The following is a 454,115-nucleotide window of genomic DNA, read 5'->3' on the forward strand; positions in this document are numbered from 1 at the left end:
TGATGGCGCGTGTCCCATCGGTCGCCAGTCATGTCGATGCCGCCGCAAAAGGCGAAACAATCGTCAATCACCACGATCTTCTGATGGTGGGAGGCCGCGGGCGGATGATGACTGTCCAGCTTCACCGTCACGCGCGGATGGGCCATCCATTTGAGCGTCGTGAACAGGTTGGTCGGCCGCACCATCGACTTCATCGCGCCGACATCCCAACGCAGCAGGAAGATTTCCAGATCCGGCGTACGGTCCACCAGCCAACTGATGAAATCGCCGATCACCACCGGCGCGCCATCATGGACCTCATCCTCGCGCACCAGGCTGATCGCGGCGTCGAAATCCCAGCCGATCAGCATGATCCGCCGTTTCGCCTTGAGCATCGCCGTGCGGGCATGGCGGAAATAGGCATCGGCGTCGATAATCGTGCTGGCGCGCGTCGCCCGTGCGATCTGCCAGCAATCCTCTCCGGCGACGGGGCCGGCAATTGGCGCGCTCATGCGCTGCCGACCACTAGGCATCCCAGAAACATCAGCAGTCCGGCAAAGCGGTTGGATCGGAATTTGACGAGTGGATCGAGACCATCTTCGCGCAGGGTGGCGACCTGCCGCAGCAGATGCCCCGCCACCGGCAGCAATGCGGCCAGCGCCAGCATCTGGGGCCGCACCTGCCAGATCGCCCCGCTCCACAGGCCGAGCGCACACAGATAACAGAGCGCCACGCCCAGCCGGACGTGCCGCCCCATGGATAGGGCGCTGGAACCAATGCCGATCAGCGCGTCGTCCTCCCGGTCCTGCAGCGCGTAGATCGTGTCATAGCCCACAACCCAGAAAATGGTTCCGGCATAGAGTGAAATTCCCGGCAGCGTCAGCGCGCCCATCACCTCGCTCCACCCGACCAGCGCCGCCCATGAAAAGACGAGGCCAAGCCAGACTTGCGGCCAGCCGGTGATCCGTTTCATGAAGGGATAGGCCGCGACCAGCGCCAGCGACGCCAGCGCAACGACCTGGGCATAGAGGCGCAATTGCAGCAGCACGATCAGCCCGACCAGACATAGCGCAACCAGCCACAGCCAGGCCGTGCGCAGCGTCATCGTGCCGCTCGCCAGCGGGCGCGCGGCCGTGCGCGCCACTTTGCGGTCGAGATCGCGATCGACGATATCGTTGAATACGCAGCCAGCGCCGCGCATCGCGATGCTCCCCGCCAACAGCCAGAGTATCAGCGGCCAGCGCGCAAAGCCGCCCCCCGCCAGCGCCACCGCCCAGGCCCCCGGCCAGAAGAGCAGCCACCAGCCGATGGGCCGGTCGAACCGCGCCATCTGCACCAGCGCGCGCGGGGTGTCCGGCAGCCGCGCCAGCAGCCCACGCGCCTGGCTGTCGGGAACGATGGTCTGGCTCAACTGACGCACTCCATTCGGGCCGACTTGTCGACGCCCCGTTCTTCTCTAAAGACTCCCATAGCCTCCGGGCAAGTTTCGTCGAACGGAAAGCGCATCATGACCGCAACTCCCGCCTGGCCGCCACAAAGCGCGCCGCGTCTGCATGTCGAAACCCAGTTGGGGGATGGCGTGTCGGTGCCTGTCGATGGCAATCCGGCCCATTATCTGATCAGCGTCATGCGGGTGAAGCCCGACGACATCGTCCTGCTGTTCGACGGCCGGTCGGGCGAATGGGCCGCCCGCGCCCGCGACATCCGCAAGCGCGACCTGATCCTTGAATGTATCAGCCAGACCAAAGCGCCCGAATCCGTCCCGGATTTCTGGCTCTGCTGCGCCCCGATCAAGAAGGGCCGGATAGATTTGATCGCTGAAAAGGCGTGCGAACTGGGCGTGGCCAAGCTCCAGCCGGTCCTCACTCGCCGCGCCGTAGTGGACAAGCTCAATCTGGATCGTTTGCACTCCCATCTGGTCGAGGCCGCCGAACAATGCGGCCGTACCAGCCTGCCGGATCTTGCCACGATGGTGAAGCTCGATGCGTTGCTGCGCGACTGGCCGCAGGACCGTCACCTGTTCTTTGCCGATGAAACCGGCGGCGCACCGCTGGCCGCAGCCTTTGCCGCCCACCCCGGTCCCGCCGCTTTCCTGATCGGGCCGGAGGGCGGATTCGATCCTGCCGAACGCGAAGCGATCCGCGCCCACCCGCGCGCCGTGGCGGTTTCGCTTGGTCCCCGCATCCTGCGCGCCGAAACCGCTGCCATCGCCGCAACGGCAGCGTGGATGACGCTGAACGGGGACTGGCACTAAGTTTCATTTCGCTATTGGATTGAACCGTTTATAGACAGGCCCTATCTGATCAACGCCAGTCGCTGTTTGACCGGCCGAGGGGAAGCATTAAGGGCGGGGCATGAGCACCAGAACCGACTCAGCGGGTGAAGATCCCGTCATCGAAAGCCGCGACCAGTTGATCGCGGCCTTTGCAAAGGGCGAAAAGCCCAAGGATCGCTGGCGCATCGGCACGGAGCACGAGAAATTCGTCTATAACCGCAAGGATCATCACGCCCCTTCCTATGAGGAAAAGGGCGGCATTCATACGCTGCTGATCGGCCTGACCCGTTATGGCTGGAACCCGGTGTTCGAGGGCGAGAATATCATCGCCCTGTCCGGCGCCGACGGCACGATCAGCCTGGAACCGGCCGGGCAGCTCGAACTGTCCGGCGCGCCGCTCGACAATATTCACCAGACCTGCGCCGAAACCGGCCGCCATCTGGAACAGGTGAAATATGTCGGCGACATGCTGGGCCTGGGCTTTCTGGGCCTAGGCATGTGGCCAGACAAGACGCGCGCAGACCTGCCGATCATGCCCAAGGGCCGGTATGAAATCATGCTGCGGCACATGCCGCGCGTCGGCTCCATGGGGCTGGACATGATGCTGCGCACCTGCACCATCCAGACCAATCTGGACTATGGCAGCGAAGCGGACATGGCCAAGAAGTTCCGCGTCTCCCTCGCCCTGCAACCGCTCGGCACCGCGCTGTTCGCCAATTCGCCCTTTACCGAAGGCAAGCCCAACGGCTTCCTCTCCTACCGCAGCCATATCTGGTCGGACACCGATCCGCGCCGCACCGGCATGTTGCCCTTCGTGTTCGAAGACGGCTTTGGCTATGAACGCTATGCCGACTATGCGCTCGATGTGCCGATGTATTTCGTCTATCGCGACGGCAAATATATCGACGCTTCGGGCCTGTCGTTCCGCGATTTCCTGAACGGCGAACTGTCGGCCCTGCCGGGCGAAAAGCCCACGGAGAAGGATTGGGAGGATCATCTTTCCACCGCCTTTCCCGAAGTGCGGCTCAAAAGCTTCCTTGAAATGCGCGGCGCCGATGGCGGACCCTGGGGCCGCATCTGCGCCTTGCCCGCGCTCTGGGTCGGCCTGCTCTATGATCAGGGCGCGCTCGATGCCGCCTGGGATCTGGTCAAGGACTGGAGCATGGAAGATCGCCAGATATTGCGCGATTCCGTGCCGCGCCTCGGCCTTGATGCGCCGGTCGGCAAGGGCCGCACGCTGCGCGACATCGCCCGTCCCGCGCTCGACATTGCGCGTTCAGGCCTCGCCGCCCGCGCCCGTCTCAATACGGCAGGCGACAATGAAACCGGCTATCTGTCCGATCTGGAAGAGGTCGTGTCGTCCGGCAAGACCCACGCTGAACGGCTGCTGGACCGCTATCATGGCGAATGGGGCGGCGACGTCAGCAAAATCTATGCGGAAGAAAGCTTCTGATCGCGCGATGCGGGCGGCTTATTCGGCTGCCTGAATCACCGCGGCGGCGGGGCGCTTGCGTCCCGTCACCCACGCGAAGAAGCGCGGCACCGGCGCGTTGCGCTCCATCCAGTCGCTATAGGCGCGATAATCGGGGTCGGCGGACAGATGCTGTTCTTCCGTCCGGGCGCGCCAATAATAGACCGCATTGGTGAGCGCCAGCATCGCGCAATTGCGCACTATGTCGGTCATGGACCCGGACACGCTCAGAAAAGGCAGCGCCGAAAACCACCAGAACAGATTTTTCGCCAGATAGGCCGGATGCCGGGTCCAGCGATAGGGACCGTGCGTCAGGATGCCGCGATGGGTCAGGTTGGAAAAGCGCAGGCCGAACGCCACCGTCGCCCAGGCATAGATGCCGGTCAGCAGCACCAGCCATCCACCCAGCGCCCATTGCAGCACGCCCGACCCTTGCGTCCAATAATCCCATTCCGCTCCGCCCGCATGATAATCAAGCGGTCCCCCGCCCCCCATCAGCACGAACGGCGGATAGCAGATCAACGCCGCGACCCAGCCCGCCAGATAGGGGTTGGCGGTGCGGATATGCGAATCCAGCGGCTTGAAGGTCAGAATATAGCCGACCGTGGCAAGGCACACGTCGATCATGAACATGACCGCAATCAGGAAACCGGCCATCGCCACGGGATTGGCGAAGGCCTCCTCGATCCGCCAGTCCACGACATTGGCGAAATTGCCGGGCACGATGGAGACCATGAAAGCCAGGAAAAAGCCCTTCACCGTCCAGGCGCGGGCATGGTGGGCGACCTGGCGCATGTCGGGCGCGCCCGCCGCGCCGCCGATCACCCATTGGCCAAAACTGTAACTGGCGTCCTTGGGGTGCACCAACCGCCGGTCGATCCAGATGATGTAGGGGATGGACAAAGCGAGCAGCCAGGGCGCTGCAGCGGTGAACAGGTCCATCGAAAATCGGTAGTTGCCGTTCCAGTACCAGCGCGCGATGCAATAGAAGATCGCAATAGCGAGCCAGGTCGCCCACAATCCCGCAATCTTGACGATGCTAATGTCCAGCACGTCGCGCACGGGACGCGCCGGGCCACGCCAGTCGATGCCGGTCGATGCGTTGCGATGCACCTTGTCCACCATCAGCGACCACAGCACCATTGGCAGGCCGCAGGCGACGACCGCGGCCAGCCCGGCATTGGGACCGTCCATGCCGTAATGGCGCGCTACCAGCGTCCAGAGGCCAAGGCCGACAAGGCCAGCGATGCCCACGCCGTGGCTGACGGCGGATTTGGGGCAGGGATCGACGGAATCGCGCATGGTCGCTGCTCTAGCGCAAAAGGGTAAGCAAGCGGTGAAAGGCATGGCCCGCGACAACCGACAGGAATCATCTTAACCTGTAGCAAGGCCATGAACCCTTTTTATCTCAGTGCGTTATCTCAACCTAAGCTTCGACAATGGAGACAGGAGATGACGATTGCGGTGCGATTTCCCGATGGCAGCGTGCGCAACGTCCCTGCCCAGTTGAAGGAAGTCCCGGCCCTTGGCAGCGCCAATGGCCAACCAGTGTTTGAGCGTGTGCCGCTCAACTGCGATCCGGTCTGGCGTTTCCAGCGTGTCGGCGACGATTGGTACGCCGCGCCCCGCAGCGGCAGCCTTTCGGTGCTCAAGCCGATATTGCCCGAATGGTGGAGGACGGTACGGCATATGGGACTGGACGATTCGACGCCCCGCTCCGCCAAGCAAAGCCAGTCGCAGGGGCGACGCGGCCCGATCGACACTGCCGCCTGATGGGCCGGATTTGATTTCGCTCAGCCGCCCAGCACGTTGATGGTAAAGGCCAATATGCCAAGGTTGAACAGGAAGGCGGCAAGGCACTGAAACAATACGGTGCGCCGCACGCCGCTGTCAGTGATGGATATGTCGGACGTCTGGAACGTCATGCCCAGCGTGAAAGCGAAATAGAGAAAATCCCAATAGCCCGGCTCCTTCGTGTCCGGAAAATCCAGCCCGGCGCAGTCGCCGCCGCCCTTGTCCGCCCGATAGAAGATATGCGCGTAATGCATCGCGTAAATGAGGTTGGAAAATAGCCAGGCGACCAGCAATGTGGCCAGCAGCAACGCGACCACCCACGCCTTGGGCCCGCCATGCTGGCTCACGGCCACGCCGACCGCGACCAATATGACCAGGCTGACGATCCCGGTCAGCAACAGCATTAACTCCCGATTGGCGTCATTCGCCTGCGCCTTGCGCCGGATGGCGGCGGGATCGGCACGGATCAGCGGCACGACCGACACCATGAAAGCCAGCGCGGCGATGTCGAAACCCGCCATCACCGCTTCATGCCAGCGTAGCCAAAGACCAAGCGGCGCTGCCGTCACCAGCAGCGCCAGGAACATGCCATAACGCCAGGGGAAGATGGGCTGGCGGGAAATCGTGCGGCTCATGCGCCCTTCATAGCACGGCGGCGATCAGTCCGCGCGCCTGTGCTTCATTGGCCTCCAGATACCAGTTTTCAGGCGCTTTCTGGAGCAATTCCTCCATGCTGATGTCCGATCCCAGGATCAGATTCTGGAACCCTTCATTCTGGATCGCGATCGACGATTCAATCTCGTTCAGCGTCGCCTTCAACGTCGCGATGCAGGTGGAAAGCGGCCCTGACAGCTGGATATTCTTCGTGATCAGCCGCTCATGGATCATGATCCGGGTACCGCGCGTCACATAGCGATTTTCGGTGGCGAAAAAGCTCATGAAGGTCGCCCCCGCCGAATAGACTGCGGTTCGCCCCAGAAATACCAGCCGCCGTTCAGGATAAAGGTCGGAATGGAAACGAATATCCTCGCCCATCAACCGGGCAATTTCCGGGTCGCCGCCCAGGGTGGAAATTTCCACCACCACCAAACCCTGCTGCGGCGCGTTCGACAGGCAGTTCTTGAAATGCAGATACATGCCATGGTCGACCACCCCCGACAGCATGATCGATGGATATTCAAAATCCTTTGGGCCCAGCATCGGTGCGGTCATAAGCATTGTCGCGTCCTTGGAAGATCGGTGTCGCGCTGCACTACGCATGGGCGCGCAAAAGGTGCCGCGCTTTTACGCTGGCGCCGCGCGCGGGAGCCTGTAAAGAACAGATCATGACCATGGGGCAGCGGACATGATCGCGAAATTGAAAGGACGGCTCGACAGCACCGGGCTGGACCATGCCATCATCGATGTGGGCGGCGTGGGCTATCTGGTCGGCGCCTCATCCCGCACGCTCGCGGCGCTGGGCAGCATCGGCGAAGCGGTGACGATCCACACCGAAATGCTGGTCGCGGCAGATTCGATCCGCCTCGTCGGCTTCGCGCGCGCAGAGGAGCGCGACTGGTATCGGCTGCTCACCCATGTGCAGGGCGTGGGATCGCGGGTGGCGCTGGCGATCCTGTCCGCGCTCGAACCGCTCGAACTGCACCGCGCCGTCGCGATGGGGGACAAGGCGATGATCGCGCGCGCGAACGGCGTCGGCCCCAAACTCGCCCAGCGCATCGTCAATGAATTGAAGGACAAGATCGGCGCAACCCCGGCTGGTGGCCCGATCGACGCGGGCGGCGTCGCCATGCTGCCGACCGGCAGCTTCGCCGCCGACGCACTCTCTGCGCTCCAGAATCTCGGCTTCAAACCCCATGAAGCCAGCACCGCCGTCGCATCCGCCGAAGCCGAACTGGGCGATGACGCCAGCCTCGATGCGCTCGTGCGGCTCGCTCTGCGGAAGGCCGCGAAGTGATGCGGTTACACACCCGTCATGCTGAACTTGTTTCAGCATCCATTGGGCCGCACAAGCCGAAGGGGGGGGTCGATGAAGCAACCATGCGTCTATATCCTCGCCAGCCAGCCCTACGGCACGCTCTACATCGGCGTGACGTCCAACCTGATCGGTCGGCTGATGCAACACCGAACGGATGCACTGGCGGGCTTCACCAGCCGATATGGCGTCCATCGCCTCGTTCGCTTCGAGGCTTGCGATACGATGGAGCAGGCCATCCTGCGCGAGAAGCAGCTCAAGCGCTGGCATCGACAATGGAAGATCAATCTCATCGAATCGGAAAATCCCGATTGGGTCGATCTGGCGGTCAACCTCGGCTTGCCGCCGGTCCATCCACGATTGACGCACGATGGATGCTGAAACAAGTTCAGCATGACGAAGTTGGTGAGGGTCGCCCATGACCGAAGACCGCCTGCTCGCCCCCACTCGTCGCGTCGAGGATGTCGACGCCGCGCTGCGCCCGAAATCGCTCGACGAATTTATCGGGCAGGAAGCCGCGCGCGGCAATCTGCGTGTCTTTATCGAGGCCGCGAAGTCGCGGGGCGAGGCGCTGGACCATGTGCTCTTCTTCGGCCCGCCGGGCCTTGGCAAGACCACGCTGGCGCAGATCGTCGCCAAGGAAATGGGCGTGGGCTTTCGCGCCACGTCCGGCCCGGTCATCGCCAAGTCGGGCGATCTCGCTGCCCTGCTCACCAACCTCGACGAAGGCGACGTCCTGTTCGTGGACGAAATCCATCGCCTCAACCCGGCGGTGGAGGAAGTCCTCTACCCCGCGATGGAGGACCGCGCGCTCGACCTGATGATCGGCGAAGGCCCGTCCGCCCGATCGGTCCGCATCGACCTGCCGCCCTTCACCCTGGTCGGCGCGACCACGCGGCAGGGGTTGCTCACCACCCCCCTGCGCGATCGCTTCGGCATCCCGGTGCGCCTGCAATTCTACACCGTGCCCGAACTGGAACTAGTGGTGCGCCGCGCCGCCCGCTTGCTCGACCTTCCCATCACCCCCGACGGCGCTGTGGAGATTGCCCGCCGGTCGCGCGGCACCCCGCGCATCGCCGGGCGGTTGCTGCGCCGGGTGCGCGATTTCGCCAATGTCGCTGGCGTCCCCGCCGTCGATGCCAAGGTCGCCGACGCCTCGCTTCGGCGGCTGGATGTCGATGATCTGGGCCTTGACCTGATGGATCGCCGCTATCTGATGATGATCGCCGACATTTATCGGGGTGGCCCGGTGGGCGTCGAAACCCTCGCCGCCGGCCTGTCCGAAGCGCGCGACACGATCGAGGAAGTGATCGAGCCTTATCTCATCCAGCTTGGCCTCATCGCCCGCACCGCGCGTGGCCGTTGCCTCAACGGTCCGGGCTGGAAGCATCTGGGCCTCAACCCGCCGCAGGACGTCCAAAACGGGCTGTTCGACTGAGAAAAGCATGGCCGCTACGGCATGGCGGGGCTATAGCCATGGCCAAGATCAGGCGCGCGCCAGATGCGTCGGAACCGCAGGAGTCGAGCCTTGAGGGCCATCGAGACATTTCCCAACCTTGTCACCATGTTCTTCACGCGCGCCACAGAGCGCGGCGACACCCCCTTTCTGTGGCGCAAGAGCGGCGGGACATGGCATCCGCTCAGTTGGAATGAGGTCGCCCGCCGGGTCGCCGCTCTGTCCACCGCGCTCAAATCCCTGGGCCTCAAGCCCGGCGACCCGGTCATGCTGGTCAGCGAGAATCGGCCCGAATTCTGCATCGCCGACCTGGCGATCATGGCGGCAGGCTGCATCACCGTGCCGACCTACACCACCAACACCACGCGCGATCACCAGCATATCCTGACCGACAGCGGCGCCCGCGCCGTCATCGTCTCAACCGCCAAGCTGGCACAGGCGCTGATGCCCGCCGTCGTCCGCTCGCAGGCCAGCTTCGTCATCGGTATGGAGCCGTTGCGCGGCGCACAGGGGCAGGCGACCTGCCATCTGTGGGACGATCTGATCGCCGCCCACCCCACCGACGTCGCCGCCTGCGCCGCCGCCCAGACCGCAATCCGCCAGGATCAGGCCTGCATCATCTATACCAGCGGCACCGGCGGCGCGCCGCGCGGTGTGATGCAGCATCATGGCGCGATCCTGCTCAATGCCGAAGGCGCAGGCACCATCGTTGCGGAGGATTTCGGCTGGGGCGAGGAGACATTCCTCTCCTTCCTCCCCCTCTCCCATGCCTATGAACATAGCGGCGGGCAGTTCCTGCCCATGCTGCTGGGCGGGCAAATCTACTATGCGGAAGGGTTGGAAAAGCTCGCGAGCAATATCGAGGAAACCCGGCCCACCATCATGGTCGTCGTCCCCCGCCTGTTCGAAGTGCTACGCGCCCGCATCATCAAATCGATCGAGAAGCAGGGCAAATTCCCGACCTGGCTGATGGCGCAGGCGCTGCGCATCGGCGCAAAGGAACAGCAGGGCAAGGCCTCCGTCCTCGACCTGCCGCTAAAAGCCCTGCTTGCCCGCACGCTTCTTCCCAAGATCCGCGCCCGCTTCGGCGGCAGGCTCAAGGCGCTCGTATCGGGCGGCGCGCCGCTCAACCCCGATGTCGGCCTGTTCTTCGATGCTATGGGCCTCACCCTGCTCCAGGGCTATGGCCAGACCGAAGCCGGTCCCGTGGTCAGCTGCAACCGGCCCAGCGCGGGCATCGCCATGGACACGGTCGGGCCGCCACTCAAAGGGGTGGAGGTCAAGATCGCGGACGATGGCGAAATCCTCGTGCGCGGCGAACTGGTCATGCACGGCTATTGGCGCAACCCGGTCGAAACCGAAAAAGTGCTGAAAGACGGCTGGCTTCACACCGGGGATATTGGCGAATTCGATGCGAAGGGGCGCATTCGCATCACCGACCGCAAAAAAGACCTGATCGTCAATGACAAGGGCGACAATGTCTCCCCGCAAAAGATCGAAGGGATGCTGACGCTCCAGAATGAGATCGGTCAGGCGATGGTGCATGGCGACCGTCGCCCCTATCTGGTCGGCCTGATCGTGCCGGACGCTGAATGGACCCGCGAATGGGCGCAGGCCAATGGCGTCGTGCCTGCCGACGCGCATGCCAATCCGGCCTATATGGCGGCGCTGCGCGCGGCAGTGGACCGGGTCAATGCCGACCTGTCTGTGATCGAACGGGTGCGCCGCTTCATCCTGGCCGACGAACCCTTCACCATCGACAATGAGGAAATGACCCCGTCGATGAAGATCCGCCGCCATGTCATCCGTAAACGCTATGCCGATCGGATGGACGCGCTGTACAAGGCATGAGGGATTGAACGCTCTGCCTGTGCCGATCTTGGCCGCGATGGTCGCCAGCGCGCCATTGCACGCCGCAACGCCATCCGGCCCGGCCAGCATGGCCGAGCATCAGCGCCAGTGCGCGGGCAAGGATGGCTGGAGCGATCCCGCCCCTCCCGTCCGCATCTTCGCCAATATCTATGACGTAGGCAGTTGCGGCATCACGGTGCTGCTCGTCACCGGGGCGAAAGGCCATATAATGATCGACGGGGCCACCGCGCAGGCTGTCCCGGCGATCATCGCCAATATCGAGCGGCTGGGCGTGCGCCCCAAGGACGTTAAATATCTGCTCTCCACCCATGAGCATGTCGATCATGCCGGCGGGCTGCACGCCCTTCAGCAGCGCACCGGCGCCACCCTGATCGCGTCGGCGGCTGCCCGGCCAATGCTGGAAAGCGGCATCCCCGCCCGCGACGATCCGCAACGCGGCGGCCTCGATGCCTTTACCGGCGCGCGCGTCGGGCGCATCGTCAGGGATGGCGAAGCCGTCACGCTGGGATCGCTCCGCCTGACCGCCCATCTGACGCCGGGCCATTCGCCGGGCGGCACCAGCTGGTCATGGACTGCCTGCGCCGGAAAAAATTGCCGCAGGATCGTATATGCCGACAGTCTGAGCGCAGTATCGGCGGACGGGTACCGCTTTGCCGATCACCCCGCCCATGTCGCGCGCCTGCGCACGACCATTGCCAAGGTCGCGGCGCTCCGCTGCGACCTGCTCATCACGCCGCATCCATCCGCCAGCGCTCTTTACGATCGCCTAGCGGGAACTGCCCCTTTGATCGATAGCAAGGCTTGCGCCCGCTACGCCGCTGCTGCGCGTTCGAATCTGGACAAAAGGCTCGCCCGCGAAGCGGCTGCCGTCAAACGACGATAAGGGCAGCCGCTCACTTGCCGGGCGTGCGATAGGGTATGAAATCCCCCAGTGCGCAACTGCCCGTCGTCATCCCCGACATCAAATTGGCGCTGGCGGCCAGATCGCCCCGGCACAATTGCGTCCCGAAAACGCGCACGATCAGCGTGTCACCAAAGGTCAGGCCGTTGCAACTGCCCATCAGCTCATTCTTGTAGATGAGCCGCTTGTTCACGCGATAGAGCAGCACATTGTTGCTGATCACCGTCAGGTTGGTCTGCGGCTGTTGGTCGATGCAGCTGACCTTTTCGCCTGCAACCTTGCCAGCCAGCTCCTCTTCCAGCTTTGTCGCCTGCTTCTGGGTCAGGGGGGTGGGTTCGTAGCTACCGGTGCAGGCGGCCAGTAGCATGGGCGTCAGGCATATCCATGCACGCATCATGGCTCTCCTCTTTCTCTGCCCCAAAGACGGCAACATAGCGCAGAATCCGTCAGGCCGCATCCTTCGCCGCGCGCCGCTGCGCCAGTTCATCAACGTTCCGCGCCCGCATGAAGATGTTGGTCGCCCGCTCCAGTCCGATCGTCGTCGGCACGGTCGCCTCGCCACGCGCCCGCGCAGCCTCCACTTCTACCATCCGTGCAGCCAGCGCCGCATTGTCCGGCTCCACCTCCAAAGAGAAACGACCGTTGGAGAGTGTATATTCATGCGCGCAATAGACCGCCGTATCCTCCGGCAGAGCGCCCAGCCTCGCCATATTGGCGAACATCTGCGCCGCGGTCCCCTCGAACAACCGCCCGCAGCCCATCGCAAACAGCGTGTCGCCGACAAAAACGATATGCTCGTCGGCCAAATGATAGGCGATATGCCCGGCGGTGTGAGCCGGGATTTCCATCACGGTCGCGACATGTGCGCCGATCCGCACCTCATCGCCTTCTCCCACCATCCGGTCGAGCGTGCCGATCTTGTCCGCTTCCGCCGCCGGGCCGGTAATCGTGCAACCCGTGGCCGCCTTGATCGCCGCATTGCCGCCGACATGATCCCCATGCCAGTGGGTGTTCCACACCTGCCCAATGGTCCAGCCGCGCGCCTGCGCCGCTGCCAGAACCGGATCGGCGACGGCAGGGTCGATCACCACCGTCTCGCCACTTGCTGCGTCATGCATCATCCAGACATAATTGTCGCTGAGCACCGGAATGCGGATCACTTCCAGCATAGCGCTCACCATGTACCAACATTGGGCATCGACGCCCAGGGTTCGGCCGGGTCCAGCCGCCCGTCCTGCAACAGTTCGATCGAAATGCCGTCCGGCGATCGCACGAAAGCCATATGTCCGTCGCGCGGTGGCCGGTTGATCGTCACGCCCGCGTCCAGGAAACGCTGGCAGGTCTCGTATATATTCTCGACTCGATAGGCGAGATGGCCGAAATTGCGCCCGCCATCATAGCTTTCCGGCTGGCTGCCGTCGGTCGGGGGCCAGTTATAGGTCAATTCAACCTGCGCCTCCTCATCGCCCGGCGCGGCGAGAAAGACCAATGTGAAGCGCCCCTGTTCGCTATCGAACCGCTTGACCTCTTTCAGCCCCAGCAGGTCGAAAAAGGCGATGCTTTTGTCCACGTCGGTCACGCGGATCATGCTATGCAGATATTTGGGCAAGGGTCACTCCATTCGTCGCCATAAAGCAACGGTTCATCTCGGTTCTGGCACGACAACCCTATAGATAAGGTCGCGCATCCCCCGAAGGAAGAGGAAAGCATTATGGCATTGGAATTGCGGGACAAGGTTTTGCTGGGCAGTGCCGCGTTGCTGGCGCTGGGCGTCATGAGCGGCGGCTATCTGCTGGGCGACGGGCTGAAACGAGCCAAGGCAGCGGACCGCTCTGTCACCGTGCGCGGCCTTGCCGAAAAGGATGTGACGGCAGACCTTGCCACCTGGTCGATCAGCTATTCGGCGACCGGCTTCGACCTGCCTACGGTGCGCGCCGAAATCGACAACAATACGCGCGAACTCAAAGCCTATTTTGCCAGTCTGGGCTTCAAGCCGGACGCCCTCACCCCGGTCGGCGCTGGCGTGAACCAATATCTCAACAATGGCGTCAACAATATCACCATTACCCAGCGGATGCTGCTGCGCACCACCGACATCGCCCGCGCCCAGCGCGCCGTAGCGCAACAGTTCGACCTGGTCCGCCGCGGCGTGACGCTGCAGGAAGGGTCGGGCATGCGCTACAGCTTCACCAAATTGAACGACCTCAAACCCCCGATGGTCGCCGCCGCCACCAAGGATGCGCGCAACGCTGCCGAACAATTCGCAAAGGACAGCGGCACCAGCGTCGGCGGCATCAAAAGCGCCACCCAGGGCTATTTTTCGATCGACGCACGCGACGGCGAAGGCGGCGATGGATCAAGCGATACGCCCTACAAAAAGGTCCGCGTCGTCACAACGGTTGATTTTTACCTTAAATAACAATAGTTTAGATATATGGCGGTAAAATCATTGCATATGTCTAGTTCAGTGTCGGTTTAACCGCACCCGCGGCGGGCAATCGCGACAGATTGTCCGCCGCTGCCTTCCCCGCCGCTGTCGTCGGCGCCAGCCTGACCGCGCGCTGCCAGGCCGAGCGCGCGACATCGTCATGCTGTGTCAGCACCGCGATGTTGCCTTCCTCCAGCGCCACCGACGCATCGTCAGGCGACAGTTGCACGGCGCGGGCAATATGCGCCTGCGCCAAGGCCATCTCGCCTGACCGCCGCGCCAGCGTTGCCGACAGCAGCCAGCCGAGCGGGTCCCGTGGGGCCTGAGCGAGCGCCACATCCAGCGATTCACGTGCCGCTACCGTATCGCCCAGCGCCACCAGCGCCCGCGCCCGATCGAGATGCACTTCGCCTTTCTCAAGTCCATCCGGCAGCCCCCGCGCCAGCGCCGCATCGAAATCCTGCCGCGCCTTGGCCGGATCGCCACTGGCCAGCGCCGCATTGCCCGCCTGCGCCCACAGCCGCGCGCTCTGCGCCATTTCGGCGCTGCGCTCTGCCTCCTCGGCAGCCTGCTCGAACGCGACGATCGCAGGGCCCCAGCGCTCGGCGCGGGCATAGGCAAAGCCCATGCAATGCCGCGCATAGAAACTGCCGCCGTCGATCCGCCACTTCTGGGCAAAGGCGACGCCTGCATCGGGCGCTTCGATCGCCTGATCCAGGCAGGCCTGAAAAGGCGCGGCATATTTGGCCGGAACCGGAATCCGTCCATCCTCCCGCGCCGCTGCTGGCTTGGGGGCCGCAGCCGTCGCAGCCGCCGCTGCTTCCTGCTTCTCCTTCCGGCTGCGGTTCATCACCGCCTCGATTTCCGGGTCATAGCCTTGCGCAAGGAACAGGAGCGGCAGGAAAAAGGGCATCAGAGACTATCCAGCAGGCTGGCGACGGTGCGGATCAGCAGGGCGATGTCGCTGTCGCGGGAAAGGCGGTGGTCGCCGTCCTTAACCAGCAGCGTCTGCACATCGGATGAACGCGCCTGCGCCGCAATCCGCAGCGCCGTTTCCCAGGGCACAGCATCGTCGCACTGCCCGTGCAGCAACCGCACCGGACAGTCGATGGCGATCGGTCCGCCCAGCAGCCGCGACGCCTGCCCCGATTCCCAGAAGCCCCGCGTCGTCACATAGGGCTGGTCACTATAGGGCGTTGGCTCCTCGATCCGCCCCTCGGTCATCAGCAACGCCTTGTCCGCCTCGGTAAAGCCCCAGTCGGTAAAATCGGGCGCTGCGGCGATGCCCACCAGTCCCGCCATCCGCTCTGGCCGCGCCAGCGCCACGAGCAATGCCAGCCAGCCGCCCATGGACGACCCTACCAGCACCATCGGCCCTTCGACCAGCGCATCGACCAGCAACAGCACATCGTCCCGCCAACTGGCCAGCGTGCCATCCTCGAACCGCCCGTCGCTGGCCCCGCACCCGGCATAGTCCAGCCGCAACATTGCCCGCCCGCTGCGCGCCGCCCAAGCGTCGAGCGCGATCGCCTTGCCCCCTTCCATGTCGGACATATAGCCCGGCAAAAAGACGATCGTCGGCCCCGCGCCATCCCGCTGACGATAGGCAAGGCGCACCCCGTCAGGCCGGGTAAACAAGGCTGGCGGTACGAAATCGGCATGGGTCATGGCGGGGCATCCTGTCAGGCAAAGGGCTTGATCGCCCATAACCCGGCTTTTTGCCCAAGCCACAAAAATTATCCGCTTTCCTGCGTTGACAGCCCCAAGGCCAGCGGCTAGTTGCGCGCTCCTACCCCGTGCCCAGATGGCGGAATTGGTAGACGCACCAGCTTCAGGTGCTGGCGATCGCAAGGTCGTGGAGGTTCGAGTCCTCTTCTGGGCACCATTTGTTCTTCCGGGGATGTCCGAGGACGTCCCGAAAGTGGCTGATTTCAGCCGTTTTTTGTGCTAAGACCGTCCGGTCAAATCCGGGCTGATCCGGCACCAATCGGGAACAAATATGGTATCCTGCATGGTATCGAAGGCCCCTTATGGACGGGCTGATACCATGGGAAAACTCTTCGCGACGACCGTCACGAGCGCCAGGCCGAGAGAGCGCGAATACAAGCTCACCGATGGCGCCGGCCTCTATCTCCTCGTCAAGCCGAACGGCAGGAAGCTCTGGCGTCTCAACTACGCCTATCTCGGCAAGCAGCGCACTCTCTCCTTCGGCGCGTGGCCTGACGTCGGTCTCGCCGATGCGCGCGAGCGGCGCGACGAAGCCCGCAAGCTGATCGCCGCTGGCCTCGATCCCTCGCACGAAGCGAAGCTTGCCGAAGCGCGCGCGATGCTGTCCGAGGAAAACAGCTTCAAGCTGGTTGCGGAGGAATGGGTTGCCAAGCAGGAGCGCGAAGGGATGGCCGAGATCACCCTCAGCAAGATCCGCTGGCTGCTCGCCAAGGCCTATCCCAAGATCGGCAACCGCCCCGTCGCCAAGATCACCGCCCAGGAAGTGCTTGCCGTGCTCCGTTCGATCGAGGCAACCGGACGATACGAAAGCGCGCGGCGGATGCGCAGCGTGCTGAGCCGCGTGTTTCGCTACGCCATCGCCACCACGCGGGCCGAAACCGATCCGGCGCGTGACCTGCGCGGCGCGCTGACCGTCCCCAAGGCCAAGCATCTCGCTGCCATCACCACGCCCAAGGGCGCGGGTGAGCTCATGCGCGCGATCGAGGGTTACACCGGCCACGCCATCACCCTCTTCGGGCTCAGGCTGTCGGCGCACCTGTTCGTGCGCCCGGGTGAACTGCGCCAGGCCGAGTGGAGCGAATTCGACTTCGACCGCTCGGTCTGGAACATCCCCGAGCAGAAGATGAAGATGCGACGGCCGCACCGCGTGCCGCTGTCCACGCAGGTGACCGGGCTTTTCGAGCAGCTCTGGGAGCTGACGGGCACAGGACGATATTGCTTTCCCTCTTTCCGCTCGCCGCGTCGCCCGATGTCCGAGAACACGGTCAACGCGGCCCTTCGGGCGCTCGGGTTCGGCCAGGAGGAGATGACGGCGCATGGCTTTCGGGCGATGGCAGCGACGCTGCTCAACGAAACGGGCAAGTTCAATCCCGACGCCATCGAGCGCCAACTCGCCCATGTGGAGACCAACGCCATCCGGCGTGCCTACACCCGCGGCGAATATTGGGACGAGCGCGTGCGGATGATGCAGTATTGGTCGGATCAACTCGACGAGATGCGCGATGGCGCGAAGGTTCTGAAGCCCAACTTCCGGCGCGCCTGAGGCTCCCAACCTAGCGGTCACGGTAAGTCCTCTCCGTCACGTCGGCGATCGACCGGAAGACAGCGGACGAATCCTGGGTGAGCGGATCATGGGCCTGCACATGCCCTTGCGCCCATTCCAGCCACTCGGCGGCCGGCCTGCCGCCAATTTCCAATGAAGAATCCGGGATCGCGGCGCGCAGCGCCACGAGAAAATCCCGCGCCAGTCCAGCTTCGCGCCATCTGCCAGCCTGTTCGAGAAAGCATCGGAAGCGGTCGCGATCGAGCTTGAGCTCCCGCGCCAGGATCTGGCGGCGCCGTTCCTCGGCCTCACGCAGTCGTTGCCGCTCCTCGGCCTCTTCGCGCGCTGCCGCCATCATCGGGAATGCCGCAAGCAGGGTCGCGAGTATGTCGCCCACCCTGTCCTCGATCATACCCTTGCGACCGTCCTGCCAGACGCGTGGCAAGTTGCCTGGCAGCCAGCGCTTGATCTCGAACACCAGCACATCCGTCTCGACCAGTTCTCGCCGGTATTGCCTGCCGGAGGCATGCCATGGTCTCTCTTCGGCAGCGAGGAGCCGGCGCACTTCCTTGAGCCTGGGCCTGAGTTGAAACGCGATCTCGTCCTGTCCGCACCGCGCAACGGGACCATGCCGGCCTGTCTCGGCAATGATGATCTCCTCTGCTTCCAGAGCTTTGAACAGGGTGTCCAATATCCTGAGGCGCCGCCGTTCGACGGGCGTGAAGGGCGCGGCTCGGACCGGCCGGTTAGGCCAGATGTCATAGACCAGCCGGCCCCTGGCGATCGCCTCCCTTCGATTTGCAAGCCAGCCGGCAACGATGGGGTGCGGATCCGAGAGCCGATCGGCCACGCGCACCGCTTTGCCATTGTATTGTGCCGCCGTAAGAGCAGCGTCCCCCTCCATTGCCACGCCTCCAGCCAGCTGTGGCGTAATTTCTATCGTCTCGTCCATGCCGGCTTTCGCGGGCGGCAGGACCGGCATGGCGATCTCCCTGCCGACCGCGACCTTGTTCCAGTGCCCAGGCCGAGGACGCGGGATATCGAAACGGTCGCACAGTTTGGCGAGGCATTGATCCGAAATGCCGAAGCGCCTCGCGAGATGACGGAGAGGCTCGGCCCAGACCAGGGCGTGAAGTTCGGTACGGGACAGCAATGCAGTGACCAACTGCGTGGTGGGCCTATCCATCGGACAGTCTTTCGCTCCAAATCCACATGCCTGAGGACGCTGTAAGCTGCCGATCCGCAGCCCAAAGCCGTTTCGCGATCATTCCATGACGCTCGAATTTAGAGATACCCGACAAGAAAAATTCATCGGCAGCGACGCTGCTCGATTTGACGGATATTTTGCGTGTTCAGAGCCTTAAATCGCCTTGTCCCGCAGAGCCGGGCTTGCGTCTTGGATGACCTGCGATAAGCTGAAGGCGCGCCATCGATGCATGGCGCCGAGGCGTGAGAACCTCGTGCGAGATGAAATGGATCCGCCATCGTGCGGCCGGGTGGCCGACGCGCATGTCCAAGCCGTTCGCGGCCAAAGGCGTTGGCGCATGTGCTCGTGCATGTTCTCAACACCCGGCTTTCGCCGGCATCGCCTCGCCAGAGCGAGGAGATGCGATCGATGCGATCCACAGCCAGGATCGGCGCACCGCGCCGCATGCCATGCGGCCTGCGCTAGGAGCGGCCCGTTTGCCGATCGACGAAGGCGAGCCGCTGCCGCCGGCGCATGATCGCGTGACATCGATGGCGCCGACCATCGATGAGTTGTACCGAGCCGAAAGGCCACGGCTCCTGCGCTTCCTCGATCGTCGCGCCCCGCACGACCGCGCCGAGGAGATCGTCCAGCAGGTCTTCACCCGGCTCGTCGCGCGCGCACAGACCGATGCCATCGCGATTCATTCGCCCGGAGCCTATCTGCGCGAGGCCGCGCACAATCTCCTGCGCGATCACGCCCGCACCGCTGCCCGCAATCACCGGTCTCACCATGTGTCGATCGACGATGTCGAAATTGGAAGCGGGGATCCTGTCGCCGCGTTGGAAGCGCGCGACCACCTTGCCCGTATCGAACAGGCCGTCCTGCGCCTCAAGCCGCTGACCCGGCAAATATTTCTCGCTTGCCGCCTTGATGGCTATAGTTACGCCGAAATCGCGAAACAGACGGGACTAAGCGTGCGAGGCGTGGAGAAGCAGATGAGTCGGGCCATCAAGCAACTTGGGCGACACCTCAGCGACCATGGCTGACGAAGTTCGTTCCATTCCGCGCGCTATCCGGGATGCCGCCGGGGACTGGCTGGCACGTCGGCAGGAACCTGCGAGTCCGGACGTCGAGCGAGCCTTTGCCGTCTGGTTGGATGCCGATCCGCGCCACCGGATCGCTTATGAACAGGCGGAGCGTCACTGGCAGGAGAGCCGATTGCTGTCCGACAGTGACGTGGGCCGCACGCGGAAGCTGGTTCGCGCACCCTTCCTGATGCGGCACAGTACCCATGTTGCGGCTGCCAGCCTTGGCGTCGTCGTCCTGCTCGGGATCGGCAGTGTCGGCTTGCTGCGCTATGGATCCCGTCTCGAGCTGGTTTCTCCGGCGCAAGCTGCGACCTACGAAACCGCGCTGGGCGAAATCAGGACGATATCGCTGGCCGACGGATCGCAGCTCACGCTCGACACCGCCACGCGCGTACATGTCCAGCTTTCCACGAGCGAGCGCAAGGTCTCGCTGGAACGAGGCCGCGCCCGCTTTCGCGTTGCGCCGGACGGCAAGCGCCCCTTCACGGTTACGGTTCCCGGCAGCACCGTCGTTGCACGAAGCACGCTGTTTGACGTCAGCCTGGAAAGCGGAAATCCTGCGGTGGTGGTGATCGAGGGGCGGGTCGATCTCACCAACACAAGCGACGCGGCCTCCCATCCCGCCCGAACGCTTGCCGCAGGGCAGACCGTTGAGCTGGGCAATGCCGAAACGGCTCGTCCTACGGAGGCGGGCGAGACCCAATGGGTGTCCGGCATGCTGGCGCTGGACGGCGGCCCACTTGGCGATGCCGTCGCCGCCGTCAACCGCTACAACCGCATCCAGATACGCCTTGCCGAGCCTGAGCTGGCGCGCCTGTCGGTTACCGGCGCCTTCCAGGTGCGCAATCCGGACGCCTTCGCCCGGGCCGTGGCGGCGACATTCGGGCTCGGTATCGACCGAACTGATCCGGGCGTGATCCTTCTTCGTCGCGCTCCGTAGGACATTCCGACCCTTCGCTGAAAAAATCTGTCGTGGGTTTTCAGAACCCGGCGTCTCCCCGCCAACCAGCCACGACGTGGCCAGGGGGGAGACACAGGGTAATGGTTCGATTTGACGCAAGATATCTGTTCAACAGCATCGCTGCCGTGGCCCTGGTGGCGGGCCCTTCGGTCGCGCGAGGTCAGGACGTAAAGCGCCATTCCTTTGAAGTACCGGCGCAAGACTTGGGCGCGTCACTCAAGGCGCTGGCACTTCAATCCGGCATCACCGTGCTGGTCGACAGCAAGATCGTGGCAGGCAAACAGGCCCCGGCGCTTCACGGTTTCTACACGGTCGAGGAAGCGCTGCGCATCCTGCTCGACCGATCCGGGCTGGCCTACACGCCCGTCGATGGCGGCTTTGCCGTGCGGCCGGCTCGCACAAGCCGTGACGGCAGTTCGACAAATGATGGTCAGGATATCGTCGTCACGGGAAGCCGGCTGCGTGGGGCCGCGATTGCTTCGCCGGTCGTCCGGATCGGTCAGGGAGATATCCGCGATTCCGGCCAGACCGGCCTTGGCGATGTCGTCCGCCGTATCCCGCAAAGCTTCGGAGGCGGGCAAAATCCCGGGATCGGCATGAATGTCCCCGACGCCAGCGGCGTCGACGTGGGTGGGGGATCATCCATCAATTTGCGCGGTCTTGGAAGCGATGCGACGCTCACGCTGCTCAACGGCCGGCGTCTCGCCTATACCGCAGTTCGGCAGAGCGTCGATGTTTCGGGCATCCCGGTTTCCGCGGTCGACCGCATCGAGGTCGTTCCGGACGGCGCTTCGGCGATCTACGGCTCGGACGCGGTGGCCGGGGTCGCCAACATCATCCTGCGCCGGGACTATAATGGTCTCGAAACCAGCGCGCGTCTGGCCGGTACGACGGATGGCGGTGACTTCCAGCAGCAATATGGCGCGCTTGCGGGGCGCACATGGGCGTCGGGCGGGCTGTTCGCCGCCTATGAATATGGCAGCAACACTGCGATCCGCGCGAGCCAGCGGTCCTACGCCGCGACACGCTCCCCAGGGCTCGACCTGTACCCAGCGCTGCGCCATCACAGCGTCGTTGCCAGCGGGCACCAGGACCTGGGCGGCGGCCTGACCTTCTCGATCGATGGGCTCTACAATATCCGCTGGAGCGACCTGACATTCCCGACGGTGGCGGGGGGTAATCTCGACGAGGGCAAGGCGACCTTCTCGTCGGTCGACAAGTCCTTCGGCGTCGCGCCGACCCTTACGCTCGATCTGTCCGGCGGCTGGCAGATTACGCTTGGCGGGACCTACGGCAGGGAACGGGTCGACTATCATCAGGTCGAATGCGCCCTCGCGGTCTGCGGCGATTCCGGCCCCAGCTTCTATCGTAACACGGCCAAATCAGTCGAGATCAATGCCGATGGCGACCTCTTCCGCCTGCCCGGTGGCGTGGCCAAGATCGCCGTTGGCGGCGGCTATCGTGACATCGGCTTCCAGCGGTTCGTCGGGTCAGGGAGCGCGGTCAATACCGTCGCCGCCCAGGACAATCTGTTCGCTTTCGGGGAATTGAGCCTCCCCTTGATCGGCCCGGATCAGAATCTGCCGCTCATGACCAAGGTCGATGCCAGTGCCGCCCTGCGCTATGAGCGTTACCCCGGCATCGGCGAAGTCGCCACGCCCAAGCTCGGTCTGTCATGGGCGATGACGCCCGATATCAGCCTGAAGGGAAGCTGGGGCAAATCCTTCCGGGCGCCAACGCTCTATCAGCAATATCAGCCACGCGCGGTCTACCTGTTTCCTCCCGCAGCGCTGGGGGCGACGGGGACATCCGCAAGCGCGGGGGCCATTCTCATCCTCGGTGGCAATCCTGATCTCAAGCCGGAAAAGGCGACGACCTGGTCGACCACGCTTGCCCTGCATCCGCGCGCATTGCCGGGCGCGAGCCTCGAAATCAGCTATTTCAGCGTACGCTATCGCGACCGGATCGTCTCCCCGATCACCTTGCTGGCCCAGGCCTTGAGCAATCCCATTTACCGCGACCAGATCATCTTCAACCCGAGCGCTACGCAACAGGCGGCCGCCATCGCCAGTGCGGGCACCTTCCTCAACATCACCGGCGTGCCTTATGATCCGGCGAACGTCGTCGCGATTGTCGACAATGCCAATCTCAATGCCGGTCGGCAGCGCGCGAGGGGCGTCGATGTGCTGGCAAGCTACAATGCGGCGATTGCGCCAGACCAGCGACTGCGCCTGTCGCTCGACATCGCCTATCTCGAAAGCGACCAGCAACTCAGCGCTGGTCAGCCCACCTATGACCTTGCCGGCACCATCTTCAATCCGCCCCATTGGCGCGGACAGGCTGCGGTCGCATGGACTGGCCGCAATCTCACTCTGGCGGCCAACGGCAATTACACCGGCGGTGTCAGTGACACCCGCTCGACACCGGCCGTGCGCATCGGTTCGATGACCACGCTCGACCTCACCGCACGCTACCGGCTCGATCCCGAGGCTCCGCTCGGAGGGCTCGAATTCAGCCTGTCGGTCCAGAACCTGTTCAACGACAAGCCCGATCCGATCGCGACCTCGATACCCTACGATACGCCTTACGACTCGACCAACTATTCTCCGGTTGGCCGGATGATCGCCTTCGGGATCACCCGGCAATGGTGAGCGTAGACGTACCGGGTCGCCTCGGCCTTGCGGCCTTGTGTCTGCTGTTTCCCGCCGCGGCGTGGGCGAACTGCGAAGATGTGCTGCCGACGCATGAAGCATCGAGTACCGCGAACCGCAACCTGACGGCAGCGGACCTCATCCAGCTGCGCGAGATCGGCGATCCCGATTCCGCGGTTTTCAATGGCCCAAGCCCGTTCGCGGTCTCGCCGGACGGCAGTCGTATCGCCTATATCATCAACCGCGCGGATCTCGCGACGAACAGCTATTGCCGCGCACTGGTCATCAGCGAACTGACGGGTGTCGGCCCACCGGATATTGTCGATCGGGGCGGCGAACTCATCAAGATCATGGACGTGCAGCGCGGCTTCTACCTGCCGAGCGGCGCCGCGCGCACCATCGTTCCGTCCTGGACACCTGACGGGCGCAGGATCGCCTATCTGCGGCGCGACCATGGCGTCACGCAGGCGTGGGTGGCACAGGCGGACGGCGGCGGCGCACACGCGGTCACGCGCTCTGACGTCGATGTCGAAGCCGTGGCCTGGAGCAACGATGGGACCCGGCTGCTCTATGGCACGCGCAAGGGAGCGGCGGCCGTGCGGGAGGAGCTTGATCGCGAGGGCCAGTCAGGGTGGCTGTACGACCGCAGGGTCTCGCCCGAGATTTCCGCACGGCCGCTCACCCCGGCCACCGAAGCGCTGGACGTCAGCGCCGTCGATTTGCGTACTGGCGCGGTCATGCCTGCAGATGCCGCAGAGCAATCGGCAGTCGAACGCGCCGCACCTGCCGACATGCCGGTGGATCCTGAAGCCATCGGTGCTGACGGCCGCAAGGCGCATCTCGAGCGTTCGAACACTTCGCCACTGACGCCCGCGAGGCTCGTTGTCACGAACGGCGACAGCAGTCGGCGCTGCGACGCCGAGGCCTGTGCGGGCGGAATCGTCTCCCTCTGGTGGCAAGGCGCATCGGTGCTCATTCTGCGCCGGGAAGGCTGGGCCAAGGAAGCGATGGCGCTCTATCGCTGGCGACCCGGCGCTGCCCGTACCACCGCCCTGTTGCGCACAACCGACGTGCTGCACGGCTGCGTGATGGCTGGTACCGAGCTAGTCTGCGCCCGCGAAGACAGCAGCACGCCGCGAAAGGTGGTTGCCATCGACACTGCGGACGGCCGAATGCGCACCATTTTCGATCCCAATCCCGAATTTTCCGGCATTCGCCTGGGTTCCGTCACTCGGCTCCGATGGCGGAACGATCTTGGCCTGGAAGCATGGGGTGACCTGGTCCTGCCGCCGGGGCACAAGCCCGGAGAGAAACTGCCGATGGTCGTCGTACAATATCATAGCGACGGCTTTCTGCGCGGTGGCACCGGCGACGATTATCCGATCTTCCTGCTCGCCCAGCGCGGGATCGCCGTGCTCAGTACCGAGCGGCCCAATTTCTTCGCCGCTGCCTTTCCCCAGCTCAAGACTTGGTACGAGATCAATGCCGCCAATCAGAAGGACTGGGGTGAACGCCGTAGTCTCCTCTCATCGGTGCTCACAGGCGTGCGCATGGCAGTTGATCGTAGCGACATCGATCCCGCGCGCGTGGGCATCACGGGCCTGAGCGACGGCGCGTCGACCGTTGCCTTCGCCTTGATCAACTCCAAGGCATTTGCAGCCGCGGCGCTCAGCACCTGTTGCATGGAACCCAACACCACCGCCACCTATGGCGGCATCGCTTGGGCGAAGTGGCTGCGCGGCATGGGCTATCCGCCCGCCACCCAAGACAATCCAGGCTTCTGGCGCGACATGTCACTGGCCCGCAATGCTGCCCGGATCGATACGCCGCTGCTCATGCAACTCGCCGACAATGAGTTCCGACTGGCGCTCGAAGCCTTCGGCGCCCTTCACGAGCAGAACAAGCCGGTGGAGATGTATGTCTATCCCAACGAATTCCACGTGAAATGGCAGCCGATCCACCGGCGCGCCGTCTATGAGCGCAATCTGGACTGGTTCTCCTTCTGGCTGCAAGGCCGGGAAGATTCGGATGCGGCCAAGATCGCGCAATATCGTCGCTGGCACACCATGCGATCCGGTGCACAGCCTTCACCTGAGCCGGTTCCAGTCCGCTAGTTTGCTGATATCTGTCTGACCTATTTGAGGCAGAAAATCGAATGGTCACCCGCGTTTGCGGGAAATCATCTGCCTGCGCCCGACCAACGTAATGTCCGAGAACGCGCAACTGCCAGCCCCAGCCTTCACCACTTGCTCACCGACATTATCGCCGACCATCGTCTGGAACGACCGGACTAGAAGCCCATTGCATCGAGCTCCATGACGTCGAGCAATTTCTGACGATCTTCGGCGCTTGTCTGGCGCAGAGTGCGCTGGCTCATAGCCATGTAGAAGTCGATCATGCGATCGTGCGCTGCCTGCGAGTATTTGGTCGATCCGCTTCTCAGCTCGTTGATGTAGCCGGTAACGCGACGGATGAAGATCAGCGGATTGCAATAATCGGTGATGTCGTCCCATCCTTCTGTCAAACCAAGGCGAAAGTTTTTCCGTTCCATCTTGTCGCCGCACTCACCTTTGCAGACGAATGAGACGCGCTCGACCACCCGTTCGTCATGATCTTCTTCGGTCTGCGAGCCGAACGTGATCATCCCGCTATATTGTTCGGTCAGAGACGACTTGAGCAAATCCTTGCCGCAAACATCGCAGGGCAACGGCTGGTAGGTTCCAAGAAGCGGGTGAATCGGACGGAGAGTAGTGTGGCTTTGCGGCAAGTGTTGTAGCAACACGCCCGAGAGTCCGACGTCGTGGAAGCCGTTCTCGATCCGTGAACCGTCGTATATCTCGAATGCCTCTACCTTTCCGTTGTCACGAAACTCCTTCAGTTTGGTCATGAGCGCCGCACTTGCCGTCGTCGAGTAAAAGCCGATGAAGCCGTGGGCCTTATATTGCTCGAGCCGGTCGACAATGTTTACCTCGTCGGCGTTTCCCACCGCCTTTTTGCTGACCGCAAAGTGTTTGCAACTGACCAGCCACGTGAAAGGCCGGGAAGCGAGCGCCCCCTTTAGAGCGGTTTTCGACCGTTCTGAATCGGTCTGGGATTCCCTTCGGGCGCGATTTCTGATTCAGAATCCGTGCTGGTGAAGGAGGCCGGCATGGATGGCTCTTTCGATGGATTTGCGCACTCGGCTGTTGGCAGCGGTGGACAGTGGATCGAGTTGCCGTGCTGCGGCGGCCCGGTTCGGTGTTGCACCATCAACGGCGGTCCGTTGGCGGGCACAGCAGCGCGAGACGGGTGACATTGCCCCAAAGCCGCGCGGCGGGGATATGCGCTCGCGGCGGGTGGAAGAGCGGGCAGTGGACATTCTGGCCATTTGGGAGGAGCGTAGGGACATCACCCTCGAAGAACTACGTCTGGCGCTTGCGGACAAGGGCATGGCCGTTTCCGTGGCCGGGCTACATCGCTTTTTTGTTCGCCGTGGCCTGACGCGCAAAAAAAGACAGGCCATGCGATAGAGCAAGATCGACCAGACGTCCTGAAACAGCGTCAGGACTGGTTCGAGGGGCAACTCGATCTCGAACCGGAGCGCCTGGTCTTCATCGACGAAACCTGGACCGCCACCAACATGACCCGCAGCCACGGTCGTTGCCCGAAAGGCGAGCGGTTGCGGATGGGCTTCCCGCACGGCCACCGCAAGACCACCACCCTGGTCGCTGGCCTGCGCATGACCGGCATGGTCGCGCCTATGGTGCTCGATGGACCGATCAACGGCGACTGGTTCGAAGCCTACGTCGCTCAGGTCCTCGTCCCGGAACTGCGGCCCGGCGACGTCGTCATCATGGACAACCTATCGAGCCACAAGCGCGCATCGGTGCAAGTGCTCATCGAGGCCGCAGGCGCAACCCTGCGCTTTCTCCCGCCCTACAGCCCCGACTTCAACCCGATCGAGAAAGCGTTCTCCCGCCTCAAGGCCATGCTCCGCAAAGCGGGCGAGCGAACGGTCAGCGGCCTGTGGAGCTTGATCGGCAAACTCGTCGATATCTTCCAGCCTCAGGAATGCGCCAACTACTTCAGATCGTGCGGCTATGAACCAGAATGATCGAAAACCGCTCTAGCTGCTCACGCACAAGAAGGTCCATGCCACCGTCGGGGCCGCGCGCGGGTGGAATTTCAACCACGAGTCCCAAAGCGATCAGATAGTCGCGGCAGAAAGCTTCCCAACCGTCACCATCGGAAATCTCGGTGAAGTCGATCATGCCAGTCCTTTGCTCAATTCAAGCGACTCAGTCGATATGGTTACCGGCCGAGCCGTCGGTGAGCGGATCGTCAGGCGCAATCGGCTGGTGCCGACCTATTCCAACCAGCCGAAGCTGGTTTGCCACGTCGATTTCTCCCCGTAGGAGTCCGTCCACCCCTTGGCAAGGAGCCGCTTGAGCTTGGCGCGATAGCCACGCATGACCCGCCGATAGCCATCCCACAAGCGCTTTGTCATTTGGTCCTTCGGCTCGAGTTCGTCCGCATTGCGACCGCATGGATAGCGCATACAGCTCTCATTACCGGCCTTCAGACGACGGCGTTAGTCCGCAAGTTCCGCTAGGTCAGGCCAATCTTCCGGCACAAGAGCGGGCGGCTTGGCCCAAGGGCGCTCTACCAAAGCTTCTTGGAACCAGGGATTGCGCAGATTGGCATGCTCGGTGACGATGATCTGAAAACCAGGCGCGTCTTCGCGCGCAAATCTATCGAGCAGTTCGAACAGTCGGCGCACCGCCTCGAGATCGGCGTCCTGCTCGGTTCTTTCGATCGATCCTCCCGCCGCCTCATAGGAAGCTTCCGAAGGGAAATAGACTTGGGTGGGCTGATCAATCAGTAGAAATCGCGGGATGGGCTGGTTCTGACTGGTCGCGAAGCGATGAAGCGCCAGCAAAGCCGCCAGATGATAGGCGAGATGATTCTCGCCGCCTCCGGTCCGCTGCATGAAGATCGGTCGACCGGGCCGGTCCAGCGCGACTGTCAGATTGTGCAGGTCGAAACGCGCCGGATATTGGCTGAACTCGCCACCGAGCGCCGCGACGTAGCCTGACATGTGCATCGAGATATTGTTCAGGGTCGAGGCGAGCCGCATCCCGGAATCGTCGGCACCAATGCGTTGCTCAAGATCGGCCACCCGCGCCTTCAAGCGGCGCTGCTCTTTCTCGATTCGCGCAAGCTCGGTATCGGGCAGCAGACCTTCGAGGAATAGGCTGATCCGGCCAACTACGCGAGAGGCTGCATTGTTGCGATTGCCCAACTGCACGATCACTTCGCTGGCCGCGATCGCGCTCGACAGTTCGACCTCCTTGGCCCGGATCTGATCGCCGGTCGCCTGAAGCTCACGCCGTTGCTCGTCGAGATAGGCATCGAGCTGCGGACGCTCTCCGACCACCGCGTTCATCTCACGATCAAGCGACTCCAGATCGGCGAGCAGCAGCTGTGCGATTGGGCTCTCCAGCGCAAGGTTCGTTTCCGCAAACGGCCATTGCCACTCGCCGGTCACCTTATTGATGGGCAAGGCCTTTATCGATGTCAGTCGGTCATGCTGCTCAGCCGCTTCGGTCTGGAAGCCATCAGCTCGCTTTGAATATTGCTCGGCCGCATCGAGGCGGCGCTGGATTTCTCGACGCTGTTCGCGCAGCGTCACAAGCTCATTTTCGATTTTAGTAATGCGCCTGCCATCATCCTCGGGAACCGGCGTCGGTTTCCAGTTCAGCGCTTCGCGGAGCTGATCGACGATCTTGAAGCCCGTCGCAGGGCTGGTTTGGAGTATACCGACCGCCTGCGCCTCGGAGTGCAGCCCGATCGCACGTTCCTCCGAGGTGTCGATCGCGGATTTCGCCTCGTCCAGCAGCTTGGTGTTCAGGCGGAGATCGCGCTGGGCGGTGCGCAACTGTGACTCCAGGTTGAACCGATCCCGCGACGACACGCCCAGCAATATGGGCAACGTGTCCTTGATCGTCTGCGGTTGAAACTGCTCATTCTGGCGGTAAAAAAGCTGGTCCTTGTTGGCGACGATGGTCTGTTTCTGGAACAGGTAAAAATGGGTGTGCTTGATATTGGCGTCATAGCTCTGCCGGCTACTGTCTATCGGCACGTCTGTGGTGTTTTCCGGAATACCTAGCCGCCTCGATAGGAGGGTCACGACCCCATCGTCATCGTCGTTGACGGTGAGATCACCAAACTCGGGAACGGCAACCTCGATCCCCCGGCGCACCATGGCTAGGCTGCAGCTGCTGCGCCCCAGTCCCGGGGCCGGCTTGGCGACCAACACCTCTTCGCCTTCAAAGGCATAGCGGACGGCATACCAGGAAACGCGCTCCTGGATGATGCCTTCTGGGATGTTGAAGGTCGATCGCCCCATGCAATATTCGATGATGTCCGAAAGCGCCGACTTGCCTGTCGACGAGCGTCCGGTGATCACGTTGAGACCGTCATGGAAGGGCAGGTCGCGCCTGCGACCATCATGGCTGTAGATATGGATCGATCTGATCTTCATGGCCGAACGCCCATCGTCATGTAGAGAGTGCTCCGATCGCCGACCCGGGCGAATTCCTTGCCGACGAAGCGCGCAACGCGTTGGCAGGAAACCGTTTCGGCAGTGCCGGTAACCGACTTGCGCAGGCCGTCCGGAGTTGTGGATCGGCGTGGAAAAAGGACCCCGGTAGCGGGGTGATCGGCGTCGAAAAAAGACCCCTCATCCCGGTGGTCTAGGCTGCACGCTTGGCGGTGTGTCAGGCGGCGAGATCGGGATGTTGGTATTGGAGACGGTGTTGAGGATCCGACGCGAGCACGCGTCGGGGAAGGCCATCAAGGCGATAGCGCGCGACCTGCATCTGTCGCGTGGTGTGGTGCGTAAGGCGGTTCGGGCGCCGGAGGCGGACATGGCCTACCGGCGAGAGGTTCAGCCGTTACCGAAGTTGGGACCGTTCCAGGCGCGGCTCGACGCGCTGCTGGAGGAAGACGAGGCGCGGTCCCGGCGCGAGAAGCTGCGCATCACGCGTATCCACGATCTGCTGCTGCGCGAGGGATTCGACGGCTCGTACGACGCGGTGCGGCGCTATGCGGCCCGCTGGCGGCAGGCGCGGCGTCGCGACGTGATGGATGCACCGGCGTTCATCCCGCTGCTGTTCCGGCCGGGCGAGGCCTACCAGTTCGACTGGAGTCACGAGGACGTCGAGATCGCGGGCAAGCCGATGCGGCTGAAGGTCGCCCATGTGCGGCTGTGCGCGTCACGGGCGATGTACGTGCGGGCCTATCCCCGCGAGACGCAGGAGATGCTGTTCGACGCACATGCACGGGCGTTCGCCTTCTTCGGGGGCGTGCCGACGCGTGGCATCTACGACAACATGAAAACGGCCGTGACGAGCGTGTTCACCGGCAAGGAACGGGTCTTCAACCGGCGGTTCCTGGTCATGGCCAACCACTACATGGTCGAGCCGACAGCGTGCTCGCCAGCGTCCGGCTGGGAAAAGGGCCAGGTCGAGAACCAGGTGCAGACGGCACGCGGCCGGTTCTTCCAGCCACGCCTGCGCTTTGCCAGCATCGAGGAGCTGAACGGCTGGCTGGAGGCGGAGTGTCGCCGCTGGGCGGACATGCACCAGCATCCCGAGCAGAAGGAGTTGACGGTGGCCCAGGCATGGGCTGCCGAGCGTGGCGTGCTCCAGCCGGTCGTCGCGCCCTTCGACGGCTTCCACGAGAGCGAGCACGCGGTGAGCGGCACGTGCCTGATAAGCTTCGACCGCAACCGCTACTCCGTCTCCGCCAAAGCGGTGCGCCGGACGGTGCAGGTCCGCGCCTATGCCGACCGCATTGTCGTGCGCTGCGACGGTGAAGTCGTCGCCGACCATCCCCGGTTCTTCGGGCGCGACCGGACCATCTACGACCCGTGGCACTATCTGCCGGTGCTGGTGACCAAGCCGGGCGCCCTGCGCAACGGCGCGCCGTTTCAGGACTGGGAGTTGCCGCCCGCGCTGTCACGACTGCGGCGTAAGCTCGGCGCCGGTGATGATGCCGACCGGCGGTTCGTGCGGGTGTTGGCGACTGTGCTCGACGACGGGCTGGAAGCGGTGGAAGCGGCCGTGCGCGAGGCGCTGCTGGCCGGTGTCACCAGTGACGACGTCATCCTCAACATCCTGGCACGGCGGCGCGAGCCGCCCCGGCCGCTGGTCATCGTCACGCCGGAAGACCTGGCGTTACGCCATCCGCCTCGTGCCGACTGCCACCGCTACGACAGCCTGCGAGGTCTCCATGCAGCGGCATGAGATGATGGCGGCCATGGCCGAGCTCGGGCTCAAGGGCATGGCTGGCGCCTTCGACGAGGCGGTGACCACCGGGCTGCAGCGCAAGCGCACGACGATGGAGATCCTGACCGACCTGCTCCGTGCCGAGGCGACCCACCGCCATGCAGCGTCGGTCCGCTACCGGATGTCGGCCGCCAAACTGCCGGCCGTGAAGGACCTCGATGCCTTCGTCTTCGACGACACCCCCATCAACGAGGGGCTGGTGCGCTCGCTGCACAGCGGCTCGTTCCTCCCCGGTCGGCGCAACGTCGTGCTGGTCGGCGGAACGGGTACCGGCAAGACGCACCTGGCCAGCGCCATTACCGCCAACGTCGTGCGCGCTGGCGCTCGCGGCCGCTACTTCAACACGGTCGACCTGGTGAACCGGCTCGAGGAGGAGACCCGCCTCGGCAAGGCCGGCACGCTTGCGAACCAGCTGTTCCGTCTCGACCTCGTGGTGCTCGACGAGCTCGGCTACCTGCCGTTTGCCCGCTCGGGCGGCCAGCTGCTCTTCCACCTGCTCAGCAAGCTCTACGAGCGCACCTCCGTCATCGTCACGACCAACCTCGCCTTTGGCGAGTGGCCGACTGTCTTCGGCGACCCCAAGATGACCACCGCGCTGCTCGACCGCATTACCCACCACTGCGACATCGTCGAGACCGGCAACGACAGCTGGCGCTTCAAACACCGCAGCTGACGCCCGAGGCACCCGGCAGAGAACGCTTCGCGCTGGTTGCGCCTCCGGTCGGGCTACGCCCGCCCTACGCCGCAACCAGCGCGAACGGCGCGCCCGTCATACCTGTCACGCTGCTCGACGAAGGGGGTCTCTTTTGGACGCCGATAGGGGGTCCTTTTTGGACGCCGATTGACAGACGGGGCGGTGATGGGTACCTTCGAGGAACGTAGCCGATCTTAGCAGTCCATAAACCAGATAGGAGCGCGCGGTGTGAACAGATCCCGAACTTCGACTACGCTATTAGGCGTCGGACTCGGACTTGCCGCAACGGCCGTGATTGTCGCAAGCAGAAAGCGTGACGCAGGAGCCGCGATCAACCTATTTGACGCTGCGGAAGCACGCTCGGTCAATCAAGCATCGTTCACGCAAGTTCCCATAATCAAGCAGCCCCTCCCGACGCGCGTCAAAGCACTCGCGCGCATCATGGCCGGTGCAGGCGACATTACGGTCGATCTGCTCGCGTCGGGAAAGATGGCGTCCGCAGGAAGGTCCGGCGGGGCGCTGAAGGGCGCCATCATGGGCTTCAAGCGCGACGGGGTGACGTGCGTGGACAAGTCGATCGAAGGACGCGACGGCCCGATCAAGGTGAGGATATACACGCCCGAGGCGCTCGAGACCGCGCCTCGGCCCCTCGTCGTGGAATTTCACGGTGGTGGATGGGCGGTTGGCGATCTCAGCACGGCCGATTGGATTGCGAGCACCATCGCGCGCGACCTGGACGCTATCGTCGTCTCCGTTGATTATCGTCTCTCACCTACACACCCGTTCCCGGCGGGCCTGCACGATTGCTACGATGCGCTCGCATGGGCTGCGAGTAACATGGAGATGCTCGGCGCGCGCGCGAAGCGCCTAGGCGTCATGGGAGAGAGCGCTGGCGGAAATCTCGCAGCCGCCGTAACCTTGATGGCGCGCGAACAAGGTGGACCGGTCATCGATCACCAGGTGCTTCTATATCCTGCAACAGATCTGCGGAACTCGACGCGCTCCCGACGCCAGAATATGAAAGGGCCGGTGCTCGTCGGAAATGCGCTCGACGCTTTCGAGGAGTCCTATGCCGGGAAAGGAGACCCGACGAACGATTGGCGGCTGTCGCCGCTGCGGGCGCGTGACAAGGAAAACCTACCTCCAGCGCTAGTTCAGATCGCGAGCTACGATCCGCTCTACGATGACGGCGTGGCCTATGCGGAAGCACTGCGAGACGCGGGTGTGCCGACAAGGCTCACGGCTTACACGGCCATGCCGCACGGTTATGTCAACATGCCGTATTTCTGCCGGGACGCAAAGGCGGCCATGCGGGAGGTCGTGGCGGAGCAGCGCAAGTATCTCAGAGCCGATCGATAAGGAGCGGATCCCGGGTCACGGATCGATCCGGGGTTCAGCCATCGTATCGCTAAATCGAAAAACGCGTTAGCAGAGGCCGTGCAACCAGTGTCGGCCCTCACCGACATCTGGTTACATGGCGTCTGGTTCGTCCTGGCCGGGCAGATCATGCCTTTGAGAGCCTAGCCGACGCTGGGGTACCCGCCGCCGCCATGGGCGAGATCCACAGCGGCTCGATCGACGAAGCCGCTCGAGTTACGCGGCAGAGCATCGACGAACTCCACCGTTTTCGGTTTCTTGTAACTGGCGAGACGGGCGCGGCAGTGCTCGATTAGATCTTCAGCAGTGGGCGAGGTTCCCGGCTTCCGGACGATTACCGCCTTCACGTTCTGGTCCCATGTGGGATCCGGAACCCCGATGACGCAGACATCAGCGACGCCCTCGTGCGTGCGCAGACAGTTCTCCACCTCGGCCGGGTAGACGTTCTCGATGCCCGTCTTGATCATGCCGGTCTTCGGGCCGACGAAGACGAGGCTGCCATCCGGCGCCCGCCGCCCCAGGTCGTTCGTACGATGCCAACCATCCACGACGCGACGCTCGTTCTCCTCGGGCCGGTTCCAATAGCCACACATGACAAGTGGCCCCCTAGCTAGGATCTCGCCGGTCTCCCCGTGCGCAATCTCCGTGCCTGCGTCGTCCGCGATCTTGAACTGGACGAAGGGAATCGAACGTCCCGCGCCCGTTCCCCCCATCCAAAGGACGGATGACAAGCCGCCGATCTCCGTCTGACCGTATCCCCCCATCCGCTTCATCGATGGGGCGTGCGCGGGCATAACCAAGGGGATCCGATAGTCCGAGAGCTGCGCGTCGGCGAACAACGAGGACACGTCGTACGCTCCATCCGCGTTAACCGCCCGCATCTGCGCGATCGTAGGCGGAGCGATGAAGGCGTGGGTCACGCGATTCGCCTGAATGCTTTCCAACAGCTCACTCGCGTCCACGCGCGCAACGAAGACGTTTCGACCGCCAGCGAGGAAGGTGCCAAGCGTGCCCATCATGACACCGATGTGGAACATCGGACCTGACACAAGGTAGGCGCTGTCCTCGCTGATGGCCTGAGCCATCATTCCCTGCCATGCCATGATGATCAGTGACTCGTGGCTTAGAAGCGCAGCACCGGGGCGACCGGAGAAGCCGGCGGTATAGATTGCCAGAACAGGGGTCGAAGTTTCCACGGGCTCGAAGTCGGCAGCAGGATCGGCCGTCGCCATCAGGGCTTCATATTCGTCCTCGCCCGGGCAGCCATCATGGCAGATCCAGTTACCGCTAGGACTGCGCCAGCCCGCCCTGGCTGCGCGCATGTTCGTGCCGACCTCCGCCTCCTGCCAAAACACGACCTTGGGATCGAAGTCCTCTAGAGCGAATGAGATCTCGTCCACCGACCATCTCCAATTGGCCGGACAGAAGATCGCTCCGACGCGCGCCGCCGCCAGCAGCGCCTCCAGAACCCTGAAGCTGTTCTGCCCCAGCCAGAGGATTCGGTCGCCTTTCACGACGCCTTTTGCGCGCAGGACGCCCGCGAGCCGGTTAACACGCTCGTCCAACTCTGAAAATGTGAGCGCGTGATCGCCGTCCACGATCGCGGGCATGGAGTGACGGCTGCGTGCCTGCTCGTGCAGGAGGTCGCCGAGGCCGTAACGGTGGACCGCCATGTAGGGCGCCAAGGAGGCGTGCCTGGTCATGCCGCGTCCTCCAGCTGGATCGTGAGGTCACGCGAACCGCATCGGCACGGTTTCGTGCTCGTCACGCCTCGCACTCCGGTATCAACTCCCTGGAGAGGGGTGATCAGCGGCATTCGGGAGGAAATTGAAAGCGTTTCGCCGCCCTCGAGCGACCAGTCCCGCGATGGGAAGTGCAGCCCACCCTTGGCACATTCAAATGCGATCGTAGGCCCGAGGACTATCAGTCTCCGAAGATCGACGCCTTCAATCTTCGACAGTTCATCCATGGCGTCGGGGCGGGCCCACACGGTCCGGCCGCCAAGCACGCGCGCAGGATCGTGGCCGAACATCCTCAATCCCTCGAGCGTAGGTCGATCGACACCGAAGATTCCCGTCGGCGCGAACTGTCGGCAGATGGCTTCCACGCGGCCGGCATCGAACATGCTCGCCTCCGCATTCGTGCCGTAATGCCCGGTGATCTGGATCGCCTTCTCGAAGGCGGCGAACTGGGCGACTTCGCCGACGGACGACACGGTCAAGATGACGCTTCCGGGCGCGAATCGGAAAGACTGCAGGACGCGAGCCATGCCCACGGCCTGCCGCTCGAGCTCGTCGTAGCGCGCGGGAAAGAACTCGGCCTTGCCCGACACATGGTAGCAGCCGACGACGTCGGGGCGGATGTCCATGGTCATGCCTTTGTCACCCTCGGGATCTTGTGTGGCGGGCCGAGCTTCAGCAACTCCTGCTCGTCAAGGAGCTCGATGGCGAGCGGCACGCCCAGAGCTGCAAAGATCTGGTCGTGCAGACGAAGTCGGAGGGAGGCCTCCGGCGACGTCAACCGCGACACGTCGTAACCGACTCGCAGGCGCAGCGTTGCCATCTCGCGATCGGTCCGCACGATCTGGAAGAGCGCTCCCCTGGTTTCGGTGTGTACCTCCACGAGGCTCATGATCTCTCGCGGAAGGATCGAGCGTCCCTCGATGAGGATCTGGTCGCTCGCGCGCCCAAGAACCTTGAAGCGCGCGTGATTGCGCCCACACCCGCATGGGCTGCGGTCTATGGTAGTCAGATCCCCCGTGGCGTAGCGGATCAGCGGAGCCATGCGGTCGACAAGCGTCGTCACGACCAGTTCCCCGACCTCGCCGTCGGGGACTGGTTGGCGCGTAACGGGGTCGATCGCTTCGATGAACGCGATGTCCTCGTAGGCGTGGAACCCATCGTGCATGCGGCACTCGGTAGCTCCGGCGACGTCACCCAGACTCGTGGTCTCGAACATTTCGAAGCCCCAGCTGTCTGTGAGCGCCTTCAGCCGGCCGGAAAGTGGCTCCCCTCCGAAGATTGCCCCTTTGTAGTGTGGATCGGCGTGGAAAAAGGACCCCGGTAGCGGGGTGATCGGCGTCGAAAAAAGACCCCTCATCCCGGTGGTCTAGGCTGCACGCTTGGCGGTGTGTCAGGCGGCGAGATCGGGATGTTGGTATTGGAGACGGTGTTGAGGATCCGACGCGAGCACGCGTCGGGGAAGGCCATCAAGGCGATAGCGCGCGACCTGCATCTGTCGCGTGGTGTGGTGCGTAAGGCGGTTCGGGCGCCGGAGGCGGACATGGCCTACCGGCGAGAGGTTCAGCCGTTACCGAAGTTGGGACCGTTCCAGGCGCGGCTCGACGCGCTGCTGGAGGAAGACGAGGCGCGGTCCCGGCGCGAGAAGCTGCGCATCACGCGTATCCACGATCTGCTGCTGCGCGAGGGATTCGACGGCTCGTACGACGCGGTGCGGCGCTATGCGGCCCGCTGGCGGCAGGCGCGGCGTCGCGACGTGATGGATGCACCGGCGTTCATCCCGCTGCTGTTCCGGCCGGGCGAGGCCTACCAGTTCGACTGGAGTCACGAGGACGTCGAGATCGCGGGCAAGCCGATGCGGCTGAAGGTCGCCCATGTGCGGCTGTGCGCGTCACGGGCGATGTACGTGCGGGCCTATCCCCGCGAGACGCAGGAGATGCTGTTCGACGCACATGCACGGGCGTTCGCCTTCTTCGGGGGCGTGCCGACGCGTGGCATCTACGACAACATGAAAACGGCCGTGACGAGCGTGTTCACCGGCAAGGAACGGGTCTTCAACCGGCGGTTCCTGGTCATGGCCAACCACTACATGGTCGAGCCGACAGCGTGCTCGCCAGCGTCCGGCTGGGAAAAGGGCCAGGTCGAGAACCAGGTGCAGACGGCACGCGGCCGGTTCTTCCAGCCACGCCTGCGCTTTGCCAGCATCGAGGAGCTGAACGGCTGGCTGGAGGCGGAGTGTCGCCGCTGGGCGGACATGCACCAGCATCCCGAGCAGAAGGAGTTGACGGTGGCCCAGGCATGGGCTGCCGAGCGTGGCGTGCTCCAGCCGGTCGTCGCGCCCTTCGACGGCTTCCACGAGAGCGAGCACGCGGTGAGCGGCACGTGCCTGATAAGCTTCGACCGCAACCGCTACTCCGTCTCCGCCAAAGCGGTGCGCCGGACGGTGCAGGTCCGCGCCTATGCCGACCGCATTGTCGTGCGCTGCGACGGTGAAGTCGTCGCCGACCATCCCCGGTTCTTCGGGCGCGACCGGACCATCTACGACCCGTGGCACTATCTGCCGGTGCTGGTGACCAAGCCGGGCGCCCTGCGCAACGGCGCGCCGTTTCAGGACTGGGAGTTGCCGCCCGCGCTGTCACGACTGCGGCGTAAGCTCGGCGCCGGTGATGATGCCGACCGGCGGTTCGTGCGGGTGTTGGCGACTGTGCTCGACGACGGGCTGGAAGCGGTGGAAGCGGCCGTGCGCGAGGCGCTGCTGGCCGGTGTCACCAGTGACGACGTCATCCTCAACATCCTGGCACGGCGGCGCGAGCCGCCCCGGCCGCTGGTCATCGTCACGCCGGAAGACCTGGCGTTACGCCATCCGCCTCGTGCCGACTGCCACCGCTACGACAGCCTGCGAGGTCTCCATGCAGCGGCATGAGATGATGGCGGCCATGGCCGAGCTCGGGCTCAAGGGCATGGCTGGCGCCTTCGACGAGGCGGTGACCACCGGGCTGCAGCGCAAGCGCACGACGATGGAGATCCTGACCGACCTGCTCCGTGCCGAGGCGACCCACCGCCATGCAGCGTCGGTCCGCTACCGGATGTCGGCCGCCAAACTGCCGGCCGTGAAGGACCTCGATGCCTTCGTCTTCGACGACACCCCCATCAACGAGGGGCTGGTGCGCTCGCTGCACAGCGGCTCGTTCCTCCCCGGTCGGCGCAACGTCGTGCTGGTCGGCGGAACGGGTACCGGCAAGACGCACCTGGCCAGCGCCATTACCGCCAACGTCGTGCGCGCTGGCGCTCGCGGCCGCTACTTCAACACGGTCGACCTGGTGAACCGGCTCGAGGAGGAGACCCGCCTCGGCAAGGCCGGCACGCTTGCGAACCAGCTGTTCCGTCTCGACCTCGTGGTGCTCGACGAGCTCGGCTACCTGCCGTTTGCCCGCTCGGGCGGCCAGCTGCTCTTCCACCTGCTCAGCAAGCTCTACGAGCGCACCTCCGTCATCGTCACGACCAACCTCGCCTTTGGCGAGTGGCCGACTGTCTTCGGCGACCCCAAGATGACCACCGCGCTGCTCGACCGCATTACCCACCACTGCGACATCGTCGAGACCGGCAACGACAGCTGGCGCTTCAAACACCGCAGCTGACGCCCGAGGCACCCGGCAGAGAACGCTTCGCGCTGGTTGCGCCTCCGGTCGGGCTACGCCCGCCCTACGCCGCAACCAGCGCGAACGGCGCGCCCGTCATACCTGTCACGCTGCTCGACGAAGGGGGTCTCTTTTGGACGCCGATAGGGGGTCCTTTTTGGACGCCGATTGACAGTCCGGAGTTGCCTTTAGCCGCCCGTGCGCGTCAACCGTAAACAGGCCCATTTGCATTAGGAAGCCTAAAGCCTCGAAGGCGTAGGGCAGCAAATCGGTAGTCCGACGCGCAAAGCCGACGAGCAGCTCGGGGTGAGACGCGATGAGCTTCAGGAGATAGCTACGATTGCCGGCATGCAGGATGTCTCGGGAGCGTTTGTGAAGACAGAGAGGCAGCACTAGCAGCACGAGCGAAAAGGGCATGCCGCGTTCGTCCTCTTCCTCATAGCCGCACAGCGCGCGCATCAGGATAAGGCCGCAAAAGGCAGGGTTGAAGAGATTGCGAATCTCAAACGGTCGTTCGTCCAATCGCTTCATGCAGCGATCCCAAGCAATTGTTGCAGGCGGTCGAGGAAGCGGGGATGCCAAAAAACGCGCGGTCTCGGGCTCGCATTGGCAAGAATGTGGAATGCACCGCGCACGACATAGGGTTCGGTGACGCGCTCACGAATGCGGAGCGTTGAAGTTTCCATCTCGGCCCAACGGTAGAGTTCTTTCCCCGCTACGAGGCAGGCCTCGTCATTGCCGGTGTCGCTTAATTGCTCGAAAACGATCTCGCGGTAGCGCGACCACTCGTCGATCAGCCGATCCTCATATTCCTCGATTTCACCCGAAATCAGCAAACTCTCGCGTGCCCAGCTCGAGCGCTGCTCGAAAGCGCGATAGTAGTCGATGATGGCATTGCGGATGCGGGTCGCCGAGAGATCGAGGATGCGCAGTTGTTCGACGAACAGCCGCGGATCGTTGGCGACGTCGATTTGACCGTCGGGAAGGCGCCCCCGGAAGGTGATTGGCAGATTGTCGTTGCGATACTCCTCGGCGATCGCGGAAAGCTTGTCAGAGACCTCGTAGCCGTAGATTGGCTCCTTGCGCTCACCGCTCAGCATCTTGATCGCGAGATCCATCCACCAGCCTTCGAGGCGTTCGAACACGGCCGTACGGGATTCCCGCCGGATGGTGCGCAGGTGGAGGTTAATCAAAGCCGGCAAATCGGTGATCCGGGGTGTCGCGTCGATGATCGTAATGCGGCTGTAGAAATCGTTGAGCTCGTCCTCACTCAATTGGTCGAGTTCTTCGCGTATCTTGCCGATTAATGCGGATGTGCTGGTGGCGAGCACTGCCCGCGCTTGCTCGACCCGATCGTCATCACCAGCCGCGCTTTCGGTGAACAGGCTGAGGAACGCGCCCTCGCTTAGTTCGGCTGTCGAAAATAGCAAGAAACGGCCGTTCGATGCGATGCCGCCAGTCTTGCGATAATAAGCTAACCAAATTCGGACCGATTTCCAGAAATCGGTCGATAGATTGGTTAGCTTGTCGCCTCCCGCTTTGTGCTTGAGCGAACCAAGTGACCGAATACCGCTTTCAGAGATGAACTCGATATCATCTTCCTTCTCAAGGAAGACTGCGCTACTCTCGGAAAGCTCCAATATCTTCAGCAGTGCAAATCGCGGCTGAAAAATGTAGCCCAGGCCTTGTTCGGCCGCTGAAAAAGGCGAACCAGCATCGCCCATTATCGACGAAACCCGGTCAAGTTGCTTCGGCGTCGTCGCTGCTGCATCTGCCCCCCGGCGTACTGCCATCATTGAGATTCACGATAATTATTCCAAGCTTCGACCAAAGCAACCGATGATTTTGGCAAGCTGGCTTGATCTGACCCGACTACCAGTCTGTGAGGACAAGATTCTTTGATGTCTGCTTTCAACGGCTGCCAACTCGCTGCCCGCCCAGTTGCAGGCACAAATCCTGCTCAGGGGATCGTTCGTTTATTGTCGGGCTTCGCCGATGAAGCTGCAGCTGAACCTGCCGCGCGGTAGCGGCGGGTAAGTCGCATGTTCAAGCCATACGAGCAGCGGAGAATGGCAACGCGTTAGGCCGGCGTTCAAGAAGACGGCCAACCGTCGTGGACGGTTGTGATTCCTAAATTTGCGCCGCTGCCCAGGCTTCGGCGTCGATCAATTCCATGATTCGCACGAAGCGCAGATCGCGGACCGGGCCGGGTTTTGAGAGCGCCTTCTCAAGCTTGCCCTCGTCGATAAGGCCGAAGTCGGCGAGACGGCCGCCGAGCAGCATGTCGCGGATGGCCTGCCGCTGCCGGTCAAAGATCGCCGCGACGAAGCCGGTGGGCGTGCCTTTTGATCGGCGCGCAATAATTTCTTCGGGGAGATCAGGCGCGAAGGCGCTACGCGCGGTTGCCCGATCCCGTCCCGGCGCGAGCCAATGCCAGCTCGGAACACGCAGGCACGCCTCCACCACAGGCTGCGAGACCAGCGGTGAAATCGTGCGGTAGGGCGCCTGGGCATTGATCGCCTCCACCAGATTCTGCGCTGGGGCGAGCAGGGCAACATGGCTCGCCCGGCCGGGGAGGACACTCGCCGGCGGCAGGAACCAGGGGTGCGCGACGGTGTCGGCGATGATCAATCGTGCCACATCAGAGAGAAACGCCACTGCCGGCGGCTGGCGCGGGGCGGGCGAGCGCAACCAGGCGCGATGCACCGCGCGCCAGGCCAGTACCCATGTCCCGGTCTGGCCCAAGTCGCTGAGTGCCCGCGCGGCGCTCCAAAATCGCTTGTCCAGACCGCCAGCGGCAAGGCAGTCGGCGAGGATCGAAACGGTGCGCGAAGCGAAGAAGACATTGTCGCCACCGCCGCCATCGATGAGGATATCGGCTCCGCACTGTTCTGCGATTTCGGCCGCGACCCAATCCTGCGCCTGCGTGAAGCAGCGATGCACCGGATAGGGCATATGCGCCGCACCCGTGCGGCGGACATCGACGCAGTCAAGGTCGAATGTCCGCATCAGCAGTTCGATGTCGACCGACCGGGCGACCATCGCGGCATAGCGCCTCTCGTCGCTCGCGGCGTCATCGCCGATAAGGTTGAGCCCGGTCACTTCCGTGCCGGTTGCTTTTAGACTCGCAGCCACGATCGCCGAATCGAGCCCCCCCGAGAGCAGCAGGACGGCTCGATCATGGCCGGCGGCGCGGGCGCGCACGGCAAGATGCACCGCGTTGCGCACGGCGCGAGCCGCTTCCGCGGGATCGTCGATCAGCCGGTCCCGAGCGACGAAGGCCCAGGGCGACCATAATGTTTCGTGGTCCGCCCCATTCGCCGAGACGAGCAGTCGATCGCCACCGCGCAGTTCCTCCACGCCGTCGAGGCAGGTCTCGCTGCGCCGCCATTCGGGATAGGCGATTTGACGCGCAAGAGCGCCGCGATTGATGGCGAAGCGACATCCGTAGTCCGAGAGCAAGGCCAGATCAGACGCGACCAGAAGGACATCGCCGTCCCGGGCATGATAGCATCCGAGATCGCCCATCGGCGCACGTACGACCGCCATGCCCGTGTCGTCGGTAGTGAAGGCGACATAGCTGCCCCAGTAGCGTTCGATCAGCTTTCGCCCACGCGACTGGGCGATCGCCGTCCATGCCGCATCGTCAAGCGTGGTTTCCGGCCGCGTGCTGCCACGATCGAACAGTTCGCCGACTATCGCATGGCTGCCGACCTGTGCGATCCCGTACCGGTGGTTGCTCCACAGCATGAAGCGGTCGGTTTCGATCAGCGGCACGAGCAATGCCGCAGCCTTGCGCGCCCTATCGATCCGCCCCGGAGGAAGAGGCTCGGCGGTGGTCGCGATCTGCGCGAGAAAGCGGCGCCCCGTCATAGGACCAGGATCGGCGTGAAGGTCCGCACCATGTCGACGCGGTCGTTGACGAGGCGGTCATCGTGCTGGACCCAACAATGGGCGGAGAATGGTCCGAGTTGTACCCCCAGCACGACATCGGGCCGCATGCCCTTCGCGATCATGCGCGATGCCACCGCGATGGAGTTTGCAAGGCAGAGGTCGATCTGGCTGGCGAGGTGCGCCGCCGAAACGAACCCGGCCATGATCCGCTCTATTTGCTCTTCCGGCGGGGCACGGGACGTCGGCAAGCGCGACTTGCGGGTCGATAGCCAGGAAAGGGTCCGGCCGAGACCTGCCATCTTCAATCGTACGCGCGAGGCGGCAAGGCAGCACAGAGCGCTGGTCGTCTCGGCAAAGGCAGGCAACGGAAGGTCCAGATCGAGAATACTCGTTTGCGGCATGACGATCGGGCGGCAGGCGGCCGGTGCCTCCGGAGCCGCCGACGCCATAAGCAGGCCGCGCGCCAGCAGTCCCTGGAGGTGCACATCGTCTGGCGGCGGGGTGCCCCATTCTGCCAGCGCCCGGAAGCTGTGCTCGGCGTCTGGCGACAGGCAGAAATACCGGTCTGCCACGATATCAAGAAAGATGATCCGGTCGCCGACGCGGCAAAAGGAGATGCCATCGCGAAGGGTGAAGCCCATGATTGAACGCCAAGGATCGAAGCCAGGATCGGCGCGCGATCCCATGGGACCGCGCGCCGACGCCGTCAGTCGTCGGCAATGCCGAAGAGCTGCTGGCCGTTCTTCGCATCGATGACCAGGCCGGCGCCGCCCTTGGTTTCGACGCTTGCGGTGCCGAGGTCGATCACTTCGTCTTCACGTTCCATGATGCACTCCTTCGTCCTGCTGCGAAATGCAGCCATGGCAGACTATGGAGGGCGGCTGGCTATCCGAACTTTATACGGATTCTATATGGATTTTGTTTGGCAGGCGGTGAGCGTCAGTCCGCGCGGTAGACGGCCCGCACGATGTCGGCGGCAGCGCGACGACGGCGGCGATGATAGTTGCGGCACAGGATTTTCAGGTGCTTGCGTTCGGCTGTCCTGACGGCCTGCCACAGCGCCTCCAGTTCAGCGTGGATGCCGTCGAGCACATGCTCTTCGACGGTCCGGACGGCGTGAAGGCGGGCGTTGAGCCGGTCGAGCGCGAGCCTATGCTCGCGATTGGCGGAATGGCGGGCAACGGCCAGAAACGTCGCCGCAGTCCGGTCGGCCAAGGCCGCATCGTCCGCGAGGTCGCCAAGGAGCGGAAGTGCGGCCGGGCGTCGCCATGCGTTGATGGCAAGCAGGACGAGTTCGGCCGACCAGTCATAGAGATCCGCGAGGCCGGGTTCATCAAGCGCAGGGACATGGAAGCCGCCGGCGGTCCGTGTCTCCACCAGGCCCTCGCCAGTCAGTCGGTGGAGCGCGTCGCGTACGGGCGTCACGCTCGCGGCGAGCGGCGCGGCCAGCGCCGCCGGATCGAGCCTGTCGCCAGGCCGAAATTCACGGCTCATGATGCGGAGGCGCAGCGCCTCATGGACCCGTTCGGCGGTCGCTCCGGCGTTCACGGCGCTTCTCGCTGTTCCTGTGCATAGGCATCGACCAGCACCTCTTGGTCGGGCCGCAACGCATCGACGGCGCCGAGTGGCCGGTCCGCGCGCCCGCCCAGCAGCACCGAAGGGCATTGCCCCTCGAAATTGCCGAGATTGGGCCGATGCTGGCGATAACCGACCAGCGCCGCCAGATCTGGCGGGAATGCGCGCGCGACGTCGGGCGGATAGGCGAGCCATTGGTTTTCATAGGGCTTCAGCCAGCCCAAGGCGTAGCCGATGACGATTCCGCGTCGCACGTCCCGTGTGCGGTTTGCACCCGCGCCGTGGAGCGTCGATCCGAGGAACAGAAGCGCCGCGCCGGGAGCCATTTCCGCGGCGAGAGGCGCGCCGTCCGGCTCGGCCAGGGCATTGGTGCCATGGCTCTCCGGCCAGACAAGCGTGGCGCCGTTTTCCTCCGTAAAATCGGTCAGCGGCCACATCACGTTGACGAGATATTCGATCTCGCCGACGGGACCGCGCCACATGTCCTGGTCGCGGTGCGGCAGTTGTGCCGGTGCGCCGGGATGGACCGCGATCGCCTGGGTCGTATTGAGCTGGATGCACTCGCACCAGGGCGCGAGCACGGCCTCGACGATACGGAGAATGCGCGGGTGCTGGACCAGCGCCGCGGCGCCGGCCGCGCGCGTGAGCAGGCGGCCAAACCGCTTGGTGGTGCTGCCGTAGAAGCCACCCTGGCCGAACGGCGTCGCCGCGAAATCACCCGCCAGTTTATCGTCGAGCGCTTGGATCTGCGCGGGCGGCAGGGCATCGGCAAGGAGGCACCAGCCATGGTCGAGAAGGTCGCGCGCGCTGCCGGCGATCTCGTCGTCGATCCTGTCGATCATCGTCGTTCTCCTCGTCTCAGGCCGCGATGCGCTGGCTGTCCCGGATGGCCGGTGCCGCCTGGATGCCAGCCGCGGCGAGCAGGCCGGGCGTGTCGGGGGCGATGTCGATGCGCAGTGCCGCCAGCATCGCGCCATCGACGACTTGCGGCAGTCCGAGCGGACGGCAGCGCCAGCCGAAGGCGAGGATCTGCTGGAACCAGCCCATTTCGGCGATCGCGCTGTAGCCGGTGATGCCATGATCCAGCGCATGATCGACGAGCGTAGTCACCAGCGTGTCGCGCACCGCGCGGCGCTCGGCAGCGCGCAGCCGGCGGTCGAGGCAAAAGCGGGTGATCTCGAAAATGTCCGGGGCGCGCGGCGGCGCGTTCTCGCACAGGCCCGGATAGAGGCTGTCGAGAATGTGCGGGCGCATGGTTGGCAGCAGGCGCGCCGAGCCCAGATGCGCCCCGTCGGGCTCGGCGAGGATCAGATAGGTGGCGTTGAGATCGTCGAACTGGTCGACTTCATAGCGGCCCTCGAGGACTGGAACGTCCCATTTGAGCAGGTCGACGAAGACGGACTTGCGCGCGGCGAACATCGCGCGCAGCGCCGCGTCCGACGCGGACGGCGGGGCGGATTGCAGGATATGCAGCATGGCTCTTGCTCCCTTGGCCGTGATCGGCCGAGGGTCCGCGAGATGCCGGTCGCAGCGCTATGCCCGAAAAGGGGCATATCGGCGGCGGAAGATATCCGAGAAAGTGAGCGTTCCGTCGAACAGCGTCCGGATCACCAGCAATGTCCGCTTGTTCACGCCGTAGCGCTCGCAGGCCTGCTTGATATGCCGGGCCACCGTCTCTTCGCTGATCCCCAGGATGCGGCTGATCTCCCAGTCGCCCTTGCCACGCGCAACCCACAGGACGCAGTCGCGCTGCCGGTCGGTCAGTGCCGGCCCCGGACGCATCAGGAGCCCGCCGCGTCCCATCCACAATCGGCGCGCCGCTTCGAATGCGAAATTGCCGGCGAGTTGCGCCATCGGCAGCATGACGTGCGGCAGCGGCCGCCCCGCTTCGCTCGCAAAGGAGCAGGAACCGCGGGCTTCGCCCGGAACATGGGCCGGAACGGTGAAGCCGTCGCCGATGCCCTGTGCGCGGCCGAGCGCCAGGATCCGATGGTCGCCCGGCGTCAGCGGGATCATCGCCGCCATCTGCGACCATGGGAAGCCGATGCTGGTGACATGGCTGGCGCGATGCACCGGGTCGCTCACGCCCAGGGCGTTTTCATCATAATAGTCCGCCCAGCGCTGCGGATAATTATGCAGCCGGATCGCCGCGTCACCGGCCGTGGCCACATCGACATGATGGCTGAGCGCGAAATACTGGAATCCCAGCTCCACGCCGATGGCGGCCATGGCCGTCGCAAGCTCATCCGTGTTGCCGACCGTTTCGACGATGCGCGCAAGCTGCATCGCCATGCCCGAATAAGGCATCTGGTCCTGTCGCGACCGTCGGCGGGGTCTCGTGCTGCCCGAATCCCGGCGATCGCCCTTTCTTGGTCCTGTGGGCCAGGCGGCGGGGCCTCAAGCCGTCGCCGGGCGACTCCTGTCATGGAAGTGTCATATCATGTTGGGCAGGCGCGCAGAAGTTGTCTTGTGCGATGCAGCATCTGTGCTTCTGGGCTGGTTGCAGGTTTCGACCCGTGACGCTGCTGCAGGCGTGGCGCGAGAGCACAGCTTACGCACGGCTGCGCGGTATCGATCGCGCCGGGATCATGTGGGAGTGGCTGCGTCGCGACCCTGATTATATCGCCTGGCATGCCCGGGCGAGCAGCGTTACCCGCGGCCGCGTCGATCCGCGCGCGTGGGGGCTGCACTTTCGCTGAAGATCCGGCCCGGTCGGCACCCGAGGCACGGATCATCTGGCATGCCGATCTGGACCCTGGAACGCTGCGCGTTGCAGCGATCCCCACCGATCGCGCCGATCCGGACGGTCTCGATCTGGAACGAGTCGCCGCCTGGCTGACCGTCGTCACCGATCCGGACGGCTATGACCATGCCGTCCTCTCGGACGGTCGCCACCATATCCGGCTCGATGTCGCGCAAGGCCGGCTCGCCGGTGAGACAATGGTCCATCTTCACTATCGGCTGCATGGGCTCGGCAGCGCCGAGGTGGGCATCCTGCCGCTGCGCCGCCTCCTCCAGCTCCAGCGCCATCGCCGCTTTTCCCGCTCGCTGTTCCCCCGTGACCCGTGGATCGAACGCGGTATCCAGTTGCTGCGCGTCCATGACGCGCTGGCCGGCGGCGCGACCCAGCGCGAGATCGGGGCCGTTTTGTTTGGCAAGGCGCGCGTGGCCGAGGACTGGAACGACCGATCCGACTCGCTGCGTTCGCGGATCCGGCGGCTGGTGCGCGAAGCGAAGACCCTGGCGTTGGGCGGGTATCGCGACCTAATGCGGCAGCAAGCACGATTGCCGTCCAAGCCGCACACTCATGCTGAACACTCGCGCAGCGATCCAGCCTGATCCTCGGCGCCTCGCGCCTGACGGCGCGACCGCGCTCTATGGCTCGGCGATGGCAATGGGTTTGCGTCGCCTTCGCCACGAGCCCCGGCGGCGCCGGGGCTCGGCCTGGCGGTGACGATCGCTGGCGGGGCCACCACGACCGACAGTGCGGTGGAGAACGTCAGGTCGTGCCGCGTGGTGGACGGAAGCGGGCCGTCGGCGGATTTTACTTGGTGACGAGTGGATTCTGCGCCCGCCAACGCTGAAACATCGTCGCAAGATCCGCCGCGATGCCAACCTCGCGTTGCGCGATGTCGATGCTCCGCAGATGCAGCCGGTCCGTACTGCCGTGGATCATGTAATCGGTTGCGAACGGACCCGATCCAAGACCGGGATGGTGCGGATAGAGGAGAGTAAGGTCGGGGCAGGCATAGAGCTGCCCATAGGCCATCATCTGATAGACATCGGCCTGACTGACCCCGTGCTTTGCATGCTCGATTGCCGGCGACAGGCGCTTCCATTTCGTATCGACGACCGCGACCGGCGCATTGCTTTGGCGATCCCGAATGATGATGTCGGGCCGGGTCTGAAATCGGCGGCGTGCCTCGTCTCCCTCTTCGATCAGGCAAAACATCCGGCCGCCCTGCGTTTCGACGCTTAGTCCGACAGGGCGCAAGATCCTCCGCATGAGGGCGGCGATATACGCCTCGAACAGTTCGTTCATCGGGAACAGGAGCGTGATCCCTTGTCCGGCCGACGGATCATGATGGGTGGCCTGCCAGTCGCGCTTGAGGAACAGCCGGGCGAGACCGAACAGCGCCTCCCAGCGCCGATTGGTCCGATCGATCCGCACCGCCTGCCAAGGCAAAGCAACGGCGCTCACATCAGCGATGTCGGCGAGCACGAAGCGCAATTCGTCGAGCTTGCGCACAGTCTCGGCGGCGCGGGCATGGCGGCGAAGGGCCAGCACGCATGCTTTCATGATCTGCAGCAGCGGAATGTCGCTCGACAGCGCGTCGAAGCGGCAGGCGAGCCGGTCAGGCCGCACGGCATGGGCGGTGAACTGCCGCACCACGTTGAGCCGACCGCGAAGCGCGGGAAGATCATCTTCGTGCTGGAGGTAGGCCCTCGGAAGACCCCGCCGCGCCTCCGTCAGGAGCTTGTCCGCGAACAGGCGGATCAGAATGTCGAGAAGCCCCTCCGCCTGCCTCGCCATCGCGGACGCGGCACCGTCGCCGATGTCGAGGCCCAATGCGACGTCGAGCATCCGCACCAGCCGTTCACGGACGGTCCGTCGCCCCTCGGACGACGCGATGTCGAGCCGATCGATCTTGGGAAAGATCTCGAGACTGCAGCCGGGCGCCGCGATCACGCCAACCATCTGGCCGGCCGTCAGATGCCGGAAATGATCCCGCAATATGGTAGTGCCTTCGTCGCCACCGAGGGAATGGGCGCGCGCCGCAGCGATCAGGGCATTGGCCTGTGGCCGGGTGAAGCCTCCTTCGCCCGGTCGATCAAGGACCGCGATGCGCCCCCACTCGCTGACGGCCAGATGGCTCATTCGGGCGAGACGGCGGCGCTGCTGCCCCCGCTCAGCCGTTCGAAGGCGTCCGCGGAAAACGGCTCGCGGACGAACCAGCTATCGCGGTCGTCGCCCTCAAAGCCTGGCGGAGGGGCGATCTTGCGCGATCCGATGAAGCCGTCGCCAAGGACGGCCCGGATGCGCCCCCAATCTTCGAAGAAATATTCCTGGAGAAGGGGAATGACCTTGTCGCGCATGACGAGATCTATCGCTTCGCGATTCTCACACCCCATGAAGAAGGCATGGCCGATGCGATGTTCGCGGTCGATCAGATACTCGATCCGATCGTTGATGGAGCTGAATACCGCTCGCAGGTCAATCCCGTCGATGGTGCCGAGCAGGTCGATGCGCGGCGCCATCTCCCTGAACGTGAACCGGCGCCTGAGCGCGGTGTCGAGCAGCGCGATCGAGCGATCCGCGGTGTTCATCGTGCCGACAATGTGGAGATTGGCGGGAACGCCGAAATCACGCTTCTTCGAATAGGGCAAGGTGAGGCTCAGCGCGTTGGCCATACCGAGACGCTTGTCGGGTTCGATCAGCGTGATGAGCTCGCCGAAGACCTTCGAGATGTTCGCGCGATTGATCTCGTCGATGATGAGCACGAACTGTTCCGGCTCGCCAGCGACCGCTTCGGCCGGAGCGGCATCCTTGTCACCGGCGATCAGGCGGGCCAGCGCTGGCAGGTTCACCCGCTTTGTGGCGATCGGGTAAAGCGTGCGCATCGTGAAGTTGCCATCGACGATCGTGTCGAGCGGCAGGGGTTCCTCGAGCGTGAGCAACCAGCGCACATCGCGGCGGTGCGCGTAGAAGCCCTCGGCCTCGGGAACATAACGATAGTCGCCAGTGACTTCGGCAACAGCCCGGAACGCGGTGTTGCCGTAGGGAACGATGACGATGTCGCCGATCTTCATCTCGGCGCGGAACGGCCAGGTCTGGGTCCAATTGCTCGGGGTCGGGTCGTCCGGATTCTTGTCCAGCCACTCGGCCTTGATGGCATCGAAGGTCGAAAAGCGCTCGGCGCTCCAATCGATCGTCCCGCCCCAGCCAAGCGCGATGTATCGGTTCGCCAGCGCCGCGTCGTAGACCTCGTCTTCGCTGCCGATCGCGCCCTGTCCCATCTTCCAGAAGCGCCGGCCCGAAAAGTCGAAACCGGCCGCGCTCGCTGCTGTCACGGGTCGGGTCCGGGCCTGGTCGGCGAGGGCACAGATTTCGCGGAAGATGCCCGGCCGTGCCTCGAGGTGGAAGCCGGCCGAGTTACCCTCGCCATCGCCTGTCTCCGGCCGCAAGCCCTCGACGAAGCTCTCATAATCATAATTCTGGTGGAAGGTGACGAAGGCGATCCGCTTTTCCGCCTCGAGTTCACGATAGCGGTCGAGCAGCGCCTGGCGGCCTTCGGGGGACTCGTCGAACGCCACGGTGCCGTCACAGAGTAAAACGGCCTCATAGGCGGTACGGTAGGTCTTGCCGGTGCCCGGAGGGCCGTAGAGGATCAGGTTAGTCGGCGATTGCTTATGCCTGGGCACGCTCTCGGTCTCCATCGCCAGCGAGTAGGTCAGCTTGCGCGTCGTGCTCTGCTTCGGCCCTTCCGCCGCTGGCGCGGGCACGTTCGCGAGTTGCAGGAACAATCGGCCTTCGAGCGCCTGGCAGATGTTCGGCCAGGCCATGTGAAGGCCCATCTCGTTATTCAGGGCGCCGATGGTGATGGTGACGGTCGCATCGCCCCTGAGGCGGGCCGGCTTGATATAGTTTTCCAGGACGTAGCGGCGAATTTCGTCAGCCTGGCTTTCGCCACCATCGTCTTCGTCCGCGACGCCTGCGACCGAATAATTGGGATCACGCCCTTCGCGGAAATAGCCATATTGTCGCAGGCTGGCGATCATGTTGCCGAGCTGGCCCTTGGGATCCTCGGCCTGGGGAACGACCGCGCGCACGATCGCCATGTCAGGATCGGGGTCGCTTGCCAGCGCCGTCAACTGCGCCAGCAAATCGTCCCATTTCCCGTCGTCGAAGACCTCATCGAGCGTAGATTGGGAATAGCCAAGACCATGCAATCCGCGCTCGGCTCGCTGATTGCGGCGCACCCGCGTATCCACGGCCTTCTTGGTCAACGGCTCGCCTTTCCAGAGCCGTTTGCTCAGCCAATCCCTGAACTCCTGATCTTTCATCGAACCCCCGGCAGCGATAACAACTCAATGCTATTATCGCCGCCCCGCTCTTTACTCGACAGGATTCGCATCCGTCGAACGGCCGGCATCGACATCGGCGAGTAACTGGCCGAGGTGCATGGCGCTTTCACACATGCGATGGCCGATTTCATCGGGACCGGCGACCGCGTCAAGGTGGGTGAAGATCTTCTCGAGAAGTTCACCTTCCGCACTCGCGCTCTGCCTGGGTGAGCCCGTCAACCTGATCCGCGATCGCAACTCCGGGGACCGTTCCGCGAATATCGACCACTCATCACGATCGAGCTTTACCTCGAAGAAGCGTGAATAGCACCAGTAGGAATATGCCCCGCGTGCGCCGCGGTGCGCGCAGAGGAACAGTCCAGGCCAAGCGTTGGCGTCTGCATCAGACCAGCCGATGAACAGATTTCCCTTCGGCCAGGTCGGCAGGCGGCTGATCTCTTCCTTCTTCAACTTCGGCTTGCGCCTCTTGCCCTCGACCGCCATCGCCTGTTCGGCCGCCTGCTCGACATCTTCGCGACCGGCCTCGCCCGTCGAAAAGACCACGCCGATCCCTCGATAGCCCTCCGGGTCGGCGGCTATCCTCCGCAGCAGGGTGTCGGGTGCAGCGAACGATGGCGTGCCCTTTGGGGCACCATGTCGCGGCCGCTTTGCCCAGGCGGCGCGCGCTGTCGCGATGGCTTCGGGATCGACCACCTCGGCTTTCCCCCAGATCGTGTCGAACCACTCCGTGCCTTTGCGGAACGCGGTCGTATCGGACCGATGGAAGGTGCCGCACTCGATCAGCGCGGCCGGCTCGACAAAACCGATGCCGCGGTTCGAGGCATTGGCCGAGGTGATGACCATGCCAGCGCTCGAGAGGTACAATTTCGCGTGCAATCCCCTGAGATGCTTGAGCTCGGGATTATCGGGCGCCCCGAGCAGCACCAGTTCCTCCGGATTGGTGCCGCCCATCGAGAGGTCGCAGATGATCCGCGCCTTCGAAGCACGCTTCTTGGAACCGAATAGTGCATTGAGCGCGCCATCACCCCAGAACGCGACGGCGCATCTGACATCGTCACCCGCGACAACAGTCTGGACTGCGTCGCGCACCTGCTTGTGATCGAGAAACCGCGCCATCTTCCCTCCCATTGCCAGGCATGAAGTCCGCAAGTCGCGCACTACCCTGGCCAATATCGAACAGCGCAGGTCGGGGCCTCGCGCCTGTGCGCCACGGCAGCGGAGATGCTTGCACGCTCAGGCGAGACGTCTGCGCAATTCCGCTGCCTTTCGTTTCAGCCCGATTTTTGGATCGAGCGCGATCGCTTCCTCATAATCTGAAAGCGCGCTGGCGAGATTGCCTAGCGCTTCCTGACAAAGCCCACGTACCTTGAGCGCCAGGGGGCGCTCGGCGGGGGCGAACTCCGGTTCGGCGAGGATCGCATTGACGGATGCGATGATCTTGCCGCTCATCATCGGGGGGAGTGCCGATCCGCGCAGCAGATTGTGGAGGACATGCACATTGTCGCTGCGAGCCTGTGCATCGATCCAGCGATCCCGGTCGAGGAATTGGCCATCGATGGCATAGTCGTAGGCCTGGCCGTCGTGATAGCGGAGCCGGATTCTGCCCGCCTCTGGAAAAGCGTAGCTCTGCGCCCAGCCACTTTCCGGAACCCAGTCGGCAACCTCTCGACCCGACGCGAGATCGAAGATCGCGAGCAGCGATCCGTCGGGACCCGGCGCGTTGCAGGTCTGGCACACCGCCATGCCGCCATCATCGGCGATGCCATTATTGAGCAGGTTCGCCGTGAAGGAACTCTCCACGAGGAGCGTCCCATCCGCGCGGTAGGCACGGAACACCCCCTTGAGGCCGTCACCGAATAGCCAGTCGTTGATGACAAAACTGCCGTTGTCGGCGACTTGTCCGTCGTTCGGACGTTCGGCCCGGCCCTGCGCCGCCAGCCGGTCGCCCTCGAACAGATAGAAGCGCCCCGGCCCGCTGCTGCGGTGTCCGCCATGCGTGCCCGCGTCATTGCCGTCGCGCCAGGCGAGCAACCAGCGGCCATCGGGGGAACGCCGATATTGTCCGAAGAAGTCGAGCGACGCGATTCGCACGAACCGGTCGCCAGCCGCGCCGAAACTCATCATCGGTTCGTCCGTCCGCGTTGCCGCGCGTCGCGGCGCCGTCTGCTGTGAGCCTAGCAGGCGCCTGATAAGGTTGATCACGGCGCCACCTATTGTGGAAAGCAGGCGACGACGCAGCGCCGGTCGCTACGCATGACACCGTCGATCCCATTGTCCAGATCCCACAGAATGACGCGACCGGAAGCGAGGCGAGCCGTCACCTCTCGCGCATGGAAATTGCGATTGATGCGCTTGGAGATCTGGACATGGCGCAGGCTCGGCCCGCCCGCGAAGCTCGCCTGCCATCGCCGCTCAAGATCGTTGCGCTGGTCCGCGTCCGTTTCCTGCCGGTTATCGACGCTGTCAGCGTCCAGGCTATGGCAGGTCACTGCGTCGATGCGGCGGGCCGCGCCGGCAAGCCGCTTCATGAATTCGATCAGATGCTGCCGGTTGTGCGACCGGGCGCAGGCATAGGGGTCCTTGACCAGCAGCTCGATGACATGGTCGTCGGCAATCGGCGCCAGGAAGATCGCGAAATCGCGTGGCTTGCTCGGCTCGAACACATAACGGCTTGGCGCCGCCAACGGTGCCGGAGCCGATCGCTCGGGCAGCGCAACGCTGAGCGTCGGGCGCCTCGGTGGCACGGTATCGGCGACCGGCGTAGCGGTTGGTGGCTGGGGAGGCTCATCCGCCTGCGCCTCTGCATCCGGCGGTGGCGGCAAGTCCGCGGCTGGGCCGGTTTCGTCCTGACCGCCCAGCACATCCTCGAACAGCGTGCTGGTATCGGCCTCGTCTTCGCCCGGGATGAGCAGCCCCCGGCTTAATTCCCGCTTGCGCGTCATCAGCGCGTCGAGCTTCAGGTCGAAGCTGGTCGGGCCGATCGCCGGATCCGGATGCAGCGATTGGGGCAGATAGACATGGACGTCGCGCGACTGCCCGATCCGGAATACGCGATCGGTCGCCTGATCCTCAACTGCCGGGTTCCACCAGCGCGAGAGATGAATGACATGATTTGCGGCGGTCAGGGTCAGCCCGACGCCGCCCGCCTTGGGCGAGAGGATCATCACGTCGAACCCGCTTGCGCGACGCTGGAACTGTTCAACAGCCGCCTGCCGCGCGTCGCCCGTCACGCCGCCATGGATGCGCAGCACGTCATGCCCCAGGCCGTAGCGGCGCCGGATTTCGGCGGCGAGCAGCGCCTGCATCGCCAGACTTTCGCAGAAGATGAGCGTCTTCTCGCCCTTGGCCTTGATGGCGTCGAGCGTCTCGAAGGTCGATTGCAGCCGCGCGGACTCTTCGAAATAGCTGCCGGTCGCATCTTCGGGGGCGTAAGGGTGCAGCGACACGCCGCGCAGCATGTGCAGGATTTCCAGCATATGCCCGCGCTTGCCGGTCCCGCGGGCCGCCATCGCGCGTTGGATCACCCGTTCATAGGCTTCCGCCTGCGGGCGCGGCATCGCGAGCGGCAGCGGATGGATGTGCTTGGCCGGCAGGCCCGGCAGGCAGTCGTCCTTCATCCGCCGCAGCAGAAGCGCGGGCCGAGTGTCGCTCGCTTCGGTCAGCACCGCATTCAGCTCGCGCAGCTTGTCCGGATCGGACGCGGGGTAGCTGCTCTCGAACGCCTTGCTCGACCCGAGCAGCCCGGGATGGATTACGTCGAACACCGACCAGAGATCCTGAAGCCGGTTTTCGACCGGCGTTCCGGTCATCGCCAGCTGGAACCGCGCGTTCAGCGTCTTGCCCGCGCGGGTCATCTGGCTGGCCGGATTCTTGAGCTTCTGCGCCTCGTCATAGATGATCGCGGAGAAGGGCTGGCGGGCGAAACTCAGATGATAGTCCCGCATCGTCTCGAAGGTGGTGAGCACGACGCCGGCCTGGCTCCACGCATCGCCGTCGATCGCCGCCCGGCCAAGCTCGATATCGCGGCCGATCTCCTCGCGCGAGCGATTGAGGCCGGCGCCATAGGCGCTGACCACCGGGCCCAGCGCGCCTGGCGCCAGATGCTGTTCGATCTCGCGCTTCCAATTGGCGAGCAAGCCGGTTGGCGCAACGATCAACACAGGTTTCGGCGATGGCTGTTCTGCGCGTAGCCAGGCAAGGAACGCGAGGGCCTGGAAAGTCTTGCCCAGACCCATGTCGTCGGCGAGCAGCGCGCCCGGCATCCCGGCCCGCCAGCATGCCACCAACCAGTTGAAGCCATCGACCTGATGCGGCTTGGGCACGGTGACGAGCGCCTGCGGAAGTGCTGGCGGCGCGGCGGCGGGCGCCGCGGGCGCCTTCGCGAGGGGCGCATAGGCGACGTCTTCGAGATTGTCGCGCACCTGCAGGAAATAGCGCTGCGTCGCGACCGGCGGCGGCTGCCCCGCGTGCTCGTCATCGTGCGCTGCCTTCACGATGGAAGCGAGATCGTTCAGCGCGGTGCGCGTCTGCTCGGTTGCGGGTATCTCGGCCTCGCCGATGGTGAAGGTCGACCGCTCCTCGCGAAGCGCAGTCTCGACCGCCTCGACGGCGGGCGCGATCTCCTCCGGCTTGATCTCCACCATCTGGTCATCAGGCGGGTCGCCGATGCGCAAGCCAAACGCCTCCGGCAGCCAGCTGTTGGGCTTGGGCTTGATCCAGGGCAGTACCGGCTTTCGCCAGATATCGATGCCCGAAACGCGCTCGGAGAATTGCTGCGTTTCGACGAACAGTGTGCCGATCTCGGCGACATCGGCACCCTCCGCGCTGAGCGCTTCGGCAAGTCGACGCTGCGGGCTGCGCGCGAATTGTCGGCGCTGTTCAGCGGTCCCGCCCTGGGCGTCGCGGACGACTCGAAGCGCCCGCTGCAAGACCGGATCGAGAAACAGGATCGAGCCGCCATCGAGCAGATAGGCGCGCCGTGTCCCATCACCCTGGCGGAATCGACGGGCGAACAGCTGTTGTTGCACCGGAGGAAGCAGGCCATCAGCGGCCTCGTCAAGGATCGCCCCGTCCTCGGTCTCGCGGACCCGCTCCTTGCTGAAGAGGACCGGATCGAAATCGAAGCCTTGCGCCGAGGGCTTGAGATCAAGCGAGAAGCCCGCAGCGTAGCTGAGCCGAAGCCGTTCGATGAAGCCGTCGGGCTTGATCAGAGAACGATCTTCGTCCCCGATCGCCTGGCGCAGCGCCGCAAGCGCCGCCTGGCGCTCGCTTTCGCCGGTTGCGGCGTTCAACCGCTCGACCAGTTGCAATGTTGTCCAGATCGGCTCGGCGATCCGCCACTCCTTGGCTTCGAAATGTGCGCGCGCACCGCTCTGCTTGACCCCGGCAGGCAGGCCGTTGGGCCGTGTCCAGCGCGTCTCGATGCGGAAATCGTTTTGATGGGCGACCCCGATCGATTGCAGGTTGAGGGCGAGACGTGCCACCGGCGGAAGACCAAGGCTTGTGGCTTCACCTTCGGTCAGCTGGGCAACCAGGCCAGGGTGAAGACACACGGCATTGTCCGAGGCTTCGGCCTGTGCCGAACCATCGGGCGCATTGTTGCCATCGCCGATCGCCTGCAGCAACCGTGCGACCGCCGGACGCGCCGCGGTCGGAGCCTGGGTTATCCAGTCGTCGACGGGGATCAGGGAGCGCCTACCCTTGCCGAAGAAGCGTCCGCCTTCGACGCGGATCAGCTCGATCCGCTCGCGCCCATCCTCATGCCGCGCTTCGAAGCGCAAGTCGGGACCACTCACCATCCTGCTCCATGCCTGGGGTGCTGCACGCCAGCGCTCTGATAGACCTGCCGCGCGAACTTCGGCTGCCAGCCATTGGGCGGATTGTGCGGAATCGCACGGAAGCCTTCGCCCGCCGCCATAGTTCGCAGCGCCGGCCCTTGATAGCGACGCTGGTAAAGACTTGGCGCCTTCTGGTCCGCTGCCCGCCAAAAACGGCAACTGCCGTTATCGCTCCACTCGGCGATGCGAATGTCGCCGATCGAGAAGATCAATGCCGACTGAGCCGTCGTGGCACCACCGCCTTCAAGCGTCGCATAGGCAATTGCCTGGTCATCCATGAACTTGCGCGCGAGCCGCTCTGCTTGCGAGCCGAACGCGAACCATGCGTCGGTGATGAACCCGGCGTCGAGGTAAGCCAGCCAGAAATCGGTGCGTTCCTTCCATTGGTCGCGCCGCTCGACCGTTTTCGCCACCACCGAGAAGAACTCCCGAACGGTCGCGCGTACCAGCCAGCCGCGCAGCACGGCGAAGGCAGTGTCGACCTGGGCGTCCGGGAACATGGCCAGCACATCACGCCGCAGCGCAGCCCAGCGTTGCGGCGCAAGCCGCGGATCGCCATTGCGCGCCACCAGAAGAGCGCTGACCAGCCGCTGATGCGCTTCAGTGCAGCTGCTCTGCGTCCAGGGCGCGAGCAGGGCATAGGCCAGCGCGGCGTTCAGTTCCTTCGTCGCCGGGAAACTCTCGAACAATGCGATCAGGCGGCGCCCGCTCTGCTGGGCGGCTTCGCCGCGATGATCCACCGCCGCTTCGCAGGCGGCGATCAGCGACTCCTCGACAAAGCCGCCAGTCGCAAGATCGCCATCGAGACCCGCCTCACGGAGCAGCTGCGCCGGTCCGTCAGTACCAAGCAGAGCGCGTGACAGCCGCGAGGGTCCTTCATCGGGATCCCAGAGCGCCCATCTGTCGCCCCGCGCTCGCCATGGCCAGTCGTGCCGATTGGCGACCAGCGCGCTGGCATGCATCAGGTGATCGAAGCCGGAATGGTCGAGCGGAAAATGACGGAGATAGGCGGCGATGATCGCACGATCGACACTTTTGCGTGACCGCGCGACGCTCTGGTTCAGCACCGGCGCCGCCGCTTCCTCGAGCGTGTCCTCTGCCCACATCCCATCGAGCAGTCGCTTCAGATCCTTGGGCTTGAGCCGCTCGGGAGCAGCGGGATCGATCCGAGTCAGGAAGCGCGTCCATGCTTCCTTGATTCGCGCCTTGCCCGCCGGCTCGGCACCGATGCGCTGCTCGGCCCGCTCAATTTCGAAGCGGTCGCCCCGTCGCGGGAGGCTTTTCGCCGCCGATGCGCGTTCGCACGCGCGCTTGAGCGCGCTCATCGCGGCTGCTCCAGGATGCGACTCATCGCAGCGCCTTCCGCGCTGCGCGGGGTAACCATCAGGAAGCGCAGATCGATCCGGCGGTTCTGCGCCTTTATCTGGTCGGGCGTTCCCGCCGCGTCAGGGACGGGACGGCGCTCGCCATAGCCCGCGACGCCGAGTATTGGCACGGGCTGATGCCCTGACCTGTTGACCAGCTGCTCGAGCTCGGGATGCGCATCGGTGAGCTGGCGAAACGTGTTGGTCGCGCGGAGTGCCGAGAGGTCCATATTGTCACGAAGCACCCCGCCGCCCGAAAGCGGGTCGCTGTCGGTATGGCCCTCGATGAAGATTGCATCGATCTTGTTTGCCGCGACCGGCTTGCCTCGGCATGGCGGTCCGCCCGGCAATCGATCGGCATAGCAAGGGAGCACTGCCGCAAGCTCGTCCGCGACGATGCCGACCGCCTGACGCCCCTCGGGCTTGAGCGCGAATTGGCCGGTGTCGAAGAGGATACTGTTAGGCAGGCTGAGCACACCGGTTTCGGCATCGATCCGAACGGTCAGGTTGTACGGCTTCAACCGCTTGTCGAGCCGCTCCTTGAGCGTCTCGAGGATCTCGCGGCGCGTCTGGCCGGCGCTGGTCAGCGTGTCGGTGGTTTGGCGGAACTGCAGCGCGAAATAGAGCAGCAGGATGATGAAGATGAACAGCAGCCCCACCATCATGTCGGCCATCGACACGAAATAGCTTTCCTCTTCCTCTTCCGATCGGCTGCGCCGGACGCCACGGCTTTCCATCGCTTACTCCTGCGCCTGCATCTTGCCGAGCAGGTCTTCGATCTGGTCGGCAAGCTCGGTCAGCGGCTCGAGTGCCGCCGAGAGCTTGTCGACGGCGCCGGCCAAGGCGTTGTCGATCCGGCCGACCTGCTCGTTGAGATGCGCGGCATGGTCGCCCGACGCGCTCCTGATCTGGTCGAGCGCTGCCGCGAGCGCCGTGTCGACGGCTTCGAAGCGGTCGCGATAGCTCGTCCATGCACGATTGGCGGCTTCGCTGGTCTCACCGAGCTTTTCGGCAATGCCGGCAACGGCGCGGTGTTGCTCGCTTGCCGCATCGCTCTGCCGGGTCATGGCCTCCTGAACCCTGGCGACCGCCGTGCCGATCGCCTCGGTCGCGTTGCGGATCGGCGTAGCGGCGCCTTGGAGGTCATTGGCTGCGCGGTTCAACGTGCCCGCAACCCCCTCGGCGGCGCGGCCTGCCTCGACAAGCTTGCCAGCGTGCGATTCCGAGGCTTGCGCTGATCGTTCGATTCCGGCGGCGAGCGCTTCCATGCGTCCTGCGGTTGTCCGCAATGTTTCGACAAGTCCCCCGCTCGCCTCTTCGAAGCGTGCACCGAAGGAAGCGAACGCGCTGGCGATCGCCTTCGCGCTTTCTTCACTGGCTTTGGCGACAGCCGCATCGACCGCCTCGCTCATGCCGGTCGCGGCACGCCCGGTCGCGGCCTCGAGCGCATCGGCGGCGCGTCCGAGCACCTCGGCATTGCGGGTCGCAGCGGCGTCGGCACCAGCCGTCAGCCGCCCGCCGATATCGGCGATTTCGCCGCGCATCTGATCGAAGGCAGCCTGAATGCCCGAGGTCGCGCGGCTGAACTGCTCAACCGCCTCGCTGCTGGCGGTCTGCGCGGTCTCGGTCAGCCGCGCTCCGGTCGCATCGATGCGGGTGTGGAGGGCGTCGAACATCGTGGTCATCTTGTCCGAAGCGGTCGCGAAATCGCGGGCGGCCTGGGCGATCTGGTCGTTCGCGGCCTGGCCCGATCCCTCGATCTGCTCATGGATCGTCGCCAGCCGCGTCGTCATGTCGGTGAGTGCGGTGCCGAGCTGCGCCATCTCGGCACCCGCATTCCGGCTCAACGCATCGCCCAGCTCCTTGCCGATCTGATTGAAGCTGCCACTTTTGAAATCGTCGATGCTTGTTTGAATTCCCCCAAGCACCTGCACCATCGGCTGCATCTGGCGCTCCAGATTCTCGCCGATGGCGATTGCCAGTTCATGGCTGAAGCTCTTGAGCGCGGTCGTCTGCTCCTTGGTCTCGCGCAGCTGTTCGGCGGCGATCCGCTGCGGTGGCGAGAACAAGGTGCCGCGGTCGATCGCATCGACGATGCATTCAAGCTCGCGCTGGCTGGCAGCGTGCCAGCGCCGATCGAACACGCGCAGCAGGATAGACGCCAGGACGCCAGCGATCGACGTCCAGAACTTGACCGACGTGATCGTCAGCAAATTGATCAGTGCCGGCGTCATGTTCGCCGATCCATTGGCCGCGCTCAGCGCTGTTACTGTGGTCGTCAACGCCGCAACGATGCCGAGAAACGTGAAAGTGAGCCCGATCGCGACGAAGATGTTCGCCCACCAGGCGAGAATCCGCGTGTCGTCGCCAAGATGGAGGAAATAGCCGTCCGCTCGCACGGTCGCGCGCATCGGCACTTCGGTTTCATCGAGGATCGTTTCGCGAAACTGGCTCCATGCCAACCGGATCTCGGCAGCGCCTCGATCGACAGCCACCATCGCTGCATCGATCTCGTAGAACCGCTCGGCGAAGACACGCTGCGCCGCGTCGTTGTCATCCGCTGCAAGCACGGGAGCAAGTATGTCGACGCGTTGCTTCAGCGCCGCTTTCAACGGTCGGTGGAAACGGATATTATTGCGGCCAATAATCAGCGCGCAGGACAGAAGTATTACCAGCGATATCCACAGCGCCGCCGATGGATTCCCAAAGACGAGTACGACCAGCCCGTTGATCGGGTTGACATGCGATTCCATTGATCCCCCAATTTTCGCTCGATGAATGACTGTGTATCGAGGCTACACCGTTCACGCACGTGAAATGCCAAGGGAAATTGCAAGACGCCAGTTGTTCTTGTCGATCGAAGCTGGCGTGCAGCCACGCCAGGGCGGCCCACGGCGCTGTTATAACGCCGCCCGCGATAGCTCCGGCTCAGGATGTTGAGCGTTCAACTTTTGGCGGCCGCCTCGTTGTCGGAACAACGGTCGACAACAGGATGCGTAGCTGCCCGGCCGGTTGAGTGTTGCGAATGGGTTCCCGCGCGGGCGGACGTTCACGCCATTTTATCAGAACGACGTGTCTTGGTCGGGCGTTGGCCGCTAGCGGCTCGGGAAGGGAATTACTGTGGCGCTGTCCAGAAAGCAGGCCATGCCTTCCTGCGCGACCGCCTGTCGGAATGCGTCCAGAGCGGCCGCGTCCGTAGCGAACTGATCATCCCACACCGTCGAAGTGCCACTGGAGTTGACCACTTCAAGCGACCAGTCGGGTTCGTCCTCGAGCCGGACGATATTGACCTCCACGGTGACACCGTCCTGTGTGACGGTGCCGGAGAGTCCGGAAACGACAAGATTGGGATCACGATCGGCCATGGGCATAATCTATGGTGCCGAGGTGGTCGTGTAAATCGCGCTCTGCCGGCAAAAAAGAGGGAGTGATCCGGATGGCACCTCGCGCCTGACGGCGCGACCGCGCTCTATGGCTCGGCGACGTCAAAGGCTTTCCGTCGTCTTCGCCACCAAGCCCCGGATTTCACCGGGTCTCGTCCTGACGGTAACGATCGGCTGGCGCTGGCGGACGGGCGACGCCCGTCCTTGACGCGGTCGCCGCACTGGTGCGCGGCGGCGCTGTCGGTGGCCTCTCCCGGTCAAGCGCGGGTGGGCGGCGCTCCCTGCTAGGCCCGCCCGCGTCGCCGGCAAGCCGGCCCTCGGCTGCGCTCGGGACCGGCTCCTCCACATTCGTTCCGGCCCTGCGCCACCCCATCGCTGGCGCGACGGGGACCCCGGCTTGGGTGCAGGCGCCGCTCGCGGCGGGCCTTTCCGGTCGCATCTTGCCGCCCACCCCCGCTTTTCGGGGAGGCCATGGTGGTTTTCGGGCGGTTTGAGGAGGTGAACGATGCGTTCTTCCAGTGGCCATCGCGTGTCCGGCAAGGGTCGGAAACCCCAAGCGAACAAGGGCGGAAGCGCCGTCCCCGCCAAGGCGCGGACGGAACGCGAAGGGACCGAGGTATCCCGAACGAACCTCTATGACGAGGTGACGGCGCGGATCATCGGCGAGCTCGAGGCGGGCCGTTTCCCGTGGGTCCAGCCTTGGGGCCAGCCCGATGCGGGCGGCGGCGCGATCGGTCCCGGCCTGCCGCGCAATGCGCTGACCGCGCGGCGCTATTCGGGCGTCAATGTCCTGATCCTGTGGGGCGCGGTCATCGAGCATGGCTATCCCTCGCAGGGCTGGCTGACCTTCAAACAGGCGCTGGAGGCGGGCGGCTGCGTCCGCAAGGGCGAACGCGGCACCACCGTCGTATATGCCGACCGCTTCACCCCCGAGACAGAGAAGGCGCGCGCTGTGGAAACCGGCCGCGACGCCAAGACCATTCCATTCCTGAAACGCTTTACCGTGTTCAACGTCGCGCAATGCGAGGGGCTGCGCCCCGGCCTCGCGCCCGATCCGGTTCCCTTGCCCGAGCGCGAGATCGTGCCGGTCGCCGAGGAAGTGATCGCGGCGAGCGGCATAGACTTCCGCGTCGGCGGCAGCCGCGCCTTCTATGTCCCGGCTGAGGATTATGTGCAGGTGCCACCGCAACCGGCCTTCTTCGAGCAGATCAACTATTACCGGACCTGCCTGCACGAACTTTGTCACGGCAGCGGCCACAAGTCGCGGCTGAACCGCAACCTCGCGGGCAGCTTCGGATCGAAGGACTATGCCCGCGAGGAACTGATAGCCGAAATGGGATCGGCCTTCCTCTGCGCCGCGCTCGGTATCGTCCCAACCGTCCGTCACGCCGATTATCTGGCAAGCTGGTTGGACGTCCTGCGCGAGGACAATCGCGCGATCTTCCGCGCGGCGAGTGCCGCCAGCAAGGCCGCCGACTGGCTGCTGGCACGGCACGCCGCCGCGCAAGCCGAGGCAGCCCAAGGCGACACTGGCGAACGCCTAGCCTCGCAGGACGGGAGACTCGCGGCATGATCTTGCTCACCCCCGAGCTTCACGCCGCGTTGCGCGCCAACGCCGACCGCTCCGCGACACGCGATTACGATCCCGTGCCGGTCGTCAAATTCTTCAATCCGCTGGGCGCGGCGACATGGCTGGCGTCTGAGCTAGAAGACGATGGCGACACGCTGTTCGGGCTGGCGGACCTTGGCTTCGGCTGTCCCGAACTCGGCTGTTTCAGCCTGTCCGAACTGGCAAGCCTTCGCTTGCCGTTCGGTTTGGGGATCGAACGCGACATCGGCTTTTCGACGACCGCAAGCCTGTCGGTCTGGGCCGACACCGCGCGCCGCGCCGGTTCGATCATCCAAGCCCAATCCCTCATCTGGCGCATCGAGGCCGCGCCGGTCCCCGAGATTCCGACCGATCCTAAGCAAGGGAACGACGGATGACGCGCGGCGCGTAACGCCGCTTTGTAAGCCGGTCCGCCCACCCGGAAAGAGCGACGGACCGGCACTCACAAGGAGTGCTAGCCATGAAACTCGATTTTATCCCGCTCGACAAGCTGGTCGTGAGCAAGGCCAATATGCGCTATGCGAAGAAGGCTCCCTATGTCTCCGACATCCTGCCAACCGTGCGGTCGCGCGGCGTCATCCAGCCGGTCATAGTGCGCCCGAACTGCGCGCCCGATGGCTATGAAATCGTCGCCGGACGCCGCCGCTTCCATGCCGCCAAGATCGTGGCCGAGGAGCGGCTTGCGGCGGGCGATCCGACGCCCGAACCCATGCCGTGCGCGATCCTCGACGAGGGCGACGATGCCGCCGCCATCGAAGCCTCGATGATCGAGAACATGGCGCGGCTCGACCCCGACGAGGTGACGCAATGGGAGAATTTCACGCGTCTCGTCCGCGAGGGCCGCAAGGTCGAGGACATCGCCGCGACCTTCGGCCTGCCCGACCTCACGGTCAGGCGGGTGCTGGCGCTCGGCAACCTGCTCCCCGCGATCCGCGACCTCTACCGCAAGGAAGAGATCGACGCCGCGACCGTGCGTCATCTGACAATGGCGTCCAAGAGCCAGCAGAAGGCATGGCTGGCGCTCGCCGACGATCCCGACAGCTATGTCCCGACCGGCCATCAATTGAAGGCGTGGCTGTTCGGCGGGCAGTCGATCCCGGCGCGCCATGCGCTGTTTGACATCGAGGCGAGCGGGCTTGCGACCGTCGCCGACCTGTTCGGCGAGGACCGCTATGTCGCCGATGCCGATGCCTTCTGGACCGCGCAGAACGAGGCAATCGAAACGAAACGCGCGGCCTATGTCGAAGAGGGTTGGGCCGACGCGATCATCGTGCCGCCGTCCGATCATTTCTCGACATGGGAATATGAGAAGGCGGGAAAGCGCAAGGGCGGGCGCGTCTATCTCGACGTGCGTAGCTCCGGCGAGGTGATCGTCCACGAAGGCTATGTCAGCCGCAAGGAGGCCGCGCGCCTCGCCAAGGCCGAAGCGAGCGGCGGGATCGGGGCCGGACAAAAGCCCGCCCGGCCCGAAGTGACGAGCACGATGCAGACCTATATCGACCTGCATCGCCATGCCGCCGTCCGCGCCGCCTTGACCGGCCATCCGGCCATCGCGCTACGGATGATGGTCGCCCATGCCATCGGCGGTTCGCACCTTTGGACCGTCAAGGCCGAGCCGCAATCCACCCGCAACGAGGACATCCGCGACAGCCTCGACAACAGCAAGGCCGAGGCCGATTTCGACGAGCGCCGCCGCGCGGTGCTGGCGATGCTCGGCTTCTCGCCCGAGGAACCGACCGTGACCGGCGGAAACGGCGACGACTATGGCGTCGTCGGCATCTTCCAGCGGTTGCTCGACCTGCCCGATACGGTCGTCATGGAGGTGATCGCCATCGTCATGGGCGAAACCTTGGCGTCGGGCAGCGCCGCCGTCGAGGCCGTGGGCATCGAGATCGGCGTCGATATGGCGCGCTGCTGGCAGGCCGACGACGCCTTTTTCGAGCTGATCCGCGACCGCGAAGTGCTGACCCGGATCGTCGCCGAGGTGGCGGGCGAAACCGTTGCCAGCGCCAATGCCGGCGAAAAGACCAAGACCCTGAAACGCATCGTGCGCGATCATCTCGACGGCACAAACGGGCGCGACCGGCGCGAGAATTGGGTGCCGCGCTGGATGGCGTTCCCGCCCGCCGCCTATACGGCGCGCGGCGGCGTCGGCACCGTCGCGGCCCATGCCAAGGCGCAGGCCGCGCGCGAGATCGAGCGGCGCAGCCCGAGCGACGACGAGCCCGATCCGAGCGCGCCGGGTGCGGTTACGGCCCTGCCGGACCCTGACGACGAGGCCGGAGCCGACCGGCTCGCCGCCTGATCCCGTGCGGGCGGCGGGGTGCGAAACCCCGTCGCCCGCCTCTTTCCACACCCCGAAATTTCGGCCGCGTGGCCTCCGCCGTCCGGCGTCGGCCACGCGGGAAAGGAGACCATCATGGCCGACCGCGTATCCGCAAGCATCACCATCGGCGGCACCCTGTCGCGCTCCCTGCTGCCCGACCTCGCCGCCCTGATCGAGGCCGAGGGTCTATCGACCGAATGGGACGGCGAACCGTTCACGCCCGCGCAGTTCCCCGACAACGCGCCGCTCGAACTCATGGCGCACGAAGTGGCCTGGGGCCGCTTCGAGGCCCTCGAACACTGGTGCGTCGAACATGGCCTGGCCTTCACCCGCTGGTCGGGCGCCTATCCGGGCCAATGGGGCGCCGAGCGCGCCGTGTTCACCGGCGCGGGCGAGGTGCAATGCTATGCCGCCGACGAGGACGACTATCTGCTGATCGGCCGCTGCACCGCCGAACGCCTCGGCAGCTACGCGGCGATCCTCGCCCATTTCGCGGCGGGGGATTTCGCGGTGCCGCCGCTGTCGCTGACGTCCTGAAAATCGGCCGCGCCCCGGCCGCTGACGCGGGCCGGGGCGCGGTCTTTTCCATCCTTCGCCATCTTCATTGGCGCGCGCGGACGCACCAGTCGGGTTTGCGCTGCCAGCGCGGCCACCAGCGCGCGACCCCGGTTGCCACCAGTTCCGACCCGACGTCACGACCGGCCAACATCACCCGCGCAACCGTGCGGTTATAGCTGCGCCCGACCCGCAGGATCGTGACGGTCCGGCCGTCGAACAGCGTCCGGGCACGCGCGGTCGCGGCCTTGCCGAGCGCGATCTCGGCCCGGCATCGGGCCTGTCCTGGCTGCGTTTCGGGGGCGTCGATCCCGGCGATGCGGATGCGCTCGCCACTCTCAAGCCGGAAGGTATCGCCGTCGATCATGTAAGCGACGCGACCCTGATCGGGCGGCGCGGCGGCGATCAGCAGGAGGGCGGCGCAGGTGGCCGGCAGGCGGAAAGCGATGGTCGACATGGCGTCCGTTTCTATCGCTCTTCACACCGAACCTGAATCCCAGTCCTGTCGTCATCGGCCCGGCCGGCAGCTCCGTCGGCCGGGTCGCGGTGCGGGTTCTGGCGGCCGATCCGACGGTGCGGGTGCGCGTCCGCGCTGCTTCATCCGGTTCTTCGCGGGGGAATGCATCGGCGGCATGGTCGTCGTGATGCCTTGCGTCCCCACGCCGTTCCCGGCTCCTCGGGCGCATGACCTGGGACGGCCGCGAACCCTCGAAACCATCGCCCTGCGGCTTATTTCCCCGCCCGCGCCCACCCCACGCGGCGCGCCGCGTGGGGACCCCGAGCTTGCGGTCTCCTCGCGGCCGCTTCGCTTTCAAATAAGCCTTCGGCTCCGGTCCTCCGCTGCCGCTTCGGCCTTGCGGTTCGCGGGTCCGCTTTGACCGTCCCTCCGGTCCGCCCATCGCCCGGAAACGGTCCGGGGCGACTTTTCAGGAGACGAACAATGCCCGCCATCGGTTATGTTACCCGCGAAGGAAATGGCTTCAAGGGACAGCTCAGGACGCTCTCGATCCGCACCGACATCGAGATCGTGCCCAACACCCGCAAGTCCGGCGACACCCAGCCCGACTATCGCGTGTCGGCGGCCGGCGTCGAGGTCGGGGCCGGATGGGTCCGGCGCGGCGAAATGAGCGGCAAGGACTATGTGTCGCTGTCGCTCGCCGCCCCCGAATTCGGGCCGCGCCGGCTCTACGCCAATCTCGGCCGCGCCGCCGGGCAGGACGACGACGACGCCTTCGCGATCATCTGGAACCCCGCCGACTGAGCAGACCGCCCCGCGCCCCGACCGGGCGCGGGGCATTCGCCGCCGGCTCACCAGGAGGGGGGTCGGAAGCGCATGGGTCGATTTGCGACCCTGCCCAAGACAGCCCGATCGATCCAATCCGCGCCTTGCGGCCACGCACGGTGCGGCGGCGCAGATGGACCGATCCGATGGACGACACCGCGACAGATATGGGCGCCCGCGCGCAGGCCGCGCGAGAGACCTGTCCCTTCCTCACTGCCAAGCAGGCGGCCTTTCATCTCGGCCTTGCCTATTCGACGCTGAAGCGCCTGCGCCAGACCGGCAAGGGGCCGAAATGCCGCCTGCATGGCCGCACCTGGCGCTATCATATCGATGACATCGAGGCCTGGTCGGCGGCGCGCACGCGCGGAGGCGATCATGGCTGAGCCTCCCCCGAAGGATCGTCCGCTGCCGCTATTCGCCTGGTTCGAAGCCCGCCGCGCGGAACGCGAACGCACCGCCCGCGCGCGCCTCCGGCTGGGCCGCTACGCCGCCCTGATCGGCACCGGCATTGCCGGCCTGGGTCTCACAGTCGCATGGCCGCCGCTGCCCCGGTTGATCTGGAACGCGAGCGCCAGCGCGCCGATCGGCCTCTATGCCGTGTCGCCCGGCATCACGCCCGCGCGCGGCGACATGGTGATCGCCCGGCTGCCGGCCGAAGCGCGCGAACTCGCCGCGCGTCGCCGCTATTTGCCGCGTAACGTGCCGCTGGTGAAGCGCGTTGCCGCCGTGGCCGGCGACACGATCTGCGCGGCCGGTCGCACTGTGACGGTGAACGGAAAGGCGGTGGCCGAACGGCGCGGCGCCGATGCGGCGGGCCGTTCGTTGCCCACCTGGCAGGGCTGCGTCCGGCTGGCTCGGGGCATGGTCTTCCTGCTCATGGCCGAGGCCCCGGACTCGTTCGACGGGCGTTATTTCGGACCGACACGGGCGCGCGACGTCATCGGCAAGGCGACCCCGCTGTGGCTGCGCTGAAGGGGCTTGCGCTCGCCGCCGCGCTGCTGGCCGCGACGCCTGCCGGTGCCGCACCTTCGGAGTCCGATCCTGTGTCGCGCTGGCGCGCCGAGATCGCTGAGGCTTCGGCCCGGTTCGGGGTGCCCGTGGCCTGGATCGAGCGTGTGATGCGCGCGGAGAGCGGCGGCCAGACCATGCTGCGCGGGCGGCCGATCACCAGCCGCGCGGGCGCGATGGGGCTGATGCAGTTGATGCCGGCAACCTGGGCGGCGATGCGCGCGACGCTCGGCCTCGGCCGCGATCCGCATGTCCCGCGCGACAATATCCTGGCCGGCACGGCCTATCTGCGCGCCATGTATGACCGCTTCGGCTATCCCGGCCTGTTCGCCGCCTACAATGCCGGTCCCGGCCGCTATGCCGCCTATCTCGCCTCGGGCCGCACGCTCCCGGGCGAGACGCGCGTCTATCTCGCTACGGTAACGAGTACAGTGACGGGCACGCCCTCCGGACCGTTGCCGTCGCTTCCGCAACGGCTGCCACCGACCTTGTTCGTGACGCTTCGGGGCGGCGGCGCCCCCGTTGATCCATCGCCGTCGCGCGCGGGTACTCAAGCATCCGGCCGCCTGTTCGTGTCACTGTCGTCCGATCGTCCCGGTCGATAGACGATCCGCCCGCTCAGTGCGGCCGCGTTCCCAGGAATGCCTCGGTGCGGCTCTGGGCTTCTGCGGCAATGATCGCCTCTTCTGCATGCGCGCATTCGTCGCCGCGCACCGTGCCCGCGCGGCAACCTGCGACGATTTCGCGCGCCTGATCGAGATTGACGGCGAAATATTGGGTGGCGCGTGGAGCTGCGATAACCCCGGCAGCCGGTCCGATGACGGGGCGCACCATGAAACCAGCCGCAAAGCCGATGGCGAGCGCGACCAGTATTATGACGATGGACCTGCCCTGTTTCATGGCCGCGAAACTCTGGCTGATGACGAGCCGTACTCTATCAAATTCCACGATATTTCAAAGCGAAGTCACCGTCGGATCGGACGAATGGAAGCGGCGGTGCGCCCATTTACCGGCGGTTCGACTGCGGTGAGGTGGGAGGGGCTCGTCTCGGCAAGGCCCAGTATGACGGGCGGCGAAGCGGCTGTGCAAGGCCGGCGGCCCCTCCAATTTTGCTGCGATCCGGAGGCTGCTGCGCAGCCAAGTCTTTTGTTTTCGGCGCAACAAAATCGGTTCCTCCTCCGCCGCTGGCGCGGCGCTCCGGCTGCGCCTCCGCGGCCCTGACAGCCGCTCCGCCACCCGTCCCCGGAGGTCTGTCCTCGATGAGGAGGACTTCAAGCTCAGGAGTCTAACATGACCATGTTTCAACCTATCGGCATCGTATCGGCCAAAGACACGGATCACGTGATGGCAACACTCGTGGCGGGGCTCGAAATCGAATTCGGACAGGGTGCGGGCGAGGCGCTCGCGCAGCGATTTCTCGAGGCCGAGGAGAGCGATTTCCTGTGGGATGCGCGTGTGTTGGAGCGCTGGCTCGGGACCTATGAGAGCGCCGATGAGGAAGATTTCGAGCTCGATCGGGTGGCGATCATGGGGCGTCTGGATGGCCGTTGGTTTGTCGCGGTGAGCATCGTCGATGGCGACGGAAACGCGCATGGATTGATGGGGCGACGCCATTTCCGGAGCGAACGCAAGGCCCGTGAAGCCTTCGCTATGACGCATTGATCGGCCGCATCGAATGCCGGGACAAGGGTGCCGGACAGGCATCCGCGTCCCGGCTTCCTTTGTGCCTCGGCTCGGGTGACCTGGGCGGGCAGCGGGATGAGGAAAAACGGGCGGCGGGAGAGGGTCAGGCGGGAGGACGGCGTAAGGCAAGATAAAGCTATGGCACTGCCGTTCCATAAGCCTTTGTCTGCACGTCGTTTTTTGGGGTTTTCCTCGGCACTGCTTTTTGGCGACCAGTGCCGTTGGGCGGCAGACTGGCGGAGTTTCGCCCTGTTCGATGGCACCGGTTTTCATCTGTTCCGGCGCGCGTCATGCTCACTCTTCCACGCCTCCGGAAACCGGAAAATGGCCGACGACGACAGTTTCGAGCCGCGCCTCGGGCGCCAGCGCAGCCAGGGCGGCAAGCGAGCCCGGCGCTATCTCGGCCGCGTGCTCGCGGCTGCCAATCTTGCACGGAGCGGCGCGGCGGGAGGGAAGCTTGCCAAGGGCAGCTTCACCGGCAGCCGAAGCGGTCGCGGCGCGGGTGTCGGCCGCGTGCTCGCCAGCCGCGGCGGCCATAGTGCCGCGAGCCGGCGCCGCGTCATCGTCAAGGCGAGCATCGTGAAGCTCGCCGGCAAGGGTGCGTCGGCCGCCACCGCGCACCTGCGCTATCTCCAGCGCGACGGCACAACGCGCGATGGAACACGGGGCGCACTCTATGGCCGCGACGCCGATGCCATCGACGGCAAGGCGTTCGGCGAGCGGGCCGCAGGTGATCGCCACCAGTTCCGCTTCATCGTGAGCTGCGAGGACGGCGATCAGTATGACGACCTCAAGCCCCTGACCCGGCGGCTGATGAACCGGCTCGAAGAGGATCTCGGGACCAGGCTCGACTGGGTCGCGGTCGACCACTTCAACACCGGCCATCCGCACACCCATATCGTCGTGCGCGGCAAGGACGAGCGCGGCGCCGATCTGATCATCGCCCGCGACTATATGACGACCGGCATCCGCGAGCGCGCCGCCGAACTGGTCGACCTCGACCTTGGGCCGCGTACCAGCCGAGAAATCCAGCAGGGCCTGCGCGCCGAGGTGGAACACGAGCGGCTGACCTCGATCGACCGGGCCTTGCTCAAGGGCGCGGACGCCGACCGGGTGGTGGCGAACCACGCCCGCGATGCCTTCGACCAGACGCTGCGCGCCGGCCGGCTGGCGAAGCTGGCCCGCCTGGGCCTCGCCGAACCGCTCGGCGCCGGCCGCTTCCGGCTCGCGCCCGACCTCGCCGACACGCTGCGGGCTTTGGGCGAGCGCGGCGACATCATCCGCACGATGCAGCGCGAATTTTCCCGCGCCGCGATCCTGCGGGCGCCGGCCGACCAGGCGATCTACGATCCCGCCGCGCCCGATATGCGTCCGCTCGTCGGTCGGGTGCTGGCGCGCGGCCTGGCCGACGAACATGCCGATCGCCATTATCTGATCGTCGATGGCCTCGACGGCCGTAGTCATTATGTCGGGATCGGCCGGGGCGCGGAAACCGATGCGGTTCTGTCCCATGGCTCCATTGTGCGGATCGAACCGATCCGGCCCGAGGTGCGGGAAGTCGATCGCACCATCGCCCGTGTCGCCGCCGCCAATGACGGTTGCTACGACGTGGATGCCCATCTGCGCTACGATCCGACCGCGACCGAAGCCTTCGCCGAAACCCATGTCCGTCGGCTCGAAGCGATGCGGCGGATAGCGGGCATCGTCGAGCGCGAGCCGTCGGGTCGCTGGATCGTCACGCCCGATCATCTCGAGCGGGTGGCGGCCTATGAGGCAGCGCGGCTGCGCGACCGTCCGGTTGCGATCACCATGCTGTCGACACAGCCGCTCGATCGGCTGGTCGGGGCGGACGCCGCGACCTGGATCGACCGCGAGCTGGTGTCGGGGGCGCCCGAGCCGGTCCGCGACGCCGGCTTCGGGCATGAACTGCGCGACGCCCAAGCGCGCCGGCGGCAGTGGCTGGTGGCGCGGGGATTTGCCGAGGAGACGGGCAGCGGCACGACGTTTCCGAGCGGCATGATCACAGCGCTCCAGCGGCGCGAACTGCTGCGGGTCGCGGGACAGATCTCCGAGGAGCTCCAGGTGCCGTTCCGGGAAGCGGCCGAAGGCGCCCGGGTAGAAGGCATCTATCGCCGATCCGTCGATCTCGTCAGTGGGCGTTTCGCGTTGATCGAACGGAGCAGGGATTTCACGCTCGTGCCGTGGCGCCCGGTGCTGGAGAAGCAGGTTGGGAAATCGGTCTCGGGATGGATGCGCGGCGACGGCATCAGCTGGTCGGTCGGCAGGGGACGGAACGGGCCGGGGATTTCGTGATCGTATGAAGGTTGCAAGCGTGCGCGATATTGGGTGAAGGCCGCTTAAAAGCAGTTGTCCAAAGGCTCGGGATGCGATCCGAACCTTTGCCCATCACTCATTTCCCGCCAAGATTAACTCGGCAAGCGAGTCTAGCTCCCTTTTAGCACTCTGCCAGTCAAGCATGTGCTTAGTAAGCAAATCGAAAAATCGTTTGCTGTGGTTATGTTCGATCAGGTGGCAGAGTTCGTGTAAAATAACATATTCGATGCAGTGACGTGGCGCCCTTATGAGTGCAGGATTCAGGTAGATAACCCCTTCGGGGGAGCAGCTTCCCCATTGCGTTCTCATACGCATAAGTTTGAAGGGTGGCGGGGTGCTAGTCCAACTCAATCTCTCCGAGATTTCGTCGACCTTCTTGCTCAAATATTCGGTGGCCCGATCACTATACCACGCATTCAGCCTGCGTCTTACGGCGGCTCGATCCGCCACTGGCAGCGAAACTTCGAGTTTGCCTCGCAAGAGTTTGACTTCCGAGCGCTGCGATTTGCTTTCATGGATAATGAGCTTGTGCCGCCGGCCAAGATAGAAGTGGGTTTCGCCGCTTATATATTCGCGCGGTAGCGCCCTTCGTCGCGCGGCGATGGCTGCGTTGCGATGCTGGAAAATCCATCTTGCACGTCGCTGAGCCGCTGCCCTGATGTGATCTACTTCCTTATCTTCGGGAGCTTCAATTTCCACATCACCGTTGGGGTAGACGTGGATGCGGATACGGCCCGTGACGGCAGCGGTTTGTCGAACGAGACACGACACTTCGTGATCGCCGTATCGAACAATCATGCCTTCGCGCCATTACCACGAGCAAGGCCGACGCGGGTGACCTCGACAATCTTGTCGGTGATGACTTTGGCCTTCTCCAAGCCGGTCAAGCCGAAGAGACGCGGCAATAAGGCTTTACGGATGGCCGCTTCAATGTTTGCTGGATTCAGCGAGTTTTCCGCTATGGCGTTCTCGACAAACTTCTCCATATCCAGTGCTGCGTGGATGAACTCCTCTTGTTCAACCGCTTCAGCGACCACATCCCCCATCTCCAGCCGGATAATCCCGAAATAGGCGCTGGCGTGGCGGTGACCTTCGAGGCCTTTGGGCAGATCGTCGACGGTCTTGGCAGCCAGCTTTTCCTCCAAGTCTTTGAACAGAACATACTGTTTGTAGGGGTGATCGAACAGCGCGGACGCTTCCGCAATGGCGCGCCTGAGAAGGTCGGAAAAAAATAGCTGCGCATAGGGATCGTCAGCCAATTCCTGCTCAATCGTTTTGCGCACTCTGGATCGGATGATATCGGTTTCGTTGCGGGTTTTCTCAGGAGACCAGGTTTCGGCGGTCGGTTGATTCCCAAGCTCGTTGACGATCAGAACGCCGCCCACGTTCTCCACGTCCTCACCCACAACATAGCGATCGACCAGCCTCCTGATCTGGTCTTCGTAGGCACTGTAATCGACGGCTTCCTGTGCGTCCTGCTTCACGATCTTGCGAAGGTTGGTAAAGAACTTAAGGTCGCGCTTGTATTCCGCAATTTGCACCTCGGAGATCGATGTGTCTTCGAAGAAGGAACGCGACCCCAGAGCGATCTTCAAACACATGCCGTAGGCTGTCAGCGCCTCGTAGAAATCCTCCCTGATCTTCTGGTTCAGGTCGATAGGTGATCCGCCCTCGCTCTCGCGAGTCTGTGGCACCAGCAGCTGCCGATACTGCTCGATATCGGCCCTGTTCTTGACCGGCCTGAAAATCGCCCAGAGCTCGGCGTGTAGGCTTGGCAATCGCTTATACTCGGTGCTGACATCGGCGTAGAGTTGGTCGATGTCGTCGAGATCGAAGCCGCCCTGAGTGCGTTCAGCGAGGTCCTGATATTCCGTGAGCGCGGTATCCAGCGCCTTCAGAATGCCCCGATAGTCGATGAGCAAACCGTACTTCTTTTGCTCATGCAGCCGGTTCACGCGGGCGATGGCCTGGATCAGATTGTGCTGTTCGAGCTTCTTGTCGATATAGAGGACAGCGTTGCGCGGTTCATCAAATCCAGTGAGCAACTTGTCGACCACGATCAGGATGTCGGGTCGGCCCTCGGTCGAGAAATCCTCGATAACTTGGCGCTCGTAATCCTCGGGCTCGCCACGCACGTTTTCCTTCCACCATTGCAGCACCTCGGGCAGCTCTGCCTCATCAACTTCCGAATGGCCTTCGCGGGTATCAGGAGGCGAAATGATGATGGCGCTGCTGACCAGACCGGTTGCATCCAGCGCCTTCTTGTAACGGATAGCTGACCGCTTTGAATCGGTAGCCAACTGTCCCTTCAGGCCGAGATCATAATCCTTGAAGTTTTCCTTGAAATGGGTCGCGATATCGAGTGCGATCAGATTGATCCGGTCGCCAGAGCCATAGACCGCGCCCTTGGTCCCGAACTTCTTCTTGAGATCGCCCCTTTGCTCCTCGGAAAGGCCCGCGGTTACCTTCTCGAACCAGTTGTCGATCGCGCGCTCGTTCACGTCGAGGATCGGTTTCCGTTCCTCGTAGAGCAGCGGCGTCACCGTGCCGTCCGACACGGCGTCCTTCATCGTGTAGGCGTGAACGATCCGCCCGAATTTGTTGGCCGTCTTGTCGTCCTTCAGCAGCGGCGTGCCGGTGAACGCAACATAGGCGGCGTTTGGCAGCGCCTTGCGCATCCGCTCGTGGTTCTCGCCGCCTTGGCTACGGTGGCCTTCATCGACCAGCACGATCATGTCAGCGCTGTTGTTGCGGCATTCTGCGTGGCGCGCGGCGCTGCCGAACTTGTTGATGATCGTGAAGATGATCCGCTCAGTTCCTTTGCCGATGCGCTTGGCCAGGTCGCGGCCCGATTGGGCCTTGGCCTTGCCTGCATCCTTGGCGCCAACGTCCGAGCCGAAGGCCCCGCCGGTCAGGAAGTTGCCCGCTAGTTGCTTTTCCAGATCACGCCGGTCGGTCACGACCACCAGACGGCAGGTCTTCAGCTTCTCGTGCAGCAGCAGCGCCTTGCACAGCATCACCATCGTGAAGCTCTTGCCCGAACCGGTGGTGTGCCAAATCACCCCGCCTTCGCGTGCGCCATCGGGCTTGACCCGGCTGATCTGGTCAAGCAGCGCGCGGATGCCGAAAAATTGCTGATGTCGGGCGACGATCTTGTCCGCCTTGCGGTCGAACAGGACGTAAGAGCGGACGAATTCCAGCAGACGGTCAGGCGTGCAGAGGCCGATCAGCGGTCGGTCTTGTGCGGTGACGGCCTGCTTGTCGCTCCACAGGCGCCGAAAGTGGTCACGCACTTCACGCACATGGTTCTTCAGGATCGTCGCGCGCGGATCGATTTCCTGTACGGGGTTCTTGATCTGGCGGAAATGGTCCTCGGAAAACTCCTCTTCGCGCCATTGCGCCCAGAACTTGCGCGGGGTCTTGGTGGTGCCATAGCGTCCATCAGTCATGCCGATGGAGAGCAGCAAATGGGCATAGGCGAACAGGTGCGGGATTTCCTCCTGCCCCTGATTGCGGATCGTTTGGCTGATCCCTTCGTCGACCATCGACTTGTTGGGATTGCCACTGTCGGGCCGCTTGGCTTCGATCACCAGCAGCGGGATGCCGTTGACGAAGCCGACGATATCAGGCCGCCGCGTGTGGGTGCCCGGTACGGCGAGCACCTCCATCTCATCACTGACAACAAAGCTGTTTGCCAGCGGGTGCGCCCAGTCGATGATCGGCACGGTGACGCTGTGCTTCTTTCCGTCGACGAACTCGGTGACCGTAACGCCCAGCGTGATGGCATTGTAGAGCTTCTCGTTGGCTGTGATCAGCCCTTCATTGAGTGCGGGCGATGTCAACTCGCGGACGATCTGGTCGATCGCGTTGGTCGAGAGCGGGTAGGTCCGTCCTTTGTAGTCGAAGGTCCGCCGCCGTAGCTGCTCGACCAATTCATCGCGCAGCACTACTCCTTGGTTGCCTCCTCGCGCAGCAAGACAACCTTCGGGCGACAGATAATCCCAGCCCAGTGAAACCAGCGTTGCGAGGGCTGGGATATGGGAACTGTATAGCTCGGCGGTATTAGGTGTCATTATGCGGCCAACTCGTATGGCCAGCCAAAATGTGTTGTGAGGCTGCCATCATCGGCAACTTTTACGACCATACGATAGCGGGTCCCGGCCGCACTTTCCTTAACCGCCTTCGGACACCTCTTGATGGGCACGACCGTGTCCAAGCCCTGACCGGGCAATGCGCGTACCACATGACCATTGGCATCGTCCTGCACTTCGACAAGGAACTGCGTATGCTTGGAATGGCCTCCTTTCGCTGGGCTTTCATCGGGAATGAAGGCCAACGCGCACGGCACGCGCATCACGTCAAGGCGTTGCATGCTCCGCATGAGGCTGATTTTGGAAAAGAGTGGAAGATTATCGGAAATGCCGGCAGGGTCTTTGTGAGAGATTATCCCAAATACTACCCTAAAATCGAAATTCTCGAATGGCGCCAGGTAGGTTGCTTGGTCGTTCCCGCCCAGCCGGTCGACTACCAGCTGTCGCATTTTTGTTCGGGAAGTCTCTTCCAGCTCGATCAGCTCAATCGAGTTCACACCTTGATTGAACAGGTGGCTGAGATGGGAAGAACGCGTCGAGATCTTGATGTGATACAATGATGCACGGTGTCCGCACCTAGCATTGCCATCGGCCTGTACGCTGTAGAGATCGCAGGGCTCGATATTCGTGCTTCCAGCCGGGCTGATGTCTGTTTGGTCGAGGCAAATGAAGCGCCCCTGCCAGCCCGGAACTGCGGCGTTGTAGTTGCCTTCGCTGTAAACGGCTTTGCCATCCTTCACGCCATCGTGATTATATGCGCACAAATCCGTAGGTTCGCACTTTTCATCGAGGTACGCTTTCAGCCTTGCGACGAAGCTCATTTCGGCCCTGTACCAATCCCCTTCGTTTAGGTGGTACAGGACTGACTCGCCCTGTGGCTCGGCATCAAAGATCAGGCTGCGAAACACGCCGTACGACCTACCTGGCGCCCCCTCCACGTCGGTCAGAATCATTCGATAGGATTTGAGCTGGTCGATTGTCAGGGCGTTCAGATCGAAACCATCTCCGAGATAGTCGTAAAATGCTTCCATCGAGATGTCGGGGTAGACTTCGCTTGTTCCTCCCGGACCTTGGAATATGCAGCAGGTGTTGTCCCGATAGTCGACTATATCGGGAATCGTTAGCGTGGTGCTACCATCTCGGGACTGAACAGATTCGAGAACTAGTTGATTGAGGCGGTTCACCTCTGCAGGATCGCGAACCGGCACAATGTTCTGGATGTTGGGGAACGTCTCCTTGTAATCCTCGCTGTCGTAGAGGGCGAGCAGACGCTCACAGCGCGCGGCAAGCTCGCCCGGATCAATTTTCATGCTGATTTTCAGGCTTGCTGAGCCGGTCGCGTTGCTGAACAGGTCCTTGTATTCAGCCTTCACCTTGCCAGTCAGGCTCTTGATGATCTCGCTGTTCCCGTCGAAATCAAGATAGGTCAGCTCGGTTGAGACCGGAACCTGAGTCCGCCTGCGGCGGGCAGGGCCAGGTTCGATCATATCTGCGCTCTTCAGTTCCTTGGGGTCGACACTGTTCAATGTCACGATGAGGCCGAAGTCGTATTCGTACGCCTCGTCCTTCATGTGATGCAGTACATGGCCGAATGTCAGGGCGAAGCATCGATCGCCAACGGGCAGGAAGAGGATGGCGCCTTTGAACTGCTGCCAAAGCTCTTCCTGTATGCCGAAATAGCTACGCCACCACGGACGCTTGGGCTCCGCGTCTAGAATGAACAGCGTTCCGTCGTCGGGTAGAGCAGTTGCTCCACCTGCCGGTTGAAGGTCGTGATCGTCGGTCAGCGTGTTCGCAGCGTTGAAATCGGGCTTCAGCAGGTAGATGGAAAAGGGGCGAGATTTGCTCATTGGGCTTGTCTCCTCAATTCGACGACCGCCAGGAACAGACTGAAAAGCTGCTCCGCCAAGCGCTCGGCCTTTTGCCAGGACATGCGTTGGGCGGTGGCGGTGAATGCATCGTCCCACTGTGTTGGGGGCGGGACGGAAGTGAGTTCCCGAAACAAGTGGTCGAGCGAGGACGCGAGGTCGTCGGGCAGTTCGTGCATCTTCGGGCTGCGGATCGGCAGAAGATACTGCTTGCCAGCGCGCGCGAGGCGTTCTGGGCGGGTGCCCTTGCCGGTCGCCATGATCTCCATCGCGCCCAGCAGCTTTTCATAGGCATAGCCATAGGGCGCGATTGCCATCAGGCCACCTCGCTTTCCGGGAGTTTGACCCGCCGTTTGCCGGTGAGCAGTTGCTGCATCAGCGCGGCCTTTTCCTGGCGGAGGGCGGTGAGTTGGGCTTGGTAGGCCTGCTCTTCGGCCTCTGCCGCGTTGATGACTTTCGCGATGGCGGCTTGCTCGCCCGGCTGCGGGATGTGGAGCGAGGTCTCGAAGAACTCTACGACGCTCACATTGAGCAAGCCATGGTTGCGCGCGCCTTCCTGCGCGATTGCGGCGATCTCGCGGTTGAAGAGGCCTGCTTCGAAATAGTGCCGGAAGAAATCGTGGTCGAAGCCACGCCTGGTCAGGCGGAAGCAGATATAGAGGCTGGAGACGATGCCGCTGTCGTAGCGGTCGAGCGGCTTGATCGCTCCCATCGGATAGCCATCGGAATAGCTCTTGTTGTAGGCGAAATCACCGCGCTGGAGCAGCGTGTAACCTCGGACGTCATCACTCGCGACGGACTTGTTGAAGTACTCGACTTGGCTGATGAGGCCATGCTGCGCTGAAATCGTGAGCACGTTCGTGTTGCCTTCGGCATTCTTGGTTCTGACCCGCCCAAAAATGTCCGCAAAGTCAGCCCATTCCCACGGCTCTGAGAAGTCTGGCAAGCGCCGATGGCCGCTGAGCAGCTGCTGCATCAGCGCCTGCTTCTGCGCGCGGGCATTGGCGATCAGCGCCTCGACCGTCTCGATGGCACGGTCCCATGTTGCCAGAGTATTGGCGATGTAGCGCTGCTCGCAGAGGGGGGGAGCAAGACGCTATGCTGATCAATGTCCGACTTTTTGACGTGAACGAGCGTTGCCTTGAAGCCATGAGCCTTGGCTTCAATCCGGTCGGTCACATGTCGTAAGGCAACGTATAGCCAATCCTTATCAACGCCTTTAGTGGGGAAGACCTTGAAGATATGCTGGTTGAGTACCCCGGTAGGACCATTCCAGATCGTCGGGCCGAAAGATGCTCCTTTGGTGCCAGCCCATGCAAACAGGATTTGGCCGGGTGGCACCAACCACTTCTGCTCGGGCATGCCCGCAAAATAGTTGAAGTTTTGGCTTCCGTTTAGATTCTGGATGCGAATGATCGGATATCCGCTTTCGGACCAATCGGGCGGACGAAATCCGTGTCCATTCTGCAATTTGCAAATGTCGGAAACTGTCGCGACTTGCCAGCCTGCAGGAATCATTTCGCGCCACCCTTGCCCTTGGCGGGCTTGCCAGCTGCGAGCGTTTTCACCTTGGCGGTGGCCTCGATGAAATGCTGCTCGACCGCGCTCGGCGCATTGATCGCGCGGTTGTGCCAGCGGTCGTATTCGCTATCCACATGGCGCTGCGCCTGTTTGGCGGAAACCCGGCCCGCACCATCAAGCAACGGGTGATCGCCCAGCTTCAGGAAGTCGTCCAGCTTAGCGATCCAGTCGGCCATGTGCATCGGCTTGCGGTTCTTCGCCATCGCCTCGGCAAATTCCAGGAAGGCGACGGTGATGCGGTTCAGCGTCTCCATCTCCTCATCCTGCAGATAGTTCTTGGCGATCTGCGCGTCCTGCTTGGTCGGCAGGCGGCCCTGTTTTTCGCCGGGCCAGCTGGTCAGCCCCATCATTGGCTTGGCGGCATCGGCGCGGGCCAGCTTGGTTTCCGCCGCCGTCTGCCCATGGGCGGCGTGGTGCATCTTGTTCTGCACCATCTGGAAAAACTGCTGGCTCGTTTCCGCCTTCGGATCATAGTCCACGGCAGTGGCGTAGATATCCAGCACCTTTTTGTAGAACAGCTTTTCCGACGCACGGATGTCGCGGATGCGGGCGAGCAGCTCTTCGAAATAGTCGTTGTCCGGCTCCTTCAGCCGGTCGTCGTCCATGACGAAGCCCTTGACCAGATATTCGCTCAGTGCCTCCGACGCCCAGCGCCGGAATTGCATTCCCCGCAGCGACCGCACGCGGAAGCCCACGGCGAGGATCATTTGCAGGTTGTAGAGCAAAATCTGGCGGGAAACCTTGCGTTTCCCCTCGGTTTGAACTGTCAAGTTTTCTTTGACAGTTGCCGCTTCCTCCAGCTCGCCCTCTTCCAGAATGTTCCGGACGTGGAGGCTGATGCTCTGCTTGGTGGTCTGAAACAGCTCCGCCATTTCGGCCTGGCTCAGCCAGACGCTGCCGTCGCTCGCCTGAAGGCGGATGACGGTGACACCATCTTCCGTCTGGTACTGGATGATCTCGCCAGCCATCAGTAGCCAAGCTCCTTGAGGTAGCCGTCCATCTTGTCTTCCAATGCGGCAAGCTCGGCCTTGAGCTTCAACCGCTCGGCGCGGACGGCAACCAGGTCGATCTCCTCCTCTTCCTCGAAGGTGTCGACGTAGCGCGGGATGTTGAGGTTGTAGTCGTTTTCGGCCAGTTCCGCGGGCGTTGCGAGATAGGCGTATTTGTCGACGCTCTCGCGCTTGCGATAGGTTTCGACAATCTTCGCGAGATGGTTCGCATCAAGCTGGTTCTGGTTCTTGCCCGCCTTAAATTCGCGGCTAGCGTCGATGAACAGCACCTTGTCGTCCGTCTTCGTCTTGCGGAAGATCAGGACGCATGCCGGAATGCCGGTGCCGTAAAACAGTTTCTCCGGCAGCCCGATCACCGCTTCAAGCAGGTTTTCCTCAATCAGCTTCTGCCGGATCGTGCCTTCGCTCGATCCACGGAACAGCACGCCATGCGGGGCGACCACCGCCATGCGTCCGGTCTTCGGCTTCATCGTCTCGATCATGTGGAGGATGAAGGCGTAATCACCCTTGGTCTTGGGCGGCAGGCCGCGACGGAAGCGCCCAAACCTGTCATTCTCCGCCGTATCGACGCCCCACTTGTCGAGGCTGAAGGGTGGATTGGCGACGACCACGTCAAAGTGCTTCAGCCGGTCCCTGCTTGGTTCGAGCATATTATTTGTACGGCGAGGATCCACTTCGAGCAGCTTGGGGTTGCGGATGGTGTCGCCCCATTCGATGCGGTGGTTGTCCTCGCCGTGGAGGAACATGTTCATCTTGGCGAGCGCCCAGGTGCTGCCGATCGATTCCTGTCCGAAGAGCGCATACCGCTTCGATCCGCCGAACTTGGCCTGCACGCGGCGACCGCACTTCATCAGAAGCGAGCCGGAACCGCAGGTGGGGTCGCAGGCCTCCTCGCCCTCGACCATGTCCATGATCTCGGCCATCAGCTCGGAGACTTCCGGCGGCGTGTAGAATTCGCCCGCCTTGCGGCCTGCATCGGCAGCGAAGTTCTTGATCAGGAATTCGTAGGCATTCCCGATCACGTCCAGGTTGCCAATGCGCGATGGACGCATGTTCAGCTCGGGACGCGAGAAGTCTTCCAGAAGATGACGCAGGATGTCGTTCTTCTGCTTCTCCTCACCCAGCTTGTTGGAGTTGAAGCTGATATCCTGGAACACGTCGCGCAATTTGCCGACGTTAGCCTCTTCGATGGCGTGCAGCGCCTTGTCGATCCGCTCGCCGTTGCCCGGCTCGTGCCGAGCCTTGTAGAGCGTGGTGAAGTTGGCGGATTCGGGCAGAACGAACCGCTCGTTCGTCATCAGCTCCGCAATCAGCTCGGGCGTGTCGCCATACTGCTTCTTGTACTCGTCATAGTGGTCCTGCCACACGTCCGACAGGTACTTGAGAAACAGCATAGTAAGGACATAGTCCTTGTAGACGTCAGCCGATACCGTCCCGCGAAAGGTATCGCAAGCGGCCCACACAGCCTTGTTTACTTCGTCCTGTTTAATCTGGTCGTTCACGATGTTCTCTGCTCCGAGCGCTGAAAGGCAGGTGCAAGCAGCTGCCGGGCAATGGCCGCCATTTCGGTGGCTCTGTTGTCGATAAGTTGGGTGAGGATCGCACGTTCGCTACGCATTGCCGCATCCCAATCGACAATGTGCTGCTGCTGCGCCAGCGGTGGGATCGTGATCGGCAAGGTCTCAACCACCTCGCGTTTAAGGTTGAGGATGTAGGAGCCGGTCGCGCCCGCTGCGAAGTGGTCTTGCGCGGGCTTCTGCATCATCTGCCAAGCCAGGAATTGGGGCAGGATCGCGCTTGTCATAGCGCGAATGACGAAGAAATGCGGCGAGCAAACAACCTGCTCGTCGCGTTCCTCGATGCAATAGGGGAAGTTGCGTCCGCCGCGCGTGGACAGAATGATGTCTTCGGGCCGAAGAAATGCCTTTGTGGATGGGCGTGGCAGCTCGATGCGCGAAAGCCCATCCCAATCGATCCCAGTGTCAGGATCGGTATTGCGCATTTGTATAACGGCGACCTTGCCTTCCGGCAGTGCGTCGATCTTGCCGCGAAAAGGGTAGCCTGCAGAGATTGACGCGAAGCCACCCAAAACACCAGAATCATATGCATCAAAGCGCTTCATGCGTTAGATAATGATTTGGTCGGCAAAGTTTGTCAATCCATCCTGCATTAAGGCGATTGACGCATCAAAAACGTGGCGCGCGACCTAGCTTCGTTGATCGTGTGCAAACTCGGCGACGTTCCTGCGATACCATCGAACGGTCGGAATAGCGGCTTCTGGCCTTTGCATTCTGCAAGGAAGACGCTCCGGATCGTCCGACCAAGCTGTCGTCAGATTGTTCGTGAGGGCAACGGCTCCGTACCCTCGCTGAGGATTGCAAGATATCGGCGGTAGCCGAAAACGCGACCACGTCGCCTGCCGGTAATTTCTTCAACTACACCAAGACGTTCGAGGTCTGCGAGTGCCGCATTCACGGTCGGCGCCGATAAGCCAGTCCGTTCGACCAGTTGGTTCGCATTGAGGAACGGGTTCTGCTGGAAAAGGTCATGAACTCTCAGGGCCGAGCCGGCACGATCACTCTCGGTCGTTATGCGGTCGCGATCGTCCTTGAACAGATCGACGATGCGGGTGGCAGCGTCAAAGGCCTGATTGGCGGTATCGGCCACGCCGGCGAGGAAAAAGTCGAGCCAAGCCTCCCATGTGCCCTGTTCTCGAACCTCCTGCAGCAGCCGGTAATAGTCGTTCCGGTGCGTCTTCAGATACAGGCTGAGGTAGAGCAGAGGCTTGCGCAGCACGCCGTTGACGCACAGGTACAACGTCACCAGCAGCCGGCCGATACGCCCGTTGCCGTCGAGGAAGGGGTGGATCGTCTCGAATTGGACGTGGAGCAGGCCTGCCTTGATAAGCGCCGGCAGACGGGATTTATCCTCGTGCATAAACCGCTCAAGGGCATCGAGACAGCCTTCGAGTTCCGTGGTCGGGGGCGGGACGAACAGCGCATTGCCGGGACGGGTGCCGCCAATCCAGTTCTGCGATCTTCTGAATTCGCCGGGGCTCTTCGTGCCGCCCCGGCCGCTTTGCAGCAGGCGCTCGTGCATCTCGCGGATGAGGCGAAGCGAGAGCGGCATTTCCTCCAGCCGTTCGAGGCCGTGCATCATGGCATCGACGTAGTTGGAGACCTCGCGAATATCGTCGATCGGCTGGCCGGCCTGTGCCTCGGTTTCGAAGCGAAGCAAGTCGGAGAGCGTCGATTGCGTGCCTTCGATCTGGGATGAAAGCACCGCTTCCTTTCTCACGTACATGTAGAGGAAGAGTTCCTGGCGCGGCAGCAGCATGGTGATGCCGTCGAGGCGACCCAGGGCACGCTCCGCTAGGCTAAGCCGGTCGAGCAGCGCTAGCACGTCGATCGGTGGCGCGGGCGGGAGCGGCGGCGGTACAAATGCCCGGACCATTTCCCCGGCGACGGGAGTCTCCACGAAACGGCCCAGCCGCAGATTCGGTTCTGGATCGGCCATGCGCGCCAATATGCACGGCACGCCTTATTTAAGCAATCGCCACTTCACTTAATTAGCAAATGAGCTAAGATAAGCGGGTTTAAATAAGGGAGGCGGCAAGGTGCGCGATCATCTGGAACACACGCGGGATAGCGTTCGTGCGTGACGTGCGATCATCGGCCCACCCGTCGATGTGGTCAAGCCTTGCCAACTTCATGGTCTGCCGCGAGAATCCCCTTCGTGCGAAGTGATATCGACCATCTGCCCCCGGTCCAGCAAAGCGAACTGGACCGCGTGAAGCAAACGCTCATGGGCGAATTTGCCGATGCGATCGCGCGCGCGAACCAGCCGTGGAAGAAGAACGGCAAGATACTCAAGATCATTCTGTTCGGCAGCTATGCCCGGACCGACTGGGTGGACGAGCCGGAGAATGGCTACCAGTCGGATTTCGACTTGCTCGTCATCGTCAGCCACGCGGACCTCACCGACATTGCCGATTACTGGTATGTCGCCGAGGACAAGATCCTGCACGACAGCGCGATCGCGCGGCCGGTGAATATCATCGTCCATACGCTGGACGAGGTGAACCAGGCGCTGAGCCGGGGCGAGTATTTCTGGACCGACATCGCCCGCGACGGGATCGTGCTCTACGAGTTGCCGGGCAACGCGCTCGCAATGCCTAAACCGCTGACGGCCGCCGACGCCTATGAGATGGCATCAGCCTATTTCCATGATTGGCTGGCTAAGGTCGACAGCGGTATCAAACTGGCGTCCTTTGCGATCCAAGAAGGCGAAACCAAAGATGCAGCTTTCCTTCTGCATCAGGCGACCGAACGTGCCTACATCTGCTTCCTGCTGGTGCGCACCCTCTATTTTCCTCGCTCGCACAACATCAAGTTCCTGCGTTCGCTTGCGGAGGACAGTGAACCACGGCTGATCGAGGCTTGGCCCCGCACCACCAGGATCGAGCGCCGCCGGTTCGAACTTCTCAAGCGCGCCTATGTCGAGGCCCGCTATTCGGCGAGCTACGAAATCGGCAATACCGATCTCGACGCACTGTCACGATCAGTCCGGTCCCTTCGCGATGTCGTCGAAACCATCTCGCGTGAACGTCTTGAAACACTGATGAACGACGCCGGTCTCTGAGCACAGCCGACGAACGCTTGGCCCGAACAGCTTCCGATTACTGCCATAGTTCACCTGAGCCGGCGCGAGCCCATCTGCGCCCATCAGCCCCGTTTAATTTTCGCCGGTCGTCACCGAGTCTGAAACCGCCCGAGCCGAACCTGTCCGGCGGGCGGGAGCCTCGACGTGACACCCACCAAATGGACACCTCGAAAAACTCTGGCGTTTGATCGGCGGATTTGATTCACTTCGTCGGCGATGCGTAGGAGGCGATGATGGCAAGTCAGCCTGGTTTCTTCGATCTTTCGGACCGGTACGATGCGCTGAGCGCGGCGGGCGATCCGCTGGAGCGATTAGCGGCAGTTGTGGATTTCGAGGTTTTCCGTGGTCCGCTGGTGGCAGCGCTTCGTCGCTGCGTTCGCGGCAAGGGTGGGCGACCGCCCTTTGATCCGGTGCTGATGTTCAAGATTCTGGTTCTACAGGCGCTCTATTCGCTGTCGGACGAGGCCGCCGAGTTTCAGATCAAAGACCGGTTGTCATTCCAACGGTTCCTGGGCCTTGGGCTCGATGGCACCGTGCCGGATGCGACCACGGTGTGGCTGTTTCGGGAACGCCTGGTAAATGCCAAGGCCATAGACAAACTTTTCGCTCGCTTCGACGCTGCCCTCAAGGATCGGGGCTATCTCGCCATGGGCGGGCAAATCATCGACGCTACGGTCGTGCAGGCACCCAAACAGCGCAATACCGAAGCGGAGAAAGCAGCGATCAAGGAAGGCGGCGTGCCCGAGGGCTGGAAGCCGGCCAAGACCCGGCAAAAGGACCGTGATGCGCGCTGGTCGATCAAGTACAGCAAGGCCAAGATCAAAGAGGGCGCCGATCCCAAGGCGGCTAGGCCGGTCGATCTGGCCATCCCGATGTTCGGGTACAAGAATCATATCGGCATCGACAAAACCCATGGGCTGATCCGCACCTGGGATGCCAGCGCCGCCAATGCCCATGACGGCGCACGGCTGCCGGTTCTGATCAGTAAGGACAACACTGCCTCCGGCGTCTGGGCTGATACCGCCTATCGATCCAAGAAGAACGAGGCGTTCCTGGCCAGTGGCATGTTCACCAGCCACATTCACCAGCGGCGTAAACCGCGGCGAGCGTTGCCTGAGCGGATCGCCAAGGCCAATACCCGGCGTTCCAAGATCCGCGCCCAGGTCGAGCATGTGTTCGCCGGGCAAAAGAACCGCATGGGGCTGGTCGTGCGCACCATCGGCATCGCCCGCGCTACCATCAAGATCGGCATGGCCAACTTGGCCTATAACTTCCAGCGCTTGGCCTGGCTCGAAGGGCGAACTGCGCCTGCTTGATATGAACCAAGCGCTACCGACGGTAAATCCGGCCACTGCGGCACCGGCAATATCGAAATCACCGACAAATACGCTGCAACATCACTCCTTCCACGCCGCCTCAATCCGCACCGTCGACCCTACACGCAAATCCAGCGGTTCTTCGAGGTGTCCAAATTACTCATCGGCCAGATCCTTGTCGTCTTCGCGATCGTGATCGCGGGGGTCTGGGCCGCGACGCAATGGGCAGCGGCGATGCTGGCCTATCAACCCGAGCTGGGAACGCCGTGGTTCCGGCTCGCTGGCGTGCCGATCTATCATCCCTGGGCGCTGTTCCCCTGGTGGTATCATTACGATGCCTATGCCCCGCATGTTTTCGACCGGGCGGGCACGTTCGCAGGCGCCAGCGGCTTCGTCGGTTGCGCGGCGGCGATCTTCGGCTCGCTGTGGCGCGCGCGCCAGTCGAGCAACGTCACCACCTATGGTTCCGCCCGCTGGGCGAAGGCCCGTGAGATCGAGCGCGCCGGCCTGCATCGCGACGCCGGCGTCATGCTCGGCACGCTTGGCGGCCGCTATCTGCGCCATGACGGCCCCGAACACGTCATGGCGTTCGCGCCGACCCGCTCGGGCAAGGGCGTAGGCCTCGTCGTTCCGACCTTACTCTCCTGGACCGGATCGGCCGTCGTCCACGACATCAAGGGCGAGAACTGGACGCTGACAGCCGGATGGCGCGCGCGCTTCTCTCACTGCCTGCTGTTCAATCCGACCGACGCAGCGTCCGCGCACTACAATCCGCTGGTCGAGGTTCGGCGCGGCGTGGACGAGGTGCGCGACGTCCAGAACATCGCCGACATTCTGGTCGATCCGGAAGGTGCGCTCGAACGCCGCAACCATTGGGAAAAGACCAGCCATTCGCTGTTGGTCGGGGCGATCCTCCACATCCTCTATGCCGAGGAGGAGAAGACGCTCGCGCGGGTCGCGACCTTCCTCTCCGATCCCCAGCGCAGCTTCGTCGCCACGCTCCGCCGAATGATGACCACCAATCACCTCGGCGACGACAAGAATCCCAAGGTCCATCCCGTCGTCGCCTCCGCTGCGCGCGAACTGCTCAACAAGAGCGAAAACGAGCGGTCAGGCGTGCTGTCGACGGCGATGTCGTTCCTCGGCCTCTATCGCGATCCGACCGTCGCCGAAGTCACCTCGCGCTGCGACTGGCGGATCGCCGACCTCATCGAGGCCGAGCGCCCATTGTCGCTCTATCTTGTCATTCCGCCATCGGACATCAGCCGCACCAAGCCGCTCGTCCGTCTCGTGCTCAACCAGATCGGCCGCCGCCTGACCGAGCGGCTCGGCCAGCCCGGCACGTCCGCGCGGCGGCATCAGCTCCTGATGATGCTGGACGAATTTCCGGCACTCGGCCGCCTCGACTTCTTCGAGACCAGCCTCGCCTTCATGGCCGGCTACGGCATCCGCGCTTTCCTGATCGCGCAGAGCCTCAACCAGATCGAGAAGGCCTATGGCGAGCACAACGCCATTCTCGACAATTGCCATGTCCGCGTCGCCTTCGCGACCAATGATGAGCGCACCGCCAAGCGCATCTCCGATGCGCTCGGCACCGCGACCGAGCAGCGTGCGATGCGCAACTACGCCGGGCACCGGCTCGCGCCCTGGCTCGCGCATGTCATGGTCAGCCGTCAGGAAACCGCCCGCCAACTCCTGACGCCCGGCGAGGTGATGCAGCTCTCGCCCGATGACGAACTCGTGCTCGTCTCCGGACTCGCGCCGATCCGGGCGCGCAAGTTGCGCTACTTCCGCGATCGCAACTTCATCGCGCGCGTGGCACCGGCACCATTGCTGGCACAGGGCCGCTATGCCGATTGCCCCAAACAACGCGGCGATGACTGGTCCGGCCGGGTGCGCGGTATCGATGCCCGGCTGCACCAGACCGAGGATGCCGCGGGCGGCGAGGACGACGGCGGCATGCAGCAGCAGCGCCACCCTGGCCTTGCCGAGCAGACTTCCAAGTCGATCGACGCTGCCGAAACGCGCGATCCCCAGACGGCGCCGGACGACGATGATATTGCCGCCGACAAGCGCGCCATGGACCAGGCGCAGGGCCTGAGCGCAGTCGCCCGCGGCTATGCGATCAACGAGGGCGCTCACCGCGACCTCGTGCCCGGGCTGTGAGGCGGCGATGAAGATCCGCCAGAATCTCTATATCGACCGCGAACTCAGCGATGCGCTGGAAGCGCTCGCGGCCGGTGCGCGCGGCAACAAGAGCCACCTCGTCAACGATGCGCTTCGGGACTGGCTGGCGCGTCGAGGCACCAAGGAAGTCGACGATCTCCTGAAAGTCCGCCTCGACCGGCTGTCGCGCGAACTCGACGGCGCGCGGCGCGACATCGATGTCCTGCTGGAAAGCCTGTCGCTGTTCGTCCGCTACCAGCTGATGGTGACGGCACCGCTGCCGGAAGCCGATGCCGCAGGCCGAGCCATCGGCCGCGACCGGTTCGAATCCTTCGTCGCCCAGGTCGGCCGGCAGATCGCCGCGGGCACACGCACGCTGACGCCACCCGAACTCCAGGGAGGTAGGCCGTGATGCCCGCCGGATCGGACACCGTATCCGCGGCCAATATTTCCGAAGGCCGCCGCCGCGCCATGCTGCGCACCGCGATGGGGCCGGCGATCGCCGCCGCGCTCAGCGATCCGCGCGTCATCGAAATCATGGTCAATCCCGACGGCGCGCTGCGCGTCGACATCCTCGGCGAGGGTCGGGTCGATACCGACGTGAAGCTCGATGCGCCCCAGGTCGAGCGCATCATTCGGCTGGTGGCGTCGCACGCCCGTGCCGAGGTCCATGGCGAACGCCCGATCGTCTCGGCCGAGCTACCGCCGCATGGGCAAGGCGCGGGGGAGCGCTTCGAAGGCATCCTCCCACCGGTCTCGACCGCCCCGTGCTTCTCGATCCGCAAGCCGGCCGCGCGAGTCTACACGCTGATGGACTATGTGGCCGACGGCATCATGTCCGCCGAGGCCGCGCGCCTGCTTTCCCTCGCGGTCGTCGATCGCCGGAACATATTGATCGCCGGCGGGACCAGTTCGGGCAAAACCACGCTCGCCAACGCACTCCTCGCGGAGATGGCGCATCTCGATGAGCGCGTGATCCTGATCGAGGATACGCGCGAACTGCAGTCGCCCGCCCGCGACACGGTTGCGCTGAGGACTCGAACCGGCGCCGTCACCATGGGCGATCTGGTTCGCTCGACGCTTCGGCTCCGGCCCGACCGCATCATCGTCGGCGAGGTCCGGGGCGGCGAGGCCCTCGACATGCTCAAGGCCTGGAACACCGGCCATTCCGGCGGGATCGCGACCGTCCACGCCAACAGCGCGTCTTCCGCGCTCTACCGGATCGAGCAACTGATCCAGGAAGCCGTGGTCACCGTGCCGCGCCGCCTGGTCGCCGAGGCGATCGACATGATCGTCTTCATCGCCGGCCGCGGCACCGCGCGGCGCATCGAGACGATTGCCCGCGTCGCCGGGCTCGACCCGGATGGCGGCTACGCCGTCGTCGATCTCTCCCCAACCCCGACCCCCGACTTCGAAGGAGACTGACATGTGCATCTTCCGTATTCCCGACCGCAACCGCTACTTTTTGACTGGCCTGGTGCTCGGCGTTTCGCTGGCCCTGGCCGGCCCCGCCCAGGCCAGCGGTTCCGGCATGCCCTGGGAACAGCCGCTCCAGCAGGTTCTGGAATCGGTGCAGGGACCGGTCGCGAAGATCGTCGCGGTGATCATCATCATCGTGACCGGGCTGACGCTGGCCTTCGGCGAGACGGCAGGCGGCTTTCGCCGGCTGATCCAGATCATCTTCGGCCTCTCGATCGCCTTCGCCGCCTCGTCCTTCTTCCTGTCTTTCTTCAGCTTCGGCGGCGGAGCGCTCGTCGCATGAGCCACATCGAAGGCTTCGAGGCGCCGATTCACGCCAGCCTGGGGTCGCCGATCCTGCTTGGCGGCGCGCCGCGCGGGATCGCGATCGTCAACGGCACGATCGCGGCCGCAGTCGGCCTCGGCCTCCAGCAATGGCTGGTTGGCATCGGGCTCTGGGCTGTCGGCCACAGCATCGCCGTGTTCGCCGCGCGCCGCGATCCCGACTTCGCGCCAGTGCTGCTCCGCCACCTTCGCCAGAAGGGGCATTTCGCATGCTGAACCTCGCCGAATACCGGTCGCGGGCCGACCGTCTCGCCGATCATCTGCCCTGGGCGGCGCTGGTTGCGCCCGGCATCGTCCTCAACAAGGACGGCAGCTTCCAGCGCAGCTTCGTCTTCCGTGGTCCCGACCTGGAAAGCGCGACCGAGGCCGAACTCGTCTCGGCCTGCGCGCGCGCCAACAATGTGCTGAAGCGCCTCGGCACGGGCTGGGCACTGTTCTTCGAAGCCGAGCGCCGCGAGGCATTGGGCTATCCGGAAAGCGTCTTTCCCGACGCCGCGTCCTGGCTGGTCGATCAGGAACGGCGCGCCGGATTCGAAGCCGAGGGCCAGCATTTCGAGAGTGTCTATCACGGCACGCTGACGTGGCTGCCGCCCGCCGACAGCAGCGACGCTGCCAGACGAACACTGGTCGAACGGCCCGACGATGCGCAGGGCCGCGACTGGCATGCGAGTCTCGCCGGCTTCATCGCCGAAACCGATCGTGTGCTCGATCTTCTCTCAGGCTTCATGCCGGAAGTGCGCGCGCTGGGCGACGCGGAAACGCTGACCTATCTTCACGCAACGGTTTCCGACCGCCACCACCCGGTCGCCGTGTCCGAGACGCCGATCTATCTGGACGCGCTGCTCGCCGACACACCGCTGGTCGGCGGCCTCGAACCCCGGCTCGGGCACGTCCATCTCCGCACGCTGACGGTGCTGGGATTCCCCAACCTGAGCCGGCCCGGAATCCTCGATGCGCTCAACCACCAGGACTTCGGCTATCGCTGGGTGACCCGCTTCATCGCGCTCGACAAGACCGATGCGACCAAGGCGCTGACCAGGATCCGGCGGCAATGGTTCAACAAGCGGAAGTCCATCACCGCACTGTTGCGCGAGGTGATGTACAACCAGCCGGTCCAACTCCTCGACACCGATGCCGACAACAAGGTGGTCGATGCCGATCTCGCGCTGCAGGCGCTCGGCGGCGATCATGTCGCGTTCGGCTACCTGACCACCACGATCACCGTCGCCGATCCCGACCGGGCGCGGGTGGAAGACAAGGTCCGCGCGGTCGAGCGCATCGTCAACGGCCTCGGTTTCACCTGCGTCCGCGAGAGCCTCAACGCGGTCGAGGGCTGGCTGTCCTCGCTGCCCGGCCAAGCCTACGCCAATGTCCGCCAGCCGCTGGTCCACACGCTCAATCTTGCCCATCTCATGCCGCTGTCATCGGTCTGGGCGGGGCCGGCGGGCAACCGCCATCTGGCCGGACCGCCGCTGTTCCATGCCCAGACCAGCGGATCGACGCCGTTCCGCTTCTCAACCCATGTCGGCGATGTCGGGCACATGCTCGTCATCGGGCCGACCGGCGCGGGCAAGTCGGTGCTGCTGGCCCTGATCGCGCTGCAGTTCAGGCGCTACGCGGACGCCCAAGTCTATGTCTTCGACAAGGGCTTCTCCGCGCGCGCGGCGGTGCTGGCGATGGGCGGCGCGCACCATGCCCTCGGTCTCGGCGCCGACAGCGGCGAGACCCTGGCTTTCCAGCCGTTGCGCCGGATCGACGATGCCAGCGAACGCAGTTGGGCGGCGGAATGGATCGCGGCGCTGCTGACGCACGAGAAGGTCGCGGTCACGCCCGAGGTCAAGGATTCGGTCTGGTCCGCGCTCGGCAGCCTCGCCTCGGCGCCTCCCCCGGAGCGCACGCTGACCGGGCTCGCCATGCTGCTCCAGTCGAACGCGCTTCGCACCGCGCTCACCGCCTATACGCTCGACGGACCCTATGGCCGCCTCCTCGACGCGGCCGAACAGAATCTCGCGCTGGCCGACGTCCAGTGCTTCGAGACCGAGGCGCTGATGGGGCAATCCGGGGTGGTCGCCCCGGTGCTGACCTATCTCTTCCACCGCCTTGAGGAACGCTTCGACGGGCGGCCGACGCTGCTGGTGCTTGATGAGGCCTGGATATTCCTCGACCATCCGCTCTTCGCCGCGCGTATCCGCGAGTGGCTGAAGACGCTCCGCAAGAAGAACGTCGCGGTGCTCTTCGCGACGCAGAGCCTCGCCGACATCGCCGACAGCAGCATTGCGCCGGCCATCATCGAAAGCTGTCCGCAGCGCATATTGCTGCCGAACGACCGCGCGATCGAGCCGCAGTCGCGCGCCGCCTATGAGCGGTTCGGCCTCAATGACCGGCAGATCGAGCTGGTCAGCCGCGCCACCCCCAAGCGGCACTATTATCTGCAATCGGCACGAGGCAACCGCCTGTTCGAACTGGGCCTGGGTCCGGTTGCGCTGGCGCTGTGCGGAGCCTCCGATCCCGCGACGCAGGCGCGCATCGACGCGCTGCTGGCCAAGCACGGCCTCGAGAATTTCGCGGCCCGCTACCTCGAAGGAGCCGGCCTCGACTGGGCCGCCGGCCTCCTCGCCGATTTTCCTGTTCCCCAAGCCAAGGAGTGAAGTCCCATGCCTATACCTACTCGCAAACATCTGGTCGCGTCCGCGCTGGGCCTTGGCACCCTCGGTTCGCTCGCGGTCACGCTGGTCGCACCGAGCACGCCTGCCCACGCGCAGTTCACCGTGTTCGATCCGAGCAACTACAGCCAGAACCTGCTCACCGCCGCGCGGACGCTCACCCAGATCAACAACCAGATCCAGTCGCTGCAGAACGAAGCGCAGATGCTGATCAATCAGGCGAAAAACCTGACCCGCATCGATTTCCCGCAGCTCCAGCAACTCACCCAGAACCTGCAGGCGATCGACCGGCTGATGGCGCAGGCCCAGGGCATCGACTTCCGGATCGACGGTCTCGATCAACAGTACAGCCGGCTGTTCCCCAACGATTTCAGCCAGGCGCTGACCACCAACCAACGGGTGATCGACGCGGCGACCCGGCTCGATGCCGCAAAGGCAGCCTTCCGGCAGACCATGGGCGTCCAGTCGCAGGTCGTCGCCAACGTGCAGGCCGACGCCGGCACGTTGAGCGAAATCGTTGCGAAGAGCCAGGGCGCGGAAGGGTCGCTCCAGGCACAGCAGGCGACCAACCAGTTGCTCGCGCTCACGGCCAAACAGCAGTTCCAGATCCAGAACCTGATGGCCGCCCAATATCGCGCCGAGGCCACGGAAGCGGCCCGCCGCGCGCAGGCCGAGGCCGAGGGACGCGCGGCCACGAAGAAGTTCCTCGGTACCGGCAGCGCCTACACGCCCCAGTAGTCGGATGCCGGCCCGGCGGCGGCGGTTACGCCTCATCGCCGCCGTCGCCGCGGGGCGCGCCATGCTCCCCCAGCGCGCCCCGCGGCACCCCCTCCAGTCGGAAGAGTCATGTGAACGATCTCAGCGTCATCGACCGGTTCATGCAGGCCTTCATCCGCTATATCGACAGCGGGTTCGGCCTCCTGGGCGGCGACGTCCACTTCTTGACCGTCACGCTGATCGGCATCGACATCACGCTTGCCGGACTTTTCTGGGCGATGGGCGGCGACGACAATGTCATCGGCCGCTTCCTCAAGAAGATCCTCTATATCGGCGCCTTCGCGTTCATCCTGAACAGCTTCTCGACGCTCGCCGACATTATCTTCAAATCGTTCGCGCAGGCTGGGCTCACCGCCGGTGGCGGCACCCTGTCGGCGGATGACCTGCTGAGGCCCGGCCGCGTCGCCTCGACCGGCTTTTCGGCTGCTTGGCCGCTGCTTGAGCAGGCATCGAGCATGATGGGGTTCGTCAGCTTCTTCGAGAATTTCCTGACGATCATGGTGCTCCTGTTCGCCTGGGCGATCGTCATCCTCGCCTTCTTCATCCTCGCCGTGCAGATGTTCGTCACGATCATCGAGTTCAAATTGACCTCGCTGGCCGGGTTCATCCTCGTGCCCTTCGCGCTGTGGAACCGGACGAGCTTCCTGGCGGAGCGCGTACTCGGCAATGTCGTCTCGTCGGGCATCAAGGTGATGGTGCTCGCGGTCATCGTCGGCATCGGCTCCAATTTCTTCGCCGAGTTCACGACCTCCATGCAGGGGCAGGAGCCCGATCTCGGCGCAGCGATGAGCCTGGCGCTCGGCGCGCTCTCGCTGTTCGGCCTCGGGATTTTCGGTCCTGGCATCGCATCGGGTTTGGTTGCAGGCGCTCCCCAGCTCGGCGCCGGCGCCGCGCTCGGTACGGCCGTTGGCGCGGCGGGCGTCACCATGCTCGCGGGCGGCGCCACGGTCGGTGCGGCGCGTGCGATCGGCGGCGCCGGGCTCGGCGCGATCCGCGCCGGAACATCGATGGGCTCAGCCGCCTCGACCGCGGCGCAGCTCGGCCGCGAGACCGGCGGCTCGAGCATCGGCGGCATGGCTGCCGCAGCCAAGGGCGCCGCCGCACAGAAGATGGAAAGCACCTTCGGCTTGGGTGCCGCCGCCGAGCGAGGCCGCAACGCGGCATGGTCCGCACTCAATCGAACGCCGGGCTCGTCGTCCAATAGCGCCGGCGAAGCTGCCGACGGAGCGCCCGGGTGGGCGCGGTCGATGCGCGCCCAGCAGAACGCTCGCCACCACCGCCAAATCGCATTGCACACGCTCCAGCAGGGCGACCGCGGTGGCGCCTCCGCCACTCCCGACATCAAGGAAAGGGACGACTGATGATCTTCAAGCGCGCCGTTCAGCGCTATGGACGGACACCCCAGCCCGAAACGCCCTATCAACGCGCCGGCCAGCTCTGGGACGAGCGCATCGGGTCGGCCCGCGTTCAGGCCCGCAACTGGCGGTTGATGGCGTTCGGCACGCTGACGCTTACCTGCGCCATGTCGGGCGCGCTCATCTGGCAGTCGCTCCAGAGCCGGGTCACGCCCTATGTCGTCGAGGTCGATCGCCTCGGGGAAGCCCGGGCAGTGACCGAAGCGGAAGCGGGATACAAACCCACCGATCCGCAGGTCGCGTGGCATCTCGCGAAGTTCATCGAAAATGTTCGCGGTATCTCGCTCGATCCGGTGCTGATGCGCCGCGACTGGCTGTCAGCCTATGGCTTCGTGACTGATCGCGGCGCTCGCTTTCTGGACGACTATGCCCGCGCGGCCGATCCCTTCGCCGGGATCGGCGAACGGACGGTCTCGGTCCAGGTGACCAGCGTGGTCCGCGCATCCGACCGGTCGTTCCAGGTGAAGTGGACCGAAACCGCCTACGAGCGTGGCAGCGAGGCGGGATCATCGCACTGGACCGGCATTCTGACCATCGTCACGAAACCCCCAGTTTCGGCCGACACGCTCCGCAAAAACCCCCTTGGGATCTACGTCGATGCCATCGACTGGAGCCGCGAACTCGAGGCCCCAGCGACGACCGCCGTGCCGCGGACGCCATCACCGCCGAGCAATCTCCCGCTCGGTTCACCGCTCGATCCGAACCTCGCTGCCCAACCCCCCGTCAAAACGGAGACACAGCCATGATCCGCTCCCTTACGGCACCAATGCTGCTTGCGCCCTGCCTTTCCCTCGCCGCACAACCTGCCTGGGCGTCGCTCCAGTCCAGCGGCACGGCGCGCCAGGCGACCGTCGCGACCGCTAACCGTCTCGCGACGATGGAGCCGGCCGCGCAGGGGTTCCTGAATGCCGTGCAGGTATATCCGTTCGCGGACGGCGCGATCTACCATGTCATCACCGCGCCCGAGCGGGTGACGGACATCGCGCTCCAGGCCGGCGAGACGCTCGTGGCCGTGGCGAGCGGCGACACGGTACGCTGGGTGATCGGCGATACCACCAGCGGATCGGGCACCGAGAAGCGGACGCATGTGCTGGTCAAGCCGTTCAGCGCCGGCCTCGCCACCAATCTCGTGATCACCACCGACCGGCGCAGCTATCACATCGCGCTGACCAGCGTCTCCAAGACGGCGATGGCCGCGCTGTCATGGACCTATCCGCAGGATGCCCTGATCGCTTTGAAGCGCGCCGCCGCGGAGGCGCAGGCGGCGCAGCCGGTCGCGGCCGGCATCGACGTCGATCAGCTTCATTTCAATTACGCCGTGTCGGGCGACAAGCCCGCCTGGCGACCGCTGCGCGCATTCGATGACGGGCGGCAGACCTTCATCGAGTTCCCCGCGACGCTCGGCGTGGGCGAGGCGCCGCCGATCTTCCTGCTGGACCGCAAAGGTGAGGCCCAACTCGTCAACTATCGGGTGAAGGGCCGCTTCTATGTGGTCGACCGCATCTTCGACGTAGCCGAACTTCGCCTCGGTACGAAGCATCAGCAGATCGTCCGCATCAGCCGGGTAGCGGACGGCGCACGGGTGCGGAGGGGATCATGAGTGGCGAGGAGGGTCGGCCGGAGACTGACGTCCGCGCCGCACAGGTCAAGGTGGACCCGGAAACGCTCGCACTGCGTGCCCAACCAGTCCGGGCGATCAGGTTCAAGCGCGGAGCCATCGTCGGGATCGCGGCGCTCGGGTCTGCCGGTCTGGTCGCGACTGCCTGGATCGCGTTGCGGCCCGCCGCGTTGCATCTGGCAGGTCAGGCCGACGACCAGACGATTGCAGCCAAGCCGCCCGCCGATACGCTCGGCGCGCTTCCCGGCAGCTACGCTGACGTGCCGAAACTCGGTCCCGCCCTGCCGGGCGATCTGGGTCGACCGATCCTCGACCACCAGCGGGCAATGGCGACGGACACTAACGGAGGGGAAGCTGCTCGCGCCAATCAGGCAGCGGCTACCGAACGCGATCGACGGGCCGCGGAGTTGAGGGCGGCGCGGGAATCAGGTCTGCTCGTGCAGGCCGGCAATCGTGACAGTCCGGCGGTCAATGCGGAAGCGCCTCAAACCTCGCCCCCGGCCGCAGCCGACGCCGCAAAGCTCGCCATCGATCCCGATCGCGATCCCAATGCGCAGCAGCGTAAAGCCGACTTCGTCGCTGCGCGCGACAACGGCAGCGACGTCAACGCCGGCCGTCTCAGCCCGCCCGCGTCGCCCGACATGCTGTCGGCCGGCAGCGTCATCGCCGCGAGCCTGATCACAGGCCTGCGATCCGACCTGCCGGGTCTTGTCATCGCCCAGGTGACCGAGCGCGTATTCGACAGCGCGACCGGAAGGATTCTGCTCATCCCGCAGGGTGCGCGGCTGATCGGCAGTTATGACAGCGTGGTGGCCTTCGGGCAGAAGCGGGCACTGATCGTCTGGCAGCGGATCATTATGCCCGACGGCAGTTCGATCCGGCTCGACAATGTGTCGGCCGCCGATCCGTCCGGCTACGCGGGCCTTGCCGATAAGGTCGACTTTCACACCTGGACGCTGCTCAAGGGGGTCGCGATCTCAACCCTGCTCGGCGTGGGCGCCAATCTCACCTTCTCGGGCGAGAGCGATCTCGTCCGGGCAATCCGGGAATCGACGCAGCAGAACGTCTCGCGCGCTGGCGACCAGATCACCTCCCGCAATCTCCAGATCCAGCCGACGATCACCATCCGGCCGGGCGCGCCGGTACGGCTCATCGTGCACCGCGACCTCATACTCGCGCCGTGGCGCGATTAGGAAAAGACCATGCCGGAACTCAAACTTCCCAAGCTGCCGGACAGGACACCGATCAAGCTGCCGATCACCATCACGCCTGACCTGCATCAGATGTTGCAGGATTATGCCGCACTTTACGCCGCGGCTTATGGGCGGGAAGAACCGGTCGCAGAACTTATCCCCGCGATGCTGACGGCTTTTCTCGAAAGCGACCGCAGCTTCGCTCGTTCGCGGGTCAGGTCATGACCCGCGGGCTGAGCGAGGACGAGCGTCGAAAGCGAGCGCTCGAGGCGATAGCCGAGCAGGACGCGCTGCCGATGGAACCGCTCACCGTGCGGATCAAAACGGCGGTCAAGTTGACCGGTATCGGCCGTTCGACTCTCTATGAGCTTATCCAATCCGGTGAGATCGAAACCATCAAGATCGGACGATCCACATTCATCCCCTACCGATGCATCAAGCGACTGGTCGAGCGCTAGCCGCTCTCGAACGCCAGAACCGGCAAAATGACCGCACCAGCCTTCGAGCCTGCGTCACTCATTTCCAATCGATGCCGCGTTGACTTCCAATTGGCTGGATAGGGCAGTTCCAATCTGCCGTGCATCACCAGTGGTATGTCTGCGCGATTAGATATTGCGAAGGCGCCCAGGCACCGTCACGAATTCCGACCCGCTCAAAACTGCATGCAGACCGGCTTTGATCGGGGAGATCGAGCGGCCCTTTGGACCCCGCGAATCACAACGGAAAAAGCCAATTATCGGCTCCTTTGGGACTCGAACTACCGTATGAAAAAGTCCCAGGGTATCGGTTATGGTACGGTCTTGCATATTCATGCATAACTAATTGATTTACAAATGATAATATCATCTTTTCGAGTCCTCTTCTGCATGAAATCCGAGGATGTGCGCCGACGTCCGAGGTCATCCGGCCAGGCAAAGCTTGAGGCAGCTTCGCGCTCAACCCACGCCGTTCCATTCCCGCAGCGGCTAATCCAAGGCTGACATCCTTTCAGCTTGTCCAGTCAGCCGGTCAAACGGTCGACATTGAGACAAATCTGCCGTTCACAAGTCCGTCGGGCACTGCCGGTTTTCGGCAAGAGCGGACACTCGATATATGCCGGGACCCAGCACCGGGCCGAGCCGCCCCCGCCGCCATCATGGGGAGCGTCGGAAAGCTGCCGCTCAAGCTCATCCAAATCCCGATTCCTTCGCCGCTGTTTCATGACGGGCGAAGGTGGGTGCCAGCCGGGGGCGGCTTATTTGAGGTCGTAGCGTTGGAGGCAGCGTGTGATGCGAGGCTGCGTCACCTTCAATACTTGACAGACTCGCGCGCAATCTGGCTTGTGCGGCGTATGGGGGTTTGCGATCTCCCCATGAGGCGACAGGCTGAAGCATCGCGTCCCAACCATTTGAGGACGCATTATGCCTGCAATAAATGCGATTGCCGCCGATAAGCTTGTCCGCCTGCTCGGTACACCCCGGTCCCCCGCGATGATCGACATCCGCAACGATGCCGAGTTCGACGCCGAGCCGCGGCTGATCCCCGGCGCGGTTCGCCGCGCCTTCACCAGCATCCCTGATTGGGCGCCAGATTTTGGCGACGCGTCGGTCATCGTCGTGTGCAACGATGGCGGCGCGGCCGGTCACGGAGCGGCCGCCTGGCTGCGTCAGGCTGGCGCCGACGCCGATGTGCTCGACGGTGGCGTGATCGGCTGGGTCGGCTCCGGCCACCCGCTATTGGACACTGCCGCGGTGCCGCCGCGCGATGCCGCAGGCCGCACGTTGTGGGTGACCCGCGCGCGGCCCAAGGTCGATCGGATCGCCTGCCCCTGGCTGATCCGCCGGTTCGTCGATCCGCACGCGATGTTCCTGTTCGTACCCGCGCCGGAGGTGGCGGGCGTTGCCGCGCGGATGGGCGCGACACCGTTCGATATCGAGGATGCGGCGGTGCGCTGGACGCATGACGGGGAGCTTTGCACCTTCGACGTTATGGTCGAAGGGTTCGGGCTGGGCGCCGTCGACGGGCTCGCGCGGCTGGCGGCTATCGTCCGCGGCGCCGACACCGGACGCCCCAATCTCGTGCCCGAGGCGGCTGGCCTGCTCGCCATCTCGCTGGGTCTATCGCGCATGTATCCGGACGATCTCGAACAGCTTGATGCCGGCATAGCGGTCTATGACGCGCTCTATCGCTGGTGTCGCGATGCGACCGACGAGACACACGACTGGACATCGCACAAGCCCGCCAAGTCGCGGGTGCGGGCATGAGTGGCGCGGAAGCGCTGGCCCCGGAATTGGCGCCCGCACGGTCGCGTCCCGCCGAGGTCTCGATCGGCGAGGCCTTCTGGGTGTGGCTGCGGATCGCGGCGCTGTCGTTCGGCGGCCCCGCCGGCCAGATCGCGATGATGCACCGCGTGCTGGTCGAGGAGAAGCGCTGGATCGGCGAGCACCGGTTCCTGCACGCGCTCAACTATTGCATGCTGCTCCCCGGTCCCGAGGCGCAGCAGCTCGCCACCTATATCGGCTGGCTCCTGCACAAGACCCGCGGCGGGATCATCGCGGGCGGACTGTTCATCCTGCCCGGCGTCGTCTCGATCATGGCGCTAAGCTGGATCTACGCGATCTACGGCAAGCTCGGCATCGTCTCGGCATTGTTCTTCGGGCTGAAGGCGGCAGTGCTGGCGATCGTGCTCCAGGCCGTGGTGCGGATCAGCTCGCGGGCGCTCAAGAACAACGTCATGCTGGTGGTGGCCGCCGCCGCTTTCGTGCTGATCTTCTTCGTCGGCGTGCCGTTCCCGATCATCGTGTTGGCGGCGGGGCTGATCGGCTATTTCGGAGGACGTGCGGACCTTGCGGTGTTCAAGGTCGGCGGAGGCCACGGCACATCCAAGGGCGTGATCGTCGAGGATGGCGAGACCCTGCTTGGTGGGGAATTGCCTGCTCACGCCCAGGTGACGCCGCGCGAGGCGTTCCGGACAGCGGCGGTCTGGCTGGCGCTGTGGTTGATCCCGGTTGCGGTGCTGATCGCCTGGCTGGGGCCGGACGATGTGTTCAGCCAGATCGCGACGTTCTTCTCGACGATGGCGCTGGTGACCTTCGGCGGGGCCTATGCGGTGCTCGCCTATGTCGCGCTGGAAGCGGTGCAATCCTATCACTGGCTCCAGCCCGGTGAGATGCTCGACGGCCTCGGCATGGCCGAGACGACGCCCGGGCCGTTGATCATGGTGCTCCAGTTCGTCGGATTTATGGGCGCCTATCGCGATCCCGGCATGCTGCATCCGCTGCTTGCGGGCACGCTCGGCGGGCTGCTCGCGACCTGGGTCACCTTCATCCCCTGCTTCCTTTGGATCTTCCTTGGTGCGCCGTTCGTCGAGCGGCTGCGCGGCAATGCCGCGGTCGCGGGCGCGCTATCGGCGATCACGGCGGCGGTGGTCGGCGTGATCCTCAACCTCGCGATCTGGTTCGCGATCCACACCATCTTTCGCCAGGTACAGCCATTCGCGGCAGGACCGGTCCGGTTCGAAATGCCGGTGCTCGCGAGCGTCGATCTCTGGGCACTGCTGCTCTCGGCGGCGGCGATTCTGGCGATGCTCCGCTTTAAGGTGGGTGCCATCCCGACGCTCGCCGCGACTTCGGCGGCAGGCGTGCTGCTCTATCTTACAGGCCTCACTCAATGATCCCACAGGAGTAAACCATGTCCGAGCCCAGCATCGATCGCCGCAGCCTGCTTGCCGTCGGCGCAACCCTTGGAGTCGGGGCAATGACCGGCCTCGCCGGTGACGCCGCCGCCGCAGCGACGCCTGTTGCTGCGCGCAGCTTCACGCCGCAGCCGCTGCCGTTCAATCCGGCATTGATCACAGGCCTGTCCGAGAAGCTGCTCGTGAGCCACCACGACAACAATTATGTCGGCGCGGTGAAGCGGCTCGGCGCGATCACGACGCAGTTCGCGGCGCTCGATCCGGCGACGGCGCCGGTGTTCACGATCAACGGGCTCAAGCGCGAAGAGTTGATCGCGTGGAATTCGATGATCCTGCACGAGCTGTATTTCTCCGGGTTCGGCAATCCGTCCGCGCCGAGCGCACCGCTGGCGCAGACGATCGAACAGAGTTTCGGCAGCTTCGATCGCTGGGCGGCCGAATTCGCCGGCATTGGGAAGGCGCTCGGCGGCGGCTCGGGCTGGGTGCTGCTGACCTGGAGCCATCGCGACAAGTGCCTGGTCAATCAATGGGCGGCCGACCACACGATGACGCTCGCCGGTGGCACGCCGATCCTCGCGCTCGACATGTATGAGCACGCCTATGCGATGGATTATGGCGCCAAGGCCGCAGCCTATGTCGATGCCTATATGAAGGCGGTCGACTGGAGCGCGGCGAGCCGCCGCTTCCCTGCGCTGACGGCCGGCTGACATGGCGATCCTTCGGCGTCATGGGGCGCCCAACCTGCGGCGCGCCGGTTCGGAACCCTTCCTTGCCTCACTGGAAGGCTGTCGATAGGACTGCTCGTCGTGGATAGGTCTGCCCGATTCTCGCTGAAGCGGATGTGCGCAATGCTCTGCGTCGCGCTCGCGCTTGCGTTCGCCGGCGCGTCGGCAACCCGCATCGTCGATCGTATCCAGCACCAGCCGGGCGGTCCGGCGGACCACACGCACCTGCCGTTCAGCGACATCGCTTATGATGCCGACGACCATCATGATGATCATGCTGGCACGGATGATCAGGACAATGGCGCGAACCCCGATCATCAGCCGGGACCGAGCCACCATCATCATGGCGACAGCGGTTCGGGCCTGCCGGCATTGGCCGCGGCCGAGACGGCGAAATCCGATCTCGGCGCAGACCGGCATGACCTAAGGCGCGACCGGGCACCGCCCGGCCTTTCGACCTACGGTCCCGAGCGACCTCCCAAACACAACACGATCAGCGTCTAAGCCGCCGCGTCCGCTTGCCGGGCGCGGTTATCGTGCCACGCCTGCTCGTGAGACCCCTTTGCCATGTTTCAATCTATCGACGCGCGCCTTCCGGCGCGCTCCCGGCGCGCGCTGGCGATCGGCGCGGCGCTGATCGCTCTGTTCGCCGGCGATATTGCCAGCGCGCAGGACTTGACCCTTTCGGACGCACTGGCACGCGCGGCTGCCCGCGATCCGACCGGTCCGGCAAGCGCCGCCCGCGTAACCGCCGCGGAGGCCGGCGTCCGCCAGGCCGATGTGGGGCCGCGTCCCGTGATCGGGGTAGATCTCGAGGACTTCGCCGGCACCGGTCCCTATTCGCCGGTCGATCGCTCGCAGGCCACGCTTTATTATGAGCGAACCTGGGAGCGCGGCGGCAAGCGCGAGGCGCGGACCGGCGTCGCGCAGTCCGAACTGAGCCTCGCGCAGCAGCGTGGACGGCTGCGCACGCTCGATCTGCTCGCGCAGGTTCAGGCTGCCTGGGTCGAGGCACAGGCGACGCAGGCGGCTATCATGGTCGCCGAAGACCGGCTCGCACTCGCCGAGCGTGTGGAGCGCGATGTCGGCAGGCGCGTCGGACGCGCGCTCGATCCGCTGTTCGCCGGCGAGCGTGCGCGAACGGCGGTGGCACAGGCGCGGATCGCCAGCGACCAGGCCATCGAGGCTGCCCGTATCGCCCGCGCGAACCTCGCATCCTACTGGGGTGGTGGCGATGATTTCGCGCTCGATACCGCGGCATTCGGGCGTCTCGATCCCGGCGCTCCCCCCGGTGACACCATGCCCGACCTCGCGCTGCTGACGGCGGAGCGCGACACCGCCGAGGCGCGCATCCGGCTGGAGGAAGCGCGCGGGGTCACCGATCCGACCGTTCGCGCCGGGGTGCGGCATTTCGGGCAGGGCAATGAGGTGGCGCTGGTCGTCGGCGGGTCGATCCCGCTCGGCGGGCGGCAAGCCAATCGCGCCAATGTCGAACGCGCCCAGGCCGACCGGCTCGCCGCCGAGGCCGAGATCGCCGTGGCCCGGATCGACCAGAAGCGCGAGGCCGACCGGCTGACCGCATCGCGCGCGTCGATCGCCGCCGAGATTGCCCGCATCGATGCCGAGGTGCTGCCGAGCGCCGAGCGGGCGGTGGTGATGGTCCGCGACGGCTTCAACCGCGGCGGCACCGCCTTCACCTACTTCGAAGTCGCCGAAGCCCAGCGCGCCGTGATCGACGCGCGCACGCGCCGGATCGACCTCCTCCGCCGCTTCCATCTCGACGGCGTGCGCCTCGACCGTCTCGGTGGTCGCCACGCTTCCCTCATCGCCAGCGTGGAGAACCGCTGATGTTCCGATTGCCCAAGCGCCGCCTGACCGCGGCAATCCTTGCCTGCACCCTGCTTACCGCCTGTGGCGAAGCGCCTCCCGAAGCCTCCGGCGAGCCCGCCGCAGCGGCCGCCGAGTATGAGCGCGGCCCGCATCGTGGCCGGATGCTGCGCGACGGCGATTTCGCGGTCGAGATGACCATCTTCGAGGACGGCGTCGAACCCGAGTTCCACGTCTATGCCTATCGCAAGGACAAGCCCGTGCCGCCCGGCGAAGTCCAGCTCAGCGTCGAGCTGGGCCGGCTCGGCGGCAAAGCCGATCGCTTCGCCTTCGCTCCCCGCGAGGATTATCTGCTGGGCAACGGCGTCGTGCATGAACCGCACTCGTTCGACGTGAAGGTTCACGCGGTCGAAGGGGGGCGGACCCACAACTGGTCCTATGCCTCCTATGAGGGGCGCACGACCATCTCGGTCGCCGCTGCCCAGGCGGGCGGGGTCAAGACCGAGGTTGCGGGTCCGGCGACCGTAAGCGAGCTGATCGATATGGCCGGCCGGGTCGAAATCACGCCCGAGGGCAAGGCCGATGTCCGCGCCCGCCTGCCCGGACAGATCGTCTGGATGTCGGGTCAGCTCGGCCAGGCGGTGCGCAAGGGACAGACCCTGCTCCGCGTCGAATCGAGCCACTCCCTGCAGACTTACGCAATTCCGGCGCCGATCAGCGGGATCATCGTCGAGAAGAACGCCAATGTCGGCGACGTCACCGGCGATCGTGCGCTGTTCGTGATCGCCGATCCGACCCAGCTCCATGCCGAGTTCTTCGTCTATCCCCGCGACGCCGAGCGCGTGCGGGTCGGCCAGTCCGTCGCATTGCGCAGCCTCTCCGGCGAGGCGCGGTTGTCGGGCAAGGTCGAGGCGATCCTGCCGACCGCCGATCTCGCCAGTCAGACGCTGATGGCGCATGTCCATCTGCCGCCCTCCGCCGCTCGCGATTTCCGGCCGGGCATGGGGGTCGAGGGTTCGTTCGCCGTCGCTCAGGCGCCGGTCGCCCTCGCGGTCCGCACCAAGGCGCTCCAGCGTTTCCGCGACTTCACCGTGGTCTTCGCCAAGGTCGGTAACACCTATGAAGTGCGGATGCTGGAGCTTGGGCGGCGCACGCCCGAATGGACCGAGGTGCTGGGCGGTCTCGAACCGGGCACCGAATATGTCGTCGACGGCGCCTTCCTGATCCGCGCCGACATCGAGAAGTCGGGGGCCAGCCATGACCATTGATCGACCCACCGAGCGTCCTGGCATTCTCGAGCGCGTCATCGCGAGCTCGATCCGGCTGCGCTGGCTGGTGCTGACGTTCGTCCTCGCCTCGGCCGCGCTCGGCATCTGGAGCTTCCAGCGCCTGCCGATCGACGCCACCCCCGACATCACCAACGTCCAGGTCCAGATCAACACCGAAGCCGCCGGCTTTTCGCCGCTGGAAGCCGAGCAGCGCGTCACCTTCCCGGTCGAGACGGCGATCGCCGGCCTGCCGGGGCTGCAATATACCCGCTCGGTCTCGCGCTATGGGCTGAGCCAGGTGACGGCGGTGTTCGCCGACGGCACCGACATCTATTTCGCGCGCCAGCTCGTCAACGAACGGCTCCAGACCGCGCGCAATCAATTGCCCGAAGGCGCCACGCCCGAAATGGGTCCGATCGCCACCGGCCTCGGCGAGATCTTCATGTATACGCTGGAGGCCAGGCCGAACGCACGCAAGCCCGACGGCACCGCCTACACGCCCGAAGATCTCCGCACCCTGCAGGACTGGGTGATCCGCCCCCAGCTCCGTAACACGCCCGGCGTCACCGAGGTCAACTCGATCGGCGGGTTCGAGCGGCAATATCATGTGACGCCGCTGCCCGATCGGCTGTCGTCCTACGGCCTTACCATGAACGACGTGGTCGAGGCGCTGGGCAAGAACAACGCCAATGTCGGTGCCGGCTATGTCGAACGCTATGGCGAGCAATATCTGATCCGCGTGCCGGGCCAGGCCGCCGATATCGACGATCTCAAATCGATCATCGTCACCAATCGTGGCGGCGTGCCGATCCGCATCGCCGATATCGCCGATGTCGGCATGGGCGAGGAACTGCGCACGGGCGCGGCGACGGAGGACGGCCAGGAGGTCGTGCTGGGCACCGTGTTCATGCTTGCCGGCGAGAACAGCCGGATCGTCGCCCGCGCAGCAGCCGAACGGCTCCAAGTGGCCGCCAGAGCACTGCCGGCGGGGGTGATCGCGTCCCCGATCTACGACCGCACCGAACTGGTCGAGCGGGCGATCTCGACGGTCGAGAAGAACCTGCTCGAAGGCGCCCTGCTGGTGATTGTCGTGCTGTTCCTGCTGCTCGGCAATATCCGCGCCGCGCTGATCACCGCCGCGATCATTCCCTTCTCGATGCTACTGACCATCACCGGCATGGTGCAGACCCGGGTATCGGGCAATCTGATGAGCCTTGGCGCCCTGGACTTCGGCCTGATCGTCGATGGTGCGGTGATCATCGTCGAGAACTGCCTGCGCCGGTTCGGTGAGGCGCAGCATCGGCTCGGGCGTCTGCTTGACCGCGAGGAGCGGTTCGCACTGACCGCCACGGCGGCGAGCGAGGTGATCCGGCCGTCGCTGTTCGGCGTGCTCATCATCACCCTGGTCTATGTGCCGATCTTCGCGCTCACCGGCGTCGAGGGGAAGATGTTCCATCCGATGGCGATCACCGTGGTCATCGCCCTCACCGCGGCGCTGGTCCTGTCGCTGACCTTCGTGCCGGCAGCGGTGGCGATGTTCGTCACCGGCCGGATCGAGGAGAAGGACAGCCGGCTGATGCGCGGCGCCCGCTGGCTTTACGCGCCCGCGCTCGATACGGCGCTGCGCCTGCGCACAATGCTCGTCATCGGCGCGGTCGCGCTGGTCGCGCTCGCCGGGTTCGGGGCAAGCCGGATGGGGTCTGAGTTCGTGCCCAATCTCGACGAAGGCGACATCGCGCTTCACGCGCTGCGCATCCCCGGCACAAGTCTGAGCCAAGCGGTGCAGATGCAGCGCGCGCTGGAAGCCAGACTCAAACGCTTCCCCGAGGTCGAGCGGATCGTCGCCAAGATCGGCACCGCCGAGGTCGCGACCGATCCGATGCCGCCCTCGGTCGCCGACACCTTTGTCATGCTCAAGGATCGCAAGGACTGGCCCGACCCGAGGAAGCCACGCGCGCAGCTCGTCGCCGAGATGCACGCGGCAGCACTCACGATCCCCGGCAATAATTACGAGTTCACCCAGCCGATCCAGATGCGGTTCAACGAGTTGCTGTCGGGCGTGCGCGCCGATGTCGCGGTCAAGGTGTTCGGCGATGATCTCGACGAACTGCTTGCCGCGGGCCAGGCAATCGAAGGCGTCGTGGGGGGCATCCCCGGCGCAGCGGATGTGAGCGTCGAGCAGGTGACAGGGCTTCCAGTGCTCCAGATCACACCTGATCGCGCGGCGCTCGCTCGCCTCGGACTCAATGTCGGTGACGTGCAGGATGTCGTCGCCGTCTCGATCGGTGGCAGGCAGGCAGGCCAGATCTTCGAGGGCGACCGCCGGTTCGCCGTCATCGTGCGGCTGCCCGAAGATATCCGGCGCAATGTCGATGAGATCGGCCGGTTGCGGATACCGCTCCCGGCCGGCGGCACGGGTCCACGCGGGTTCGTGCCGCTGGAGGATGTGGCCAAGGTCGAGGTCGTCACCGGCCCCAACCAGATCAGCCGCGAGGATGGCAAGCGCCGTGTGGTCGTCACCGCAAATGTCCGCGGCCGCGATCTCGGCTCGTTCGTCACCGAACTGCGCGAGAAAGTGGATGCCGAGGTCGAACTGCCCGCCGGCTATTGGGTCAGCTATGGCGGCACATTCGAGCAGCTCATTTCGGCGGCGGAGCGGCTGCGGCTGGTGGTGCCCGCGGCGCTGCTGCTGATCTTCGGGCTGCTGTTTTGGCTGTTCCGTTCGGTCAAGGACGCGGCGATCGTGTTCTCGGGCGTGCCGCTGGCGCTGACCGGCGGGGTCGCGGCATTGCTGATCCGCGGGCTGCCGTTGTCGATCTCGGCCGGGGTCGGGTTCATCGCGCTCTCGGGCGTAGCGGTGCTCAACGGCGTCGTGATGCTCAGCTTCATCCGCTCGTTGATCGCCGAGGGCCGTCCGCTCGACAACGCGATCCGCGAAGGCGCGCTGACTCGGTTGCGGCCGGTGCTGATGACCGCGCTGGTCGCAAGCCTCGGGTTCGTGCCGATGGCGTTCAATGTCGGCGCGGGTGCGGAGGTGCAGCGGCCGCTCGCCACCGTGGTTATCGGCGGCATCGTCTCCTCGACGCTGCTGACGTTGCTGGTGCTGCCTGCGCTATACCGGCTGGTGCATTGGCGCGTCGCCCGACCATCCGAGTCGGCGCCGGCCCCGGCGGGAGTGTGATGATGTCCGTTCGATCCTGGGTCGCCTGGCCGGGCGCCCCGCTTGCCATCGGTTCGGCGGCGCTGTTCGGGGCGAGCACGCCGCTCGCCAAGGCACTGCTTGGCGGCGGGGTCAGCCCGTGGCTGCTGGCGGGGCTGCTCTATCTGGGCTCGGGCATCGGTCTCGCCATCGTCACGCTGGGCCGGCGCGCGATCGGGCGGCCGACAAGCGAAGCGCCGCTGGCCAGACGCGATTGGGGCTGGATGGCCTTGGTCATCCTGTTTGGCGGCGTCGCGGGACCGCTGCTGCTCATGATCGGCTTGACCACCACGCCCGCATCCTCGGCTGCGCTGCTCCTCAATCTCGAAGGGCTAGCGACGATGGCGATCGCCTGGGCCGTGTTCCGCGAGAATGTCGATCGTCGATTGATGCTCGGAGCGCTGACGATCCTTGCCGGCGCGGTCATCCTATCGTGGCAGGGTGGCTCCGGTGCGGGGGCGGGATTCAGTGGCCTGGGTCTTGGCGCGCTCGCGATTGCCGGTGCCTGTCTCGCCTGGGGGGTCGACAACAACCTCACCCGCAAGGTCAGCGGCTCCGATCCCGTCCAGATCGCGATGGTTAAGGGTCTGGCGGCGGGCGCGGTCAATCTGATCCTTGCAGTCGCGCTCGGTGCGCGTCTGCCGGAGCTCTCGCTGACGCTCGCCGCCGGGGTCGTCGGATTCCTGGGTTACGGCGTCAGCCTCGTGTTGTTCGTGCTGGCGCTCCGCTTCCTTGGCACCGCGCGTACAGGGGCGTATTTCTCGACCGCGCCGTTCATCGGCGCTTTGCTGGCGCTGCTGTTGTTCGGCGAGGCGGTGACGATCCAACTCGGCGTGGCCGCAGTGCTGATGGGTATCGGGCTATGGCTCCATCTGGTCGAACGCCATGATCACGAACATCTCCATGAGCCGCTGGCGCATACCCATGCCCATGTCCACGACGAGCATCATCAGCATGCCCACGGTCCTGGCGAGCCGCGCGGCGAGCCGCATGTTCATGGCCATGCCCACAACCGTCTCGTCCACGGCCATCCGCATTATCCCGATTTGCATCATCGACACGGGCATGGGTGAGCTGTCGTTGCTTCATGCAGTAGCGTCCGCTTTCAGGGCTGGCGCGCGAAACTTAACGTCCGGCATGGCGCGTAGCAGCCTAGCTGCTTGATCGCCAACGAAGGGCGGGTTTCAGCGCATCACCAGTCATTCAAGCGTAGGTGGGCGACGACCGGCTATGGTCGGTTGCGGTTTGACTGAGAAAACGACAGTTCTCTCACGAAGGCGGCATGGAAACAGTCAACACAAGGATATCAAACCAACGCTGATCCACAGTTCTGAATGGACAAGTCACGCCGCCGCCATCTTCCCAAGCTTAGCGAGGAAGAAGCGGTCGCTCCATAATTCCAGCGATTTCGCCTCCGCTGGGCGCAGAAAGCGCCTGACATCGTCTGCAGCGGCCTTCCAGTCGACAGCAGCTATGTTGTGCCGAAGCGTGTCCTCCAGCCATGTCATGTCGATCTGGAGATCTTCCTGCCCCGCCCATGGGCCTGCCTGGAAGAGGGCGGCCTCGAGATGCATCAGATTGGGAGACACCCCGTTCGCGACATACCAAGAAAAATCATACCAATCCCTGCCCTTCAGATAGCCTCGGCAAAGAAGTGCGTGGATTTTCAGCGCGAAGTTGGATGACAGATCCTGATGCCGCACCTCGTAGTCGGCGGGGAAATCGAGAAAGGTGCTGGCTTCGCCGGATCCGGGCGGCGGATTGGTGTCGATCTCGAGCTTGATCTTGATCGTCCGGCGACGTCCGGTGCCCGCGAAGGTCAGATCGAGCTGACTCGCGATGGACTCATCCTTGAGCACGGCTTCCCGAACCGCCCTGTCCATCCTCTCCTTGGGCTGGGCATCGAGCTTCAACCCGAACTGGGCGAATACCTCGACCAGAATTTTGAGATAGGGAGCCCAGTCGAACTCGGGGTTCGGTGACCGGAGCATGAAATCGAGGTCTTCAGAAAATCTTGGCAGGCGGTGCAGAATGCGCAGGCTGGTGCCACCCTGAAAAAGAGCGACGTCGAAAAAATCGCCACGCCAGAGCCCGTACAGGGCGATCTCCTGCACGATCTCCTTGGTCGCATTCTCTTCCTCGACCGCGTTGGTCGCTCCATATTGGCGGAGCTTCTCCTGAATAATTTCAATCATCCGCAGGACGTCCTTTGGCCGGACCTTCGATCGTCAGAATGGCCTCTTCGAGTGAATGGAGGAACGCGTTGGCGGCCTTGTGTCTGTAAACGGGCCGGAGCGCGGAGAAATCCTTGCGCCTGAGCGAACGCAGCCGGTCCTCGTCGATACGCATACCCTGGGTGAGCCAGTCCAGGCCAGACCATTGCTCTTTGCGCAAAGCGACAAGATCGATCAGTGCCCGTAAAGGCTGTGCGACAAATGCCGTGAGCTTGCCGAATTTTTCACGTTCGACGCTTGTTAGGAATTGGTATTCTTGGAGCGCCAGCGGATGAAAGCTGAATTGCCCGAAGGACGGCGTATTATGGCTGATCGTCTTGCGGCCCGGTGAAACGCTTGCCGTGGTGAAGACGGCCTCTGGAATCCAGCCATGATAGGCAAGGGCTGTTTCAAAGGAGATATAGCTGCCCGGCAGGAGCGCCTGCGCCACGGCAAAGGGATGGACGGCGTCGTTGCTGGTGCGCCGACCGAGCATATAGGTAGCCCGTTTGAGACGGATCAACGAACCGTCCTTCAGCGCCCTATGAACCAGGGCATAGCGACGGGCATCGCTGCCGCCCAAAAGCTCACGAAGCTGGTCCTCGTCGAAGATACGATCAGCAAGTCTTGATTGTGTAACCTGATCAGCAAGCGTGCTCATAAAATTCCAGATACTTTCAAATAGTGAAAGTTTCAAGAATTTCCTGAAACGGCGTAAGCGGTATCCGCCTGTCCAACATAGCCTCGTCGAATCACATACCGACGCACATGATTTTGGAGGCTTGGGGACTCACACCATCCCGACAAAAAGTCCCAAGGTATCGAGCATGGTATCGTCCTGTGACGACTCTCAAGAAATGGCGGTTTTCTGCGCCGGAATAGGCCGCTTTTGAGTCCTCTTCTGGGCACCATTTGTTCTTCTCAGAAGAACCCAGCAAGTGTATTAAACCCGCAGAAATCCAAGGGAATTGGCCCTTGGATCGTGCCGGATCGTCCCGCCTTTTCTCGGGGGTTCCGCACATTTTTGCGGGCCTTTTACGGGCCTTTGCGAAAACCACATTGGGAAAAGGCCCACACATGCCTCTGACCGAAACCCGGCTTCGCGCACTCAAGCCAAAGGACAAACCGTACAAGGTCGCCGACGACCGCGGATTGTACATCGAGGTGTCCCCATCGGGCGGAAAACTCTGGCGATTCCGCTATCGAATCGGCACCATTGAAAAGAAGCTCTCGATCGGCTCCTATCCCGAAATCAATATCAAGGACGCACGCCAAGCGGCCTATGAGGCGCGGGTCAAAGTCGCGGCGGGCGGTGACCCGGCGATGGAGAAGCGCAAGCAGAAGATCCGTTCGGAATTCCTTTCCGCCCAGACATTCGAAGCGGTGGCACGCGAGTACATCGATGAGATGATGGTGCAGAATGGTCGCGCGGATGCGACCATCATCAAGGCCAACTTCTTCCTCGACCAGCTGACGGCCGCCATCGGCAGCCGTCCGATCGACGAGATTGAGCCGTTCGAAGTGCTGGCTCCCCTCAAGCGCCTCGAGGCGAAGGGGAAGCACGAGACCGCCAAAAAGACCCGGTCCTTTGCGAGCCGCGTGTTCCGCTATGGGGTCGCTACGACGCGCTGCAAAGGCGACCCAACGAGCATGCTTCGTGGGGCGCTGATAACGCCCAAGGCAAAGCACTATGCAGCGATCCTTGAGCCGAAGGATCTCGGTGGACTGCTGCGCGCAATCCAGGACTACACTGGCAACTTCATCACCCGGTACGCCCTGCTCATCGCACCCCATGTCTTTGTACGTCCTGGCGAACTGCGGCATGCCGATTGGAAAGAGATCGACCTAGAAGAAGGCGTCTGGCGCATCCCAGAGGGAAAGATGAAGGCGCGCCGCCCTCATGCCGTGCCGTTGTCCAAACAGGTAGTCGGATATCTCAAGGAACTTGCCGAGATGGTCGGCACCGAAGGATATGTGTTTCCGTCAGCACGCGCCTCCGTCCGCCCGATGAGTGAGAACACTTTGAATGCTGCTTTCCGACGAATGGGCTTCACGAAGGACGAAGTCACCGCCCATGGTCTTCGGGCTACGGCCTCCACCATGCTGAATGAAAGCGGCCTCTGGAATCCGGACGCGATTGAACGCGGCTTGGCCCACGGCGACAGCAATGCCGTTCGCGGCTGAGGATCAGCGTGCAATAGGCACCCCCTTCGTGGGGTGATCGGCGTGCAAAAAGGACCCCTTCATCCCGGGGATTTAGTCGGCCGACTGGTTTTGATCAGTTGGCGAGAACGGGATGTTGATCGTGGAGACAGTGGTTCGGATTCGGCGTGAGCATGCAGCGGGTAAGGCGATCAAGGCGATCGCTCGTGACCTTCGTTTGTCGCGGAAGGTCGTCCGCAAAGCGATCCGGTCGCCGGAGGCGGCGTTCAACTATCAGCGCAAAGTCCAGCCGCTGCCGCGGATCGGTCCTTATCAGGATCGTCTCGATGCGCTGCTTGAGGAGAACGAAGGTCGCGGCCGCCGCGATCGGCTACGGATGACGCGTATCCATGACCTGCTGGTGCGCGAGGGGTTCGATGGATCCTATGATGCGGTGCGCCGCTATGCGGCGCGCTGGCGTGCTGCGCGGCGGAAGGATGCTGGCGAAGGCGCACCGGCGTTCATCCCGATGACCTTCCAGCCGGGTGAGGCCTACCAGTTCGACTGGAGCCACGAGGATGTGGAGATCGCCGGCAAGCCGATGCGGGTGAAGGTGGCGCATATGCGTCTCTGCGACTCGCGCGCACCCTATGTCCGGGCCTATCCGCGCGAGGGCCAGGAGATGCTGTTCGATGCCCATGCCCGGGCGTTCGCGTTCTTCGGCGGTGTGCCGCGACGCGGTATCTACGATAATATGAAGACGGCGGTGACGGCCGTGTTCACCGGCAAGGAGCGTGTGTTCAACCGCCGCTTCCTGATCATGACCGATCATTACATGGTCGAGCCGACCGCCTGCTCGCCGGCGGCGGGATGGGAGAAGGGCCAGGTCGAGCAGCAGGTCCAGACAATCCGAGGCCGCTTCTTCCAGCCGCGGCTCCGGTTCGCCAGCCTGGCCGAGCTCAACGGGTGGCTGGAGGCCGAGTGCCGGCGCTGGGCCGAGCATCATGCCCATCCCGAACGCGGGGATATTACCGTCGCCGAGGCGCTGGATATGGAGCGACCGGCCCTGCAGCCGATCCTGGCACCGTTCGACGGCTTCCATGAGAGCGAGCATGCCGTCACCGGCACCTGCCTCATCAGCTTCGATCGCAACCGCTACTCGGTCATGTCGACGGCCGCACGCCGGACCGTTCAGGTGCGCTCCTATGCCGATCGCATCGTCATACGCTGCGGCGATGCGATCGTCGGGGAGCATGAGCGCCACTTCGGTCGGAACCGCACGATATACGATCCCTGGCATTATCTGCCGGTCCTCGCGCACAAGCCCGGCGCGCTGCGTAACGGCGCACCGTTCCAGGACTGGGATCTGCCGCCCGCCCTGCACCGATTACGGCGAAGGCTCGGCACCGGGGACGAGGCCGATCGCAGGTTCGTGCGGGTCCTCTCGGCGGTGCTCACCGATGGCCTGGAGCCGGTAGAGGCTGCCGTGCGCGAAGCGTTGGCGAACGGAACGGCCAGCGACGAGCTGATCCTCAACATCCTCTCCCGGCGCCGCGAGCCGGCGACACCCCACAGCATCGTCACTTCGGAAGACCGGATGCTGCAGCATCCTCCGCTCGCCGACTGTGCCCGCTATGATCTGCTGCGAGGCTATGATGCAGCGGCATGATATGATCGACACGATGCGCGGCCTCGGACTCAAGGGCATGGCGGCGGCGTTCGACGAGGCGGTCACCACCGGCCTCCAGCGCAAGCGCACCACCATGGAGATACTGACCGACCTGCTCCGTGCTGAGGCGACCCACCGGGATGCAGCCTCCATCCGCTATCGGATGACGGCTGCGAGGCTGCCCGTGGTGAAGGACCTGGAGCGGTTCAGCTTCGAGGGCACACCGATCAATGAGGAGATGATCCGCTCCCTTCACGATGGCTCCTTCCTCCCGCCTCGCCGCAATATCGTGCTGGTCGGCGGCACGGGGACAGGCAAGACCCACCTCGCCATCGCGATCACCGCCAATGTCGTGCGAAGGGGCGCTCGCGCCCGCTACTTCAACACCGTCGATCTGGTGACACGCCTCGAAGAGGAGACCCGGATCGGCAAAGGCGGGACCCTGGCGGCGCAGCTGTCGCGGCTCGACCTGATCGTTCTCGACGAGCTCGGTTATCTGCCGTTCGCCCGCTCGGGAGGGCAGTTGCTGTTCCACCTCATCAGCAAGCTTTATGAGCGGACCAGCGTCATCATCACCACGAACCTCGCCTTCGGCGAATGGCCGACCGTGTTCGGCGATCCCAAGATGACCACGGCGCTGCTCGACCGCGTCACCCACCACTGCGATATCGTCGAGACGGGCAACGACAGCTGGCGCTTCAAAAACCGCAGCTGACAGCCACCTTCGGCGCCTTCAAAAATCTATCTTGCGCTGCGCGCGCCTCCGGTCGGGCTACGCCCGCCCTCCGCCGCACGCAGCGCAAGGCCATCTTCAACAAACCAGCATCATATTATCTGAAAAGGGGGTCCCTCTTCGACGCCGATCGGGGGTCCCTTTTGAACGCCGTTTGACAGAACTCATCTGCGAGCTGCCAGCGGCGCTCGAACGCGTTCTCGGGAACCAGGTGCACGACGTGAAGCCGCGGTGGGGCAAGGGTACTGCGCACCGCGTGGCGCGGCTTCTTGCCGATCACATCGACGAATTGGAACGCAAGGATGCGCTGCTGGGCGACATCTATGCTGCCTCATTGGGAGGTCGCCATGACTGAAACCGAAATGCAGGCGGCGCCAGAGCCGAGGCGCGTGACGCGCCTCATCCGACTCAAGGAAGTGCAATACCGGGTCGGTCTCGGCCGCTCGACAATCTACCGTTGGATGGCTGAAGGAAAGTTCCCCAAGCCGGTCCAGCTAGGTGGTTATGCAGTTGCCTGGGCCCAGGAGGACATCGACGCCTGGATCTGCAACCGGGAACATGGTTAGCGAGGAAGTGCGGATGCTTCCTGCCTCGACGAGCTGCGAACGAGGAACGTCTTGGAAATCAGTGCGGGCTGTTCATGAGTGTCCAGATTTTCTGGACCATCAGGTCGCGAAGCTTCGCCATGTCCGGATAGTCATAGACACAGAGCATCATCTGAAAGAGCTTTCCGCTGGCCTCAAAGGCCTCTTGCCCATCTCGCTCGGCCAAAATCTTATCGATTATGCTGTGATCCCGCAGATCGTTCTCGATCAGATTTTTGACGAACGGAAAATCTGCAATGTTTTCAAATTTCTTGACGTTATCGACCTCGTTCATGACGTGATAGCCGAGCAGAAATCCTTCGCCCTTGAAAATCGTGTCGGCCAGCCTTTCGGCTACGTAATCGAACCCCTTGTCTTTCAGATCGGCTACGAAGAGGTCGCGCTGACCGTTAAAGCGGTTCTGCGCGAGAAACCTGCACTCCTCGAGTTCGATTCCGATCGGGATGGAGAATTCGTTGCCTTGCTGTTTGTCGAGACGCTGCGCCAGCTCGAGATCCCGTATCGCTTCAGCAAACAGAAGCCTCCAGCGATAGAGCTTCGCGCGATTGATCAGCGGCGCAGGGTTGGGGTTCGCTTCAAAGGAACTGGAATAAAGCCGGATGGCCTCGGCAGTACGATACTGACTGGCGGCTTCCATGCCCCGCTGAAAAAGCTCTTGCCCAGCTTGATACGCCGACGCCTTCGACCCGCCTCCGAACAATTTCCCGAACACAATCCACCCTGAGCTTTGTTGCTGGCTGCGTGACAACCTACGGCTGACGTCGAGGCCTGTCACCCGGCAAAGACATCTGTGGAAATAATAAAAATCATGGTCTTAGGCGCACTATTTCCTTACGATTTTTCCTCGTATGTAGTGCAGTCGCCCGGTCGACTGAGATAAAAGATTTCTGCGGGCAGGCAGTCGATCAAGCGATCTTTGCCAAGGCCGGAGCTGTCTGCTGCGTGTGGCGGCACTCGGGGAACTGATTGCAGCCATAGAAAGTCGTGTCGTTCCGCCCTTTGCGTTCAACCAACTCGCCGACCAGGCAACTGGGACACTGATCGAGTTCCTTCCCATCGATGGTTTCAAACCGGACTTCGTTGCCGGCGATCTCGCAAAGCTCGCGAATGTAGCGTGAGGGCTTGCGTCTATTGCAGAGGATAAACGCCCCTCTGCTTGCGCGGGTGAGAGCGACATAGAAGAGCCGGCGCTCTTCCGCATAGGCAAACGTCTCCGGACGCGGGATAACGAGATTGAGCAGCTCGTCGTCTTCGATCCGGCTTGGAACGCCATAATCGCCTTCGCTAACGTCGAGCAGGATCGTGTAGTCGGCTTCCAGGCCCTTGGAGCGATGAAACGACAAGCCGGTGACCTCGATCGCCGAAAATTCCGGGTGCCGACCGTGGAATGGATCCAACAGGTTGTAACGCCACAAGACCAGCACCTTCAGCTTTTGCCCCGCCTCACGCCGCCACTGGCCCGCAATGCCTTCAAGGAATGTGTTCAGGCGATCGAGCAGCTGGAAACAGGCTTTCGGAAAGCTCGGTTTGCGCCACTCGACGCTTACAGGAATGACCCGGATTGATCGCGTTATGGCGGCGCGCGTCGACCGTACTGTCTTCCTGATCTGCTCTGGATTGCGCTGGACGAAGCCTGCGGCGGTGTCGGCGAGCAGCTGGTTGCAGCGGTAGGTCTGTTCGAGCCGACCTTGCCAGCAAGCGCCAAAGTTCGCCTCGAACTGGGTGAAGATCGTAATGTCCGAACCGGCAAAGCGGTAGATCGACTGCCAATCGTCGCCGACAGCAAAAACCTTCGTGAACGGTTTCTGGTGCTTGAGCGCCTTGATCAGATTGGCCCTCGGGTCCGAGATGTCCTGAAACTCGTCCACCAGGATCAGCGAATATGGGCTCTGATAGCGCCCAGTCTCGACGAGCCGTACTGCGTCGCCGATCATCGAATCGAAGTCGATACGCTTCGCCTCGTCGAGCTTGCGTGAATAGGCTTCGGTGATCAGCCAGACCGCACGCGCGAAATGTTGCGCGCGGGGTTTGTCATGGAGGGACTTGGCCCGCTCGAGCAGCATCTCCAGCGTAAGCTGGCTAGCCCGGATATGCTTGATGCAAACCCCAATCAGCTTCTGGTAGTGCGTGATCACCACCGGCTCGATCGCCTTGAGGATCTCATCGACACTTTTCTCGGTCAGCGGAATTTCGCGTCTGGTCAGCTCTGCCTCGAGATGCGGCAACAGCGTTCCATCGCGCGCCTGCGCTGAGGTTGTCTCGAAGAAATCCAACTCTTCGCGCTTGTACCCGGCGCGTTTGCCCTTTGTGTGCTCGGCGTAGTTCGCAAAGGGCGAGGAACCATCCGCGTTGATCGCGAAATGCTCGTGGAACGTGTCGGTCAGGGGTAGTGGAAGTCAGGCTGGACAAAGCGTTCATTCCCGTCCTCTTCCTTGAACGAGATCTGCTTCTCATACTCGAACTCGACCGAATGAACCCACAACCAATTCGCGATCCGCTGCTCCTGAAGGGATTTCACATACACGTCGGCAAGCGTGCCGATGGTGCTGCCACCCTTGTCGTTGCGATCGGCTATGTAGCGATTGTAGTCCGCTTCCGAGTCAAAGACCTCCGCCGGGATGTCAGCCTTCGGCAAAATGGATAGGAGATCGATCCATAGCCGGCGAAACTCTTCATTTGCCTCCATCAGCTCGCGTATGATCTTGTCGATCACACGGGCTTCGCCGGCCGGATGCTCGACCCAGTTGGCCAGCTGCGGTGGTCGGCCTTCCGTCTCTTCGATGATGCCCCGGCCGAGCGCATGAAACGTCGTCACCCGGCATTCCAGCGTTTCCTCTTCGACATTTAGCTGCCTGGCGATCCGTTCCTTCAGTTCGTCAGCGGCGCTCTTGTTGAAAGCGAGAACGAGGATCTCGCTCGGATCGTAGAGCCCCTTCTCGAGGACATAGGCCACTTTCCCGACCATGGTCGCAGACTTGCCTGATCCGGCCGATGCGACGAGCAGGTTGTTGTCTTCCAGGCGGATGCACGCCTCGCGCTGCTCCTGAGAGAGTGAAAATCCGCCAAGGTCGGCGAAGAATTCCTCGAATTTTCGCATCTCGTGCACAACGAAGTTTTCGTTGTAACGGCTACGAACGCCCGGATCGGTGAGCATCTCAAATGAGGTTGGCAGATAGGCCCTGAGCGCATCCGGGATAAGAGCTGCATCGAACAAGGGGTGCGCCAATGCCAGTGACGCATTCCCTGGGACGCTTGCAATCGCCCGGCTGACGTCGGCATGAGCAAGATATTGCCTGTTGCTGTCGGTGATCGCGCGAATTTTGCTATCGACCTCGCGCAGGCGTTCCTTGTCGGAATCGATGAGATCCGCGAGGTGCTGGTTCACGAAAGCCAGCAAGTCGTCGCGTAAAGTCTGAGTTGCCTTGGCGGTCAGGCCGGACAGGGCATCGATACGGCCCTTCGACCGGATTTCGACGGTGTGCCAAAGCAGGGCCTTGGTTGACGAAACAGAGGTGACCCCAAGGCACGGGATTTCGTCCTGGCCAGTCGATTTCAGGCTAAGCCGATCCTGGAAAGCGGGGCTGAGGACCAGCTTCCAATTCTCCGACAAGAAAAGGCGTGCCCAAAGGCTGGGCCGGTATGTGCGGGATCGTCCAAGCATTAGGGGTTTTGCTGCCACATTCGCCAATGCGCGTCACGGGCGCGGTTGGAAATTTGACTGCGCACTCGGGCTCGCAACGGGATGTAAATCCGGCGCTGGTAAGTTTACTCTCAACGTTGCCTCCTGGCCGCCGCCATGCTTTATGCCAAGTAGCGCTTTGGGGGACAGTCGGCTAAACTTTTCTTAACCACAGGAACTGCTTATTCGGCTTTCTTTGGTCTAATTTTCCAACATGAAGTATGGAGTGCAATGGGGTGGCGGCGTTTGACTTAACGAAAAATGCCTTCGCACTATTGGATGTGACGCCCCGAGCAAATCGGGCGCAACTCGAAGATGCCTACCAAGATGCGCTTCTGGAGGCAGATAATCATAAAGCTGAAGCCGTTCTCAATCGTGCCCAGCAGTCTCTGATATCACCGCGTGACCGGCTCGAAAGCGAGTTAGGGTACTTCATTGATACGAAGCCTTCGACTGCCAAGACCATCCTTTCGTCCCTGAGAAACGGAGCTCGCGGCCTTCCTTTCCGCGAAGTCGCTGGCCTGGACCTCATTAACCTTTCTGCGCACCTGTGCGGCATTGGCAACCCGAGCGAGCGGTTCGAACACGCGGATCAGCTGGTGGCGGCCTACGAGGCATTGGATTTCGACGAAATATCCCAAGCTCTGAATGCCTTGCGCTCAGTCTCTGGTTTCGGTCCGGTCGAGCCCGCGCAAGTCAAAACTGCGCTCAATCGGCTCAGGTTGGTTCATGCCCGCGCCGCCTTGGATGCGATCCTCGCAAACGATGAGGGCGTAGACCATCTCGCCACTTGGGCCGATGAACTGTCCTGCGCTGGCCCGAGTGGACGTGCTTTCCTGGAGGCATTGCTTCAGGAGTATGAGTCTCGGATCGCTCCCGAACTTGGCCACGCCGCCGCCAAGGTGCGTGATAGTCTGGCTGCCGTTGATGCCGATCCTGAAGACCGGCGCCTAATCACGGCTTTGGCGACCGATCTTCGTGCTTGGGACAGGCTGGCGCAGCCCCTTCAGAATGCGGACCGCGCAAGAGGGATCGATGAGCATCATTCCCGAGAACTGTTTGGAGAGATCCGGGACGTCTGCCTCTCATTCGCCAATGAGCGAGGGCTATATTCGCAAGCCTTGGCCATCAGCGAACTTGCCGCCGAAGTCTTCTCGGAGCTCCCTGATGCGGCAGGGAAGCTCGAGGAGGATATCGAGACGCTTTCTGACTTGTCCTCCCAGAAGGCCAAAACAGAATTACTCGCGCCACTCGGCAAGGCCGTATCGGATGCCGACGGTCGCCATTCCGAGACCTGCGCGGGCCTCAGAAAGTCTGGCTTCAGCGCTGAGGCGCGAACGCCGGTTCGGGAAATGCATGGTGCATTTGCTTCCCTGATCCGCATGTCGAGCGATATCGAACTCAACGGCATGGGTGCCCGCCTGGTTCGTAATCTCGGCATTGATCTGTGCAACGAGTCCAACGACAACCATGCGGCACTGGCGATCGTGAAGGGGCTACTCAAGCACCGCTCCTCATTGCCGGTTGATGTGATCAAGGCGCTGGAAGGCGACCTGAAGACGTTGCAGCGCAATATCGATTTCAACGCGATGACCGAGGCGATGAAGCTCGGCCAGTTGGACGAGGCCGATCGCCTTGCCGAAGGCATGCTTGATGGCGCTGACACAGAGACCCGCGGGATCCTACTTGGTGTCCGTTCGGCTATCGTTGAGCGCAAGAAGGCCCGGACGCGGAAATTCATCGGATGGGGCGTTTTTGCCGCCATTATCCTCGCGATCATTGTCGCCAACGATAACTCGAATTCCGGCTCGAGCTACGACACATCGGCCAGCACGTCCTACGACTATCCGAGCGACCCGATCGAAGTTACGGCTCCGGCCAATGTTACGGGCAACACAGCTGCTGCTGCTGCTGCCGCTGCGGCGGCATCTGACGCGGCCGCTGCCGCATCCGAAGCTGCAGCCGCAGCGCCCTACGCGGATGATGCAGGCAGCTCTCAGATCGAGACCCCGCCCGCGCCCTATCAGACCTATCGGACGGTCTCGGTCTCTGAATTGCGTTACTGCAAGCGGCAAAAGGCACGGCTGGAAGCAGTGCAGAATGAGCAGATGTCCAACCCACAGATCGATCGCTTCAACTCCGCCATTGAAGACTATAACTCGCGGTGCGGGAGCTTCCGTTACCGCGATTCTGATATGGACACCGTCAACAGGGAAATGGCGAACGATCAGACGAATATTCGCGCTGAGGCGCAAGACATTATCGGGAGCGAGTAATGAGTGCGGATGCGGAGACAATCCTCGGGGCTCTGGCCGTCGACTACTGGAAGCTTCTGCGATCCTTTGAACGCCTCGCATCCGAAGCGCCTGCAGAGAAATCTGCACGTCTGCAGGCTCAGGCGCGCTTTTCGGCAGGTCGCCTCTCGACCCATCTGGAAGCTTACGGGCTGCAGCTTGCGACTTTTGAAGGGCAGGCGATCGCCGCGGAGATGCCGATCGTTGCCATCAATGCCGATGAGTTCGAGGGACAACCCGGGGTTATCGTGGAAAGCACTATTGAGCCCGCGGTTGTTGCCGGGTCACGGATTGTTTCAGTAGGTCGCGTCGTAGCGGCCGCAGGGGGCGTGTAATGTACATTGGGATTGATCTTGGGACTTCGAACTCGGCTATCGTCGGTCGCGACAGTGAGGGTCTCCGCCTGTTCAAGACTGATGACGGGCGGGATGTCCTGCCAAGCATGATCTACTTCGATCGACGCGGCCACATGCTGGTAGGTAGCCGGGCCCATGCGCAGGCGGAGCTTGCTCCGGGCAACGTTGCCCAAGGCTTCAAGCGCCTTATGGGCACTTCGAGCCATCTCGATCTGGCCGCCGCTGGTAAGAGCATTACGCCCGAGGAAGCGAGCGCCGAGATCGTCAAAACACTGCTGCGGCAGGTTGAGGCCGAACTGGGCGGGATCGACGTAACCGGCGCCATCATCACGATTCCGGCAGCCTTTAACCAGATGCAGTCAGAGGCTACAATCAAGGCGGCCCATATGGCCGGCCTCGAGCAAGTCGGATTGCTCCAGGAGCCAATCGCAGCAGCCATGGCAGCCCTCGAAGGTGCAACGAGGCGGGATGGCCGGTTCCTGGTCTACGACCTAGGTGGCGGCACCTTCGACGTGGCCCTGGTCGAGGCGACGTCGGGCTCTGTCACAGTCATAGCCCACGAAGGCATCAACATGCTGGGCGGTCGTGACTTCGACCGGGTTATCGTGGACTCCGTTATCCGGCCGTGGCTGGATGCCCATTTTGCGCTGCCCGCAAATGTCACAACCCTGCCGGCATATAAACGCCTCTTTGCGGTGGCTCGCCTCAAGGCCGAGCAGGCCAAGGTTGAGCTTTCCACCAAGCAGGACACGGTGATCTTTCTCAGCGACGAGGACGTTCGTGCCGAGGACAGCGACGGAGAGCCGATTTACGTAGAGTGCCCGTTGGACCGTAAGACCCTAGAGGGACTGATTACCGACCGGATCGACGACAGCATCGATCTGTGCCGAAAGATCCTAAAGGACAACAGCCTCAGTCATGAAGACATCGACCGGATCGTCTTCATTGGCGGACCGTCGAAGATGCCAATCGTGCGCGAACATGTGAGCACCTCCCTCGGCATCCCTGCCGATCTGAAATGCGATCCGATGACTGCAGTCGCGCGAGGCGCTGCGATCTTTGCCGAAAGCCGTGAATGGGACGAGGCCAAGGGACGCCGTAAGAGCGCGCGTGGGTCAAAGGCCGTGAAGGGTGAAATCGACCTTCGCCTCGACTTTACTGCACGTGCCTCCGATCAACGGGCCAGGCTAAAGCTGCGCGCGAACCTGCCCGGTGGCGGCTGCAAGGTGAGAGTCACCGGCCCGGAAGGATATGATTCGGGGTTCGCGCCTTTCGACGGCGACGAGACGCTTCCCCTCCCTCTCGCCCTCATGGGCGAAAACGCATTCTCGATTGAAGTTGTCGGTGAGGATGGCCGCAGGCTTTGCGACGTACAGCACATCGTCATTGTTCGCACAGAAGCGACCGCCACGGCGATTCCGGCAACCCAGACCGTATCGGTGAAAGTCGCCAAAGGCCCGGCCGCCGAACGACGGAATGTTCTGGTTCCACTCATCACCAAGGGCACTCCTCTTCCCGCGCAGGGCACGGAGAACTTCCGTCTCCGCGAGACCTTGATCGGTGGAGAAGAAGGCAGATTTGACGTTGAGATCTACAATCAGGCTGAGGGCGTCGATGATCCCGTGCTCAACCTGCCGATCGGCGTGTTCCGCATTGCAGCCGAGGAAGTGCTCGATCCCGGGCAACGCTTGCAAGCGGGCTCGCCGATCAACATCCATTGGCAGATGGACGACAACGGCCTGATTGCCTGCGAAGTCGAGATCCCGGACCTCGGGCTCAGCATTCAGCAGAAGAACTTCTATGTCCCGGAAGTGGGGCACCGCAACTTTGACGGCGAGGAAGGAGCTGAGCTCGCGCGGGCACAGCTCGATAGCGCCCGGCAAGCCCTCACCGAAACCCAGGATGCTCTGCGCCAAAAGAACGCCCCGGAAATCTCCACGCTGACGCGGCGCCTTACCCGGATGGAAGAACTCCTCGAGAACTCTGCCGACGCCGAGGCCCGCCGCGCGGCAACCGAGGAGGCACTGCACATCCAGCAGGAATTGGCCCGGTTGCGTGACGCTCCGGACAATCGCCACGCTGTCATGCTCAGGGACCTGGCGGCCTTTGAAGATGCTGTTTCCGAACTGGTCGAAAAGCTCGATCGCGGCACTGTGGAGCGCCTGAATCAGCTCGGGCATAGCGCTCGCGAGGCTATCGGCCGCGAGGACTGGGCCAAGGCTCGCCAGATCATCGACCAGCTGTACGCGACGTTCTACAATGCGCTTTACGAGCAGCCGGAGTTCATTCTGGGGATGTTCGCGGATCTTGCCGGAGAACGCTACGCCGCGCTCGACAAGCCCCTACACGACAGCATTGTAGAGCGGGGCATGGCCTGTGCTGAAGACGGCGATATCGATGGTGTCCGGGCGGCAGTCCGCGACATGCTCAACAACCGCATGCCCAACCAAGTCGGGGCCAAGAAGGTTGCCGTTCTGTCGGGTCTAATTGCCTGATCAACCGGGAGGTGAGCCATGACCGCGCAAACGCCTGAGCGGTTGATTTTTGAGGGGCGTGAACACTCAATGTGCTCGGAGCCATTGGGCGATTTCTTCGGCTTAGGCGGCAAGCGACCAGAATTTCGTTCGCCGCACACGGCTTGCTGGAGAGGGTACGTCGGCACCTGGGAGGTTATTGACGGACGGCTGTACCTCACGCAGTTGAAGGGCTGGCTGAAGAGCGGTGAAGAAGCGACGCTTGAAACCGTGTTCCCGGGATATGGCGAGCGAGTTTTTGCCCATTGGTTCACCGATACGGTTCGGCTTCCTCAGGGAAAGCAGCTCAAATACGTCCATATGGGCTATGGCAGCACCTATGAGCGGGACCTTCTCTTGCGCTTTAGCAAGGGCGAATTGATCGAGCGCTCGGTTCGGGAGAACGGAACGGGAGAACCAGATGCGCCAGAGGGCTATGGCATCGCCGCCCTGACAACCCTTGGCAATCGCTCGGGTGAGAGCTGACACGATGCCCTACTGGCAATGGTATCTTGTGATCGGGCTGGTCCTGGCAGTGCCCATGGTCGCCATTCTGGCGAAGGAAATCTGGGTCAGTCTCTCCGAGCGGGCCAAGCGACCCGCGCCGGCTCAGGCGCTCCGATCCTACGTCCTGGTCGTACTCGTAACCACGATCCTTTGGCCGCTTTTCGTTCCCTTCATCCTCTATGAAAAGTGGACTTCGCGGCGAGATGAGAAGCAACGAAAGAGCGAAGAGCGCATCTTTGCTCCGGGCAAGGAGGATCTCGTCAGCTCTTTCACGGTCGAGGAAATCGAGGCGCACGAAATCGTCAACGATCCCCTGGGCGGGGCCCCGCGATTGCCCTTTGGTCACCTTCACGAGGCGTGGGAGAAATTCCTCACGGAATTGCCTGCCGGAACCCAGCTCTGGTCCTATGCCGTCGTGTGGGAAAATCGCTGGCGTACCCAAGAACAGCGCGAAGGCTACGTTGCCGTCGTAGCCGACGGGATTGGTCCCTTCTTCGAGACAGTGAATTATCGATTGGAGGATCAGGCCTGATTGCCATTCTTTGCCGTGCCGACCGATTGAGCGAGCCTGTCGTCAAGCGTGCGGTAAGTGCGCCAGTCGCTACGCGTTTCGGCGATTACTGAGGCAGCCTGATCCTTCACTGTCGGCCTAAAGCAATCGGCCTTGTCCCTCCGATGCGCGGCTCCTGCGCCTTTGACGACGCTTGAAGTTCCATGGCGGCTCCGGATTGTCCATTGCCCATAACCCACGCCGGTTGTTGCGGGCATCGTCCTGAGCCTCGAAGTATTCCGTCTCGCGATCGAACGCATATTGCTCGGTCACCCAAGCCCACCCGTTCACGATCATCTCGAGCTCGATGTTTCGCGTGACAGGGCGGGCTTGCTTGACTGAACCCGCGCCCCGCTTGCCTTCGTGATAATAGTCGACCGTGCCGACCTCCATTTGCTCGGTCAGGAATGCCATGCACAGAACCCGCTTGTACGGGTCGATGGGCATGTAGCCAGTCGACTCCTTGCCGACCGGGTCGAGGCGAAGCTCCTTGTCCGCGATGAGACCTACCAAAAAGTCTCTGGCTTCCGGTCCGAACGGTTGCTCCATTTCAGGCGCGTCGATGAACGCAAAGCGGAAGGGGACGCGTTCGACCCAAGTCTCACGATAGGGATGCCAGACGTCTGCCAGGAAGCCGTCGCCGTCGAAGACCTTTCGGACAGCCGCCTTCAATACCTCGTGGGGACCTGCAGGGCCTGGATCATCGGGAACGATGATCATGCCTACCTGCCTCGGCTAATGCGGTATGATCCTTACTGTTTAGCGTTTGCGCGGACTTCGAATGGGTGGCGGTTGGAACTTTGCCGGGCCAACGCCGGAGCCAAGAAAAGCGTTCGGGATCCTGGCGAAGCAGAAATTCACGAATGCGCTGCTGTTCCTGAATGGAAGAGCGCATCAGCAACCCTCGCAATTCATGGTCGATCGCTTGGCGCGGCGCTCCCAGGCTCTCGGCCTTTGCATACCATTCGTGCCCTGTAGGGAGGTCCCCAAGCTCGATGTGGACAGCGCCCAACAAAGTGCATGGTCTATAGTCGCTTGAGGTCAGTTGATGCGCTTCGCTTGCCAGTGCCTTCGCCTCGTCGAGGCGGCGTAGGTCACGCATTGCTCCGCCGCGCGTCGTTGCCAAGGCTGACCTGATTTTGGGATTTGACCCAACCTTTGCCAATGCCGCATCGGTCAGGCGTAAGGCTCGCTCCGGTTCACCAGCCTTACGCCAATGCCCGCTCGCATTCACGGCATTCCACGTATCACCACTGCTTTCCCAAGCTTTGGTCAGGGCTGCGGCTTCCAATGCATGCCAGGCTCTCTGCAGCTCGTCGGTAAAGCAGTAATCGGCCTCGGTCTTGAGCCATGCGAGGTCATCGACTTTGAGGCGTTGGCCATTGGCGACTTGCCTGAGAAGCCCCATTGCACGCGGATAATCTTCGCTTTCGATATATCCCACGCCGAAGCGCTGTCGTAGCTCCTTGGCCTCTCGCTTTCGACGGAGTGCCGGGTCGTTCGCCATGGCGGCAAAGGTCGCCTGGACTGCAGCCGCCCTGGCCTCAGTGCGTTCCGCTAATTCTGCCGCATCCTTCAGGGCCTTAACCGCAGCCTCCTCAATGCGCACTTTCTGCTCCTGCTCGGCCGCGGCCCGAAACTCTCCCAGGGTTGTCTTACCTTCGGCCAAGGTGACGAGTGCATGCAGGCCGGTCGTGGCGAGAAACTGCCGCTGTAGCGCGGTCACTTGTTCGCCTGCATCAATCTTCAAGAGAATCCCATTCAACCGGGCGCCCAGTTGAGTCGCGCCGGGCAGGTCCTCAAGAAAATAGCGTTTCGCCAAATCGGCGTGCAGAGATCGTGTCATGGCCCTATTTTGCGTTCGTGGTCCTGCGCGCCTAAGATATCTTCAATTCCGATATCGTGCGACTTTCTATGTGGCACGCTGGCCTTTTGGATCTCTTAACATCTCAAGGTGAGCTCGTCGTATGACCGCGGGGCCTATTATCTAATGTTGACATGATGCTGGAAGGCAAGAAGCTCGGCGTCATGCAAAGTGAATCGACCATCCGCCGCCTGCACGTCCCGGTATTGCGACCCGAAGACGTGATCCATCACCTCGGATCTCCAACGCATTGGCAGCCAGGGCGTTCTGCCAAATCGGTGGCCGACCTCTGGTTTTCTGCGAACGGGCTTCCGCCTTCAGTGAAATTGGCTCTCGATCATGACCCCGCGTTCAAGGGAGCCACGTTGGTCGATGCATTTTTTGAGCGCCCGGTCGACCTTGGTGATGGTCAGCGACCGAGCCAGACCGACCTCATGGCAATCCTTCGTCTTGATGGGCGTCTTGGCGTTCTGGCCGTCGAGGCGAAAGTGGACGAGACTTTCGGCCCGACAGTCCAGGAGTGGCTTTCAGAGGCAAAAGGGGATGGGACCGCACGCCCGGCACGTCTGGAGCGTCTATGCCGGATTCTCGATCTCGATCCGACGACGGTCGGAACAATCCGATACCAGCTCATCCACCGCACGGCCTCCGCAGTCATTGAAGCCCAACGCTATTGCGCGCGCGATGCAGCGATGATCGTTCAGAGCTTTTGCCCCAAACGCTCCTGGTTTGACGATTACCGGGCCTTTGCAGAGGCCATGGGTTTTCCAGAGGCGCCAGTGGGCACAATGAGTCCGACAAAAGTCTGCGATGGTGTTGAACTGCGGATCGGATGGGTAGCGGAGCCGAGTGGGGACCCGGTCAAGCGGCTCGGGACGGCACGCACCGTTCCTTCGCTCACGGAATTGGGCCGGGTACAGCTGTCGAAATCCTTCTTCATGCGCGACATGCTCTATTCGGAAGTCGCCATGATCCACGGGCTGAACAACGCGCCAGATGACCCAGAGCTGGCCATCAAAGCCGGAAAGCGGCTCTGCGAGGAACTGCTCGAACCGCTGCAGGATCACTGGGGACGGATCGCCATCCGCTCCGCCTACCGCTCGTGCGAGGTGAACGGGTTCTGCAACGACATGCAGCGCAAGAAGAAAGCCGGCTACACCTGCGCTTCGAATGAGAGCAACTACGCAGGGCACATCTGGGATCGCCTCGACGCTGACGGCTGCATGGGGGCGATGGCTTGCGTTGTCGTACCCAGTTTCTGGGCGAAGCATCAGGAGCCAGGTGATTGGCGGATCCTGGCCCGTTGGGTGCACGAGAAGCTGCCTTTTTCGACGCTGTATTTCTTTCCGACATACTGGGCGTTCAACATCGGCTGGCATGAGCGGCCCGAGCGCACGATCAAGAGCTATGCGGAGCCGGCAGGCCTATTCACGCCTTAAGATGGGAAAACGAACAGATGACGTGCAAACCAGCCCATATCACCCGCCCGACGATCTGCTTTCCGTAGGACACTTGGCCAACCCTGCCGCGCGAACGAGGGTTGTCATCAAGCTTCTTTCACTGATGCCGCCAAACTTTGGCAGCCGAGATGAAGAGGATCGCGGACAGGGCGGGTAAGAGTACAAACGCAGGAACGAGCCCCAGCAGCAGGCCGCCGATGAAAGTTCCGCAGATCGAGCCAAGGGCCATAACGAGCAGAAATGTCCGGTTGTGGCCGAGCACGGCAAAACTCTGGTCGCGGCTATAGCGAGTGAAGCCAACCAGCATTGTCGGCAGGCTTACCGCAAGCGACAGGCTTCCGGCGAGCTTGATATCGGCGCCGAACAATAGAACGAGCGTCGGGATCAGCAGTTCTCCGCCCGCGACACCCAGCAGCGATGCGACGACGCCAATGGCAAGGCCTGAGACAATGCCGGCGACGAGTTGCCAGATCCCTGTCAGCAACGGTTGGCTCTCCGCGAAACCGTGGCCAACCAGCAGCACAACCGCGATGATCGTCAGCAGCACGGCAATGACCCTGTAAAGCGTCTCGGACTTTGCCCGCACGGCCCATCCGGCGCCGAACCAGGCGCCGATGAGACTGCCCGCGAGCAAATTGAGGATGATCGGCCAGTGCGTCGCGACGGCGTCGAGCGGGACGGTCCTGGTTCGGAAGATGAGCGCCGTGGCGACAACGACGAGGCTCATTGCCTTGTTGAGGACGACCGCTTCAAGGGCTCCGAAACGGAAGGGGCCGATAAGCAGCGGCAGGCGGAACTCAGCACCGCCCAGGCCAATGAGCCCTCCAAGGGCGCCAATCACCGCCCCCCGCCGAATGCCATCGGAAGGTTTCGTGCGGGCGCGGATCCGTCCGTATCGTGCGTCATCGCAAGGTGGTACACAGAAGCTGAGCCGGGTGCAGCTACTTTGCCCGAGTGCGTCGCGACGGCTGTGTGCGAGCCGTCGCAGGACGGGGTTTTTCGTGGCTGAAAGCAGCCCCTGGACAATAGCGGGCATGCTAAAGCCTCGCTGCATCCAAGCTGGTACCGGTCATACAGCTGGCGCCTGATTTTCCCGGAGCTCATGCACGGACTGGCGCACGATTTGCCATCCTCCGCTGATGCCTAGAGCGGCCATCGCGAAGGCGACCAACAAATCAGGCAGGCCGCTACCCAACCATAGAACGGCTAATCCAGCCGCGATCACAAGCACATTGTTGATTGCATCATTGCGCGAGCAGATCCAGACCGAGCGCATGTTCGCATCGCCCGCTCGATAGCGATAAAGCATCAGCGCCACCGAGATATTGACGAGTAATGCTAAGAACCCGACGATCCCCATGGCGAACGGATCAGGCGTTGCACCGTGCAATAGGCCCCATACGGCGGACGCCAGCACCCCGATGCCGAACAACAGGATTGTGATGCCCTTTATCAAGGCTGCGCGAGCGCGCCATTGAAGAGCCATCCCCGCCACGCCGAGGCTGATTGCGTAGTTGGCGGCATCGCCCAGAAAATCGAGTGCGTCAGCCTGAAGCGAGCGCGAATGCGCCATGAATCCGGCAACGATCTCGATCACGAACATCAGGGCATTGAGGCCAAGCGCGATCCAAAGCACACGCCGCCAGCGCGGGTCATTGAGGGTTTGCTTGGAACCGCAGGCGCTCGCGCAACAGTTGTCGGCCACCGGGAACTCCTTGTGCGATTTTCGCGTCGATGCCCCTATGCAGCCCGTTGTGACCAGAGGGTCAAGCAGCGAAAATCAGCGAACTGGAAGGAAGTATCTTAAGGCGATCTCGAAATGAGCCCCGCCGCTTCGACATGCGTGTCGACAGGTTCATTCCGTTCCTTGCGTTCAGAATAGCGGTCAACAAGTTGATCTGCGTAAGGGCGCAAGAGCACCGTGAAGCGCACCAGTTCTTCCATCACATCGACGATCCGGTCGTAGTAGCTGGATGGCTTCATCCGGCCTGCCTCGTCAAACTCCTCATAGGCCTTAGCGACGCTCGACTGGTTGGGGATCGTGAACATCCGCATCCAGCGGCCGAGAATGCGCAGCGTGTTGACGCTATTGAAGCTTTGCGATCCGGCGCTGACCTGCATAACCGCGAGCGTGCGGCCCTGGGTCGGGCGCAATCCCTTCATCGCGAGCGGCAGGTGGTCGATCTGGGTTTTCATGATCCCGGTGATCTGTCCGTGGCGCTCGGGGCTGCACCAGACCTGCGCCTCGGACCACAGCGAGTGCTGGCGCAGCTCGTGAACCGCCGGATGATCGTCGCCGGTAAACTGGTCGGGCAGCGGCATATCCGAGGGATCGAAGATGCGCGTCTCGCAGCCGAAGAACTGGAGGAGCCGTGCCGCTTCCTCGACAACAAGGCGCGAGTACGAGCGTTCGCGCAAAGACCCGTAGAGCAGCAGCACGCGCGGCGGCGGGTCGAGCTTGCCGAGGCCCAGCGCCGGTTGGCGATGGACATACTCGGGCTTGAGCGCGGGCAGGTGGCCGGGGTCGCTGAGCGGGCGCAGGCGGGAGTAGTGGGTCTCGCTCATGCTCACACCCCTGCCGGAACGGTTGAAGGGAACCAGCGCCGTCCGAACCAGAAGGCGACATTGACCAGCAGAATCAGCACCGGGACTTCGACCAGCGGGCCAATGACGGCGGCAAGGGCGACCGGCGAGGCAAGGCCGAAGGCGGCGATAGCTACCGCAATGGCCAGCTCGAAATTGTTGCCCGCCGCAGTGAAGGCCACGGCCGTCGTGCGCGGATAGTCGCTCTCGATCAGCTTGCCCATGAAGAAGCTGATGGTGAACTGGACGACGAAGTAGATCGTCAGCGGGATGGCGATGCGCAGCGTGTCGCCGGGGAGCGTCACGATCTCGTTACCCTTGAGGCTGAACATGGCGACGATCGTGAACAGCAGCGCCACCAGCGTGATCGGCCCGATCTTTGGCAAGAAGGTGCCTTCGTACCATTCCTGCCCCTTGGCTGCGGCCAGCCACTTGCGGGTGAGGAAGCCCGCGAGGAAGGGAATGCCAAGATAGATCAGCACGGCCTGGGCGATGGTCCAGAAGCTCACATGGATCACGCTGCCTTCAAGCCCGAACAGCGGCGGCAGGAAGGCGAGGAAGAACCAAGCGTAGACCGAGAAGAACAGGATTTGAAAGATCGAGTTGAACGCGACCAGCGCTGCGACATACTGGTTGTCGCCCTTGGCGAGCTGGTTCCAGACGATGACCATGGCGATGCAGCGGGCCAGACCGATCAGGATCAGCCCGGTCATGTATTCCGGCTTGTCGCTCAGGAAAATGACCGCCAGCGCGAACATCAGGGTCGGACCGATGAGCCAGTTCTGGATCAGCGAGATCGCCAGCACCCGCTTGTCCTCGAACACGCCCGGCAGTTCCTCGTAGCGCACCCGCGCCAGCGGCGGATACATCATCAGCACCAGGCCGATGGCGATGGGAATATTGGTTGAGCCCCACGACAGGCTGTCGATGGCCTTGGGCAGCCCGGCAAAGCTCGATCCAAGGCCGACCCCGATCGCCATAGCGAGGAAAATCCAGAGGGTGAGGTAGCGGTCGAGGAACGACAGGCGTTCGCGCTTAGCTGGTGCGGTCATTGGCTTTCCTTAGACTCAGCCGGTCACGCGATTGCCGGCGGCATCGACCACGTGTTCACCGTCTTCCTTGGCGAAAGCGCCGCGCTGGGCGGCGGGCATAAGGTCGAGCACTTCCTCGGAGGGACGACACAGCTTCACGCCCAGTGGCGAGACCACCAGCGGACGGTTGATGAGGATCGGATGCTCCATCATCGCATCGATCAGTTGCTCATCCGTCAGATCGGGATTGCCGAGGCCAAGCTCGGCATAGGGCGTGCCCTTTTCACGCAGCAAGGCCCGCGCACCGATCCCGGCACGATCAATCAGGCTTTCGAGCAAGGCACGCGTTGGGGGCGTCTTGAGATATTCAACGACATGCGGTTCGATCCCGGCGTTGCGGATCATGGCCAGCGCATTGCGCGAGGTGCCGCATTCGGGATTGTGGTAGATGATGATGTCAGTGGTCACTTGTCTGCTCCTGCCTGCGGGCTCGCGCCCTCGCTGCGGCCGATTTCCTTGAGTTTCTGCTTCATTGCCATCGCATCGATGCTGGCGAGCGGCAGCGTGAGGAACAGCGAGATACGATTGGTGAGATAGCGCAGCGCCTGCATGAAGGCATCGCGCTGACCATCGCCTTCGACGGCGGCCGGATCCTCGATGCCCCAGTGCGCAGTCATCGGATGACCGATCCAGACGGGACAGGTCTCGCCGGCCGCATTGTCGCAGACCGTGAAGATGAAATCGAATTCGGGCGCGCCGGGCTTGGAGAACTCGTCCCAGCTCTTCGAGCGCATGCCGCTCGTGTCGTAGCCCATGCCGTTGAGCACCGAGAGCGCCATGGGGTGGACTTCACCCTTGGGCTGGCTCCCAGCGCTGTAAGCGCGAAATCGCCCATCACCGAGCTTATTCATCACCGCCTCACCCAGGATCGAGCGGGCGCTATTGCCGGTGCAGAGAAACAGGACATTGTAGACCTTGTCGGACATACCGAACCCTTCAGCTTGCGGTTTCACAGCGAAGCCCCGCCATGAGGTCGGAGCACATTTCCGGCGCGCCCTGGCAGCAATCCTGCATCAGGAAGGTGAGCAGGCGGCGCATTGCGGCATAGTCGACGCGGTAATGGATCAGGCGGCTCTCGCGCTCGGACTGAACGAGGCCAGCCCGCTCTAGCGTCGCCAGATGGTGCGACATGGTCGAAGGCGGCACGCCAGCGCGTTCGGCAATGGCGCCCGCGACATGACCTTCGGGACCGGCTATCACCAGCATCCGAAACACGCTGAGCCGCGTCTCATGCGCAAGCGCGCCAAGTGCATCGACCGCCCAGACCTGTGTGGTCAGTTCATCCATGATTCGTCGATCCTTCCAGTTTCGTCGAATTATGGATCCCGGGACTTCGCGTCAATCGATGATTCGAGAATTATCGAACTAATGACTTTCGGTTGACCTGCGTCAAAGCGCATATGCGGGCAGGCGCATACGCAAGGTGCATGGAAATGCGAATCGATGACCTGTTAAACGCGCTTGCCGAGCCGACGCGGCTCCGCGCCCTGCAAATCATTTGGGACGGCGAAGAGCACTGCGTGTGCGAGCTGATGGACCGTCTCGACGTGACCCAATCGCGCATGTCGAGGCACATGCAGCGGTTGAAACTGGTAGGTCTCCTGACCGACCGGCGCGATGCGCAGTGGGTGCGCTATCGCAGGCGTGCCGATCTGTCGACCGCTTGGATGGCGATCATCGACGCCATCCTGCAGGCCTTACCGCCGCTGCCGCAATCGGCCTGTCAGAAAAGGGCTGCCTGACATGACCACGCTGGCAGCATCGCTGGGTCAGGCCCGCAGGTCGCAGACTGCCTGGTTTGCCGGAATCGCTATCTTCGTGATCGCCTGGTTCGCGGTCTACAACCGCCTGCTGCCATTCGCGCGGTGGCTGGTCGCGCAGATGCCGATCGAACCGGGCAGCGCTCTCGCATCCTCGGTCGAGTTCTTCTTCTACGATACGCCCAAGGTGCTGATGCTGCTGACACTCGTGGTCTTCGCCATGGGTGTCGTGCGCACATTTTTCTCACCCGAACGCACCCGCGCGCTGCTCGCCGGCAAGCGTGAAGGCCTGGGCAATATCGCAGCGGCCCATCTCGGTATCGTCACGCCGTTCTGCTCGTGCTCGGCGGTGCCGCTGTTTGTCGGCTTTGTCTCCGCAGGCGTTCCGCTCGGTGTGACCTTCTCATTCCTGATTGCCGCGCCCATGATCAACGAGGTGGCGCTTGGCCTGCTCTTCGCGCTCGTCGGCTGGAAGGTCGCCCTGACCTATCTTGCCTTTGGCCTCGGGGTTGCGATTGTCTCCGGCTGGATAATTGGCCGACTGCACCTTGAGAATTGGCTCGAACCCTGGGTGCGCGAAGTGCGTGCCGGTGAGGTCGAGCTTGAAGACGAACACGTGGCCTGGGTCGACCGGTTCGAGGCTGGTTGGGAAGCGGTCAAGGAGATCGTCAGCAAGGTCTGGTATTGGATCATCGCTGGTATCGCGGCGGGTGCCTTCATTCATGGCTATGTCCCGGCAGAGTTGCTGTCGCGTATCATGGGGGCAGATGCCTGGTGGTCGGTCCCTGCCGCCGTCCTGCTCGGCATCCCCATGTATTCGAATGCTGCCGGGATCATTCCGGTGATTGAGGCTCTGCTCGGCAAGGGTGCCGCGCTTGGCACGGTGCTGGCTTTCATGATGTCGGTGATCGCGCTTTCGCTCCCCGAGATGATCATCTTGCGCAAGGTGCTCAGCATCCGGCTGATCGCCGTATTCATCGCGGTCGTCGGCACCGGAATCCTCACGGTCGGCTTCCTGTTCAACGCCCTCTTTTCATGAAAGGATCATTGCCATGAAGGACATCAAGGTTCTCGGCCCCGGCTGCAAGCGATGCCAGACGACGCAGGACATGGTCGAGGCCGCCGCGAAGGATCTTGGGCTCGATGTGATTGTCGAAAAGGTGACCGATTATGCCGAGATGGCCAAGTTCGGGATCGCTTCGACGCCGGGCATCGTGATCGATGGCAAGGTCGTCCATTCGGGCGGACTGCCCAAGGAGGACGACCTCAAGCGCTGGTTGCAAGCCTGACGCAATGGAGACGCATGACATCGTCATCATCGGCGGCGGCCAGATGGGCCTGTCGCTAGGCTATTACCTGCGCCGTGCAGGCGCCGATTTCCTGATCCTCGACGCCGAGGACGGGCCCGGCGGCGCATGGCGGCATGGCTGGGATTCGCTGAGGCTGTTCTCGCCGGCGGGCTATAGTTCCCTGCCGGGGTGGCTGATGCCTCCGCCGCCGCATGCAGGCTACCCGACACGCGACGATGTGCTCGATTATCTCGCACGCTACGAAGAACGCTACCAGTTCCCGATCCGCAGGCCGGTTCGCGTCGAGACGATCGAACGGGCAGCGGACCGCTTCGAACTGGTGACCAGTCAGGGCCGTATCGGCGCGCGCCAGGTCGTCACTGCGACCGGAACCTGGTCCAAGCCCTACATCCCCGACATTCCCGGACGTGATCTGTTCGTCGGCCAGCAGGTCCACTCGGCGTATTATGCACGGCCGGAAGAATATGCCGGGCAAACCGTGCTTGTGGTCGGCGGCGGCAACAGCGGAGCCCAGATCATGGCCGAAGTAGCGCCCGTGACTCGCGCGCTGTGGGTCACCACCCACGATCCGCTCTTCCTCCCGGACGATGTCGACGGGCGCGTGCTGTTCGAGCGCGCGGTCGCCCGGATGAAGGCCGGACCCGGCGACGAGCCGGTCGGCGGTATCGGCGATATCGTGATGGTGCCGCCGGTAAAGGAGGCGCGCGAACGGGGAGACCTTGGCTCCGTCCGTCCGTTCGAGCGCATGACGGAAACGGGTGTCGTCTGGCCCGATGGGTCGGAGATGGCAGTCGACACGATCGTCTGGTGCACTGGCTTTCGACCGGCGCTCGACCATCTGCGTTCTATGGAAGTTGTCGAGGCCGATGGACGTGTCTTGGTGGACGGTCAGCAATCGATCAAGGAGCCGCGTCTATGGCTGGCGGGCTATGGCGACTGGTGCGGCCCAGGATCTGCAACTCTGATGGGCGCGGCCAGGACCGCGCGCGATCTCGCCGCCCTTTTGACGCTCAGTCGAGCAGCCGCCCACCAATAGGCGCTCCAAAGGCCATGGCATATGTGATCTATGAGATGAGGCGGGTCGAGTTGGAACGATGCAGGAACGAATTTTTGCGGGCCTTTCGGTCCCCGAGGTGTCCAATTTTCCGCTTTTGTTCTTGATGCAGAAATGGCGGAAATCTGCCATTTTCTGAAGATTCGAGTCCCATGAAAAGACTCGAACCTCTAGACCACATTGAAATGCGGGCTTTTCTGCGGGCCTTCGTAAAAACCACATCGTCTATGTTGCTGATATAGCACACCAAATATAATACGATGCGAGTCCTCTTCTGGCACCATTTGTTCTTCCGTAGAAATCCGGATAGATCGAAAAAACCGCTGGAAACAGCGGTTTTTTTGTGTCTGGCGTCCACTGGTTTCCGCCGGTGGATTTGTGAATTCGGGGTACATGAAGGTATCTTCGAGGGTATCGGCCAACATGGCCAAAGGAGATACCCTCATGGCTCTTTCATCCCTCGCGCTGTCCAAAGCGAAGCCCCGCGAAAAGCCCTACAAGCTGGCGGACGGGCATGGACTCTACCTTCTGATCACGCCTCAGGGCGGCCGCTACTGGCGCATGAACTATCGCTTCGGCGGCAAGGCCAAGACCATGGCGATGGGAGTGTTCCCGTTGATCACCCTGGCGGAAGCGCGAGAGAAGCGAGAGGCCGCCCGCAAGCTGCTGGCGTCCGGATCGGACCCGACAGCAACGCGCAAGGAGGCCGAGGCACGCGAGGCATTCGAAGCAACCACTGGCTTTCGGACCGTAGCAGAAGAATGGCTGGCGAAGCGGGAGCGCGAAGGGCTTGCCGACATCACCTTGGGGAAGGTGAAATGGCTGCTCGAGTTCGCATACCCTTCGTTGGGCGATCGCAAGATCAGCGAAATCACAAGCATGGAACTGCTCGCAGTACTGCGTCAGGTGGAGGGGCGCGGCCGACACGAAACCGCCAGACGGCTGAGAAGCGTCTGCGGCAGGGTTTTTCGCTATGCGATAGCCACTGGAAGGGCGGAGCATGATCTATCCGCCAATCTGCGCGACGCCCTGACCACCCCTAAGGTGAAGCATCTCGCTGCCATAACCAACAGTCAGCAGGTCGGGCCGCTGATGCGTGCGATCGAGGCTTTTGACGGACACGCGGTCACAAGGGCGGCTCTGCGGCTCGCCCCCCATGTTTTTGTTCGGCCGGGTGAATTGCGCCATGCGGAATGGACAGAAATCGATTTCGACAAGGCGCTGTGGTCGATCCCGGCCGAAAAAATGAAGATGCGGCGTCCGCATCGTGTGCCGCTATCCCGGCAGTCTCTGGAAATCCTGGCGTCGATCCATGGTGTCACCGGCACGGGCAAGTTCGTCTTTCCCGGCTTCCAATCCATCAAACGCCCGATGTCCGAGAATGCGCTAAACGGCGCACTGCGTCGATTAGGTTACTCCGGTGACGAGATGACCAGCCACGGCTTTCGCGCCATGGCGAGCACGTTGCTCAATGAGATGGGCAAGTGGCACCCAGATGCGATTGAAAGGCAACTAGCACATGCGGAAGCAGACGCGGTCCGGCGCGCCTACGCCCGTGGAGAATATTGGGACGAGCGCGTCACGATGATGCAAGCATGGTCCGATTATCTGGAGGAGTTAGCAGGGGCGCCGCTCACCGGACATTGAGGGAATATGAAGGTAAGGTCGGCGTGATCCTGCTGGTAGAGAATGTCCGGCTCAGTGCTGAGATGGAGGAATGGCCGATGCTCATATCGCGGCAGTTTCCGACCAATGGCAGCCGTTCTAACTCAATCCCGTGAATGTCCGATCCCGCCGATAGGCCCGCCGCTGATTAGCTGAGGCCGACCTTCGCCTGCGCAGCGCGCGTCGCGCAAGGGTGAACGCAACCGAGAGCCAGTGTTATGCTTCCGATTTGTTCGCTGGCCCCTTAGCCGAGCGCCTATCCTCAACCGGCAATGCGAGTCTTTAATTTCCAATTGCCTGCCCATAAACTTCCAAATATCATGACATCAAATTCCAATCGTCCAAGCACTGGATTCGCATGTACGAACGGTTCGTCGAGCGCCGGGCAGAAGAGGCCCTTTCGGACAGTCCGGTAGTCCTTATCGTAGGGCCACGTCGGGCGGGTAAGACCACGCTCGTACGCAAGATGGGGGAAGTCGACCGGACCTATATCACGCTCGACGATCAGACGGTTCTCGCTGCCGCCCAGTCCGATCCCGTAGGCTTCATTCGCGGTCTTGACCAAGCTGTCATCGACGAGATTCAACGCGCACCTGACCTGCTGCTGGCCATCAAGAAGACGGTGGACGAGGATTATCGTCCCGGACGCTTCCTCCTCACCGGCTCCGCCAATGTGCTCACATTGCCGCGTGTCGCCGACAGCCTGGCTGGCCGAATGGAAACGATCCACATGTTGCCACTGGCACAGGCTGAGATCACCGGTCGGACGCCAACCTTCCTGGACCGCCTTTTCGATGGTAAGCTTAAAGCCGACAAGCAGGCGATCCTCGGTGACGACCTTGTCGAACTGGTGCTGAGAGGCGGCTTCCCTGAGGCGATCAGCCGTGAAACCGAGCGACGGCGGCAGGATTGGGCACGGTCCTATCTGACCTCTGTGCTGACCCGCGACCTCAGGGATATCGCGGACATCGAGAAGCTGACCGAGTTGCCGAAATTCGTGCGGCTCGTGGCGGAGCACTCGGGGCAACTGGTCAACTACTCGCAATTTGGTGCGAGCATCGACGTCAGCCATAAGACCGCACAACGCTACATCGGGCTGCTTGAACAGGTATTCCTTGTCGCGACCCTGCAGCCCTGGTTCACCAATGCACTGAAGCGGATCGCCAAGACGCCGAAGCTCCACTTCCTAGACTCTGGGCTGCTCGCTACGACACGTGGTCTGAGCTTCGAGCGAGTGAAGGCGGATCGGGGCGTCTTTGGCGCGCTGCTGGAAAGCTTCGTCTTTTCCGAAGTTCTGAAGCTGACGGCAGCATCTGACCTGCGGGTTACCCCTTATCACTTCCGCGACCAGCAGATGCACGAGGTCGACATCGTATTGGAGCGCGATGACGGTATGATCGTGGGCATCGAGGTGAAGGCGTCAGCCACGGTAAAGTCCAGCGACTTCGCCGGACTACGCACCCTTGCCGAAGCCTGCAAGGAACGGTTCGCCTATGGCGTGGTGCTGTATGACAGTACCGATTTCGTGCCGTTCGGCGACAGGCTGGCAGCGGCGCCCCTCTCATCTCTGTGGGGCACAGCCTAATGATTCAGAATAGAATTTTGCGTATAGAAAAAGTATCCGGGGGGATCTTCTGACAATGAAGGCGTTCGAATTCGACCATCGACTTATTGAGTCCTACGCCCGTTTCTCGCGATCTTTTAGTGTCGTTCGATCCGATGATCTGAGGTCCGAGATTGATCGGCAATATGACGAAGGTCGCTTTTGGCCGGATGCCTTGCTGTCCATCAACCCGCGCTTCCTGCAGGGGCCAACAGCAGATGAGCTCGTCACCTCAGGCGATCTCGATGAAGCAACCGGCAGGGTATTCCGGTTTGGGCCAACGCCGCTGCGCTTTCACCGCCATCAGGCCCAAGCAATCGCCAAAGCTCGGGCGGGTCAAAGCTATGTAGTCACCACCGGAACAGGGTCGGGAAAGTCGCTCTGCTTTTTCGTGCCGGTGGTCGACGCGATTATTCGCGCCAGGAAAGCAGGAAAACCACGCAAAACCATTGCGATCATCGTTTATCCGATGAACGCGCTGGCCAACAGCCAGATGAATGAGATCGAGAAGTTCATCTCCCAATCCGGGCTACCCGCTGAACTAAGGCCGGTAGTGCGACGCTACACCGGACAGGAAAGCCCGGAAGAACGGCAGCGGATCGCCGACAATCCGCCGGACATTCTGCTCACCAACTTCATGATGGCCGAATTGCTTCTGACGCGGCAAGACAGCCTCGACACCAAGGTCATAGAGAACGCAAGCGGTCTGGAGTTCATCGTCCTCGATGAGCTGCATACCTATCGCGGCCGCCAAGGCGCCGACGTGGCTATTCTCGTCCGTCGGCTTCGCAATCGCTGCACGCCAGACAAAGCACCGATCTGCATCGGCACGTCGGCGACCATGGCAAGCGAAGGGTCCGATACCAATCGTGCGCAAGCCGTAGCAAATGTTGCATCCCGCCTTTTCGGGACGGCCATCGGGCCGGCGTCGGTCATCGACGAGTCGCTGGAACGCGCCACAGATGATCGACTGAAGCTGGACGATGTGCGTTCGAAACTCACATCGGCACTCTCGTCTCCTCCGCCAGACGTGCTGACTGATGAGGTGCTGAAGGAACACCCTCTCGCGGTTTGGACTGAGCTGGCGATCGGCCTGGATGACGCGCAGGAGCTCAAGCGCAAGAAGCCAATTCCGTTCGGGGAAGCCGTCGCGCTCCTGTCAAAGGATAGCGGCGTAGAAATCGAAACTTGCCGAAGCCATTTTGAGTCGTTCCTCACTCGGATCAGCCTGCCGGAGGCGGATCGAGGGGGCCAGGGAGCCGGTGCATTCTTGGCATTCAAGCTCCATCAGTTTATCTCGGGTGCGGGCGAGGTTTTTACCACACTGACCGAAAAGCCCAGAAGCGTGCTCTTCGAGGGTCAACTCGAAGATCCTAGCACGCCGGGCCATCGCCTCTATCCCACTCGCTTTTGCCGAGCGTGTGGGCATGAGGTTCACGTCGTCACCAGAACCGACGATGCCTTGGGCACTTTGTTCGTTCCGAGGAATATCGACGACGCGCCCCTCGATGGCCAGGAGAGTGACGCTGCGGGTTATCTAACCCCACCGGCGATGGCGATCCCGACTATGCCTTCACGGGCGAAATCGAAACCTTTCCCGAAGACTGGCGCGAGGAGCGCAAGGGTGTCGAGCGACTGCGGGTGAATAGAAAGGGCCGAGTGCCGCAGATGGTATCCGTCGCCCCCGATGGTCGCCCTGCATCAACCGGCGAAGCCTTCTGGTTCATACCTGGCAAGTTCGGCTTTTGCCCTTGCTGCCTTGATCAACCGCATCCCAGCATGCGGGAGCGATCTAAACTCGCTGGCCTCTCAGGCGAAGGGCGAAGCTCTGCCACGACGCTTCTGGTTTCGACAGCGCTGGAATGGATGAACGGCCACAACAGCGGTGTCCCAAAAGAGAAACGCAAACTCCTCGGCTTCACGGATAATCGCCAGGACGCTGCGCTTCAGGCGGGTCACTTCAACGACTTCCTTTTCGTTAGCCTCCTGCGTGGCGCGATCTTGCGCGCCGTCCTGGACGCCGGTGACGACGGCATTACCGAAGACGAATTCGGTTTGAGGGTCGTAAAGGCTCTCGGTTTCACCGCGAGCAACAAGGAGGCTCGCATCCATTGGATGTTGGATCCCGACGCAGGAGCCGTGGTTCGGGAAGACGCTCAGCGGTCCCTCGCCAAGGTCCTTGCCCACAGGCTCTGGACAGACCTGCGCCGGGGATGGCGTTACACAAACCCGAGCCTCTCCGTCCTCAAGCTTATTGATGTTGCGTTCATCGGTCTCGACGAGGTCGCAGAGGATACGGAGCGCCTTGCGGCCATCCTGCCGGATATTGCCACGCTGGACGTTTCGAAGCGCAAGGAGATGCTGAAAACGATCCTCGGCGCCATGCTCGATGGTCTCGCCGTCGGAACCGAGGCGCTTGATCTGACCGTCCTCGACACCGTTGCCCAGAAATCCCGGAATCTCCTGCGCGCGCCTTGGTCCATCGACGCGAAGGAGACGCCCAGAAGCCGCACGACACTCTTCCTGCAAGCTCCAGGCAAAGACCGGGTTGGGCTCCGGGAAGAGCAGACGATTGTCCGCGCAGGACATAATTCCCGTATCGGCCGCCTCATCAATCGCAAGACCGTCCTAGGAAACAAGCTCGGCAAGGATGACTACCTGACCGTCTTGACGGGCTTGATGGAACTGCTGGCCCGCGAGGGTCTGGTATCCCGCGTCGATATAGAGGCGGATTTGCAAGGTTGGCGTTTATCGCCGTCAGCCGTTCGGATCATACCGGGCGAAGCCATCCAAGCAGGCATGGCGCAAGGAAATCGCTACTTCCACGATCTCTACCATGACATTGCCGCCGATCTGAAAGCGGGCGGGAGCAGTTTTTGGGGACTCGAAGGCCGTGAACATACGGCCCAAGTATCGCAGAGGCAGCGCGAATGGCGCGAGTGGCGTTTCAGGTACGAAAAGGAAGACCGGGAGAACCTTTCCGCAAACGCTGCCGAACTCAATGCTGTGGGAGAGTCGGAACAGTTCCTACCTGCCCTCTTTTGCTCTCCGACGATGGAGCTAGGCGTTGATATCTCGGCGCTCAATGCTGTCTATCTGCGCAACGTGCCACCGACGCCGGCGAATTACGCGCAGCGCGCTGGCCGCGCCGGGCGCTCCGGACAGGCCGCCGTCATTGTGACCTATTGCGCCGCCCAATCGCCGCACGACCAGTATTTTTTCGAGCGGCGCAACGAAATGGTCTCCGGTGTTGTCCGCCCGCCGGCTCTCGACATCACCAACGAAGAGCTAATTCGTTCACACCTTCATGCCATCTGGTTAGCCGAAGCGAAACTCGCCCTGTCGCCGGACATCCCGGAAATTCTCAATCTGATGGAGACAGGCTACCCACTGAAGCAAGAGATTCAAGACATCATCGATCGGCCAGCACTGGCCACCGCGGCACACGCCCCGATGAAGCGCGTTCTCGATCAGATTCTTGCATCCGTGGATGGCCGTAAGCCGGTTTGGATGAGCGATCCCGACGATTTCGTATCTGCGGTGGCCCAACGAGCGCCGCAGGATTTCGACCTCGCCTTCGATCGCTGGCGGGAACTCTACAACTCAGCCCGAACACAGTTGATGGAGGCCAACGCACGCTCCGAGATCACGGGCCTTTCGGGCGCGGATCGCCGTCGCATCAAAGCGGCACAGATGCAGGCAAGCGACCAGATCACCATTCTTGAACAGGGCAAAGCCTCGAACGGCTCTGACTTCTATTCCTATCGCTATCTTGCGACGGAAGGCTTTTTGCCGGGCTACAATTTCCCGCGCCTGCCTCTCTACGCCTTTATCCCTGGAGAGGGCAACGCTGGCTCATTCCTCCAGCGCGCCCGCTTCCTCGCCATTTCGGAATTTGGACCACGCAGCCTGATTTATCACGAAGGGCGCGCCTACCGGGTCATGAAGGCGAAGTTGCCGCCAGAAGTCCGAACGGGAGATGGATCGGAACTGGCGACGAAAGACATCTTCATCTGCTCGAACTGCGGCGCCTGTCACGACGGCGAGGTCGAGCGCTGCCACGCCTGCAATGCCCCGATGGCGGGTGAGGTGCCGGTACAGCGGACGCTCCGGATCGACAATGTGGAAGCTGCTCCGGCTGAACGGATCACGGCGAACGATGAAGAACGTGTCCGGCAGGGCTTTGACATCCAGACCGTATTCTCCTGGCCGAAACGAGATGGTCGCGCACAAATCACTGAAGCTCATTTCCGCTGCGACGACGTCTCGATCTTCAATCTGCAATACGCAAACAGTGCCGAGATCAGTCGCATCAACAAAGGACTAAAGCGGCGCGCAAATCAGACCGTTTTCGGCTTTCACATCGATCCACGGAGCGGGTATTGGGCGAAGTCAAATGATGAAGACCCCGATGTCGATGTCCCGCCCGATGTCGTGAAGCCGGTTCGGATCGTTCCCATCGTTCGCGATCACAAGAACGCGCTTCTCTTCCGTTTCAATGATCCCACGGCCTATGCGCCAGAGACCATCGCGACGGTTCAACATGCTTTCATGAGGGGCATAGAGGTCGTCTTCCAATTGGAAGAAGGCGAAATCCTCGGCGAACCGCTCCCGGCCCGCGACAATCGTCGAGCTGTCCTAGCTTACGAAGCCACAGAAGGTGGCGCGGGGGTTTTGAGCCGTCTGATCGAGGATCCTCAGGCCCTCGGGAGGGTTGCCCGAGAGGCGCTGATCCTGATGCACTTCCACCGGGTCGATGATGCTATCGCCGCTGGCGATGCCAAGCTGCTCGTCAGCCACGGCGAGGAGTCGTGTGTCCGTGGCTGCTATCGTTGCCTGCTTTCCTATTTCAACCAACCCGATCACGAGTTGATCGACCGCACCCGCGATGAAACCAAACAGATGCTGGTCGACCTGGCACGAGGCCAGGTGGTGCTCGCAACCGCGGATCAGGCTGCAGAGGCCGGAGAATGGGTGAACGCCTTTAAGGAAGCAGGGCTTCCTGCCTCGGATGGATCCGCCATCAAATTCTCCGATCAGGAAATGAGTTTCGCATGGCGCAGTCATTTCGTAGCCGCGTGCATCTCTCCCCTGACGGAGACAACTCGCCAAGAAGCGGAAGCCAAAGGCTGGACGCTGTTCGAGTTACCAGAAGCTGTCGCCGCGGGTGTACCCGACGCGATGCGCTCGATGTTCGGGGAATAAGCTGATGACGATGAATTTTGCTCCGGGAGACCTGGTGCGAGCACGCGGACGTGAGTGGGTTGCGTTACCGTCGCCCCGAGATGGGATACTGGCGCTCCGCCCCCTCTCAGGCGGCGGGAACGATACCGTCGTCCTCGACCCAGCGTTCGAACTCTTGCCGGTTGAGCCCGCCCGTTTCGATCTCCCGGTCGATGCGGCGGCGACGGTTCAAGCCAAAGCGGCATTGCTGGCTGATGCGATGCGCCTGACGCTTCGCCGTGGCGCAGGCCCCTTCAGGTCTGCTGCCCAGCTCGCCTTTGAACCACGAACCTATCAGCTTGTTCCTCTACTGATGGCGCTTCGTATGGCGGCGCCGCGCCTTCTGATCGCGGATGACGTCGGCATCGGAAAGACGATCGAAGCCGGCCTCATCTTGCGCGAGCTGATGGACCGGGGCGAAGTAGATGCATTTTCGGTGCTTTGCCCACCGCATCTCGTCGAACAATGGCTCGGAGAACTGAAGGCCCGCTTCGGGATTGACGCTGTTCCGGTCACTTCCAGCACTGCGAGCCGGTTGGAACGCGGTCTGCCACTCGGCCAGACTCTGTTTGAGGCCTATCCCTTCACGGTCGTCAGCCTTGACTACATCAAGGCTGAGAAACGCCGCGAGGGTTTCGCGCGCGCTTGCCCGGACTTCATCATTGTCGATGAAGCCCATGCCTGCGTGGGAACACATAAGGGCAAGCAGCAGCGCTTCGATCTTCTGCAAGGCCTGGCTCGGAATCCGGATCGCCCGATGATCTTTCTGACCGCTACGCCGCATTCCGGTGATGAGGAGGCTTTCGCGCGCCTCCTCTCGCTGATCGATCCGTCATTCGCCTCGATGGACTTCGAAGACACGCGGTATCGTGAACGTCTGGCCCGGCATTTCGTGCAACGGCGCAGAATCGATCTCGTCACCGGAGATTGGGACGAGGAGCGCGCCTTCCCGAAACATGAAACCACCGAATTTGCCTATCATTTGTCCGACGCCCATCGAGATTTTCAGGAAGCCGTTCTCGACTACTGCTTCGGTATTGTCTCCCAGGCGGGATCAGGGCAGCGGGAACAACGTCTCGCCTTTTGGGGCACGCTGGCATTGATGCGCTGCGTCGGCTCTTCGCCGGCCGCCGCCCTGAGCGCATTGCGGAACCGCTTGTCGAGCGAGAGCGAACGCCTCGAGCCCCAAATTTACGATGACGATGGAGACGAAGAGGACGCTGTCGATCTCGAGCCCGGCACGGCATTCGATGTCGATCCGGCGCTCCTCGCACTGGTGAAGCGCACCGAGGAATTGGTCGGCAAGCGCGATCCGAAGCTGGCCGCTTTGATCGAGACGCTAACACCGATTATCAAAAAGGGTGCAAATCCCGTCGTCTTCTGCCGCTATCTGGCAACGGCCGAACATGTTCGCGATGGTCTGCGCAAAGCCTTCCCGAGGCTGACCATCGAATCTGTGACGGGTGTTCTTACGCCGGATGAACGCCGCGATCGTGTGGCCGACATGGCCCCATTGGACGAGGAAAAGCCGACCCAGCGCCTTCTCGTCGCCACCGATTGCCTCTCGGAAGGGATCAACCTGCAACAGCTATTCGATACAGTCGTCCACTACGACCTGTCGTGGAATCCGACCCGGCACCAGCAGCGCGAAGGGCGTGTCGATCGTTTCGGCCAGCCGGCGGACCTTGTCCGGTCGATCATGATGTTCTCGCCGGACAGCGCCATCGACGGTGCCGTGCTTGAGGTCATCCTTCGGAAGGCCGAAGAAATCCGCAAGGCAACGGGCGTGACCGTACCACTCCCGGAAGAGCGCGGACCTGTGACGGACGCACTTATGGCATCGATGATGCTGCGGCGTCGTGGAAGCCCCCAGCTTACGCTCGATCTTCGCTTCGAGGACAGCGTGAAAGCCGTGGAAGCGCGGTGGCGTGACGCTTCTGAAAACGAGCGGAAATCTCGGGCGCGTTTCGCACAGAACGCCATGAAACCGCAGGAAGTCGCGCCGGAATGGGAAAAGGTCCGTGCGCTGCTCGGCTCCCCTGCTGATGCGCGCGTTTTCGTCGAACGAGCGATGGCGCGTTTCGGCATACCGCTAGAACCCAGGAAAGCCATGCTTCTGGCCCATGTTGACGCCCTCGATGCCGGGCTGCGCGAGCGTTTGGCCGAACACGATTTGAAAGGATCGGTACGCCTGGCGACGATGGAGCCGGCGCCATCAGGCACAGCGTTACTCACCAGAACACATCCGCTGACAGCGACGCTTGCCGAGGCGCTGGTGGAGGCATCGCTCGATCCTGAGTCCTTGTCCGGGCTGGGCATCGGTCGTGTGGGCGCTTGGCCGACCGCCGCCGTCCAGCAAGTGACCCGCCTGGCGCTCCTGCGTATCCGTTTCAAGCTGACCGTTCATGCCCGCAAGGAGCGGCTGCTGCTGGCGGAGGAAGCGGCTCTGGTGGCGGTTCAGGGGACGCGGATCGTGGCGGTCGGCGAAGAGGCGCGAGAGCTGCTCAATACCCCCGCGACGGCCGATCTTGCGCCTGTCGCGCGGGACAGATTCATCGCCAAAGCCAAGGAGGAGCTGCCCAGCCTGCTCGAAGGATCGATCGCCGAATTCGTTCGGTCTCGTGCTGAAGAGCTTATGCAGGATCACGCTCGCCTCCGCATCGCCTCTGGATCTGCATCCCGCGTCACCGTGGAGGCCGTGCTGCCTCCTGACGTCATTGGTCTTTTCACACTGATGCCGGGGGAGGCCTGAGCCATGGCGCGTAAACCCGTCACCGATATGTCGGCATGGCCTTCCCTCACGCTGGAAGGCAACCTCATTGCCCCGGCCATGGTTGCCAGCATCGACCGCCGGCAGGCCTCCGAGCAGGCGGAAGAGGATTATCGCATCCGCAAGGGACTGACGATCCGCGAGGAGATTTCAACTTCCTTCCGCGTTGGCCAGTCCCATTTCGATGCCTTCGCGAATCTCCAAAATCCCTCGGTTGAGGCGACCCGTCGCTTTGTCCGTGCCTTTCTCGCGGAGACCTTCGGCTTCGACGATCTCGTCCCGGCCGATGGCACGCTCTCTTTCTTCGCCGGCAGCCGTGTGCCGATTGTCGTCGTGCCGCCATCCGAGGAAAAGCTCGATCGTCGCAGCCCAACACTTTCGACCGACCGTTCGCGCTCTCCGGCCTTCGCGCTTCAGGACTATCTCAACGACCATGACGACGCACTTTGGGGACTGGTCACGAACGGGACCGTCCTGCGTCTCATGCGCGACAATGCCTCGCTGACGCGGCCAGCCTATGTGGAAGCCGATCTCGCCCAGATATTCACCAACGAGGACGCTGCCTCCTTCGCGGTCCTCTGGTCCCTGATCCACCGCACACGGTTCGGTACTGCTAGCGCCCCGGCCACGGATTGCGCGCTGGAGCGCTGGCGTGAGGCCGGCTCCCGAGAAGGCGAAGCCGCACGTGACCGGCTGGCCGCGCAGGTGGAGATCGCGCTCCAGATGCTCGGCTCGGGTTTCCTCGAAGCCAATCCCGATCTCGCGACGCGCCTGAAATCGGGCGAGATTGATCTCACCGAGTGGTTCAACGAGCTTTTGCGCCTCGTCTATCGCCTGATCTTTCTGATGGTGGCCGAGGACCGGAACCTGCTCCATCCCGAAACGGCGACACAGGATGCGCGCAAGCTCTACCGCGAAGGCTACAGCCTCGCGGCACTGCGCGCCTCATGCGTCCGCGCGGCCACATGGGACAAGCATCACGACCGCTATGAAGGCGTGAAAATCGTCTTCCGCGCGCTGGCTCATGGCCAGAGCGCACTCGGCCTTCCGGCGCTCGGCGGCCTTTTCACCGACGACAAGCTGCCGCATCTCGAAACGGCGCGCCTGCGCAATCGCGCCTTCATGGAGGCGCTCTATCGCCTCTCCTGGCTCTCCGACAAAGCCGGCATGACGCCGGTGAACTGGCGCGCGATGGAGACCGAGGAGCTTGGCTCGGTCTATGAATCCCTGCTCGAACTCCAGCCGCAGCTTGGCGAGGACGGCAAGACCCTGCACTTCGCCTCGGAGGCGGCAGAGCAGAAGGGCAACCAGCGTAAGACAACCGGCTCCTATTACACGCCGGACAGCCTCGTTCAGGCGCTGCTCGACACGGCACTCGACCCCGTGCTGGACATGACCGAGGCCGAGGCGGACGACCCCGCCGCAGCGCTCCTGAAACTCTCTGTCATCGACCCCGCCTGCGGCTCGGGCCACTTCTTGCTGGCTGCTGCCCGCCGCATTGCCACGCGGGTGGCCCGCATTCGAGCTGATGGCACGCCGTCGCTTTCCGATTTCCGTCATGCCCTGCGCGATGTCGCGCGGTCCTGCCTGCACGGCGTGGACCGCAATCCGATGGCGGTGGAGCTGACCAAGGTCGCGCTCTGGATCGAAACTGTGGATCCCGGCCTTCCCCTCGGCTTTTTCGACGCACAGATCCGTTGTGGTGATGCGCTGCTGGGGGTTTTTGATCTTAAGGTACTGGAGCATGGCATCCCCGATGCTGCCTACAAACCGCTGACAGGCGACGATAAGGCCACCACGAAATTTTATACCCGCGCCAACCGGGACGAGAAAGCTGGTCAGGGAAGCCTGGATTTCACAGGTGGTCGATCCCGTTTGCCGGCCATCCGACCGATTGCCACGGAATACACCGGCTTTCGGGCGCTGGGCGAAGACACGCTCGACGATATTATCAACAAGGATCGTCGCTTCCGGTCGATCCGTGAAAGCGAGGCCTTCCACAAGGCGCAAATGGCTTGCGACCTCTATATCGCAGCCTTCCTTTTGCCGAAGACCGGTGGCGCCCCAACTTCGCGGGGCACGCGATTGGTTCCAACCACCTCGGACGTCTGGCAAGCGCTGGATGACGGGCAGGTCTGGGGGCCGATCATTGGGCAGGCGACTGTTGCAGGCCGAGCTCGCGCCTTTCATTGGCCGCTGGAATTCCCGGACGTAATGCAGCGCGGCGGGTTCGATGTGGTCCTTGGCAACCCGCCATGGGAACGAGTGAAGCTGCAGGAAGAAGAGTTCTTCGCCCTCAAGGATGCTGAAATCGCGACTGCGAAAAATGCAGCAGCACGCAAGAGGTTGATCGAAAAGCTGCACGAAACCAACCCGCGCCTCGCCAAAGAATGGCGGGACGCATTGAGATCGGCCGCCAACGAAAGCCACTTCATGCGAGAGTCCGGCCGCTTCCCGCTCGGAGGCGTGGGCGACGTAAACACCTATGCCGTGTTCACTGATCTCGCATGGGCCGCGCTTCACCCCAACGGACGAGCCGGTCTGATCATCCCCAATGGCCTGGTGGTCGGCTTCACCTACAGAGAATTCCTGCGCCGCCTATTGTCTGAGAAGTCTTTGATCTCATTCTACGGCTTCGAGAACGAAGACAAGATATTCAAGGACGTTCATAATGAAACGAAGTTCGGCCTCCTCACGATCGGTGGGACGCGAGTCAATATTGATCAGCCATGGTTCACGGCGCACATCCGGCAGCCGTCCGAGATTGCCGATCCTGAGAGGCGATATGCCCTGACCATTGATGAGATCAAGGCCATCAATCCGAACACCTTAAATCTCCCGGCCTTCCGTTGGTCTAAAGACGCTAAGGTTACGGCGTCGATACATATGGCAGCACCGATCTTGATCGAGAAAGATGGAAACACCGTCACGGCGAACCCATGGAAAGCTTCCATGGCAACGCTATTCCACATGTCTGGTGCGTCAGAGCACTTCCTCGATCACACAGACATCGAAAGCCAAATCCTAAAACGCGATGGCGCGCTTGCCATTCTCAGCGACGATCGTCGCGTATACCCTCTCTACGAGGGTAAAATGTACTGGCATTTCGATCATCGTTATGGAACCTACGAGGCGCAAACCGAAAAGCAAGCAAATAAAGGTGTTCTTCCAAGAGTAACAAATGATCAGCATAGCAACCCTGAATACAGGGTAGAGCCGAGATATTGGGTCGATGCGGAATTGACGGACAGGGTCCTAGGCGATCAGGCAGACCGAACCTGGTTCTTCTCTTGGAGAGACGTCGGGATATCAGAACGAACCTTGATTGGAACCGTAATTCCTAAGACCGCAACCGGCGATAAAGCTCCAATCCTTTTCGTAGACCAGCCACCAAATCTGTTTGCGGCACTGTCGGCAGTGCTGGGTTCTCTTGTCGTCGATTATGCTGTTCGCCAACGCGCGATGAATATCAAGTTTTTTGTATTGGAGCAGGCCCCGGTTTTGACTCCTGACCATCTTGATCATGAATTATTATGGCTTGGTGCCACACCGGCTTCTTGGTTGTTACCGCGCGTTCTTGAACTCTGCTATACGAACATTGAGCTAGAGGCATTTGCATGCGACCTAGGGTTTGAGGGCGCTCCATTCATTTGGAACGAGGGTCGCCGTCAGGCCATCCATGCTGAGATCAACGCAGCCATGCTGCACCTTTACGGCCTAACCAAAGAACAGTCGGAATGGGTTCTCAACTCCTTCACGGTGCTTAGAAAGTATGAAGAACGCGACCATGACGAATTCCGCACCAAACGGCTCGTCTTAGCCGCTTACGACGCCATGACCGAAGCAAAGGCTGCGCGAACCGCATACATTTCCCCGCTTTCTCCGCCACCAGCGGACCTGAGTCTTTGTCACCCCTCCAGTGTCGAAGATACTCCGCTTATCGGACTGCCGGTACTCGACAGCCTCCCCAACAGCGCATGGAATTGGCCGGCCACCGTTCAACCCCGCGACCGGCTCCGCTACGCGGCACAATATGCGCTTTGGCAGATGGACCCGGCGACCGATGGCACGCACATCCGCTTCGCCATCGCTAGCCTCGCGGAACCCGCGTTGCTCACACCCTTGCTCACCGCAAGCGACCGAGATCAATGGGTCAGGCTCGTCGGTTCCGAGGCGCAGCCGCCTCAGGGCGCCGTTCGGCTGCGCCCTGATCTTAATGCGGCATGGCGGTCCATGTTCGAGACGCTGATTACATCAGGCCAGTTGGCAGAAAGCGCCGATGGGACTTGGACGCGAGGACAGCATTTCAGCTCGGCAGGATTGGAAGCTAATTCTATCCATGCCCAGCGAGTCCTCTTCGCAATGCGTGCGGTGCGGGGCATGGAAATCGGCAAGCTCACCGCCGCCGTCGCGCAGGAAGACAATGTGATCTGGGCGAGGTTCGACCATGGCTAGTCAGGCCGACCTGTTCGCCCCTGTTATGACACCGCCGAAGGCGCCAGAAGGCCGGGCCGGCCCTCGCCTTTGGATTCGCCGCCTAGCGATTTTCGAAAACTGCCAGACCCTCATACGCGATGTGCCGCTGAAACCCGGCCTCAACATCGTCTGGACGCCGGACATGACGAGCAGCGGTCGCCGAGCCCTGGCGCATGGCAGCGGCAAGACCACCTTCTGTCGCCTGGTGCGGGCCTGTCTCGGAGAACCAAGCTATGCAACCGACGCCCATCGGTTGCGCCTCATGACGCGACTTCCCGATGGTCTGTTCGCGGCCGAGATTCTGATCGACGGTGTATGCTGGGTCGCCATCCGCCCGCTGGGGCTGCCGGGCGGAGAATTTGTCGTTCAGGCTGACACCATCGAAGACGCGATAGCGCGGGGACGTAGCGATGGCGACCAAGGAGCTATCGATCCTGTCATCATCGGCACGTTCTTCCCGACGTTGACGGGAGCGACGCCGCCGGAGATCGGCCGCGAACAGGTCTGGGATGTGCTTCGGGCCTGGCTGACGCGCGATCAGGAATGCCGTCTCGCCGACATCCTTGCCTGGCGTTCGTCTCAGACCCAGACCCGTTCCCGCGCACAGGTTCTGGGCGAAACCGCAAAGTTGACCATGGTTCGCCTTGCCTTGCGCGCCCTCGATGCGGAAGAGCGTGCGGCCGCCGCCCGTGAGCGGAAGCTGGTGGCCACGGTCGAGGACGAGCGCCGCCGCCATGCCTATCAGCAACAACGATATGCTGACGGCTTAAAGGCGGTAAGGCTGGCATTGGGGTCCAGCGATGAGGTCGGGTTCGAAGACACGATAGACCAGAAGGGGTTGGTTTCGTTGGCAGAGGCCGCGCTGGCCGAAGCCATGCGGACAGCCGTCCCAAAGTCTCCCGATGTTGGAGCCATCTTTACTCGCCAAAAGGCCCTCAATGCCGAGCGGGAAACGCTGACGATGAAACAGCAGCAGTTGGACAACGACGCGCGTTTCAAGCGAGGCGAGGCCGAACGCTACCGCTCCGAAGCCAACCTGGGTGAGATCGACATCACGCAAGGCCGGATCAGGGTGTGCCCCGTGTGCCGAGTCAGCATCGACGAGATCAAGGCGAACGGATGCGGCATTTCGCTCGAACCATGTGATATGGCCGCACTGAAGTCAGCCATAGCAGACAAGCAAAAGAAGGCCGCCGATCTGGATGCTGAAGCCGGCGGTGCGGAGCAGGAGAGTAAGCTCGTTGGGGCACAGATTCAGCAGTTGGAACCGAAGCGGCTCGCGCTGGAGGCTGAGGTCAAAACCGCAGATGACGCCACCCGCGCCGCGCACGCCGTGACGAAGGAGATTCAGGACAGAATATATCGTGCGAGACGCATGCTCGACGATGTGCGATCGCTCCGCGAGAGCGCGAAGAATGAAAGACCTGCTCCTTCCGGAACTGCGGCTTTGGATGCCGTTCGCGCGCAGTTGGATGCCGGGCGTACGCGGGCGCGTGTCGCCATCAGGACGCTGGAGGAGCGCTATCAAGGCGTCATGGCTGCCTGGCTACCCGAGGGAATTACCAGCGCAATTAAGTTAGATGGCCACGGCCTGAAAGTCGATGCTGAGTTCGCAGGACGAGGCGAGGTATCCACCGCGGCTCTGGACTCGCTCAAGATCGTCGCCTTCGACCTCGCGGCACTGCATATGGCCATTGAGGAACAGGCCGATCTGCCGGCCTTCCTTATCCACGACAGCCCGCGCGAAGCCGACCTGGATGGGCAGCTCTATGCCGGCCTGTTCAACCTCGTACATCAGTGGGAGGAAACAGGAACTCCGTGTTTTCAATACATCGTAACGACGACCACCGCCCCGCCGCCTGAATTGCAGGACGAACGCTACGTCCGGCTTCAGATGAGTTCGACACCGGCAGAAATGCGGTTGTTTGCGATGGATATTTGAGTTTCGACATGGCTCTTGAGGCTCCCCAATCCTTCATCGTCCGGGAAGAATGCGAGAAAGCAGCCTCGCAAAACGGCTTCCGCCGCGTTTTGGGCGAAGAGGCAGGGTGGCGATCTTTCGCGTCCACGACCGCCCACGGCGCTATCTATTTGGCCGCCGAAGGCAGCCACGGGCCATGGTTTCTCGCCACCGACCATGCCGGCGTTGTTGCTGAATTGGGTTGGCCTACCAGCACCACGCCCGGTCCCGGCACAAGCCGCTACGCTTTCGCCACGCTGAGCGAACTCTATGCGGCGCTGAATCGTGTTTACTCCTTGGCGATCAGTCTCCCAGATGCGCCCTTGCGGGACTTCGAGCAGCGTGCGGGGAATCTACCGACGACCACTGAGGTCGAGCGCCTGGTCGTGCAGCGGATCGGCCAGGATATCTTCCGAAGCCGACTATTGGATTACTGGCAAGGCCGCTGCCCCCTGACAGGCATCTCCGACCCTCCCTTGCTGCGCGCGTCGCACATCATTCCTTGGGCGGAATGCGAAAGCGACGCGGAGCGGCTCGATGTGCATAACGGCCTACTGCTTTCCGCGTTGTGGGACGCCGCGTTCGACAGGGCACTCATCACCTTCAACGATGTTGGAGAACCGGAGTTCTCGCCGGCGCTTAGCGATCAAGCGCGTGCTGAACTGCACTGGCATTCTCCCATCAAATTGACCGACAGCCATCGCCACCGACTAGCACGTCACCGCGAGCGGCTATCACGCCCAATCGTGAGCTGAGGCGGCGGCATTCGAGGGCTCTCAATGGTCCAGTGTGCGAACGTCGGCTATTGTCAGCAACCGCCGTTTAGCGAGTCGATTCGGAATGACGGCTTCGTACCAGGTGTCGCCTACGGCCATCGACCCTATCCGTTCATTCAGCCGTAGATCCGCATGCCCCACAAGCGGACGATATCTTCCGCGACTTATAACCTTCGAGCAAGCTCGGAGCGGTTCAGATGACTGGATTATGGCAAATGTGTCGCGCCGGATCGTGCCGTTATCGAAGGGACGGTGATAGCGCGACCAGTCGTACCTATCTCTTCAGAGCAGACACAACGCGATCAGATGGATCGAAAAGAATGAAGGCCACACAAACCCGGCGAAGCTCGCGCTGGGTGACTTCAAGGCAGAGGTGCTGGTCAGGCGTGGCCGGTTGCCCTAACGTCGGCCACATTCGACGGAGCAAGGTAGAAGCTTTGGTCAGAATTGAACTCTGCTTTTAAGCTGGTCTTGCCTGATCCCCTCGATCAGCGTCGTGAGGCTCTCGACCACAACCAGCGTGCTGGTGCCCAGCTTCACGGTCTCGATCCGCCCCTCCTGGATCAGTTCATACATCTTGGATCGACCGATCCCGATCATCCGGCAGGCATCGGGAATGCGTACCGTGATCGGCGCAATCGGGGGAGCCATCCGCCGCATCTTCTGCTCTGCTGCTTCGCTGGCATTTTTGTCAAACGGCGTTCAAAAGGGACCCCCGATCGGCGTCGAAGAGGGACCCCCTTTTCAGATAATATGATGCTGGTTTGTTGAAGATGGCCTTGCGCTGCGTGCGGCGGAGGGCGGGCGTAGCCCGACCGGAGGCGCGCGCAGCGCAAGATAGATTTTTGAAGGCGCCGAAGGTGGCTGTCAGCTGCGGTTTTTGAAGCGCCAGCTGTCGTTGCCCGTCTCGACGATATCGCAGTGGTGGGTGACGCGGTCGAGCAGCGCCGTGGTCATCTTGGGATCGCCGAACACGGTCGGCCATTCGCCGAAGGCGAGGTTCGTGGTGATGATGACGCTGGTCCGCTCATAAAGCTTGCTGATGAGGTGGAACAGCAACTGCCCTCCCGAGCGGGCGAACGGCAGATAACCGAGCTCGTCGAGAACGATCAGGTCGAGCCGCGACAGCTGCGCCGCCAGGGTCCCGCCTTTGCCGATCCGGGTCTCCTCTTCGAGGCGTGTCACCAGATCGACGGTGTTGAAGTAGCGGGCGCGAGCGCCCCTTCGCACGACATTGGCGGTGATCGCGATGGCGAGGTGGGTCTTGCCTGTCCCCGTGCCGCCGACCAGCACGATATTGCGGCGAGGCGGGAGGAAGGAGCCATCGTGAAGGGAGCGGATCATCTCCTCATTGATCGGTGTGCCCTCGAAGCTGAACCGCTCCAGGTCCTTCACCACGGGCAGCCTCGCAGCCGTCATCCGATAGCGGATGGAGGCTGCATCCCGGTGGGTCGCCTCAGCACGGAGCAGGTCGGTCAGTATCTCCATGGTGGTGCGCTTGCGCTGGAGGCCGGTGGTGACCGCCTCGTCGAACGCCGCCGCCATGCCCTTGAGTCCGAGGCCGCGCATCGTGTCGATCATATCATGCCGCTGCATCATAGCCTCGCAGCAGATCATAGCGGGCACAGTCGGCGAGCGGAGGATGCTGCAGCATCCGGTCTTCCGAAGTGACGATGCTGTGGGGTGTCGCCGGCTCGCGGCGCCGGGAGAGGATGTTGAGGATCAGCTCGTCGCTGGCCGTTCCGTTCGCCAACGCTTCGCGCACGGCAGCCTCTACCGGCTCCAGGCCATCGGTGAGCACCGCCGAGAGGACCCGCACGAACCTGCGATCGGCCTCGTCCCCGGTGCCGAGCCTTCGCCGTAATCGGTGCAGGGCGGGCGGCAGATCCCAGTCCTGGAACGGTGCGCCGTTACGCAGCGCGCCGGGCTTGTGCGCGAGGACCGGCAGATAATGCCAGGGATCGTATATCGTGCGGTTCCGACCGAAGTGGCGCTCATGCTCCCCGACGATCGCATCGCCGCAGCGTATGACGATGCGATCGGCATAGGAGCGCACCTGAACGGTCCGGCGTGCGGCCGTCGACATGACCGAGTAGCGGTTGCGATCGAAGCTGATGAGGCAGGTGCCGGTGACGGCATGCTCGCTCTCATGGAAGCCGTCGAACGGTGCCAGGATCGGCTGCAGGGCCGGTCGCTCCATATCCAGCGCCTCGGCGACGGTAATATCCCCGCGTTCGGGATGGGCATGATGCTCGGCCCAGCGCCGGCACTCGGCCTCCAGCCACCCGTTGAGCTCGGCCAGGCTGGCGAACCGGAGCCGCGGCTGGAAGAAGCGGCCTCGGATTGTCTGGACCTGCTGCTCGACCTGGCCCTTCTCCCATCCCGCCGCCGGCGAGCAGGCGGTCGGCTCGACCATGTAATGATCGGTCATGATCAGGAAGCGGCGGTTGAACACACGCTCCTTGCCGGTGAACACGGCCGTCACCGCCGTCTTCATATTATCGTAGATACCGCGTCGCGGCACACCGCCGAAGAACGCGAACGCCCGGGCATGGGCATCGAACAGCATCTCCTGGCCCTCGCGCGGATAGGCCCGGACATAGGGTGCGCGCGAGTCGCAGAGACGCATATGCGCCACCTTCACCCGCATCGGCTTGCCGGCGATCTCCACATCCTCGTGGCTCCAGTCGAACTGGTAGGCCTCACCCGGCTGGAAGGTCATCGGGATGAACGCCGGTGCGCCTTCGCCAGCATCCTTCCGCCGCGCAGCACGCCAGCGCGCCGCATAGCGGCGCACCGCATCATAGGATCCATCGAACCCCTCGCGCACCAGCAGGTCATGGATACGCGTCATCCGTAGCCGATCGCGGCGGCCGCGACCTTCGTTCTCCTCAAGCAGCGCATCGAGACGATCCTGATAAGGACCGATCCGCGGCAGCGGCTGGACTTTGCGCTGATAGTTGAACGCCGCCTCCGGCGACCGGATCGCTTTGCGGACGACCTTCCGCGACAAACGAAGGTCACGAGCGATCGCCTTGATCGCCTTACCCGCTGCATGCTCACGCCGAATCCGAACCACTGTCTCCACGATCAACATCCCGTTCTCGCCAACTGATCAAAACCAGTCGGCCGACTAAATCCCCGGGATGAAGGGGTCCTTTTTGCACGCCGATCACCCCACGAAGGGGGTGCCTATTGCACGCTGATCCTCATCCCGTGGTCGTTTCCGGTAGCGCCAAAGACGGTGTGCGCCAGGTCGGCGGGGAGCCCGTATTTGCGCTTGGCGGCCAGAGCAGGCCGGAACAGCTGATGCTCAAGCCCTTTTTCAATCAGCACGACAACCGCACTGCCGTCTATTTCCGCCACTTCACCCCGACGCAATGGACGACGGCGGAGGTCGGCTATCTGGCGAACGCGCGAGAGCAGGCCGAAGCGCTGGCGCGAACCATCGACACGATCCGCTTAGGGGAAATGCAGCCCGAGCGCGACCACGCCTTTTCCGGCACGGCCAACACAGGGACGGTCGAGCATCTCGCCGAGCGCGGCCGCGTCGTCATGAAAGGCTTTTTCCAGTTCAAGCTGGCGATCCGGCCTGGGCCGGTCGAACTGCGCGTCGTCTATGCCGGGCCGGATCGCCACAGAGACTTCGCCATCCTCGTCAACGGCGAGCCGCTCGTCAGGGAGAGGCTGGCCGGGGAGCCGACCGTTCAGCGAAACATCGTGAGCTATCCCCTGCCCGATCATCTGCTGAGCGGCCGCGACATCACCGTCCGTTTCGAGGCGAACAGCGACCAGTGGGTGACCGTCTATGAATGCAGGACCGTTGCCGGCGGGAAAGCGCCATCAACCTGACATGCCACGGCCGTCTGAAGCGATTGCCAAGCCATCGGCCGCAAAGCCGGAAACCATCATGAGAGGATTTAGGACATTGAGAAACAGGCGTTATTCCGGATCGATACTGACAGCCATTGCCGCACTGGGCGTAATGGCATCGGCAAGCGCATGGGCCGGTTCGTCGCAACCGGCCGGGTTTCGCTGGGAATCCTCTCTTCCGCTGATTACGCCCCCGGCGGACGGCGCGCCGGGCTTTCACGGCGTGAAAGACCCGTCGATCGTCTATCATGACGGCAAATATCATGTCTTTCTGACGACAGCGACAAGCAACGGCTGGGGCGTCGCCTATACCTCGTTCGCAGACTGGAAAGACGCACCGAAAGCGCCGATCGTCGGGCTGGAAAAGGCACCGATGGGGCCGGGCTATCGCGCCGCGCCGCAGGTCTTCTACTTCGCGCCGCAAAAGCTATGGTATCTGGGCTATCAGGGTGGGGATCCGCTCTATTCGACCAGCAGCGACATCAGCGACCCCACTTCGTGGAGCGCGCCCAAGCCCTTTTACGATACGGTACCCGAAATCGTGAAGCAGCCGAACGGCAAGCCGGGATGGCTTGATTTCTGGACGATCTGCGACGACCAGAACTGCTATCTCTTCTTCACGAACGACAATGGCAGCTTCTACCGCGCCGAAACATCGCTGGCGGAATTTCCCAAGGGATTCCACAACACCACCCGCGTCATGGAAGGCCGGAAGGAAGATATATTCGAAGCCAGCAATACCTATAAGATCGCCGGCACGAACAACTATCTGACGCTGATCGAAGCAATTGGTCCCAAGGGCCGCTATTTCCGCGCGTGGACCAGCGACAGTCTGGCCGGCGAATGGAAGCCGCTAACCCCGGACCCGATGAATATATTCGCCAGTGCCGACAATGTGCGCTTCAAGGGCCGGGTCTGGTCAGAAGGCGTTTCCCACGGTGAAATGATCCGCTCGACGAGCGATCAGACCATGGCGATCGATCCCTGCAAGCCTCTTCAGTTTCTCTACCAGGGGCTCGATATGGAGAAGGGCAAGACATATGAATATATCCAGTTGCCCTACAGGCTCGGCGTGATCACTGCCAAGGGCCCCAATCCGATAAGCAAAATGTGCCCCAAATAACCTGCAGCTCATCGCAACTGCCGTAAGAGATTGTAGCAGGATAGGGTTCGTCGTCTTGGGACGCATGGAGCCTCAATTGAGGCTCCATGCGATCGACAATATTGGCAGGTCAATCAGGTCGCCTGGCGCAGCGCCTCTATCGCGGGGTAGCCAGCAGGATCGAGGCAGGCGTCGCGACGTCGATTGTGCAGTCGCCAGTCAGCAGCAGGCAATCGCCCTTCGCCCATACCTCCCCATTGACCGTCCCTGCCCCGCTTAGCGGCGTAAACCACATCTGCTTGTAATCAGGCAGGCTTACCGATTTTTCGCCGTGCCAATGCACCAGGTCGAGCGTAAACGGCGCCTCCGTATCGGCGATAATTTGGCGTTCAGTGCCTAACGGCGCTTCGATTAGGTCGCACGCATATGGCGCAAGGTGGCTGACAGCAGCACCATCCTCCAGATGCAATGCACGCGGCCTGCCATAATCATAAAGCCGGTAGGTGATGTCCGCATTTTGTTGAATTTCAACCAAGGTAATGCCTGCCCCGATCGCATGAACCGTCCCTGCAGGAATGAAATAGCAATCTCCCGGTTTCACCGGCTTCCAATCGACAAGCTGTTCGATCGATCCATCCGTCGCGGCCGCGCGAAACGCCTCGGCCGTCATGGGGCGGATCAGACCGATCCCCAATGCTGCGCCAGGCTCGCAATCCAATATATACCAGATTTCCGCCTTCCCCCGACGCAAGCCCTTGGCCATTGCCTGCGCATCATTGGGGTGAACCTGGATCGACAATCTTTCGCTGGTGAAGATATATTTCACCAGCAGCGGCCAATCCTGTCCATCTGGGCCTTCAAACCACACTTCCCCGATCTGGCGGCTTTCGGTCGCCGAGAAAATGGACGGGAGGTCAGTCCGGCCCCACGGCTTTTCAACATAATGTGGGCGAAGCTTCAGCATCAATATCCTGTCGGGCTTTATTCCCGATTTCCAACATGGTGCCAGCAATAGGAGATGCCCGTTCCGCTATCAACAAATGACGGGATTAAACCCGTTGCGCACTGGGCGTCGTCTTTTCTCAACCAAACGGCATGATGCACGACAGGCCCTGCGGCCTGTCGTGCACCAACTCAGACGGTGTAAAGCAATCGCCGGGACAGGAGATCAATCCGATCCGAACAGGTCCCGGGTGAAGATCTTGTCCGCCACATCGGCAACGTCCGGCGTCATGCGGTTGGCAATGATGATGTCGCAATCTTCCTTGAAAGCAGCCAGATCACGCACGACCTTTGAACCGAAAAATTGATCGTCTGTCATCGCGGGTTCGAAAATCACCACTTCGATACCCTTTGCCTTGATCCGCTTCATGATGCCCTGGATCGAAGACTGGCGGAAATTGTCCGAACCCGCCTTCATGACGAGACGGAAAACACCGACTTTCCTCGGCCCCTTGGCGATGATCTGGTCGGCCAGGAAATCCTTGCGGGTCCGGTTGGCGTCAACGATCGCGCGGATCAGATTCTGCGGCACTTCGGAATAATTGGCGAGCAACTGCTTGGTATCCTTGGGCAGGCAATAGCCGCCATAACCGAAGCTGGGATTGTTATAGTGCGACCCTATGCGCGGATCGAGTCCAACGCCCTGAATGATCTGGCGCGAATCCATGCCGTGCGCGATGGCATAGCTGTCCAGTTCGTTGAAGAAGGCGACGCGCATGGCAAGATAAGTGTTGGCAAACAGCTTGATCGCCTCGGCCTCGCGGGGATCAGTGAACAGGATTTCGACGTCGGTTTTTTCCGCGCCCTGCAACAGCATATCGGCAAAGATGCGCGCCCGTTCTGACCGTTCGCCCACGATAATGCGCGAAGGATGAAGATTATCATGCAACGCCCGGCCTTCACGCAGGAATTCCGGGCTGAAGATGACTTGTTCGGTCGCCAGGCGCTTGCGCACATCTTCCACGAAACCGACCGGGATCGTCGATTTTATGACGACCGTGGCAGCGGGGCTGCCAACCTTGGCTATCTCGATCACGGCTTCGACCGAGGATGTATCGAATTTGTCGCTGCTCACATCATAATTGGTGGGCGTAGCGACGATCACATAGTCGGCACCGTCCAGAGCCTCCTGCGGATTGAGCGTCGCGGTAAGGTTGAGCGGACGCGTGGCAAGAAATTCTTCGAGTTCAGCGTCGATGATCGGCGATTTGCGCGCATTGAGCATGTCGACCCGTTCAGGCGTGATATCGACGGCGACCACCTCATTATGCTGCGCCAGCAACACTGCGTTGGAGAGACCCACATATCCAAGCCCAAAAACCGCGATTTTCATCTGTCGTCGCTTCCTCGCATTGCTCAAACCCGGTGAAACCTACGTCGTCACCCAAATAATGATTCATGTCCTGCATAGGCATTTTACATCAAAAAAAATACGCAAGCGTTACTGCGCTGCACAATATCCAGCCAAAAGCACTTTGATCAGCGAATATGCCTCGGCTGAGTCGGGTGTAGGATCAGGCGAACATTGGCTGAACCGGGGCCACCATCCGTTTGATATTTCAAGTCGGGATCGCGGCGCAAAGTGAGAGCGTCGCTCCATTCACAGCGTGCAAGCCATGCGCTGCCACACGCAAATATCATGCTGTTGGGATGCCCGCCGCCTCGAATCTCAACGATGTCCGGCAATATCGCTATCAACTTCACGACCACCCGCGAGTCGACGGACGATCGAACACGCCGCCTGGGCGTCAAACAATCTCCATGGCATCGCCAGGTTCTAGCAGCGGCAGCAATTGCACCATGTCACCGCGTTCCACCGCGACACAGCCCGCGGTCGGCCGTCCTTCCGACAAATGGAAGAAGATCGCACTGCCCTGCCCCGGCACCGGCGGCCGGTCATTATGGCCCAGAATGACGATCACATCATAGGCGTCGTCGGCGCGGATCAGATTTTCGGCCGAAAAGCCGCGCGGCAAGCGAACCGGGCGGTTATAGGCGGGATCGGCCGGGTCATCCGACCAGCCATCGCCTGCCCGCACCCAGCGCCATGGCAAGCGGATGCCCGCCGGATCGATCCTGCCGGGTCGCAGCAATACGCCCCGGATCGGCCAGACGCCGAGCGGGGTGCAACCATCGCCCTCCCGCTTGTCACTCGCGGCACAAACACCGCTCCGGCCGATGGCGCAGGGCATGGCGATCGTGCCGAAGCTCAGGCGGCCCGCGCCACTATCGACGCGGATCAGCCTCATAGCTGGTGGCCGGTCCGGTCGCGCTTGGTGGCAAGATAGCGTTCATTATGCGGGTTGGTCGGCAGGATGATCGACAGTCGTTCGGCCACGCTGATCCCCGCCGCCTCCAGCCCCGCTACCTTTTGCGGATTGTTGGTGAGCAGGCGGACGGTATGAACTCCGATCAGGTCCAGCATGCGCGCCGCGACCGAAAAATCGCGCGCATCGATGGCAAAGCCCAGGCGGACATTGGCATCCACAGTGTCAAAGCCCTGATCCTGCATCGCATAGGCGCGCAATTTGTTGACGAGGCCAATGCCGCGCCCTTCCTGCCGCAGATAGAGCAGCACGCCCCAGGGCGCGTCGGCGATCTGGTGAAGCGCCTCTTGCAGTTGCGGGCCGCAATCGCATTTCAGGCTGCCAAGCACATCGCCGGTCAGACATTCGCTGTGCAGGCGAACGACGGGGGGCGACGAGTCCCGTTTGCCGACAATCAGTGCGACATGTTCGCGCGGTTCATCGGGACTGCGAAAGGCAATGATTTCCGCGCTTTCGCTAGCCGATACCGGCAGTCTGGCACGGGTGGCGATGGCAAGGTGGATGGCATCGTCATAGGCGTCGATCGCGTCGACGCTGACGTCGATGTCCCGGTCGCCGTCGCCATCCAGCGCGAAATAGGCAGGAAGGATACCGGCAAGCCGGGCGAGGCGCAGCGCCGCCTTGGCAGCCAGGGGTGCGGCGAGGGCGCGGGCCTGAAACGGTCCCTTTAGCGGCGACGCAAGGTCCAGCACGGGATCGGATATGGCGGTCGCGACATCGGCGTCGATCCATGGCGCGCGGGCGATCATCACAGGCATGTCGGGATCGGCCGCCGCGATCTGGTTGGCGAGTTTGAGCGTCTGGCCACGCGCGGCGGAAATCAAAATGTCGGCTTTGCCCGCAGGATCGAAATCGGCCAGCGTTACCGCGTCAGCGCCCTCCACTGCCATCAGCCGCAGCGCACCGTCGGCGGCCGACACCCGCACCGCCCAGCCACGGCGCAGCGCGTCGATAGCGCGCGCTGCGTCACGCCCTGTCGCCCGCCCGCCCATCAGAAGGCGAAGTCGGTGATGATGGGGATATGATCGGACGGCTTGCCCCAGTTGCGCGCGGGTTCGACGACGCGGTGGGCGACCGCCTTGTCGGCGACGTCGCGGGTCATCCACATATGGTCCAGCCGCCGACCGCGATCGGATTCGGCCCAGTCCTTCGCGCGATAGCTCCACCACGTATAGAGCCGCGCCGGCGCAGGATGGAAATGGCGGCCTATGTCGACCCAGTCGTTCGATGCCTGAAGGCGGGCGAGCGTTTCGCATTCGATCGGCGTGTGGCTGACGACGTTGATGAGTTGCTTGTGGCTCCACACGTCGCATTCCAGCGGCGCGATGTTGAAATCGCCGGTCAGGATGGTGGGCTTGTCAGCCAGCGTCGACGACCATTGGATCATGCGTTCGAGAAAATCGAGCTTCTGGCCGAATTTGGGGTTCTGATCCCGGTCGGCAATGTCGCCGCCAGCGGGAACATAGACATTTTCGATCCGCACCCCATTGTCGAGCCGGACGCCGACATGACGGGCTTCGCCATTGGCCTGCCAGTCGAGCCGGTCATCCTCGTAAATCGGCACCCGGCTCATGATTGCGACGCCATGGTGCATTTTCTGCCCGTTCAGCACCTGATGGACATAGCCCAGCCGGCGGAACATATCGGCCGGAAAAGTCTCGTTCACCACCTTGGTTTCCTGAAGGCACAATATGTCGGGCGCTTCCTGGGTCAGGAATTGTTCGACAATGTCGATACGCGCGCGAACGCTATTGATGTTCCAGGATGCGATGGAAAGAGTGTCGGCCATGGTCCGGCACTAGGGGCGTAATCCGCGGCTTGCAAGATCGCTGCTCGGCCATGGGGCTGCATGGATCGCGGACAAAGTAAGACCCCCGCTCCGGGGGCATGGAACGGGGGTCTCGATCGCGCCCTTGAAGCGCTATGCGACGGGAGGAGTGTGCCGGGTAACAGGGGGGAAATCCCGGTTGGCCTCTCGCCGTGGAGTTCTAGATAGCGCTCTGGATATGAGCGGCAGATGAACGGAAAGCCAAGTTTTTCCGTCCATCGTGCAGGGCGCTCGTTTCAGCCGCCTGCGGAGCGGCCCTTTGGCCGGGGATCGGTCCAGCGGAACGCGGAATCGGCGACCGGCACGCCATAGCGCTGGTTGGAAAGTCGGATGGCCGTGCGATTATTCTGCGAATCGAGCGCTACCCAGCCATAAAGTTGCAGGCCAGCCGGGCTGGCCGCGTCCCGCCGGAAAATCATGGTGATCGTGCCATATTCGGGCCGCTTGGGATCGCGCGCCTCCACGCTCAGGATCGACGGGTCGCCGGTCGGCACGACCTTGCCATATTTGGACAGGTCCTTGTTCGGATCGAGCAGCGCGCCCAGCGGAGAATTGCCGATCGGCCAGCGCTGCACCTGCCGCACTTCATAATCGATCATGGTCAGCGCCTTGCCATCGCCAACGATCAGCAGCGGCACGCCCTTCTGATATTGAAAACGGATCTTCCCCGGTTGCTTGAGCGTCAGCTGGCCGGTCAGCGTCTGGCCGTTGCGATCGGTCTGGCTGAAATCGGCAGTCATGCTGGTGACCGCGCGGATATAGGCGTTGACCCGGTTCAATTCGGACTGGTCCTGCTGCGCGAGCAGCGGCGCGGCGAGCGGGACGGCAAGCAGGACAGGCGCGGCGGCCAGCGCGAGACTGATGCGCTTCATGGAATATTCTCCGGTTGTTACGGATGCCGTGTAGAACGAAGCGATTGAACGACCTGTGAACTCCCCCGTTCCCTGCCGTTCAGCCAAAGACAAGGCGGCAACGGCTTTGACGATCGATCGCGAAATCGCATTGGCGCAATATGTCCATGCCAATCAATGCTGTAAAATGTTCGCTGCCAGTCAGGCTAAATCCGTAGCAGGCATCAAAGATGAACGGCAAACTGGCCTGATCAGACCCATCCGGCATCAATCCAATCCGAAACATATAACGTTCGGTATGACCCAGCCCTTGAGCAGATTGGAGTGGCCGCTTACCCAGCGATTCCAATCCGAGCTTTTCAGCAATGCTTTGGTCGATCCCGCTGACCGTTGCACCGATATCGACGAGTGCAACTGCATCCAAAAATGTCAGATCGAACGGATTATCGGCGCGCAGGATGCGAACGGGCAATGTAATCCTGCGCCCGTCATGTGACCAATTAATTTCCGACATGCGAGAAGAAACCCAGATCAATGGGTTCGTCGGTCACTTCCTGAATCGAGAAAACACCATCTGGGATGCTGTCACGCGCAAATCGATACGCCTCTCCGGGCTGGTCGAAAAAATCTACGACTTTCCGATCTTTCAGTACCGCATAACGGCCCGCATGGTTAGTCAAAAATTCGCCAAGATGGCGAAGGAAATAGTCGTAATTCGCATCGACTTCGGCGGCTTGGCTATGGCTCATTCCTTGTCCCCTTTAGGCAAGAGGCTATCATTGTTTCGCGGCAATCGGCGCTGTCGGGCGCGAAAAATACGCCGAAGCGAGTCTTTCCTGAGTCGAACCGTTATAGCGGATTGCCATTTTCATCGCGGAGAACTTCGCGGCGGCCGACATGGTTGGGGGGACCGACCAGCCCTTCTTCCTCCATCTTCTCGATCAGGCGCGCGGCGCTGTTATAGCCGACGCGAAGCTGGCGTTGCAGCCAGCTGGTCGAGGCTTTCTGGTTTTCGAACACCAGCTGGCACGCCTTGCGGAAGAGTTGCGCGTCGGGGCTGTCGTCGCCCAGGTCCACGCCATCGAGTGCGAAGCTGCCTTCTTCCGGTTCCTCGGTAACGGCCTGGATATAGTCGGGCTGGCCCTGCGCGCGCCAGTGATCGGCGACGACGCGGACTTCATCGTCGGACACGAACGGGCCGTGGACGCGCATCAACCCCTTGCCGCCGTGCATATAGAGCATGTCGCCCTTGCCCAGCAATTGTTCGGCGCCCTGTTCGCCCAGAATCGTGCGGCTGTCGATCTTCGACGTTACAAAGAAGCTGATCCGGGTCGGCAGGTTGGCCTTGATGACGCCGGTAATGACGTCGACCGAAGGGCGCTGGGTCGCAAGGATCAGGTGGATACCGGCCGCGCGCGCTTTCTGCGCCAGACGCTGGATCAGGAATTCGACTTCCTTGCCAGCGGTCATCATGAGGTCCGCCAGTTCGTCCACCACGACCACGATCTGGGGCAATGGCTGGAAATCGAGCTGTTCTTCCTCATAGATCGGCTTGCCGGTTTCGGGGTCATAGCCGGTCTGGACCCGTCGGCCGAGCGGCTTGCCCTTGGCCTTCGCCGCGCGGACCTTTTCGTTGTAATTGGCCAGGTTGCGGACGGAGATGGACGCCATCATGCGATAGCGGTCCTCCATCTGCTCGACCGCCCATTTGAGCGCGCGGATCGCCTTTTGCGGTTCCGTCACGACCGGGGAGAGGAGATGCGGAATATCGTCATAAGTCGACAGTTCCAGCATCTTGGGGTCGATCATGATCAGGCGCAGCTGATCCGGGGTCATGCGGTAAAGCAGCGACAGGATCATGGCGTTGAGGCCGACCGACTTGCCCGATCCGGTGGTGCCCGCGATCAGCAGATGGGGCATGGGGGCAAGGTCGGCGATGATCGGTTCGCCGGAGATATTCTTGCCCAATATGATCGGCAGCGTGCCTTCGCCGCCAAATTGTTCGCTGGTGATCAGTTCGCGGAAGGACACGCCTTCGCGATGGGCGTTGGGCAGTTCGATGCCGATGACGGTGCGGCCCGGAATCGTCGCGACGCGGGCGGAGAGCGCCGACATATTGCGGGCGATGTCGTCGGCCAGCGCGATCACCCGGCTGGCCTTGATACCGGGGGCTGGTTCCAGTTCATACATGGTGACGACGGGGCCGGGGCGAACCTCGACGATATTGCCCTTCACATGGAAGTCGTCGAGCACGGATTCGAGCAACCGGGCATTGCGCTCCAGCGCCGCCTTGTCGATCTTGCCGCCCTGGCTGACGGGAACCGGGTTGAGCAGGTCGGGCGACGGCAGCGAGCTGTGGCCGAACAGGTCGTCCTGGCTGACCGGGGCCATGGGCCGCTGGGCCGGTGCGGGCTTGGGCGTCTGGATGGTGATGGGCGGCTTGGGTTCGTTCGACACGGTCTTGCGCGGGGCGATGACCCGTTCGCCGATCACTTCGTCCTCATCGTCATCCTCAGCGCTGCTGCCGGCAAGGCCGAGGCTGGGCCGGGGCAGGCTGAGCCTGGGCAGGGTCGGGCGACGGAGCGCAAGGATCGGCTTTTCCAGCGCCAGGCTGCGATAGCAGGCGAACAGGCCGCCGATCATGGCGAGGATGACGATAGCGCCGATGATCCACGGCTGCGCCACCGGCACCTGCGTAGTCAGGCTGATGATCCCCTTGGCCGTGACGAGCGCGATCACCCCGCCCCAGCCAGCGGGCAGGCCAACCAGCGGATTGCTCTGAAACAGGGCCAGCGCGATCCCGATCAGGATGATGCCAAACAGGCACTGGCCAAACTGGCCCTTCCACGCGCTCATATCCTGATCGCCCCAAAGGCGGCGCGCGGTAATCGCCATCAGCGGCAGGATCAGCGCTATGGGCACGCCCAGCAGCCAGAGCAGGAAATCTGCGGTCCAGGCACCAGGCGCCTGCATGACATTGGCGACATGATCGCCCGCCACGGTGTTCATCGACGGGTCGCTGGGCGTATAGCTGAGCAGTGCCAGCGCCAGGAACAGGGTCGCCAGCATCAGCGCGATCGCCCCGATCAGCGCACCGCTGCGAAGCAGGCTGCGCTTGAGCATTTCGCGCCATTCGGGCGTGCGCTTCACTGTGCGGCTGACAGCCATCTTAACCCCATGTCCCCCAAATGTTCCGTTTGCGCACATTGCGCCGAGCGGGGAGTCGGCGTCAAGGGTGCGCGCCCACGGCTCGTCCCGCCCGATCCGTAACATTCCGTATGGCGAACGGGGTTGGCGGCAGGGCAGGAACAGACCCGAAAGGAATGTGCCATGATCGCCGAATATTTCCCCACCGTGGTTGCCCTGTCGCTGGGCGCCTTTGCCGCCATGCTGATTTTCGTCAGCGTCGAGGACGCGATCAAACGCTGATCGCTGCCGTGGCGGCAAGCGCGCGCAGGGCTTCCCCATCGAGCCGCTGGACCGTCCATTCATCCATCGGCTGCGCGCCGATCGCGCGGTAGACCGCGATGGCTGGCGCGTTCCAGTCCAGCACTGACCATTCCAGCCGGGCGCAGTCGCGTTCCAGCGCGATCTGCGCCAACCGCGCAAGCAACGCCCTGCCCGCGCCGACGCCGCGCGATTCGGGCTGGACGAACAAATCCTCCAGATAAAGTCCCGGTCGCCCTTCAAAGGTCGAAAAATTGTGGAAGAAAAGCGCGAAGCCGATGGCTGCGCCGCCCGATTCCGCCATCAGCACTTCAGCCATGGGACGCGGGCCGAACAGATAATGCGTGAGCGTCGCCGGGTCCGCCTTCACCGCATGGGACAGCTTTTCATAGTCCGCCAGCGCGCGGATGAAGCCGATGATCATGTCGATGTCGTCCGGCATAGCGGGGCGGATGGTCAGGGTCATTCAGGCAGTTCCCGGTTCGACATGGGCAATGGCGGCCCGCTTGCCGCGCGCGGTGATCAGGCAGGCGGCGATGATAAGGGCCGCGCCCGCCACGGTGGTCAGCGTCAGCCGCTCGCCAAAGGCCAGCCAGCCGACAACGGCTGCCCAGAGAAAGGCGCTATATTCGACCGGGATCAGCCGCTGCGCCTCCGCGCGCGCATAGGCCCAGGCCAGTGCGGCAAGCGAGGTGAAGGCAAGACCCGCCGCCAGCAGGATCAGCGGTATGGCTGACGGAACTGGCAGTCGCGCGTAAAAAGGCGCGCCGATGGCGAACACGCCCAGCATCACAAGATGCTGGAAGAAGGCGACCTCGATCGGCGAGGCGCGCTGCGCCTGCTGACGTTGCAGGATGAGGTTCCAGGCGAAGAGCACCGCCGACGCCAGCACCGCCAGCGCGCCAAGCAGGGCGCCGCGATCATAGCTGCCCTGCAAACGCCCCGACAGGATCACCCCGACCCCCAAAAGCCCCAGCAGCGACGCGAAGATCGCCTGTCGTCCGATGGTTTCGCCCAGCAGCAGGGCAGCGAGATACAGCGCGATCAGCGGCGCGATGAAGGATAGAGCGATCGCTTCGGCCAGCGGCATCCGCATGAGCGCCCAGAAGAACAAGCCGGCCATCAGCGCCACGACCGATCCGCGCAGCAGGTGCAGGCGCAATACCATGGCGTCGGGCCAGCGCTGGCGGGTCATCAGCATCAGGCCAAGCCCCAGCAGCGTCCCGGTCAGCGCCCGCCAGAACAGGGCGTTGTAGAGGCCGATGGCGAGGCTGAGGCCCTTCATCGCCGCATCCATCACGGAAAACAACGCGACGCCCATGCAGCAGACGGCAAAGGGAATGAGAAATGCGCGCGATGACGACATGGCGGCTGTGATGCCCGGCGCTATTCCGCCGCCTCGGCCTTGCCTGCGTCGGTCATGTCGGATTCGGCGCTGGCCGCCTCGATCTCGGCGGCCTTGGTCTCGACCAGTCGGACGATGTGGTCGATCATATTTTCGTCCTGGATGGTGTGGTCGGTGACGCCCGACAGATAGACCATATGCTTGCCATTGCCGCCGCCGGTCAGGCCGATGTCGGTCTCGCGGGCTTCGCCGGGACCGTTGACGACGCAGCCCAGGACCGAAAGCGAGAGCGGCGTGTGAATATGCTGGAGCCGTTCCTCAAGCGCCTGGACCGTGCGGATGACGTCGAATCCCTGTCGCGCGCAGGAGGGGCAGGAGATCACCTTGACCCCACGGGTGCGGATGCCGAGCGATTTGAGAATCTCATAGCCGACCCGCACTTCCTCTTCCGGTTCGGCGGACAGCGAAACGCGGATCGTGTCGCCGACCCCGGCCCAGAGCAGGTTGCCGATGCCGATCGCGCTCTTGACCGTACCGCCGATCAGCCCGCCGGCTTCGGTGATGCCAAGGTGCAGCGGACAATCGACCGCATCGGCCAGTTGCATATAGGCAGCGACCGCCAGGAACACGTCGCTGGCCTTCACCGCGACCTTATATTCATGAAAATCCTGGTCCTGCAGCAGCTTGATATGGTCGAGCGCGCTTTCGACCAGCGCTTCGGGGCAGGGTTCGCCATATTTTTCGAGGAGGTCGCGCTCCAGGCTTCCTGCGTTGACGCCGATGCGAATGGCGCAATTGTTCGCCTTTGCCGCGTCCACCACTTCCTTGACCCGCGCGGACGAACCGATGTTGCCGGGGTTGATGCGCAGGCAGGCCGCGCCCGCATCGGCGGCTTCAAGCGCGCGCTTATAGTGGAAATGAATGTCGGCCACGATCGGCACGCGCGCGGCGCGGACGATCTGCTTAAGCGCTGCGGTCGATTCCTCATCGGGGCAGGACACGCGGATGATGTCGACGCCCGCCTCCTCGCAACGGCGGATCTGGTCGATCGTGCCCTTGATGTCGTGGGTCAGCGTGTTGGTCATGGTCTGGACCGTGACCGGCGCGCCGCCTCCGACGGGCACATTGCCGACCATGATCTGGCGGCTGTTGCGCCGCGCAATGTCGCGCCAGGGGCGCAGGCCGGGATTATGGTCGGACATCTGTAAGCGGCTCCATCAATATGGAGCCGCTATAGGGATGTTTGGTGACGGTTAAAACCGTTGCTGTTTTTTGTTTCTGCCAAGCCGAAACGCGCAGCGCTGAGTCGCTGGCGCGGCCCGTCAAAAACGGACCGTCAGGGACGCGGCCAACTGGTCCGCATTGCCGCTGGCGCTCGACAGGGTCGTGGTCGTCACCGTGGCGGGTGCGGGATAATAATGATCCGGGCGAATGATATTCGCCTTTTCCACGAAGGTATGCGCGTAGCTCAGGTTCAGCGCCATTGCGGACGACATGTTCCAGGTCGCGCCACCGCTCAGCCAGACGCGGTCGCCATCGGGAACGCGGGTGGTGAGAAATTGCGGATTGGTCGGCGTGCGGTCGAACATTGTCCCCGCACGCAGGGTCAGGCGGTCGCTGACATCATATTCGCCGCCAGCGCTGACACTGTAGCTGTCATGATAATGCATTTCCTTGACCGAAGCGCCGGTGGCGGTGTTGATGGTGATCGCCCTGAACACCGACCAGTTATACCAGCGCGCGGTCAGCATCGCCCGCAATTTCGGGGTCAGCCGGTGCATCATGCTGACGGTCACGATGTCGGGCAGTTCCAGCGGGGCATTGGCGTCGAACGTGCCGTTGGCGGCGGCAAGCGGCCCCACCAGTCCCGAAATCGTCTGGTCTCCCTTCAGATTGTGGGTCATGCGCGAACGATAATGGACGCCGAAATTGGTATCGCCGGTCGTGTAGAACAAGCCCGCATTCCAGCCGACCGACAGGTCGTCCCCCTCGACCGAGGCATGGCCGTCGGCGAGCAGCGGGGACAGCTGGGGCAGCGCGTTGGTGAGCTTCACCTTGACATATTGCACGTCGACGCCGCCGCCGATGGAGAGGTTGTCGCTCAGCTTATAGGCGGCAGAGGGCTGTATATTATAGGTTTTCAGGTCGGTGTGCAGAGAATCATACCGGCCGAAATAGCTTTCGTCATAATCCAGCTTCAGACCGAAGGGGGCGTTGACGCCCAGGCCAAGCCAGAGCCGGTCGCTGACCTGTGCGGTGGCATAGAAGCTGGGAATGGGAATGACTTTGGCAAACGGGTTGCCGCCATCATTGCCGGTGACCGGCACCGATACAGGCAGGCCCGGCACGGAACGGCTCGACCCGCGATTGCTCTGCTGGGCGGTCGCCGACAGGATGACGCCGCCAACCGACGTCTGGATGCCCGGCAATTGAGTCATGGCCGATGGGTTGAAATAGATGGTCGATGGATCATCGCCCGCCGCCGCACCACCCGACAGGGCACGCCCGGTTTCCTTGGGCGATTGTTCCTGAAGATAGAAGCCGCCCGCCAGCGCCGGGACCGGGGCTGCCAGCATGCCTGACAGGAGGAAGGGAAGAAGGCGACGGCTAAACGACATGGGCGATCCTCTTTTGACTATCGTGCCGACGCCGTCACGCTGATGCGCGCACAGGTCGACTTTGCGCAGCGCGGATAGCAGCATCATGGTTAATTTCCAGTATCGGGCGTGTCCGATTCATCGCATTTACAGGTGGTTGCGTGGGTCGGGGACGGCCGGACGCTACGGCAGGCCCGCGCGGCGACTGGACAAAAAAAAGCCGCCCCGAAGGACGGCTGTATAAGTTTTAGGAGAGGATGCCTGAAAGGCGAGTTTCTTTTGCGGCGCAGCGACGATTGTTGCAAATGCGAAATATGATGGAGTGATTGCATAAAATGCAACGATGATTGCGTTGTCAGCTTTCCGTAAGGGAAAGGCGCAGGATGAGATGATAGCGATATCGAATTTTTCGGTGTCGGCTCATGCCCCCAAGCCGACGTAAGGTCGGCTGATCCCCGATTCGTGCAACTGGGCGTCGATCTGGGTGACAAGCCGCACCAGCCCCGCCTGATCATGCGATTCGGCGCGGGCGACCAACGCCGCCTGCGTATTGGAGGCCCGCAGCAACCACCAGCCATCGGCCGTACGGACGCGGGCACCATCAATGGCGTTCACATCGGCGCCCGCCCCGCGCAGCCGGGCCAGTATCTCGTCGATCACGGCGAATTTGCGATCCTCCGCCACGGGAAAGCGCAGCTCCGGCGTATTGGCAAGGTCGGGCATCGCGCCGCGCAGGTCAGTGACGCTGCGACCGGGGCGGGCGGCCCGGATCAGGCGGACAGCGGCATAGAGACCGTCGTCATAGCCATAATAATCGTCGGCGAAGAAGAGATGCCCGGTCATCTCGCCGCCCAGCGGGCTGCCAATCTGCTTCATTCTGGACTTGATATGGCTGTGGCCGGTTTTCCACATATCGGGTCGACCACCCAGCGCGGCGATGCTGTCGAACAGCGCCTGACTCGCCTTCACATCAGCGACAATCGCGGCACCGGGCCGCTTTTCCAGGACCGCCGGAACGAACAGGCCCAATAGCTGATCGCCCGCAATCACCCTGCCCTGCCCGTCTATCACGCCAAGCCGGTCGCCATCGCCATCGAAAGCCACACCGAAATCGAGTTGCTTGGCAAAGACAAGGGCGCGCAGGTCGGCCAGATTCCGTTCCTCGGAAGGATCGGGATGATGGTTGGGAAAATGGCCGTCTATGTGGGTGAAGAGCAGATGATGCTCACCGGGCAGGCGCTGCACCAGCTGCTCGACCACTTGCCCGGCCGCGCCATTGCCCGCGTCCCAGCCGATGCGCCAGCCGCAGCCGTCAAAACCCTCGATCAGCCGATCGACATAGCGGTCGATGATCGAGACGCTCCGGCTCTGGCCAAAGCCGTCGTCCCAGTCGCCCGCCGCCGCCATGACGCCCAGTTGCCGGATGGCTTCGCCGAAAAAGGGCGCATGGCCCTGCACCAGCTTGAAGCCATTTTGATCGCCGGGATTATGGCTGCCGGTTATCTGAATGGCGCCGTCCACCTGGCCGACCATTTCGGCATAATAGAGCATCGGGGTCGGTCCCACCCCGATGCACAGCACGTCGATGCCGCTGGCGCACAGCCCGTCGACCAGCGCCTCTTCCAGCATGGGTGAACTCAGCCGCCCGTCATAGCCCACGGCGATGCGCGATCCCCCTGCCCGCGCGATGACCGTGCCGAAGCTGCGCCCCAGCGCCCAGGCGTCGGCAGCGTCCAGCGTTTCGCCCACCGTGCCGCGCATGTCATAGTCGCGCAGCAGCGTCGGATCGAACCAGTGGGTCAACGCTCCGCCTGATGACGAAGCAACAGGTCGCGGGCAGCGTTGATCTGGGCCGCCAATGCCTCCGTCCCACCCTTGTCGGGATGGACCGAGGCGATCAGGCGGCGATGGGCGGCGCGGATCATGTCCGCATCGGCATCGGGCGCGACGCCCAGCAGGGCGCGGGCCTGGGCAATATCCTGCGGCGGCAGGGGCTTGGGCGTGGCGGTCCTGCCCTTGCGGAGCAGCTTGCCCTGCCCTGCGAAAAACAGCGCCGCGCCGATCAGCATGGGCGCGCCGATCACCGGCTTGCCCTTGGCCGACAGCACGGCGCCCACCAGCGCCGCCCCCAGCGCCATTCCGTCCTTTGCGCTCATGCGTTGCAGCCTTCCTGTCCAGATCAGCCAGCCCGCAAGGCCCGCCAGCAACAGCGCAAGCCAGCCCATCAAGCCGCGCCGATCAAGTCCATGGAGCCGACGCCGCTGCGTTCGGGAAGCGCCAGGCCCGCCACCATTTCGCGCAACTCCTGCCGCGCGGCGATGTGGCTGACGCCCAGTTCGCCCAGATGCCCCTTGTCCAGCAAGGTCAGGCCGGACGGGAACAGTTCGCGGAAGATCACGCGTTCCGACAGGCCCGGAATGACGCGGAAACCGACGCGGCGGGACAATTCCATCAGCGCGTCGCCGACCCGTTTCTTGTTGCGGGCATCCTGATGCTGGACGCGGTTGCGCAGCACGACCCAGTCGATCGACACGCCATCGGCCTTGGCCCTGGTCTTGCGCGCTTCAAAGATGAGTTCGGAATAGAAGGACAGGCGCTTGACCTTGAAACTTTCCGCATCGACCTGCCCGATCAGGTCGAAATCGACGAAACTGTCGTTCATCGGCGTGACCAGCGTGTTGGCGCGGGCGGCCATGTGGCGGGCGAACAGATCGTCGCGGCCCGGCGTGTCGACGATCAGGAAATCTGCGTCCTGCGACACGGCGGCGGCTTCGGATTCCAGCGCGTCGATACTGTCGCCCTTCAACACCGTAAAGCTGGGCGCGACCAGTTCGATGCCGCGACGGCGCGCGGTTTCTGCGCGGTTTTCCAGATAGCGCGTGACGGTGCGCTGGCGCGGATCGAGGTCGATCATGCTGACGCGGTGGCCCAGCGCCGTCAGCGCGATCGCGGTGTGAACGGCCGTGGTCGATTTGCCGGTTCCGCCCTTTTCATTGGCGAACACGATGAGATGTGGCTGCGAATTGGCCATTGGACCCCTGATAACCCCGTTATTGTCGCAATGATTCTTGACCGTCCAGCGACTGCGCGCCTAGCAGGACGTCCTTGTCACCCCTGCCCTTATCGGAGCCGTTCCTCCCGTGCAAACTCTGTCTGACCTGCCAGCGCTGCGCGCTGCCATCGCCGCGCTGAAAAGCGACGGGAAGCCGCTGGCGCTGGTGCCGACCATGGGCGCATTGCATGACGGGCATATGGCATTGGTCGAGGAAGCGCGGCGGCACGGGCGGCATGTCGTCGTGTCGATCTTCGTCAATCCCAAGCAGTTCGGCCCGAACGAGGATCTGGCCGCCTATCCGCGGCGCGAGGCGAAGGACGCGCAGATGCTGTCCGCCGCCGGGGTGGACATTTTATGGGCGCCCACTGTCGACGTCATGTATCCGGCAGGCTTTGCCACCAATATCAGCGTCAGCGGCGTCAGCGAAGGATTGGACGGCGCGGCGCGGCCGGGTCATTTCGATGGCGTGGCGACGGTGGTGACCAAATTGTTCAACCAGGTCCGGCCCGACGTCGCGATATTCGGCGAGAAGGATTATCAGCAACTGGCGGTCATCCGGCAGATGGTGGCCGATCTGGATCTGGGCATAGAGATTATCGGGCTGCCAACCCAGCGGGCGCAGGACGGCCTGGCCCTGTCATCGCGCAACGCCTATCTGAACGATGAGGAGCGCAAGGCGGCGCTGGCCTTGCCGCGGGCGCTGGGCGAGGCGAAGCGGCAGATGGAAAAGGGCGGATCGGTCGAGGAGGCTCTGACGCGAGCGGGCGCGACGCTGATCGCCCAGGGCTTTGATCCGGTCGACTATGTGATGTTGTGCGATGCGGTGACGCTGGAGCCGATGCATGTGCTGGACCGCCCGGCCCGGCTGCTGGGCGCCGCCAAGCTGGGCAGGACGCGGCTCATCGACAATATCGCCGTCGATCCAGCCTAGATACTATCTCAACCGGATCAAAGTGAAGTCATTCCGCTTAACTTCGCACTTTTCCCGGTGAATCGGACATTTTATTGCGCCGGGCTGATCCTATCGGAAAGTGACCAGGGGATAATAGCAGCACAGACCGGTGTAGGACAGACGACCCCTCCCCTACTCAAAAAGGCTTCACGATCACGGCGATGACGATGACTGCGGCGGCGATGCCGGGGACTTCGTTGAACAGGCGCAACTGCCTGTCGGTCAGGGTGCGCTGTCCCTTGGCCAGTTTCCTGGCATAGCCAGCGATACAGCCATGATAGGCCGACAGGCCCAGCACGAAGAGCAGTTTGAGGTGGAACCAGCCAAAGCTCCACGCGCCAATCTCCACCATCAGCATCAGCCCGAAAATCCAGGTCAGCGCAAGCGAGGGGTTGAGGATGATCTTGAGCAGCCGCTTTTCCCGATCGATCCATTTGCGATCCTCGTCCGATCCCGGCGCGCTTTCCTGATGATAGACGAAGAAGCGCGGCATCATGAACAATCCCGCCATCAGGAAGATGACGAAAATCACATGGGCAGCCTTCACCCAGAGATAAGCGGCACCAAGATAAGCCATCAGACGCCCTTTCCGTTGCGGACATAGGCGATCAGCGCCTCGACATGCGCGATCGGCGTGTCGGGGAGGATGCCATGGCCCAGATTCATGATGTGCGGCCGGTCGGCGAAGGCCGCGCGGATATTGTCCACCGCCTGTTCGACGGCCTGCCCGCCCGCGATCAGCGCCAGCGGATCGAGATTGCCCTGTACGGCCAGCCCCTTTGGCAGGACGCGGTTGGCCCAGTGGGGATCGACCGTTTCATCCACGCCGATCGCATCGACCCCGGTGCCAGCGGCATAATCGGCGAGCTTCGCGCCTGCGCCCTTGGGGAAGCCAATGATCGGGATAGCAGGATGCAGCGCCTTCAACTTGCGCACGATCGCGGCGTTGGGCTGGATCACCCAGCGGTCGAACTGAAGCGGGGCCAGGCTGCCGGCCCAGCTGTCGAACAATTGCACCGCTTCGACCCCGGCATCGATCTGGCCCGACAGATAGGTGACCGTCGCATCGACAATGGCATCGATCAGCGCGCCAAAGCGGACAGGATCGCCATAGGCGAGGCGACGGGCCGCGCCCTGATCCTTGCTGCCCTGCCCTGCGACCATATAGGTGGCGATGGTCCAGGGGCTGCCTGCAAAGCCCAGGAAGGTGACGGAAGGGTCGAGCGCTGCCTTGACCTGCCGGACCGTCTCATAGACCGCGTCGAAGCGGCTGAAATCGGGTTTGAGGGCGGCAAGGTCGGTTTCAGCGAGGATGGGCGCGAGACGCGGGCCTTCGCCAGCCTCGAACCACAGATCCTGTCCCATGGCGTAGGGGACGATCAGAATGTCGGAAAAGAGGATCGCCCCGTCAAAGCCGAACCGGCGCAGGGGTTGCAGAGTCACTTCGGCAGCGGCGGCGCTGTCATAGACGAGTTCGAGGAATCCGCCCTTGTCAGCCCGCAGCGCGCGATATTCGGGCAGGTAGCGCCCGGCCTGGCGCATGAGCCACATGGGCGGCACGGCCGGACGGTCGCCAGAGAGGACGCCAAGCAGAGGCTTGGTAGCAAGGACCGGCGGCGCGTCGAGGCTCATCTATTCTCTCTTAATATAGGATTCAGAAGGATGATGGAGATAGTAGGGACGTTGGCAGCGGGGTTTATGCGCTGTGCCCGGATTTGCCAACAGCTTGACTCCCCTGCCTGACGCTTTGCCGTCCGAGTCAGCCGCTCTATCCCCGTTATCCACAGCCTGTGGATGAAATTATCGGTCTGTTGGGGGTCTGTGGATAAGATTCCGGGCTTCGTGGACGAAGCGAAAGGCGGGATTTTGTCCCCAACTCCTCCCTTGCTTTATCCACAGCCTGCCCACACAGATATGGGCCATGTCGCGCATCCACCTGCACCTTCTGTCGGACTCCACCGGTGAAACGCTGGAGAATATAGCCAAGGCCGCGATCGGCCTGTTCGAAAATGTGGAAGCGATCCGGCACTTCTGGCCGATGGTGCGCTCCGAAGTCCATCTCGACCGGATCATGCAGGAAATCGCGGCCAATCCGGGGCTGGTGCTGTTCACGCTGACCAACCATATGTTGCGGCGGCGGCTGGAAACGCGCTGCAGGGCGCTGGGCCTGCCCCATGTCGCCGCATTGGACAGCGTGGCAGACGCGCTGTCCAACATATTGGGGCAGGAAACGCGGACCCGGCCGGGGCGCAAACATATATTGGACGAAGCCTATTTCGCCCGGATCGAGGCGATCCAGTTTACCATCGCCCATGATGACGGCGTGGGCCATGAAAATTGGGAGGAGGCCGACATCGTGCTGGCGGGCGTGTCGCGCGCGTCCAAGACGCCGACGTCGATCTATCTTGCCAATCGCGGTTACAAGACCGCCAACATCCCGCTGGTGCCGGAATCCCCGCCGCCCAAAAGCCTCTATAGCCTGAAGCATCCGATGATCGTCGGCTTGACGGTCAGCCCGGATCGGCTGATCCAGATCCGGCGCAACCGGCTGCTCTCGCTCAATCAGGCGCCGGAAACCGCCTATGTCGACAATGAGAAGGTGCAGGAGGAACTGGCCTTTGCCCGGCGCATGTTCGCCGACAATGGCTGGCCGGTGATCGACATGACGCGCCGGTCGATCGAGGAAGCGGCCGCGGCGATCATCAACCTGTTCAACGACCATGTTCTGGATGAAGGGGCGGCATCATGATCGTGCTCGCGTCGCAAAGCGCAAGTCGCCGGGCGCTGCTGGAGGCGGCGAAGATAGAGTTTGAAGCGCTTTCGCCCGGCGTGGACGAGGAGGCGGCCAAGGAGGCGTTGCGCGCCGACGGGCTGGACGCGCGGGCGCTGGCCGATGCGCTGGCGGAATTGAAGGCGCTCAAGGTTTCGCGCCGGGTGCCGGGCGGGCTGGTGCTGGGGTGCGACCAGACGCTAAGCCTGGATGATGGCAGCATGATCGACAAGGCGGTCGACCGGGCGGACGCAGCGCGGATACTGCGCCTGCTGTCCGGGCGGGTGCATCATCTGCACAGCGCAGCGGTGATCGTGCTGAACGGCGAACCGATCTGGCGGCATGTCGAGCGAGTGCGGATGACGGTGCGGCCATTGTCCGACGCCTTCATCGACGCCTATCTGGAGAGCGATTGGGAGGAATGCCGCTGGTGCGTGGGTTGTTACCGGATCGAGGGGCCGGGGGCGCAGCTGTTCAGCAAGGTGGAGGGCAGCCAGTTTGCGATTCAGGGCTTGCCGTTGCTGCCCCTGCTTGACTTTCTGCGCGTGCGCGGCGTTCTGGCGGCATGACCGACACGCTCCCCTATGCCGAAGTGATTGGCGACCCGATCACGCACAGCAAATCGCCGCTGATCCATAATTTCTGGCTGAAAGCGCTGGATATAGAGGCGGAGTATCGCAAGACGCATGTGACGCCCGACGGGCTGGCCGCCTATTTCCTGCAACGGCGCGCCGATCCCGACTGGCTGGGCTGCAATGTCACCCTTCCGCACAAGATTGCGGTGATGGACTATACCGACGATCCGGGCGGGGTGCGCGCGCGGATCGGGGCGATGAATACGATCGCCAGCGAAACCGGCGGGCCGCTGATCGGCACCAATACCGATGCGGGCGGCTTCCTCCAGCCCCTGCTGCGCGACAAATGGAAAGGGCAGAGCGCCGTGCTGATCGGCGCGGGCGGCGCGGCGCGGGCGATCCTGTTTGCGCTGTCGAGCCTGGGCGTGGCCGACCTGACCGTCATGGTGCGCGATGTCGCCAAGGGGCAGGCCTTGTTCGACCGGGCGGGGCTGAAAGGTCGTGTCATCGGCATGACCGATCCGCTGCCGGCCTGCGACCTGCTGGTCAACAGCACGTCGCTGGGGATGGTCGGCCAGCCGGTGCTGGACCTGGACCTTACCCCCCTGCCCGCCAGCGCGACCGTTTACGACATTGTCTATGCGCCGCTGGAAACGGACTTGCTGAAGGCGGCGCGGGCGCGGGGTCTCAAGACGCTCGACGGGCTGGAGATGCTGATCGGGCAGGCGGCGCTGGCCTTTGACATCTTCTTCGATGCGCAGGCACCGCGCGAGCTGGACGAGCAATTGCGCGCGTTGCTGCTGGCGGCGGACTGACGGATAGCGTCATGAAGATTTACGGCCTGACCGGATCGATCGGCATGGGCAAGTCCGCGGTCGCGGCGATGTTCCGGCGGGAGGGCGTGCCCCTGTTCGATGCCGATGCGCAAGTCCATCGGCTGCAAGGGCCGGGCGGCGCGCTGATTCCCGCGATCGAGGCGCGCTTTCCCGGCACGACCGGACCCGATGGCGTGGACCGGGCGAAACTGGGCGCGGCTGTCTTTGGCCATCCCCATGAACTCAGGGCGCTGGAAGCGATCGTCCATCCGGCGGTGCAGGCGGCGCGGCGCACGTTCCTGCAACGGCACCGTTCGCGCCGTTTCGTGATTCTCGATGTACCGCTGCTGTTCGAGACCCATGGGCACAAGCGGCTGGCCGGCGTCATCGTCGTCACCGCGCCGGCGTGGAAACAGCGCAAGCGGGTGCTGGCGCGGCCGGGCATGACGCCCGCCAAATTCCGCCGGATCGTCCATCTCCAGACCCCCGACGCGGAAAAACGGCGGCGGGCCGATCATATCATCCACACCGGCACGACCTTTACCCAGACTCGCGCGCAGGTGCGGCGTCTGGTCGCTTGCCTTGGGGCAAAGATAGGCCGATAAGGGTTTGCCCAAGAGTCGATATGAAGAGGGCGATGCGCGAGATTATTTTCGATACCGAAACGACCGGATTCGATCCGGCCTCCGGCGACCGACTGGTCGAGATCGGCTGCATCGAACTGATCAATCGCGTGCCAAGCGGGCGGACCTTCCATGCCTATTACAACCCGCAGCGCGACATGCCTGCGGCGGCCGAGGCGGTGCATGGCCTGTCGTCGATTTTCCTGAAGGACAAGCCGCTGTTCGCCAGCGGCGTGGACGAACTGCTCGCCTTTCTGGAGGATAGCCCGCTGGTCGCGCATAATGCGCGCTTCGATTTCGGCTTCCTGAACCATGAATTGCGGCTGTGCGGGCGGCCCGACGTGTCGATGACGCGGATGATCGACACGGTGGCGATCGCCCGGACGCTGCATCCGGGCGCTAAGCACAGCCTGGACGCGCTCTGCACCCGATACGGCATCGATCGCAGCCATCGCATCAAGCATGGCGCGCTGCTGGACGCCGAATTGCTGGCGCAGCTTTACATCGAACTGACCGGCGGCCGTCAGATCGGCCTGGGTCTTGCACAGGAGGAGGAAAAAGCAGCCATCGACGGGGAACTTGGCGCTGGCGCCATGGTTCGCCCTGTTCGTCCCGCGCGCGTTTTTGCAGCGAGCGCGGTGGAGCTGGAACGGCATGGCAGGTTCATCGCGACCCTGGACAAGCCGATCTGGCTGGAGGAGGCGCTGGCGGGCTGACACAAAGGCCCGTGTCCGTGCCTCCAGTTTATCCGGGCCGCTTCCTGCGACCCGGCAAGAATAAGGAGAAGGCATATGGATATTCGTGTTTCCGGGCATCAGGTCGACACGGGCGATGCGCTCAAGCAGCATGTCGCAGACCGCATGGAGGCGATGGCCGAGAAATATTTTTCCCGCACGATTTCGGCCCATGTGACCTTTCGACCCGCGCCGCACGGCGCCTTCCACTGCGACATCATCTGTCATGTGATGACCGGCCTGATCCTGAAGGGAGCAGGCGAGGCGCAGGAGGCGCATCCGTCCTTTGACCAGGCGGCGGACCGGATCGAAAAGCAGCTGCGCCGCTATATGCGCCGCCTGAAGGACCGGCACAGCCAAGCCAGTGCGGCCGAAGCGCAGCGGGTCAGCAGCTTGAGCGTCGATGATATTGACGGGGCGGGCTACACCATCTTCGCCTCGCCCGCGGACGAGCAGGAGGAGGTCGAGGATTCCCCGCTGATCGTTGCGGAAACGCGCGTCGATATTCCCGAAGCCAGCGTGTCCGACGCGGTGATGATGCTGGACCTGCGCAACACCAATGCGCTGCTGTTCGTCAATGCCGGCACCGCGGCCTACAACATGGTCTATCGTCGCCATGACGGGACCATCGGTTGGGTCGAACCGCGCATGACGGCGCGCTGAACCAGCCAGTCGCCATGGGCCGCCTGTTGACCTGATGGTGCAGGCGGCTTATGGGGCCGGGCTTTCTATTCCCCGATCACCGCGCATCTAGACCCCAGGCTGAGCGCGGCTCGGCTGGTTCGGACAGACCATGGTTGATTTCCACGACATCGTTTCAGCGGACGCGCTCGCCACCGGCCTGACGGTAAACGGCAAGAAGCAGTTGTTCCAGAAGATCGCGACGCTCGCGGCCTGCGCCTATGGGCTGGACGCCGACGAGGTTGGCGACGCGCTGTTCGAGCGGGAACGGCTGGGTTCGACCGGATTTGGCGGCGGTGTCGCCATTCCCCATGCCAAGATTGCCGGGCTGGACCGAATGTGCGGGCTGGTCGTGCTGCTCGATCCGCCAGTGCCGTTCGATGCGGTCGACGATGCGCCGGTCGACATCGTCTTTGCACTGCTGTCGCCGGTCGATAGCGGAGCGGAACATCTCAAGACGCTGGCGCGGGTGTCGCGCTATCTGCGTGACGATAATCAGGTCGCGCGGTTGCGCGGGGCCAAGTCGGACGCGGCGCTGCACGCGCTGCTGGCCGGTGGCGGGGCGCGTGACGCTGCCTGAGGCAGGCACGCCCGCAAGCGGCGAGACCGCGCATTTCCGTGCGCTGGAAAATCTCTATCGCTCCGCGCCGATCAACCGGCTGTTCCGGTCGGATATCGCGATTCAGGAACCGGGGCGTTGCATCATCGATTTCGATGTCGATGAAAGCCAGTTTCATGCCGCCGGCGCGGTCCACGGCACCGTCTATTTCAAGATGCTGGACGATGCGGCCTTTTACGCGGCCAACAGCCTGGTCAGTGACCGATTCCTGCTGACCACCGCGTTCAACCTGCTGTTCACCAGGCCAATTGCGCCGGGCCGGATTCGGGCCGAGGGACGCTGGATCAGTGGCAAGCGCCGCGTCTATGTGGCCGAGGCCAGCCTGATCGATTCCGATGGCGAGGAGGTCGGGCGCGGCACCGGCACCTTCATGCGGTCGCAATTCCCGCTGTCATCGCTGCCGGGATATGGTGGCTGAGTCGCAGGACGGCGCGCGGCTGACCAGCGCTATCCTGGTCAATGCGCTGGTGCGGCGCACCAATGCGGCTGGCGGCTTTGCCACGATCATCGTCAAGGGCGACGAAACGAGCGGCGTCATATTGGTACAAGTCCTTGAAAAGGGCAAAGAAACTGGTTTGTTCGAGCGTGTATCGAACTTTGCCGGCGGCTATGCGTTGATGCGCTGTGGACCGTCCCTGGAGGATGGCCCGGAGGCGCTCGCCACCTATGTGGCGCGTCGGCGCAGGTCGGACCCCGACCTGTGGATAATCGAACTCGATATCCCGGAAGCAGAACGGTTCGCCGCTGAAACGATCTGCTGATCGTTGACTTAGTGCAATGGTCCGTGCAGAGGCCCCGCCAACGCTGAACGCGCAGGTTGCTGCATTCGTCCAAGGGGGGCGGATTTGGTAAACACGCAGACGGGGGGCGGCCAGACGTCAAGGAATATGGGTATAAGACGACGTCCAAGGCCAAGAACCGCACGTTTTTGAGTCATAATGAGTTTTCGATTGAGGGCCGCGATCATCGTGGCATTTGCGCTGTCCGCTACAGCGGCCGTGACCGCTTCCGACATGTCGATCGCCGGTGAGTCGATCCATTCGGTAGCGTCCCTGTCCAGCGGCGACGCGCTGACGACAGCGCCTGCGGCCGCACAGAAGCCCGCAATCACTTTTGCCGCGCCGCGCGAAATCGTGCAGCCGCTGGCTTCGGCCTCCAAGGCCGATCTGACCTATTCCACCGAATCCGACATGCAGGCGAGCAGCCTGGCCGCGCTGGTCGACGCCCATGGCGACGCCGAAGCCGTGGACGGCGACATGAAATGCCTGGCCGGAGCGGTCTATTTCGAATCCAAGGGCGAAAGCCTGGAAGGCCAGCTGGCCGTGGCACGGGTGATCATCAACCGCGCCAAATCGGGCCGCTTTGCCGACAGCCTGTGCGGCGTCGTCTATCAGCCCAGCCAGTTCAGCTTCGTGCGCGGGCACGGGATGCCGCCGATCCGCATCGAAAGCAACGCCTGGCGCGAGGCCGTCGCCATCGCCCAGATCGCCATGGACGACAGCTGGAACAGCCGGGCCGAAGGCGCCCTTTTCTTCCACGCCCGCCGCGTTTCGCCGGGCTGGGACAAGGCCAAGCTGGCGATGATCGACAATCATATCTTCTATCGTTGAGCGACGGCGCGCGATTGGCGCGCTTCCTTTGGGGTGGATCATGAAAAGGCCGGTTCGGGTTCTACCGAATCGGCCTTTTCTTTTGTTCCTGACTTGTTCTAAAGTCGCGCCATGAGTAGCGCCCCGATCGAAAGCTGTTCCCCATTGACCGACGGCACTGCGCTGGCGGTGGCGCGGGGGACGTTGCGGCTGTTTTTCCGCCACGACATGAGCGGCATAATGGAAGTGCCGCTGCCCAACGGGCGGCGCGCCGACATCATGGCGATCGACGGGGCGGGGCGGCTGACGATCGTGGAGATCAAGTGCAGCCGGGCGGACTTGCTGGGCGACATGAAATGGCCCGATTATTTCGACTATTGCGACCGCTATTATTGGGCAGTGCCGATGGGGTTCGACCTGTCGCTGTTCGACAGTGAATCGCTGTGGCCCGCGCGCACCGGCCTGATCGTCGCGGATCAATATGACGCCGAACTGGTCCGTCCCGCGCCGATCGAGCCATTGGCCGCGGCCCGGCGCAAGGCGGAGACATTACGCTTTGCCCGGCGGGCGGCGCGGCGGCTGACGGCGATCAACGATCCCGATCATGCGGCCGAGATCGGCTGGTAGGCCGGGCTTTAGCTCAGAATACCGGACCCTGCACCGGGCCTTTGGGCGTGGTGCTGGTCTTGGCGGCGGCGAGCGCTTCGGCAAGGCCGGGCGTGCGGTTGTCCCGGTTGGCATAGTCGCGGGCGGACATGCCGGCGATGGAATCGCGCTTGTCGGGATCGGCGCCCTGCGCCACGAGCAGCCGGACCAGCCCCAGATCGCGCAGTTGCACCGCGCGGATCAGCGGGGTTTCGCCGCTGCCATTGGTTTTGTCCACCTGCGCGCCGCGCGCGATCAGCGTGCGTGCCCCCTCTTCGAAACGGCCCTGCACCGCCTTCATCAGCGGGGTGTTGCCTTCATTGTCGGCCAGATTGGGGTTCGCCCCCTTGGCCAGCATGAAGGCGAGCCAGGTGGCGTCGCGCCGGGCGATGATGATGTGCAGCGCGGTCTCACCCGATGTGACGTCACGGCTGTTGACCACGGTGGAGCCGGGCTTTTGCAGCAGGTCGGTGACCTTCTGCCCGTCGGCATCCTTCACGGCCTTCAGGAAATTATAATTGTCGGAAAATTGCGCCTGCGCGGCGACCGGGGACAGCAGCGCCAGCGTCAATGCGGCGGCGCGCCCCAGACCCATCCATGCGCTCAACCCGGTCTTGCTCATCATCTGCCCCGTATCATTTGCAAATCGGCCCATAGCAAGGCATGGCTGGCGGCACCATGAACAAAGCAAAGATTGCGATCGCCCTGCCGCTGCTGGCCCTGCTGGCTGCGTGCAATATGGGGACGGACGGGAACGCATCAAGCGGCGATAGCGCGCAGGGCGAACTGGCGGGCGCGCGGATCGGCGCGCCTTTCACCCTGACCGATCAGGATGGCAAGCCCAGAAGCTGGGACGATTTCAAGGGCCAGTATCGCCTGGTCTATTTCGGTTACACCTATTGCCCGGATGTCTGCCCGGTCGACCTGCAACGCATCATGCAGGCGTTCAGCCAGTTCGAAAAGGCGCAGCCCGCGCTGGCGGCGAAGGTCCAGCCGATCTTCATCAGCGTCGATCCGGCGCGCGATACCCCCGCGGTCCTCAAACCCTATGTCGCGGCTTTCCACCCGCGCCTCATCGGCCTGACCGGCACGCCGGAGCAGATCGCCAGGGTCGCCAAGGATTTCGTCGTCCTCTACAATGTGGACGGTAAGCCGGGGGACAAGGATTATCTGGTCAGCCACAGCCGCACGCCATATCTGTTCGATCCCGACGGCAAGCCGGTTGCGCTGGTCCCGGTCGATGATCCGGGCACGCCGAACGTGGACGAAGGCGCGCCGGACAAGGTGCTGGCTGCCCTCAGGAAATGGGTGAAATAGGGCTTGGACTTCTGGGAAAAGCCTCTCCACACGCTGGATGCCGCCCAGTGGGAGGCATTGTGCGACGGGTGCGGAAAATGCTGCCTGCACAAGGCGGAGGATGAGGATACGGGGCATATCTACCCCACCAATGTCGCCTGCCGCCTGCTCGACCGCCATAGCGGCCAGTGCACCAGCTACAGGAACCGCCGCAAATTCGTGCCCGATTGCGTGCGGCTGACCCCGGCCAAGGTGAAGCAGATCAGCTGGCTGCCGCGCACCTGCGCCTATCGCCTGCGTGAAGCGGGCGAGCCGTTGCCCGACTGGCATTATCTGGTCTGCGGCGACCGGGAAGCGGTGCATCGCGCGCAGGAATCGGTGCGCGGCTGGACCGTGGCGGAGGCGGAAGCGGGCGACCTGGAGAATCATCTTGTCGACCGGGACATCTGATCCCGACGTCGCGATCCTGATCGACGGCGTGGCGATGCCGGTGCGGGTGCGCCGGTCCGCACGGGCGCGCGCCTACCGGCTGACGATCGACGGCGCGCGCGGCGAATTGCGCCTGTCGATGCCGGTGCGGGCGAACCTGAAGCGCGCACTGGGCTGGGCGCAGCAGCATGAAGGCTGGGTGCGTACGCAAATGGCGGCGCAACCGGCGATGACCCTGCTGGACGATGGCGCGACATTTCCGCTGGAGGGACGGGCCGTCCGCATCTGCTGGGTCGAGGGTGCGTCGCGTACGATCCGGCTGGCGGACGACCGGCTGATGCTCGGTGGGGCGGCGGAGTCTGTCAGCGCGCGGGTGCAGCGCTGGCTGGTGGCGCGGGCGCGGGCGGTGCTGGAGACCGAAACGACGGAACTGGCGCGCGAACATGGCCTGATCGTCGCGTCGGTGGGCGTGGGCGATCCGCGCAGCCGCTGGGGCAGTTGCACTTCGTCCGGTGCGATCCGCTATAGCTGGCGGCTGATCCTCTGCCCGCCCGACGTGCGCCGGTCGACCGTGGCGCATGAACTGGCGCATCTGCTGCATATGGATCATAGCGCGGCCTTTCATGCGGCACATGCGCGAATCCTTGGGGCAGACCCCCGGCCTGCGCGGGCGTGGTTGCGCGCCAACGGGGCGGGGCTGCACCGCTATCGGGCCTGAGCCGATGGCGCGCCGGAAACGCTATCTGACCGCCACCATGGCGGACGGCTATGTCAAGACGATCGGGCCGACGGCGGACCCCCTCACCCATTATTGGCGGATCGTCGCGGTGCTGGAAAATGGCAAGACGGAAGTGTTCTGGGGCCATAGCCGTTCCCTGGCCGAGGCGAAGAAGAAGCGTGGGGCAGCGGAGGACGGCGCGCGGATGCGGGGCTGGAAAAGCTATGCGTTCGAGATTGCGGAACTGGTGGAGACGGAGACAGCGCCTAAAGCCGTTCGTTTCGAGCGAAGTCGAGAAACGTAGCGCACAGGTTTCTCGACTTCGCTCGAAACGAACGGAGTTGGGTGTTTCTATCCCCGATGCGGCCACACGCCTGATCCGTCGGCGGCGCATGCATGGGCCGCATCGCGGGGATAGGGCAGGCCGCAGGCACGGCAGGTCACATAGTCGCCAACCTTGAGGCCATGGCCCACCGCCACCCGTTCATCGAACACGTAGCAATCCCCCTGCCAGCGGCTATCGCCTTCGGGCATTTCCTCCAGATAGCGCAGGATTCCGCCTTTCAGGTGGAAGACATCGTCGAAACCGCGCGCCTTGACCAGGGCGGTGGATTTTTCGCAGCGTATGCCGCCGGTGCAGAACATCGCGATCTTCGGGCTGCGCCCCTGCGCCTTCAGGTCGGCGGCGAACGCGTCGAACCAGCCGGGAAAGTCGCGAAAGGCGCGGGTGCCGGGGTCTATGGCGCGATCGAAGGTGCCGACCGCGACTTCATAGGCGTTGCGTGTGTCGATGACGATCGTGTCGGGATCAGCGATCAGCGCGTTCCAGTCGACCGGGTCGAGATGGGTGCCGGCCTGATTTGCCGGATCAAGATCGCCCACGCCCAGCGTCACGATCTCCCGCTTTACCTTCACCTTCATCCGGGCGAACGGCGCGGCCTGCGCGGTCGCATATTTGACGTCCAGATCGGCGCAACCAGGCAACTGGCGCAGATGATCGATCAAGGCCGTAATCGCGTCCGCACGGCCAGCGACCGTGCCGTTAATCCCTTCGCCCGCGACGATCAGCGTGCCGCGCATGTCGAGCGCCGTACAGAGCGTGCGCAGATCCGCCGCGATGCCCTGGGGATCATCGAAGGTGGCGAAGCGATAGAGGGCGGCGACGGTGAAAGGGTCGGGGCAAGGCGCGGTATCGGACATGGCGGCGCTATAGGCGTTCATCGGCCCTCTTGAAAGCGGGACCGCATCGGCGCATAGCCGGGCCATGGTTCCCCTTTCGTTCGCTGGTGAGGCGTTTCTGGCGCTGCCGCAGGCTGCGCTCTTCTGGCCCGCTCGCGCGGCCTTGCTGGTCGCCGACCTGCATTTCGAGAAAGCGAGCTGGTATGCGCGCTTTGGCCAGTTCCTGCCGCCCCATGACAGCGAGGCGACGCTGGACCTGATCGAGGGGCTGGTGGCGCAGACGGGCGCACGGTCGGTCTGGTCGCTGGGCGACAGTTTTCACGATGCCGATGGCGCCGCGCGGCTGGACCCGCGCGCGAGAGAGCGGCTGGTTTCCCTTACGGAAAGGCTGGACTGGACCTGGATTACGGGTAATCATGACGTCGGCGTGGCGGACATGCCGGGAGGACGCAGGCTGGTCGAGACGGAACTGGGCGGGATCATCCTGCGGCATGAAGCGCAACCGGACGATCCACGGCCTGAAATCTCCGGCCATTTCCACCCCAAATTCCGCCTGTCGGTGCGCGGACGCCATGTCGCGCGCCGCTGCTTCGTGGAGTCGTCGACAAAGCTGATTCTACCCGCGCTGGGCGCGCTGACGGGAGGGCTGGATGCGGGTCATGGAGAGATTCGGCGGGTGGTGGGACCGGGTGCGAGCGCTTTGGTCCCTGTTTCCGACCGATTGTTACGCTTTCCGTTATCGTAAAGAAACGCTACGGAAACCGGATTTTAAGCTGTTGCTGATAGGCAACAGGGTGTGAATATCACGCCACCAGACATCGCAAAAGGCGCAGAAAAGCTAGGCTCTCTTGCCTTCGCCCTGCTGTGGCATCATAAACTAGGGCAGCACCCGATACGTCGAAAAGGCGTGCGGGCAGGAGAGGAACGACCATGATGACAGACAAGAGCCTTTGGCTGACGACCGCCGGCATGATCGCATTGACGATGGCGATGCCCGCCGCCGCACAAGACACGACCGCGCCGCAAGCCGCCGTCGATCAGGACAGTGCGGAAATCATCGTGACCGCCACCCGGCGCGCGAGTCCCCTGTCCGACGTGCCGATCGCGGTGTCCGCCGTCAGCGCGCAGGCGATGCAGAATAGCGGCGCCAGCGACATCCGCACATTGAACCAGCTGGCCCCGTCGCTGCTGGTGTCATCGACCGGATCGGAAGCCAATGCGTCGGCGCGTATTCGCGGCATCGGCACGGTCGGCGACAATCCCGGCCTGGAAAGCTCGGTCGCGGTGTTCATCGACGGCGTGTATCGCTCGCGCACCGGCGCGGGCCTCAACGAACTGGGCGAGATCGAACGGGTCGAGGTGCTGCGCGGGCCGCAGGGGACGCTGTTTGGCCGCAATGCGTCGGCGGGCCTGATCAACATAATCAGCAAGGCGCCGGAAAACACGTTCAGCGCCAAGGGTGAGATCACCTACGGCAATTATGATTATTGGCGGCTGTCGGGCCGCGTCACCGGGCCGGTGGCCGATGGCATCGCGCTCAGCCTGGACGGGGTATGGTCCAAGCGTGACGGTTTCTACAAGCTGGTCGATACGGCCGGGAACAAGGTAGGCGACACCAATGACCGCGACCGTTATTTCCTGCGTGGAGAGGCGCTGATCGAGCCGAACGACGATCTGTCGATCCGTCTGATCGGCGATTATACCAATCGCGACGAAAGCTGTTGCGGCGCCGCCTATACCGAGGCGCGCGAACGGACCCCGGCGGCAGGTGGCGGATATAACACCGCGCCGTTCAACCGCATCGCCGCGATTCTGGCAGGGCAGGGCAGCGTGATCGCGGCCGACCCCTATGATCGCGAACTGACGATCACGCCGGGTCGCGACTATGTGAGCAAATTGAAGGACTGGGGCGTGTCGGGCGAGGTCAATTACGACCTGGGCGACGTGAAGCTGACCAGCATCACCGCCTATCGCGATTACAAGTCGAGCGACTATGGCGATTATGACTATAATCGCGCCGACCTGCTCTATCGCGATCCCAATACCTATCGCCAGTTCAAGACCTTCACCCAGGAATTGCGGGCGCAGGGTTCGGCCTTTGGCGACATGCTCGACTGGCTGGTCGGTGGCTATTATGCCAATGAACGGCTGACCTTGCAGGATAATATCCGCTTTGGCGCGGATTATGGCCGCTTTGCCGCCTGCCGCCTGATGGCAGGGGCTGGCGCGACGAGCAACTTCCCGGCGTCGACGCTGGCTGCCTGTGGCAGCGGGCTGGCGACCGGCGCGTTGATCACGGGCACGCAGGCGAACCTGAACGCCGGGCTGAACGCCGCCTTCCTCAACGCCGGCCTGCCAGCGCCAGTCGCTGCGGGCCAGGCGGCCGCCATCTCGACGGGTCTGGGCAACGGTCTGCGCGCGCTGGCGGCGATCCCGTCGGGCACGGGCGACATCGCGTCCATCTATCGCCAGAAGAGCGAGAATTGGGCGCTGTTCACCCACAATATCGTGCACATCACCAATCGGCTCGATCTGACGCTGGGCCTGCGCTACACGCATGAGAGCAAGACATTCTCCGCCGATTTCAACAATAACAACGCGACCTGCGCTGCATTGCAGCCCGGACTGGCGCCGATCGCGACCAACCCGTCGCTGGGCAGCGCTGCGGCGTTGGCGGGCGGCATATTGACGCTGGGATGCCTGGGCAACGGATCGACCACGCTCAATGCGCTCGACCTGAACGACAAGATCAGCGACGGCGAATTTTCCGGCACGGCGGTCCTGTCCTGGAAGGCGACTGACGACCTGATGGTCTATGGCAGCTATTCCAAGGGCTATAAGGCGGGCGGCTTCAACCTCGATCGCTTCCAGCTGGGATCGACCGGGCTGAATGTCATCCCCGCCGTGTTCGCGCCGCGCACCAACGCCGACGTGACCAGCCTGCGCTTTGCCGCGGAAAAGGTGGATTCGTTCGAGGTGGGCCTCAAATATAGCGCGCCCAAATGGAGCGTGAACCTGGCCGGCTTCCGGCAGGAGTTCAAGAATTTCCAGCTCAACACCTTCAACGGCACCAGCTTCGTCGTCCAGAATATCAATGGCTGCGACAGTGCGCTGAGCGCGGCGCGGACCTGCGCGGCGGGGGATGTCGGGCCGGGCCTGATCAGCCAGGGTGTCGAACTGGAATGGTCGGTGACCCCGGCGCGCAATTTCCGCGTGGCGGGCGGCGCAACCTATGCCGAGGCGAAATTCGCCAACCGGCTGGTGGGCAGCGGCAATGGCGCGGTCCCGCTGGACCCTGCCCTGTTCCTGCTGCCCGGCTCCATCAACAGCAACGCGCCCAAGATGGTGACGACCGCCAGCATGGCCTGGACACCCGACATCGGGACGAGCGGCCTGTCAGCGCTCTTCTATGTCGATGGCCGCTTGACCAGCGACTATAATACCGGGTCGGACCTGTTCCCCGAAAAGCGGCAGGATGGCTTTGCCATCGTCAACGCGCGCGTCGGCATTCGCGGTCCCAACCAGCGCTGGGCGGTAGAGTTCTGGGGTCAGAATATCTTCAACCAGGACTATACCCAGGTGTCGTTCAGCAGCCCGCTCCAGTCGAGCAGCCCGGCAACCTCCACCACCGGCCAGTTCGCAGCGGGCGCGCCGATGGCGAACCAGCTGATCTCCTCCTACCTCGCCGAGCCGCGCACCTACGGCATCACGCTCCGGGGGAGTTTCTAAGCATCCCCAGCCCGCTCCGGGGAACGGGGCGGGCTGGCGGGGGACGATCGCCGAACAGGGCGGTGCCGACGCGAATATCGGTCGCCCCCAGCATGATCGTGGTTTCATAATCGCTGGACATGCCCATCGACAGGCGCGGGAGGCTTTCTTCCCGCGCCATTTTTGCAAGCAGCGCGAAATAGGGGGCTGGCTCCACATCGGCGGGCGGGACGGCCATCAGGCCGAGCAGGGGAATGTCGGCGGCGCGGGCGGCGGCGATCAGCGCGGGCGTGTCGGCGATCGCGCAGCCCCCCTTTTGCGGCTCCGCACCGATATTGACCTGAACATAGCAGGGGACGCGCTTGCCCTGCGCGTCCATCGCCTTGGCCAGCGCGGTCAGCAGCGAAGGGCGATCAAGGCTGTGGATAACATCGAACAGGGCGACGGCATCGGCGGCCTTGTTGGATTGCAGCTGGCCGACGAGATGCAGGCGGATGTCGGGATGCGCCTGTCGCAGCGCGGGCCATTTCTCCTGCGCTTCCTGCACCCGGTTTTCGCCGAACACGCGCTGCCCCGCATCGATCAGCGGCTGGATGGCGGCGGCATCCTTGGTCTTGGATATGGCGATCAGGGTGATGGCGTCCGCGGTCCGGCCAGTCAGGCGGGCGGCCTTGGCGATCTCATCCTGAATGGTGGCCAGGCGGCTGGCGGCGTCCTGGGTGGCAATGCTGCTGTCTGTCGTCATGCGCGCTGCTATAGGGCAGGGTCATGACCTGTCGCCACCGCAAAAATATGCCGCTGATCTGGCTGATGACCGACGAGCGGATCGGGGAGGCGGCCTTGCTGGCGGCGGTGGCGCGATTGCCCAGGGGGCGGGCGGGAATCATCTTTCGCCATTACAGGACGGCGCCGGGCGCGCGGCGGGCGCTGTTCGATGCGGTACGGGCGATCGCGCGGCGGCGGCGGCTGACGTTGCTGCTGGCGGGGACGGCGCGGCAGGCCGCGGCCTGGGCAGCGGATGGCTGGCACGGGCGCGACGTACGCCGGGCAGCACGACCGATGCGGCACAGCGCGCCGGTGCATGACGCGCGGGAGATGGTGGCGGCGCGGCGGGGCGGGGCGGACATGGTGCTGCTGTCGCCCCTATTTCCGACACGCTCGCATCCGGGAGGGGCGAGTCTGGGGCGGGTAAGGTTTGCGAAGCTCGCGAGGGGGGCAGACATGCCCGTCATCGCGCTGGGCGGCGTGAAGCGAAAGCATGGCCGGATGTTGCGCACTATCGGCGCTGCGGGATGGGCGGCGATTGATGGGCTAGTGAGCGAGTAGGGGGGACTTTGTTGGTCTTGGATGGATTGCGGAATGGAGGGTTTGTGGGTGCAAGAACCGTAGAGGGCAGATGCCTTTCACCGTCACCCCAGCGAAGGCTGGGGTCTCTGGCGCAGATGCGCTACAGTTGGATATGGCGCGAGGCGGCTACACCTATGTCATGACCAATAAGCCAAGGGGCGTGCTCTATATTGGCGTCACAGCCGACATAGCTACGCGCGCCCAACACCATCGAAAAGGCACCGGCTCCGCCTTTTGCAAGAAATATGGGTTGACCCGCCTTGTTCTGGTCGAGCCACATGATGACATTAGGCTCGCCATCGCCCGCGAGAAGGCGCTTAAAGCCTGGAAACGCGAATGGAAAATCCGCCTTGTGGAAGAAGCCAATCCAGATTGGCGCGATATGTCAGACGTTATCTTCTGACGCTTGAGACCCCAGCCTTCGCTGGGGTGACGATGAAGGAAATGGCCGACTGACGACCTGAACGGCAGCGTAGCTGACGTCAGGATCCATTGGCGCGATCTTCACGCATAATCGCAACGCTTGCGTGAATGGATCCCGGATCAAGCCTGTCCTGAGCCTGTCGAAGGGGCCGGGATGACGGAGGGAGACGCGATCAGGCGATACGCCCGTCGCTCTTTCCCGCCAGCCTTTCAGCCGATCAGAATTTGAACACGGTGCCCAGATAGACGGCCTGGCTGTCCTGGCGATCGTCGGTCATCGGGGTCAGGCGGCCTGCGACGCTGTTGTTGTAGCGCACGCCTGCGGTGACGTTCAGGTTGCGCGTCAGCGAATAGGAGCTGGCGAGATCCAGCGAATAATCCTTGTCGGCGGCCGGATTGCGTGTCGCGGCAACCGCGTCGCGGCGGGTTTCGATCAGCATCTTGGTGCTGAACCGATCCTTCTTGCCGCTATCCAGCGAGAAATTCTTGGCATCGACCATGGTTTCGACCGGCACCGGATCGAGCGCCTTGCGGCCGATCGCTTCGGGCAGGGCGAATTTGCGCCAGCCATGCGCGCCGTTCAGGCTGAAGGCGACGGGCGCGATATTGACCGGGGTGAGGGTGGTGTTGACCGCAACGCGATCATTGTCGCCCGCGCGGACCATCACGGTGATCGCCCGCTGGCCGCTGAGCGAGCCGCTGGTCGGCGTGAAGCGGAAGCCCTGACGGCTGGCCGACGCTGCGATCTTCGCATAGGCGGCGGCAAGGCGCGGGTCCTTGGTCGTGGGCGTGAAGGAAGAGATGCTGCCCAGCGCGCCGAGCGAAACCGGCGATTGCGTGCGCACCAGATCGGTCGCTGCGCCGATGGCAGGAGACAGCATGAAGCCAGCCACGGCAACCGCCGCGCCCGCCAATGCCAAATGTCCCCTATTCACGCGCATGATTCGATTCTTTCCCCGCCACTTATATTGCACAACGCTCTACACGTACAAAGCCGCCACTGGCTAGTGCCACCCCCTTCTTGCACCCCTTTTTGTCAGAGATGTTGCACGGAACACACAGGCGCGCAGAATGATCCGTGCCGGATCGCATGCGCCGTCGCCCGCCGCCCCTTGCTCCTTGGCGCGGGACCACTATAGAAGGCGCGAGCATTTTTCGTCTTTTCAGCTAGGACATGCCTGATGGCCAGCCGCTTTTTTCGTTCCGTTTCCGCAGGTCTGCTGCTGACCGCCCTGTTGCCGCTGGCCGCCTGCGGTGGCGGGGCCAAGGACCGGCCCAAGGCGGATCTGGCCGCGTCCAGGGTCACCACGATCGGCGTCAACGCCTATCTGTGGCGCGCCAGCCTGGACACGCTGTCCTTCATGCCGATGGTGCAGACCGATTCCAACGGCGGCGTCATCGTCACGGACTGGTATGCCAATCCCAACAGCCCCAATGAGCGGATGAAGCTGACCGTGTCGATCCTGGATCAGGATCTGCGCGCGGACGCGCTGCGTGTCGCGGCCAGCCGTCAGGTGAACCAGAATGGCCAGTGGATCGACGCCCCGGTGAAGGCGGCGACGGTGCAGAAGCTGGAAGAGGTCATCCTGACCAAGGCCCGCGACCTGCGCCGCACCGCGATTTCCGGCTGATATTTCTTCGCCTGGGTTTTGCGTGCGCGAAGCCCCGGTTTTTCGACGGTTCGGGGCTGGGCTTGCAAAGGCCCAGCCCCTCGCATTTGGTAGGACAGGACATGCAAAGGCGCTTCAATCCGCTGGAGGCCGACGCCCGCTGGCAGGCGATCTGGGACGAGAAGCAGAGTTTTCGGGCGGACGATGCTTCGCCCAAGCCGCGATCCTATGTGCTGGAGATGTTCCCCTATCCGTCCGGGCGCATCCATATCGGCCATGTCCGCAACTATTCGATGGGGGACGTGCTGGCGCGCTTCCGCCGGATGACGGGGCATGAGGTACTGCACCCGATGGGCTGGGACGCGTTCGGCATGCCGGCCGAAAATGCCGCGATGGAGAAAAAGGTTCATCCGGGCAAATGGACCTATGAGAATATCGCCAATATGAAGGCGCAGCTCAAGAAACTGGGCTTTGCGCTGGACTGGAGCCGGGAACTGGCCACCTGCCACCCCGATTATTATGGCCATGAACAGGCGCTGTTCCTGGACATGCTGGACGCAGGGCTGGTCTATCGCAAGGAATCGGCGGTCAATTGGGACCCGGTCGACATGACCGTGCTGGCCAATGAGCAAGTGATCGACGGCAAGGGCTGGCGATCGGGCGCGACGGTCGAGAAGCGCAAGCTCAGCCAATGGTTCCTGAAAATCACGCAATTTGCCGATGATCTGCTGGAGGGCCTTAAAGGTCTGGACCAGTGGCCCGACAAGGTCCGCACGATGCAGGAAAACTGGATCGGCAAGTCGGTCGGGCTGCAATTCCGCTTTCAGCCGGTCGCGCCGTTCGAGAGCGAAATAGAGGTGTATTCCACCCGCCCCGACACGATTTTCGGGGCGAGCTTCGTTGCGATCGCGGCGGACCATCCGGTCGCGCAGCAGCTGGCGGCGGACAATGCGCAGGCGCAGGCCTTTATCGATCTGTGCAAGGCAGGCGGCACCACGGCGGCGGAGCTGGAAACAGCGGAGAAGCTGGGTTTCGACACCGGCCTGACCGTCACCCATCCGTTCGATCCCGCATGGCAACTGCCGGTGTTTATCGCCAATTTCGTGCTGATGGACTATGGCACCGGCGCGGTGATGGGCGTTCCCGCGCATGACCAGCGCGACCTCGACTTCGCGCACAAATATATGCTGCCGGTCGAGCGCGTGGTCGCGGCCGAGGGGGACGAAGCAGCGCCGATCCATGACGAAGCCTATGTCGGGCTGGGCAGGCTGGTGAACAGCCGCTTCCTCGACGGCATGGCGGTCGAGGAGGCCAAGGCCGCAGTCATCGCGCGGGCCGAATCCGAAGGATGGGGCGCGGGCAAGACGGTGTTCCGCCTGCGCGACTGGGGCGTGTCGCGCCAGCGTTATTGGGGCACGCCGATCCCGGTGATCCATTGTGCCGATTGCGGCGTGGTGCCGGTGCCCAAGGCGCAATTGCCGGTGGTGCTGCCCGACGATGTGACGTTCGACATCCCCGGCAATCCGCTCGATCGCCACCCGACCTGGAAGCATGTGGCATGCCCATCGTGCGGCAAGCCGGCGGTGCGGGAAACCGACACGCTGGATACGTTCGCCGATTCAAGCTGGTACTTCATCCGCTTCGCCAGCCAGCCCAAGGACAAGCCGTTCGAACGTGCGACGGTGGAGCAATGGTTGCCGGTCGGCCAATATATTGGCGGGGTCGAACATGCGATCCTGCATTTGCTCTATGCCCGTTTCTGGACGCGCGCGCTCCAGCATATGGGGCAATTGGGTTTTGCCGAACCCTTTACCGGCCTGTTCACGCAAGGGATGGTGACGCATGAGACGTATAGCCGCGAACAGGGCGATGGCCTGCCGCCGGTCTATTTCGCGCCGGGCGAGATCGAACGCGCCGCCGATGGCGCGACCCTGATCGCCGACAAGGCGCCGGTCGAGATTGGCCGGGTCGTCAAAATGTCCAAGTCCAAGAAGAATGTCGTCGATCCCGATGACATCATCGCCCAATATGGCGCGGACGCGGTGCGGTGGTTCATGCTGTCGGACAGCCCGCCAGAGCGCGACCTGCCCTGGACCGAAAGCGGGATCGAGGGATCGTGGCGCTTCATCAACCGCTTGTGGCGGTTGTTCGGTCAGGTCGAGACGGGAGCGGAAGGGCAGGACAAGCAGCTCGACCGCAAGCTGCACCAGACGATCGACGGGATCGCGAAGGACATAGAGGCGCTGTCCTTCAACAAGGCGGTCGCCAAGATTTACGAACTGGCCAATGCGGTGGAGAAAGCGGCACCGTCCGCGTCGCGCAACGCCGCCATTCGTGCGCTGGCGCTGCTGGTCGCGCCGATGACCCCGCATCTGGCGGAGGAAGCCTGGGCCGATATGGGCGAAACCGGCCTGATCGCCGACGCTGCCTGGCCCGAAGTCGATCCGGCTTTGCTGGTGGATGACGAAGTGACCATCGCCTGCCAGGTGATGGGCAAGCTGCGCGACACCATCACCGTGCCCAAGGGGACGGCGAAAGACGAATTGGAGCGTCTGGCGCTGGCCGCGCCCAATGTCATGCGCATCCTGGACGGGGCGACGCCCAAGAAGGTCATCGTCGTGCCGGATCGTCTGGTGAATCTGGTTATCTAACAATGTCCGTTCGGGCTGAGCCTGTCGAAGCCCCGCCCTTCTGCGAATAGAAGAACGGCCCTTCGACAAGCTCAGGGCGAACGGTTATGGAGGTTGGCATGAAATCTTGGCCCCTGCTCCTGAGCCTTCCGCTCCTCCTCACCGCCTGCGGTTTGCGGCCGGTCTATGGCGGGGGCGCTAACGGGGCCGTAGCGCAGACGTTGGGCCATGTCGATGTTCAGCCGATCGCGGGCAAGAATGGCTGGCTGATGCGCAATGCGCTCAATGACCGGCTGGCCGCGATGCAGCAGGGCGGGTCCGGGCCGCGCTACAAGCTGGTGGTCAAGCTGGACGACCAGATCAGCGGTTTCGGTCTGCGGTCCGACGCCGCCGTCACCCGCGAACGCCGCACGTTGCGCGCGCGCTATCAGCTGGTGGACGAAGCGACCGGCGCGCAGTTGCTGGACGACAGCGCCGGATCGGACGCGGGCATCGACGTCACGTCAAGCGAATATGCGACGATCGCAGCGGAGGATACAGCGCTGGAACGCCTGTCGCAGACCGTGGCGGACCAGATCATCGCGCGGCTGGCGCTCTATGCCAGCCGGGACGCCGCCCCTTGAAGGCCAATCGCGGCCAGATTGAAAAGGCGCTCGACGCGCCATCGGCGGCGCTGCGCTTCATCCTGCTCTACGGCCCGGACGAAGCCGCCAGTCAGGCGCTGGTCCGGCGGCTGGAACGGGCGATGGGGCCGGGGGCGGAGCGGGTGGACCTGGACGGGTCGACGCTGCGCGACGATCCGGCCCGGCTGGCGGACGAGGCCGCATCCTTTTCCATGTTCGGTGACAAGCGCTGGATTCGCGTGCATGGCATGGGCGAGGAATCGCTGCCTGCGCTGACCGCGCTGCTGGAGGCGGAGGCGGCGGGCAATCCGGTCATCGCGGTGGCGGGCGCGCTGAAAGCGACGTCCAAGCTGCTCAAGCTGACGCTCGATCACAAGGGGGCACTGGCTTTCGTGTCCTACCAGCCCGACGCGCGCGAATCGGAGCAGATCGCGATCGGCATCGCGCGCGAAGGCGGGCTGCGGCTGTCGACCGAACTGGCGCGGCGGATCGTCGATCTGGCCAATGGCGACCGGGCGCTGATGAGCGGCGAGGTCGAAAAGCTGATCCTCTATCTGGATGCCGCGCCCGACCGCCCGCGCGAGGCGACGGCGGAAGCGCTGGACGCATTGTCGGCCGACAATCCCGATACGGAGGTCGCGCCCCTGGTCAATGCCGTGCTGGGCGGCGACCTGAAAGCCATGCACCGCGAACTGACCAGCCTGTCGGAGGTTGGCGCAAGCATGGCGTCGGTCATTCGCCCGCTGCTGACCCGCGCCATGCTGCTGGCCAATATCCGCGCCGATTTCGACAGTAGCGGACGGCTGGAAGGCGCGGTCGAGGCGGCGGGCAAAGCGGTGTTCTGGAAGGAAAAGGGCGTGGTCACGCGGCAGGTACGGCTGTGGGACGCAACCGGCATCGCCCGTGTCATCCAGAGGCTGGCGCAGGCCGAGCGCGCGACCCGGTCCGGCCGGGGCACGGGCGACCTGCTGGTACGGCACGAATTGTTGACGATCGCGCGGCAGGCGGCACGGGAACGATAGACGCCGACGTGCGCTTTGACGAATAAGACAGGGTAGAGCGTGGCCATGTGCCAGCGCGCAACAAAGGCAGCGCATCATTTCGTCCACCGCCACCATCCAAGCCATCGGCACAGCCGTCCCCGCCACTGATGTCCACCCGGCCTTTATCGACTGGGCAGGCGCGCGCATAACCGACCCGCGGGAGCGGGCGCTGTTCATGCGGATGGCGCAGCGCAGCGGCATCCATCATCGCTGGTCGGTGCTGGACGGCGGCGGCGGATCGCCGACCGCGCAGGGCGGCTTTTACGGCGACGCCTGGCCGACGACGGCGCAGCGCATGGCCATCTATGCCGATGAAGCGCCGGCCTTGGCCGCGCGGGCTGTGGCGGCGCTGGGGGATCAGGTCGCGATCGACGGCATCACCCATCTGGTGGTCGCCAGTTGCACTGGCTTTACCGCGCCGGGCATCGACCAGCAGTTGATCAGGCTGTTGGGGCTCGATCCTTCGGTCGAGCGGCTGATGGTCGGCTATATGGGGTGCTATGCCGCGATCGTCGCATTGCGATCCGCGCGGCATATCGTCCGGTCCGAACCGGGCGCGCGGGTGCTGGTGGTGTGCGTGGAACTGAGCAGCCTGCATTTGCAGGCGAATGCGGAGGTCGAGCCGTTGCTGGCGATGCTGCAATTTGGCGATGGCGCGGCGGCGGCGCTGGTGAGCGCCGCGCCGGGCGGCATTGCGCTGGACCAGCCCTTTGCCATGACCGTGCCGGATACGGCGGGCCTTATTCGCTGGGATCTGGGCGACCATGGCTTTGCGATGCATTTGTCGGGCGAAGTGCCGGGCGCGATCGCGCAGGCGCTGGCGGGAACGGTGACGCTGCCGGTTCCGGCCGACAGCGTCGATATGTGGGCCGTCCATGCCGGGGGACGATCCATTCTGGACGCGGTGGCGCGCGCGCTGGACCTTGCCCCGGACGCGCTGGACCATAGCCGCGCGGTGCTGCGCGCGTTCGGCAACATGTCGTCGGCGACGCTGATGTTCGTGCTGGCGCGGATATTGGCCGGGCAGGCGACGGGGCAGGGCGTTGCGCTTGCCTTCGGGCCGGGCCTGGCGGCGGAGGGGCTGACCTTTCGCCGCGAAGCACCATGAAACGGTCGCTTGCCGACGAGCAGATGGACGCAGCCGACCTGCCCGCCAATGTCTATGCGCAGGTGCTGGCCGATCTCGACCGGGTGAACCGGGTGACGATGGCGGCGCGGCCGACGCTGGCCTTTCTGGATCGCGCTGTGACCGGGCCGTTCCGCCTGCTGGACGTCGGCTATGGCGATGGCGGTATGCTGCGGCAGGTCGCGCGTTGGGCAAAGCGGCGCGGCATGGCCTGCGAACTGGTGGGCATAGACCTTAATCCGCGCAGTCAGGCCGTGGCGCAGGCGCGGACCGATCCGGCCATGGCGATCGACTATCGCACCGGGGACTATGCCGCGCTGGCGCATGAACCATGGGACATACTGATTTCCAGCCTGGTGACGCACCATATGGACGATGCGGAGCGGCTGGCGTTCCTGCGCTTCATGGAGGATCAGGCGCGCATGGGCTGGTTCGTCAACGACCTGCACCGCCATGGCTTTGCCTATCATGGCTATCCCTGGCTGGCCCGGCTGCTGCGGGTGCATCCGATCGTGCGGGCGGACGGCCAACTTTCCATCGCGCGGAGCTTCGTCGCCGCCGAATGGCGGGCGATGCTGGACGCGGCGTATATCAGCGACGCGCGGATCGCGCGCGTTTTTCCGTTCCGGCTGTGCGTATCCCGGCGCCGATAATCGTCGGCGCGGGGCCGGCAGGCGCGGCGGCGGCCATGCGGCTGGCGCGGGCAGGGGCGGCACCGCTGCTGATCGACCGGCACACTGTGCCGGGCGATGCGCTGTGCGGCGGGTTCCTGAGTTGGGCGACGATCGCGCAGATCGAGGCGCTGGGGATAGAGGCGGCGGCGCTGGGCGGCCACAGGGTCGATAGGCTGGCGCTGTTTGCGGGCGGACAGGAAATCGTCCTGCCGCTCCCGGCGGCGGGCATGGGCCTGTCGCGTCATCGGCTCGACACGATGTTGCGGGCTGCGGCGCAGGAAGCGGGCGTCACGTTACGCCTGGGGCGCGCGGTGCGGACGCTGACGCCCACCACGATCACGCTGGACGATGGCGACGCGATCGACTGGCACAGCCTCTTTCTGGCGACGGGCAAGCATGACCTGCGCGGCGCGGCGCGGCCCCATGGCGGCGCGGACCCGGAACTCGGCCTGCGTCTGCGCCTGCCGTCCAGTCCTGCGCGGCGCCGGCTGATCGGCAGCCGGATCGAACTTCATTGGATCGATGGTGGCTATGTCGGGCTGTTGTTGCAGGAGGATGGCAGCGCCAATCTGTGCATGGCGGTGCGCAAGAGCGCGCTGGCAGCGGCGGGCGGGCGTCCGATTGCCCTGATTGCGCGGCTGGCCGACCTCTCGCCCGCATTGGCCGACCGGCTGGGCGAAGTGCCGGACGATGCGCAGGTCGATGCTATTGGCGATGTGCCCTATGGCTGGCGCGCGACGACAAGCTGGCCGGGTCTTTACCGGCTGGGCGATCAGGCGGCGGTGATCCCGTCGCTGGCGGGGGAGGGGATCGGCATCGCGCTGGCCAGCGCGGCGGCGGCGGTGGCGCGCTGGCAGGGGGAGGGGCGCGATGGCGCGGTCCGCTATCAGAGGGATTTTTCCCGTCGCGCGATGCTGCCGCTGCGCGCGGCGGCCGGGTTTCGCGCGCTGGGACGCTCGCCGGGGCTGCTGCGGCTGCTGACCGCGACGCCGGGGGCGGCACGCCTGGCGATGCGGCTCACCCGGATCGCGGATGCTTGATCGGCGCGCTGCCAGCGCCCATATTGCGGCCATGGACAAGATCAATCTGACCGATGCCGAATGGCGCGAGCGCCTTTCCCCCGACCGTTATCATGTGTTGCGTGAGGGCGGGACGGAGCGGGCCTTTACCGGCAAGCTCAACAGCAACAAGGCCGACGGCGTCTATTATTGCGCTGGCTGCGGCGCGGAACTGTTCGACGCGGAAGAAAAATATGACAGCGGGTCGGGCTGGCCCAGCTTTACAGCGCCCGTGGATATCGACGCGGTCGAGGAAATCCGTGACACCAGCCATGGCATGATCCGTACCGAGGTGCGCTGCGCGAAGTGCGAGGGGCATCTGGGCCATGTGTTTCCCGATGGTCCGGGCGTCAACGGCCTGCGCTACTGCATGAACAGCGCTTCGCTGGACTTCAAGCCGCGCGACGGCGACGCGTAGCCGTTCCGCACGAGATGCGCTTTTGGGCGCAATTTCATGGATGGATCGTTCATCGCCCGTAAAGCGGCCATCGTCATGGAGACGATCTAGGCAATTTTCCGGGCGGGACGCATGAAACATGCTGGCCGGGGCCGGGATTAGCGGGTATCCGGGGCGCACAGATGGCAGGATCAGGCAAGAGCAAGGGCACGCCGGGCAAGGCGAAGCGATGGCTGGTTCGCGGCCTCAAGATCAGCGTCGCGGCGGGTGTCGCCGGGCTGCTGGCGGTGGTGATCGCCGTCGTCATCGCAATGCAGTCGCTGCCGGACTACAATAGTCTGAAATCCTCCCCCAATGGCCAGATGATCCGCGTGCATGCCGCCGACGGCAGCGTCATCGTATCGCTGGGGCCAAGTTTCGGGCGCTGGATGGATTATGACCAGATCCCCAAGGTCATGGTCGACGCGATGATCTCTACCGAGGACAGGCGTTTCTACCTTCATCCCGGCGTCGACCCGATCGGCATGGCGCGCGCGGCCTGGGTTGCGGTGGAAAATCGCGGCAAGGGCCGCCGCTGGCAGGGCGCATCGACCATCACCCAGCAGGTGACGCGCAACATCTTCCTGAACAACAGCTATAGCTGGGGCCGCAAGGTGCGGGAAATGGTGCTGGCGATGGCGCTGGAGCGCAAATTTTCCAAGCGCCAGATCCTGGAACTCTATCTGAACAAGGTCTATTTCGGTGGCGGCGCCTATGGCATCGACGCGGCCAGCCGCAAATTTTTCGGTCACTCCGCCACGACGCTCGATCTGCCCGAAGCCGCGATCATCGCGGGGCTGGTCAAGGCGCCGTCCAGCTATTCGCCCACCGCCGACGCCGAAGCCGCGATTGGCCGTGCGGGCGTGGTGCTGGACCTGATGCGCGACAATGGCGTGATCAGCGCATCGGAACGGGCGGCGGTCGACATGCAGGGGGTGAAGCTGGCCCCCGAACCGCCTCAGAACAGCGTGCGCTACTTTACCGACTGGGCGCTGCCCCAGCTCGACGTGCTGATCGACGAGCCGAACGAACCGCTGGAAGTCTATACCACCATCGACCTTAACATGCAGAAGGCGGCGACCGCCGCGATCCAGGCCAATGTGCCCGCGGGCACGCAGGGTGCGCTCGTGTCGCTCGACCGTGACGGGGCGGTGCGGGCGATGGTCGGCGGCCTCGATTATGTGACGTCCAATTACAACCGCGCGACCACCGCGACGCGCCAGCCCGGATCGGCATGGAAAATCTTTGTCTACATGGCTGCGCTGGAGGCGGGCTATACCCCCGACACCGGGATCACGGACGAACCCGTCGACATTAACGGGTGGAAGCCGCGCAACAGTTCGGGGCGTTTTTCCGGCGATATCGATATCCGCACCGCCTTTGCCTATTCGATCAACACGGTCGCGGCGAAGCTGGGCGTCGAAGTCGGCTTTCCGACCGTCGCCGACATGGCGCGTCGTTTTGGCATCACCACGCCGATCAACACCCATCCGTCCATGGTGCTGGGCACGTCGGACGTGCGCCTGATCGACATGACCCGCGCCTTCGCCTCGATCGCGCGCAAGGGGATTGCAGTGACGCCCTATGGCATCACCAAGGTGACGACCGCCGACGGGCGGCTGTTGTACGAGCATCAGGACGATACCAGCCGCGTGCTGGTCGCGCCCTGGGTCGCGGCGGGGATGACGGACCTGATGCAGACCGCCGTCAGCACCGGCACCGGCAAGGCGGCGCAGATCGGACGGCCCGTGGCGGGCAAGACCGGCACGACCACCAGCAACAAGGATGGCTGGTTCCTGGGCTTTTCCAGCGGCGTCACCACCGGCGTATGGATGGGCCGCGACGATGCCCGCGCGGTCGGCGGGTTGCAGGGGGGACGCGCGCCGGCCCGCGCCTTTGCCGACTATATGAAGGTCGCGGTCGCCAAACGCCCGGTCGAACCGTTCGAAACCGAAGTGACCTTGCCCGAATGGCAATTGGAGCCGGACGCCGAAGCTTATTATGGCAGCCCCGACAATGGCGTCGATGACGGCATGATGGTGGACGAGAATGGCTTGCCGATCGAGCGCGCCCGTCCCGCGCAGCCTGATCCGCGCGACGATCAGGACATGGAGGTCGATCCGCAGGACCGTCTGTCGTCGCAGCGGATCGACCAGCAATGGATCGACAATGTGCTGGGCCGCGACCGTCAGCGCCAGCCGCCTCCGCGGCCAGCGCCTGGTCCGTAGGGTTTGATCACGTCACCCTGATCCATTCGAAGCGAACGGAGGTTTTTGCCCCGCTCGCTCGATTACTGGACGGGCAGTTTATCCGGCGGCACTGCTGCCGCCAGCTGCGTCTGGCTGATCGCGCTGGCGTCGGGCAGAAGGAAATCCACCTTGCCCCGGCCAAAGTCGATTGCGACCCGGTCGAATATCCGCAGCGCGCTGATCCCCAGCAGCAAGGCGGGCTTGTCCTTCATGCCCAGTTCGGCAAAGGGGCTGGCGTCGGCGAACAGCACGGGCACCTGGATCAGGTTGACCCGGCCCATCCGCACCGATTTGATCCGCCCCACCTGGCCCGTCAATTGCCCGCCGGTAACGCTGGTCAGCACGGCCTCCGCCATGTCCGGCGCGCGCTTCTTGGCGATCAGCCGGTCGCGCAGCGCCAGATTGCCGATGCTGAAATGACTGCCTGTGTCCAGCATGACGGCGACCGTCATGCCGTTGACTTCGGAATCGAGCAGGATCAGCTGGCCGCGCCGCCGCCGCGCCTCCACCACGATGGCGTCGGGGTCTATGGCGATGCGGCGGCGTGATCCGCCGCTGGCGCTGATTTCCATCCGCCCGGTGCGGAAATTGAGCAGCAGCCGCTTGGCGTGCAGACTGTCCAGCCCCAGCAGGCCCGGCGCGCCGAGATTCTCGCCCTCCAGCACCGGCGCCTCGATATCGTCGATCGTCCCGCCGCCAAAGCCCAGCTTGGGCACCGCGACCGTCTCCGCTTCCGTCCGGCCGGTCATGCTCAGGATCGTCACATTGGCGCGGGGCGGCAGCGCCAGCTGCTCGGCCAGATCGCGGGCAATGACGGTGCGCTGCGATCCGGTGTCGATGATGAAGTTCCACGGCCCCTTGCCGTCGATATGAATGGGGATGGTCACCCGTTCGTCAGGCGACGGGCCGGTACGGACGATGGCTGGCGGCACGGCGGGATCGAGCGCCGGCGCGTCCTGCGCGGCCAGCGGCGCTCCGGCGGTCATCAGGCCGACCATCGCCAGGCCGATGGCCAGCGCCCCCAGCCCCATGGCCCCTGACCCTGTGAGCCGGTGCCGTCCCATTGCCGCATCCTTTCCCGATTTTATCGGCCCGTTATAGCATGAAGCCGCGTGGTCGCACCAGCGACACTCTTTGGCCCGAAACCGCGCTGAAAAGCCATTTTCTCTGGTCCCTGCCCATAGTCCCGCCTTGACTTGGGCCGGCCCGCTTCGCTAAATGCGCGCATTATCGACCCTGTCCGTCCTGGGCAGGCGTCTGGCGGCGTCCTGCTTGCCTGTATCTCGCCGTTTCCGGCACAATTCTCCTCTCGTCATCGGATCGACTCGCAATGCATCTCAAGGACCTCAAGAAAACCGCGCCAGCCGACCTCGTGCAACTTGCAGAGGAACTGGGCGTCGAGGGCGCGTCGACCCTGCGTAAGCAGGATCTGATGTTCGCGATCCTGAAGGCCGAGGCCGAAAATGGCGAGCAGATCATGGGCGAGGGCACGATCGAGGTGCTGCCCGATGGCTTTGGCTTCCTGCGCAGCCCGGAAGCCAATTTCCTGGCCGGTCCCGACGACATCTATGTCTCGCCCAATCAAGTGCGCCGCTTTGGCCTGCGCACCGGCGACACGGTGGACGGCGAAATCCGCGCACCCAAGGACGGCGAACGCTATTTCGCGCTGGTGAAGCTCAACACCGTCAATTTCGACGATCCCGATGTGGTCCGCCACCGCGTCAATTTCGACAATCTGACGCCGCTCTATCCCGAACAGAAGCTGACGCTCGATCCGGGCGACCCGACCCAGAAGGACAAGTCGGCGCGCGTCATCGACATCGTGTCGCCGCAGGGCAAGGGCCAGCGGACGCTGATCGTCGCGCCGCCGCGCGTCGGCAAGACGGTGATGCTCCAGAACATCGCCAAGGCCATTACCGACAATCATCCCGAAGTGTTCCTGATCGTCCTGCTGATCGACGAGCGCCCGGAAGAAGTGACCGACATGCAGCGCAGCGTGAAGGGCGAGGTCGTGTCTTCCACCTTCGACGAACCCGCCACCCGCCACGTCCAGGTCGCCGAAATGGTGATCGAGAAGGCCAAGCGGCTCGTGGAGCACAAGAAGGATGTGGTGATCCTGCTCGATTCGATTACCCGCCTGGGCCGCGCCTACAACACGGTCGTTCCCTCGTCCGGCAAGGTGCTGACCGGCGGTGTGGACGCCAACGCGCTCCAGCGGCCCAAGCGCTTCTTCGGCGCGGCCCGCAATATCGAGGAGGGCGGTTCGCTCTCGATCATCGCCACGGCCCTGATCGACACCGGCAGCCGGATGGACGAAGTCATCTTTGAAGAATTCAAGGGCACCGGCAATTCCGAAATCGTGCTGGACCGCAAGGTTGCCGACAAGCGCATCTTCCCGGCGCTGGACGTCGGCAAGTCGGGCACCCGCAAGGAAGAATTGCTGGTCGACAAGGCCAAGCTTTCCAAAATGTGGGTGCTGCGCCGCATCCTGATGCAGATGGGTACGATCGACGCGATGGAGTTCCTGCTGGACAAGATGAAGGACAGCAAGACCAACGAAGATTTCTTCGATTCGATGAACCAGTAAGCGGGATTGCGCCGACATGTTCGACCTTCTCACCACCGCAGCCGCCGCCGCTCAGGGGCTGGGTTCGCCCGCTGACATTTGGGCGCATATCGTCAATGATTTCAGCAATATAACATCGCCCAGCGCATTGGCCGCCTTTGGTCAGGTGCTGATGATCGACATTTTGCTGGCGGGCGACAATGCGATCGTCGTCGGCGCGCTGGCGGCTGGACTGCCCGCCGCCCAGCGCAAGAAGGTCATCCTGATCGGCATCATCGCCGCGCTGGTGCTGCGCATCGCCTTTGCGCTGGTGGTCAGCCAGTTGATGCAGATTGTCGGCCTGATCCTGGCTGGCGGCCTGCTGCTGCTGTGGGTCAGCTTCAAAATGTGGCGTGAACTGCATCCCAAGCGGGGTGGCGAAACGCCCGGCGACACAAGCGACGATGATATATCGGGCCTGCGCCCGGCCAAGAGCTTCGCCGCCGCCGCCTGGGCCGTTGCCGTCGCCGATGTCAGCATGAGCCTGGACAATGTGCTGGCGGTCGCTGGCGCGGCCAAGGACCATCCGGGCATCCTGATCATCGGGCTGATCCTGTCGGTGGCGCTGATGGGCATCGCGGCGAACATCATCGCCAAATATATCGAGCGTTTCCGCTGGATCGCCTATCTCGGCCTGGCGGTAATCGTCTATGTCGCGGTCAAGATGATCTACGAAGGCTTTGTCGATCATCAGGTCGGGATTTTGACGCTGTTCGCCTGAGGCTGAACGCAGCGACGCAACAAAAAGGGGGGCGGAACCACACAGGTTCCGCCCCCCCTTTTTGTGGCGTTTATGGCCCCAATGAGGCTGTCGCATATGGAGCCATCCCCACTATACTCGTCACCCTGAACTTGTTTCAGGGTCCATTTCTCGCCCCAAGCGGTGGCTCTTGGGGCACAATGGATGCTGAAATAAATTCAGCATGACGAAGTAAAATGAGGTCCGTTCCGTACGCGATAGCGGTGCTTCCCCATCGGGGGAGGATCACACCACCAGCACCGTCGCACCGATCGTCTGCCGCGCCTCCAGCGCGCGGTGCGCCTGCGCCGCATCGCTCAGCGCGAAACGCTGGCCGATCACCGCCTTCACGACGCCGCGCTGCATCCGGTCGAACAATCGCTCGGCAGTATGGGCCAGTTCCTGTGGCGTCGCGATATAATCGAACAGGGTAGGGCGGGTGACATAGAGCGATCCGCCACGGCTCAGTTCCAGAAGGCTGACCGGCGGCACCGCGCCTGACGCATTGCCATAGCTGACCGTCAGTCCGCGCCGCTTGAGGCTGGCGAGCGATGCGGCCCAGCTATCCTTGCCCACGCCATCATAGACGACATCAACGCCCTTGCCGCCCGTCAAGTCGCGCACCGTCGCGGCCAACTCGTCAAAGGGAGCGTGCAGGCTATGATCGGCATCGACCTGCGCCGCCTTTTCGGCGGACCCGCAATGGGCGATGACGGTCACGCCCTTGTCGCGCAGCCAGGGGACCAGCACCGATCCGACACCGCCAGCCGCCGCATGGACCAGCGCCACCTGCCCGGCGTGCAGGTCGATACTGTCCTCGGCAAGGTAGCAGGCGGTCATGCCCTTGAGCATCATCGCGGCCGCATCTTCGTTCGACACGCCATCGGGAATCCTGACAGCCTTGTCGGCGGCGATGATGCGGTGACTGGCATAGGCGCCCAGCCCGCTGACGCAGCCGACCCGATCGCCAACGGCAAAGCCGGTGACGCCCGCGCCAACAGCCACGACGCGGCCCGCGCCTTCCGACCCCAGGGGGGTGGGGAGGGGCGCGGGATAGAGGCCGGTGCGATAATAGGTGTCGATGAAGTTGAGGCCGACGGCGTCCTGCGCAACCAGCAGCTCGCCTTCACCCGGTGCGCCGGGATCGAAATCCTCGCGTACGATCACTTCCGGCCCGCCATGGCTGCGGGCGACCATGCGCCACGCGTCCGCCATCAGGCGAGATGCTCGGCAAAGAAATCCGCCGTACGCTTGTCCGCCAGTTGGGCCGCATCCTCGTCCCGGCGATTGCCCATTTCAGCGGCAAAGCCGTGGTCCAGACCGTCATAGTCGTGCAGCGTAACATGGCGATTATCGTCCAGCCCGGCATGCATCGCGGCCTGCGCCTCGGCGGGGACGAAGCCGTCCGCGGTCGGAATATGCAGCATGGTCGGCTTGCCGATCGCATGTTGCTCACCCAGCAAGCCGTCGATGCCCACGCCATAATAAGCGACGAACGCATCGCCATCGGTCCGGCACGCGGCCATGAAAGCCAGCCGCCCGCCCAGGCAATAACCGACCAGCCCGACCTTGCCACCGCCGACAGCCGCCCGCGCCGCCCGGATCGTCGCTTCGATGTCGCGGATCGCCTGGTCTTGATTCAACTTTTGCATATGGCCCAGCGCCGCCTGGAAATCCTCCGGCACGTCGGCGTCCAGTTCGACATGCGGCTTTTCGCGCCAGAACAGGTCGGGGGCATAGGCGACATAGCCTGCCTTGGCCCAACTGTCGCACTTGCGGCGGATGCCCTCATTCACGCCGAAAATTTCCTGAATGACGACGATCGCGGCGGTGGCGTCCTCTGCCGGCTTGGCGACATAGGCGTCGAATGCGCCCTCCTCTTCCAGCGTGGGGACGGAAATAAAGCCTGCCATGGGAATCCCTTCCAACTGTTGTGTCCGGCCCATATTGGCCTGATCGACAGGCAGCGCAACGGGCGTATCGCCCAAAATATTTGCCATGACCGCCCCACTTGCGGCATGACGGGCGCAACGGAATTTTCCGCGCTGGAAGGGCTTTGAACATGAAAGTGACCGTCGATGTCGATTGCAGCCCGGCCGAAGCGCGCGCTTTCCTGGGCCTGCCGGACGTGACCCCGATTCACGACAAATATATCAAGACGATGCTGGAAGGGTTTGAGGGCGTCGGCAGCGCCGAACAGATGGAAACATTGTTCAAAAGCTTCTCCCCCATGGGCGATGCGGGCGTGCGCCTGTTCCAGCAGATGATGAATATCGGCCTGTCGGGCATGTCCGGCACCGAGAAGAAATAAGCCACGCCACCGACCGTGACCGACACGATTTTCGCCCTGTCGAGCGGCGCGCCGCCCGCGGGGATTGCGGTGATCCGCGTCAGTGGTCCCGCCGCCCGCGCCGCGCTGGAACGATTGGCCCGCCGCGTCCCGCCACCGCGCACCGCCAGTCTTGCGCTGCTGGTCGACCCGCAGGACGATGCGCCGCTCGACCGGGCCTTGACCCTGTGGCTCCCCGGTCCGGCAACCGTCACCGGCGAAGATCTGGTCGAGTTGCACTGCCATGGCGGCCGCGCGGTCGTGGCGGCAGTAGAGGCAACGCTCGCGGCGATGCCGGGGCTGCGCCGCGCCGAAGCGGGCGAGTTTACCCGTCGCGCCTTCGCCAATGGCCGGATGGACCTGAACGCGGTGGAAGGGCTGGCGGACCTGCTGGCCGCCGAAACCCAGCAACAGCGCCGCGCCGCGCTGATGATGGCGGAAGGGCATTTCTCCCGACGGATAGAGGGCTGGCGCGCGACCCTGCTCGACCTGTCGGCGATGGCCGAAGCCGCGCTCGATTTCTCCGATGAGGATGATGTGCCCGACGCCGCGATCGAGGCGCGGATCGGCGCGGGCATCACGGCGCTGGCGCAGGATGTCGCCGCCATGCTCGCCGCGCCGTCTGCCGAGCGGTTGCGGGACGGCGTGCGAGTGGTGCTGGCCGGGCCGCCCAATGCGGGCAAGTCGACCCTTCTCAATGCGCTGGTCGGACGGGATGCAGCGATCGTATCCGACATCGCCGGGACGACGCGTGACCGGATCGAGGTGCCTGCGGCGATCGGCGGCGTCGCCTTCCTGTTCACCGACACGGCGGGACTGCGGGACGAGACAGGCGACGCGATCGAGGCGATCGGCATCGACCGGGCGCGATCGGCGCTGGCGGCGGCGGACATCATCCTGTGGCTGGGCGATGAGGCAGAGGCACCGCGCGACGATGCGATATTGATCGCGGCGCAGTGCGACCGCGACGGCGCGGCAGAGCGTCCGGGCCTGCGCCTGTCCGCGCGCACGGGGGAAGGGATGGACGCATTGGTGGCGATGCTGCTGGAGCGCGCCGCGCACATGCTGCCGGGCGAAGGCGACTATGCACTGCACGCGCGACAGCGCCAGCGCGTTGGACAGATTGCGGCATTTCTCGATTCCGCTGCTGGCGCGCATGACCTGTTGATCTTGGCCGAGGAGTTGCGACAGGCGCGGCGAGAGATCGACGCGCTGACCGGCCAAGCCGGAACCGAGGATATGCTAGACCGGCTGTTTGCGGGCTTCTGTATCGGCAAATGAGCGGCATGTTCCACGTGGAACGCTTTTGCTCCGCGCGCGCCTTTCTGATAAGGGCGGCACCATGCGAACAAGCTATGATGTGATCGTGGTCGGCGGCGGCCATGCCGGGTGTGAGGCGGCCGCTGCCGCAGCGCGCAAAGGCGCGACGGTGGCGCTGCTCACCTTTGAACGGGCGACCGTGGGCGCGATGTCCTGCAACCCGGCCATCGGTGGTCTGGGCAAGGGCCATCTGGTGCGCGAAGTCGACGCGCTGGACGGACTGATCGCCCGCGCCGCCGATGCCGCTGCAATCCATTATCGCATGCTGAACAGCAGCAAGGGCGCTGCGGTACAGGGGCCGCGCGTTCAGGCGGACCGCAAGCGGTATCGCGCGGCGATCCATCAGATGCTCGACGCGCAGCCGGGGCTGACGATCGTGGAGGGTGAGGCCGATGCGTTGCTGCTCGCCGGGGAGGCTGTTGCCGGGCTGAAGCTAGCGGATGGGCGTCTCTTGTCAGCCCCCGCCATCGTGCTGGCGACCGGGACGTTTCTGGGCGGCAAGCTGTTCCGGGGTGACGAGCGCGAGGCCGGCGGTCGCGTAGGGGAGCGCGCGGCCACGACGCTTGGCCTTCAGTTGCGCGAGATCGGCTTGCCGATCGGGCGGCTCAAGACCGGCACGCCGCCACGCATCGATGGTCGCACGATCGATTGGGCGCGACTGGAGGCGCAGCCTTCCGACGGCGCGAACTGGACCATGTCCCCGCTATCGGATGGCCGCGTCCTGCCGCAACTCGCCTGCGCCATCACCCGCACCAATGAACGCACCCATCACATCATCCGCGACGGGCTGGGGCGCTCGCCTCTGTTCAGCGGTGCGATAGAGGGGCGGGGGCCACGCTATTGCCCGTCGATCGAGGACAAGATTCAGCGCTTCGGCGATCGTGACGGGCACCAGATTTTTCTGGAGCCAGAAGGGCTGGACGATCCGCTGGTCTATCCCAATGGCATCAGCACGTCGCTGCCGACCGATGTGCAGGTTGCGATGGTCCGCTCCATGTGCGGGCTGGAGCAGGCCGAGATAGTCGTGCCGGGCTATGCCGTCGAATATGATCATGTCGATCCGCGCGCACTGGATTCCTCGCTGGAAGTACGCGCTATCCCCGGCCTGTTCTGCGCCGGACAGATTAACGGCACCACCGGCTATGAGGAGGCGGCGGCGCAGGGTCTGATCGCCGGCGCCAACGCCGCGGCACGAGCGCGGGGGGAGGCGGCTTTGGTCCTTGATCGCGCCAGCAGCTATATTGGCGTGATGATCGACGATCTGGTTTTGCAGGGTGTGACAGAACCCTATCGCATGCTGACGGCGCGCGCCGAATATCGACTACGGCTCCGCGCCGATAATGCCGAAACGCGGTTGGGCGCGATCGGCCTGGCGCATGGACTGATCGGCGCGGTGCGGCAGGCGCGGTTGGGGAGTCGCGCGGCGCAACGTCTGGCGATCGAAACAGAACTGGCGCGCATGATGACCGCCACGGAAATGGCCCGTGCGGGCGCATCGGTTCGGCAGGATGGCGCGCGGCGCAGCCTGTTCGAATGGGCGCGTTTCCCCGAAGTGAACGAGGCGCTGTTGCTCGAATTGGTGCCCGGTCTGCGTGATGCGCCGGATGATCTGCGCGCCGAGATTTTGGAAGACGCGCATTACGCCCCTTATCTCGAACGGCAGGATGCCGAGATTGCCGACATGCGCCGCAACGAGAGGGTGATGATTCCCGCCGATTTCGACTTTGCACGGATCGGCGGTCTGTCGACGGAGATGATCGAACGGCTCGATGCGGCGCGACCCGATACGCTCGCGGCGGCTGGCCGGATCAGGGGTATCACCCCGGCGGCACTGGCAGCAATCCTTGTTCACGTCCGCCGGGTGGCCGCGTGACGGAGGATGAAGCGCGGGCCTGGCTCGATTCACAATTCGATGTTTCACGTGAAACATGGGACCGGCTGGAGCGCTATGTCGCGATCCTGCTGGCCGCGATGGACGAGCAGAATCTGATCGCCCGATCGACCCGCCCCCATGTCTGGGCGCGGCATATCGTGGATTCCGCGCAGTTGCTGCGCCATGCGGAGGATGCAGAGGAGGGGGATTGGTATGATCTCGGTTCTGGTGCGGGGCTGCCCGGCATCGTCATCGCCTGCCTTTCTACGCGGCCAGTTATGATGGTGGAATCGCGGCGCAAGCGGATCGAATTTCTGGACGGCGTGATCGACGAACTGGGTCTCAAGCGCGCGCATGTGTTCGGTGGTCGGGTCGAAGCGGTTCCGCCAACGGCAGCGGCGGTCATCAGCGCGCGTGCCTATGCGCCCTTGCCCAAACTTCTGTCGTCCGCGGCGCATCTGGCGAATGAAAAAACGCTATGGGTGCTGCCGAAGGGACGAAATGCGCAAAATGAACTGGAGGCCGTGCGCCCATCGTGGCAAGGTGACTTTCACATGGAAGCCAGCGTAACGGATGCGGATAGCGCCATCCTGATCGCCCGATCCGTCAAACCCGTCGCCAGGAGGAAAGGCCGCGCATGATCTGCATCGCCATCGCCAATCAGAAGGGCGGCGTGGGCAAAACCACCACCGCCATCAATCTGGCCACGGGATTGGCGGCCACGGGGTTGCGCGTGTTGCTGGTCGATCTCGATCCGCAGGGTAATGCGTCGACTGGTTTGGGCGTCATGCAGGCGGATCGGGCGCAGTCCAGCTATGATCTTCTGGTCGGTAACTGCGCGCTGGAGGACGCCATTGTCGCGACCCGCGTGCCCAAGCTGGACATCGTTCCCGCGACGCAGGATCTGTCTGGCTGCGAGATTGAGCTGATCGAATATGAAGAGCGTACGCACCGACTGGAACGGGTCTTGTCCGAAGCCCCGGCAGGTCGATGGGACATCTGCCTGATCGATTGTCCGCCGTCGCTCGGCCTGCTGACGATCAACGCGATGGTGGCGGCGCAATCGCTGCTGGTGCCGTTGCAGTGCGAATTTTTCGCGCTGGAAGGTCTGTCGCAACTGCTCCAGACGGTCGAGCGCATCCGGGGCCGATTCAATCCCAGCCTGTCGATCATGGGTGTGGCGCTGACCATGTATGACCGGCGCAACCGGCTGACCGATCAGGTTGCCGACGATGTGCGCGCCTGCCTGGGCGATCTGGTATTCTCCACTGTCATCCCGCGCAATGTGCGCCTGTCCGAAGCGCCCAGCCATGGCGTCCCGGCGTTGATCTACGACTTCCGCTGTTCGGGGTCGGAAGCCTATATGCGACTGGCACGCGAACTGATCGCGCGCCTGCCCCGGCAGGAGGTGGCGGCTTGAGCGACGAAACCAGCGAAAAGCCCAAAATGGCCAAGCGCCCGCACGGGCTGGGCCGTGGCCTGTCCGCGCTGCTCGGCGACGTCGCGCGCGAAGAACCTGTCGCGGCGGTCGCTCCATCGCCATCGGGCAAGGCAATCCAGTCCATCGAGGTCGCGCTGATCCAGCCGCACCCGGAACAGCCGCGTCGCCATTTCGACGAAGGCGCGTTGCAGGAACTGGCCGAAAGCATCGGCAAACGCGGCGTGATTCAGCCGATCATCGTCCGGCCCCATGGTGGCGGCTTCCAGATCGTTGCGGGCGAACGCCGCTGGCGCGCGGCCCAGCGCGCCCATCTGCACCGCATCCCCGCGATCGTGCGCGATTTCGATGAGGCCGAAACGCTTGAAATCGCGCTGATCGAGAATATCCAGCGTGAAGATCTCAACCCGATCGAAGAGGCGGAAGCCTATCGCAAGCTGATCGCCGAATTCAGCCATAGCCAGGAAGCGCTTGGCCGCCTGGTCGGCAAATCGCGCAGCCATGTCGCCAATCTCATGCGCCTGCTCGATCTGCCAGCAACGGTGCAGCAGCAGGTGGTCGAACAGAAAATCAGCATGGGCCATGCCCGCGCGCTGATCGGCGCACCCGATTGCGAGGCGCTGGCGCGGCAGGTCGAACAGAAGGGGCTGTCCGTCCGTGATACCGAACAGCTGGTTCGCCGGGTCAAGAAGGGCGAGGACGCACCGGCCGCACGGCGCGGCGGCGGTTCGGGCGACAAGGATGCGGATATTGCCGCGCTGGAGCAGCATCTGGCCGACATATTGGGGCTGAAGGTCGATATTGATCATGCCAGCGGCGCGGGCGGCACGCTGTCGCTGCGCTATTCGACGCTCGACCAGCTCGACATGCTGTGCCAGCGCCTGTCGGGCGAACGCATTTAGGCGACCATGGGTAGCGCGCTGCCGACCGTGAATCGCCATATGCGACATGGGCGAAGTTTGAAGAGTTTGAACCAAAGCAGACTGGTCTTTTACCCACCCGCTCCCTAGGTTGCGGGCATGGCCGACATGCAAAGCTCTACCGCCGCTCCCACGATCATCCGCCGCTCGGATTATCGCCCGCCCGACTGGCTGGTCCCCGCCATCGCGCTGGATTTCGATCTCGACCCGGCGCTGACCATCGTTCGCGCAACGCTGTCGGTCACGCGCAATGGCGATCATGACAGGCCACTGCGCCTCGATGGCGACGGGTTGGTGCCGCTGGAGGTAAAGGTCGACGGCACGGCGCTGGCTGCGGATGACTGGCATATGGAGGCCGGGTCGCTGATCATCGCGCTGTCCGGCGCGGCGCACAGCATTGAAACGCTCGTCGAACTGGCCCCGGAAAGCAACAGCAAGCTGATGGGCCTCTACGCCAGCGGCGGCCTGCTCTGCACCCAGTGCGAGGCGGAAGGGTTCCGGCGCATCACCTTCTTCCCCGATCGGCCCGATGTCCTGTCGCGCTACAGCGTTCGGCTGACCGCCGACAAGGCGCGCTATCCCATCCTGCTGGCCAATGGCGATCCGGTCGAGCAGGGCGTGCTGGACGATGGCCGCCATTGGGCGCTCTGGAACGATCCCTTTCCCAAGCCCTGCTATCTGTTCGCGCTGGTTGCCGGCGACCTGGCCTGCAACGCCGATCGCTTCGTGACGATGAGCGGACGGGAGGTGCAGTTGGGCATATGGGTGCGCGAAGCCGATCTGCCCCGCACCGCGCACGCCATGCAGGCGCTCAAGAACAGCATGGCGTGGGACGAGCGCGTCTATGGCCGCGAATATGATCTGGACGTGTTCAACATCGTCGCCGTGGCCGATTTCAATTTTGGTGCGATGGAGAATAAGGGTCTCAACATCTTCAATTCGCGCTACATATTGGCCGATCCCGAAACCGCGACCGACATTGATTATGACGGGGTCGAAGGCGTCGTCGCGCACGAATATTTCCACAACTGGTCGGGCAATCGCGTCACCTGCCGCGACTGGTTCCAATTGAGCCTGAAGGAAGGATTCACGGTCTTTCGCGACCAGAATTTTTCCGCCGACATGGGTAGTCATGCGGTCAAGCGGATCGAGGATGTCCGCATCTTGCGCGCCGCCCAGTTCCAGGAGGATAGCGGCCCGCTCGCGCATCCGATCCGTCCTGAATCCTATATGGAAATCAGCAACTTCTACACCGCGACCATCTATAATAAGGGGGCGGAGATCATCCGCATGATGGCGCTGATGCTGGGTGCTGAACGCTTCCGCGCCGGCAGCGATCTCTATTTCGACCGGCATGACGGGCAGGCCGCGACCTGCGAGGATTTCGTGGTCGCGATGGAAGAGGGCGGAGGCATAGACCTGACCCAGTTCCGCCGCTGGTATGAGCAGGCGGGCACACCGCATGTCCGCGCGCTGCTGCGCCATGACGCGGCGACCGGCACGGTTGACCTCGATCTGCAACAGAGCATACCGCCAACCCCCGGCCAGCCCGACAAGCAGCCCATGGCCATTCCGCTCCGGGTCGCCTTGTTCGATCCCGCTACCGGCACGCATCATGGCGATGAATTGCTGATGCTGACGGAGGCGCAGCAAAATGTTCGTTTCGAAGGCTTCGCTGCCCCGCCGATCCTGTCGATCAACCGCGGCTTTTCGGCCCCGGTGATCGTGGAAACCAACCGCAGCCAGGATGACCTCGCGTTCCTGTCGGCGCGGGATGACGATCCGTTCGCGCGCTATGAAGCGATGCAGCAACTGATGGTCAACGTGCTCGTCGGCGCGATCGCGGGGCAGCCAGTCGATGACGCCGCCGTCGTCGCAGCAGTGCGCAATACGATCAACGATCCGCTGCTGGACCCTGCCTTCGTTGCCGAAGCCATCCGTCTGCCCAGCGAAGCCTATCTGGGCGACCAGATGGCGGTCGTCGACCCCGATGCCATCCATGCAGCGCGGGAATCGCTGCAACGGCGGATCGGCGCGGATCTGGCGCCGCTATGGCGCGACATGCACAGCCGCACCAAGGCGAACGGCTTTTCGCTGTCACCGGCGGCCAAAGGTGCGCGCAAGCTGCGCAACGCAGCGCTGCATTATCTGGTGGCGTCGGGCGCGGAGGATGGCCCCGCCATTGCCTTCGCCCAGTTCCACGAGGCGGACAATATGACCGAGCGGCAGGCAGCGCTCGCCACGCTGGCCAATAGGACCAGCATGGAACGCGACGCGGCGATCGACATATTCTACAACCGCTACGGCCATGACGCGCTGACGCTCGACAAATGGTTCCAGACCCAGGCGTTCGCGCTGCATCCCGATACGGTCGGTCAGGTCGAGGAACTGGGACGGCACAAGGCCTTCACTCTGTCCAATCCAAACCGGGTGCGGTCCCTTTATGGCGCATTTTCGGGCAACCAATGGGCGTTCCACCATCGGTCGGGCAAAGGGTATCAACTGGTGGCCGACTGCATCATCGCGCTCGACAAGCGCAATCCGCAGACTGCGGCACGGCTGGTCCCGCCCCTGGGGCGTTGGAAGCGTTTCGATGCTGATCGGGCCGGGCTGATGCGTGCGCAATTGTCACGCATCCTGGCGCAGCCGGGCCTGTCGAAGGATGTCACCGAACAGGCCAGCAAAAGCCTGGAGTGAGGGGCAGGCTGGCTTAGCTGCCGTTCGGGCCGCCGCCCGGACCGCTGCCGCCGGCATTGCCGCCCATGCCGCCAGCGCCGACCGCACCGATATTGCCGAATATCTCGTCAAACAGGCTGCGATTGCGACCCAGCGTCGGCGTCTTGTCGCCCATGGGCGAAATATGGGCGACCTGTTCCAGCCCCATGCGGTCCACCGCTGCGACATTGCCCGCCGCGTCGAAATGGACGCGCAGTACCGTCTGGGCAACGGGCTTGGGGTTGGAGAAGGCCAGCGCGCGCATGTCACGCGACACATAATACCAGTCCTGCTCGCCAAATTGCGAGACGAAGCTGGGACGACCCAGCGTGCCTTCCACCGATGCGCGATTGTCGATGCCCGGCTGAACCGAATCAACCAGCAGCTTGTCGACCTGATAGCCCTGATGGGTGCGGATGCGGGTGCAGCCCGATGCTCCCAGCACCAGCGCGCCCAGGCCAAGAGCCAACAGGACACGCCCGCGTGTGGAATGACGGCTGAACTGACGCATGGACTTCTCCTGGCGGAACGCTCCCGCGAACCCAATAAACATGACGCCGCCATTGCATTGGGCAGCGGCTCGATCAATATGGAAATGCGTCGCTCCCGGCAAGGGGCGACACTTGGCAAGACGGTGCTCCGTCGAACGATCCATCTTAAAAAAGCATAGTCCCCATGTCCACAGCCTCCCCTTCCTTCCTCCAGCGCCTGTTTGGCCGCACCGATCCCAAGGATGGACTGCTGCCGCTCTACAATGTCATCGTCGCGCAGGGGCGGCAGCCGCACTGGTATATCGACGGCGCGGTGCCCGACACGCTGGACGGACGGTTCGACATGATCGTCGCGGTCCTGGCGCAGGTGCTAATGCGGCTGGAGCAGCAGGGGGCAACGCAGGAAAGCGTCTGGCTGACCGAATTGTTCGTCGATGACATGGACGGCCAGTTGCGCCAGGAAGGCATAGGCGATGTCGTGGTCGGCAAGCATATCGGCCGGATGGTGAGCGCGCTGGGTGGCCGGATCAGCGCCTATCGTGCCGCGCTGGCCGGGGAAGCCGACATGGCCGACGCACTGCGCCGCAACCTCTATCGCGGCGCACCGGTGAGCGACGCCGCGCTCGCCCATGTCGAAGGCGCGTTGCGGGAACGCTGGACGCGGCTGGGCTGCCTGACCCGCGATGCGATGCTGGCGGGGGACTTGGGATGAGCGCGCTGCCGACGCCCGAATTTTCGCGCCCCGTCCGGCTGGACCAGATCGGCCATATCAGCGGCAGCACCAGCATCGTCGCCGACGCGGCCGAGCGGGAAGCGCTGATGCGCCGGTTCGGCCTGCTGGCGCTCGATGCGCTGGAGGCGGACTATCGAATCAGTGAGGAGAATGGCAGCATCTTCGCGCGCGGTCGGGTGCGGGCCAGCCTGGCGCAGGCCTGTGTCGCAACTGGCCAGCCGGTGGCAGAAACCATCGACACAGAATTCCTGCTCCGTTTCGTTCCTGACGATGAGGATGTCGTCGAAGGCGCCGAAATGGAGCTGGACGCCGAAGATTGCGACACGATCGGCTATAGCGGCAACAGCATCGACATGGGCGAAGCCGTCGCCGAGACAGTGGCGCTGGCGATGGCGCCCTATCCCCGCGCGCCCGATGCCGACGCCATTTTGCGCGAAGCAGGCGTGTTGCAGGAGGATCAGGCCGGTCCCTTTGCCGCCTTGCTGGCACTCAAGGGCAAGGAATAAGTCGCGGTCGCGGCTGCGCTGTTTCCCTTTCGTTCCTGTCATGGCATAAGATCGGGCCATGGACGCCCCGCCGCCATCGCCGCGCAAGATCATCCATATCGACATGGACGCTTTCTATGCGTCGGTGGAACAGCGGGACAATCCCGCGCTGCGCGGCCAGCCGATCGCGGTGGGCGGGGGCGGCCCGCGCGGGGTGGTCGCCACGGCCAGCTATGAGGCGCGGGCGTTCGGGGTGAAGTCCGCCATGCCCGGCGCACGGGCGCGGCGGCTCTGCCCCGACCTCATCTTCGTGCCGCCGCGATTCGAAGCCTATCGTGCGGTGTCCGGGCAGATCCGGGCGATCTTCGCGCGCTTTACCGACATGATCCAGCCGCTATCGCTCGACGAAGCCTATCTGGACGTCACCGTGAACAAGCCAGGCATCGCGTCCGCGACGCAGGTGGCGGCGGAGATTCGCGCGCTGATTCGCGCGGAAACCGGGCTCACCGCCTCGGCCGGCGTGTCCTATAACAAGCTGATCGCCAAGCTGGCATCGGACCAGAACAAGCCCGACGGCCTATGTGTCGTGCGGCCAAGCGAAGGCCCGGCCTTTATCGCCGCCATGCCGGTGCGGCGCATTCATGGCGTGGGTCCAGTGACGGCGGCGCGGATGCACGCGCTGGGGATCGAGACGGGGGCAGACCTGCGCGCGCGCGACCTGCCCTTCCTTCAGGCGCATTTCGGTAACGCCGCCCAATATTATTACCGGGCCGCCCGCGGGCAGGACGACCGGCCAGTGCGCGAACGCGAGCAGCGCAAGTCGGTGAGTGTCGAGGATACATTTTTCGACGATCTGACCGATCGGGATCGGCTGGTGGCGGAGATAGAGCGAATCGCCGCCAGTCTGTGGGGCCGGATCGAAAAGGCGCAGGCCTGGGGCCGGACGGTGACGCTCAAGATCAAATTCGCCGACTTCCGTATCATCACCCGCTCACGCAGCTTTGCTACGCCGGTGCGTTCGCCCGACTTGCTGGCGCAAGCGGCGCGGGACTTGCTGCTGGCCCAGCTACCGCTGCGCATGGGCGCGCGGTTGTTGGGACTGGGGGTGCATAATCTGGAAGTGGAGGAAGAAGCGGGGCAGGGCGATCAACTGGCGCTGGGGTTATAAGCCCCAGCCGTCAGTCCGCCCGCCGATGATCGCCCCTTAAAATGGCAGCCAGGTCCGCTTTTCGCTGAACTTCATGTAACCGGCATTGACGCCCAGCCGATAGCCGACGCCAAGACGGATCGGGATCAGCACGACATTGCCCCAGCGCAGATAGCTGGCGGTGAAGCCGCCGACCAAATAGGCGGTGCCTTCGGCCGCCGGGAAGCGGTGATAGAGATCCTGCGTGTCGTAGAGATTGTAGACCAGCACGAAGGTGTTGGCCGCGTTGCCGCCGACATCGAAGCCGATCGATGGCCCTGTCCAATAGACTTCGCGCTTGCCCTCGACCTTGTGATTGAGCGTGCCGGACCCATAGCGCAGGCCGACAACGAAGGCGCCCGACGCCTCACGCCCGGCGATATAGGCGTTGGGGCGACCCTGATCCTTCAATATCTTTTCGATAAGGCCCGCCAGCCCTTCCGCGCCCTTGCCGAACACGCCTTCCGCCGCGCCGATCAGATCGTCCTGCTGATAAGAATCGCTGGGCGCGATGGCGGCAGGCGGGGATGATTCCGTAACGGGTGCGCCGGTTGCGGTGGTGCCGGACGTGACGGCGCTGTTGGCCGGGCTGTCATTATAGACGCTGGGATCGACGCCCGGCTCCGTAGGGGCGGGGCGCGCGGGTGGCGGCGGCGCGAGATCGGCGTCGATCGCGGTGTTGGGATCGATCGTGCGCACCTGGGCAGACGCCACCGGGCTGAGCGCCAGCCCCGCCAGCGCCACGACCAGCGCGCCTGCGCGTGCCAGGCGGGCGCCTTTCCGTCCCATAATCCCGATCATGCCCGATGCTCCCCGCAAATTTCCATTCTAACCATCCCCCAGACTATCGGCTTTCAACCTGAAACGACAATGAACGAACGTCCACCTGAGTCGATTCCGGGCCGGAACGATTTACAAGCATGACATTAGCGCAAAAAATCCCCGAACAGGACCGTTGCCATGCGCCAAAGCCGTCGCTATAGGACACGTCGCCTAGCCGCAGCCCCGCCCCAAGCGGGCGTTCAGGCCATGTTTGGAGACGTGGGTGAGTGGCTGAAACCAACGGTTTGCTAAACCGTCGTAGGGATAACTCCTTACCGAGGGTTCGAATCCCTCCGTCTCCGCCACCCTTTTTCGGACTGAACCGATGATCCGCGCCCGTTTCGGCACTTTGCGCGGCCTGGTCCGCCTGATCCTGTCCTATCCGCAACTGGCGCTGGGCCTATCCGCCAGTCGCCCGGCTGATCCTGCGCAGGTGCGGCGGCTGGTGTTCGTGTGTCAGGGCAATATCTGCCGCAGCGCCTTTGCCGATGTCGTGGCGCGCAGGGCGGGGCTGCGGTCGGCGTCTTTCGGGCTGTCGACCACCACGGGGCGGGCCGCGCATGATCCCGCCATCGCCGCCGCCCGCGCCTTGGGCCATGATCTGGCGCAGCATCGTGCGGTCGACATGGCGGATTATGTGCCGCAGGCGGGCGACCTGCTGCTGGCGATGGAGGTGCGGCAATTGCACCGGCTGGCTGCCGATCCGCGCCTCAACCATCTGCCGCGGACATTGCTTGGGCGGTGGACGGTGCCGGTGCTGCCGCATCTGCACGATCCCTATGGGTTGGACGACCCTTATATGGCGACCTGCCTTGCCCGAATCGAGCAGGCGGTCGAGCGGCTGGTCAGCGCTTTCCCCCGCGCACGGCTTTCCTGAACATCTGCGCCATATCCCGCATCCAGGGACGGGGATCGGATAGCGTCAGCACATAATAGCGGGTTGCCGGGTCGAAAAAGCCCAGCACATAGCCGATCAGATCCCTGACTGGCCGCCGTTTGAAGAACGGATCGCTGATGCGTCCCGGCGCAATCCACAGGCGTATGAGACGCTTGGTTTCCGGCACCATATAGCGCGCGCGCAGATCATCGCGCGGCGGCGGCGCCGGGTCACGCTGGCCCAGCACGGTGCGGCGATAGGCTTCCCAGGCGAAATGCGCGCCACAATGGCGGGCCAGCGGCAGGCTGCCCCAGAAACGGCCATTGACCTCCATCAGCCAATAGCGTCCGCTGTCCGGCTCATAGCGATATTCGACCATCGCCTGCCCGTCCCAGTCGAGCGCGCGCAACAATTGTTCGGACAGCGCCATCTGATCGCCATGCAGGTCCGCCGGTTCGGCCCGGCACAGCGTGGATACGCCTCCTTCGGGGGCCATTCGTGCAGGCGGCGATGCTGGAAGCGCAGCGTCGCCTGTCCCTGTTCCATGTAGAGCATCTGCCCCAGGCCGACGCCGCGGCAATATTGCTGGATCAACGGCCAAAGGCCTACAGGCGCGTAGCGGTCCAGCAGTGCGACCAGTTCTTGCGGCGTGTGGACATATTCGGTCTTGAGCCATTCAAGCCCGGCCTGCTCCAAGATTGGCATGATCGCGGGCGGATTGGCCCATTTGGCGACCAGCGGATACTGCATCGTCGCGACACGGGCGGCAAAATCCTCGCCGATCTGTGGTTGCCAGGTTTGCGGCACGCGCAGGCCAGCCTTTTCGGCAATGTCCAGCGTTCGGAATTTGTCGATGACCTTGGCCAGCCGGTCGGGTCGGGGCACCAATATGTGGCAATCGCCGATCGTGGGTGGCAGCTCCGCCAGTTCCAGCAGGTCCGATTCGGACACGGCCAGCACCGCGCCCGCGCCGGTGCGGGCGATCAGGTCCGGCAGCCAGAGCGCGGCAGGACCGTCGGGGCGCAAATGCGACCGGGTGCAGTGGCGAGAGGCCGCACCCACGCTGTCCGCATCGCCCGCAACGCCGTGCACGGGCACGCCATGCTCCCCCAGTTCACGCACGACCGTCAGGCCGATGGCGTTCTCCAGACCCAGGACGATGGCGCCGGGCAGGGCTGTCACGCAGGCACCAGCCGATGTTCGTAGCGCCATGTCGACCAGGCCTGCTGGGCGATCCGCAACCCGGTGCGCAGACGACTGGGCGGCACGCGGGTCAGGCTGCGGCCAGCGCGATCGGCCAGATCGTCGGGCAGGTCGTGGAAGCCTGCGCCACGGATCTGCGGCAGGCGGGCCGCCTCCCGGCAGAGCGCGACGAACCGCGCCTTGACCGCGCCATTGGGGCGTTGCCGGTCGCGGGACAGCATTTCGAAACTATGGGTGACAATGACGAAGGCATCATGGCCTTCCTGCGCGGCATGGCGCAGCCCCGCGCGCATTTCGGCGGCGGACATGGCGCAGATTTGCGCCGGACGAAAGCGGCCGGGCCGGTCGGATATGCCCGATACCGGCAATTCACTGATACCGTGCAGGCGGCTTGCGCCTATCTCGCCCGGATCGGCATCGATATGGCAGTCAAGGCCCAGATAGGCGGGATTGACGCTGCTGTCCCACGACAGGCCGATTGCCGCAAGGGCGCGCAGCGTGTCGTCATTGGCCCCGAAATTACCCGCGCGAAAGGCGGTGATGGCGGGCGCCCCGGCCTGTTCCAGCAGCTGCCTGGCCAGGCCCAGCAGAACGATCTGGTCCGCCAGCGTGAAATCGCCGATATTGCGGCCCTGTCGTCCACCGACCGGCGATTCCTTCGCCCAGGCGAGCCATTCGGTGTGGATGTGCATCTGCACTTCATGGCCGCGCTCCACGATTGCGGTGACGATCGGGGTCAGGAAATCGGCGCCGTGGACCAGCGCGGGCAGGGGATCGAGGAAGAACACGCCTTTCAGGCCATGGCGGTCGAGCATGTCCATCTGCCAGCCTATGCCATGCGCCTGCCCCTGCGCTTCGGCCCAGATCGAACGGCGGATATTGTCATCCAGGTCGACGCCGCGCTGCTGGAGCGAGGCGGACAGTTCCGTATCGACGGTGATGAGCAGCGCGGTCATGGGCGATCCGGTCGGGGGGAGGCAATTGGACAGCAATAGGGATCAGGAGTTAAGGACCGGTGATATGTCCCCAATATGTCCTCTGGTCCACATATTGGAAAGATAGCATCGGGCCGTCAATCCGCTGCCATCCCTATCCGACGCTGCGACAATGCCCACTCCGTCACGCGAGCAGCGAAAATTCCCCGTAATTGCCCTGAAAGAACAGCAAGGGGCTTTCAGGCCGGTCGACTTCCAGCGCGATGACCTTGCCCAGCACGATATAATGGTCGCCCGCCTCATGCACCGCGTCCAGCGTGCAGTCGATCCAGGCGACGACATTGTCCAATATCGGTGATCCATTGGCCGATACACGGTGCGAGACGCCGGCAAACTTGTCCTCGCCGCGCCCGGACAACTGGCGGCACAGCGCCTGCTGGTCACTGGCCAGCACATTGACGCAGAATTTGCCGACCGCAGCCAGACGTGGCCAGCTTTGCGACGTTTTGGCCGGGAAGAAGGCGACCAGCGGCGGATCAAGCGAGACCGAGGTGAAGGAGCCTACCACCATGCCGACGGGCGCGCCGTCCGCCTCTACGGCGGTGACGACGCATACGCCGGTGGGATAATGGCCCAGCACCCGGCGAAAGGTTGCGCTGTCGAAACTGATCACGTCATTCATGCGGACTCTCCCCTGCACCCCATCATGTTTCCTTGCTGCCACAGGATGGGGTGCGATTTTATGTCGATCAAAGCGCAATCCCGCCCGCCGCCAGCACTGCCAGCGTCAGCAGTTCCGATGCGTTGGACGCCATCGTCGCAATCTGTACCGATTTTTCCATGCCCACCAGCACCGGGCCGATCATCGACGTGCCGCCCAGTTCGCGCAGCAGCTTGGCCGAGATATTGGCCGATTGCAGGCCGGGCATCACCAGCACATTGGCGGGGCCGGACAGGCGGCTGAACGGATAGCTTTTCATGACCGCCGGGTTGAGCGCCACATCGGCGGTCATTTCGCCTTCATATTCGAAATCGACGCCGCGTTCGTCGAGCAACTTCACCGCGCCGCGCACATTTTCCAGAAACGCGCCGGGCGGGTTGCCGAAATTGGAGTAGGAGAGGAAGGCGACGCGCGGGTCATGGCCCATGCGGCGGGCCACGGCGACGGTGCCTTCTGCTATATCGGCCAGTTCGTTTGCCGTCGGGCGCTCGTTGACGGTGGTGTCGGCCAGGAACACGGTCTTGTCCTTGGCCACCATGACATGGATGCCAAACGGGGTGCGTCCTGCCGCCGGGTCCATCACCCGTTTCACCTCGCGCAATGTCTGCGCATAGGGGCGGGTCATGCCGGTGATCATCGCATCGGCCACGCCCATCCTGACCAGCAATGTGCCGAAAATATTGCGATCGCGGTTCACCATCCGCTCGCAATCGCGGCGCAGATAGCCGCGCCGTTGCAGGCGCGCGTAGAGCAGGTCGACCATTTGCGGGACCAGCGGCGAGTTGACGCTGTTGTGCAGTTCGAAACTGTCGGGATCGCGCACGCCCAGCGCCTTGAGCTTGTCGACCACATCGCCGCGACCGACCAGCACCGGGATGCCATAGCCCAGGTCGCGGAACTGGATCGCCGCGCGCAACACCACTTCCTCTTCCGCTTCGGCAAAGACGACGCGCTTGGGATTGGCCTTGGCCACTTCATAGGCCGTGGTCAGGACCGATGTGGTCGGGTTCAGCCGGCCCTTCAACGACTGGCGATAGGCGGCCATGTCCGCGATTGGCTTTTGCGCCACGCCGCTGTCCATCGCCGCCTGCGCGACGGCGGACGGCACCACTTCCATCAGGCGCGGGTCGAACGGGGCGGGGATGATATAGTCAGGCCCGAAACTGTGCGAACGGCCATAGGCCTTGGCCACTTCCTCCGGCACCTGTTCGCGTGCCAGTTCGGCGATGGCATGGGCGGCGGCGACCTTCATCGCTTCGTTGATCGTCGTCGCCCGCACGTCCAGCGCGCCGCGGAAAATGAAGGGGAAGCCGATGACATTGTTGACCTGATTGGGATAGTCCGACCGGCCCGTCGCTACGATCGCTTCGGGGCGCACCGCCTTCGCATCGGGCGGGGTGATTTCCGGGTCGGGATTGGCCATCGCAAAGATGATCGGCTTTTCGCCCATATCCTTGACCATGTCCGGCGTCACCGCGCCCTTGACCGACAGACCAAGGAACACGTCCGCGCCCTTCATCGCTTCCTTCAGCGTGCGCGCGTCGGTCCTGACCGCATGGGCCGATTTCCACTGGTTCATGCCTTCGGTGCGACCCTGGTAGATCACGCCCTTGCTGTCGCACATGATGACATTGTCACCCGCCACGCCCAGCGCCTTGATCAGCTCGGTGCAGGCGATCGATGCCGCGCCCGCGCCATTGACCACGACTTTCAGGTCTTTCAATTCGCGCCCGGTCAGCATCGCGGCGTTGATGACGCCTGCGGCCGCGATGATCGCGGTGCCATGCTGGTCGTCATGAAATACCGGAATGTTCATCCGCTCCTTGAGCGCCTGTTCGATGATGAAACATTCAGGCGCCTTGATATCCTCAAGGTTGATGCCGCCGAATGTCGGTTCCATCAGTTCCACCGCCTCGATGAAGCGGTCGACATCCTCGGTCTTGAGTTCAATGTCGATGCTGTCCACGTCGGCAAAGCGCTTGAAGAGCACCGCCTTGCCCTCCATCACCGGCTTGGATGCGAGCGCGCCGAGGTTGCCAAGGCCCAGAATCGCCGTGCCGTTGGTGATGACGGCGACCAGATTGCCCTTTGCGGTATAATCATAGGCGGTGGCGGCGTCCGCTGCGATGGCCAGCACGGGCACCGCAACGCCGGGGGAATAGGCCAGCGACAGGTCGCGCTGGGTCGCCATGGGTTTGGACGCGATGATCTCGATCTTGCCGGGGCGTCCGGTCGAATGGAAAAACAGCGCCTCGCGCTCGGAAAATTCCACATTCGACTTGTCGGTCATCACTCATCCGCCCTTTGCTGTCCGTTGCGTCGGCCCTAGCGGCAAGCGCGCCTTGTGGGCAAGTGCGAGAAGGCTTCTTTCCTGCTGTGCAGCTTGGCGCTATCCGGGCTTCATGCCCAGCGCCCCGAACGACATCGCGATCCAGCCCGCCCCTACGCCCATGATGGCGCAATATCTGGCGCTCAAGGCTCAGGCGAATGACTGCCTGCTCTTCTACCGCATGGGGGATTTCTTCGAACTTTTCTTCGACGATGCGAAGGCAGCGGCCGCGACGCTCGACATTGCGCTGACCAGTCGGGGCGAACATGGCGGGGTGCCGATCCCGATGTGCGGCGTGCCGGTGCACAGCGCGGAAGGCTATCTGGCCCGGTTGATCAAGGCGGGCCACCGGGTCGCCATCGCCGAACAGACCGAAACGCCGGCGCAGGCCAAGGCGCGCGGCGGCAAGACGCTCGTGGCGCGCGACATTGTCCGCTATGTGACGGCGGGCACGCTGACCGAGGAAACATTGCTCGATTCCCGTCGCGACAACATGCTTGTCGCGCTGGCGCAGGTGGGCGGAGAGGGCGAGGTCGGCCTGGCCGCCGCCGACATCTCGACTGGCCGGTTCGAAACGATGACCTGCCGGCCCGCCGATCTGCCCGCCGAACTCGCCCGCCTGCGCCCCAGCGAGACGGTGGTGGCGGAAGGGGCGACGCTCGACATAGCCGACGCGCATATGTTTGATCGCGCCGCCTTTTCCAGCAGCCGCGCCGAAACCGCGCTCAAACGGCTGTTCGGGGTCGCGACGCTGGACGGGTTTGGTCAGTTCAGCCGCGCCGAACTGGCGGCGATGGGCGGGTTGATCGGCTATCTCGACCATGCGGGCAAGGGGACATTGCCCTTCCTTGCGCCACCCCTGCGCCAGACGAGCGGTGGCCATGTCGCCATCGATGCGGCGACGCGCGAGAGCCTGGAAATTGTCGCGACGATGAATGGCGCGCGGGCGGGCAGCCTGCTGGGCGCGGTCGATCGCACCGTGACGGGGGCGGGGGCGCGGCTGTTGGCGCAGGATCTGTCTGCGCCGCTGATGGATATGGGCCTGATCGACGCGCGGCTGGGGCTGGTGCAATTGTTCCATGACGATGCGGGGCTGCGCGACCAGTTGCGTGGCGCTTTGCGCGCACTGCCGGACATTGGCCGGGCGCTGGGCCGGGTCGCGGTGGGCCGGGGCAGCCCGCGCGACCTTGGCCAGTTGCGCGACGGACTTGGCGAAGCGCGCCTCTTGCGGGAGCGGCTGGGGCGTCAGCCCGACCAGCCGCTGCTCCTCGCCCGCTTGCTGCCCGCGCTCGATGGCCATGGCGCGCTGGTCGACAATCTGGCGCGCGCGCTGGTGCCTGCACCGCCGACCGAAACGGCGAGTGGCGGCTATATTGCCGATGGCTATGATCCGGCGCTGGACGAATTGCGCCGCATGGCGGGCGATGGCCGCCGGGCGATCGCCGCGCTAGAGGCGAAATATCGCGCGCAAACCGGCATCTCCGCCCTCAAGATCCGCCATAATGGCGTGCTCGGCTATCATGTCGAAGTCCCCGCCCGCGCCGCCGACACGCTGATGCAACCCGACAGCGGCTTTACCCATCGCCAGACGCTGGCGGGCGTCGTGCGCTTCAACTCGGTCGATCTGCATGAGGAAGCCGGGCGCGTCGCGCAGGCGGGGGGGCATGCGCTGGTCGCCGAAGCGGCCCATCTGGAAGACCTGATCGCCGCCGTCCTGGATCGCAAGGCGGACATTGCGCGCGCCGCGCAGGCCCTGGCCCGGCTGGATGTCGCCGCGGCGCTCGCCGAACGGGCGGCGGAGGGCGGCTGGCAGCGGCCCCATTTCGTGGTGGCGGACGGGGCCGGGCCATGCCTGGACATTGTCGGCGGCCGGCATCCGGTGGTGGAGGACGCGCTGCGGCGCGAAGGGCAACCCTTCGTCGCCAATGATTGCCGTCTGGTGCAGGACGACCGGCTATGGCTGGTCACTGGCCCCAACATGGGCGGCAAATCCACTTTCCTGCGGCAAAATGCGCTGATCGTCATATTGGCGCAGGCGGGCGCCTATGTCCCGGCGCAGGCCGCGACGCTCAGTCTGGTCGACCGGCTGTTCAGCCGGGTCGGCGCGTCGGACAATCTGGCGCGGGGCCGTTCCACCTTCATGGTCGAGATGGTGGAGACCGCCGCGATCCTGGCGCAGGCGACCGCCGACAGCTTCGTCATTCTGGACGAGGTCGGGCGCGGCACATCCACCTATGACGGGCTTGCGCTCGCATGGGCGGTGGTGGAGGCGGTGCATGAGGTCAATCGCTGCCGCTGCCTGTTTGCCACCCATTATCATGAACTGACCCGGCTGGCGGAAAGCCTGTCCTCGCTCTCGCTCCATCATGTGCGCGCGCGCGAGTGGAAGGGGGATCTGGTGCTGCTGCATGAACTGGCCGACGGGCCGGCCGATCGCAGCTATGGCCTGGCCGTCGCGCGGCTGGCGGGCCTCCCGGCTGCGGTCCTCAAGCGTGCCAAGGATGTGCTGGCCCGGCTGGAGGCGGGCAAGGCCAGGACGGGTGGCATCGCGGCGGGACTGGACGACCTGCCGCTGTTTGCCGCTGTCGCCGCCCAGCCCGAACCGCTGGTCGATCCGCTGCGCGCCGCGCTTGATGGCATTGATGCCGACGCATTGTCGCCGCGCGAAGCGCTCGATCACATATATCGGCTGAAACAACTGGCCGCGACCAGCGAGCAAGACTAGATAGCCATCATGGTCATGCAATTTCCCGCGCTGGGATCGCGCCGCGCGATCATCGATCGGCGTGCGATTTCCGACAATATTACCGCACAGGCGCAACTGCACCGGAGCGATCCGATGCTGCTGCGCGGCGTGATCGTCAAGGAATTGAAGGCGGCACTGGACGACGGCCGGGCCGAAATCGCCCGGCGGCTGCATGCCAAGCCCACGCGCGGGCGGGAGTCGGTGACGGCCTTTGCCTTCCTGATCGACCAGATTTTGCGCCTGCTCTATGACGCGACGACGCATCATCTCTACCCGTCGGGCAATCGCAGCACGGGGGAGCGGATCGCCCTGATCGCGGTCGGCGGCTATGGCCGGGGCGAAATGGCGCCGCATAGCGATGTCGACATCGGCTTCATCACCCCGTGGAAACCGACCGGCTGGACCGAGCAGGTCATCGAATCCATGCTCTATTCGCTCTGGGATCTCGGTCTGAAAGTCGGGCATTCCAGCCGCTCGATTGACGAGACGATGCGGATGGCCAAGGCCGACCTCACGGTCCGCACTGCCCTGCTTGAGGCGCGCTATGTCTGGGGCGATCGCGCGCTATATGAGGAAACATCAACCCGCTTCGACGCGGAAGTGATGCAGGGCACTGCCCGCGCCTTTGTCACCGACAAGCTGGCCGAGCGTGACGAGCGCCACAAAAGGATGGGCGACAGCCGCTATGTCGTCGAACCCAATGTGAAGGAGGGCAAGGGCGGCCTGCGCGACCTGCACACATTGTTCTGGATCGGCAAATATGTGAACCGGGTGCGGTCGGTGGCCGAACTGGTCGATGTCGGGCTGCTGACCCAGCTGGAACTGCGCCAGTTTCAGAAGGCGGAGGATTTTCTGTGGGCGGTGCGTTGCCACCTGCACACCATCACTGGCCGGGCGGAGGATCGACTGACCTTCGACCTCCAGCTGGAAACCGCGACGCGGATGCGCTTTACCGGGCGGCATGGCCGGTCGGGGGTGGAGCGCTTCATGCGCTATTATTTCCTGAACGCCAAGATCGTGGGCGACCTGACGGCCATGTTCCTGGCCCATCTGGACGATCAGTTGGGGGCCAGGGGGCGGCGCTACATCCCCGCCCTGTTTCGCCGGCCCAAAAAGCTGGACGGCTTCGTCCTCGAACGCGGTCGGCTGTCGCTGCCCAGCGATGATTTTTTTCAGGTCGATCCGGTCCGGCTTTTGGAAATCTTCGCCGTCGCCGACCGCCATGGCCTGGCCATCCACCCCGGCGCGATCCGCGCGGCCAGCCGCGACGCCGGGCTGATCACCGCCAAGGTGCGCAAGGATCCGCGCGCCAATGCGGCCTTCATGGATGTGCTCACATCCCCGCGCGATCCCGAAACCGTGTTGCGCTGGATGAACGAATCCACTGTTTTCGGGCGCTTCATCCCCGATTTCCGCCGCGTCGTGGCGCAGATGCAGTTCGACATGTACCACCATTATACGGTGGACGAACATACGATCCGCGCCGTTGGCCTGCTGGCCCGGATCGAAAAGGGCGACCTGCCCGGCGATCATCCGCTGGCGACCGAACTGATGGGCAAGCTGCTGTCGCGCCGCGTCCTGTACGTCGCGGTGCTGCTGCATGACATTGCGAAGGGACGGGGCGGGGACCATAGTATCCTGGGCGCAGACGTCGCCAAACAGCTGTGCCCGCGGCTGGGCCTGACCCCGGCGGAGACGGAAACGGTCGCCTGGCTGGTGCGCTATCATCTGCTGATGTCGGCCACCGCCTTCAAGCGCGACCTGGCCGACTACAAGACGATCCTCGATTTCGTCGATGTCGTGCAAAGCCCGGAGCGGCTGCGCCTGCTGCTCTGCCTGACCGTGGTGGATATTCGCGCAGTCGGGCCGGGGGTGTGGAACAGCTGGAAACGGCAGTTGCTGGGCGACCTGTACGAGGCCGCCGAAGAATTGCTGCGGCTGGGTCACAAGCAGAAGGGCCGCAGCGAACGGGTCGCGGCCAAGCAGGAAGCGACGCGGCAGGCGTTGGGTCTGCCTGATGCGGAATTTGAACGGCTGCGTCGTCGGCTGCCCGAATCCTACTGGATCGCCGAGCCAGAGGATATTCTGATCCACAATGCGCAGCACATCCTGGCGTCTGCCGATGCGCCCCTGTCGATCGCCGCCCATTATTATCCGCAGCGCGGCGCGACGCTGGTAACGGTCTATGCGACCGACCATCCGGGGCTGTTCTATCGCATCGCGGGCGCCATCCATCTGGCGGGCGGGAACATCATCGACGCGCGCATCCACACGACGCGCGACGGCGTGGCGATCGACAATTTCCTGGTGCAGGACCCGTTCGGCGGCGCCTTTCATGATCCCGACCAGCTGACCCGCATCCGCAACGCGATCGAGGATTCGCTGTCCAATCGCCACCGGATGATCACCAAATTGTCGGCGCGCCCGCTGACCCGGACCCGCGCCGAAGCGTTCCGCATCGTCCCCAACGTGCTGATCGACAACAAGGCGTCTAATCGCTTCACCGTGGTGGAAATCAACGCTGCCGACCGGCCAGCCCTGCTGTTCAGCCTGGCCAATGCGCTGTTCCAGTCGAAGGTCACCGTCCATAGCGCCCATGTCGCTACCTATGGCGAACGCGCGGTCGACACATTCTATGTCACCGACCTGCTCGGCGGCAAGATCGAGAGCAAGGCGCGGTTGCAAACGCTTGAGCGCCGCCTGCTCGAAGCGGCAGGCGGCGAGGTGAGTGAAGCGCTGGAGCGGGCTTAACCCGGCTGCGTTGCCAGCCAGGCCGCCACATCCGCCGCGACCTTGTTCGCTGCGGCATTGAGCGGCACGCCGATCGTGCCTGCCTCGATCTTGGCGCCGACCGGTACGGTGGCGGTAAAGCGCTGCCGCGCGATCACGGTGCCGCTGCCCTTGGTCAATATCGCATCATAGGTCACGACCGCGCTGTTGCCTGGCGCATCCAGGCCAAAAGCGACGAGTTCGCCCATCAGCCGCTGGCCAGCGTCGCCCGCATATTGGCCTGGGTCCAGCACGATGCGGTTGCTGGTCGCGGCAATCGTCTCCGCCAGCAGTTTCTGGAACAGGTGGCGGGGCGTGTCGGCCCATTGCACCTTGGTCACATACGCGATCGAGGTGGGCGACAGCTTTACCGGCACCCGCACCGTATCGAGCGTCTTGGGCGCTTCGGGATCGGCCACGGTCAGGCTTGGTCCCTGCGCGCCGGTCAGCAGGCGTCCCGGCGCGACGGTCTGCGTGGCGCTCAGCGCCAGCAATTGTTCTGGCGGCTTGGCGCCGAAGGAGACGCAGCCAGCCAACAGGAAGGCTGCGGTGAGCGCAACCGTGGCGCTGCGCGTTTGGCGGTTGAACATACGCCTTGTCCCTCTCATCATGGCTTGTAATCCGGCAATTTGGGCGATCCTACCAGCGAACCAGCGCCTTGCTGGTCCAGCTTTTCGGCCACGCCGCGGAAGGCGCGCGACATTTCGCGCAGGTCGCGGACCAGCTGGTTGACCTCCGGCATGGTCTGGTTGCTGAAGGCGCGCACGCCCGGCTGGGCTTCGGCAATTGTCTTATCCAGCGTGTCGATGCTGCGCGTCGCCGACTGAACGCTCTTGCGCAGGTCGGCCATCAGCGGCTTGCCCTCGTCGGTCAGCAGCGAATCGGTCGTCGCGGCCAGCTTGCCAATCTGTTCGGCCGCAACCCCGGTGCGCTGCACCGCGATGCGCGCTTCGGCCAGCGTGGCGGAGATTTCCGGGCTGCGATCCGCCAGCGAACTCGAAATACGCTCGACATTGGCCAGGATGCCGGCGATCGACTGCTGATTCTTGTCGTTCAGCAATTCGGTCAGCCGCTCGGTCAGGGTCGACAGGCGTTCCAGCAGTTGCGGCGCATTGTTAAGCAATTCGCCCAGCGCGCCCGGCTTGGTCGGGATGACCGGCACGCCATCGGGGCAAACCGTCAACGGATTGTTGGCCGGGCAAATGATCGGCGGCGCGCCCTTGACCGCGCCATCCAGCACGATTTCGCTGACGCCGGTAAAGCCCACGCCCGCGATCGTCGCGGTCGTGCCCTGCAGGACGGGCGTGCCGTCCTTCACCGAAATGCGGACCTTCACAAATCCGGGATCGCGCTTCCACAGTTCGATCTTTTCGACCTGGCCGGACGGCACGCCCGAATAATTGACGCTCGATCCCTTCGCCAGGCCGTTGACCGACTGTTTGAAGAAGATGTCATATTCCTTATTCTCGCCATCGGACAGGCGCGAAAACCAGAAGGCGGCACCGATGATCGCCGCCAGCAGCAGCAGCGTGACCGTGCCCACAAGCACATGGTTGGACCGGGTTTCCATATCCTATTGCCTTCCATCGGGCGACGTCTGGGCCACCCTATCCTGTTCGCGGTCATGTTGACGGGTAACCGCCGCCGTCGCGGCGCGGCCGCGCGGGCCGTTGAAATATTCCTGAATCCACGGATGATCGGTGGCCAGCAATTCGTCGATCGTGCCGACGGCAATCACCTTCTTGTCGGCCAGAACGGCGACCCGGTCGCAGATCGAATAGAGCGTATCAAGGTCATGGGTGATCAGGAACACCGTCAACCCCAGCGTCTGTTGCAACTGGCGGGTCTGTTCGTCGAACGCAGCCGCGCCGATCGGGTCCAGCCCGGCCGTCGGCTCGTCCAGAAACAACAGGTCCGGGTCCAGCGCCAGCGCGCGCGCCAGCCCCGCCCGCTTCTTCATCCCGCCCGACAGTTCCGACGGATATTTGGGACCAGCCTCGGCAGGAAGCCCGGTCATCCGGATCTTGTAGGCGGCGATTTCGTCGCGCAGTTCCGCGCCGATATTGGGATAATATTCGCGGATCGGCACTTCGACATTTTCCGCGACGGTCAGCGTCGAAAACAGCGCGCCGCCCTGAAACAGCACACCCCAACGCTTGCGGATCGCCAGCGCCTCATCGTCGGAACGGCCGATCATCGATTCGCCAAAGACGTGGATTTCCCCCTCGTCCGGGGTCTGAAGGCCGATGATCGCCCGCATCAGCACCGATTTGCCGGTGCCGGACCCGCCGACAACGCCCATGATCTCGCCCTTGCGCACGTCCAGGTCCAGCCCGTCATGCACCACCTGATCGCCAAAACTGTTGCGGATGCCGCGCACCGAAATCGCGATGTCGCTTTGCTCCATCACGGTTTCGATCCGCTCTTCCTCGGCGACGATGTCCTCATGCTCGGCCATCAGTTCCACCCCACCCAGGTAAAGAACACGGCGAATATCGCGTCCAGAACGATGACCAGGAAGATGGCCTGCACGACCGCAGCCGTGGTGCGCAGCCCCACTTCCTCCGCATTGCCCTTGACCTGCATCCCCTGGAAACAGCCGGAAATGGCGATGATCAGGCCGAATACCGGGGCCTTGATCAGCCCCACCCACAGGTCGGTGATCGGCACGACTTCGCGCAGGCGCTGGACGAAGGTGATCGGGGGTATGTCGAGCGCGATGGCGCAGAGGAAACCGCCGCCGATGACCGCCATGATCGACGCGTAAAAGCCCAGCAGCGGCATCATGACGACGACCGCCAGCGTGCGCGGCAGCACCAGCGCCTCCATCGGCGATACGCCGATCGTGCGCATCGCATCGACTTCCTCGGTCAGCTTCATCGTGCCAAGTTGCGCGGCGAACGCGGATCCGGACCGGCCCGCGACCATGATCGCGGTCATCAGCACGCCCAGTTCGCGGAAGGTCAGCCGACCCACCAGATTGATCGTCAGCATCTCCATGCCGAACTGGCGCAACTGCACCGATCCCTGCTGCGCGATGACGATGCCGATCAGGAAACTCATCAGGCCGATAATGCCCAGCGCCGACACGCCGACAACCTCGAACCGCTGGACCACGGCATTGACGCGGAACCGGCTGGGGTGGCGGATGATGTTCCACGTCGCGACCAGCGTGCCGCCGAAAAAGCCCAGCAGGCCCAGCATGGTCGATCCCGCCATGCTGACCGCCTCGCCGATCTGGCCGACGACGCGGCGGATCGCCGGGACATGATCGGGCCGGATCGACACGGGTTCGTCCAGCGCCCCGACCGCGTCGATCAGCCGCATCGTATCGCCCTGCCCGCCGGTGATCGGGGCGCTCAGCCGCCTGGCCGTGCGATGCACGGTCCATGCGCCGATCGTGTCGATATGGTCGACCTCCGACAGGTCGATCGCGCTGACAGGGCCCTGCACCGCATCCAGCCGACCGGGCAGGTCATGCAGGCAGGCAACGGCCAGCGATCCGGAAAGTCGGATCACTGTGCCGTCGTCACGCATTTCTTCGGCAAGATCGGCGGCTTTGTTCATGCGATGGGATTACTGGTCCAATATCGGTTGCGCGGCAAGCCGAAACGGCCCAACTGCAAGTCAGAACGAAGGACAAGGGCAAAAGTTTCGGACACGGCATGACGCACCGTCTGGCAATTTACGACATGGACCGCACGGTGACGTTCAGCGGCACCTATACCGGCTTCCTCATTCACATGGCGCGCGCCATGGCCCCGTGGCGGCTGGCGCTGCTCCCCTGCGTCGGATTGCTGATGCTCGCTTATGTGGTCAAGCTGATCACGCGCCAGCGGCTGAAGGAGCTTAATCAGGCGCTGATGATCGGCTTCAATGTCGAGCGTGCGCGGCTCATGCCGCATGTCGAAACCTATGCCGACAAGGTGGTGGCGACCAATTTGCGGCAGGGCGCGGTGGCCCAGATCGCGCAGGACCGCGCCGATGGCTATCGCCTCGTCCTCGCCACCGCATCCTACCGCCTGTATGTCGAGCCGATCGCCCGGCGACTGGGTTTCGACGCCGTGATCGCCACCGATCATCTTTCGCAGGACTTGCGCTATGTCCGTGCCAAGATTGCCGGTGAAAATTGCTATGACACGGGCAAGCTGCGGATGATCAAGGCGTGGATGGCGGCCGAGGCGATCGATCGTGGCCAGGCGCATATCCGCGCCTATTCCGACCATGTCTCGGACGCGCCGATGCTGGAATTCGCCGACATCCCCTTCGCATCAAACCCGCACAGGAAGCTGGCGAAACTGGCGGCCGCCCGCGGCTGGACGCGGGTGGACTGGGTTTAATATCCCCACATCCGTTCGAAACGAACGGAAATGTGTCTAGCGCATAGCCGTTTTGGCCAGCCCCTCGCAGTCCGCGTCGCGCGCCCGCGGCACCTTGTCGCCGGCAATCGCCTTGCCGATCATCTTCAATATGCCCTTGGCCGATCGCGCCTCGGTCGGCACGCGAATATCGGGCTGCTTGATCGTCCCGCCAATCGGCACCGTGCCGTTCAGCCGCAACAGGCTGCCCTGCTTGGGCTGACCGCTCGCTTTCAGCGCCATCACCTCGTCCGTCAGGCGGATCGTCCCGGCAATGCGCGTCTGGGCGCGTGACGTGTCGATCAGCACCGGGTTCGCGCGCGCCACGCCGTTGCTGACGTCGAAGCGCGCCACCACGCAGCGCAGCACCGCCATCTTGTCCTTGTCCACAGTCAGCCCCTTGCCGACATCCTGTCCCATCAGCGCCGCCGTGCGCGCCGGGATCGATCCGTCGCGCCCGACCAGCGCGATGGTGCCGGACGATCGCCCCACCGCCTGCCGGATCGTGCGGCCCGGTCCATTCAGGACAACCCGCCCGGCCAGCCCGCCATCGATCCGCGCTTCGGGGAAGAAATCCAGCAACCGCGCCGACCGCAGATTGAGCGCCAGTTCCAAACGTGGCCCACCCTGCCGCTGATCGACCGCCAGGCGGCCCGTCAATATCCCGCGCGTCAGGCCGAGCCGCAGCGGTTCGACCACCAGTCGGCTGCGTTCCAGACTCAATGTGCCGCGCAAGGAACGGAACGGGCTGGAACCGGGCCATAACAGCCTGTCGGCCCGCACCTCCAGGCGTCCATCGGTCCGCGCCATGTGCGTCAGGTCGATCGCCGTATCGGGAATCAGCCGTTCGCCCAGCTTCGCGCGCTTGGCCGCCGCCCTGCGCTTGCCCTCGTTGGACGACAGATCGTCGAAATCGAACCGTGCCGACGCGATCGCGCCGTCGATGCGCGTGCGGCCATCGCGTTTGCGGATGGTGGCGTGCCCTGCAATGTCGGACCGGCCGATCGTGCCTTTCAGATTCTCGATGGTCCAGTCGGGCCGGTTGCGCACGACCTGCGCCGCCAGTCGCACGGGCTGGGTGCCGGGCAGGCCCGCCTCTATGATCGCATCCAGCACGCGCAGGTCGATCGCATGGCCAGTCACCTTGCCGCGCAAATGGCCGATGTCGAGCGGCCCATCCATCGTGCCGTCGATGGTCATGCCCACGGCCTCGCCGGCAATCTCCGCCTTGAACGGCCAGCGCGCACCCGTCTTGTGCCCCACGATCGGCGCGCCGCTGGCGGTCACCCGAACCGGATGGCCGCGGACATCGCCCGTGCCCGACAGGCGTAATCCCCTGGCGTCGACCGTCAGCGCCGCGTCGACCGATCGACCGCGCTTGTCGTCGCGATAGGCGATCCGGCTGTCGCTGACCGTCAGGCTGCGCAGGGCCGGGCGCTGCCCCTTGTCGTCACTCGCGCGGCTGCGCTCGCCGCTCCAGCTTTCGCGTCCGTCGGCGGCGCGATAGAAGGACAGGCGCGCATGCGCCAGGTCCAGCCGTTCCAGCACCGGCCCGCCGGTCAGCAGCGCCAGCGCGGAAAAGCCGACCCGCGCCTCGCCAACCCGCGCCAGATCGGCGTTGCCCGGCGCCCAGTCGGGCTGCGGCACCTTTATGTCGGTCAGGCGCACGACCGGGTGAAAGGACAGGCTATCCTCGCGCACCATGGAGCCGATCGTGACCCGCTTGCCGATCCGGTCCGACAGGCGATCCTCGATCCGGCCCTTGAACATGCCCCATGGAAATGCCGCCAGCAGCAGGATCAGCAGCCCGATCAGGACAAGCAGCCCGACGCCAATGCGGACAGCCCATCGCGATCCTGCTGTCATCCCCACGGCGCACCCCCTCCTGCAACGGCCTCATCGCCGTGCCGCGCTCAACGCACGACTCGCCGCAGGGTTCAGAGGCGAACGGGGGAGGGGAGCGGCTCGCCTGCGAAATGGGCGAACAGATTGGCGATCAGCATCTGCGCCATTCGCCCTACCGCCTCGTGCGTCGCCCCGCCGGTGTGCGGGGTCAGCACCACATTGGGCACATCCACCCAGCGCGCGGGGTCGGTCGGTTCGGGGTCGAACACGTCGATCGCGGCTCCCCCCAGATCCCCGGATTTCAGCGCAGCGATCAGCGCTGTTTCATCCACCAACTGCCCGCGCGCGACATTGACCAGCAGCCCGTCCGGCCCCAGCGCATCCATGATCGCCCTGGAAATCATGCCCCGATTGCTTTCGTCCGCGCGCGCCGCGACCAGCAATATGTCGCTCTGCCGCGCCAGCGCCTCCAGACTGTCGGTGCGGGGCCAAGGGAGGGCAGGCTTGTCGCGCGGCCCCCACCAGTTCACCTGCATCCGCATCGCCTGCGCCCGCTCCGCCACTGCAATGCCGATCGACCCCATGCCGATAATCCCCAGCCGCGCCCCGCCCATCGACCGGGTGCGCGTCTTGGCCTCGATCGTCCACAATCCCGCCCGCAAATGCCGGTCGCCACCCACGATCCAGCGGCGATGGGCGATCATCAGCCCGATCGCATGGTCCGCCACATCCTGCGCATTGGCATCGCCCGCGTGGGTGACCGCAATGCCGCGCGCCTTGGCCAGCGCCAGGTCCACCCCGTCATAGCCCACGGTGAAGCAGGCGATCAGCGACAGGCGCGGCATTGCGTCGATCAGCGATCGGTCCAGCGCGAATTCGCCTGCCCATATCACCGCATCGACGCGCGCCAGTTGCGCGGCGTCGGGCTTTTCCCAAAGGGCGATGACGTCATGATCGCTTGCCAGCAGCGGCAGCAAGGGGGCCAGCAAGGGCTGGCCCACCAACAGAAGCGGTCGATCCACCTTGTCGCCCATCTCAGCCGATCGCCCGCAACGCCTGGGCAAAATCGGCGATCAGATCATCGGCATCCTCGCAGCCGATCGAGATACGGACCATATTGTCGCCAATCTCCAAAGCCGCCTTGCGCGCGGCCGGCACCGACAAATGGGTCATCGCGGCGGGATGGCTCGCCAGCGTCTCGGTCCCGCCCAGGCTCACGGCCAGCTTGGCAATCTTGAGCGCGTCGAGAAAGGCGAACGCCTCCGCTTCGCCACCTTTCAGGTAGAGCGAAAAGGTCGATCCCGCCCCGCTGCAATGGCGCGCATAAATATCGCGCTGCCGTTCGCTTTCGGGAAAGCCCAGATAGACGATCTTCTCCACCTGCGGCTGGTCCTTCAGCCAGGCGCACACCTTGGCGGCATTTTCGCCCGCCCTGCTCATCCGCAATTCCAGCGTCTCCAGCGACCGCAACAGCATCCAGGCGCTATGCGGGTCCAATATGGTGCCGATCGTATTGCGCATCAGCCGGATGGTGGTGATCAGCGCATTGGACCCCAGCACCCCGCCTGCGACCAGGTCACTATGCCCGCCGGCATATTTGGTCAGGCTGTAAATCACCAGATCCGCGCCATGGGCCAGCGGTTTCAGCCATAGCGGCCCCAGAAACGTATTGTCGATCGCGATCGGCGGCACATGCGCTTCGCCGTCGAACAGGAAGTTGCGCCGCGCGACAACCGCTTCGATGTCGACCAGTACGTTGGTCGGATTCGCCGGGCTTTCCAGATAGATAAGCGCGACGCGGCCAAGCCCCTTGGCCTTTTCGATCACTGCGCCAATCTCTTCCTCGGTCGCGCCAGCGGGAAAATCGAGCCACTGTACGCCAAACTTGCCCAATATCCGCCCGATCAGCGATTCGGTCGCGGCATAGAGCGGCGCTGAATGGACGATCACGTCGCCGGGTTGCACCATCGCCAGCAGGGTGGTGGCGATGGCCGACATGCCGCTGGAAAAGAGCAGGGCGTCCTCCGCTTCCTCCCACACCGACAGGCGGTCTTCGGCGATTTCCTGATTGGGGCCATTGAAGCGCGAATAGACAAGGCCGTCCGATCCGCCCGGCCGGATGCCCGTCACGCCCTCGAAATGCCGCTTGCCCGCCGCCGCGCTCTCGAACGCGAAAGTGGAAGTAAGGAAAATCGGTGGCTTGAGCGACCCTTCCGACAAAGTGGGGTCATAACCATGGCCCATCATCAGCGTCGCGGGTTTCAGCGGACGCCCGTCAATCTCCATGATCGGCGGCTTGGGACGGCGGCGGTTGGGTTCGACCCCGCTAAGGTCGGCTTCGGTTTCGCCCGGCATATATATCTCCTGCTCGATACGGCGTCTGTTGCGCCGTTCCTGATGGCATGATGATAACGCAGGGATGGGGCGGAGGGCCAGAGGTGTGCGTAAGAATATTTCGCCCGATGGTATTTTAGTTACCAGGGTTGCGCGACTTGGACGAAGGCGGTGACACCGGGCCAGCGCCTCCCTACATCGCTGTCATGGACATCCTCCCCCCGGTGCTGGAGCAATGGTTTGCCGCGCGCGACTGGACGCCGCGCGTCCATCAGCGCGCCATGCTCGCCGCCGCGCGCCGGGGCGATCATGCGCTGCTGGTCGCCCCCACCGGCGCGGGCAAGACGCTGGCCGGGTTTCTGCCGACGCTCACTGACCTCATCGAACAGCCGACCGATCGGCTGCACACCCTCTATGTCTCCCCGCTCAAGGCGCTGGCGGTCGATGTCCGCCGCAATCTCCTGACCCCGATCGAGGAGATGGCGCTGCCGATCCGCGTCGAAACCCGCACCGGCGACACGCCATCGGACCGCAAGGCGCGCCAGCGGATCAAGCCGCCGCACATATTGCTGACCACGCCCGAATCGCTCTCGCTGCTGCTCAGCTATCCCGATGCGGCGCTGATGTTCGCGGATCTGCAAACGGTCATCGTCGACGAAGTCCATGCCTTTGCCACGCAAAAGCGCGGCGACCTGCTCAGCCTGTCGATGGCGCGGCTCCAGAGGATCAATCCCGGCCTGCGCCGCGTCGCCCTGTCCGCGACCGTCGCGGATGTCGACGCCTACCGGGCCTGGCTCGCGCCCGATGGCGATATCGACACGGTTGCCACGGTGCTGGGCGAAGCCGGCGCGGAGCCGAACGTCACCATCCTCATCCCGCAAGGGCGCGTCCCCTGGTCGGGCCATTCGGGCAAATATGCGGCCAATCAGGTCATGGCGGAAATCGCCGCGCACCAGACGACCTTGGTATTCTGCAACACGCGCGGCTTGGCCGAACTCATCTTTCAGGAATTATGGTCGGCGAACGACGCCAATCTGCCCATCGCCATCCACCATGGCAGCCTGTCGATCGAGGCGCGGCGCAAGGTGGAAAGCGCCATGGCCGACGGCAAGCTGCGCGCGCTTGTCGCCACCGCCTCGCTCGACCTTGGCGTCGACTGGGGCAATGTCGATTGCGTGATCCAGATGGGCGCGCCCAAGGGATCGTCCCGCCTGCTGCAACGCATAGGCCGCGCCAACCACCGGCTCGATCAGGCGAGCGAGGCCATCCTGATCCCCGGCAACCGCTTTGAATATCTCGAAGCCCGCGCGGCGCTCGACGCTGTTGAAGCGGGCGAACGCGACGCCGATGATTTTCGCGCGGGCAGCCTCGACGTGCTGGCCCAGCATGTCATGGGCCTCGCCTGCGCCGGGCCGTTCCGTGAAGAGGACATGCTGGCCGAAATCCAGTCCGCAACGCCCTATAGCGCATTGACGCCCGACGCCTTCGCCTCCGTCCTCCATTTCATCGAAGGCGGCGGCTACGCCCTGCGCGCCTATGACCGGTTCAAGCGGCTGACGCACGATCCTGATGGCAACTGGCGCGTGTCCCACCCGCGTTTCATTCAGCAGCATCGCCTGAATGCGGGCATCATCGTCGATCAGCCAGCGCTCGCCGTCCGCTTCGCCAATGGCCGCAAGCTCGGCACGGTGGAGGAGGGGTTCGCCGCCCAGCTTACCCCCGGCGACAGCTTCTTCTTTTCCGGCATGGCGCTGGAAGTCGTCAGGATGGACACCAGCGACCTGATCGTGCGGGCGACCTCCAAACAGGCCCGCATCCCCAGCTGGGGCGGCACCCGCATGGCCATGTCCACGCGCCTTGCCGAAAGGGTCCGCACGTTTCTGGCACAGCCCGATCAATGGCACCGCGTCCCGCCGGACGTGCGCGAATGGCTCGACATGCAGAAACTGCGCTCCGTCCTGCCGCAACCGGGTCAGCTGCTCATCGAAACCTTCCCGCACGAAGGGCGTCATTATCTGCTCTGCTATAGTTTCGAAGGCTGGAATGCCCATCAGTCGCTGGGCATGTTGCTGACCCGGCGGATGGATGCCCAGGGGTTGATGCCGCTGGGCTTCGTTTCCAATGACTATGCGCTGGCCATCTATGGCCTGAAGCCTGTCACTGATCCCAAAAGCCTGTTTTCCGCCGACATTCTCGACCATGAATTTATCGACTGGGTCGAACAGTCGAGCCTGCTCAAGCGCGCTTTCCGCGACGTCGCCGTCATATCCGGCCTGATCGAGCGGCAGCATCCGGGCAAGCGCAAGACCGGGCGGCAAGTCACCTTTTCGACCGATCTCATCTACGACGTGCTGCGCAAATATCAGCCCGACCACCTGCTGCTGAAGGCCGCTTGGGCCGATGCGCGTGCGCGCATGACCGATGTGGGGCGGCTGGGCGACCTGATCGATCGTGCGGCCACGACCATGTTGCATGTCAGCCTTGACCGGGTCAGTCCGCTCGCCGTCCCGGTGCTGATCCTCATCGGTCGCGAGCAGGTCGCGCAAAGCGCGGCGGAGGACGCGCTGCTGATGGAGGCGGAGGCGCTGGTCAATACAGCCATGCGCGCGGATTAGACAGGCGGGCTGTCGCCTGTGTCCCGCTCACCCCCGCAGCCCTTCAGCACACCATCGGCAAAGGCCACCGCCACCCGGTCTGACCATAGCGCGTCGCTCATGCCGTCGCTGCACGGCCCCTGGCTGATCGTCATGGCGAAGCCGTCGCCGATGTAGCGGATCGTGCGTTTCTCGCTCGCGCGCGCCACCGCAAATTGCATGGGGCCTTGGTCGGGTCGTTCAAGCGTCGCGACCGTTCCGCGCACCGTCACGGCCCAGAACGGCTCGGTGCCGATGGCGCGATAATCGGGCTGCGGCTGCGCTTTCACCGGGGGTGCTTTCGGGGGTGCCAGCGTTTCACGTGAAACAGGAAAGCGATTATTTTTCAGATTCTTGGGCTGCGAAACAGGCGCAGCGACATTCTCTGGCGGCGCGCTGTTCACCACCACCGGCACCGTCTGCATGACCGACGCTGCATCATTGTTCGGCTTACTGTCGCAGCCAGCCAGCCCCGCGCCCATCGCCACGAGGCCAGCCAGCCGCAGCCCGATCATGTCTAGACGTCCAGATTGGCGACGTTCAGCGCATTGTCCTGAATGAACTCGCGGCGCGGTTCGACCACTTCGCCCATCAGGCGGCTGAAAATCTCGTCGGCGACATCCGCCTGCTCGACCTCCACCCGCAGCATCGATCGATTGTCGGGGTCCAGCGTGGTTTCCCACAGCTGTTCCGCATTCATCTCGCCCAGCCCCTTGTAACGCTGGATCGCCAGACCCTTGCGCCCGGCGGCCAGGATCGCGGCCAGCAATTCGCTTGGCCGGGTCACCAATGTCGAACCCTTCGCCGCGACCGCTGGCAGATCATCCTCGCCCGCATCCTCGGCCGCCTGCGCGGCCTTCGCACTCACCAGCCGCGATGGCGTCACATAGCTTTGCGATTCCTCGCTCGCCAGCGTGTGCAGCTTGCGCGCTTCGGCCGAACCGACAAAGCCATGCTCGATGACATGATGGTCGGTCACGCCGCGCCACAGCCGCTCGAAATGGAAGCCGCCTTCCTCCGCGATCCGGCCGGTCCATTTGCCCTCCGCATCCTGCGCGCCCATCCATGCAACCGCAGCCGCCAGTCGCTCTGCCTGCGCATCTTGCGACAATTCCGGGTCCAGCGCGCCGGTCAGGCTCAGCGCCTCGATGATCGCGGGATCATAGCGGCGCGGGACATAGCGCATCACCGACCGCATCCGTCGCGCATGATCGACCAGATTTTTAAGGTCATGGCCGGTCCGGCTGCCGCCCGGTCCGTCCAGCACCATCGATTCGACGCCATTGTCGACCAGATATTGCTCCAGCGCGGCGTCGTCCTTCAGATATAGTTCGCTGCGCCCCCGCGTCGCCTTGTACAGCGGCGGCTGGGCGATGAAGAGATGCCCGGCCTCGATGATCTGCGGCATCTGGCGGTAGAAGAAGGTCAACAGCAGCGTACGGATATGCGCGCCATCGACATCGGCGTCGGTCATGATGACGATCTTGTGGTAACGCAGCTTTTCGATGTTGAAATCGTCGCGAATGCCGGTGCCCATCGCCTGAATCAGCGTGCCGACTTCCTTGGACGAAATCATCCGGTCGAACCGCGCGCGCTCGACATTCAATATCTTGCCCTTGAGCGGCAGGATCGCCTGATTGTGCCGGTTGCGGCCCTGCTTGGCCGACCCGCCTGCCGAATCGCCTTCGACCAGGAACAGTTCGGACTTGGCCGGATCGCGTTCCTGACAGTCGGCCAGCTTGCCGGGCAGGCTGGCAATGTCCAGCACCCCCTTGCGCCGGGTCAGTTCGCGCGCCTTCTTGGCCGCTTCGCGTGCGGCGGCGGCGTCGATCACCTTCTGGACGATCATCTTGCCATGGGTGGGATTTTCTTCCAGCCATTCGGCCATCTTGTCGGCCATCAGGCTTTCCAGCGGCTGGCGCACTTCGGAACTGACCAGCTTGTCCTTGGTCTGCGACGAAAATTTGGGATCGGGCAGCTTGACCGACACGATCGCGGTCAACCCTTCGCGCATATCCTCGCCGGTCAGCGACACCTTCTCCTTCTTCAACATGCCCGACTTATCGGCATAATTGTTGAGGGTGCGGGTCAGCGCCGCGCGGAATGCGGCCAGATGGGTGCCGCCGTCGCGCTGCGGGATGTTGTTCGTGAAACACAGCACATTTTCATAATAGCTGTCATTCCATTCCAGCGCGACGTCGATGGTCACATCGTCGCGGGTGCCGGAAATGGCGATCGGCTCCGGCATCATAGCGACCTTGTTGCGATCGAGATATTTGACGAAGGCCGCGATGCCGCCTTCATAATAAAGCTCGACCGTCTTGCTTTCCTCATGCCGCGCATCGGTCAGGAACAGGCGCACGCCGCTGTTGAGGAACGCCAGTTCGCGATAGCGATGCTCCAGCTTGTCGAAATCATATTCGGTGACATTCTTGAACGTCTCGGCGGAAAACAGGAAGGTGACCTTGGTGCCCTTCTGCCCCGGCGCCGCCGGACCCAGAACCTTGAGCGGCGCTTCGGCGTCGCCGTTGCGGAACCGCATCCAATGTTCCTGCCCGTCGCGCCAGATGTTCAGTTCCAGCCAGTCGGACAGGGCGTTCACCACGGACACGCCCACGCCATGCAGGCCGCCCGACACCTTGTAGGCATTGTCGTCCGACGTATTCTCGAACTTACCGCCCGCGTGCAGCTGGGTCATGATGACCTCCGCCGCCGACACGCCTTCTTCGCTGTGGATGCCGGTCGGGATGCCCCGGCCATTGTCCATGACGCTGACCGATCCATCGGGGTTCAGGGTGATGTCGATCCGGTCGCAATGGCCGGCCAGCGCCTCGTCGATCGCATTGTCGCTGACCTCGAACACCATATGGTGCAGGCCCGATCCGTCGTCCGTGTCGCCAATATACATGCCGGGCCGCTTGCGCACGGCGTCCAGCCCTTTCAGCACCTTGATGCTGTCGGCGCCATATGCGTTGCTGTTCGGGCTATTCTGGGGTTCGTCGCTCATGCCGAGCATATAGGGAAAGCCTTGCTGAAACTAAAGCGAAACATGGTGCCTTTCCCCGCACGCCAGACCAGTCTATCCCCTGTGCCATGACGCGCGCCATCGCCCTGATTTTTCTGCTCGCCGCCTGTTCCGACAGCCGCGAGGTGCTGGATGAATTGCCCAACAGTTCGCTGGCGGGCGCACCGCGCGCCGACGTGTCGGAAAGCCGCATGGACGCGCCGGTCGCGCGCGCCGTGACGATTGGGGAGGATGGCCCGCGCCTCGACGCCTGCGGCGGCATGGGACAGGTGCTGCGCACCGGGGCAGGGGGGCAGCCGCTGCGCGCCGCCCCCTTTGGCGATGCGAAGGTGCTGGCGACCCTCAACGAAGGCGATCGCGCCTATATCTGCACCCGCAGCCTCGACCAGAAATGGCTGGGCGTCGTGCTGGCACCGCCGCCTGCCGCCGACAATGGCGCGCAAGCCCCCGATTGCGGCGTCTCCTCCCCCGTCGATCGCAAACAGCCCTATGACGGCCCCTGCGTCAGCGGCTGGGTCGCCAGCGCCTATGTCCGGCTGATCGCCGGTTAAGCGCTAGTGGACCACTAGACCCCGCCCAGAAAGTCCATTTTCCCGATCGGCACACCCGCCTGACGCAGCAGCGCATAGGCCATGGTCAGGTGGAAATAGAAATTGGGCAGGGAAAAGGTCAGCACATGGGACCGGCCAGTGAAGGGAATGTCGGCGCCCGGCACCTTCAACACCACATCGGCATCCTCGCGCCCGTCGATCCGGTCGCGCGGCACCGCTTCCAGCAGTGCGATCGTCTTGGCGATCCGCGCCTGCAACTCGGCAAATGTCTGTTCGGTGTCGGCCATCGCCACCGGCTCCAGCTCGCCCAGTCGCGTCACCGTACCCTTGGCGGTATCGCAGGCGAACTGCACCTGCGCGGTCAGCGGCTTCATGTCGGCGATCAATTGCGCGCCGGTCAGCGTCGCCGGGTCGATCCCCTTTTCGGCGGCAAAGGCAGAGCCTTTGTCGAGCAGCCCCGACAGCGCGTTCAGCCCGCGGATGAAGACGGGCACGGTCAGATCATATAATGCGGTCGCCATGAAGCGTCCCCCTCTCACTGGATGCCGGTGAATACCAGCTTCTGCACGCGCCGGCCGGTATTGACCTCGGTCGCATAGATATTGCCCTCGCTGTCGGTATCAATGCTGTGCAGCCAGGTAAATTGTCCCGCCTGCCGTCCGACCCGGCCGATCGCGCCCAGCACGGCATGCGTCTTGCGCTCCAATATCCAGATGCGCCCGTTCATCATGTCCGCGACATAAAGATAGGTCTGGTCGGGATCGGGCGAAAAGGCGATGTCGGTGACTGTATGGGTGCCGCCCGTCTCGCCCGCGATCACCAGGTCGCGCACGAACGTCAGGTCGCCATCCTTGCCCCGCTTGAAGAGCTGCGCGCGATTATTGTTGCGATCGCAGACATAGACATGCCCGTCCCTGGTCGGCACGACGCAATGGACGATGTCGGCGAAGGTCTGCGCCTTGGGATCGGCGATCTTGCTCGGGTCGACCGCATGGCTCTGGTCGAACGCGCCCTGTCGCGTCGGCGCGATCGGCGGCCTGGCATAGGCGCCCCAACGTCCCTTATAGCCATTGGTGCGCGCGTCATATCCGATCACCCGCCGGTTCACATAGCCGTCGGAAATCAGCACCATGCCGTCGGAATGATTGACATCGGACGGGTTGCCCAACTGGTCCGTCGCATCATTGCCGCCGGTTTTGCCGCGCTGGCCGAACGCGCGGATGAAGGTGCCGTCGGCACGGTAATTCAGCACGACATGATCGTCCTTGCCATTGCCGCCGAACCAGACTGTTCCCGCTGCATCGACGAAGATGCCATGCAGGCTGGCTGGCCACTGGTTGACGCCGCCAACGCTTGGCGCGCTGTCCGGCCCGCCCCAACCGCCCAGATAGCGCCCGTCGCTGGCAAAATGGACCACGGGCGGGGCTGGCTTGCAACAGACCGCGATCGGCGGGCTTTGCGCCAGGCCCGTGTCGGTCGCGGTCAGGCTGTGCGGGCGATGAACGACCCAGACCGAATCGTCGGGCGCGACCGCCACACCGCTCACCTGGCCCAGCAGCAGGTCGGCGGGCATGGTCGGCCATGCCGCATCGACCTTGAACCGCGGCATTTTGGTGCCCGCCGGCGCGACCTGTTCAAAGGCCAGCGGGGCGAGCGCGCGCTCATCGGGCGTTGCTGCGGTCAGGGTCAGTAACAGGGCGGCGGCGAGGAGGGGGCGCATCGGTCGGCTCCGCTATCAGGATGGGGCAGGCGGATCATGCCCGGATAGCCGCCCCGGTCAATCACTGTTCAGGCGATCGCTGCACGCGCCGACGCGTCTATGCGGAACCAGGGCAGGGCGTGATGGACGATCCAGCCGATGCTCATGGCATAGAGGATGGTCCCGACGCCCACGGTCCCGCCCAACAACCAGCCGATCGCCAGCACGCTGATCTCTATGCCGGTACGGACCCATTTGACCGGCCACCCGCTGCGGCGGCAAAATCCGGTCATCAACCCGTCGCGTGGCCCCGGCCCCAACCCCGCGCCGATATAGGCGCCCCCGGCAATGCCGTTCAGCACGATGCCCGCAGCCAGCCAGGTCGCGCGCATCATATAGCCTTCCGGCACCGGCAGCAGCATCAGCGACAGGTCCACCGCCATGCCGATCAGGATGATATTGGTCACCGTGCCGATGCCCGGCCGCTGGCGCAGCGGCCACCACAGCAACAGCACGATGGCGCCGACCAGATTGACCGTCATGCCGAAACTTAAGCCAAGCCGGGGCGCAATCCCCTGATGCAGCACGTCCCAGGGATCGAGGCCCAGATTGGCGCGCAGCATCAGCGCCATCGAAAAACCATAAAGGCCAAGGCCCCAGAATAGCTGGAAAAGGCGGCGGTGCATCATCATGGGCAGGCTTCTTCTTCACAATTGGCCTTTTCCAAAAGGACCATTTCGACATAAATGGCCCTGACCATCCGCCAATTGGATCAGATCATCATGTCCACTTCTTTCCTTCGCCCGCCTTCCCTGCTCCGCCTGCTGGGTGCATGGCGCGCGCAGGACAGCGCCCAGCCCGCCTATCGCCAACTGGCGCAGGCGTTGCGGATGCTGGTGCTCGACGGGCGCGTGGGGCTGAACGTCCGCCTGCCGGGCGAGCGGGAACTGGCCGCTGCGCTTGGCCTGTCGCGCACCACGATCGCGGCGGCGTTCGACCGGCTGCGGGACGAAGGCTATCTGGAAAGTCGGCAGGGATCGGGCAGCGTCACCCGCCTGCCGCCGGGCCGGGTCGAACCACCCCAGGCGGACATTGACATGATCACCGGCGGCAATCTGCTCAACTGGACCCATGCCGCGCTGCCCGCTGCGCCGGGCGTCGGTCGCGCGATGCAGGCGGCGGTCGAGGCGCTGCCCGCCTATCTGGGGGATCTGGGCTATGATCCGCTCGGCCTGCCCGTCTTGCGGCGCGCGGTCGCCGCCCATTTCGATCGGCGCGGTTGCCCGACGGATGCGGATCAGATCATCATCACCAATGGCGCGCAGCAGGGCTTTTCGCTGCTGCTCCACTGGCTTGCCGGGCCGGGCGATCGCGTCGTGATCGACCACCCGACCTATCACAACGCGATCCAGGCGTTGCAGCGCGCGCATGTCGTGCCGGTGCCGGTCGGCCTGCCGGCTCATGGCTGGGATATTGACGCCATGGACGCGGCTTTTCGCCAGACCGCGCCGCGCTTTGCCTATCTGATCGCCGATTTCCACAATCCCACCGGGCGCAGCATGGACCCGGCGACTCGTCGCGCGCTGGTCGCCGCCGCCACGCGCAGCCACACGCCGCTGGTGATCGACGAAACGATGGTGGCGATGGGGCTGGACTTCGCCCCGCCCCCGCCGGTCGCGATCCATGATCCGTCCGGGCGGCAGGTCATCACCATGGGGTCGGCCAGCAAGATTTTCTGGGGCGGGCTTCGGGTCGGCTGGATTCGCGCCGATCCGCAGACGGTCGCGGCCCTTGGCCGCCTGCGCACGACGACGGATATGGCCAGTCCCGTGGTCGAACAGCTTGCCGTGGCGCACCTGATCGACGCCGACGAAGGGCTGGGTGCGCGCGCCGACATGCTGCGCGGGCGGCGCGACCATCTGCTGGCGCTGCTCGAACAGCATCTGCCCCATTGGCGGGTCGAATCGCCGGCGGGCGGCCTGTCGCTCTGGGCCGAACTGCCCCGTGCGGAGGCGACCGCGCTCGCCGCGCTGGCCGAAAGCCTGGGCGTGCGGGTCGCCGCCGGGCCGCGATTCGGCGTCAGCGGCGCGTTCGAACGCTTCCTGCGCCTGCCCTTCACCCTGCCCGAAGCCCAGCTTGCGATCGGCGTGGAACGGCTGGTCCAGGCGGACGCCCATCTTCACGCACGGACCCCCAGGGGTCGCGATTCGCTGGCGCTCGCGCTGGAGGCGGACCGATTAATCTGACAGGTGGCGCCCGTCAGGCGTCGATGCCGACAATCTGGTCGATGGTGGCAAAGCCGTCGCGCGCCATCAGCGTCTTGAGACCCTGATTGATCCGCTTCGCCAGATACGGCCCTTCATAGACCAGCGCGCTGTAGAGCTGGACCAGCGACGCGCCTGCGCGGATGCGGGCATAGGCCTGCTCCGCATTGCCAATCCCGCCAACGCCGATCAGCGGCAGTCGATCGCCCAGCAAGCGACGGAAATCGCGTAATTTTTGTAACGACAGGTCAGTCAGCGGCGCGCCCGACAGCCCGCCTGTTTCCCCTGCATGGGCCGACCGCAGCGCCGGGCGCGTGATCGTGGTGTTGGACACGATCAGCGCGTCGACCCGGTGGTCGAGGCAGGCGGCGGCAATATCTTCCACATCCGCCGGTTCCAGATCGGGTGCGACCTTCAGGAAAATCGGCGTCGCGCGGCTACCCCGCGCCGCCATCACCGCGCCCAGCAACTCGTCGAGCGCAGCGCGATCCTGCAAGGCGCGCAGGCCCGGCGTGTTGGGGGAGGAGATGTTGACCGTCAGATAGTCCGCCAGCGGGGCCATGACCTGAACCCCGGTGACATAGTCGGCGATCCGGTCGGTCGCATCCTTGTTCGCGCCGATGTTGATGCCGATCACCGGCCCTTCCCCCACCGGACGGCGATAGCGCGCGATCCGGTCCGCCGCCGCGCCCTGTCCGCCATTGTTGAAGCCGAAACGGTTGATCACCGCCCTGTCCTCGACCAGCCGGAACAGCCGCGGGCGGGGATTGCCCGGCTGGGCCAGGGGGGTCAGCGTCCCCAGTTCGGCAAAGCCAAAGCCCAGCCCGTGCATCTTGTGCGCGACTCGCCCTTCCTTGTCATAACCAGCCGCCAGGCCGACCGGGTTGGGGAAATGGAGTCCCGCGACCGTGCTGGCGAGCGCCGGATCGGGCGCCAGCGGGGCCGGAGTCGGCATCAGGCGCAGCGCGGCGATCGACAGATTATGGGCGCGCTCGGCATCCAGAGCGAACAAAAGCGGGCGGATCAGACGGTAGGGCATGGCCGCGCTATGCCAGCGGCGGGGCGGCCCGTCGAGTCGCTGTTGCAGCATGGCAACAGACTCGCCCCACGTCATTTCATAACAGGAAACGTCATGTTTGGGATCGTTTTCGGCGAAAAAATGTCTGATCCGTCCAATAATATTGCCGCGATTCGGGGGTAAAGCGTCCCTGCGACCCGAAGGCTCTTAGGCTTCCAGCCGATGAGACCTTTTCCTGACCCGGCAATGCAAATTGCCGGGTCATTTTTTTGTGCGGCGCAACAGAAAACAACAAAAGTTACGATTCATTATCCATCCTGCTTGCGCGGCGGCGATGTTGGCGCATAGTAAATCCCAACTGGGGTAAGAATATGGGGTCGCATAACATCGACAGGACCGGGGGCGGTGTCGCTCTGCCGGACGACCGGGGGCCACTATCCTATACCGTGGCGGCTGCGCAGGGGCCGGTGCGGTTGCGTTACTTTGCCCCACCGGAACATTTACGCGCCTATTTCGGCTCGCTCTATCTGTTCACTGTGTCGGCGGAGCAATATGCCGACGCAACCCGTGCCGATGTGCCACAATTGCGCTTCATGCTGAGCGGCGGGGGCCATTATCATTTTCAGGACGGCGTAGCGATGGCGACGCCCGACGTCTGCCTGCTTGGCCCCACCATGGGCGCGACCCGGTTCGAACTGGACCGGCCCGCACGCGTCGTGGGCATTTCGCTGCTGCCCGCCGGCTGGCTGGCTCTATATGGCAAGGATGCCAGCCTGCTGGCGGACCGCTTGTGCGACATGGCGGCGGAAAAGGGCGATGCCTATACACGCCTGCTCGATGATCTGCGCGCGCTGGACGATGATCAGGCGGACGTTATGGCGGCGCTGTGCTGGGCGCGACTGGGCGCAAAGATCAAACCGCCGCGCCGGGCCATCTGGACGCTGCTCCATGCGGTCGACGCCTGGCTGATGGACGAAGGGTCGCCGCGGATCGAGATATTGGCCGAAACCACTGGCCTGTCCCCGCGCCAGCTCGCCCGGTTGACCAACAAATATTATGGCGCGCCGCCCAAATTGCTGGCCCGCAAATATCGCGCTTTGCGCTGTTCGGCCAAGATCGCGCTCGATCGGGAAAGCTGGCAACTCATGTGCGAGGAAGCGGGCTTTTACGACCAGTCCCACTTCATCCGGGAAATCAAGCATTTCATCGGCCTGACCCCGCACCAGTTGCAGACCGAACCGTCCGCCGTCGCGCAACTGACCCTGCTGCGCCGGTCGCTGGGTGGGGATGTGGCGACGCTCAACCGGCTGAGCTGAAGCAAGGGCAAAGCCAAAAAAGCCTTGATAATTGATGCGGGCGGGACCAAATGCCCAATCAGACGAATTTAGTCTGATTTGAGAATGGTTCGCAACGCGCATGAAATTGTCCAGCTTCGCTGACTATGCCGTGGTCCTGATGTCGGCCGCCGCGCGCCATTGCGGCGCGGCCAAGATGAACGCGACGACGCTGAGCGCGGAAACCGGCATTCCGCTGCCTACCGCGCAGAAGCTGGTGAGCCGCCTGTCCGCTGCGGGCCTGCTCGAATCAAGTCGTGGCACCGGGGGCGGCGTGCGCCTGTCGCGTCCCCCCGCCACGATCACGCTGGCCGACGTGGTGGAGGCGGTCGAAGGACCGATCGCCATGACCGCCTGTGCCGACACCGGCGCGCATGACTGCACGCTGGAGCAGGACTGCCGCATCCGCCCGCATATGAATGTGGCGAACATGGCGATCCGTTCGGCGCTGGCCGGGGTTACGATCGCGAGTTTGACGAGAGAATTGGCATGACCGAAGTGACGACCAGAGAAGCGCGCAATGCCCAGGCGCAGGAGGCCGCCGATCGTGCGTCCACCTACGAACATGGCTGGGCGTCGAACATCGAACAGGACTTCGCGCCAAAGGGGCTGAACGAAGACACGGTCCGCTTCATCTCCGCCAAGAAAAATGAGCCGCAATGGCTGCTCGACTGGCGGCTGAAGGCTTTTGCGATGTGGCAGACGATGACGCCACCCGACTGGGCAAAGCTCAACGTCCCGCCGATCGACTATCAGGACGCCTATTATTACGCCGAGCCCAAGAAGAAGGTGGAACTGGATTCGCTGGACCAGGTCGATCCCGAAATCCTCGCCACCTACCAGAAACTGGGTATCCCGATTGCCGAGCAGGAAATGCTCGCCGGGGTAAAGGGCAGCCGCCGCGTCGCGGTCGACGCCGTGTTCGACTCGGTGTCGGTCGCCACCACGTTCCGCAAGGAACTGGAGGAAGCGGGCGTCATCTTCCGCTCGATCAGCGAAGCGGTGCGCGAATATCCCGATCTGGTGAAGAAGTGGATGGGCAAGGTCGTGCCGATGCACGACAATTATTTCGCGACGTTGAACTGCGCGGTCTTTTCTGACGGCACCTTCGTCTACATCCCCAAGGGCGTCCGCTGCCCGATGGAACTCAGCACCTATTTCCGCATCAATGCGGAAAATACCGGCCAGTTCGAACGCACCCTGATCGTCGCCGACGAAGGCAGCTATGTCTCCTATCTCGAAGGCTGCACCGCACCGATGCGCGACGAGAACCAGCTTCATGCCGCCGTCGTCGAACTGGTGGCGCTCGACGATGCGGAGATCAAATATTCGACCGTCCAGAACTGGTATCCCGGCGACGCGGACGGCAAGGGCGGCATCTATAATTTCGTGACCAAGCGTGCGCTCTGCCAGGGGCGCAATTCCAAGGTCAGCTGGACGCAGGTGGAAACCGGCAGCGCCATCACCTGGAAATATCCCAGTTGCGTGCTGAACGGCGAAAACAGCGTAGGCGAATTCTACTCGGTCGCGCTCACCAACAACAGGCAGCAGGCCGACACCGGCACCAAGATGATCCACAACGGGAAAAACACCCGATCGACCATCGTGTCGAAGGGGATCAGCGCGGGACGCAGCAACAACACCTATCGCGGCCTCGTCCGCGTCGCGCCCGGCGCAGAAGGCGTGCGCAACTTCACCCAGTGCGACAGCCTGCTGCTCGGCGACCAGTGCGGCGCGCACACCGTCCCCTATATCGAGGTGCGGAACCCTAGCGCCCAGATCGAACATGAAGCGACCACCAGCAAGATCAGCGATGATCAGCTCTTCTACGCCATGCAGCGCGGCCTGGACCAGGAAAGCGCCGTCGGCCTGATCGTCAACGGCTTCGCCCGCGAAGTGCTGCAACAACTACCGATGGAGTTCGCGGTCGAGGCGCAGAAATTGCTGGGGATCTCGCTGGAAGGGTCGGTCGGCTAGTGGGCAAGCAGACTGACCTGAACGACTGGGCAATCCAGATAGACTCCCCTCCCCTTCAGGGGAGGGGCCGGGGGTGGGGCGTCTCGGCCGGGCAGCTCGATTCGATGGCAACTTACGCCCGCACCAATCGTCGCAATCCGACCGAGCCGGAAGTGCGGCTATGGAGCATTCTCGCTCATTCGCAGCTTGGAGGCTATAAATTCCGTCGCCAAGCCGTGATCGGCAACGCCATCGCTGATTTCTTGTGCCCGCGCAAAGCGCTAGTCGTGGAAATAGATGGGCACACGCATGTCGATCATAGCGCTGATGCGCGGCGCACTGACCAGTTGGAAAGGCTTGGCTATCATGTCTTTCGGATCACGAATGATGACGTGATGTGCAATCTGGAAGGCGTGGGACGAGCGCTGCTCGATTGTCTCGAAAGCCTCCCCGATCGGCGAACGCCCCACCCCAACCCCTCCCCTGAAGGGGAGGGGCTTTCTCCCTCTCAAGGAACAGAATTTTGAGCGACGAAGACGATATTCAGGATGCCCTCGCGGATTTTGCGGAGGATGTTGGCAATGGCCAGTCATGGACCGCCGCGATCCGCATCCTGACCGAGGATTATGAGCTGGAGGACGGCGAGCTGGAACAGCGCGCCCGCGCCGATTTCGGCGATCTCGACACATTCGAGGCCGACAGCCGCGCCGCGCTGGACAAGGCGGACGCCGCGATGACCGAGAAGCTGCGCAAGGACAAGGCGTTCCACAAGGCGAAGGCCCCCAACCTGGCCCGCATGGGTCCGGTCAGCGAATTCGTCGTGGCGCTGCTCGAAAAAGGGCCGCCGGAAGAGAATGTCGACTGGTGGCCCTATATGCCGATCAAGCGGCATATCGACACGCTGTTTCCGGCGCCCGGTGACGTGCGGGACATGGCCTTCTGGACCGCCCGCACGCTCCAGCGCGCGCACGAAGGATAAATGATGCTGACGATCGACCAACTGACCAACGAAATTGACGGCAAGGCGATCCTGAAAGGCCTGTCGCTCCAGATCAACGCGGGGGAAATCCACGCGATCATGGGGCCGAACGGCGCGGGCAAATCGACGCTGGCCTACACGCTGGGCGGGCGGCCGGGTTATGAAGTGACCGGCGGCACCGCGACGTTCGATGGTGCCGACCTGTTCGATCTCGACCCGCATGAACGCGCCGCTGCCGGCCTGTTCCTGGGCTTTCAATATCCGGTCGAAATCCCCGGCGTCTCCAACCTCCAGTTCCTGCGCGAAAGCCTCAACAGTCAGAAGCGCGCGCGCGGGGAAAAGGAACTGAATGGCGGCGAATTCATCCGCCTCGCCAAGGAAAAGGCCGCTTTGCTCGGCCTCGACATGGATATGCTCAAGCGCCCGGTGAATGTCGGCTTTTCGGGCGGCGAAAAGAAGCGCGCCGAAATGGTGCAGATGGGCATCCTCGATCCCAAGCTGGCGATCCTCGACGAAACAGACTCCGGGCTGGACATCGACGCGCTCAAGATTGTGGGCGCTGGCATCAACGCGATCATGCGCAAGCCAGAAAAGGCAGTGCTGCTCATCACCCATTATCAGCGCCTGCTCGACTATGTGAAGCCGGACTATGTCCATGTGCTGGCTGGCGGGCGGATCGTGAAGTCGGGCGGCCCGGAACTGGCGCTCGAACTGGAACGTGAAGGCTATTCTGATGTGGTTGGGGCCGAGGTGGTCGGATAACGGAATATCTGTCCTATCGCGGTGAAATGCGGGATAATATACTTAAATTACAAAGGCTTATACCGAAAACACCGTGCATATGGACGAAGTTGGACGAGTTTGAACCGCAAGGCATTGAAAACAAAGCGATGAACATGTTGGACCTTCCCACCCGCCGCGACGAAAGCTGGCGTTATAGCGACCTTTCGGCGCTCCAGAGCGTCTGGCCGCTGCCCGCGCCGGTGCGAATCGACGTTGCGGCGGGCGAAGCGGCGCATCACCATCTGTTGCAGGACGCAGCCGATGGCGCGACGGCGGTGCATGATTATGTCGTGACCGTGGCCGATGGCGCGCGCTGCGATTTTCATGTCCTCAACATTGGCGGCCAGCTGGGGCGAGTGACAATCGACGTGACGCTGGGCCGGGGCAGCCATTTCGAGCTGGGCGGCGCCATTCTGGGCAGCGGTGATCAGACGTTGGAAATCGTCACCAGCGTCACCCATGCGCAGCCCGACGCGACCAGCGGCCAGACGATCCGCTCGATCCTGAGCGAGCGCGCCACCGGCAGCTATCTCGGCAGGATCGCGGTCGCCCGCGACGCGCAGCGCACTGACGCCTTCCAGTCGGTCAAGGCCATGTTGCTGGATCGTACCGCGACCGCCAATGCCAAGCCGGAACTGGAAATCTATGCCGACGACGTGAAATGCGCCCATGGCGCGACCGTGGGCGAACTGGACAAGGCAGCGCTTTTCTACATGGCCTCGCGCGGGATGGACCCGGCGACCGCCAAGACGCTGCTGCTGCGCTCCTTCGTGGCGGGCGTGTTCGACAGCGTGGCGGATGAGGCGGTGAAGGACAGGCTCGAAGCGGCGGCGATCGCCAAGCTGGAGGCAATGGTATGAACGCTGTTCCATCCCACTCCGTCATCCCGGACTTGATCCGGGATCCAGGGCGGCACGCGTGGTGCGGGAGACTCTGGATGCCGGATCACGTCCGGCATGACGAGGAAGGTAAAATCCTGTGAGCGTCATCGCCCCCGAACGCCTGTCGCTCCGCGCCGATTTCCCCGGCGTGCTCGACTGGCATTATCTCGACAGTGCCGCCACCGCACAAAAGCCGCAGGCGGTGATCGACGCCATCGCCCGCGCCTATGGCCCCGACTATGCCACCGTTCATCGCGGCGTTTATGCGCGGTCCGCCAACATGACGCTCGCCTATGAATCGGCCCGGCGCAAGGTGGCCGGTTTCATCGGCGCGAAGTCGGACAGCGAAATCGTCTATGTCCGCGGCGCGACCGAAGGGATCAACCTGGTCGCGCAATGCTGGGCGGGCGAACAGCTGAAGGCGGGCGACCGCATCCTCCTGTCCACGCTGGAACATCACAGCAATATCGTGCCGTGGCAGATGGTGGCGGAAAAGGTCGGCGCCCATATCGACGTCGTGCCGCTGACCGATGATGGCCGGATCGATCTTGACGCGATGCGCGCCATGATCACGCCCCGGCATCGCATGGTCGCGCTCGCCCATGTGTCCAACGTGCTGGGCAGCGTGCTGGATTGCCGCCGCGCCGCCGACATCGCGCATATGGTCGGCGCGCGGATATTGATCGACGGTTGTCAGGCCGTGCCGCGCCTCGCCGTCGACGTGCAGGCGCTCGATTGCGATTTCTACGTCTTTTCCGCGCATAAACTCTACGGCCCGACCGGCATCGGCGTGCTGTGGGCGCGGCAGGAACTGCTCGACGCCATGCCTCCCTATCAGGGCGGCGGATCGATGATCGACAAGGTGACGTTTGAAAAAACGACCTACGCCCCCGCGCCGACCCGGTTCGAAGCGGGAACGCCGCATATCAGCGGCGTAATCGGCCTGTCGGCGGCGATCGACTATGTGCAGGCGATCGGGCTGGACGCGATCCACGCGCATGAATGTGCACTGGTGGCGCAGGCACGCGCGGCGCTCGACAATCTCAACAGCGTGCGGCTTTTCGGGCCGGACGACAGTGCGGGCATCCTCTCGTTTGAAGTCGAGGGGGTGCATCCGCACGATGTCGGCACCATATTGGACGAAGCGGGCGTCGCGATCCGCGCCGGGCATCATTGCGCCCAGCCGTTGATGCGCCATCTGGGCGTGGAAGCGACCGCACGGGCCAGCTTTGGCATTTATAGCGATCAGGGCGACGTCGATGCGCTGGTCGCGGGTTTGGAACGGGTAAGGAAGATCTTCGGATGACCGAGGCGAACAAGATCGTGGTGGAAGAGGTAGAGGCCGTTGACGCCCCGCCCAAGGCACGGGTGGAAGAAGCGCCGCGCCAGCGCGACTATCTCGACGGCTTCCTCGCCGCCAAGCCTGCTGAAGCCCCGGCGGGTGAACCGGGCGGCGATGTCTATGATGGCGTCATCGACGCGCTCAAGGATATTTTCGACCCGGAAATCCCGGTCAACATCTATGATCTGGGGCTGATCTATGGCGTCGATGTGTCGCCCGACAATCATGTCGTCGTCACCATGACGCTGACCACGCCGCATTGCCCCGTGGCCGAATCCATGCCCGGCGAAGTCGAACTGCGTGTCGGCGCCGTCCCCGGCGTCGGCGATGCACAGGTCAATCTGGTCTGGGATCCGCCATGGGATCCGGCCAAGATGAGCGATGAGGCCAAGCTGGAACTGGGGATGCTGTGATGACGACCGAGACCAAGACCCGCGCCCGCCCCGCCGCCGTCACGCTGACGCCCAGCGCCGAACAGCGCATCGCCGACCTGATGGCCAACGCGCCGGAGGGGACGATCGGCGTCAAGCTTTCCACGCCCCGGCGCGGCTGTTCGGGCCTGGCCTATTCGGTCGATTATGTGAGCGAGGAAGCCAAATTCGATGAGAAGATCGTGACGCCCGGCGGCACCTTCTACATTGACGGCGCGTCGGTGCTTTATCTGGTCGGATCGACGATGGACTGGGTGGAGGATGACTTCACCGCCGGCTTCACCTTCGCCAATCCCAATGCCAAGGGCGCCTGTGGCTGCGGCGAGAGCTTCACGGTCTAGTCTCTGTCTCCGTTCGTTTCGAGCGAAGCCGAGAAACGGTACGCACAGGTTTCTCGACCTTGCCTGTCCTGAGCGCCTGCCTTGGCAAGCAGTCGAAGGGCTCGAAACGGACGGAGGAGTATATTGCCTCATCTATTGATCTTTGGCCTTGGCTATACCGCGTCACGGCTGGCCGACCGCCTGCGATCGGATGGCTGGCGCATCACCGCCACCCGCCGTCATGCCGACGCAGACACGCTGGCCTTCGATGACGATCCCTCTGTCCGCGCGGCCATCGCCAGCGCCACCCATATCCTCTCCTCCGTCCCGCCCGCAGGTGATGTCGACCCGGTGCTGGCCCGCTACGGTACCGCGATAGCCGCCGCACCGGCGCGCTGGATCGGTTATCTCTCCTCCACCGGCGTCTATGGCGATACGCGCGGAGCGTGGGTCGATGAAGCCAGCCCGGTCGGCACCGGCCGCCGTACCGCCAGGGCGGAGGCCGACCAGTCCTGGGGCGCGTTGCGGCCTGATATGCGCCGTTTCCGCCTGCCGGGCATCTACGGTCCGGGCCGTTCGGCGCTGGACCGGGTGCGGGCGGGGAAAGCGCATCGCATCGACCTGCCCGACCAGATTTTCAGCCGCGTCCATGTCGATGACATTGTCGCAGGGATCATGGCTTCGTTCGATGGGCCGCCGGGCATCTATAATCTGGCCGACGACCTGCCCTGCGCGCAAAACCGGGTGATAGAGGCCGCCTGCGACATGCTGGGGATGGCCCATCCGCCCCTGCTGACGCTGGAACAGGCCGCGCTGTCGCCCATGGCGCTGGCCTTTTATGCAGAGAACCGCCGCGTCGCCAATGGACGCGCAAAACGCCTGCTTGGCTGGTCGCCACGTTACCCGACCTATGTGCAGGGGCTTGCTGCCTGCGACTCGACGGGTGCGTGATTCGGTTCGGCGCAAAGACTGGCCGCCGATTACCACTTGTTAACCACAGCGGCGCGATAGCGGGTTATCACTTGTCGGGACAGACTGATGGATCGCATCGACCATATTTTCGGCACGCTCAGCCAGCGGATGAGCAGCATGAAGCAACCCTGCCGTGCGATGCCAGCATCCGAACCGCTTTCCAGCCTGATCGACAAGGTCAACGCGGCCAAGCAGCGCTATCAGCCCGGCATGGGTCGTTAAAAGCTCAGGGTTCGCCCTTCGATTCCAGCATCCGTCGCTCGGCGAACCATTGTTGCAGCCTCTGGGCCGCACAGCCGGTGAAGCCGTTGCTGCCGATCACCGAACAACTGCCCGGCAGGGTCTGGCGCTGGACCTGTTCCATCGTCGCCACCTGGCTGCCCCAGCCGGGGCCACCCGCCACCGCCGGTTTTTCGCGCAACTTCTTGGGGATGCGGTAGCGCTCGGCTTCGGGCCTGCGCGCGCACACCACGATTTCGCTGTCATCCTTGCCCTTGGGGCAGGGATCATCGCCATAGACGATCAGGTTGAATATGCGGTCGGGCGGCGGTTCAGGCTGCGCCAGCACGGGCGTCGCCGGGATCAAAGCCGCCCCTATCAGGGCCAGGGACATAGACAGACGCATCATCGGAAAATCCTTCATTCGCCCCTGTCATTGCCCGCCTTGCCCGAAAGCGGAGACTCCTTGTCCAGACGCCGTTCGGCGCCCGGACCCGTCAGGGTTGCGATGCGGGCGCCGTATCCTTGGCCTTTTCCTCCGCCACGACCCGCGCTTCGATCGCTTCGCTGTCGGCGTCGATGGTGGACAGGCGCTTGGCGCGCTCGGCTTCTACCAGATCCTTCCAGCTGGCATTGTCGAGCGCCTGCCGTTCCGCCTTGGCCAGCCGCGCCAGCTGCGCGAAGCAGCCGGTTGCGCCGCCACCGCCGACCGGCGAGCAGCTTTCGGTGCCGGACCGCCCGACATATTCCATCGACCGCACCCGCTCGCCCCAGGCCTGTTTGCTGGGTTCATTGGGATCGCCGCGCAGCGGTTCGGGGATGCGATAGCGCTCTTCCTCCCCCTTGCGCGCGCACACGACAATGTCGTCGCCCTGGCTTTGCGGACAGGCATCGTCGCCATAAACGATGACAAGGTTGACCTTCTCCGTCGTCGGCGCGGCCGCCGCGGTGGGCGCGCTTGACGGCTGGGCCAGTGCGGGGCCGGCAGCGCTCATCAGCAACAGCGCGGCGATCATCGGTATCCTGGTCATCCGTCGGTCCTTTTCAGATGCGCTTTGATAGCGCGATGGCGGCCCGGCATCCCAAACGAATGGCGCCCGACAAGAGGGGGTAGGCAGGGGCCTGCTGCGCTCCATGCGCCAGCGCGGCATCGCGATGCTCGACTTCCTCTGCCTGAAAATCCGCGATGGCGGTGGAGAGTTCCGGATCGTCGCTGCCTAATTGCACTAATTGTTCGCCATAATGGCGGTCGATCTCCGTCTCGATCGCGGCGGTACAGGCCATGGCGGCCTTGGGACCGATCGCCGCCGTCACCGCACCCAGCGCAAAGCCCGCCACGTTCCAGATCGGTGCCAGCGCGGTCGGTCGCACGCCGCGCCGGGCGATCATGGCGTCGAACGTCTGGCGGTGGCGCTCTTCCTGCGCGGCCATGCCCGCAATGATGCGGGCATCGGGATGCCGATCGCCCATCACGGCAAGCTGCCCTGCATAGATGCGCGTCGCGCCGAACTCACCGGCCTGATCGACCCGCAGCATCGACGCGCGATCGGCGGGCTTGGGACGGCGACCGGGTCGGGGAAAATCCTGCTTCGCGCTCATGCATTGCGTCCTTTGCGTCCCAACAACGCCAAGATGGCGAGTGCGCCACCGACCGACAAGAGGCCGTTATAGCCCGCCAGCGATATGCCCAGCAGGCTCCATGGCGCAACATCGCAGCGGGTGATGGGCGTCGCCATGATCTGGGTCAATATATCGGCCGCATTGCCGCCGGTCGGCGATGTGGAGCAGGCGGTCAGCCCTTCCCACCAGCCATATTCGACCCCGGCATGGAACAGGCCGATGGCGCCGCTTATGGCGATGGCGATGGCGGCCAGCGTCGTGAACATCGCGCTGGTCCTCGGATTGCCCTTTGCCGCAAAGGCCAGCAGCGCCAGCGCGATCGCGGCCATATGCGGATAACGCTGCCACCAGCACATTTCGCACGGATGCAATCCGCCCACATATTGCGACGCATAGGCACCGCCCAGCAGCGCCACGGGGATCAGCAGCGCCAGGGCGCGAGCGAGGGGAAGTTTGCTCATCATCCCCGCTTAAACCCCCAGGCACCTTTCGTCATGCTGAACTTGCGGGATTCCCACACCATCCGCTCAGGGCGAACGGGAATGATAGGGACCCCCTTACTTCGCCCCCGGCTTCCTGGCCGCAGCCTGCGCGATGGTTGCGCCCGGCGTGCTGGCCAGGCGACCAATCGTCTTGAGCGCATAGTCGAGCTGGAAATCCTCGACGCCCTTCTTCTTCAATTCCTCGGCCGACATGGCAAAGCGCGGATCGTCCTTGGCATCTTCCTCCAGCGTCTTGTCGTCGGTCTTGATCTCGTTGATCAAATGGCGGCGCAAGTCGCTTTCGCGATATTTGGGGCGGTTCTTGTAATCGGGGTCGGACAGCTGCGGGACGCGGATGTCGGGCTGGATGCCCCCTTCCTGCACGCTGCGGCCCGAAGGCGTATAGTAACGCGCCGTGGTCAGCTTGAGCGCGGTGGTGTTCGACAGCGGCAACATCGTCTGCACGCTGCCCTTGCCAAAGCTGCGTTCGCCCATCACCAGCGCGCGATGCTGGTCCTGCAACGCACCGGCGACGATTTCGGATGCGGACGCCGATCCTGCATCGACCAGCACGATCACCGGCAGACCCTTCGCATCGTCACCAGGCTTGGCATAATAGCGTTCGACATCGCCCTTGGCCCGGCCGCGCTGCGACACGATCTCGCCGCGTTCTAGGAAAGCGTCGCTGACCGATACGGCTTCATCCAGCAGACCGCCGGGATTGGACCGCAGGTCCAGCACATAGCCGGTCGGCTTGTGGCCCAGCGACTTGTCGATGCTGCGGATCGCCTGCCGTACATCGGCACCGGTATTGGCAGAAAAGCTGACGATGTTGATGACGCCGATGCCGTTCTTCACTTCCCATTTCACTGGCTTCAACTGAATGATCTCGCGCGTCAGTGTCAGGTCGATCGGCTTGTCGCGTCCGGCCCGCACGATCGTCAGCTTCAGGCTGGTGCCCGGTGCGCCGCGCATCTTGTCGACCGCTTCGTCCAGCGTGCCGCCATAGATCAGCTGCCCGTCGATATGGGTGATATAGTCGCCCGCCTTGATCCCCGCGCGCCAGGCCGGGGTATCCTGCGTCGGCGCGATCACCTTGACCGCGCCATCCTCCTGCGTGACCGACAGGCCCAGGCCGCCATAGCTGCCCTCGGTCTGGGTCCGCAGATTCTGGAAATCGCGCGCGTCCAGGAAGCTGCTGTGCGGGTCCAGGCTGGCCAGCATCCCGTCGATCGCGCCCTTGATCAGCTTTTCATCGTCGACTTTCTCGACATAATCGCTGCGGACCTTCTGGAACACGTCCATGAATTCGTCGAGCGCCTTGTAGCTCGACGCCTCCCCATCGGCGAGCGCCGCGGTGGTGGCGGGAATGAGCGCAAGCGCCCCGAGCGCAAGTGTGCCCTGGAGGAAGGTGGATTTCATGGTTGTCCTTGATTCCGGCATCTGCGTTCCATCATAAGCCGATTCGCGTCCCGACGCAAAAGCGCGCTTCGACGAATGTTGCGTAGGGTCGATGAGCGTCAGGTTAATGAGCGCGCGATCCTCATCCCAGCCCCACCAGCGGCACGATGTCGACCGGACGGCCGTTGCGGCGCAGTTCTATGGTGATGGTGGGACGGCCAGGGCCGGTGATGGCGACCGGCTCGCCCTGCCGCACGCTGTCGCCCACTTGCGCGGTAATGCGATGCAGGCCGGTGATCAGCGTGGTCCAGCCCTGGCCATGGTCGATGATCAATATCTGGCCATAGCCGCGATAGGGCCCGGCAAAGGCGATGCGTCCGGCGGTCGGCGCGACCGCCTGCGCCCCCGGCTGCGTCACCAGCGTCAGCCCGCGTGAGCGGACGCCGCCATCATTCACCTCGCCCATGCCCGTGACCAGCTGGCCCACGACCGGCAGGCGATAGGGCGGCGGGCCGCGCATCGCCACGGCCCGGTCAGGGGCAGGGGCGTCGGTCTCGTCGGGGCGAGCCGGGCGCAGCAGCGGACCAGGCAGCGCAGCCAGCTTGTCGCGCAGGTCGCCCGCTTCCTCCAGCCGGTCCATCAGGTCGACAATGTCGCGCGCCCGCTCGCCCAGCGCCAGCGCCCGCTCGCTCTCCATCCCCGCATTGGTGCGATAGTCGCGCGCGGCCACCCGCTTCTGCGCCTCCAGCGCGGCGAGTTGGGCCTGTCTTTCCTTGCGCTGTTGCTGGCTGCTGGCCAGCGCATCGGCCGCCTGCTGCGCCGTCGCGCGCAGCGCCCGGCTGCGTTCCAGCTCGGCGCGCAGCCCCGCGGTACGCTGGCGGATCACCGGGAGTATCTGCCCCAGCACCGCGCGCATATGCACGGCATCGGTGATCGAGCCGGGCTGGACCAGCGCCAGCGCCAGCGGGCGGCGCGCCATCATCTGGAGCGCGGCGGTCAGGCGCACGACCGGTTCCTGCTTGGCCGCCAGCCGGGCCGCCTGCGCGCGCTGCATCCGCGCGACGATGGCGATGCGCGCCTGCGCGCCCGCTATGTCGGCTTCGGCCTGCTGGATGCGCGCGGCGATCGCGGCGGCGCGGCGGCGCGCCTGCTCGGCCTCGTCGCGCGCTGCGCTCGCCTGCTGGTCGAGCCGGGCGGACCGATCGCGCGCCTCGTCCGACTGGCGGCGCGCGGCCTTCAGCGCGGCCTGTTCCTGTTGCAATGTGGTGCCGGCGGTGCCGGGCAGGATGATAGCGTCGTCATCGGCGGCGGGCAGGCGCGACGCGGCCAGGACGCCAAGGCCCGCCATCATCGCGATCATGATCCCGCCCCGTGTCACCCGCCTATCCTTCGCGATGATAGGGGTGGTTGGCAAGGATGGAGCAGGCCCGCCACAATTGTTCGGCCAGCATCGCGCGGGCCATCATGTGCGGCCAGGTCATATTGCCAAAGGCGATCAGCAGGTCCGCATTCGCCCGTTCGGCGTCGTCAAACCCGTCCGCCGCGCCGATCAGGAAGCGGCATTCGCGCGTTCCCGCGTCGCGCCAGCCTTCGATCCGCCGGGCAAAGTCCATGGAGGATAGCTGCTTGCCCTTTTCGTCCAGCATCACCGTGACGGTGCCGGGCGCCTGCGGGGGCAGCTTGCCGCCCCGATCAGGCATTTCGGTGATCTTGTGCGGCATGGTCAGCCGCTTGACATAGCGGTCGACCAGTTCGGCTTCGGGCGACCGCCCGATCTTCCCGCGCGCGATGATATGGAGGAGCATTCAGCCTTAATCCGTTCACCCTGAGCGAAGTCGAAGGGTTCGGCTGAGCCGCAGGCGAAGCCACTTCGCTACGCTCAGTGGAAGGCTTCGACTTCGCTCAGCCCGAACGGCGTTGGGTTACGCTGTCCCCGCCACTGGCGCGTCGACGAAGCCCCACATCCGTTCCAGATTGTAGAAGCTGCGCACTTCGGGCCGGAACAGGTGGACGATCACGTCGCCCGCGTCGATCAGCACCCAGTCGGCGACCGGCAGCCCTTCGATGCGGCACGAACGGCCCGTGCCTTTCTTGACCCGCTCGGCCAGATGCTCGGCGATCGCCGCGACCTGGCGCGACGAACGACCGCTCGCAATCACCATATAATCGGCGATGCTGCTCTTGCCTTCGAGGGGGATGGAAATGGTTTCCTGGGCCTGGTCGTCGTCGAGCGACTGCATGACGAGGGCGTGCAGGGCGGCCACGCTATCGGCCGCTGCGGCCGTATCGTTGGCAATAAGGGGTCTGGTCAAAAAAGCTCCATTCTAGACGATCAGCCGACGCGTGAGCGGGTCCCGCACACGTGCATGTTCATATTCGCGATGCCAGAGGGGGTTCACCTGCCGAAACAGGGTCGCCGATCTTGGATCAGGGCGAAAGCGCAATAGCACGAGCGCCGGCGGTCTCCAATTCGTCCAGCCTGCTTTCTGGCAAGCGGGCAGGACGAAGCGCCGCAGCCAGTTCATGGCCACAGAGCCACGAGCAGCACCATCATAGCCCGGACGGGCGATCACGGCAATGGGCATTTGACGCGCTATGCCGCGCCAGTCCCTCCACTGGCTGAACTGCGCCAGATTATCGGCCCCCATCAGCCAGATGAAGCGGTTGCGCGGGTAGCGGCGGGTCAGCGCGCGCAGCGTGTCTGCCGTGTAGCGCGTGCCCAGTTGCGTCTCGATCGCGGTGGCGCGAATCGGGGCGCGCCGCGCGACCTTGCGCGCATGGGCCAGCCGGGCGGGCAGGGGCGTCATGCCTGCGCGGGGCTTCAGCGGGTTGCCCGGCGACACCAGCCACCAAATCTCGTCTAGCCCCAGCGCCTTTGCCGCGAACAGCGAAATCGCGCGATGCCCGCCATGGGCCGGGTTGAAGGAGCCGCCGAGCAGGCCGATGCGTGTCATAGCCCCGCCATGCCATCTGGCGCGGGTCGCTGCAATCGCGCTGCTGCCCGGTCAGGGTGCGGCGACGATCCCCCAGGGCGCGCTCCCGACGGCGATCGTCGCGCTCACCTGCGCCTTGGCCAGATCGATCACCGATACCGAATCGGACAGGCCATTGGCTGTATAGGCTTGGGTGCCATCGGCGCTGACCGCGACATGCCAGACCCGCCTGCCCACGGGCACATAGGCGCGGACTTTGCGGGTCGCGACATCGACCAGCGCGACATGATCGGCCCGGCCCAGCGCAACGATGGCGGTCCTGCCATCGGGGGTGAAACGGATGCCGCACGGCAGGATGCGATGCGCCGGGACGCCCGGTATCTCGAACCGCAGCGTCTCGCGCACCGCACGGCTTGTCGTGTCGATGATCTGGACAGTGCCGCCAATTTCTGCCGCGACCCATAATTGCGCGCCGTCGGCGGTGAATTCGACATGGCGCGGGCGCTGGTCGGTCGGGGTTTCGGCGACCATCTGGCGCGTGCCAAGGTCGATCCAGTTGACGACATTATCCTCTTCGGACGTCACTGCCACCCACTGGCCGTCCGGGCTTTGCGCCACCCCTTCCGGCTCGCCGCCGACATCGACCTGAAAGGCGACGGTGCGGCTGGCCAGGTCTATCGCCGTCAGCGCGGCATTATCCTCATTGGCGACGAAGAGCGTCTTGCCGTCGCGGGAGAGGGCAAATTGCTCCGGGTCTTGCCCAGATGGCAATTCCGCGACCAGTTTGCCGGTTGCGCGGTCGATCACCTGGACCGCATGGTCGGTGCTGGCGCACAGATAGAGGTAGCGGCCATCCTTCGACAGGGTGATGCCACGCGGGCGGCCGCCCACGGCCCAGGTCGCCGTCACCTGCCCCGACGCGGTATCGACCACAGACACGCTGTCCCCGCGCTCGTTGGAGACATAGAGGGTTTCCCCCTGCGCGGCGGTGGGCAGCGCCAGCCAGACGGCCCCGACGGCAATGCCGATGCGCTTCATATCCTGATCCTCTCACCGCTTTGGCCGCCATCCTATCGGCTGGTAACGATCGACGGGATTGTACCAATGGCCAATGGGCCGCGCGCCTGCCTTAGCCGATATTCCGGTCAACGAGAATCCGCGTGAGAGGATGACGCATATGAAACTGGGACGGATCGCGCTGCTGGGCGCCATTGCCACGCTGGGCATGACCGGGGCGAGCGCGCTGCTGGCGCATGGCGATGTCACGCCGCAAGCAGTCGACACGAGCGCGCTGCCGGAGATTGGCGAAGCCTGGCTCGAAAAAAACCCCTATAGCGGCAACGCCAAGGCGATCGAGATCGGCCAGTCGGCTTATGGTCAAAATTGCGCGCGCTGCCATGGGCTGGATGCGGAATCCGGCGGCATCGCGCCGGACCTGCGTTATCTGGAGGAAGGCGAATCCGGCGATCAATGGTTCGCCGAACGCTTCCGCCACGGCTCCAGCCATGACGGCAAGGTCTATATGCCGCCCTTTGGCGACGTATTGGGGCAAAAGGCCGGCTGGGCCATCCGCGCCTGGCTTGAAACCAAACATGAGGGATAGGGCGATGCTCACCCGTCGCGCCTTGATTGGCGGGGCGGGTGTGGCGCTCGCGCTGGCCGCGGGCCGCGGCAGCGCGGCCCCGTTGGCCAAGGTCAAGGCGCTCGGTACGTTGCGCGTGATCGTCTATCAGGACAACCGGCCCTGGTCGTGGGAGGAGGGCGGCAAGATCGTCGGTCTGGACGCTGACCTGGCGCAGGCGATCGCGGGCAGGCTGGGCGTGCGCGCCGACGTGGCCCAACTGGTCGCGGACGAAAGCGCCGATGACGATCTGCGCAACGGCGTGTGGAAGGGCGGTTTGCTGGGCTTCATGCCCGGCGACCTGATGCTGCATGTCCCCTTCGACCGGACCTTCGCGGCGCGCAATGATCAGGTTGCGATCATCGCGCCCTATTATCGCGAGAGTTTTGCGCTGGCCGGTTCCGGTGGCGCGGTCGCGCTGGAAGGGATGCCGACCGAGTGGCGCGGCCGCAAGCTGGCCGCTGAACTCGACTCCATCCCCGACTTCTATCTGACAGGCTCTTTTGGCGGCGTGTTGGCCAAGGATGTCGTCCATTATCCGACCGGATCGGCGGCGGTGGCGGCAGTATTGGCCGGGCAGGCGGACGCCGTGCTGGCGAGCCGGGCGCAGATCGAACACGGACTGCACGGTGCGGGCGCTGGCCGCGTCACGCTGCGCAAGGGGCCGCTGCCCGCTTTCACCTCGCCCGGTTGGGATATCGGCATGGCGGTCAAGGAAAATAGCCGCACGCTGGGCGACGCGGTGGAGGAGATCGTTACCGCCATGGCGGCAAGCGGCGAGATGAAGGCGTTGTTCGCGCGCTACGGGGTCAACTGGACCGCGGCCAACGCCGCAGGCTGAGCGCGGACCGCCAGTATCCCGACCCAAGGTCTAATTGTCGCTGATCGGGAGCGGCATAGTCTGCACAGAAATCGTGGGCGCCCAATGCGCCCGATTACACAGGGAGGATGGTTATGAAAGGACCGATCATGCGGGCGCTGTCGGGCGTCGCTGCGATGGCAATGGCGATGGGGGCCGCGCCGCTGGTGGCGCAAAGCGGGCCGACCGATGCCGATCTGATGAACGACGCCAAATCGACGGGCGACGTGCTGACATATGGCATGGGACCGCAGGCGCATCGCTTCAGTGCGCTCAATGCGATCAACAGCGGCAATGTGTCGAAAATGGTGCCTGTCTTCTCCGCCTCGCTGGGTGGTGAAAAGCAGCGCGGCCAGGAAGCGCAGCCGATCGTCTACGACGGCACCATCTATGTGACCGGCAGCTATTCGCGCCTGTTCGCCTTCGACGCGCGCACTGGCGAGGAAAAATGGCAATATGACGCCCGCCTGCCCGACGGCATCATGCCCTGCTGCGACGTGGTGAACCGGGGCGCGGCGATCTATGGCGACAAGATCATCTTCGCCACGCTCGACGCGCGCCTCGTGGCGCTCAACCGCCTGACCGGCAAGGTGATCTGGAACAAGCAGATCGCCGACTATAAGGAAGGCTATAGCGCCACCGCCGCGCCGCTGATCGTCAACGGCATGGTCATCACCGGCAATTCGGGTGGCGAATTCGGCGTAGTCGGCGCGGTCGATGCGCGCGACGTCAACACCGGCGAGCTGATCTGGCACCGCCCGGTGATTGAAGGCCATATGGGCACGCTCAATGGCAAGGATAATGGCATCACCGGCAAGCTGAACGCCAGCTGGCAGGGCGACCAGTGGAAAACCGGTGGCGGCGCGACCTGGCTGGGTGGCACCTATGATCCTGAAACCAATCTGCTCTTCTTCGGCACCGGCAACCCTGCGCCGTGGAACAGCCATCTGCGTCCCGGCGACAATCTCTACTCCGCATCCACCATCGCGATCGACCCGGCCACCGGCGTCATCAAATGGCATTTCCAGACCACGCCGCACGACGGCTGGGATTTCGACGGCGTCAACGAATTCATTCCCTTCGACGCCACCATCAACGGCAAGCCGATGAAGCTTGGCGCGAAGGCGGACCGCAACGGCTATTTCTTCGTGCTCGACCGGACCAACGGCAAGTTTGTCAGCGCCAGCAAGTTCGTGATGCAGACGACCTGGGCCGATGGCTTCAACAAGAATGGCAAGCCGAATTACATCGTGGAAGGCCGTCCGCCGGCACCGGGCGATGCAAAGGGCAAGCCGGTCTTCGCCTCGCCGTCTTTCCTGGGCGGCAAGAACTGGATGCCGATGGCCTACAGCCATGACACCGGGCTTTTCTATATCCCGTCCAACGACTGGGGCATGGACATCTGGAACGAGCCTATCGCCTACAAGAAGGGCGCTGCCTATCTGGGCGCGGGCTTCACCATCAAGCCGATTGCCGAAGATCATATCGGCGTGCTGCGGGCCATGGACCCCAAGACCGGCAAGATCGTGTGGGAATATAAGAACAAGGCGCCGTTGTGGGGCGGGGTGCTGACGACCGGGGGCAATCTGGTGTTTACCGGCACGCCCGAAGGCTATCTAAAGGCCTTCGATGCCAAGACTGGCCAGGAATTGTGGAAATTCCAGACCGGGTCCGGCGTGGTCGGTTCGCCTGTCACCTGGGAACAGGATGGCGAACAATATGTCGCCGTCATGTCCGGCTGGGGCGGCGCTGTGCCTCTGTGGGGCGGCGAAGTCGCCAAATCGTTCAAGGACATCAATCAGGGCGGCGCGCTCTGGGTGTTCAAACTGCCAAAGTCATAAGGAAGAGAATGTCATGATCGTCATGGGACGTGGCAGCTATGCAATGCAGGCTCCGGTACTGCCGCCTTGCGCTTTGCGGCTTGCCACATCCCATGACTTGGTCGATCATTCGGGCCAGGGGCAGGATATGGGCCAATATATGGGCGGCGAAGCGATCATGGAACGCGTGCTGATCGTCGATGACCATCCGCTGGTGCGCGACGGTTTGCGCAGCGTCATCGCGATCAGCTTCGACAATATCGAGATTTTCGAAGCTGCGACCCTGGACGAGGCGATCGCCACGCTGGAAAAGCAGGATAATTTCGATCTCATCCTGCTCGATCTCCACATTCCCGACGTACGGCGGCTGGATGGCCTCAAACTGCTGCGCGATCGCTTCCCGATCCTGCCGGTGGTGATGGTGTCGGGGGCGTTCGACCGCGCGATCGTGCAGGAGGCGCTGGCCGCCGGCGCGGCCGGGTTCATCCCCAAATCGCTCAAGCGCAGCGCCATCGTCGACGCCTTGCACCGGGTCGTGTCGGGCGAAATCTATCTGCCCGAAACCATGGGGGAAGGGGCAGCGCCGTCCGCTGACGAAGATGACATCACCCGTCGCATCGACAGCCTGACGCCGCAGCAGAAGACGGTCCTTGGCCATCTGGTCAACGGTCGCCTCAACAAGCAGATCGCCCACGACCTCAATGTGTCGATGACGACGATCAAGGCGCATGTATCGGCGATCCTGCAAAAGCTGGGGGTGCTCAGCCGCACCCAGGCAGTGATCAAGGCGAACCGGGTACATTTCCGCGCCGACTGACCCGGCACGACCTTCCATCTATTTCAGCATCGTCCGCAACAGCGCGCGCAACTGTGCAGGCTTGACCGGCTTGCTCAGCAGCGGGATGCCGCAGGCATCCAGGCGGACCTTCAGATCCTTGCCGCGATCGGCCGAAATCATCACCGCAGGCACCGGCCCGCCGAAATGGGCGCGCAGCCGGTCGATCACATGGTCGCCCGTCTCCCCGTCATTCAGATGATAGTCGATCAGGATGATGTCAGGCTTGGCGTCATCTGTGAACAGGGCGGTCGCATCGGCAAAGCCGCCCGCCGTCCGCACACTGCATCCCCAGCCGCCGAGCAGGGTCGACATGCCGGTCTGGATTGCCCGCTCATTGTCGATCACCAGCACGTTGAGACCCCGCATCGTGCGATCGCGTCCGGATATGTTCGGCTCGCTGTCGGGATCGGTCACCGGCTCACCCGCCGGCAGGCAAATCGCAAAGGTCGATCCACGACCGGGCGTCGATTCGAGCGTGATCGGATGGCCCAGCATGTCGCTCGCCCGCTTGACGATAGCCAGGCCCAGCCCCTTGCCGCTGGTGCGGGTGTCCAGCCGACGAAACTCCTCGAACACCAATGCCTGCTTGTCGAGCGGAATGCCGGGGCCGCTGTCGGTCACACTGATGCGCACGCCGTCCGGCCCGCTTTTGCAATCCACCCGAACCGATCCCTGCTGGGTATAGCGCAGCGCGTTGGACAGGAAATTCTGCAGGATGCGTCGCAACAGCCGGATGTCGGATTGCACCCATGCCGGTTCGCTGGCGATCACCAGTTCCAGCCCGCCAGCGCGGGCCATCGGGGCAAATTCGACGCGCAGCGTGTCGAGCAGTCGGTCTAGCCGGAAATCGCCAACCTCAGGCTGGATTGCGCCTGCGTCCAGACGGCTGATTTCCAACAGAGCCTCCAGCAGATCCTCGACCGAATCCAGCGCCGTCGACGTCTGGTTGACCAGCGCGCGGGTCGGCAGCGCCAGTCGCCGGTCGCCCAGCGCGGCGACAAACAGCCGCGCGGCGTTCAATGGCTGGAGCAGGTCGTGGCTGGCGGCGGCCAGAAAGCTGGTCTTGGACAGGTTGGCCTTTTCCGCCGCTGTCTTGGCGTCGCGCAACTGTGCCTCGATCGCGCGGCGTTCGGCGATCTCTGTCTCCAGTTCGGCGGTCCGCTCGGCCACCCGGCGTTCCAGCGTCTCGGCCGTTTCCTGCAAGCCCGCCTGCGCCCGCAACATCGCGGTGACGTCGGTAAAGCCGATTACCTGCCCACCCCGTTCCAGCGCAGTGCTGCGAAGCTCGAAGCTGCGCGTCCCTGCATGGACCAGCGCGTGGCGCGGATCGCCGCCGGGCTGGTCGCCCCGCCAGTCCAGGCACCCTTCATCCGCCATGCCCAGATGCTCGCGGCACCAGGCGACCAGCGCGCCATGGCTGCCGCTCTCCTGCGCCCAGCCGCCGGGCAGGTCGAGCAGATGCTGGAGCGCGTCGTTCCACGCCGCCACGCGCCCCTGCGCGTCGAACAGGCAGACGCCTTCGGACAGATTGTCGAGCGTGGATTGCAGGATCAGGTTACGCTCGGCCAGTTCCAGCGCCCGGTTGCGGGCGTCCTGCGCCTTCACCTCGGTAATGTCGGTATAAATGCCGACAATACCGCCTTCGCTCGTGCGCAACTCGTTGATCTGGACCCAGCGGCCATCCGACAGCGCCTGCACATGCCCGCCGTCCGCAATGCTGTGGCGCGCCAGCCGGTCCGATACCCAGCGGTCGGGCGCGACCAGCGATCCGAGCGCGTGATGATGCGCGGCGGCGAGCCGGACAATCTCGTCGAAAGACTGACCTTGGCGAATCTGGTCGGCAATTTCGGGCCAGAAACTCAGATAGGCCTCGTTGAACAGGACCAGCCTGTCCTCTGCATCGAACAGGACAAAGCCCTCATTGATCGAATCGATCGCGTCGCGCAGCCGGGTCTGGGCTTCCTCGGCGGTCGCATGGGCCTGGGCCAGCTCCGCATTGGCGGTGGCCAGACGGCCCAGCGCATCCTCCAGTTCGCCCGTCCGCTCTCGCACCATGGCTTCCAGCGTGATCGCGGTCTCGAACATCGAAAAGGCATTGCCGACCATATCGCTCGACCGTTCGACCCGGTCGATCAGCGCGGCATTGATCTTGCGCAGCTTGCGATTGTCTTCCCGCAACCTGTCCAGCTCAGTGTCGGTTTCCGCCCGCTTGCTCATTTCCCGATCGCAAGTCCGCTAAAGGTCTGGTTGACGTGCAGCGCATGATATTGTTCGCCATAGGTATTGAAGCCGATGACGCGATGACGGCCATAGAGTTCGGATACGGCCCGGCTGATCTGCCGCTGTTCGGCGTCGATCCGGTTCAGCACGCAATCGAACGCTATGATCCGGTCGACCGTGCCGACATGGGCGGCAATGTCGGTGAACATCGCCTCCATCCCCGCGATCCGGTCCACCGGCTCACCCACGGTCAGCACGATGCCTTCGTCGATCGCGCAGTAGAAGGTCAGGCTGCCGTCCGGGTTGGCGCTCTGGATCGAGCGGACATGATAGTCCCCGCCCGCCCGCACCATCGGCGGATGGGCGGCGTAGAAGGCCAGGCCCAGCGCTTCCCCGGCATGGCCCGCCAGCCGCAGATATTCCTGCGCAGCAGGCTCGGCATTGATTTCGGTGACGATCCGGTCCTGCGGGACAGCGCCCGTCACCACCATCTTGGCCGCGCCAGGGCGATAATGCTGCCCTTTGAACACATGGATCGGCCGGGGGGTGGACAGGATGGCGATCACGGCGGCGCGATGGTGGAAACGGCCGCCGTGGAAGATCGCTGTTTCGCGGAAATCGAGCCCGTCGCCTGACGATCCGCCGATCAGCGGTACATCGCCCAGCGCATCCTGGATCGTCATCGTCAGCAGTTCCTCGCGATGGGACAAGCCATCGACCAGAAACAGCGCGACATGATTGACCCGGTCACCCAGATGGCGGCTGTCGCGCTCCGCCACCGCTGCGAGCGATCGGATGGCTTCCCGCGCTGCGACCGGATCGAACGCATCAATATCGTCGAAACAATGGGACACCATATGAAAGCTGGCGGCCGGAAAGCCGATGACGCTCAGACTATCCTCGTCATAGCCCTGCTCGGTCAGTTCGCCCGAACTGGTACAGCCGATCGCGACCCGATGTTCGCCATGGCGGTTCACCGCACGGGCCAGCGCATCGCGATCGAAACGATGCGAACAAAATAGCAGCATGCCGGCCAATGGTGAATCACCCATGGCATGGGCGACTTGCGCCATCGCATCGGCCGGATCGGGCATGTGGCTCGACGCAAAGACAATATCCGCCGCCTCCACACTCATTTCGCTCTCTCCCATCGCATTCCCCTTTTTCTTAGGGGTTATGCACTGTGCTGCGCATTTGTCACGTCAGGCGATGGCGTTGCCTCTTGGTGGATCGCCGGCCGCTTCCAGCAGGGCGTTTTCGTCGTCGGTAAAAATGCGCGACCGGACGATGAAGCGCATCCCTTCCGGGCTTTCCAGCGACATGCCCGCGCCGCGCCCTGGCACAATATCGATCGTCATCTGGGTATGGCGCCAATATTCGAACTGGGCCGCGCCGATCCATACCGGCACTTCGCCCCCGACATGGCCCAGCAGCACGTCCTGCGCGCCCACCTTGAATTCGCCGCGCGGAAAGCACATTGGCGCGGACCCGTCGCAACAGCCGCCCGACTGGTGAAACATCAGCGGCCCATGCCTGTCGGTCAGCTGCGCGATCAGCGCCAGCGCTGCATCTGTCGCCAATATGCGGGGCGGAAGCGGGTTCGTCACAGCCAGGCTTTCCTTTACAAAAAGGGGCGGACGTCCGTTAGGGACGCCCGCCTGGGACGAAGGCGCTTACAGGGGAAAGGCAAGCGCCTTCGTTGCGACCCTTTAGAAGAAGCCCAGCGCCTTGGGGCTGTAGCTGACCAGCAAATTCTTCGTCTGCTGATAATGGTCCAGCATCATCTTGTGGTTTTCGCGGCCGATGCCCGACTGTTTGAAACCACCAAAGGCGGCATGGGCCGGATAGGCATGATAGCAGTTGGTCCACACCCGACCGGCCTGGATGCCACGGCCCATGCGATAGGCGCGGCTTCCATCGCGCGTCCACACGCCTGCGCCCAGACCATAGAGCGTGTCGTTGGCGATGGCGAGCGCTTCGGCCTCATCCTTGAAGGTGGTGACGGCCAGAACCGGACCGAAAATCTCCTCCTGGAATATCCGCATCCTGTTATGCCCCTTCAACACCGTCGGGGTGACATAATAGCCTTCGCTCAGTTCGCCATCCAGCTGCGCGCGCGCGCCGCCGGTCAGCAGTTCCGCGCCTTCGGCCAGACCAATCTCGATATAGGAGAGGATCTTTTCCAGCTGGTCATTCGACGCCTGCGCGCCGATCATGGTCGCCGGGTCGAGCGGGCTACCCTGCTTGATCGCCTTCACGCGCGCAATCGCGCGTTCGATGAACTTTTCGTAGATCGATTCCTGGATCAGCGCCCGGCTGGGGCAGGTGCACACTTCGCCCTGATTGAGGGCGAACATCGCAAAGCCTTCCAGGCACTTGTCGAAATAATCGTCGTCTGCATCCATCACGTCAGCAAAGAAGATGTTGGGCGACTTGCCGCCCAGTTCCAGCGTGACGGGAATCAGATTTTCCGACGCATATTGCATGATCAGGCGGCCGGTCGTCGTTTCGCCGGTGAAGGCGATCTTGCTGATCCGCTTGTTGCTGGCCAGCGGCTTGCCCGCTTCGACGCCAAAGCCGTTGACGACGTTCAGCACGCCGGGCGGCAGCAGGTCGCCGATAATGTCCAACAGCACCAGAACCGACATGGGCGTCTGTTCGGCGGGCTTCAGCACGATGCAATTGCCAGCCGCCAGTGCCGGGGCCAGCTTCCACACCGCCATCAGGATCGGGAAGTTCCAGGGAATGATATGGCCGACCACGCCCAGCGGTTCGTGGAAATGGTAGGCGATAGTGTCATGATCGATCTCGCTGATCGACCCTTCCTGGGCGCGAACGCAGCCTGCAAAGTAGCGGAAATGGTCGATGGCCAGCGGAATGTCGGCATGGGTCGTTTCGCGGATCGGCTTGCCATTGTCGATCGTCTCGGCCATCGCGATCAGGTCCAGATTGGCTTCCATCCGGTCGGCAATCTTGAGCAGGATGTTCGAGCGTTCCGTCGTGGAGGTCTTGCCCCAGGCATCCTTCGCCTTGTGCGCCGCGTCGAGCGCCAGCTCGATATCCTCGGCCGTTCCGCGTGCTATGGTCCCGACGACCTGGCCCGTCACGGGGGAAATATTTTCGAAATAGCCGCCCTTGACCGGGGCGACCCACTGGCCGTCGATATAATTGTCATACTGGTTGCGGATCAGCGTCTTGCCGGTGAACCGCTCCATCGCCTGCTGCAGCATCGTCCTACTCCTGTCCTGTCGAAATTGGCTGAAAACATGGCGCGGCGACCTGTGCCGGGCCATTGCACCTTGGGTCTATTTCACTTTTGCGAGCGCCGCCGTCATGCGCTTGGCGGCAAAGGGGGGCAGCTTGACCGCCTTGGCCGCTGCCAGGTCGGCGGCGGACACCTTGCCCACCTGGACCAGCGCGACCATGCCCATCGAATAATGGGGCATGCATTTTATGCCGTAGAGGCCAGGCTTGGCGACGGTCAGCACCATCTCCTTGTTCATCGCGCCCTTCACCGGCGTTGCGCCCGCGGGCAGCATGTTCGCCATCGTTTCGGCATTGTGGCTGGCGTCGGTCGGCTTGAAATGGATGGTATCGCCCGGCGCAACCTTCACGAAGGATGGTTCAAACACCATCGCCCCGTCCGCGCCCTGATTTTTCATATGGACCACAATGTCCTTTGCCGCAGCGGGCAGCGGCGAAAGGAGCAGGGCAGCGGCAAGGCCAGCTGACAGGCGCAGATGGATCACATCACTCTCCAAAGATGCACGCGGCTAATGGCCGCCAGATTGCGCCAAGAGTGCGACCGGAGCGCGCCTGCGCACAATGGGTCTTTGGTCCTATGTGGCCGTGCCGCCTTCGGGTTGGACCGGCGCGAGTGGCAGGCCAAGGTCGCGCCAGCCATCCGTCCCCTCCGCCAGCCACCAGACATTGGCAAAGCCCATCGATCGCAACCTTTTGGCAGCGTTCCAGCCCATCCAGCAGTCGGAGCGGCAGAACAGGATCAGCATCCTGCCGCGCGCGCGCCCCGTCAACCGGACAACGCCCGTGGCAAAATCCCCGGCAATGGCGGGATCGGGCTGGCCACGCCCGGCATCGGGAAACCAGTGCGCGCCAGGGATGGAGTCATGCGATGACGCCAGCCGCCAGCGCCCGTCCGGTTCACGATGACCACCTTCGGCCGGCAGGACATCGATGAAGATGGCATCCCTGTCCGGCACAAGCTGCGCCGCTGCTGCCAAGGCGATTCGGCCGACGCCGGCGGGCGGCTGGCGCACTGGCGCGCGATAATGCGCGACGCGATAGCCATCGGCGTCGAACAATGGCTCATGCGCCAGCGCGGACGACGCAACCAGCATCGCCGCCATGATGAAGCGCCGCATGATCCTCTCCCCGGCTTATGACCCAAGGGCCAATGGTAGCGCGTCGCGCCCTCTATTAGACCCTGTCATAAGGGAGAAGGATATGCGCAGGGCAAAGAGCCTATGGGTCGCGATCATGCTGACGCTGGCGCCGGCCGGTGCCGGGGCCGCTCCGCCTGCCGATCCGCTCGGCTCACCGATGTGGATAGCCCATGCGCGCACATTGTTCGGTGATGATCCGGTGCGGTTCGACCCCCGAGTCCATGTGTCCTTCCCGATGATTGCGGAAAACCAGCGCGCCTTTCCGGTGGTTATCGATGCGCGCGGAATAGCGGGGGTCAGGCGCATGATCCTGCTCGCGGACCTTAATCCCATTCCGGTCGCGATCGACTATCGCCCCCTGCATGCCGCGCCCTATGTCGCGACTCGGATCAAACTGGATCAGCGCACTCCGATACGCGGCGCGGTGCAACTGGACAGCGGGCAATGGCTGGTGTCGGGCGGCTGGATCGATGCCGCGGGCGGCGGCTGTTCCGCGCCACCCGTCAGCCGGGTCAAGGGCGACTGGGCTGACCATCTGGGCGAGATACGTGGCGAAGTCTGGCCGATGGCGCAGGGCTATAATCGAGTGCGGCTGAGCTTCCGGCATCCGATGGACACCGGCCTTGTCGAAAATATCGCCACTTATCATCTGGAGGCGCTGGCGGTGACCGACGGGGAGGGGCGTGTGCTGGGTGACATGGATATCTGGGCATCGGTGGCGGAAGACCCGGCGATCACGCTGATGGTGGACGGCAGCCCGGATGCGGCGCTGCGGGTCGCGGCGCGTGATACCAACGGGCGCGACTATCGGGCCAACCTCATTTTGGCGCGTCAGTCGCCGATGCCGGGCGGACGATGAAGCTGTCGCGACGCGCCATGCTGGGCGGGATAGCGGGCCTGGCGACGATGCCGGCTCGTGCGGCCGACTATAGCATCACGGCGGTGCCGGTCGGCGATGGCATCTGGATGGTGCGCGGCGCGGACGAGCCGATCGAAGAGCATAATGGCGGGGCCATCGCCAATATCGCCATCATCGCGACGCCCGCCGGGACGGTGCTATGGGAATGCGGCCCTTCGCTTCGCTATGGCCGCGCCCTGCGCCAGGTGGCCGAGCAATTGACGGGCCAGCGCATAATACGGGTCTATGTCAGCCATCTCCATCCCGATCATGGCCTGGGGCTGGCCGCCTTCGATCCTGCCATCGTCGCCGCGCTGCCGGGCACGATCGCGGCGTTGACGGCGCAGGGGCAGGGCTATGCCGATGGCATGTACAGGCTGCTGGGCGACTGGATGCGCGGCACGGACCTGATCCTGCCGGGCCGGACCATCATGGCGGCGCAGGAGGATTTTGGCGGGCGGGTGCTGCGCCTGCTTGCGCTTTCCGGCCATAGCAGTGCGGATCTGGCGCTGCTGGACGAAAGAAGCGGCCTGCTGTTGGCGGGTGATCTGGTTTTTCATGATCGCGCGCCCAGCACCCCGACCGCCGATCTTGCGGCCTGGCGCGCCAGTCTGGAGCAGCTGAAGGCCTTGCCCCATGGCGGCGTCCTGCCTGGCCATGGGCCGCTCGACCCGACAGGAACGGCGGCCATTGCCCAGACGCGCGACTGGATCGACTGGCTGGAAGGCGCACTGACGCAGGCGGTGCGCGATGGTCTCGACATGGTGGAGGCGGGCGACCTGCCTATCCCCGCCCGCTTTGCCCGGATGGCCGCCGCCCGCTACGAAGTGCAGCGCAGCGTGTCGCATCTCTATCCTGGCATCGAAGCGGCATTGCTGCCGCGTATCGACGTCAAAAGCGCGCCCTGATCCCCACCTGCCAGCGGCGCGGCGCGCCCGGTCCATAGGCACGGGGATTGGATGCGCCCGGCGCTTCCTCCAGTTCGATCTCATCGACCTCGCTGAACGTGCCAAAGGTCGCGTAGCGCCTGCCCAGCGCATTGCGCACCTCGCCAAACAGGCTGACGCCGCGCACCACATCCACGCTCGCGCGCAGATTGACGATGGCGTAGCCGCCCAGCCTGGGCGTATCATTCCCTTCGTCGCCGACCAGATATTGGCCCGATCGCGCGATCACATCGCCGCCAATGCTCCAGCCCTGACCGGCATAGTCCAGGTTCAGCGTCGCGCTATGCCGGGCTATACCGGGCAGGCGATCCCCGCGCTCGACGGCGATCAGGCCGTCCTCGTCCGCTGTCGGATTGGCCGGGCTGGATAGGCTGAGCGGCGCGCGATAGGTGGCGTCGGTAAAGGCATAGCTGAGGCCCGCTTGCAGCCCGCCCCGCTGTGCGCGGATCGTCGCTTCCACGCCCTGCCGCCTGGTGCTGCCGATATTGCGGAAATAGGCGCGGCCCCGAATTTCCGATGCGACATATTGAATGTCGTTGCGATTGTCTGTCCGCCAGGCCGACAACAGCCAATCAACCGCAAAGCCGCCAAGCTGCGCCTTGCCCTTCGCACCCGCTTCCCAGCTTTTGGCGACCACCTGCTTCAACGGCGGATCGGCGATGAAGAAATTGGTCAGGCTGCATGGCGCATTTTCATCGGCGCAGGACAGTTCGGCCGGAGTCGGCACGCGGTTGCTTTCCGCATAGCCCGCGCGCAGCGCCAAAGCGTCGGACAACTCATAGTCGAACTCGATGCCGGGATTCAGCCGGGAAAAATGATGCCGACCATTGAGCGCGGTGCCGATCTGGTCCTGCAACACCACCCGCGCCCAATTATATCGCAGTGCGATTTCGGCTGACAGGCGCGGGGTGATAGGCAACCGATCCTGGGCGAATACCCCCCAATAATCGGTATGGGCGACCAATCCCACCGGCGCGATGGCGCCGTCTGGCTGGATGATGATCGGTCCCAGCCCTTCGACGCTTCGCTCCTCGGTCATCGCGCCGAGTTCGGTCGATGTGTCGAACCGGGTGCGGCTTGTGTCGTAACTCAGCCCCAGCGCCAGATGATTGTCCCCCGCGCCCAAAGCCCGCTGGTCGATCAGTTGCACCAGCGCCCCCATCGCCCGCGTCGCGGTGCGCCCGCGATTGAGGACGCCATAGCCTTCACCCCCCAGGCTATCGGCGATCGGATCGCCATTGGCGTCCGTCAGGACCGCCTGTTCCTCCTCATCTTCGGTATCCCCCACCGTTTCCAGGCATAGCAGGCCAGCCTCATCCTCTTCCTCGCAACCCTCGATATCGGCAGCGTCGCCATTGACGCTGCGCAGCGTCAGTTTTTGCGCGTAGAGCGTCCCTTCGATCCGGGTCGTATCCGATAGCGCGACCCAGGGATGCAGGCTGACCCGGCCATAGCGGCTGGCGCTATTGTCGGGCCAGGTGAATACCGCACGCCGATCGACCGCGAGCAGTTCGACCGGCGAAACGCCATTGCCGGTCAGGTCGGTGTCCGCCCCGACCAGCTTGATGTGCAGGCCACCACCAGGCGCGTCGAAGCCAAGGTCGAGATAGCCATTGTATAATGTCGAGGGCGAAAAGGCGCGCCAGCCATCGTCCCGTGTGTATTGAAACGCCGCGAAGGCGCTGAAATCGCCCCGTGCCCCGCCCGCCGCGATGCTCGCTTCGGTCATGCCGAACCGGCCCTGTGAAACGCTGGCCTCCAGTCCGGGATCGCTCAGCCCGGTCTTGGTGTCGATCAGCAACGCCCCGCCCAGAGCGTTGAGGCCATAAACCGCGCTTTTGTCGAGCAGGCTAATCCGCGCAATGGCGGCTTCGGGCAACAGGTCGAACTGCATGGTGTCGCCGAACGGCTGGTTGAAGCGCGCGCCGTCCAGATAGGTGGCGATCCCCTGCGCCTGTCCCTGAAGCGGCGAAGCGACAAAGCCGCGATAGACCAGATTGGGCTGCCACGGGTTGTTTTGCGCGTCCTGCAAGGTGACACCGGCGAAGTTACGGACCAGCGCGCCCAGCAGATCGGGACTGCCGCCTTTGGCGATGTCGGCCGCGGACAGCGACAGGCCGTCGTCGCTGTCGATGCCGCCGCCCGGCGCCGTCACGATGATGGGCTGGCGACCGGCATCTGCCTCATCCGCCCGCGCGATGCCGCCGCACAGCACCATCGCGCTTGTTGCCAACAGCGCCGTCACACCCCTCATGCCATCCTCCATTATGTCTATGGGAGGAAGGCTAGGGGGGCAGGTGACGGCGCTCCATTAGACCTTGGGTCGGTCCATCCTCAGATCATCTGCGCTTTCAACAGCTTGTCGATGGTAAGCGGATAGTCGCGCAGCCGCAGGCCAGTAGCGTTGTAGACTGCATTGGCAACCGCTGCGCCCGCGCCGCAAATGCCCAGCTCGCCCACGCCCTTGGCTTTCATCGGTGAACTTTTGTCGTCCAGTTCGTCGATGAACAGCACATCTTGTTCGGGTATGTCGGCATGGACCGGCACGGCATATTCGGCCATGTCATGATTGATGAACAGGCCAAAGCGGGTGTCGACCTCCAACGCCTCCATCAATGCCGCACCGGCGCCCATGGTCATCGCGCCGATCACCTGGCTGCGCGCGGATTTGGGATTGAGAATGCGCCCGGCCGCAAACGCCCCGCCCATGCGGCGGATGCGCACTTCGGCGGTGTCGATGTCCACCCCGACTTCGCAGAAATGCGCGCCGAACGTGGCCTGGGCATAGCGTTTGTCCAGATCGCCAAATTCGATACTGTCCTGCGCCCATAGACCCTCGCGACCGGCGAGCGCAGCCAGCGTTTGCGACTGATTGCCCAATTTCACCAGACCATCTTCAAACTGCGCCTGGTCGGCCGGATAGCCCGCCTTTTCCGCAAGCTTTGCCCGCAGCGCCATGGCGGCGGCATAGACGCCGGCTGTAGAACTGTTCGCCCCCCATTGACCGCCAGACCCGGCGGATGCGGGGAAGCGGCTGTCGCCCAGCCGCACAATGACGTCATCCAGCGATACGCCCAGCATCTCCGCCGCGGTCTGGCCGATAATGGTATAGCTGCCGGTGCCGATGTCCGTCATGTCGGTTTCGACTATGACCTTGCCGGTGCCATCCACGCCGATCCGCGCACCCGATTTGCCGACCATATTGTTACGGAATGCGGCGGCCACCCCCATGCCGACCAGCCAGCGGCCATCGCGCACCTTGCCAGGTGTGGGATTGCGCTTGCTCCATCCAAACCGGTCAGCCCCGGCGCGCAAACATTCGACCAGCTTGCGGCTGGAAAAGGGGCGTTGCGGCCCCGCTTCGGGATCATATTGCACATCGTTACGGATGCGCAGTTCGACCGGATCGACGCCACATGCTTCCGCCAATTCGTCCATCGCGATTTCCAGCGCCAGCAAACCGACGGCTTCGCCGGGCGCGCGCATCGCATTGCCTTCGGGCAGGTCGAGCGTGGCGAGGCGATGCGCGGTCAGGCGGTTCGCGCCACCATACAGCAGCCGCGTCTGCATCGCCGCCGTCTCCGGGCCGCCGCCGGGCAGGTCACCCGACCATACTTCATGGCCGATGGCATCGATCACCCCATTCTTGTCGGCGCCTATGCGGATGCGCTGGACCGTCGCGGGACGATGGGTGGTATTGTTGGGTATCTGGTTGCGGGCGATCATGACCTTGACCGGACGTCCGACTTCCCTGGCCCCCAATGCCGCGAGCAAAGCGTCGGCGCGCAGGAACAGCTTGGCGCCAAAACCTCCGCCAATATAGGGCGAAACGAGACGGACATTGTCTTTGGGAATGCCCAGCGTCTTGGCGACTTCCCCCACGCTCCAGGCAATCATCTGATTTGCCGTCCACAGCGTCAGCTTGTCGCCGTTCCACGCGGCGGTGGTCGCATGGGGTTCCATCATGGCATGGCTATGATCTGGGGTGGTGTAGCGCTGGTCGATCCTGACCGCTGCCTTGGCAAAGGCTCCCTCAAAATCGCCAACGGCGGTATCGGCGGCCCCGCCAAAGCCGCTGTCTGGCGGTTTGACGGCATTGTCCAGTTCGGTGTTCAGATCGAACTTGCCATCCTGCGGCGTATAATCGATCCGCACCAGCTTGGCGGCTGCGCGCGCATTTTCAAATGTGTCGGCGATCACCAGCGCCACCGCCTGATCATAATGCATGATCGCCGGGCCGCCCAGCAGCGGAGCGGTATTATAATTTCCCTTGCCCAGCTTACCGGCATTGGCGTGGGTCACTATCCCCAGCACGCCGGGCGCTGCTTCAGCCGCGCGCAGGTCCATGGCCGCGATCCTTCCCTTGGCGATCGCGGACCCGACGATCCAGCCATAGACGGCGTTGGGCGCAGCATCATGCCGTTCATAGGCATAGGGCGCACTGCCGGTAACCTTGGCAGGGCCGTCGATACGGTCCTGTGCGACGCCGACGACGCGGCCCTTGTCGATGGGGTTGGTGGTGGCGGGCGTATCGAATTTCACGACCGGGCCTCCTTCTGCCGATAGAGCGACGCCAGCGTCCGTTCGACCAGCGTTTTCTTGAATGCATTGTGATGGGTCGTGCGCGCGCCGCTCAGTGCTGCTTCCGCCACCGCCTTCGCCCCGGCTGAGGCGGCAGCGTCTGCCGCTGGCGTTCGCCATGGTTTTGCGCCGATGCCGCCAAAGGCGAAGCGGCCTGCGCCGTCCTTGCCGAACACAGCGGCGACCGACACCAGTGCAAAGGCGTAGGACGCCCGGTCGCGCACCTTGCGATAGACATGGGTGCCGCCGATTGGCTTGGGCAAGGTCACCGATGTGATGATCTCGCCATTCTTGAGCGCGGATTCGATATGGGGCGTGTCACCGGGCAGCGTGTGGAAATCGGCTATGGGTATGGCGCGCGCCGCGCCGTCCGCCCCGACCGTCTCGACCTGCGCGTCGAGCAATCGCATCGCCACTGCCATGTCGCTGGGATGCTGGGCGATACAGGCGTCGCTTACTCCCAATATGGCAAGGCTACGGCTGATCCCGCCGATCGCGCCGCAACCGCTGCCGGGCTTGCGCTTGTTGCAAGGCATGTTGGTGTCGTAAAAATAAGGGCATCGGGTCCGCTGAAGCAGGTTGCCTGCCGTTGTCGCCTTGTTGCGCAATTGTCCCGAAGCGCCCGCCAGCAGCGCGCGGCTCAGCACGCCATAGTCGCGGCGCACCGTCTTGTCGGCCGCCAGGTCGGTATTGCGGACCAGCGCGCCGATGCGCAATCCACCCTCTGGCGTCGGTTCGATCCGGTCGAGGCCCAGATGATTGACGTCGATCAGGTGGGTCGGCGTTTCGATCTGGAGCTTCATCAGGTCGAGCAGATTGGTGCCGCCGGCAATGAAGCGCGCGCCCTGCATTGCGGCTGCGGTCTTGGCGGCATCCGCAACGCTGGTCGCGCGGCTATAGGTAAAAGGCTTCATGCCTTCTTCTCCCCGGCCACTTCATTCATGGCGGCTATGATGTTGGGATAGGCGGCGCAGCGGCAGATATTGCCGCTCATCCTTTCGCGCAATTCTCGGTCGGATAGCGCAACCCGGTCCAGATCATCGGTCACATGGCTGGGGACGCCCGCCGCAATTTCTTCCAGCACCGCGACAGCCGAGCATATCTGTCCCGGTGTGCAATAGCCGCATTGATAACCGTCATGCGTGATGAAGGCGCGCTGCATCGGATGGAGCTTGTCGGGAGTTCCCAACCCCTCGATCGTCGTCACCGTGTCGCCATCATGCATGACCGCCAGCGTCAGGCAGCTGTTGATACGCCTGCCTTCGACGATGACGGTGCACGCACCGCACTGCCCCTGATCGCAACCCTTCTTCGTCCCGGTCAGATGCAGATGCTCACGCAGCGCGTCGAGCAGGGTGGTGCGCGGATCGACTTGCAGATGCACCTCGCGCCCGTTCACGGTCAATTCCACGGGAATCATCCCGGTTTCTCCCTTGGCTGTGGGTCGTGCAGTGGCCGCACCGGCAGACGCCAGCGTGGGGGCCGCTGCGGCAACCGCCGCACTTCCCTGCAACAGGGAACGGCGCGTGAGATGATCGGATGGCATCGCGGGTGCTTCCTCTTGCTTGGACTGTCATACGAAGGGACGCGACAAATGATCCGCCGCTGGACATAAATATGGAGTTTGATCCCCAGATTAACAGAATGACCACCCAGGCAAAGTTGCGAAATGCCACCCACGTTGATTTTTCGGACAGAGCGAATCAATCATGGGCAGCAGCGGCGGCCCTGGCATTGCCGCGCACGCCTTTCGCTTCGGGTGACACGGGCGCAAAGCCCTGCAAAGTCGCCCACTTTGCCAGTCGGAGCAGGAATTTCACGATCTTGGCAATTCTCCCCTTGCCCATCCCGAAAAGCGCTGCTAGTTGCCCGCCTCACCCGACGGGGACAGCGTCTCCATCAAGCGTCGAGCGGGCGTAGCTCAGGGGTAGAGCACAACCTTGCCAAGGTTGGGGTCGAGGGTTCGAATCCCTTCGCCCGCTCCAGAATTTCCATATTTATCAATGCATTAGGCGGTCCCGAGAGGGGCCGGCTAACTGCATTTTTGGTCGGGCGTCCACCGGGCGTCCACCGTTTGCGGGTGGGTTATCGTAGATATGAGCCCTGCAGCGTACGGCACCTCGACGTACAGGAGCATGAACACAGGCGCAGCGCCCTTCCAAAAGGCAAATACAATAGCCTAGCCACGAATCGCCGACCGCCGCCAAGCTGTGTCAAGCCAGCCTGGCGATATCATCGTAGTTCGATGTAAAAGTGCGTCAGCCGCCAATCCCAATCCTCGAGTTTGCCCCGTTGATGGGCACAGCCTCGTGTCGAGGTGAACTGCTACGATTTTTCCCGGGCCTCATTTGCGAGCATCGACAGCAATCGCTCCGCCATCTCTGTCCCCGCCTTGGTCAGGTTACGCGGCCTGCGATACAGCAGCCATGTTATAATGACTTGGTTGACGCTACCCACCAGCATAGCGGCCGTCTCATACGCGTCGCGATCCGACGACATGCTTCCCTCGGCCATCGCTTGTCGAACGAGGAACACGATCACGCGAGAAAAGTCGTTCATGCTGTGGCGCAACTCCGTCTCGTTGACGAAGACACTGGGCCAGATTTCCAAATAGAGGATGCGCGCCCATTCGGCGTGTTCGCGCGCATAATCAGCGGACATCGACAGATAGAGCAGAATTTTTTCTCTGGCCGTAACCTTGTCGGCGACAGCGACACGGTAGCTCTCGAAAAACTCTGCGAGATGCGAGAGTGGCACGTCATAGGCTAGGTCTTCCTTGCTCTTATAATATTCGTAGAGCGTGGAAGTGGAGATGCCGGCCTCTGCAGCGATATCCGCAATGCGGACCCGAGATATGCCATCACGAGCAAATACGCGAAGCGCTGCCCCCATGATCTGCTGCTCGGTGCGCTTGCTGCGATCCTGCTTTCTTTCTGTGACCCGCTTCGGTCGATGTGAAATCTGATCGAGCAATGCATCCCATTCAGTCGATGGACCAGCGTCAGAGGCAATTATCGCTTCAATGCCCACCTCCTGCGCCGAATCCGACGAAACCTTGATTTTGCTCTTCACGCCCATGTTTCACTTTCGGATGCAAAATTGCATGCTGCAGCGCCTTTCGATGCAGGGCAAGCAATTTAGCAGCGGCATCGCGCCCGACCAAGTATCGATTTTGGCCGCCCGATAAGAGGTAAAATGGCTGAAAATGCCGATAAATTGGGAGCCGCAGGCCCGGCGTGCGAAATTTTTCCGACAAAACATCGAATAATTATTGACGGGTGAGTGGGCAGCGAGTAGCTCAAGATCACAAGAAACGACGGTCGCAGGGCGAATGCGACGCTTGGCTCTGGAGAGTGTGATGGCTTACGCCTGCCACATTTACGAATTTATGTCCGACAGCATCGGTGCATCCCGCAATGCGTACGCTGAACAGGGGGTGACGTGTGGTTGACTTTGCTGCCACTTCCGAGCGGCTGATTGATGCATATAATGCAAAGGACTTCGATGCTCTCTCAGCGCTGATCGTGCCAGAGCTCGATTTCGCGCATTTCAATCGCGATTTTGTTTTGACCAGCCGTGAAGCGCTGATCGAAGTATTGCGTGGCTTCGCTACGACTTACGCCCCTGACCGTCGATTTGAACCAGCCGAACGCGTTACTGTCGCCGGCAACATCGTCGTCCGAGAGGCTTGGTATGCCGGTACTGCAGCCATCGATCTGCCAGGCTTTGGCGCGGCGGGTGAGGCATTCCGCTTCAAGTTTTGCAGCGTGATGCGCTTCAACGACAACGGCCAATTGGTTGAATGGAAAGACCACGGTTGATCGGCGGGCAAGCCATCAAGTGCGTCACAGGAGAGTGAAAATGCAGATCGGGATGTTTCAGACGCCTTTCTTGCGCCCGGAGCGGACGCCAAAGCAGGTGTTCGAGTGGGCAGTGCGCCAAGCGGTCCATGCCGATAAGATCGGCTTCAGCGAATATTGGATCGGCGAACACGGGACGCTGAACTGGGAGGGTATTCCCAGCCCCGAGTTGGTGATCGCGGCGGCTGCGGCGCAAACGGAAAATATCAAGTTCGGGCCGCTGGCCCATCTCCTTCCGTACCACCATCCCGCCACGCTTGCCGTGCAGACGGCATGGCTGAGTCAGGTGCTGGAAGGTCGCTACATGCTTGGCGTGGCGACCGGTGCCTATCCGACCGATGCCGCGCTGCGCGGCATCACTGACATGTCCAAGAATCATGCGATGATGCTCGAAGCAATCGACATCATGGAAAAGGTCTGGAAGGCCGAACCGTTCCAGCTCGAAGGCGAGTTCTGGAACGCCGGTTTCCCAGAGAACAATCCCAAGAAGCCTCTGCGTGACGTTCGCCCTTGGGGTGGCAAGATGCAGATGGCCATGACCGGCCTGAGTGCACCGTCCCCGTCGATCGCCTTCGCCGGCACGCACGGCTTCATTCCGGCGTCCGTCTATGCGGGTAACGACTTCCTTCGCAGCCATTTCGAGACCTATCGTGAAAAGATGCAGGAAGCTGGGCGTGAGTCCGACCGCTCCATGCATCGCGTGGTGCGTGACGTGATTGTCGCAGACACCGACGCCGAAGCGCGCAAGCTGGCCGTTGACGGTGGCATCGGCTTGGCATGGAAGGAGTATATCAAGCCGACCTATGAACGCTTTGGCGTCCTTCCCGGCCTCCTTCACGACGCATCAATGGATCCCGCTGACGTCGATGCCGAATATCTGGCAGAACATGTATGGATCACGGGATCGCCTGAGACGGTTCGGCAGAAGCTCGAAGCGTGGTGCGGTGAACTCGGCGGTCCGTTCGGAACGCTTCTGATCTATAGCCATGACTATATAGATGCTCCGGAAGCCTGGGAGCGTTCGATGGAACTGCTCGTCAAGGAAGTGGCACCCAAGATCGGACAAGTCTCCCAGAGCGTGGCGGCCTGAACCATGTGCCGTTTGTCCGGCAAGGTCGCTGTTATCACGGGCGCAGCACAGGGCATGGGCGAAGCTCATGCTCGAGTGTTCATCCGTGAAGGAGCATCCGTCATCCTGACGGATGTCAATCAAGCCAAGGGTGAAGCGCTAGCCCGCAAACTCGGCGACAAAGCGATGTTCGTCACTCATGACGTCGCCTCCGCAGCCGACTGGGCAACAGTAATTGCGCTCGGCGAGGCACAGTTCGGAAGGGTTACTGTCCTTGTCAACAACGCAGGCGTGATTGGCCCGGTCCAAGACCTGCTTTCGTTCAGTGAGGACGATTTTCTCAAGGTCTGTGCCATCAACCAGTTGGGCGTGTTCCTTGGCATGAAAGCTGTTCTGCCCTCGATGATCGCATCGGGCGGCGGATCGATCGTTAACATCTCGTCGATCGCTGGCATGCTGGGAACGCGAGAGTCATCCAACGCTGCCTACTGCGCGAGCAAATGGGCTGTACGGGGTATGAGCAAGCTCATTGCTGCACAGCATGGGAAAGACGGCATTCGGGTGAATTCCGTCCATCCTGGATATATTCTGACGCCAATGATGGTGGCTGCGACCGATGCCGAGGGCGGCGGCGCGGCCGAAGCTATTCCCTTGGGCCGGATGGCGCAGCCTGAAGAAGTCTCCAACGTCGTACTCTTTCTCGCATCCGATGAGGCGAGCTTCGTGTCCGGCGCGGAGCATGTCGTGGACGGCGCAATGATCGCTGGTTGACGGGTTAGCAAGCGCATCGGCCCGCAGAGCCGGACGCGAAAAGACATTCCTGCATAAGTATAACGGGAGGTGAGGATCTCATGAACGGTAAAGTCTTCAAAGCACAAGCGTCCATCTTGGCACTAGTGAGCGCAATTCCTGCATTGGCACAGGCCCAGACGGAACCCGCAGCCGCTGCTCCCGCACAGACGGCTCGCAGCAACGATGCATCAGCAGATATCATCGTGACCGCCAACAAGCGCGAGCAGTCGCTTAACAGCGTTGGTTTGACCATTACTGCGGCATCAACGGAGGAACTCTCCAACCGAGGTATCTCAGGGCCGGCGGATCTGGCGAAACTGGTTCCCGGTTTCACCTTCACGCAGTCCATCTATTCGACGCCCGTGTTCACACTGCGTGGCATCGGTCTGTACGACGCCACCTTTGGCGCCGCGCCTTCCGTGTCGGTGTACACCGACCAGATCCCGCGCAACGTACCCGTCATGTCGGACGCGCTCGATCTCGACATCGAACGCGTGGAAGTGCTGAAGGGCCCGCAGGGCACACTGTTCGGTCAGAGTTCGACAGGTGGCGCCATCAACTACATCGTCGGCAAACCGACGAAGGACTTCTCTGCAGGTTTCGACGCTTCCTACGAACGGTTCAATCGCGCGGAGCTTTCGGGCTTCGTAAGCGGCCCCCTTACGGAAGGTGTGGCGGCTCGCCTCGCGGTGAAAGGTGTTTCGGGAGGCGCCTGGCAGCGTAGCCTTTCGCGGCCGGACGATGAGAATGGTGACCAACGCAAGTTCATGGGGCGATTCACGCTCGATATCGAGCCGACCGAGAGCCTCAAGATCGAATTGATGGCGACGGGTTCGCGCGACCGGTCCGATCCGCTGGCCCCGCAATATGCTGGAACCACGCTTAACCTCTACCCTGATCAGGCCTCGGCCGCCGCATCCGGCAATCCCTATGCCCAAGTGGATGCTCAGCGATATGCCGACATCACCACACCCACTTCACCGGGCTATGACGCATCGTTCATCGGCCGCCAGTCGGTCGTGGTTGGCCGCTTGAACGGATCCGATCCTGCCAAGGCCGCTGGCGCCGCTGCCCTGCTGGGCACGCCGATCAGCAGTCGGGCGCGCGATGCCGAGTGGACGCCGGGTTTCCTGGGTCGGTCCGACAACAGCTATTATCAGTTCGCGGGTCGTGCCGATCTCGACCTCAGCGATACGCTGAAGCTCACCTATGTTGCGGCGCTGGCGAAGCAGAAGCTGAGCTACAATCAGGATCTCGACGGCACTACCGCGCAGGTTGCCGACGTGCCGCTGTTCGGCAACGTCCGCTCCTTCAACCAGGAACTGCGACTGGCCCTGGACACCGACAGCTTCAACGGGATCGTCGGTGCCAGCTATGATAATCTGCGCACGTCACAGAACAATTTCTTCCGCTTGGGCGACTATTCGGCCAATGCAGACCTGATCTCGATCACGGAGAACGAGTTCGACTCGCGGATGCGCAGCTACGGCATCTTCGCCAACGGCGAATATAAGCTGACCCCACAGCTGACCATCCAGGGCGGCGTCCGCTATACCAAGAACAAGCAGGAAGCGACCTACTGCTACAGCGATCCGACGGGCACGGGTGCCGCTGTCCTGTTCGGTAGCGCGCTCAACAGTGTGCCGATCACCATCGGCGCTGGACAATGTTTCCCGACGACTGGCGATCTGCTGCTTGGTACCGCACAATCCACATTGACCCCCGTCAACGAGCATCTGACCGAGGACAATGTCTCCTTCCGCGTCGGTGCGAACTACAAGTTCGATGGCGGCGCGCTGATCTATGCGACCGTCAGCCAAGGATACAAGGCTGGCATCTTCTCAGCGATCGGCGCGTCCCGCGCGAACCAGTATAGCCCGGCAACTCAGGAAAAGGTGATCGCCTATGAAGGCGGTTTCAAGGCTCCGCTCGCCGGCAACGCGCTGCAATTCAACGGCGCCGTCTTCTACTACGACTATTCCGACAAGCAGGTTCGTGGTCGCGTTCAGGACACCGTCTTCGGCCTTCTGGAAAAGATGCTGAACGTGCCCAAATCCTACGTGTTTGGCCTGGAAGGAGAGCTGGTCGCGAGGCCGGCAGAGGGGCTCCGCATCAGCGCCGGCGCAACCTATCTCAAGGGCAAGGTCAAGTCTGACTACTCCGCGACGCCGGACGGTTTCGCTATCTACAACGCGGCGGGCTATACGGGCAACTTCAAGGGCTCCGAATTGCCCTACACGCCCAAGTTCAGTGCAAACATCGATGCGCAATATAGCGTTCCGGTGTCCGACAGCGTCGAGGCGTTCCTGGGTGGTGGCCTGACCTATCAGAGCAAGCAGAACACAACTTTCCACAACAGCAGCCTGCCGGCCGACGACTTCTTCATCGATGGCTATGCCCTGCTCGATGTCCGGGCGGGTGTCAGCAGCTCCGATGGCCGGTGGCGTGCCAGCCTCTATGGCAGGAACATCACCAACAAATCTTACGTAACGGCCATTTCGACCTATCTCGACACGCTCATCCGCTACCGCGGCAAGCCGACGGTGTATGGGCTGTCTCTCTCGTACAAATATTGACTCTCCCAACTGGGCGCGATGGCATGACCTGCCATCGCGCCATTCTTGGATGACACGATGACCGAACCAGTCTTCTCCTCTGCGCTGCAAACCCTCATGGAGGAGTTCTCCCGGTCGGGCGTTCGCGAACTCCATGTTCGCAGTGGTGATTTTGAAGTGTATCTTTCGAGCGATCCGGCAGGGAGCCGCTCGGTCTCTGGTCCGGTTGCGGCAGCCGCGCCCCGACCGGCTCCTTCCCCAGCACGCAGCACGCCGACGTCGACGGCACAACCTATCCTGCCGGCAGCGTCTTCGACGGATGCCTTGCCAACAGATGCCATCATCGTTCGGGCACCCAATCTCGGCACATTCTATCGTGCGCCCAAGCCGGGTGCCGCGAATTATGTGGAAGTCGGTTCAATCGTCTCGGCCGGCGATGAAGTGTGCCTGATCGAAGTCATGAAGCTTTTCACTGCTGTTCGTTCTGACGCGAGCGGCAAGGTTCACGCCGTGCTCGCAGTCGACGGCGCAATGGTGGAAGCGGGACAACCCCTGTTTGCATTGGTGAGGAATTAATGGCGATCAAGCGACTGTTCATTGCCAACCGGGGCGAAATCGCCCTCCGGATCGTGCGCGCGGCGCAGGCGCTCAACATCGAAACAGTGCTGGCGGTATCCGACCCGGATCGCGACAGTGCGGCTGCCCGACTTGCCGACCGGAAGATCGTGATCGGCCCGGCTTCGGCTGCAAAATCCTATCTCGACCCACGCCTGATCGTTCATGCCGCGAAAGAGAGCGGCTGTGATGGGCTTCACCCGGGCTACGGGTTCCTGTCTGAGCGCGCGATACTCCCGACCCTTTGCCAAGAGCACGGCATCGCTTTCGTGGGTCCCGAACCCGACGTGATTGACGCTCTGGGCGACAAATTGCGTGCGCGTGCAATGGCAGGCGCAGCCGGCGTTCCGCTCGTACCAGGCAGCGATTGCGTCGCCACCGCCGCCGATGCACGGCGGGAGGGCGATCGCATAGGCTATCCGGTGTTGCTCAAGGCCTCGGCCGGCGGTGGCGGCCGAGGCATGGTGATCGCCAATAATGCCGACGAAGCAGAAGCGGGTTTCCATCGTGCATCGGCCGAAGCGGTCGCCGCTTTCGGCGATGGCACGTTGTTTATGGAGCGGTTCGTACCCGAGGCGCGGCATGTCGAAGTTCAGCTCATGGGCGATGGCAAAGGCAATGTCCTGCATTTCGGCGAGCGCGACTGTTCGGTGCAGAGGCGCTATCAGAAACTGGTCGAAGAAGCGCCCTGCGCGGCGATGCCCGATCATCTGCGCAAGCAGCTGCATGAATCTGCCGTCGCGCTGGCTGCCAGCGTCAACTATCGCAATGCCGGCACATGCGAGTTCCTGTTCGACGTGAAGCGCCAGGAATTCTACTTCATCGAAGTGAATGCCCGTATCCAGGTCGAGCATCCGGTCAGCGAGATGATCTCGGGCTTCGATCTTGTGCAGGAGCAAATCCGTATCGCAGGCGGTGCTGGCCTGTCTGTGACGCAGGATCAGGTCAAGCTGAGCGGCCATGCGATCGAATGCCGGATCAATGCGGAAGACGTTTCCCGCGACTTCCTGCCAAGTCCGGGCCGGATCACCCGCTGGCAGCCGCCAGAGGGCGACGGCATCAGACTGGATTCGCATATGGCGCAAGGAGCGATGATTCCGCCCTTCTATGACAGCATGGTTGGCAAGCTGATCGTTCATGGCTCCGATCGGGCCGATGCGATCACGCGCTTGTCGGCGGCTCTGGATGCCTTTGTTGTCGAAGGCGTGCCCACTACCATCGATCTGCATCGCGAGATCGTGGCACATCCCGACTTTATTGAAAACCGCATTCATACGCGCTGGCTGGAGCAGGTGCTGCTCCCCGAACGCGCAAAAAGGGCCGCCTGATGAGCAGCGACAATAACATGGATCGCGCCATAACCGATGCGCGCGCGCTGCTGGATACGCTCGTTTCGAGCGACTGGCAGGAGCTTCACGTCGTGTCCGGCGAGACCGAGATCTTCATCGCCCGCGCAGGTGGCGGCTTCAATCCCATGCGCCTGGGTGCTGCTGTTGCCGACGCCGAGTTGACCGCGGCTCCTGCCGCCGGGCCGGAGACGAGTGTTACGGCGCAGCATGTCGCCACCCTGGTTCAGGTCCTTCCCGTGGGCACGGACCTGAAGGAAGGCGATATTCTTGCCACCATACGGGTTCTGGATACAGAAGAGGCCATCCCTGCCCCGGTTGCCGGTCGCATTGCCAGCCTCTCGGCCGATGTCGGCTCACTGGTCGAGTATGGCATGCCCATCCTCAGCATCGCGCAGGCCGCCTGATGGGACAGGCATTGACCAGAATCGCCGTATGCGGCGCGGGCGCTATGGGGTCAGGCATCGCACAGGTCGCTGCGCAATCCGGTGCACAGGTCATCGTCTTCGACATTCAGGCCGAAGCGATCGCGGGCAGCGAGAAGCGCATCCTGGCATCCATCGACGGCCTGGTCGCCAAGGGCAAGATGACAGCCGAAGCTGCCGCAGACATTCGCGGACGCATGCGCTGGACGTCCGATCTTCAGCAGTTGTCCGATGCCGAACTGGTGATCGAGGCGATCGTCGAGAATGCCGATATCAAGGGCAAGCTGTTCGAACAGTTGGAATCGATCGTCGGTCCGGACGCCATCCTGGCGAGTAACACCTCTTCGCTGCCGATTGCACGCCTCGCCCGCTCGCTCAAGACGCCCGAGCGCTTTGTTGGTATGCACTTTTTCAATCCCGCGACAGTCATGAAGCTGGTCGAGGTCGTGGCTGGACCTGCGACGGCGCAATCCGTTGCCGAGGCGGTACGGCAGACGGCAGAAAGCTGGGGCAAGGTTGCAATCCCTGTCACCGATGTTCCCGGTTTCATCGTCAACCGTGTGGCGCGCCCCTTCTACGCCGAGGCCTTTACCGCGCTCAATGAGGCGGCGGCGGACGCGGCGACCATCGACGCCCTGTTTCGGGCCGTGGGCTTCCGCATGGGGCCATTGGAACTGACCGACCTTATCGGGCAAGACGTCAATTTCGCGGTCGGCCGGTCGGTCTACGATTCTTATTTCGGGCGGACGCGCTTCGTACCGCAGTTGAAGCAGGCAGCGCTGGTCGATGCCGGGTGGCTGGGCCGAAAATCAGGCCGTGGGGTCTATCGCTACGACGAAGATGCTCCAAAGCCTGTACCGCCGGCTGCCATCAATGATGTGGTCCTGCCAGATCGCGCGCGGGCCGCAGACGCCCTGAAAGCCGCCGTGCCGGGGGCGTTCATAGAATGCGCAGGGGTGCTGCTGGGAATGACGCGCGGACGGTCGGCGCATGCCGAGGCGGCCGTTCAAGGCAAACCTGTGGCCCTGTTCGACTGGTTTCCCGCTGACGGCGGCAAGGAAGTTGCCTTCGCGGGCAGTAGTGCCGCAGCAGCGGCGGTTCTGGCAGAAGTGCTCACCGCCTGTTCCAGAAACGGTCGGCAGGTCGCAGACAGGCCCGGACTGATCGTGTGCCGAACCCTCGCGCAACTCGCCAATGCGGCCGCCGATGCTGTGCTGGAACAGGTGTCGGACGAAAACGGGATCGATGCGGCGCTCCGCTATGGCGCCAATTATCCGTTCGGACCTTTCGCCTGGGCCGACGGTTTCGACCGGGGCCGCGTCGTCGCTACGCTCGACGCCATAGCCGATGAGACCGGCGAGGCCATGTATCGCCCCTCCCCCTATCTCAGGAAATTCGCATGACCGGTTCGGGTGACATACTCCACGTTGAGGCCAGCGCCGATGGCGTCCTGCTGCTGCGGCTCAACCGGCCCGAGAAGCGCAATGCGCTCGCCACCGATTTGCTCGGCGCTGTGGCCGATGCGCTGGATGCGGCAATCGGCGATGAAGCCGTTCGAGCCGTCGTCATAACCGGGGCTGAGAAGTTCTTCGCCGCCGGGGCCGATATCAACGAGATCGCCTCAAAGGATGTCGGCGGCGCCCTCCTTGATATTCGCCCCTCGATTTGGGCACGCATCCGCGCCTTCCCCAAACCCGTCATCGCGGCTGTAGAGGGCTGGTCGCTCGGTGCGGGAAATGAACTGGTGATGTGCTGCGACCTTGTCGTCGCCGGTCGTAGCGCCAAGTTCGGCCAACCGGAGACTAATCTTGGCATTGTGCCGGGCGCCGGCGGTACGGCTACGCTGCCGCGTCTGGTTGGCCGCGCGCGCGCCATGAAGCTTGTTCTGCTCGGCGAGCCGATGACAGCGGACGAAGCACAGGCAAGCGGCCTTGTGAACGATGTCGTGGACGACGGCAGCGCGCTGTCTGCAGCGCTGGACTTGGCCGGACGCATTGCAGCACGTGCGCCATTGGCGATGCAGCAGGGCAAGGCTCTGGTGCGCGCCAGTCTTGAAACCACACAAGCTGCCCATCTCCTGCTGGAACGACAGGGCTTTTCGGCGCTGTTCGGTTCCGCCGACAAGAAGGAGGGCATTGCGTCCTTCTTCGAGAAGCGCTCGCCAGTATGGAGCGGCAAATGAACGAGATGACCGCACTGGCTGAACGGGCCGAATGGGCTGCGACCGCACACGACAGAGATGCGATCGCCGCTCTGTTCGATATCCCCTTTCTCGACCTGGTCGCGCGGGCGCACGCCGTACATCTGCGCCATCATCCGCGTAACGCGGTGCAACTGTCGACACTATTGTCGATCAAGACCGGCGGGTGTGTCGAGGACTGCGGCTATTGCAGCCAGTCTGCGCATCACAAGAGCGGACTCAAAGCGGAAAAGCTGATGGCCGCCGATGCCGTCGTAGCTGCGGCGCAAGCCGCCAGGGACGGCGGGTCCGGGCGTTTCTGCATGGGTGCGGCGTGGCGCGAGCCCAAAGAACGGGACATGCCGGCCCTGCTGGACATGGTTCGGCGTGTGAAGGCGCTGGGCCTAGAAACCTGCATGACACTGGGCATGCTGACCGATGACCAGGCGGAGCGGCTCGCCGATGCCGGGCTGGACTATTACAACCACAATATCGACACGAGTCCGGAGAATTACGGCAGCGTCATCACTACGCGTACGTTCCAGGATCGTCTCGACACGCTTGATCGCGTCAGAGCCGCCGGCATGTCGGTCTGTTGTGGCGGCATATTGGGCATGGGCGAAAGTCGGGCCGACAGGATCGGCTTCCTGCATGCGCTGGCGAGCCTGCCAACGCCGCCTGAGAGCGTGCCGCTGAACGCGCTGGTGCCGATCGCGGGCACACCGCTTGGCGATATGCTGGCCGGCACGCCAATGGCCAGGATTGACGAGATCGAATTCGTGCGGACGGTAGCGGTCGCCCGAATCCTGATGCCCCAGAGCATGGTGCGGCTGTCCGCTGGCCGGGAAAGCATGAGTGAGAGCATGCAGGCGCTCTGCTTCATGGCTGGCGCCAATTCGATATTCACCGGCGATCGGTTGCTGACCACGGGCAATAACGGATCGGATGCTGACGCGGGACTGTTCGCCAAGCTTGGCATCAGCACCGACCTTTGATGGCCTTTCGCACGCGCCTTACCGACCTGTGCGGCATCCGCCACCCCATCATCCAGGGGGGCATGCAGAATGTCGGCTATGCCCAGCTTGCAGCGGCAGTTTCGAACGCTGGTGGGCTGGGCCTGATCACTGCCCTGACGTTCCCTACCGCTGAAGCTTTGGCTGACGAGATCGCACGCTGCAAGGCCCTCACGAGCGCGCCTTTCGGGGTCAATATCTCGGTTTTTCCGACGATGCGGCCACCTGATTACGCCGCCATCGTCGATGTGATCGCGCAGGCGGGGATCAGCGTCGTCGAAACGGCCGGAACGCCTGCGGTGCGCGAGGTCTGGGACATGCTCTTCGCCAAGGGCATCCGCGTCATCCACAAATGTACGTCTGTGCGTCACGCCGTGTCGTCGGAGCGCTACGGCGTCCATGCCATTTCGATCGACGGCTTCGAATGTGCCGGGCATCCGGGCGAAGACGATGTGCCTGGGCTGGTGCTGATCCCGGCGGCGGTCGATCAGCTCTCCATCCCGGTGATTGCAAGCGGCGGCATCGCCGATGGTCGCGGGCTGGTCGCAGCGCTGTCTCTGGGAGCCGACGGTGTCAATATGGGCACCCGCTTCTGCGCCACCCGCGAAGCGCCGATTCACGACCGGGTCAAGCAGGCCTATATTGATGGAGACGAACGGGACACGACGTTGCTGTTCCGACCATTCCGGAACAGTGCGCGCGTCGGGCGCAATAGCGTTGCTCAAGAAGCCCTGCGCCGAATCGAGCAGCCTGGTTCAACCTTCGCCGATGTTGCTGAACTGGTCAGCGGCCAGCGTGGCAAGGAACTACTGGCTTCGGGAGATCTGGACTCTGGCATCTATTGGGCCAGCATGGCGCAGGGGCTGATCCACGATCTCCCTAGCTGTGATGAATTGATCACCCGGATTATGGCCGAGGCCAGTGAGATAGTCACTGAGCGGCTGACCGGAATGATGACGGCTGGAGACTGATCAACGTTTCTTGCGCAGCTTCCCACGTTCCAGGGCAGCAAGCACCGCAGCGCCGCTCTCCGGGCGTTCCACCAGTGCAGATGACATTTCCTGCGCTTCCAAATAGGCCTCCATCCACTCTGGTCCTTCCTGCATTAGTGAGGCCAACTTGCGCGCGCGGAGGGCCGGAAGGCTTTTGCGCGCTATTTCGCCGGCGAGATCAAGCGCCAGGGGCAGCACAGCTGCGTCGGGAACCACGTAATTGAAAAAGCCCGTCGATTCGAGTTCGCGTGCCGTGAAGGTCCGCCCCGTGTAGACCATCTCTCGCACTTTCGCTTCAGGCATCTTGAGCATCGCGAACATGCCCGCGCTTCCACCCACCAGGCCATAATCCACTTCGGGGCAGGCAAATTTTGCCCTCTCACTGGCAACCCGTAAGTCGCACATGCCAGCCAGCATCACGCCGACGCCGATCGTCGCCCCCCTGATCGCTGCAATCATCGGACGATCAATCTTGTGAAAGCGCGGCAACTGTTCGTTGATGAAGCGATAGCGCTCTTTTCGCTTCTCTATCGTCATGTCCTTGAACTCGTGCAGGTCAGCGCCGCCACACCAGGCCCGGGCCGATTCGGGCGCTGTAATGACGATGGACCGTATCGTGTCATCCCCGGCGACATGATCGGCAAAACGGCCGATATCCTCATAAACGGACAGTGACACCGCATTGACCGGTGGGCGGGAGAAGGTGACGATCGCGACGCCATCATCCCGCACCTCCAGTGCGAAAGAACCGAAACTGCGCAATATGCTCATTGAGGAATGCCTTATGCCGCCAATTGCAGGTCGAGGCCGGTCAATTCGCGCAGCCGTTCGATCGTCAGTCCGTCCACCATCTCGATAACCCGGGCGCCATTGGCGCCAACCTCGAATATTGCGATATCACTGTAGACGCGAGAGACACAGCCTATGCCTGTCAGCGGGTAGCTGCATTGCGCCACCAGCTTGCTGTCTCCGGCCTTTGTCAGCAGGTCCATCATCACGAAGACCTGCTTTGCGCCTACTGCCAGGTCCATAGCGCCGCCCACGGCAGGAATGGCATCGGGAGCACCCGTGTGCCAGTTCGCCAGATCGCCTGTCACGGAAACCTGAAACGCGCCCAGAACGCAGATATCGATATGACCGCCGCGCATCATCGCGAAACTGTCGCCATGATGGAAATAGGCGCCCCCTGACAGAAGGGTGACGGGCTGCTTGCCCGCATTGATAAGATCCCAATCGATATCCGCCTCGGCGGGCGCTGGTCCCATACCGAGCAGGCCATTCTCACTTTGCAGGAAAATGTCCTTCTCCTGCGGAAGATAGTCGGCGACCTTGGTTGGCAGCCCTATTCCCAGATTGACGTAGGCGCCTTCAGGAATGTCCTGGGCAACTCGGGCGGCCATGGCAGTGCGGCTCATCGGCTGCATGTTATTTCTCCGGTTCAGGCTGCTTGTGCAGCGCTGGAAGGGGCGTTGAGAACGATCTTCTGAACGAAAATGCCCGGTGTAACGATCACCTCGGGATCAAGGCCGCCAAGCGGTACGATCTCGGCCACTTGAGCTATCGTGCATTTGGCCGCCATCGCCATGATAGGTCCGAAGTTGCGGGCGACCTTGCGATACACAAGGTTACCCCATCGGTCCGCAGCCTGTGCCCGGATCAACGCGAAGTCCGCATGGATGGGATATTCCAGCACATAGTTGCGCCCGTCGATTTCCCGGGTTTCCTTGCCTTCAGCCAGCATAGTCCCGTAACCCGTCGGCGTATAAATCGCGCCCAGACCTGCTCCAGCCGCTTCGATCCGTGCCGCCAGATTACCTTGCGGCACCAGTTCCAGTTCCACTTCGCCAGCTCGAAACCTAGATTCGAAGTGATGTGCACCGGCTTGGCGAGGAAAAGAACAGATGACCTTCCGCACGCGGTTGGCTTTCATCAACGCCGCGATCCCGATCTCGCCGGCCCCCGCATTATTGCTGATAACGGTTAGATCCGATGCTCCATGATCGATCACTGCTTCAACTAACTGATGCGGCATGCCGGCATCGCCAAATCCGCTGATCATGATGGCAGCGCCATCATGCAGACCGCTGACGGCCTCACGCATAGTTTCGGAAATCTTGTTTATCATCGGTCGCCCCTCGTGCGCACTGGACTGCTATAATGCGGATGTAAAATGTCAGATTGAACGCATTCTCATTGATCGTTGGCAGCAGTCTTCAAAGCCGCATAACCGCCATCGAAATAAATGAGCGGGTTGCTTTCGCCCGTCCCTCCCATTGCATCCACCTCGCCGATAAATATCGTATGCGTTCCATAATCATGGCTGTCGGCGACGACACACTCGAACGTTACGAGAGCATTTTCGAGCATGGGTTGCCCACGTGGTCCAGTTGACCATAGTCCGTCCAGAAATCGCGCGTCGCCATCTAATCCCCGTTGAGCCGAGAAGATTGCCACGGTTTCGAGTTCATCGTCAGCCAGCAAGTTTACGCTGAACGCTCCGGCGCGCTTGATGACGCTATACGCGCTCGCCGATCTGTTGACGCAGACGAGAAGCATGGGCGGATCAGCGGAGAGCGACGTCCAGGCGGTCGCCGCCAGGCCAGTGCGCGCATCATCTGACCGAGCGGCAATAATGGCAACTGATCCGGGAACGCGCCGCATCTGTCCCGTAAACCGAGCTCGCTTCGCCGAAGCAGCGTTCACTGCCTCTGTGTTTTCGGTGGACATTTCAAATCCTCTCGCTGACGATGTCATTATCCGATAAAACGTCGGAAACTTTATCGCCTGACGCTGCTGCGCACAAGCGAAACATATCAGCGTTGAGAAATTGGCAGCACCAAAAGAATGACCGGAATTCGATGTTCCCTAATGTGTATCGTCAAAGAAGGTCGGCTGAGCAAAAGAGCCTGCAAAGTCGCGCTACCGCAACATATCCGATTCTAAATCGGAATGCTGCTGGCACGCCGGTTACTTTCGCCATTCCTGCGGCGCCTACTCCTCACGCGTCGCGGTAGGATGGCGCCCGGTGGTCCAGGAAGGCGCGCACGCCCTCTGCACCGTCGTCGCCTGCCGTCAGTCGCGCCGAAAGGGCTTGAGCATCCAAATAGGCTTGCTCCCATCCCCGCCCTTCAATGCCGGACGAAGCGATCTTCCGCGCACGAATCGATGGCAGGCTCTTGGCCGCGATGTTCCGCGCCAACTTCAGCGCCCGCGGCATGACTTCCTCGCGCGGTAGCACATAGTTGAAGAAGCCCGTCGGCTCCAGTTCCCTGGATGTGAAGCGCGCACCGCTGAACAGCATCTCGCGCACCTTGGCCTCAGGCATGTTCACATGCGCAAACAGGCCAGCACCACCCGCCACCAGGCCGTAGTCAATTTCGGGGCAGGCGAAACAGGCATTTTCCGCAGCAATGCGCATGTCGCACAGGGCAGCCAGGATCATGCCGATGCCGATGGCATGGCCGTTGATCGCCGCGATCACCGGCCGATCCATGCGGTAAAAGCGCGGCAGTTGAGCGTTGATGAAGTCGTAGCGCGCCTTACGTCCCTCCACGTCGATGCCGACAAAATCATTCAGGTCCGCGCCCCCGCACCATGCGCGAGCGTCGTCCGGCGCCGTCAGGACGATAGCGCGGATGGTGGGATCGCCTTCGACGTGATCGACGATGGCGCCGATATCCTGATAGACTGACAAAGAGACCGCATTGACGGGTCTGCGATCGAACGTCGCCACGCAGACGCCGTCGGAATCCGTTCCCAGCGTGAACGACCCTATGACCTGAGATGCCAGCCTTTCGCCTTCAGGCTCAGACATCCCATTCAAGTATGAATGGCTTCACACTACCCACGATACCATTGGTGAAGCGCAATTCCGCGCCTTCGGCCAGTCTGAATTCGGGGATACGCGCCAGCCATTCGCGCAGCACGATCTTCATTTCCATGCGGGCGAGATGGGCGCCGGGGCAGGTGTGCGAACCTCGACCAAAGGTGGAATGCTTACGCGCTTTGCGACCGAGCCGGAAATCGAGCGGATCGTCATTATTGGCTTCGTCCAAGGTAACGACGATGGTCGGAGCCATCACCATGTCGCCCGACTTGAGATGAACGCCCTCGAACTCGATATCGTCGCGCACTTCGCGGGAAGACGAGACGACAGGGAAGCGCCGCAGGAATTCCATCAACGCGTCGTCGATCAGCGCGGGATCAGCCACCAACGCACGACGCAGGTCATGGTCTTGCGCGAGCCAGGAGAGAGTGAAACTGAGCAGGTTGACAACCGTGTCCAGGCCGCCGACCAGTACCTGCATACAGATATTCTGGGCCTCCACATCGGTCAGTTCCCGACCGCCGACCTGACCGTTGACCATCCGGCTGATCATGTCCTCCCCCGTGCCGCCGCGGCGTTCGGCAATCACGGGCATCAGATAGTCGCGAAACAGTTGAGCGACCTCGGGGTAGGTCAGCGACCCGTCGGGACGGGTAAACTGATCGGCAAGATGCTTGAGCTTGGGCAGATCCTCGATCGGCAGATCGACGATCTGCATGAAGATCTGGACAGGCAGCTTTTCGGCGAATTCATGCATGAAGTCGCACTGGCCGTTCGGCCTGAATCCTTCGATCAGGCTGACGGTCAGATCGACGATCTTGGATTCTACTGGCTTGAGCGGCTTTGGCCCCAGATTGTCGTTCAGCAACTTGCGAAACGGCTGATGCGCCGGCGGATCGAGCGACAAAGGGATGAGGCGATAGGCCTCGCCCGCCGTCTCCTTGGGTACCAGTACGGTGTGATTGGAAAAACGCTCCGAATCGGACATGACCACGTCGGAAATGTCGCCGCGCAAGACCACCCAGTGCCCTCCATTATGCGGCGTCCACATGACCGGATAGGCAACCTGGTCCATCAAGGCGCGCCAGCTATGATGCAGGGTCGAACCTTCAGGCACGTCGCGATAGATGTCGAAGTCGAAAACCCTGTCGGCAGGCACATTGTCCGGCCGAGGGACATCGTGACCTACAGGTTCAATCGTTCCGATTTCCATATACTACCTCTCACTGCGGGCGAGCCACGCTCCGATTGTTTGATCGGACCCTATCCGAAAGCCGCTTTCAATAAAAGAATTTTCGTCGGATTTTTTATCGATAATGCTTGAAAACCCTGCCGCTATTGCGGCACATGCGTGTATATTCCGACTTAAAATCAAAATCAGGAGAGTTTCATGCGTCGACTCGAAGGCAAAGTAGCGATCATCACTGGAGCCGGTCAGGGGATGGGCGCCGCCCACGCCCGACGCTTCATTCGAGAAGGTGCGCGAGCTGTCATAACAGACATCAACAAGGATGCGGGGGAAGCGCTGGCAAAGGAGCTGGGCGCTGACGCCCATTTCATCGCTCATGACGTAGCACGTGAAGCAGACTGGGTCTCCGTTGTCGCACAGGCAGAAGAACGATTCGGGCCGGTTAACGTCCTCGTCAACAATGCTGGTATTATTGGCCCCGGCGCACTGGTAACCGACCTTGCGGAAAAAGATTTCGAAAAGGTCTGCGCGATCAATCAGACGTCCGTCTTTCTGGGAACGAAATTCGTCATACCTTCCATGATAAAGGCTGGCGGCGGCTCTATCGTGAATATCTCTTCGATATCGGGCATCGTTGCGATCTACGGCACGCCGAATGTTGCCTACGCCGCAAGCAAGTTCGCCGTCCGCGGCATAACGAAGCAGGTCGCAATCGAATTCGGCGGCCATAATATCCGGGCCAATTCGATCCATCCCGGCTACATTCGCACGCCGATGATGACCGAGGCGCTGGATGACGAGCAGATCAAGATCGCGAGTGCATCCGTCCCTATCAAAAGGGTCGGAGAGGTCGAAGATGTATCGAACCTGGTCGTCTTTCTGGCGTCGGACGAAGCAAGCTTCATTACCGGAACCGAACATATCATTGATGGCGGCCTGACCGCGCTCTGATGCACGCAACCGCAGCGGTTCGGGATCCGGTGATGGGGGCGACAGCGGAATGGCGGAGGGGCTGGCACTTGGTCGGCCTCACCGCATTGGGTATTACCTGCGCCCCAACCACCCTTCCCGTCTATTCCATTGGGGTTTTCGTCGCCCCTTTCCAGCAGACGTTCGGCTGGGGCCGTGGCGAGATCCAGACGGCCATCCTCTTCAGCACGGGCCTTGGAGTGGTTTGTGCGCCCCTGGCCGGCTGGATGGTCCGCCGTTTTGGCGTGCGCATGACGATTCTTCCCGGCCTATGCGGCCTTGCGGCCTCCCTGGCGCTGGCAAGTGCGATGACCGGCGCACTGTGGCAACTTTACGCGGTTTACGCTCTTATGTCACTGCTGGGGGCGGGAGCAGGCGCCGTCGGCTGGACGAGCCTGCTCGCCGAACGCTTCTTTCAGGCGCGAGGGCTGGCTTTGGGCCTTGGCCTGTCTGGCACCGGACTATGTGCAGTGCTGATGCCCCAGATCGCCAGCCAGGCCATGGCATCATGGGGATGGCGCAGTGCCTATTTGGCGCTTGCGGCCTTCATACTCTTATGCGTTTTCCCGCTATGTTTAGCGCTTCTCCCACGGCGGGAGGACAATGGGCTAACGCACTCGACCCAAAGCGGCGAAGTCGTACCAGGGCAATCGCTGCATGCTGCAACACGGTCACGGCGCTTCTGGCTGTTGGGCGCCTCTACAGCCTGCATTTACCTGGCGATCGGTGGAATCATTCCCAATCTGGTGCCCGCGCTGGCCGACAAGGGCATGTCTGGCGGCGACATCTCCAGCGTTCTGGCGGCCTTTGGGATAGCGATCGTCGCGGGGCGCATCGGCATCGGCGCATTGGTCGACCGCTATTGGGCTCCGGGCGTCGCTGCGTGCGCCCTTGTACCCGCCAGCTGCGCGTGCCTTGTGCTGGATGAGTCTTCGGCTGTCCTGTTCTCGATAATGGCCGCTGCCATGCTCGGCGCGGCAGCTGGCATGGAACTCGATGTTCTCGGATTCCTCACCGCGCGATATTTCGGCCTCAAGGATTTCGCACGCATCTATGCCCGCGCCTATATCTTCGTCGCGGCAGCTGCAGGTACCGCACCTCTTGCTTTCGGCCATGTTTACGATCTCTCTCGCAGCTACCATTTGCCATTCGTCATCTCGGCTGTCTTGTTAGCTGCAGGCGCAGTGGGCCTCCTGAGCCTGGGACGATATCCCGACCATCAGCAATGCAACGATCGACGCTAGTTTCTGGACCCTGCCCTGTTCCCGAGAGTATTCTTTTCTGGTTGAGGGAATCTGGAACGGTCAGAGCGGCAGGACCTGGAGTTTTGCAGAGCAAAGGCGAGATGCAGCACGGGTTGGCAGATCGCGTTTTTCGCTGCGGCATCTGGATCGAGGTGGTGCTGTGGCGAGTGTGCCGAACAATCGCTCTGAGCTTTTAACGCCTCACTGTTTGAACAAGTGACTAAGCTCCTCAGCGTGGCATGGTTTGCTCGCGCACTTCGGAATGGAAACCGATCATGCCTTATGACAGCATATTCTCGCCAGATCTTTTCAAAGGAAGCACGATCATAGTGACCGGTGGCGGTAGCGGCATCGGACGGTGTAACGCGCACGAACTCTCTGGCCTTGGTGCACATGTTGTGATCATGGGGCGCGATGAGGAAAAGCTATCGACGGTGCGCGACGAGATAGTCAGCGACGGAGGAATGGCGACCTATGTCGTATGCGACATAAGGAAAGAGGAAAATGTCAAAGACGCGGTGCAAAGGGTTCTGTGCGATAACGGCCGGATAGACGGCCTTGTAAACAATGCCGGTGGGCAATTTAGAGCGTCTCTAAGAGACATATCGACGAAGGGCTTCGAGGCGGTTGTTCGAAACAATCTGACCGGCGGCTTCATATTCATGCGTGAGGTCTATACGCAATGGATGGCCGGAATTCGGCCATTCGGGTGCAGCGCGCAGCGGAATGTTGAGCCTCACCGAAACCGCAGCATCAGAATGGTCTGCATCTGGAGTCCGGGTCAACGCCGTCGCGCCAGGTGCTGTGGCTTCAAGCGGATTTGACAGCTATCCGAAAGAATTGCGGCCGAAGATGCAGGCCTATGCCTCCACCATTCCTATGCAGCGTTTCGGAACGGAAGCGGAAGTTTCTGCGGCGATCAGCTTCCTGTTATCGCCAGGGGCAGCCTTCATCACAGGATCGTGCCTGCGTGTGGATGGTGGCGCGCCGAATGCGCGTAGCACTGGTACATTGATCGCGCATGACCGCGCTACGGCGTTCAACGGCTTTCATCGAGTCATCATCCCCGAATCTTTGCGGTCCGCCGATGATGACCCGACTTTCAAGCCTGAGAGCTCAGGTTGAGTATTTTGCACTCGTTTTCGCGGCGACCTCTTCTGCAGTGACACCGGGGGCCAGCTCGACAAGCTTGAACGGGCTGTCATGATCAGCCCGCTGAAAGACGCACAGGTCGGTGATGATCATGTCGACGACATTCTTGCCGGTCAGCGGCAGGGTGCATTCGGGGATGAACTTGGGATCGCCGTTCTTCGCGTTGTGCTCCATGACGACGATGATCTTCTTGACACCCGCGACCAGGTCCATCGCGCCGCCCATGCCCTTGATCATCTTGCCCGGAATCATCCAGTTGGCGATGTCGCCATTCTCGGCAATCTCCATCGCGCCCAGCACGGTGAGGTCAATGTGGCCGCCGCGGATCATCGCGAAGCTGTCGGCGCTTGAGAAATAGGCGGTCTGCGGCAATTCGCTGATCGTCTGCTTGCCGGCATTGATGAGGTCGGCATCCTCCTCGCCCTCATAAGGGAAAGGACCGATACCCAGCATGCCGTTTTCCGACTGGAGCGTCACCGTAACGCCCTCGGGAATATGATTGGCAACGAGCGTCGGAATGCCGATCCCAAGGTTCACATAAAAGCCGTCCTGCAGCTCCCTGGCTGCACGCGCCGCCATTTCGTCGCGTGTCCAGCCCTTGATTTCCTGAGACATCATGCGGCCTCCTTCTGGCGTACTGTGCGGAACTCGATTTTTTTGGAGTAGGGCGCCCCCAGGATCAGGCGTTTCACATAGATGCCCGGGAGATGGATCGCATCCGGATCGAGACTGCCGGTAGGTACAATCTCTTCGACTTCCGCAACGCAGATTTTTGCCGCGGACGCCATCGGCTGGTTGAAATTGCGGGCCGTCTTGCGGAATATCAAGTTGCCGCTCTCGTCTGCCTTCCAGCCTTTGATGATCGCGAGATCCGCGAAAATCCCGCGTTCAAGGATATAATCCTGACCGTCGAATCTTTTGATTTCCTTGCCCTCAGCCACGGCCGTTCCTACGCCGGTCTTTGTGTAGAAGCCCGGGATGCCGGCTCCACCCGCACGACATCGTTCCGCCAAAGTGCCCTGCGGACAGAATTCGACCTCCAGCTCGCCGCTCAGATACTGCCGCTCAAATTCCTTGTTCTCGCCCACATAGCTGGAGATCATCTTCTTGACCTGGCGGGTGCGAAGCAGTTTGCCCAAACCTTCGCCGTCGATACCGGCATTGTTGGACGCGATGGTCAGATCCTTGACGCCGCTATCGACGATCGCGTCGATGAGTCGCTCCGGAATACCGCACAGGCCGAAGCCGCCGGCGCAAAGGTGCATGCCATCGAACAACAGTCCATCAAGCGCCGACGCGGCGCTGTCGTAGATCTTCTTCATGCTGGCTCTTTCATGAGGGCTGGAGAAACGAGTAATTGCCCTCGCACGGAGGGCGAAAATGGGTTGATGCGACAATCATTGATTTTCTGGCGCAGTGGCCTCCACGCCAATCCCGTGGCGGGCTCGCCCCGACGCACTCATTCGCGTGAGATCAACCGGCCAGAACGGGGCATCAAAGCCAGCTGTCAGCCTTGCTATTCGCCATATTTCGCCGTCCCGGCGCAGATTGACGCGATAAAAGCCGGTCGTTTCAAGCTTGGCTGCCTTGCCATCTGCGGACATCAACAGCAGGTAACTCATCGTCGTTGCACTATCCGCAGTTTGCGTCTCCACGATCGTATTCAGGATCATGTGACGTCGCTGGTCATGCTGATGCGGCCAGAACTCCGAAAGCCATTTGATGATGGCGCTGCGGCCGGTGAAAGGACCGATCCGGATCTGGCCGAGAACGTCCCCCTCCCAAACCGCGTCGTCGGTAAAGCAAGCAGCCAGTCGCTCGATCTGCCGTTCGTCATAGGCCCAGCAATAGCGCTTGATCCGCTCCGACAGAAAGGAATGACCCGCAACGCCTTCGGCGGTTTGAGGGCAGATGCCTTCACCAAGCGACAACAACCCGGTCCGATGCGCCCAGCCGGGAATGAGATCGATGTCATCTTGGTTGGTGGTGGCCATGGCCTAATCCTTTCCAGCCGAGGCCGCGAACAATGGCGGGATCAGCGCCAACTCGTCGGCCGTGCCGCGTGGGTCGATGAAGTTGTCGAGCGAGCGGATGGTGCCGATATTATCACGCAGATCCTCGGGCCCGTGGTCCGGATTGAAGTAGCCGTCACCCACGATGAAGGCGACGCGAGCAACTTTGCCAGAGGACACACTGAATATTTCGCCATTCACCTGCGTCGAGCGATGAGCAAGCCAGAGTACGGTCGGTGAAACGATGGATGGGGGGCCCATGGGAACTTGGCCAAGCCGGATTTCCGCTTGCCAGTCGTTTCCTTGGGCTTCCTTGCCGCCGAAGAAGGCGTCGCGGTTCATGCGCGTGATGGCCATAGGCGCTATCGCGTTTACGGTTATGCCGGTTCCGTCCGTCTCATGCGACAGGCTCCTGGTGAAGCCCGCCACCCCGAGCTTGGCAGCGCCATAATGAACGAGCTGCTCATTGCCCGCGAAGCCGGCATTGGATGTGGTGTTGACGATACGGCCATGCCCTTGGGCGACGAAGTGCGGCCAGACTGCCTTCGACATCTGGAAGGCACCATCGAGGGTCACCGCGATCATCCGGCGCCAGCTTTCCTGGCTGATGTCCTCCAGCCTCGCGAAGTCGATGATACCGGCATTGTTGACCAGGATCGTGACTTTGCCGAAGGTGCTGAGCGCAGTGCGTACAAGCGCCGAAGCGCCTTCTGCCGTATCGACGGAATGACAGTCGGCAACGGCCCGCCCGCCTGCCGCGACGATCTCGTCCACGACGGCCTGCGCCACACCGACCGACCCGCCTTCACCGTCGGAATCTAACCCGATATCATTGACCACCACCGCTGCGCCGCGCGCTGCAAATGCCAAGGCATGCTCCCGGCCAAGGCCGCGCCCGGCACCGGTGACGATTGCGACGTCGTCGTCGAAGCGCATTTCCGTCATGCCGATATCCTCATGCCGGTATCTCGAACAGACCCGCCGATCCCATGCCGCCCGCGACGCACATGGAGACCACTGCCCACCGAACGCCGCGCCGTCGGGCCTCGATCAGGGCATGCCCGGCAATACGGCTGCCCGTCATGCCGAAGGGATGGCCAAGGGCTATGCCGCCGCCATTGACGTTGATCTTCTCCGGGTCGATCCCCAGGAAATCGCGACAATAGAGATATTGGCTCGCGAACGCCTCGTTGATCTCCCACAGGCCAATATCCTCGACCTTGAGGCCAGCCCGGTCGAGAAGCTTGGGAATGGCGAAGATGGGGCCGATCCCCATTTCCTCGGGCGGACAGCCGGCCGACTGGAAACCACGATAGATCCCCAAAATATCGCGACCTTCTGCCTGCGCCGTAGCCCGGTCCATGACAATCTGAGCAGACGCACCGTCAGAGAGCTGGCTGGCGTTGCCAGCCGTGACGAATCGGCCTTCCTTGACGATCTGCCCATCGCGCCAGACCGGCTTGAGGCGGGCGAGACCTTCGGCCGTCGTATCGGCGCGAATGCCTTCATCGACGGAGAGGGTAAGGGTCTCCGTCCCGGAGATGCTGCCATCCTTCTCGATGACGTTTTTAGTGACCGTGATCGGCGCGATTTCTGCCGAAAAGCGCCCCGCCGCAACGGCAGCGGCGGCACGCTGGTGGCTGATGGCTGCGATCTCGTCCTGAGCTTCGCGGCTGATGCCGTAGCGATCGGCCACGATCTCCGCGGTTTCGATCATCGCCATATAGGCGTGCGGCTTGCGGTCGAGAACGGCTGCGGGGCGCGCACGGTGGGTAGGCGCGTAGTCTCGCGTGTGGGTAATCGATTCGACACCACCCGCAACCGCCACGTCCATGTCTCCCGCGATAATGCCGCGCGCGGCGAACGCGAGGGCGGTCAAACCGCCGGCGCATTTGCGGTCCACCGAGGCGCCTGGTATCGAGTCGGACAGACCGGCAGCGAAGACAGTGGTGCGCCCGATGTTGAACCCCTGGTCACCCCATTGTGATCCCGCGCCGAAGATGACGTCTTCGATGCGGTCAGGATCGATCCCGGCACGTTCGATCGCCGCATTGACCGCATGCGCGGCGAGCGCGGGCGCATCTGTGTCATTGAATGCGCCGCGGCCGGCTTTGGCGACAGGCGTTCGGGCGGTTGCGACAATTGCGGCTTCACGCATGGCTAGATCTTTCAAAAGAGGTTTGCAGAAAAGTGGTCAGCGCGGCGAGGAAGGCGTCGCGCTTTTGATGGTGCAGCCAGTGGCTCGCCTCCGGAAAGGTGATGAGGCTGTGATTGGCTATGCGCGCGAGCCGTTCGGCCGGCGGTAGCGGAATCCAACTCGCTTCCCCATAAGCGAGCAGTGTCGGACAGCGGATCGCGGACAATATGTCGTCCAGATCCAATCCATGCGCATCTTCGGGCGCCCGCTGCCGACAGGCGTCGTCATATTTCCAACTGAAGCCGCCTTCTGCGCGGTGGATCACGCCGTAGCGGACCAGATGCGCGATCGTCTCCGTGTCGATGCCGGGATTAAGCTCTTTCATGCGCAATTCGGCCTCGTCGAGCGATGCGTATGTGCGCGGCGATCGCTGCCGGTTTTGTTGCTGGCCTTCGATCCATCGGCGAAGCCTGACGGGGTAGGCTTCAGCGACCTTGCGATGTTCTCGAACAATCGGAAGCTCAATGCCTTCGATCACGCACAGTGCCGCGATCCGTTCAGGGTAGCAGGCAGCCAGCCGGAGGGCGAGTTGCCCGCCGAGGGAATGGCCTATCAAGCTGATGTCGGAGAGATCTAGTGCCGTGACAATGTCTGCAAGGTCCATGACGTGGTTGGCGAGCGTGTAGCTGGCGGGACCGGTCCAGTCGCTATCGCCATGTCCTCGCAAGTCCGGCGCAACCACATGAAATCGGTCACTCAGCACGCTGGCAACCCAGTCCCAGTTGCGGGCGTGGTCGAGCAAGCCGTGAACGAGCAGCACTGTTGGTGCATCGGGATTACCCCAGATGCAGACATGGCGGCGACTGCCCTGGATGGCCAAAGTTTCCGATCGAGGCTCGATCATGCGTCTGCCAGAGCCGTCTGCTTGAGCGCGCGCCGAAGGATCTTGCCGGTCGGCCCCTTGGGCAACTCGTTGAGAACATAAATATGTGACGGGCGCTTATAAGATGCCAATTGGGTTGTGCATCGGTCGGCGAGCACTGAAATTTCGACCTCACATCCTGGCCGAAAAGCCACGAAAGCGATCGGCACTTCTCCCATCAGATCGTCATGGGCGCCGACCACCGCGACTTCGGCGACACCTGCAACTGCGTAGAGGACTTCCTCTATGTCGGCAGGATATATGTTCTGCCCTCCCCTGATGATGACGTCTTTGAGCCGATCGACAATATAGGCGCGGCCATCGTAATCCAGATAACCAACGTCGCCACTGTGTAACCAGCCGTCAGCAAGAGCCGTGGCTGTGTCCTCCGCTGCCTGATAATAGCCTTGCATGACGTTCGGGCCGCGAATGACGAATTCCCCAACAGTCCCGGCTGGAAGCAACTGCCCGGTTTCATCCATGACCTTCAGCGTCATGCCGTCCAAGACGCGGCCGATTGTGCGGCCATGTTCGACCTCGCCGTCGTCACCCAATCGAACAGTAGTCAAGGTGACCAACGCAGTGCCTTCCGTCAGTCCATAGCCGGTCAGGACTTCTGCGCTAGGCGCGATGTCGAGAACGTGGCGAAGGAGTGGAGCCGGCACCGGCGCACCCCCCGTCATGATTCGCGTGATGGACGATAGCGTTTCGCTGCATGCATCGGGGTGATCGATAATCTTTTGCAACATCGTGGGGACGCCAGGCAGGAACGTGCAACGATGCGCATTGATGGCGGCGATGCACGTTCCTGCATCGAACCGCGGCAGGAGCACCATGGTCGCTCCGGTCACCAACATGGCGTTGATACACTGGTTCAGCCCGAAAGTGTTGTAGAGGGGCAAGGCGCAGAGGATCGTGGACGTGCCGTCAAGACCCAGCCATTGCGGCGTGCGGTCGTAATTATCCGCCAGATTTCCGGCAGAAAGCATGACACCTTTTGCCTTGCCTGTAGTCGCGCTGGTGAGCAACAGCATCGCGAGATCGGTTGCCACGACCTCGACCGGCTCCACTACTGGTTGGGATGCGGTTGTCAGAGCGGGGAGCGACAGGATCGTCCCGTCAGTTCCGCCTGAGTCGATCGATATGAACGATATAAGCGAACTGGGCATCGCGCTGCCATCAAGAGGCGCCAATAGCATCGATGTCGAAATCACGAAGGCGAGATTGCAGGTCTCGACCGCATGAGCGATCTCGCCGGGTCGATAGGAGATGTTCAGAGGCGTGATGACAGCGCCAATGGCGAACAGCGCCTGCTCGACGAGGATGAAATCCGGGCAACTCGGTATCAGGATGCCGACGTGCATTCCGCGTTCGATACCGGCCGAGATGAGTCCGCCCGCCAACGCCTTGGTTTGCCGCGCCAGATCGCCAAAGCTGATCTGCTGATCGCCGAATATGATCGCGGTTTTGTCGGGGCATTCCCGTGCGCGGTCGAAAACATGGTTCGCACGATTAGCCATGCGCCTGCACCGCAACAGCGGCCATCGTAGCGATGTCCAGCCCATAGACTCGCGCCGCCGTACGCGAAAAGAGCGCTTCCTTCTCGTCGGTGCTGGCACCGCTCGTCAGCCGCTTGAAGGCATTCCAGCCCGTGCGGTACGAGTACATGCCCTTATCGACAGGGAAATTGCTTTCGAACATGCATCGATCCGCTCCGAAAAGGTCGATGCACGCCTCGATATATGGCCGCCAGGACTCGGCCAGATCCGTGGACGTCGGCGGCAAAGCCTGTTCATGCCACTGCGCACCGCATACGATCATGCCGAGTCCACCCAGCTTGACCGAAACATTCGGACAACGCGCCAACTCGGTCATATCGCCGATCCACATCCGATAAGTTTCGTCCTCCCGGCCTGCATATGGCCCGACGCCGATGATGCAGCCGATGTGATCTAGGACTATCGGGAGATGCGGCATCGCGTAGGCGAGTACGGTCAGTTCGGGTATCTGACGATGATAAAGCATCGCGTCATAGGACAAGCCGAATGCCTCAATTCGAGCTAGGCCAGCGCGGTAGCTCGGGTCAGCGAGCAACTGGGCCGGAGCCGGTCTGATGACGATCCCATCGGGAAAATTGGGGTCTCTCGACACACTATGGCGTATCCCCCGTAAGCGCCCACCGGCGGCGGCGGCATGTGCTTCCAGAACTTCGTCAACCCGATCACCCAGCGTCAGATCGGCATGAGCGACGATACCCGCGGCAATTTCGGTCGATGCACCAAGGCGGCGCGCCGCGTCACTGATTGCGGCGACTTTTTCTGTTTCGCCAACCGGTGCCAACTGCACCGGGCCGGAGGTATGATAGCCATAATGCGCCTGCACGAAGACGGTCGCAACGATATGGTGTCCATCGCCAGCGTCCTCGAGCATCTCTTCAAGCAGATAGGGGTGGCCACCTTCATCCCAAAGATGATGGTGCGCGTCCACGATCGGCAGGGCCGGATCGATAACCTCTTCCACGCGCTGCGCCAGCCAAGCCGGCGCTGGGGGTGGATAGCGATAGCGACCGCTCACATCGAGTCCCACGACAACCTCTCCTGTTTCGTTGATCCGAGAATGTTTCGGATAAAGAGAAAATGCAAGCTTGGATTTTCAACTCCTGATTTCGGTGCATTCCGGGAAAAACGCGAACTTCAGCGTCCAACAAAAATCCGATGGTTCGTCGATTTCCTTTGACAACATGTTTCGGCTGCCAATAAGTAAGTGCCAACGAGGGCGGTGGATGAACCGGTTCCATCGGGAGGGGAGGTTCCCCAACCGAGCGGTTGCGCAAACTGCACAAGGATGAGGAAGCACTGATGGGCTTGAGCAAGGTGGGCGTCGTTGCGACCGCCCAAACGGAATTTCGACCTGCCTGGAATAACGCGCAGCATATCGATCTGATCTCTTCGGTGGTCACGTCGGTGTTCAAAGGGTCCGGACTGACCATCGATGATGTGGATTTCATCATCGACTCCGGTAGCGACGTGCTCGACGGTCGCTCCATCTCCAACTGCGGATTCCTGGGTGCGCTCGGCGCCCATCACAAGGAAGAGGCCCGGGTCGAAGAGGATGGCCTGTGGGCCGCACTCTATGGCGTAAACAAGATCCGCTCGGGCTCCGCTTCGGTCGGTCTGATCGTCGCCTATTCCAAGCCTTCGGAATCCAATGTGGATCTCTACTGGAACGCCCAGGCGGAGCCCTTTTATCAGCGCCCGGTCGGTTTCGGGCAGCGCGCGGCCAACGGCATTCAGGCGCAACGCTACCTCGCCGATAGCGGCGTTTCGACGCGCGATCTCGCTGACTTGGTTGCCGATCGCTGGGCCGCTGCGGCGGCTTCCGGCAAGGTGTTGATCGACGATCTGCCCGATGCCGACGCGATCCTGAGCGCCCGGGAAGGCGCTGCACCGCTCACCGACCTGATGTTCGCGCGACCGGTGGATGGTGCTGTCGCCATCCTGATCGCTCGCGAGGATATCGCCCGCCGCACCAGCCGCAACCCGGCCTTCATTACGGGCATGGGCACGTCGATGGACACCCATAGCGTCGCCGTGCGCGAAGCCGGCACGCTGTCTTCCGCAGCGAAGGCCGCGGCGATGGCATATCGCAACGCGGGTTGGACGTCTCCGGATGTGGATCTGGCCGAAGTCAGCGGGTCGTCGGTCGTTGGCGAACTGTTGGCGATCGAGGCGCTGGGCCTCGCGCAAGCAGGCAAGGGCCTGGCAGCGGCACGTGATGGCAAGGTTGCGATCAACCGTTCGGGCGGTGCGCTGCCGGCCGATCCGATTATGGCAACGGGGCTTGTTCGGCTCGCGGAAGCGAGCCGTCAGCTGAGCCAGCCTGAATTGTTCGGCGGCGGCACGCCGAGCCGCGCAATCGTCCACGGCGCCGGCGGCGTCGGCATGCAGAACAACTGCGTCTTCACTCTCGAGGTTTGATCATGGGTCGTCATGTTGGAATTGTAGGGGTCGGGCAGACCCATCATTCGCGCCGTCGGACCGATGTCAGCCAGGCAGGTCTTGTCCGCGAAGCAGTGGATCGCGCGCTCGCTGATGCCAAGCTGAGCATGGAGGATATCGACACCGTCGTCGTTGCTACCGGCCCGGTGCTGTTTGCCGCAGTGAACCAGCCGGAAAAGTGGGTGGTCGATGCGATCGGCGCACAGGGCAAATCCGTAGTCCGTCTGACCAGCGGCGGCGGCGCCGGCTTCGCAGGCGCGCTGGCCGGCTACTATCAGGTCGCGGGCGGATTTTCCGAGCGTACCCTGGTAGTCGCTTATGACAAGCTGTCCGAAGGGCAGCTGCAATATTCGATCTCCACGCTTTACGATCCCTTCTGGGGCCGGGAGTTTGCGGTCGGCATCATGGGCTTTTCGGCAGCCTACTGGCGCGCGCGCATGGATGTTCTCGGTCATACCGAGGAAGCGGCGGCAATGGTCGCTGCGAAGAACCGCAAAAATGCGATCGCCAATCCCTATGCGCATGTGAAGAAGGAAGTCACGGTCGAGGACGTCCTCAATTCCAAACCGCTTTGCTGGCCAATCAAGCTGCTCGACGTGCCGCCCATTTCCGATGGCGCCGCCGCGATCGTTCTGTCCTCGGAAAAGATGGCGCATCATTCGACCAGCCGTCCGGCCTGGATCCGTGGCATGGCCTATTGCTGCGAGGCGGACAATGCGCCCGAAAGATCGCTGATGCTGTCCGAGCCGCTGGCGATCGCCAGCCGCCAGGTCTATCGCGCCGCCGGCATCACCAACCCGCGCCGCCAGTTCGACGTCGTGGAGGTGCAGGAGCCCTATAGCTGCTTTGAACTCAACTATTATGAGAGCCTTGGGCTGTGTCCTCCCGGACAGGCAGCCGATCTGATGGCGTCAGGCGCAACGCAGCTCGACGGTGACATTCCGGTGAACCCGTCGGGCGGCTGCATGGGGGCAAATCCCATCGGTGCAGTCGGCGTCATTCGTCTGATCGAGGCGGCGACGCAGGTCATGGGCAAGAATGAAAGTCACCAGATCAAGGACGCCAAGACCGCCCTCGTTCAATCGGGCGGTGGCTGGGCCAATCTGCGCGGTTGCGCCGTTCTGAGCGCATAAGGAGAGACATAATGTTTTCCGCACCGGACAGCTATCCGATCGACCTGCCGACCTTCCACAGCGAGATCAACCTGCCCTATACGCTGACGCCCGGCCGGGCGGCGGGCACTTTTCTGGCGGAGGTCAAGAACCGCCGGATCATCGCCTCGCGCTTCGCTTCGGGCCAGGTCGTCGCGCCTGCGCAGGATTTCTCCTCCGTCGGCGGGGAGGAACCCGAAGCCTTTGTCGAGGCGCCGCATACCGGCGTTCTGACGGCTTTTACCCGCGTCGATGGCCAGGTCATCGGCTTCATCCGCCTCGACGGCTGCGACAATGACTTTCCGCACCGGGTTCTGGCCGAACTGGACGACCTGTCCATCGGCCAGCGGGTCGAAGCGGAATGGGACGACGGCGTCGAACAGTCGGTGCTGGCGATCAAGGGCTTCCGGGTTGCGCCAGATGCACCGGTCGGCACGGTCAAGCCGCTGGCGGCGACAGAAGAGCCTCTGGGCGTGATCCCCTATGCGATGAAGCTCGATTATGAACATGCATATGGCCCCTATTACGGTCGCATGTTCGACGAGATCCGGGAAAATGGCCGCTTCATGGGCGTGCGTTCGCCCGGCAGCGACGTCGCGCTGCTTCCCCCGCGCGAGATAGACGATGTCGCCCACACACGGACCGGCACCTGGAAGGCGTGCGCCGATACCGGGACCATCCGTGGCTGTTCCATCATCAACATGGAAGTCTACGGCCAGACCCGCAAGGTCCCCTATGTCTATGCGGAGATCGTGCTGGACGGCGCATCGACGCGCATGATCCATGTGATCGAGATCGACAGCTTGGAAGAAGCCAAGGAGAAGATCAAGCCGGGCACCCGCGTCCGCGCTGTGTGGACCCAGGGCGAACGCAAGGGTCGCGTGTCCGACATCGAGCGCTTCGAGGTCATCGACGAGTGACCCACTATCGGATCACATCCCTGCGGATCGGCGAACTGCATCTGCCGCATGGCGCTGGCATCATGCGTGATCCTATCCATTGCTGGCTGGTGCGTGGCGACGGCGTGAACATCCTGGTCGACAGCGGGATGGCCGAAGTCGCCACGATCACGAAGAGGTTGAAGGTGAAAGGCGCTCGGGGTGGACATCAAGCCCTGCGCGAAGAACTGGCCAAGGAAGGGCTCGCTCCCGAGGACATCCATTATGTTGTCCTCACGCACATGCATTTCGACCACGCTGATAATCTCGATCTTTTCCCAGATGCCTGCGTCGTTGTGCAACGCGCTGAGCTGCTGGCGGCGATCGATCCGGTGCCTTCGCAACGCATCTATTACTGGCGGTCGACCATCGACAATCTGATGGCGCGCAAGAAGCCGCTCCAGCTGCGGCTGCTGGAGGGCGACGCCGACCTCCTTCCCGGCTTCCGACTTCTGAGCGTGCCCAGTCATACCGAAGGCATGCAGGTTCCGGTCATATCCACCGAGAAGGGGTTGGCCGCCATCGCGTCGGATCTGGGCGATCACTATCGCTATTGGTTCCCTGACGACCCGCGCGCTACCGACCGTCCGCAGCGGTCGCTCGCGGGCGCGTTCCTCACGGGGAATATCCGCAGCGAAAGCGAACGCGTGTGGCAGGCTGCGATGCGACGCGTGCTGGACAACAGCGACATCGTCATCCCTGCGCATGACTTCCGCATACCTGTCCAGGTTCCGGAGCAGTGGTTCGCCATTCCTGAATCTACCGAGGGCGACATCGCCCATCACCCGTTCGAAACAGAAACGCCCTGAGAGGTGACCATGACGTACCAGACCCTGCTTTACGATGTCAGCGACAGGATCGCGACCATCACGCTCAATCGGCCCGACGCGATGAATGCGACGACGGACGAACTCTATCAGGAACTGCAGGATCTTCTCGGGAAGGTCTCGGCCGATCCGGGTGTCGGCTGCATCATCCTCACGGGCGCGGGGCGCGGTTTTTGCGCAGGCGCGGATTTGAAAGCGCGCAAGGACGATATGACGCCGCTTCAGCGGCGTGCGCGGCACCGTTGGATTCTCAAGGACATCTTGGAACCGCTTTTTCGCATCGAGAAGCCGGTGATCGCTGCGGTGAACGGCGCCGCTGCGGGAGCGGGCTTCAACATCGCACTTGCCTGCGATTTCATCGTGGCCAGCGAAAATGCCAGTTTCATTCAGGCGTTCGCCCGTGTCGGCCTGGTGCCCGACCTGGGCGGCCTTTACCTTCTTGGCCGGGTGATCGGTATCAACAAGGCCAAGGAACTCTGCTTCACCGCGCGCAAGGTTTCGGCGCAGGAAGCCCACACGCTCGGCATCGTCAATCATGTCGTGCCGCACGATCAGTTGCTGGCCGAGGCGCGTGCCATCGCCGCGAAGATAACGGCAGGCTCGCCTACGGCCATTGGCATGACGAAAACGCTTCTGAACAAGGCGAGCAATTCCACGATCGATCAGATGCTGGAATATGAAAGCTATGCACAGACCGTGGCCTATCTGACGCCCGAATATGAAGAGGGCGTGAAGGCGTTTCGCGAGAAGCGCACCCCCGATTTCGCAGCCGCTGCTGCCCGAGGCTGAGATGGACTTCACCTATACCCCCGCCGAGACCCAGTTTCGCGCCGACCTGCGGGATTGGCTTGCAGATGCTTTGCCCGAGGGCTGGGGGGAGACGGTATTCGAGCCCGAAGATGAAGATGAAAGGGCGATGTTTCGCCTTGATTGGGAAAAGAAGCTGCATTCGGGAGGCTGGAGCGGCATCAATTGGCCGACCGAATATGGTGGCCGTGGCGCAACTCTGGTCGAGCGAGCCATTTTCGCCGAGGAAATGGCCCGCGCCCGCGCGCCTGAGGGCATCAACATCATCGGGCACAACCTCGCCGGGCCGACGATCCTGCATCACGGCACCGAAGAACAGAAGAAACGCTTTCTGCCATCCATCATGTCTTCCGAGGAAGTATGGTGCCAGGGCTTTTCCGAGCCGAACGCCGGGTCCGACCTTGCGTCCGTGCGGACAAAGGCCGAGCGTCGCGGCGACAAGTTCATCGTCAACGGTCAGAAAATCTGGACCAGCTATGCCCAATATTCGCACTGGTGTTTTGCGCTGGTGCGAACCGACCCGGACGCGCCGAAGCATAAAGGCCTCAGCTTCCTCCTGATCGATATGAAGTCGCCGGGCATATCGATCCGTCCCCTGCGGCAGATTTCGGGCGAATGCGAGTTTAACGAGACGTTCTTCGACGATGTCGAGGTGCCGGCCGAGAATATTGTTGGCGACATCAACGACGGCTGGCGCATCGCGATGACCACGCTGGCCTATGAGCGCGGTCCAGAGGATGGCCTGGCGCGTCAGGTACGTTTCAAGCAGGAACTCGACAAGCTTCTTGAAACGCTGGACGGCGAGGACGAGGGCCGTGGCCGCAGTCTCGATGATCCGGCGACGCGCCAGAAACTGGCCCAGTCGATTACCGAAGTGGAGGTCATGCGCCTCAATGCGCTGCGTACTTTCAGCAAATATCTGAACGGTGAAGATCGCGGTCCGGATGCCTCGATCATCAAGCTCTACTGGAGCCATGCCGCTCAGAGGATGTACGAAAACGCAATGGATGCGTTGGGGCCGGCTGCTCCCATTTCCGGCGGCGATCCCCTTTCGGCCGCCGGGGGTCGGTTCCAGCTGAGTTATCTGCAATCCAAGGCTTTCACCATCTACTCGGGTTCGTCCGAAATCCAACGCAACATCATCGGCGAGCGCATGCTCGGCTTGCCACGGTAAGGGGCCACGGCCATGAATTTCGGTTTCGACGAAGAACAGAAGAGCCTGGGTGACACAGTCGCTCAAATGCTGGGTGACTTCCCTGCACTGACCGCTCCGGATCCGGCCGAGGCGCGCGACCCCTCCGCTTGGACTGCTCTGGCTGAGTTGGGACTTTTTTCGCTGCTGGTGCCGGAGGCTGACGGCGGCGTCGGGCTGTCGCTTGTTGATATCGCCCTTGCGATCGAGGCGCTGGGGGCAAGCCTCGCCCCGACCTCCGTCGCATCGACGCTGGTCGCGACGGACCTGATCGTGCGTTTCGGGACTTCCGCCCAGAAGGAAAGCTGGCTTCCGAGAATTGCTGCCGGGACGGCCCGGATTGCCTTGGCGATCCAGGAAGCGGGCGTAGGGTATGATCCTGCAGATATCACCACGGTAGTTGGCGGAAATGGCGTAACCGGTCGCAAGATATTGGTGGCTGACGGTGCCGAAGCCGACATGTTCCTTGTGTTGGCGCTTGTGGACGGCAAGCCGGGATTGGTCATCGTCGATCACAATGCGGGCGGCGTCGCGCTGCGGCCTCATCAGGATATCGACCCGTCCAACGGCCATTGCGAGTTGATCCTCGAAGGAGCGCCTTTGGCAGACATCGCCATCATCGGCCACAAGGATGCCGCACAGGCAGTTGCCCGGCTCATGGATGTGGGCGCTACGCTCAATGCCGGCATGATGATGGGTATCGCGGGGCGTATGCTCGATACTGCCGTCGACTATGCCAAGACGCGTGTGCAGTTCGGACAGCCGATCGGCGCATTTCAGTCGATAAAGCATCGCTGCGCCGACATGGCGGTCGCGATCGAGGCCGGTCGTTCCGCGGTCTATTACGCATTTTGGGCGGTTGCAGAAAACGCGCCGGATCGGTCCAAGGCGAGTTCGATGGCCAAAGCCTATTGTGGGGACGTCGCGCGTCAGGTCTGTAATGAGACCATCCAGCTCCATGGAGGGATGGGCTTCACATGGGAGCTAGGTTTGCACCGGTTTCTGCGTCGCAACAAGGTTCTCGAACATGGTTTCGGCAGCCAGACGTGGCATTATGAGCGCGTCATCAGCGATACCCTCTCTGCCCGTACCGCTACGACCGAACAGCGTCGGGACGCTGCCTGACAGTCGGCGACCGCAAGAGGGTCTAGGATGACGGCAAAGGAAATGGTGTGACACGGACATGAGCGACCAGCTTGCACGAGATATCGAACTACTGGCTGAACTCTTCAAAACGGGGGGCTGGCAGGAAGTACGGATTGAAAGTCAGGGCATAAGCCTCTTGCTTTCGAATGATCCCGCGACGGCACCGATAGGTGGGCAGTCAGTGGGGCCCGTCCCGCTTGCTCCTTCGCCAAGCGCCGTGCCTGCTGCTGCAGTTACCGCCCCAGCTTCTCCGGCTGCGGTGGATACGCCGAGCGCCATTGACCCTTCCTGGAAGGCGGTCACGGCACCCAATCTCGGCACTTTTTATCGCTCGCCAAAGCCCGGTTCGCCGGCTTTCGTCGAGGTGGGGCAACATGTCGAAGCGGACACGGAAGTGTGCCTGATCGAAGTCATGAAGCTGTTCACCTCGGTCAAGGCCGGCGTAGCCGGAACGGTCAAGAGCATCGCGGCGGCCGATGCGGCGCTCGTCGAGGGCGGTCAGGTGCTGCTGTATATTCAACAGGATTGATGAAGCCGGAAGCTCGCCATTTGGCGGGCGCGGCTGGGAGTGGATGGCAAATGGCTCATATTGAATTTCTCGACGAAACCATGCGTGACGGCCAGCAGAGCCTGTGGGGTCTGCGCATGCGCGCCGGCATGGCGCTGCCCGTATCGCCCCTGCTCGATCGGACCGGCTTCACGACGATTGATCTCACAGGCGGCGGCATGCTCGACGTGCTGACCCGTTACTGCCAGGAGAATTACTGGGAAGGGCTTGATCTGCTAGTCAAGTCTATGCCCCAAACGCCCCTTCGGGCGGGCTTGCGAGCCAACGCGAACGTGACCTTCAGCGTCAGTCCGCGTGCGCTGATGGACCTGTGGGTCCGCCGCCTGTGCGCGCATGGTGTTCGATCCTTCTGGATTTATGACGTCCTCTTCGGTTTCGAGAATATGCTTCGCCTCGCAAAAGTGGCGAAGGAGGCCGACGCCAAGGTCGCGGCAGCGATCATGTTCGCCCTCTCGCCGGTGCATACCGACGCTTATTATGCGGAGAAGGTGCGGATATTGGCGGCCAGTCCGGACGTCGATTCCATCCTGCTCTACGACACTGCCGGCGTGCTGGAAAAGGAGCGGCTGCAAACGTTGCTGCCCGGCATCGTCGCAGCGGCGAACGGAAAGCCGATAGAATTCCATGCGAACAATCTGCTTGGCCAGACTGCCAAAGCCTATCTGGATGCGGTCGATCTGGGCGTGTCCGTGCTGCACACTGCCAGCAAACCGATGGCGAACGGTCCCTCCGTACCGGCGACGGAAACGATGGTGCGCAACATCGAGTTGAAAGGGCACAGCCATTCGCTCGACACCAGCCTGTTCCAGCCGGTGGCCGATCATTTCCGCAGCGTTGGGAAGGCAGCAGGCTTCCTGGTCGATCAATATGCCGAGTATGATGTCTTTTCGATCGAGCATCAGATTCCGGGCGGCATGATGGGCACGTTCAAGGCGCAGCTCGAAATGCACCGCATTGTCAAACGGCGTTCAAAAGGGACCCCGATCGGCGTCGAAGAGGGACCCCCTTTTCAGATAATATGATGCTGGTTTGTTGAAGATGGCCTTGCGCTGCGTGCGGCGGAGGGCGGGCGTAGCCCGACCGGAGGCGCGCGCAGCGCAAGATAGATTTTTGAAGGCGCCGAAGGTGGCTGTCAGCTGCGGTTTTTGAAGCGCCAGCTGTCGTTGCCCGTCTCGACGATATCGCAGTGGTGGGTGACGCGGTCGAGCAGCGCCGTGGTCATCTTGGGATCGCCGAACACGGTCGGCCATTCGCCGAAGGCGAGGTTCGTGGTGATGATGACGCTGGTCCGCTCATAAAGCTTGCTGATGAGGTGGAACAGCAACTGCCCTCCCGAGCGGGCGAACGGCAGATAACCGAGCTCGTCGAGAACGATCAGGTCGAGCCGCGACAGCTGCGCCGCCAGGGTCCCGCCTTTGCCGATCCGGGTCTCCTCTTCGAGGCGTGTCACCAGATCGACGGTGTTGAAGTAGCGGGCGCGAGCGCCCCTTCGCACGACATTGGCGGTGATCGCGATGGCGAGGTGGGTCTTGCCTGTCCCCGTGCCGCCGACCAGCACGATATTGCGGCGAGGCGGGAGGAAGGAGCCATCGTGAAGGGAGCGGATCATCTCCTCATTGATCGGTGTGCCCTCGAAGCTGAACCGCTCCAGGTCCTTCACCACGGGCAGCCTCGCAGCCGTCATCCGATAGCGGATGGAGGCTGCATCCCGGTGGGTCGCCTCAGCACGGAGCAGGTCGGTCAGTATCTCCATGGTGGTGCGCTTGCGCTGGAGGCCGGTGGTGACCGCCTCGTCGAACGCCGCCGCCATGCCCTTGAGTCCGAGGCCGCGCATCGTGTCGATCATATCATGCCGCTGCATCATAGCCTCGCAGCAGATCATAGCGGGCACAGTCGGCGAGCGGAGGATGCTGCAGCATCCGGTCTTCCGAAGTGACGATGCTGTGGGGTGTCGCCGGCTCGCGGCGCCGGGAGAGGATGTTGAGGATCAGCTCGTCGCTGGCCGTTCCGTTCGCCAACGCTTCGCGCACGGCAGCCTCTACCGGCTCCAGGCCATCGGTGAGCACCGCCGAGAGGACCCGCACGAACCTGCGATCGGCCTCGTCCCCGGTGCCGAGCCTTCGCCGTAATCGGTGCAGGGCGGGCGGCAGATCCCAGTCCTGGAACGGTGCGCCGTTACGCAGCGCGCCGGGCTTGTGCGCGAGGACCGGCAGATAATGCCAGGGATCGTATATCGTGCGGTTCCGACCGAAGTGGCGCTCATGCTCCCCGACGATCGCATCGCCGCAGCGTATGACGATGCGATCGGCATAGGAGCGCACCTGAACGGTCCGGCGTGCGGCCGTCGACATGACCGAGTAGCGGTTGCGATCGAAGCTGATGAGGCAGGTGCCGGTGACGGCATGCTCGCTCTCATGGAAGCCGTCGAACGGTGCCAGGATCGGCTGCAGGGCCGGTCGCTCCATATCCAGCGCCTCGGCGACGGTAATATCCCCGCGTTCGGGATGGGCATGATGCTCGGCCCAGCGCCGGCACTCGGCCTCCAGCCACCCGTTGAGCTCGGCCAGGCTGGCGAACCGGAGCCGCGGCTGGAAGAAGCGGCCTCGGATTGTCTGGACCTGCTGCTCGACCTGGCCCTTCTCCCATCCCGCCGCCGGCGAGCAGGCGGTCGGCTCGACCATGTAATGATCGGTCATGATCAGGAAGCGGCGGTTGAACACACGCTCCTTGCCGGTGAACACGGCCGTCACCGCCGTCTTCATATTATCGTAGATACCGCGTCGCGGCACACCGCCGAAGAACGCGAACGCCCGGGCATGGGCATCGAACAGCATCTCCTGGCCCTCGCGCGGATAGGCCCGGACATAGGGTGCGCGCGAGTCGCAGAGACGCATATGCGCCACCTTCACCCGCATCGGCTTGCCGGCGATCTCCACATCCTCGTGGCTCCAGTCGAACTGGTAGGCCTCACCCGGCTGGAAGGTCATCGGGATGAACGCCGGTGCGCCTTCGCCAGCATCCTTCCGCCGCGCAGCACGCCAGCGCGCCGCATAGCGGCGCACCGCATCATAGGATCCATCGAACCCCTCGCGCACCAGCAGGTCATGGATACGCGTCATCCGTAGCCGATCGCGGCGGCCGCGACCTTCGTTCTCCTCAAGCAGCGCATCGAGACGATCCTGATAAGGACCGATCCGCGGCAGCGGCTGGACTTTGCGCTGATAGTTGAACGCCGCCTCCGGCGACCGGATCGCTTTGCGGACGACCTTCCGCGACAAACGAAGGTCACGAGCGATCGCCTTGATCGCCTTACCCGCTGCATGCTCACGCCGAATCCGAACCACTGTCTCCACGATCAACATCCCGTTCTCGCCAACTGATCAAAACCAGTCGGCCGACTAAATCCCCGGGATGAAGGGGTCCTTTTTGCACGCCGATCACCCCACGAAGGGGGTGCCTATTGCACGCTGATCCTCAGCACCGCATGATGGATCGTCTGCCCGACGTGCTCGCGGAGGTGGCTGCGGTGCGCAAGGATCTGGGTTATCCCGGCATGGCCACGCCATTCAGCCAGTTGGTCGGCATTCAGGCGGTTCTCAACATTGTCACCGGCGAGCGCTATGGCACGGTCCCGGACGAGGTTGTTCAATATGCTGCCGGCTTCTACGGCGAAACGGTCGCCCCGGTCGACCCTGACGTGATGGATCGCATCATGGCAAGCGCTCGGGCAAAGGAGGTTCTCGACAATCCTCCGGCCGATCCCAGCCTGGAAGATCTTAAAAAGCAGTATGAGACGCAGGACGAGGATGAGCTCATCATGCGCGCGACCGTGCCGCAAGCGGACATCGACAAGATGCGTGCGGCAGGACCGGTACGGCGTGACTATCCGCTGCTCTCGTCGCCCGAACTGGAGCAGGTGCGCAAGCTGATGACCGTGGCCACAATGCCGGTCGTGGAGATCCAGTCTTCAGGACTGAACGTCAACCTTCGCCGGAAAAGTTGACCGCGCGATTTCCCTGAATTTTAGCGTATCGAGAAAAGCCGCGTGTATCTCTTGGGGTACTCGCGGCTTTTCTGTCTTAGCAAGTTATCTGTATCGCCGGGCTCCGCCGGAGCGCAGCCTCGGCAACGCCCTGTCGATCTGGCGGGCGCAGATTCTTAGATCCTTCGGACTCACTACCTGAGAAAACGAGTTTTCTCGCCATGATCGCGTTCGGCATCGTGGCCGCCTTCATAATCTTGTGGGGCCGGATCGCCGACAAGATCGGTGAGCGCATATTGTCGACGGCCATCCCCTCGCTCTCACCTCCGCCAGCCTGTTCGCAACGCTGCTGGCCGGGTCGTTGGTCGTCACCATGATGCTGTTGACACTGGAGCTGCTCGGCAATGACACGATCAAGAGTCGATCTGGGCGCTGTCAACCAAAACCCTGCCGCCTAGCATGGTCCACCGTCGGCGTTGCGGCGATCAACACCATCGCCCATCTCGGCACGGGCAGCGCTACATCTGTGCTGGGCTATATCGAAAATCAGACTGGCAGCTTCCAGATGGCTCTGATCCCACTCGCGAAGCTGACACTGATCGACAGCGTCACCATGCTGCTGATCGGAAGGTAGCAACGCTCACCCGAAGGGTAGGGCTGCATCGAACGGGCGCGAAACAAAGCGGCCGATCTAGTCTGGCACTCCATATGCCCGACAACAGCCTGCAGATAGGGTGAAGACATGCAGATCGCGACCTTCGATCTCTCGTACTGTCGAAGCGGAATCGTCAGCCGTAGGTTAGATTAGCCGACAATCTCATTCTGACTTTCAATGATCCGCACCATCGGCTCGGGTGATAAGATTTCGATCCAATAGCCATCCGGATCCGCAATGAACGCCAGATCCTTCATCCGGCCATCCTGCGGCTTCTTTACAAATGTCACCCCCAGTGCTTCGAATCGTGCGCAAGCTTCGTTTACGTCGGGTACGCTGATACCCAGATGACCAAAGCCGCGTGGCTCATGATTCCCGTTATGATAGCCTGCAAAACTTTCGTCGTCTTCGGTTCCCCAATTGTGGGTGAGTTCAAGCGTCGTCTCGCGCCGGAATATATATCGGGCTCGCTCCGCCGGATCAGCCGGAACACATTCTCCCTCTGCCAGATAGGCCAGAAAATAGAGCGAGAAGCGCATTTCCTCAAAGTCGATCCGCTGGAGAAGGGACATTCCCAGCACGTCACAATAGAATGGTATGGACGCTTCGGGCCTCCGGATTCTCAACATGGTTTGATTGAGAACAAAGTCTTCGGTTCCACGCGGTCTGTTCATCGGCTGGCCTCAAGAAAGATAAGACAAGAGTGGATATCGTCGATCAGCGCGGACGGACAGCATCGCAACGAAGCGCCGGCGGAGCGGCAGGGAGGTCTTCCGTCCAAACAATGCATCGACACGAGACGCTCCCTATTTCGCCGGTTCGGCGGCTGCTTTCGGAAGCGCGTAGGCTATGACTTGATCGCCCCTCTTTGGCGATTGCCGTGCGCCACCCGCTACGATGACGACATACTGACGCCCCGTTTTTGGAGAGATATAGGTCATTGGCGTGGCTTGACTCCCAATGGGCAGTCGTCCTTTCCAGATAGTCTTCCCGGTACGGCTATCCATAGCCCGCAGATAATTGTCCTGGGTCCCTGCGAAGAAAAGCAGACCCGACTGGGTAGCGATAGAGCCACCTAGCGTGGGCATGCCGACAGGAATCGGCAGATGCATTGCCACACCCATTGGTCCGGTATCCTTGAGCGTTCCCATCGGCACTTGCCAGGCGATCTTCCGGGTTGCGAGATTGATTGCCGTCATGGTCCCGTAGGGTGGCTTTTGGCAGGGCACGCCAAGGGCCGTCATCAGCATTCCGTGCGAAGCGCCATAGGGCGTGCCGAACTGCGACATTACGCCAGTCTCCACACCACCAGCATCTGCGGGCACCTTGTTGCGCGGGATCAACTGAGTCCAATAACCCAGCCGCATGTCGTTCACGAAGAGATAGCCACTGGTCGGATCGACCGAAGCGCTGCCCCAGTTCATCCCTCCAAGCGCGCCCGGCCATTGCAGCGCGGGCCCTTTGAGCGAAGGTGCGGTGAATTTGCCGTGATAGATCATCTTCTTGAACATAATCCGGCACAGCATTTGGTCCACCGGAGTCGCCCCCCACATGTCCGATTCGCGCAGATCGGCCGTTCCGATCGAGGGCATACCGACCGAGAAGGGCTGGGTCGGCGCATAGCGCTCGCCCGGCACATCGCCGCGGGGGACGGCTTTCTCAACCACGTCAGCGATAGGCTTGCCGGTAACGCGGTTCAGAAGGAAAATCTGCCCCGTCTTCGTGACTTGAACCAGTGCCGGAACCTTTCTGCCCTTTCCGTCAGGGACGTCCGTCAGGGTCGGCTGCGCCGGAACATCATAATCCCAGACATCGTGATGTACTGTCTGAAATGTCCACTGGACACGCCCGGTTGCGCCGCTCAGCGCCACAATCGACGAGGCGTAGGCTTCGTCCTGCGCGGTGCGATGTCCGCCGAAGAAATCTGGTGTCGCATTCCCGGTCGGCATGTAGATCATGTCAAGCTGCGGATCATAGGCCATCGTCGACCAGACGTTGGGCGTCCCACGCGTATAGACCGCGCCGGGCTCTGGTCGCTTGGTGGTCTTGGCGTTATCTGGATCCATAGCCCAGACCAACGTGCCGGTTCGAACGTCAAATGCCCGGATCACGCCGCCCGGCTCGCCGGTTGAATGATTATCGGTGATACGGCCGGCGACGATGACCTTGTTGCCAGCGACCAGTGGCGCGGAAGTGGGGGTGTAGAATCCGATCTTGGGCTGACCCATGTCCACGCGCAAATCGACAATGCCATTCTTGCCAAAGCCCGCGCACAGCTTGCCGCTGTCCTTGTCCAGCGCGATTAACCGGCCGTCCATGGTGGTCATGAACAGTCGGCGTGAGCAATCGCCCGGCGATGACATCTGCCGCGCGGGATCAGCCTGATTCGTCAGACCGTCGGCTGTAGCATCGAAATAGCCTAGTCCCCGGCAACGCTGCCACTCGTGGACTGCCGTTTGCGAGTCGTAGCGCCAAAGTTCGCGCCCGCTATCTCCATCTACTGCGATCACCTTGTTATAAGGCGTGCAGACATAGAGCGTATCGCCAATCTGAAGCGGGGTGTTTTGATCCTCGGCGCCAAAGCCGTCGCTTTTCGCGATGTCGCCGGTGTGGAAGGTCCAGGCCACATCCAGTTGCCCGACATTGGTCCGATCGATCTGATCAAGCGCCGCAAAGCGTGTGCCGGCGGCATCATTGCCCCAGAAGCGCCAGTCCTTCTGCATGCTGTTTGCCGCAGGGATGATTGGGGGATTGTCCGTCGCTTCGACGATCGAAACAGGGACAAAGCTGTAAGCCGCGGCAGCCGTGACGCAGAGGGCGAGCATGCCCGCAACCGCCCAGGCCGAACGCTTCTTTCTTCTCCCGGCAACAGTCTCGCCCAGCCAAGGATAGAGCAGGCCGATCAGGATGCCCAGGACAGCGAAAGCAAATAGTCGCGATACGAGCGGCCAGAAGGCGAAACCGGCCTCGAAAATGGACCAGACGATCGTTGCGAGAAAGGCGGCGCCATAGACCCAGGCGCCAGCGCGACGACGCCGGATAAGCAAAAGACTCGAAGCCAGCAGGGCAAGGCCCATGAGCAGGAAGTAAGCGCTGCCCCCCAATGTCAGAAGATAGCCGCCTCCAAGCGCAAGCGCTGCGCCGAAAAGACCGACTATGAGCCCGAGAGTGACGCTCGCGATGCGCGGAGCGGGCCATGACTTGCCGATGGAACCCACCGAGACCTCCTTGATGCGCGCAGACGGTCCGGCAGCTGGCGAACTGCTGCTTTTTCAAGTCCGTCTGCGTGCCGTCGGGTCGGCGCTGTTCGATGCGCGGATGTCGCGCTTGCGCGCCGCATAGGGCGGAAATTTAGGGCGTGTCCAAGATATAAATTGCCTAGATTTATACTCATGTGGAATAAGCGGAGGTATGGATATCCGCCACTTTCGCTATTTCGACACTCTCGCGCGTGAAGGCAGTTTCAGCCGTGCAGCAGAAAGGCTGCGGATCGCTCAGCCTGCCTTGAGCAAGCAGATCCGCGACCTCGAAATTGACCTGGGTGGCAAACTGTTCGATCGCACGACCCGACGCGTGGAACTGACACCGTTCGGGCGCATGCTGCTCCCCCAGGTGCAGCAGACGCTTGCCCAGTTCAGCCACGCCCGCATAATCGCCGGCGACTATGTTGCCGGGCGTAGCGGCACTGTGCGCATCGGCATGACCGGCAATGCTATGCTTTCGGAAAAGGTGACAAGCGCATTGCAGCACTTCCGCGCGCACCATCCCAATGCCGTTCTCGAAATGACGGAACAGATCGCATCGAAGCAGATCGAAGCGATTCTGGGTCGGGAACTGGACGTCGGCCTGCAACCCGCCCTCGGCTTTGAGGTCGACAGCAGACTCCAGACGCGGAAGGTGGATAGCTGGCCATGGGTAATGGCCATGGGATCACAGCATCGTCTCGCGGATCAGGCGACCATTCGCTTCGCCGATCTGGATGGCGAGAATTTCATCATGTACGCGGCCGATCAGGGGGGGCGCAACGCATCTTCGGTGCTGCGCGATCTTGCCGGCCATTCTCCCCGCATCGCCTTCGCGTCCGACAATACCATGACAGTACTGGCGATGGTGGCGATCGGACTGGGCATCGCCCCTTTGCCGCAGATACTGTCCTTGTTGCGACATCCCGGCGTTCGCTACGTGCCGATCGCCGATCCCCTGCCCGCATCGGACCTTCTTGTCGTGAGCAGGGTCGGCGACACATTCGGTCCAGCCAAGAAACTGATCGATGCGATCAGCCCTTAGGCACACGTACCGCCTTATTCCGCGAGGGCGGACTTCACCCCCTCGGCAAGCGACGTCGTTGGCCGGCCGATAAGGGTATTCAGTGCTCGCCCGTCATCGTACAGAACGTCCAGCGCTATCTTCGCGCTTGTTTCCGAAAGAATGGCTGGCCAAGGCGCGGGAACGCCTATCCCTTCCAGAGCCCCGCAGAAGTCGGCTTGCGGCATGTCCATATAGACGACCGGCTTCCCGCTTGCGGCTGCAAGCGCGGCAGCATAGTCGGACAAGGTGAAGCTCTCATCGCCAGCCAGTTCATAGATTTGGCTGCCGCTGATCGGCCCCGTCAAAACGGCCGCCGCCGCAGCGGCATAGTCAGCCCGTGTCGCTGCCGAAATGCGGCCGGCCCCTGCGCTGCCCATCACAGCGCCATGTTCGACCTCAGCACCGGCATTCATCGTGAAATTTTCGATATACCAGCCGTTGCGTAGAAGGGCATGAGGAAGCCCGCTCTGGGTGATGGCTGCTTCCGTCGCGCGATGCTCGACGGCCAAGTCCAGCGAGTTGCTGTCGGCATGGAGGATGCTGGTGTAGGCGAGGAAGCCCACGCCGGCCGCCTTGGCCGCCGCGATCACGGCGCGGTGTTGCGCCTCGCGCTGGCCGACTTCGCTCGAAGAGATCAGCAGCAGCCGCTTCACCCCATCGAGAGCCGGCACGAGCGTGTCGGCTTTGCCATAATCAAACGCGCGAACATGAACGCCGCGGCTCTCCAGATCGGCGAGTTTCGCCGGGTCGCGGACCAGGGCGACAATCGCACCGGGTTCGACCGTCGCGAGAAGCGCGTCGATAACGAGGCGGCCAAGTTGGCCCGATGCTCCGGTGACTGCGTACATGGAATATCTCCGTCAATCATTGCGGAGCCTTAGATAGGACCCTAACTTACGCTTAGTAAGTACGCACAAAGAGGTAAGTATGTTGCTGGAGCGCACGTCGGGCAGGCTGGCCGACCGTATGGAGCGCGGGGACCTGTTCGAGCCCCGCTGCCCGTCGCGCACGGTCCTCAAACATGTGACCAGCAGTTGGGGGGTGCTGACGCTTATCGCCCTGCGGCCCGGCACGTTGCGGTTCAGCGCTTTGCGGCGCAAGGTAAACGGGGTCAGCGAAAGGATGCTGGCCCAGACCCTCCAGCAACTCGAAAGCCATGGTCTCGTCCTGCGGGAGAGCTTCCCCGTGGTTCCGCCCCATGTCGAATATACGCTGACCGCTCTGGGCGAGGAAGCGGCTGCCCGCGTGGAGGCTCTGGCGGACTGGATCGAGGATCGTCTGCCCGCGATGATCGGTCCTGCCCAGGAGCCCTGACACGGCGCTGCCACTCCGCTACGAATAGCGTGCGGCCAGCCGGGGCAGTACGGACCGCACGATTTGCGAAGCGCCCGCCAAAGTCGTGTGCAGGCCATCGGCTTCCCGGTAGGCCGGCTCCCCAACCAATATTGTACGCAGGTCGATTGCATCTGCATCCAGGGACAAAGTTGCCTGGCAAACATGGTCCAGATTCCCCTGGTCCCAGAAAGTCGCCATGGATGCCCAGAAGGGACTGGCGGCGGCTCGCACCGAATCGATGCCGGGCGGTGTTATAAGCAGGACGTCGCGGCCCGCGGTGAGGCATTCCTCGCGCACCATCGCGAGTGCGCGCGACGTTTCTTCACCGGAAATCTGCGGCGACGCATCCGGGCGACCGAAGCGCCGCGCATCATTGCCGGGCGCCATGCACAGGATAAGCGGAACTGGCGTCGCGAGGAGCGCCGGAACGCGCGGGATCAACTGGACGCTGGTTTCGCCCGCGCAGGCGGCATTGACGAATGTTGCCATACCGCCACCGAGTGAGCAGACCCGCGCAAGCAAGGCAAACCATCCCAAGCGGTCCGCTGTCAGGCTGTCGCCAATCGCCGCCATGCTTGAGGGACCGTAGGACGACAAACGGTTTACCGCGTTCTGGATGCCGTCTTGTGCGAGAAGGGCGGCCGCGGCGGCATCCAACAGCTGATCGATATGCTTGTCGATTTGCGCCAAATCCTGCGGCGACATCCCGAGGAGCGTTGCCAGGACGTGCCCCGCTCCGGGGAGAGGCGGCAGCAATTTCCCGGGTTCGACCAGACGGACCAGAAGCAGCAATTCGGGAGAATAGTCGGACATCGTTTTTCCGGATCATGAGGGAGGGCGGCGGTTAGCGTGCGAGCGGCGAAAAATCCGGACCGAACTGTGCCAGATCGGGCATCGCCATGACGGGCATGTCGTCCAGGCGATCCACATAGTCTGCCAGCCTTTCAAGCAGGTCTGCTCGCGCCGAGATGTCGAGATAGGGGACATGATAGGCGACGAACGGCTCCAGAACGGCAAGGCCTACATAGCCCAGAGCGCCCTGCAGGAAATGCCGCAGCATGCCACGTTCCAGCTGCCCATGGAGATGATGGGGGCCGAACATGGCCTCTCTCCCGCCAAGGCTAAAAGCAGCCATCGCGCGTTTTCCGGCTAGTCCACCCTGACCATAGATCCGGCGGCCGCCGTAAAAGGGGCCGGAGATGAAGACCCGGTCGATCCACCCCTTGAGGATCGCCGGTACGCTGAACCAGAAAAGCGGAAAGGTGAACACCAGGATGTCCGCCGCCAGCACATGCTCAATCTCGCGCAGGATGTCGGGCGCGAGCGAGCCCGTCTCGAAGCCATGGCGCTGTTCCAGCGCATAGGTGAGGTGCGCACTGTCCTTCCGTTCACCAAAATCTGCCGGAGACAGCACGGGGTTGAATCCCATCGCGTAGAGATCGGAATGGCTGACCGTTGCGCCGCCCGCTTCGAAGCGCTCAGCAATGACGTTGCGCATGGCCGTCACGAAGGAGTCCGCCTCCGATTGCGCGTGGATAATGTGAACCTGCATCGCCTCTCCTTTTCAAGGCGGCATGCAATCAAGATTCATGCCACTGCTGCCCGGCAGGAAATCAGCCTTTTGAGAAAGCAGAAAGCCGGCGTGATTTCATGAATTGGTGAAGTCGAGATTTCCGCCTTCATGAAAAGCTGATGCATCTTCACAGAGGGGCGTCACAAAATCGATTGGAAACCCCTGTTTTCTGGCGTCTTTCGCCGGTTGGCACGATGGTTGCTGAGTATGGTCGTGCAAGCAGCAGACACTGACGCGGCGTACCGTGCAGGGAGAGGCGACCGACGTGACCGACCTTCAATCAAACACCGCCCCAGGCCGGACGCACTTCATCGTGTCGGCTGTGGTCGAGGAGTTTATCATCTCCATCCCCAGCCTGGACGCGCGTTTCACCTGCCGGTCCGACCAGACCATTTTGAAAGCTATGATCGGCCAAGGGTTGAAGCCTTTGGCGATAGGCTGTCGCAACGGCGGCTGCGGCGTCTGTCGCATCCGCATCCAGTCGGGCGATCATCACAGCCTGCCGATGAGCCGAAGCCGCGTGTCCACGGCCGACGAGGCGGCAGGCATCCGCCTGGCCTGCCGTGTCTATCCCGCGTCTGATCTGCTCATCGAACCGATGCCGCTTACCAGCCTTTCCCTTGGCAAGTCGCAATGTCGCGCCGCGTGAACCCGGTGACCTACATTCAGGCGCTGCCCGCTGCTTCGGCATCCCAAGCGATGCTGGCCGCAGCCGTTCGGCGCGCCGAGCAACTGGGCGTCAGGGTGAACATCGCTGTCGTCGATGGCGGTGGGAATCTTGCCGGCTTCATCCGCATGCCCGGCTCTTTCCTCAGCTCGATCGAGATGGCGATCGACAAGGCTTACACGGCCGCCAGCTTCGGCATGTCTACACGCGGCTTTGGCGACCTGCTCGAAACGGCATCGCGCCCGGTGCGCGACGGAATGCTGCGTCGTCCTCGCCTGAGCGAAGTCCCCGGCGGCGCGCCGATCATGGTGGACGACCAGATGCTCGGCGCGATCGGCGTATCGGGCGCCAGCGACGAACAGGATGAAGATATCGCAACCGCCGCACTGACGGCGCTCGAAGGACTGACTGCATGACCGACACTGAACTCGCCCAACGGGATGCACCGACCCGGCAAGGTCCTGCAACATCCTTCCGGCACTTCATCGATGGTGCCTATGTGGAAAGCATCTCTGGCCGGACGTTCGAGAACCGGCGGCCATTTGACAACGGGCTGATAGGGCATGTTGCGGAAGGTGGCCGAGAGGAGATCGATGCCGCCGTGAATGCGGCCCGTGCCGCGCTCGACGGCCCTTGGGGCAAACTGACCGTAGACGATCGTTCCGATCTGATGCGTGCCGTCGCCGACGGCATCACCGCACGCTTCGATGACTTCGTTGCCGCGGAAATGGCCGATACGGGACAACCCAAGTCGATGATGGCACACGCCTTCATTCCGCGTGGGGCAGCCAACTTCAAGGTGTTCGCCGACGTCGTGAAGAATGTCGCGACCGAAAGCTTTCAGTCCCCGACGCCGGACGGCACCGGCGCCATCAACTATTCCATCCGCAAGCCAAAGGGCGTGATCGGTGTGATCAGCCCCTGGAACTCCCCTCTGCTGCTGATGACGTGGAAGGTCGCGCCGGCGCTGGCCTGCGGCAACAGCGTGATCGTCAAGCCATCGGAGGAAACCCCAGGCACAGCGACGTTACTAGGCGAGGTGATGAACGCGGTCGGCGTGCCCAAGGGCGTCTACAATGTCGTCCACGGCTTCGGACCGGATTCGGCCGGTGCATTCCTGACCGAGCATCCCGGCGTCGATGCCATTACCTTCACCGGCGAGACCCGCACCGGCACGGCAATCATGAAGGCTGCCGCCGAAGGCCTGCGCGACGTGTCTTTCGAACTGGGGGGCAAAAACAGCGCCATCGTCTTCGCCGATGCCGATCTCGACGCTGCGATCGAAGGTATCATGCGCTCGGTCTTCCTCAACTGCGGACAGGTCTGCCTCGGCACCGAGCGCGTTCTGGTCGAACGGCCGCTCTTCGATCGCTTTGTCGCCACCCTCAAGGCCAAGGCCGAAACCCTGCGCCCAGGTCATCCCGAAGACAAGGCCACCAGCTTTGGCCCGCTCATCTCCCGCGAGCATCAGAAGAAGGTACTGTCCTATTATGAGCGTGCCCGCAGGGATGGCGCGACCATCGTCACAGGCGGCGGCGTTCCCGATATGCCCGCCGAAATGGCAGCAGGCGCCTGGGTTGAGCCGACGATCTGGACAGGCCTTCCCGACGACAGCGTCGTGATCCACGAAGAGATTTTCGGCCCCTGCTGTCATATCCGGCCGTTCGACACGGAAGCCGAAGCCGTCGCCATCGCCAACAACACCCAATATGGCCTCGCGACCACGATCTGGACCCGTGACCTGTCGCGCGCCCACCGGGTCGCCGCCAATGTCGATGTCGGCATCACCTGGGTGAACAGCTGGTTCCTGCGCGACCTGCGGACACCGTTCGGTGGCTCCAAACAGTCCGGCATCGGTCGCGAGGGCGGTGTCCACAGCCTCGAATTCTACACCGAACTGCGCAACATCTGCGTGAAGCTGTGACCATGACGCTGGACATTTCCCTCATCGAGCGGCTTGGCGACGAGTTGTACGAGGCGCTGGTGGCGAAGGACACCGTGCCCAATCTGCGGGACCGGGTCGCCGGCATCTCCATAGTGGATGCCTATCATATCCAGGCGCGCATGGTCGCGCGGCGCATCGCGGCAGGCGAGACGATCGTCGGTAAGAAGATCGGCGTGACGTCGAAGGCCATTCAGGATGCGATCGGCGTCTTCGAGCCTGATTTCGGCCAGCTCACATCGGGCATGGCTTTTGATGACGAGGCGACGATCAATCTCGACGATCTCATCCAGCCCAAAGCCGAGGCGGAGATTGCCTTCGTCCTCAAGCACGACCTGATCGGACCCGGCATCAGCGCGGTCGATGTGCTCAGGGCCACCGACCATGTGCGCGCCTGCTTCGAGATCGTCGACAGCCGGGTCACCGGCTGGGACATCCGCATCCAGGACACGGTCGCCGACAACGCCTCCTGCGGCGTATACGCGCTGGGCGCCCTGAAGGCCGATCCGCGCGATATCGATCTCACCCTTGCCGGCCTGCTGGTCGAGAAGAATGGGGAACCGGTCGCGACGGGCGTCGGCGCGGCGGTCCAGGGGTCGCCTCTCAATTCGGTCGCCTGGCTCGCCAACACGCTCGGCCGGCTCGGCATGCCCTTTCGCGCCGGAGAGGTGATCCTGTCCGGCTCGCTCTGTCCGCTGATCCCGGTGGCGCAGGGCGACACGCTCGTCGCCCATATCGGCGGAATCGGAAGCTGCACTATCTCATTCTCACGGGGAAACGCCCTTGCTTGACGCTCTTGCCATCGAAAAACTGACCGACATCGTTGCGGACGCGCAGGCGACACCGCACACGATCGCCAAGCTCACCGACAGCTACCCCGAGATGACCATCGAGGATGGCTATGCCGTCCAGGACGCGCTGCTGGCGCGCTGGGAAAGCCAGGGACGCGTCCTAGTGGGTCTCAAGGCTGGCCTCACATCGAAGGCGAAGATGGACCAGATGGGCGTGACGGAACCGTCCTTCGGCATGTTGATGGGCGACACCATCGACCCGGACGGCGGGGTCGTGCCGACCGACAAGCTGATTCATCCGCGCGTGGAGGCCGAGATTGCCTTTGTCACCAAGGCGGATCTGTCCGGTCCCGACCTTTCGATCGACGATATCCTTGCCGCAACCGATTTCGTGCAACCCGCGATCGAGATCATCGACAGCCGGTTCGAGAAGTTCAAGTTCGATCTGGTGAGCGTCATTGCCGACAACGGGTCGTCGGCACGCTTCGTCATGGGCGGGCAGCCGCGCCGGCCGCAGGACGTCGATCTGCGCACTGTCGGCATCGTGCTGGAAAAAAATGGCGAAATCGTCGGCACCGCCTCTTCCGGCGCTGTTCTGGGCCACCCGGCGCGCTCGATCCAGATGCTGGTCGCCTGGCTGCATGGCCGCGGCCGCGTCCTGCCGGCCGGTTCTATCGTGCTGACCGGCGGGGCCACGGAGGCGGTGGCAGTGTCCACTGGCGATGCGATTGTCGCGCGCTATCAGGACATGGGCGCCCTCTCGGTGAGGATCGGGTGATGGCGAGCGCACCGGATATCTCCCTTCCCCCAAAAGCCGCGCAGCGCTGGCCCCGCCGCAAGGAGCCCGAACTCTATCATGACCTGATGAGCCCGGATGAGGTTCTCGCTATACGAGCGGAAGTGCGCGCTTTTGCCGAAAGGGTCGTGGCGCCTCGCGCCAGGGCAATCGGCGATGCAGAAGAGAAGATCGAGCATTTCCCATGGGACGTATTCAGGGCGATGGGGGACGCGGGCCTTTTCCGTATTCCCTTCCCTGCGGAAGTTGGCGGACGAGGGCTTTCGCACCCCGCAGCGGCGACGGCGGCCGTCATCGAGGAACTCTCCTATTATTCGTCGTCGGTGGGTGCGATCTACGACGTGCACTGTATCCTGGCGGGCCATGCTCTGGTGCAAGGCTCGGCCTATCTGCAACGCACCTATCTAGCCGCCCTTCTCGACGGCTCCAAGGTCGGTGCCTTCGCGACCACCGAACCCGACGCTTCGACCGACCTGTCCGTTGCCGCAATGGTAACGCACGCAACGAAGGTTGAGGGCGGCTATCAGGTTTCGGGCCATAAGCGCTTCATCACAAATGCGCCGGTGGCGAACTTCGTAGTCCTGCTCTGCCGCGACGGCGAGAGAATGACGGAACTTGTCGTCGACCTGACGCAGCCGGGCGTGCGGGTCGGAAAGCCCGACCGCAAGATCGGGAATAACGGCCAGCTCACCGCCGACATCTATTTCGACAACGCTTTCGTGCCCGACCAGAACCTGCTGGGCGAACGGGGCAAAGGCCTGCGCGTGGCGCTTCAGACGCTGACCTATGGCCGCATCGGCATCGCGGCGGCCGGCACGGGCCTTGCGCAATCCCTGTTCGACCACTGTGTCGAGCGGCTCGAGAACCGCAAGGCTTTCGGGAAGGCGCTTGGCCAGTTTCAGCACTGGCAGTTCCGCATGGCGGAGCGTGCGACAGGCATCGAGAATGCCCGCAATCTCTACCTCAAGGCCGCGCTTCGCAAGGACAGCGGGATCGCCTTTCCCGAACCCGAAGCGGGCATGGCGAAATATTATGCGACCGAACTCGCCGGCGATTTCGCACGGGAGGCCGTGCAGATTTTTGGAGGCTACGGCTTCCTGCGGGAACTCAGCCACGACGGCAGTCACGCCCATGTCGGCGAAATCTATCGCGATGTGAAGATTGCCGAAATCTACGAAGGCGCGAACGAGGTTCAGAAATGGATCATCGCCCGCCAGATCTTTGGAAAGGAGATTACGGGCTGATGCCGATCATTTCCGTCATATTGGGCGAAGGCCGGACAGTGCAGGAAAAGCGCGACCTGTGCCGCGCCCTTACCGAGGCCGCGACTTCGACCGTGGGCGTCAAGCCCGAGCAGGTTCGCGTCATCATCAACGAAACGCCGCTCGATCACTACGCCGTCGCCGGCGTCACCTTCGCCGAGCGCGCCGAAACAGCAGTCAAGGAAGCGTCGTCATGACCAAGATCAAATGCGCCATCATCGGGCCGGGCAATATCGGCACCGACCTTCTCTACAAGCTGCTGCGGTCAGAGGTGCTGGAGCCGGTATGGATGGTCGGGGTCGATCCCACCTCGGAGGGACTTGCTCGGGCGAAAGACATGGGCCTCAAGACGACGGACCAGGGCGTCGACGGACTGGTGCCGCATGTTATCGCCGACGGCATCCAGATCGCGTTCGACGCGACATCCGCCTATGTCCATGCGGACAATAGCCGCAAGCTCAATGCGCTTGGCGTCTTGATGATCGACCTGACGCCGGCCGCCATCGGTCCCTACTGCGTACCGCCTGCGAACCTCGCGGAGTTGGCCGGCCGCAACGTCATGAACGTCAACATGGTGACATGCGGCGGACAGGCGACCATCCCGATGGTCTATGCCGTCAGCCGCGTCCAGCCCGTGGACTATGCGGAGATCATCGCGACCGTCGCGTCCAAATCCGTTGGGCCAGGCACGCGCAAGAATATCGACGAGTTCACCCGCACGACGTCCGGCGCCGTCGCCAAGGTCGGCGGCGCGAAGACCGGCAAGGCGATTAACGTCATCAACCCGGCCGAGCCGCCGCTGATGATGCGCGACACGGTCTATTGCGAAACCGCCGACGAGCCCGACCAGCAGGCCATCACCCAGTCGGTCCACGACATGATCGCCGAGGTGCAGAAATATGTGCCGGGATACCGGCTCAAGAACGGCCCGACGTTCGAGGGACGCAAGGTCAGCATCTTCCTTGAGGTCGAGGGTCTTGGCGACTTCCTGCCCAAATATGCCGGAAACCTCGACATCATGACCGCGGCAGCCGCCCGCACGGCCGAAATGTTCGCCCAGGAGATACTGGACGGCAAGATCACGCTCACTCCCATTCCGGTCGAGGAGGCCGCCTGATGTCCGACGAAGCCAAGGTCCGTGGCCGCAAGGTCAAGCTCCACGACATGTGCCTGCGCGACGGCATGCACTCGATGCGCCACCAGATCACGATCGAGCAGATGGTCGACATCGCCACCGGGCTCGACGAAGCGGGTGTACCGCTGATCCAGGTCACCCATGGCGATGGCCTTGGCGGGTCGTCGCTCAACTACGGCCGGGGCCTTTTCACCGATGAGCAGTATCTGCGCGCCGTCGCCCCCAAGATGAAGCGCGCGACTGTCTCCGTGCTGCATGTGCCGGGTATCGGCACGCTGGACGAACTGCGCATGGCGGCAGACTGCGGCGCAGGATGCGTCCATGTCGCGACCCACTGCACCGAAGCGGATGTTTCCGAACAGCATATCGGTCTTGGTCGGCAGCTTGGTCTCGACACAGTCGGATTTCTCATGATGGCGCACATGACGCCTGTCGACGCGTTCGTAGAGCAAGCCCTGCTCATGGAAAGCTACGGTGCGCAAACGGTCTATTGCACCGACAGCGCCGGTTACATGTTGCCCGACGAGGTGACCGCACGCATCGGCGCGCTGCGGGCTGCTCTTCAGCCCGAGACCGAAATCGGCTTCCACGGCCATCACAATCTCGGCATGGGCGTAGCCAACTCGATCGCGGCCGTGGCGGCCGGAGCCGACCGGATCGACGGGTCGGCGGCAGGCCTTGGCGCTGGCGCCGGCAACACGCCGCTCGAACTGTTCGCCGCCGTCGGCGAGCGGATGGGTATCGAGACCGGCATCGACACCTTCAAGCTCATGGATGTCGCCGAGGATCGCGTCGTTCCCATGATGCCCAAACCGCCGCGCGCCGACCGGGATTCGCTAACCCTTGGCTATGCCGGCGTCTACTCGACCTTCCTTTACGCAGCGAAGGACGCCCAGCGGAAATACGGTCTGCCCGCTCGCGACCTGCTGGTCGAGCTTGGCCGCCTCAAGATGATCGGCGGTCAGGAAGACATGATCGAAGACACCGCGCTCACCATGGCGCGTGAGCGCGGCCTCATCGGTCACAACAGCGTCGCTTCGCCTGCCCAGGCCAAACTCGACGCCTAAGCGGAACCGGAGAAAAGGAATGTCCATGAGGGGATTGTTGCGGGTCGGCGAAGTCGCGCTACGCGTCTTCGATATCGACGAGGCCAGAGAGCATTACGGCAAACGCATTGGTCTGATCGAGACCTATAGCGGCGAGCCGGACACGCTCTATTTCAAGGGAGCCGACGAGCATGACTGGTACTCGCTGGTCCTGCGCCGCGCGGATGCGCCGGGCATCGATTATTTCGCCTTCAAGGTCTATGATGATGCGACGCTCGATCATTTCGAGAAGGAGCTGACCGACTGGGGCATCACGGTCGAGCATGTCGAGGCGGGCGTCTATCCCAAGAGTGGGCGCCGCCTCCAATTTCTTCTGCCGAGCGGCCACACGATGCAGCTTTATGCCCATAAGGAGCAGATCGGCAACGGTATGCCGACCCGAAATCCGGGCACCATCCCCGACGAGGGCTATATTCGCGGCATGCGCGTCGTGCGGCTCGATCACCTGCTGCTCGGCAGCAATGAGATCGTCGCGAACAAGGAAATCTTCACGAAGATCTTCGGCTTTGGCGTCAGCGAGGAACTGATCAGTCATGAAGACGAGACGAAACTCGCCATCTTCCTGTCCTGCTCGACCAAGCCGCACGACATAGCGTTCGTACTACAGCCCGAACCCAACCGCTTTCATCACTGCTCGTTCCTGCTCGATTCCGTCAACGACTTGTATCACGCGGCCGATCTGATCGGGAAATACGACATAGCCGTCGACATTTCGCCCAATCGCCATGGTGTGACGCGCGGCGCGACCATCTATTTCTTCGATCCGTCTGGTAACAGGAACGAAGTCTTCACCGGCGGCTACGTCTATTACCCCGACAATCCTACCCTGGTCTGGGACACGACCCAGCTCGGGCGGGCAACCTTCAGTCACGACAACACACCGAGAGAAAGCTTTCTCAGCGTGCTGACCTGATTTCACGAGGATGTCGCGATCAGAGGGCGACACTTAACTTCTACAGGAGAGGAGAACTTCCCATGACCTTCAAACTTTTCAGCAGCGCTTCGGCGCTGACGGTAGCGCTTACCCTGGCGACATCGCCCGCAATGGCGCAGACGGCGCCCGCCGAAACAGAGCAGACCGCCCCGCAGGAGGCCACCGGCGGGCTGGCCGACATTGTCGTCACGGCGCAGAAGCGCTCCGAGAGCGCGCAGGATGTGCCGATCGCCATCAGCGCGGTCACGGCCGATGCGCTCCAGGCCAAAGGGCTGACCGATATCGCGAGCATCGGGGGCAGGCGCCCAATGTCACCCTCAAAAGCTCTGGCTCGTTCGGGGGATCGAGCTCGGTACTGATCTCCTACATTCGCGGCATCGGCCAGAATGACTTCGCTTTCAACCTGGAGCCGGGCGTTGGCGTCTATGTCGACAGCGTCTATCTCGCGCGCAACATTGGCGCCAATGCCGACCTGCTCGACCTCGAGCGGGTCGAGGTGCTCAAAGGTCCGCAAGGCACGCTGTTCGGTCGCAACACGATCGGTGGCGCAATCAATATCGTCACGCATGATCCGGGCAATGAATGGAAGTTCAAGGCCGAGGCCACGACAGGACGGTTCAACCGCGTTGATTTCCGTGGCGCAATCGATGCGCCCCTCATTCCCGATGTGCTGCACATGAGCCTCGCAATCTCGACCAAGCACCGGGACGGCTATCAGGAGCGTATTCCCTATACCGGCGACACCGCCAACAACCCGATCTATCTCCAGGCCACCAACGGCGCGTTCGGCGGCCCGGCCAATACCAACACCGACGAAGCCATTCTCTATCCGGTTACCAAGCTGGATCGGCCCAAGAAGTCGGGCAGCCAGAACCAGACCGCCTTCCGGGGAAAGCTGCTCTTCACGCCCACTGATCGGTTGAAGATCCGGCTGGTCGGCGACTATCTGCATGTCGATGAGCAGGCGACGCCCTTCTCGCTGCTCCAGGTCAATCAGAACGCCTATGTCGCGATCTATAACACCTGCATCACCGGCAATCAGCAGCTGATCGCCGGGGTTGCGGCACAGACCGGCTTTCCCGGGATCCCGGACCTGTGCAACGGTGTGCGCGGCAATGCCGGCTCGCCGACCGGCACCCAGCCCTCACTCGCCAGCCAGGCCGGCCAGCATCTTCCCTATGACAATCGGTACGTCATTCGGAAAGCGGATGGCAGCATCGACCCTGATCGCAGCTATGCGAGCGGCGCGAACTACAACCAGATCGACAATTATGGCCTCAGTGGCCACATCGAATACAGCCTGACGGATGAACTCGACATCAAGTCGATCACGGCATATCGCCATCTCAATTCCAAGTTCGGCGTGGACATTGGCGGTGCACCCTTCTCCGCGCTTAACCCGACCTTTGCCGACCGGGAAAGTCAGTTCTCCCAGGAAGTGCAGCTGCTCGGCAAGATGTTCAACGAGCGCTGGAATTTCGTGCTCGGCGGCTACTATTTCCACGAGTATGGCAGCCACGACGACGGCGTTCCGTTCACCGGCGGTCTGATCCAGGTCTATGCGCCAAACCAGACCTACGACACCAAATCCTATGCCGCCTTCATGCACAACAATATCGAAGTGATCCCCGACAAGCTCGGCATCACGCTCGGCATCCGCTACACGCATGACGACAAGAGCTTCACCGGCACGCAGCGCGACGAGAACGCTTTTGGCCTTCGTCTTCTGCAAATTCCCGGCGCCTTGGTCCTGCCTGACCCGAGCGATCCCTATCTACTCTATCCGCTGGGCGAGAACCGGCTGAAGTTCAACAATGTGTCCTACCGGATCGGCGCGGAATATCATCTTGATCGCCGCATCATGGTCTATGGCTCCTATGCGACCGGGTACAAGGGCGGCGGCTGGACAACCCGCCTGACTGCGCCCAATTTCACAGTGGATCCGGCCACGGGCTTGCCGGTCAAACTGCCAGCCCCGACCTTCGGTCCGGAAAAAGCGCAGACGGCCGAACTGGGCTTCAAGTCGGAATTCTTCAATCGCCGCGCACGGCTCAACGTCGCCGTGTTCAATACCGATTATAAGAATATCCAACTCACCTTCCAGAACGGCTCCTCGCCGGTCACCGCCAACGGCGGCAACGGCCGCATCCGGGGTGTCGAGGCCGAACTCAACCTTGCACCGACGGATGAATGGTCAATCGACGCCAGCCTTGGATATCTGGACGCCAAGTACAAAAAATCCTGCCCGGCGTGCCGCTCACTGGCAACGAACGGTTCGTCAACACACCAAAATGGGCGGCTCAGGCTGGAACCTCCTATCGGATCGAAACCGGAACAGGGACTTTCATTCCCCGGGTGGATTGGACCTTCGCGTCCAAGACCTATAATGACGAAGCCAACACCGAAGTGCTCGCCTCGCCCGCCAACAGCTTCTTCAACGGGTCGCTCACCTACAAGCTGCCGAACGATCGGATGGAGATCCAGGCGGGGGTTACCAACATCTTCGACAAGCGGATCGTGGTGTCGGGCTATACGAACGCGCAAGCCATCTACTCGGGCGTTTTCAGCCGTCCGCGCGAATGGTTCCTGACCTTGCGTGTACACAATTGAGCCTCTCCCCTCGGGCGGTCGCACCTGCGACCGCCCATTTTTGGCTCAGATCAACGCGTCCCGCCGTCGCCCCACGGGACCAACTCTGCTATATCAGCGGAGTATGAGAAGATCGGGTGCCTGACATCCGACGCGTGGAGAGCAAGGGATGATCCTCCTATGACGGCCAGAGTGCATGACCCGCGCGACTGGAAATGGTCGAGCGCCGAGGTTGAGGGCGGTTCGCCCCTCGTCGCCTGGTCGCGCATGCTGTCCAGCCAGATTGCAGAAATGGCGGTGGAGAGCGAACTCGGCGCAAATTTCGACGCGGCTTGGACCCGTTACGGACTTGGGCCGCTGGAGCTGAATTTCCTGTCGTGCAAGCCGCAGACCGTGTCTCGCTCGCCCGAGATGGTGGCGCGCGACCGGGCTCCCTTCTTCGAGCTGCTCTACGCCCGGAGCGGCTTGATCAATGTTTCGCACGGACGGTTCCGATCGAGCGTTCCTGAAGGCGCCTTTGTGATCCTGAACGATCAGTTGGAATATGGTCTGGACTTTCCCGAAGGCAGCAACTGTCTGACGGTGCGGATGCCGGAACCCTGGCTCACGCCCTGGATTGCCTCGCCGCACGATGTGATCGGACGTCCCCTTGGCGTCGACCAACCCTGGGCGCGACCGCTCGCCGGTCTCCTGACCGCCATTGCCGATGCGGGGCTGGAGAGCGCAGCGCTCCCCCGAGCGGTCGTGGCCGACCAGATCGGCGCCATGTGCGCTCTGCTTGCCGAGGCCGGGTCGGCAGAAGACATCGGACGCAATGACGGGCTTACGAAGAGGATTAGGGCAGCCATTCGCGAACGTCACGCCGACACGGCAATTGATCCGTCGATCATAGCTGACGAACTGGGCATAAGCCGCCGGCACCTGCACCGGGTCTTGGCCGGGAACAGCACGACCTTTGGAGCGCTGCTGAATGCGATACGACTTTCGCGCGCCGAACTGCTCCTGAGTGATCCCCGCAACGGGGACATGTCAATCGGCACCATTGCCTGGGAGGTCGGCTATGAGGATCAGGGTCATTTTGCTCGGCTCTTCAAGAAGCGACGCGGCGTGACGGCCAGCCAGTTTCGCGCGGCGCTTCGCAGAAACCAGCACTGAGATGGTGAGTTCGACCATCATCGATTTGCCGCCGCGCCGATTCGAAGCGCCCGATGTGACCGAGCGAGTTGCAGATATCCTGAACCATGTGAGGCGGTTTCGCTGGAGCGCCGTGCCGGATGCCGGCGGGTCGTCGGCCGGTATGGACTTCGCAATCCTCCAGCGCATCTGCCATCGATGGATCAACGGCTACGACTGGGAAGAGACGGCCGCCCTCCTCGCACGCTTCCCGCAATATCACGCGGAAGTTGAAGGCGTGGACATTCATTTCCTGCATGTCAGGGGTTCTCGCCCTCGCCCGATTTTGCTGTGTCATGGCTGGCCCGGATCGGTGCTCGAATTTACCGGAGTGATCGAGCGGCTGGCGTTTCCGGATCGGTTCGGGGCAGGGCGGAAGATGGCTTCGACGTAATCGTGCCGGCGCTACCGGGATATGGCTATTCGTCCCGGCCGCCCGCGCCCCTTGGTCCTCGTGCCACCGCCGCCTTGTTCAACAGGCTGATGACTGGATGTCTGGGGTATCCGCGCTACATGGCGCAAGGGGGCGACTGGGGAAGCGCGGTGACGGCATGGATGGCGCATGATTTCCCCGATCAAATTATCGGGTTGCATCTCAACATGGCGATCGTCCTGAGCTCCCATGTGCAGGAGATCGAGGACGGTCGAGACTATCTGGCGCACAAGCAGGCCATATGGGCGCGCGAAGGGGGATATGCGATCCAGCAGGGGACGCGACCGCAGAGCCTGGCCTTCGCCATGGCCGACAGTCCGGTCGGTATGATGGCGTGGATACTGGACAAGTTCAACTGCTGGTCGGACCAGAGCGAACCCGACCTCTTCAAGCGCTTTCCGATCGACCTGCTGATCGGCAACGTCATGCTGTATCTCGTCACGGACAGTTTTGCGACCTCGACCTGGATGTACAAGGGGTTCCGCAACGAAGCATCGGATCGGCTGCCGCCAAACGGCAAGATCAACGTCCCGACAGCCTTCGCCGCCTTCCCGGATCCCGTTTTCGTTCCTCCGCCCCGCGCAATACTGGAGCAGGCCTATAATCTTTGCCGCCTGACGCCCATGGAACGGGGGGGACATTTTGCGGCAATGGAGGCGCCCGGGCCATTTGCGCAGGACGTGACCCTCTTCGGCCGACGCATCGATTTCAGCTGACGGACAATGCCGGCCGCGCGTGGCGCAATGCGGTTCCATGTCCCTGTGTGCACAATGTTCGTCGTCCTCGTCCATTACCTCTCATCTTTTGATGAGATAGATTTCATCAAAAGATGAAACGCCCTCAGGGCGGGAGAGGATAGCAGGATGGCAACATCGATCCGCAAAATTTACGAGCCCGCCGAAGTCCGCAAACTGCTGCGTTTTCGACAGGAAGCAGGGCAAATCTGGCTCGGAGAGCAGCGCATGCTCCTTCTCCACGCGGACTATCTGCGCGGTCTGCGCGCCGAGCTTCTCGCCACGCTGGGACGCGACCGGTCGCATGGGCTCCTTTTCCGCATGGGTTTCGCCTCCGGCCAGGCCGACGCCCAGCTTGTCCGCAAACTTCTGCCCGACGCTCCGGTCACGGAAATCATGCGATTGGGACCGGCAATCCATGGCCTGGAGGGACAAGTCGTGGGAACGGTGCCGTTCCTGGAATGCGATCTGGAGACAGGGCGTTTCTTCGCGGAAAGCCACTGGCTGAGCAGTTGGGAAGACGAGGTCCAGCTTTCCGAACATGGCCATGGCGACGAGGCTGCCTGCTACAGCCAGACCGGATATGCGTCAGGCTATATCACCGCCCTCATGGGCAAGCTGGTGATCTTCAAGGAAGTCCAATGCCTCAGTCAGGGACATGATGAATGTCAGATCATCGGCAAGCCGGCCGAGGAGTGGGAGCCGGACTGTAGCGCGACATCGTCGGTGACTGGTCAGCGACATTGATGGTGATGTGTCAGCGGTGACGTTGGGGATAGTGTCACACGAGGTTGGCCTGGATCAAGAGGCGTTGTCGCGCAGCGATGTCGCTGGCATGGTTTCGATGTCGCTGGGCGATGTCGCTGGATCAGGAGCACTGTCGCGGAGCGATGTCGCTGAGGCCAGGGCGGATCGCCTGCGATAGCTCTCGACGTTCATTTCCAGGATAGTGGCGTGGTGAACGAGCCTGTCGATGGCAGCGACAGTCATTGCCTTATCCAAAAAAATGGAATCCCAACCGCTGAATGGTTGGTTGGCGGTGATCATGATGGAGCGCCTTTCGTATCTGGCAGAGATGAGTTCGAACAGGACGCTGGTCTCTGCCTGGTCCTTGCGGACGTAGGACAGGTCATCGAGGATGAGCAGGTCGAAGCGGTCGAGCCTGGCGATCTCCTGGGTCAAGGTCAGGGACTGACGTGCGGCCTGCAAACGCTGGACGAGATCGGTGGTTCGGGTGAAGAAGACCCGGTATCCGCGCGCGACGAGCTCGTTGCCGATGGCGGCTGCGGCGTGGCTCTTGCCGGCACCGGGCGGACCAAATGCCAGAAGATTGTGGCCCGCCTTGAGCCAGGCATCTCCTTGGGTCAGAGCCATGACCTGGGCCTTGCTCAAGGTGGGAACGAGGCTGAAGTCGAAGGCATCCAGGGTCTTGCCGGGAGGCAGCCGTGCTTCTGTAAGATGGCGCTGGATCCGGCGTTGTTCGCGTTCGGCGAGTTCCAGTTCGGCCAAGGCTGCCAGCAGGCGCGAAGCCGGCCACCCCTCCTTGTCCGCTCGTGAACAGAAGTCCGGCCAGAGACGGGCAATGGTGGGCAGACGCAGCGTGCCAAGCAACATGGGCAGCTGGGCGGTGTCGACAGTGATGCTCATGCGGCCATCTCCCTGGCGGTGAGCAGATCGTCGTATGTGTCAGGCTGGGGAATATCGACGACCACATCGGCCGGCTCTTTGCCGGGGCGTTGGAAGCGCTCCTGCAGATCCCTCAGATCGGGTAAACCCTGGCCATCGAGTATGCCGGTCAGGGTCGCGGCGAGCTCAGCCTCGCAGGCCTGGTCATGCGCAAGCCACAGCAGCCCCACCATGCTGCGGCATGCGGCGGCTTTGGGAAGCGCACCCTCCAGAGCATCCCAGCAGCGGCGATATTCGCTGCGAGGGAAGAGCTTGTCGCGATAGACAAGGTTTGCCAGCGCGTGGGGCTTGGTACGCAGGCTGTGGATCACGTGCCGATAATTGACTACGTGGTCATGACCGCCCCGTCCGCGATCGGGCGCCCTCCCGCGTGGCAGGGTCTCGATGGGCTGCCCGGCCAGATAAAGGTCGATCCGGTCATCGAAGATCCTGGCTCGCAGGCTATGGCCGATGAGCCGGGAAGGCACGGTGTAGAAGACCTTGCGCAGCACGAAGCCGCCCGATGAGGTGACGAGCACCGTAGCTTCATCATAATCGCAGCTGCGGCGTGAAGGTAACGGGCGCAGGTGCTCAGCTTCGATGCGCAAGGCATCGCGCCGCCGGGCATTGTGGCGGCCCACGATCTGGGCGAGGAACGTGCGCCAGTCCTCGATGGAGGCGAAGTCACGTGTCCCGCGCAACTGGAGTGCCTGATCGAGCCGATCCTTAAGGTGACCATGACGGCTTTCTATGGACCCATTCTCATGGGCGACCCCGCGATTGTTGCGGGTGGGCTCCATCTGGTAATCGGCGCACAGGGCGGCATAGCGGGTCCGCAGATCTTCCTGGGCATCTTGCTCCAGGTTGGCGAACGCCGCGGAGAGGCTATCGGTGCGATGCTCGTGCGGCACGCCGCCAAGCTGCCACAGCGCATTCTGAAGGCCGCAGGCCAGCGCCGTGAAGCTTTCTCCTCCCAGCACGACCTCGGCATGCTCCCACCCGGAATAGACCAGCGCGAAGTGATAGATCAGGTGCGGGCTCGGATTGCCGGAGATGGTGACCTTCAGATCGCGGGCGTCAAAGAAATCCGACATGCCCTGTCGGCCTGGCGGATGGTCCTGCCGGAAGATGACCTCACGCTCTGGTCCATACTCGGCCTTCCATAGCCGTATCCGGCGTTCCAGGGTCCTGCGGGCTGGTGTTAGATCGAGACCGGGGTGGCGTTGCTCCAGCTCCCCAAGAATAGAGATGGGCTTCAGGCCCGGCGTGCTCTCGAGCAAAGGCACGATTTCTTTATCCCACAGTTCGGCGAGCGGATCTGGCCTGCCGCCGCCATGACGTCGCTCCCGGCGACGCTCCGATGGCGACCGGGGATCTTTCTCTGTCCGGTAGCCCGTGCTGGTGGAAAAGCCCGCCATGGCGGCGGCCGCTTTTTGCGGGTGTTTTTGACGAAGGGACATGTAGTACCTCTGCTGTTGGTCGGTGATGGGACGGCCAGGCATCCGATCCTCTTCTTGGCGTTGAAGATCGGACCATCCTGACCGCTGTCGCCGCCAACGGCACGGGGAAACCCGCGCCCGTGTGGGGGGAAGCTACGTCCGGGCTACGCCCGGCCTCCGCTTCCCCCCACACGTCATCTACGATGTCGCTGACCCTTCAACTGCGATGTCGCTGTGCACCGGACGACCCCTGGGTCAAATTGCTGCAGCCGGACGATATCGGCGACGAAATCTTGCGGCTCCAGGCGCAGGTGGAGGTGCTGCGCGAGCGCCTGAAGACCCCGGCTGGTGACACGCCTCGAAGAGGAGACCCGGATCGGCAAAGGCGGGACCCTGGCGGCGCAGCTGTCGCGGCTCGACCTGATCGTTCTCGACGAGCTCGGTTATCTGCCGTTCGCCCGCTCGGGAGGGCAGTTGCTGTTCCACCTCATCAGCAAGCTTTATGAGCGGACCAGCGTCATCATCACCACGAACCTCGCCTTCGGCGAATGGCCGACCGTGTTCGGCGATCCCAAGATGACCACGGCGCTGCTCGACCGCGTCACCCACCACTGCGATATCGTCGAGACGGGCAACGACAGCTGGCGCTTCAAAAACCGCAGCTGACAGCCACCTTCGGCGCCTTCAAAAATCTATCTTGCGCTGCGCGCGCCTCCGGTCGGGCTACGCCCGCCCTCCGCCGCACGCAGCGCAAGGCCATCTTCAACAAACCAGCATCATATTATCTGAAAAGGGGGTCCCTCTTCGACGCCGATCGGGGGTCCCTTTTGAACGCCGTTTGACACATCTGAGTTTCGCACTTGGCAAAGCGCATGAGGACCGGGGGGAATATGCGGATTCCTTCCGCTTCTACGACACAGGCAACAGGCTGAAACGCGAACAATTGCGCTACAGCGCCGACCAGATGACAGCGGAACTGCGGGCGCAGGCCGAAGCGTGCACAGCCGATCTGTTCGACAAAAATGCGGGCAATGGCTGCTCTGCGCCAGACCCGATCTTCATCCTGGGCCTTCCGCGCGCTGGTTCGACGCTGCTGGAGCAGATATTGGCCTCACACAGCCAAATCGACGGCACGCTGGAATTGCCCGATATTTTGGCGCTGGCGCAGCAGTTAAGGGGGCGGGGGCGCGATGCCTATCCGGCGATCCTGCATGATCTGCCCGCCGATCAACTGCGGCAGATGGGTGAAGCCTATATTGAAAATACCCGCATCCATCGCAAGGGCGCGCCCTTTTTTATCGACAAGATGCCCAATAATTTCCGGCATATCGGCCTTATCCACCTGATCCTGCCCAACGCAAAGATCATCGACGCCCGGCGCGCGCCGATGGATTGCTGCTTTTCGGGCTTCAAACAACTCTTCGCCGATGGCCAGCAATTCACCTATGGGCTGACCGAGATCGGGCAATATTATAGCGACTATGTCGATCTGATGGCCCATTGGGAAAGGGTACTCCCACCCGGCCGTATCCTGCGCGTCCAGCATGAAGATGTGCTGGCGGATCTAGAAGCGGAGGTGCGACGAATAGTTGATTATGTGGGGGTTCCGTTCGAACAGTCCTGCCTCGATTTTCACAAGACAGACCGGGCGGTCCGCACCGCCAGTTCCGAGCAGGTTCGCCGTCCCATCAACCGGGAAGGCGTGGACAATTGGAAACCTTTTGAACCCTGGCTGGGCGATCTGAGGAAGGCGCTTGGCGATCTGGCATAGGGGTCTGCTGGCTCATGCCCGCACTGCGGCTGGGAGGGGATGTGTCGCAAATGTCCGGAAAACGTGACGCCATTGTCCGCGCGGCTGCCATTCCGGCTCGTCATCCTGCCGCCGATGACCGAAGATGACATTTATGCCGATTTCGCCGCGCGCGGCGTCCCTGTGCAGAAGCACGAACATGCGGCTGTCTATACGGTCGACGAAAGCGCTGCCATCCATGAGGCGCTGCCGGCCGCACATACCAAGAATCTGTTTCTGAAGGACAAAAAGGGGCATTTCTGGCTCATCACGCTACCGCATGATCGCCGTGCCGATCTGAAAGCCTTTGCCGAACTTCTGGGCGCGGGAAAATTTTCGTTCGGAAAGCCGGACGATATGGAGCGCCTGCTCCACATCACACCTGGCGCGGTTTCACCCCTCGCTGCGCCCAATGCGTCAGCCGAAGAATTGACCGTGGTGTTCGATGCAAGCTTCGACGATCAGCCGCTGATCGCCGTCCATCCGCTACGCAATACAGCGACGATCGCGATGCCGTTCGACGCCCTGACGGGCTGGCTGGGTGACAAGGGGCATGAGCCCCGTATCGTCAATCTGCCCTGACGATTTCTCCATTGCGGCCAAGCCTATGCACTTGGCGCGCGCAGGTCATCAATCCATAGTGTCGGGGAACAGGGTGACTCACCCTCGGTGAGCGAGCCTGGTTCGCGCCGCGCGTCATGCTCTCGACTCTCTTGGCACGTACTATTTGGGCGGGATGCCCATTATCAGAACATCCCGCCCAGCAAGATTGGCTCAACCGCGCCAAGCGAAGCGGTCTATCATTCTTCGTTGGCGTAATAGGCCTTGTAAGCCCCGTAGAAGGCCAGCGGATCACTGTCCGCGTAGAGCGACTGCTTCTTGAGGTCGACGGCATTGAGGACCACGCCCGACAAGGGCGCTTCGCTGGCCTTGAGCGCTTCCACTGCCGCCTTTGCAGCAAAGCGCGATGTCCGGCGCCACCTGGTGATGAACACCACATGGTCGGCCTCCCGACCGATGACCGTCGCATCGCTAACGGCCAGGACAGGCGGCGTATCGATCACGATGACATCATATTTCTTGCGGGCCTTCTCGATCAGGTCCGAAAACTGGCCTCTTGAGAAAATGTCTATGCCCTTGGCGGTCACGGCGACCAGCAGCAGATCAAGCGGGGTGCCAGTGGACACCAGGGCAGACGCCAGATCAATCTTGCCGGTGGCCACTTCGGCTATGCCATGTTCGGGCGTCGCGATCCCCAATGATGCGGCGACCTGCGGCCGGCGCACGTCGGCGTCGATCAGCAATACGCGGCTGCCTGCCTTGGCTATGGACAGGGCCAGCGATGTCGCGATGGTCGTCTTGCCTTCATGCGGCAGGGCGGATGTGATGACGATCACCTGTCCAGTCGGCAGGGCCTGCTTGGCATGTCCGCCGCGCAGCGTCATGTTGAGCGCCCGGACTGCTTCAGAAAAGCTCGACTGGGGCTTTTCATAGACAAGACGCGCCAGATGCTCGTTATAGTTTTTTGGGCTCACCCCAGGGATGGATGCGATGCGATTGAGCCCCAGATGGCGTTTCACATCTTCACCGGAGCTGATCTTCACATCGAGCAGCTCTGCGATGATGATCGCCAGCAACCCGAAGGTGAGAGCGGCCGCAAGCGTCAGCAGGATCAGCAAAGGCCGGTTGGGCGAGCTGGGCGAATTGGGCGGCGAAGCGACAGAGACGATGCTGGCGTCTGGCGTGGCGAGTTCGTCCGTGGCGACGGTTTCCTTGCGACGCTTGGCCAGGTCTTCATAGACTGCGCGCGATGCGTCGGCGTCCGTGTCATATTTCCGGGCAGTCACCGATGCGTCGGAATTGCGTATTGCGGCCGATCGCTGCTGGGCGATCGCGGCGCCAAGGCTGGCGACTTCCTGCTGCGCGGTGCTGACTTCGGCCGCCAGGCCGGAAACGATCCGGCGCGTTTCAGCCGCGATTTCAGCATCGATTTCGGCCAGCTGGTTGCGGGTCCGCGCCACTTCGGGGTGGTTTTCACCATAGCGTGTAGTGGCCTGCGACGCATCGACCGCGATTTTGGCGCGCTGCGAGCGCAGGTCGCGGATGACTTGCGATGCGAGCACGTCGGGCAATGACGACGGATTGTTCTGCGAACGGCTGGCGGCATTGTAACGCGCGCGCTTGGCGGCCAGGCTGGCGGACGCTTCGGAATGTTGCCGCCGCAGGTCCGCGATGGTCTGCTCGTCATAGGAAGAGGGGTTCGAGCCGCTGGTAATGCCGGTGCGCGCCCGAATGGAGGACGCACTGGACGCATTGCTTTGCACATCCGTGCTCAGCGCGCGCATGCGCTCTGTGTAGAAATTTTGCGCCTTCTCGGCGACTGATCGCTTATATTCGGCCTGCTGCGCCAGATATTCGCGCGCTGTTGCGTTGGCTATGTCGGCTGCGGTCTGGGGCGAGCGCGACGAAACGCTGATGTTGATGACATAGGTCAGGCCCTGTCGCCCGACCGACATGTGATTGAGCAGCGAGTTGGTGACGACATCCAACCCCGGCCGCACAGGCGGGGGGGATTTGCCGAACAGCCCGCCCAGCCATTCGCCAAATCCGGGATCGCGCAGTCTGGGGTTGAATTCCGGATCGCGGTCCAGATGGAGTTTCTCGGCGACGCGACGGGCAAGGTCGGGCGAACGCAAAACCTGCACTTCGGTATCGACCGCAGCCGAATCAGCAGGCAAACTCGATACGATCGACTGCCCCTCTGCAACATTGGTCGATCGACGTTCGATCAACACGCTGGTTGAGCTGACATATGTGCTGGGGATGATCAGCGCGACGGCCAAGCCGATTGCCAGCACGACCGTCGCCACGATGAGAAAGGGTATCCGCCTGCGCAGCATGATCAGCCACAAAGTGCGCAGATCAATTGGGCTGTCTTCTGTAGGCGTTACATATTGGCCTTCAGCCGTTGTCATCGTTGCTTCCTTTGCGCCGACTTTGCGCCGACCTGATATTTGTCCATCGTCATCGTGGTGAAAGATTTACTTTCTGACACGATGAGATGCCCTGAAATCAGGGTTCTTGCATCGCGGCAGAAGTGAGTCAACAACGGTAACCTTACTGTTGCCGGTCACCACCCTATCGCCCGTAAATCACGACCAAGTCTCTGTTCCCAAACCGCGACTTCGCTGTCGGTCAGACGCGTCAGCTTGCTATCGACATCGGATGGCGCGCGGGACGGCGCCTGCCCTTCCGCTTTGCGCACAAAAACGAAATTGCCCCGTTTGATACGGCGCAATTGCTCGTCGATCCTGCCCCATAATGTGCCGGTGTCCGGCATGCGGGTCTGGTTCTCGCGCGGCAGAGTTTGGGGCAAACCCTGTTCTGGAATGTCCAGAAATGCAGCGATCCGCGCCCGTTCGGACATGAAATCGGCCACCATATCCTCGAACAACAGGATCAGTATATTGTCCTGACCGAACAGACGTTCAAACGGTTCGATCTGGTCGGCAAACAGGCTGTTGGTCAGATAGCGGAAATTCCACAGCACATCATCATATTGGCGCACATAGGGGCCGGCGACGACTTGGCGGGCAGCCGCGGCAACTTCGACATTGGCCCGTTCAGCCTGAACCGCGGACACGGGATCGTCGGGCAGGGAGAGGAAGGCCTCCTGTGCGGTGCGGCGTTCATGCCCCCGCTTGAGCATGTGGAGAAAGCCGGAATAGGCGCGCTTGCGCGGGCTTCGCAGGGCGAAGATGAATTTTGTGTCGGGGCCCAGCATGCGGTAAATCCGCTCAGCTATGGCCGGGTCCGCCATATAGGTGGTCGTGCCGTCCACAACGACCGGCGCATCGTCGGGAACGCCGCGGAAACAGCGACTGAAGCTTGCAAGCCGCTGTTCGTTGACGGCGCGCGAGAAGAAGTTGGGTTCCTTGGGATTGGAAAGATAGCAATCGGGATGCTGCTCCAGCGCTGCGCACAAGGATGTCGTGCCTGATTTCTGCGAGCCAGCCACGATAAGATTGGGAACGGTCATGAGAGCAGCCATATTCAACTTTGCACCTGGCGCGGGCGCGTCCGATAGGACGCAATGCCCAGCGTCAGGAAGCAATAGGTCACAAAGAACCAGCTAAGGTCGGAATGTGTCAGAATGTTGGAATCGGTGATGCTATATATGGAATAATATGCCCATACGCCGATGTGGAACAGGTTGGCGGGATCACGGGTCTGCCGGATGTTGCGCAGACTGCGCGCCAGAAGGATGAACCAGGCGAACAGGAAACAAACCAGCCCCACCATTCCCAGCTCCAGCCACATGTCGAGATAGCCGTTATGGCCGTTCGCCGTCATCGCCATGGTCGCTGAACCTTCCGACCAATGCGCATGGAAGTCACGCAGATTGGCCGTCAGCTTGTCGACCCAGAAGGTCTTGTATCCGGCCCCCATCATTGGGCGATTGATGCCGATGGCATAAGCATAATCCCACAGACGCGTACGGCCCGACAGAGTCAGGTCGCGCCCCAGCAGCGTCAGCAATCCGATCATCAGCGATGGCAGCACGACGATGGTGCCGAACAGGGCAAAGGCCGACAGTCCTGCGCGCAACTGCAAGGTGAGGCGCCGCTGCCATCCTTCGGGCATCACGACAAAGCGCGTAAGCCACATGGCGCCGAGCCCGCCGACAAAGCCGATCAAGGGCGTACGGGAGTTGGAGAAAAAGAGCATCACCAGACTGACCAGCACGACCGCCGCCCATCGACGGCGGGTGGAACCCTTTGTCGCGAAGGCCTGTGTCGCGAAAACCAGCATGGAAAAGGCCAGTACCGGGCCGAAATAATTCTTGCCTGGGTAGATCCCGCGGATCGACCCGCTTTCAGCATATTTGCCGACGAAATTGAACCCTACGCCGGGAATCGCGAGCGAAATCACGTTGATGACCAGCACTGCAAAGCAGATCTTCGCCATGATCGGCAGCCATTGTTCGTGCCGTTGCTGCATTGCGACGAACAACACGGCCTGACTGAAGAGGATAAGGGCGAAAAAGCGGCGGACGGCCGCATCGGGCTGAACGGACCACATAATCGAAGCGCCCGCCCACACGAGCAACAGCAATAGTGGCCAGGCCGGGCGAAGATAGCGCAGCACTTCGCCAAAGCGTGCGATCATGATGAACAGGGCGGGGCCATAGACCGCGATGCTGAGCAGCTGGATGATCGCTGACCCTTCCTCGCGCTGTTCGATCGCGCCTGCCCAATTGCCCGCGAGCGCGGACAGCAGCGCTGGATAGAGCAGGATATAGACGACTATCCCGATGGCATAGCGCAGTTCCAGATTGCTATGCGCACGCGTGCCGCCGGCCATGGCGGGCCGTCGTGCGGAGTTTGCCGAAAGCATTTGCGTCATCAGCGTCGGTCGCCTTGTTGCAGGACAGCATTGTCTGTCCAAGAAGCGTCCGGCTTTGTCCAGTGCATAAACCATTTGCCAGTTTCAGAGTTTGCATTTGCCTGCCGCATGATCTCGACGGCTTATCGCTTCGATCGATGTGCCAAGGAGCCATTTCGAGACAGGCCGTTAAGCGTCAGGCGTCTTTCGCCCGACTTCCGCCTCTGCTTGCGAGAGGCCTCGCGGTGGGGTACAGAGTCTCGCCTGCCGACTAGGGTGGCGTTTTCATGTCAGGATATGCGCCATATGACGTTGCCGCCGGCCAGCATCGATCTGCTTTGCACGTTTTTCAATGCTGCCGCCACGCTGGAGCCCACTCTGGCATCCCTGTCGTCCCAGACACTGGCTGATGCCCGCTTCATTCTGGTGGATGACGGGAGCACGGACGACAGCGCGGCCATCGCGCGGGCATTTTGCGACAAGGATGGCCGGTTTGCATTGTTCGCTAATGCTGATCGGGGGCGTGGCAAGGCGCTCAACTTCGCATTGTCGCAAGGGAGCGCGCCGCTCGTGGCAATTCTCGACGCGGATGATCTGGCGCATCCGACCTGGCTGGAAACGGCGTGCGCTGTCATGGATGACCGGCCGGATGTCGCCGCGATCAGTTTTGAACGGTTGATGATAGGCCCTGGCGAGACTGCCGACTGGACACGCATTCAGCCCCAGGCAACGGCGCTGACCGATGTGACCCACCGGTTGGGCCGCAAGAACCAGCTTTCCCATTCAGGTTCATGCATCCGGCGCGACGCCATGCAGGCGGTGGGCAATTATGCCCTCAATCGTCGGAGCCATTTCGATTATGATCTTTGGGTACGTCTTGGCGCGGCGGGCTTTCGGCTTGCCCGGTGTGCGCCGGTGCGGATTGCCAAACGCTATCATTTCGGACAGAAATTCGCCTGGTCGCCGGGCTATTTCCTCTCCACCTTCGAGGTGCAAAGGCGAGCGATCCGTTCCCTGAGCGATCGTCCAGCCACGGACTGGCTGTTTGCGCTGCGCGATCTGGCCCGAAACTTTGCCAAATATCCGCTACAGCAATGGGCCGTGCGGCGAAGGGGCAACTGAGTATTGCAGTTGCGATAGCGTGCGTTTTGATTTCTATGGTGTGAGCCCGGCAGTCCTGATCCTGCGGTAGCGCTCAATAGGCGTTTTTGTGCACGACCACGCCAAAGGTTGCGAGCAGGATGCTGATATCCCGAAAAATCGACCAGTTGCGCAGATATTCAAGATCGTACCGCAGGCGTTCGGTCAGGTCGCGATGGGTTTCGGTCGCGCCTCGGAACCCCCGGATTTGAGCCAGTCCGGTAATGCCGGGTTTGGTCGAATGACGCAGCCAATAGCGCGTATCGACTTTCCAGAACAGGTCATTGCCGGCCTTCGAACCAAGAGCATGCGGCCGTGGCCCCACCAGCGACATGTCGCCACGCAACACGTTAAAAAGCTGAGGCAATTCGTCGATGGACGTAGCCCGAATGATCCGTCCGACGCGCGTGATCCGCTTGTCGTCGCGCGATGCCGATTTGCTGCCGGTAGCGTCGGCCAGATCGTCCCGCATGCTGCGGAACTTGTAGACATAGAATAGCCGGTTGCCTCTGCCCATGCGCAGCTGCTTGAACAGTACCGGCCCCTTGCTGTCCAGCTTGATGCAGATGGCGGTGATGGCCAGCAAGGGAGCGAGGAACAGGCACACGGAGCAGGTCACTGCCAGATCGAAAACCCGCTTCAATGCACGGCTTCGCAAATCGAGCGGGCCTGTGGAAACACGGATAGACGCCGATTCCAGCCTCAATTTGGCATGATCGGAAATGACGGGTTGCAGTTCGGGGATCAGCAGGCTGCCGATGCAGCCTACCCCTTGCAGGAAAAGGGACCAGTTTTCACGTTCGTGGACCGGACAATCGACAAGGACACGGTCATATTCGCGGATCTTGCTGCTCAGTGCATGCAGGACGGCGGGATCGTGCAGATCGATCTTCAAACCGAGATCAGCGCAAAGGACGATATCATAACCTTCCATTTCGCGCGGTTCCACGCCGTCCACGATGAATAATTTCCGTAAAAGTCGATTGCCGACGATGCGGTGGATGAGGAGGAAGAAAGGAAGGCGAATCAAAAGCAGCAGCGTGAACGCCGTGATCGTGCCCGTGAACAGTACCAGCCGGGACATGGTATCGACATGTTTCGACGCGAAAAAGCCCAAAACGGCAATCGACAGGGCCCACATCATGGCCATGGCCGCGCGCCTTACCGATGTGGTGAGCGATTGCATGGAATCGAGCGTGTAAAGTCGACCGTAAAAGGCGATGACCATGAATACGGATACCAGGACGATAATCCAGTTCCGGCTCTCCCCCACGGGCAGGTGGCCGAAACGCATCAGGCTGGCAAAAGAAAAACTGCCGATCAGGATCAGCACGTCGAGCGCCCATTGCAGCCCATAGATGCCGACACGAATTAGACTGCCATCCCTACGGGACTTCTCAGCCGAAGTACTAGTTCCCGCGGCTATATACACGGCTACCCCTTAATACCTGCTCGACGCGGGCATCTTAATACCCCAACATTACCGGATGCCTTATGCCAGGCAATGAGTTTATGCCGTCTAATGTTTCATTTTGAAACCGTGAAGCAATAATGGGACAGGTACGCAATACGCGCGCGCCAGTCGGGTGCGTTCACGCCTTGGACCGTTGTTGCACATTATAGTCACGATTAGGCGCTGGGGCAAAGACCCCGTGCACATTTGCACACAGGGTCTGCCAATATCTCCTGTCGAGGCGTCTGGTCGGGACTGCAAAGCCCAAAGCGACCATAGGCCTGGCGATCAGAAGAAGCGTTCGGGAATACGGATTGTGTCGCCAGGCAGCACGGGCGTATCCGCAGCAAGCGGTACGGATTCCTCGCTCGACTTGTCGCCATGCCGCACGAACACCCGCTTCTGGTCCGCGCGATAGGTATAGCCCTGCGCGATGGCGACGGCGCTGAGCACGGTCAGACCCGTGGCGAAGGGATATTGGCCCGGCTGCTTGACCTCCCCCAATATATAGAAGGGCCGATACTGGCTGATATCGATATTTACGCGCGGATTATTGATGAAACCGGCTGCATAGCGCTTCGTGATTTCCGCTTCTGCTTCACGGGGAGTCATGCCGTCGACCTTGACCAGCCCGATCAGCGGCAGCGATGCTTCGCCTTCGGTATTCACCGAATATTCCTGACCGGACAAAGCGGGTTCGTTAAATACGTTCAGACGGAACTTGTCGCCAGCCCCGATCCGGTATGTCGTCGTCGCGGCCACTGATCCGGGCGCCGCCGCGGGCAGCGGGCCACTGGTGGTGCATCCGGTCGTCAGTACCGAACTCATCATGATTGTCGCCACAATCCAGGCTTTAGAGCGCATAGCAAACCCCCAATTTCACAATTTTCCCTCGAATCGCCGAGGCAAATAAGCGGAATAACGGTCTTTATTGACCTTGCCATGGCGGTGTGACAAGCAACATCGACATATGCTGATGGGCACGGGAAGCGATGAAGTCACTACATTTATCCGACTCGCCTGAACCTGTCGCGCCCGTCATCATTGCCGACATTCCGGTTTCGCCCTTGTCCACTCGGCAATGGGTGCAACTGATGCTCGATGACTGCCGTGAGGCGCGCGAGGGACGTGCGACAACCCGTTACCACGCCGCGATCAATGGCAATGTCATTTCCGCATATGCGCGTAACCGCGTATTTCGGGACGCCTATCGCCACGCTGACGCGGTGGCGGCTGACGGCGTTCCTGTATTGTGGGCGGCCAGGCTGATCGCCGGCCGGGAAATTCCCGATCGCGCGGCGACGACCGACTTGTTCCATGATCTTGCCGCAGCGGCACAGGATCATGGCTACAGCATGTATTTCCTTGGCGCGACGGACGAAGAAAATGGCCGGGCCGTTGCGCGGGTTCGCCAGCTTTACCCGCGCCTTGTAATCGCTGGCGCGCGCAACGGTTATTTTTCCGCCGAAGAAGAAGATGCCGTGGTCCAGCAAATCCTCGATGCTCGACCGGATATTTTGTGGGTCGCTCTTGGGATGCCCAGGGAAGATGTTTTCGTCGCGCGCAACCTGCATCGCTTCGGCGGTATCGCCTGGGTCAAGACATGCGGTGGGCTGTTCAACTTCCTGTCCGCCAGTCGTCCGCGCGCGCCGATGTGGATGCAGCGGGCGGGCCTTGAATGGCTGTATCGCATGGCGTTGGAGCCGCGCCGGTTGTTCTGGCGCTATTTGACCACCAACCTGGACGCCATCTGGCAGATCCTGCGCAAGACGCCACGCCGCCAGGGATAGGCGGTAGCAGCCGTGCTCCCATTATCGGCAGCAGTCCGCTCTGCGCGCGCCCTGCCGATGTTGATCGCAAGCTTCAGCCGGTTACGATAGCCCTGAACAAGCTGGACCATGATCATGCGAGCGGTTTCGGCGGCACTGGGCAGGCGCGCTGAACGACCAAAGGAAAGTTGATAGCCAAGATAGGTGATGAGCGGGCCGACATGCGCCTCGAATATCTCGACCTGCCGCTGGCTCAATTCCTGCTGCCAGGCATCGATTCGTTGGGGGGCAAGCGCCTGGCCGACCAGGTGATGTTGTTTGCGGGTTGATGGCGGCACATGATAGCCGCGCGCCGCAATCATCGCTTCGTCAAAAGGCAATTCCAGCGTTGCGCAAATGCGGCGCAATTCCTCGTCCGGCTGGGCGAGCAGATCCTCATATCGCACGCGCGCCCAACGGTTGGGCGCCAGGCAGTCGCGAAGCGCCATGCCCATGGCCACCCGTTGAGACCAGAAATGGGCCGCGCTGGAAATGCTGTTTGGTCCCCAGTCAACCTTGAGCAGCGAATTGGCTACGGCTCGTCCATCCCGAACGATATGGACGAATCGCGCGTCCGGACATGCCTCCGCCAAAGCCCGCATATGCCGCACATTGCCCGGCTGATGCTCCACCCAATAATCTATATCCATGCGCCCCGATCGGGCACCATAGGTCCGCACCAGCCAATTCACCGCGTCCATGAATGTGCCGTATCCGGCGGGGCGCTGGTCGCCGATGGAAAAATTCCACAGCTTGAAGCGCGGATGGGCCGTGATCGCGTCGATCGCCCGTCCCAACTCCATGATCTGGCGAGGATCATGAGGCATCAGGTCGGCGACAAATTGCGACTCGGGCGTTGCGATCATGCGATTCCCACTGCCCAGCATGGCCCCTAGCAGGGTAGATCCGCTTCGCTGGCAGCCAACGACGAATATCGGGGTTATTTCTTTCCCGATCGCTGAGGGGATAGCCGTCGCGCCATATTCGCGATGCGTGGAGCAGGGGCTTGCATCGCCTGGCGGGATGTCCTGCGCAGGCCAGGCCGGTTGGGTGCCGGCAGGCGCGGGGGGCGGGGTCTGAATTATCCGCGCCATGTGGGCCACCCGAAATCGGCGCCAAGCATGGCGCGGGTCCGCTCTCGCGATCGGTGCAGGCGCTGGTCTAGCCAGGCGGCCATGGCAGGGGCAGGGGCGGGGTAGCGTCCCTCGTTCAGCTTGCCTTGGTCCTGCGCATGCGCGAAAGGTCGGATCGCCAGAAACGCCGCTATGCGATCGCGCTCTGCTGCCGGATTCTGTTGATATCGCTCCGTGGCGATGAACAGGAGTTGATCGGATCGAAACAGTGCCTGCCACCGGCTGATCTGCACGTCATATTCGCTGCGCGCGCAATAGCTGTAATGTTGGTGCGCGAAGCGCGCCTGCTTGTCGGGGCCGACATGGTCGTGCGGCTTGATGATCCGTTCAGCTTCGGCGGCGAAGGCTGCCTCCGGTTCCAATGTTTCGAAACCGCGCGCGACTTCATGCCAATAATGCGACCATGCACGCGCGCATGGATCACGCAGCATTACGATGATTTTCGCGTCCGGGCAAAAGGCGCTGATGCGTTCGGCGGCTTGGGGATGCATGAAATAATAAGGGGTACAATCCATCGTCATCACCGGCGCGTCCACCCGGCGCATGCGCTCCTCTGCATCCTGTAACGACGGGAAGTGGGCGAGATAATTTTCGAGCGGGCGCATCTTGTGCCTGTCGAACTGATGGATCTCCTTGGCGACTGGCGCGATGATCTGCGGGTGGTTCGTCAGATCCCGGAACAATGATGTCGTGCCTGCCTTTTGTGCGCCGATTATGAAGATATGGGGCGACATGCGGTCACCGCGCCGAACGGCCAGTAGCGCCTGGAGTCGCGCAGTGGCAATGAACGAACGGGGACGATAAAGAATCCGCCTGCGCAGGGTCTGTTCGGTAGGCATGTCCATCAGACTATTTCGCCCCTCCCGTTCCATTCAGGTTTTGACTCGCATGGAATATTCTTCTTCTACAACCAATCGCATTTTCTTCCCACATCATTAACCATTTGATGTTAGGGGGCTGCTTCAAAATTGGATTCGCCAGATGACTGCATCTCCTCCATCCGCCGATCAAAGCGCAGACATTGATCCGGCCGTGGTCGAATATGCGGTGACCCGTCGTTGGGGCAAGCCGTCGGCGCGCCAGACGGTCGCGATCCTGTTATGCGGGCTGATCCTGGCCGCGGGCCTGTCATTGGCGGTTCATTTTGTCGACGCGCTCACAGCGGTCCCGTCGCAGCCCGATTATGGCGTGCCCCCCAATTATGATCCGCGATCGCACATGGCGACCGGCCGATCGGCGACTGGCGTGGAACCGCCGCCCCTGATCTTCAAGCCGTTGGCCGCGCCCGATGCGCGTGCGATCAACGCTGCGCAGCCCTTTTCCACGGCGCCCCGGCCTCCCGCGCCTCCGTTCATCTATTCGGGGTCGGCGGACAATTGGCGGCGGGCGCAGGAATGTCTGGCGAGCGCGGCTTATTATGAAGCCGGTGACGATCCGGTTGGCCAGCGCGCGGTGGCACAGGTCGTGGTGAACCGCGTGCGCCACCCGGCCTTTCCCAAAAGCGTGTGCGGCGTCGTGTTTCAGGGCAGCGAGCGCGCCATTGGTTGCCAGTTCACCTTTACCTGCGACGGCTCGATCGCGCGGCGCCGCCCCAGCGCATCAGCCTGGTCGCGCGCGTTGATCGCCGCGAAGGCCGCGTTGAACGGTTATGTGTTCGGGGCTGTCAGCACCGCAACCCATTATCACACCGACTATGTCGTGCCTTACTGGTCCGCGCAGATGGACAAGCTGGTGATGGTGCGCGGGCATATATTTTTCCGCTGGTCCCATGCAGGGATGCTGCGCAGGGTCAGCATGTCGGATGAACCCGTAATAGCGTCGATCGCCAGCCTGTCGGGCGATCAGAAAAAGGAAGATGGCCCGTCCTCCATCCTGTCCTACGACCTTGCCAAAATGGGCGACTGGCGCGATCGTTCGTCGGTGGCAAACGGCGCCGATCGCAAGGATGCCGGGGCGGACGTTCCTGCATGGATATTGAAGGGCAGCCGACTGCATGACGCCGCACCCGCTGCCGGCGCGTATATGTTGTCGCTGGAACCCGGCGCATTTGCGGGTTCCTATGCCGTCACCGCCTATCGCATGTGCCGCGACAAGCCGGAATGTACCGTGATCGGCTGGCTCAACCCCGGTGACCTGCCATCCGGTTCGGTCATATCCGCCGCTGCGGCACGGACCATGTCGTTCTTCTATCGGGTGGATGGTGATCGGCGCAAGGAAACCGTTCTTTTCGACTGCGCCGTGATCGACCGGCCTGATCCGCGGCAGTGCCTGCCTGACAACCGCATGGGGCTTTTGCCCAAATAGGCCGGTCGCGTCTGGCGGCATGCGGACGCAAACATGCTTTGCGAACCATTAACCTTATTCTGGCAGGGCTGTGCGCAAGCAGCATGCCTGCTGCGGGGTGGAATGTGGGGCAAGGCAATGATGGGACGGCGAAGCAATTTTTTCCCGCTGGCAGCGATAATCGCGGTTGCCATGGTGGGGACGCCAGCGTCGGCCGAAACGCTGATGGAAGCATTGGCACTGGCGTACAAGGACAACCCTTCCATCACTGCGGCCCGGGCCGACCAGCGCGCCGTTGACGAGAGTGTCGCCATCCAGCGGTCCAGCGGCCTTCCCTTCGCGGACAGCAGCATCAGCTATTCCAACAATATCTATCGCCAGTTTCCCCAGATTTCTGCGGGTGAAGCGCTAAGCATGAACGCGCAGGTGGTTTTGCCGCTCTATAATGGTGGCTCCGTCCGCAATGCCGTGAACGCCGCTAAATTGCGGGTCGAATCCGGCCAGTTTTCGCTGCGCAGCGTCGAGGCGAATCTGTTCCAGTCCATTGTCGCGACTTACATGAACGTGTTGCGCGATAGTGCGATCGTCGAATTGAACCGCCAGAATGTCCGCGCGCTGGACATCAACCTCAGCGCTGGTCAGGAACGGTTCGAGGTTGGCGATCTGACCCGGACCGACGTGGCCCAGTCCCGCTCCCGCCTGGCGTTGGCGCGCTCCAGCCTGCAAAGCGCCCAGGCGCAACTCATCGCGTCGAAGGAAAATTACATCGCCCTTGTCGGCAAGCCGCCGCAAAATCTTGAAGTGCCCCCCGCGCTGCCCGGCTTGCCTGAAAGTGCAGAAGCGGCCGTGGCGCTGGCGCTGGCAAACAATCCTGCCTTGCTTGCGGCCAACAAGGCTCGCGACGCGACGCGATATGACGTGAAATCCGCCAATGGCCAGATCATGCCGCGGGTCAGCGCCTTCATCAATGGATCGCAGACGGACTATCTGGGGTCCACCGTCGTCAATCAGGGCGGCATAGTGAATGTCCGCAATGACAAAGCGGCATCGGCAGGGGCGACTATTTCCATTCCCCTGTATCAGGGTGGGCGCCCCGGCGCGCAGCAGCGCCAGGCCGTCGCACGCGAATCGAGCGCGATCGAGCAGGCGACCGCGACCGAACGCGCCGTCATCGCACAAACCCGCGCCTCTTATGCGCTTTGGCGCGCTGCACTCGAAACGATCACCTCCGCGGAAGAGGCGGTCAAGTCGGCTGAACTGGCGCTTGATGGCGTGAAGGTTGAAAACTCCGCAGGGTCGCGAACCATCCTCGACATTCTCAACGCGGAGCAGGAATTGCTCAACACGCAAGTCCAATTGGTGAGTGCGCGCCGCGACGCCTATGTGTCGGCCTTCACGCTTCTGGCCAATATGGGCCGGGCCGAAGCGCGCGACCTGGGCATCGATCGGCCCTATTATGATCCCAGGGATAATTATGCGCGCAGCACGGGCAAATTTCTGGATTTTGACTTTGCGCCCCAACCCAAGCCGATCAGTTCCAGCACGGCTGACACACCGCCACAGCAGCCAGCCACCATACTGATCCCCGGATTTTCCGGCTTTTGACGATTGGTGCGCGCTGCACGGCGCGCCATGGTTACGAGCGGTTAACCCTCTTTGGCTATCATTCTCGTTCGCAGATGATGCTGTATCGACAGGAGGCAGGGATGGAAGCAACATCAGCCGGGCAGATCGCCGCCATCGTTCGGGCGGAAGCGGGCAAGATGCGCGCGGCGATCGACGGAGCCAGCGACGGTGCCCAGGTGAGCCTGCGCGTGAGCGACTTTGCAAAGCTGGCGCAGATGATGGAACGGCTCGCCGACAGCGTCACCGTCCGCGCGGACGGTTCGCTGGGCGGATCGCGTCATTGGATCCCACTGGACAAGTTTGAACGCCTGCGTGCAGAGGCAACGCATTGGCAAGCCGAGTGCGAGAAATTGCGCCGAGAGGCTCAGATCGACAGCTTGCTTCGTCTGTAGCCAGTCAGGGCAGCAGGAGCATCAGCCCCGCGATAAAAGCTGCCCAGAACGCCACGATCATCGCCACGATAGCGGCGAAAATCGCATAGTTGCGGAACACTTTCCATGGCTTGAGCCGCCTGGCGCGCGGACGCGACGTACCGCGCCAGGGGACAAAAACAGCCTCCACATCGACGATTGACTCCATGTACATGGCTCATCTCCTTAAATCTCTACTTAAAGAATAGAGATTTGAAATGCGAGATAGATTCTGCCAAGGCCCGGTAAAGCCGCGATTTCACCTGTGTGGCCGCAAGCGTGGCGAAATGGCGAGCGCCGCGCGCCGTCATTTCGCCATCGCGGTGCGCGTCAATAAGCGGCCAGGGGTGCGGGCAGCGCATCCGCCCACGCCTTGATCACCGCCGCTTCCTTGGCCTGCCCCGTCTGGCGGGAATGCAGCCCATCTGAACTGTCATTGGCAAAGTCGGCCCAGCGATCGGTCTGTGTGGGGTCTTCGACTGCCGCTGAAATATCGACAAGCCCCGACAGCCCATAGACCGCAAAGTTGGTCCTGATCTCGTTGTTAAACGCCTGACGCCCGTCATTTGCGCTGTTGGCGTATAGCCCGACCGGAATATTGGACCCGTTGGTGGAGGGGGCCATCGTCGTCCACCATATCCGCACCTGCGGATTGATCGCCTTCGCCTTTGCGACAAGGGCCGCGATGTCCCCCAATATCTGGCTGGCCGTGCGTCCGTTGCTCATGTCGTTGACGGACCAGTTGCATAATATGTCGCTGACATAGGCAATGATCCCGATCCGCAAAACCGGCTTGGCGAAGTCGCCCGCGACGAAATCCTGGATCTTGGACCCCGACCGTGCCTGCATCGCGTGCGGAATGCCCGCCTGTTCCAGCGCCATGCGTGGCGGCCCGCCCGCCGTCCCGGTGCCGGGCCCGGCATTACCCGATACGCCATAGAAACGACTGTCGCCGCCAACCAGCACAGTGGGACCATGATCTTTGGCCAGGCCGATCAGTACCCCCGGTGCACCATCGATCTGGGCCCTTGCTCCGCCATCTGCCGGAAGTGCGCCAGTTTGCATCAACCGATCTACGCCGATCGTGGTGCCCCTCTGATCTTCTCCCTCAGGCGTACCAGGCCCGGTCATGGGAAAGTTGGCGCGGGTGTCACCGACCAGATTGTCCTTCATCGATCGATGCCAGACCATGGCACCGGGCGGGAATTCGGACAGGCCGAGCGCGCCGGGCAGGAGATCGTCGGACCATAGCAGCGCTCCGCCGGGGATCGTACCGATAGCGCTGCCGGACCAGGTTACCCGCCCGACCGCCGGGCCGATTTCCAACGCCCTTTGTATCGATTGCGGGCTGACTGCCGTTTCGGCCTGGTCGGACCCGATGATGAATGCCGCATCGGCGTAGCGCAACGCGGTCATGTGCGCGTTGGACAGCATGTCCCTTATGCGCCCGCTGGTCCGCGCCGAATTGGACGTTGATACATTGCCGATGCCATAGGCGCTTTCACCGGCACGGACGGTGGCAAGGCGCCATAGCGCCTCCGGGCGCGCCGTTGCCGGACCGCGCGCGCCACGGCCAAAGCCATATCCGAGCCGGGTCATCAGGCAAGCGCCACGATATTGGCGGCTGTCGTGCCCGTCGCGCGGACGTAACGGGCGCGAACATCCAGCACCTGTCCGTCGGCGACATTGAGGAAGCTGACGTCAGCGGTGCCATCGACGCCCCGCAATATGACCGTGCCGCCAGTGCCGATGTACAGCGCTTTGGGCACGACGGGCAGAGCGTCACTGTCATGGGGAACGACGGCGTAGGGCGCCCGCGCCGATGCAATCGGATTGTCGATGAAGCTGGTATAGGGATCGGTCATTTTGCGCCTCCTGCGTGAAGAGGCGACTCACATATGCCGAGCCATGGGCTGTAGGACAGCAAATAGGATCGGCAGCCGAAAAATTTTATCCTATTTGGTTCATTGAGTTGGCATTTTCTGGTCGCATGGTCGGGCTGGCTCGCTTGGCGTCACCGCGTCGGCGCGCCCGTTTTTCCTCGATGGCGATGACTTCGAACAATTCGTTGGGGTAGCGGCGTGCGCGCTGGCGCAAAATATCTATGCCCGACGACAGATATATCGCGACGATGAGGATCATCATCGCGGACATGTCCCCCAATCCGGCAATGTCCCCGGTGGCGATCCGTGCGCCACCCGCCACGATGACCAGGATCAGCGTCGCGGCCAGCAGATCGGACCGACGCGAACGGGGAAACGCCACGAGCAGCGCCGGGAACAGGACCGCAACCGCCGTGAGCGACAGCCAGGATATGGCGGAAGGCGACAAATGAACCCTGTCCGTCGCAAGCATGACCCCAGCGGCCAGAAGGGCCAGCGTCATCAGTCCAAGCGCATAGCGCGTGGCCAGGATGAGGGATTTTGGATTGGGGAACATGCTGTTACCTTGTCGCCGTGTCTTGGTACCAAAAACGGCATAGGCCCGCCTCCCTTAAACCCGAATCATTCGTTAGGGTTAACTGGCGGAAAACCACGAATTTGCCTCGCAGGACGCCTGTGCCCCGCTTCATGGTCACATGTTGAATGGATAATGGCCGAATTGATCGGCCAACGGAGGGAGCAGAGAGCCATTTACAAGCGCGTCAAGGCCAAGTTGCGCCTTCCCAAGCACAAGCCAATCGTGCATGTCCGACCAGTCGTCCGTCACTGAGCGGGCAAGGGGGACGCGTATTGATGATCGATTGGGTGCACAGCCTGGCTGGCCTGCTCGTGGGCTTGCTCGTTGGAATAACCGGCGTGGGCGGTGGGTCGCTGATGGCACCCATCCTCATCCTGCTGGTTGGAATCGTGCCAGTCACTGCCGTCGGGACCGACCTGTGGTTCGCGGCGATCACCAAGACCGTCGGGGGCGTCGTCCATCATCATTTCGGGAAGCCCGACTGGACCGTGGTGCGTCGCCTGTTGATGGGCAGCCTTCCGGCATCCGTCCTGACGATCGCACTATTGTCCAAACTGCCCCGCAGTTCCTTCCAGAGTGATCTTATCCTTTCGGCGCTCGGCGTCTTGCTGATCATGACGGCGATCGCCACGCTTTCGCGTCGGCAAATCCATGATTATGCCCGCGATATGCAGGAGGACACGGCGCAACGCTTCCGGCGTATGCAATTGCCGCTGACGGTGCTGGCCGGATTCATCCTGGGCGTGCTCGTCACGCTGACGTCGGTGGGGGCGGGCGCACTGGGGGCGACCATGCTGATCGCGCTCTATCCCATGCGGATGAAGGCGGCGCGCCTCGTGGGCACTGATATTATCCACGCTGTGCCGCTGACGGCTGTGGCGGGGCTTGGCCACCTGTGGATCGGCAATGTCGACTTTGCGTTGCTGGGGTCGCTGCTGGTCGGATCGATACCGGGCATCATCGTCGGATCGCTGTTGTCGTCCAAACTGCCCGACCGTCTGGTCCGGTCGGTGCTGGCGCTGGTGCTGATGCTGGTCGGCATAAAGCTGCTGGTAGGCTAGTCACTTATGCACGTCGCGACATTTCTTCAGGACCTTGCCGGCGGCGGGGCCGAGCGCGTGGCCGTCCTGCTGATGAACGGACTGGTGGCGCGCGGCGAACGGGTTACGCTGATCCTGGCACGGCGGGAAGGCCCCTATCTGGACGATCTCGATCCGGCGATCGAACTGGTCGATCTTGGCAATCGCCGTTCCATTTCCAGCATTCGCCCGCTTGCCCGCTGGCTGCGTTCGGCACGGCCGGATATTCTCGTCAGCCATCTCACCCATGTTAATGTCGCCGCTGCGCTGGCCAACCGGATCGCACGGGCGGGCATCCCGCATGTGGCGGTCGAACATAATCAGATGGGGCAGAATTACGCGCTGCTGACCAACCGCTCGGTCAAGGCGGCCTATCGTCTGGCGCGATTCGTCTATCCGGGCATTTCGCGGGTCGTAAGCGTCTCTCAGGGCGTCGAATCGGCTGTCCTGGCCTTTACGCGCGGGCACCCGCACAATCATCAGGTCATCCACAATCCTGTCGTCACTGACGGGCTGGTGGCGCTTTCGGGCGAAGCGCCGGAACATCGCTGGTTGACCGACGGGGCGGGCATACCCGTTCTGTTGGGTTGCGGGCGACTGCATCACCAGAAGGGCTTCGATGTCCTGATCAGCGCTGTGCGCAAGGTGCTGGATGAACGCCCCGTCCGGTTGGTCATTCTGGGCGAAGGCCCGCTGCGTCCGCAATTGGAGGCGCAGCTCAAATCCTTGAACCTGGACGATCATGTCGATCTGGCAGGTTTCAGCCGCAACCCATTTGCAATGATGCGCGCTGCCGATGCCTTCATATTGTCGTCGCGTTGGGAAGGCTTGCCGACCGTATTGATCGAAGCACTTGCCTGCGGGGCCAATATCGTTGCGACCGATTGCCCCAGCGGCCCGCTCGAAGTGCTGGAAGGCGGCAGGTTCGGACGGCTCGTTCCTGTCGATGACAGCGACGCCTTGGCCAAGGCCATAGGCGCTTCGCTGGATATGCCGCTCGACAGGGTATCGGCCAAAGCGCGCGCAGCCGATTTCACGCTGGATCGCGCGGTCGACAATTATATGGCGCTGTTTGCCCATTTGCGGTCACGGGGCGGAACGTCAGCGCTCTGATGGGGTGAACACCGGCGGGGCTGCGCGTCGCTGCCCAGGTCGATCGCCATTCCACCATGCTTGCCGACCGACAGCCAGCCTGCTTTCTGCCGCTTGTCGTTCAATCCTCAACGGTATCTTTACGATTTCTTAGGCGAATGGGTCCAAATTGCCGTCCCCGGCTATGGAGCCCGCCAATGTCAGTTCGAGCGACCCTGTACAGCGATAATCGTGGCGCGCAGCGAATGCAGCTGGACCGCGCTTCGACCTTGCGCGATGGTGAAGATACGCCGTTCGACGTGCAGATCGAGGATATCTCGCTCACCGGCTTTCGCATGCAATTGCCTTTCGAGATTTTGCCCGATCAGGCGACGACCATCGGCGTGCCGGGCGTCGGTATCAGGGCGGTGCGGATCGTCCGTGTCGAAGGAACGATCGCTGGCTGCGCCTTCGTGCAGCCGCTCAATCGCGCGGAGCTCGACACGATTCTCCGCTTCGACAGTTCCGTCGTCCAGGAAAACTTCAAATATCAGGCTGCTCCCGCGAATATCGCGGAAAAGGATGGTTCTGAACTGTCCGCAGACACAGCGAGTCTCAGCCCACCGCAAAAACTGGCGATAGTCGCTGGTGCAGCCTTGACCATCTGGCTGCTGATTCTGGCAGCCATGTTTCTCATTTAGGGCAGCGTCCGCTCCCCGATACGATTATCGCTGCTGAACATGGACTCCCGCGCGATAGCGCCTGGGAGATTCTCGTGCGCCCTTCCGCCGGACGGCCGCACTTTTTCAAAATTTTGGTCGGGACGAGAGGATTCGAACCTCCGACCCCCACACCCCCAGTGTGATGCGCTACCAGGCTGCGCTACGTCCCGACCGGAGGGCGGCTCTTAGAAGCACATTCGCCAAGTTGCAAGGGATTCGATGCTGCTCTTTTGCGGCTGTTGCGTATCGGCCTAATCATATTGCCTCCCCGCCTGCATCTGTGGTAGCCGCCGCGGCTTGATCCGTGGGCGCTATGTGCGTCCTGCGGCCGACAGAAACCAAGGCGCGACCTGCTTCAGGAAAGTCCCACCCATGTTCATATCGACAGCCTTTGCCCAGACTGCGGGCGGGCCAGCATCCGGCAGCGGCATATTGGTGCAGATGGCGCCGCTGGTCCTGATCTTCGTGGTATTCTATTTCCTGCTGATCCGTCCGCAGCAAAAGCGGATGAAGGCGCACAAGGCCAAGATCGACGCAGTGAAAAAAGGCGATCAGGTGATCACCGGCGGCGGCCTGCTGGGCAAGGTCACGCGCGTTGACGAGATTTACGCCGAAGTCGAAATCGCGCCGGGCATGAAGGTGAAGGCGGTCAAGTCCACCCTCACCGACGTGCTCGACCCGACCACTGCCAAGCCAGCGAACGACTGATCCCACGATGCTGAACTTTTCGCGCTGGGCGGTCTTTGCGATCATCCTGCCGCTGGCGATCGGCGTGCTGTGCGCCGTACCCAGCTTTCTGCCGGATTCGGTCGTCACCCGGCTGCCCGGTTTCATGCAGACGCGGGTCAATCTGGGTCTCGACCTGTCGGGCGGCAGCCATTTGCTGCTAGAAGCCAGCACGCAGGATGTCGCCAAGCAGCGGCTCACCAATATGGAGGAGCAGGTTCGCACCGAATTGCGCCGGGGCGACCCCCGGATCGCGATCGGCGACATCTCCAGCCGCGACGGGAAGCTCAGCTTCATGGTGCGCGATCCGTCGCAGGTGGACGCCGCGGTCGAGCGTATTCGTCCGTTGACGCAGGGCGCGGGCCTTACCGGACAGCGCGATTTCAATGTCGAGGTGGTCAACAGCTCCACCATCGTCATCACCCCGACCGAAGCGGGGATCAACAATGCGGTCAAGAGCGCGATGGAAGTCGCGACCGAAGTGATCCGCAAGCGCATCGACGAGATGGGCACGCGCGAACCCACGATCCAGCAGCAGGGCGACAACCGCATTGTCGTACAGGTGCCCGGCCTGCAGGATCCCAAGGCGCTGAAGGATCTGCTGGGCCAGACCGCGAAGCTGGAATTCAAGCTGGTCGATTTCACCGCCAACCCCGCCGAAGTGGCGCAAGGTCGCGCGCCGGTGGGCAGCGAAGTGCTGCCCTATCCCGACAATCCATCGGGCGTGCCGCTGATCGCGGTCAAGCGGCAGGTGATGGTGTCGGGCGAGGATCTGACCGACGCGACGCAGGGCTATGACCAGAATAACCAGGCGATCGTCAACATTCGCTTCAATGGCTCTGGCGGGCGCAAATTCGGGCAGGTGACGTCGCAGAATGTCAACCGCCCCTTTGCCATCATCCTGGACGGCAAGGTGCTGTCCGCCCCCAATATCAACGAACCGATTTTGGGCGGCAGCGCGCAGATCAGCGGCAATTTCACCGTCGAAAGCGCCAACCAGCTGGCGATCGCGCTGCGGTCGGGCAAGCTGCCGGTGGCGTTGACGGTGGTGGAGGAACGCACCGTCGGGCCGGGGCTGGGCGCTGATTCGATCCGCGCCGGGCTGATCGCGTCGGTCATCGCGGTGGTTGCGGTCGCGCTCTTCATGTTCGTGAGCTATGGCCGCTTTGGCATGTATGCCAATCTGGCGGTCGCCATCAACGTGGCGGTCATATTGGGCGTGATGGGCATGTTGGGCGCGACGCTGACGCTGCCGGGCATTGCGGGCTTCGTGCTGACCATCGGCACGGCGGTGGATGCCAACGTGCTGATTTACGAACGTATCCGCGAAGAAAGGCGACGCGGGCGCAATGTCGTCCAGTCGATCGAACATGGCTACAAGGAAGCGAGCCGCACGATTTTCGAAGCGAATGTGACTCACGCCATCGCCGGCGGCATCATGCTCGCGCTCGGCTCCGGCCCGGTCAAGGGCTTCGCCATCGTGCTGCTGATCGGCATCGCGACCAGCGTGTTCACGGCCGTCACCTTCACCCGCATGATCGTCGCCAACTGGGTGCGCCGCACCCGGCCGACGGACATCACGATATGATCGCGCCACTCCCCCTCCCTGCCCGTCATCCTGACGAAAGTCAGGATCCAGAGCGCCAAGCGCAGCGCTCCGGGCACTGGATCCCGGATCAAGTCCGGGATGACGAAGGAAGCCTGCCATGAAACTTCTGAAACTCGTCCCTGACAATACCAATATCGGTTTCGTTGCGATGCGGAAATGGGCGTTCGCGCTCACCGCCTTGCTGACCGTGCTGGCCCTTGGCGCAACGGCCTATAAAGGCCTCAACATGGGCGTCGACTTTGTCGGCGGGCTGATGATCGAGGCGAAATTTCCTCAGAATGTGGAAACCGACAAGGTCCGCGCGACGATAGGATCGCTGGGTGTGGGCGAAAGCTCGCTCCAGCAGTTTGGCGATCCCAAGACGGTGCAGATCCGCCTGCCGCTGCCTGAACAGGGCGGTGCTGGCGCGGCCAACGCTGTGGTCGAAAAGACACGCAAGGCGATGACCGCGCAATTCCCCGGTGTCACTTTCTCCCGTTATGACACGGTATCGGGCAAGGTATCGGGCGAACTGATCCAGAATGGCGTACTGGCCGTGGTGCTGGCGATCCTGGGCATCGCGGTGTTCAGCTGGTTCCGCTACGAATGGCAGTTCGGCGTCTCCACCTTCGTCGCGATCGTCCATGACGTGTTGATGACGCTGGGCTTTTTCGCCGTGACGCAGCTGGAATTCGACCTCAACATCGTCGCGGCCGTGCTGACGATCGTCGGCTATTCGATCAATGACAAGATGGTGATCGACGACCGTATCCGCGAAAATATGCGCAAATATCGCAAGATGGACATGAAGGCGCTGATTGACCTGTCCGTCAACGAAACCTTGCCGCGTACGGTGATGACGTCGGTGACGATCATGCTGGCGCTGGGCGCGCTGCTGCTGTTTGGCGGTCATGTGCTGCGTGGCTTTACCGCGGCCATGATGCTGGGCATTGTCGTTGGCACCTATTCGTCGGTCTATGTCTCCTCTTCGTTGCTGATTTCGCTGGGGCTGACCCCGATGTCGTCGGAAAAGAAGGCGAGCAAGGCCAACATCGCCGCGCAGGCCGAACGGGTCGGCCCACGGGACGGAGCGCAGCCCTGAGCGGCGAGAAACGCATCGGGATCGAACTGCGCCGCGACGATAGCGGCCAGGGGCCGATCGTCACCGGATTCCAGGGGCGCGGTTTCCGGGTGCGGGACGATGTGTTTCCGACCGGGCTGCTGCTCAGCCCGGTCCGCGCGATGGCGTGGGACGATGCCCCGCCGATCGACGCGCTGACGCTCGCCGCGCTGGGTGATCTGTTCGATGGGGATCCGCGCCCCGAATTTCTGTTGCTGGGCACCGGCGCGGGATTGCGCCAGCCGCCCCGGCCCTTTGTCCGCGCGGTCGAGGCGCTGGGGATCGGCGTAGAGGCAATGGACAGCCGCGCCGCGGCCCGCGCCTGGGGCGTGTTGCGTGCCGAAGAACGTTGGATCGTCGCAGCGCTGCTGCCGCTCTGACCTGTTCGTTCAGGCCGGATGCTTGTCCGCCATATAGGACCAGCTCTGCCGGATCAGCGCCTCCAGAACATCCATGTCGATGCCCGACAGGCGCTTGATGTAGAGACATCCCTTGCCGCGCCGATGCTTGCCCAGTGGCCCGCAATCCTCGTCCGATACGCCCGAAAGATAGAGGACCAGTTCCGCCTTGCGCGGGGAAAAGGCGATACGCGACGCATCCCCCTCGCGCCCGCTGTCATAGCGATAATGATAACGGCCAAAACCGATGATCGACGATCCCCACAGGCGCGGCGGCTCGCCGGACACGGCCTGCATCAGCGTGGCGAGCCTTTCCCCATCTTCCCGCCGTTCGGGCGGTTCGACCGCGGCGAGAAACGCTGCCGCGTCGCTATCGGTCTCGATCGTCTTGTTGCTGTCCCTACCCATGACTTGTCATCCCCGGCTTCGACGCGTAGAGGCTAGCCTGTCATCTGGGGAGTAGCCAGCCGTTCCAGCGCAAATGGAGCGGGCCTTATGTCAACATATTTGGCCGAGAGGTCATGGCATGGGGGACGCGGAACAATCTGCGTAAGGCGAGACCAATGGCATCGGCGCTTTTCTGTCCGGCCGGGCGGGAGGCGACGGTGGCATTGCGTCTATCACTTCCGCCCGGCCCCGGATATTGTCTGATGGAAGCTCTGTTTACCTCCACCGCACTCGTCGCCCTTGCCGAAATGGGCGACAAGACGCAATTGCTGGCGATGTTGCTGGCGACGCGCTTTCGCAAGCCCGTGCCGATCATCTTGGGCATTTTGATCGCGACGATCGCCAATCATTTCCTTGCCGCCCTTCTGGGCCACTCCATCGCGGGCGTGCTGACGCAGGACTGGTTCCGCTATGCCGTGGCATTGAGCTTCATCGCCATGGCCGCATGGACGCTGGTGCCCGACAAGATTGACGAAGATGCGCCGCTCAAGGCGCCGTCGAAGGCGGGCGTGTTCCTGACCACATTGGTCGCCTTCTTCCTGGTGGAAATGGGCGACAAGACGCAGGTGGCGACCATCGCGCTGGGCGCGCGATTCGATAATCTGATCGCGGTGACGACGGGGACGACGCTCGGTATGATGATCGCCAATGTCCCCGCCGTGCTGTTTGGCGAGGCGCTGGCCAGGAAAGTGCCGATGCGCGCGTTGCAGGTTGGCGCCGCGTTGCTGTTCCTGCTGCTGGGCCTGTGGATGATCGCCGATTTGGTCGGCTGGGTCGGGTAAAGCGGTTGTCAGCGCGGCGCGGCTGGGGCAAGGGAATGGGCAGCATATTCCCTCTCGGACGAACGTGGGTCAGGTGATGAAAGACTATCTGGTTACGATATTCGGCGGCGGCGGCTTTGTCGGTCGTCAGGTGGCGCAGGTGCTGCTGGCGCGGGGCGCGCGGGTGCGGATTGCCCAGCGTGATCCCGCCACTGCGCTGCGGGTCAAGCCCCTGGGTGGGCTGGGCCAGGTACAGTTCATCGCCGCCGACATCCGCAACCCGGCCAGCGTGGCGCGGGCCGTGGCAGGCAGCGACATCGTCATCAACCTGGTGGGCATATTGAAGGGCGATTTCGACGCCTTTCACCATCGCGGCGCTGCCAATGTCGCCACGGCGGCGGCGGACGCCGGTGTCAGCGCGCTTGTCCATATGTCGGCGATCGGTGCCGACGCCGATAGCCCGTCTGCCTATGGCCGGTCGAAGGCGGCAGGCGAAGCGGCGGTAAAGGCTGCTTTCCCCCACGCCACCATCATCCGTCCGTCGATCATCTTCGGCGCGGAGGACCAGTTCCTCAACCGCTTCGCGCAGATCGTCGCCATGCTGCCAGTGGTCCCCGTGATCGGCGGCGCGACCAGGTTCCAGCCCGTCTATGTCGCCGATGTCGCGCAGGCTATCGCCAATGCGGCGGAGCTGCCCGGTATCCATGGCGGCCAGACCTACGAGCTGGGCGGGCCGCAGGTGCTGAGCATGAAGGACGTCAACCAGTGGATCGCCAGGGCGACTGGCCGGGACAAGGCGCTGGTCGATGTGCCACATGCGGCCGCGAAGCTGCTAGCGATGCTGCCGGGTGGGCCGATCACCAGCGATCAACTGACGATGCTGGGGCGCGACAATGTCGTGGCGCCGGGGGCCAAGGGGCTGGATGCCCTGGGCGTCGTCGCCACGCCGATGGCGGGGGTCGCGGACAAATGGATGGTCCGTTACCGCAAGCATGGTCGCTTCGCCGGTCGGGTGAGCGCCTAAGGGCATTGCTCCGCCGTGACGCGGGGCTATCAGCTGTAAGACAATCTTCTCCCTCATCGTCATGCTGAAGCATGTTCAGCATGACGTTCGGGGTGACGGGATGATTATCGGAGGACGATCCCAATCATGGACCTGCATTATCTGACCGTCATCCTGCTGGGTATTGTCGAAGGGCTGACCGAATTTCTGCCGGTATCCTCGACCGGGCACCTCATATTGGCCAGCGAATTGCTGGGCTATGATGCATCGACCTGGGCGATGTTCAACGTCGTCATCCAGCTTGGCGCCATTCTGGCGGTCGTTGTGCTCTACTGGCGCACTTTCTGGGCGGTCGGCATGGGGCTTTTGCGGCGTGAGCCGGTAAGCTGGCGGTTCCTGCGCAATCTGTTGATCGCCTTCATGCCCTCGGCCGTTATCGGCCTTGCCCTGCACGATTATATCGAAATTCTGCTTGGCGCGCCGCAGGTGGTTGCCTGGGCCTTGATTGCCGGTGGCATCGCGATCCTGCTGATCGAACGGGCGGTCAAGGATCAGCGATTTCATGGCATCGCCGATATTCCGACGGTGCGCGTTTTGGCGATCGGTTTCATCCAGTGTCTGGCCATGGTGCCGGGGGTCAGCCGGTCCGGCGCGACGATCATGGGCGCGCTGATGCTCGGGGTCGAACGGCGCACGGCGGCGGAGTTCAGCTTCTTTCTCGCCATTCCGACCATGCTTGGCGCGACCGCGCTGGAATTGATCAAGAAGGGCGATCAGATCACCAGCGCAGCGGTAGGCTGGGGCAGTATAGCCTTGGGCTTTGTCGTATCCTTCATTGTCGCGTTGCTGGTCATTCGCTGGTTCGTCGGGCTTGTGTCCAAACATGGCTTCGCGCCCTTTGCCTGGTACCGAATCGTCGCTGGCGTGGCCGCTCTGATATGGCTGGGGATGAGATAGGGCCGAAACGGTCTATTTATGCGATAAGTTCCTGCGATCATTTCGCAACTAGAGTGGATACAGGGTGTAATTTAGACAGCATTATTGGCCTAAAATGCAGAATCCGCGTGACTCCGCGGGTTTTTCTGCTATGCGCGCCCTTGTAACTTGAGTCAGGGGCGTATCATGGCCGACAATCCAATGCTGAAATTCGTAGGCAAGGGACAAGCCTACCCCGACAAGCGCGATGCCGATGCCCGCGCCGACGACTTTCTGGAAATCAGCCGCAGCTTCATTCTCGACAAGGCGGAAGAACAGGCGTCGCGCTGCTCGCAATGTGGCGTGCCATATTGTTCAACTCACTGTCCGTTGCACAATCACATCCCCGACTGGCTGCGCCTGACCGCCGAAGGCCGCCTGCGTGAAGCCTATGAATTGTCCAACCTGACCAGCACCATGCCCGAAATCTGCGGCCGCATCTGCCCGCAGGACCGGCTGTGCGAGGGCAATTGCGTCATCGAATTTTCCGGCCATGGCGCCGTGACGATCGGCAGTGTCGAAAAATTCATCACCGACACCGCCTGGAAGGAAGGCTGGGTCGAACCGCTGGTCCCTGGCAAGCCCACCGGCCAGTCGATCGGCGTGATCGGCGCGGGGCCGGCTGGCCTTACCACGGCGGAATATCTGCGTGCAGCGGGGCATGATGTGCATGTCTATGACCGGCATGATCGCGCTGGCGGACTGCTGACCTATGGCATTCCCGGCTTCAAGCTGGAAAAGGACGTGGTCATGCGCCGGGTCCAGCGGTTGCGCGATGGCGGCATCGTGTTTCACGAAAATTTCGAGGTTGGCCGCGACGCGACATTGGAAGCGCTGCGCGAGAAGCATGACGCGATCCTGATCGCCACCGGCGTCTACAAGCCCCGCGACATCCGCGCGCCGGGCGTTGGCGCACCGGGCGTGGTCAAGGCGCTCGATTATCTCACCGCTTCCAACAAGGCCGGTTTTGGCGATAACGTCCCCGAACATGCGGACGGCAGCCTGCTCGCGACCGGCAAGAATGTCGTCGTCATCGGCGGCGGGGACACCGCCATGGACTGCGTCCGCACCGCGATCCGCCAGGGCGCGAAATCGGTCAAATGCCTCTACCGCCGCGACCGGGAAAATATGCCGGGATCGCAGCGCGAAGTCGCCAATGCCGAGGAAGAAGGCGTCGAATTCGTCTGGCTGACCGCGCCGATCGCCTTTGAAGGCACCGAGCATGTCACCGGCGTCAAAGTCACCAGGATGCGGTTGGGTGCGCCCGATGCATCGGGTCGCCGCGCGCCCGAGCCCGATCCGGGCAGCGAACATACGCTGGAGGCCGATCTGGTCATCAAGGCGCTTGGCTATGATCCTGAAGAATTGCCGAAAATGTTCGGCGCGGACGACCTGTCCGTCACCCGCTGGGGCACGCTGCGCGTCGATCACAAGACGATGATGACCAGCATGGACGGCGTGTTCGCCGCCGGCGACATCGTGCGCGGCGCAAGCCTGGTCGTCTGGGCGATCCGCGACGGCCGCGACGTGACCGAGCATATGCACCGCTATTTGAAGGCGAAAGCCAAGGCAGCGGGCGAGAGGGTTGCGGCGTGAAGGCGGTTGTCTTTGCTCTACTTCTAACGCTCGCAAGCACCCCTTCTTTCGGGCAAGGCGGAGACCGGCTGGCCGCACTTACGGCGGCGCGCGATCTCCTCCTATCGGTTGGGTTTGAGCGACAAATGGAATTGTCCGGCATCGCCATGGCCAATAGCGTTTTCGAACAAAATGTGGCTGCTGCGGAAAAGCAACGCGGCGAGGCCATGCCGGCGGATCTTAAGCAAAAAGTGCGTATCGCTATGAACGAAGAGATCGGCGCAATGATGACCGAACTCAAGCGAACAGCGCTAGATGGCGCCGCACAAATCTACGCGGATCATTTCACGGCGGAAGAACTCCGTAGGCTGGCCGTGATCAGCGCCGACCCGGTTATGCGCAAATCGCAACAATTGATGCCACAGATGCTGCCGAAGCTCGCGCAGATTGGACTAAAAGTTGCAGAAGATCGGAAACCGATCATGCAGCAGAAAATCAAGGAAGTCGTCGATCAATGGCTCGCGACGCAAGAACGTAAGGGAACATCATCATGACAGACACTCCCTTCACCGCAAGCCCCGAAGAACGCGCGCGGATCGCCGCCGAGGGCATGTATCATCCTGACCTGGAAGGCGACGCCTGTGGCGTGGGCCTCGTTGCCGCGACCGACGGCCGCCCGTCGCGTCGCGTCGTCGCCTCCGCGATCGATGCGCTGAAGGCCGTGTGGCATCGGGGCGCGGTCGACGCCGATGGCAAGACTGGCGATGGCGCGGGTATCCATGTCGACCTGCCGGTGCGCTTCTTTGACGATGCGATCGCGGACTCCGGTCACAAGCCGCTGCCCAACCGCCTGGCTGTCGGCATGATCTTCCTGCCGCGCACGGACCTCAGTGCGCAGGAAACCTGCCGCACCATCGTTGAGAGCGAGATCATCGACGCAGGCTATACCATCTATGGCTGGCGCCAGGTGCCGGTGGACGTGTCCGTCATCGGCGAAAAGGCGCAGCGCACGCGTCCCGAAATCGAGCAGATCATGATCGCCGGGCCGATGCCCGAAGTGCGTGATCAGGCCGAGTTCGAGAAGGACCTCTATCTGATCCGTCGCCGGATCGAAAAGCAGGTGATCGCGGCGCAGATCAATGATTTCTATATCTGTAGCCTGTCGTGCCGGTCCATCATCTACAAGGGGCTGTTCCTCGCCGAATCGCTGTCTGTATTCTATCCCGATTTGCAGGATGAGCGGTTCGAGAGCCGGGTGGCGATCTTCCACCAGCGCTATTCGACCAACACTTTCCCGCAATGGTGGCTGGCCCAGCCGTTCCGCACGCTTGCCCATAATGGTGAGATCAACACCATCCGCGGCAACAAGAACTGGATGAAAAGCCACGAGATCAAGATGGCCAGCCTCGCATTCGGCGAGCAGTCGGAGGATATCAAGCCAGTCATTCCGGCGGGTGCGTCCGATACCGCTGCGCTGGACGCCGTGTTCGAGGCGATCTGCCGGTCGGGCCGCGATGCGCCCACCGCCAAGCTGATGCTCGTGCCCGAAGCCTGGCAGGCCGACAATGGCGAACTGCCCAAGGCGCATCGCGACATGTATGATTATCTCGCCTCCGTCATGGAGCCGTGGGATGGCCCTGCCGCGCTGGCGATGACGGACGGGCGCTGGGTCGTGGCCGGGGTGGATCGCAACGCGCTGCGTCCGCTGCGCTACACGCTGACGGGCGACAATCTGCTGATCGTCGGGTCGGAAACCGGCATGGTCGTGGTTCCCGAAACCACCATCGTGCGCAAGGGGCGCATGGGTCCGGGCCAGATGATCGCCATCGATCTGGCCGAGGGCGAAATCTACGACGATGCTGCGATCAAGAATCGGATCGCGGGTGAGCGCCCCTATGGCGACCTGATCAAGGACTTCATGGCGATCGGCGACCTGACCGATGCGCCGACCGCTCTGCCCGACTGGGACAAGGCGGAACTGACGCGGCGGCAGGTGGCGGCCAACCTGACGCTGGAGGATCTGGAACTGATCCTGGCGCCGATGGTGGAGGATGCCAAGGAAGCCATCGGATCAATGGGCGACGACACGCCGCTGGCCGTCATTTCCGACAAGCCACGGACGATCAGCCATTTCTTCCGCCAGAATTTCAGCCAGGTCACCAACCCGCCGATCGACCCGTTGCGCGAACGGCATGTAATGAGCCTGAAAACGCGCTTTTCCAACCTGCACAACATCCTGGAGCAGGATGCGCAGAACAGCCACGTACTCGTGCTGGAATCGCCGGTTTTGACCAGCGCGGAATGGGCGCGGCTGAAGGCGCATTTTGGTCCGGCGGTCGCGGAAATCGACTGCACCTTCCCGGCAAATGGCGGGCAGGAGCAGCTCCGCGCGGCAATCGCACGCATCCGGGAGGAAGCCGAGCAGGCGGTACGTGAAGGGCGGACAGAAATCTTCCTGACCGACGAGGGCGTCAGCGAGACGCGCATCGCCATTGCTGGCGTGCTGGCGGCGGCCGCGGTGCATACGCATCTGGTGCGCAAGGGGCTTCGTTCCTATGCGTCCATCAACGTGCGCTGCGCCGAGGCGCTCGATACCCACTATTTTGCGGTGCTGATCGGCGTGGGCGCGACCACGGTGAACGCCTATCTGGCCGAAGCCAGCATCGCCGACCGCCATGCGCGCGGGCTGTTCGGGTCTCTCGACCTTGACGCCTGTTTCGAGCGCTATCGCGTCGCGGTCAACGAAGGCCTGCTCAAGATCATGTCCAAAATGGGCATTGCGGTCATCAGCAGCTATCGCGGCGGCTATAATTTCGAAGCGGTCGGCCTGTCGCGCGCTCTGGTCAACGATCTGTTCCCCGGCATGCCGGCGAAGATTTCGGGCGAAGGCTATGCCTCGCTCCACTATAGCGCGATCCTGCGCCATCAGCAGGCATATGACGCATCGGTCGTGCGGTTGCCCATCGGCGGCTTCTATCGCCAGCGCAACGGTGGGGAGGCGCATGCCTATTCCGCGCAACTGATGCACCTGTTGCAGACGGCGGTCGCGACCGACAGCTATTCGACCTATCTGCAATTCTCGCGCGGGGTGCGCGATCTGCCACCGGTCTATCTGCGCGACCTGATGGAGTTTAATTTCGCGCGCGAAGCCGTGCCGATCGACGAGGTGGAGGCCACCACGGAAATCCGCAAGCGTTTCGTGACGCCGGGCATGTCGCTCGGGGCGCTCTCGCCTGAGGCGCATGAGACGCTGGCGATCGCGATGAACCGGATCGGCGCGAAGGCGGTGTCGGGCGAGGGCGGCGAGGATGCGGCGCGCTTCAAACCCTATGAAAATGGCGACAATGCCAATAGCGTGATCAAGCAGATCGCGTCGGGCCGCTTTGGCGTTCATGCCGAATATCTGGCGTCGGCCGAAGAGATAGAGATCAAGGTCGCACAGGGGGCCAAGCCGGGCGAGGGGGGGCAGCTGCCCGGCTTCAAGGTCACCGAATTCATCGCCAGGCTGCGCCATTCGACGCCCGGCGTGACGTTGATTTCGCCGCCGCCCCATCATGACATCTATTCGATCGAGGATCTGGCGCAGCTCATCTACGACTGCAAGCAGATCAATCCGCGCGCACGCGTCTGCGTCAAGCTGGTGAGCCAGGCGGGCATCGGCACGGTCGCAGCGGGCGTGGCGAAGGCGCATGCCGACGTCATCCTGATCGCGGGCCATGTCGGCGGAACCGGGGCATCCCCGCAAACCTCGATCAAATATGCCGGGACGCCATGGGAAATGGGTCTGTCCGAAGCCAATCAGGTGCTGACCCTCAACGGGTTGCGGCATCGGGTGAAGCTGCGCACCGATGGCGGCCTCAAAACCGGGCGCGACATCGTGATCGCCGCGATATTGGGCGCGGAGGAATATGGCATCGGCACATTGTCGCTGGTCGCCATGGGCTGCATCATGGTGCGTCAGTGCCACAGCAACACCTGCCCCGTGGGCGTGTGCGTGCAGGATGAAAAGCTGCGCGCCAAATTCACCGGCACCCCGGAAAAGGTCATCAACCTGATGACCTTCATCGCCGAGGAAGTTCGCGAAGTGCTGGCCCGGCTGGGCTTCCGCAGCCTGGACGAGGTGATCGGGCGGACCGAACTGTTGAAGCAGGTCAATCGTGGCGCTGAACATCTGGACGATCTGGATCTCAACCCGATCCTGGCCAAGGTGGACGCCCCCGACGACCAGCGCCGTTTCAGCCTGAAGCAATGGCGCAACGACGTGCCCGACAGCCTGGACGCGCAGATGATGCGCGACGCCAAGGCAGTGTTCGAGCGGGGCGAGAAGATGCAACTGACCTATACGGTGCGCAACACGCACCGCGCGGTCGGCACGCGCCTGTCGTCGGCGGTGACTGACAAGTTCGGCATGTCGGCGCTGGCCGATGGACATCTGACCGTGCGCCTGCGCGGGTCCGCGGGCCAGTCGCTGGGCGCGTTCCTGTGCAAGGGGATCACGCTGGAAATCTTCGGCGACGCCAATGACTATGTCGGCAAGGGCCTGTCAGGCGGCATCATCACGGTGCGCACGACCGTCTCCAGCCCCCTGTCGTCGAAGGATAATACGATCATCGGCAACACCGTCCTTTATGGCGCGACCAGTGGCAAGCTGTTCGCGGCAGGGCAGGCGGGCGAACGCTTCGCGGTCCGCAATTCGGGCGCGCAGGTCGTGGTCGAGGGCTGCGGCGCCAATGGGTGCGAATATATGACCGGCGGCATTGCCGTGATCCTGGGCAAGACCGGCGCCAATTTCGGCGCGGGCATGACCGGCGGGATGGCCTTCATCCTGGACGAGGATGGCAGCTTCACGTCGCGGGCCAACCCGGAAGGGATCGTCTGGCAGCGGCTGGAAAGCGCGCATTGGGAGGCGCAGGTCAAGGATCTGATCGCCCAGCACGCCAAGGCGACCGACAGCAAATGGTCCAGCACCATATTGGAGGATTGGGACCGTTGGCGGCGCTATATCTGGCAAGTGTGCCCCAAGGAGATGATCAGCCGCCTTACCCATCCGCTGAGCGATGCGCCGGCGGAGGTCGTTGCTGCCGAATAGGCGTTCTAAGGGAAGGAACTGCCTGCTGCCGTCGCCATGACGGCAGGAGGGGCTTTCCCTTGGGCAGGTTGCAGAGTCGGTGGAGGCGTGGCCGTCTCTCCGGCGGCGAAGCGCGCAATTGGCGGTGGCAGCTGATGAATCGGTGATGGCGGTGGGACGGGATCGACCGCTTCCGCCGCCTCTCCTTGTGCCAGATAGTCACGCACGACCGGATCGCTGGTGCCGTCAATCATGCCGTCTGCGTCCAGTCCCGCCATGTCCGAAGCCATTTGCCGTTCCACCAGCGTTGGTCCGCAACCGGTACAGCGGATTATGTCGGGACCGCGACCGGCCGGATCGGCGACCTGATCGGACAGGCTGCTATCGCTGGGCTCGGCATAGGCGACATCTTTCTGTGTTCTTGGAGCAGAGGATTGCGGACTGGTGACATAGGCGCCCAAACCCAGTCCCATGACCGTCGCGGCGGCCACTGTCACGCCTGACAGTATCCAATGCTGCATGGTCCTGCTTTCCATCCTTTTGCTGGCGGGCACTGGCCTTTCGGCGTGCCGCATCGTGCACGACAATCAATCATAACGCAGATGCAGATCGGTTGTTGCATGGCGCAAAAGCCTTTGCTAATGGCCAGCGCCTACCAGATGCCGGTCCTGCCGGTTTCCCTTTGAATGTGCGGCCATGGCGGAATTGGTAGACGCGCAACGTTGAGGTCGTTGTGGGCGAAAGCCCGTGGAAGTTCGAGTCTTCTTGGCCGCACCATTCACTTGCCTGATGCTCAGGATCAGCCGGAATTGACAGTCCCCGCCCCGCAAGGGCAGGGGCAATTGCGCTTGATCGCACGGACCTTGCAGGGGTGTGGTTCGACCGCCTATCTGACGCGGGCGCGCGGGACGGACCCGGATGACGAGATGAAAGGAAGCTGCCATGTCCGCCATAGACTGGGATCAGCCAGCCACCATGATTGATCTGGATGGCAAGGCGCCCTTGATCGGCACGATCCGCCAATGCGCGCAGCATTTCGCGATCTTCAAGGCAGAGGCCAAGGCGCAGGCGCGTGTGTTGCTGACCCAGCCGGTTCATCGGGAAGGTCGCCGGACGCGCACCTGGCTGCTGGAGCCGGATGAAATCGCCCAACTGGCGGAAAAACTGCGCGCAGAAAGCTGACAGGTTCGGTTTCCGATCTTCGGCCGGAATTTCCCCTGTCCTACAACAAACCATATGGGATAAATGATCCGCCTCGTTCAAGACAGAGAGGCGCAGCATGGACATCCTTACGCTCATTGACGATGTTATCGCCCGCGAAGGCGGTTATTCCAACCATCCGGCTGACCGGGGCGGGCCGACCAATTGGGGGATTACCCAGGCGGTGGCGCGGGACAATGGGTTTGTCGGCGACATGCGAGCTTTGCCGCGCGCGACGGCGGTGGCGATTTACCGGCGGATTTACTGGGATCAGCCCGGTTACGCCTTCGTCGCGGAAACCGCGCCCTCCGTCGCGGCCGAATTGTTCGATACTGCGGTCAATATGGGCGTGGGAACCGCGACCGGCTTTCTCCAGCGCGCCCTTAACGCGCTCAATCGCAACCAGCGCGATTATCCGGATCTGACGCTGGACCGGGCGATCGGCGCAAGGACGCTGGGGGCATTGCGCGCCTTTCGTGCGTTGCGGGGCAAGGCGGGTGAGGCGGTACTGCTGAAGGCGATCGAAGCGATGCAGGGTGAACGCTATATCGCGCTCGCGGAAAACCGCCCCGCCAATGAGGCGTTTCTCTACGGCTGGCTGGCCAACCGAATCGGTTAGCTCTTATGAACACTCGTGCGTTTTGCGCCAAGCTATCGCGCGAACGACGCCCGGAACTGTCTTTTCAATCAGGATATGAAGCCATGGTTTCCGAGTCTATCGATCCCGATCCCTGGGCTATGCGCGCGCGGCCCACTTTCCTCTATGTCATGTATGCGCTGCTGCTCTGGTCGCTGCCGATGGGCGTCATCGCGGGGTGGCGACCCGCTATGGCGGCGGCGATCACGGCGGGGATGCGCGACTATCTCAACGCCCTGCCTGAACCGCTCTACGCTTTGTTTGGCACCGGTTATCTGGGCTACACTGCCGCGCGCGCATGGGGCAAGGCGAAGGGGGCAGAGCGGTAGCGCCTAGGCGGCCGCGCGCCCTTCATACCAGCCGCGCGAACGCTTCACGAGAGCGACGATAGAGAGCATCACCGGCACTTCCACCAATACGCCGACGACAGTGGCCAGAGCCGCGCCAGAGTGGAGGCCGAACAGGCTGATCGCTGCGGCGACCGCCAGTTCGAAGAAATTGGATGCACCGATCAATGCAGCCGGTCCCGCAACGCACCAGTCGCCGCGCATGCTGCGGCTGAGCCAATAGGCAAGGCCTGCGTTCAGATAGACCTGAAGCAGGATCGGCACTGCGATCAGCGCGATGACCAGCGGCTGGGCGACGATCTGCTCCCCCTGAAAGGCGAAGAGCAGCACGAGCGTAGCGAGCAGGCTTAGCAGGCTAAATGGCCCGAGCCTTGTCAGCAGCCGTTCCAGAGCCGCCTGTCCGCCTGCCCGCAACTGCGCCCTGCGCAGCCATTGGGCGACGACCACGGGCACGACGATATAGAGGCCGACCGACAGCAGCAGCGTATCCCATGGCACGCTGATCGAGGCGACGCCCAGCAGCAGTCCGACGATCGGCGCAAAGGCGAACAGCATGATCAGGTCGTTGAGCGCCACCTGACTGAGCGTATAGCCAGGATCGCCATCCAGCAGGTTGGACCAGACGAACACCATTGCGGCGCAGGGGGCGGCCGCCAGCAGGATCAGGCCCGCAATATAGGACGGCCCCTGTCCGTCAGGCAGGTAGGACGCGAACAGATGGCCGATGAACAATGTGCCCAGCAGCGCCATGGAGAAAGGCTTGACCGCCCAATTGATGAACAGCGTCACCCCGACACCGCGCCAGTGCCGCCTTACGCTGCCCAGCGCAGCAAAGTCGATCCGCAGCAGCATGGGTATGATCATCAGCCAGATCAGCGCCGCTACCGGCAGGTTGATGTTGGCGATCTCGGCTCCAGCGATCAGCGCGAAGGCCGACGGGAACAGATGCCCCAGTCCAATCCCCAGGACGATGCACAGCGAGACCCAGAGGCTGAGATAGCGTTCGAACAATGACATCAGGCGGCTCCCACCACGTCGCCATCTTCCTTGACGAAGGGTGTGGGCAGCGGATGGGGCAACAACTCCAGCACCGCCTCGGACGGGCGGCATAGTCGCACCCCTTTGGGCGACACGACCAGCGGGCGGTTGATCAATATGGGGTGCGCCATCATCGCGTCGATCAGCGCCGCGTCGGGCAGCGTCTGATCGTCCAGCCCCAGATCGGCAAAAGGCGTCCCCTTCTGCCGCAACAGGGCGCGCGGCGCGATGCCGGAACGGGCGATCAATTGCTCCAGCAAAGCTCGCGATGGCGGCGTCTTGAGATATTCGATGACATGCGGTTCGATTCCGGCATGGCGGATCATCGCCAGCGTGTTGCGCGACGTGCCGCAAGCGGGGTTGTGATAGATGATGATGTCGGTGGCCAAGGGGATGTCCTCTGGATCAGCAGCAAGGGGTCAGTTCAGCAATGATCGGGGCGCACAAAGCCGCGTTCCCGCCGCAACAATCCTTGAGCAGGAACAATGTCAGTGCGCCCAACGCTTCCAGGTCGGCGCGATAATGAATGGACCGGCTCTGCCGCTCCGCCCGGACCAGTCCAGCGCGGGAGAGGATCGCCAGATGGGACGACATGGTATTTTGCGGGACCCCGACCAGCCGGGCGATTTCCCCGGCGGGCAGGCCATCGGGCTCGTGGCGGACGAGCAACCTGAAACTGTCGAGCCGCGTGGACTGTGCGAGGGCGGCTAAAGCCGCGATGGCGGATTCGTTTTCCATATATCCGGATTAATGGATATATGGAGCATGGCAAGTCGATTGTGAGGAAAGAAAGGAATCGCGGCGGCGAGAAACGCAAATGAGAGGGGCCGCCGGGTCAAAGCCCGACGGCCCATCATGTGCATGGTCAGCGGCCGGAAGTGCCGCCCAGGGGAAACGAAGGTCGCGCTATCTTCTCCACCGGGAGACGGCCTGTATGTCGGCGCGCTTTATCTCGCGATGTGGAGGGAGATCGACGGCATGGCGTCGCTCAGCGGCGCGTTCCCCGAATGGACTTGACCGACCCCATTGCTGAACCATGAGACATCGGATCACCTCCTTTCGCTATGTTGAAGCCCGTTATGGCCGACTTCGACTGCGCTTCGTGCGGCCACGGGATGGAATGTGAATCAGACGGAAGGCATGATCAAGACTTGTATTATTCTTTTTTCGAATCATACTTTCGCGTCCTCAATCCCGGCGTCGCGTCGCTATCCCCTGCAATCCTCGATCACACGTGACACTTCCGGCCATGCCGGTACGATAAGCGGTTCCAGTCCCATCACCTCGATCGCGAATTTGCCCCGGCTGTAGGCCATCTGATCCAGCGCGGTATCGGCAGCGGCCCGCACCGCTATCGTCTGCGGCACGGGGGCTGTGGTGGCTGTCGCGGGCCAGCTGGTCGCACCATAGCTGGTTCGCAGCGTCATCGTCCCTTGCCCCGCGCCTGCGCGAATAATGCTGATTCGGCGCGCCGCCCGATCGCAGCGGATGGTAAGGCGGGGGTCGGCCGCGGTCGGACCGAAACGGGCGATCGACATGGCTGCGTCGGATTGCCAGCGCCAATCCCCCGGCGCGGTGGGGCGATATTGCCGGTCGCTGGCCAATGGCGCGGCGGGGGCGACGGGTCGGACCGGCGCGGACGCCTGGGCCGGTCGCGGGGCGGGCGCGGGGGCAGGACTGGCCGGGCGCGTTGCAGGGCCGACGCACGAGCCGAGCAGGATGAGGAAGGGTGCGGCGAGGGCAAGGTGGGTGGTAAAGCGCATCGCCCTCCCATGCCCGCCCGGCGCAGGCGGCTCAACTGGAAAAGGATGAGCGGAAGAGCCGCGGGGGCAGGCCGGGCCGACGCGTTTGCTTGCCGCGCCGATATTGACACCGTCCGGCCGAATCGCTAGGGCGCGCACATCCCGACACGCTGGTGAGCGGCAGTGCTTCGCGCACTGGCCGTCTTTTTTGCGTCCGGGGCTATACATTGGTTGCGGTCCCACGCCATGGGGTCGCGGCCCTGACGCTTTGAGATGGGGTGACGCCAATCGCCCCGTGGAGCAGGAGATTAATTGACCATGGCACGTATTGCGGGTGTTAACATCCCGACCAACAAGCGCGTAATCATCGCGCTCACCTACATTCACGGCATCGGTCGTAAGACCGCCGTAGACATCGCCGACAAGCTGGGCATCGACCACAGCCGTCGCGTGCAGGACCTGTCGGACGCCGAAGTGCTCCAGATCCGTGAAACGATCGACGCTGACCTGACCGTCGAGGGCGATCTTCGCCGCAACACCGCGATGAACATCAAGCGCCTGATGGACCTGGCCTGCTATCGCGGCCTGCGTCATCGTAAGGGGCTGCCGGTTCGCGGCCAGCGCACGCACACCAATGCCCGCACCCGCAAGGGCAAGGCCAAGGCGATCGCCGGTAAGAAGAAGTAAGCGCCAGAGGGCGGGCCTTGCGGCCTTGCCCTCCCGACTTCTTTTGTCAGTATTTCGAGTAGGATAGAGCAAAATGGCACGCGAACCCCAGCGCATTAAGCGCCGTGAGCGCAAGAACATCTCGGCCGGCGTGGCACATGTCAACGCCAGCTTCAACAACACCATGGTGACCATCACCGATGCCCAGGGCAACGCGATTTCGTGGTCCTCGGCTGGCATGATGGGCTTCAAGGGCAGCCGCAAATCGACCCCCTACGCCGCTCAGGTGTGCGCGGAAGATGCCGGTCGCAAGGCCGCCGAACATGGCGTCCGCACGCTGGAAGTCGAAGTCAAGGGTCCCGGTTCAGGTCGTGAGTCGGCCCTGCGCGCCCTTCAGGCCGTCGGTTTCCACATCACCTCGATCCGCGACGTAACGCCGATCCCGCACAACGGTGTGCGTCCGTCCAAGCGCCGCCGCGTCTAAATTCGGCTGAGCGATATGGCGGGCGGCGGACGCGCCGCCCGTTACCCGTCTGCATCGGCCGCAACGTCCTGTCGGGTCCAGGATCATAAGCGTTTCGGCCACATCCCCAGGGGAAGTACATGACTGTCAACATGAAGAACTGGCAGGAATTGAAGAAGCCCAACGCGCTGGAAATCAAGCCAACCAGCGACGGTAAGCGCAAGGCGACCTTCGTTGCCGAGCCGCTGGAGCGCGGTTTCGGCTTGACGCTTGGCAACGCGCTACGCCGGGTTCTTCTTTCCTCGCTTCAGGGCGCGGCGGTCACCTCGATCAAGATCGAGAACGTCCTGCATGAATTCTCGTCGCTCGCTGGCGTGCGTGAAGATGTCACCGACATCGTCCTCAACATCAAGCAGGTCGCCCTGCGGATGGAAGGCGATGGTCCCAAGCGGCTTCAGCTGTCGGCTACCGGTCCTGCCGTGGTCAAGGCTGGCGACATCAGCGTCGTCGGCGACATCGAAGTGATGAACCCGGACCTGGTGATCTGTCACCTCGACCAGGGCGCGACGCTGAACATGGAACTGACCGCTGATGTCGGCAAGGGCTATGTCCCCGCCGTCGCCAACCGTCCCGCAGACGCGCCGATCGGCCTCATTCCAATCGACGCGCTCTACTCGCCGGTCCGTCAGGTCGCCTACAAGGTGGACAATACCCGCGTCGGCCAGGAACTGGACTATGACAAGCTGTCGCTGACCGTCGAAACCGACGGCACCGTCACGCCGGAGGATGCGGTCGCCTTTGCCGCGCGCATCCTGCAGGACCAGCTCCAGCTGTTCGTCCATTTCGAGGACGCGCTGCCCACCGCCGCGCCTTCGCAGGGTGGCCATGCGGTCGCATCGGCGTCGGAAGGCGAAAGCGACACCAACCAGATCAACCGCTACCTTCTCAAGAAGGTGGACGAGCTGGAACTGTCGGTCCGCAGCGCCAACTGCCTCAAGAACGACAACATCATCTATATCGGCGATCTGGTCCAGAAGACCGAAGCCGAGATGCTGCGTACGCCCAATTTCGGTCGCAAGTCGCTGAACGAAATCAAGGAAGTGCTGTCGTCCATGGGTCTGCGCCTCGGCATGGACATCCCCGGATGGCCGCCTGAAAATATCGAGGAAATGGCCAAGAAGCTCGAACAAGAGCTGCTGGGCTAAAAAGCTCCGTGATTCCCGCGAAGGCGGGTACCCATCTCCCGGTCTTGTGCCTGGGGATGGGGTCGGAGATGGGTTCCCGCCTTCGCGGGAATGACGAACAAATGGCGGCCACGTCACCGCCTGGTCTGGGCTACCTGAAACGGGCCCTTAACGAACGAAGGAATGAACTATGCGTCACAGAATGGGTCAACGTCGTCTTCAGCGCGCTACCGGTCACCGCGTCGCGCTGCTCCGCAACCTTGCCGCTTCGCTGATCAAGCATGAGCAGATTCTGACCACCACGCCCAAGGCGAAGGAACTGCGCCCCTATGTGGAAAAGCTGATCACGCTGGCGAAAAAGGGTGGCCTGTCCAACCGTCGCCTGGCCGATGCTCGCCTGAAGGACGATGCCCAGCTGGCCAAGCTGTTCGAGGTTCTGGCCGAACGCTACAAGGATCGTAACGGCGGTTACACCCGCGTGATCAAGGCTGGCATCCGCGCGTCGGACGCCGCGCCGATTGCGATCATCGAACTGGTCGACCGCGACGTCAGCGCCAAGGGGCAGGATAGCGGCCCGGTGCAGACCGCCGACGAAGATGAATATGAAGCTGCCTGATTGAGTGCGGTCCTCCCAGGGAGGACTGGATGCTTTACCGACAGGCCGTGGCTCTTTAGGAGCCACGGCCTGTTCTGGTTAAAAAGAGACGAAAAAGAGGATGCGCGCAACGGCCCGCCTGTTCCTGCTGCCGCTGCTGCTGGCGGCCAGCCCGGTCGTTGCGGGGCCGGAGACGGTCGCCATCGACGCGGCCGGGCAGGGCTTGCGCTACCCCATCGCCAGGCGTCTTGATCTGGTCGAGGATCATTTCGGGGTAAAGGTCGCCGATCCCTATCGCTGGCTGGAAAATGATTTGCGTGCGGACCCGGCCGTGCGCGACTGGGTGGCGCAGGAAAATGCACTGACCCGCCGCTATATCGACGGCCTGCCGGGCCGGGCGGCGCTGAAAGCGCGGATGCAGGCGTTGCTGTCGCACGGGCGCTACACCGTCCCGCGCAAGGCAGGCGGGCGCTATTTCTACGGTTATAACAAGGGGCTGCAAAACCAGACCCCGCTCTACGTGCGTGAAGGGCTGGACGGCCCGCAGCGGTTGCTGATCGATCCCAATGATTGGGCCAAGGATGGTGCGAGCGCATTGGCCGAATGGGCTCCCTCGCCGGACGGCCGGACTCTGGCCTTTGCGGTGCAGGAAGCGGGCAGCGATTGGCGGACCCTGCGTTTGCTGGATGTCGATACGGGGAAGGTGCTCGACGACCGGATCGACTGGGTCAAATTTTCGACCCTGGCCTGGGACGGACGTGGCCAGGGCTTCTTCTATTCCCGCTACCCTGCGCCGCAGGGAGATACGGCTTTCAGGGCCGCCAATGAAGATCAGCAGCTTTTCTATCATCGCGTCGGCACCGCGCAGGCGCAGGATCAACTGATCTACGCCACGCCAGACCGGCCGAAACTGAGCCATACCGCGCAGGTCACCAACGACGGGCGCTGGCTGGTGATCAGTTCGTTTCAGGGGATCGACCCGCGCCGTGAAATCCATGTCGCGGCGCTGGACGGCGGGCCGGTTAAGCCTCGGCGGCTGGTGAAGGGGCCGCTACAGGATTGGCGGCTGATTGGGAGTCGGGGGTCGACCCTCTATTTCATCACCGATGATCATGCGCCCCATCTGAAAGTCGTGACGCTCGATGCGGCGCAGCCCCGGCGCAGGCCGCAACAGGTCGTGGCCGAACGCGCCGATACGCTGGCGGGCGGCTCGCTGGTCGGCAGCCGACTGATCCTGGCCTATATGACGCAGGCCGAAACGATTGCGGAACTGGTCGAACTGGATGGGCGCAAGGTGGGCGACGTGCCCTTGCCCGGCATGGGGACTGCGGCGGGTTTTGGTGGGCGCGATGGCGACCCGGAGACGTTTTTCAGCTTTTCTGGCTTCACCACCCCGTCCAGCATCTATCGCTTCGACACATCCACCCTGCAAAGCCAGTTGTTCGCCCAGCCCGACCTGCCCTTCAATCCGGATGAATTCGGGATGGAACAGATCAGCTATCTGTCAAAGGACGGCACCCGCGTGCCCATGACCGTGATCCGCAAAAAGGTGCTGGCGGACCGGGCGATCGCGGCGCCGACGATCCTTTATGGCTATGGCGGCTTCAACATCAGCCTGACGCCGGGCTATTCGGCGACGCGGCTGGCCTGGCTGGAACAGGGCGGGGCTTATGCCATCGCCAATCTGCGCGGCGGCGGTGAATTCGGCAAGGCATGGCATGAGGCTGGCCGTGGCCCCAACAAGCAGAATGTGTTCGACGATTTCATCGCTGCGGCCGAATATCTGAAGGCCAATGGCTATACCACGCCGGATGGACTGGCGATCGAGGGGCGATCCAATGGCGGCCTGCTGGTTGGTGCGGTAGTCAACCAGCGTCCCGACCTGTTCGCTGCCGCCCTGCCAGCCGTGGGCGTGATGGACATGCTGCGCTTTGACCGCTTCACCGCCGGGCGTTACTGGGTGGACGATTATGGATCGCCCGCACGGGCGGAGGATTTTCCGCTGCTCTACGGCTATTCGCCCTATCACAATATCCTGTCGGGTAAGGATTATCCCGCGATCCTCGTTACCACCGCCGATACTGACGACCGGGTCGTGCCCGCCCACAGTTTCAAATATGCCGCCGCCTTGCAGGCCGCCAATGTGGGCAGCAAGCCCCGACTGCTGCGGGTCGAAAGCCGCGCCGGCCATGGCGCTGGCAAGCCGATCGACAAGCTGATCGACGAATATGCCGACAGCTATGCCTTTCTGGCCTCATTCACGGGTTTGCAGATCAGGGATGATCCGCAATAATCGTTCAGCCGCGCGACAGCCGGACGCGGATAGATACCGTTTGATCGCAGGAGACACAGGCATGGGCAAGACGCGCTGGATGACAGGATCGCTGGTTGGACTGGCGCTGCTGGTTGGCAGCATAGGTCCGGCGCAGGCGCGTCCGCGCTATGACCGCAATTGGGGCCATCATCACCATCGCGATCGCGGCAATGGCTTCGGCTTCGGCGATGCCGTCGGGGTTGCAGCGCTGATCGGTGCGGTGGCGATCGTTGCCTCTTCCATGTCGAAGGACAAGAAGGCAGCGCGCAATAGTGACGCCGCGGCTCCCCCGCCGGTCGATGGTACGGATTATGGCGCGGATGTCCGGCGCGACGATGATTTCTCCGATGTCGCCGCCGCCTATGGCGATCAGGATCAGATGACGGACGCCTGCGCCGTCGCCGCGCGCGATGAAGCGCAGGACCAGAATGGCGGCTATGCCGAGGTGCGGCGCATCGACGAGCCGCGCGCCGCCCAAGGCGGGTATAATATCGACGGAGAAGTCGAATCGCGCGCCAATTATCGCGCCCCGACCGGCACGACCCGCCGCTTCACCTGCACGATCAAGGATGGCCGCGTCGCGGAGGTCTATCTGAGCCGCGATGTCGTGATGCGATAAGGCGCCGCCGTGCGTCGTCACCCTCCGTCGCGCCATGTCCTGGCTTTTGGCCTGGCGGCGCTTGCAGGGATGGTCGATGCGTTGGGTCTGCTCAAACTGGGCGGGCTCTTCGTGTCGTTCATGAGCGGCAATTCGACCCGAATGGCAGTCGGCATCGCGACAAAGCCGACGCTGGCATGGACGGCCGCCGGGCTGATCGGCGCTTTTGTCGGCGGGGTATTTGTCGGCGCGCTCCTGGCGCGGATGGCCGGACGGTGGCGCAAGCAAGCCGTACTGGCACTGGTGCTGGCGTTGTTGACCATCGCGGCATCGCTGGCCGGATCGGTCGGGGATGGTCTGACCTTGCTGATGGCGGCGGCTATGGGCGCTGTGAACAATATGTTCCAGCGCGATGGCGAGGTGAGCATTGGCGTCACCTATATGACCGGCGCACTGGTGAAGCTCGGACAGGCGTTGGCCAGTGCCGTGACCGGTGGCCCGGCGTTTGGCTGGCTGCCCCATCTGTTGCTCTGGCTGGGTCTTGTCGCAGGCGCAGTGGCCGGGGCTTTGCTGTTTGGGCGGATGGACCTTGGCGCTTTGTGGGTGGCTTGCGGCTGGTGCCTGCTGTTGCTGGCGTGGAGCCTCTGGCTGGGGCCGTTGCCGCGCACCGACCGCTTGGCATGACTGTCCATCCGCTCTAGGCGGTTGCCCATGCCCGCTCCTTTCCTTCCCCGCCGCAATGCGGCCATCGCCTTCATCCTGGTGACGGCGCTGCTCGATGTCATGTCGATGGGAATCGTCATCCCGGTGCTGCCGCAACTGATCGAATCCCTGTCCGGCTCCAGCAGCGCGGCCGGCCTGTGGAATGGCCTGTTTGTAGCGCTATGGGCGGGGATGCAGTTCATCTGCTCGCCGATTATCGGGTCCTTGTCCGACCGTTTCGGGCGGCGGCCCGTGATTCTGCTATCAGTGTGCGGTCTGGCGCTCGATTATGTGCTGATGGCCGTCGCGCCCAATCTATGGTGGCTGGCTCTGGGGCGGATATTGGCGGGGGTCACCTCGTCCAGCTTCACCTCCGTGTTTGCCTATATGGCCGACATCACCCGACCTGAAGATCGCGCGCGCGGCTATGGGCTGATCGGGGCGGCATTCAGCGGCGGCTTTGTTGCCGGGCCACTGCTGGGCGGCATATTGGGCGAGATTTCGCTGCGCGCGCCCTTTTGGGCGGCGGCTGGCCTGTCGGGACTGGCATTCCTTTATGGTCTGGTCGTCCTGCCCGAATCGCTCCCGCAGGAAAAGCGGATGGCCTTTTCATGGGCCCGCGCCAACCCATTCGGCGCGCTCACCCTTTTGCGGTCTCACCCGGAACTGTCGAGCCTGGCGATCGTCAATTTCCTGCTCTATTTCGCCCACCATCTCTTCTCCGCCGTGTTCGTCCTCTATGCCGGGGATCGTTATGGCTGGGGCGCGTGGCAGGTCGGCAGCCTGCTCGCCTTGGTCGGTTTGCTCGACATGGGCGTGCAGGGCTTTCTGGTCGGTCCCGTGGTCAAGCGGCTGGGTGACCGGACGACGATGGTGACGGGCCTGGCCTTCGGTGCGGTCGGCATCGCCTGCATGGGGCTCGCGCCGACCGGCTGGCTGTTTGTCGCCGCGATGCTGCCCAATGCGCTGTGGGGGCTGGCAATGCCGACGATCCAGTCGCTGATGACGCAGCGCGTATCCGAATCCGAACAGGGCCAGTTGCAGGGCGCGAACAACAGTGTGGGCAGTATTGCAGGTATCGTATCGCCCCTCTTCTTCGGCGGCATTTACGCGCTGTCGGTTGGCGGCAATCCGACCCTGCCCTTCATCGGCAGCGCCTTCCTGATTGCGGCGGCGGTGCTGGGCAGTGCGGCGTTGCTGGGCTGGGCGGCGGGCCGTGGGCTGGATGCCGATGCCGTATAGGTCGCGAAAACTGGACATATCGGGGCGGGGCGACTAACCGGGCGCGAATCCCTTCCACCGCTCGATATAAAGGCGATTCGATGACGCTGCCCCTTCAGGATTCCATCCTTATCGTGGACTTCGGCAGCCAGGTGACCCAGCTCATCGCTCGGCGCGTGCGCGAAGCCGGGGTCTATTCCGAAATCGCCCCCTTCAACAGCGCCGAACAAGCCTTCGCCCGGATGCAGCCCAAGGGCGTCATCCTGTCGGGCGGCCCTTCTTCAGTCATGTGGGATGACAGTCCCCGCGCACCGCAGGCGATATTCGACGCGGGCGTTCCGGTGCTGGGCATCTGCTATGGTCAGCAGACGATGATGCAGCAGCTGGGCGGCAATGTCGAAGGCGGGGAGAGCGGCGAGTTTGGCCGCGCCTTCATCGAGGTGAAAAAGCCCTGCGCTTTGTTCGACGGTCTTTGGGCGCCGGGCGAAAAGCATCAGGTGTGGATGAGCCATGGCGACAAGGTGACGCAATTGGCCGACGGCTTTGAGGTCGTCGCCACCAGCGAGGGTGCGCCCTTCGCCGTCACCGCCAACGAAGCCCGGCGCTTTTATGCGACCCAATTCCATCCCGAAGTCGTCCATACCCCCGATGGCGGCAAGCTGCTCGCCAATTTCGTCCGTCATGTCTGCGGCTTGGCGGGCGACTGGACCATGGCGGAGTTTCGCGCGACCAAGATCGCCGATATTCGCGCGCAGGTTGGCTCTGGCCGGGTGATTTGCGGCCTGTCCGGCGGTGTCGACAGCGCCGTCGCGGCGGTGTTGATCCACGAAGCGATCGGCGACCAACTGACATGCGTGTTCGTCGACCATGGCCTGATGCGGCTGGGCGAGGCCGAGCAGGTCGTTACCCTGTTCCGCGAACATTATGGCATCAAACTGGTCCATGTGAATGCGGAGGATCGCTTTCTGGGCGGCCTGGCTGGCCTCACCGACCCTGAAAAGAAGCGCAAGTTCATTGGCGGCGAATTCATCGCCGTGTTTGAGGAAGAGGCCGCAAAGATCGGCGGGGCGGATTTCCTGGCGCAGGGCACGCTCTATCCCGACGTGATCGAAAGCGTCAGCTTCACCGGTGGCCCCAGCGTCACGATCAAGTCGCACCATAATGTCGGCGGCCTGCCCGAACGCATGAACATGAAGCTGGTCGAGCCGTTGCGCGAACTGTTCAAGGATGAAGTGCGCGTGCTGGGCCGGGAACTGGGCCTGCCCGAGATTTTCGTGGGTCGCCATCCGTTCCCCGGCCCTGGCCTTGCCATCCGCATCCCCGGCGAAGTGACCAAGGAACGCTGCGACATATTGCGCAAGGCGGACGCGGTCTATCTGGAGGAAATCCGCAATGCGGGGCTCTATGACGCGATCTGGCAGGCCTTCGCCGTGCTGCTGCCCGTCCGCACCGTTGGCGTGATGGGCGACCTGCGCACCTATGACAGCGTCTGCGCCCTGCGCGCCGTCACCTCGACCGATGGCATGACGGCGGACATCTATCCGTTCGATGCAGCTTTCCTCAGCCGCGTGGCGACCCGGATCATCAATGAGGTCAAGGGCATCAACCGCGTGGTCTATGACTATACGTCGAAGCCGCCGGGCACGATCGAGTGGGAATGATTGTAGGCTCTGTAGAGGGGTCTAAACACCTAGATTCGGACGATCAGTGTTCCGGAATTTCGTCCCTGGAAGATATCGACGAAGGCGTCGGGTATATGATGGAACCCGTCCCGCATATCATAACGATTGCGTAGGCGCCCTTCTGCCTCCCACTGGCGTATGGCGGCTATCGCGGACGCATATTCGTCAGCATAGTCGCCAACGACAAAGCCCTGTATCCTGATCCGTCCATAGACCAGCTTCATCATATCCCTGGGGCCAGCAGCCGGGCTGTTCGAATCATAAGCGGACAATTGTCCGCACAGCACGACGCGGCCATGTGGCGCCATTCTGCCGATGGCGGCATGCATCACGTCCCCGCCTACATTATCGAAAAAGATGTTTACGCCGGCAGGCGTGGCGTCCTTCAAAGCCGCTGAAAAGTCCGTCGAGCGATAGTCGATCGCGATGTCTGCGCCGACTTCCTCTTCCAGCCAGCGACATTTCTCCGGACCTCCGGCAACTGCAATGACCCGGCAGCCTGCGATGCGAGCCATCTGGCACACCATCGCCCCGACCGACCCGGCTGCACCGGACACAAGGACGGTCATGCCGGGCTTTGGCTCTCCCACCGAAAAAAGACCGAAATAGGCGGTCAGGCTGTTCGGCGAATATAGTGTCATGGCGTCGACCGGGTCCATCCACGCCTCGATAGGCGTGACCGGGACGACTGCCGCATCGGGGCGCAGGACTGCATAATCCTGCCAGGGCGCCACGGCCGTGGCCCATTGTCCGGCTTCAAACCGCGCATGACGCGACGCCAGCACTTCAACCGCTGCCATGCCCTTGATCGGTTCACCGATGCCGATCGCACCGCGATAGCTGCGTTCGGGCGGATTCAACCAGTTGCGGATCGTGGGGGCGCAGGAAATGATCCGCGTACGGACAAGAATCTCTCCCTTGTCCAGCCTGGGCGCTTCAAATGCCTCCTCGTGATAGGCAAAATCGTCCGTCTGCACCGCACCTTCAGGCCTGCGCGCCAATAGCCAGGAGCGATTGAGGCTCATCACCGGTCGCCGAACCGTTTGTCCCCCTCCGCCAGTCGCACCAGCAGCGGAGCCGGGCGGAAGGTTTCGCCATGCAGCACCTCAAGCCGACGCATGTCCGCCACGATCTTGCCCAGCCCGACCTGATCGGCCCAGAAGAGCGGCCCGCCGCGATAGACCGGCCAATTATAGCCGAGCACCGCTGCTATATCGATGTCGGATGCCCGCAGCGCGATGCCTTCTTCCAATATTCTCGCACCCTCGTTGACGACCGGATAGAGCAGGCGCGCCAGAATGGCCTCATCCCCCACCGTTGGACTGTGCGCAACGGATCTTGCCGCCGCAACGTCCCTGATCAAGGTTGCAGTCAGGTCCGACGCATGGGGGCGCCGCTTCTCATCATAATCATAATAGCCCGCGCCGCGCTTCTGGCCCAGCCGACCGGCGGCGACCAGATCGCCCATGACGGTGCGTTCGGTCGCGTTCCGGCCGATAACATCGAGCCCCACCAGATCCATCATCTGGAAATGCCCCATGGCGAAGCCATAATCGACCAACACGCGGTCGATCGCTTCAATGGGCGTGCCTTCCAGCATCATCGCTTCGGCTTGTGTCCCGCGGGGCGCGAGCAACCGGTTTGCGATGAAGCCGTCACACACGCCGCTGAGAACGGCGACCTTGCCGATCCGCTTGGCGAGCCGCATCGCTGTCGCGACCACGGGCTTTGCGGTGGCGGCGCCGCGCACGACTTCCAGCAGGCGCATGACATTGGCGGGTGAGAAGAAATGGAGCCCCACGACCCATTCGGGCCTACTGGTCGCTGCCGCGATGCGATCAAGATTGAGGAAGGATGTGTTGGACGCTAGGATCGCACCCGGTTTGGCAATCCGGTCGAGCCGCGCGAAAATATCGGTCTTGACGTCCATGCTCTCATAGACGGCTTCGATGACAAGGTCGGCATGGGCAAGCGCGCCAAGCTCCAGGCTGGGCGAAATCAGCGCCATGCGCTGCTCGACCTGCTGGCCGGTCATTCGCCCCTTGCTGGCGGTTGCCTCATAGTTGCGGCGGATCGTGGCGATCCCGCGATCCAGCGCCTCCTGGCTGGTTTCGACCAGCGTCACCGGGATGCCGGCATTCAGGAAATTCATCGTGATGCCGCCGCCCATGGTGCCTGCGCCGATAACGCCAACCGCCGCTATATCGATCGCTGTCGTCTCCGGCCCTATGTCCGGCACCCGTGCCGCCTCACGCTCGGCGAAGAAGACATGGCGCTGGGCGGCGGATTCGGGGCTGGCGACCAGCTGCTCGAACAAGGCTGCTTCCTTTGCCAGGCCATCATCGAAATCAAGCATCACCGCCGCCTGCACGGCCTCTATGATCGCGCCAGGCGCGGGAAAACCCTTGAACCGGCGCGCGTTCGTCGTTGCGAAAGTCGTGAAGAGTTCCGGGGCGTTCCGGTCGCCTTCGATGGCATCGGTCCGATCTCTGATCCGCGGTTTCGCCGCGCCATCCGCCACCACGCGCCGGGCAAAGGCCAGCGCTTCGGATTGAAGCGATGGATCATCGGCGATCGCGTCCACCAGACCGAGCGACAGCGCCTCTTTCGCCTTGATCTGGCGACCCGATGTGACGATGTCCAACGCGGCCTTAGCGCCGACGACCCTTGGTACGCGCTGGGTTCCGCCTGCGCCGGGAAGCAGGCCAAGATTGACTTCGGGCAGGCCTACGCGCGCACTTGCTGCGACGACGCGATAGTGGCAGGCGAGCGCCAGTTCAAAACCCCCGCCCAGCGCAGTGCCGTGAATGGCGGTAACAACAGGCTTGGGCGCAGCGTCGAGCATGGCGCACAGGTCCGGTAAGGATGGCGACTGCCAGGGTTGGCCGAATTCGGTGATGTCCGCGCCGGCGATGAAGGTGCGCCCCGCGCATATCAGCATGATCGCATGCACCTGATCATCGCGGAACGCCCGATCGAGTTCAGACTGCAATGCTTGCCGCAGGGGGGCTGACAAGGCGTTCACCGGCGGATTGTCCGGCGTGATGAGCGCAATGCCGTCCGTGACGACGCTGCTGGCGGTCTGGTTCATGTCATGCGTCCTGTGTGGCGGGTGGTGCGGCGCGCCGGCGGGCGACCTCTTCCACGGCAATGGCGGCCATTGCCTTCTTGTCGAGCTTGCCGGTGGCGGTCACCGCCATTTCCTCGACCAGCACCAGATGTTCAGGCCATTTCTTGCGGGAAAGGCCTTGCTGCGAAAGATGGTCCAGCAGTGCAGGCAGGTCCATGCCGCTGCCTTGTACCCTGAGGCGGCAGACCGCGCAGGCCTGCTCGCCCAGCTTGCGCTCGGGCACCGCGACCACCGCGACCTCGGCAATGGCGGGGTGTCGCAACAGCGCAGCCTCCACCTCGGCAGGGTCGATATTGAAGCCGCCCCGGATGATCTGGTCCTTGATCCGGCCGACCACCCGGACGAAGCCTTCTTCATCGCGGATGATTTCGTCCCCGGTCAGGTAGAAGCCATCCGGCGTCATACGCTCCTGCCCGGCGCCCAAGCCCTGCGCATAGCCCAGGAAAAGGGATGGCCCGCGGACGCCTGCCTGCCCCCGACTGCCCCTAGGCAGCACCTTCATGTCGGGATCGAATGCCTCTTCCTGCGTGTCGGGAAAGGGGATGCCGTCAAAAAGCTGGCGGCGCTCCAGCGGGTCCGTGGGGCTGGTCGAGGCATGGCCCATGCATTCCGACATGCCGAACATGCGCAGCGCCTTGAGCCCCAGCAGCCGATCGGCGTCAGCGATCAGTTCCGGAGTCATCGCGCTGCCCCCCACAGCCATGGCGCGGAGGGGAAGGCGACCGCTCCATTCGCCGAGGCGGGCTGCTTCCACCATCGTGAATAGGTGGGTCGGGACGGCAATGGCCCAGCCACATCCGTAGCGTTCGGCTCGCCGAAGTGCTTCGGCTGGCACCCATGGGTCCACCAGCACGAGCGGATGTCCCAATGACAGCGCGAAATGCGCCGTGAAAGTGAAGCCGGGGGCGCTGTCGAGCGGGACAATGCCCAATATCGCGTCGCGAGGATCAAGGCCGGCTATGGCCGCGCAGGCGCGAGTCGCATAGTTGAGCGCTTCCGGGCCGTGCATCACGCCCTTGGGAACGCCGGTGCTGCCGGAGGTGAAGCCGATGAGTGCGGCATCGGCGTCGCGCGGATCACGCGACCGTGTGCCTGTCCCGGCAGTAACTTCGGGCAAGGCGTCGTCGGCGCCGCTGACCTTGGCAGCATGACCGAGCAAGGGTTCGAGCACGGCAAGATCGCCCGCGCCTAGCTTTGGCGATACCGGGCAGAATGTGGCGCACAGCGATGATACGGCAAGCGCCGTGGCAATCGTCGCCGGGCTCTTGTGCCCGGTCACGAGGACGCGGTCGCCCGGCTCTACCCCCACAGACCTGAGCCGCGCTGCAATGTCCACCGCTTGCGCGCGCAATTCGGCCCGGCTCCATAAACGGTCGTTGCAATCGGCCAGCGCGAGCGCGTCCGGTTCAGCGTCGGCAAGGCGCGCGAACTGCGGCCAGAGCCGCTCGGCGTTCCATTGAAACGTTGGATGGCGTTGTTCTTCAGGCAAGGGATTGCCCTCCATCAACGAGGAAGGTTTGACCAGTGATGAAGCTGCCCGCATCGGACGCCAGCAGCGCCAGCGTGCCAGCCACCTCGTCGGGGCGGCCAAAGCGGCGCATCAATATGCCAGCCCGCGTTTTTTCCTGAATGGCGGGGTCCAGCGTTTCCGTCATGCCCGTTTCGATCGATCCGGGGGCGATGGCATTCACCCGAATATTGTGCCCGGCCCATTGAGCGGCCAGGTCGCTGGTCAGGTGAACGATCGCCGCCTTGCTGGTGGTGTAGGGGACGACCTGTCCCGCGTCCGGCTGATAAGACAGGAAGGCGCCAACCGATGCGATATTGACGATCGCCCCGCCGCCCTGGGCGATCATGTGGCGCGCAGCATGACGGCAGGCCAGGAAGGTGCCGGTCACGTTGACGTCCATCACCTTTTGCCAGCCCTTGAGCGGAATGTCCTGCGGCAGACCCCACCAGGATGCGCCGGCATTGTTGATGAGGATGTCGAGCCCCCCCAACCGCTCTACCGTTCCGGCGATTGTGGCCTCGACGGACGCTTCGTCGGCGATATTGCAAGCCAGGCCTGCGGCTGGCACTCCGAAGCGATCCGCTATCCCTGCCGCCAGATCGGCGCAATCCGCCTCCGTCCGTGATGCCAGCGCGACGGCGCAGCCCAGATCGGCCAGTGTCGCGGCCATCGCTTCGGCGAGCGCCCCGCGTCCGCCGGTTATGAGCGCACGTTTGCCGTCGAGACGGAACTGAGCGGCGGCGAAGCCGGGTTTCCAGTCAGTCATGATCACCTCCGGCAAGCAGATCGATTTCGTCGGTGATCAGGATGATCCGCCGACCGCCCATGCCCCTGGTCTGCGCTGTCGCCGCTTTCCATTCCGGCGAGGCAAAGGCGATGTCCAGCGCCGCCTGGTCAGCGAAGGTCAGCACGGCATGGCCGTCCCAGCCCGGCGCTTCCGGACTGTCATAATCCTTTGTCACCGCTCCATGCCGATAGGCGATAAGGCCGGGCAGAACCCTGGCGGCGTCGGCGTGCGGCCCACGCCACCAGGTGGTGAACTGTTCGTGAGTCCAGTCCTGCGGCCGGCTGGCCAGGACGACCATGCTGACCGCCATGGCTTATTTGCCCGTCCAGACCGGCTGGCGCTTTTCGAGGAACGCCGCGACGCCTTCCTTCGCATCGGCCGAATGGTGCACCACGTTGCAGGTCATGGTTTCCAGCGTGATGAGGGAGTTGGTGTCGGCGTCCATACCGCGGTTCACCGCCATCTTGGTCATCCACATGCAGAAGGGGCTCTTGTCGATCAGCGGAGCGCAGAAATCCTGGATCAACTGCTCAAGCTGATCGCTGGGCGCGGACGCATTGCACAGGCCCCATTCGACGCATTCCTTGCCCGAAAGCAGCTTGCCCGTCAGCATCAGTTCCTTCGACTTGCGCATGCCGATGTAGCGCGGCAGGCGATAGATCGGGCCGGCGCCGCCGAACAGTGCGCGGCGGATGTGGAAGTCGCCGATCTTGGCGTCGTCGGCGGCGATGCCGAAATCGCACGAGATGAACAGCTCGAAGCCCCCGGCGACCGCATAGCCTTCGACGCAGGCGATGGTCGGCTTCTTCATGTTGTAGATCTTGTCGTAGGTGCGCGCCGAATCGATCGCGAGCTGAAGCGACGTGCTGGTTTCGTGCAGCACCGGACCGACCAGCTGGCCGAGGTCGGCACCCGCGCAGAAGGTGTTGCCGCGACCGCGGAATACGACGGCCAGGACCGAATTATCCTCTGCGGCCTTGTCCACCGCCGTTTCAAGGTCGCGCAGAAGCTGCGGGCTCACGCAATTCTTCACATGGGGGCGATTGAGCCAGATCGTGCAGATGCCGTTATCGGCCACTTCATATTGGATGACGTCCTTTTCCGGTTCCATGTAACTTCTCCTTGGCAAAGATGTAAAAAAGACTGGTTGTTTCAGCGCGCTATGCCGCCCTCTTCCGGCGGGGCGAGCATCCCCCCCACCGCCATCCACGCAGCAATTCCCGCAGATGGGACGGCACAAAGCACCGCCTCGGCAATTTCCTCGTCGCTGGCGCCCGCATTGCGCGCGCCGCGCACATGGGTTGCCGCCATCGGACTGTATCCGGCCGCAAGAATGGTGAGCAAAAGCAGCTCGCCATATTTGGCGGACAATGGGTTGGCGTCGATGCTGCCCCGCCGCATGAGGTAATAGGCGTCCGCCGCTTCGGGCACGAGCCGCATCAGGGCGCCCAATGGCGCTGGAATAGCGCCTGCCCAATAGGCGCGGAAATTCGCCTCTGCCTCTCCATGGCCTGCCTTTGGCAATGGTTGCGGCTGCGGAGCCTGCACATTGTCAAAGCTGTCGCTGATGATCTGTGCGAAATCGAGTGCCGCCGCTTCGCCGCGAAGGCTGGAGAGCACGATCAGCCCGGCGGTCGCGTCCTTCGGCGTCAGGCCGAGTGCGACGCCCCGTTCCATTTCCTGCCGGGCAAGGGTGAGGTGGCGGCGATCAACCGCAGCCACGGTCGCGAACAGCGCTTTCAGTTTCGCGGGAACCGCGCCATCCGACTCGATGACCGACCGGAAACTGGCATAGCCAGCCAGCGTGTAGGGCGCATAGCCCCGCAGCAGGGCGACATCCATCAATGGGCTATTCGTCATCGCATGCTCTCCTGCCATCCAAATGATCGACCGACTGGTCGGGCGTCAACCGAAAATTTCTCTCCTGACCAGTTTGACAGCCGACCAGTCGGTCGACTATTTATGTCTCGACCGATCGGTCGGGTGAGTCCTAAAGAAGGGGGTGAGCCGGCTCGAATCCGGCGGTATATCTGGAGTGGATGCGTGGATTTCGAACAATCGCCTAAATCCAGGGAGTGGATGGAGCGCGTAAGAGCGTTCATGGAGGAGCACATCGTTCCTGCCGTTCCCCTCTATCACCAGCAGTCCGCCGCGATTGATCGCTGGACCGAAATTCCGCCGATTTTCGACGAACTCAAGGGCAAGGCACGACAAGCGGGGCTGTGGAATATCTTCATGCCGCCATCTGAGCATGACGATGAATTTTTCACCAGTGTTGGCCTCACCAATGTCGAATATGCCCCGATCGCCGAATTGATGGGGCGGATTTCCTTCGCCAGCGAAGTGTTCAACTGCATGGCGCCCGATACCGGCAATTTCGAGGTGCTGCACCGCTACGGCACGGCAGATCAGAAGCAGCGCTTCATGGTGCCGTTGCGCGATGGGGAAACCCGCTCCGCCTTCCTGATGACGGAGCCGGCCGTCGCCTCCTCCGACGCGCGCAATATCCAGACCGATATTCGCCGGGATGGCAGTGATTACGTCATCAATGGCCGGAAATGGTGGTCGTCGGGTGCTGGACATCCGCGTTGCGACTTCTTCATCGTCATGGGCAAGACAGATGCTGACGCTGCGCCTTATCGGCAGCAGTCGATGATCCTCGTGCCTCGTCACACGCCCGGTGTGACGTTGGTGCGCCATTTGCCCGTTTTTGGCTATGATCACGCGCCCCACGGGCATTTCGAAGTGGCGCTGGACAATGTTCGCGTCCCGGCGGAAAATATGCTGCTGGGCGAGGGGCGCGGGTTTGAAATCGCGCAGGGCCGTCTTGGTCCCGGTCGTATTCACCACACGATGCGCAACATCGCAACGATGGAAGTGGCGCTGGAAAAAATGTGCCGCCGCCTCCTGTCGCGTAGGGCTTTTGGCAAGGTGATCGCCGAACACTCGGTCTGGGAGGAGCGGATCGCCAGAGCGCGCTGCGAGATCGAGATGGCGCGCCTTCTCTGCCTCAAGGCAGCCCACAAGATGGATGTTGTCGGCAGCAAGGCCGCGCGCGCGGAGATCGCCATGATCAAGATTGCCGCGCCCAAAATGGCGCAGCAGATCGTCGACGACGCAATTCAGGCGCATGGAGGCGGCGGTGTCAGTGATGATTTCGGTCTGGCGGAATTGTGGGCCAATACCCGCATCGTGCGCCTGACCGATGGGCCGGACGAGGTGCACGAGCGGCAGCTTGCCCGAATGGAGCTGGCCAAATATGCCGAAGGGAAGGGGGCGTGAGCGGCGCGCAGCCTGCCGCGACGATCGGCTCGACGGTCGATGTCGCCGTCAACAGCGCCTTCGACGAGGCCCGCCTGGCCGCCTATCTTTCTGGCCGGATTGCCGGATTTTCGGGGCCGATGCGGGTTCAGCAGTTTGAAGGCGGGCAATCCAATCCGACCTTCCTCCTGTCGACACCGGATCACAGCTATGTCCTGCGCCGCAAACCGGCCGGCATCCTGCTGAAGTCGGCTCATGCCGTGGATCGCGAATATCGGATAACCAAAGTCCTGCATGAAGCCGGGCTGCCGGTGGCGGAGCCGCTGTTGCTGTGTGAGGATGAGGATGTCATCGGCAGCATCTTCTATGTGATGCGCTATGTCCCGGGGCGCAGTTTCTGGGATCCGCGCATGCCCGGCCTCGACCGTGCCCAGCGCGCCGCCATTTATGATTCGGCCAATGAAACGCTCGCCCGCCTGCACCTCGTCGATTTCGCGGCGCTTGGGCTTGCCGACTATGGCAGGCCGGGCAACTATTTTGCGCGGCAGATTTCCCGCTGGTCGCGGCAATATGAGGCATCGCGCACCCGCGACATTCCAGAGATGGACCGGCTGCTCGCATGGTTGCCCGACGCCATCCCGGACACCGACGAACGCACCACGATCATCCATGGAGATTATTCCTTCCATAATCTGCTGGTGCATCCGACCGAGCCCAGGGTGTTGGCGGTCATCGACTGGGAATTGTCCACGCTCGGCGATCCGCTCGGCGACCTCACCTATCATATGATGGAATGGTTCAGGCCGGAGGGGGTGGATGTGCGCGGGACGTTGCAGGGGGCTGATCTCGCCGCGCTCGGCATCCCCAGCGCAGACGAATATGCCCGTCGCTATTGCGAGCGAACGGGTCTTCGGGGCGATCCGACCCATCCCTTCTACCGCGCGTTCAACCTGTTCCGGGTTGCGGCGATCCTGCAAGGGATTGCGGGGCGTGCCCGCGACGGCGTGCAGACCGCAAACAATGCCAGCGACATCGTCACGCGGATCGAGCCGCTCGCCAAGGCCGCCTGGCTGGCAGCGCAGGAGGCTGGCGCAGGCTGACCGTGTGATGGGGCAACAAGAAATATCTGGGCGCAAGACAAAATAGCTCAAATCTGAGGGAGAGATGATGATGAAAAGGTTTCAAATAGGCCGAGTAGCGCTCCTTTCCGGATGCGCGTTTGCCGGGATAGTCGCGCCGGCGCATGCGCAATCTGCCGCGACCGCAGCCAACGCCACGCCAGCGGCGGATGCCGCTGCGCCATCCGCGCAAGACATCATCGTCACCGGAACGCGCGTGGTGCGCGACGGCTATAACCAGCCTACGCCCGTCACTGTCGCGCCTACCACGGAACTGGAGAAGGCGACGCCCACCAATCTGGCAGATGCCATCAACAAGCTGCCGCAGTTCGCCAATTCGGTCAGCCCGCAATCCAACAGTCAGTTGCAGGGCAATAGCGGCGAGCATGGCAACCTGCTCAATCTGCGCGGCGTTGGCCCGACCCGTGCGCTGATCCTGCTCGACGGCATTCGCGTGCCGCCCACGACCTTCCGGGGCGCGGTGGACGTCAACACTATTCCCCAGCTGCTGATCCAGCGCGTCGATGTGGTGACCGGCGGTGCTTCAGCCGTTTATGGGTCCGACGCGGTCAGCGGCGCCGTCAACTTCGTTCTCGACAAGAAATTCACGGGCGTGAAGGGCGTGGCGCAGCGCGGCGTTTCGACGCGCGGAGATCTGGGCAACTATCGCATCGGCATCGCTGGGGGCATGAGTTTTGCAGGCGACCGGGGTCATGTGCTTGCCTCCATCGAGCGTTTTGACAGCGACGGCATCAATCGCAGCGCGCGCGTCTATGGCGATGACGCCTATGCAGCCGTGGGGTCGGTTCCCGGATCGACAGTGGCGCCGGGTCGGGCGGGCAACCCGTTCACCTTCCTGCCCAACCTGCGCTTCACGACAAATGACTATAATAATGGCATCATCACGTCGAGCACGGCCCCCTCGCTCACGAATTCGATCTTCCTGCCTGGCGGGGCCGTGCGACCGATCCAGCGCGGCACGCCCACCGGCACGCCTGGCACCAATGTCGGCGGCGATGGCCTCTATATCCCCGGCTTCAACCAGCTGATCGCCCCCCTGACGACGACGCAGGGCTTTGGCCGCATCGCCTATGACATGACGGATACGCTGACCGCCCATGTCCAGGGCAGCTATTCGCGCAGCGTCACCAGCTATGACACGCAGGCGCAATCGGTGCTCGGCTTCCGCTTCTTCAGTGGCAACGCCTTCCTCAATCCCGCGGTGCAAGCCCAGATGGGCCCCAATGATTCGTTCGCCATGTTCCGCTTCATCGCTGAACAGGGACCGATCCCGACGCGCGAAGCGACCGACGCCTATCTGATCAACAGCGGGCTTGAGTGGAACCTTGGCGGATGGAACGTCACCGCCGATTACACCCATGGCAAATCCGTCACCAAATTTGCACAGACGCAGGTTGAGGTTCCCAAGCTTGCAGCCGCGCTTGACGCAGTGCGTGCGCCAAACGGCTCGATCGTATGCCGCGTGACGCTCACCAACCCCGGCCTGTATCCAAATTGCACACCGCTCAATGTGTTCGGGGCGGGGACGCCATCTGCCGCCGATCTGCAAACGGTCCTTGGCGTTTCGCGCTATCGGGCCATGAACAGCACGGACGATTTCGTGGTTTCGGCGCGTGGCGATATTTTCGAGCTTCCGGCAGGGCCGGTCACGGTCGCCATCGGAGCGCAATATCGCCGACAGAAGCTTGATCTCACGTCCAATTCCGATCCCGCCGTGCCTGTCGATTTCACCGGCCTGCGTGGCGTGCCGGCCAATCGCCAGACCCGTTTCAACAACACCAATGTCGGATCGGCCTTTGGCAAACTCAACGTGAAGGAAGCATTTGCCGAAGCGCAGGTTCCGGTATTCAAAGGCCAGCCTTTTGCCGAGGAACTGAGCCTCAACGGTGCCTTCCGTATCACCGACTATAGCACCAGCGGAAGCGTCAAGACCTGGAAGGTGGGCGCTGTCTACAAGCCGATCAACGACATCATGTTCCGTGTCACGCGCTCACGCGATATTCGCGCGCCTTCGCTGTTCGAGCTGTTTGCGGGTGTTCAGACCCAGCCGGTGAACTTCAACGATCCGCACACCGGGACGCCGGGTTCGATCCGCCAGTTCAGCGGCGGCAATCCCAACCTTGATCCGGAAACCGGCGATACATTCGCCGCGGGCGTGGTCCTCAGCCCCAGTTTCCTGCCTGGCTTTGACATTTCGGTCGATTATTATGACCTCAAGATCAAGGGCGCCATCGCCACGCAGGGGCTGAACGACGTGGTCAATGAATGCGAAACGTCTAACGGCACCTCGCCCACTTGCGCCCTGATCGAACGGCCGCTGCCATTCAGCGACCGGACGGCCGCCAACTATCCGATTTCCGTGAGCCTGATTACACAGAATATCAGTTTCCTGCGCACCAGCGGTCTCGACATCACCATGTCGTATCGCACCAAGCTGGGCGAAGGTGATCTGACGCTGCGCGCCTTTGCCAACTATCTGGATCGCTACAAGACGCAGACCAACTCGATTGCGCCTGTGATCGATTATGCGGGCCATGGCGTCAACAGCCAGACCGGTTATGCCTATCCCAAGTTCCGGGGGACGCTCAGCGCCAATTACACCAATGGTGGTCTGACGCTTTTCGTGCAGGAGCAGATGATCGGCAAGGTGACCATCGGCAACCTGAAGAATGATCCGACCTCCTTCTACGCGGTGCCGGCGATCAAGCCTGTCTTTTATACCGACGCGACGGCTTCCTATAAATTCGACGTCCGCGGGGAGCCGGAGCTGTTCGTGACGGCGACGAACCTGCTTGATCGCAAGCCCCCGCTGGTAGCCGCCGCCGCCGCGCCGGGACTTCTCTACCCGACATTGTTCACGCTCTACAATGTCGCCGGACGCACACTGACGGCGGGGGTTCGTTTCAAGTTCTGATGGCCCACTGGACAGGGATGTTCGATAATTCGGTGAGGCGCGCCAGGTGCGGGCCTCCCTTCAATCACAAAGCCTTTCAAGAGGTAGTCGCATGAACAGCCCTCCCATCGGCCTCACCGTGCCGCCGCCGACGTCCGATGCGAGGCTGCGCCGCACGATGCTGGTCATGCTGGGCCTCGTGTCCATGTTCAACTATATCGACCGCACGGTGCTGTCGGTGCTTCAGGAACCGATCAAGCGTGAACTTGGGCTGAGCGACGGCCAGCTTGGACTGCTCACCGGCCTTGCCTTCGCGCTGTTCTACGCCACGCTGTCCCTTCCGATCGCGCGCCTGGCGGATCGATTCAATCGCCGCAACATCATCGCCGCCTCGCTCGCAACATGGAGCGGGATGACAGCACTTTCGGGCCTGGCCACCGGCTTTGGGTCTCTGGTCGCCTTCCGCATCGGGGTCGCGCTGGGGGAGGCGGGTTCAGTGCCCGCGTCCCATTCCATCATCGCTGACTATTATCCGCCCGAAAAGCGGGTCACGGCGCTAGCCCTGTGGGGGCTGGCGCTTCCGGCGGGGATTATGTTCGGCTATGCGTCGGGCGGCTGGATCGCCTCGGCATTGGGGTGGAGGCTTGCCTTCGGTGTGATTGGCGTTGCGGGTGTGGCTCTGGCCCCGCTTATGTTGCTGCTGGTCAAGGAACCTGTGCGCACCGGATCGGCGGCGTCTGCGAAGGCGGATGGCGCGCCTCCCGTGGGCGAAGCGATGCTTTTCCTGTGGCGACTGCGGACCTATCGCTTCATGCTGATTGGCACCACGCTCCACGCCTTTGCCCAATATGCGATGATGAGCTGGTCCGCGCCCTTCTACATGCGTGTCCATCACATGCCGCTTGCCGATGTTGCGTCCTGGCTGGCCCTGATGAACGGACTGGGCGGCGGCGTTGGCATCTATCTGGGTGGTCGCCTGTCGGACGCTGCGGGATCGCGCAATCCCTCTGGCCGCATCTGGGTCAGCGCTGTCGCGATGCTGCTGATGGTGCCAGCAGCGCTGGCCCAGTTTCTCATTCCCTCGCTTACAGCTTCCTTGGCGTTCGGTTTCGTCGCGACGATGCTCATGTTCTTCTATTATGGCCCGATCATCGGCGTGCCGCAGTCCATCGTCCCGCCCCGTATCCGGGCATTGACCTCTGCCGTGACATTGCTCGTGTTCAACCTGTTCGGGTTGGGCCTGGGGCCAGCGGTGACGGGATTCCTCAGCGATTACCTGGCAGCGACGGACGGGATGCAGGTCACGTCGCTGCGTTATGCGCTGGCGACAGTCATCCTGTTTTCGCTTGCGGGCGCTGGTTGTATTGGTTGGGCCTGCCGCTTTTACGCGGCGGATCTTCGGAAGCCTTGAGCATATCCGTACCATCCCTGCGCGCCTTCGCGGTGTGGCTTGCGCTCGCGATGAATATCATCGTCACGCCGGTCTGCGCAGGGCAGCCGTCCAGCCCGGCCAATACGCAGCAGCTATTTGCGGGAGAGAGCACGGCCCCCTATATGCTGGCCGTTCGGGCCACGATATGGGGCTATCCCCTGGTGCGCGCGGCGCAGTTGCGGGAGAAGGCAACCCAGCCCAGCCACCCCCTAGCGCCGCGTCCCAAGACTGTCGCCACGGCCCCGATCAACCGGATCGGGCAGGCGCGCGACCTTGCCGGACCTGATACGCGAATTGGCGTCGCACCCAATAACGACACGCTGTACAGCCTCGCCTTTCTGGACACGAAAGATGGGCCGTTCCAACTCGACACGCCGAACTTCAAGCATCGTTACTACGTCTTTCAGTTCGGCGAGGCTGATAGTTCGACCCTGACATCCTTTGGCCAGAGCAGTCATGGCAGCAAGCTGCCCCCCATTTTCATCGTCGGACCGGATTATCGGGGTCATGTTCCAAAGGGCGCACAGATTGTTCGCAGCACGCAGCGCTATCTGATGGTGGCGGGCCGCGTCCTCGTTGATGGACCGCAGGATCTGCAAAAAGTCCACCGGTTGCAGGACCAGATAAGGCTGCGGCAATGGTTGGGTCCGAACCGGCTCGTTCAGGCACCCATTGCATCCCAACGCATTCTGGCCAGTGAGGCGGATGATGTGCCCAAGGGACTGGCGCTTCTCGCCGACCTCGGCACGGTGCTTGAAGACTGGCGCGTTTCAAAAGAGGATGCTGGCCTGATTGCATCGCTACGTCCGATCGGCCTCACGATAGACAATGGCTTTCGCTACGCGCAGCTGTCGCCGTCCGTGCGTGCCGCCATGGAGCATGGCGTCGCCGACGGGCTGGCGATCATTCGGGAGAAGACACGCCATCTGGGCACGATGTCTGGCGGATGGTCGACCAGCTATGCGGGCTCCCGCTTTGGCGATGACTTCCTGTTGCGAGCGGCCGTGGCGATGGACCAAATCTATGTGCTGGACAAGGACGAGGCGCTGTATCCGGTCGCCCATCTCGATGCGCAGGGACGACAGCTTGACGGTCGGAACACATATATCCTCTGCTTTCGCAAGCAGGATCTGCCGCCAGTGGACGGTTTCTGGTCCATCACGCTCTATTATGAAAAGGGATTTCTGGCGGCCAACTCCATCAACCGCTATTCGATAGGCGACCGGACGCCGGGCATTGTCTACGGAAGGGATGGTTCGCTTGGCCTTCTTATCCAGAATGAAGATCCCGGCGCGGACAAGCGGAGCAACTGGCTTCCGGCGCCGCGCGAACCATTCATGCTGATGATGCGCCTTTATCGACCCCAACATCGGGCGGTGGACGCGCAATGGCATCCACCAGCCATCCAGCCGATCGACATGGCCAGCACGCCCGGTTCAGAAGGCTGCGGAACGCCCTGACATCAGGCCACGATCCGGCCATTGTCGATGACGATCTCCGCGCCGTTCAACCGGATCGATTCATCGGATACCAGGAACAGGACCAGATCCGCGACATGCTGCGGCTTGCCCTCATGACGACGGGCGGCTTCACGCAATTCGGGTGCAGCAAAATGATAAGCCTGACGGACCATCTCCGTGTCGTGAGAGCCAGGCAGAACCATGTTGGCGCGAACGGGATAGCCTTGCTGCTGGCAATGGACGATCAGGCTGCGCGTCATGGAGAGGACGGCTCCCTTGGCCGCGCTGTAGGCGAATACTGCCGGATTGCCGCGAATGGCCGCAACCGATGCGATGTTGACGATCGACCCGGCCCCGCTTGCCGCGAGCGCTGGCAGGCATGTCTTGCACCCCAGGAACGTCCCTTCCGCCGAAACCGCAGTCACGCGGCGGAACGACTCAAGCGAGGATTGCTCGACGGTTTCGAAGCGGGCGATGCCGGCATTATTGACCAGGGCGTCGAGACGGCCATGGACCTGCATGATCTTCGCCAACGAAGCCTGCCATTGCGTTTCGCAGGTCACGTCCAGATGCAGGGCCATGGCCGCCGGAAGCGCATCGGCGACCCGCCGCGCCGCCTGCTCGTCGACGTCTGCGACGACGACGCGCGCGCCCTCGCGCGCCAAGGCTTCGGCATCGGCCTGACCCAGGCCGTGCCCAGCTCCGGTCACAAGGACGACCTTGCCTTCAACCCTGCCTTTCGCTGCCATGACCAGTCTTTCAGGCTGCCAGAGCTTCACGCGCGGCAGCGCCGCCACCATGCAGGCGCGATAGCAGAAGCACACGGCGCAGTCCGCGTCCGACCGCAAGTTCATCGGTCACGCCCATGCCGCCGTGCAATTGCACGGCCTCTTCCGCAAGCTTCAAGGCGGCATCCCCTACATAGGCCTTCGCCGCCGTGACGGTCCGGACCCGCATATCCTCCTCGACCAACGCCGCTTTCAAAAGCATTGAGCGGGATTGCTCCAGCCAGGTGTACATCCGGGCGCAGCGATGCTGGACGACCTGGAAGCTGGCGATCGGCTTGCCAAACTGCCGCCGCTGCCCGACATAATCGACCGTCAGGTCCAGCAAAGTCGCCATCGCACCCACCAGTTCGGCAACTATCGAGAGCCCGGCAAGGGCCTGCGCTTCATCCCATTGGGTAGCGGGCAGTGTGAGCGCCACGGCCTCCGCCGCATCGAAATGCACTTGGGCCGCCATGCTCCCGTCGACCAGGCGAACCGGCGTTCTGCGGACTGCGCTATCCATGGCGTCGACCAGAAATAGCCCGCCCGTCGCTGCTTCCACCACAAAAGCGTCAGCATCCATCCCGTCACGGACGATGGCCGCCGATCCGCTGAGCTTTCCGTCCGCACATTCTCCGCCCCGTGCGAACGCCAGCAGGGCATCTCCCTGCAAGAGTCGTTCGCCCCAGCGTTCAGCAGCCGGACTGCCGACGATCGCTCGGCCACACAGCAGGATCGATTCAGCGAGCGGGGAGATGGCGAGGGCGCGTCCCATCTCCTCCGACACGATCATCACTTCCGCTGCGCCGCCCCCCAGGCCACCTGCCTGTTCCGGCATCAGCAAGGCGAACAGGCCAAGCTCGCCGAGTGCGCGCCACTCATCAAGCGGCATCGGCCCCTTCGCCATGGTCGTGGCGTCATATCGGTCCGCCAGAAAGCGGCGGACCATGTCGCGCACCATGGCCTGCTCATCGCTGAGCGCGAGGTTCATGGTTCAGAGCACCTCGATGATCGAGGCGTTGGCGATACCACCGCCTTCGCACATGGTCTGGAGACCGTAACGTTGGCCGCGCGCCTTGAGCGCATGGATGAGCGTCGCCATCAGCTTCGTGCCGGTCGCGCCGAGCGGATGACCCAGCGCGATTGCGCCGCCGTTGACGTTCAGTTTGGACGGGTCCGCGTCAAGCGCCTTCATCCAGGCCAGCGGGATGGATGCGAAGGCTTCGTTCACTTCAAACAGGTCGATGTCCTTCATCGTCATGCCCGCGCGATCCAGAACGCGGCGGGTTGCAGGGATCGGTTCCTCCAGCATGATCACCGGGTCGCCAGCCGTCACCGCCAGATTGACGATGCGGGCGATGGGCTTGAGGCCATGCGCCCGAACCGCCGCTTCGGATGCGACGAGCACGCCGCTAGCGCCGTCGCAAATCTGGCTCGCAGCGGCGGCGGACAGCGTGCCTCCCTCGCTGATCAGCTTGACCGAGCCAATCGACTCCAGTGATGCATCGGCCCGCACCCCTTCGTCGCGATCATGCACTGCCTGCTCGCCGTCCGCAGTTACGATGGGCACCGGCACGATCTCCCGGTCGAATGCGCCCGCCTTCATCGCCGCCGTCGCCTTCTGATGGCTTTCGAGCGCGAAACGGTCATGATCGTCGCGGGTGAAGCCATATTTGTCGGCGATCATCTGCGCACCGTCAAACTGGCTGAACATCGCAACCCCATAGCGCCGCTGGATGGCTTCGGAGAAAGGATTGGCGCCGATACCGCCAGACTTGGCCAATGTGATGGCTGATCCCATCGGCACGCGCGTCATGCTTTCGACGCCGCCTGCAATGACGATGTCCTGAAGGCCGGACATGACCGCCTGCGCTGCGAAATGCACCGCCTGCTGGGATGATCCGCACTGCCGGTCGATCGTCACGGCCGGCACGCTGTCGGGCAGGCTTGAAGCAAGCACGACATTGCGACCGAAGGCGAATGTCTGTTCGCCCACCTGGCTGACGCAGCCGATGATGACATCGTCGATCGCCGCAGGATCGACACCCGCGTCCGCCACCAGCGCATCCAGTATCAGTGCGCCCAGATCGGCTGGATGACAACCGGCAAGGCGGCCATTGCGGCGGCCACCGGCGGTCCGGCGTGCGGAAACGATATAGGCTTCAGGCATGATGCATCCTTCTTTGTCTAAAGGCCGAGCGCGGCCTTCGCGATGAGTGTGAGCTGAATTTCGCTGGTGCCGCCAAAGATCGACCAGGCGCGGGCGTTGAGGTAGCGCGCCGCCGCGATCTGAGCCTGGGCCGACTCGACAGGGGTCGGCACGTCCTCGCCATAAAATGGGCGTTGGACGGGTAGTTGAAGGCCGGCCAGGCCAAAGGCGTCGACCGCCAACGCCTCGATACCTTGCCGGATTTCGGACGCCAACAGCTTGGTGATCAGGCTGCGCGGGTCAGGCGCTGCGCCCTGCTCGATTTCCATCGCCGTCCGCAACTCGGTCATCTCGAGCGCTTCCGCCTCCAGTTGAAGGCGGATGGCGCGATGGGCCAGTTCGCCGGTCAGCGGCCCTGCCGATGCGCGCAATCGCTCTAGATCAGCCAGAAGCAGCGGGGCGAAGCTGGAGCCGCCCCGTTCGTTCTCCAGCAAAAATTTGGCGATCGACCAGCCTTGCCCTTCCTCGCCAACGCGCTCCGAAACCGGCACCCGGACTTCGTCGAGGAACACCTCGTTCAGTTCATGATCGCCCGATGCGCTGAGGATCGGCTTTACCGTCACGCCCGGCAGGGCCATGTCGATCAGCAGGAAGCTGATGCCTTGCTGCGGCTTTACCTCGGTATCGGTGCGGACCAGAGCGAACAGCCGGTTTGCATATTGGGCCTGCGTCGTCCAGATTTTGTGGCCCGACACGACATAGTGGTCGCCGTCGCGCACAGCGCGGGTCCGCAGACTGGCAAGGTCGGAGCCTGAGCCCGGTTCCGAAAAACCCTGCGCCCATATATGTTCACCTGTGCGCAGGCGCGGAAGATAATGGTCTTTCTGCGCCTGTGTGCCGAATGTGTAGAGTACCGGCCCCACCAGCTTCAGGCCCATTCCGGGCAAGACCGGCGCGCCTGCGTCTGCGCATTCCTTCTCGAATATCCAGCGCTGGATTGGCGTCCATCCCGGCCCGCCCGCCTCCGTCGGCCAGTGATAGACGAGCCATCCCTCGGCTTCCAGGATCGCCTGCCATTCACGCGCTATATCGGGTTCAGCGAACACGCCCGATGTCAGCGCCGCCCCGCGTCGCAGCTCCGGCGAGAGGGAAGATGCCAGAAATGCGCGAACATCGTCCCGGAATGCACACTGCTGATCGGTAAGAGCCAGATCCATCGCTTTAGCGTTCCACGATCGCAACGGCGGAAACACCGGGCGCGCCATAGACATGGCTGTAGCCAAGGCGAATCTTGCCGGGCACCTGCCGCGCGCCGGCCTGTCCGGTCAGTTGCACATAATTTTCATAGACCTGGCGCAGGCCCGATGCGCCGATCGGCTCTCCGCAGGCGAGGCACCCGCCGTCAGTATTGACTGGCAAGCGGCCATCGATCCGCGTGCGTCCCTCTGCGATCCATGCAGCCTGATCGCCATCCGCGCAAAAGCCGTTTTCGGCCATGTGCATGATTTCGGCGCCCGCTTCGGTGTCCTGAAGCTGCGCAATATCGATATCCTCCGGCCCGACCCCCGCCATGGCAAAGGCCGCCTGGGACGCCACGCTGGTAGGCGATCCGCCCCGCTCCAGATCAAGCGCCGGCGAGAATACCTCGAACGAGCCAGGAGGCCGGGTGCGAACGGCTGCGGCGCGTAGCCGCACGGCCGGAAGGCCAAGTTCGCGGGCTTTTCTGCCGCTGGCCAGCAACAGCGCCACAGCGCCTTCTCCCGGCGAGCAGAACATGAATTTGGTGAGCGGATCGCTGACCATTTGCGCATTCAGGATCGTGTCGATGTCGACAGCTTCGCGCCGCCAGGCATGGTCGGCCAGAACCCCGTTGGCAAACGCCTTTTCGGCGACCGCGCCCAGCATAGGCGGCGTTATGCCATACAGGCTCATATAGCGCTGGATCTTCATGGCGAAGAACTGGGTGGTGAGCATAAGCCCCGTCTCACCATACCAGTCCGGCAATCCCCAATCCGCCGGCAGCGGGGAAAAGGAGCCGCGCGGATGCTTGTCGAAACCCACGGCCAGCCCAAGGTCGAACTCGCCGGACTTTATCGTGCTGTAGGCACCGAACATGGCCGAACCGCCGGTCGCGCATCCGTTGGCAACATTGATGAAGGGGATGCCCGTCAGCCCCAGTTCCGACACCATCGTGTCCGCATTCCCCGCAGCATCCGATCCACCGAAGGCGAACTGGACATCGGGCCATGAGAGCCCCGCACGGTCGAGCGCCTGCCGGACGGCGAACACGCCCTGCTGAAGGCCCGAGAGGCCCGGCGTACGGCCAAAGGGATGGATTCCTACGCCCACGATGAAGACATCCTCGCTCATGCCTGGGCGCCCTTATCGGGAGCGAAGCCAAAGCTGGTGCGTGGCGTACCGTCCGCCAGCATGAACGGCAGCGGGACGACCCGCATTGCCATGCCGATTTCCAGAGCGTCAAATGCCACGTCGACCAGGCGGGCCTCGACGATCAAGGCATCGTCCAGTTCGATATAGCCCACAGCGTAAGGCTCAAACGCTTCCGGGCCAGCATAAGGCGGCGATTTGGGGCGAAACCGCTGCACCGTCCACGACCAAAGCCGGCCGGTTCGCGGCAGCACCACTTGGGCGTAGCGCGTGTCATTCGCTGGCCGCGCCGGGAAGCTGAGCCGACCGGTCGCACGATCGCGGGATGCAAGCAGGGCAATGCCCTCGCCATAGGGGCAGATCAGGTCATCGGCGATCGGAATGGACATGGTTTCGGGCACGGCTTATCTCCTTCCGAAGATATAGCGCCCGACCGTTCGGTCGGCTTCTGACCAATGCGACAGCGGCTAGTTGATCATCCCCAGAAAGCCGAGCTGCGCCGCCTTGAACATCGTCTGGTCGCGGTTAACGGCGTCCAGCTTTACTGACGCCGAACGGATGTGGAACCGCACCGTCGTGCGTTGCAGGCCCAGGATGATTCCGATTTCCTCGTTCGTCTTTCCGGCAGCCGCCCAGCGCAGACATTCAACTTCGCGCTTGGTCAACGATATGCTCCCCAGACCCGGTCTCGCGCGCGCCGTCACCTTGACATAGCTTTGCACGAACGCGCGGGCCAGCACAGCAAGTGCATCGGCGGCGCGGACATAGGCATCGGACAGGTCATTGGTTTCCGGATCGGGCGACAGGAAACTCGCCGCGCCGATCTGTCCGAATGGCAGGTGGATCGGAACCACGATCGCCGCCGCCGTCATTGCCCGGATTCGGAAATCGTGCAGATCGATGATGTCGAGCAGCGGGTTGGGCAGGCGGGTTCGAAAGCCGTGCGCGTTACACCAGAAGGGTTCGGCTTCCACCCGACATGCGTGAACGATCGGGGAGGAAAGGGCGAGTTGGGGCACCTCCCACCAGCGCGATTCGGCGCCACGAAAGCCGAATATCTCGCTTGCAAGGATAGCCCCATTGCCGTCGCGCATCGGTTCGCGTGAGGCCACATTGTGCGTGACCGCCGTGCTTAGCCCACAAATCTCCGTCACGGCGTCGCGCAGCCGCTCTGCCGCCGGTGCTATGCCGCCAGGTTCCGAAAAGCGGACCGCGTCGATCAAATCGCGGGACGGCATCGTGCAGGAATGGTTGGTTGCGGACATGGTCAGTGGTTCTTGAGGCTCAGCCCCTCGAAGAAAGGCTGGCAGATGGCGTCGGCGACATCTTCGGGCGGCCTGCGCTTCGCCAGTGGAGGGTACCATTTATAGGCCCAGTTGCACATGCCCAGGAAGCCAAGCGTGGTAAGGCCGGGATCGCATTGCCGGAAATGGCCATTTGCGATCCCCTGTTCGATAATCCCGCGCATCCGCTGAAGATAGGCGTTGCGTTGCGTCCGGATATGGTCGCGCATCTTGCCTTCGAGATCTTCATAATGATCCATGAAGGCCCGGACATAACCCGGATGCTCGGCTATCTGGCGCAATATGTCGATACAGGCGGCGCGCAGGCGATCGAGCGGATCGTCCGATTCTCCCTCGCCATCCAGTCCGGCCAGCAGCGCGCTCATGTGCGCATCGTGCATCGCAAAGAGAATGGCATTCTTGCTTGGGAAATAGTGATAAAGGGTCGGCTTGCCGAGGCCCACCTCGTCGGCGAGCATCTGCATTGACGCCTTGTGATATCCGACCCGGTCGAACAGCGCCGCGCAATGCCTCAATATCTCATTGCGTTTTTCGTCATGCGCTTCAGTCGTCTGCCGTTTCTTTGCTGCTTGTCGCGCCATTGTCGGCTTTGTTCCCTATGTCTGCGCCGGTCAGCCTGGCCGACGCCTTTCGTTCTGGCCATTGGATAGCCCGAACGGTCGCCGGATCACAATCGATGATGACCCAGTTGACCGAGCGGATGCATCCCACCTCTCCAAAAGGTAAGTCGACCGTCTGGTCGGTTCGTTCTAGGGATGACGGCTGGATCACAGGATTGCAAGCATAAGGACGCGAACAATGCAACTTGAAGGCAAGACAGCGCTGGTCACCGGCGCTAGTTCGGGTTTGGGCCGGCATTTCGCTCGCCTGCTGGCGCGGGAGGGGGCAACCGTCTTGGCTGCGGCGCGCCGCATCGACGCGCTTCGCGCGCTCTCCAATGAAATTGAGCAGGAGGGCGGAGATTGCATCCCTGTCGCCATGGACGTGACTGATCCGGAAGCGGTCATGGCAGCCTTTGGGCAGATTGAACGGGACATCCCAAGCGCGCTTTCGATCGTCGTCAACAATGCGGGCGTCGCGCATACCCGTGCGGCGCTCGATCTTGACGCGACCGAATGGGCGCAGGTGCTTCAGCCCAATCTGACCGGCGCTTTCCTTGTGGCCCAACAGGCCGCGAGAGCAATGCGGAGCAGGGGTGGCACGATCGTCAATGTGGCCTCTATCCTTGGGGAGCGCGTGTCCAAGGGACTGGCAGCCTATGCCGCCAGCAAGGCCGGCCTTATCCAGCTGACGAAGGCGCTCGCACTGGAATGGGCCACGCTCGACATCCGGGTCAATGCGCTAGCGCCCGGCTATATCGAGACTGACCTCAACCGGGATTTCTTCGCGTCCGAAGCGGGCCAGCGACTCATCTCGCGCATTCCGCAAAAGCGACTGGGTCAGATGCAGGATCTGGATGGGCCGCTGCTGCTGCTATGTTCCGATCAGTCGCATTACATGACAGGTTCCGTCATCGCCGTGGATGGCGGGCATCTTGTAAGCGGTCTTTGAACGGGGGCGTCTTTCAGGCGTCCATGGCAGTCGCGCCGATCACCCAGGCGGAGAGGCCGGCTGTCGGTACAGCGCAGATCACGGCTTCCGCTACTGCCTCCTCGCTGGCGCCTGCGGTGCGCGCGCCTTTCATGTGCACGGACGCCCACGAACTATAGTCGGCGACAAGCACGGTGACGAGCAGCAACTCGGCGTAAATCGGCCCCAGCGCGGTGCCTGATAACGTGCCCTCGCGCATCAGATAATATGCGTCGGCACCCAGCGGCTTGACCTCCAACAGCTTGGCCAAGGATGGCGGCATCGTGCCGAAATATTGAAGGAAGTTGGCCTCTGCTGCGCCCTCTTCCACGATCATGTCGTCGTCGGGCCAGTCGGGGTCTGCGGCCCCGGAATATATCTCGCGAAAAAGAGTATGGAAGCGCAGCGACGCGCCCTCACCCCGCACGCTTGCCAGGATCGCGATCGCCGCACCGGCTTCCGCCTCGGTCAGCCCGGCCGCCTGGGCTGCCGCCAACTCCCGCGCTGCAAGCTCCCCATAGCCCTTCACCGTGGCTGCGCAGGCCACGAACAATCGTTTCACCTTTGCTGGAACGGCGCCATCGCTATCAATGATGGAGCGCCAGCGACGGAAGCCCGCGATCGTTTTCGGCGCGTCGCGGCGCAGGCGGCCCAGACTGGCGAGGGTGGGTAGATGATCAGACATCGTCTCTCCGATAAAATACAGACCGTCCGGTCGGTTGAACATGGCTATGCCGCTTCGTGCGTGGGGTCAACTGTCCCATAGGTGGTTGACGTCCGACCGGACGGTCGACTACATCGCACCCTATAACGGGCCGATCCAATTCGGCCGACATGAGAGGAGTACGCTCCCGATGAAAGACTTCAAGGGCCGGACGGCAGTCATTACCGGCGCGGGCAGCGGCATCGGCGCGGCGCTCGCGCATGTCGCCGCGCAAGAGGGCATGAACCTGGTCCTTGCCGACATCAATCTTGCCGACCTTGAAGCGGTAGCCGCGACCATCGACTGTTCGGCAATCATGCTCCAAAGGACCGATGTGGCCGACCCGGAAGCGGTTCAGGATCTTGCCGACAGCGCATGGTCCCGTTTTGGTGAGGTATCCTTGCTGTGCAACAATGCCGGCGTCGTGCCTGGGGGGCGTCACCGGCCCGTCTGGGAATATGCGCTGGAGGATTGGCGCTGGGCCTTTGGCGTGAACGTGGATGGCGTAATCAACGGCATCCGCAGTTTCGTGCCCAGGATGCTGGCAGAGGAACGGTCGGGGCATATCTTGAATACCGCATCCGTCGCCGGGTTTGTGAGTGGCGAAGGCTCGGCTGTCTATGGCGCGTCAAAACATGCTGCCGTGCGCGTTACCGAAGCCCTTTATGCTGGCCTGCGTGCGCGCAATGCTCCCATTGGTGTCACTATGCTATGTCCTGGTCTGGTCGCGACACGCATTTACGAGGCCGAGCGATCGCGGCCCGCCCATTTGCGATCAGCCCTTGGGCGCCCTGTGGAAGCGCCCGAATTTCAGTCCATTTCCGACAAGCTGTTCCAAAACGCGCCGTCTCCGGAACAGGTCGCTGCGGAGGCATTTGACGGCATCCGCAAGGATCAGTTCTACGTCTTCACCTCAGCGCGGTACGACGGGGCGATCGCACAAAGGACGCAAGCCATTTTGAACCGGGAAAATCCCCAGTTCGACAGTTTGATCTCACTCAGCGAAGGCAAGGCTGATCTGGATAAGGAAAAATTATGAGCAGGCTGGACTCGCGGATCGCGCTGATTACCGGCGCCGCCTCTGGCATCGGGCTCGCTACGGCCCGGCGTTTTGCGGAGGAGGGCGCGAAAGTCGTGTTGGCGGACCGCAACGGTGACGCCTTGTCGACTGCTTGCGCATCACTGTGCGGTGACGGGCATGATATGGCGACGATGGATGTAACCGACGAGCAGGCATGGGCGGCGCTTGCCGATAGGATCGGCGCACGGTTCGGGAAACTAGACATTCTGGTGAACAACGCCGGGTTCGGCAAATTCGCGTCCATTGCCGACACGACTTTGGCGCAGTGGCGGTCGATCCTGGCCGTCAATCTGGACAGCGTGTTCCTGGGGACAAAATATATGCTGCCTTTGCTCGCTGCCTCCGGCCATGGCGCGATCGTAAACATGTCCTCGATTCGCGGTATCGTGGCCGGCGCCGGCACCGGTTCCTACAGCGCCGCGAAGGGTGGCGTTCGTATGTTCACCAAGGCGACTGCGATTGAATGCGCGGAGGCAGGCAATGGGGTACGCGCCAATTCCATTCATCCCGGCCACATCGCCACGCCCCTGACCGCGCCGGCCTATGCCGATGCGGAGATCGCCAAGACCCTGCTGGCGGACGTCCCGATTGGCCGGATCGGGCAGGCGGAGGAGATCGCGGACGGGATCCTTTTCCTGGCAAGCGATGAATCCCGTTACATGACGGGCGCCGAACTGGTGATCGATGGGGGAGCACCGCGCAATGACCGATCGAGCTATGGCCATCGCGACGAAGGTGGAAGCCTTCGTCCGCAATGAAGTAATCCCCTATGAAAAGGACAGTCGGCTGGGCTTCCATGGCCCGGAGGACGCACTGGTCAGGGAGTTGCGCGCAAAGGCGCACATGGCGGGCGTCCTCACGCCGCACATCCTGGAAGACGGGTCGCACCTGACGCAGCGGGAGACAGCCATCGTCGTCATAAAGACGGGGCTGTCGCCTCTCGGCCCGCTCGCGTGCAACACGGCCGCGCCTGACGAGGGCAACATGTATTTGCTGGGTAAGGTCGGGAGCGCGGAGCAGAAGTCGCGCTTTCTCGAACCATTGGTGAGCGGCGAAGCGCGATCGGCCTTCTTCATGACGGAGCCTGCCGAATCCGGGGGGGCGGGGTCCGACCCGTCGATGATGCAGACGACCTGCCGTCTGGATGGCAATCACTGGGTGATCAACGGCCGCAAGAAATTCATCACCGGCGCGGATGGTGCGCGCGTGGGCATCGTCATGGCCCGATCCGACGATGGCGCATGCATGTTCCTGGTCGACTTGCCCGACCCTGCCATCCGAACAGTGCGCGTGATCGATACGATCGACAGTTCAATGCCCGGCGGGCATGCGGAAGTCGACATCGTCGACCTTCGCGTGTCGGCGGACCAGATGCTGGGCGCGAGCGGTGAAGGCTTTGCCTATGCGCAAATCCGCCTCAGCCCCGCCAGGCTTTCTCATTGCATGCGCTGGCTTGGGCTTGCGATGCGCGCGCACGAAATCTCGACGGACTATGCCTGCCGTCGCCATGCCTTTGGCAAGCCGCTCGTCGATCATGAAGGCGTCGGCTTCATGTTGGCGGACAATCTCATTGATCTGAAGCAGGCGGAACTGATGATCGACTGGTGCGCCGGCGTGCTCGACACCGGATCGCTCGGCACCGCCGAAAGCTCGATGGCCAAAGTCGCCGTGTCGGATGCGCTGTTCCGTGTCGCTGACCGATGCGTTCAGGTGATGGGCGGAACAGGCGTGTCTGGCGACACTATTGTCGAGCAGGCGTTCCGGGAAATCCGTGCCTTTCGTATCTATGATGGTCCAACCGAGGTCCACAAATGGAGCCTCGCCAAAAGATAAAGCGGGACTGGAAGGGGGGCAGGCATGATTGCCGGACGATATGCGCGCGCCGCGAAATCGCTGCTGTTGCTCCTGCCACTCCTGGCATCGACGTCGCTACATGGTCAGGCTGGGAATTTTGCCGCACCCGAAGCCCCCGACACGCAATCCGGCTATGGCGAGGATCTGCTGCCAAGGGACGAGAAGGACCGCGCCGCCCTGCTTCATACCATCGCGTTCGATGCGACCGTCTATGGCATGTCGGCTTATCTGCATTATGAGCAGCTTTATCGGCAGGTGTTCGATCGCGGTTCGGACAACTATACCGGCTTCAACCGCTTCGCCCATGATCGCAACCTTGCCGGGCCTGACTATGCCACGTTCAAGGTTCCCAACACCGATACGCTCTATTCGACCGCATGGATCGACCTCAGCAAGGGGCCGGTCGAAATCGATATTCCGGCGACGCAGCTCAAATATTTCACGCTCAACATCTTCGACATCTTCGGTAATCCCAGCAATTTGAGCAACCGGACGATCGGATTTGAAGGCGGTCGTTTTCTGCTGGTCCCGCGTGACTGGAGTGGAACCCCGCCCGAAGGCGTGCGCATATATCGGGCGGCCACGCCCCAGCTCTGGATACTCATGCGCGCCTTCGCCCACTCCGACGGCGATGTGCAGAAGGCGCGGGCCTTTCAGGACGCGGTCAGGATTATTGTTCCGCAGGGCGTTGGAATGGCGAACGAATCCGGCATTCCAACCCCGCCGCCGCCTGCGCCGGGGGCCATCGGCTATCTTCGCGTCCTCGACTATGTTCTTCGGGCCGATGGCTGGCAGCCGGGTGAGGACGCGCTGGTATCGCGCTTCCGGCCGATCGGCATATTGGGTGACAAGGGGTTTGATCCCGACGCGCTGAGCCCTTCGGCGCGGGCGGCGATTGAAAGCGGTTATACAGAGGCGCTGGCCATGCTTACCCGTGCCAAGTCGCAATTGGGCGAACCCACCGGTACTGGTTGGATGAAGGTCAACAAGGGCGTCTATGGTTTCAACTATGTCCGCCGGTCGGTCATCAATATCGCGGGGCTGGGCGCGAATGTGCGCGAAGAAAATGCCTCCTACACGACCTTTGTCGATGGTAAGGGCGCAGTGCTGGATGGCGCGTCGTCCCGCTACACGCTCCGGCTGCAAACACCGCCACCCGTCAACAGCTTCTGGTCCGTCACGCTATACGACGCAAAGACATTCGCTCTCTATCCCAATCCTTTGAACCGCTATTTGGTAAGCGATCGGACCAAGGGGTTGAAGGTGCAGAAGGATGGATCGATCGACATCCGGATTCAGCACAAAGCCCCGGCCGGCGGGAACTGGCTTCCCGCTCCGGCCGGGCCGTTTTTCGTCGTCATTCGCGCCTATGGACCAAAACCGGAAATGCTCAACGGCCATTGGTTGCCGCCGGCCATTGCGCAGGAGCAGGGCGGGCGATGAGCGCTTTGGTCGATGCCAATAGCGGCACCGCCGCCGTTCGCCCTGGTTATGAACTGGACCTGGGCGCGCTGGACCTGTGGATGCGCGCCAATGTTGCCGATTATGCGGGACCGCTCGGCATAGAGCAGTTCAAGGGTGGCCAGTCCAATCCGACCTACAAGCTGATCACGCCCGGCAAGACCTATGTCTTGCGCAAGCAGCCGCCCGGCCCCTTGCTCAAGGGCGCCCATGCGCTCGATCGGGAAGCACGCGTGCTGACCGGCCTTGCGCACGCCGGTTTCCCGGTCGCCGCCGTCCATGGCCTGTGCAGCGATCCAGCCATTATCGGCACCATATTCTATGTCATGGACATGGTGGAAGGGCGCATCTTCTGGGACGCAGCAGTTCCGGGCGTATCAACCGCTGAACGATCCGCCCTGTTCGATGCGATGAACGCGACGATCGCAGATCTTCATAGTGTCGACCATGTCGCAGCCGGGCTGGCGGACTATGGCCGGCCCGGCAACTATTTCGAACGGCAGATCGCGCGCTGGTCCCGCCAATATGCCGAAGATGCAGAGGCAGGCCGTGATCCCTATATGGACCGGCTTGTGGAATGGCTCCCCCTCCATATCCCGTCGGGTGAAGAAACGAGCATCGTCCATGGCGACTTTCGCATCGATAATCTGATCTTCCACCCAACGCAGCCGCGCGTGCTGGCGGTGCTCGACTGGGAGCTTTCGACGCTGGGGCATCCGGGCGCCGACTTTGCCTATCATGCGATGATGTATCGCATGCCGCCCCATATCGTCGCCGGGCTTGGCGGGCGCGACCCGGCCTCGCTCGGCATCGCCGATGAAGAGGCCTATCTCGCCGCCTATTGTCGGCGCAGGGGACTAGCGGACATGCCGGGGTACGACTTTTACATTGCGTTCAATTTCTTTCGGCTCGCGGCGATTTTCCATGGCATCAAGGGCAGGGTGATCCGCGGCAATGCCTCCTCCGCGCAGGCCCGTGAGCGCGTTGCGGTGCTGCCGGAACTTATGCGCCTTGCGTGGCAGCAGGCGGAAAAAGCAGGTGCCCGATGAGCAGTCCGGCCATCACGCTCGACATCCAGGACAGCGTCGCATGGCTGACGCTGGCGCGGCCGGACAAGCGCAATTCGGTCGATCCCGCATTCGCATTGCGACTCCATGAACTGGCGGAGCGATGCGCGGCAGACCCTGCGATACGATGTGTCGTCCTTACCGGAAGCGGCAAATTTTTTTGCGTCGGTGGCGACATTGACGCCTTCTCTGCAGCTGGCGACGATGCCGAAGCGGCGGTTGGCGCTCTCGCGCGGAGTTTCCACGCCGGCATCTATCGGCTTGCCACGATGGAAAAGCCTCTGGTCACGGCGATCAATGGGCCTGCAGCCGGCGCGGGGCTAAGTCTTGCCATCATGGGGGATATCGCACTTGCTGCCGATTCTGCCCATTTCACTTCGGCCTACAGCGCTGTTGGACTGACGCCGGACGGCGGCGCATCATGGTGGCTGCCACAGCTTATCGGCATGCGGCGGGCGCAGGAGATGCTGTTCACCAATCGAAGGATCGGGGCGCAGGAAGCGGCATCCATCGGCCTTGTTACGCGCGTGGTCCCTGACGATGCACTGCATGTCGAAGCGTCCGCGGTCGCAACGGTGCTGGCAAAGGGGCCAGTCCGCGCTCTGGCCCGATGCCGCGCCCTGCTGATGGAATCGGCGAACGCTGGTTTGCGCGACCAACTGGATCGCGAGGCCGCCTCGATCGCTAAGTCCGCCGGCGCAGTCGAAGGCCAGGAAGGCGTCGCCGCCTTCCTGGCGAAGCGATCACCCCATTTTGTATAGTCGCGTGTTGATGGGCAAAGCATGTCATAATTCGATGAGCATTGTATCCGGTTCGACAGGTCTGCGCACTTGTCTTGAGGCCTAAGCAACTCAACTTTCCACCCAATCCGGATGACGGGACCGTTCCACCATTCGTCGGGTATCTGATTCGTATTTATGTCGAACCCGACATGCTCAGGACAGGCTTGAGATAGGTCGCGTTGATCATCACCGTCCTGCGTTCGGAAGACCGAGGCGCTTTCAGACCTTCCATCATCCGAAGGAGGTCGCGTCCGTCAATGTGGTGTAGAATTGGGTGTGGCCAGCGGGCTGCATTTTCAGGCGGCCTTGGGTGTAATCTGTAGCGGCTGTGCCTCCTCGATCATTGGTGTAGCAAGGGCGGCCATGCCCTCGATCTGCATGTAGCGGTGCTGGAGCTGGTATTCGTCATTCTGCTCCAGCAGGACGGCGCCGACGAGGCGGATGATGCTATCCTCGTTCGGGAAGATGCCGACGACATCGGCGCGGCGCTTCACTTCCTTGTTCAGGCGTTCCAGTGGATTGGTGGAATGTAATTTGACGCGGTGCTGCTCGGGGAAGGTCATGTAGGCCAGCACGTCGTGCTCGGCATCGTCCATGCAGGCGCCGAGCTTTGGCCAGCGGGTACGCAACTGGTCGGCGACCTGGCGCCAGACCTGTGTCGCGGCGGCATGGTCGGGCTGGAGGAAGACCTGGCGGATGGCAGCGGCGACGACGGTGTTCTGGCCCTTGGGCACGTAGGCCAGGGCATTGCGCATGAAGTGGACGCGGCACCGCTGCCAGGTGGCGCTGAGCACGCGAGTGATCGCTGCCTTGAGGCCCTCGTGGGCATCGGAGATGACCAGCTTCACGCCGGTCAGTCCGCGGCGTGCGAGGTCCTTGAGGAAGCTCGACCAGAATGGCTCGGCTTCGGAGGGTCCAATGTGAAGGCCAACGATTTCGCGCTTGCCCTCGGTGTTGACGGCAACGGCTATTATCGCGGCGACACTGACGATCCGCCCGCCCTCGCGCACCTTGAGGTAGGTAGCATCGAGCCAGAGGTAGGGCCAGTCGCCGGTGAGCGGCCGCTTAAGGAAGGCATGGACACGTTCGTCGATATCCTTGCACAGCTTGGACACCGAGGATTTGGAGATGCCGGTCATGCCCATGGCCTGCACCAGCTCGTCGACACGCCGGGTGCTGACGCCGGCGATCCACGCCTCCTGGATCACCGCGACCAGCGCCTTCTCGACGGTCTTCCTGGGTTCCAGGAAGCCAGGGAAGTAGGCGCCGGTCCGTAGCTTGGGAATCCTCAGGTTGAGCGTGCCGAGCCGGGTATCGAGGCTGCGGTCGCGGTAGCCGTTCCGCCAGGTCGTCCGGTCGCCGGAGCGCTCGTGTCGGCTAGCGCCGACCAGGCCATCGACGTCGGCCTCCATGATGATCTGTAATACGCTCTCGGCGATCGTGCGCAGGAAATCTCCATCTCCAGTCTTCGCCATCAGCTCGGCAAGCGGTAGTCTGTCGTTGGTCATCGGGATCAACTCCTCGGTGGGCGTGTGAAGTGTGGTAACTCCACCTTACCGATGAGCCCGGTGGCCACCGAGATCGAAATCGCATGGGGTGGGGCATGCCCCACCCCATGCGATCATCTCAATCTACACCAGAAATTACACCACGAGCGCGGACGCTAACTCCGAAGGAAACCCACCGCTTCCAGCGATTGCAAAGCGTCTTGTGCGGCCGGTCGTCCTTCGGTGCATCCCTCCAGCGCAACCCATTCCGGTTGACGAAATTGATCCCGCTCAACACCCGGCGATCGTCAACACGCAGTTTGCCATGGCTTTCGGGAAAGTGGGGCTCAATTCGAGCCATCTGCTCGTCCGTCAGCCAATACAGGCCGCTCATCTTCAATCTCCTCGCAGAGCCTGAATCAGATCGAGCCAGTCATATCAATGGGTCCTGACCGCTAGTCAGATGCTCTCAAAATGGTGCTATCAAGCGCGAACAAATATCAGGGTCGCTTCACCCGCCCGCTAACGCTCGCGATATTTTTCGCCGCAATCGGGGGTCAACCGTCAGGGCTGGAATGGATCAGGACCGGACGATAGTAGCCGATAGATGGTTTGCGGATGTCTTTGAAAGTAACTCAGCGATATCAACAGCATAGTATTGCCAAGGACTCCAGGCCGGCACCATTTGGGGAAAAATATTCTCCACAATGAATTCAATATCTTGATATGCTCCCGAACAATCGAGTGGGAATAATCGGACGGCACCGATTACCCCGTTGGCGCAAGCTGCCGCAGCGGTGGAGACTGACATGACCGGCGCCGCTCTTGGCCATCCCGTCTATCGGGACATGCCGACCACCATTTTCGAACAGATGTCGGCGCTCGCGCGTGAAACCGGGGCGATCAATCTGGGACAGGGTTTTCCCGACACGCCGGGACCGGCGGATATTCTGAACGTCGCGGCCGACGCGCTGCTCAGCCGGTCCAACCAATATCCGCCCATGGCTGGTCTGCCGGAACTGCGCGCTGCGGTGGCGAGCCATTATGCGGCGCATCAAGGTCTGGCGCTGACCCCGCAGGACGTCATCGTGACGTCCGGTGCGACCGAGGCGATTGCCGCGACCTTGCTGGCGCTGGTGCAGCCGGGCGACGAGGTGCTGGTGCTGGCCCCGCTTTATGACGCCTATCTGCCCCTGATCGAGCGGGCTGGGGGTGTGGCGAAGGTCGTGCGGCTTACCCCGCCGGAGTGGCGGATCACGCAAGCGGCGCTGGCGGCGGCGTCACCCCGCACCCGCTTCCTGTTGATGAACAATCCGGTCAATCCGACCGGCATCGTCCTGCGCGACGGCGAGTTGGCGCTGCTGGCGCGCTTCTGCGTCGATCGCGACCTGATCGCCATATGCGACGAGGTGTGGGAGCATCTGACCTTTGACGGCTTGCGCCACCGCCCGCTGATGGCGCAGCCGGGCATGGGCGAGCGGACGGTGAAGATCGGATCGGCGGGCAAGATTTTCTCCCTGACCGGCTGGAAAGTCGGATGGATGTGCGCCGCGCCGCCGATTGTCACGCTGCTGGCGCGGGCGCACCAATTCCTCACCTTCACCACGCCGCCGAACCTGCAATGGGCGGTTGCCAAGGGGCTGGCCAAGCCGGTCGAATGGTTCGGCGCGATTCGCGCAGACTATCAGGCGTCGCGTGACCGGCTGGTAACGGGACTGCGGGCGGCGGGGTTCGTCCTGTTGCCCAGCCAGGCGACATGGTTCGTCTGCGTCGATCTGCCCGCCAGCGGCATCGCCATGGACGATCGCGAATTTTGCGAGCGCATCGTGCGCGACGCCGGGGTCGCGGCGATCCCGATCTCCGCCTTCTATCCCGATGAACCCGTCACCCATCTGGTCCGTCTGTGCTTTTCCAAGGCGGACGCTGTGCTGGATGAGGCGGTTGCGCGACTGGCCGACTTTCGCCGACGGGTGGTTGCAGGGTCTGGCGAAGGGCGCTAAGTTCCCTTTTCGTTCCAAAAGGGCTGCTCATGGAAATCCTGCCGATCCTGTTGATTGTCGTTGCATTGCTCATCGGGTTGGCGGTTGGCTGGCTGCTGCGCGGGAAGGCGCTTGGCCCGCTGATGGCGGAGAAAACCGACCTTGCAGGCCGACTGGAGATGGCGGTCAGTCAGCGCAACGCGGCGATCAGCGAACTGGCGGTGGAGAAGGAGCGGGTGGCGCAGGCGGCGGCATCGGCGCAGCGGCTGGAAGCGGCGCAGACCGCGCTTGCCCAGCGGCTCGACACCGCGCAGGCCGAGCGCGAGGCGGCCTTGCGCGACCTGGCGGCGCTCCAGTCGGATACGCAGGCGCGGGCGGAAGCCTTCGAAGCGCAGATCGTGGCGCTTCGCGACGCCAAAGAGCAATTGTCGGCCCAGTTCAGCGAAATTGGCGGCAAGCTGCTGGGGGAAGCGCAAAAGACCTTCCTCGATCGGGCCGACCAGCGGTTTGCCCAGGCGAACGAGAAGAGCGAGGCGCAGCTCAAGACGCTATTGTCCCCGGTCGAAACGACGCTCAAACGCTACGAGGAAGGCCTCCAGCGGGTCGAGAAGGATCGCGTCGGCAGCTATGCCGAACTGCGCGAGGCGGTAAACCAGGTGCAGCTGGGACAGGGGCAGGTCCGCGAAGAAACCGCCAAGCTCGTCAATGCGCTGCGCGCCGCGCCCAAGACGCGGGGTCGCTGGGGCGAACAGCAGTTCAAGAATCTGATCGAAACGGCGGGCCTGTCTCCCTTCGTCGATTTCAGCGAGGAAGTTTCGGTGACGGTCGAGGATGGCCGTTTGCGCCCCGACTTCATCATCCGCCTGCCCGGCGACCAGCAGATGGTGGTCGATGTCAAATGTTCGCTCGTCGCCTATCTCAATGCCGTCGATCAGGTCGATCCCGCGCTTCGCGACGCGCATATGGCCGACCATGCCCGTGCTATGCGGACCCATGCCGACGCGCTGGGACGCAAGGCCTATTGGGAGCAGTTCGACAAGGCGCCCGATTTCGTCATCATGTATGTGCCGGGCGATAATTTCGTCACCGCCGCGCTGGAGGCGGACATGGACCTGTGGGAACGGGCGGCGAAAAACCGGGTCATCATCTGCGGCCCTGCGACCTTCCTGCCGCTCGCGCGGACGCTGGCGGGGCATTGGCGGCAGGCCAAGTTGCAGGATCAGGCGCGACAGGTCGGCCAGTTGGGCAAGGAATTATATGAGCGGCTGGCGGCGGCGGCGGCATCGCTCAAGAAGCTCGGCAACCGGCTGCACGGCGCGGTGGGCGACTATAACGCCTTTGTCGGCAGCTTCGAAAGCCGGGTGCTGGTGACCGGGCGCAAGCTGCGCGACCTCAATATCGAGACGGGCGGCAAGGAATTGGAGGAACTGGCGCCGGTCGATGCGCTGGTGCGTGATCCAGCTTCGGCCGAGGCGCTGCGGGCGTTGCCGGACGCGGCGGAGTAAATAGACATTGTTCCGTTCGTTTCGAGCGTAGTCGAGAAACGTTCAGCGCAAGTTTCTCTACTACGCTCGAAACGAACGGATGTTGTGTTAGCCGCCTTTCGCCGCGCCACTCGCTGTCCGCACGCCCGCCCGATTGCGGCTGGCAAGTTCGCGTTTCAGATCCTCCGGGCGCGGGGCTACGAGAAACCCGAAGCTGACCGTGCCTTCCTTGGTCTCGACCACATGATGCAGCCGGTGCGCCTGCACGATGCGCTTCATATAGGGAGAACGGGCGACATAACGGTTCTTCACCCGCTGGTGGACGATGATGTCGTGGAAGCCCAGGTAAATCGCGCCATAGGCCGCGATCCCGGCACCGCAGGCGGTGGCCAGATTGCCCCAGCCCCATTGCACCCCGCCCAGCAGCAGGATGATGGAGGGCAGGGCGAAGATCACGAAATAGAGATCATTGGCCTCCCACATTCCCAAACGCGGGCGATGGTGGCTGGCATGCAGGAACCAGCCCGGCCCGTGCATCACCCAGCGGTGCATGACATAGGCAAAGCCCTCCATCGCAATAACGGTCGCTAGAAAGACGAGGGCTGGCAGCAGGATCGACATGGCATCCATATAGGCGGGCGGGCGCGCTGGCGCGACCCGTAAAGCTACGAGGTGGACGAAAGGTCGGGGCCGGGCGAGGCCGGGCGCACCGGGGCGGCGTGGATCACGCGCTGGGGGTAGGGGATGATGATGCCATTATCCTTGAACAGGTGCCACAGCCGGTTGAGGACGTCCGACTTCACATTGCTGACGCCACCTTCCGGGTCGCTGATCCACACCAGAATCTCATGATCGACGCGACTGTCGCCAAAGCCGATCAGCCAGACATTGGGTTCGGGTTCGCGCAGCACGCGCCGGCAATCGAGCGCGGCCTGCCGCATCAGGCTTTGCGCCAGCGCAAGATCGCAATCATAGCTGATCCCCACGGGAATGCGGACGCGCACATTCCGGTTGGAATAGGACCAGTTCTCTACCTCCTGCGTCATCAGATTTTCGTTGGGGATCAGATGTTCCTTGCCGTCGCGGGTGATGACGCTGACGGCGCGGACGCCGATCTTGTTCACCCAGCCGAAACTGTCGCCGACAACGATGACGTCGCCCGGCTTGATCGAGCGATCCATCAACAGGATGATCCCCGCGATCAGGTTGCCGAACGTCTTTTGCAGGCCAAAGCCCACGGCCAGGCCCAGCGCGCCGGAAAAGACGGCAAAGGCCGTGAGGTCTATGCCCAGCAGGTCGACGCCGATGAAGAAGGCGGCGACGATGACCGCGATCGCCGCGAGTTTTTGCGCCAGCAGCTTCTGGGTCGGGTCGAAGCCCTGCGTATGGTCGATCGATCGCCCGATCAGCCGGTTGGCGAGGCGGACGAGCGCGAAGAGCGCGACGCAGGTGGCGGCGATGGAAAGCAGCCCCAGCAGGGTGATGCGCCGCTTGCCAAGGCTGATGCCGACCGTGTCGAGCATCGCGCCAACCGGGGCAAGGCCGCCACTGGTGCCCGACACGATGCTGAGGAACAGCAGGAGCGCCAGCGGCAATACCGCCCAGCGGGGAATGGCCAGGGTCCGCAGCGCATAGACGGCGAGCAGCGCAACCGAGAGGCCAAGGCCGATGCCCAGGACCAGGTGGCCGACCGAATCATGGGGCCAGAAGGCGGCGGCGATGCCGATCATCAAAGCGGAAATGGCGTAGCGCAGCATCGCCCGGAGCCGCAGGGCGAAGGCTGGTCCCATGACCTGGGCGCGCGGCTGGAGGCGAGGGCCGATGAAGCGGGCGCACCCGGCGGCGGCCAGGTGGAGCAGCAGCGCGAACGCCAATGCGATCAGCGGATGGATGATGCCGCTGTCGTCGGGGACATGGGCCAACAGCCAGTCTATGCCCGATAGCATCGCCCTACGCCCCGTCGCGGACGGCGCGGAAACGGGCAAGGCCGGCGGCGAGGTCGGCGATCAGGTCGGCTGAATCTTCCAGGCCGATATGAAGGCGGATGGCCGGTCCCTGTGCCTGCCAGACGGTCGCGCTGCGGTAGCGGGCGGGATCGATCGGCAGGGCCAGGCTTTCAAAGCCGCCCCAGCTATAGCCGATCCCGAAATGGGCCAGGCCGTCGATCAGGGCGGCGCGGGCCGCATCGTCGCCGCCGTTCAGGATGAAGCTGAACAGGCCGGTCGATCCGCTGAAATCGCGCTGCCACAGGGCGTGACCGGGGCAGTCGGGCAGGGCGGGGTGAAGGACGCGGGCGACCTCCGGCTGATCCTTCAGCCAGCGGGCAACGGCAAGCGCGCTGTCCTGATGCTGTTTGAGGCGCACGCCGAGCGTCCGCAGCCCGCGCGACGCGAGCCAGGCGTCGTCGGGGCTGACCATCTGTCCCAGCAGATAGGCGGTCTGCCGGACTTTGGCGAACCATTGGTCGTTAGCGGTGATGCTGCCCATCATGACATCGCTGTGGCCGACAATATATTTGGTGCAGGCCAGGATCGAGATGTCGACGCCATGGGACAGGGCGGGGAAATAGAGCGGCGTCGCCCAAGTATTGTCGGCCAGGGTCGTGACGCCATGCTGGCGCGCGAGCGCGGTGATGGCGGGCACGTCCTGCACCTCGAAGGTCAGGCTGCCGGGGCTTTCCAGGAAGAGGGCGCGGACCCTCTCATCGGCTAAGGCGACACTAAGCTGAACATGATCGAGCGGATCGTAAAATATCGTTTCGATACCGTAACCATCAAGCATTTGCGTGCAGAAGTTGCGGGTCGGGTCATAGGCGCTGTCAACCATCAACAGCCGGTCGCCGGGCTTGAGCACCGCCATCAGCGCGCAGGCAATCGCCGCGACGCCCGACGGAAACAGCATCGTGCCGGCCGCGCCCGGTTCCATTTCGGTGAGCGCGTCGGCGAGGCTCCAGGCCGTCGGCGTCCCCTTTCGCCCGTAGAACAGCCGCTCATGCGTGCTGCTGCCTGCCGCGCGGCGCAGATGGGCGACATCATCATAAAGGACGGTCGATGCGCGCCAGACCGGCGGGCTGACGATCGCGCCGGGCTGGCCGGGCATGCCGGTCCATTCGGGCTTGCGCCCCGCCTGCGCCAGCTTGGTCAGCGGCTTGCGCGCGTCCTTGTCCGATCCCCCCTTGCTCATGCCGGGCCGGTCGCCTTGGGCGTGGCGGGATCATAGCCCCATTCGGACCAGCTGCCGTCATAAAGGGTAACGTCGCGATTCCCCAGCATTTCAAGGCCCGCCAGCAGGATCGCCGCGGTCACGCCGCTGCCGCAGGTGGTGATGACCGGGCGGTCAAGGTCGATTCCCGCGTCGTGCAACAACTGGCGCAGATCGTCCCCCGTCTTCATGCTGTTGTCGGGATTGAACAAGGCGGCGGAGGGCAGGTTGCGCGATCCGGGGATATGGCCAGACGCCATGCCGGGGCGCGGTTCGGCCTCTTCCCCCGTGAAGCGACCCGCGCCGCGCGCGTCCAGCACTTGCGCGTCATGGCTTGCCAGATTGGCGATCAGGTCGGCCTTGGTGCGGACCTGACCGGGGGCGCGGCGGGCGATGGCGTTGCCGGTTGCGGGGGTGACGGGGCCGCTCTGTGTCGCGCGGCCCTCCGCCACCCATTTGGGCAGGCCGCCGTCCAGAATCGCGGCCGATGCGCCCAGGCCATAGAGCCGCACCATCCACCAGCCGCGCGCCGCGCTGTGGGTGGGGCTATTGTCATAGACGATGACGCGGCTGTCGGTGTTGATGCCCAGCGCCTGCGCGCGCTGCGTCATCAGCGTGTCTGGCGGCAGCATGCCGGGGGTCGGATCGTCGGGGTCGTTGAGGGTCGGCAGGTCCATGAAGGCCGCGCCGGGGATATGGGCGGCCTCGAACTCGGCGCGCGGGTCGCGCGGCGTGCCGGGCAGGAACAGGCTGGCGTCGAGGATGCAAAGGTCCGGCTTGCCCAGTTCTGCGGCAAGCCAGTCGGTCGAAACGAGAATGTCCATGCAATGCCCTTTGGCCTGATTTCGTGGCGCTACACCCTATTAGTAGGGCGCGCAGGCAGGGCTGGAAAGAGGGATCAGGACGGGACCAGTTCCCCTGCGGCGCGGGTGGCGGGGCGGCGATATTGCCGTGGTCCCTGATCAAGGCGGAACGGGGCAAGCCGGTCGGCGGGCGGCTCCTGCTCCTGGCCCAATATGAAGGCGCGGGCGGTGCGGCCATGCCCTTGCGGCTCGCCCCCATCCGGTCCCCAGTGATAGCTGGCGTCGAAGGCGGCGAGCGGGATCAGCAGGCTGCGCTGGCCCATCGTCACCGGCACGATCTCGTCGGGCATCAGCCGCAACTCGCCGGTCAGCCGCCGGGTTTCGCCCGGCATGATCGCCATGGCGGAATGGAGCGGCAGGCCGCTTTGCTGGGCGAAGAAGGACTGGAGCAGCGCCTGTTGCTGCGCCCCTGCGTTGCCGATGATGCCGCGCACCAGCACGTCCTGCGCGGGCGTATCGCCCCGATTGTGAAGCAATAGCGTATAGCCCACGGTCATGCCGACCAGCGAATAGCGCGCGAGGCTGAGGTCCAGCGCCATGTCCAGCCATGGGCGATCGGGCGCGTCGGGTGTCGCGGCGACGGATGTAGGTTCGGGTGCGGGTTCGGGCGTCGGCGCGGGCTTTGGCGCAGCCGCGGCTTTGGGCGGGGCGGGAGCCGGAACAGGCGCGGGCGGCGCGATCTCCACCTCTGCCGCATCCGGTGCGATCGGGCGACGGCGGCGCAGCAGGAGGATGGCGGCGAGCGCCAGCAGCAAGAGCGCACCGCCGATGATCCACGGCCAGGGCGTGGTGTTCGCGTTCGCGGGTGGCGGCGGTGCTTCTTCTGGCGCACTGGCGGCGGGCGTCGGGGCAGGCTGTGGCGCGGGCGTTGATGCCGGCGCTGGGTCTTTGGTTCGCTCCGGCGCTGGAGTAGGGGCTGGGCTGCTTTCAGCTTCGGGCGTTGCGCGTTCCGCTGCCGCACGGGGCGCCGTCTGTTCCGGGGTAGCGCGCGACGGGCGGGCAGGCGGTGGCGCGGCCCGTTGAGCGGGGACTTGTGGCGCGGGCTGGGCGGGCGCGGGCGTCGGCGTGATCGTCGGCGCTATGACCGGCGGCGGGGCCGCTGTTGTCGCGGGCGCGCGGAACACGTCGAGTTCCGGCCCCTGCCGGTTGGGATTGGCCGGTTGCGGCGCGCTGGTGGGGGGCAGGGTAAAGACCGGCGCGGCGTCCTCCGCCTGCTGGGCATGAACAGGCAGCGCAAGCAGCAACGGCGCGGCGAACAGGAACGAACGATGATACCCCATGGGCCGAGCCAAGGCACAAGCGCGGCTGAACCGCAAGTGAACAATGAGAAGCCGATGACACCAGCCGTGCAATCGCGTAGGGCAGCGCCATGACCGACCCTGCCTTGACCCCGCTCCATCTGGGCCAGACCAGCGCCCTTCCCGCCCGCCCGGAAGAGGCGGTGCTGGATTATGTCCCCAATCCGCGCCCCGGCCGCAATTATCTGGTCCGCTTTGCCGCGCCGGAATTCACATCGCTCTGCCCGGTGACGGGCCAGCCCGATTTCGCGCATCTGGTGATCGATTATGCGCCCGGCGACACGATCGTCGAATCCAAATCGCTCAAGCTGTTTCTGGGCTCATTCCGCAATCATGCCGCCTTTCACGAGGATTGCACGGTGGGCATCGGCGAACGGCTGTTTACGGAGATGAAGCCGGTCTGGCTGCGTATCGGCGGATATTGGTATCCGCGCGGGGGCATCCCCATCGATGTGTTCTGGCAATCGGGCGCGCCGCCGCAGGATTTATGGCTGCCCGCGCAGGATGTGCCCGGCTATCGCGGGCGGGGATGAAGAACCAAATCCGTTCGGGCTGAACCTGTCGAAGCCTCGTCGCTCTGCGGCCCTTCGACAGGCTCAGGGCGAACGGAGGGCGGCGCTATGCGCCTCCCACTGTTTGACGAACGCACAACAATGTTCGACCAGCGACATCGCGACGCCATGTCATCGCGTGACCGATGCAGCGAAACGGGCTATCCCGCGTTTCATCACGGTGCCGGTCCGATCGGACCCAAGCCTGTCTGACGTGTCGGAGTCTGAAATCCTATGTCGCTTGCCAAAATCCTGCCGCTGCTGATCGCGGCCGCACCCATCGCCCTTGCCACGCCCGCGCTGGCGCAATCTGCTTCTTCGGCCGGTACCGCCGCCGGTCCCGCTGCCGGAATCACCACCCAATTGCCGCGTGGCGCTGCGCCGACCCATTATGCCATTGAAGTGACGCCCGATGAGGCGAACCTCTCCTTCACCGGCAAGGTGATGATCGACGTCACAGTCAGCAAGGCGATGCCCACCCTGGTGCTGAACGCCGCTGACCTCAGCATTGGCGACGTCATGCTGACCCCGGCAAAGGGCAAGGCGATGAAGGGCAGCGCCAAGGTGGATGCCGAGGCGCAGACCGTGACGCTGGATTTCGGCAAGCCGCTGACGCCGGGCCAGTATAAGCTGGCGATCGCCTATGCCGGTGTCATCAACACGCAGGCGAACGGGCTGTTCGCGCTCGACTATACCAATAATGAAGGCCAGGCGAAGCGCGCGCTGTTCACCCAGTTCGAGGCGCCCGATGCCCGCCGCTTCGTGCCGAGCTGGGACGAGCCAAGCTATAAAGCGACGTTCGATCTGAGCGCGATCATTCCGACCGGCGAACTGGCGGTCGGCAACATGCCGGTGAAAACCACCAAGGATCTGGGCGGCGGCAAGACCCAGGTGACGTTCGGCACCAGCCCCAAAATGTCCTCCTACCTGCTCTTCTTCGGCCTTGGCGAACTGGAGCGCGCGACCAAGATGTCGGGCGCGACCGAAGTGGGCGTGATCACGGGCAAGGGCAACAGTGGCAAGGCGACGCTGGCACTGGACGCGTCAGTCAATATCCTGCCCTATTTCAACGATTATTTCGGCGTGCCCTATCCGCTGCCCAAGCTCGACAATGTTGCCGGGCCGGGCCAGAGCCAGTTTTTCAGCGCGATGGAAAATTGGGGCGCCATCTTCACCTTTGAACGCGCGCTGCTGGTCGATCCGCGCTTCACATCCGAAGCGACCAAGCGGCGCATCTACGAAACCGTCGCGCATGAAATGGCGCATCAATGGTTCGGCGATCTGGTCACCATGGCCTGGTGGGACGATCTCTGGCTGAACGAGGGTTTCGCCAGCTGGATGGCGACCAAGGTGACCGACAAGCTGCAACCCGACTGGGAAATGCTGCTGACCCGCGTGGACGGGCGCGAGGCGGCGATGAGCCTCGATTCGCTCGCGACCACCCATCCGGTTGTGCAGAAAATCACCACGGTCGATCAGGTCAATCAGGCGTTCGACGCCATCACCTACCAGAAGGGTGAGGCGGTCATCACCATGCTGGAGGGCTTTGCCGGCGAGGATGTGTGGAAGAATGGCATCCGCAGCTATATGAAGGCACACGCCTATGGCAACACCGTGACCGATGACCTGTGGAAGGCAGTCGAAGGTGCGGGCGCCAAGGGTCTGGTCGCGATCGCCCATGATTTCACCAGCCAGCCGGGCATCCCGCTGGTGACGGTCGAAAGCGCGCAATGCCAGGGCGGGCAGACGGTGCTGAGCCTGAGCCAGGGCGAATATAGCCGCGATGCCAAGGGCAAGGCGCCGCTGAAATGGAATGTGCCGGTGATGGCGCAGACGATCGGCGGCGCGCCGCAGCGGTTGATTTTGCAGGGCAAGGGACAGATGACGCTGCCCGGTTGCGGTGCCTATGTCGTCAATGCGGGGCAGACGGGCTATTATCGCTCGCTCTATCCCGCCGCCAATGTGCAGGCGCTGGCCAAGGATTTCACCAAGCTGGCCTCGATCGACCAGACCGGATTGCTGGCGGATAATTTCCAGCTGGGGCTGGCCGGTTATCAGCCGATCGGGCTGGCGCTGGACCTGATCGACGCAGTGCCGATGGCCGCCAGCCCCGCCGTGCTGGCGGAGGTGCCGGGCTATCTCGACAGTGCCTATGCCATGCTGGAAAGCGACAAGGCGGCGCAGGGTCGGGTCGCGGCCTATACGTCGGCCAAGCTGACCCCGGCGCTCACGGCCATCGGCTATGATGCGAAGGCGGGCGAAGGCGCGCAGGTGCCGGTGCTGCGATCGGCACTAGTATCCACGCTGGGCGATATGGGTGACAAGGCGGTGGTCGCCGAAGCCAACCGTCGCTTTGCCGCGCTGGCGAGCGATCCCGCCGCGCTCGACGGGCCGCTGCGCAATGTGTGGCTGGCGATCATCGCGAAGAATGCGGACCAGGCAACCTGGGACAAGCTGCGCGCAATGGCCAAGGGTGCCAAGACCGATCTGGAAAAGAGCAGCCTGTTCGCGCTGCTGGGTGCGGCGAAGGATGAGAAGCTGGGTCAGCAGGCGCTCGATCTGGCGCTGACCGACGAGCCGGGCAAGACGACCAGCGCGGCGATCATCGCGCAGGTCGGCGCTGAACATCCGATGCTGGCGGTCGATTATGTGCTGGCGCACCGGGCGCAATATGAGGCGCTGATCGACGTGTCGGCGCGCAGCCAGGCCCTCGCACGGCTCGGCGGCGGATCGGCGGACCCGGCGATGGCGACCAAGCTGGACGCCTATGCGACCCAATATCTGACGCCCGAATCGCGCAAGGTGGTGGATCGGTCCATCGCCGCGATCAAGACGCGGATCGAAACGCGCAATCGGCTGAAGGCGCCGCTGGCGGCCTGGTTCGCCGGACAAAAGTAAAAGTTGATCGCTCCCCTCCCGCTTGCGGGAGGGGTCGGGGAGGGCGTGTACAGCCCCTCCCCTAACCCCTCCCTGAAGGGAGGGGCATTACAGCCCCAGCGCCTTCACGATATCGTCCCACGCCACGAGCTTGAAATTCTGCGCCGCCGCCGCGTTGTGGCCGTCCTGCGCCACGAACAGCCCGCCGGGGAATTGCGGGCCGAAATCGCCCAGCATCAGCTCGATGCCGTCGGTTTCTTCCGATCCGCCA

428 protein-coding genes, 5 tRNA genes, 7 pseudogenes and 1 riboswitch (2 of these 441 cut by a window edge) are annotated in these 454,115 nt (G+C 63.0%); of the genes and pseudogenes, 244 read left to right on the forward strand and 196 right to left on the reverse strand.

From position 1 onward, the window contains the following. Together CJD35_RS04865 and ubiA are read right to left on the reverse strand one after the other, a co-directional pair. On the reverse strand, positions 1 to 491 hold the start of the coding sequence (locus CJD35_RS04865) for a phospholipase D-like domain-containing protein (protein ID WP_017182939.1). It extends 985 nt beyond the left edge of the window; only the first 491 of its 1,476 coding nucleotides appear in the window; the start codon lies at positions 489 to 491; the stop codon falls past the left edge of the window. Continuing rightward, positions 488 to 1,390 (reverse strand): 4-hydroxybenzoate octaprenyltransferase, encoded by a 903-nt coding sequence (ubiA, locus tag CJD35_RS04870; protein WP_017182938.1) that lies wholly within the window; start codon positions 1,388 to 1,390, stop codon positions 488 to 490. Before ubiA ends, CJD35_RS04865 begins: the two co-directional genes overlap by 4 nt. A gap of 96 nt (positions 1,391 to 1,486) precedes the next feature. Here ubiA and CJD35_RS04875 point away from each other — a divergent pair, with 96 nt between their 5' ends. Both CJD35_RS04875 and CJD35_RS04880 read left to right on the forward strand, forming a co-directional pair. After that, positions 1,487 to 2,233, forward strand: a complete 747-nt coding sequence (locus tag CJD35_RS04875) for a 16S rRNA (uracil(1498)-N(3))-methyltransferase (protein WP_017182937.1) — start codon at positions 1,487 to 1,489, stop codon at positions 2,231 to 2,233. A 100-nt stretch (positions 2,234 to 2,333) separates the two neighbouring features. Continuing rightward, positions 2,334 to 3,707 (forward strand): glutamate--cysteine ligase, encoded by a 1,374-nt coding sequence (locus tag CJD35_RS04880; protein ID WP_017182936.1) that lies wholly within the window; start codon positions 2,334 to 2,336, stop codon positions 3,705 to 3,707. Between the two features lie 18 nt (positions 3,708 to 3,725). On the opposite strand, the gene CJD35_RS04885 is transcribed toward CJD35_RS04880, so the two are convergent. Next, positions 3,726 to 5,027: a methyltransferase family protein gene (locus tag CJD35_RS04885; RefSeq protein ID WP_017182935.1), complete on the reverse strand. Its 1,302-nt coding sequence runs from the start codon at positions 5,025 to 5,027 to the stop codon at positions 3,726 to 3,728. A gap of 150 nt (positions 5,028 to 5,177) precedes the next feature. Here CJD35_RS04885 and CJD35_RS04890 point away from each other — a divergent pair, with 150 nt between their 5' ends. Next, positions 5,178 to 5,498, forward strand: a complete 321-nt coding sequence (locus tag CJD35_RS04890) for a hypothetical protein (RefSeq protein ID WP_017182934.1) — start codon at positions 5,178 to 5,180, stop codon at positions 5,496 to 5,498. Positions 5,499 to 5,518: 20 nt separating this feature from the next. Here the strand turns inward: CJD35_RS04890 and CJD35_RS04895 are convergent, their stop codons facing one another. Continuing rightward, the gene (locus CJD35_RS04895) at positions 5,519 to 6,154 is read right to left on the reverse strand and encodes a DUF1345 domain-containing protein (RefSeq protein WP_017182933.1); all 636 of its coding nucleotides are present in this window, start codon (positions 6,152 to 6,154) and stop codon (positions 5,519 to 5,521) included. Positions 6,155 to 6,161: 7 nt separating this feature from the next. Further along, positions 6,162 to 6,737: a peptidase S14 gene (locus tag CJD35_RS04900; RefSeq protein ID WP_026002350.1), complete on the reverse strand. Its 576-nt coding sequence runs from the start codon at positions 6,735 to 6,737 to the stop codon at positions 6,162 to 6,164. Positions 6,738 to 6,864: 127 nt separating this feature from the next. Here CJD35_RS04900 and ruvA point away from each other — a divergent pair, with 127 nt between their 5' ends. The 5 genes from ruvA (at position 6,865) to bla (ending at position 11,702) form a co-directional block, all read left to right on the forward strand. Further along, complete coding sequence (gene ruvA, locus CJD35_RS04905; protein ID WP_017182931.1) at positions 6,865 to 7,473, forward strand: Holliday junction branch migration protein RuvA; 609 nt, start codon at positions 6,865 to 6,867, stop codon at positions 7,471 to 7,473. Positions 7,474 to 7,545: 72 nt separating this feature from the next. Further along, a complete protein-coding gene (locus CJD35_RS04910) occupies positions 7,546 to 7,872 on the forward strand; it encodes a GIY-YIG nuclease family protein (RefSeq protein WP_017182930.1) in 327 nt (108 codons plus the stop codon). 37 nt (positions 7,873 to 7,909) lie between these two features. Then, complete coding sequence (gene ruvB / locus CJD35_RS04915; protein WP_095686805.1) at positions 7,910 to 8,929, forward strand: Holliday junction branch migration DNA helicase RuvB; 1,020 nt, start codon at positions 7,910 to 7,912, stop codon at positions 8,927 to 8,929. Positions 8,930 to 9,055: 126 nt separating this feature from the next. Beyond that, on the forward strand, positions 9,056 to 10,798 hold the full coding sequence (locus CJD35_RS04920; RefSeq protein WP_017182928.1) for an AMP-dependent synthetase/ligase: 1,743 nt from the start codon (positions 9,056 to 9,058) through the stop codon (positions 10,796 to 10,798). Between the two features lie 19 nt (positions 10,799 to 10,817). Next, a complete protein-coding gene (bla, locus tag CJD35_RS04925) occupies positions 10,818 to 11,702 on the forward strand; it encodes a subclass B3 metallo-beta-lactamase (RefSeq protein WP_095686806.1) in 885 nt (294 codons plus the stop codon). A 10-nt stretch (positions 11,703 to 11,712) separates the two neighbouring features. Here bla and CJD35_RS04930 read toward each other — a convergent pair whose 3' ends face one another. The 3 genes from CJD35_RS04930 to CJD35_RS04940 are packed head-to-tail and all read right to left on the reverse strand — an operon-like array spanning position 11,713 to position 13,329. After that, on the reverse strand, positions 11,713 to 12,114 hold the full coding sequence (locus CJD35_RS04930; protein ID WP_026002348.1) for a hypothetical protein: 402 nt from the start codon (positions 12,112 to 12,114) through the stop codon (positions 11,713 to 11,715). A gap of 52 nt (positions 12,115 to 12,166) precedes the next feature. Further along, entirely contained in the window at positions 12,167 to 12,889 is a 723-nt protein-coding gene (gene gloB / locus CJD35_RS04935) for a hydroxyacylglutathione hydrolase (RefSeq protein WP_017182925.1), read from the reverse strand. Positions 12,890 to 12,894: 5 nt separating this feature from the next. After that, a complete protein-coding gene (locus CJD35_RS04940) occupies positions 12,895 to 13,329 on the reverse strand; it encodes a VOC family protein (RefSeq protein WP_017182924.1) in 435 nt (144 codons plus the stop codon). Between the two features lie 102 nt (positions 13,330 to 13,431). Here CJD35_RS04940 and CJD35_RS04945 point away from each other — a divergent pair, with 102 nt between their 5' ends. Further along, complete coding sequence (locus CJD35_RS04945; RefSeq protein WP_017182923.1) at positions 13,432 to 14,139, forward strand: SIMPL domain-containing protein; 708 nt, start codon at positions 13,432 to 13,434, stop codon at positions 14,137 to 14,139. A 40-nt stretch (positions 14,140 to 14,179) separates the two neighbouring features. Here CJD35_RS04945 and CJD35_RS04950 read toward each other — a convergent pair whose 3' ends face one another. Continuing rightward, complete coding sequence (locus CJD35_RS04950; RefSeq protein WP_095686807.1) at positions 14,180 to 15,061, reverse strand: tetratricopeptide repeat protein; 882 nt, start codon at positions 15,059 to 15,061, stop codon at positions 14,180 to 14,182. Beyond that, positions 15,061 to 15,816: an alpha/beta fold hydrolase gene (locus CJD35_RS04955; RefSeq protein WP_017182921.1), complete on the reverse strand. Its 756-nt coding sequence runs from the start codon at positions 15,814 to 15,816 to the stop codon at positions 15,061 to 15,063. The genes CJD35_RS04950 and CJD35_RS04955 overlap by 1 nt, the downstream gene beginning before the upstream one ends. A 130-nt stretch (positions 15,817 to 15,946) precedes the next feature. Between CJD35_RS04955 and CJD35_RS04960 the strand changes: the two genes are divergently transcribed. Further along, a tRNA-Leu gene (locus CJD35_RS04960) sits at positions 15,947 to 16,033 on the forward strand. Between the two features lie 162 nt (positions 16,034 to 16,195). After that, on the forward strand, positions 16,196 to 17,419 hold the full coding sequence (locus tag CJD35_RS04965) for a tyrosine-type recombinase/integrase (protein ID WP_095686808.1): 1,224 nt from the start codon (positions 16,196 to 16,198) through the stop codon (positions 17,417 to 17,419). Positions 17,420 to 17,429: 10 nt separating this feature from the next. Here CJD35_RS04965 and CJD35_RS04970 read toward each other — a convergent pair whose 3' ends face one another. Beyond that, on the reverse strand, positions 17,430 to 18,605 hold the full coding sequence (locus CJD35_RS04970; RefSeq protein ID WP_244917215.1) for a hypothetical protein: 1,176 nt from the start codon (positions 18,603 to 18,605) through the stop codon (positions 17,430 to 17,432). Positions 18,606 to 19,102: 497 nt separating this feature from the next. On the opposite strand from CJD35_RS04970, the gene CJD35_RS04975 reads away from it, so the two are divergent. From CJD35_RS04975 to CJD35_RS04990, 4 genes are all read left to right on the forward strand, one after another. Then, on the forward strand, positions 19,103 to 19,654 hold the full coding sequence (locus CJD35_RS04975; protein ID WP_244917216.1) for an RNA polymerase sigma factor: 552 nt from the start codon (positions 19,103 to 19,105) through the stop codon (positions 19,652 to 19,654). Further along, a complete protein-coding gene (locus CJD35_RS04980; protein ID WP_095686809.1) occupies positions 19,647 to 20,636 on the forward strand; it encodes a FecR family protein in 990 nt (329 codons plus the stop codon). Before CJD35_RS04975 ends, CJD35_RS04980 begins: the two co-directional genes overlap by 8 nt. Positions 20,637 to 20,737: 101 nt before the next feature. Continuing rightward, positions 20,738 to 23,308, forward strand: coding sequence for a TonB-dependent receptor (locus CJD35_RS04985; RefSeq protein ID WP_095686810.1), 2,571 nt, complete (start codon positions 20,738 to 20,740; stop codon positions 23,306 to 23,308). Beyond that, entirely contained in the window at positions 23,302 to 25,422 is a 2,121-nt protein-coding gene (locus CJD35_RS04990; protein ID WP_095686811.1) for an Atxe2 family lasso peptide isopeptidase, read from the forward strand. Before CJD35_RS04985 ends, CJD35_RS04990 begins: the two co-directional genes overlap by 7 nt. Positions 25,423 to 25,598: 176 nt before the next feature. Here the strand turns inward: CJD35_RS04990 and CJD35_RS04995 are convergent, their stop codons facing one another. Next, positions 25,599 to 26,294, reverse strand: coding sequence for a hypothetical protein (locus tag CJD35_RS04995; protein ID WP_095686812.1), 696 nt, complete (start codon positions 26,292 to 26,294; stop codon positions 25,599 to 25,601). Positions 26,295 to 26,460: 166 nt separating this feature from the next. Between CJD35_RS04995 and CJD35_RS05000 the strand changes: the two genes are divergently transcribed. Then, positions 26,461 to 27,401 (forward strand): IS630 family transposase gene (locus tag CJD35_RS05000; protein ID WP_244917217.1). Its coding sequence is split into 2 segments (ribosomal slippage): positions 26,461 to 26,806 and positions 26,806 to 27,401, totalling 942 coding nucleotides; the frame shifts between segments, so codons are not numbered across the junction. Here the strand turns inward: CJD35_RS05000 and CJD35_RS05005 are convergent. The 4 genes from CJD35_RS05005 to CJD35_RS23555 all read right to left on the reverse strand — a co-directional run bounded on the left by CJD35_RS05005 (position 27,373) and on the right by CJD35_RS23555 (position 30,094). After that, positions 27,373 to 27,558, reverse strand: a complete 186-nt coding sequence (locus CJD35_RS05005; RefSeq protein ID WP_095686814.1) for a hypothetical protein — start codon at positions 27,556 to 27,558, stop codon at positions 27,373 to 27,375. The two genes, CJD35_RS05000 and CJD35_RS05005, sit on opposite strands and share 29 nt — an antisense overlap. Positions 27,559 to 27,653: 95 nt before the next feature. Then, positions 27,654 to 27,794 (reverse strand): hypothetical protein, encoded by a 141-nt coding sequence (locus CJD35_RS05010; RefSeq protein ID WP_157742274.1) that lies wholly within the window; start codon positions 27,792 to 27,794, stop codon positions 27,654 to 27,656. Positions 27,795 to 27,878: 84 nt separating this feature from the next. Beyond that, positions 27,879 to 29,831 carry a DUF3732 domain-containing protein gene (locus tag CJD35_RS05015; protein WP_095686816.1) on the reverse strand — a complete coding sequence of 651 codons (1,953 nt, stop codon included), beginning with the start codon at positions 29,829 to 29,831 and terminating at the stop codon, positions 27,879 to 27,881. Beyond that, positions 29,828 to 30,094 (reverse strand): three component ABC system middle component, encoded by a 267-nt coding sequence (locus tag CJD35_RS23555; RefSeq protein WP_420876371.1) that lies wholly within the window; start codon positions 30,092 to 30,094, stop codon positions 29,828 to 29,830. The genes CJD35_RS05015 and CJD35_RS23555 overlap by 4 nt, the downstream gene beginning before the upstream one ends. On the opposite strand from CJD35_RS23555, the gene istA (CJD35_RS05020) reads away from it, so the two are divergent. From istA (CJD35_RS05020) to CJD35_RS05030, 3 genes are all read left to right on the forward strand, one after another. Then, positions 30,085 to 31,596 carry an IS21 family transposase gene (gene istA, locus CJD35_RS05020; protein ID WP_095686817.1) on the forward strand — a complete coding sequence of 504 codons (1,512 nt, stop codon included), beginning with the start codon at positions 30,085 to 30,087 and terminating at the stop codon, positions 31,594 to 31,596. The two genes, CJD35_RS23555 and istA (CJD35_RS05020), sit on opposite strands and share 10 nt — an antisense overlap. Next, a complete protein-coding gene (gene istB / locus CJD35_RS05025) occupies positions 31,583 to 32,311 on the forward strand; it encodes an IS21-like element helper ATPase IstB (protein WP_095686818.1) in 729 nt (242 codons plus the stop codon). The genes istA (CJD35_RS05020) and istB (CJD35_RS05025) overlap by 14 nt, the downstream gene beginning before the upstream one ends. Positions 32,312 to 32,623: 312 nt before the next feature. After that, positions 32,624 to 33,691, forward strand: a complete 1,068-nt coding sequence (locus tag CJD35_RS05030) for an alpha/beta hydrolase (RefSeq protein WP_095686819.1) — start codon at positions 32,624 to 32,626, stop codon at positions 33,689 to 33,691. A gap of 161 nt (positions 33,692 to 33,852) precedes the next feature. Here the strand turns inward: CJD35_RS05030 and CJD35_RS05035 are convergent, their stop codons facing one another. Genes CJD35_RS05035 through CJD35_RS05045 form a run of 3 tightly spaced genes read right to left on the reverse strand, consistent with a single transcriptional unit; the run spans position 33,853 to position 36,808 of the window. Further along, complete coding sequence (locus CJD35_RS05035; protein ID WP_216628944.1) at positions 33,853 to 35,412, reverse strand: AMP-binding protein; 1,560 nt, start codon at positions 35,410 to 35,412, stop codon at positions 33,853 to 33,855. Next, the gene (locus tag CJD35_RS05040) at positions 35,409 to 36,083 is read right to left on the reverse strand and encodes a hypothetical protein (protein ID WP_157742275.1); all 675 of its coding nucleotides are present in this window, start codon (positions 36,081 to 36,083) and stop codon (positions 35,409 to 35,411) included. The genes CJD35_RS05035 and CJD35_RS05040 overlap by 4 nt, the downstream gene beginning before the upstream one ends. Continuing rightward, positions 36,080 to 36,808, reverse strand: a complete 729-nt coding sequence (locus tag CJD35_RS05045) for a phenylacetate--CoA ligase family protein (RefSeq protein WP_095686821.1) — start codon at positions 36,806 to 36,808, stop codon at positions 36,080 to 36,082. The genes CJD35_RS05040 and CJD35_RS05045 overlap by 4 nt, the downstream gene beginning before the upstream one ends. Before the next feature lie 51 nt (positions 36,809 to 36,859). Here CJD35_RS05045 and istA (CJD35_RS05050) point away from each other — a divergent pair, with 51 nt between their 5' ends. Both istA (CJD35_RS05050) and istB (CJD35_RS05055) read left to right on the forward strand, forming a co-directional pair. After that, positions 36,860 to 38,371 carry an IS21 family transposase gene (gene istA, locus CJD35_RS05050; protein ID WP_095686817.1) on the forward strand — a complete coding sequence of 504 codons (1,512 nt, stop codon included), beginning with the start codon at positions 36,860 to 36,862 and terminating at the stop codon, positions 38,369 to 38,371. Continuing rightward, positions 38,358 to 39,086, forward strand: coding sequence for an IS21-like element helper ATPase IstB (gene istB, locus CJD35_RS05055; RefSeq protein ID WP_095686818.1), 729 nt, complete (start codon positions 38,358 to 38,360; stop codon positions 39,084 to 39,086). Before istA (CJD35_RS05050) ends, istB (CJD35_RS05055) begins: the two co-directional genes overlap by 14 nt. Before the next feature lie 105 nt (positions 39,087 to 39,191). Here the strand turns inward: istB (CJD35_RS05055) and CJD35_RS05060 are convergent, their stop codons facing one another. The 9 genes from CJD35_RS05060 to CJD35_RS05095 all read right to left on the reverse strand — a co-directional run bounded on the left by CJD35_RS05060 (position 39,192) and on the right by CJD35_RS05095 (position 46,847). Next, the gene (locus CJD35_RS05060) at positions 39,192 to 39,617 is read right to left on the reverse strand and encodes a three component ABC system middle component (RefSeq protein WP_174703638.1); all 426 of its coding nucleotides are present in this window, start codon (positions 39,615 to 39,617) and stop codon (positions 39,192 to 39,194) included. Continuing rightward, on the reverse strand, positions 39,614 to 40,882 hold the full coding sequence (locus tag CJD35_RS05065) for an ABC-three component system protein (RefSeq protein WP_216628945.1): 1,269 nt from the start codon (positions 40,880 to 40,882) through the stop codon (positions 39,614 to 39,616). Before CJD35_RS05065 ends, CJD35_RS05060 begins: the two co-directional genes overlap by 4 nt. A 334-nt stretch (positions 40,883 to 41,216) precedes the next feature. Beyond that, positions 41,217 to 42,959 carry an asparagine synthase-related protein gene (locus tag CJD35_RS05070; RefSeq protein ID WP_095686823.1) on the reverse strand — a complete coding sequence of 581 codons (1,743 nt, stop codon included), beginning with the start codon at positions 42,957 to 42,959 and terminating at the stop codon, positions 41,217 to 41,219. Continuing rightward, positions 42,956 to 43,621 (reverse strand): lasso peptide biosynthesis B2 protein, encoded by a 666-nt coding sequence (locus CJD35_RS05075; RefSeq protein WP_157742277.1) that lies wholly within the window; start codon positions 43,619 to 43,621, stop codon positions 42,956 to 42,958. Before CJD35_RS05075 ends, CJD35_RS05070 begins: the two co-directional genes overlap by 4 nt. A gap of 65 nt (positions 43,622 to 43,686) precedes the next feature. Then, a complete protein-coding gene (locus tag CJD35_RS22350; RefSeq protein WP_157742278.1) occupies positions 43,687 to 43,806 on the reverse strand; it encodes a benenodin family lasso peptide in 120 nt (39 codons plus the stop codon). Positions 43,807 to 43,919: 113 nt separating this feature from the next. Beyond that, positions 43,920 to 44,528, reverse strand: a complete 609-nt coding sequence (locus tag CJD35_RS05080) for a GntR family transcriptional regulator (RefSeq protein WP_095686825.1) — start codon at positions 44,526 to 44,528, stop codon at positions 43,920 to 43,922. After that, entirely contained in the window at positions 44,525 to 45,397 is an 873-nt protein-coding gene (locus CJD35_RS05085) for a phytanoyl-CoA dioxygenase family protein (RefSeq protein ID WP_095686826.1), read from the reverse strand. The genes CJD35_RS05080 and CJD35_RS05085 overlap by 4 nt, the downstream gene beginning before the upstream one ends. 16 nt (positions 45,398 to 45,413) lie before the next feature. Beyond that, the gene (locus CJD35_RS05090) at positions 45,414 to 46,031 is read right to left on the reverse strand and encodes an acyl-homoserine-lactone synthase (RefSeq protein ID WP_095686827.1); all 618 of its coding nucleotides are present in this window, start codon (positions 46,029 to 46,031) and stop codon (positions 45,414 to 45,416) included. A gap of 57 nt (positions 46,032 to 46,088) precedes the next feature. Then, positions 46,089 to 46,847 carry a helix-turn-helix transcriptional regulator gene (locus tag CJD35_RS05095; protein WP_095686828.1) on the reverse strand — a complete coding sequence of 253 codons (759 nt, stop codon included), beginning with the start codon at positions 46,845 to 46,847 and terminating at the stop codon, positions 46,089 to 46,091. A 182-nt stretch (positions 46,848 to 47,029) separates the two neighbouring features. Here CJD35_RS05095 and CJD35_RS23560 point away from each other — a divergent pair, with 182 nt between their 5' ends. Both CJD35_RS23560 and CJD35_RS05100 read left to right on the forward strand, forming a co-directional pair. Then, a complete protein-coding gene (locus tag CJD35_RS23560) occupies positions 47,030 to 47,254 on the forward strand; it encodes a transcriptional regulator domain-containing protein (RefSeq protein ID WP_380823553.1) in 225 nt (74 codons plus the stop codon). Then, positions 47,187 to 47,894: a DUF2285 domain-containing protein gene (locus tag CJD35_RS05100; RefSeq protein WP_095686829.1), complete on the forward strand. Its 708-nt coding sequence runs from the start codon at positions 47,187 to 47,189 to the stop codon at positions 47,892 to 47,894. Before CJD35_RS23560 ends, CJD35_RS05100 begins: the two co-directional genes overlap by 68 nt. A gap of 205 nt (positions 47,895 to 48,099) precedes the next feature. Here CJD35_RS05100 and CJD35_RS05105 read toward each other — a convergent pair whose 3' ends face one another. The 9 genes from CJD35_RS05105 to CJD35_RS05145 all read right to left on the reverse strand — a co-directional run bounded on the left by CJD35_RS05105 (position 48,100) and on the right by CJD35_RS05145 (position 62,207). Next, the gene (locus CJD35_RS05105) at positions 48,100 to 49,434 is read right to left on the reverse strand and encodes an McrC family protein (protein WP_095686830.1); all 1,335 of its coding nucleotides are present in this window, start codon (positions 49,432 to 49,434) and stop codon (positions 48,100 to 48,102) included. Then, complete coding sequence (locus CJD35_RS05110) at positions 49,431 to 51,563, reverse strand: AAA family ATPase (RefSeq protein WP_216628946.1); 2,133 nt, start codon at positions 51,561 to 51,563, stop codon at positions 49,431 to 49,433. Before CJD35_RS05110 ends, CJD35_RS05105 begins: the two co-directional genes overlap by 4 nt. Positions 51,564 to 51,671: 108 nt before the next feature. After that, positions 51,672 to 52,757, reverse strand: a complete 1,086-nt coding sequence (locus CJD35_RS05115) for a phospholipase D family protein (RefSeq protein ID WP_095686831.1) — start codon at positions 52,755 to 52,757, stop codon at positions 51,672 to 51,674. A 117-nt stretch (positions 52,758 to 52,874) separates the two neighbouring features. Continuing rightward, positions 52,875 to 53,765 (reverse strand): tetratricopeptide repeat protein, encoded by an 891-nt coding sequence (locus CJD35_RS05120; protein WP_157742279.1) that lies wholly within the window; start codon positions 53,763 to 53,765, stop codon positions 52,875 to 52,877. 86 nt (positions 53,766 to 53,851) lie between these two features. Further along, on the reverse strand, positions 53,852 to 57,436 hold the full coding sequence (locus tag CJD35_RS05125) for a DEAD/DEAH box helicase (RefSeq protein ID WP_216628947.1): 3,585 nt from the start codon (positions 57,434 to 57,436) through the stop codon (positions 53,852 to 53,854). After that, complete coding sequence (locus CJD35_RS05130; RefSeq protein WP_095686834.1) at positions 57,433 to 58,803, reverse strand: EH signature domain-containing protein; 1,371 nt, start codon at positions 58,801 to 58,803, stop codon at positions 57,433 to 57,435. The genes CJD35_RS05125 and CJD35_RS05130 overlap by 4 nt, the downstream gene beginning before the upstream one ends. Beyond that, the gene (locus tag CJD35_RS05135; protein ID WP_095686835.1) at positions 58,800 to 59,579 is read right to left on the reverse strand and encodes an OmpA/MotB family protein; all 780 of its coding nucleotides are present in this window, start codon (positions 59,577 to 59,579) and stop codon (positions 58,800 to 58,802) included. Before CJD35_RS05135 ends, CJD35_RS05130 begins: the two co-directional genes overlap by 4 nt. A 3-nt stretch (positions 59,580 to 59,582) precedes the next feature. Beyond that, complete coding sequence (gene zorA / locus CJD35_RS05140; protein ID WP_095686836.1) at positions 59,583 to 61,595, reverse strand: anti-phage ZorAB system protein ZorA; 2,013 nt, start codon at positions 61,593 to 61,595, stop codon at positions 59,583 to 59,585. A gap of 342 nt (positions 61,596 to 61,937) precedes the next feature. Further along, positions 61,938 to 62,207: a hypothetical protein gene (locus CJD35_RS05145; protein ID WP_095686837.1), complete on the reverse strand. Its 270-nt coding sequence runs from the start codon at positions 62,205 to 62,207 to the stop codon at positions 61,938 to 61,940. Positions 62,208 to 62,730: 523 nt separating this feature from the next. Between CJD35_RS05145 and CJD35_RS05150 the strand changes: the two genes are divergently transcribed. The 4 genes from CJD35_RS05150 to CJD35_RS05165 all read left to right on the forward strand — a co-directional run bounded on the left by CJD35_RS05150 (position 62,731) and on the right by CJD35_RS05165 (position 66,697). Further along, the gene (locus CJD35_RS05150) at positions 62,731 to 63,798 is read left to right on the forward strand and encodes an ArdC family protein (protein WP_095686838.1); all 1,068 of its coding nucleotides are present in this window, start codon (positions 62,731 to 62,733) and stop codon (positions 63,796 to 63,798) included. Beyond that, positions 63,795 to 64,211, forward strand: a complete 417-nt coding sequence (locus tag CJD35_RS05155; protein WP_095686839.1) for a DUF2958 domain-containing protein — start codon at positions 63,795 to 63,797, stop codon at positions 64,209 to 64,211. Before CJD35_RS05150 ends, CJD35_RS05155 begins: the two co-directional genes overlap by 4 nt. 83 nt (positions 64,212 to 64,294) lie before the next feature. Next, a complete protein-coding gene (locus CJD35_RS05160; RefSeq protein WP_095686840.1) occupies positions 64,295 to 66,139 on the forward strand; it encodes a ParB/RepB/Spo0J family partition protein in 1,845 nt (614 codons plus the stop codon). 114 nt (positions 66,140 to 66,253) lie between these two features. Continuing rightward, the gene (locus tag CJD35_RS05165; protein ID WP_095686841.1) at positions 66,254 to 66,697 is read left to right on the forward strand and encodes a hypothetical protein; all 444 of its coding nucleotides are present in this window, start codon (positions 66,254 to 66,256) and stop codon (positions 66,695 to 66,697) included. A gap of 64 nt (positions 66,698 to 66,761) precedes the next feature. Here the strand turns inward: CJD35_RS05165 and CJD35_RS05170 are convergent, their stop codons facing one another. Further along, on the reverse strand, positions 66,762 to 67,172 hold the full coding sequence (locus tag CJD35_RS05170; RefSeq protein ID WP_095686842.1) for a thermonuclease family protein: 411 nt from the start codon (positions 67,170 to 67,172) through the stop codon (positions 66,762 to 66,764). 483 nt (positions 67,173 to 67,655) lie between these two features. Here CJD35_RS05170 and CJD35_RS05175 point away from each other — a divergent pair, with 483 nt between their 5' ends. From CJD35_RS05175 to CJD35_RS05190, 4 genes are all read left to right on the forward strand, one after another. Further along, positions 67,656 to 67,976: a DUF736 domain-containing protein gene (locus CJD35_RS05175; RefSeq protein WP_095686843.1), complete on the forward strand. Its 321-nt coding sequence runs from the start codon at positions 67,656 to 67,658 to the stop codon at positions 67,974 to 67,976. Between the two features lie 167 nt (positions 67,977 to 68,143). Further along, a complete protein-coding gene (locus CJD35_RS05180) occupies positions 68,144 to 68,380 on the forward strand; it encodes a helix-turn-helix transcriptional regulator (protein WP_095686844.1) in 237 nt (78 codons plus the stop codon). Then, positions 68,373 to 68,969 carry a S26 family signal peptidase gene (locus CJD35_RS05185; RefSeq protein ID WP_095686845.1) on the forward strand — a complete coding sequence of 199 codons (597 nt, stop codon included), beginning with the start codon at positions 68,373 to 68,375 and terminating at the stop codon, positions 68,967 to 68,969. Before CJD35_RS05180 ends, CJD35_RS05185 begins: the two co-directional genes overlap by 8 nt. Further along, positions 68,957 to 69,610, forward strand: coding sequence for a lytic transglycosylase domain-containing protein (locus tag CJD35_RS05190; RefSeq protein ID WP_095686846.1), 654 nt, complete (start codon positions 68,957 to 68,959; stop codon positions 69,608 to 69,610). Before CJD35_RS05185 ends, CJD35_RS05190 begins: the two co-directional genes overlap by 13 nt. A gap of 13 nt (positions 69,611 to 69,623) precedes the next feature. Here the strand turns inward: CJD35_RS05190 and CJD35_RS05195 are convergent, their stop codons facing one another. Beyond that, the gene (locus tag CJD35_RS05195) at positions 69,624 to 69,953 is read right to left on the reverse strand and encodes a hypothetical protein (protein ID WP_338057760.1); all 330 of its coding nucleotides are present in this window, start codon (positions 69,951 to 69,953) and stop codon (positions 69,624 to 69,626) included. 342 nt (positions 69,954 to 70,295) lie between these two features. On the opposite strand from CJD35_RS05195, the gene CJD35_RS05200 reads away from it, so the two are divergent. Further along, a complete protein-coding gene (locus CJD35_RS05200) occupies positions 70,296 to 70,667 on the forward strand; it encodes a hypothetical protein (RefSeq protein WP_095686848.1) in 372 nt (123 codons plus the stop codon). 159 nt (positions 70,668 to 70,826) lie between these two features. After that, entirely contained in the window at positions 70,827 to 73,001 is a 2,175-nt protein-coding gene (gene rlxS, locus CJD35_RS05205; protein WP_449325386.1) for a relaxase/mobilization nuclease RlxS, read from the forward strand. Positions 73,002 to 73,094: 93 nt separating this feature from the next. On the opposite strand, the gene CJD35_RS05210 is transcribed toward rlxS, so the two are convergent. The 10 genes from CJD35_RS05210 to CJD35_RS05250 form a co-directional block, all read right to left on the reverse strand. Beyond that, on the reverse strand, positions 73,095 to 73,820 hold the full coding sequence (locus CJD35_RS05210; protein WP_167383135.1) for a M48 family metallopeptidase: 726 nt from the start codon (positions 73,818 to 73,820) through the stop codon (positions 73,095 to 73,097). Next, positions 73,817 to 77,095: a type I restriction endonuclease subunit R gene (locus CJD35_RS05215; RefSeq protein ID WP_095686850.1), complete on the reverse strand. Its 3,279-nt coding sequence runs from the start codon at positions 77,093 to 77,095 to the stop codon at positions 73,817 to 73,819. Before CJD35_RS05215 ends, CJD35_RS05210 begins: the two co-directional genes overlap by 4 nt. Beyond that, a complete protein-coding gene (locus tag CJD35_RS05220) occupies positions 77,095 to 78,963 on the reverse strand; it encodes a DUF6119 family protein (protein WP_095686851.1) in 1,869 nt (622 codons plus the stop codon). The genes CJD35_RS05215 and CJD35_RS05220 overlap by 1 nt, the downstream gene beginning before the upstream one ends. After that, a complete protein-coding gene (locus CJD35_RS05225) occupies positions 78,960 to 79,298 on the reverse strand; it encodes a hypothetical protein (RefSeq protein ID WP_095686852.1) in 339 nt (112 codons plus the stop codon). Before CJD35_RS05225 ends, CJD35_RS05220 begins: the two co-directional genes overlap by 4 nt. Beyond that, the gene (locus CJD35_RS22860; protein WP_216628948.1) at positions 79,298 to 79,957 is read right to left on the reverse strand and encodes a restriction endonuclease subunit S; all 660 of its coding nucleotides are present in this window, start codon (positions 79,955 to 79,957) and stop codon (positions 79,298 to 79,300) included. Before CJD35_RS22860 ends, CJD35_RS05225 begins: the two co-directional genes overlap by 1 nt. Before the next feature lie 32 nt (positions 79,958 to 79,989). Further along, positions 79,990 to 80,499: a restriction endonuclease subunit S gene (locus tag CJD35_RS22865; RefSeq protein ID WP_216628949.1), complete on the reverse strand. Its 510-nt coding sequence runs from the start codon at positions 80,497 to 80,499 to the stop codon at positions 79,990 to 79,992. Further along, positions 80,496 to 81,530: a virulence RhuM family protein gene (locus CJD35_RS05235; RefSeq protein ID WP_095686853.1), complete on the reverse strand. Its 1,035-nt coding sequence runs from the start codon at positions 81,528 to 81,530 to the stop codon at positions 80,496 to 80,498. Before CJD35_RS05235 ends, CJD35_RS22865 begins: the two co-directional genes overlap by 4 nt. Beyond that, complete coding sequence (locus CJD35_RS05240; protein WP_095686854.1) at positions 81,530 to 83,074, reverse strand: type I restriction-modification system subunit M; 1,545 nt, start codon at positions 83,072 to 83,074, stop codon at positions 81,530 to 81,532. The genes CJD35_RS05235 and CJD35_RS05240 overlap by 1 nt, the downstream gene beginning before the upstream one ends. Next, complete coding sequence (locus CJD35_RS05245; RefSeq protein WP_095686855.1) at positions 83,071 to 83,694, reverse strand: restriction endonuclease subunit S; 624 nt, start codon at positions 83,692 to 83,694, stop codon at positions 83,071 to 83,073. Before CJD35_RS05245 ends, CJD35_RS05240 begins: the two co-directional genes overlap by 4 nt. A gap of 209 nt (positions 83,695 to 83,903) precedes the next feature. Further along, a complete protein-coding gene (locus CJD35_RS05250; protein WP_095686856.1) occupies positions 83,904 to 85,088 on the reverse strand; it encodes a Fic family protein in 1,185 nt (394 codons plus the stop codon). 219 nt (positions 85,089 to 85,307) lie between these two features. On the opposite strand from CJD35_RS05250, the gene CJD35_RS05255 reads away from it, so the two are divergent. The 23 genes from CJD35_RS05255 to CJD35_RS05365 all read left to right on the forward strand — a co-directional run bounded on the left by CJD35_RS05255 (position 85,308) and on the right by CJD35_RS05365 (position 110,950). Beyond that, positions 85,308 to 86,213: a HEPN domain-containing protein gene (locus CJD35_RS05255; protein WP_167383136.1), complete on the forward strand. Its 906-nt coding sequence runs from the start codon at positions 85,308 to 85,310 to the stop codon at positions 86,211 to 86,213. A 254-nt stretch (positions 86,214 to 86,467) separates the two neighbouring features. Further along, entirely contained in the window at positions 86,468 to 87,550 is a 1,083-nt protein-coding gene (locus CJD35_RS05260) for an IS5 family transposase (protein ID WP_031309815.1), read from the forward strand. A 147-nt stretch (positions 87,551 to 87,697) separates the two neighbouring features. Continuing rightward, on the forward strand, positions 87,698 to 89,716 hold the full coding sequence (locus CJD35_RS05265) for a conjugal transfer protein TraG (RefSeq protein WP_095686857.1): 2,019 nt from the start codon (positions 87,698 to 87,700) through the stop codon (positions 89,714 to 89,716). A gap of 7 nt (positions 89,717 to 89,723) precedes the next feature. After that, positions 89,724 to 90,128 carry a CopG family transcriptional regulator gene (locus CJD35_RS05270; RefSeq protein WP_095686858.1) on the forward strand — a complete coding sequence of 135 codons (405 nt, stop codon included), beginning with the start codon at positions 89,724 to 89,726 and terminating at the stop codon, positions 90,126 to 90,128. Next, positions 90,128 to 91,141 carry a P-type conjugative transfer ATPase TrbB gene (gene trbB / locus CJD35_RS05275; protein ID WP_095686859.1) on the forward strand — a complete coding sequence of 338 codons (1,014 nt, stop codon included), beginning with the start codon at positions 90,128 to 90,130 and terminating at the stop codon, positions 91,139 to 91,141. The genes CJD35_RS05270 and trbB overlap by 1 nt, the downstream gene beginning before the upstream one ends. 1 nt (position 91,142) lies before the next feature. After that, positions 91,143 to 91,478 carry a TrbC/VirB2 family type IV secretion system protein gene (locus CJD35_RS05280; protein ID WP_095686860.1) on the forward strand — a complete coding sequence of 112 codons (336 nt, stop codon included), beginning with the start codon at positions 91,143 to 91,145 and terminating at the stop codon, positions 91,476 to 91,478. Next, complete coding sequence (locus tag CJD35_RS05285; protein ID WP_095686861.1) at positions 91,475 to 91,735, forward strand: VirB3 family type IV secretion system protein; 261 nt, start codon at positions 91,475 to 91,477, stop codon at positions 91,733 to 91,735. Before CJD35_RS05280 ends, CJD35_RS05285 begins: the two co-directional genes overlap by 4 nt. Further along, positions 91,729 to 94,167, forward strand: a complete 2,439-nt coding sequence (trbE, locus tag CJD35_RS05290) for a conjugal transfer protein TrbE (RefSeq protein ID WP_095686862.1) — start codon at positions 91,729 to 91,731, stop codon at positions 94,165 to 94,167. The genes CJD35_RS05285 and trbE overlap by 7 nt, the downstream gene beginning before the upstream one ends. A 6-nt stretch (positions 94,168 to 94,173) precedes the next feature. Then, positions 94,174 to 94,920, forward strand: a complete 747-nt coding sequence (gene trbJ, locus CJD35_RS05295) for a P-type conjugative transfer protein TrbJ (RefSeq protein ID WP_095686863.1) — start codon at positions 94,174 to 94,176, stop codon at positions 94,918 to 94,920. Between the two features lie 110 nt (positions 94,921 to 95,030). Continuing rightward, positions 95,031 to 96,320 (forward strand): P-type conjugative transfer protein TrbL, encoded by a 1,290-nt coding sequence (trbL, locus tag CJD35_RS05300; RefSeq protein ID WP_095686864.1) that lies wholly within the window; start codon positions 95,031 to 95,033, stop codon positions 96,318 to 96,320. Beyond that, positions 96,320 to 97,120 (forward strand): conjugal transfer protein TrbF, encoded by an 801-nt coding sequence (gene trbF / locus CJD35_RS05305; protein WP_095686865.1) that lies wholly within the window; start codon positions 96,320 to 96,322, stop codon positions 97,118 to 97,120. Before trbL ends, trbF begins: the two co-directional genes overlap by 1 nt. Beyond that, complete coding sequence (gene trbG, locus CJD35_RS05310; RefSeq protein ID WP_095686866.1) at positions 97,117 to 97,974, forward strand: P-type conjugative transfer protein TrbG; 858 nt, start codon at positions 97,117 to 97,119, stop codon at positions 97,972 to 97,974. The genes trbF and trbG overlap by 4 nt, the downstream gene beginning before the upstream one ends. After that, complete coding sequence (locus CJD35_RS05315; RefSeq protein ID WP_095686867.1) at positions 97,971 to 99,185, forward strand: TraB/TrbI/VirB10 family type IV secretion system protein; 1,215 nt, start codon at positions 97,971 to 97,973, stop codon at positions 99,183 to 99,185. The genes trbG and CJD35_RS05315 overlap by 4 nt, the downstream gene beginning before the upstream one ends. A gap of 9 nt (positions 99,186 to 99,194) precedes the next feature. Beyond that, the gene (locus CJD35_RS05320) at positions 99,195 to 99,410 is read left to right on the forward strand and encodes a DUF2274 domain-containing protein (RefSeq protein ID WP_095686868.1); all 216 of its coding nucleotides are present in this window, start codon (positions 99,195 to 99,197) and stop codon (positions 99,408 to 99,410) included. Further along, the gene (locus CJD35_RS05325; RefSeq protein WP_167383137.1) at positions 99,407 to 99,643 is read left to right on the forward strand and encodes a helix-turn-helix domain-containing protein; all 237 of its coding nucleotides are present in this window, start codon (positions 99,407 to 99,409) and stop codon (positions 99,641 to 99,643) included. Before CJD35_RS05320 ends, CJD35_RS05325 begins: the two co-directional genes overlap by 4 nt. Positions 99,644 to 100,585: 942 nt before the next feature. Further along, entirely contained in the window at positions 100,586 to 101,428 is an 843-nt protein-coding gene (locus CJD35_RS05330) for a chromate resistance protein ChrB domain-containing protein (protein WP_095686869.1), read from the forward strand. Further along, positions 101,425 to 102,837 carry a chromate efflux transporter gene (gene chrA / locus CJD35_RS05335; protein ID WP_095686870.1) on the forward strand — a complete coding sequence of 471 codons (1,413 nt, stop codon included), beginning with the start codon at positions 101,425 to 101,427 and terminating at the stop codon, positions 102,835 to 102,837. The genes CJD35_RS05330 and chrA overlap by 4 nt, the downstream gene beginning before the upstream one ends. A 17-nt stretch (positions 102,838 to 102,854) precedes the next feature. Then, positions 102,855 to 103,565 (forward strand): superoxide dismutase, encoded by a 711-nt coding sequence (locus CJD35_RS05340; RefSeq protein WP_095686871.1) that lies wholly within the window; start codon positions 102,855 to 102,857, stop codon positions 103,563 to 103,565. Between the two features lie 99 nt (positions 103,566 to 103,664). Continuing rightward, positions 103,665 to 104,087, forward strand: a complete 423-nt coding sequence (locus CJD35_RS05345) for a hypothetical protein (RefSeq protein WP_157742280.1) — start codon at positions 103,665 to 103,667, stop codon at positions 104,085 to 104,087. Positions 104,088 to 104,150: 63 nt separating this feature from the next. Further along, entirely contained in the window at positions 104,151 to 105,431 is a 1,281-nt protein-coding gene (locus tag CJD35_RS05350; RefSeq protein WP_095686873.1) for a TolC family protein, read from the forward strand. Then, positions 105,431 to 106,678 carry an efflux RND transporter periplasmic adaptor subunit gene (locus CJD35_RS05355; protein ID WP_095686874.1) on the forward strand — a complete coding sequence of 416 codons (1,248 nt, stop codon included), beginning with the start codon at positions 105,431 to 105,433 and terminating at the stop codon, positions 106,676 to 106,678. The genes CJD35_RS05350 and CJD35_RS05355 overlap by 1 nt, the downstream gene beginning before the upstream one ends. Beyond that, a complete protein-coding gene (locus tag CJD35_RS05360) occupies positions 106,668 to 109,859 on the forward strand; it encodes an efflux RND transporter permease subunit (protein ID WP_095686875.1) in 3,192 nt (1,063 codons plus the stop codon). The genes CJD35_RS05355 and CJD35_RS05360 overlap by 11 nt, the downstream gene beginning before the upstream one ends. 2 nt (positions 109,860 to 109,861) lie before the next feature. Next, the gene (locus CJD35_RS05365; protein WP_157742330.1) at positions 109,862 to 110,950 is read left to right on the forward strand and encodes a DMT family transporter; all 1,089 of its coding nucleotides are present in this window, start codon (positions 109,862 to 109,864) and stop codon (positions 110,948 to 110,950) included. A 270-nt stretch (positions 110,951 to 111,220) separates the two neighbouring features. Here the strand turns inward: CJD35_RS05365 and CJD35_RS05370 are convergent, their stop codons facing one another. Continuing rightward, complete coding sequence (locus tag CJD35_RS05370) at positions 111,221 to 112,072, reverse strand: nucleotidyl transferase AbiEii/AbiGii toxin family protein (protein ID WP_095686877.1); 852 nt, start codon at positions 112,070 to 112,072, stop codon at positions 111,221 to 111,223. Beyond that, positions 112,065 to 112,751: a type IV toxin-antitoxin system AbiEi family antitoxin domain-containing protein gene (locus CJD35_RS05375; protein WP_095686878.1), complete on the reverse strand. Its 687-nt coding sequence runs from the start codon at positions 112,749 to 112,751 to the stop codon at positions 112,065 to 112,067. The genes CJD35_RS05370 and CJD35_RS05375 overlap by 8 nt, the downstream gene beginning before the upstream one ends. 416 nt (positions 112,752 to 113,167) lie before the next feature. Between CJD35_RS05375 and CJD35_RS05380 the strand changes: the two genes are divergently transcribed. The 5 genes from CJD35_RS05380 (at position 113,168) to CJD35_RS05400 (ending at position 117,200) form a co-directional block, all read left to right on the forward strand. Next, positions 113,168 to 114,274, forward strand: coding sequence for a tyrosine-type recombinase/integrase (locus tag CJD35_RS05380; RefSeq protein ID WP_244917218.1), 1,107 nt, complete (start codon positions 113,168 to 113,170; stop codon positions 114,272 to 114,274). Between the two features lie 112 nt (positions 114,275 to 114,386). Beyond that, positions 114,387 to 115,901: an IS21 family transposase gene (gene istA, locus CJD35_RS05385; RefSeq protein WP_021238707.1), complete on the forward strand. Its 1,515-nt coding sequence runs from the start codon at positions 114,387 to 114,389 to the stop codon at positions 115,899 to 115,901. Continuing rightward, complete coding sequence (gene istB / locus CJD35_RS05390; RefSeq protein WP_031304487.1) at positions 115,888 to 116,616, forward strand: IS21-like element helper ATPase IstB; 729 nt, start codon at positions 115,888 to 115,890, stop codon at positions 116,614 to 116,616. Before istA (CJD35_RS05385) ends, istB (CJD35_RS05390) begins: the two co-directional genes overlap by 14 nt. A 172-nt stretch (positions 116,617 to 116,788) precedes the next feature. Beyond that, positions 116,789 to 116,989 (forward strand): hypothetical protein, encoded by a 201-nt coding sequence (locus CJD35_RS05395; RefSeq protein ID WP_244917219.1) that lies wholly within the window; start codon positions 116,789 to 116,791, stop codon positions 116,987 to 116,989. Then, positions 116,982 to 117,200 (forward strand): helix-turn-helix transcriptional regulator, encoded by a 219-nt coding sequence (locus CJD35_RS05400; protein WP_095686879.1) that lies wholly within the window; start codon positions 116,982 to 116,984, stop codon positions 117,198 to 117,200. The genes CJD35_RS05395 and CJD35_RS05400 overlap by 8 nt, the downstream gene beginning before the upstream one ends. A 58-nt stretch (positions 117,201 to 117,258) precedes the next feature. Here CJD35_RS05400 and CJD35_RS05405 read toward each other — a convergent pair whose 3' ends face one another. The 3 genes from CJD35_RS05405 to CJD35_RS22935 all read right to left on the reverse strand — a co-directional run bounded on the left by CJD35_RS05405 (position 117,259) and on the right by CJD35_RS22935 (position 120,918). Then, positions 117,259 to 118,014 carry a hypothetical protein gene (locus CJD35_RS05405; RefSeq protein ID WP_157742281.1) on the reverse strand — a complete coding sequence of 252 codons (756 nt, stop codon included), beginning with the start codon at positions 118,012 to 118,014 and terminating at the stop codon, positions 117,259 to 117,261. Positions 118,015 to 118,144: 130 nt separating this feature from the next. After that, positions 118,145 to 119,512 (reverse strand): UvrD-helicase domain-containing protein, encoded by a 1,368-nt coding sequence (locus CJD35_RS22930; protein ID WP_244917220.1) that lies wholly within the window; start codon positions 119,510 to 119,512, stop codon positions 118,145 to 118,147. A gap of 107 nt (positions 119,513 to 119,619) precedes the next feature. Continuing rightward, positions 119,620 to 120,918, reverse strand: coding sequence for a UvrD-helicase domain-containing protein (locus tag CJD35_RS22935; RefSeq protein ID WP_244917221.1), 1,299 nt, complete (start codon positions 120,916 to 120,918; stop codon positions 119,620 to 119,622). Positions 120,919 to 121,154: 236 nt separating this feature from the next. On the opposite strand from CJD35_RS22935, the gene CJD35_RS05415 reads away from it, so the two are divergent. From CJD35_RS05415 to CJD35_RS05435, 5 genes are read left to right on the forward strand one after another with little or no spacing between them, the layout of a single operon-like run. Further along, positions 121,155 to 123,194, forward strand: coding sequence for a hypothetical protein (locus CJD35_RS05415; protein WP_157742282.1), 2,040 nt, complete (start codon positions 121,155 to 121,157; stop codon positions 123,192 to 123,194). Next, positions 123,194 to 123,547 (forward strand): hypothetical protein, encoded by a 354-nt coding sequence (locus CJD35_RS05420; protein ID WP_095686882.1) that lies wholly within the window; start codon positions 123,194 to 123,196, stop codon positions 123,545 to 123,547. Before CJD35_RS05415 ends, CJD35_RS05420 begins: the two co-directional genes overlap by 1 nt. After that, complete coding sequence (locus CJD35_RS05425; RefSeq protein WP_095686883.1) at positions 123,547 to 126,063, forward strand: Hsp70 family protein; 2,517 nt, start codon at positions 123,547 to 123,549, stop codon at positions 126,061 to 126,063. The genes CJD35_RS05420 and CJD35_RS05425 overlap by 1 nt, the downstream gene beginning before the upstream one ends. An 18-nt stretch (positions 126,064 to 126,081) precedes the next feature. Further along, a complete protein-coding gene (locus CJD35_RS22355) occupies positions 126,082 to 126,567 on the forward strand; it encodes a hypothetical protein (protein ID WP_157742283.1) in 486 nt (161 codons plus the stop codon). Between the two features lie 55 nt (positions 126,568 to 126,622). Beyond that, positions 126,623 to 127,120: a hypothetical protein gene (locus CJD35_RS05435; RefSeq protein WP_157742284.1), complete on the forward strand. Its 498-nt coding sequence runs from the start codon at positions 126,623 to 126,625 to the stop codon at positions 127,118 to 127,120. A 117-nt stretch (positions 127,121 to 127,237) separates the two neighbouring features. On the opposite strand, the gene CJD35_RS05440 is transcribed toward CJD35_RS05435, so the two are convergent. Then, complete coding sequence (locus CJD35_RS05440; protein ID WP_095686885.1) at positions 127,238 to 127,858, reverse strand: thermonuclease family protein; 621 nt, start codon at positions 127,856 to 127,858, stop codon at positions 127,238 to 127,240. Further along, positions 127,839 to 128,960, reverse strand: coding sequence for a tetratricopeptide repeat protein (locus tag CJD35_RS05445; RefSeq protein WP_095686886.1), 1,122 nt, complete (start codon positions 128,958 to 128,960; stop codon positions 127,839 to 127,841). The genes CJD35_RS05440 and CJD35_RS05445 overlap by 20 nt, the downstream gene beginning before the upstream one ends. A gap of 176 nt (positions 128,961 to 129,136) precedes the next feature. Here CJD35_RS05445 and CJD35_RS05450 point away from each other — a divergent pair, with 176 nt between their 5' ends. Then, the gene (locus CJD35_RS05450; protein WP_095686887.1) at positions 129,137 to 130,441 is read left to right on the forward strand and encodes a DUF6946 family protein; all 1,305 of its coding nucleotides are present in this window, start codon (positions 129,137 to 129,139) and stop codon (positions 130,439 to 130,441) included. Between the two features lie 118 nt (positions 130,442 to 130,559). Here the strand turns inward: CJD35_RS05450 and CJD35_RS05455 are convergent, their stop codons facing one another. The 7 genes from CJD35_RS05455 to CJD35_RS05485 all read right to left on the reverse strand — a co-directional run bounded on the left by CJD35_RS05455 (position 130,560) and on the right by CJD35_RS05485 (position 135,423). Next, on the reverse strand, positions 130,560 to 131,303 hold the full coding sequence (locus tag CJD35_RS05455) for a sulfite exporter TauE/SafE family protein (protein ID WP_244917222.1): 744 nt from the start codon (positions 131,301 to 131,303) through the stop codon (positions 130,560 to 130,562). Positions 131,304 to 131,531: 228 nt separating this feature from the next. Further along, positions 131,532 to 132,167 carry a cation efflux transmembrane domain-containing protein gene (locus CJD35_RS05460; RefSeq protein ID WP_095686889.1) on the reverse strand — a complete coding sequence of 212 codons (636 nt, stop codon included), beginning with the start codon at positions 132,165 to 132,167 and terminating at the stop codon, positions 131,532 to 131,534. Between the two features lie 98 nt (positions 132,168 to 132,265). Further along, complete coding sequence (gene arsH / locus CJD35_RS05465) at positions 132,266 to 133,027, reverse strand: arsenical resistance protein ArsH (RefSeq protein ID WP_095686890.1); 762 nt, start codon at positions 133,025 to 133,027, stop codon at positions 132,266 to 132,268. A 2-nt stretch (positions 133,028 to 133,029) separates the two neighbouring features. Then, positions 133,030 to 134,097: an ACR3 family arsenite efflux transporter gene (gene arsB / locus CJD35_RS05470; RefSeq protein ID WP_095686891.1), complete on the reverse strand. Its 1,068-nt coding sequence runs from the start codon at positions 134,095 to 134,097 to the stop codon at positions 133,030 to 133,032. Positions 134,098 to 134,112: 15 nt separating this feature from the next. Then, entirely contained in the window at positions 134,113 to 134,544 is a 432-nt protein-coding gene (gene arsC / locus CJD35_RS05475) for an arsenate reductase (glutaredoxin) (protein WP_095686892.1), read from the reverse strand. Then, the gene (locus CJD35_RS05480; RefSeq protein WP_095686893.1) at positions 134,541 to 135,062 is read right to left on the reverse strand and encodes an arsenate reductase ArsC; all 522 of its coding nucleotides are present in this window, start codon (positions 135,060 to 135,062) and stop codon (positions 134,541 to 134,543) included. Before CJD35_RS05480 ends, arsC (CJD35_RS05475) begins: the two co-directional genes overlap by 4 nt. Positions 135,063 to 135,072: 10 nt before the next feature. Continuing rightward, the gene (locus CJD35_RS05485; RefSeq protein ID WP_095686894.1) at positions 135,073 to 135,423 is read right to left on the reverse strand and encodes an ArsR/SmtB family transcription factor; all 351 of its coding nucleotides are present in this window, start codon (positions 135,421 to 135,423) and stop codon (positions 135,073 to 135,075) included. A 146-nt stretch (positions 135,424 to 135,569) separates the two neighbouring features. On the opposite strand from CJD35_RS05485, the gene CJD35_RS05490 reads away from it, so the two are divergent. The 12 genes from CJD35_RS05490 (at position 135,570) to CJD35_RS05540 (ending at position 156,712) form a co-directional block, all read left to right on the forward strand. Beyond that, positions 135,570 to 135,878, forward strand: a complete 309-nt coding sequence (locus tag CJD35_RS05490) for an ArsR/SmtB family transcription factor (protein WP_244917223.1) — start codon at positions 135,570 to 135,572, stop codon at positions 135,876 to 135,878. 1 nt (position 135,879) lies between these two features. Continuing rightward, positions 135,880 to 136,935 carry a permease gene (locus CJD35_RS05495; protein WP_095686896.1) on the forward strand — a complete coding sequence of 352 codons (1,056 nt, stop codon included), beginning with the start codon at positions 135,880 to 135,882 and terminating at the stop codon, positions 136,933 to 136,935. Positions 136,936 to 136,948: 13 nt separating this feature from the next. After that, on the forward strand, positions 136,949 to 137,185 hold the full coding sequence (locus CJD35_RS05500; RefSeq protein ID WP_095686897.1) for a thioredoxin family protein: 237 nt from the start codon (positions 136,949 to 136,951) through the stop codon (positions 137,183 to 137,185). Between the two features lie 4 nt (positions 137,186 to 137,189). Then, entirely contained in the window at positions 137,190 to 138,242 is a 1,053-nt protein-coding gene (locus tag CJD35_RS05505; RefSeq protein ID WP_095686898.1) for an ArsO family NAD(P)H-dependent flavin-containing monooxygenase, read from the forward strand. A 462-nt stretch (positions 138,243 to 138,704) separates the two neighbouring features. Further along, a complete protein-coding gene (locus CJD35_RS05510; protein ID WP_095686899.1) occupies positions 138,705 to 139,907 on the forward strand; it encodes a tyrosine-type recombinase/integrase in 1,203 nt (400 codons plus the stop codon). Between the two features lie 376 nt (positions 139,908 to 140,283). Next, entirely contained in the window at positions 140,284 to 141,510 is a 1,227-nt protein-coding gene (locus tag CJD35_RS05515) for an ATP-binding protein (RefSeq protein ID WP_095686900.1), read from the forward strand. Positions 141,511 to 141,565: 55 nt separating this feature from the next. After that, the gene (locus CJD35_RS22870) at positions 141,566 to 143,173 is read left to right on the forward strand and encodes a DEAD/DEAH box helicase (protein ID WP_216628950.1); all 1,608 of its coding nucleotides are present in this window, start codon (positions 141,566 to 141,568) and stop codon (positions 143,171 to 143,173) included. Positions 143,174 to 143,196: 23 nt separating this feature from the next. After that, the gene (locus tag CJD35_RS05520; protein WP_216628951.1) at positions 143,197 to 146,733 is read left to right on the forward strand and encodes a DUF1998 domain-containing protein; all 3,537 of its coding nucleotides are present in this window, start codon (positions 143,197 to 143,199) and stop codon (positions 146,731 to 146,733) included. Between the two features lie 4 nt (positions 146,734 to 146,737). Next, entirely contained in the window at positions 146,738 to 149,503 is a 2,766-nt protein-coding gene (locus CJD35_RS05525) for a DEAD/DEAH box helicase (RefSeq protein ID WP_095686901.1), read from the forward strand. A 3-nt stretch (positions 149,504 to 149,506) separates the two neighbouring features. Continuing rightward, the gene (locus CJD35_RS05530; protein ID WP_095686902.1) at positions 149,507 to 153,976 is read left to right on the forward strand and encodes an Eco57I restriction-modification methylase domain-containing protein; all 4,470 of its coding nucleotides are present in this window, start codon (positions 149,507 to 149,509) and stop codon (positions 153,974 to 153,976) included. After that, on the forward strand, positions 153,969 to 155,939 hold the full coding sequence (locus tag CJD35_RS05535) for a DUF2326 domain-containing protein (protein WP_157742286.1): 1,971 nt from the start codon (positions 153,969 to 153,971) through the stop codon (positions 155,937 to 155,939). Before CJD35_RS05530 ends, CJD35_RS05535 begins: the two co-directional genes overlap by 8 nt. Then, a complete protein-coding gene (locus CJD35_RS05540) occupies positions 155,936 to 156,712 on the forward strand; it encodes an HNH endonuclease (RefSeq protein ID WP_244917224.1) in 777 nt (258 codons plus the stop codon). The genes CJD35_RS05535 and CJD35_RS05540 overlap by 4 nt, the downstream gene beginning before the upstream one ends. 462 nt (positions 156,713 to 157,174) lie before the next feature. Here CJD35_RS05540 and CJD35_RS05545 read toward each other — a convergent pair whose 3' ends face one another. The 3 genes from CJD35_RS05545 to istA (CJD35_RS05555) form a co-directional block, all read right to left on the reverse strand. Continuing rightward, positions 157,175 to 157,384: a helix-turn-helix domain-containing protein gene (locus CJD35_RS05545; protein WP_338057762.1), complete on the reverse strand. Its 210-nt coding sequence runs from the start codon at positions 157,382 to 157,384 to the stop codon at positions 157,175 to 157,177. A gap of 216 nt (positions 157,385 to 157,600) precedes the next feature. Next, positions 157,601 to 158,329, reverse strand: a complete 729-nt coding sequence (istB, locus tag CJD35_RS05550; protein WP_031304487.1) for an IS21-like element helper ATPase IstB — start codon at positions 158,327 to 158,329, stop codon at positions 157,601 to 157,603. After that, on the reverse strand, positions 158,316 to 159,830 hold the full coding sequence (istA, locus tag CJD35_RS05555) for an IS21 family transposase (RefSeq protein WP_021238707.1): 1,515 nt from the start codon (positions 159,828 to 159,830) through the stop codon (positions 158,316 to 158,318). The genes istB (CJD35_RS05550) and istA (CJD35_RS05555) overlap by 14 nt, the downstream gene beginning before the upstream one ends. Positions 159,831 to 159,928: 98 nt before the next feature. Between istA (CJD35_RS05555) and CJD35_RS05560 the strand changes: the two genes are divergently transcribed. Both CJD35_RS05560 and CJD35_RS05565 read left to right on the forward strand, forming a co-directional pair. Next, positions 159,929 to 160,585 (forward strand): DUF6805 domain-containing protein, encoded by a 657-nt coding sequence (locus CJD35_RS05560; protein ID WP_174703639.1) that lies wholly within the window; start codon positions 159,929 to 159,931, stop codon positions 160,583 to 160,585. A gap of 133 nt (positions 160,586 to 160,718) precedes the next feature. Beyond that, complete coding sequence (locus CJD35_RS05565; RefSeq protein WP_086485795.1) at positions 160,719 to 161,729, forward strand: glycoside hydrolase family 62 protein; 1,011 nt, start codon at positions 160,719 to 160,721, stop codon at positions 161,727 to 161,729. Positions 161,730 to 161,865: 136 nt separating this feature from the next. Here the strand turns inward: CJD35_RS05565 and CJD35_RS05570 are convergent, their stop codons facing one another. From CJD35_RS05570 to CJD35_RS05645, 16 genes are all read right to left on the reverse strand, one after another. Next, positions 161,866 to 162,672, reverse strand: coding sequence for a class I mannose-6-phosphate isomerase (locus tag CJD35_RS05570; RefSeq protein ID WP_017183143.1), 807 nt, complete (start codon positions 162,670 to 162,672; stop codon positions 161,866 to 161,868). 204 nt (positions 162,673 to 162,876) lie between these two features. Then, on the reverse strand, positions 162,877 to 164,043 hold the full coding sequence (locus CJD35_RS05575; RefSeq protein WP_017183144.1) for a nucleotide sugar dehydrogenase: 1,167 nt from the start codon (positions 164,041 to 164,043) through the stop codon (positions 162,877 to 162,879). 415 nt (positions 164,044 to 164,458) lie between these two features. Further along, complete coding sequence (locus CJD35_RS05580; protein WP_017183145.1) at positions 164,459 to 164,959, reverse strand: L,D-transpeptidase family protein; 501 nt, start codon at positions 164,957 to 164,959, stop codon at positions 164,459 to 164,461. After that, on the reverse strand, positions 164,956 to 166,029 hold the full coding sequence (gene ribA / locus CJD35_RS05585) for a GTP cyclohydrolase II (protein ID WP_017183146.1): 1,074 nt from the start codon (positions 166,027 to 166,029) through the stop codon (positions 164,956 to 164,958). Before ribA ends, CJD35_RS05580 begins: the two co-directional genes overlap by 4 nt. Continuing rightward, positions 166,029 to 166,826 carry an exodeoxyribonuclease III gene (gene xth, locus CJD35_RS05590; RefSeq protein WP_017183147.1) on the reverse strand — a complete coding sequence of 266 codons (798 nt, stop codon included), beginning with the start codon at positions 166,824 to 166,826 and terminating at the stop codon, positions 166,029 to 166,031. The genes ribA and xth overlap by 1 nt, the downstream gene beginning before the upstream one ends. Before the next feature lie 275 nt (positions 166,827 to 167,101). Then, positions 167,102 to 167,737, reverse strand: coding sequence for a LolA family protein (locus CJD35_RS05595; RefSeq protein ID WP_017183148.1), 636 nt, complete (start codon positions 167,735 to 167,737; stop codon positions 167,102 to 167,104). A gap of 79 nt (positions 167,738 to 167,816) precedes the next feature. Then, positions 167,817 to 168,230 (reverse strand): pepsin/retropepsin-like aspartic protease family protein, encoded by a 414-nt coding sequence (locus CJD35_RS05600; protein ID WP_157742287.1) that lies wholly within the window; start codon positions 168,228 to 168,230, stop codon positions 167,817 to 167,819. Continuing rightward, positions 168,217 to 168,465 (reverse strand): DUF5678 domain-containing protein, encoded by a 249-nt coding sequence (locus CJD35_RS05605; RefSeq protein WP_017183150.1) that lies wholly within the window; start codon positions 168,463 to 168,465, stop codon positions 168,217 to 168,219. The genes CJD35_RS05600 and CJD35_RS05605 overlap by 14 nt, the downstream gene beginning before the upstream one ends. A gap of 100 nt (positions 168,466 to 168,565) precedes the next feature. Next, positions 168,566 to 170,884: an FtsK/SpoIIIE family DNA translocase gene (locus CJD35_RS05610; protein WP_017183151.1), complete on the reverse strand. Its 2,319-nt coding sequence runs from the start codon at positions 170,882 to 170,884 to the stop codon at positions 168,566 to 168,568. Positions 170,885 to 171,134: 250 nt separating this feature from the next. Beyond that, entirely contained in the window at positions 171,135 to 171,629 is a 495-nt protein-coding gene (locus CJD35_RS05615) for a GNAT family N-acetyltransferase (RefSeq protein ID WP_017183153.1), read from the reverse strand. Then, a complete protein-coding gene (locus CJD35_RS05620) occupies positions 171,630 to 172,529 on the reverse strand; it encodes a DMT family transporter (RefSeq protein WP_017183154.1) in 900 nt (299 codons plus the stop codon). It lies immediately after the preceding gene. Between the two features lie 20 nt (positions 172,530 to 172,549). Beyond that, positions 172,550 to 173,710 carry a flavodoxin-dependent (E)-4-hydroxy-3-methylbut-2-enyl-diphosphate synthase gene (gene ispG / locus CJD35_RS05625; protein WP_017183155.1) on the reverse strand — a complete coding sequence of 387 codons (1,161 nt, stop codon included), beginning with the start codon at positions 173,708 to 173,710 and terminating at the stop codon, positions 172,550 to 172,552. A gap of 120 nt (positions 173,711 to 173,830) precedes the next feature. Beyond that, a complete protein-coding gene (locus CJD35_RS05630; protein ID WP_026002389.1) occupies positions 173,831 to 175,126 on the reverse strand; it encodes an OmpP1/FadL family transporter in 1,296 nt (431 codons plus the stop codon). Positions 175,127 to 175,525: 399 nt separating this feature from the next. Further along, positions 175,526 to 176,908 carry a phosphoglucomutase/phosphomannomutase PgmG gene (pgmG, locus tag CJD35_RS05635; protein WP_017183157.1) on the reverse strand — a complete coding sequence of 461 codons (1,383 nt, stop codon included), beginning with the start codon at positions 176,906 to 176,908 and terminating at the stop codon, positions 175,526 to 175,528. Further along, the gene (locus CJD35_RS05640) at positions 176,905 to 177,330 is read right to left on the reverse strand and encodes a J domain-containing protein (protein WP_017183158.1); all 426 of its coding nucleotides are present in this window, start codon (positions 177,328 to 177,330) and stop codon (positions 176,905 to 176,907) included. The genes pgmG and CJD35_RS05640 overlap by 4 nt, the downstream gene beginning before the upstream one ends. Next, positions 177,330 to 178,136, reverse strand: coding sequence for a division plane positioning ATPase MipZ (locus tag CJD35_RS05645; protein WP_017183159.1), 807 nt, complete (start codon positions 178,134 to 178,136; stop codon positions 177,330 to 177,332). The genes CJD35_RS05640 and CJD35_RS05645 overlap by 1 nt, the downstream gene beginning before the upstream one ends. Before the next feature lie 109 nt (positions 178,137 to 178,245). On the opposite strand from CJD35_RS05645, the gene panC reads away from it, so the two are divergent. Next, positions 178,246 to 179,091: a pantoate--beta-alanine ligase gene (panC, locus tag CJD35_RS05650; RefSeq protein WP_017183160.1), complete on the forward strand. Its 846-nt coding sequence runs from the start codon at positions 178,246 to 178,248 to the stop codon at positions 179,089 to 179,091. A 157-nt stretch (positions 179,092 to 179,248) separates the two neighbouring features. Here the strand turns inward: panC and CJD35_RS05655 are convergent, their stop codons facing one another. Continuing rightward, positions 179,249 to 179,689 carry a CopD family protein gene (locus CJD35_RS05655; RefSeq protein WP_017183161.1) on the reverse strand — a complete coding sequence of 147 codons (441 nt, stop codon included), beginning with the start codon at positions 179,687 to 179,689 and terminating at the stop codon, positions 179,249 to 179,251. Next, positions 179,689 to 180,744: a uroporphyrinogen decarboxylase gene (hemE, locus tag CJD35_RS05660; protein ID WP_017183162.1), complete on the reverse strand. Its 1,056-nt coding sequence runs from the start codon at positions 180,742 to 180,744 to the stop codon at positions 179,689 to 179,691. Before hemE ends, CJD35_RS05655 begins: the two co-directional genes overlap by 1 nt. A gap of 289 nt (positions 180,745 to 181,033) precedes the next feature. Between hemE and CJD35_RS05665 the strand changes: the two genes are divergently transcribed. The 11 genes from CJD35_RS05665 (at position 181,034) to CJD35_RS05715 (ending at position 188,145) form a co-directional block, all read left to right on the forward strand. Beyond that, a complete protein-coding gene (locus CJD35_RS05665) occupies positions 181,034 to 181,861 on the forward strand; it encodes a pyruvate, water dikinase regulatory protein (RefSeq protein ID WP_017183163.1) in 828 nt (275 codons plus the stop codon). Beyond that, positions 181,858 to 182,451 (forward strand): Maf family protein, encoded by a 594-nt coding sequence (locus tag CJD35_RS05670; protein WP_017183164.1) that lies wholly within the window; start codon positions 181,858 to 181,860, stop codon positions 182,449 to 182,451. The genes CJD35_RS05665 and CJD35_RS05670 overlap by 4 nt, the downstream gene beginning before the upstream one ends. Next, a complete protein-coding gene (aroE, locus tag CJD35_RS05675) occupies positions 182,448 to 183,272 on the forward strand; it encodes a shikimate dehydrogenase (protein WP_017183165.1) in 825 nt (274 codons plus the stop codon). Before CJD35_RS05670 ends, aroE begins: the two co-directional genes overlap by 4 nt. A gap of 11 nt (positions 183,273 to 183,283) precedes the next feature. After that, a complete protein-coding gene (gene coaE / locus CJD35_RS05680; RefSeq protein WP_017183166.1) occupies positions 183,284 to 183,877 on the forward strand; it encodes a dephospho-CoA kinase in 594 nt (197 codons plus the stop codon). 32 nt (positions 183,878 to 183,909) lie between these two features. Further along, complete coding sequence (dnaQ, locus tag CJD35_RS05685) at positions 183,910 to 184,611, forward strand: DNA polymerase III subunit epsilon (protein WP_017183167.1); 702 nt, start codon at positions 183,910 to 183,912, stop codon at positions 184,609 to 184,611. 75 nt (positions 184,612 to 184,686) lie between these two features. Continuing rightward, a complete protein-coding gene (hpf, locus tag CJD35_RS05690) occupies positions 184,687 to 185,292 on the forward strand; it encodes a ribosome hibernation-promoting factor, HPF/YfiA family (RefSeq protein ID WP_017183168.1) in 606 nt (201 codons plus the stop codon). 130 nt (positions 185,293 to 185,422) lie between these two features. Continuing rightward, the gene (locus CJD35_RS05695) at positions 185,423 to 185,890 is read left to right on the forward strand and encodes a PTS sugar transporter subunit IIA (protein WP_017183169.1); all 468 of its coding nucleotides are present in this window, start codon (positions 185,423 to 185,425) and stop codon (positions 185,888 to 185,890) included. Further along, positions 185,877 to 186,347, forward strand: coding sequence for a PaaI family thioesterase (locus CJD35_RS05700; RefSeq protein ID WP_026002390.1), 471 nt, complete (start codon positions 185,877 to 185,879; stop codon positions 186,345 to 186,347). The genes CJD35_RS05695 and CJD35_RS05700 overlap by 14 nt, the downstream gene beginning before the upstream one ends. Continuing rightward, complete coding sequence (locus CJD35_RS05705; RefSeq protein ID WP_017183171.1) at positions 186,337 to 186,690, forward strand: DUF1491 family protein; 354 nt, start codon at positions 186,337 to 186,339, stop codon at positions 186,688 to 186,690. The genes CJD35_RS05700 and CJD35_RS05705 overlap by 11 nt, the downstream gene beginning before the upstream one ends. A 177-nt stretch (positions 186,691 to 186,867) precedes the next feature. Continuing rightward, positions 186,868 to 187,539 carry a cell wall hydrolase gene (locus tag CJD35_RS05710; RefSeq protein WP_095686907.1) on the forward strand — a complete coding sequence of 224 codons (672 nt, stop codon included), beginning with the start codon at positions 186,868 to 186,870 and terminating at the stop codon, positions 187,537 to 187,539. 111 nt (positions 187,540 to 187,650) lie between these two features. Further along, positions 187,651 to 188,145: an MmcB family DNA repair protein gene (locus CJD35_RS05715; RefSeq protein WP_026002392.1), complete on the forward strand. Its 495-nt coding sequence runs from the start codon at positions 187,651 to 187,653 to the stop codon at positions 188,143 to 188,145. Between the two features lie 13 nt (positions 188,146 to 188,158). Here CJD35_RS05715 and CJD35_RS05720 read toward each other — a convergent pair whose 3' ends face one another. Continuing rightward, on the reverse strand, positions 188,159 to 188,785 hold the full coding sequence (locus CJD35_RS05720) for an ankyrin repeat domain-containing protein (RefSeq protein ID WP_026002393.1): 627 nt from the start codon (positions 188,783 to 188,785) through the stop codon (positions 188,159 to 188,161). A gap of 41 nt (positions 188,786 to 188,826) precedes the next feature. Here CJD35_RS05720 and CJD35_RS05725 point away from each other — a divergent pair, with 41 nt between their 5' ends. The 4 genes from CJD35_RS05725 to CJD35_RS05740 are packed head-to-tail and all read left to right on the forward strand — an operon-like array spanning position 188,827 to position 190,910. Then, a complete protein-coding gene (locus tag CJD35_RS05725; protein WP_017183175.1) occupies positions 188,827 to 189,480 on the forward strand; it encodes an SCO family protein in 654 nt (217 codons plus the stop codon). Between the two features lie 3 nt (positions 189,481 to 189,483). Further along, positions 189,484 to 189,909, forward strand: coding sequence for a YcgN family cysteine cluster protein (locus tag CJD35_RS05730; protein ID WP_017183176.1), 426 nt, complete (start codon positions 189,484 to 189,486; stop codon positions 189,907 to 189,909). Continuing rightward, a complete protein-coding gene (locus CJD35_RS05735) occupies positions 189,890 to 190,606 on the forward strand; it encodes a M48 family metallopeptidase (RefSeq protein WP_017183177.1) in 717 nt (238 codons plus the stop codon). The genes CJD35_RS05730 and CJD35_RS05735 overlap by 20 nt, the downstream gene beginning before the upstream one ends. 4 nt (positions 190,607 to 190,610) lie before the next feature. Continuing rightward, the gene (locus CJD35_RS05740) at positions 190,611 to 190,910 is read left to right on the forward strand and encodes a hypothetical protein (RefSeq protein WP_017183178.1); all 300 of its coding nucleotides are present in this window, start codon (positions 190,611 to 190,613) and stop codon (positions 190,908 to 190,910) included. 47 nt (positions 190,911 to 190,957) lie between these two features. Here CJD35_RS05740 and trhO read toward each other — a convergent pair whose 3' ends face one another. After that, positions 190,958 to 191,827 (reverse strand): oxygen-dependent tRNA uridine(34) hydroxylase TrhO, encoded by an 870-nt coding sequence (gene trhO, locus CJD35_RS05745; protein WP_017183179.1) that lies wholly within the window; start codon positions 191,825 to 191,827, stop codon positions 190,958 to 190,960. A 43-nt stretch (positions 191,828 to 191,870) separates the two neighbouring features. Between trhO and pdeM the strand changes: the two genes are divergently transcribed. Then, entirely contained in the window at positions 191,871 to 192,530 is a 660-nt protein-coding gene (gene pdeM, locus CJD35_RS05750) for a ligase-associated DNA damage response endonuclease PdeM (protein ID WP_017183180.1), read from the forward strand. 188 nt (positions 192,531 to 192,718) lie between these two features. Beyond that, entirely contained in the window at positions 192,719 to 195,514 is a 2,796-nt protein-coding gene (locus CJD35_RS05755; protein ID WP_095686908.1) for a TonB-dependent receptor, read from the forward strand. Here the strand turns inward: CJD35_RS05755 and CJD35_RS05760 are convergent. Next, a complete protein-coding gene (locus tag CJD35_RS05760; RefSeq protein ID WP_095686909.1) occupies positions 195,492 to 196,238 on the reverse strand; it encodes a YggS family pyridoxal phosphate-dependent enzyme in 747 nt (248 codons plus the stop codon). The genes CJD35_RS05755 and CJD35_RS05760 overlap by 23 nt on opposite strands. Positions 196,239 to 196,261: 23 nt before the next feature. Between CJD35_RS05760 and CJD35_RS05765 the strand changes: the two genes are divergently transcribed. Then, positions 196,262 to 196,819 carry a thiamine phosphate synthase gene (locus CJD35_RS05765; protein WP_017183183.1) on the forward strand — a complete coding sequence of 186 codons (558 nt, stop codon included), beginning with the start codon at positions 196,262 to 196,264 and terminating at the stop codon, positions 196,817 to 196,819. A 70-nt stretch (positions 196,820 to 196,889) separates the two neighbouring features. Further along, positions 196,890 to 197,243 (forward strand): GIY-YIG nuclease family protein, encoded by a 354-nt coding sequence (locus tag CJD35_RS05770; RefSeq protein WP_017183184.1) that lies wholly within the window; start codon positions 196,890 to 196,892, stop codon positions 197,241 to 197,243. A 238-nt stretch (positions 197,244 to 197,481) separates the two neighbouring features. On the opposite strand, the gene CJD35_RS05775 is transcribed toward CJD35_RS05770, so the two are convergent. Further along, complete coding sequence (locus CJD35_RS05775) at positions 197,482 to 198,204, reverse strand: hypothetical protein (protein ID WP_026002396.1); 723 nt, start codon at positions 198,202 to 198,204, stop codon at positions 197,482 to 197,484. Between the two features lie 240 nt (positions 198,205 to 198,444). Here CJD35_RS05775 and CJD35_RS05780 point away from each other — a divergent pair, with 240 nt between their 5' ends. From CJD35_RS05780 to CJD35_RS05820, 9 genes are all read left to right on the forward strand, one after another. Further along, entirely contained in the window at positions 198,445 to 198,894 is a 450-nt protein-coding gene (locus CJD35_RS05780; RefSeq protein WP_017183186.1) for a DUF3576 domain-containing protein, read from the forward strand. Positions 198,895 to 198,995: 101 nt separating this feature from the next. After that, on the forward strand, positions 198,996 to 201,524 hold the full coding sequence (leuS, locus tag CJD35_RS05785; protein ID WP_017183187.1) for a leucine--tRNA ligase: 2,529 nt from the start codon (positions 198,996 to 198,998) through the stop codon (positions 201,522 to 201,524). A gap of 98 nt (positions 201,525 to 201,622) precedes the next feature. After that, positions 201,623 to 202,126 carry an LPS assembly lipoprotein LptE gene (lptE, locus tag CJD35_RS05790; protein WP_017183188.1) on the forward strand — a complete coding sequence of 168 codons (504 nt, stop codon included), beginning with the start codon at positions 201,623 to 201,625 and terminating at the stop codon, positions 202,124 to 202,126. Further along, complete coding sequence (gene holA / locus CJD35_RS05795) at positions 202,123 to 203,148, forward strand: DNA polymerase III subunit delta (protein ID WP_017183189.1); 1,026 nt, start codon at positions 202,123 to 202,125, stop codon at positions 203,146 to 203,148. Before lptE ends, holA begins: the two co-directional genes overlap by 4 nt. Positions 203,149 to 203,221: 73 nt before the next feature. Then, positions 203,222 to 204,277, forward strand: a complete 1,056-nt coding sequence (locus CJD35_RS05800) for a type III polyketide synthase (protein WP_086012010.1) — start codon at positions 203,222 to 203,224, stop codon at positions 204,275 to 204,277. Beyond that, positions 204,274 to 204,948 (forward strand): methyltransferase domain-containing protein, encoded by a 675-nt coding sequence (locus CJD35_RS05805; protein WP_017183191.1) that lies wholly within the window; start codon positions 204,274 to 204,276, stop codon positions 204,946 to 204,948. Before CJD35_RS05800 ends, CJD35_RS05805 begins: the two co-directional genes overlap by 4 nt. Beyond that, the gene (locus CJD35_RS05810) at positions 204,927 to 206,009 is read left to right on the forward strand and encodes an NAD(P)/FAD-dependent oxidoreductase (protein WP_017183192.1); all 1,083 of its coding nucleotides are present in this window, start codon (positions 204,927 to 204,929) and stop codon (positions 206,007 to 206,009) included. Before CJD35_RS05805 ends, CJD35_RS05810 begins: the two co-directional genes overlap by 22 nt. A gap of 31 nt (positions 206,010 to 206,040) precedes the next feature. Next, positions 206,041 to 206,445 (forward strand): peptide-methionine (R)-S-oxide reductase MsrB, encoded by a 405-nt coding sequence (msrB, locus tag CJD35_RS05815; RefSeq protein ID WP_026002397.1) that lies wholly within the window; start codon positions 206,041 to 206,043, stop codon positions 206,443 to 206,445. 161 nt (positions 206,446 to 206,606) lie between these two features. Then, positions 206,607 to 208,691, forward strand: coding sequence for a transglycosylase domain-containing protein (locus CJD35_RS05820; RefSeq protein ID WP_017183194.1), 2,085 nt, complete (start codon positions 206,607 to 206,609; stop codon positions 208,689 to 208,691). A 62-nt stretch (positions 208,692 to 208,753) separates the two neighbouring features. On the opposite strand, the gene CJD35_RS05825 is transcribed toward CJD35_RS05820, so the two are convergent. Next, entirely contained in the window at positions 208,754 to 209,743 is a 990-nt protein-coding gene (locus CJD35_RS05825; protein ID WP_095686910.1) for a retroviral-like aspartic protease family protein, read from the reverse strand. 299 nt (positions 209,744 to 210,042) lie between these two features. On the opposite strand from CJD35_RS05825, the gene rho reads away from it, so the two are divergent. Both rho and CJD35_RS05835 read left to right on the forward strand, forming a co-directional pair. After that, complete coding sequence (gene rho / locus CJD35_RS05830) at positions 210,043 to 211,299, forward strand: transcription termination factor Rho (RefSeq protein ID WP_017183196.1); 1,257 nt, start codon at positions 210,043 to 210,045, stop codon at positions 211,297 to 211,299. A 16-nt stretch (positions 211,300 to 211,315) separates the two neighbouring features. Continuing rightward, positions 211,316 to 212,038 (forward strand): YjbE family putative metal transport protein, encoded by a 723-nt coding sequence (locus tag CJD35_RS05835; protein WP_017183197.1) that lies wholly within the window; start codon positions 211,316 to 211,318, stop codon positions 212,036 to 212,038. 264 nt (positions 212,039 to 212,302) lie between these two features. Here the strand turns inward: CJD35_RS05835 and CJD35_RS05840 are convergent, their stop codons facing one another. Then, on the reverse strand, positions 212,303 to 213,271 hold the full coding sequence (locus tag CJD35_RS05840; protein ID WP_017183198.1) for a quinone oxidoreductase family protein: 969 nt from the start codon (positions 213,269 to 213,271) through the stop codon (positions 212,303 to 212,305). Next, positions 213,271 to 213,969 carry a dienelactone hydrolase family protein gene (locus tag CJD35_RS05845; protein ID WP_026002399.1) on the reverse strand — a complete coding sequence of 233 codons (699 nt, stop codon included), beginning with the start codon at positions 213,967 to 213,969 and terminating at the stop codon, positions 213,271 to 213,273. Before CJD35_RS05845 ends, CJD35_RS05840 begins: the two co-directional genes overlap by 1 nt. Before the next feature lie 149 nt (positions 213,970 to 214,118). On the opposite strand from CJD35_RS05845, the gene CJD35_RS05850 reads away from it, so the two are divergent. The 7 genes from CJD35_RS05850 to pepN all read left to right on the forward strand — a co-directional run bounded on the left by CJD35_RS05850 (position 214,119) and on the right by pepN (position 222,633). After that, complete coding sequence (locus CJD35_RS05850; protein ID WP_017183200.1) at positions 214,119 to 214,367, forward strand: DUF6489 family protein; 249 nt, start codon at positions 214,119 to 214,121, stop codon at positions 214,365 to 214,367. A gap of 15 nt (positions 214,368 to 214,382) precedes the next feature. Continuing rightward, on the forward strand, positions 214,383 to 215,666 hold the full coding sequence (mnmE, locus tag CJD35_RS05855; RefSeq protein WP_017183201.1) for a tRNA uridine-5-carboxymethylaminomethyl(34) synthesis GTPase MnmE: 1,284 nt from the start codon (positions 214,383 to 214,385) through the stop codon (positions 215,664 to 215,666). Positions 215,667 to 215,727: 61 nt separating this feature from the next. Beyond that, the gene (mnmG, locus tag CJD35_RS05860) at positions 215,728 to 217,578 is read left to right on the forward strand and encodes a tRNA uridine-5-carboxymethylaminomethyl(34) synthesis enzyme MnmG (protein ID WP_026002400.1); all 1,851 of its coding nucleotides are present in this window, start codon (positions 215,728 to 215,730) and stop codon (positions 217,576 to 217,578) included. Next, entirely contained in the window at positions 217,575 to 218,219 is a 645-nt protein-coding gene (gene rsmG / locus CJD35_RS05865; RefSeq protein WP_017183203.1) for a 16S rRNA (guanine(527)-N(7))-methyltransferase RsmG, read from the forward strand. Before mnmG ends, rsmG begins: the two co-directional genes overlap by 4 nt. After that, positions 218,216 to 218,998 carry a ParA family protein gene (locus tag CJD35_RS05870; protein ID WP_017183204.1) on the forward strand — a complete coding sequence of 261 codons (783 nt, stop codon included), beginning with the start codon at positions 218,216 to 218,218 and terminating at the stop codon, positions 218,996 to 218,998. Before rsmG ends, CJD35_RS05870 begins: the two co-directional genes overlap by 4 nt. Then, positions 218,995 to 219,918 carry a ParB/RepB/Spo0J family partition protein gene (locus CJD35_RS05875; protein ID WP_017183205.1) on the forward strand — a complete coding sequence of 308 codons (924 nt, stop codon included), beginning with the start codon at positions 218,995 to 218,997 and terminating at the stop codon, positions 219,916 to 219,918. Before CJD35_RS05870 ends, CJD35_RS05875 begins: the two co-directional genes overlap by 4 nt. Before the next feature lie 117 nt (positions 219,919 to 220,035). Continuing rightward, positions 220,036 to 222,633: an aminopeptidase N gene (gene pepN, locus CJD35_RS05880; RefSeq protein ID WP_017183206.1), complete on the forward strand. Its 2,598-nt coding sequence runs from the start codon at positions 220,036 to 220,038 to the stop codon at positions 222,631 to 222,633. Positions 222,634 to 222,646: 13 nt separating this feature from the next. Here the strand turns inward: pepN and CJD35_RS05885 are convergent, their stop codons facing one another. Then, on the reverse strand, positions 222,647 to 223,162 hold the full coding sequence (locus CJD35_RS05885) for an outer membrane protein assembly factor BamE (RefSeq protein ID WP_026002401.1): 516 nt from the start codon (positions 223,160 to 223,162) through the stop codon (positions 222,647 to 222,649). Between CJD35_RS05885 and CJD35_RS22680 the strand changes: the two genes are divergently transcribed. The 4 genes from CJD35_RS22680 to dinB are packed head-to-tail and all read left to right on the forward strand — an operon-like array spanning position 223,142 to position 225,528. Continuing rightward, positions 223,142 to 223,321: a hypothetical protein gene (locus CJD35_RS22680; RefSeq protein WP_167383138.1), complete on the forward strand. Its 180-nt coding sequence runs from the start codon at positions 223,142 to 223,144 to the stop codon at positions 223,319 to 223,321. The genes CJD35_RS05885 and CJD35_RS22680 overlap by 21 nt on opposite strands. A gap of 5 nt (positions 223,322 to 223,326) precedes the next feature. Beyond that, the gene (locus tag CJD35_RS05890; protein ID WP_017183208.1) at positions 223,327 to 223,854 is read left to right on the forward strand and encodes a ubiquinol-cytochrome C chaperone family protein; all 528 of its coding nucleotides are present in this window, start codon (positions 223,327 to 223,329) and stop codon (positions 223,852 to 223,854) included. Beyond that, complete coding sequence (locus tag CJD35_RS05895) at positions 223,851 to 224,381, forward strand: DUF177 domain-containing protein (protein ID WP_017183209.1); 531 nt, start codon at positions 223,851 to 223,853, stop codon at positions 224,379 to 224,381. The genes CJD35_RS05890 and CJD35_RS05895 overlap by 4 nt, the downstream gene beginning before the upstream one ends. A 58-nt stretch (positions 224,382 to 224,439) precedes the next feature. Continuing rightward, on the forward strand, positions 224,440 to 225,528 hold the full coding sequence (gene dinB / locus CJD35_RS05900) for a DNA polymerase IV (RefSeq protein ID WP_017183210.1): 1,089 nt from the start codon (positions 224,440 to 224,442) through the stop codon (positions 225,526 to 225,528). A gap of 36 nt (positions 225,529 to 225,564) precedes the next feature. On the opposite strand, the gene CJD35_RS05905 is transcribed toward dinB, so the two are convergent. Next, on the reverse strand, positions 225,565 to 226,347 hold the full coding sequence (locus CJD35_RS05905) for a DUF1134 domain-containing protein (RefSeq protein ID WP_017183211.1): 783 nt from the start codon (positions 226,345 to 226,347) through the stop codon (positions 225,565 to 225,567). Between the two features lie 234 nt (positions 226,348 to 226,581). On the opposite strand from CJD35_RS05905, the gene CJD35_RS05910 reads away from it, so the two are divergent. Both CJD35_RS05910 and CJD35_RS05915 read left to right on the forward strand, forming a co-directional pair. Beyond that, positions 226,582 to 226,673 (forward strand) — tRNA-Ser (locus tag CJD35_RS05910). A gap of 20 nt (positions 226,674 to 226,693) precedes the next feature. Then, positions 226,694 to 227,245, forward strand: a complete 552-nt coding sequence (locus CJD35_RS05915) for an arsenate reductase/protein-tyrosine-phosphatase family protein (protein WP_017183212.1) — start codon at positions 226,694 to 226,696, stop codon at positions 227,243 to 227,245. Here the strand turns inward: CJD35_RS05915 and CJD35_RS05920 are convergent. From CJD35_RS05920 to CJD35_RS05935, 4 genes and pseudogenes are all read right to left on the reverse strand, one after another. After that, positions 227,214 to 228,427, reverse strand: a pseudogene (locus tag CJD35_RS05920) (carboxylate--amine ligase). The gene CJD35_RS05915 and the pseudogene CJD35_RS05920 overlap by 32 nt on opposite strands. Beyond that, positions 228,424 to 229,404, reverse strand: a complete 981-nt coding sequence (locus tag CJD35_RS05925; RefSeq protein WP_017183214.1) for a polysaccharide deacetylase family protein — start codon at positions 229,402 to 229,404, stop codon at positions 228,424 to 228,426. Before CJD35_RS05925 ends, CJD35_RS05920 begins: the two are co-directional and overlap by 4 nt. Positions 229,405 to 229,567: 163 nt before the next feature. After that, positions 229,568 to 230,065, reverse strand: a complete 498-nt coding sequence (locus CJD35_RS05930; protein ID WP_017183215.1) for a flavin reductase family protein — start codon at positions 230,063 to 230,065, stop codon at positions 229,568 to 229,570. Between the two features lie 67 nt (positions 230,066 to 230,132). After that, on the reverse strand, positions 230,133 to 232,394 hold the full coding sequence (locus tag CJD35_RS05935; protein ID WP_017183216.1) for an NADP-dependent malic enzyme: 2,262 nt from the start codon (positions 232,392 to 232,394) through the stop codon (positions 230,133 to 230,135). A 112-nt stretch (positions 232,395 to 232,506) separates the two neighbouring features. Between CJD35_RS05935 and mutS the strand changes: the two genes are divergently transcribed. Together mutS and CJD35_RS05945 are read left to right on the forward strand one after the other, a co-directional pair. Next, positions 232,507 to 235,158, forward strand: coding sequence for a DNA mismatch repair protein MutS (gene mutS / locus CJD35_RS05940; protein WP_017183217.1), 2,652 nt, complete (start codon positions 232,507 to 232,509; stop codon positions 235,156 to 235,158). Between the two features lie 9 nt (positions 235,159 to 235,167). After that, entirely contained in the window at positions 235,168 to 237,930 is a 2,763-nt protein-coding gene (locus CJD35_RS05945; RefSeq protein WP_017183218.1) for a [protein-PII] uridylyltransferase, read from the forward strand. On the opposite strand, the gene CJD35_RS05950 is transcribed toward CJD35_RS05945, so the two are convergent. Genes CJD35_RS05950 through CJD35_RS05965 form a run of 4 tightly spaced genes read right to left on the reverse strand, consistent with a single transcriptional unit; the run spans position 237,927 to position 241,515 of the window. Further along, positions 237,927 to 238,538, reverse strand: a complete 612-nt coding sequence (locus CJD35_RS05950) for an ABC-type transport auxiliary lipoprotein family protein (RefSeq protein ID WP_017183219.1) — start codon at positions 238,536 to 238,538, stop codon at positions 237,927 to 237,929. The genes CJD35_RS05945 and CJD35_RS05950 overlap by 4 nt on opposite strands. A gap of 17 nt (positions 238,539 to 238,555) precedes the next feature. After that, the gene (locus CJD35_RS05955) at positions 238,556 to 239,518 is read right to left on the reverse strand and encodes an MlaD family protein (RefSeq protein WP_017183220.1); all 963 of its coding nucleotides are present in this window, start codon (positions 239,516 to 239,518) and stop codon (positions 238,556 to 238,558) included. A 3-nt stretch (positions 239,519 to 239,521) separates the two neighbouring features. Further along, complete coding sequence (locus CJD35_RS05960; RefSeq protein WP_017183221.1) at positions 239,522 to 240,406, reverse strand: ABC transporter ATP-binding protein; 885 nt, start codon at positions 240,404 to 240,406, stop codon at positions 239,522 to 239,524. Then, positions 240,406 to 241,515, reverse strand: coding sequence for an MlaE family ABC transporter permease (locus CJD35_RS05965; protein WP_017183222.1), 1,110 nt, complete (start codon positions 241,513 to 241,515; stop codon positions 240,406 to 240,408). Before CJD35_RS05965 ends, CJD35_RS05960 begins: the two co-directional genes overlap by 1 nt. A 98-nt stretch (positions 241,516 to 241,613) precedes the next feature. On the opposite strand from CJD35_RS05965, the gene CJD35_RS05970 reads away from it, so the two are divergent. Further along, entirely contained in the window at positions 241,614 to 242,288 is a 675-nt protein-coding gene (locus tag CJD35_RS05970; RefSeq protein ID WP_026002403.1) for an HAD family hydrolase, read from the forward strand. A gap of 36 nt (positions 242,289 to 242,324) precedes the next feature. On the opposite strand, the gene CJD35_RS05975 is transcribed toward CJD35_RS05970, so the two are convergent. The 3 genes from CJD35_RS05975 to CJD35_RS05985 form a co-directional block, all read right to left on the reverse strand. Continuing rightward, a complete protein-coding gene (locus CJD35_RS05975) occupies positions 242,325 to 244,172 on the reverse strand; it encodes an AsmA family protein (RefSeq protein WP_017183224.1) in 1,848 nt (615 codons plus the stop codon). A 71-nt stretch (positions 244,173 to 244,243) separates the two neighbouring features. Next, the gene (locus tag CJD35_RS05980; protein WP_017183225.1) at positions 244,244 to 245,185 is read right to left on the reverse strand and encodes a 2-hydroxyacid dehydrogenase; all 942 of its coding nucleotides are present in this window, start codon (positions 245,183 to 245,185) and stop codon (positions 244,244 to 244,246) included. A gap of 1 nt (position 245,186) precedes the next feature. After that, the gene (locus CJD35_RS05985; RefSeq protein WP_017183226.1) at positions 245,187 to 246,506 is read right to left on the reverse strand and encodes a cystathionine gamma-synthase family protein; all 1,320 of its coding nucleotides are present in this window, start codon (positions 246,504 to 246,506) and stop codon (positions 245,187 to 245,189) included. Between the two features lie 185 nt (positions 246,507 to 246,691). Between CJD35_RS05985 and CJD35_RS05990 the strand changes: the two genes are divergently transcribed. Then, on the forward strand, positions 246,692 to 249,100 hold the full coding sequence (locus CJD35_RS05990) for a ligase-associated DNA damage response DEXH box helicase (RefSeq protein WP_051034304.1): 2,409 nt from the start codon (positions 246,692 to 246,694) through the stop codon (positions 249,098 to 249,100). Here the strand turns inward: CJD35_RS05990 and CJD35_RS05995 are convergent. Both CJD35_RS05995 and gyrB read right to left on the reverse strand, forming a co-directional pair. Then, on the reverse strand, positions 249,097 to 249,633 hold the full coding sequence (locus CJD35_RS05995; RefSeq protein WP_017183228.1) for a hypothetical protein: 537 nt from the start codon (positions 249,631 to 249,633) through the stop codon (positions 249,097 to 249,099). The genes CJD35_RS05990 and CJD35_RS05995 overlap by 4 nt on opposite strands. Before the next feature lie 2 nt (positions 249,634 to 249,635). Beyond that, the gene (gyrB, locus tag CJD35_RS06000) at positions 249,636 to 252,125 is read right to left on the reverse strand and encodes a DNA topoisomerase (ATP-hydrolyzing) subunit B (RefSeq protein WP_026002480.1); all 2,490 of its coding nucleotides are present in this window, start codon (positions 252,123 to 252,125) and stop codon (positions 249,636 to 249,638) included. A gap of 86 nt (positions 252,126 to 252,211) precedes the next feature. On the opposite strand from gyrB, the gene CJD35_RS06005 reads away from it, so the two are divergent. Then, entirely contained in the window at positions 252,212 to 252,694 is a 483-nt protein-coding gene (locus CJD35_RS06005) for a hypothetical protein (RefSeq protein WP_017183599.1), read from the forward strand. A gap of 14 nt (positions 252,695 to 252,708) precedes the next feature. Here CJD35_RS06005 and CJD35_RS06010 read toward each other — a convergent pair whose 3' ends face one another. The 3 genes from CJD35_RS06010 to yczE all read right to left on the reverse strand — a co-directional run bounded on the left by CJD35_RS06010 (position 252,709) and on the right by yczE (position 255,085). Beyond that, entirely contained in the window at positions 252,709 to 253,215 is a 507-nt protein-coding gene (locus tag CJD35_RS06010) for a DUF1993 domain-containing protein (protein ID WP_017183598.1), read from the reverse strand. A 14-nt stretch (positions 253,216 to 253,229) separates the two neighbouring features. After that, a complete protein-coding gene (locus tag CJD35_RS06015; RefSeq protein WP_017183597.1) occupies positions 253,230 to 254,414 on the reverse strand; it encodes an NHL repeat-containing protein in 1,185 nt (394 codons plus the stop codon). Positions 254,415 to 254,482: 68 nt separating this feature from the next. Continuing rightward, complete coding sequence (gene yczE, locus CJD35_RS06020) at positions 254,483 to 255,085, reverse strand: membrane protein YczE (protein ID WP_017183596.1); 603 nt, start codon at positions 255,083 to 255,085, stop codon at positions 254,483 to 254,485. Between the two features lie 90 nt (positions 255,086 to 255,175). On the opposite strand from yczE, the gene yczR reads away from it, so the two are divergent. Further along, positions 255,176 to 256,639 carry a MocR-like transcription factor YczR gene (gene yczR, locus CJD35_RS06025; protein ID WP_026002479.1) on the forward strand — a complete coding sequence of 488 codons (1,464 nt, stop codon included), beginning with the start codon at positions 255,176 to 255,178 and terminating at the stop codon, positions 256,637 to 256,639. 13 nt (positions 256,640 to 256,652) lie between these two features. Here the strand turns inward: yczR and CJD35_RS06030 are convergent, their stop codons facing one another. Next, positions 256,653 to 257,696, reverse strand: a complete 1,044-nt coding sequence (locus CJD35_RS06030) for a quinone-dependent dihydroorotate dehydrogenase (RefSeq protein WP_026002478.1) — start codon at positions 257,694 to 257,696, stop codon at positions 256,653 to 256,655. Positions 257,697 to 258,046: 350 nt separating this feature from the next. Between CJD35_RS06030 and CJD35_RS06035 the strand changes: the two genes are divergently transcribed. The 12 genes from CJD35_RS06035 to CJD35_RS22685 all read left to right on the forward strand — a co-directional run bounded on the left by CJD35_RS06035 (position 258,047) and on the right by CJD35_RS22685 (position 266,895). After that, positions 258,047 to 258,991, forward strand: coding sequence for a helix-turn-helix transcriptional regulator (locus CJD35_RS06035; RefSeq protein ID WP_017183593.1), 945 nt, complete (start codon positions 258,047 to 258,049; stop codon positions 258,989 to 258,991). A 100-nt stretch (positions 258,992 to 259,091) separates the two neighbouring features. Continuing rightward, complete coding sequence (locus CJD35_RS06040) at positions 259,092 to 259,502, forward strand: RrF2 family transcriptional regulator (RefSeq protein ID WP_017183592.1); 411 nt, start codon at positions 259,092 to 259,094, stop codon at positions 259,500 to 259,502. Then, positions 259,499 to 260,986, forward strand: coding sequence for a Fe-S cluster assembly protein SufB (gene sufB, locus CJD35_RS06045; protein ID WP_017183591.1), 1,488 nt, complete (start codon positions 259,499 to 259,501; stop codon positions 260,984 to 260,986). Before CJD35_RS06040 ends, sufB begins: the two co-directional genes overlap by 4 nt. After that, positions 260,986 to 261,492 carry an endonuclease domain-containing protein gene (locus CJD35_RS06050; RefSeq protein WP_244917225.1) on the forward strand — a complete coding sequence of 169 codons (507 nt, stop codon included), beginning with the start codon at positions 260,986 to 260,988 and terminating at the stop codon, positions 261,490 to 261,492. The genes sufB and CJD35_RS06050 overlap by 1 nt, the downstream gene beginning before the upstream one ends. Further along, positions 261,489 to 261,944, forward strand: a complete 456-nt coding sequence (locus CJD35_RS06055) for a hypothetical protein (RefSeq protein WP_017183589.1) — start codon at positions 261,489 to 261,491, stop codon at positions 261,942 to 261,944. The genes CJD35_RS06050 and CJD35_RS06055 overlap by 4 nt, the downstream gene beginning before the upstream one ends. Positions 261,945 to 261,947: 3 nt before the next feature. Then, entirely contained in the window at positions 261,948 to 262,706 is a 759-nt protein-coding gene (sufC, locus tag CJD35_RS06060; protein WP_026002477.1) for a Fe-S cluster assembly ATPase SufC, read from the forward strand. A gap of 128 nt (positions 262,707 to 262,834) precedes the next feature. Then, positions 262,835 to 263,587 (forward strand): SufD family Fe-S cluster assembly protein, encoded by a 753-nt coding sequence (locus tag CJD35_RS06065; RefSeq protein ID WP_026002476.1) that lies wholly within the window; start codon positions 262,835 to 262,837, stop codon positions 263,585 to 263,587. Between the two features lie 118 nt (positions 263,588 to 263,705). Further along, entirely contained in the window at positions 263,706 to 264,914 is a 1,209-nt protein-coding gene (locus CJD35_RS06070; protein ID WP_017183586.1) for a cysteine desulfurase, read from the forward strand. Beyond that, positions 264,911 to 265,363 carry an SUF system Fe-S cluster assembly protein gene (locus CJD35_RS06075; RefSeq protein ID WP_017183585.1) on the forward strand — a complete coding sequence of 151 codons (453 nt, stop codon included), beginning with the start codon at positions 264,911 to 264,913 and terminating at the stop codon, positions 265,361 to 265,363. The genes CJD35_RS06070 and CJD35_RS06075 overlap by 4 nt, the downstream gene beginning before the upstream one ends. Continuing rightward, on the forward strand, positions 265,363 to 265,722 hold the full coding sequence (locus CJD35_RS06080) for a HesB/IscA family protein (protein ID WP_017183584.1): 360 nt from the start codon (positions 265,363 to 265,365) through the stop codon (positions 265,720 to 265,722). The genes CJD35_RS06075 and CJD35_RS06080 overlap by 1 nt, the downstream gene beginning before the upstream one ends. 123 nt (positions 265,723 to 265,845) lie before the next feature. Then, positions 265,846 to 266,652 carry a Rossmann-fold NAD(P)-binding domain-containing protein gene (locus CJD35_RS06085; RefSeq protein WP_026002475.1) on the forward strand — a complete coding sequence of 269 codons (807 nt, stop codon included), beginning with the start codon at positions 265,846 to 265,848 and terminating at the stop codon, positions 266,650 to 266,652. An 87-nt stretch (positions 266,653 to 266,739) separates the two neighbouring features. Beyond that, positions 266,740 to 266,895, forward strand: a complete 156-nt coding sequence (locus CJD35_RS22685; protein WP_017183582.1) for a hypothetical protein — start codon at positions 266,740 to 266,742, stop codon at positions 266,893 to 266,895. Between the two features lie 4 nt (positions 266,896 to 266,899). On the opposite strand, the gene CJD35_RS06090 is transcribed toward CJD35_RS22685, so the two are convergent. From CJD35_RS06090 to CJD35_RS06135, 10 genes are all read right to left on the reverse strand, one after another. Then, positions 266,900 to 267,316: a hypothetical protein gene (locus tag CJD35_RS06090; protein ID WP_017183581.1), complete on the reverse strand. Its 417-nt coding sequence runs from the start codon at positions 267,314 to 267,316 to the stop codon at positions 266,900 to 266,902. 73 nt (positions 267,317 to 267,389) lie between these two features. Further along, positions 267,390 to 267,923 (reverse strand): hypothetical protein, encoded by a 534-nt coding sequence (locus CJD35_RS06095; protein WP_026002473.1) that lies wholly within the window; start codon positions 267,921 to 267,923, stop codon positions 267,390 to 267,392. A 13-nt stretch (positions 267,924 to 267,936) separates the two neighbouring features. Continuing rightward, positions 267,937 to 268,491 carry a demethoxyubiquinone hydroxylase family protein gene (locus CJD35_RS06100; RefSeq protein ID WP_017183579.1) on the reverse strand — a complete coding sequence of 185 codons (555 nt, stop codon included), beginning with the start codon at positions 268,489 to 268,491 and terminating at the stop codon, positions 267,937 to 267,939. Then, a complete protein-coding gene (locus tag CJD35_RS06105; protein WP_026002472.1) occupies positions 268,488 to 268,973 on the reverse strand; it encodes a disulfide bond formation protein B in 486 nt (161 codons plus the stop codon). The genes CJD35_RS06100 and CJD35_RS06105 overlap by 4 nt, the downstream gene beginning before the upstream one ends. A 96-nt stretch (positions 268,974 to 269,069) precedes the next feature. Further along, positions 269,070 to 270,416: a S41 family peptidase gene (locus tag CJD35_RS06110; protein ID WP_017183577.1), complete on the reverse strand. Its 1,347-nt coding sequence runs from the start codon at positions 270,414 to 270,416 to the stop codon at positions 269,070 to 269,072. Positions 270,417 to 270,537: 121 nt separating this feature from the next. Next, a complete protein-coding gene (locus tag CJD35_RS06115; RefSeq protein ID WP_095686911.1) occupies positions 270,538 to 271,755 on the reverse strand; it encodes a murein hydrolase activator EnvC family protein in 1,218 nt (405 codons plus the stop codon). A gap of 22 nt (positions 271,756 to 271,777) precedes the next feature. Continuing rightward, positions 271,778 to 272,200 carry a 23S rRNA (pseudouridine(1915)-N(3))-methyltransferase RlmH gene (locus tag CJD35_RS06120; RefSeq protein WP_017183719.1) on the reverse strand — a complete coding sequence of 141 codons (423 nt, stop codon included), beginning with the start codon at positions 272,198 to 272,200 and terminating at the stop codon, positions 271,778 to 271,780. Positions 272,201 to 272,317: 117 nt separating this feature from the next. After that, positions 272,318 to 272,707: a ribosome silencing factor gene (gene rsfS / locus CJD35_RS06125; RefSeq protein WP_017183718.1), complete on the reverse strand. Its 390-nt coding sequence runs from the start codon at positions 272,705 to 272,707 to the stop codon at positions 272,318 to 272,320. 12 nt (positions 272,708 to 272,719) lie between these two features. Next, positions 272,720 to 273,349, reverse strand: coding sequence for a nicotinate-nucleotide adenylyltransferase (locus tag CJD35_RS06130; RefSeq protein WP_017183717.1), 630 nt, complete (start codon positions 273,347 to 273,349; stop codon positions 272,720 to 272,722). A 51-nt stretch (positions 273,350 to 273,400) separates the two neighbouring features. Further along, positions 273,401 to 274,366, reverse strand: a complete 966-nt coding sequence (locus CJD35_RS06135; protein WP_017183716.1) for a PQQ-dependent catabolism-associated beta-propeller protein — start codon at positions 274,364 to 274,366, stop codon at positions 273,401 to 273,403. Positions 274,367 to 274,505: 139 nt separating this feature from the next. On the opposite strand from CJD35_RS06135, the gene pedF reads away from it, so the two are divergent. From pedF to CJD35_RS06155, 4 genes are all read left to right on the forward strand, one after another. After that, positions 274,506 to 274,931 (forward strand): cytochrome c-550 PedF, encoded by a 426-nt coding sequence (gene pedF / locus CJD35_RS06140; RefSeq protein WP_026002500.1) that lies wholly within the window; start codon positions 274,506 to 274,508, stop codon positions 274,929 to 274,931. 4 nt (positions 274,932 to 274,935) lie between these two features. Continuing rightward, positions 274,936 to 275,790 (forward strand): substrate-binding periplasmic protein, encoded by an 855-nt coding sequence (locus CJD35_RS06145; protein WP_017183714.1) that lies wholly within the window; start codon positions 274,936 to 274,938, stop codon positions 275,788 to 275,790. A gap of 113 nt (positions 275,791 to 275,903) precedes the next feature. Further along, positions 275,904 to 277,649: a methanol/ethanol family PQQ-dependent dehydrogenase gene (locus CJD35_RS06150; RefSeq protein WP_026002499.1), complete on the forward strand. Its 1,746-nt coding sequence runs from the start codon at positions 275,904 to 275,906 to the stop codon at positions 277,647 to 277,649. A gap of 13 nt (positions 277,650 to 277,662) precedes the next feature. After that, positions 277,663 to 278,445 (forward strand): response regulator, encoded by a 783-nt coding sequence (locus CJD35_RS06155; protein ID WP_017183712.1) that lies wholly within the window; start codon positions 277,663 to 277,665, stop codon positions 278,443 to 278,445. 18 nt (positions 278,446 to 278,463) lie between these two features. Here the strand turns inward: CJD35_RS06155 and CJD35_RS06160 are convergent, their stop codons facing one another. The 6 genes from CJD35_RS06160 to CJD35_RS06185 all read right to left on the reverse strand — a co-directional run bounded on the left by CJD35_RS06160 (position 278,464) and on the right by CJD35_RS06185 (position 285,068). Continuing rightward, positions 278,464 to 280,683, reverse strand: coding sequence for a hybrid sensor histidine kinase/response regulator (locus CJD35_RS06160; protein ID WP_086485827.1), 2,220 nt, complete (start codon positions 280,681 to 280,683; stop codon positions 278,464 to 278,466). Continuing rightward, positions 280,680 to 281,822 (reverse strand): FIST N-terminal domain-containing protein, encoded by a 1,143-nt coding sequence (locus tag CJD35_RS06165; RefSeq protein WP_017183710.1) that lies wholly within the window; start codon positions 281,820 to 281,822, stop codon positions 280,680 to 280,682. The genes CJD35_RS06160 and CJD35_RS06165 overlap by 4 nt, the downstream gene beginning before the upstream one ends. Before the next feature lie 66 nt (positions 281,823 to 281,888). Then, the gene (locus CJD35_RS06170) at positions 281,889 to 282,293 is read right to left on the reverse strand and encodes a DUF779 domain-containing protein (protein WP_095686912.1); all 405 of its coding nucleotides are present in this window, start codon (positions 282,291 to 282,293) and stop codon (positions 281,889 to 281,891) included. Positions 282,294 to 282,395: 102 nt separating this feature from the next. Next, positions 282,396 to 283,916 (reverse strand): aldehyde dehydrogenase, encoded by a 1,521-nt coding sequence (gene adh / locus CJD35_RS06175; protein WP_095686913.1) that lies wholly within the window; start codon positions 283,914 to 283,916, stop codon positions 282,396 to 282,398. A 75-nt stretch (positions 283,917 to 283,991) separates the two neighbouring features. Continuing rightward, positions 283,992 to 284,435, reverse strand: a complete 444-nt coding sequence (locus CJD35_RS06180) for a pseudoazurin (RefSeq protein WP_017183707.1) — start codon at positions 284,433 to 284,435, stop codon at positions 283,992 to 283,994. A 90-nt stretch (positions 284,436 to 284,525) separates the two neighbouring features. Next, positions 284,526 to 285,068: a rhodanese-like domain-containing protein gene (locus tag CJD35_RS06185; RefSeq protein ID WP_095686914.1), complete on the reverse strand. Its 543-nt coding sequence runs from the start codon at positions 285,066 to 285,068 to the stop codon at positions 284,526 to 284,528. A gap of 82 nt (positions 285,069 to 285,150) precedes the next feature. On the opposite strand from CJD35_RS06185, the gene CJD35_RS06190 reads away from it, so the two are divergent. Both CJD35_RS06190 and CJD35_RS06195 read left to right on the forward strand, forming a co-directional pair. Beyond that, positions 285,151 to 285,948: a quinoprotein dehydrogenase-associated SoxYZ-like carrier gene (locus CJD35_RS06190; protein ID WP_017183705.1), complete on the forward strand. Its 798-nt coding sequence runs from the start codon at positions 285,151 to 285,153 to the stop codon at positions 285,946 to 285,948. After that, on the forward strand, positions 285,945 to 286,895 hold the full coding sequence (locus tag CJD35_RS06195; RefSeq protein WP_017183704.1) for a quinoprotein relay system zinc metallohydrolase 1: 951 nt from the start codon (positions 285,945 to 285,947) through the stop codon (positions 286,893 to 286,895). Before CJD35_RS06190 ends, CJD35_RS06195 begins: the two co-directional genes overlap by 4 nt. On the opposite strand, the gene CJD35_RS06200 is transcribed toward CJD35_RS06195, so the two are convergent. The 4 genes from CJD35_RS06200 to paoA form a co-directional block, all read right to left on the reverse strand. After that, positions 286,879 to 289,188 carry a TonB-dependent receptor gene (locus CJD35_RS06200; protein WP_017183703.1) on the reverse strand — a complete coding sequence of 770 codons (2,310 nt, stop codon included), beginning with the start codon at positions 289,186 to 289,188 and terminating at the stop codon, positions 286,879 to 286,881. The two genes, CJD35_RS06195 and CJD35_RS06200, sit on opposite strands and share 17 nt — an antisense overlap. An 80-nt stretch (positions 289,189 to 289,268) precedes the next feature. Then, positions 289,269 to 291,476 carry an aldehyde oxidoreductase molybdenum-binding subunit PaoC gene (gene paoC / locus CJD35_RS06205; protein WP_017183702.1) on the reverse strand — a complete coding sequence of 736 codons (2,208 nt, stop codon included), beginning with the start codon at positions 291,474 to 291,476 and terminating at the stop codon, positions 289,269 to 289,271. After that, on the reverse strand, positions 291,473 to 292,429 hold the full coding sequence (locus CJD35_RS06210; RefSeq protein WP_095686915.1) for an FAD binding domain-containing protein: 957 nt from the start codon (positions 292,427 to 292,429) through the stop codon (positions 291,473 to 291,475). The genes paoC and CJD35_RS06210 overlap by 4 nt, the downstream gene beginning before the upstream one ends. Next, positions 292,426 to 293,061 carry an aldehyde dehydrogenase iron-sulfur subunit PaoA gene (gene paoA / locus CJD35_RS06215; protein WP_026002497.1) on the reverse strand — a complete coding sequence of 212 codons (636 nt, stop codon included), beginning with the start codon at positions 293,059 to 293,061 and terminating at the stop codon, positions 292,426 to 292,428. Before paoA ends, CJD35_RS06210 begins: the two co-directional genes overlap by 4 nt. Positions 293,062 to 293,425: 364 nt before the next feature. Here paoA and CJD35_RS06220 point away from each other — a divergent pair. Then, positions 293,426 to 293,500: transfer RNA gene (locus CJD35_RS06220), tRNA-Gly, on the forward strand. A gap of 340 nt (positions 293,501 to 293,840) precedes the next feature. On the opposite strand, the gene CJD35_RS06225 is transcribed toward CJD35_RS06220, so the two are convergent. Beyond that, a complete protein-coding gene (locus tag CJD35_RS06225) occupies positions 293,841 to 294,587 on the reverse strand; it encodes a TetR/AcrR family transcriptional regulator (RefSeq protein WP_244917226.1) in 747 nt (248 codons plus the stop codon). A 371-nt stretch (positions 294,588 to 294,958) separates the two neighbouring features. On the opposite strand from CJD35_RS06225, the gene CJD35_RS06230 reads away from it, so the two are divergent. The 11 genes from CJD35_RS06230 (at position 294,959) to CJD35_RS06280 (ending at position 306,340) form a co-directional block, all read left to right on the forward strand. Next, positions 294,959 to 295,336: a nuclear transport factor 2 family protein gene (locus tag CJD35_RS06230; RefSeq protein ID WP_095686917.1), complete on the forward strand. Its 378-nt coding sequence runs from the start codon at positions 294,959 to 294,961 to the stop codon at positions 295,334 to 295,336. 40 nt (positions 295,337 to 295,376) lie between these two features. After that, entirely contained in the window at positions 295,377 to 296,465 is a 1,089-nt protein-coding gene (locus tag CJD35_RS06235) for an LLM class flavin-dependent oxidoreductase (protein WP_095686918.1), read from the forward strand. A 3-nt stretch (positions 296,466 to 296,468) separates the two neighbouring features. After that, positions 296,469 to 297,215: a glucose 1-dehydrogenase gene (locus CJD35_RS06240; RefSeq protein WP_095686919.1), complete on the forward strand. Its 747-nt coding sequence runs from the start codon at positions 296,469 to 296,471 to the stop codon at positions 297,213 to 297,215. 80 nt (positions 297,216 to 297,295) lie between these two features. After that, positions 297,296 to 299,812, forward strand: a complete 2,517-nt coding sequence (locus CJD35_RS06245) for a TonB-dependent receptor (protein WP_216628952.1) — start codon at positions 297,296 to 297,298, stop codon at positions 299,810 to 299,812. A gap of 57 nt (positions 299,813 to 299,869) precedes the next feature. After that, on the forward strand, positions 299,870 to 300,367 hold the full coding sequence (locus CJD35_RS06250; RefSeq protein ID WP_095686920.1) for an acetyl-CoA carboxylase biotin carboxyl carrier protein: 498 nt from the start codon (positions 299,870 to 299,872) through the stop codon (positions 300,365 to 300,367). Continuing rightward, a complete protein-coding gene (locus tag CJD35_RS06255; protein ID WP_095686921.1) occupies positions 300,367 to 301,734 on the forward strand; it encodes an acetyl-CoA carboxylase biotin carboxylase subunit in 1,368 nt (455 codons plus the stop codon). The genes CJD35_RS06250 and CJD35_RS06255 overlap by 1 nt, the downstream gene beginning before the upstream one ends. Further along, the gene (locus CJD35_RS06260) at positions 301,734 to 302,159 is read left to right on the forward strand and encodes a biotin/lipoyl-containing protein (RefSeq protein ID WP_095686922.1); all 426 of its coding nucleotides are present in this window, start codon (positions 301,734 to 301,736) and stop codon (positions 302,157 to 302,159) included. Before CJD35_RS06255 ends, CJD35_RS06260 begins: the two co-directional genes overlap by 1 nt. Positions 302,160 to 302,170: 11 nt before the next feature. Further along, positions 302,171 to 303,580, forward strand: coding sequence for a 3-hydroxyacyl-CoA dehydrogenase NAD-binding domain-containing protein (locus tag CJD35_RS06265; protein ID WP_244917227.1), 1,410 nt, complete (start codon positions 302,171 to 302,173; stop codon positions 303,578 to 303,580). Continuing rightward, complete coding sequence (locus CJD35_RS06270; protein ID WP_095686924.1) at positions 303,577 to 304,359, forward strand: enoyl-CoA hydratase-related protein; 783 nt, start codon at positions 303,577 to 303,579, stop codon at positions 304,357 to 304,359. The genes CJD35_RS06265 and CJD35_RS06270 overlap by 4 nt, the downstream gene beginning before the upstream one ends. Before the next feature lie 5 nt (positions 304,360 to 304,364). Further along, entirely contained in the window at positions 304,365 to 305,351 is a 987-nt protein-coding gene (bioB, locus tag CJD35_RS06275; RefSeq protein WP_095687191.1) for a biotin synthase BioB, read from the forward strand. Continuing rightward, positions 305,351 to 306,340, forward strand: a complete 990-nt coding sequence (locus tag CJD35_RS06280) for an NAD(P)H-dependent flavin oxidoreductase (RefSeq protein ID WP_095686925.1) — start codon at positions 305,351 to 305,353, stop codon at positions 306,338 to 306,340. Before bioB ends, CJD35_RS06280 begins: the two co-directional genes overlap by 1 nt. Here CJD35_RS06280 and CJD35_RS06285 read toward each other — a convergent pair whose 3' ends face one another. The 6 genes from CJD35_RS06285 to CJD35_RS06310 all read right to left on the reverse strand — a co-directional run bounded on the left by CJD35_RS06285 (position 306,341) and on the right by CJD35_RS06310 (position 311,346). Next, positions 306,341 to 307,132 (reverse strand): enoyl-CoA hydratase/isomerase family protein, encoded by a 792-nt coding sequence (locus tag CJD35_RS06285; RefSeq protein WP_216628954.1) that lies wholly within the window; start codon positions 307,130 to 307,132, stop codon positions 306,341 to 306,343. Positions 307,133 to 307,143: 11 nt separating this feature from the next. Then, complete coding sequence (locus CJD35_RS06290; protein WP_449325387.1) at positions 307,144 to 307,761, reverse strand: 3-oxoacid CoA-transferase subunit B; 618 nt, start codon at positions 307,759 to 307,761, stop codon at positions 307,144 to 307,146. A gap of 38 nt (positions 307,762 to 307,799) precedes the next feature. Further along, complete coding sequence (locus tag CJD35_RS06295; protein WP_095686927.1) at positions 307,800 to 308,486, reverse strand: 3-oxoacid CoA-transferase subunit A; 687 nt, start codon at positions 308,484 to 308,486, stop codon at positions 307,800 to 307,802. A 65-nt stretch (positions 308,487 to 308,551) separates the two neighbouring features. Beyond that, complete coding sequence (locus CJD35_RS06300; RefSeq protein ID WP_095686928.1) at positions 308,552 to 309,088, reverse strand: flavin reductase family protein; 537 nt, start codon at positions 309,086 to 309,088, stop codon at positions 308,552 to 308,554. Positions 309,089 to 309,359: 271 nt separating this feature from the next. Continuing rightward, entirely contained in the window at positions 309,360 to 310,175 is an 816-nt protein-coding gene (locus CJD35_RS06305) for an enoyl-CoA hydratase/isomerase family protein (RefSeq protein ID WP_095686929.1), read from the reverse strand. Next, on the reverse strand, positions 310,168 to 311,346 hold the full coding sequence (locus CJD35_RS06310) for a cytochrome P450 (RefSeq protein WP_167383139.1): 1,179 nt from the start codon (positions 311,344 to 311,346) through the stop codon (positions 310,168 to 310,170). The genes CJD35_RS06305 and CJD35_RS06310 overlap by 8 nt, the downstream gene beginning before the upstream one ends. A 231-nt stretch (positions 311,347 to 311,577) precedes the next feature. On the opposite strand from CJD35_RS06310, the gene CJD35_RS06315 reads away from it, so the two are divergent. The 3 genes and pseudogenes from CJD35_RS06315 (at position 311,578) to CJD35_RS22940 (ending at position 314,714) form a co-directional block, all read left to right on the forward strand. Next, positions 311,578 to 312,327, forward strand: coding sequence for an SDR family NAD(P)-dependent oxidoreductase (locus CJD35_RS06315; RefSeq protein WP_095686931.1), 750 nt, complete (start codon positions 311,578 to 311,580; stop codon positions 312,325 to 312,327). Between the two features lie 68 nt (positions 312,328 to 312,395). Then, positions 312,396 to 313,589 carry an MFS transporter gene (locus tag CJD35_RS06320; RefSeq protein WP_167383140.1) on the forward strand — a complete coding sequence of 398 codons (1,194 nt, stop codon included), beginning with the start codon at positions 312,396 to 312,398 and terminating at the stop codon, positions 313,587 to 313,589. A 275-nt stretch (positions 313,590 to 313,864) separates the two neighbouring features. Next, positions 313,865 to 314,714, forward strand: a pseudogene (locus tag CJD35_RS22940) (SDR family oxidoreductase). Here the strand turns inward: CJD35_RS22940 and CJD35_RS06330 are convergent. The 8 genes from CJD35_RS06330 to CJD35_RS06365 form a co-directional block, all read right to left on the reverse strand. Next, the gene (locus tag CJD35_RS06330) at positions 314,706 to 315,359 is read right to left on the reverse strand and encodes a CoA transferase subunit B (RefSeq protein WP_174703640.1); all 654 of its coding nucleotides are present in this window, start codon (positions 315,357 to 315,359) and stop codon (positions 314,706 to 314,708) included. The pseudogene CJD35_RS22940 and the gene CJD35_RS06330 sit on opposite strands and share 9 nt — an antisense overlap. After that, on the reverse strand, positions 315,356 to 316,063 hold the full coding sequence (locus CJD35_RS06335; RefSeq protein ID WP_095686933.1) for a CoA transferase subunit A: 708 nt from the start codon (positions 316,061 to 316,063) through the stop codon (positions 315,356 to 315,358). Before CJD35_RS06335 ends, CJD35_RS06330 begins: the two co-directional genes overlap by 4 nt. A 75-nt stretch (positions 316,064 to 316,138) precedes the next feature. After that, a complete protein-coding gene (locus CJD35_RS06340; RefSeq protein ID WP_095686934.1) occupies positions 316,139 to 316,735 on the reverse strand; it encodes a nuclear transport factor 2 family protein in 597 nt (198 codons plus the stop codon). Between the two features lie 3 nt (positions 316,736 to 316,738). Beyond that, positions 316,739 to 317,698 (reverse strand): SDR family NAD(P)-dependent oxidoreductase, encoded by a 960-nt coding sequence (locus CJD35_RS06345; RefSeq protein WP_095686935.1) that lies wholly within the window; start codon positions 317,696 to 317,698, stop codon positions 316,739 to 316,741. A gap of 10 nt (positions 317,699 to 317,708) precedes the next feature. Further along, a complete protein-coding gene (locus tag CJD35_RS06350) occupies positions 317,709 to 318,911 on the reverse strand; it encodes an acetyl-CoA C-acyltransferase (RefSeq protein WP_095686936.1) in 1,203 nt (400 codons plus the stop codon). Continuing rightward, complete coding sequence (locus CJD35_RS06355; RefSeq protein ID WP_216628957.1) at positions 318,904 to 319,794, reverse strand: alpha/beta fold hydrolase; 891 nt, start codon at positions 319,792 to 319,794, stop codon at positions 318,904 to 318,906. The genes CJD35_RS06350 and CJD35_RS06355 overlap by 8 nt, the downstream gene beginning before the upstream one ends. Next, complete coding sequence (locus CJD35_RS06360) at positions 319,791 to 321,377, reverse strand: class I adenylate-forming enzyme family protein (RefSeq protein ID WP_244917229.1); 1,587 nt, start codon at positions 321,375 to 321,377, stop codon at positions 319,791 to 319,793. Before CJD35_RS06360 ends, CJD35_RS06355 begins: the two co-directional genes overlap by 4 nt. Beyond that, positions 321,325 to 322,386 (reverse strand): amidohydrolase family protein, encoded by a 1,062-nt coding sequence (locus CJD35_RS06365; RefSeq protein WP_244917230.1) that lies wholly within the window; start codon positions 322,384 to 322,386, stop codon positions 321,325 to 321,327. The genes CJD35_RS06360 and CJD35_RS06365 overlap by 53 nt, the downstream gene beginning before the upstream one ends. Before the next feature lie 284 nt (positions 322,387 to 322,670). On the opposite strand from CJD35_RS06365, the gene CJD35_RS06370 reads away from it, so the two are divergent. The 9 genes from CJD35_RS06370 (at position 322,671) to CJD35_RS06410 (ending at position 331,461) form a co-directional block, all read left to right on the forward strand. Next, entirely contained in the window at positions 322,671 to 323,789 is a 1,119-nt protein-coding gene (locus tag CJD35_RS06370) for a thiolase C-terminal domain-containing protein (protein WP_167383141.1), read from the forward strand. A gap of 2 nt (positions 323,790 to 323,791) precedes the next feature. Further along, complete coding sequence (locus tag CJD35_RS06375) at positions 323,792 to 324,943, forward strand: thiolase C-terminal domain-containing protein (protein ID WP_038293005.1); 1,152 nt, start codon at positions 323,792 to 323,794, stop codon at positions 324,941 to 324,943. An 11-nt stretch (positions 324,944 to 324,954) separates the two neighbouring features. Then, on the forward strand, positions 324,955 to 325,881 hold the full coding sequence (locus CJD35_RS06380) for an OB-fold nucleic acid binding domain-containing protein (protein WP_095686939.1): 927 nt from the start codon (positions 324,955 to 324,957) through the stop codon (positions 325,879 to 325,881). Between the two features lie 89 nt (positions 325,882 to 325,970). Continuing rightward, a complete protein-coding gene (locus CJD35_RS06385; protein WP_244917231.1) occupies positions 325,971 to 326,708 on the forward strand; it encodes an N-acyl homoserine lactonase family protein in 738 nt (245 codons plus the stop codon). A 9-nt stretch (positions 326,709 to 326,717) separates the two neighbouring features. Next, the gene (locus CJD35_RS06390) at positions 326,718 to 327,515 is read left to right on the forward strand and encodes an enoyl-CoA hydratase/isomerase family protein (protein WP_244917241.1); all 798 of its coding nucleotides are present in this window, start codon (positions 326,718 to 326,720) and stop codon (positions 327,513 to 327,515) included. A 1-nt stretch (position 327,516) separates the two neighbouring features. Next, on the forward strand, positions 327,517 to 328,707 hold the full coding sequence (locus CJD35_RS06395; RefSeq protein WP_095686941.1) for an acyl-CoA dehydrogenase: 1,191 nt from the start codon (positions 327,517 to 327,519) through the stop codon (positions 328,705 to 328,707). A gap of 12 nt (positions 328,708 to 328,719) precedes the next feature. Continuing rightward, positions 328,720 to 329,850, forward strand: coding sequence for an acyl-CoA dehydrogenase family protein (locus tag CJD35_RS06400; RefSeq protein ID WP_095686942.1), 1,131 nt, complete (start codon positions 328,720 to 328,722; stop codon positions 329,848 to 329,850). A gap of 58 nt (positions 329,851 to 329,908) precedes the next feature. Continuing rightward, positions 329,909 to 330,400 carry an acetyl-CoA carboxylase biotin carboxyl carrier protein gene (locus tag CJD35_RS06405; RefSeq protein WP_095686943.1) on the forward strand — a complete coding sequence of 164 codons (492 nt, stop codon included), beginning with the start codon at positions 329,909 to 329,911 and terminating at the stop codon, positions 330,398 to 330,400. A 50-nt stretch (positions 330,401 to 330,450) separates the two neighbouring features. After that, complete coding sequence (locus CJD35_RS06410) at positions 330,451 to 331,461, forward strand: beta/alpha barrel domain-containing protein (RefSeq protein ID WP_244917232.1); 1,011 nt, start codon at positions 330,451 to 330,453, stop codon at positions 331,459 to 331,461. Positions 331,462 to 331,571: 110 nt separating this feature from the next. Here the strand turns inward: CJD35_RS06410 and istB (CJD35_RS06415) are convergent, their stop codons facing one another. Next, positions 331,572 to 332,300 (reverse strand): IS21-like element helper ATPase IstB, encoded by a 729-nt coding sequence (gene istB / locus CJD35_RS06415; RefSeq protein WP_031304487.1) that lies wholly within the window; start codon positions 332,298 to 332,300, stop codon positions 331,572 to 331,574. After that, positions 332,287 to 333,801, reverse strand: coding sequence for an IS21 family transposase (gene istA / locus CJD35_RS06420; RefSeq protein WP_021238707.1), 1,515 nt, complete (start codon positions 333,799 to 333,801; stop codon positions 332,287 to 332,289). Before istA (CJD35_RS06420) ends, istB (CJD35_RS06415) begins: the two co-directional genes overlap by 14 nt. 122 nt (positions 333,802 to 333,923) lie before the next feature. Between istA (CJD35_RS06420) and CJD35_RS06425 the strand changes: the two genes are divergently transcribed. Together CJD35_RS06425 and CJD35_RS06435 are read left to right on the forward strand one after the other, a co-directional pair. Next, entirely contained in the window at positions 333,924 to 334,442 is a 519-nt protein-coding gene (locus tag CJD35_RS06425) for a hypothetical protein (RefSeq protein WP_216628959.1), read from the forward strand. 352 nt (positions 334,443 to 334,794) lie between these two features. Beyond that, on the forward strand, positions 334,795 to 335,055 hold the full coding sequence (locus CJD35_RS06435) for a hypothetical protein (protein WP_095686945.1): 261 nt from the start codon (positions 334,795 to 334,797) through the stop codon (positions 335,053 to 335,055). 170 nt (positions 335,056 to 335,225) lie between these two features. Here CJD35_RS06435 and gloA read toward each other — a convergent pair whose 3' ends face one another. Both gloA and CJD35_RS06445 read right to left on the reverse strand, forming a co-directional pair. Then, positions 335,226 to 335,750: a lactoylglutathione lyase gene (gloA, locus tag CJD35_RS06440; RefSeq protein WP_095686946.1), complete on the reverse strand. Its 525-nt coding sequence runs from the start codon at positions 335,748 to 335,750 to the stop codon at positions 335,226 to 335,228. A 132-nt stretch (positions 335,751 to 335,882) separates the two neighbouring features. Further along, positions 335,883 to 338,294, reverse strand: a complete 2,412-nt coding sequence (locus CJD35_RS06445) for a membrane-bound PQQ-dependent dehydrogenase, glucose/quinate/shikimate family (protein WP_244917233.1) — start codon at positions 338,292 to 338,294, stop codon at positions 335,883 to 335,885. A gap of 193 nt (positions 338,295 to 338,487) precedes the next feature. Between CJD35_RS06445 and CJD35_RS06450 the strand changes: the two genes are divergently transcribed. Further along, positions 338,488 to 339,363, forward strand: coding sequence for a LysR family transcriptional regulator (locus CJD35_RS06450; protein ID WP_095686947.1), 876 nt, complete (start codon positions 338,488 to 338,490; stop codon positions 339,361 to 339,363). Positions 339,364 to 339,377: 14 nt separating this feature from the next. Here CJD35_RS06450 and CJD35_RS06455 read toward each other — a convergent pair whose 3' ends face one another. After that, positions 339,378 to 340,232 carry an NAD(P)H-binding protein gene (locus tag CJD35_RS06455; RefSeq protein ID WP_095686948.1) on the reverse strand — a complete coding sequence of 285 codons (855 nt, stop codon included), beginning with the start codon at positions 340,230 to 340,232 and terminating at the stop codon, positions 339,378 to 339,380. A 79-nt stretch (positions 340,233 to 340,311) separates the two neighbouring features. On the opposite strand from CJD35_RS06455, the gene CJD35_RS06460 reads away from it, so the two are divergent. Then, entirely contained in the window at positions 340,312 to 340,698 is a 387-nt protein-coding gene (locus CJD35_RS06460; RefSeq protein ID WP_095686949.1) for a winged helix-turn-helix transcriptional regulator, read from the forward strand. A gap of 18 nt (positions 340,699 to 340,716) precedes the next feature. On the opposite strand, the gene CJD35_RS06465 is transcribed toward CJD35_RS06460, so the two are convergent. Then, a complete protein-coding gene (locus CJD35_RS06465; protein WP_095686950.1) occupies positions 340,717 to 341,532 on the reverse strand; it encodes an SGNH/GDSL hydrolase family protein in 816 nt (271 codons plus the stop codon). 31 nt (positions 341,533 to 341,563) lie between these two features. Beyond that, entirely contained in the window at positions 341,564 to 342,271 is a 708-nt protein-coding gene (locus CJD35_RS06470) for an NAD(P)H-dependent oxidoreductase (protein WP_095686951.1), read from the reverse strand. 286 nt (positions 342,272 to 342,557) lie between these two features. On the opposite strand from CJD35_RS06470, the gene CJD35_RS06475 reads away from it, so the two are divergent. The 17 genes and pseudogenes from CJD35_RS06475 to CJD35_RS06545 all read left to right on the forward strand — a co-directional run bounded on the left by CJD35_RS06475 (position 342,558) and on the right by CJD35_RS06545 (position 356,601). Beyond that, positions 342,558 to 342,941 carry a 2Fe-2S iron-sulfur cluster-binding protein gene (locus CJD35_RS06475; protein ID WP_157742289.1) on the forward strand — a complete coding sequence of 128 codons (384 nt, stop codon included), beginning with the start codon at positions 342,558 to 342,560 and terminating at the stop codon, positions 342,939 to 342,941. Then, positions 342,926 to 343,375 carry a GlcG/HbpS family heme-binding protein gene (locus CJD35_RS06480; RefSeq protein WP_174703641.1) on the forward strand — a complete coding sequence of 150 codons (450 nt, stop codon included), beginning with the start codon at positions 342,926 to 342,928 and terminating at the stop codon, positions 343,373 to 343,375. Before CJD35_RS06475 ends, CJD35_RS06480 begins: the two co-directional genes overlap by 16 nt. After that, on the forward strand, positions 343,372 to 344,883 hold the full coding sequence (locus tag CJD35_RS06485) for a 2-hydroxymuconic semialdehyde dehydrogenase (RefSeq protein ID WP_095686953.1): 1,512 nt from the start codon (positions 343,372 to 343,374) through the stop codon (positions 344,881 to 344,883). Before CJD35_RS06480 ends, CJD35_RS06485 begins: the two co-directional genes overlap by 4 nt. A gap of 2 nt (positions 344,884 to 344,885) precedes the next feature. Next, positions 344,886 to 345,692, forward strand: a complete 807-nt coding sequence (locus CJD35_RS06490) for a fumarylacetoacetate hydrolase family protein (RefSeq protein WP_276327785.1) — start codon at positions 344,886 to 344,888, stop codon at positions 345,690 to 345,692. Then, on the forward strand, positions 345,685 to 346,470 hold the full coding sequence (gene dmpH, locus CJD35_RS06495) for a 2-oxo-3-hexenedioate decarboxylase (protein ID WP_095686954.1): 786 nt from the start codon (positions 345,685 to 345,687) through the stop codon (positions 346,468 to 346,470). Before CJD35_RS06490 ends, dmpH begins: the two co-directional genes overlap by 8 nt. Next, a complete protein-coding gene (locus tag CJD35_RS06500) occupies positions 346,470 to 347,732 on the forward strand; it encodes an acyl-CoA dehydrogenase family protein (protein ID WP_095686955.1) in 1,263 nt (420 codons plus the stop codon). The genes dmpH and CJD35_RS06500 overlap by 1 nt, the downstream gene beginning before the upstream one ends. Then, positions 347,732 to 347,947, forward strand: a complete 216-nt coding sequence (locus CJD35_RS06505) for a tautomerase family protein (RefSeq protein WP_095686956.1) — start codon at positions 347,732 to 347,734, stop codon at positions 347,945 to 347,947. Before CJD35_RS06500 ends, CJD35_RS06505 begins: the two co-directional genes overlap by 1 nt. Next, on the forward strand, positions 347,944 to 348,867 hold the full coding sequence (locus CJD35_RS06510) for an acetaldehyde dehydrogenase (acetylating) (RefSeq protein WP_095686957.1): 924 nt from the start codon (positions 347,944 to 347,946) through the stop codon (positions 348,865 to 348,867). The genes CJD35_RS06505 and CJD35_RS06510 overlap by 4 nt, the downstream gene beginning before the upstream one ends. Beyond that, a complete protein-coding gene (gene dmpG / locus CJD35_RS06515) occupies positions 348,867 to 349,952 on the forward strand; it encodes a 4-hydroxy-2-oxovalerate aldolase (protein WP_095686958.1) in 1,086 nt (361 codons plus the stop codon). The genes CJD35_RS06510 and dmpG overlap by 1 nt, the downstream gene beginning before the upstream one ends. A gap of 25 nt (positions 349,953 to 349,977) precedes the next feature. After that, positions 349,978 to 350,904 carry a catechol 2,3-dioxygenase gene (locus CJD35_RS06520; protein ID WP_244917234.1) on the forward strand — a complete coding sequence of 309 codons (927 nt, stop codon included), beginning with the start codon at positions 349,978 to 349,980 and terminating at the stop codon, positions 350,902 to 350,904. Positions 350,905 to 350,966: 62 nt separating this feature from the next. Then, positions 350,967 to 351,284, forward strand: a complete 318-nt coding sequence (locus CJD35_RS22945) for a hypothetical protein (protein ID WP_244917253.1) — start codon at positions 350,967 to 350,969, stop codon at positions 351,282 to 351,284. Next, positions 351,284 to 353,101: pseudogene (locus CJD35_RS06525) on the forward strand (TonB-dependent receptor); the annotation flags it as partial. The gene CJD35_RS22945 and the pseudogene CJD35_RS06525, both read left to right, overlap by 1 nt. 14 nt (positions 353,102 to 353,115) lie before the next feature. Beyond that, the gene (locus CJD35_RS23380) at positions 353,116 to 353,535 is read left to right on the forward strand and encodes a TonB-dependent receptor domain-containing protein (protein WP_276327786.1); all 420 of its coding nucleotides are present in this window, start codon (positions 353,116 to 353,118) and stop codon (positions 353,533 to 353,535) included. Positions 353,536 to 353,781: 246 nt separating this feature from the next. Beyond that, a complete protein-coding gene (locus tag CJD35_RS06530) occupies positions 353,782 to 354,669 on the forward strand; it encodes a helix-turn-helix transcriptional regulator (protein WP_167383143.1) in 888 nt (295 codons plus the stop codon). Between the two features lies 1 nt (position 354,670). Then, positions 354,671 to 355,081, forward strand: coding sequence for an epoxide hydrolase N-terminal domain-containing protein (locus CJD35_RS06535; protein ID WP_095687199.1), 411 nt, complete (start codon positions 354,671 to 354,673; stop codon positions 355,079 to 355,081). A 2-nt stretch (positions 355,082 to 355,083) separates the two neighbouring features. Beyond that, positions 355,084 to 355,836 (forward strand): alpha/beta fold hydrolase, encoded by a 753-nt coding sequence (locus CJD35_RS06540; protein WP_157742290.1) that lies wholly within the window; start codon positions 355,084 to 355,086, stop codon positions 355,834 to 355,836. A 147-nt stretch (positions 355,837 to 355,983) separates the two neighbouring features. Beyond that, a complete protein-coding gene (locus CJD35_RS06545) occupies positions 355,984 to 356,601 on the forward strand; it encodes a XylR N-terminal domain-containing protein (RefSeq protein ID WP_095686962.1) in 618 nt (205 codons plus the stop codon). 54 nt (positions 356,602 to 356,655) lie between these two features. Here the strand turns inward: CJD35_RS06545 and istB (CJD35_RS06550) are convergent, their stop codons facing one another. Further along, positions 356,656 to 357,501 carry an IS21-like element helper ATPase IstB gene (istB, locus tag CJD35_RS06550; RefSeq protein ID WP_006949666.1) on the reverse strand — a complete coding sequence of 282 codons (846 nt, stop codon included), beginning with the start codon at positions 357,499 to 357,501 and terminating at the stop codon, positions 356,656 to 356,658. Continuing rightward, positions 357,498 to 359,021, reverse strand: coding sequence for an IS21 family transposase (gene istA, locus CJD35_RS06555; protein ID WP_081628012.1), 1,524 nt, complete (start codon positions 359,019 to 359,021; stop codon positions 357,498 to 357,500). The genes istB (CJD35_RS06550) and istA (CJD35_RS06555) overlap by 4 nt, the downstream gene beginning before the upstream one ends. Before the next feature lie 282 nt (positions 359,022 to 359,303). Here istA (CJD35_RS06555) and CJD35_RS06560 point away from each other — a divergent pair. The 3 genes and pseudogenes from CJD35_RS06560 to CJD35_RS06570 all read left to right on the forward strand — a co-directional run. Further along, a pseudogene (locus CJD35_RS06560) lies at positions 359,304 to 359,624 on the forward strand (ATP-binding protein); the annotation flags it as partial. A 178-nt stretch (positions 359,625 to 359,802) separates the two neighbouring features. After that, positions 359,803 to 360,729, forward strand: a pseudogene (locus tag CJD35_RS06565) (sulfotransferase family protein); the annotation flags it as partial. Between the two features lie 63 nt (positions 360,730 to 360,792). After that, positions 360,793 to 361,329, forward strand: coding sequence for a prolyl-tRNA synthetase associated domain-containing protein (locus tag CJD35_RS06570; RefSeq protein ID WP_244917236.1), 537 nt, complete (start codon positions 360,793 to 360,795; stop codon positions 361,327 to 361,329). Between the two features lie 218 nt (positions 361,330 to 361,547). Here the strand turns inward: CJD35_RS06570 and CJD35_RS06575 are convergent, their stop codons facing one another. From CJD35_RS06575 to CJD35_RS06585, 3 genes are all read right to left on the reverse strand, one after another. Beyond that, a complete protein-coding gene (locus tag CJD35_RS06575; RefSeq protein WP_206740604.1) occupies positions 361,548 to 363,722 on the reverse strand; it encodes a GumC family protein in 2,175 nt (724 codons plus the stop codon). A gap of 155 nt (positions 363,723 to 363,877) precedes the next feature. After that, positions 363,878 to 364,798 (reverse strand): sulfotransferase family protein, encoded by a 921-nt coding sequence (locus CJD35_RS06580; protein WP_017181768.1) that lies wholly within the window; start codon positions 364,796 to 364,798, stop codon positions 363,878 to 363,880. Between the two features lie 2 nt (positions 364,799 to 364,800). Continuing rightward, positions 364,801 to 366,153, reverse strand: a complete 1,353-nt coding sequence (locus tag CJD35_RS06585) for an O-antigen ligase family protein (RefSeq protein ID WP_241763584.1) — start codon at positions 366,151 to 366,153, stop codon at positions 364,801 to 364,803. A gap of 285 nt (positions 366,154 to 366,438) precedes the next feature. Here CJD35_RS06585 and CJD35_RS06590 point away from each other — a divergent pair, with 285 nt between their 5' ends. After that, positions 366,439 to 367,254, forward strand: coding sequence for a glycosyltransferase family 2 protein (locus CJD35_RS06590; protein WP_017181766.1), 816 nt, complete (start codon positions 366,439 to 366,441; stop codon positions 367,252 to 367,254). Between the two features lie 73 nt (positions 367,255 to 367,327). On the opposite strand, the gene CJD35_RS06595 is transcribed toward CJD35_RS06590, so the two are convergent. Further along, positions 367,328 to 368,605, reverse strand: a complete 1,278-nt coding sequence (locus tag CJD35_RS06595; RefSeq protein WP_017181765.1) for a sugar transferase — start codon at positions 368,603 to 368,605, stop codon at positions 367,328 to 367,330. A gap of 408 nt (positions 368,606 to 369,013) precedes the next feature. Continuing rightward, a complete protein-coding gene (locus CJD35_RS06600) occupies positions 369,014 to 369,556 on the reverse strand; it encodes a polysaccharide biosynthesis/export family protein (protein WP_229380562.1) in 543 nt (180 codons plus the stop codon). Positions 369,557 to 369,717: 161 nt separating this feature from the next. Between CJD35_RS06600 and CJD35_RS06605 the strand changes: the two genes are divergently transcribed. After that, positions 369,718 to 370,515, forward strand: a complete 798-nt coding sequence (locus CJD35_RS06605) for a WecB/TagA/CpsF family glycosyltransferase (RefSeq protein WP_017181763.1) — start codon at positions 369,718 to 369,720, stop codon at positions 370,513 to 370,515. Here CJD35_RS06605 and CJD35_RS06610 read toward each other — a convergent pair. Together CJD35_RS06610 and CJD35_RS06615 are read right to left on the reverse strand one after the other, a co-directional pair. Then, the gene (locus CJD35_RS06610; protein WP_254908085.1) at positions 370,449 to 371,627 is read right to left on the reverse strand and encodes a sulfotransferase family protein; all 1,179 of its coding nucleotides are present in this window, start codon (positions 371,625 to 371,627) and stop codon (positions 370,449 to 370,451) included. The genes CJD35_RS06605 and CJD35_RS06610 overlap by 67 nt on opposite strands. Next, positions 371,615 to 372,511, reverse strand: coding sequence for a sulfotransferase family protein (locus tag CJD35_RS06615; protein ID WP_017181761.1), 897 nt, complete (start codon positions 372,509 to 372,511; stop codon positions 371,615 to 371,617). The genes CJD35_RS06610 and CJD35_RS06615 overlap by 13 nt, the downstream gene beginning before the upstream one ends. A 136-nt stretch (positions 372,512 to 372,647) precedes the next feature. On the opposite strand from CJD35_RS06615, the gene CJD35_RS06620 reads away from it, so the two are divergent. From CJD35_RS06620 to CJD35_RS06630, 3 genes are all read left to right on the forward strand, one after another. Continuing rightward, positions 372,648 to 373,970: a cell wall hydrolase gene (locus CJD35_RS06620; protein ID WP_026002156.1), complete on the forward strand. Its 1,323-nt coding sequence runs from the start codon at positions 372,648 to 372,650 to the stop codon at positions 373,968 to 373,970. Positions 373,971 to 374,072: 102 nt separating this feature from the next. Then, positions 374,073 to 375,554 carry a TolC family outer membrane protein gene (locus CJD35_RS06625; protein WP_017181759.1) on the forward strand — a complete coding sequence of 494 codons (1,482 nt, stop codon included), beginning with the start codon at positions 374,073 to 374,075 and terminating at the stop codon, positions 375,552 to 375,554. Between the two features lie 101 nt (positions 375,555 to 375,655). Further along, positions 375,656 to 375,967 carry a hypothetical protein gene (locus tag CJD35_RS06630; protein WP_229380560.1) on the forward strand — a complete coding sequence of 104 codons (312 nt, stop codon included), beginning with the start codon at positions 375,656 to 375,658 and terminating at the stop codon, positions 375,965 to 375,967. A gap of 4 nt (positions 375,968 to 375,971) precedes the next feature. Here the strand turns inward: CJD35_RS06630 and CJD35_RS06635 are convergent, their stop codons facing one another. The 4 genes from CJD35_RS06635 to CJD35_RS06650 all read right to left on the reverse strand — a co-directional run bounded on the left by CJD35_RS06635 (position 375,972) and on the right by CJD35_RS06650 (position 378,424). Continuing rightward, positions 375,972 to 376,160 (reverse strand): hypothetical protein, encoded by a 189-nt coding sequence (locus CJD35_RS06635; protein ID WP_017181757.1) that lies wholly within the window; start codon positions 376,158 to 376,160, stop codon positions 375,972 to 375,974. Positions 376,161 to 376,315: 155 nt separating this feature from the next. Beyond that, entirely contained in the window at positions 376,316 to 377,584 is a 1,269-nt protein-coding gene (locus CJD35_RS06640; RefSeq protein WP_017181756.1) for an SGNH/GDSL hydrolase family protein, read from the reverse strand. Next, positions 377,584 to 377,850, reverse strand: coding sequence for a spike base protein, RCAP_Rcc01079 family (locus tag CJD35_RS06645; RefSeq protein ID WP_017181755.1), 267 nt, complete (start codon positions 377,848 to 377,850; stop codon positions 377,584 to 377,586). The genes CJD35_RS06640 and CJD35_RS06645 overlap by 1 nt, the downstream gene beginning before the upstream one ends. Positions 377,851 to 377,935: 85 nt before the next feature. Next, entirely contained in the window at positions 377,936 to 378,424 is a 489-nt protein-coding gene (locus CJD35_RS06650) for a hypothetical protein (RefSeq protein ID WP_017181754.1), read from the reverse strand. A 296-nt stretch (positions 378,425 to 378,720) separates the two neighbouring features. Here CJD35_RS06650 and CJD35_RS06655 point away from each other — a divergent pair, with 296 nt between their 5' ends. The 3 genes from CJD35_RS06655 to CJD35_RS06665 all read left to right on the forward strand — a co-directional run bounded on the left by CJD35_RS06655 (position 378,721) and on the right by CJD35_RS06665 (position 381,296). Next, positions 378,721 to 379,506, forward strand: a complete 786-nt coding sequence (locus CJD35_RS06655; RefSeq protein WP_017181753.1) for a sulfite exporter TauE/SafE family protein — start codon at positions 378,721 to 378,723, stop codon at positions 379,504 to 379,506. 6 nt (positions 379,507 to 379,512) lie between these two features. Then, a complete protein-coding gene (locus CJD35_RS06660) occupies positions 379,513 to 380,637 on the forward strand; it encodes a glycosyltransferase (protein ID WP_017181752.1) in 1,125 nt (374 codons plus the stop codon). A gap of 176 nt (positions 380,638 to 380,813) precedes the next feature. Then, positions 380,814 to 381,296, forward strand: coding sequence for a PilZ domain-containing protein (locus tag CJD35_RS06665; RefSeq protein WP_241763582.1), 483 nt, complete (start codon positions 380,814 to 380,816; stop codon positions 381,294 to 381,296). 114 nt (positions 381,297 to 381,410) lie between these two features. On the opposite strand, the gene CJD35_RS06670 is transcribed toward CJD35_RS06665, so the two are convergent. Next, positions 381,411 to 381,487, reverse strand: a tRNA-Pro gene (locus CJD35_RS06670). A gap of 202 nt (positions 381,488 to 381,689) precedes the next feature. Between CJD35_RS06670 and yajC the strand changes: the two genes are divergently transcribed. From yajC to CJD35_RS06690, 4 genes are all read left to right on the forward strand, one after another. After that, positions 381,690 to 382,025, forward strand: a complete 336-nt coding sequence (gene yajC / locus CJD35_RS06675; RefSeq protein ID WP_017181750.1) for a preprotein translocase subunit YajC — start codon at positions 381,690 to 381,692, stop codon at positions 382,023 to 382,025. Between the two features lie 7 nt (positions 382,026 to 382,032). Continuing rightward, a complete protein-coding gene (gene secD / locus CJD35_RS06680; RefSeq protein WP_017181749.1) occupies positions 382,033 to 383,631 on the forward strand; it encodes a protein translocase subunit SecD in 1,599 nt (532 codons plus the stop codon). 118 nt (positions 383,632 to 383,749) lie between these two features. After that, complete coding sequence (secF, locus tag CJD35_RS06685; protein WP_017181748.1) at positions 383,750 to 384,733, forward strand: protein translocase subunit SecF; 984 nt, start codon at positions 383,750 to 383,752, stop codon at positions 384,731 to 384,733. 89 nt (positions 384,734 to 384,822) lie between these two features. After that, positions 384,823 to 385,131 carry an Mth938-like domain-containing protein gene (locus CJD35_RS06690; protein WP_017181747.1) on the forward strand — a complete coding sequence of 103 codons (309 nt, stop codon included), beginning with the start codon at positions 384,823 to 384,825 and terminating at the stop codon, positions 385,129 to 385,131. A 9-nt stretch (positions 385,132 to 385,140) separates the two neighbouring features. Here the strand turns inward: CJD35_RS06690 and CJD35_RS06695 are convergent, their stop codons facing one another. Continuing rightward, positions 385,141 to 385,557, reverse strand: coding sequence for a DUF1801 domain-containing protein (locus CJD35_RS06695; protein WP_017181746.1), 417 nt, complete (start codon positions 385,555 to 385,557; stop codon positions 385,141 to 385,143). Positions 385,558 to 385,590: 33 nt separating this feature from the next. Further along, positions 385,591 to 385,781, forward strand: a riboswitch (yybP-ykoY riboswitch). Positions 385,782 to 385,799: 18 nt separating this feature from the next. Between CJD35_RS06695 and CJD35_RS06700 the strand changes: the two genes are divergently transcribed. From CJD35_RS06700 to gltB, 6 genes are all read left to right on the forward strand, one after another. Continuing rightward, positions 385,800 to 386,378: a TMEM165/GDT1 family protein gene (locus CJD35_RS06700; RefSeq protein WP_026002155.1), complete on the forward strand. Its 579-nt coding sequence runs from the start codon at positions 385,800 to 385,802 to the stop codon at positions 386,376 to 386,378. 76 nt (positions 386,379 to 386,454) lie between these two features. Next, on the forward strand, positions 386,455 to 387,381 hold the full coding sequence (locus tag CJD35_RS06705; protein WP_026002154.1) for a complex I NDUFA9 subunit family protein: 927 nt from the start codon (positions 386,455 to 386,457) through the stop codon (positions 387,379 to 387,381). A gap of 126 nt (positions 387,382 to 387,507) precedes the next feature. Beyond that, positions 387,508 to 388,317 (forward strand): undecaprenyl-diphosphate phosphatase, encoded by an 810-nt coding sequence (locus CJD35_RS06710; RefSeq protein ID WP_017181743.1) that lies wholly within the window; start codon positions 387,508 to 387,510, stop codon positions 388,315 to 388,317. Between the two features lie 165 nt (positions 388,318 to 388,482). Next, positions 388,483 to 389,931, forward strand: a complete 1,449-nt coding sequence (locus CJD35_RS06715) for an NAD(P)-dependent oxidoreductase (RefSeq protein WP_017181742.1) — start codon at positions 388,483 to 388,485, stop codon at positions 389,929 to 389,931. After that, positions 389,928 to 390,464 carry a DUF2059 domain-containing protein gene (locus CJD35_RS06720; RefSeq protein WP_140159600.1) on the forward strand — a complete coding sequence of 179 codons (537 nt, stop codon included), beginning with the start codon at positions 389,928 to 389,930 and terminating at the stop codon, positions 390,462 to 390,464. Before CJD35_RS06715 ends, CJD35_RS06720 begins: the two co-directional genes overlap by 4 nt. Next, positions 390,461 to 394,999 (forward strand): glutamate synthase large subunit, encoded by a 4,539-nt coding sequence (gene gltB, locus CJD35_RS06725; RefSeq protein WP_017181740.1) that lies wholly within the window; start codon positions 390,461 to 390,463, stop codon positions 394,997 to 394,999. The genes CJD35_RS06720 and gltB overlap by 4 nt, the downstream gene beginning before the upstream one ends. Positions 395,000 to 395,004: 5 nt before the next feature. Here gltB and CJD35_RS06730 read toward each other — a convergent pair whose 3' ends face one another. Next, on the reverse strand, positions 395,005 to 395,499 hold the full coding sequence (locus CJD35_RS06730; RefSeq protein ID WP_017181739.1) for a hypothetical protein: 495 nt from the start codon (positions 395,497 to 395,499) through the stop codon (positions 395,005 to 395,007). 169 nt (positions 395,500 to 395,668) lie between these two features. Between CJD35_RS06730 and CJD35_RS06735 the strand changes: the two genes are divergently transcribed. The 4 genes from CJD35_RS06735 to CJD35_RS06750 all read left to right on the forward strand — a co-directional run bounded on the left by CJD35_RS06735 (position 395,669) and on the right by CJD35_RS06750 (position 397,144). Continuing rightward, positions 395,669 to 395,755 (forward strand) — tRNA-Leu (locus tag CJD35_RS06735). Between the two features lie 165 nt (positions 395,756 to 395,920). Then, a complete protein-coding gene (locus CJD35_RS06740; RefSeq protein WP_019051836.1) occupies positions 395,921 to 396,160 on the forward strand; it encodes a hypothetical protein in 240 nt (79 codons plus the stop codon). A 97-nt stretch (positions 396,161 to 396,257) separates the two neighbouring features. Next, complete coding sequence (locus CJD35_RS06745; protein ID WP_017181737.1) at positions 396,258 to 396,797, forward strand: glycoside hydrolase family 108 protein; 540 nt, start codon at positions 396,258 to 396,260, stop codon at positions 396,795 to 396,797. An 83-nt stretch (positions 396,798 to 396,880) separates the two neighbouring features. Further along, complete coding sequence (locus CJD35_RS06750) at positions 396,881 to 397,144, forward strand: 3TM-type holin (protein WP_017181736.1); 264 nt, start codon at positions 396,881 to 396,883, stop codon at positions 397,142 to 397,144. Between the two features lie 3 nt (positions 397,145 to 397,147). Here the strand turns inward: CJD35_RS06750 and arsB (CJD35_RS06755) are convergent, their stop codons facing one another. The 4 genes from arsB (CJD35_RS06755) to CJD35_RS06770 form a co-directional block, all read right to left on the reverse strand. Further along, positions 397,148 to 398,179, reverse strand: coding sequence for an ACR3 family arsenite efflux transporter (gene arsB / locus CJD35_RS06755; RefSeq protein ID WP_095686963.1), 1,032 nt, complete (start codon positions 398,177 to 398,179; stop codon positions 397,148 to 397,150). Next, positions 398,179 to 398,589, reverse strand: coding sequence for an arsenate reductase (glutaredoxin) (gene arsC, locus CJD35_RS06760; RefSeq protein ID WP_017181734.1), 411 nt, complete (start codon positions 398,587 to 398,589; stop codon positions 398,179 to 398,181). Before arsC (CJD35_RS06760) ends, arsB (CJD35_RS06755) begins: the two co-directional genes overlap by 1 nt. A gap of 16 nt (positions 398,590 to 398,605) precedes the next feature. Further along, positions 398,606 to 398,938, reverse strand: coding sequence for an ArsR/SmtB family transcription factor (locus CJD35_RS06765; protein WP_017181733.1), 333 nt, complete (start codon positions 398,936 to 398,938; stop codon positions 398,606 to 398,608). Positions 398,939 to 399,408: 470 nt separating this feature from the next. Next, positions 399,409 to 399,963, reverse strand: a complete 555-nt coding sequence (locus tag CJD35_RS06770) for a hypothetical protein (RefSeq protein ID WP_017181731.1) — start codon at positions 399,961 to 399,963, stop codon at positions 399,409 to 399,411. A gap of 297 nt (positions 399,964 to 400,260) precedes the next feature. Here CJD35_RS06770 and rpsM point away from each other — a divergent pair, with 297 nt between their 5' ends. The 9 genes from rpsM to guaA all read left to right on the forward strand — a co-directional run bounded on the left by rpsM (position 400,261) and on the right by guaA (position 409,346). Then, on the forward strand, positions 400,261 to 400,629 hold the full coding sequence (gene rpsM, locus CJD35_RS06775) for a 30S ribosomal protein S13 (RefSeq protein ID WP_019051841.1): 369 nt from the start codon (positions 400,261 to 400,263) through the stop codon (positions 400,627 to 400,629). A gap of 73 nt (positions 400,630 to 400,702) precedes the next feature. Further along, on the forward strand, positions 400,703 to 401,092 hold the full coding sequence (gene rpsK, locus CJD35_RS06780) for a 30S ribosomal protein S11 (RefSeq protein WP_004208752.1): 390 nt from the start codon (positions 400,703 to 400,705) through the stop codon (positions 401,090 to 401,092). 119 nt (positions 401,093 to 401,211) lie between these two features. Further along, on the forward strand, positions 401,212 to 402,276 hold the full coding sequence (locus CJD35_RS06785; RefSeq protein ID WP_006967377.1) for a DNA-directed RNA polymerase subunit alpha: 1,065 nt from the start codon (positions 401,212 to 401,214) through the stop codon (positions 402,274 to 402,276). Between the two features lie 169 nt (positions 402,277 to 402,445). Then, positions 402,446 to 402,871 carry a 50S ribosomal protein L17 gene (rplQ, locus tag CJD35_RS06790; RefSeq protein WP_026002152.1) on the forward strand — a complete coding sequence of 142 codons (426 nt, stop codon included), beginning with the start codon at positions 402,446 to 402,448 and terminating at the stop codon, positions 402,869 to 402,871. A gap of 100 nt (positions 402,872 to 402,971) precedes the next feature. Further along, positions 402,972 to 405,143, forward strand: coding sequence for a prolyl oligopeptidase family serine peptidase (locus CJD35_RS06795; RefSeq protein WP_017181728.1), 2,172 nt, complete (start codon positions 402,972 to 402,974; stop codon positions 405,141 to 405,143). Positions 405,144 to 405,204: 61 nt separating this feature from the next. Further along, the gene (locus CJD35_RS06800; RefSeq protein WP_017181727.1) at positions 405,205 to 405,783 is read left to right on the forward strand and encodes a hypothetical protein; all 579 of its coding nucleotides are present in this window, start codon (positions 405,205 to 405,207) and stop codon (positions 405,781 to 405,783) included. A 69-nt stretch (positions 405,784 to 405,852) separates the two neighbouring features. Then, positions 405,853 to 406,446, forward strand: coding sequence for a YoaK family protein (locus CJD35_RS06805; RefSeq protein ID WP_017181726.1), 594 nt, complete (start codon positions 405,853 to 405,855; stop codon positions 406,444 to 406,446). 27 nt (positions 406,447 to 406,473) lie between these two features. Then, positions 406,474 to 407,706, forward strand: coding sequence for a TCR/Tet family MFS transporter (locus CJD35_RS06810; protein ID WP_017181725.1), 1,233 nt, complete (start codon positions 406,474 to 406,476; stop codon positions 407,704 to 407,706). A gap of 80 nt (positions 407,707 to 407,786) precedes the next feature. Beyond that, a complete protein-coding gene (gene guaA / locus CJD35_RS06815; protein ID WP_017181724.1) occupies positions 407,787 to 409,346 on the forward strand; it encodes a glutamine-hydrolyzing GMP synthase in 1,560 nt (519 codons plus the stop codon). Positions 409,347 to 409,375: 29 nt separating this feature from the next. Here the strand turns inward: guaA and CJD35_RS06820 are convergent, their stop codons facing one another. The 7 genes from CJD35_RS06820 to CJD35_RS06850 are packed head-to-tail and all read right to left on the reverse strand — an operon-like array spanning position 409,376 to position 416,654. After that, complete coding sequence (locus tag CJD35_RS06820; RefSeq protein ID WP_017181723.1) at positions 409,376 to 410,392, reverse strand: NADP-dependent oxidoreductase; 1,017 nt, start codon at positions 410,390 to 410,392, stop codon at positions 409,376 to 409,378. After that, complete coding sequence (locus CJD35_RS06825; RefSeq protein WP_017181722.1) at positions 410,392 to 412,458, reverse strand: 3-hydroxyacyl-CoA dehydrogenase NAD-binding domain-containing protein; 2,067 nt, start codon at positions 412,456 to 412,458, stop codon at positions 410,392 to 410,394. Before CJD35_RS06825 ends, CJD35_RS06820 begins: the two co-directional genes overlap by 1 nt. A 1-nt stretch (position 412,459) precedes the next feature. Next, entirely contained in the window at positions 412,460 to 414,001 is a 1,542-nt protein-coding gene (locus CJD35_RS06830; protein ID WP_017181721.1) for a class I adenylate-forming enzyme family protein, read from the reverse strand. Then, positions 413,979 to 414,773, reverse strand: a complete 795-nt coding sequence (locus CJD35_RS06835; protein ID WP_017181720.1) for an SDR family NAD(P)-dependent oxidoreductase — start codon at positions 414,771 to 414,773, stop codon at positions 413,979 to 413,981. The genes CJD35_RS06830 and CJD35_RS06835 overlap by 23 nt, the downstream gene beginning before the upstream one ends. Further along, on the reverse strand, positions 414,766 to 415,104 hold the full coding sequence (locus CJD35_RS06840) for an EthD family reductase (protein WP_019051913.1): 339 nt from the start codon (positions 415,102 to 415,104) through the stop codon (positions 414,766 to 414,768). The genes CJD35_RS06835 and CJD35_RS06840 overlap by 8 nt, the downstream gene beginning before the upstream one ends. 3 nt (positions 415,105 to 415,107) lie before the next feature. Further along, entirely contained in the window at positions 415,108 to 415,905 is a 798-nt protein-coding gene (locus CJD35_RS06845; protein WP_017181718.1) for an enoyl-CoA hydratase/isomerase family protein, read from the reverse strand. A gap of 41 nt (positions 415,906 to 415,946) precedes the next feature. Further along, positions 415,947 to 416,654 (reverse strand): carboxymuconolactone decarboxylase family protein, encoded by a 708-nt coding sequence (locus tag CJD35_RS06850; protein WP_026002150.1) that lies wholly within the window; start codon positions 416,652 to 416,654, stop codon positions 415,947 to 415,949. Between the two features lie 240 nt (positions 416,655 to 416,894). Here CJD35_RS06850 and CJD35_RS06855 point away from each other — a divergent pair, with 240 nt between their 5' ends. The 5 genes from CJD35_RS06855 to CJD35_RS06875 all read left to right on the forward strand — a co-directional run bounded on the left by CJD35_RS06855 (position 416,895) and on the right by CJD35_RS06875 (position 424,979). Beyond that, complete coding sequence (locus CJD35_RS06855) at positions 416,895 to 418,076, forward strand: acyl-CoA dehydrogenase family protein (protein ID WP_017181716.1); 1,182 nt, start codon at positions 416,895 to 416,897, stop codon at positions 418,074 to 418,076. Next, positions 418,073 to 419,155 (forward strand): phosphotransferase family protein, encoded by a 1,083-nt coding sequence (locus tag CJD35_RS06860; RefSeq protein ID WP_017181715.1) that lies wholly within the window; start codon positions 418,073 to 418,075, stop codon positions 419,153 to 419,155. The genes CJD35_RS06855 and CJD35_RS06860 overlap by 4 nt, the downstream gene beginning before the upstream one ends. A 67-nt stretch (positions 419,156 to 419,222) precedes the next feature. Then, positions 419,223 to 422,108 (forward strand): TonB-dependent receptor plug domain-containing protein, encoded by a 2,886-nt coding sequence (locus CJD35_RS06865; RefSeq protein ID WP_026002148.1) that lies wholly within the window; start codon positions 419,223 to 419,225, stop codon positions 422,106 to 422,108. A 91-nt stretch (positions 422,109 to 422,199) separates the two neighbouring features. Next, a complete protein-coding gene (locus CJD35_RS06870) occupies positions 422,200 to 423,498 on the forward strand; it encodes a spinster family MFS transporter (protein ID WP_017181713.1) in 1,299 nt (432 codons plus the stop codon). Next, positions 423,495 to 424,979 carry a DUF1254 domain-containing protein gene (locus CJD35_RS06875; RefSeq protein ID WP_017181712.1) on the forward strand — a complete coding sequence of 495 codons (1,485 nt, stop codon included), beginning with the start codon at positions 423,495 to 423,497 and terminating at the stop codon, positions 424,977 to 424,979. Before CJD35_RS06870 ends, CJD35_RS06875 begins: the two co-directional genes overlap by 4 nt. A 2-nt stretch (positions 424,980 to 424,981) precedes the next feature. Here the strand turns inward: CJD35_RS06875 and CJD35_RS06880 are convergent, their stop codons facing one another. From CJD35_RS06880 to CJD35_RS06915, 8 genes are all read right to left on the reverse strand, one after another. After that, positions 424,982 to 425,728 carry an SDR family oxidoreductase gene (locus tag CJD35_RS06880; protein WP_026002147.1) on the reverse strand — a complete coding sequence of 249 codons (747 nt, stop codon included), beginning with the start codon at positions 425,726 to 425,728 and terminating at the stop codon, positions 424,982 to 424,984. A gap of 10 nt (positions 425,729 to 425,738) precedes the next feature. After that, positions 425,739 to 426,737, reverse strand: coding sequence for an acyl-CoA dehydrogenase family protein (locus tag CJD35_RS06885; RefSeq protein WP_017181710.1), 999 nt, complete (start codon positions 426,735 to 426,737; stop codon positions 425,739 to 425,741). A gap of 3 nt (positions 426,738 to 426,740) precedes the next feature. Next, the gene (locus CJD35_RS06890) at positions 426,741 to 427,916 is read right to left on the reverse strand and encodes an acetyl-CoA C-acetyltransferase (protein ID WP_026002146.1); all 1,176 of its coding nucleotides are present in this window, start codon (positions 427,914 to 427,916) and stop codon (positions 426,741 to 426,743) included. Positions 427,917 to 427,933: 17 nt separating this feature from the next. Then, entirely contained in the window at positions 427,934 to 429,112 is a 1,179-nt protein-coding gene (locus tag CJD35_RS06895) for an acyl-CoA dehydrogenase family protein (RefSeq protein ID WP_017181707.1), read from the reverse strand. 4 nt (positions 429,113 to 429,116) lie between these two features. Further along, complete coding sequence (locus tag CJD35_RS06900) at positions 429,117 to 430,265, reverse strand: thiolase family protein (protein WP_017181706.1); 1,149 nt, start codon at positions 430,263 to 430,265, stop codon at positions 429,117 to 429,119. Continuing rightward, complete coding sequence (locus CJD35_RS06905; protein WP_017181705.1) at positions 430,262 to 430,684, reverse strand: Zn-ribbon domain-containing OB-fold protein; 423 nt, start codon at positions 430,682 to 430,684, stop codon at positions 430,262 to 430,264. Before CJD35_RS06905 ends, CJD35_RS06900 begins: the two co-directional genes overlap by 4 nt. A 66-nt stretch (positions 430,685 to 430,750) precedes the next feature. After that, complete coding sequence (locus tag CJD35_RS06910) at positions 430,751 to 431,548, reverse strand: helix-turn-helix transcriptional regulator (protein ID WP_017181704.1); 798 nt, start codon at positions 431,546 to 431,548, stop codon at positions 430,751 to 430,753. 2 nt (positions 431,549 to 431,550) lie between these two features. Further along, entirely contained in the window at positions 431,551 to 432,168 is a 618-nt protein-coding gene (locus CJD35_RS06915) for a TetR/AcrR family transcriptional regulator (RefSeq protein ID WP_017181703.1), read from the reverse strand. 217 nt (positions 432,169 to 432,385) lie between these two features. On the opposite strand from CJD35_RS06915, the gene CJD35_RS06920 reads away from it, so the two are divergent. Further along, positions 432,386 to 433,138, forward strand: coding sequence for an SDR family NAD(P)-dependent oxidoreductase (locus CJD35_RS06920; protein ID WP_017181702.1), 753 nt, complete (start codon positions 432,386 to 432,388; stop codon positions 433,136 to 433,138). Positions 433,139 to 433,151: 13 nt separating this feature from the next. Here the strand turns inward: CJD35_RS06920 and CJD35_RS06925 are convergent, their stop codons facing one another. Continuing rightward, the gene (locus tag CJD35_RS06925) at positions 433,152 to 433,841 is read right to left on the reverse strand and encodes a carboxymuconolactone decarboxylase family protein (protein WP_026002145.1); all 690 of its coding nucleotides are present in this window, start codon (positions 433,839 to 433,841) and stop codon (positions 433,152 to 433,154) included. Positions 433,842 to 434,010: 169 nt separating this feature from the next. Here CJD35_RS06925 and CJD35_RS06930 point away from each other — a divergent pair, with 169 nt between their 5' ends. The 6 genes and pseudogenes from CJD35_RS06930 (at position 434,011) to CJD35_RS06955 (ending at position 440,083) form a co-directional block, all read left to right on the forward strand. Beyond that, positions 434,011 to 434,898: an SDR family NAD(P)-dependent oxidoreductase gene (locus CJD35_RS06930; RefSeq protein ID WP_017181700.1), complete on the forward strand. Its 888-nt coding sequence runs from the start codon at positions 434,011 to 434,013 to the stop codon at positions 434,896 to 434,898. Beyond that, complete coding sequence (locus CJD35_RS06935) at positions 434,895 to 435,698, forward strand: SDR family NAD(P)-dependent oxidoreductase (RefSeq protein ID WP_095686964.1); 804 nt, start codon at positions 434,895 to 434,897, stop codon at positions 435,696 to 435,698. The genes CJD35_RS06930 and CJD35_RS06935 overlap by 4 nt, the downstream gene beginning before the upstream one ends. Further along, positions 435,643 to 436,796: pseudogene (locus tag CJD35_RS06940) on the forward strand (acyl-CoA dehydrogenase family protein); the annotation flags it as partial. The gene CJD35_RS06935 and the pseudogene CJD35_RS06940, both read left to right, overlap by 56 nt. A 1-nt stretch (position 436,797) precedes the next feature. After that, positions 436,798 to 438,237 (forward strand): DUF1254 domain-containing protein, encoded by a 1,440-nt coding sequence (locus tag CJD35_RS06945; RefSeq protein WP_017181697.1) that lies wholly within the window; start codon positions 436,798 to 436,800, stop codon positions 438,235 to 438,237. Then, a complete protein-coding gene (locus CJD35_RS06950; RefSeq protein WP_017181696.1) occupies positions 438,234 to 439,304 on the forward strand; it encodes a phosphotransferase in 1,071 nt (356 codons plus the stop codon). The genes CJD35_RS06945 and CJD35_RS06950 overlap by 4 nt, the downstream gene beginning before the upstream one ends. Then, positions 439,301 to 440,083: an enoyl-CoA hydratase/isomerase family protein gene (locus tag CJD35_RS06955; protein ID WP_017181695.1), complete on the forward strand. Its 783-nt coding sequence runs from the start codon at positions 439,301 to 439,303 to the stop codon at positions 440,081 to 440,083. Before CJD35_RS06950 ends, CJD35_RS06955 begins: the two co-directional genes overlap by 4 nt. Before the next feature lie 317 nt (positions 440,084 to 440,400). Here CJD35_RS06955 and CJD35_RS06960 read toward each other — a convergent pair whose 3' ends face one another. Both CJD35_RS06960 and CJD35_RS06965 read right to left on the reverse strand, forming a co-directional pair. Continuing rightward, on the reverse strand, positions 440,401 to 441,612 hold the full coding sequence (locus tag CJD35_RS06960) for an IS256 family transposase (RefSeq protein WP_095686774.1): 1,212 nt from the start codon (positions 441,610 to 441,612) through the stop codon (positions 440,401 to 440,403). A gap of 148 nt (positions 441,613 to 441,760) precedes the next feature. Continuing rightward, a pseudogene (locus CJD35_RS06965) lies at positions 441,761 to 441,985 on the reverse strand (transposase); the annotation flags it as partial. 415 nt (positions 441,986 to 442,400) lie between these two features. Here CJD35_RS06965 and CJD35_RS06970 point away from each other — a divergent pair. Continuing rightward, the gene (locus tag CJD35_RS06970; protein WP_026002143.1) at positions 442,401 to 443,591 is read left to right on the forward strand and encodes an aminotransferase; all 1,191 of its coding nucleotides are present in this window, start codon (positions 442,401 to 442,403) and stop codon (positions 443,589 to 443,591) included. A gap of 29 nt (positions 443,592 to 443,620) precedes the next feature. After that, positions 443,621 to 445,075: a DNA recombination protein RmuC gene (locus CJD35_RS06975; RefSeq protein WP_017181692.1), complete on the forward strand. Its 1,455-nt coding sequence runs from the start codon at positions 443,621 to 443,623 to the stop codon at positions 445,073 to 445,075. Positions 445,076 to 445,162: 87 nt separating this feature from the next. Here the strand turns inward: CJD35_RS06975 and CJD35_RS06980 are convergent, their stop codons facing one another. The 5 genes from CJD35_RS06980 to CJD35_RS07000 all read right to left on the reverse strand — a co-directional run bounded on the left by CJD35_RS06980 (position 445,163) and on the right by CJD35_RS07000 (position 450,398). Continuing rightward, entirely contained in the window at positions 445,163 to 445,675 is a 513-nt protein-coding gene (locus CJD35_RS06980; RefSeq protein ID WP_026002142.1) for a sterol desaturase family protein, read from the reverse strand. A gap of 44 nt (positions 445,676 to 445,719) precedes the next feature. After that, complete coding sequence (locus CJD35_RS06985; RefSeq protein WP_095686965.1) at positions 445,720 to 447,000, reverse strand: mechanosensitive ion channel family protein; 1,281 nt, start codon at positions 446,998 to 447,000, stop codon at positions 445,720 to 445,722. A 4-nt stretch (positions 447,001 to 447,004) separates the two neighbouring features. Then, positions 447,005 to 448,237, reverse strand: a complete 1,233-nt coding sequence (gene metC, locus CJD35_RS06990; RefSeq protein ID WP_017181689.1) for a cystathionine beta-lyase — start codon at positions 448,235 to 448,237, stop codon at positions 447,005 to 447,007. Beyond that, a complete protein-coding gene (locus CJD35_RS06995; RefSeq protein WP_017181688.1) occupies positions 448,234 to 449,079 on the reverse strand; it encodes a sulfurtransferase in 846 nt (281 codons plus the stop codon). Before CJD35_RS06995 ends, metC begins: the two co-directional genes overlap by 4 nt. Positions 449,080 to 449,153: 74 nt before the next feature. Then, entirely contained in the window at positions 449,154 to 450,398 is a 1,245-nt protein-coding gene (locus tag CJD35_RS07000; RefSeq protein WP_017181687.1) for a hypothetical protein, read from the reverse strand. A gap of 89 nt (positions 450,399 to 450,487) precedes the next feature. On the opposite strand from CJD35_RS07000, the gene queF reads away from it, so the two are divergent. Then, entirely contained in the window at positions 450,488 to 450,949 is a 462-nt protein-coding gene (gene queF / locus CJD35_RS07005) for a preQ(1) synthase (protein ID WP_017181686.1), read from the forward strand. 252 nt (positions 450,950 to 451,201) lie between these two features. Next, positions 451,202 to 453,865, forward strand: coding sequence for a M1 family metallopeptidase (locus CJD35_RS07010; protein ID WP_095686966.1), 2,664 nt, complete (start codon positions 451,202 to 451,204; stop codon positions 453,863 to 453,865). A gap of 87 nt (positions 453,866 to 453,952) precedes the next feature. Here the strand turns inward: CJD35_RS07010 and CJD35_RS07015 are convergent, their stop codons facing one another. After that, positions 453,953 to 454,115, reverse strand: the 3' end of a protein-coding gene (locus tag CJD35_RS07015; RefSeq protein WP_017181683.1) for a phytase. The gene runs 902 nt beyond the window's last position; the window shows 163 of its 1,065 coding nt (coding positions 903-1,065); its start codon lies off the right edge, out of view; its stop codon occupies positions 453,953 to 453,955.

This window comes from Sphingobium xenophagum (assembly GCF_002288285.1).
Lineage (GTDB): Bacteria > Pseudomonadota > Alphaproteobacteria > Sphingomonadales > Sphingomonadaceae > Sphingobium > Sphingobium xenophagum.

Excerpts from the sequence above, each read along its gene's own strand:
- CJD35_RS06210 (WP_095686915.1), bottom strand. The coding sequence starts at position 292,429 with ATGAAGCCTTTTACCTATAGCCGCGCGACCAGCGTTGCGGATGCCGCC.
- CJD35_RS04990 (WP_095686811.1), top strand. The coding sequence starts at position 23,302 with ATGGTGAGCGTAGACGTACCGGGTCGCCTCGGCCTTGCGGCCTTGTGT.
- CJD35_RS05490 (WP_244917223.1), top strand. The coding sequence starts at position 135,570 with ATGCGAATCGATGACCTGTTAAACGCGCTTGCCGAGCCGACGCGGCTC.
- CJD35_RS06100 (WP_017183579.1), bottom strand. The coding sequence starts at position 268,491 with ATGAGCGCGAAGCAGGATTTTCCCCGACCCGGTCGCCGTCCCAAGCCC.
- CJD35_RS05535 (WP_157742286.1), top strand. The coding sequence starts at position 153,969 with ATGGCTAGTCAGGCCGACCTGTTCGCCCCTGTTATGACACCGCCGAAG.
- CJD35_RS06900 (WP_017181706.1), bottom strand. The coding sequence starts at position 430,265 with ATGAGCGAGGATGTCTTCATCGTGGGCGTAGGAATCCATCCCTTTGGC.
- CJD35_RS05095 (WP_095686828.1), bottom strand. The coding sequence starts at position 46,847 with ATGGCGATGCAGCTTGCGCGCATCGTCGAAACGGTCGGCAACACGGAT.
- CJD35_RS05515 (WP_095686900.1), top strand. The coding sequence starts at position 140,284 with ATGTACGAACGGTTCGTCGAGCGCCGGGCAGAAGAGGCCCTTTCGGAC.
- CJD35_RS05935 (WP_017183216.1), bottom strand. The coding sequence starts at position 232,394 with ATGACCGACAAGTCGAATGTGGAATTTTCCGAGCGCGAGGCGCTGTTT.
- CJD35_RS06460 (WP_095686949.1), top strand. The coding sequence starts at position 340,312 with ATGTTGCTGGAGCGCACGTCGGGCAGGCTGGCCGACCGTATGGAGCGC.
- CJD35_RS04890 (WP_017182934.1), top strand. The coding sequence starts at position 5,178 with ATGACGATTGCGGTGCGATTTCCCGATGGCAGCGTGCGCAACGTCCCT.
- CJD35_RS05350 (WP_095686873.1), top strand. The coding sequence starts at position 104,151 with ATGTTTCAATCTATCGACGCGCGCCTTCCGGCGCGCTCCCGGCGCGCG.
- CJD35_RS06745 (WP_017181737.1), top strand. The coding sequence starts at position 396,258 with ATGGACATCCTTACGCTCATTGACGATGTTATCGCCCGCGAAGGCGGT.
- CJD35_RS04875 (WP_017182937.1), top strand. The coding sequence starts at position 1,487 with ATGACCGCAACTCCCGCCTGGCCGCCACAAAGCGCGCCGCGTCTGCAT.
- CJD35_RS05950 (WP_017183219.1), bottom strand. The coding sequence starts at position 238,538 with ATGTTCAACCGCCAAACGCGCAGCGCCACGGTTGCGCTCACCGCAGCC.
- CJD35_RS05655 (WP_017183161.1), bottom strand. The coding sequence starts at position 179,689 with ATGGCTTATCTTGGTGCCGCTTATCTCTGGGTGAAGGCTGCCCATGTG.
- CJD35_RS06305 (WP_095686929.1), bottom strand. The coding sequence starts at position 310,175 with ATGTCTGAGCCTGAAGGCGAAAGGCTGGCATCTCAGGTCATAGGGTCG.
- CJD35_RS06985 (WP_095686965.1), bottom strand. The coding sequence starts at position 447,000 with ATGCTATCGGGCATAGACTGGCTGTTGGCCCATGTCCCCGACGACAGC.
- CJD35_RS05720 (WP_026002393.1), bottom strand. The coding sequence starts at position 188,785 with ATGAGCAAGACCGGGTTGAGCGCATGGATGGGTCTGGGGCGCGCCGCC.
- CJD35_RS06295 (WP_095686927.1), bottom strand. The coding sequence starts at position 308,486 with ATGATAAACAAGATTTCCGAAACTATGCGTGAGGCCGTCAGCGGTCTG.
- CJD35_RS06400 (WP_095686942.1), top strand. The coding sequence starts at position 328,720 with ATGAATTTCGGTTTCGACGAAGAACAGAAGAGCCTGGGTGACACAGTC.
- rho (WP_017183196.1), top strand. The coding sequence starts at position 210,043 with ATGCATCTCAAGGACCTCAAGAAAACCGCGCCAGCCGACCTCGTGCAA.
- CJD35_RS05185 (WP_095686845.1), top strand. The coding sequence starts at position 68,373 with ATGGCTGAGCCTCCCCCGAAGGATCGTCCGCTGCCGCTATTCGCCTGG.
- CJD35_RS06135 (WP_017183716.1), bottom strand. The coding sequence starts at position 274,366 with ATGAAGCGCATCGGCATTGCCGTCGGGGCCGTCTGGCTGGCGCTGCCC.
- CJD35_RS05425 (WP_095686883.1), top strand. The coding sequence starts at position 123,547 with ATGTACATTGGGATTGATCTTGGGACTTCGAACTCGGCTATCGTCGGT.
- pedF (WP_026002500.1), top strand. The coding sequence starts at position 274,506 with ATGAAACTGGGACGGATCGCGCTGCTGGGCGCCATTGCCACGCTGGGC.
- CJD35_RS05045 (WP_095686821.1), bottom strand. The coding sequence starts at position 36,808 with ATGAGGGGTCTTTTTTCGACGCCGATCACCCCGCTACCGGGGTCCTTT.
- CJD35_RS06750 (WP_017181736.1), top strand. The coding sequence starts at position 396,881 with ATGGTTTCCGAGTCTATCGATCCCGATCCCTGGGCTATGCGCGCGCGG.
- CJD35_RS06395 (WP_095686941.1), top strand. The coding sequence starts at position 327,517 with ATGGACTTCACCTATACCCCCGCCGAGACCCAGTTTCGCGCCGACCTG.
- CJD35_RS05780 (WP_017183186.1), top strand. The coding sequence starts at position 198,445 with ATGGCCAGCCGCTTTTTTCGTTCCGTTTCCGCAGGTCTGCTGCTGACC.
- gloA (WP_095686946.1), bottom strand. The coding sequence starts at position 335,750 with ATGAACAGACCGCGTGGAACCGAAGACTTTGTTCTCAATCAAACCATG.
- CJD35_RS06975 (WP_017181692.1), top strand. The coding sequence starts at position 443,621 with ATGGAAATCCTGCCGATCCTGTTGATTGTCGTTGCATTGCTCATCGGG.
- CJD35_RS06930 (WP_017181700.1), top strand. The coding sequence starts at position 434,011 with ATGAAAGACTTCAAGGGCCGGACGGCAGTCATTACCGGCGCGGGCAGC.
- rlxS (WP_449325386.1), top strand. The coding sequence starts at position 70,827 with ATGGCACTGCCGTTCCATAAGCCTTTGTCTGCACGTCGTTTTTTGGGG.
- CJD35_RS05845 (WP_026002399.1), bottom strand. The coding sequence starts at position 213,969 with ATGGCAGGCTTTATTTCCGTCCCCACGCTGGAAGAGGAGGGCGCATTC.
- CJD35_RS06925 (WP_026002145.1), bottom strand. The coding sequence starts at position 433,841 with ATGTCTGATCATCTACCCACCCTCGCCAGTCTGGGCCGCCTGCGCCGC.
- CJD35_RS22680 (WP_167383138.1), top strand. The coding sequence starts at position 223,142 with ATGACGGCTGAACTGACGCATGGACTTCTCCTGGCGGAACGCTCCCGC.
- CJD35_RS06015 (WP_017183597.1), bottom strand. The coding sequence starts at position 254,414 with ATGCGCCCCCTCCTCGCCGCCGCCCTGTTACTGACCCTGACCGCAGCA.
- CJD35_RS05060 (WP_174703638.1), bottom strand. The coding sequence starts at position 39,617 with ATGAAGCGATTGGACGAACGACCGTTTGAGATTCGCAATCTCTTCAAC.
- istA (WP_095686817.1), top strand. The coding sequence starts at position 30,085 with ATGTTGGTATTGGAGACGGTGTTGAGGATCCGACGCGAGCACGCGTCG.
- CJD35_RS06285 (WP_216628954.1), bottom strand. The coding sequence starts at position 307,132 with ATGAGCATATTGCGCAGTTTCGGTTCTTTCGCACTGGAGGTGCGGGAT.
- CJD35_RS05365 (WP_157742330.1), top strand. The coding sequence starts at position 109,862 with ATGTCCGTTCGATCCTGGGTCGCCTGGCCGGGCGCCCCGCTTGCCATC.
- CJD35_RS06605 (WP_017181763.1), top strand. The coding sequence starts at position 369,718 with ATGAAGTCACTACATTTATCCGACTCGCCTGAACCTGTCGCGCCCGTC.
- CJD35_RS06705 (WP_026002154.1), top strand. The coding sequence starts at position 386,455 with ATGAAAGACTATCTGGTTACGATATTCGGCGGCGGCGGCTTTGTCGGT.
- CJD35_RS05100 (WP_095686829.1), top strand. The coding sequence starts at position 47,187 with ATGCCCGGGCGAGCAGCGTTACCCGCGGCCGCGTCGATCCGCGCGCGT.
- CJD35_RS06660 (WP_017181752.1), top strand. The coding sequence starts at position 379,513 with ATGCACGTCGCGACATTTCTTCAGGACCTTGCCGGCGGCGGGGCCGAG.
- paoA (WP_026002497.1), bottom strand. The coding sequence starts at position 293,061 with ATGCCATCCGATCATCTCACGCGCCGTTCCCTGTTGCAGGGAAGTGCG.
- zorA (WP_095686836.1), bottom strand. The coding sequence starts at position 61,595 with ATGGAATCGCATGTCAACCCGATCAACGGGCTGGTCGTACTCGTCTTT.
- CJD35_RS05915 (WP_017183212.1), top strand. The coding sequence starts at position 226,694 with ATGATCCGCGCCCGTTTCGGCACTTTGCGCGGCCTGGTCCGCCTGATC.
- CJD35_RS05530 (WP_095686902.1), top strand. The coding sequence starts at position 149,507 with ATGGCGCGTAAACCCGTCACCGATATGTCGGCATGGCCTTCCCTCACG.
- CJD35_RS05520 (WP_216628951.1), top strand. The coding sequence starts at position 143,197 with ATGGTATCCGTCGCCCCCGATGGTCGCCCTGCATCAACCGGCGAAGCC.
- gyrB (WP_026002480.1), bottom strand. The coding sequence starts at position 252,125 with ATGAGCGACGAACCCCAGAATAGCCCGAACAGCAACGCATATGGCGCC.
- CJD35_RS06160 (WP_086485827.1), bottom strand. The coding sequence starts at position 280,683 with ATGAGCAAGCGGGCGGAAACCGACACTGAGCTGGACAGGTTGCGGGAA.
- CJD35_RS06080 (WP_017183584.1), top strand. The coding sequence starts at position 265,363 with ATGACGACCGAGACCAAGACCCGCGCCCGCCCCGCCGCCGTCACGCTG.
- CJD35_RS06250 (WP_095686920.1), top strand. The coding sequence starts at position 299,870 with ATGACCGAACCAGTCTTCTCCTCTGCGCTGCAAACCCTCATGGAGGAG.
- CJD35_RS06870 (WP_017181713.1), top strand. The coding sequence starts at position 422,200 with ATGAACAGCCCTCCCATCGGCCTCACCGTGCCGCCGCCGACGTCCGAT.
- ribA (WP_017183146.1), bottom strand. The coding sequence starts at position 166,029 with ATGGGCGGGCGGGCGACAGGGCGTGACGCAGCGCGCGCTATCGACGCG.
- CJD35_RS06350 (WP_095686936.1), bottom strand. The coding sequence starts at position 318,911 with ATGCGTGAAGCCGCAATTGTCGCAACCGCCCGAACGCCTGTCGCCAAA.
- CJD35_RS06485 (WP_095686953.1), top strand. The coding sequence starts at position 343,372 with ATGACCGACACTGAACTCGCCCAACGGGATGCACCGACCCGGCAAGGT.
- rpsM (WP_019051841.1), top strand. The coding sequence starts at position 400,261 with ATGGCACGTATTGCGGGTGTTAACATCCCGACCAACAAGCGCGTAATC.
- CJD35_RS07000 (WP_017181687.1), bottom strand. The coding sequence starts at position 450,398 with ATGGGGTATCATCGTTCGTTCCTGTTCGCCGCGCCGTTGCTGCTTGCG.
- CJD35_RS06575 (WP_206740604.1), bottom strand. The coding sequence starts at position 363,722 with ATGACAACGGCTGAAGGCCAATATGTAACGCCTACAGAAGACAGCCCA.
- CJD35_RS06465 (WP_095686950.1), bottom strand. The coding sequence starts at position 341,532 with ATGTCCGACTATTCTCCCGAATTGCTGCTTCTGGTCCGTCTGGTCGAA.
- CJD35_RS06700 (WP_026002155.1), top strand. The coding sequence starts at position 385,800 with ATGGAAGCTCTGTTTACCTCCACCGCACTCGTCGCCCTTGCCGAAATG.
- CJD35_RS05965 (WP_017183222.1), bottom strand. The coding sequence starts at position 241,515 with ATGAACAAAGCCGCCGATCTTGCCGAAGAAATGCGTGACGACGGCACA.
- CJD35_RS05035 (WP_216628944.1), bottom strand. The coding sequence starts at position 35,412 with ATGACCAGGCACGCCTCCTTGGCGCCCTACATGGCGGTCCACCGTTAC.
- CJD35_RS05630 (WP_026002389.1), bottom strand. The coding sequence starts at position 175,126 with ATGTCGTTTAGCCGTCGCCTTCTTCCCTTCCTCCTGTCAGGCATGCTG.
- CJD35_RS05370 (WP_095686877.1), bottom strand. The coding sequence starts at position 112,072 with ATGATTGAAATTATTCAGGAGAAGCTCCGCCAATATGGAGCGACCAAC.
- CJD35_RS06785 (WP_006967377.1), top strand. The coding sequence starts at position 401,212 with ATGACTGTCAACATGAAGAACTGGCAGGAATTGAAGAAGCCCAACGCG.
- CJD35_RS06945 (WP_017181697.1), top strand. The coding sequence starts at position 436,798 with ATGATTGCCGGACGATATGCGCGCGCCGCGAAATCGCTGCTGTTGCTC.
- CJD35_RS06030 (WP_026002478.1), bottom strand. The coding sequence starts at position 257,696 with ATGCCCTACCGTCTGATCCGCCCGCTTTTGTTCGCTCTGGATGCCGAG.
- CJD35_RS06340 (WP_095686934.1), bottom strand. The coding sequence starts at position 316,735 with ATGGCCACCACCAACCAAGATGACATCGATCTCATTCCCGGCTGGGCG.
- istB (WP_095686818.1), top strand. The coding sequence starts at position 38,358 with ATGCAGCGGCATGAGATGATGGCGGCCATGGCCGAGCTCGGGCTCAAG.
- CJD35_RS06665 (WP_241763582.1), top strand. The coding sequence starts at position 380,814 with ATGTCAGTTCGAGCGACCCTGTACAGCGATAATCGTGGCGCGCAGCGA.
- CJD35_RS05235 (WP_095686853.1), bottom strand. The coding sequence starts at position 81,530 with ATGGCTGGCGAGATCATCCAGTACCAGACGGAAGATGGTGTCACCGTC.
- CJD35_RS06980 (WP_026002142.1), bottom strand. The coding sequence starts at position 445,675 with ATGTCGATCCTGCTGCCAGCCCTCGTCTTTCTAGCGACCGTTATTGCG.
- CJD35_RS05180 (WP_095686844.1), top strand. The coding sequence starts at position 68,144 with ATGGACGACACCGCGACAGATATGGGCGCCCGCGCGCAGGCCGCGCGA.
- CJD35_RS06335 (WP_095686933.1), bottom strand. The coding sequence starts at position 316,063 with ATGAAGAAGATCTACGACAGCGCCGCGTCGGCGCTTGATGGACTGTTG.
- CJD35_RS06110 (WP_017183577.1), bottom strand. The coding sequence starts at position 270,416 with ATGAAATCCACCTTCCTCCAGGGCACACTTGCGCTCGGGGCGCTTGCG.
- CJD35_RS22685 (WP_017183582.1), top strand. The coding sequence starts at position 266,740 with ATGGATCGCATCGACCATATTTTCGGCACGCTCAGCCAGCGGATGAGC.
- CJD35_RS05510 (WP_095686899.1), top strand. The coding sequence starts at position 138,705 with ATGGCTCTTTCATCCCTCGCGCTGTCCAAAGCGAAGCCCCGCGAAAAG.
- CJD35_RS06730 (WP_017181739.1), bottom strand. The coding sequence starts at position 395,499 with ATGCAGCATTGGATACTGTCAGGCGTGACAGTGGCCGCCGCGACGGTC.
- arsB (WP_095686963.1), bottom strand. The coding sequence starts at position 398,179 with ATGTCATTGTTCGAACGCTATCTCAGCCTCTGGGTCTCGCTGTGCATC.
- guaA (WP_017181724.1), top strand. The coding sequence starts at position 407,787 with ATGACGCTGCCCCTTCAGGATTCCATCCTTATCGTGGACTTCGGCAGC.
- CJD35_RS06770 (WP_017181731.1), bottom strand. The coding sequence starts at position 399,963 with ATGCGCTTTACCACCCACCTTGCCCTCGCCGCACCCTTCCTCATCCTG.
- CJD35_RS05400 (WP_095686879.1), top strand. The coding sequence starts at position 116,982 with ATGACTGAAACCGAAATGCAGGCGGCGCCAGAGCCGAGGCGCGTGACG.
- CJD35_RS04980 (WP_095686809.1), top strand. The coding sequence starts at position 19,647 with ATGGCTGACGAAGTTCGTTCCATTCCGCGCGCTATCCGGGATGCCGCC.
- CJD35_RS06455 (WP_095686948.1), bottom strand. The coding sequence starts at position 340,232 with ATGTACGCAGTCACCGGAGCATCGGGCCAACTTGGCCGCCTCGTTATC.
- CJD35_RS06855 (WP_017181716.1), top strand. The coding sequence starts at position 416,895 with ATGGAGGAGCACATCGTTCCTGCCGTTCCCCTCTATCACCAGCAGTCC.
- CJD35_RS05175 (WP_095686843.1), top strand. The coding sequence starts at position 67,656 with ATGCCCGCCATCGGTTATGTTACCCGCGAAGGAAATGGCTTCAAGGGA.
- CJD35_RS06695 (WP_017181746.1), bottom strand. The coding sequence starts at position 385,557 with ATGGGTAGGGACAGCAACAAGACGATCGAGACCGATAGCGACGCGGCA.
- CJD35_RS05575 (WP_017183144.1), bottom strand. The coding sequence starts at position 164,043 with ATGAAAATCGCGGTTTTTGGGCTTGGATATGTGGGTCTCTCCAACGCA.
- CJD35_RS05270 (WP_095686858.1), top strand. The coding sequence starts at position 89,724 with ATGAAGATCCGCCAGAATCTCTATATCGACCGCGAACTCAGCGATGCG.
- CJD35_RS06425 (WP_216628959.1), top strand. The coding sequence starts at position 333,924 with ATGATGGATCGTCTGCCCGACGTGCTCGCGGAGGTGGCTGCGGTGCGC.
- CJD35_RS05955 (WP_017183220.1), bottom strand. The coding sequence starts at position 239,518 with ATGGAAACCCGGTCCAACCATGTGCTTGTGGGCACGGTCACGCTGCTG.
- CJD35_RS06330 (WP_174703640.1), bottom strand. The coding sequence starts at position 315,359 with ATGATGTCTCAGGAAATCAAGGGCTGGACACGCGACGAAATGGCGGCG.
- CJD35_RS06805 (WP_017181726.1), top strand. The coding sequence starts at position 405,853 with ATGGTCGATGCGTTGGGTCTGCTCAAACTGGGCGGGCTCTTCGTGTCG.
- CJD35_RS05765 (WP_017183183.1), top strand. The coding sequence starts at position 196,262 with ATGACCTGTCGCCACCGCAAAAATATGCCGCTGATCTGGCTGATGACC.
- CJD35_RS06300 (WP_095686928.1), bottom strand. The coding sequence starts at position 309,088 with ATGTCCACCGAAAACACAGAGGCAGTGAACGCTGCTTCGGCGAAGCGA.
- CJD35_RS06490 (WP_276327785.1), top strand. The coding sequence starts at position 344,886 with ATGACGCTGGACATTTCCCTCATCGAGCGGCTTGGCGACGAGTTGTAC.
- CJD35_RS05040 (WP_157742275.1), bottom strand. The coding sequence starts at position 36,083 with ATGACCATGGACATCCGCCCCGACGTCGTCGGCTGCTACCATGTGTCG.
- gloB (WP_017182925.1), bottom strand. The coding sequence starts at position 12,889 with ATGCTGGAAGTGATCCGCATTCCGGTGCTCAGCGACAATTATGTCTGG.
- secD (WP_017181749.1), top strand. The coding sequence starts at position 382,033 with ATGCTGAACTTTTCGCGCTGGGCGGTCTTTGCGATCATCCTGCCGCTG.
- CJD35_RS06450 (WP_095686947.1), top strand. The coding sequence starts at position 338,488 with ATGGATATCCGCCACTTTCGCTATTTCGACACTCTCGCGCGTGAAGGC.
- CJD35_RS05435 (WP_157742284.1), top strand. The coding sequence starts at position 126,623 with ATGGTCGCCATTCTGGCGAAGGAAATCTGGGTCAGTCTCTCCGAGCGG.
- CJD35_RS05150 (WP_095686838.1), top strand. The coding sequence starts at position 62,731 with ATGCGTTCTTCCAGTGGCCATCGCGTGTCCGGCAAGGGTCGGAAACCC.
- CJD35_RS04955 (WP_017182921.1), bottom strand. The coding sequence starts at position 15,816 with ATGACCCATGCCGATTTCGTACCGCCAGCCTTGTTTACCCGGCCTGAC.
- istB (WP_006949666.1), bottom strand. The coding sequence starts at position 357,501 with ATGAGCATCACTGTCGACACCGCCCAGCTGCCCATGTTGCTTGGCACG.
- CJD35_RS06235 (WP_095686918.1), top strand. The coding sequence starts at position 295,377 with ATGCAGATCGGGATGTTTCAGACGCCTTTCTTGCGCCCGGAGCGGACG.
- CJD35_RS05605 (WP_017183150.1), bottom strand. The coding sequence starts at position 168,465 with ATGAGCCATAGCCAAGCCGCCGAAGTCGATGCGAATTACGACTATTTC.
- CJD35_RS06835 (WP_017181720.1), bottom strand. The coding sequence starts at position 414,773 with ATGACTGACTGGAAACCCGGCTTCGCCGCCGCTCAGTTCCGTCTCGAC.
- CJD35_RS05985 (WP_017183226.1), bottom strand. The coding sequence starts at position 246,506 with ATGCCGGGCGAAACCGAAGCCGACCTTAGCGGGGTCGAACCCAACCGC.
- aroE (WP_017183165.1), top strand. The coding sequence starts at position 182,448 with ATGACCGACACGCTCCCCTATGCCGAAGTGATTGGCGACCCGATCACG.
- CJD35_RS05340 (WP_095686871.1), top strand. The coding sequence starts at position 102,855 with ATGTCCGAGCCCAGCATCGATCGCCGCAGCCTGCTTGCCGTCGGCGCA.
- CJD35_RS05620 (WP_017183154.1), bottom strand. The coding sequence starts at position 172,529 with ATGTCGTCATCGCGCGCATTTCTCATTCCCTTTGCCGTCTGCTGCATG.
- CJD35_RS05870 (WP_017183204.1), top strand. The coding sequence starts at position 218,216 with ATGATCTGCATCGCCATCGCCAATCAGAAGGGCGGCGTGGGCAAAACC.
- CJD35_RS05145 (WP_095686837.1), bottom strand. The coding sequence starts at position 62,207 with ATGGCCGATCGTGATCCCAATCTTGTCGTTTCCGGACTCTCCGGCACC.
- CJD35_RS05925 (WP_017183214.1), bottom strand. The coding sequence starts at position 229,404 with ATGACCGCGCTGCTCATCACCGTCGATACGGAACTGTCCGCCTCGCTC.
- CJD35_RS06315 (WP_095686931.1), top strand. The coding sequence starts at position 311,578 with ATGCGTCGACTCGAAGGCAAAGTAGCGATCATCACTGGAGCCGGTCAG.
- CJD35_RS05890 (WP_017183208.1), top strand. The coding sequence starts at position 223,327 with ATGTCCACAGCCTCCCCTTCCTTCCTCCAGCGCCTGTTTGGCCGCACC.
- leuS (WP_017183187.1), top strand. The coding sequence starts at position 198,996 with ATGCAAAGGCGCTTCAATCCGCTGGAGGCCGACGCCCGCTGGCAGGCG.
- CJD35_RS22945 (WP_244917253.1), top strand. The coding sequence starts at position 350,967 with ATGACCTTCAAACTTTTCAGCAGCGCTTCGGCGCTGACGGTAGCGCTT.
- CJD35_RS05165 (WP_095686841.1), top strand. The coding sequence starts at position 66,254 with ATGGCCGACCGCGTATCCGCAAGCATCACCATCGGCGGCACCCTGTCG.
- trbG (WP_095686866.1), top strand. The coding sequence starts at position 97,117 with ATGATCCGCTCCCTTACGGCACCAATGCTGCTTGCGCCCTGCCTTTCC.
- CJD35_RS05820 (WP_017183194.1), top strand. The coding sequence starts at position 206,607 with ATGGCAGGATCAGGCAAGAGCAAGGGCACGCCGGGCAAGGCGAAGCGA.
- xth (WP_017183147.1), bottom strand. The coding sequence starts at position 166,826 with ATGGCCGACACTCTTTCCATCGCATCCTGGAACATCAATAGCGTTCGC.
- sufC (WP_026002477.1), top strand. The coding sequence starts at position 261,948 with ATGCTGACGATCGACCAACTGACCAACGAAATTGACGGCAAGGCGATC.
- CJD35_RS05835 (WP_017183197.1), top strand. The coding sequence starts at position 211,316 with ATGTTCGACCTTCTCACCACCGCAGCCGCCGCCGCTCAGGGGCTGGGT.
- CJD35_RS05485 (WP_095686894.1), bottom strand. The coding sequence starts at position 135,423 with ATGGATGAACTGACCACACAGGTCTGGGCGGTCGATGCACTTGGCGCG.
- CJD35_RS05885 (WP_026002401.1), bottom strand. The coding sequence starts at position 223,162 with ATGCGTCAGTTCAGCCGTCATTCCACACGCGGGCGTGTCCTGTTGGCT.
- CJD35_RS06195 (WP_017183704.1), top strand. The coding sequence starts at position 285,945 with ATGAAGCTGTCGCGACGCGCCATGCTGGGCGGGATAGCGGGCCTGGCG.
- CJD35_RS05380 (WP_244917218.1), top strand. The coding sequence starts at position 113,168 with ATGCCTCTGACCGAAACCCGGCTTCGCGCACTCAAGCCAAAGGACAAA.
- CJD35_RS05615 (WP_017183153.1), bottom strand. The coding sequence starts at position 171,629 with ATGACCCTGACCATCCGCCCCGCTATGCCGGACGACATCGACATGATC.
- CJD35_RS06810 (WP_017181725.1), top strand. The coding sequence starts at position 406,474 with ATGCCCGCTCCTTTCCTTCCCCGCCGCAATGCGGCCATCGCCTTCATC.
- CJD35_RS05330 (WP_095686869.1), top strand. The coding sequence starts at position 100,586 with ATGCCTGCAATAAATGCGATTGCCGCCGATAAGCTTGTCCGCCTGCTC.
- CJD35_RS06040 (WP_017183592.1), top strand. The coding sequence starts at position 259,092 with ATGAAATTGTCCAGCTTCGCTGACTATGCCGTGGTCCTGATGTCGGCC.
- CJD35_RS05600 (WP_157742287.1), bottom strand. The coding sequence starts at position 168,230 with ATGTCGGAAATTAATTGGTCACATGACGGGCGCAGGATTACATTGCCC.
- CJD35_RS05015 (WP_095686816.1), bottom strand. The coding sequence starts at position 29,831 with ATGAAGATCAGATCGATCCATATCTACAGCCATGATGGTCGCAGGCGC.
- CJD35_RS05740 (WP_017183178.1), top strand. The coding sequence starts at position 190,611 with ATGGCGCGCCGGAAACGCTATCTGACCGCCACCATGGCGGACGGCTAT.
- CJD35_RS06105 (WP_026002472.1), bottom strand. The coding sequence starts at position 268,973 with ATGAGCAAACTTCCCCTCGCTCGCGCCCTGGCGCTGCTGATCCCCGTG.
- CJD35_RS05070 (WP_095686823.1), bottom strand. The coding sequence starts at position 42,959 with ATGACGGGGCGCCGCTTTCTCGCGCAGATCGCGACCACCGCCGAGCCT.
- CJD35_RS04910 (WP_017182930.1), top strand. The coding sequence starts at position 7,546 with ATGAAGCAACCATGCGTCTATATCCTCGCCAGCCAGCCCTACGGCACG.
- CJD35_RS07010 (WP_095686966.1), top strand. The coding sequence starts at position 451,202 with ATGTCGCTTGCCAAAATCCTGCCGCTGCTGATCGCGGCCGCACCCATC.
- CJD35_RS05160 (WP_095686840.1), top strand. The coding sequence starts at position 64,295 with ATGAAACTCGATTTTATCCCGCTCGACAAGCTGGTCGTGAGCAAGGCC.
- CJD35_RS05065 (WP_216628945.1), bottom strand. The coding sequence starts at position 40,882 with ATGATGGCAGTACGCCGGGGGGCAGATGCAGCAGCGACGACGCCGAAG.
- yczE (WP_017183596.1), bottom strand. The coding sequence starts at position 255,085 with ATGATGATGCACCGCCGCCTTTTCCAGCTATTCTGGGGCCTTGGCCTT.
- yczR (WP_026002479.1), top strand. The coding sequence starts at position 255,176 with ATGTCCACTTCTTTCCTTCGCCCGCCTTCCCTGCTCCGCCTGCTGGGT.
- CJD35_RS06830 (WP_017181721.1), bottom strand. The coding sequence starts at position 414,001 with ATGGAGGGCAATCCCTTGCCTGAAGAACAACGCCATCCAACGTTTCAA.
- arsB (WP_095686891.1), bottom strand. The coding sequence starts at position 134,097 with ATGACCGCACCAGCTAAGCGCGAACGCCTGTCGTTCCTCGACCGCTAC.
- CJD35_RS06390 (WP_244917241.1), top strand. The coding sequence starts at position 326,718 with ATGACGTACCAGACCCTGCTTTACGATGTCAGCGACAGGATCGCGACC.
- CJD35_RS06765 (WP_017181733.1), bottom strand. The coding sequence starts at position 398,938 with ATGGAAAACGAATCCGCCATCGCGGCTTTAGCCGCCCTCGCACAGTCC.
- sufB (WP_017183591.1), top strand. The coding sequence starts at position 259,499 with ATGACCGAAGTGACGACCAGAGAAGCGCGCAATGCCCAGGCGCAGGAG.
- CJD35_RS06535 (WP_095687199.1), top strand. The coding sequence starts at position 354,671 with ATGGTGAGTTCGACCATCATCGATTTGCCGCCGCGCCGATTCGAAGCG.
- CJD35_RS05580 (WP_017183145.1), bottom strand. The coding sequence starts at position 164,959 with ATGAGGCTGATCCGCGTCGATAGTGGCGCGGGCCGCCTGAGCTTCGGC.
- CJD35_RS06065 (WP_026002476.1), top strand. The coding sequence starts at position 262,835 with ATGAACATGTTGGACCTTCCCACCCGCCGCGACGAAAGCTGGCGTTAT.
- chrA (WP_095686870.1), top strand. The coding sequence starts at position 101,425 with ATGAGTGGCGCGGAAGCGCTGGCCCCGGAATTGGCGCCCGCACGGTCG.
- CJD35_RS06290 (WP_449325387.1), bottom strand. The coding sequence starts at position 307,761 with ATGGCCGCCCGAGTTGCCCAGGACATTCCTGAAGGCGCCTACGTCAAT.
- CJD35_RS05010 (WP_157742274.1), bottom strand. The coding sequence starts at position 27,794 with ATGACAAAGCGCTTGTGGGATGGCTATCGGCGGGTCATGCGTGGCTAT.
- CJD35_RS05170 (WP_095686842.1), bottom strand. The coding sequence starts at position 67,172 with ATGTCGACCATCGCTTTCCGCCTGCCGGCCACCTGCGCCGCCCTCCTG.
- CJD35_RS06915 (WP_017181703.1), bottom strand. The coding sequence starts at position 432,168 with ATGGCGCGACAAGCAGCAAAGAAACGGCAGACGACTGAAGCGCATGAC.
- CJD35_RS04895 (WP_017182933.1), bottom strand. The coding sequence starts at position 6,154 with ATGAGCCGCACGATTTCCCGCCAGCCCATCTTCCCCTGGCGTTATGGC.
- istA (WP_021238707.1), bottom strand. The coding sequence starts at position 333,801 with ATGTTGATCGTGGAGACAGTGGTTCGGATTCGGCGTGAGCATGCAGCG.
- istA (WP_095686817.1), top strand. The coding sequence starts at position 36,860 with ATGTTGGTATTGGAGACGGTGTTGAGGATCCGACGCGAGCACGCGTCG.
- CJD35_RS05210 (WP_167383135.1), bottom strand. The coding sequence starts at position 73,820 with ATGATTGTTCGATACGGCGATCACGAAGTGTCGTGTCTCGTTCGACAA.
- CJD35_RS06130 (WP_017183717.1), bottom strand. The coding sequence starts at position 273,349 with ATGACACGCATCGGCCTGCTCGGCGGCTCCTTCAACCCGGCCCATGGC.
- CJD35_RS06035 (WP_017183593.1), top strand. The coding sequence starts at position 258,047 with ATGGGGTCGCATAACATCGACAGGACCGGGGGCGGTGTCGCTCTGCCG.
- CJD35_RS06650 (WP_017181754.1), bottom strand. The coding sequence starts at position 378,424 with ATGTTCCCCAATCCAAAATCCCTCATCCTGGCCACGCGCTATGCGCTT.
- CJD35_RS06010 (WP_017183598.1), bottom strand. The coding sequence starts at position 253,215 with ATGGCGACCGCATTATATGATCTGACCGTGCCCGTCTTCATCCGCGGG.
- CJD35_RS06880 (WP_026002147.1), bottom strand. The coding sequence starts at position 425,728 with ATGGCAGCGAAAGGCAGGGTTGAAGGCAAGGTCGTCCTTGTGACCGGA.
- CJD35_RS05500 (WP_095686897.1), top strand. The coding sequence starts at position 136,949 with ATGAAGGACATCAAGGTTCTCGGCCCCGGCTGCAAGCGATGCCAGACG.
- CJD35_RS06260 (WP_095686922.1), top strand. The coding sequence starts at position 301,734 with ATGAGCAGCGACAATAACATGGATCGCGCCATAACCGATGCGCGCGCG.
- CJD35_RS22870 (WP_216628950.1), top strand. The coding sequence starts at position 141,566 with ATGAAGGCGTTCGAATTCGACCATCGACTTATTGAGTCCTACGCCCGT.
- mnmG (WP_026002400.1), top strand. The coding sequence starts at position 215,728 with ATGCGAACAAGCTATGATGTGATCGTGGTCGGCGGCGGCCATGCCGGG.
- CJD35_RS05450 (WP_095686887.1), top strand. The coding sequence starts at position 129,137 with ATGATGCTGGAAGGCAAGAAGCTCGGCGTCATGCAAAGTGAATCGACC.
- adh (WP_095686913.1), bottom strand. The coding sequence starts at position 283,916 with ATGCTGCAGCAGGCGATGGAGCGGTTCACCGGCAAGACGCTGATCCGC.
- CJD35_RS05905 (WP_017183211.1), bottom strand. The coding sequence starts at position 226,347 with ATGATCGGGATTATGGGACGGAAAGGCGCCCGCCTGGCACGCGCAGGC.
- hpf (WP_017183168.1), top strand. The coding sequence starts at position 184,687 with ATGGATATTCGTGTTTCCGGGCATCAGGTCGACACGGGCGATGCGCTC.
- ispG (WP_017183155.1), bottom strand. The coding sequence starts at position 173,710 with ATGTCCGACCATAATCCCGGCCTGCGCCCCTGGCGCGACATTGCGCGG.
- istA (WP_021238707.1), bottom strand. The coding sequence starts at position 159,830 with ATGTTGATCGTGGAGACAGTGGTTCGGATTCGGCGTGAGCATGCAGCG.
- CJD35_RS05825 (WP_095686910.1), bottom strand. The coding sequence starts at position 209,743 with ATGGGGCTGGGGGCGCTGGCCATCGGCCTGGCGATGGTCGGCCTGATG.
- CJD35_RS05895 (WP_017183209.1), top strand. The coding sequence starts at position 223,851 with ATGAGCGCGCTGCCGACGCCCGAATTTTCGCGCCCCGTCCGGCTGGAC.
- CJD35_RS05155 (WP_095686839.1), top strand. The coding sequence starts at position 63,795 with ATGATCTTGCTCACCCCCGAGCTTCACGCCGCGTTGCGCGCCAACGCC.
- CJD35_RS05645 (WP_017183159.1), bottom strand. The coding sequence starts at position 178,136 with ATGGCCAATTCGCAGCCACATCTCATCGTGTTCGCCAATGAAAAGGGC.
- CJD35_RS05715 (WP_026002392.1), top strand. The coding sequence starts at position 187,651 with ATGAGTAGCGCCCCGATCGAAAGCTGTTCCCCATTGACCGACGGCACT.
- CJD35_RS06075 (WP_017183585.1), top strand. The coding sequence starts at position 264,911 with ATGACCGAGGCGAACAAGATCGTGGTGGAAGAGGTAGAGGCCGTTGAC.
- CJD35_RS05200 (WP_095686848.1), top strand. The coding sequence starts at position 70,296 with ATGACCATGTTTCAACCTATCGGCATCGTATCGGCCAAAGACACGGAT.
- CJD35_RS05480 (WP_095686893.1), bottom strand. The coding sequence starts at position 135,062 with ATGTCCGACAAGGTCTACAATGTCCTGTTTCTCTGCACCGGCAATAGC.
- pepN (WP_017183206.1), top strand. The coding sequence starts at position 220,036 with ATGGCCGACATGCAAAGCTCTACCGCCGCTCCCACGATCATCCGCCGC.
- CJD35_RS06600 (WP_229380562.1), bottom strand. The coding sequence starts at position 369,556 with ATGATGAGTTCGGTACTGACGACCGGATGCACCACCAGTGGCCCGCTG.
- CJD35_RS05695 (WP_017183169.1), top strand. The coding sequence starts at position 185,423 with ATGGTTGATTTCCACGACATCGTTTCAGCGGACGCGCTCGCCACCGGC.
- bioB (WP_095687191.1), top strand. The coding sequence starts at position 304,365 with ATGACCGCACTGGCTGAACGGGCCGAATGGGCTGCGACCGCACACGAC.
- CJD35_RS06825 (WP_017181722.1), bottom strand. The coding sequence starts at position 412,458 with ATGAACCAGACCGCCAGCAGCGTCGTCACGGACGGCATTGCGCTCATC.
- CJD35_RS06950 (WP_017181696.1), top strand. The coding sequence starts at position 438,234 with ATGAGCGCTTTGGTCGATGCCAATAGCGGCACCGCCGCCGTTCGCCCT.
- dnaQ (WP_017183167.1), top strand. The coding sequence starts at position 183,910 with ATGCGCGAGATTATTTTCGATACCGAAACGACCGGATTCGATCCGGCC.
- arsH (WP_095686890.1), bottom strand. The coding sequence starts at position 133,027 with ATGAGCGAGACCCACTACTCCCGCCTGCGCCCGCTCAGCGACCCCGGC.
- CJD35_RS06850 (WP_026002150.1), bottom strand. The coding sequence starts at position 416,654 with ATGACGAATAGCCCATTGATGGATGTCGCCCTGCTGCGGGGCTATGCG.
- CJD35_RS04885 (WP_017182935.1), bottom strand. The coding sequence starts at position 5,027 with ATGCGCGATTCCGTCGATCCCTGCCCCAAATCCGCCGTCAGCCACGGC.
- CJD35_RS05610 (WP_017183151.1), bottom strand. The coding sequence starts at position 170,884 with ATGGCTGTCAGCCGCACAGTGAAGCGCACGCCCGAATGGCGCGAAATG.
- trbJ (WP_095686863.1), top strand. The coding sequence starts at position 94,174 with ATGCCTATACCTACTCGCAAACATCTGGTCGCGTCCGCGCTGGGCCTT.
- CJD35_RS06360 (WP_244917229.1), bottom strand. The coding sequence starts at position 321,377 with ATGGGCTGGACATCGCTACGATGGCCGCTGTTGCGGTGCAGGCGCATG.
- CJD35_RS06955 (WP_017181695.1), top strand. The coding sequence starts at position 439,301 with ATGAGCAGTCCGGCCATCACGCTCGACATCCAGGACAGCGTCGCATGG.
- CJD35_RS06410 (WP_244917232.1), top strand. The coding sequence starts at position 330,451 with ATGGCTCATATTGAATTTCTCGACGAAACCATGCGTGACGGCCAGCAG.
- CJD35_RS05090 (WP_095686827.1), bottom strand. The coding sequence starts at position 46,031 with ATGCTGCATATCCTGCAATCCGCCCCGCCGTCCGCGTCGGACGCGGCG.
- CJD35_RS06640 (WP_017181756.1), bottom strand. The coding sequence starts at position 377,584 with ATGACCCGGCTCGGATATGGCTTTGGCCGTGGCGCGCGCGGTCCGGCA.
- trhO (WP_017183179.1), bottom strand. The coding sequence starts at position 191,827 with ATGAACGCCTATAGCGCCGCCATGTCCGATACCGCGCCTTGCCCCGAC.
- mutS (WP_017183217.1), top strand. The coding sequence starts at position 232,507 with ATGCCCAGCGCCCCGAACGACATCGCGATCCAGCCCGCCCCTACGCCC.
- CJD35_RS06345 (WP_095686935.1), bottom strand. The coding sequence starts at position 317,698 with ATGACGGAAATGCGCTTCGACGACGACGTCGCAATCGTCACCGGTGCC.
- CJD35_RS05710 (WP_095686907.1), top strand. The coding sequence starts at position 186,868 with ATGAGTTTTCGATTGAGGGCCGCGATCATCGTGGCATTTGCGCTGTCC.
- coaE (WP_017183166.1), top strand. The coding sequence starts at position 183,284 with ATGAAGATTTACGGCCTGACCGGATCGATCGGCATGGGCAAGTCCGCG.
- CJD35_RS22865 (WP_216628949.1), bottom strand. The coding sequence starts at position 80,499 with ATGATTCCTGCAGGCTGGCAAGTCGCGACAGTTTCCGACATTTGCAAA.
- CJD35_RS05495 (WP_095686896.1), top strand. The coding sequence starts at position 135,880 with ATGACCACGCTGGCAGCATCGCTGGGTCAGGCCCGCAGGTCGCAGACT.
- CJD35_RS06380 (WP_095686939.1), top strand. The coding sequence starts at position 324,955 with ATGTTTTCCGCACCGGACAGCTATCCGATCGACCTGCCGACCTTCCAC.
- CJD35_RS04900 (WP_026002350.1), bottom strand. The coding sequence starts at position 6,737 with ATGCTTATGACCGCACCGATGCTGGGCCCAAAGGATTTTGAATATCCA.
- CJD35_RS06190 (WP_017183705.1), top strand. The coding sequence starts at position 285,151 with ATGCGCAGGGCAAAGAGCCTATGGGTCGCGATCATGCTGACGCTGGCG.
- CJD35_RS05250 (WP_095686856.1), bottom strand. The coding sequence starts at position 85,088 with ATGGCCGATCCAGAACCGAATCTGCGGCTGGGCCGTTTCGTGGAGACT.
- CJD35_RS06710 (WP_017181743.1), top strand. The coding sequence starts at position 387,508 with ATGGACCTGCATTATCTGACCGTCATCCTGCTGGGTATTGTCGAAGGG.
- CJD35_RS06090 (WP_017183581.1), bottom strand. The coding sequence starts at position 267,316 with ATGAAGGATTTTCCGATGATGCGTCTGTCTATGTCCCTGGCCCTGATA.
- CJD35_RS05995 (WP_017183228.1), bottom strand. The coding sequence starts at position 249,633 with ATGATCGGGCTGCGGCTGGCTGGCCTCGTGGCGATGGGCGCGGGGCTG.
- CJD35_RS06610 (WP_254908085.1), bottom strand. The coding sequence starts at position 371,627 with ATGGCGCGGATAATTCAGACCCCGCCCCCCGCGCCTGCCGGCACCCAA.
- CJD35_RS05595 (WP_017183148.1), bottom strand. The coding sequence starts at position 167,737 with ATGAAGCGCATCAGTCTCGCGCTGGCCGCCGCGCCTGTCCTGCTTGCC.
- CJD35_RS06245 (WP_216628952.1), top strand. The coding sequence starts at position 297,296 with ATGAACGGTAAAGTCTTCAAAGCACAAGCGTCCATCTTGGCACTAGTG.
- dmpG (WP_095686958.1), top strand. The coding sequence starts at position 348,867 with ATGTCCGACGAAGCCAAGGTCCGTGGCCGCAAGGTCAAGCTCCACGAC.
- CJD35_RS06520 (WP_244917234.1), top strand. The coding sequence starts at position 349,978 with ATGAGGGGATTGTTGCGGGTCGGCGAAGTCGCGCTACGCGTCTTCGAT.
- CJD35_RS05360 (WP_095686875.1), top strand. The coding sequence starts at position 106,668 with ATGACCATTGATCGACCCACCGAGCGTCCTGGCATTCTCGAGCGCGTC.
- CJD35_RS05315 (WP_095686867.1), top strand. The coding sequence starts at position 97,971 with ATGAGTGGCGAGGAGGGTCGGCCGGAGACTGACGTCCGCGCCGCACAG.
- rplQ (WP_026002152.1), top strand. The coding sequence starts at position 402,446 with ATGCGTCACAGAATGGGTCAACGTCGTCTTCAGCGCGCTACCGGTCAC.
- CJD35_RS04965 (WP_095686808.1), top strand. The coding sequence starts at position 16,196 with ATGGGAAAACTCTTCGCGACGACCGTCACGAGCGCCAGGCCGAGAGAG.
- CJD35_RS23560 (WP_380823553.1), top strand. The coding sequence starts at position 47,030 with ATGCAGCATCTGTGCTTCTGGGCTGGTTGCAGGTTTCGACCCGTGACG.
- CJD35_RS05805 (WP_017183191.1), top strand. The coding sequence starts at position 204,274 with ATGAAACGGTCGCTTGCCGACGAGCAGATGGACGCAGCCGACCTGCCC.
- CJD35_RS05440 (WP_095686885.1), bottom strand. The coding sequence starts at position 127,858 with ATGATCATCGTTCCCGATGATCCAGGCCCTGCAGGTCCCCACGAGGTA.
- secF (WP_017181748.1), top strand. The coding sequence starts at position 383,750 with ATGAAACTTCTGAAACTCGTCCCTGACAATACCAATATCGGTTTCGTT.
- CJD35_RS05220 (WP_095686851.1), bottom strand. The coding sequence starts at position 78,963 with ATGAGCAAATCTCGCCCCTTTTCCATCTACCTGCTGAAGCCCGATTTC.
- CJD35_RS06620 (WP_026002156.1), top strand. The coding sequence starts at position 372,648 with ATGACTGCATCTCCTCCATCCGCCGATCAAAGCGCAGACATTGATCCG.
- CJD35_RS05215 (WP_095686850.1), bottom strand. The coding sequence starts at position 77,095 with ATGACACCTAATACCGCCGAGCTATACAGTTCCCATATCCCAGCCCTC.
- CJD35_RS05775 (WP_026002396.1), bottom strand. The coding sequence starts at position 198,204 with ATGCGCGTGAATAGGGGACATTTGGCATTGGCGGGCGCGGCGGTTGCC.
- CJD35_RS06095 (WP_026002473.1), bottom strand. The coding sequence starts at position 267,923 with ATGACCAGGATACCGATGATCGCCGCGCTGTTGCTGATGAGCGCTGCC.
- CJD35_RS06255 (WP_095686921.1), top strand. The coding sequence starts at position 300,367 with ATGGCGATCAAGCGACTGTTCATTGCCAACCGGGGCGAAATCGCCCTC.
- CJD35_RS05085 (WP_095686826.1), bottom strand. The coding sequence starts at position 45,397 with ATGATCGACAGGATCGACGACGAGATCGCCGGCAGCGCGCGCGACCTT.
- CJD35_RS05120 (WP_157742279.1), bottom strand. The coding sequence starts at position 53,765 with ATGATGAGTTTCGGCGCGGCTGGCGACCGGTTCGTGCGAATCGCGTCG.
- CJD35_RS06885 (WP_017181710.1), bottom strand. The coding sequence starts at position 426,737 with ATGAACCTCGCGCTCAGCGATGAGCAGGCCATGGTGCGCGACATGGTC.
- CJD35_RS05960 (WP_017183221.1), bottom strand. The coding sequence starts at position 240,406 with ATGGCCGAGCATGAGGACATCGTCGCCGAGGAAGAGCGGATCGAAACC.
- CJD35_RS06960 (WP_095686774.1), bottom strand. The coding sequence starts at position 441,612 with ATGACCAACGACAGACTACCGCTTGCCGAGCTGATGGCGAAGACTGGA.
- CJD35_RS04970 (WP_244917215.1), bottom strand. The coding sequence starts at position 18,605 with ATGGATAGGCCCACCACGCAGTTGGTCACTGCATTGCTGTCCCGTACC.
- CJD35_RS05285 (WP_095686861.1), top strand. The coding sequence starts at position 91,475 with ATGAGCCACATCGAAGGCTTCGAGGCGCCGATTCACGCCAGCCTGGGG.
- CJD35_RS04880 (WP_017182936.1), top strand. The coding sequence starts at position 2,334 with ATGAGCACCAGAACCGACTCAGCGGGTGAAGATCCCGTCATCGAAAGC.
- istB (WP_031304487.1), bottom strand. The coding sequence starts at position 332,300 with ATGCAGCGGCATGATATGATCGACACGATGCGCGGCCTCGGACTCAAG.
- rpsK (WP_004208752.1), top strand. The coding sequence starts at position 400,703 with ATGGCACGCGAACCCCAGCGCATTAAGCGCCGTGAGCGCAAGAACATC.
- CJD35_RS05420 (WP_095686882.1), top strand. The coding sequence starts at position 123,194 with ATGAGTGCGGATGCGGAGACAATCCTCGGGGCTCTGGCCGTCGACTAC.
- CJD35_RS06935 (WP_095686964.1), top strand. The coding sequence starts at position 434,895 with ATGAGCAGGCTGGACTCGCGGATCGCGCTGATTACCGGCGCCGCCTCT.
- CJD35_RS05980 (WP_017183225.1), bottom strand. The coding sequence starts at position 245,185 with ATGGGCGACAAGGTGGATCGACCGCTTCTGTTGGTGGGCCAGCCCTTG.
- CJD35_RS04945 (WP_017182923.1), top strand. The coding sequence starts at position 13,432 with ATGGCATTGGAATTGCGGGACAAGGTTTTGCTGGGCAGTGCCGCGTTG.
- CJD35_RS05115 (WP_095686831.1), bottom strand. The coding sequence starts at position 52,757 with ATGGCGCGGTTTCTCGATCACAAGCAGGTGCGCGACGCAGTCCAGACT.
- CJD35_RS22355 (WP_157742283.1), top strand. The coding sequence starts at position 126,082 with ATGACCGCGCAAACGCCTGAGCGGTTGATTTTTGAGGGGCGTGAACAC.
- CJD35_RS06480 (WP_174703641.1), top strand. The coding sequence starts at position 342,926 with ATGTCGCGCCGCGTGAACCCGGTGACCTACATTCAGGCGCTGCCCGCT.
- CJD35_RS06005 (WP_017183599.1), top strand. The coding sequence starts at position 252,212 with ATGACGCGCGCCATCGCCCTGATTTTTCTGCTCGCCGCCTGTTCCGAC.
- pdeM (WP_017183180.1), top strand. The coding sequence starts at position 191,871 with ATGGTTCCCCTTTCGTTCGCTGGTGAGGCGTTTCTGGCGCTGCCGCAG.
- CJD35_RS05225 (WP_095686852.1), bottom strand. The coding sequence starts at position 79,298 with ATGGCAATCGCGCCCTATGGCTATGCCTATGAAAAGCTGCTGGGCGCG.
- CJD35_RS22860 (WP_216628948.1), bottom strand. The coding sequence starts at position 79,957 with ATGCAGCAGCTGCTCAGCGGCCATCGGCGCTTGCCAGACTTCTCAGAG.
- CJD35_RS06505 (WP_095686956.1), top strand. The coding sequence starts at position 347,732 with ATGCCGATCATTTCCGTCATATTGGGCGAAGGCCGGACAGTGCAGGAA.
- CJD35_RS06895 (WP_017181707.1), bottom strand. The coding sequence starts at position 429,112 with ATGGATCTGGCTCTTACCGATCAGCAGTGTGCATTCCGGGACGATGTT.
- CJD35_RS06120 (WP_017183719.1), bottom strand. The coding sequence starts at position 272,200 with ATGCTCCTCCATATCATCGCGCGCGGGAAGATCGGGCGGTCGCCCGAA.
- CJD35_RS05105 (WP_095686830.1), bottom strand. The coding sequence starts at position 49,434 with ATGAGCCATCTGGCCGTCAGCGAGTGGGGGCGCATCGCGGTCCTTGAT.
- istB (WP_031304487.1), bottom strand. The coding sequence starts at position 158,329 with ATGCAGCGGCATGATATGATCGACACGATGCGCGGCCTCGGACTCAAG.
- CJD35_RS22350 (WP_157742278.1), bottom strand. The coding sequence starts at position 43,806 with ATGGAACGTGAAGACGAAGTGATCGACCTCGGCACCGCAAGCGTCGAA.
- CJD35_RS06795 (WP_017181728.1), top strand. The coding sequence starts at position 402,972 with ATGCGCGCAACGGCCCGCCTGTTCCTGCTGCCGCTGCTGCTGGCGGCC.
- CJD35_RS06645 (WP_017181755.1), bottom strand. The coding sequence starts at position 377,850 with ATGACCGATCCCTATACCAGCTTCATCGACAATCCGATTGCATCGGCG.
- CJD35_RS06375 (WP_038293005.1), top strand. The coding sequence starts at position 323,792 with ATGGGTCGTCATGTTGGAATTGTAGGGGTCGGGCAGACCCATCATTCG.
- CJD35_RS05280 (WP_095686860.1), top strand. The coding sequence starts at position 91,143 with ATGTGCATCTTCCGTATTCCCGACCGCAACCGCTACTTTTTGACTGGC.
- CJD35_RS05375 (WP_095686878.1), bottom strand. The coding sequence starts at position 112,751 with ATGAGCACGCTTGCTGATCAGGTTACACAATCAAGACTTGCTGATCGT.
- istB (WP_095686818.1), top strand. The coding sequence starts at position 31,583 with ATGCAGCGGCATGAGATGATGGCGGCCATGGCCGAGCTCGGGCTCAAG.
- CJD35_RS06635 (WP_017181757.1), bottom strand. The coding sequence starts at position 376,160 with ATGTACATGGAGTCAATCGTCGATGTGGAGGCTGTTTTTGTCCCCTGG.
- trbE (WP_095686862.1), top strand. The coding sequence starts at position 91,729 with ATGCTGAACCTCGCCGAATACCGGTCGCGGGCCGACCGTCTCGCCGAT.
- CJD35_RS06820 (WP_017181723.1), bottom strand. The coding sequence starts at position 410,392 with ATGAGCCTCAATCGCTCCTGGCTATTGGCGCGCAGGCCTGAAGGTGCG.
- CJD35_RS04930 (WP_026002348.1), bottom strand. The coding sequence starts at position 12,114 with ATGCGTGCATGGATATGCCTGACGCCCATGCTACTGGCCGCCTGCACC.
- CJD35_RS06865 (WP_026002148.1), top strand. The coding sequence starts at position 419,223 with ATGATGAAAAGGTTTCAAATAGGCCGAGTAGCGCTCCTTTCCGGATGC.
- CJD35_RS05505 (WP_095686898.1), top strand. The coding sequence starts at position 137,190 with ATGGAGACGCATGACATCGTCATCATCGGCGGCGGCCAGATGGGCCTG.
- CJD35_RS05130 (WP_095686834.1), bottom strand. The coding sequence starts at position 58,803 with ATGAGCGCGCTCAAGCGCGCGTGCGAACGCGCATCGGCGGCGAAAAGC.
- CJD35_RS06580 (WP_017181768.1), bottom strand. The coding sequence starts at position 364,798 with ATGGCTGCTCTCATGACCGTTCCCAATCTTATCGTGGCTGGCTCGCAG.
- CJD35_RS05640 (WP_017183158.1), bottom strand. The coding sequence starts at position 177,330 with ATGGGCTGGCTTGCGCTGTTGCTGGCGGGCCTTGCGGGCTGGCTGATC.
- CJD35_RS06185 (WP_095686914.1), bottom strand. The coding sequence starts at position 285,068 with ATGCGGCGCTTCATCATGGCGGCGATGCTGGTTGCGTCGTCCGCGCTG.
- queF (WP_017181686.1), top strand. The coding sequence starts at position 450,488 with ATGACCGACCCTGCCTTGACCCCGCTCCATCTGGGCCAGACCAGCGCC.
- metC (WP_017181689.1), bottom strand. The coding sequence starts at position 448,237 with ATGAGCAAGGGGGGATCGGACAAGGACGCGCGCAAGCCGCTGACCAAG.
- CJD35_RS05260 (WP_031309815.1), top strand. The coding sequence starts at position 86,468 with ATGGCAAGTCAGCCTGGTTTCTTCGATCTTTCGGACCGGTACGATGCG.
- yajC (WP_017181750.1), top strand. The coding sequence starts at position 381,690 with ATGTTCATATCGACAGCCTTTGCCCAGACTGCGGGCGGGCCAGCATCC.
- CJD35_RS05930 (WP_017183215.1), bottom strand. The coding sequence starts at position 230,065 with ATGAATGACGTGATCAGTTTCGACAGCGCAACCTTTCGCCGGGTGCTG.
- CJD35_RS06740 (WP_019051836.1), top strand. The coding sequence starts at position 395,921 with ATGTCCGCCATAGACTGGGATCAGCCAGCCACCATGATTGATCTGGAT.
- lptE (WP_017183188.1), top strand. The coding sequence starts at position 201,623 with ATGAAATCTTGGCCCCTGCTCCTGAGCCTTCCGCTCCTCCTCACCGCC.
- CJD35_RS06655 (WP_017181753.1), top strand. The coding sequence starts at position 378,721 with ATGATCGATTGGGTGCACAGCCTGGCTGGCCTGCTCGTGGGCTTGCTC.
- CJD35_RS05005 (WP_095686814.1), bottom strand. The coding sequence starts at position 27,558 with ATGATCGACTTCACCGAGATTTCCGATGGTGACGGTTGGGAAGCTTTC.
- CJD35_RS06890 (WP_026002146.1), bottom strand. The coding sequence starts at position 427,916 with ATGCCTGAAGCCTATATCGTTTCCGCACGCCGGACCGCCGGTGGCCGC.
- CJD35_RS05990 (WP_051034304.1), top strand. The coding sequence starts at position 246,692 with ATGGACATCCTCCCCCCGGTGCTGGAGCAATGGTTTGCCGCGCGCGAC.
- CJD35_RS06115 (WP_095686911.1), bottom strand. The coding sequence starts at position 271,755 with ATGATCGCGATGATGGCGGGCCTTGGCGTCCTGGCCGCGTCGCGCCTG.
- msrB (WP_026002397.1), top strand. The coding sequence starts at position 206,041 with ATGGACAAGATCAATCTGACCGATGCCGAATGGCGCGAGCGCCTTTCC.
- CJD35_RS06435 (WP_095686945.1), top strand. The coding sequence starts at position 334,795 with ATGATGCTGTTGACACTGGAGCTGCTCGGCAATGACACGATCAAGAGT.
- istB (WP_031304487.1), top strand. The coding sequence starts at position 115,888 with ATGCAGCGGCATGATATGATCGACACGATGCGCGGCCTCGGACTCAAG.
- CJD35_RS05570 (WP_017183143.1), bottom strand. The coding sequence starts at position 162,672 with ATGCTGAAGCTTCGCCCACATTATGTTGAAAAGCCGTGGGGCCGGACT.
- CJD35_RS06155 (WP_017183712.1), top strand. The coding sequence starts at position 277,663 with ATGATCGTCATGGGACGTGGCAGCTATGCAATGCAGGCTCCGGTACTG.
- CJD35_RS06145 (WP_017183714.1), top strand. The coding sequence starts at position 274,936 with ATGCTCACCCGTCGCGCCTTGATTGGCGGGGCGGGTGTGGCGCTCGCG.
- CJD35_RS06200 (WP_017183703.1), bottom strand. The coding sequence starts at position 289,188 with ATGAGGGGTGTGACGGCGCTGTTGGCAACAAGCGCGATGGTGCTGTGC.
- CJD35_RS06840 (WP_019051913.1), bottom strand. The coding sequence starts at position 415,104 with ATGGCGGTCAGCATGGTCGTCCTGGCCAGCCGGCCGCAGGACTGGACT.
- CJD35_RS06150 (WP_026002499.1), top strand. The coding sequence starts at position 275,904 with ATGAAAGGACCGATCATGCGGGCGCTGTCGGGCGTCGCTGCGATGGCA.
- CJD35_RS06970 (WP_026002143.1), top strand. The coding sequence starts at position 442,401 with ATGACCGGCGCCGCTCTTGGCCATCCCGTCTATCGGGACATGCCGACC.
- CJD35_RS06530 (WP_167383143.1), top strand. The coding sequence starts at position 353,782 with ATGCTGTCCAGCCAGATTGCAGAAATGGCGGTGGAGAGCGAACTCGGC.
- CJD35_RS06590 (WP_017181766.1), top strand. The coding sequence starts at position 366,439 with ATGACGTTGCCGCCGGCCAGCATCGATCTGCTTTGCACGTTTTTCAAT.
- CJD35_RS05725 (WP_017183175.1), top strand. The coding sequence starts at position 188,827 with ATGGCTGGCGGCACCATGAACAAAGCAAAGATTGCGATCGCCCTGCCG.
- CJD35_RS06405 (WP_095686943.1), top strand. The coding sequence starts at position 329,909 with ATGAGCGACCAGCTTGCACGAGATATCGAACTACTGGCTGAACTCTTC.
- hemE (WP_017183162.1), bottom strand. The coding sequence starts at position 180,744 with ATGAGCCTCGACGCGCCGCCGGTCCTTGCTACCAAGCCTCTGCTTGGC.
- CJD35_RS05760 (WP_095686909.1), bottom strand. The coding sequence starts at position 196,238 with ATGACGACAGACAGCAGCATTGCCACCCAGGACGCCGCCAGCCGCCTG.
- CJD35_RS06545 (WP_095686962.1), top strand. The coding sequence starts at position 355,984 with ATGGCAACATCGATCCGCAAAATTTACGAGCCCGCCGAAGTCCGCAAA.
- CJD35_RS05670 (WP_017183164.1), top strand. The coding sequence starts at position 181,858 with ATGATCGTGCTCGCGTCGCAAAGCGCAAGTCGCCGGGCGCTGCTGGAG.
- CJD35_RS04985 (WP_095686810.1), top strand. The coding sequence starts at position 20,738 with ATGGTTCGATTTGACGCAAGATATCTGTTCAACAGCATCGCTGCCGTG.
- CJD35_RS06165 (WP_017183710.1), bottom strand. The coding sequence starts at position 281,822 with ATGAGTGTGGAGGCGGCGGATATTGTCTTTGCGTCGAGCCACATGCCC.
- CJD35_RS06470 (WP_095686951.1), bottom strand. The coding sequence starts at position 342,271 with ATGCAGGTTCACATTATCCACGCGCAATCGGAGGCGGACTCCTTCGTG.
- CJD35_RS06715 (WP_017181742.1), top strand. The coding sequence starts at position 388,483 with ATGGCCGACAATCCAATGCTGAAATTCGTAGGCAAGGGACAAGCCTAC.
- CJD35_RS05355 (WP_095686874.1), top strand. The coding sequence starts at position 105,431 with ATGTTCCGATTGCCCAAGCGCCGCCTGACCGCGGCAATCCTTGCCTGC.
- CJD35_RS05565 (WP_086485795.1), top strand. The coding sequence starts at position 160,719 with ATGGCATCGGCAAGCGCATGGGCCGGTTCGTCGCAACCGGCCGGGTTT.
- CJD35_RS06845 (WP_017181718.1), bottom strand. The coding sequence starts at position 415,905 with ATGGAACCGGAAAAGGACGTCATCCAATATGAAGTGGCCGATAACGGC.
- CJD35_RS05545 (WP_338057762.1), bottom strand. The coding sequence starts at position 157,384 with ATGGCTCCCCCGATTGCGCCGATCACGGTACGCATTCCCGATGCCTGC.
- CJD35_RS06995 (WP_017181688.1), bottom strand. The coding sequence starts at position 449,079 with ATGGACATTCTCGTTTCGACCGACTGGCTTGCCGCAGAACTGGGCAAG.
- CJD35_RS06800 (WP_017181727.1), top strand. The coding sequence starts at position 405,205 with ATGGGCAAGACGCGCTGGATGACAGGATCGCTGGTTGGACTGGCGCTG.
- trbF (WP_095686865.1), top strand. The coding sequence starts at position 96,320 with ATGATCTTCAAGCGCGCCGTTCAGCGCTATGGACGGACACCCCAGCCC.
- CJD35_RS05525 (WP_095686901.1), top strand. The coding sequence starts at position 146,738 with ATGACGATGAATTTTGCTCCGGGAGACCTGGTGCGAGCACGCGGACGT.
- CJD35_RS06270 (WP_095686924.1), top strand. The coding sequence starts at position 303,577 with ATGACCGGTTCGGGTGACATACTCCACGTTGAGGCCAGCGCCGATGGC.
- CJD35_RS06910 (WP_017181704.1), bottom strand. The coding sequence starts at position 431,548 with ATGTCCGCAACCAACCATTCCTGCACGATGCCGTCCCGCGATTTGATC.
- CJD35_RS06510 (WP_095686957.1), top strand. The coding sequence starts at position 347,944 with ATGACCAAGATCAAATGCGCCATCATCGGGCCGGGCAATATCGGCACC.
- ruvB (WP_095686805.1), top strand. The coding sequence starts at position 7,910 with ATGACCGAAGACCGCCTGCTCGCCCCCACTCGTCGCGTCGAGGATGTC.
- CJD35_RS05325 (WP_167383137.1), top strand. The coding sequence starts at position 99,407 with ATGACCCGCGGGCTGAGCGAGGACGAGCGTCGAAAGCGAGCGCTCGAG.
- CJD35_RS06920 (WP_017181702.1), top strand. The coding sequence starts at position 432,386 with ATGCAACTTGAAGGCAAGACAGCGCTGGTCACCGGCGCTAGTTCGGGT.
- istA (WP_081628012.1), bottom strand. The coding sequence starts at position 359,021 with ATGCCTGGCCGTCCCATCACCGACCAACAGCAGAGGTACTACATGTCC.
- CJD35_RS05970 (WP_026002403.1), top strand. The coding sequence starts at position 241,614 with ATGACGCACCGTCTGGCAATTTACGACATGGACCGCACGGTGACGTTC.
- CJD35_RS06625 (WP_017181759.1), top strand. The coding sequence starts at position 374,073 with ATGTGGGGCAAGGCAATGATGGGACGGCGAAGCAATTTTTTCCCGCTG.
- ruvA (WP_017182931.1), top strand. The coding sequence starts at position 6,865 with ATGATCGCGAAATTGAAAGGACGGCTCGACAGCACCGGGCTGGACCAT.
- istA (WP_021238707.1), top strand. The coding sequence starts at position 114,387 with ATGTTGATCGTGGAGACAGTGGTTCGGATTCGGCGTGAGCATGCAGCG.
- CJD35_RS06280 (WP_095686925.1), top strand. The coding sequence starts at position 305,351 with ATGGCCTTTCGCACGCGCCTTACCGACCTGTGCGGCATCCGCCACCCC.
- CJD35_RS06500 (WP_095686955.1), top strand. The coding sequence starts at position 346,470 with ATGGCGAGCGCACCGGATATCTCCCTTCCCCCAAAAGCCGCGCAGCGC.
- CJD35_RS05075 (WP_157742277.1), bottom strand. The coding sequence starts at position 43,621 with ATGGGCTTCACCCTTCGCGATGGCATCTCCTTTTGCCGCGTCGGCGAC.
- CJD35_RS05755 (WP_095686908.1), top strand. The coding sequence starts at position 192,719 with ATGACAGACAAGAGCCTTTGGCTGACGACCGCCGGCATGATCGCATTG.
- CJD35_RS05320 (WP_095686868.1), top strand. The coding sequence starts at position 99,195 with ATGCCGGAACTCAAACTTCCCAAGCTGCCGGACAGGACACCGATCAAG.
- gltB (WP_017181740.1), top strand. The coding sequence starts at position 390,461 with ATGACAGACACTCCCTTCACCGCAAGCCCCGAAGAACGCGCGCGGATC.
- CJD35_RS06240 (WP_095686919.1), top strand. The coding sequence starts at position 296,469 with ATGTGCCGTTTGTCCGGCAAGGTCGCTGTTATCACGGGCGCAGCACAG.
- dinB (WP_017183210.1), top strand. The coding sequence starts at position 224,440 with ATGGACGCCCCGCCGCCATCGCCGCGCAAGATCATCCATATCGACATG.
- CJD35_RS05665 (WP_017183163.1), top strand. The coding sequence starts at position 181,034 with ATGTCGCGCATCCACCTGCACCTTCTGTCGGACTCCACCGGTGAAACG.
- trbB (WP_095686859.1), top strand. The coding sequence starts at position 90,128 with ATGCCCGCCGGATCGGACACCGTATCCGCGGCCAATATTTCCGAAGGC.
- CJD35_RS05975 (WP_017183224.1), bottom strand. The coding sequence starts at position 244,172 with ATGACAGCAGGATCGCGATGGGCTGTCCGCATTGGCGTCGGGCTGCTT.
- CJD35_RS05840 (WP_017183198.1), bottom strand. The coding sequence starts at position 213,271 with ATGGCGGACGCGTGGCGCATGGTCGCCCGCAGCCATGGCGGGCCGGAA.
- CJD35_RS05135 (WP_095686835.1), bottom strand. The coding sequence starts at position 59,579 with ATGGAAAGCCGTGGCGTCCGGCGCAGCCGATCGGAAGAGGAAGAGGAA.
- CJD35_RS04920 (WP_017182928.1), top strand. The coding sequence starts at position 9,056 with ATGTTCTTCACGCGCGCCACAGAGCGCGGCGACACCCCCTTTCTGTGG.
- CJD35_RS05245 (WP_095686855.1), bottom strand. The coding sequence starts at position 83,694 with ATGAAGCGCTTTGATGCATATGATTCTGGTGTTTTGGGTGGCTTCGCG.
- CJD35_RS05770 (WP_017183184.1), top strand. The coding sequence starts at position 196,890 with ATGCCTTTCACCGTCACCCCAGCGAAGGCTGGGGTCTCTGGCGCAGAT.
- CJD35_RS06370 (WP_167383141.1), top strand. The coding sequence starts at position 322,671 with ATGGGCTTGAGCAAGGTGGGCGTCGTTGCGACCGCCCAAACGGAATTT.
- CJD35_RS06615 (WP_017181761.1), bottom strand. The coding sequence starts at position 372,511 with ATGGACATGCCTACCGAACAGACCCTGCGCAGGCGGATTCTTTATCGT.
- CJD35_RS05850 (WP_017183200.1), top strand. The coding sequence starts at position 214,119 with ATGAAAGTGACCGTCGATGTCGATTGCAGCCCGGCCGAAGCGCGCGCT.
- CJD35_RS06585 (WP_241763584.1), bottom strand. The coding sequence starts at position 366,153 with ATGACGCAAATGCTTTCGGCAAACTCCGCACGACGGCCCGCCATGGCC.
- CJD35_RS05945 (WP_017183218.1), top strand. The coding sequence starts at position 235,168 with ATGGTCATGCAATTTCCCGCGCTGGGATCGCGCCGCGCGATCATCGAT.
- CJD35_RS23380 (WP_276327786.1), top strand. The coding sequence starts at position 353,116 with ATGGTCAATCGACGCCAGCCTTGGATATCTGGACGCCAAGTACAAAAA.
- CJD35_RS05705 (WP_017183171.1), top strand. The coding sequence starts at position 186,337 with ATGGTGGCTGAGTCGCAGGACGGCGCGCGGCTGACCAGCGCTATCCTG.
- CJD35_RS04950 (WP_095686807.1), bottom strand. The coding sequence starts at position 15,061 with ATGCCCTTTTTCCTGCCGCTCCTGTTCCTTGCGCAAGGCTATGACCCG.
- CJD35_RS06355 (WP_216628957.1), bottom strand. The coding sequence starts at position 319,794 with ATGATCGAGCCTCGATCGGAAACTTTGGCCATCCAGGGCAGTCGCCGC.
- CJD35_RS06630 (WP_229380560.1), top strand. The coding sequence starts at position 375,656 with ATGGAAGCAACATCAGCCGGGCAGATCGCCGCCATCGTTCGGGCGGAA.